At 68.6% G+C, this 451460-nt stretch carries 446 protein-coding genes, 1 tRNA gene and 18 pseudogenes (2 of these 465 cut by a window edge); 224 read left to right on the forward strand and 241 right to left on the reverse strand.

All coding sequences use genetic code 11. The features are described 5' to 3' along the window. The 4 genes from QQY66_RS32855 to QQY66_RS32870 all read right to left on the reverse strand — a co-directional run. Positions 1 to 237 carry the 5' portion of a multifunctional oxoglutarate decarboxylase/oxoglutarate dehydrogenase thiamine pyrophosphate-binding subunit/dihydrolipoyllysine-residue succinyltransferase subunit gene (locus QQY66_RS32855; RefSeq protein ID WP_301983927.1) on the reverse strand. The gene continues 3537 nt to the left of window position 1, outside the view, so the window shows 237 of its 3774 coding nt (coding positions 1-237); the start codon lies at positions 235 to 237; its stop codon lies beyond the left edge, outside the window. Between the two features lie 282 nt (positions 238 to 519). After that, a complete protein-coding gene (locus QQY66_RS32860; protein ID WP_301983928.1) occupies positions 520 to 1626 on the reverse strand; it encodes an ATP-binding protein in 1107 nt (368 codons plus the stop codon). Further along, positions 1623 to 2363 (reverse strand): response regulator transcription factor, encoded by a 741-nt coding sequence (locus QQY66_RS32865; protein WP_155056874.1) that lies wholly within the window; start codon positions 2361 to 2363, stop codon positions 1623 to 1625. The genes QQY66_RS32860 and QQY66_RS32865 overlap by 4 nt, the downstream gene beginning before the upstream one ends. Positions 2364 to 2487: 124 nt before the next feature. Next, positions 2488 to 3165, reverse strand: a complete 678-nt coding sequence (locus QQY66_RS32870; RefSeq protein ID WP_301983929.1) for a spermidine synthase — start codon at positions 3163 to 3165, stop codon at positions 2488 to 2490. Between the two features lie 237 nt (positions 3166 to 3402). Between QQY66_RS32870 and QQY66_RS32875 the strand changes: the two are divergent. The 3 genes and pseudogenes from QQY66_RS32875 to lon all read left to right on the forward strand — a co-directional run bounded on the left by QQY66_RS32875 (position 3403) and on the right by lon (position 7579). Further along, a pseudogene (locus tag QQY66_RS32875) lies at positions 3403 to 4139 on the forward strand (rhomboid-like protein). Positions 4140 to 4254: 115 nt separating this feature from the next. Next, positions 4255 to 4986, forward strand: coding sequence for a hypothetical protein (locus tag QQY66_RS32880; RefSeq protein ID WP_301987573.1), 732 nt, complete (start codon positions 4255 to 4257; stop codon positions 4984 to 4986). A 178-nt stretch (positions 4987 to 5164) separates the two neighbouring features. Then, positions 5165 to 7579: an endopeptidase La gene (gene lon / locus QQY66_RS32885; protein ID WP_301983930.1), complete on the forward strand. Its 2415-nt coding sequence runs from the start codon at positions 5165 to 5167 to the stop codon at positions 7577 to 7579. 169 nt (positions 7580 to 7748) lie between these two features. Here the strand turns inward: lon and QQY66_RS32890 are convergent, their stop codons facing one another. Continuing rightward, positions 7749 to 8594: a lysozyme gene (locus QQY66_RS32890; protein ID WP_301983931.1), complete on the reverse strand. Its 846-nt coding sequence runs from the start codon at positions 8592 to 8594 to the stop codon at positions 7749 to 7751. Between the two features lie 257 nt (positions 8595 to 8851). Here QQY66_RS32890 and QQY66_RS32895 point away from each other — a divergent pair, with 257 nt between their 5' ends. Continuing rightward, positions 8852 to 9343, forward strand: coding sequence for a MarR family winged helix-turn-helix transcriptional regulator (locus QQY66_RS32895; protein WP_301983932.1), 492 nt, complete (start codon positions 8852 to 8854; stop codon positions 9341 to 9343). A gap of 129 nt (positions 9344 to 9472) precedes the next feature. On the opposite strand, the gene QQY66_RS32900 is transcribed toward QQY66_RS32895, so the two are convergent. Further along, positions 9473 to 10267 carry a protein phosphatase 2C domain-containing protein gene (locus QQY66_RS32900; RefSeq protein ID WP_301983933.1) on the reverse strand — a complete coding sequence of 265 codons (795 nt, stop codon included), beginning with the start codon at positions 10265 to 10267 and terminating at the stop codon, positions 9473 to 9475. 392 nt (positions 10268 to 10659) lie between these two features. On the opposite strand from QQY66_RS32900, the gene QQY66_RS32905 reads away from it, so the two are divergent. The 5 genes from QQY66_RS32905 to QQY66_RS32925 are packed head-to-tail and all read left to right on the forward strand — an operon-like array spanning position 10660 to position 16229. Next, on the forward strand, positions 10660 to 13398 hold the full coding sequence (locus tag QQY66_RS32905; protein WP_301983934.1) for a nitrate- and nitrite sensing domain-containing protein: 2739 nt from the start codon (positions 10660 to 10662) through the stop codon (positions 13396 to 13398). Then, positions 13395 to 13907 (forward strand): roadblock/LC7 domain-containing protein, encoded by a 513-nt coding sequence (locus tag QQY66_RS32910; protein WP_301983935.1) that lies wholly within the window; start codon positions 13395 to 13397, stop codon positions 13905 to 13907. The genes QQY66_RS32905 and QQY66_RS32910 overlap by 4 nt, the downstream gene beginning before the upstream one ends. Further along, complete coding sequence (locus tag QQY66_RS32915) at positions 13904 to 14326, forward strand: DUF742 domain-containing protein (protein WP_301983936.1); 423 nt, start codon at positions 13904 to 13906, stop codon at positions 14324 to 14326. The genes QQY66_RS32910 and QQY66_RS32915 overlap by 4 nt, the downstream gene beginning before the upstream one ends. Continuing rightward, the gene (locus tag QQY66_RS32920) at positions 14307 to 14957 is read left to right on the forward strand and encodes an ATP/GTP-binding protein (RefSeq protein WP_301983938.1); all 651 of its coding nucleotides are present in this window, start codon (positions 14307 to 14309) and stop codon (positions 14955 to 14957) included. Before QQY66_RS32915 ends, QQY66_RS32920 begins: the two co-directional genes overlap by 20 nt. A 24-nt stretch (positions 14958 to 14981) precedes the next feature. Then, positions 14982 to 16229 carry a styrene monooxygenase/indole monooxygenase family protein gene (locus QQY66_RS32925; protein ID WP_301983939.1) on the forward strand — a complete coding sequence of 416 codons (1248 nt, stop codon included), beginning with the start codon at positions 14982 to 14984 and terminating at the stop codon, positions 16227 to 16229. Here QQY66_RS32925 and QQY66_RS32930 read toward each other — a convergent pair. The 4 genes from QQY66_RS32930 to QQY66_RS32945 form a co-directional block, all read right to left on the reverse strand. Next, positions 16226 to 17338, reverse strand: a complete 1113-nt coding sequence (locus QQY66_RS32930) for an NlpC/P60 family protein (protein ID WP_301983940.1) — start codon at positions 17336 to 17338, stop codon at positions 16226 to 16228. The genes QQY66_RS32925 and QQY66_RS32930 overlap by 4 nt on opposite strands. A gap of 103 nt (positions 17339 to 17441) precedes the next feature. Then, on the reverse strand, positions 17442 to 17744 hold the full coding sequence (locus QQY66_RS32935; RefSeq protein ID WP_301983941.1) for a hypothetical protein: 303 nt from the start codon (positions 17742 to 17744) through the stop codon (positions 17442 to 17444). Between the two features lie 10 nt (positions 17745 to 17754). Beyond that, complete coding sequence (locus tag QQY66_RS32940; protein ID WP_301983943.1) at positions 17755 to 18402, reverse strand: TetR/AcrR family transcriptional regulator; 648 nt, start codon at positions 18400 to 18402, stop codon at positions 17755 to 17757. Between the two features lie 79 nt (positions 18403 to 18481). Next, entirely contained in the window at positions 18482 to 19420 is a 939-nt protein-coding gene (locus tag QQY66_RS32945) for a diiron oxygenase (RefSeq protein WP_301983944.1), read from the reverse strand. An 89-nt stretch (positions 19421 to 19509) separates the two neighbouring features. Here QQY66_RS32945 and QQY66_RS32950 point away from each other — a divergent pair, with 89 nt between their 5' ends. After that, complete coding sequence (locus tag QQY66_RS32950; protein WP_301983945.1) at positions 19510 to 20634, forward strand: ferritin-like domain-containing protein; 1125 nt, start codon at positions 19510 to 19512, stop codon at positions 20632 to 20634. A 56-nt stretch (positions 20635 to 20690) separates the two neighbouring features. Here the strand turns inward: QQY66_RS32950 and QQY66_RS32955 are convergent, their stop codons facing one another. The 7 genes from QQY66_RS32955 to QQY66_RS32985 all read right to left on the reverse strand — a co-directional run bounded on the left by QQY66_RS32955 (position 20691) and on the right by QQY66_RS32985 (position 27377). Then, entirely contained in the window at positions 20691 to 21218 is a 528-nt protein-coding gene (locus QQY66_RS32955; protein WP_301983946.1) for a DUF3291 domain-containing protein, read from the reverse strand. Between the two features lie 66 nt (positions 21219 to 21284). Continuing rightward, a complete protein-coding gene (locus QQY66_RS32960; RefSeq protein ID WP_301983947.1) occupies positions 21285 to 22742 on the reverse strand; it encodes a penicillin-binding transpeptidase domain-containing protein in 1458 nt (485 codons plus the stop codon). Beyond that, on the reverse strand, positions 22739 to 24103 hold the full coding sequence (locus tag QQY66_RS32965) for an FtsW/RodA/SpoVE family cell cycle protein (RefSeq protein ID WP_301983948.1): 1365 nt from the start codon (positions 24101 to 24103) through the stop codon (positions 22739 to 22741). Before QQY66_RS32965 ends, QQY66_RS32960 begins: the two co-directional genes overlap by 4 nt. 43 nt (positions 24104 to 24146) lie before the next feature. Next, a complete protein-coding gene (locus QQY66_RS32970) occupies positions 24147 to 24584 on the reverse strand; it encodes an SH3 domain-containing protein (protein ID WP_301983949.1) in 438 nt (145 codons plus the stop codon). A gap of 195 nt (positions 24585 to 24779) precedes the next feature. Further along, the gene (locus QQY66_RS32975) at positions 24780 to 26015 is read right to left on the reverse strand and encodes an ATP-binding protein (protein ID WP_301983950.1); all 1236 of its coding nucleotides are present in this window, start codon (positions 26013 to 26015) and stop codon (positions 24780 to 24782) included. Continuing rightward, entirely contained in the window at positions 26012 to 26773 is a 762-nt protein-coding gene (locus QQY66_RS32980; protein ID WP_301983951.1) for a hypothetical protein, read from the reverse strand. The genes QQY66_RS32975 and QQY66_RS32980 overlap by 4 nt, the downstream gene beginning before the upstream one ends. Positions 26774 to 26870: 97 nt before the next feature. Beyond that, positions 26871 to 27377: a dual specificity protein phosphatase family protein gene (locus tag QQY66_RS32985; protein ID WP_301983952.1), complete on the reverse strand. Its 507-nt coding sequence runs from the start codon at positions 27375 to 27377 to the stop codon at positions 26871 to 26873. A 268-nt stretch (positions 27378 to 27645) separates the two neighbouring features. Between QQY66_RS32985 and QQY66_RS32990 the strand changes: the two genes are divergently transcribed. After that, complete coding sequence (locus QQY66_RS32990; RefSeq protein WP_301983953.1) at positions 27646 to 29466, forward strand: hypothetical protein; 1821 nt, start codon at positions 27646 to 27648, stop codon at positions 29464 to 29466. Between the two features lie 58 nt (positions 29467 to 29524). After that, positions 29525 to 30328 (forward strand): nuclease-related domain-containing protein, encoded by an 804-nt coding sequence (locus QQY66_RS32995; RefSeq protein WP_301983954.1) that lies wholly within the window; start codon positions 29525 to 29527, stop codon positions 30326 to 30328. 86 nt (positions 30329 to 30414) lie between these two features. Here the strand turns inward: QQY66_RS32995 and ligD are convergent, their stop codons facing one another. Further along, entirely contained in the window at positions 30415 to 31299 is an 885-nt protein-coding gene (gene ligD / locus QQY66_RS33000; RefSeq protein WP_301983955.1) for a non-homologous end-joining DNA ligase, read from the reverse strand. Positions 31300 to 31496: 197 nt separating this feature from the next. On the opposite strand from ligD, the gene QQY66_RS33005 reads away from it, so the two are divergent. The 3 genes from QQY66_RS33005 to QQY66_RS33015 all read left to right on the forward strand — a co-directional run bounded on the left by QQY66_RS33005 (position 31497) and on the right by QQY66_RS33015 (position 36138). Beyond that, positions 31497 to 32465, forward strand: a complete 969-nt coding sequence (locus QQY66_RS33005) for a glycosyltransferase (protein WP_301983956.1) — start codon at positions 31497 to 31499, stop codon at positions 32463 to 32465. Next, on the forward strand, positions 32465 to 33856 hold the full coding sequence (locus QQY66_RS33010) for a polysialyltransferase family glycosyltransferase (protein WP_301987574.1): 1392 nt from the start codon (positions 32465 to 32467) through the stop codon (positions 33854 to 33856). The genes QQY66_RS33005 and QQY66_RS33010 overlap by 1 nt, the downstream gene beginning before the upstream one ends. Positions 33857 to 34107: 251 nt before the next feature. Further along, positions 34108 to 36138, forward strand: a complete 2031-nt coding sequence (locus QQY66_RS33015; protein WP_301983957.1) for an arabinofuranosyltransferase — start codon at positions 34108 to 34110, stop codon at positions 36136 to 36138. 243 nt (positions 36139 to 36381) lie between these two features. Here QQY66_RS33015 and QQY66_RS33020 read toward each other — a convergent pair whose 3' ends face one another. After that, a complete protein-coding gene (locus tag QQY66_RS33020; RefSeq protein ID WP_301983958.1) occupies positions 36382 to 37122 on the reverse strand; it encodes a DUF4142 domain-containing protein in 741 nt (246 codons plus the stop codon). Positions 37123 to 37418: 296 nt separating this feature from the next. Between QQY66_RS33020 and QQY66_RS33025 the strand changes: the two genes are divergently transcribed. The 7 genes from QQY66_RS33025 to QQY66_RS33055 all read left to right on the forward strand — a co-directional run bounded on the left by QQY66_RS33025 (position 37419) and on the right by QQY66_RS33055 (position 45859). Beyond that, positions 37419 to 38795, forward strand: coding sequence for an acyltransferase (locus QQY66_RS33025; RefSeq protein ID WP_301983959.1), 1377 nt, complete (start codon positions 37419 to 37421; stop codon positions 38793 to 38795). After that, positions 38771 to 39412 (forward strand): choice-of-anchor M domain-containing protein, encoded by a 642-nt coding sequence (locus QQY66_RS33030; protein WP_301983960.1) that lies wholly within the window; start codon positions 38771 to 38773, stop codon positions 39410 to 39412. Before QQY66_RS33025 ends, QQY66_RS33030 begins: the two co-directional genes overlap by 25 nt. Beyond that, positions 39412 to 41076 (forward strand): choice-of-anchor M domain-containing protein, encoded by a 1665-nt coding sequence (locus tag QQY66_RS33035; protein ID WP_301983961.1) that lies wholly within the window; start codon positions 39412 to 39414, stop codon positions 41074 to 41076. The genes QQY66_RS33030 and QQY66_RS33035 overlap by 1 nt, the downstream gene beginning before the upstream one ends. Before the next feature lie 101 nt (positions 41077 to 41177). Further along, on the forward strand, positions 41178 to 42710 hold the full coding sequence (locus QQY66_RS33040; protein WP_301983962.1) for an anchored repeat ABC transporter, substrate-binding protein: 1533 nt from the start codon (positions 41178 to 41180) through the stop codon (positions 42708 to 42710). Continuing rightward, on the forward strand, positions 42710 to 44230 hold the full coding sequence (locus QQY66_RS33045) for a TIGR03773 family transporter-associated surface protein (protein ID WP_301983963.1): 1521 nt from the start codon (positions 42710 to 42712) through the stop codon (positions 44228 to 44230). Before QQY66_RS33040 ends, QQY66_RS33045 begins: the two co-directional genes overlap by 1 nt. A gap of 37 nt (positions 44231 to 44267) precedes the next feature. Beyond that, positions 44268 to 44990: an anchored repeat-type ABC transporter ATP-binding subunit gene (locus QQY66_RS33050; RefSeq protein ID WP_367667094.1), complete on the forward strand. Its 723-nt coding sequence runs from the start codon at positions 44268 to 44270 to the stop codon at positions 44988 to 44990. Further along, positions 44987 to 45859 carry an anchored repeat-type ABC transporter permease subunit gene (locus QQY66_RS33055; RefSeq protein ID WP_301983965.1) on the forward strand — a complete coding sequence of 291 codons (873 nt, stop codon included), beginning with the start codon at positions 44987 to 44989 and terminating at the stop codon, positions 45857 to 45859. The genes QQY66_RS33050 and QQY66_RS33055 overlap by 4 nt, the downstream gene beginning before the upstream one ends. A 74-nt stretch (positions 45860 to 45933) precedes the next feature. Here QQY66_RS33055 and QQY66_RS33060 read toward each other — a convergent pair whose 3' ends face one another. From QQY66_RS33060 to QQY66_RS33095, 8 genes are all read right to left on the reverse strand, one after another. Beyond that, positions 45934 to 46254, reverse strand: coding sequence for a transcriptional regulator (locus QQY66_RS33060; protein WP_301983966.1), 321 nt, complete (start codon positions 46252 to 46254; stop codon positions 45934 to 45936). Further along, on the reverse strand, positions 46251 to 46742 hold the full coding sequence (locus QQY66_RS33065; protein WP_301983967.1) for a hypothetical protein: 492 nt from the start codon (positions 46740 to 46742) through the stop codon (positions 46251 to 46253). Before QQY66_RS33065 ends, QQY66_RS33060 begins: the two co-directional genes overlap by 4 nt. A gap of 178 nt (positions 46743 to 46920) precedes the next feature. Further along, positions 46921 to 47763, reverse strand: coding sequence for a GNAT family N-acetyltransferase (locus QQY66_RS33070; protein ID WP_301983968.1), 843 nt, complete (start codon positions 47761 to 47763; stop codon positions 46921 to 46923). A 199-nt stretch (positions 47764 to 47962) separates the two neighbouring features. Next, positions 47963 to 48436: a pyridoxamine 5'-phosphate oxidase family protein gene (locus QQY66_RS33075; RefSeq protein ID WP_301983969.1), complete on the reverse strand. Its 474-nt coding sequence runs from the start codon at positions 48434 to 48436 to the stop codon at positions 47963 to 47965. Between the two features lie 121 nt (positions 48437 to 48557). Next, entirely contained in the window at positions 48558 to 48803 is a 246-nt protein-coding gene (locus QQY66_RS33080; RefSeq protein WP_301983970.1) for a hypothetical protein, read from the reverse strand. Positions 48804 to 48848: 45 nt separating this feature from the next. Continuing rightward, entirely contained in the window at positions 48849 to 49433 is a 585-nt protein-coding gene (locus QQY66_RS33085) for a DinB family protein (protein WP_301980930.1), read from the reverse strand. Positions 49434 to 50348: 915 nt separating this feature from the next. Then, positions 50349 to 52466: a toll/interleukin-1 receptor domain-containing protein gene (locus tag QQY66_RS33090; protein ID WP_301983971.1), complete on the reverse strand. Its 2118-nt coding sequence runs from the start codon at positions 52464 to 52466 to the stop codon at positions 50349 to 50351. Between the two features lie 171 nt (positions 52467 to 52637). Further along, a complete protein-coding gene (locus QQY66_RS33095; RefSeq protein ID WP_301983972.1) occupies positions 52638 to 53447 on the reverse strand; it encodes a hypothetical protein in 810 nt (269 codons plus the stop codon). On the opposite strand from QQY66_RS33095, the gene QQY66_RS33100 reads away from it, so the two are divergent. After that, positions 53446 to 53574: a hypothetical protein gene (locus QQY66_RS33100; RefSeq protein ID WP_301983973.1), complete on the forward strand. Its 129-nt coding sequence runs from the start codon at positions 53446 to 53448 to the stop codon at positions 53572 to 53574. The two genes, QQY66_RS33095 and QQY66_RS33100, sit on opposite strands and share 2 nt — an antisense overlap. A gap of 403 nt (positions 53575 to 53977) precedes the next feature. Here QQY66_RS33100 and QQY66_RS33105 read toward each other — a convergent pair whose 3' ends face one another. Both QQY66_RS33105 and QQY66_RS33110 read right to left on the reverse strand, forming a co-directional pair. Beyond that, on the reverse strand, positions 53978 to 54469 hold the full coding sequence (locus tag QQY66_RS33105; RefSeq protein WP_301983974.1) for an SRPBCC family protein: 492 nt from the start codon (positions 54467 to 54469) through the stop codon (positions 53978 to 53980). Then, positions 54466 to 54849: a metalloregulator ArsR/SmtB family transcription factor gene (locus tag QQY66_RS33110; RefSeq protein ID WP_367667095.1), complete on the reverse strand. Its 384-nt coding sequence runs from the start codon at positions 54847 to 54849 to the stop codon at positions 54466 to 54468. Before QQY66_RS33110 ends, QQY66_RS33105 begins: the two co-directional genes overlap by 4 nt. Positions 54850 to 55056: 207 nt before the next feature. On the opposite strand from QQY66_RS33110, the pseudogene QQY66_RS33115 reads away from it, so the two are divergent. Next, positions 55057 to 55275: pseudogene (locus QQY66_RS33115) on the forward strand (IS5/IS1182 family transposase); the annotation flags it as partial. A 139-nt stretch (positions 55276 to 55414) separates the two neighbouring features. Here the strand turns inward: QQY66_RS33115 and QQY66_RS33120 are convergent. After that, positions 55415 to 55537: a hypothetical protein gene (locus QQY66_RS33120; protein WP_301983976.1), complete on the reverse strand. Its 123-nt coding sequence runs from the start codon at positions 55535 to 55537 to the stop codon at positions 55415 to 55417. Between the two features lie 162 nt (positions 55538 to 55699). Here QQY66_RS33120 and QQY66_RS33125 point away from each other — a divergent pair. Further along, positions 55700 to 55840: pseudogene (locus QQY66_RS33125) on the forward strand (IS5/IS1182 family transposase); the annotation flags it as partial. Between the two features lie 358 nt (positions 55841 to 56198). On the opposite strand, the gene QQY66_RS33130 reads toward QQY66_RS33125, so the two are convergent. Continuing rightward, complete coding sequence (locus QQY66_RS33130) at positions 56199 to 56672, reverse strand: hypothetical protein (protein WP_301983977.1); 474 nt, start codon at positions 56670 to 56672, stop codon at positions 56199 to 56201. Positions 56673 to 57546: 874 nt separating this feature from the next. Here QQY66_RS33130 and QQY66_RS33135 point away from each other — a divergent pair. The 3 genes and pseudogenes from QQY66_RS33135 to QQY66_RS33145 all read left to right on the forward strand — a co-directional run bounded on the left by QQY66_RS33135 (position 57547) and on the right by QQY66_RS33145 (position 62140). Next, on the forward strand, positions 57547 to 60594 hold the full coding sequence (locus tag QQY66_RS33135; protein ID WP_301983978.1) for an AfsR/SARP family transcriptional regulator: 3048 nt from the start codon (positions 57547 to 57549) through the stop codon (positions 60592 to 60594). A gap of 114 nt (positions 60595 to 60708) precedes the next feature. Beyond that, complete coding sequence (locus QQY66_RS33140) at positions 60709 to 60975, forward strand: transposase family protein (RefSeq protein WP_301983979.1); 267 nt, start codon at positions 60709 to 60711, stop codon at positions 60973 to 60975. A 420-nt stretch (positions 60976 to 61395) separates the two neighbouring features. Next, positions 61396 to 62140: pseudogene (locus tag QQY66_RS33145) on the forward strand (transposase). A gap of 447 nt (positions 62141 to 62587) precedes the next feature. Here QQY66_RS33145 and QQY66_RS33150 read toward each other — a convergent pair. Next, positions 62588 to 62965 carry a RidA family protein gene (locus tag QQY66_RS33150; protein WP_301983980.1) on the reverse strand — a complete coding sequence of 126 codons (378 nt, stop codon included), beginning with the start codon at positions 62963 to 62965 and terminating at the stop codon, positions 62588 to 62590. 425 nt (positions 62966 to 63390) lie between these two features. Here QQY66_RS33150 and QQY66_RS33160 point away from each other — a divergent pair. Then, positions 63391 to 63519: pseudogene (locus QQY66_RS33160) on the forward strand (IS21 family transposase); the annotation flags it as partial. A 210-nt stretch (positions 63520 to 63729) separates the two neighbouring features. Here QQY66_RS33160 and QQY66_RS33165 read toward each other — a convergent pair. Next, positions 63730 to 66117 (reverse strand): transglycosylase domain-containing protein, encoded by a 2388-nt coding sequence (locus QQY66_RS33165; RefSeq protein WP_301983981.1) that lies wholly within the window; start codon positions 66115 to 66117, stop codon positions 63730 to 63732. A gap of 562 nt (positions 66118 to 66679) precedes the next feature. Here QQY66_RS33165 and QQY66_RS33170 point away from each other — a divergent pair. Further along, positions 66680 to 67471, forward strand: coding sequence for a hypothetical protein (locus QQY66_RS33170; protein WP_301983982.1), 792 nt, complete (start codon positions 66680 to 66682; stop codon positions 67469 to 67471). Positions 67472 to 67513: 42 nt separating this feature from the next. Here the strand turns inward: QQY66_RS33170 and QQY66_RS33175 are convergent, their stop codons facing one another. From QQY66_RS33175 to QQY66_RS33195, 5 genes are read right to left on the reverse strand one after another with little or no spacing between them, the layout of a single operon-like run. Then, entirely contained in the window at positions 67514 to 68872 is a 1359-nt protein-coding gene (locus QQY66_RS33175; RefSeq protein WP_301983983.1) for a sensor histidine kinase KdpD, read from the reverse strand. 29 nt (positions 68873 to 68901) lie between these two features. Next, positions 68902 to 69564: a response regulator transcription factor gene (locus tag QQY66_RS33180; RefSeq protein ID WP_301983984.1), complete on the reverse strand. Its 663-nt coding sequence runs from the start codon at positions 69562 to 69564 to the stop codon at positions 68902 to 68904. Beyond that, positions 69518 to 70249, reverse strand: a complete 732-nt coding sequence (locus QQY66_RS33185) for a phosphatase PAP2 family protein (protein ID WP_301983985.1) — start codon at positions 70247 to 70249, stop codon at positions 69518 to 69520. The genes QQY66_RS33180 and QQY66_RS33185 overlap by 47 nt, the downstream gene beginning before the upstream one ends. Beyond that, positions 70246 to 70851 (reverse strand): phosphatase PAP2 family protein, encoded by a 606-nt coding sequence (locus QQY66_RS33190; protein ID WP_301983986.1) that lies wholly within the window; start codon positions 70849 to 70851, stop codon positions 70246 to 70248. Before QQY66_RS33190 ends, QQY66_RS33185 begins: the two co-directional genes overlap by 4 nt. After that, the gene (locus QQY66_RS33195; RefSeq protein ID WP_301983987.1) at positions 70848 to 71516 is read right to left on the reverse strand and encodes a DedA family protein; all 669 of its coding nucleotides are present in this window, start codon (positions 71514 to 71516) and stop codon (positions 70848 to 70850) included. The genes QQY66_RS33190 and QQY66_RS33195 overlap by 4 nt, the downstream gene beginning before the upstream one ends. A gap of 116 nt (positions 71517 to 71632) precedes the next feature. Between QQY66_RS33195 and QQY66_RS33200 the strand changes: the two genes are divergently transcribed. Next, on the forward strand, positions 71633 to 72004 hold the full coding sequence (locus tag QQY66_RS33200) for a BlaI/MecI/CopY family transcriptional regulator (protein ID WP_301983988.1): 372 nt from the start codon (positions 71633 to 71635) through the stop codon (positions 72002 to 72004). Continuing rightward, positions 72001 to 72930: a M48 family metalloprotease gene (locus QQY66_RS33205; RefSeq protein ID WP_301983990.1), complete on the forward strand. Its 930-nt coding sequence runs from the start codon at positions 72001 to 72003 to the stop codon at positions 72928 to 72930. Before QQY66_RS33200 ends, QQY66_RS33205 begins: the two co-directional genes overlap by 4 nt. A gap of 653 nt (positions 72931 to 73583) precedes the next feature. Here the strand turns inward: QQY66_RS33205 and QQY66_RS33210 are convergent. The 6 genes from QQY66_RS33210 to QQY66_RS33235 all read right to left on the reverse strand — a co-directional run bounded on the left by QQY66_RS33210 (position 73584) and on the right by QQY66_RS33235 (position 80085). Continuing rightward, positions 73584 to 74438: a hypothetical protein gene (locus tag QQY66_RS33210; RefSeq protein ID WP_301983991.1), complete on the reverse strand. Its 855-nt coding sequence runs from the start codon at positions 74436 to 74438 to the stop codon at positions 73584 to 73586. 71 nt (positions 74439 to 74509) lie between these two features. After that, positions 74510 to 75274 carry a response regulator transcription factor gene (locus QQY66_RS33215; protein ID WP_301983992.1) on the reverse strand — a complete coding sequence of 255 codons (765 nt, stop codon included), beginning with the start codon at positions 75272 to 75274 and terminating at the stop codon, positions 74510 to 74512. Positions 75275 to 75312: 38 nt separating this feature from the next. After that, positions 75313 to 78036: an ABC transporter permease gene (locus QQY66_RS33220; RefSeq protein ID WP_301983993.1), complete on the reverse strand. Its 2724-nt coding sequence runs from the start codon at positions 78034 to 78036 to the stop codon at positions 75313 to 75315. Beyond that, a complete protein-coding gene (locus QQY66_RS33225) occupies positions 78033 to 78719 on the reverse strand; it encodes an ABC transporter ATP-binding protein (RefSeq protein ID WP_301983994.1) in 687 nt (228 codons plus the stop codon). Before QQY66_RS33225 ends, QQY66_RS33220 begins: the two co-directional genes overlap by 4 nt. Further along, complete coding sequence (locus QQY66_RS33230; RefSeq protein ID WP_301983996.1) at positions 78716 to 79444, reverse strand: ABC transporter ATP-binding protein; 729 nt, start codon at positions 79442 to 79444, stop codon at positions 78716 to 78718. Before QQY66_RS33230 ends, QQY66_RS33225 begins: the two co-directional genes overlap by 4 nt. A 5-nt stretch (positions 79445 to 79449) precedes the next feature. After that, complete coding sequence (locus tag QQY66_RS33235) at positions 79450 to 80085, reverse strand: hypothetical protein (protein ID WP_301983998.1); 636 nt, start codon at positions 80083 to 80085, stop codon at positions 79450 to 79452. Between the two features lie 421 nt (positions 80086 to 80506). Between QQY66_RS33235 and QQY66_RS50505 the strand changes: the two are divergent. Beyond that, positions 80507 to 81544, forward strand: a pseudogene (locus QQY66_RS50505) (sensor histidine kinase); the annotation flags it as partial. Positions 81545 to 81607: 63 nt separating this feature from the next. Here QQY66_RS50505 and QQY66_RS33245 read toward each other — a convergent pair. From QQY66_RS33245 to QQY66_RS33265, 5 genes and pseudogenes are all read right to left on the reverse strand, one after another. Next, the gene (locus QQY66_RS33245) at positions 81608 to 82504 is read right to left on the reverse strand and encodes a lysylphosphatidylglycerol synthase domain-containing protein (RefSeq protein ID WP_301983999.1); all 897 of its coding nucleotides are present in this window, start codon (positions 82502 to 82504) and stop codon (positions 81608 to 81610) included. Between the two features lie 43 nt (positions 82505 to 82547). Beyond that, positions 82548 to 83791, reverse strand: a pseudogene (locus tag QQY66_RS33250) (hypothetical protein). 339 nt (positions 83792 to 84130) lie between these two features. Continuing rightward, on the reverse strand, positions 84131 to 84868 hold the full coding sequence (locus QQY66_RS33255; protein WP_301984000.1) for a spermidine synthase: 738 nt from the start codon (positions 84866 to 84868) through the stop codon (positions 84131 to 84133). A 79-nt stretch (positions 84869 to 84947) separates the two neighbouring features. Then, a complete protein-coding gene (locus QQY66_RS33260) occupies positions 84948 to 86633 on the reverse strand; it encodes a ribonuclease J (protein ID WP_301984001.1) in 1686 nt (561 codons plus the stop codon). Between the two features lie 102 nt (positions 86634 to 86735). Beyond that, positions 86736 to 87377: an antibiotic biosynthesis monooxygenase gene (locus QQY66_RS33265; protein WP_301984002.1), complete on the reverse strand. Its 642-nt coding sequence runs from the start codon at positions 87375 to 87377 to the stop codon at positions 86736 to 86738. A gap of 214 nt (positions 87378 to 87591) precedes the next feature. Here QQY66_RS33265 and QQY66_RS33270 point away from each other — a divergent pair, with 214 nt between their 5' ends. The 4 genes from QQY66_RS33270 (at position 87592) to QQY66_RS33285 (ending at position 88841) form a co-directional block, all read left to right on the forward strand. Beyond that, positions 87592 to 87798 (forward strand): hypothetical protein, encoded by a 207-nt coding sequence (locus QQY66_RS33270; RefSeq protein WP_301984003.1) that lies wholly within the window; start codon positions 87592 to 87594, stop codon positions 87796 to 87798. 20 nt (positions 87799 to 87818) lie between these two features. Then, positions 87819 to 88058: a hypothetical protein gene (locus QQY66_RS33275; RefSeq protein ID WP_301984005.1), complete on the forward strand. Its 240-nt coding sequence runs from the start codon at positions 87819 to 87821 to the stop codon at positions 88056 to 88058. 77 nt (positions 88059 to 88135) lie between these two features. Then, positions 88136 to 88306 carry a hypothetical protein gene (locus QQY66_RS33280; protein WP_301984006.1) on the forward strand — a complete coding sequence of 57 codons (171 nt, stop codon included), beginning with the start codon at positions 88136 to 88138 and terminating at the stop codon, positions 88304 to 88306. A 136-nt stretch (positions 88307 to 88442) separates the two neighbouring features. Continuing rightward, positions 88443 to 88841: a VOC family protein gene (locus tag QQY66_RS33285; protein WP_301984007.1), complete on the forward strand. Its 399-nt coding sequence runs from the start codon at positions 88443 to 88445 to the stop codon at positions 88839 to 88841. 51 nt (positions 88842 to 88892) lie between these two features. On the opposite strand, the gene QQY66_RS33290 is transcribed toward QQY66_RS33285, so the two are convergent. After that, a complete protein-coding gene (locus QQY66_RS33290; protein ID WP_301984008.1) occupies positions 88893 to 89294 on the reverse strand; it encodes a MerR family transcriptional regulator in 402 nt (133 codons plus the stop codon). A 407-nt stretch (positions 89295 to 89701) separates the two neighbouring features. Here QQY66_RS33290 and QQY66_RS33295 point away from each other — a divergent pair, with 407 nt between their 5' ends. The 5 genes from QQY66_RS33295 (at position 89702) to QQY66_RS33320 (ending at position 94023) form a co-directional block, all read left to right on the forward strand. Further along, positions 89702 to 91204 (forward strand): SulP family inorganic anion transporter, encoded by a 1503-nt coding sequence (locus QQY66_RS33295; protein ID WP_301984009.1) that lies wholly within the window; start codon positions 89702 to 89704, stop codon positions 91202 to 91204. A 407-nt stretch (positions 91205 to 91611) separates the two neighbouring features. Continuing rightward, positions 91612 to 92064: an MFS transporter gene (locus QQY66_RS50510; RefSeq protein WP_367667007.1), complete on the forward strand. Its 453-nt coding sequence runs from the start codon at positions 91612 to 91614 to the stop codon at positions 92062 to 92064. A gap of 624 nt (positions 92065 to 92688) precedes the next feature. After that, a complete protein-coding gene (locus QQY66_RS33310) occupies positions 92689 to 92922 on the forward strand; it encodes a hypothetical protein (protein ID WP_301984011.1) in 234 nt (77 codons plus the stop codon). A 40-nt stretch (positions 92923 to 92962) separates the two neighbouring features. Then, positions 92963 to 93310, forward strand: coding sequence for a hypothetical protein (locus QQY66_RS33315; protein WP_301984012.1), 348 nt, complete (start codon positions 92963 to 92965; stop codon positions 93308 to 93310). Further along, positions 93307 to 94023, forward strand: coding sequence for a response regulator transcription factor (locus QQY66_RS33320; RefSeq protein ID WP_301984014.1), 717 nt, complete (start codon positions 93307 to 93309; stop codon positions 94021 to 94023). The genes QQY66_RS33315 and QQY66_RS33320 overlap by 4 nt, the downstream gene beginning before the upstream one ends. Here the strand turns inward: QQY66_RS33320 and QQY66_RS33325 are convergent. Continuing rightward, complete coding sequence (locus QQY66_RS33325) at positions 93959 to 95065, reverse strand: MFS transporter (protein WP_301984015.1); 1107 nt, start codon at positions 95063 to 95065, stop codon at positions 93959 to 93961. The genes QQY66_RS33320 and QQY66_RS33325 overlap by 65 nt on opposite strands. Positions 95066 to 95592: 527 nt before the next feature. Here QQY66_RS33325 and QQY66_RS33330 point away from each other — a divergent pair. From QQY66_RS33330 to QQY66_RS33340, 3 genes and pseudogenes are all read left to right on the forward strand, one after another. Then, a pseudogene (locus QQY66_RS33330) lies at positions 95593 to 96024 on the forward strand (site-specific integrase); the annotation flags it as partial. A 93-nt stretch (positions 96025 to 96117) separates the two neighbouring features. Continuing rightward, positions 96118 to 96684, forward strand: a complete 567-nt coding sequence (locus tag QQY66_RS33335) for a hypothetical protein (protein ID WP_367667008.1) — start codon at positions 96118 to 96120, stop codon at positions 96682 to 96684. Positions 96685 to 96973: 289 nt separating this feature from the next. Further along, positions 96974 to 97819: an IS5 family transposase gene (locus QQY66_RS33340; RefSeq protein ID WP_301984016.1), complete on the forward strand. Its 846-nt coding sequence runs from the start codon at positions 96974 to 96976 to the stop codon at positions 97817 to 97819. Between the two features lie 49 nt (positions 97820 to 97868). Here the strand turns inward: QQY66_RS33340 and QQY66_RS33345 are convergent, their stop codons facing one another. The 6 genes from QQY66_RS33345 to QQY66_RS33370 form a co-directional block, all read right to left on the reverse strand. Further along, complete coding sequence (locus QQY66_RS33345; RefSeq protein WP_301984017.1) at positions 97869 to 98453, reverse strand: transposase; 585 nt, start codon at positions 98451 to 98453, stop codon at positions 97869 to 97871. Next, positions 98450 to 98944, reverse strand: a complete 495-nt coding sequence (locus QQY66_RS33350) for a winged helix-turn-helix domain-containing protein (RefSeq protein WP_301984018.1) — start codon at positions 98942 to 98944, stop codon at positions 98450 to 98452. The genes QQY66_RS33345 and QQY66_RS33350 overlap by 4 nt, the downstream gene beginning before the upstream one ends. A gap of 50 nt (positions 98945 to 98994) precedes the next feature. Beyond that, positions 98995 to 99789, reverse strand: coding sequence for an MBL fold metallo-hydrolase (locus QQY66_RS33355; RefSeq protein WP_301984019.1), 795 nt, complete (start codon positions 99787 to 99789; stop codon positions 98995 to 98997). Between the two features lie 61 nt (positions 99790 to 99850). Then, positions 99851 to 100642: an alpha/beta hydrolase gene (locus QQY66_RS33360; RefSeq protein WP_301984020.1), complete on the reverse strand. Its 792-nt coding sequence runs from the start codon at positions 100640 to 100642 to the stop codon at positions 99851 to 99853. Between the two features lie 14 nt (positions 100643 to 100656). After that, the gene (locus QQY66_RS33365; protein ID WP_301984021.1) at positions 100657 to 101484 is read right to left on the reverse strand and encodes an alpha/beta fold hydrolase; all 828 of its coding nucleotides are present in this window, start codon (positions 101482 to 101484) and stop codon (positions 100657 to 100659) included. A gap of 90 nt (positions 101485 to 101574) precedes the next feature. Further along, entirely contained in the window at positions 101575 to 102399 is an 825-nt protein-coding gene (locus tag QQY66_RS33370) for an alpha/beta fold hydrolase (protein ID WP_301984022.1), read from the reverse strand. A 257-nt stretch (positions 102400 to 102656) separates the two neighbouring features. Between QQY66_RS33370 and QQY66_RS33375 the strand changes: the two genes are divergently transcribed. Next, positions 102657 to 103640 carry a helix-turn-helix domain-containing protein gene (locus tag QQY66_RS33375; RefSeq protein ID WP_301984023.1) on the forward strand — a complete coding sequence of 328 codons (984 nt, stop codon included), beginning with the start codon at positions 102657 to 102659 and terminating at the stop codon, positions 103638 to 103640. Positions 103641 to 103697: 57 nt separating this feature from the next. Here the strand turns inward: QQY66_RS33375 and QQY66_RS50515 are convergent, their stop codons facing one another. Next, complete coding sequence (locus tag QQY66_RS50515; RefSeq protein ID WP_367667009.1) at positions 103698 to 103862, reverse strand: helix-turn-helix domain-containing protein; 165 nt, start codon at positions 103860 to 103862, stop codon at positions 103698 to 103700. Between the two features lie 144 nt (positions 103863 to 104006). Here QQY66_RS50515 and QQY66_RS33380 point away from each other — a divergent pair, with 144 nt between their 5' ends. Both QQY66_RS33380 and QQY66_RS33385 read left to right on the forward strand, forming a co-directional pair. After that, positions 104007 to 104642 carry a hypothetical protein gene (locus QQY66_RS33380; protein ID WP_301984024.1) on the forward strand — a complete coding sequence of 212 codons (636 nt, stop codon included), beginning with the start codon at positions 104007 to 104009 and terminating at the stop codon, positions 104640 to 104642. 14 nt (positions 104643 to 104656) lie between these two features. After that, positions 104657 to 105091, forward strand: a complete 435-nt coding sequence (locus QQY66_RS33385) for a NucA/NucB deoxyribonuclease domain-containing protein (RefSeq protein ID WP_301984026.1) — start codon at positions 104657 to 104659, stop codon at positions 105089 to 105091. A gap of 66 nt (positions 105092 to 105157) precedes the next feature. On the opposite strand, the gene QQY66_RS33390 is transcribed toward QQY66_RS33385, so the two are convergent. The 3 genes and pseudogenes from QQY66_RS33390 to QQY66_RS33400 all read right to left on the reverse strand — a co-directional run bounded on the left by QQY66_RS33390 (position 105158) and on the right by QQY66_RS33400 (position 107081). After that, the gene (locus QQY66_RS33390) at positions 105158 to 105688 is read right to left on the reverse strand and encodes a hypothetical protein (protein WP_301984027.1); all 531 of its coding nucleotides are present in this window, start codon (positions 105686 to 105688) and stop codon (positions 105158 to 105160) included. Between the two features lie 134 nt (positions 105689 to 105822). Further along, positions 105823 to 106828, reverse strand: a pseudogene (locus QQY66_RS33395) (transposase). A gap of 67 nt (positions 106829 to 106895) precedes the next feature. Next, positions 106896 to 107081, reverse strand: a complete 186-nt coding sequence (locus tag QQY66_RS33400) for a hypothetical protein (RefSeq protein ID WP_301984028.1) — start codon at positions 107079 to 107081, stop codon at positions 106896 to 106898. Between the two features lie 34 nt (positions 107082 to 107115). Between QQY66_RS33400 and QQY66_RS33405 the strand changes: the two genes are divergently transcribed. Next, positions 107116 to 108168: a tyrosine-type recombinase/integrase gene (locus tag QQY66_RS33405; RefSeq protein WP_301984029.1), complete on the forward strand. Its 1053-nt coding sequence runs from the start codon at positions 107116 to 107118 to the stop codon at positions 108166 to 108168. 74 nt (positions 108169 to 108242) lie between these two features. Here QQY66_RS33405 and QQY66_RS33410 read toward each other — a convergent pair whose 3' ends face one another. Further along, on the reverse strand, positions 108243 to 108872 hold the full coding sequence (locus QQY66_RS33410) for a hypothetical protein (protein WP_301984030.1): 630 nt from the start codon (positions 108870 to 108872) through the stop codon (positions 108243 to 108245). On the opposite strand from QQY66_RS33410, the gene QQY66_RS33415 reads away from it, so the two are divergent. Both QQY66_RS33415 and QQY66_RS33420 read left to right on the forward strand, forming a co-directional pair. Continuing rightward, positions 108871 to 109092, forward strand: a complete 222-nt coding sequence (locus QQY66_RS33415; protein ID WP_301984031.1) for a hypothetical protein — start codon at positions 108871 to 108873, stop codon at positions 109090 to 109092. The two genes, QQY66_RS33410 and QQY66_RS33415, sit on opposite strands and share 2 nt — an antisense overlap. Before the next feature lie 512 nt (positions 109093 to 109604). Then, complete coding sequence (locus QQY66_RS33420) at positions 109605 to 110531, forward strand: aminoglycoside phosphotransferase family protein (protein ID WP_301987575.1); 927 nt, start codon at positions 109605 to 109607, stop codon at positions 110529 to 110531. Between the two features lie 20 nt (positions 110532 to 110551). Here QQY66_RS33420 and QQY66_RS33425 read toward each other — a convergent pair whose 3' ends face one another. After that, the gene (locus tag QQY66_RS33425; RefSeq protein ID WP_301984032.1) at positions 110552 to 111799 is read right to left on the reverse strand and encodes a hypothetical protein; all 1248 of its coding nucleotides are present in this window, start codon (positions 111797 to 111799) and stop codon (positions 110552 to 110554) included. A 404-nt stretch (positions 111800 to 112203) separates the two neighbouring features. Between QQY66_RS33425 and QQY66_RS33430 the strand changes: the two genes are divergently transcribed. Genes QQY66_RS33430 through QQY66_RS33440 form a run of 3 tightly spaced genes read left to right on the forward strand, consistent with a single transcriptional unit; the run spans position 112204 to position 113384 of the window. Next, entirely contained in the window at positions 112204 to 112764 is a 561-nt protein-coding gene (locus tag QQY66_RS33430; protein ID WP_301984034.1) for a bifunctional DNA primase/polymerase, read from the forward strand. After that, on the forward strand, positions 112754 to 113071 hold the full coding sequence (locus tag QQY66_RS33435) for a hypothetical protein (protein WP_301984035.1): 318 nt from the start codon (positions 112754 to 112756) through the stop codon (positions 113069 to 113071). The genes QQY66_RS33430 and QQY66_RS33435 overlap by 11 nt, the downstream gene beginning before the upstream one ends. 4 nt (positions 113072 to 113075) lie before the next feature. After that, a complete protein-coding gene (locus QQY66_RS33440) occupies positions 113076 to 113384 on the forward strand; it encodes a hypothetical protein (RefSeq protein ID WP_301984036.1) in 309 nt (102 codons plus the stop codon). 316 nt (positions 113385 to 113700) lie between these two features. On the opposite strand, the gene QQY66_RS33445 is transcribed toward QQY66_RS33440, so the two are convergent. Continuing rightward, entirely contained in the window at positions 113701 to 114093 is a 393-nt protein-coding gene (locus QQY66_RS33445; protein WP_301984037.1) for a DUF3883 domain-containing protein, read from the reverse strand. Between the two features lie 258 nt (positions 114094 to 114351). Between QQY66_RS33445 and QQY66_RS33450 the strand changes: the two genes are divergently transcribed. The 3 genes from QQY66_RS33450 to QQY66_RS33460 all read left to right on the forward strand — a co-directional run bounded on the left by QQY66_RS33450 (position 114352) and on the right by QQY66_RS33460 (position 116263). Beyond that, positions 114352 to 115110: a hypothetical protein gene (locus QQY66_RS33450; RefSeq protein WP_301984038.1), complete on the forward strand. Its 759-nt coding sequence runs from the start codon at positions 114352 to 114354 to the stop codon at positions 115108 to 115110. Between the two features lie 266 nt (positions 115111 to 115376). Continuing rightward, positions 115377 to 115790: a hypothetical protein gene (locus QQY66_RS33455; RefSeq protein WP_301984039.1), complete on the forward strand. Its 414-nt coding sequence runs from the start codon at positions 115377 to 115379 to the stop codon at positions 115788 to 115790. Between the two features lie 206 nt (positions 115791 to 115996). Continuing rightward, the gene (locus tag QQY66_RS33460; RefSeq protein WP_301984040.1) at positions 115997 to 116263 is read left to right on the forward strand and encodes a hypothetical protein; all 267 of its coding nucleotides are present in this window, start codon (positions 115997 to 115999) and stop codon (positions 116261 to 116263) included. A gap of 190 nt (positions 116264 to 116453) precedes the next feature. Here QQY66_RS33460 and QQY66_RS33465 read toward each other — a convergent pair whose 3' ends face one another. The 4 genes from QQY66_RS33465 to QQY66_RS33480 all read right to left on the reverse strand — a co-directional run bounded on the left by QQY66_RS33465 (position 116454) and on the right by QQY66_RS33480 (position 119963). Further along, a complete protein-coding gene (locus QQY66_RS33465; protein WP_301984042.1) occupies positions 116454 to 116939 on the reverse strand; it encodes a hypothetical protein in 486 nt (161 codons plus the stop codon). Between the two features lie 334 nt (positions 116940 to 117273). Further along, positions 117274 to 117759, reverse strand: a complete 486-nt coding sequence (locus tag QQY66_RS33470) for a hypothetical protein (RefSeq protein WP_301984043.1) — start codon at positions 117757 to 117759, stop codon at positions 117274 to 117276. Positions 117760 to 117996: 237 nt separating this feature from the next. Continuing rightward, on the reverse strand, positions 117997 to 118245 hold the full coding sequence (locus QQY66_RS33475; protein ID WP_301984045.1) for a hypothetical protein: 249 nt from the start codon (positions 118243 to 118245) through the stop codon (positions 117997 to 117999). Between the two features lie 287 nt (positions 118246 to 118532). Continuing rightward, positions 118533 to 119963 (reverse strand): PIN domain-containing protein, encoded by a 1431-nt coding sequence (locus QQY66_RS33480; protein ID WP_367667010.1) that lies wholly within the window; start codon positions 119961 to 119963, stop codon positions 118533 to 118535. Between the two features lie 1321 nt (positions 119964 to 121284). On the opposite strand from QQY66_RS33480, the gene QQY66_RS33485 reads away from it, so the two are divergent. The 4 genes from QQY66_RS33485 (at position 121285) to QQY66_RS50520 (ending at position 127014) form a co-directional block, all read left to right on the forward strand. Next, on the forward strand, positions 121285 to 123324 hold the full coding sequence (locus QQY66_RS33485; RefSeq protein ID WP_301984047.1) for a TerD family protein: 2040 nt from the start codon (positions 121285 to 121287) through the stop codon (positions 123322 to 123324). Positions 123325 to 124619: 1295 nt separating this feature from the next. Next, positions 124620 to 125552 carry a hypothetical protein gene (locus QQY66_RS33490; protein WP_301984048.1) on the forward strand — a complete coding sequence of 311 codons (933 nt, stop codon included), beginning with the start codon at positions 124620 to 124622 and terminating at the stop codon, positions 125550 to 125552. A gap of 27 nt (positions 125553 to 125579) precedes the next feature. After that, positions 125580 to 125927: a hypothetical protein gene (locus tag QQY66_RS33495; protein WP_301984049.1), complete on the forward strand. Its 348-nt coding sequence runs from the start codon at positions 125580 to 125582 to the stop codon at positions 125925 to 125927. A gap of 151 nt (positions 125928 to 126078) precedes the next feature. Further along, complete coding sequence (locus QQY66_RS50520) at positions 126079 to 127014, forward strand: DUF6602 domain-containing protein (RefSeq protein WP_367667011.1); 936 nt, start codon at positions 126079 to 126081, stop codon at positions 127012 to 127014. Between the two features lie 370 nt (positions 127015 to 127384). Here the strand turns inward: QQY66_RS50520 and QQY66_RS33500 are convergent, their stop codons facing one another. Then, entirely contained in the window at positions 127385 to 127744 is a 360-nt protein-coding gene (locus QQY66_RS33500; RefSeq protein WP_367667096.1) for a UTRA domain-containing protein, read from the reverse strand. Between QQY66_RS33500 and QQY66_RS33505 the strand changes: the two are divergent. From QQY66_RS33505 to QQY66_RS33550, 10 genes and pseudogenes are all read left to right on the forward strand, one after another. Then, positions 127661 to 127894: pseudogene (locus tag QQY66_RS33505) on the forward strand (replication initiator); the annotation flags it as partial. The gene QQY66_RS33500 and the pseudogene QQY66_RS33505 sit on opposite strands and share 84 nt — an antisense overlap. Continuing rightward, positions 127884 to 128095, forward strand: a pseudogene (locus QQY66_RS33510) (helix-turn-helix transcriptional regulator). The pseudogenes QQY66_RS33505 and QQY66_RS33510, both read left to right, overlap by 11 nt. Continuing rightward, positions 128092 to 129481, forward strand: a pseudogene (locus tag QQY66_RS33515) (tyrosine-type recombinase/integrase). The pseudogenes QQY66_RS33510 and QQY66_RS33515 overlap by 4 nt, the downstream one beginning before the upstream one ends. A gap of 190 nt (positions 129482 to 129671) precedes the next feature. Then, positions 129672 to 130439, forward strand: coding sequence for a hypothetical protein (locus QQY66_RS33520; protein WP_301984050.1), 768 nt, complete (start codon positions 129672 to 129674; stop codon positions 130437 to 130439). A 424-nt stretch (positions 130440 to 130863) separates the two neighbouring features. Next, the gene (locus QQY66_RS33525; protein WP_301984051.1) at positions 130864 to 131760 is read left to right on the forward strand and encodes a DUF5655 domain-containing protein; all 897 of its coding nucleotides are present in this window, start codon (positions 130864 to 130866) and stop codon (positions 131758 to 131760) included. Between the two features lie 335 nt (positions 131761 to 132095). Continuing rightward, the gene (locus QQY66_RS33530) at positions 132096 to 132797 is read left to right on the forward strand and encodes a hypothetical protein (RefSeq protein WP_301984052.1); all 702 of its coding nucleotides are present in this window, start codon (positions 132096 to 132098) and stop codon (positions 132795 to 132797) included. A gap of 160 nt (positions 132798 to 132957) precedes the next feature. Continuing rightward, positions 132958 to 133461: an HAD family hydrolase gene (locus QQY66_RS33535; RefSeq protein ID WP_301987787.1), complete on the forward strand. Its 504-nt coding sequence runs from the start codon at positions 132958 to 132960 to the stop codon at positions 133459 to 133461. After that, entirely contained in the window at positions 133364 to 133744 is a 381-nt protein-coding gene (locus tag QQY66_RS33540) for an NUDIX hydrolase (RefSeq protein WP_301984053.1), read from the forward strand. The genes QQY66_RS33535 and QQY66_RS33540 overlap by 98 nt, the downstream gene beginning before the upstream one ends. 257 nt (positions 133745 to 134001) lie before the next feature. Next, the gene (locus QQY66_RS33545) at positions 134002 to 135444 is read left to right on the forward strand and encodes a DNA phosphorothioation-associated putative methyltransferase (protein WP_301984054.1); all 1443 of its coding nucleotides are present in this window, start codon (positions 134002 to 134004) and stop codon (positions 135442 to 135444) included. A gap of 59 nt (positions 135445 to 135503) precedes the next feature. Next, positions 135504 to 136355: a hypothetical protein gene (locus tag QQY66_RS33550; RefSeq protein WP_301984055.1), complete on the forward strand. Its 852-nt coding sequence runs from the start codon at positions 135504 to 135506 to the stop codon at positions 136353 to 136355. Between the two features lie 113 nt (positions 136356 to 136468). Here the strand turns inward: QQY66_RS33550 and QQY66_RS33555 are convergent, their stop codons facing one another. The 5 genes from QQY66_RS33555 to QQY66_RS33575 all read right to left on the reverse strand — a co-directional run bounded on the left by QQY66_RS33555 (position 136469) and on the right by QQY66_RS33575 (position 142478). Beyond that, positions 136469 to 137374, reverse strand: a complete 906-nt coding sequence (locus QQY66_RS33555) for a phosphoadenosine phosphosulfate reductase (RefSeq protein WP_301984056.1) — start codon at positions 137372 to 137374, stop codon at positions 136469 to 136471. Positions 137375 to 137499: 125 nt separating this feature from the next. Then, complete coding sequence (locus QQY66_RS33560) at positions 137500 to 138147, reverse strand: hypothetical protein (protein WP_301984057.1); 648 nt, start codon at positions 138145 to 138147, stop codon at positions 137500 to 137502. A gap of 85 nt (positions 138148 to 138232) precedes the next feature. Beyond that, entirely contained in the window at positions 138233 to 139087 is an 855-nt protein-coding gene (locus QQY66_RS33565; protein ID WP_301984058.1) for a phospholipase D family protein, read from the reverse strand. A gap of 38 nt (positions 139088 to 139125) precedes the next feature. After that, complete coding sequence (locus QQY66_RS33570; protein WP_301984059.1) at positions 139126 to 141009, reverse strand: ATP-binding protein; 1884 nt, start codon at positions 141007 to 141009, stop codon at positions 139126 to 139128. Beyond that, positions 141006 to 142478 carry a DEAD/DEAH box helicase gene (locus QQY66_RS33575; RefSeq protein WP_301984060.1) on the reverse strand — a complete coding sequence of 491 codons (1473 nt, stop codon included), beginning with the start codon at positions 142476 to 142478 and terminating at the stop codon, positions 141006 to 141008. The genes QQY66_RS33570 and QQY66_RS33575 overlap by 4 nt, the downstream gene beginning before the upstream one ends. Before the next feature lie 615 nt (positions 142479 to 143093). Between QQY66_RS33575 and QQY66_RS33580 the strand changes: the two genes are divergently transcribed. The 6 genes from QQY66_RS33580 (at position 143094) to QQY66_RS33605 (ending at position 153101) form a co-directional block, all read left to right on the forward strand. Further along, positions 143094 to 144278 carry a cysteine desulfurase family protein gene (locus tag QQY66_RS33580; protein ID WP_301984061.1) on the forward strand — a complete coding sequence of 395 codons (1185 nt, stop codon included), beginning with the start codon at positions 143094 to 143096 and terminating at the stop codon, positions 144276 to 144278. Between the two features lie 45 nt (positions 144279 to 144323). Further along, on the forward strand, positions 144324 to 145436 hold the full coding sequence (locus QQY66_RS33585) for a DUF4007 family protein (protein ID WP_301984062.1): 1113 nt from the start codon (positions 144324 to 144326) through the stop codon (positions 145434 to 145436). Further along, positions 145433 to 149032: an ATP-binding protein gene (locus QQY66_RS33590; RefSeq protein ID WP_301984063.1), complete on the forward strand. Its 3600-nt coding sequence runs from the start codon at positions 145433 to 145435 to the stop codon at positions 149030 to 149032. The genes QQY66_RS33585 and QQY66_RS33590 overlap by 4 nt, the downstream gene beginning before the upstream one ends. Next, positions 149029 to 149862 carry a phosphoadenosine phosphosulfate reductase family protein gene (locus QQY66_RS33595; RefSeq protein ID WP_126272101.1) on the forward strand — a complete coding sequence of 278 codons (834 nt, stop codon included), beginning with the start codon at positions 149029 to 149031 and terminating at the stop codon, positions 149860 to 149862. Before QQY66_RS33590 ends, QQY66_RS33595 begins: the two co-directional genes overlap by 4 nt. Positions 149863 to 150296: 434 nt before the next feature. Next, a complete protein-coding gene (locus tag QQY66_RS33600; RefSeq protein WP_301984065.1) occupies positions 150297 to 151100 on the forward strand; it encodes a hypothetical protein in 804 nt (267 codons plus the stop codon). Between the two features lie 3 nt (positions 151101 to 151103). Then, positions 151104 to 153101 (forward strand): DNA sulfur modification protein DndB, encoded by a 1998-nt coding sequence (locus QQY66_RS33605; protein ID WP_301984066.1) that lies wholly within the window; start codon positions 151104 to 151106, stop codon positions 153099 to 153101. Between the two features lie 381 nt (positions 153102 to 153482). Here QQY66_RS33605 and QQY66_RS33610 read toward each other — a convergent pair whose 3' ends face one another. The 5 genes from QQY66_RS33610 to QQY66_RS33630 all read right to left on the reverse strand — a co-directional run bounded on the left by QQY66_RS33610 (position 153483) and on the right by QQY66_RS33630 (position 159867). After that, entirely contained in the window at positions 153483 to 155387 is a 1905-nt protein-coding gene (locus QQY66_RS33610; protein WP_301984067.1) for a hypothetical protein, read from the reverse strand. Between the two features lie 361 nt (positions 155388 to 155748). Next, on the reverse strand, positions 155749 to 157110 hold the full coding sequence (locus QQY66_RS33615) for a DUF317 domain-containing protein (protein WP_301984068.1): 1362 nt from the start codon (positions 157108 to 157110) through the stop codon (positions 155749 to 155751). Between the two features lie 65 nt (positions 157111 to 157175). After that, complete coding sequence (locus QQY66_RS33620) at positions 157176 to 158306, reverse strand: DnaB-like helicase N-terminal domain-containing protein (protein WP_301984069.1); 1131 nt, start codon at positions 158304 to 158306, stop codon at positions 157176 to 157178. After that, a complete protein-coding gene (locus QQY66_RS33625) occupies positions 158306 to 159580 on the reverse strand; it encodes a DNA cytosine methyltransferase (RefSeq protein ID WP_301987577.1) in 1275 nt (424 codons plus the stop codon). The genes QQY66_RS33620 and QQY66_RS33625 overlap by 1 nt, the downstream gene beginning before the upstream one ends. Before the next feature lie 5 nt (positions 159581 to 159585). Further along, on the reverse strand, positions 159586 to 159867 hold the full coding sequence (locus tag QQY66_RS33630; RefSeq protein ID WP_301984070.1) for a hypothetical protein: 282 nt from the start codon (positions 159865 to 159867) through the stop codon (positions 159586 to 159588). A gap of 181 nt (positions 159868 to 160048) precedes the next feature. Here QQY66_RS33630 and QQY66_RS33635 point away from each other — a divergent pair, with 181 nt between their 5' ends. Beyond that, complete coding sequence (locus QQY66_RS33635; RefSeq protein ID WP_301984071.1) at positions 160049 to 160534, forward strand: NUDIX hydrolase; 486 nt, start codon at positions 160049 to 160051, stop codon at positions 160532 to 160534. Between the two features lie 77 nt (positions 160535 to 160611). Here the strand turns inward: QQY66_RS33635 and QQY66_RS33640 are convergent, their stop codons facing one another. Together QQY66_RS33640 and QQY66_RS33645 are read right to left on the reverse strand one after the other, a co-directional pair. Beyond that, complete coding sequence (locus QQY66_RS33640; RefSeq protein WP_301984072.1) at positions 160612 to 162789, reverse strand: tyrosine-type recombinase/integrase; 2178 nt, start codon at positions 162787 to 162789, stop codon at positions 160612 to 160614. After that, positions 162786 to 163829 (reverse strand): site-specific integrase, encoded by a 1044-nt coding sequence (locus QQY66_RS33645; protein ID WP_301984073.1) that lies wholly within the window; start codon positions 163827 to 163829, stop codon positions 162786 to 162788. Before QQY66_RS33645 ends, QQY66_RS33640 begins: the two co-directional genes overlap by 4 nt. A 79-nt stretch (positions 163830 to 163908) precedes the next feature. Between QQY66_RS33645 and QQY66_RS33650 the strand changes: the two genes are divergently transcribed. After that, positions 163909 to 164160, forward strand: a complete 252-nt coding sequence (locus QQY66_RS33650) for a hypothetical protein (protein WP_301984074.1) — start codon at positions 163909 to 163911, stop codon at positions 164158 to 164160. Positions 164161 to 164211: 51 nt separating this feature from the next. Here QQY66_RS33650 and QQY66_RS33655 read toward each other — a convergent pair. The 19 genes and pseudogenes from QQY66_RS33655 to QQY66_RS33740 form a co-directional block, all read right to left on the reverse strand. Then, a pseudogene (locus QQY66_RS33655) lies at positions 164212 to 164739 on the reverse strand (hypothetical protein); the annotation flags it as partial. Between the two features lie 23 nt (positions 164740 to 164762). Beyond that, a complete protein-coding gene (locus QQY66_RS33660; RefSeq protein ID WP_301984075.1) occupies positions 164763 to 165728 on the reverse strand; it encodes an alpha/beta fold hydrolase in 966 nt (321 codons plus the stop codon). Between the two features lie 255 nt (positions 165729 to 165983). Further along, positions 165984 to 166802: a hypothetical protein gene (locus tag QQY66_RS33665; protein ID WP_301984076.1), complete on the reverse strand. Its 819-nt coding sequence runs from the start codon at positions 166800 to 166802 to the stop codon at positions 165984 to 165986. Between the two features lie 26 nt (positions 166803 to 166828). Further along, positions 166829 to 167299 carry a DUF317 domain-containing protein gene (locus QQY66_RS33670; RefSeq protein WP_301984078.1) on the reverse strand — a complete coding sequence of 157 codons (471 nt, stop codon included), beginning with the start codon at positions 167297 to 167299 and terminating at the stop codon, positions 166829 to 166831. Then, positions 167296 to 168042: a DUF317 domain-containing protein gene (locus QQY66_RS33675; protein WP_301984079.1), complete on the reverse strand. Its 747-nt coding sequence runs from the start codon at positions 168040 to 168042 to the stop codon at positions 167296 to 167298. The genes QQY66_RS33670 and QQY66_RS33675 overlap by 4 nt, the downstream gene beginning before the upstream one ends. 175 nt (positions 168043 to 168217) lie before the next feature. Then, positions 168218 to 168808: pseudogene (locus QQY66_RS50525) on the reverse strand (DUF317 domain-containing protein); the annotation flags it as partial. Positions 168809 to 168987: 179 nt separating this feature from the next. After that, positions 168988 to 169929 (reverse strand): DUF317 domain-containing protein, encoded by a 942-nt coding sequence (locus QQY66_RS33680; protein ID WP_301984080.1) that lies wholly within the window; start codon positions 169927 to 169929, stop codon positions 168988 to 168990. A 115-nt stretch (positions 169930 to 170044) separates the two neighbouring features. Further along, positions 170045 to 170848, reverse strand: coding sequence for a DUF317 domain-containing protein (locus QQY66_RS33685; protein WP_301984081.1), 804 nt, complete (start codon positions 170846 to 170848; stop codon positions 170045 to 170047). After that, a complete protein-coding gene (locus tag QQY66_RS33690) occupies positions 170845 to 171684 on the reverse strand; it encodes a hypothetical protein (RefSeq protein WP_301984082.1) in 840 nt (279 codons plus the stop codon). The genes QQY66_RS33685 and QQY66_RS33690 overlap by 4 nt, the downstream gene beginning before the upstream one ends. A gap of 31 nt (positions 171685 to 171715) precedes the next feature. After that, positions 171716 to 172315 (reverse strand): hypothetical protein, encoded by a 600-nt coding sequence (locus tag QQY66_RS33695; protein ID WP_301984083.1) that lies wholly within the window; start codon positions 172313 to 172315, stop codon positions 171716 to 171718. 58 nt (positions 172316 to 172373) lie between these two features. Further along, positions 172374 to 174167, reverse strand: a complete 1794-nt coding sequence (locus QQY66_RS33700; RefSeq protein WP_301987578.1) for a type IV secretory system conjugative DNA transfer family protein — start codon at positions 174165 to 174167, stop codon at positions 172374 to 172376. Between the two features lie 214 nt (positions 174168 to 174381). Then, positions 174382 to 174978: a hypothetical protein gene (locus QQY66_RS33705; protein WP_301984084.1), complete on the reverse strand. Its 597-nt coding sequence runs from the start codon at positions 174976 to 174978 to the stop codon at positions 174382 to 174384. Between the two features lie 13 nt (positions 174979 to 174991). Continuing rightward, positions 174992 to 175813, reverse strand: coding sequence for a DUF317 domain-containing protein (locus QQY66_RS33710; protein WP_301984085.1), 822 nt, complete (start codon positions 175811 to 175813; stop codon positions 174992 to 174994). Further along, positions 175810 to 176178 (reverse strand): hypothetical protein, encoded by a 369-nt coding sequence (locus QQY66_RS33715; RefSeq protein ID WP_301984086.1) that lies wholly within the window; start codon positions 176176 to 176178, stop codon positions 175810 to 175812. Before QQY66_RS33715 ends, QQY66_RS33710 begins: the two co-directional genes overlap by 4 nt. Before the next feature lie 92 nt (positions 176179 to 176270). Beyond that, complete coding sequence (locus QQY66_RS33720; protein ID WP_301984087.1) at positions 176271 to 177068, reverse strand: DUF317 domain-containing protein; 798 nt, start codon at positions 177066 to 177068, stop codon at positions 176271 to 176273. Further along, complete coding sequence (locus QQY66_RS33725) at positions 177065 to 177454, reverse strand: hypothetical protein (protein WP_301984088.1); 390 nt, start codon at positions 177452 to 177454, stop codon at positions 177065 to 177067. The genes QQY66_RS33720 and QQY66_RS33725 overlap by 4 nt, the downstream gene beginning before the upstream one ends. 265 nt (positions 177455 to 177719) lie before the next feature. After that, positions 177720 to 178490 (reverse strand): DUF317 domain-containing protein, encoded by a 771-nt coding sequence (locus QQY66_RS33730; protein ID WP_301984089.1) that lies wholly within the window; start codon positions 178488 to 178490, stop codon positions 177720 to 177722. Between the two features lie 37 nt (positions 178491 to 178527). After that, positions 178528 to 178941 (reverse strand): hypothetical protein, encoded by a 414-nt coding sequence (locus tag QQY66_RS33735; protein WP_301984090.1) that lies wholly within the window; start codon positions 178939 to 178941, stop codon positions 178528 to 178530. 55 nt (positions 178942 to 178996) lie between these two features. Beyond that, positions 178997 to 179752, reverse strand: a complete 756-nt coding sequence (locus QQY66_RS33740; protein ID WP_301984091.1) for a hypothetical protein — start codon at positions 179750 to 179752, stop codon at positions 178997 to 178999. An 81-nt stretch (positions 179753 to 179833) separates the two neighbouring features. Here QQY66_RS33740 and QQY66_RS33745 point away from each other — a divergent pair, with 81 nt between their 5' ends. Further along, complete coding sequence (locus tag QQY66_RS33745) at positions 179834 to 180070, forward strand: hypothetical protein (RefSeq protein WP_301984092.1); 237 nt, start codon at positions 179834 to 179836, stop codon at positions 180068 to 180070. Here the strand turns inward: QQY66_RS33745 and QQY66_RS33750 are convergent. From QQY66_RS33750 to QQY66_RS33820, 15 genes are all read right to left on the reverse strand, one after another. Next, a complete protein-coding gene (locus QQY66_RS33750) occupies positions 180067 to 180918 on the reverse strand; it encodes a hypothetical protein (protein WP_301984093.1) in 852 nt (283 codons plus the stop codon). The genes QQY66_RS33745 and QQY66_RS33750 overlap by 4 nt on opposite strands. A gap of 8 nt (positions 180919 to 180926) precedes the next feature. Beyond that, entirely contained in the window at positions 180927 to 181709 is a 783-nt protein-coding gene (locus QQY66_RS33755) for a hypothetical protein (RefSeq protein ID WP_301984094.1), read from the reverse strand. Next, positions 181706 to 182143, reverse strand: coding sequence for a hypothetical protein (locus tag QQY66_RS33760; protein ID WP_301984095.1), 438 nt, complete (start codon positions 182141 to 182143; stop codon positions 181706 to 181708). The genes QQY66_RS33755 and QQY66_RS33760 overlap by 4 nt, the downstream gene beginning before the upstream one ends. 108 nt (positions 182144 to 182251) lie before the next feature. Further along, positions 182252 to 182701 carry a hypothetical protein gene (locus QQY66_RS33765; RefSeq protein WP_301987579.1) on the reverse strand — a complete coding sequence of 150 codons (450 nt, stop codon included), beginning with the start codon at positions 182699 to 182701 and terminating at the stop codon, positions 182252 to 182254. A gap of 250 nt (positions 182702 to 182951) precedes the next feature. Continuing rightward, positions 182952 to 184751, reverse strand: a complete 1800-nt coding sequence (locus QQY66_RS33770; RefSeq protein ID WP_301984096.1) for a hypothetical protein — start codon at positions 184749 to 184751, stop codon at positions 182952 to 182954. After that, positions 184748 to 185890, reverse strand: a complete 1143-nt coding sequence (locus tag QQY66_RS33775; protein WP_301987580.1) for an AAA family ATPase — start codon at positions 185888 to 185890, stop codon at positions 184748 to 184750. Before QQY66_RS33775 ends, QQY66_RS33770 begins: the two co-directional genes overlap by 4 nt. Positions 185891 to 186084: 194 nt before the next feature. Continuing rightward, on the reverse strand, positions 186085 to 186306 hold the full coding sequence (locus QQY66_RS33780; protein ID WP_301987581.1) for a hypothetical protein: 222 nt from the start codon (positions 186304 to 186306) through the stop codon (positions 186085 to 186087). Positions 186307 to 186593: 287 nt separating this feature from the next. Next, a complete protein-coding gene (locus tag QQY66_RS33785; RefSeq protein ID WP_301984097.1) occupies positions 186594 to 187037 on the reverse strand; it encodes a hypothetical protein in 444 nt (147 codons plus the stop codon). A gap of 14 nt (positions 187038 to 187051) precedes the next feature. After that, entirely contained in the window at positions 187052 to 188407 is a 1356-nt protein-coding gene (locus tag QQY66_RS33790) for an MFS transporter (protein WP_301984098.1), read from the reverse strand. A gap of 28 nt (positions 188408 to 188435) precedes the next feature. Next, positions 188436 to 188786 (reverse strand): hypothetical protein, encoded by a 351-nt coding sequence (locus tag QQY66_RS33795; protein ID WP_301984099.1) that lies wholly within the window; start codon positions 188784 to 188786, stop codon positions 188436 to 188438. Between the two features lie 2 nt (positions 188787 to 188788). Further along, complete coding sequence (locus QQY66_RS33800; protein ID WP_301984100.1) at positions 188789 to 189196, reverse strand: hypothetical protein; 408 nt, start codon at positions 189194 to 189196, stop codon at positions 188789 to 188791. A 62-nt stretch (positions 189197 to 189258) separates the two neighbouring features. After that, positions 189259 to 189426 carry a hypothetical protein gene (locus QQY66_RS33805; protein WP_301984101.1) on the reverse strand — a complete coding sequence of 56 codons (168 nt, stop codon included), beginning with the start codon at positions 189424 to 189426 and terminating at the stop codon, positions 189259 to 189261. A gap of 593 nt (positions 189427 to 190019) precedes the next feature. Then, on the reverse strand, positions 190020 to 190475 hold the full coding sequence (locus QQY66_RS33810; RefSeq protein WP_301984102.1) for a hypothetical protein: 456 nt from the start codon (positions 190473 to 190475) through the stop codon (positions 190020 to 190022). A 20-nt stretch (positions 190476 to 190495) separates the two neighbouring features. Continuing rightward, positions 190496 to 191029, reverse strand: a complete 534-nt coding sequence (locus QQY66_RS33815) for a hypothetical protein (RefSeq protein ID WP_301984103.1) — start codon at positions 191027 to 191029, stop codon at positions 190496 to 190498. Continuing rightward, positions 191029 to 191721, reverse strand: coding sequence for a glycosyltransferase (locus QQY66_RS33820; RefSeq protein WP_301987582.1), 693 nt, complete (start codon positions 191719 to 191721; stop codon positions 191029 to 191031). The genes QQY66_RS33815 and QQY66_RS33820 overlap by 1 nt, the downstream gene beginning before the upstream one ends. A gap of 422 nt (positions 191722 to 192143) precedes the next feature. Here QQY66_RS33820 and QQY66_RS33825 point away from each other — a divergent pair, with 422 nt between their 5' ends. Then, positions 192144 to 192461, forward strand: a complete 318-nt coding sequence (locus tag QQY66_RS33825) for a hypothetical protein (protein WP_301984104.1) — start codon at positions 192144 to 192146, stop codon at positions 192459 to 192461. 425 nt (positions 192462 to 192886) lie between these two features. Here QQY66_RS33825 and QQY66_RS33830 read toward each other — a convergent pair whose 3' ends face one another. The 15 genes from QQY66_RS33830 to QQY66_RS33900 form a co-directional block, all read right to left on the reverse strand. Next, on the reverse strand, positions 192887 to 193015 hold the full coding sequence (locus QQY66_RS33830) for a hypothetical protein (protein ID WP_301984105.1): 129 nt from the start codon (positions 193013 to 193015) through the stop codon (positions 192887 to 192889). After that, entirely contained in the window at positions 193012 to 193707 is a 696-nt protein-coding gene (locus QQY66_RS33835) for a hypothetical protein (protein ID WP_301984106.1), read from the reverse strand. The genes QQY66_RS33830 and QQY66_RS33835 overlap by 4 nt, the downstream gene beginning before the upstream one ends. A 37-nt stretch (positions 193708 to 193744) precedes the next feature. Continuing rightward, complete coding sequence (locus QQY66_RS33840) at positions 193745 to 194821, reverse strand: hypothetical protein (RefSeq protein ID WP_301984107.1); 1077 nt, start codon at positions 194819 to 194821, stop codon at positions 193745 to 193747. Between the two features lie 7 nt (positions 194822 to 194828). Continuing rightward, positions 194829 to 195338, reverse strand: a complete 510-nt coding sequence (locus QQY66_RS33845; RefSeq protein WP_301984108.1) for a hypothetical protein — start codon at positions 195336 to 195338, stop codon at positions 194829 to 194831. A 48-nt stretch (positions 195339 to 195386) separates the two neighbouring features. Continuing rightward, positions 195387 to 196145 (reverse strand): hypothetical protein, encoded by a 759-nt coding sequence (locus tag QQY66_RS33850; protein ID WP_301984109.1) that lies wholly within the window; start codon positions 196143 to 196145, stop codon positions 195387 to 195389. A gap of 38 nt (positions 196146 to 196183) precedes the next feature. Next, the gene (locus tag QQY66_RS33855; protein ID WP_301984110.1) at positions 196184 to 196654 is read right to left on the reverse strand and encodes a hypothetical protein; all 471 of its coding nucleotides are present in this window, start codon (positions 196652 to 196654) and stop codon (positions 196184 to 196186) included. Beyond that, positions 196651 to 197055 carry a hypothetical protein gene (locus QQY66_RS33860; protein WP_301984111.1) on the reverse strand — a complete coding sequence of 135 codons (405 nt, stop codon included), beginning with the start codon at positions 197053 to 197055 and terminating at the stop codon, positions 196651 to 196653. Before QQY66_RS33860 ends, QQY66_RS33855 begins: the two co-directional genes overlap by 4 nt. 192 nt (positions 197056 to 197247) lie before the next feature. Next, positions 197248 to 198762, reverse strand: a complete 1515-nt coding sequence (locus QQY66_RS33865) for an ATP-binding protein (protein ID WP_301984112.1) — start codon at positions 198760 to 198762, stop codon at positions 197248 to 197250. A gap of 49 nt (positions 198763 to 198811) precedes the next feature. Beyond that, positions 198812 to 199357 carry a hypothetical protein gene (locus tag QQY66_RS33870; RefSeq protein WP_301984113.1) on the reverse strand — a complete coding sequence of 182 codons (546 nt, stop codon included), beginning with the start codon at positions 199355 to 199357 and terminating at the stop codon, positions 198812 to 198814. 26 nt (positions 199358 to 199383) lie between these two features. After that, positions 199384 to 199842, reverse strand: coding sequence for a DUF6238 family protein (locus QQY66_RS33875; protein WP_301984114.1), 459 nt, complete (start codon positions 199840 to 199842; stop codon positions 199384 to 199386). A gap of 95 nt (positions 199843 to 199937) precedes the next feature. Continuing rightward, complete coding sequence (locus QQY66_RS33880; RefSeq protein WP_301984115.1) at positions 199938 to 201410, reverse strand: SCO6880 family protein; 1473 nt, start codon at positions 201408 to 201410, stop codon at positions 199938 to 199940. Between the two features lie 87 nt (positions 201411 to 201497). Continuing rightward, positions 201498 to 202865 carry an ATP-binding protein gene (locus QQY66_RS33885; protein ID WP_301984116.1) on the reverse strand — a complete coding sequence of 456 codons (1368 nt, stop codon included), beginning with the start codon at positions 202863 to 202865 and terminating at the stop codon, positions 201498 to 201500. 41 nt (positions 202866 to 202906) lie between these two features. Next, complete coding sequence (locus tag QQY66_RS33890; RefSeq protein WP_301984117.1) at positions 202907 to 203590, reverse strand: hypothetical protein; 684 nt, start codon at positions 203588 to 203590, stop codon at positions 202907 to 202909. Further along, positions 203590 to 203898, reverse strand: a complete 309-nt coding sequence (locus QQY66_RS33895) for a DUF6112 family protein (RefSeq protein ID WP_301984118.1) — start codon at positions 203896 to 203898, stop codon at positions 203590 to 203592. The genes QQY66_RS33890 and QQY66_RS33895 overlap by 1 nt, the downstream gene beginning before the upstream one ends. Before the next feature lie 229 nt (positions 203899 to 204127). Then, on the reverse strand, positions 204128 to 205237 hold the full coding sequence (locus QQY66_RS33900) for a C40 family peptidase (protein ID WP_301984120.1): 1110 nt from the start codon (positions 205235 to 205237) through the stop codon (positions 204128 to 204130). Between the two features lie 528 nt (positions 205238 to 205765). Between QQY66_RS33900 and QQY66_RS33905 the strand changes: the two genes are divergently transcribed. The 22 genes and pseudogenes from QQY66_RS33905 (at position 205766) to QQY66_RS34010 (ending at position 221705) form a co-directional block, all read left to right on the forward strand. After that, entirely contained in the window at positions 205766 to 206521 is a 756-nt protein-coding gene (locus QQY66_RS33905; RefSeq protein ID WP_301987583.1) for a site-specific DNA-methyltransferase, read from the forward strand. 207 nt (positions 206522 to 206728) lie between these two features. Then, complete coding sequence (locus tag QQY66_RS33910) at positions 206729 to 207325, forward strand: DUF4913 domain-containing protein (RefSeq protein ID WP_301987584.1); 597 nt, start codon at positions 206729 to 206731, stop codon at positions 207323 to 207325. After that, positions 207322 to 207812 (forward strand): annotated as a pseudogene (locus QQY66_RS33915) (hypothetical protein). Before QQY66_RS33910 ends, QQY66_RS33915 begins: the two are co-directional and overlap by 4 nt. Next, positions 207809 to 208441 carry a DUF3631 domain-containing protein gene (locus tag QQY66_RS33920; protein WP_301984121.1) on the forward strand — a complete coding sequence of 211 codons (633 nt, stop codon included), beginning with the start codon at positions 207809 to 207811 and terminating at the stop codon, positions 208439 to 208441. The pseudogene QQY66_RS33915 and the gene QQY66_RS33920 overlap by 4 nt, the downstream one beginning before the upstream one ends. 92 nt (positions 208442 to 208533) lie before the next feature. Continuing rightward, entirely contained in the window at positions 208534 to 208926 is a 393-nt protein-coding gene (locus QQY66_RS33925) for a GNAT family N-acetyltransferase (protein WP_301987585.1), read from the forward strand. A gap of 27 nt (positions 208927 to 208953) precedes the next feature. Then, complete coding sequence (locus QQY66_RS33930; RefSeq protein WP_301984122.1) at positions 208954 to 209649, forward strand: hypothetical protein; 696 nt, start codon at positions 208954 to 208956, stop codon at positions 209647 to 209649. A gap of 58 nt (positions 209650 to 209707) precedes the next feature. Continuing rightward, the gene (locus tag QQY66_RS33935; RefSeq protein ID WP_301984124.1) at positions 209708 to 210415 is read left to right on the forward strand and encodes a hypothetical protein; all 708 of its coding nucleotides are present in this window, start codon (positions 209708 to 209710) and stop codon (positions 210413 to 210415) included. Between the two features lie 201 nt (positions 210416 to 210616). After that, a complete protein-coding gene (locus tag QQY66_RS33940) occupies positions 210617 to 210961 on the forward strand; it encodes an SH3 domain-containing protein (RefSeq protein ID WP_301984126.1) in 345 nt (114 codons plus the stop codon). Positions 210962 to 211071: 110 nt separating this feature from the next. Further along, positions 211072 to 211539, forward strand: a complete 468-nt coding sequence (locus QQY66_RS33945) for a hypothetical protein (protein WP_301984127.1) — start codon at positions 211072 to 211074, stop codon at positions 211537 to 211539. Then, entirely contained in the window at positions 211536 to 211979 is a 444-nt protein-coding gene (locus QQY66_RS33950) for a hypothetical protein (RefSeq protein WP_301984128.1), read from the forward strand. Before QQY66_RS33945 ends, QQY66_RS33950 begins: the two co-directional genes overlap by 4 nt. Positions 211980 to 211995: 16 nt before the next feature. Then, on the forward strand, positions 211996 to 212418 hold the full coding sequence (locus QQY66_RS33955) for a hypothetical protein (protein WP_301984129.1): 423 nt from the start codon (positions 211996 to 211998) through the stop codon (positions 212416 to 212418). 32 nt (positions 212419 to 212450) lie between these two features. Further along, complete coding sequence (locus QQY66_RS33960) at positions 212451 to 213335, forward strand: winged helix-turn-helix transcriptional regulator (protein ID WP_301984130.1); 885 nt, start codon at positions 212451 to 212453, stop codon at positions 213333 to 213335. Next, positions 213332 to 213844, forward strand: a complete 513-nt coding sequence (locus tag QQY66_RS33965) for a hypothetical protein (protein WP_301984132.1) — start codon at positions 213332 to 213334, stop codon at positions 213842 to 213844. Before QQY66_RS33960 ends, QQY66_RS33965 begins: the two co-directional genes overlap by 4 nt. A gap of 74 nt (positions 213845 to 213918) precedes the next feature. Then, a complete protein-coding gene (locus QQY66_RS33970) occupies positions 213919 to 215082 on the forward strand; it encodes an MFS transporter (RefSeq protein WP_301987586.1) in 1164 nt (387 codons plus the stop codon). Positions 215083 to 215132: 50 nt separating this feature from the next. Further along, entirely contained in the window at positions 215133 to 215471 is a 339-nt protein-coding gene (locus QQY66_RS33975; protein ID WP_301984133.1) for a hypothetical protein, read from the forward strand. Positions 215472 to 215579: 108 nt separating this feature from the next. Further along, positions 215580 to 216800: an ATP-grasp domain-containing protein gene (locus tag QQY66_RS33980; RefSeq protein ID WP_301987587.1), complete on the forward strand. Its 1221-nt coding sequence runs from the start codon at positions 215580 to 215582 to the stop codon at positions 216798 to 216800. Further along, positions 216797 to 217960: an MFS transporter gene (locus QQY66_RS33985; RefSeq protein WP_367667012.1), complete on the forward strand. Its 1164-nt coding sequence runs from the start codon at positions 216797 to 216799 to the stop codon at positions 217958 to 217960. The genes QQY66_RS33980 and QQY66_RS33985 overlap by 4 nt, the downstream gene beginning before the upstream one ends. Beyond that, the gene (locus QQY66_RS33990) at positions 217957 to 218637 is read left to right on the forward strand and encodes an HAD family phosphatase (protein ID WP_301984134.1); all 681 of its coding nucleotides are present in this window, start codon (positions 217957 to 217959) and stop codon (positions 218635 to 218637) included. Before QQY66_RS33985 ends, QQY66_RS33990 begins: the two co-directional genes overlap by 4 nt. Positions 218638 to 218677: 40 nt before the next feature. Next, on the forward strand, positions 218678 to 219550 hold the full coding sequence (locus tag QQY66_RS33995) for a DUF317 domain-containing protein (protein ID WP_301984135.1): 873 nt from the start codon (positions 218678 to 218680) through the stop codon (positions 219548 to 219550). A gap of 41 nt (positions 219551 to 219591) precedes the next feature. Then, positions 219592 to 220086 (forward strand): hypothetical protein, encoded by a 495-nt coding sequence (locus QQY66_RS34000; protein WP_301984136.1) that lies wholly within the window; start codon positions 219592 to 219594, stop codon positions 220084 to 220086. A gap of 24 nt (positions 220087 to 220110) precedes the next feature. Further along, positions 220111 to 220620, forward strand: a complete 510-nt coding sequence (locus QQY66_RS34005) for a hypothetical protein (RefSeq protein ID WP_301984137.1) — start codon at positions 220111 to 220113, stop codon at positions 220618 to 220620. 119 nt (positions 220621 to 220739) lie between these two features. Beyond that, positions 220740 to 221705 (forward strand): collagen binding domain-containing protein, encoded by a 966-nt coding sequence (locus QQY66_RS34010; RefSeq protein WP_301984138.1) that lies wholly within the window; start codon positions 220740 to 220742, stop codon positions 221703 to 221705. A gap of 250 nt (positions 221706 to 221955) precedes the next feature. On the opposite strand, the gene QQY66_RS34015 is transcribed toward QQY66_RS34010, so the two are convergent. Beyond that, positions 221956 to 223128, reverse strand: coding sequence for a hypothetical protein (locus tag QQY66_RS34015; RefSeq protein WP_301984139.1), 1173 nt, complete (start codon positions 223126 to 223128; stop codon positions 221956 to 221958). A 235-nt stretch (positions 223129 to 223363) separates the two neighbouring features. Here QQY66_RS34015 and QQY66_RS34020 point away from each other — a divergent pair, with 235 nt between their 5' ends. From QQY66_RS34020 to QQY66_RS34045, 6 genes are all read left to right on the forward strand, one after another. After that, on the forward strand, positions 223364 to 223825 hold the full coding sequence (locus tag QQY66_RS34020) for a hypothetical protein (protein WP_301984140.1): 462 nt from the start codon (positions 223364 to 223366) through the stop codon (positions 223823 to 223825). Between the two features lie 442 nt (positions 223826 to 224267). After that, positions 224268 to 225080 carry a hypothetical protein gene (locus QQY66_RS34025; protein ID WP_301984141.1) on the forward strand — a complete coding sequence of 271 codons (813 nt, stop codon included), beginning with the start codon at positions 224268 to 224270 and terminating at the stop codon, positions 225078 to 225080. 771 nt (positions 225081 to 225851) lie between these two features. Further along, positions 225852 to 226859: a hypothetical protein gene (locus QQY66_RS34030; RefSeq protein ID WP_301984142.1), complete on the forward strand. Its 1008-nt coding sequence runs from the start codon at positions 225852 to 225854 to the stop codon at positions 226857 to 226859. 807 nt (positions 226860 to 227666) lie between these two features. Then, complete coding sequence (locus tag QQY66_RS34035; RefSeq protein ID WP_301984143.1) at positions 227667 to 227882, forward strand: hypothetical protein; 216 nt, start codon at positions 227667 to 227669, stop codon at positions 227880 to 227882. Continuing rightward, entirely contained in the window at positions 227879 to 228784 is a 906-nt protein-coding gene (locus QQY66_RS34040; protein ID WP_301984144.1) for a sigma-70 family RNA polymerase sigma factor, read from the forward strand. Before QQY66_RS34035 ends, QQY66_RS34040 begins: the two co-directional genes overlap by 4 nt. After that, entirely contained in the window at positions 228781 to 229638 is an 858-nt protein-coding gene (locus QQY66_RS34045) for a hypothetical protein (protein WP_301984145.1), read from the forward strand. The genes QQY66_RS34040 and QQY66_RS34045 overlap by 4 nt, the downstream gene beginning before the upstream one ends. 670 nt (positions 229639 to 230308) lie before the next feature. On the opposite strand, the gene QQY66_RS34050 is transcribed toward QQY66_RS34045, so the two are convergent. Then, positions 230309 to 230959: an HNH endonuclease family protein gene (locus QQY66_RS34050; protein WP_301984146.1), complete on the reverse strand. Its 651-nt coding sequence runs from the start codon at positions 230957 to 230959 to the stop codon at positions 230309 to 230311. Between the two features lie 518 nt (positions 230960 to 231477). On the opposite strand from QQY66_RS34050, the gene QQY66_RS34055 reads away from it, so the two are divergent. Then, entirely contained in the window at positions 231478 to 231801 is a 324-nt protein-coding gene (locus QQY66_RS34055) for a hypothetical protein (RefSeq protein ID WP_301984147.1), read from the forward strand. A gap of 188 nt (positions 231802 to 231989) precedes the next feature. Then, complete coding sequence (locus QQY66_RS34060; protein WP_301984148.1) at positions 231990 to 232439, forward strand: hypothetical protein; 450 nt, start codon at positions 231990 to 231992, stop codon at positions 232437 to 232439. 29 nt (positions 232440 to 232468) lie between these two features. Here the strand turns inward: QQY66_RS34060 and QQY66_RS34065 are convergent, their stop codons facing one another. Further along, complete coding sequence (locus tag QQY66_RS34065; RefSeq protein ID WP_301984149.1) at positions 232469 to 233641, reverse strand: tetratricopeptide repeat protein; 1173 nt, start codon at positions 233639 to 233641, stop codon at positions 232469 to 232471. Between the two features lie 254 nt (positions 233642 to 233895). Here QQY66_RS34065 and QQY66_RS34070 point away from each other — a divergent pair, with 254 nt between their 5' ends. After that, the gene (locus tag QQY66_RS34070) at positions 233896 to 234423 is read left to right on the forward strand and encodes a hypothetical protein (RefSeq protein WP_301984150.1); all 528 of its coding nucleotides are present in this window, start codon (positions 233896 to 233898) and stop codon (positions 234421 to 234423) included. Positions 234424 to 234684: 261 nt separating this feature from the next. Here QQY66_RS34070 and QQY66_RS34075 read toward each other — a convergent pair whose 3' ends face one another. Both QQY66_RS34075 and QQY66_RS34080 read right to left on the reverse strand, forming a co-directional pair. Next, positions 234685 to 235104 (reverse strand): DUF6233 domain-containing protein, encoded by a 420-nt coding sequence (locus QQY66_RS34075; protein ID WP_301984151.1) that lies wholly within the window; start codon positions 235102 to 235104, stop codon positions 234685 to 234687. Between the two features lie 39 nt (positions 235105 to 235143). Next, the gene (locus tag QQY66_RS34080; protein ID WP_301984152.1) at positions 235144 to 235350 is read right to left on the reverse strand and encodes a hypothetical protein; all 207 of its coding nucleotides are present in this window, start codon (positions 235348 to 235350) and stop codon (positions 235144 to 235146) included. Between the two features lie 610 nt (positions 235351 to 235960). Between QQY66_RS34080 and QQY66_RS34085 the strand changes: the two genes are divergently transcribed. The 10 genes from QQY66_RS34085 (at position 235961) to QQY66_RS34130 (ending at position 248429) form a co-directional block, all read left to right on the forward strand. Then, positions 235961 to 236866, forward strand: a complete 906-nt coding sequence (locus QQY66_RS34085; protein WP_301984153.1) for a polyprenyl synthetase family protein — start codon at positions 235961 to 235963, stop codon at positions 236864 to 236866. Between the two features lie 185 nt (positions 236867 to 237051). Beyond that, on the forward strand, positions 237052 to 238428 hold the full coding sequence (locus tag QQY66_RS34090) for a cytochrome P450 (protein WP_301984155.1): 1377 nt from the start codon (positions 237052 to 237054) through the stop codon (positions 238426 to 238428). A 45-nt stretch (positions 238429 to 238473) separates the two neighbouring features. Next, a complete protein-coding gene (locus tag QQY66_RS34095; RefSeq protein ID WP_301984156.1) occupies positions 238474 to 239541 on the forward strand; it encodes a hypothetical protein in 1068 nt (355 codons plus the stop codon). Positions 239542 to 239668: 127 nt separating this feature from the next. Continuing rightward, complete coding sequence (locus tag QQY66_RS34100) at positions 239669 to 240403, forward strand: ISL3 family transposase (protein WP_301987589.1); 735 nt, start codon at positions 239669 to 239671, stop codon at positions 240401 to 240403. Positions 240404 to 240922: 519 nt separating this feature from the next. Beyond that, complete coding sequence (gene ltrA, locus QQY66_RS34105; RefSeq protein ID WP_301984157.1) at positions 240923 to 242341, forward strand: group II intron reverse transcriptase/maturase; 1419 nt, start codon at positions 240923 to 240925, stop codon at positions 242339 to 242341. A gap of 644 nt (positions 242342 to 242985) precedes the next feature. Beyond that, positions 242986 to 244770, forward strand: coding sequence for a reverse transcriptase/maturase family protein (locus QQY66_RS34110; protein WP_301984158.1), 1785 nt, complete (start codon positions 242986 to 242988; stop codon positions 244768 to 244770). A 400-nt stretch (positions 244771 to 245170) separates the two neighbouring features. After that, on the forward strand, positions 245171 to 245590 hold the full coding sequence (locus QQY66_RS34115) for a transposase (protein ID WP_301984159.1): 420 nt from the start codon (positions 245171 to 245173) through the stop codon (positions 245588 to 245590). 282 nt (positions 245591 to 245872) lie between these two features. Then, positions 245873 to 246427, forward strand: a complete 555-nt coding sequence (locus QQY66_RS34120) for a hypothetical protein (RefSeq protein WP_301984160.1) — start codon at positions 245873 to 245875, stop codon at positions 246425 to 246427. A 586-nt stretch (positions 246428 to 247013) separates the two neighbouring features. Continuing rightward, positions 247014 to 247478: a hypothetical protein gene (locus tag QQY66_RS34125; RefSeq protein ID WP_301984161.1), complete on the forward strand. Its 465-nt coding sequence runs from the start codon at positions 247014 to 247016 to the stop codon at positions 247476 to 247478. Between the two features lie 648 nt (positions 247479 to 248126). After that, positions 248127 to 248429, forward strand: a complete 303-nt coding sequence (locus tag QQY66_RS34130) for a hypothetical protein (RefSeq protein ID WP_301984162.1) — start codon at positions 248127 to 248129, stop codon at positions 248427 to 248429. Positions 248430 to 249030: 601 nt separating this feature from the next. Here the strand turns inward: QQY66_RS34130 and QQY66_RS34135 are convergent. Beyond that, positions 249031 to 250359, reverse strand: coding sequence for a hypothetical protein (locus QQY66_RS34135; RefSeq protein WP_301984163.1), 1329 nt, complete (start codon positions 250357 to 250359; stop codon positions 249031 to 249033). A gap of 533 nt (positions 250360 to 250892) precedes the next feature. On the opposite strand from QQY66_RS34135, the gene QQY66_RS34140 reads away from it, so the two are divergent. The 4 genes from QQY66_RS34140 to QQY66_RS34155 all read left to right on the forward strand — a co-directional run bounded on the left by QQY66_RS34140 (position 250893) and on the right by QQY66_RS34155 (position 253370). Further along, positions 250893 to 251252, forward strand: coding sequence for a DUF317 domain-containing protein (locus QQY66_RS34140; protein WP_301984164.1), 360 nt, complete (start codon positions 250893 to 250895; stop codon positions 251250 to 251252). A 126-nt stretch (positions 251253 to 251378) separates the two neighbouring features. Continuing rightward, a complete protein-coding gene (locus QQY66_RS34145) occupies positions 251379 to 251663 on the forward strand; it encodes a hypothetical protein (RefSeq protein WP_301987590.1) in 285 nt (94 codons plus the stop codon). A gap of 78 nt (positions 251664 to 251741) precedes the next feature. After that, the gene (locus QQY66_RS34150; protein WP_301984165.1) at positions 251742 to 252428 is read left to right on the forward strand and encodes a DUF317 domain-containing protein; all 687 of its coding nucleotides are present in this window, start codon (positions 251742 to 251744) and stop codon (positions 252426 to 252428) included. A gap of 111 nt (positions 252429 to 252539) precedes the next feature. After that, a complete protein-coding gene (locus tag QQY66_RS34155; protein ID WP_301984167.1) occupies positions 252540 to 253370 on the forward strand; it encodes a hypothetical protein in 831 nt (276 codons plus the stop codon). Between the two features lie 194 nt (positions 253371 to 253564). On the opposite strand, the gene QQY66_RS34160 is transcribed toward QQY66_RS34155, so the two are convergent. Next, the gene (locus QQY66_RS34160; protein ID WP_301984169.1) at positions 253565 to 253726 is read right to left on the reverse strand and encodes a hypothetical protein; all 162 of its coding nucleotides are present in this window, start codon (positions 253724 to 253726) and stop codon (positions 253565 to 253567) included. A gap of 193 nt (positions 253727 to 253919) precedes the next feature. Between QQY66_RS34160 and QQY66_RS34165 the strand changes: the two genes are divergently transcribed. Beyond that, positions 253920 to 254606: a hypothetical protein gene (locus tag QQY66_RS34165; protein WP_301984170.1), complete on the forward strand. Its 687-nt coding sequence runs from the start codon at positions 253920 to 253922 to the stop codon at positions 254604 to 254606. Here the strand turns inward: QQY66_RS34165 and QQY66_RS34170 are convergent. The 11 genes from QQY66_RS34170 to QQY66_RS34220 all read right to left on the reverse strand — a co-directional run bounded on the left by QQY66_RS34170 (position 254600) and on the right by QQY66_RS34220 (position 263268). After that, positions 254600 to 254923, reverse strand: coding sequence for an NUDIX domain-containing protein (locus QQY66_RS34170; RefSeq protein WP_301987591.1), 324 nt, complete (start codon positions 254921 to 254923; stop codon positions 254600 to 254602). The two genes, QQY66_RS34165 and QQY66_RS34170, sit on opposite strands and share 7 nt — an antisense overlap. Before the next feature lie 110 nt (positions 254924 to 255033). Beyond that, positions 255034 to 255720: a hypothetical protein gene (locus QQY66_RS34175; protein WP_301984171.1), complete on the reverse strand. Its 687-nt coding sequence runs from the start codon at positions 255718 to 255720 to the stop codon at positions 255034 to 255036. 94 nt (positions 255721 to 255814) lie between these two features. Beyond that, on the reverse strand, positions 255815 to 256261 hold the full coding sequence (locus QQY66_RS34180) for a hypothetical protein (RefSeq protein WP_301984172.1): 447 nt from the start codon (positions 256259 to 256261) through the stop codon (positions 255815 to 255817). Positions 256262 to 256338: 77 nt separating this feature from the next. Next, positions 256339 to 258075, reverse strand: coding sequence for a relaxase/mobilization nuclease domain-containing protein (locus tag QQY66_RS34185; RefSeq protein WP_301984173.1), 1737 nt, complete (start codon positions 258073 to 258075; stop codon positions 256339 to 256341). After that, positions 258072 to 258407, reverse strand: a complete 336-nt coding sequence (gene mobC / locus QQY66_RS34190; protein ID WP_301984174.1) for a plasmid mobilization relaxosome protein MobC — start codon at positions 258405 to 258407, stop codon at positions 258072 to 258074. Before mobC ends, QQY66_RS34185 begins: the two co-directional genes overlap by 4 nt. 323 nt (positions 258408 to 258730) lie before the next feature. Further along, on the reverse strand, positions 258731 to 259003 hold the full coding sequence (locus QQY66_RS34195; RefSeq protein ID WP_301984175.1) for a hypothetical protein: 273 nt from the start codon (positions 259001 to 259003) through the stop codon (positions 258731 to 258733). 60 nt (positions 259004 to 259063) lie between these two features. Beyond that, the gene (locus QQY66_RS34200) at positions 259064 to 259255 is read right to left on the reverse strand and encodes a hypothetical protein (RefSeq protein ID WP_301984176.1); all 192 of its coding nucleotides are present in this window, start codon (positions 259253 to 259255) and stop codon (positions 259064 to 259066) included. Beyond that, positions 259252 to 260580, reverse strand: a complete 1329-nt coding sequence (locus QQY66_RS34205) for a DUF2637 domain-containing protein (RefSeq protein WP_301984178.1) — start codon at positions 260578 to 260580, stop codon at positions 259252 to 259254. Before QQY66_RS34205 ends, QQY66_RS34200 begins: the two co-directional genes overlap by 4 nt. A gap of 95 nt (positions 260581 to 260675) precedes the next feature. Continuing rightward, positions 260676 to 261323, reverse strand: a complete 648-nt coding sequence (locus QQY66_RS34210) for a WhiB family transcriptional regulator (RefSeq protein WP_301984179.1) — start codon at positions 261321 to 261323, stop codon at positions 260676 to 260678. Positions 261324 to 261457: 134 nt separating this feature from the next. Beyond that, positions 261458 to 262213, reverse strand: a complete 756-nt coding sequence (locus tag QQY66_RS34215; RefSeq protein WP_301984180.1) for an ATP-binding protein — start codon at positions 262211 to 262213, stop codon at positions 261458 to 261460. Beyond that, positions 262210 to 263268, reverse strand: a complete 1059-nt coding sequence (locus QQY66_RS34220) for a hypothetical protein (RefSeq protein WP_301984181.1) — start codon at positions 263266 to 263268, stop codon at positions 262210 to 262212. Before QQY66_RS34220 ends, QQY66_RS34215 begins: the two co-directional genes overlap by 4 nt. An 815-nt stretch (positions 263269 to 264083) precedes the next feature. On the opposite strand from QQY66_RS34220, the gene QQY66_RS34225 reads away from it, so the two are divergent. Continuing rightward, positions 264084 to 264989: a helix-turn-helix domain-containing protein gene (locus QQY66_RS34225; protein ID WP_301984182.1), complete on the forward strand. Its 906-nt coding sequence runs from the start codon at positions 264084 to 264086 to the stop codon at positions 264987 to 264989. A 31-nt stretch (positions 264990 to 265020) separates the two neighbouring features. Here the strand turns inward: QQY66_RS34225 and QQY66_RS34230 are convergent, their stop codons facing one another. Genes QQY66_RS34230 through QQY66_RS34240 form a run of 3 tightly spaced genes read right to left on the reverse strand, consistent with a single transcriptional unit; the run spans position 265021 to position 267905 of the window. After that, on the reverse strand, positions 265021 to 266214 hold the full coding sequence (locus tag QQY66_RS34230) for an amidohydrolase family protein (RefSeq protein WP_301984183.1): 1194 nt from the start codon (positions 266212 to 266214) through the stop codon (positions 265021 to 265023). 29 nt (positions 266215 to 266243) lie between these two features. Further along, the gene (locus QQY66_RS34235) at positions 266244 to 267359 is read right to left on the reverse strand and encodes an MAB_1171c family putative transporter (RefSeq protein ID WP_301984185.1); all 1116 of its coding nucleotides are present in this window, start codon (positions 267357 to 267359) and stop codon (positions 266244 to 266246) included. 3 nt (positions 267360 to 267362) lie between these two features. Further along, entirely contained in the window at positions 267363 to 267905 is a 543-nt protein-coding gene (locus QQY66_RS34240; RefSeq protein WP_301984186.1) for a hypothetical protein, read from the reverse strand. A gap of 710 nt (positions 267906 to 268615) precedes the next feature. Here QQY66_RS34240 and QQY66_RS34245 point away from each other — a divergent pair. From QQY66_RS34245 to QQY66_RS34255, 3 genes are all read left to right on the forward strand, one after another. Further along, on the forward strand, positions 268616 to 269056 hold the full coding sequence (locus QQY66_RS34245; protein WP_301984187.1) for a pyridoxamine 5'-phosphate oxidase family protein: 441 nt from the start codon (positions 268616 to 268618) through the stop codon (positions 269054 to 269056). Between the two features lie 361 nt (positions 269057 to 269417). After that, complete coding sequence (locus QQY66_RS34250; RefSeq protein ID WP_301984188.1) at positions 269418 to 269990, forward strand: hypothetical protein; 573 nt, start codon at positions 269418 to 269420, stop codon at positions 269988 to 269990. A gap of 155 nt (positions 269991 to 270145) precedes the next feature. Then, the gene (locus tag QQY66_RS34255) at positions 270146 to 270742 is read left to right on the forward strand and encodes an amidase family protein (protein WP_301984189.1); all 597 of its coding nucleotides are present in this window, start codon (positions 270146 to 270148) and stop codon (positions 270740 to 270742) included. A 131-nt stretch (positions 270743 to 270873) separates the two neighbouring features. On the opposite strand, the gene QQY66_RS50530 is transcribed toward QQY66_RS34255, so the two are convergent. Continuing rightward, positions 270874 to 271122 (reverse strand): helix-turn-helix domain-containing protein, encoded by a 249-nt coding sequence (locus QQY66_RS50530; protein ID WP_367667013.1) that lies wholly within the window; start codon positions 271120 to 271122, stop codon positions 270874 to 270876. A 165-nt stretch (positions 271123 to 271287) separates the two neighbouring features. On the opposite strand from QQY66_RS50530, the gene QQY66_RS34260 reads away from it, so the two are divergent. From QQY66_RS34260 to QQY66_RS34270, 3 genes are all read left to right on the forward strand, one after another. Next, positions 271288 to 272168, forward strand: a protein-coding gene (locus QQY66_RS34260) for an IS5 family transposase (RefSeq protein WP_301987592.1) whose coding sequence is annotated in 2 segments (ribosomal slippage) — positions 271288 to 271651 and positions 271651 to 272168 — 882 coding nt in all. Because the reading frame shifts where the segments join, the coding sequence is not laid out codon by codon here. 288 nt (positions 272169 to 272456) lie between these two features. Beyond that, positions 272457 to 273032, forward strand: coding sequence for a helix-turn-helix domain-containing protein (locus tag QQY66_RS34265; RefSeq protein WP_301984190.1), 576 nt, complete (start codon positions 272457 to 272459; stop codon positions 273030 to 273032). Further along, on the forward strand, positions 273029 to 273583 hold the full coding sequence (locus QQY66_RS34270) for a transposase (protein WP_301984191.1): 555 nt from the start codon (positions 273029 to 273031) through the stop codon (positions 273581 to 273583). Before QQY66_RS34265 ends, QQY66_RS34270 begins: the two co-directional genes overlap by 4 nt. A 135-nt stretch (positions 273584 to 273718) precedes the next feature. Here QQY66_RS34270 and QQY66_RS34275 read toward each other — a convergent pair whose 3' ends face one another. Continuing rightward, on the reverse strand, positions 273719 to 274954 hold the full coding sequence (locus tag QQY66_RS34275) for an IS701 family transposase (protein WP_301984193.1): 1236 nt from the start codon (positions 274952 to 274954) through the stop codon (positions 273719 to 273721). A gap of 226 nt (positions 274955 to 275180) precedes the next feature. Between QQY66_RS34275 and QQY66_RS34280 the strand changes: the two genes are divergently transcribed. The 4 genes from QQY66_RS34280 (at position 275181) to QQY66_RS34295 (ending at position 277432) form a co-directional block, all read left to right on the forward strand. After that, positions 275181 to 275663: a helix-turn-helix domain-containing protein gene (locus QQY66_RS34280; protein WP_301984194.1), complete on the forward strand. Its 483-nt coding sequence runs from the start codon at positions 275181 to 275183 to the stop codon at positions 275661 to 275663. Beyond that, the gene (locus QQY66_RS34285) at positions 275660 to 276214 is read left to right on the forward strand and encodes a transposase (RefSeq protein ID WP_301984195.1); all 555 of its coding nucleotides are present in this window, start codon (positions 275660 to 275662) and stop codon (positions 276212 to 276214) included. The genes QQY66_RS34280 and QQY66_RS34285 overlap by 4 nt, the downstream gene beginning before the upstream one ends. Positions 276215 to 276398: 184 nt before the next feature. Further along, positions 276399 to 276881: a helix-turn-helix domain-containing protein gene (locus tag QQY66_RS34290; RefSeq protein ID WP_301984194.1), complete on the forward strand. Its 483-nt coding sequence runs from the start codon at positions 276399 to 276401 to the stop codon at positions 276879 to 276881. Beyond that, complete coding sequence (locus QQY66_RS34295) at positions 276878 to 277432, forward strand: transposase (RefSeq protein ID WP_301984195.1); 555 nt, start codon at positions 276878 to 276880, stop codon at positions 277430 to 277432. The genes QQY66_RS34290 and QQY66_RS34295 overlap by 4 nt, the downstream gene beginning before the upstream one ends. Positions 277433 to 277482: 50 nt before the next feature. Here the strand turns inward: QQY66_RS34295 and QQY66_RS34300 are convergent, their stop codons facing one another. The 4 genes from QQY66_RS34300 to QQY66_RS34315 form a co-directional block, all read right to left on the reverse strand. Further along, on the reverse strand, positions 277483 to 278148 hold the full coding sequence (locus QQY66_RS34300) for a hypothetical protein (protein ID WP_301984196.1): 666 nt from the start codon (positions 278146 to 278148) through the stop codon (positions 277483 to 277485). Positions 278149 to 278432: 284 nt separating this feature from the next. After that, a complete protein-coding gene (locus QQY66_RS34305) occupies positions 278433 to 278558 on the reverse strand; it encodes a hypothetical protein (protein WP_301984197.1) in 126 nt (41 codons plus the stop codon). Between the two features lie 12 nt (positions 278559 to 278570). Continuing rightward, on the reverse strand, positions 278571 to 279248 hold the full coding sequence (locus QQY66_RS34310) for an NUDIX hydrolase (RefSeq protein WP_301984198.1): 678 nt from the start codon (positions 279246 to 279248) through the stop codon (positions 278571 to 278573). A gap of 101 nt (positions 279249 to 279349) precedes the next feature. Continuing rightward, a complete protein-coding gene (locus tag QQY66_RS34315) occupies positions 279350 to 281107 on the reverse strand; it encodes a hypothetical protein (RefSeq protein ID WP_301984200.1) in 1758 nt (585 codons plus the stop codon). 263 nt (positions 281108 to 281370) lie between these two features. Here QQY66_RS34315 and QQY66_RS34320 point away from each other — a divergent pair, with 263 nt between their 5' ends. Then, positions 281371 to 282003, forward strand: coding sequence for a DUF6417 family protein (locus tag QQY66_RS34320; protein ID WP_301984201.1), 633 nt, complete (start codon positions 281371 to 281373; stop codon positions 282001 to 282003). A 466-nt stretch (positions 282004 to 282469) separates the two neighbouring features. After that, entirely contained in the window at positions 282470 to 283300 is an 831-nt protein-coding gene (locus QQY66_RS34325; protein ID WP_301984202.1) for a hypothetical protein, read from the forward strand. Between the two features lie 131 nt (positions 283301 to 283431). Here QQY66_RS34325 and QQY66_RS34330 read toward each other — a convergent pair whose 3' ends face one another. Beyond that, positions 283432 to 283788: a hypothetical protein gene (locus tag QQY66_RS34330; protein ID WP_301984203.1), complete on the reverse strand. Its 357-nt coding sequence runs from the start codon at positions 283786 to 283788 to the stop codon at positions 283432 to 283434. Between the two features lie 162 nt (positions 283789 to 283950). On the opposite strand from QQY66_RS34330, the gene QQY66_RS34335 reads away from it, so the two are divergent. After that, entirely contained in the window at positions 283951 to 284493 is a 543-nt protein-coding gene (locus tag QQY66_RS34335) for an NUDIX hydrolase (RefSeq protein WP_301984204.1), read from the forward strand. 253 nt (positions 284494 to 284746) lie between these two features. On the opposite strand, the gene QQY66_RS34340 is transcribed toward QQY66_RS34335, so the two are convergent. Next, the gene (locus QQY66_RS34340; protein ID WP_301984205.1) at positions 284747 to 285220 is read right to left on the reverse strand and encodes a hypothetical protein; all 474 of its coding nucleotides are present in this window, start codon (positions 285218 to 285220) and stop codon (positions 284747 to 284749) included. 688 nt (positions 285221 to 285908) lie between these two features. Between QQY66_RS34340 and QQY66_RS34345 the strand changes: the two genes are divergently transcribed. Together QQY66_RS34345 and QQY66_RS34350 are read left to right on the forward strand one after the other, a co-directional pair. Beyond that, on the forward strand, positions 285909 to 286058 hold the full coding sequence (locus tag QQY66_RS34345; RefSeq protein WP_301984206.1) for a hypothetical protein: 150 nt from the start codon (positions 285909 to 285911) through the stop codon (positions 286056 to 286058). A 45-nt stretch (positions 286059 to 286103) separates the two neighbouring features. Further along, complete coding sequence (locus QQY66_RS34350) at positions 286104 to 286700, forward strand: hypothetical protein (RefSeq protein WP_301984207.1); 597 nt, start codon at positions 286104 to 286106, stop codon at positions 286698 to 286700. Positions 286701 to 287176: 476 nt separating this feature from the next. Here the strand turns inward: QQY66_RS34350 and QQY66_RS34355 are convergent, their stop codons facing one another. The 4 genes from QQY66_RS34355 to QQY66_RS34370 form a co-directional block, all read right to left on the reverse strand. Further along, a complete protein-coding gene (locus QQY66_RS34355; RefSeq protein ID WP_301984208.1) occupies positions 287177 to 288172 on the reverse strand; it encodes an HAD family hydrolase in 996 nt (331 codons plus the stop codon). 273 nt (positions 288173 to 288445) lie between these two features. Beyond that, positions 288446 to 289090, reverse strand: a complete 645-nt coding sequence (locus QQY66_RS34360; protein ID WP_301984209.1) for a 2'-5' RNA ligase family protein — start codon at positions 289088 to 289090, stop codon at positions 288446 to 288448. A gap of 166 nt (positions 289091 to 289256) precedes the next feature. Beyond that, the gene (locus QQY66_RS34365) at positions 289257 to 290240 is read right to left on the reverse strand and encodes an endonuclease/exonuclease/phosphatase family protein (protein WP_301984210.1); all 984 of its coding nucleotides are present in this window, start codon (positions 290238 to 290240) and stop codon (positions 289257 to 289259) included. A 253-nt stretch (positions 290241 to 290493) separates the two neighbouring features. Further along, on the reverse strand, positions 290494 to 291153 hold the full coding sequence (locus QQY66_RS34370) for a hypothetical protein (protein ID WP_301984211.1): 660 nt from the start codon (positions 291151 to 291153) through the stop codon (positions 290494 to 290496). A 210-nt stretch (positions 291154 to 291363) separates the two neighbouring features. On the opposite strand from QQY66_RS34370, the gene QQY66_RS34375 reads away from it, so the two are divergent. Next, positions 291364 to 292623: a hypothetical protein gene (locus QQY66_RS34375; protein ID WP_301984212.1), complete on the forward strand. Its 1260-nt coding sequence runs from the start codon at positions 291364 to 291366 to the stop codon at positions 292621 to 292623. Between the two features lie 204 nt (positions 292624 to 292827). On the opposite strand, the gene QQY66_RS34380 is transcribed toward QQY66_RS34375, so the two are convergent. Then, positions 292828 to 293361 (reverse strand): hypothetical protein, encoded by a 534-nt coding sequence (locus QQY66_RS34380; protein WP_301984213.1) that lies wholly within the window; start codon positions 293359 to 293361, stop codon positions 292828 to 292830. Between the two features lie 149 nt (positions 293362 to 293510). Between QQY66_RS34380 and QQY66_RS34385 the strand changes: the two genes are divergently transcribed. Both QQY66_RS34385 and QQY66_RS34390 read left to right on the forward strand, forming a co-directional pair. After that, positions 293511 to 294104, forward strand: coding sequence for a hypothetical protein (locus tag QQY66_RS34385; RefSeq protein WP_301984214.1), 594 nt, complete (start codon positions 293511 to 293513; stop codon positions 294102 to 294104). 47 nt (positions 294105 to 294151) lie between these two features. Next, on the forward strand, positions 294152 to 295834 hold the full coding sequence (locus QQY66_RS34390; RefSeq protein ID WP_301984215.1) for a hypothetical protein: 1683 nt from the start codon (positions 294152 to 294154) through the stop codon (positions 295832 to 295834). A 260-nt stretch (positions 295835 to 296094) separates the two neighbouring features. Here the strand turns inward: QQY66_RS34390 and QQY66_RS34395 are convergent, their stop codons facing one another. The 20 genes from QQY66_RS34395 to QQY66_RS34490 form a co-directional block, all read right to left on the reverse strand. Next, on the reverse strand, positions 296095 to 296736 hold the full coding sequence (locus QQY66_RS34395) for a hypothetical protein (RefSeq protein ID WP_301984216.1): 642 nt from the start codon (positions 296734 to 296736) through the stop codon (positions 296095 to 296097). Positions 296737 to 297134: 398 nt separating this feature from the next. Further along, complete coding sequence (locus QQY66_RS34400) at positions 297135 to 297725, reverse strand: hypothetical protein (protein ID WP_301984217.1); 591 nt, start codon at positions 297723 to 297725, stop codon at positions 297135 to 297137. Positions 297726 to 297848: 123 nt separating this feature from the next. Further along, positions 297849 to 298460, reverse strand: coding sequence for a hypothetical protein (locus tag QQY66_RS34405; protein ID WP_301984218.1), 612 nt, complete (start codon positions 298458 to 298460; stop codon positions 297849 to 297851). A gap of 106 nt (positions 298461 to 298566) precedes the next feature. Further along, a complete protein-coding gene (locus QQY66_RS34410) occupies positions 298567 to 299316 on the reverse strand; it encodes a 7-carboxy-7-deazaguanine synthase QueE (protein ID WP_301984219.1) in 750 nt (249 codons plus the stop codon). Beyond that, positions 299313 to 300137 (reverse strand): tetratricopeptide repeat protein, encoded by an 825-nt coding sequence (locus tag QQY66_RS34415; protein WP_301984220.1) that lies wholly within the window; start codon positions 300135 to 300137, stop codon positions 299313 to 299315. Before QQY66_RS34415 ends, QQY66_RS34410 begins: the two co-directional genes overlap by 4 nt. A 71-nt stretch (positions 300138 to 300208) precedes the next feature. After that, a complete protein-coding gene (locus QQY66_RS34420) occupies positions 300209 to 300661 on the reverse strand; it encodes a DUF6082 family protein (RefSeq protein WP_301984221.1) in 453 nt (150 codons plus the stop codon). A 121-nt stretch (positions 300662 to 300782) separates the two neighbouring features. Beyond that, complete coding sequence (locus tag QQY66_RS34425; protein WP_301984222.1) at positions 300783 to 301706, reverse strand: hypothetical protein; 924 nt, start codon at positions 301704 to 301706, stop codon at positions 300783 to 300785. A gap of 24 nt (positions 301707 to 301730) precedes the next feature. Then, the gene (locus QQY66_RS34430) at positions 301731 to 303701 is read right to left on the reverse strand and encodes an ABC transporter ATP-binding protein (protein ID WP_301984223.1); all 1971 of its coding nucleotides are present in this window, start codon (positions 303699 to 303701) and stop codon (positions 301731 to 301733) included. A gap of 196 nt (positions 303702 to 303897) precedes the next feature. Next, a complete protein-coding gene (locus tag QQY66_RS34435) occupies positions 303898 to 304944 on the reverse strand; it encodes a phosphotransferase enzyme family protein (protein WP_301984224.1) in 1047 nt (348 codons plus the stop codon). Positions 304945 to 304949: 5 nt separating this feature from the next. Beyond that, on the reverse strand, positions 304950 to 305759 hold the full coding sequence (locus QQY66_RS34440) for a trans-aconitate 2-methyltransferase (protein ID WP_301984225.1): 810 nt from the start codon (positions 305757 to 305759) through the stop codon (positions 304950 to 304952). Next, on the reverse strand, positions 305750 to 306634 hold the full coding sequence (locus tag QQY66_RS34445) for an aminoglycoside phosphotransferase family protein (RefSeq protein WP_301987593.1): 885 nt from the start codon (positions 306632 to 306634) through the stop codon (positions 305750 to 305752). The genes QQY66_RS34440 and QQY66_RS34445 overlap by 10 nt, the downstream gene beginning before the upstream one ends. A 459-nt stretch (positions 306635 to 307093) precedes the next feature. After that, the gene (locus QQY66_RS34455; protein ID WP_301984226.1) at positions 307094 to 307324 is read right to left on the reverse strand and encodes a GntR family transcriptional regulator; all 231 of its coding nucleotides are present in this window, start codon (positions 307322 to 307324) and stop codon (positions 307094 to 307096) included. Then, positions 307263 to 307892: a GntR family transcriptional regulator gene (locus tag QQY66_RS50535; RefSeq protein ID WP_367667097.1), complete on the reverse strand. Its 630-nt coding sequence runs from the start codon at positions 307890 to 307892 to the stop codon at positions 307263 to 307265. The genes QQY66_RS34455 and QQY66_RS50535 overlap by 62 nt, the downstream gene beginning before the upstream one ends. A gap of 16 nt (positions 307893 to 307908) precedes the next feature. Further along, positions 307909 to 309150 carry a cytochrome P450 gene (locus QQY66_RS34460; protein WP_301984227.1) on the reverse strand — a complete coding sequence of 414 codons (1242 nt, stop codon included), beginning with the start codon at positions 309148 to 309150 and terminating at the stop codon, positions 307909 to 307911. A 12-nt stretch (positions 309151 to 309162) separates the two neighbouring features. Continuing rightward, the gene (locus QQY66_RS34465) at positions 309163 to 310332 is read right to left on the reverse strand and encodes a cytochrome P450 (protein WP_367667014.1); all 1170 of its coding nucleotides are present in this window, start codon (positions 310330 to 310332) and stop codon (positions 309163 to 309165) included. A gap of 62 nt (positions 310333 to 310394) precedes the next feature. Next, on the reverse strand, positions 310395 to 310997 hold the full coding sequence (locus QQY66_RS34470) for an ATP/GTP-binding protein (protein WP_301984228.1): 603 nt from the start codon (positions 310995 to 310997) through the stop codon (positions 310395 to 310397). Next, positions 310975 to 311316, reverse strand: coding sequence for a DUF742 domain-containing protein (locus QQY66_RS34475; RefSeq protein ID WP_301984229.1), 342 nt, complete (start codon positions 311314 to 311316; stop codon positions 310975 to 310977). Before QQY66_RS34475 ends, QQY66_RS34470 begins: the two co-directional genes overlap by 23 nt. Continuing rightward, positions 311313 to 311732 (reverse strand): roadblock/LC7 domain-containing protein, encoded by a 420-nt coding sequence (locus QQY66_RS34480; RefSeq protein WP_301984230.1) that lies wholly within the window; start codon positions 311730 to 311732, stop codon positions 311313 to 311315. The genes QQY66_RS34475 and QQY66_RS34480 overlap by 4 nt, the downstream gene beginning before the upstream one ends. Next, positions 311729 to 312901, reverse strand: coding sequence for an ATP-binding protein (locus QQY66_RS34485; RefSeq protein WP_301984231.1), 1173 nt, complete (start codon positions 312899 to 312901; stop codon positions 311729 to 311731). Before QQY66_RS34485 ends, QQY66_RS34480 begins: the two co-directional genes overlap by 4 nt. 284 nt (positions 312902 to 313185) lie before the next feature. Further along, the gene (locus QQY66_RS34490; protein WP_301984232.1) at positions 313186 to 313380 is read right to left on the reverse strand and encodes a hypothetical protein; all 195 of its coding nucleotides are present in this window, start codon (positions 313378 to 313380) and stop codon (positions 313186 to 313188) included. A 734-nt stretch (positions 313381 to 314114) separates the two neighbouring features. Between QQY66_RS34490 and QQY66_RS34495 the strand changes: the two genes are divergently transcribed. The 5 genes from QQY66_RS34495 to QQY66_RS34515 all read left to right on the forward strand — a co-directional run bounded on the left by QQY66_RS34495 (position 314115) and on the right by QQY66_RS34515 (position 319876). Further along, on the forward strand, positions 314115 to 315632 hold the full coding sequence (locus QQY66_RS34495; protein ID WP_301984233.1) for a helix-turn-helix domain-containing protein: 1518 nt from the start codon (positions 314115 to 314117) through the stop codon (positions 315630 to 315632). Then, entirely contained in the window at positions 315629 to 316360 is a 732-nt protein-coding gene (locus QQY66_RS34500) for an HAD family hydrolase (RefSeq protein WP_301984234.1), read from the forward strand. Before QQY66_RS34495 ends, QQY66_RS34500 begins: the two co-directional genes overlap by 4 nt. A gap of 107 nt (positions 316361 to 316467) precedes the next feature. Next, positions 316468 to 317946, forward strand: coding sequence for a helix-turn-helix domain-containing protein (locus QQY66_RS34505; RefSeq protein WP_301984235.1), 1479 nt, complete (start codon positions 316468 to 316470; stop codon positions 317944 to 317946). After that, on the forward strand, positions 317943 to 318818 hold the full coding sequence (locus QQY66_RS34510) for a phosphotransferase family protein (protein WP_301984236.1): 876 nt from the start codon (positions 317943 to 317945) through the stop codon (positions 318816 to 318818). Before QQY66_RS34505 ends, QQY66_RS34510 begins: the two co-directional genes overlap by 4 nt. A 227-nt stretch (positions 318819 to 319045) precedes the next feature. Beyond that, a complete protein-coding gene (locus tag QQY66_RS34515) occupies positions 319046 to 319876 on the forward strand; it encodes an RNA methyltransferase (RefSeq protein WP_301984237.1) in 831 nt (276 codons plus the stop codon). Positions 319877 to 319886: 10 nt separating this feature from the next. On the opposite strand, the gene QQY66_RS34520 is transcribed toward QQY66_RS34515, so the two are convergent. The 13 genes from QQY66_RS34520 to QQY66_RS34580 form a co-directional block, all read right to left on the reverse strand. Beyond that, positions 319887 to 320888 (reverse strand): glycosyltransferase, encoded by a 1002-nt coding sequence (locus tag QQY66_RS34520; protein ID WP_301984238.1) that lies wholly within the window; start codon positions 320886 to 320888, stop codon positions 319887 to 319889. Next, the gene (locus QQY66_RS34525) at positions 320885 to 321784 is read right to left on the reverse strand and encodes a glycosyltransferase family 2 protein (RefSeq protein WP_301984239.1); all 900 of its coding nucleotides are present in this window, start codon (positions 321782 to 321784) and stop codon (positions 320885 to 320887) included. Before QQY66_RS34525 ends, QQY66_RS34520 begins: the two co-directional genes overlap by 4 nt. Continuing rightward, positions 321781 to 322572: an HAD family hydrolase gene (locus QQY66_RS34530; RefSeq protein ID WP_301984240.1), complete on the reverse strand. Its 792-nt coding sequence runs from the start codon at positions 322570 to 322572 to the stop codon at positions 321781 to 321783. Before QQY66_RS34530 ends, QQY66_RS34525 begins: the two co-directional genes overlap by 4 nt. Continuing rightward, positions 322533 to 323555: an NAD(P)-dependent oxidoreductase gene (locus QQY66_RS34535; RefSeq protein ID WP_301984241.1), complete on the reverse strand. Its 1023-nt coding sequence runs from the start codon at positions 323553 to 323555 to the stop codon at positions 322533 to 322535. Before QQY66_RS34535 ends, QQY66_RS34530 begins: the two co-directional genes overlap by 40 nt. Positions 323556 to 323663: 108 nt before the next feature. Beyond that, on the reverse strand, positions 323664 to 324887 hold the full coding sequence (locus tag QQY66_RS34540) for a polysaccharide pyruvyl transferase family protein (RefSeq protein ID WP_301984242.1): 1224 nt from the start codon (positions 324885 to 324887) through the stop codon (positions 323664 to 323666). Beyond that, positions 324884 to 325879 (reverse strand): glycosyltransferase, encoded by a 996-nt coding sequence (locus tag QQY66_RS34545; RefSeq protein ID WP_301984244.1) that lies wholly within the window; start codon positions 325877 to 325879, stop codon positions 324884 to 324886. Before QQY66_RS34545 ends, QQY66_RS34540 begins: the two co-directional genes overlap by 4 nt. A gap of 56 nt (positions 325880 to 325935) precedes the next feature. Then, positions 325936 to 326979: a glycosyltransferase family 2 protein gene (locus tag QQY66_RS34550; RefSeq protein ID WP_301984245.1), complete on the reverse strand. Its 1044-nt coding sequence runs from the start codon at positions 326977 to 326979 to the stop codon at positions 325936 to 325938. After that, positions 326976 to 327686, reverse strand: a complete 711-nt coding sequence (locus QQY66_RS34555; protein WP_301984246.1) for a phytanoyl-CoA dioxygenase family protein — start codon at positions 327684 to 327686, stop codon at positions 326976 to 326978. Before QQY66_RS34555 ends, QQY66_RS34550 begins: the two co-directional genes overlap by 4 nt. Continuing rightward, positions 327683 to 328681 (reverse strand): UDP-glucuronic acid decarboxylase family protein, encoded by a 999-nt coding sequence (locus tag QQY66_RS34560; protein ID WP_301984247.1) that lies wholly within the window; start codon positions 328679 to 328681, stop codon positions 327683 to 327685. Before QQY66_RS34560 ends, QQY66_RS34555 begins: the two co-directional genes overlap by 4 nt. Before the next feature lie 77 nt (positions 328682 to 328758). Further along, positions 328759 to 329208, reverse strand: coding sequence for a hypothetical protein (locus QQY66_RS34565; protein WP_301984248.1), 450 nt, complete (start codon positions 329206 to 329208; stop codon positions 328759 to 328761). A 286-nt stretch (positions 329209 to 329494) separates the two neighbouring features. Next, positions 329495 to 330136 carry a helix-turn-helix domain-containing protein gene (locus QQY66_RS50540; protein ID WP_367667015.1) on the reverse strand — a complete coding sequence of 214 codons (642 nt, stop codon included), beginning with the start codon at positions 330134 to 330136 and terminating at the stop codon, positions 329495 to 329497. A gap of 163 nt (positions 330137 to 330299) precedes the next feature. Next, entirely contained in the window at positions 330300 to 330740 is a 441-nt protein-coding gene (locus QQY66_RS34575) for a hypothetical protein (protein ID WP_301984249.1), read from the reverse strand. Between the two features lie 108 nt (positions 330741 to 330848). Continuing rightward, positions 330849 to 332087, reverse strand: a complete 1239-nt coding sequence (locus QQY66_RS34580; RefSeq protein ID WP_301984250.1) for a helix-turn-helix domain-containing protein — start codon at positions 332085 to 332087, stop codon at positions 330849 to 330851. Between the two features lie 413 nt (positions 332088 to 332500). Here QQY66_RS34580 and QQY66_RS34585 point away from each other — a divergent pair, with 413 nt between their 5' ends. Beyond that, complete coding sequence (locus QQY66_RS34585) at positions 332501 to 333040, forward strand: GNAT family N-acetyltransferase (RefSeq protein ID WP_301984251.1); 540 nt, start codon at positions 332501 to 332503, stop codon at positions 333038 to 333040. Positions 333041 to 333056: 16 nt separating this feature from the next. Here QQY66_RS34585 and QQY66_RS34590 read toward each other — a convergent pair whose 3' ends face one another. From QQY66_RS34590 to QQY66_RS34605, 4 genes are all read right to left on the reverse strand, one after another. Further along, complete coding sequence (locus tag QQY66_RS34590) at positions 333057 to 334100, reverse strand: FAD-dependent oxidoreductase (protein ID WP_367667016.1); 1044 nt, start codon at positions 334098 to 334100, stop codon at positions 333057 to 333059. Then, complete coding sequence (locus QQY66_RS34595) at positions 334084 to 334749, reverse strand: YdcF family protein (protein WP_301984252.1); 666 nt, start codon at positions 334747 to 334749, stop codon at positions 334084 to 334086. The genes QQY66_RS34590 and QQY66_RS34595 overlap by 17 nt, the downstream gene beginning before the upstream one ends. Before the next feature lie 421 nt (positions 334750 to 335170). Further along, positions 335171 to 335617 carry a hypothetical protein gene (locus QQY66_RS34600; protein ID WP_301984253.1) on the reverse strand — a complete coding sequence of 149 codons (447 nt, stop codon included), beginning with the start codon at positions 335615 to 335617 and terminating at the stop codon, positions 335171 to 335173. A gap of 41 nt (positions 335618 to 335658) precedes the next feature. Continuing rightward, a complete protein-coding gene (locus QQY66_RS34605; protein ID WP_301984254.1) occupies positions 335659 to 337197 on the reverse strand; it encodes a restriction endonuclease fold toxin-2 domain-containing protein in 1539 nt (512 codons plus the stop codon). A 586-nt stretch (positions 337198 to 337783) separates the two neighbouring features. Here QQY66_RS34605 and QQY66_RS34610 point away from each other — a divergent pair. From QQY66_RS34610 to QQY66_RS34630, 5 genes are all read left to right on the forward strand, one after another. Further along, a complete protein-coding gene (locus QQY66_RS34610) occupies positions 337784 to 337978 on the forward strand; it encodes a hypothetical protein (RefSeq protein WP_301984255.1) in 195 nt (64 codons plus the stop codon). Positions 337979 to 337987: 9 nt separating this feature from the next. Continuing rightward, on the forward strand, positions 337988 to 339178 hold the full coding sequence (locus QQY66_RS34615) for a cupin domain-containing protein (RefSeq protein WP_301984256.1): 1191 nt from the start codon (positions 337988 to 337990) through the stop codon (positions 339176 to 339178). After that, a complete protein-coding gene (locus QQY66_RS34620) occupies positions 339112 to 339945 on the forward strand; it encodes an aldo/keto reductase (RefSeq protein ID WP_301984257.1) in 834 nt (277 codons plus the stop codon). Before QQY66_RS34615 ends, QQY66_RS34620 begins: the two co-directional genes overlap by 67 nt. Then, positions 339946 to 340779, forward strand: a complete 834-nt coding sequence (locus QQY66_RS34625) for an aminoglycoside phosphotransferase (protein ID WP_301984258.1) — start codon at positions 339946 to 339948, stop codon at positions 340777 to 340779. It begins immediately after the preceding gene. Between the two features lie 195 nt (positions 340780 to 340974). Further along, positions 340975 to 341364, forward strand: a complete 390-nt coding sequence (locus QQY66_RS34630; RefSeq protein ID WP_301984259.1) for a hypothetical protein — start codon at positions 340975 to 340977, stop codon at positions 341362 to 341364. A gap of 461 nt (positions 341365 to 341825) precedes the next feature. On the opposite strand, the gene QQY66_RS34635 is transcribed toward QQY66_RS34630, so the two are convergent. Next, positions 341826 to 343058, reverse strand: a complete 1233-nt coding sequence (locus QQY66_RS34635) for an XRE family transcriptional regulator (protein WP_301984260.1) — start codon at positions 343056 to 343058, stop codon at positions 341826 to 341828. A gap of 253 nt (positions 343059 to 343311) precedes the next feature. Between QQY66_RS34635 and QQY66_RS34640 the strand changes: the two genes are divergently transcribed. The 8 genes from QQY66_RS34640 (at position 343312) to QQY66_RS50545 (ending at position 351201) form a co-directional block, all read left to right on the forward strand. After that, the gene (locus QQY66_RS34640; protein ID WP_301984261.1) at positions 343312 to 343773 is read left to right on the forward strand and encodes a helix-turn-helix domain-containing protein; all 462 of its coding nucleotides are present in this window, start codon (positions 343312 to 343314) and stop codon (positions 343771 to 343773) included. A gap of 547 nt (positions 343774 to 344320) precedes the next feature. Beyond that, positions 344321 to 345514 (forward strand): cytochrome P450, encoded by a 1194-nt coding sequence (locus tag QQY66_RS34645; protein ID WP_301984262.1) that lies wholly within the window; start codon positions 344321 to 344323, stop codon positions 345512 to 345514. Further along, entirely contained in the window at positions 345511 to 346908 is a 1398-nt protein-coding gene (locus QQY66_RS34650; protein WP_301984263.1) for a hypothetical protein, read from the forward strand. The genes QQY66_RS34645 and QQY66_RS34650 overlap by 4 nt, the downstream gene beginning before the upstream one ends. Positions 346909 to 346934: 26 nt before the next feature. Then, positions 346935 to 347906 carry an aspartyl/asparaginyl beta-hydroxylase domain-containing protein gene (locus QQY66_RS34655; RefSeq protein WP_301984264.1) on the forward strand — a complete coding sequence of 324 codons (972 nt, stop codon included), beginning with the start codon at positions 346935 to 346937 and terminating at the stop codon, positions 347904 to 347906. Positions 347907 to 347947: 41 nt separating this feature from the next. Then, positions 347948 to 349093, forward strand: coding sequence for a glycine amidinotransferase (locus QQY66_RS34660; RefSeq protein ID WP_301984265.1), 1146 nt, complete (start codon positions 347948 to 347950; stop codon positions 349091 to 349093). Further along, complete coding sequence (locus QQY66_RS34665; protein WP_301984266.1) at positions 349090 to 350406, forward strand: ATP-grasp domain-containing protein; 1317 nt, start codon at positions 349090 to 349092, stop codon at positions 350404 to 350406. Before QQY66_RS34660 ends, QQY66_RS34665 begins: the two co-directional genes overlap by 4 nt. Next, entirely contained in the window at positions 350396 to 350782 is a 387-nt protein-coding gene (locus tag QQY66_RS34670; protein ID WP_301984267.1) for a cyclopropane-fatty-acyl-phospholipid synthase family protein, read from the forward strand. Before QQY66_RS34665 ends, QQY66_RS34670 begins: the two co-directional genes overlap by 11 nt. After that, the gene (locus QQY66_RS50545; RefSeq protein ID WP_367667017.1) at positions 350755 to 351201 is read left to right on the forward strand and encodes a methyltransferase domain-containing protein; all 447 of its coding nucleotides are present in this window, start codon (positions 350755 to 350757) and stop codon (positions 351199 to 351201) included. The genes QQY66_RS34670 and QQY66_RS50545 overlap by 28 nt, the downstream gene beginning before the upstream one ends. A gap of 193 nt (positions 351202 to 351394) precedes the next feature. Here the strand turns inward: QQY66_RS50545 and QQY66_RS34675 are convergent, their stop codons facing one another. Together QQY66_RS34675 and QQY66_RS34680 are read right to left on the reverse strand one after the other, a co-directional pair. After that, positions 351395 to 352393 (reverse strand): phosphotransferase family protein, encoded by a 999-nt coding sequence (locus tag QQY66_RS34675; RefSeq protein ID WP_301984268.1) that lies wholly within the window; start codon positions 352391 to 352393, stop codon positions 351395 to 351397. Positions 352394 to 352747: 354 nt separating this feature from the next. Beyond that, a complete protein-coding gene (locus tag QQY66_RS34680) occupies positions 352748 to 353392 on the reverse strand; it encodes a helix-turn-helix domain-containing protein (protein ID WP_367667018.1) in 645 nt (214 codons plus the stop codon). A gap of 69 nt (positions 353393 to 353461) precedes the next feature. Here QQY66_RS34680 and QQY66_RS34685 point away from each other — a divergent pair, with 69 nt between their 5' ends. The 3 genes from QQY66_RS34685 to QQY66_RS34695 all read left to right on the forward strand — a co-directional run bounded on the left by QQY66_RS34685 (position 353462) and on the right by QQY66_RS34695 (position 356312). Further along, positions 353462 to 354628, forward strand: a complete 1167-nt coding sequence (locus QQY66_RS34685; RefSeq protein WP_301984269.1) for a helix-turn-helix transcriptional regulator — start codon at positions 353462 to 353464, stop codon at positions 354626 to 354628. Between the two features lie 26 nt (positions 354629 to 354654). Next, positions 354655 to 355371, forward strand: a complete 717-nt coding sequence (locus QQY66_RS34690) for a 5-formyltetrahydrofolate cyclo-ligase (RefSeq protein WP_301984270.1) — start codon at positions 354655 to 354657, stop codon at positions 355369 to 355371. A 110-nt stretch (positions 355372 to 355481) separates the two neighbouring features. Further along, positions 355482 to 356312, forward strand: a complete 831-nt coding sequence (locus QQY66_RS34695; protein ID WP_301984271.1) for a HEAT repeat domain-containing protein — start codon at positions 355482 to 355484, stop codon at positions 356310 to 356312. A 276-nt stretch (positions 356313 to 356588) separates the two neighbouring features. Here QQY66_RS34695 and QQY66_RS34700 read toward each other — a convergent pair whose 3' ends face one another. The 3 genes from QQY66_RS34700 to QQY66_RS34710 all read right to left on the reverse strand — a co-directional run bounded on the left by QQY66_RS34700 (position 356589) and on the right by QQY66_RS34710 (position 360267). Further along, on the reverse strand, positions 356589 to 357053 hold the full coding sequence (locus QQY66_RS34700; RefSeq protein WP_301984272.1) for an NUDIX pyrophosphatase: 465 nt from the start codon (positions 357051 to 357053) through the stop codon (positions 356589 to 356591). Between the two features lie 259 nt (positions 357054 to 357312). Continuing rightward, on the reverse strand, positions 357313 to 358602 hold the full coding sequence (gene serS / locus QQY66_RS34705; RefSeq protein WP_301984273.1) for a serine--tRNA ligase: 1290 nt from the start codon (positions 358600 to 358602) through the stop codon (positions 357313 to 357315). 501 nt (positions 358603 to 359103) lie between these two features. Beyond that, complete coding sequence (locus QQY66_RS34710) at positions 359104 to 360267, reverse strand: creatininase family protein (protein ID WP_367667019.1); 1164 nt, start codon at positions 360265 to 360267, stop codon at positions 359104 to 359106. Between the two features lie 309 nt (positions 360268 to 360576). Between QQY66_RS34710 and QQY66_RS34720 the strand changes: the two genes are divergently transcribed. The 3 genes from QQY66_RS34720 (at position 360577) to QQY66_RS34730 (ending at position 363102) form a co-directional block, all read left to right on the forward strand. Then, positions 360577 to 361809, forward strand: a complete 1233-nt coding sequence (locus QQY66_RS34720; RefSeq protein ID WP_301984275.1) for a helix-turn-helix domain-containing protein — start codon at positions 360577 to 360579, stop codon at positions 361807 to 361809. Between the two features lie 5 nt (positions 361810 to 361814). Continuing rightward, positions 361815 to 362369, forward strand: a complete 555-nt coding sequence (locus tag QQY66_RS34725; RefSeq protein WP_301987599.1) for a flavoprotein — start codon at positions 361815 to 361817, stop codon at positions 362367 to 362369. A gap of 430 nt (positions 362370 to 362799) precedes the next feature. Continuing rightward, positions 362800 to 363102 (forward strand): helix-turn-helix domain-containing protein, encoded by a 303-nt coding sequence (locus QQY66_RS34730; protein ID WP_301984277.1) that lies wholly within the window; start codon positions 362800 to 362802, stop codon positions 363100 to 363102. Between the two features lie 28 nt (positions 363103 to 363130). Here the strand turns inward: QQY66_RS34730 and QQY66_RS34735 are convergent. After that, positions 363131 to 363226 (reverse strand): annotated as a pseudogene (locus QQY66_RS34735) (phytanoyl-CoA dioxygenase); the annotation flags it as partial. Here QQY66_RS34735 and QQY66_RS34740 point away from each other — a divergent pair. Then, positions 363188 to 363475, forward strand: coding sequence for a hypothetical protein (locus QQY66_RS34740; protein WP_301987788.1), 288 nt, complete (start codon positions 363188 to 363190; stop codon positions 363473 to 363475). The pseudogene QQY66_RS34735 and the gene QQY66_RS34740 sit on opposite strands and share 39 nt — an antisense overlap. A 91-nt stretch (positions 363476 to 363566) precedes the next feature. On the opposite strand, the gene QQY66_RS34745 is transcribed toward QQY66_RS34740, so the two are convergent. The 4 genes from QQY66_RS34745 to QQY66_RS34760 form a co-directional block, all read right to left on the reverse strand. Beyond that, entirely contained in the window at positions 363567 to 365507 is a 1941-nt protein-coding gene (locus QQY66_RS34745) for a WD40 repeat domain-containing protein (RefSeq protein ID WP_301984279.1), read from the reverse strand. A gap of 233 nt (positions 365508 to 365740) precedes the next feature. Continuing rightward, positions 365741 to 366238 carry an ATP-binding protein gene (locus tag QQY66_RS34750; protein ID WP_301984281.1) on the reverse strand — a complete coding sequence of 166 codons (498 nt, stop codon included), beginning with the start codon at positions 366236 to 366238 and terminating at the stop codon, positions 365741 to 365743. 281 nt (positions 366239 to 366519) lie between these two features. Continuing rightward, the gene (locus QQY66_RS34755; RefSeq protein WP_301984282.1) at positions 366520 to 367077 is read right to left on the reverse strand and encodes an HD domain-containing protein; all 558 of its coding nucleotides are present in this window, start codon (positions 367075 to 367077) and stop codon (positions 366520 to 366522) included. A gap of 154 nt (positions 367078 to 367231) precedes the next feature. Beyond that, positions 367232 to 368227, reverse strand: coding sequence for an asparaginase (locus QQY66_RS34760; RefSeq protein WP_301984283.1), 996 nt, complete (start codon positions 368225 to 368227; stop codon positions 367232 to 367234). A gap of 460 nt (positions 368228 to 368687) precedes the next feature. Here QQY66_RS34760 and QQY66_RS34765 point away from each other — a divergent pair. Beyond that, a pseudogene (locus QQY66_RS34765) lies at positions 368688 to 368813 on the forward strand (DUF5996 family protein); the annotation flags it as partial. Between the two features lie 34 nt (positions 368814 to 368847). Here QQY66_RS34765 and QQY66_RS34770 read toward each other — a convergent pair. Next, on the reverse strand, positions 368848 to 369207 hold the full coding sequence (locus QQY66_RS34770) for a UBP-type zinc finger domain-containing protein (RefSeq protein WP_301984284.1): 360 nt from the start codon (positions 369205 to 369207) through the stop codon (positions 368848 to 368850). Positions 369208 to 369235: 28 nt separating this feature from the next. Further along, on the reverse strand, positions 369236 to 369715 hold the full coding sequence (locus tag QQY66_RS34775) for a VOC family protein (RefSeq protein ID WP_301984285.1): 480 nt from the start codon (positions 369713 to 369715) through the stop codon (positions 369236 to 369238). A 708-nt stretch (positions 369716 to 370423) separates the two neighbouring features. Between QQY66_RS34775 and QQY66_RS34780 the strand changes: the two genes are divergently transcribed. The 3 genes from QQY66_RS34780 (at position 370424) to QQY66_RS34790 (ending at position 372554) form a co-directional block, all read left to right on the forward strand. Then, complete coding sequence (locus tag QQY66_RS34780; protein ID WP_301984286.1) at positions 370424 to 370687, forward strand: MarR family transcriptional regulator; 264 nt, start codon at positions 370424 to 370426, stop codon at positions 370685 to 370687. A 320-nt stretch (positions 370688 to 371007) separates the two neighbouring features. After that, complete coding sequence (locus QQY66_RS34785) at positions 371008 to 371181, forward strand: AlpA family transcriptional regulator (protein ID WP_301987600.1); 174 nt, start codon at positions 371008 to 371010, stop codon at positions 371179 to 371181. Next, entirely contained in the window at positions 371178 to 372554 is a 1377-nt protein-coding gene (locus tag QQY66_RS34790) for a site-specific integrase (protein WP_301984287.1), read from the forward strand. Before QQY66_RS34785 ends, QQY66_RS34790 begins: the two co-directional genes overlap by 4 nt. Before the next feature lie 211 nt (positions 372555 to 372765). Here QQY66_RS34790 and QQY66_RS34795 read toward each other — a convergent pair. Beyond that, positions 372766 to 372837 (reverse strand) — tRNA-Arg (locus QQY66_RS34795). A 103-nt stretch (positions 372838 to 372940) separates the two neighbouring features. Here QQY66_RS34795 and QQY66_RS34800 point away from each other — a divergent pair. The 26 genes from QQY66_RS34800 (at position 372941) to QQY66_RS34925 (ending at position 400926) form a co-directional block, all read left to right on the forward strand. Further along, on the forward strand, positions 372941 to 373456 hold the full coding sequence (locus QQY66_RS34800) for a response regulator (RefSeq protein WP_301984288.1): 516 nt from the start codon (positions 372941 to 372943) through the stop codon (positions 373454 to 373456). A 194-nt stretch (positions 373457 to 373650) separates the two neighbouring features. Next, the gene (gene nrtL / locus QQY66_RS34805) at positions 373651 to 374691 is read left to right on the forward strand and encodes an ArgS-related anticodon-binding protein NrtL (protein WP_301984289.1); all 1041 of its coding nucleotides are present in this window, start codon (positions 373651 to 373653) and stop codon (positions 374689 to 374691) included. Between the two features lie 12 nt (positions 374692 to 374703). After that, positions 374704 to 376095 carry a diaminopimelate decarboxylase gene (gene lysA, locus QQY66_RS34810; RefSeq protein ID WP_301984290.1) on the forward strand — a complete coding sequence of 464 codons (1392 nt, stop codon included), beginning with the start codon at positions 374704 to 374706 and terminating at the stop codon, positions 376093 to 376095. A gap of 147 nt (positions 376096 to 376242) precedes the next feature. Next, complete coding sequence (locus QQY66_RS34815; protein ID WP_301984291.1) at positions 376243 to 377535, forward strand: homoserine dehydrogenase; 1293 nt, start codon at positions 376243 to 376245, stop codon at positions 377533 to 377535. A 6-nt stretch (positions 377536 to 377541) separates the two neighbouring features. Continuing rightward, positions 377542 to 378600, forward strand: coding sequence for a threonine synthase (gene thrC, locus QQY66_RS34820; RefSeq protein ID WP_301984292.1), 1059 nt, complete (start codon positions 377542 to 377544; stop codon positions 378598 to 378600). Between the two features lie 283 nt (positions 378601 to 378883). Continuing rightward, positions 378884 to 379801, forward strand: coding sequence for a homoserine kinase (thrB, locus tag QQY66_RS34825; protein WP_301984293.1), 918 nt, complete (start codon positions 378884 to 378886; stop codon positions 379799 to 379801). 405 nt (positions 379802 to 380206) lie between these two features. Further along, complete coding sequence (gene rho, locus QQY66_RS34830; RefSeq protein ID WP_301984294.1) at positions 380207 to 382219, forward strand: transcription termination factor Rho; 2013 nt, start codon at positions 380207 to 380209, stop codon at positions 382217 to 382219. A gap of 215 nt (positions 382220 to 382434) precedes the next feature. Continuing rightward, complete coding sequence (locus QQY66_RS34835; RefSeq protein ID WP_301984296.1) at positions 382435 to 384213, forward strand: trypsin-like serine protease; 1779 nt, start codon at positions 382435 to 382437, stop codon at positions 384211 to 384213. Between the two features lie 205 nt (positions 384214 to 384418). Beyond that, positions 384419 to 385558, forward strand: coding sequence for an LCP family protein (locus QQY66_RS34840; protein ID WP_301984297.1), 1140 nt, complete (start codon positions 384419 to 384421; stop codon positions 385556 to 385558). A 196-nt stretch (positions 385559 to 385754) separates the two neighbouring features. After that, positions 385755 to 385976: a 50S ribosomal protein L31 gene (gene rpmE, locus QQY66_RS34845; protein WP_301984298.1), complete on the forward strand. Its 222-nt coding sequence runs from the start codon at positions 385755 to 385757 to the stop codon at positions 385974 to 385976. A 105-nt stretch (positions 385977 to 386081) separates the two neighbouring features. Then, positions 386082 to 387158, forward strand: a complete 1077-nt coding sequence (prfA, locus tag QQY66_RS34850; protein WP_301984299.1) for a peptide chain release factor 1 — start codon at positions 386082 to 386084, stop codon at positions 387156 to 387158. A gap of 88 nt (positions 387159 to 387246) precedes the next feature. Continuing rightward, entirely contained in the window at positions 387247 to 388086 is an 840-nt protein-coding gene (gene prmC, locus QQY66_RS34855) for a peptide chain release factor N(5)-glutamine methyltransferase (protein WP_210572573.1), read from the forward strand. A 52-nt stretch (positions 388087 to 388138) separates the two neighbouring features. Then, entirely contained in the window at positions 388139 to 388786 is a 648-nt protein-coding gene (locus QQY66_RS34860; RefSeq protein ID WP_301984300.1) for an L-threonylcarbamoyladenylate synthase, read from the forward strand. Further along, positions 388783 to 389451: a protein-tyrosine-phosphatase gene (locus QQY66_RS34865; protein ID WP_301984301.1), complete on the forward strand. Its 669-nt coding sequence runs from the start codon at positions 388783 to 388785 to the stop codon at positions 389449 to 389451. Before QQY66_RS34860 ends, QQY66_RS34865 begins: the two co-directional genes overlap by 4 nt. 70 nt (positions 389452 to 389521) lie before the next feature. After that, on the forward strand, positions 389522 to 390760 hold the full coding sequence (gene glyA, locus QQY66_RS34870; protein WP_301984302.1) for a serine hydroxymethyltransferase: 1239 nt from the start codon (positions 389522 to 389524) through the stop codon (positions 390758 to 390760). A gap of 140 nt (positions 390761 to 390900) precedes the next feature. Continuing rightward, positions 390901 to 392265 (forward strand): MraY family glycosyltransferase, encoded by a 1365-nt coding sequence (locus QQY66_RS34875; RefSeq protein WP_301984303.1) that lies wholly within the window; start codon positions 390901 to 390903, stop codon positions 392263 to 392265. Between the two features lie 300 nt (positions 392266 to 392565). After that, on the forward strand, positions 392566 to 393012 hold the full coding sequence (locus QQY66_RS34880; RefSeq protein ID WP_301987601.1) for a hypothetical protein: 447 nt from the start codon (positions 392566 to 392568) through the stop codon (positions 393010 to 393012). Positions 393013 to 393222: 210 nt separating this feature from the next. Then, on the forward strand, positions 393223 to 394068 hold the full coding sequence (gene atpB, locus QQY66_RS34885; RefSeq protein WP_301984304.1) for a F0F1 ATP synthase subunit A: 846 nt from the start codon (positions 393223 to 393225) through the stop codon (positions 394066 to 394068). Between the two features lie 75 nt (positions 394069 to 394143). Continuing rightward, positions 394144 to 394365 (forward strand): ATP synthase F0 subunit C, encoded by a 222-nt coding sequence (gene atpE, locus QQY66_RS34890; protein ID WP_301984305.1) that lies wholly within the window; start codon positions 394144 to 394146, stop codon positions 394363 to 394365. A 42-nt stretch (positions 394366 to 394407) separates the two neighbouring features. Then, positions 394408 to 394965: a F0F1 ATP synthase subunit B gene (locus tag QQY66_RS34895; RefSeq protein ID WP_301984306.1), complete on the forward strand. Its 558-nt coding sequence runs from the start codon at positions 394408 to 394410 to the stop codon at positions 394963 to 394965. Beyond that, positions 394962 to 395777 (forward strand): F0F1 ATP synthase subunit delta, encoded by an 816-nt coding sequence (locus tag QQY66_RS34900; RefSeq protein WP_301984307.1) that lies wholly within the window; start codon positions 394962 to 394964, stop codon positions 395775 to 395777. The genes QQY66_RS34895 and QQY66_RS34900 overlap by 4 nt, the downstream gene beginning before the upstream one ends. A 123-nt stretch (positions 395778 to 395900) precedes the next feature. Further along, complete coding sequence (gene atpA, locus QQY66_RS34905) at positions 395901 to 397493, forward strand: F0F1 ATP synthase subunit alpha (RefSeq protein ID WP_301984308.1); 1593 nt, start codon at positions 395901 to 395903, stop codon at positions 397491 to 397493. 21 nt (positions 397494 to 397514) lie between these two features. After that, complete coding sequence (locus QQY66_RS34910; RefSeq protein WP_301984309.1) at positions 397515 to 398429, forward strand: F0F1 ATP synthase subunit gamma; 915 nt, start codon at positions 397515 to 397517, stop codon at positions 398427 to 398429. Further along, positions 398430 to 399866 carry a F0F1 ATP synthase subunit beta gene (gene atpD / locus QQY66_RS34915; RefSeq protein ID WP_301984310.1) on the forward strand — a complete coding sequence of 479 codons (1437 nt, stop codon included), beginning with the start codon at positions 398430 to 398432 and terminating at the stop codon, positions 399864 to 399866. 112 nt (positions 399867 to 399978) lie between these two features. Further along, on the forward strand, positions 399979 to 400350 hold the full coding sequence (locus QQY66_RS34920; RefSeq protein WP_301984311.1) for a F0F1 ATP synthase subunit epsilon: 372 nt from the start codon (positions 399979 to 399981) through the stop codon (positions 400348 to 400350). 129 nt (positions 400351 to 400479) lie between these two features. Then, a complete protein-coding gene (locus QQY66_RS34925) occupies positions 400480 to 400926 on the forward strand; it encodes a DUF2550 domain-containing protein (RefSeq protein WP_301984312.1) in 447 nt (148 codons plus the stop codon). Positions 400927 to 400931: 5 nt separating this feature from the next. Here QQY66_RS34925 and QQY66_RS34930 read toward each other — a convergent pair whose 3' ends face one another. The 3 genes from QQY66_RS34930 to QQY66_RS34940 all read right to left on the reverse strand — a co-directional run bounded on the left by QQY66_RS34930 (position 400932) and on the right by QQY66_RS34940 (position 404742). Continuing rightward, a complete protein-coding gene (locus QQY66_RS34930) occupies positions 400932 to 402755 on the reverse strand; it encodes a glycoside hydrolase family 18 chitinase (protein WP_301984313.1) in 1824 nt (607 codons plus the stop codon). Between the two features lie 152 nt (positions 402756 to 402907). Beyond that, complete coding sequence (locus QQY66_RS34935) at positions 402908 to 403549, reverse strand: response regulator transcription factor (protein WP_301984314.1); 642 nt, start codon at positions 403547 to 403549, stop codon at positions 402908 to 402910. Continuing rightward, positions 403546 to 404742, reverse strand: coding sequence for a sensor histidine kinase (locus tag QQY66_RS34940; RefSeq protein WP_301984315.1), 1197 nt, complete (start codon positions 404740 to 404742; stop codon positions 403546 to 403548). Before QQY66_RS34940 ends, QQY66_RS34935 begins: the two co-directional genes overlap by 4 nt. Before the next feature lie 152 nt (positions 404743 to 404894). On the opposite strand from QQY66_RS34940, the gene QQY66_RS34945 reads away from it, so the two are divergent. After that, on the forward strand, positions 404895 to 405533 hold the full coding sequence (locus tag QQY66_RS34945) for a hypothetical protein (RefSeq protein WP_301984316.1): 639 nt from the start codon (positions 404895 to 404897) through the stop codon (positions 405531 to 405533). 45 nt (positions 405534 to 405578) lie between these two features. On the opposite strand, the gene QQY66_RS34950 is transcribed toward QQY66_RS34945, so the two are convergent. Then, on the reverse strand, positions 405579 to 406151 hold the full coding sequence (locus QQY66_RS34950) for a cob(I)yrinic acid a,c-diamide adenosyltransferase (protein WP_301984317.1): 573 nt from the start codon (positions 406149 to 406151) through the stop codon (positions 405579 to 405581). A gap of 214 nt (positions 406152 to 406365) precedes the next feature. On the opposite strand from QQY66_RS34950, the gene QQY66_RS34955 reads away from it, so the two are divergent. The 3 genes from QQY66_RS34955 (at position 406366) to QQY66_RS34965 (ending at position 410454) form a co-directional block, all read left to right on the forward strand. Beyond that, positions 406366 to 407214: a 3-hydroxyacyl-CoA dehydrogenase family protein gene (locus tag QQY66_RS34955; RefSeq protein WP_301984318.1), complete on the forward strand. Its 849-nt coding sequence runs from the start codon at positions 406366 to 406368 to the stop codon at positions 407212 to 407214. Between the two features lie 150 nt (positions 407215 to 407364). Beyond that, the gene (locus QQY66_RS34960; RefSeq protein WP_155060612.1) at positions 407365 to 407688 is read left to right on the forward strand and encodes an STAS domain-containing protein; all 324 of its coding nucleotides are present in this window, start codon (positions 407365 to 407367) and stop codon (positions 407686 to 407688) included. A gap of 258 nt (positions 407689 to 407946) precedes the next feature. Beyond that, positions 407947 to 410454 carry an ATP-binding protein gene (locus tag QQY66_RS34965; protein WP_301984320.1) on the forward strand — a complete coding sequence of 836 codons (2508 nt, stop codon included), beginning with the start codon at positions 407947 to 407949 and terminating at the stop codon, positions 410452 to 410454. A gap of 72 nt (positions 410455 to 410526) precedes the next feature. On the opposite strand, the gene nucS is transcribed toward QQY66_RS34965, so the two are convergent. After that, positions 410527 to 411198 carry an endonuclease NucS gene (gene nucS / locus QQY66_RS34970; protein WP_301984321.1) on the reverse strand — a complete coding sequence of 224 codons (672 nt, stop codon included), beginning with the start codon at positions 411196 to 411198 and terminating at the stop codon, positions 410527 to 410529. Between the two features lie 244 nt (positions 411199 to 411442). On the opposite strand from nucS, the gene QQY66_RS34975 reads away from it, so the two are divergent. Beyond that, entirely contained in the window at positions 411443 to 411835 is a 393-nt protein-coding gene (locus QQY66_RS34975; RefSeq protein ID WP_301984322.1) for an SCO5389 family protein, read from the forward strand. An 84-nt stretch (positions 411836 to 411919) separates the two neighbouring features. On the opposite strand, the gene QQY66_RS34980 is transcribed toward QQY66_RS34975, so the two are convergent. After that, positions 411920 to 412948, reverse strand: a complete 1029-nt coding sequence (locus tag QQY66_RS34980) for an LLM class flavin-dependent oxidoreductase (RefSeq protein WP_301984323.1) — start codon at positions 412946 to 412948, stop codon at positions 411920 to 411922. 279 nt (positions 412949 to 413227) lie between these two features. Here QQY66_RS34980 and QQY66_RS34985 point away from each other — a divergent pair, with 279 nt between their 5' ends. Beyond that, positions 413228 to 413560: an ATP/GTP-binding protein gene (locus QQY66_RS34985; protein WP_301984324.1), complete on the forward strand. Its 333-nt coding sequence runs from the start codon at positions 413228 to 413230 to the stop codon at positions 413558 to 413560. A 31-nt stretch (positions 413561 to 413591) separates the two neighbouring features. On the opposite strand, the gene QQY66_RS34990 is transcribed toward QQY66_RS34985, so the two are convergent. From QQY66_RS34990 to mce, 7 genes are all read right to left on the reverse strand, one after another. Continuing rightward, positions 413592 to 414458: an ABC transporter permease subunit gene (locus QQY66_RS34990; RefSeq protein WP_301984325.1), complete on the reverse strand. Its 867-nt coding sequence runs from the start codon at positions 414456 to 414458 to the stop codon at positions 413592 to 413594. After that, entirely contained in the window at positions 414455 to 415726 is a 1272-nt protein-coding gene (locus tag QQY66_RS34995) for an ABC transporter ATP-binding protein (protein ID WP_301984326.1), read from the reverse strand. Before QQY66_RS34995 ends, QQY66_RS34990 begins: the two co-directional genes overlap by 4 nt. A gap of 111 nt (positions 415727 to 415837) precedes the next feature. Then, the gene (locus QQY66_RS35000) at positions 415838 to 416608 is read right to left on the reverse strand and encodes an ABC transporter permease (RefSeq protein ID WP_301984327.1); all 771 of its coding nucleotides are present in this window, start codon (positions 416606 to 416608) and stop codon (positions 415838 to 415840) included. Between the two features lie 2 nt (positions 416609 to 416610). After that, entirely contained in the window at positions 416611 to 417564 is a 954-nt protein-coding gene (locus QQY66_RS35005; protein WP_301984329.1) for an ABC transporter ATP-binding protein, read from the reverse strand. Between the two features lie 183 nt (positions 417565 to 417747). Then, positions 417748 to 418683: a cellulose-binding protein gene (locus QQY66_RS35010; protein ID WP_301984330.1), complete on the reverse strand. Its 936-nt coding sequence runs from the start codon at positions 418681 to 418683 to the stop codon at positions 417748 to 417750. A 183-nt stretch (positions 418684 to 418866) separates the two neighbouring features. Continuing rightward, the gene (gene scy / locus QQY66_RS35015; RefSeq protein ID WP_301984331.1) at positions 418867 to 422715 is read right to left on the reverse strand and encodes a polarized growth protein Scy; all 3849 of its coding nucleotides are present in this window, start codon (positions 422713 to 422715) and stop codon (positions 418867 to 418869) included. A gap of 210 nt (positions 422716 to 422925) precedes the next feature. Next, entirely contained in the window at positions 422926 to 423366 is a 441-nt protein-coding gene (gene mce, locus QQY66_RS35020; RefSeq protein ID WP_301984332.1) for a methylmalonyl-CoA epimerase, read from the reverse strand. A 147-nt stretch (positions 423367 to 423513) separates the two neighbouring features. Between mce and QQY66_RS35025 the strand changes: the two genes are divergently transcribed. Together QQY66_RS35025 and meaB are read left to right on the forward strand one after the other, a co-directional pair. Then, the gene (locus QQY66_RS35025; RefSeq protein ID WP_301984333.1) at positions 423514 to 424716 is read left to right on the forward strand and encodes an acetyl-CoA C-acetyltransferase; all 1203 of its coding nucleotides are present in this window, start codon (positions 423514 to 423516) and stop codon (positions 424714 to 424716) included. A gap of 34 nt (positions 424717 to 424750) precedes the next feature. Continuing rightward, positions 424751 to 425707, forward strand: a complete 957-nt coding sequence (gene meaB, locus QQY66_RS35030) for a methylmalonyl Co-A mutase-associated GTPase MeaB (protein ID WP_301984334.1) — start codon at positions 424751 to 424753, stop codon at positions 425705 to 425707. A 116-nt stretch (positions 425708 to 425823) separates the two neighbouring features. Here meaB and QQY66_RS35035 read toward each other — a convergent pair whose 3' ends face one another. Then, complete coding sequence (locus QQY66_RS35035) at positions 425824 to 426498, reverse strand: PepSY domain-containing protein (protein WP_301984335.1); 675 nt, start codon at positions 426496 to 426498, stop codon at positions 425824 to 425826. A 185-nt stretch (positions 426499 to 426683) separates the two neighbouring features. Here QQY66_RS35035 and QQY66_RS35040 point away from each other — a divergent pair, with 185 nt between their 5' ends. Together QQY66_RS35040 and QQY66_RS35045 are read left to right on the forward strand one after the other, a co-directional pair. Next, positions 426684 to 427331: a response regulator transcription factor gene (locus tag QQY66_RS35040; protein ID WP_301984336.1), complete on the forward strand. Its 648-nt coding sequence runs from the start codon at positions 426684 to 426686 to the stop codon at positions 427329 to 427331. Continuing rightward, positions 427328 to 428755 carry a cell wall metabolism sensor histidine kinase WalK gene (locus QQY66_RS35045; protein WP_301984337.1) on the forward strand — a complete coding sequence of 476 codons (1428 nt, stop codon included), beginning with the start codon at positions 427328 to 427330 and terminating at the stop codon, positions 428753 to 428755. The genes QQY66_RS35040 and QQY66_RS35045 overlap by 4 nt, the downstream gene beginning before the upstream one ends. Before the next feature lie 8 nt (positions 428756 to 428763). Here QQY66_RS35045 and QQY66_RS35050 read toward each other — a convergent pair whose 3' ends face one another. The 4 genes from QQY66_RS35050 to QQY66_RS35065 form a co-directional block, all read right to left on the reverse strand. Next, complete coding sequence (locus QQY66_RS35050; RefSeq protein ID WP_301984338.1) at positions 428764 to 429240, reverse strand: MarR family winged helix-turn-helix transcriptional regulator; 477 nt, start codon at positions 429238 to 429240, stop codon at positions 428764 to 428766. Between the two features lie 92 nt (positions 429241 to 429332). Beyond that, positions 429333 to 430088 carry an AIM24 family protein gene (locus QQY66_RS35055; RefSeq protein ID WP_301987602.1) on the reverse strand — a complete coding sequence of 252 codons (756 nt, stop codon included), beginning with the start codon at positions 430086 to 430088 and terminating at the stop codon, positions 429333 to 429335. Between the two features lie 35 nt (positions 430089 to 430123). After that, positions 430124 to 430774: an AIM24 family protein gene (locus QQY66_RS35060; protein ID WP_301984339.1), complete on the reverse strand. Its 651-nt coding sequence runs from the start codon at positions 430772 to 430774 to the stop codon at positions 430124 to 430126. 1 nt (position 430775) lies between these two features. After that, positions 430776 to 431408 (reverse strand): AIM24 family protein, encoded by a 633-nt coding sequence (locus tag QQY66_RS35065; protein ID WP_301987603.1) that lies wholly within the window; start codon positions 431406 to 431408, stop codon positions 430776 to 430778. Positions 431409 to 431602: 194 nt separating this feature from the next. Between QQY66_RS35065 and QQY66_RS35070 the strand changes: the two genes are divergently transcribed. The 7 genes from QQY66_RS35070 (at position 431603) to QQY66_RS35100 (ending at position 438911) form a co-directional block, all read left to right on the forward strand. Continuing rightward, positions 431603 to 431947, forward strand: coding sequence for a DUF3817 domain-containing protein (locus tag QQY66_RS35070; RefSeq protein ID WP_301984340.1), 345 nt, complete (start codon positions 431603 to 431605; stop codon positions 431945 to 431947). Continuing rightward, positions 431944 to 432240, forward strand: a complete 297-nt coding sequence (locus QQY66_RS35075) for an MTH1187 family thiamine-binding protein (RefSeq protein WP_301984341.1) — start codon at positions 431944 to 431946, stop codon at positions 432238 to 432240. The genes QQY66_RS35070 and QQY66_RS35075 overlap by 4 nt, the downstream gene beginning before the upstream one ends. Positions 432241 to 432401: 161 nt before the next feature. Next, entirely contained in the window at positions 432402 to 433154 is a 753-nt protein-coding gene (locus QQY66_RS35080) for a hypothetical protein (RefSeq protein WP_301984342.1), read from the forward strand. After that, entirely contained in the window at positions 433151 to 433831 is a 681-nt protein-coding gene (locus tag QQY66_RS35085) for a DUF4166 domain-containing protein (RefSeq protein ID WP_301984343.1), read from the forward strand. Before QQY66_RS35080 ends, QQY66_RS35085 begins: the two co-directional genes overlap by 4 nt. Then, complete coding sequence (locus QQY66_RS35090; RefSeq protein WP_301984344.1) at positions 433828 to 434478, forward strand: TetR/AcrR family transcriptional regulator; 651 nt, start codon at positions 433828 to 433830, stop codon at positions 434476 to 434478. Before QQY66_RS35085 ends, QQY66_RS35090 begins: the two co-directional genes overlap by 4 nt. A gap of 701 nt (positions 434479 to 435179) precedes the next feature. Continuing rightward, a complete protein-coding gene (locus QQY66_RS35095; RefSeq protein WP_301984345.1) occupies positions 435180 to 436976 on the forward strand; it encodes a cellulose synthase catalytic subunit in 1797 nt (598 codons plus the stop codon). A gap of 3 nt (positions 436977 to 436979) precedes the next feature. Then, positions 436980 to 438911, forward strand: coding sequence for a kelch motif-containing protein (locus QQY66_RS35100; RefSeq protein WP_301984346.1), 1932 nt, complete (start codon positions 436980 to 436982; stop codon positions 438909 to 438911). Between the two features lie 15 nt (positions 438912 to 438926). Here the strand turns inward: QQY66_RS35100 and QQY66_RS35105 are convergent, their stop codons facing one another. Next, entirely contained in the window at positions 438927 to 439928 is a 1002-nt protein-coding gene (locus QQY66_RS35105; RefSeq protein WP_301984348.1) for a glycoside hydrolase family 6 protein, read from the reverse strand. Positions 439929 to 440086: 158 nt separating this feature from the next. On the opposite strand from QQY66_RS35105, the gene QQY66_RS35110 reads away from it, so the two are divergent. From QQY66_RS35110 to QQY66_RS35130, 5 genes and pseudogenes are all read left to right on the forward strand, one after another. Further along, positions 440087 to 440596 (forward strand): MarR family winged helix-turn-helix transcriptional regulator, encoded by a 510-nt coding sequence (locus QQY66_RS35110; RefSeq protein WP_301984350.1) that lies wholly within the window; start codon positions 440087 to 440089, stop codon positions 440594 to 440596. A gap of 43 nt (positions 440597 to 440639) precedes the next feature. Next, on the forward strand, positions 440640 to 440978 hold the full coding sequence (locus QQY66_RS35115; protein WP_301984351.1) for a DUF3817 domain-containing protein: 339 nt from the start codon (positions 440640 to 440642) through the stop codon (positions 440976 to 440978). Between the two features lie 80 nt (positions 440979 to 441058). After that, entirely contained in the window at positions 441059 to 442759 is a 1701-nt protein-coding gene (locus QQY66_RS35120) for a methylmalonyl-CoA mutase (protein ID WP_301984352.1), read from the forward strand. Between the two features lie 54 nt (positions 442760 to 442813). Continuing rightward, entirely contained in the window at positions 442814 to 443317 is a 504-nt protein-coding gene (locus QQY66_RS35125; RefSeq protein WP_301984353.1) for a hypothetical protein, read from the forward strand. Between the two features lie 12 nt (positions 443318 to 443329). After that, a pseudogene (locus QQY66_RS35130) lies at positions 443330 to 443815 on the forward strand (pyruvate kinase alpha/beta domain-containing protein); the annotation flags it as partial. Positions 443816 to 443887: 72 nt separating this feature from the next. On the opposite strand, the gene QQY66_RS35135 reads toward QQY66_RS35130, so the two are convergent. The 7 genes from QQY66_RS35135 to QQY66_RS35165 all read right to left on the reverse strand — a co-directional run. Continuing rightward, positions 443888 to 444100, reverse strand: coding sequence for a hypothetical protein (locus QQY66_RS35135; RefSeq protein WP_301984354.1), 213 nt, complete (start codon positions 444098 to 444100; stop codon positions 443888 to 443890). An 8-nt stretch (positions 444101 to 444108) separates the two neighbouring features. Beyond that, entirely contained in the window at positions 444109 to 444363 is a 255-nt protein-coding gene (locus QQY66_RS35140; RefSeq protein WP_301984355.1) for a hypothetical protein, read from the reverse strand. Then, entirely contained in the window at positions 444360 to 445562 is a 1203-nt protein-coding gene (locus QQY66_RS35145) for an IS110 family transposase (protein ID WP_301987605.1), read from the reverse strand. The genes QQY66_RS35140 and QQY66_RS35145 overlap by 4 nt, the downstream gene beginning before the upstream one ends. Before the next feature lie 374 nt (positions 445563 to 445936). After that, the gene (locus QQY66_RS35150; RefSeq protein WP_301984356.1) at positions 445937 to 446323 is read right to left on the reverse strand and encodes a hypothetical protein; all 387 of its coding nucleotides are present in this window, start codon (positions 446321 to 446323) and stop codon (positions 445937 to 445939) included. Beyond that, a complete protein-coding gene (locus QQY66_RS35155; protein WP_301984357.1) occupies positions 446320 to 446712 on the reverse strand; it encodes a hypothetical protein in 393 nt (130 codons plus the stop codon). Before QQY66_RS35155 ends, QQY66_RS35150 begins: the two co-directional genes overlap by 4 nt. 24 nt (positions 446713 to 446736) lie before the next feature. Continuing rightward, positions 446737 to 450519 carry a hypothetical protein gene (locus tag QQY66_RS35160; protein ID WP_301984358.1) on the reverse strand — a complete coding sequence of 1261 codons (3783 nt, stop codon included), beginning with the start codon at positions 450517 to 450519 and terminating at the stop codon, positions 446737 to 446739. 421 nt (positions 450520 to 450940) lie between these two features. Beyond that, positions 450941 to 451460 carry the 3' portion of a hypothetical protein gene (locus tag QQY66_RS35165; RefSeq protein ID WP_301984359.1) on the reverse strand. It continues 809 nt past the right edge of the window, so the window shows 520 of its 1329 coding nt (coding positions 810-1329); its start codon lies off the right edge, out of view — the gene reads right to left on this strand; the stop codon is at positions 450941 to 450943.

Raw genomic sequence — 451460 nt, forward strand, 5'->3', positions numbered from 1 at the left:
GGTGCCCGCGGCCCCCGCGGCCGCGGTACCCGCCGGAGCCGACGGGGCGGCGGCCCCGGGCTTGTAGTCGGCGAAGAAGTCCCACCAGGCGCGGTCTACAGAATTCGGGTCCTGGAGGTACTGCTGATAGATCTCGTCGACGAGCCACTCGTTCGGACCGAACGCGGCCGCGGGGTTCTTCCCCGCTTGGTCGGTGTCGGTCGAGATGCTCGAGTTACTGGGGGACTGTGGCGACACGGCGGCAACCGCCCTCTTCCGCTTCACAAGGTTATGGACAGCGGGAATCAAGGCTACGCCCCCGTGGCCGCGAAGGTCAGTCCGGGCCTGCCCATCGTCGTGTAAGTCACACTGAACCGCGTGTTTCGGTGGTGGAAATGGCGGGAAACAGGCGTGGTTCTGGTGCGGAAGGGATGGCTCGATCCCGACCCGGCGCGAGCAAGGCGCGGGTCTCTGCCTGATCACACGTGCCTGTCAGCCGGGGACCGACGTGGATCTTGTGGCTCCGGTTCGAACTTTACGTCAACTTGGCATGGATGGCTCGCCCGGAAGGGTGATCAGAATCCGGCAACCTCGCTGGGATTCGGCCACGCCGATCCGGCCGCCATGCAGATCCACCGCCCAGCGGGCGATCGCCAGACCCAGCCCCGTGCCACCGTCGCTGCCGGGTCCGTGCGGGCGGTTCACGGCTCCCCGGTTGAACCGCTCGAACACGCGGTGCCACTCCGACCTCGGGATACCGGGCCCCTCGTCGAGGACCTCCAGCTCCAGCGACTCGGGGTAGTTCCCGCGCCGGGCCTTCACCGTCACCCGGCCGTGCGGCGGGCTGTGCTTGACCGCGTTGTCGATCAGGTTGGCGACGACCTGGTGGATCCGCTCGGGGTCGGCGTGCGCGGTCAGCTCCGGCGGGGAGACGTCGAGGTGCAGATGGACGTCCGTACGGGTGTGGGTGCCGGATCCGGACGCGATGCCCGCGCGGACCGGGGCGACCATGTTGGCTTCCTTGAGTACGCCCGACAGATACGGCCACACCTCGAAACGCCGCTTCTTCAGCGGTACGACGCCGTTGTCGAGCCGGGAGAGGTCGAGCAGGGTCTCCACCAGCCGACCGAGCCGCTCCGTCTGCTTCAGGGCCGTCCGCATGGTCTCCGGGTCGGCCTCGGTGACGCCGTCGACGATGTTCTCCAGGACCGCGCGCAGGCCCGCGATCGGCGTACGCAGCTCGTGCGAGACATTCGCCACCAGCTCCTTGCGCTGGCGCTCCTGCTCCCCCAGCTCGTCGGCCATGGCGTTGATGGTCTCGGCCAGATCGCCCAGCTCGTCACGCCGGTTGTCCCGCACCCGGCGCGTGTAGTCGCCCTGCGCGATGGACCGGGCCACCGCGTTCATCTCGTCCAGCGGCGCGGTCAGCGAGTGCGCCACGAACTGCGTGATCAGCAGTGTGGCGATCATCGAGAAGACCGTGATGAAGCGCAGCTCGGTCTCGGTGCGCATCGCGATCATCATCAGGCCGGTGGTGATCAGGACCGAGATGACGACGAGCGCGCCCAGCTTGGTCTTGATCGAGAACGGACGTACGCCGCCCCAGGGTTCCCCGGGGCCTCTGCGCGGGGCCGGCCCGTCGCTCATGGCGTCGGCGTCTCCAGCGCATAGCCCACGCCGTGCACCGTACGGATCCGCTCGGCGCCGATCTTCCGCCGCAGCGCCTTGATGTGGCTGTCGACGGTCCGGGTGCCGGAGGCGTCCGCCCAGTCCCACACCTCGGCGAGCAGCTGCTCACGGGAGAGCACCGCGCGCGGGGTGTTCGCCAGGCACACCAGCAGGTCGAACTCGGTGGGCGTGAGGTGCACGTCCTCCGAGCGCACCCGCACCCGGCGCTGCGCGTGGTCGATCTCCAGCTCGCCGAGGCGCAGGATGCCGCTGCGCGGCGTGGAGGCGGCGATCGCGGCCCGCTCCACCCGGCGCAGCAGTACGTGCACCCGGGCGGCCAGCTCCCGCATGGAGAACGGCTTGGTCATGTAGTCGTCGGCGCCGACGCCGAGCCCGACCAGCATGTCCGTCTCGTCGTCGCGTGCCGTGAGCATCAGCACCGGCACCGGCCTGGCGGCCTGCACGCGCCGGCAGACCTCCAGGCCGTCGAAGCCCGGCAGCATGATGTCGAGGATCAGCAGGTCCGGCTGCCAGGCCTCGGCCGTGTCGACGGCGGCCGGGCCGTCGCCCGCCGTCTGTACGAGAAATCCTTCGGCACGCAGGCGGGTGGCGATGGCGTCCACGATCGTGGGGTCGTCCTCGACCACCAGCACCCGGCGCTGTGCGCCGGGGGTGGCCGTTGCCGTGCCGTTGTGGGAGGTGTGTGTCTGCTCCATCGCCCGCCCCTGAAGTTGCTTTCCGGAATCCGTGGGGTGATCCCTTATGACTGCGCATGACTGCGATTGACGCTTGAATGATCGGCGTCAGGGAAGCAGAGTACGGGGAGTCACCGTCCGTTTGCTATCCAGGTCGGACGCCGAGATGCACGACGTCCGGCACGCCCCGGGCAACGGGGATCTCATCGGTACGCACCTGTTGGAAACCGGCATTCCATAGGGTTCCTTCAAATTCCGGAGAGGGCTTCGCCGACCATACGGCCAGCACGCCCCCTGGCCTCAACACCCTTGCGCAGCTTGCCAGTCCGGCCGGTGAGTACAGTCCGTCGTTGTCCTCGGTGACGGTCCATTCGGGCCCGTTGTCGATGTCGAGGCACAGGGCGTCGTACGTGTCGGAAATCTCATTGACGTAAGAGATCAGGTCACTTTCGACGATCTCCGTGCGGGGATCCGCGAGGGCCTTCGCGGACACTGCGGACAGTGGACCTTGACGGTGCCAGTCGATGACGGCCGGTTCGCGTTCGACGACGGTAATGCGGCCCCAGCGCCGATTCTCCGCGGCATGTGCGAGCGAGAAACCTACGCCCAGGCCTCCGATCAGCACGTTCGGCCGCTCACGGGCGTCCAGGGCGTCGAGTGCGACGTCGACGAGCCGCCGCTCCGAGCGGCCGTCGGAGGTGTCCATCAGGAAGCAGCCGTTCGCGATGATCTGCAGCAGTTCGCCGTGGCGGCGCAGGACGACCTCTCCGTGCGGGCCCTCACGACGGTCCAGGACTTCGGGCATGTCGTATGCGGTGGGCATCGACCCATCGTGGCACTTCTCTGACGGATTGTTGACGCAATCGCGGAGAGAGCACGGAGTGCCGGTGGTCGTCTGAGAGTTGAGTGTGAATCGGGTGTGAGGTGGCGCCGGTCACAGACAGGGCCTCGTCGGGGCGCAGAGGGTGGGGCGAAACGGAAGGAGCGCCGCACGGTGGAACGGAACGCGCCCACGACGTCTCCTGACGTCCTTCCCGAGGTCTCCGGGCTGCTGAACGGAATGCCGCGGCAACGGGGACCGGTGCCGGCGCCCCTCGCCGGCGAGCCCCGCGTCCATGGCTGCTGCTGCCCACCCCCACGGGCACCCCCTTCACCTTCAGCTACGCGGCCGTGCTGGCGGGCACCTCGCTGATCATGGAGTACGCCGACCCGGCCGTCGTCCACACCCTCGTCCAGGGCTCCAGCACGGACGTGGCGCACCTCGTCGCCACACCCGCGTTCGTGCTGCTGGCCAGCGCGCTGTGGGTCGCGGGCGGGTTGCTGTCGCCGTTCGCGGTGGCCTTCCTGCTCGTCCTCACCGCCCTGGAACGGCGGATCGGCGGGGCGCGCACGGCCGTCGTGTTCCTGGTCGGCCATGTGCTGACCACCCTCGCGACCGAAGTCCCCATCGGCCTCGCGGTGCTGGCGGGCCATCTGCCCGACACCTCACTCCACCGCCTCGACTACGGCATCAGCTTCGGCGTCGCGGCCTCGATCGGCGCGTTGGCGGGCCTGCTGTCACCGTGGCTGCGGTGGCCGCTGCTGGGTCTGTTCGGCTGGGTGCTCGTGGAGGACCTGATCGCGTTCCTGGATCCGATGTCCAACTGGGGGCATCTGATCGCGCTGGGGATCGGGATCGGGATGTGGCCGATGGTGCGGCGTGCGCTCCGCTCCAGCTGCTGCGATGGGTCGGCGGTCGTCTGCGGCGCCGTCGTGGCTGGTCGCGCAGTTCCCCGCGCCCCTTCGGGGCGCGGGTGACCGGATTTTCGGAAGCGTCTTCCTCGCTCCCCATGGTCGTCCTAGGCTCATGACGAGGGTTCAGGTCGATGGAATCCAGCCGTCCGTGACACTCGGGGGCGACGTGGACGTGCAGATCAGTGGCGGCGGCGAGCGCCCCGGACGCCGGCCCGTCGCGGCCCGGCGTCGCGGCGTTCCGGAGCACCTGCTGAGCGGGGACCGCCGGGACTTCGAGCAGATCGTCGACGAGGTGCTGCGCTCCGCCCCGCACCGCCCGGAACTGGCCGCCGTCGGACAGCGGCTCAACTCCGCACAGCTGCGCACCATGGCGCTCAACGCCTCCGCACTCATCACGGCAGCGGCGGCCACCGAGTATCAGGACTACGTCCGCGTCCGTGAGGAAGCGCGCCGGCCGGTGCCGTCCGTCTTGGGCCGACCCGCCGCGGCGGACGAGGCTCCCGAGAGCGCCGGCGCGGGCGTCGTCGCCGTCGCCGCTGTCCTGGCCCCCATCCTCGCCGCCACCGCCGCGGCCGTCCTCCTGATCGTCGGGTACGTCCTGAAGGTGCTCGAACCCACGTCGGGCGTTGCCCGGACCCTGCTGACCACCGGATGGGTCTTCGGCGCGGTGACCGCGGTCGCGATCCTCGTCGCCGCCGTCGGTCTGCTCATCACCGCCCTGCGCAACGGTCCCTCGTCCGCGGCCTGCCCTTCCGGTGAGCCGGGCGACAGGGTGGCCAGGGCCAGAGAAGCCTGGCGCGAGGCCCTGATGGAACGCGGCATCGTGCCGTTCCTCCGTGAGGCGCTGGCCGAACCGGGCGCCGCCCGGGCCGCGCATCCCAGGCCGACGTCCGAGCACGGGCCGGAGTAGCACCGGGAATTCGCGGGCCTGTTCGCCGCTTCCCCGTATGGCCCACTTTCCCGAACGCCCCAACTCCTTCACCAGCGCCGTCACCTCGATCGCTGACAGCGAACGCAGGCCGGGGAACATCCGGAGGCTCACGAGCATTGAGTCGGCATAGCTCAACTTGACTGCCGAAGGGGAGATCATGGCTTCGACGTCCTCACCGCTCACCCTGCCCGTGCTGCCGCTCGACGACGAGGTCGTGCTGCCCGGGATGGTGGTGCCGCTGGACCTGAACGACACCGACGTACGGGCCGCGGTGGAGGCCGCCCAGGTCGCCGCGCGGTCGGAGCCGGGTAAGCCGAGGGTGCTGCTGGTACCGCGCATCGACGGGACGTACGCGGGCACGGGTGTGCTCGGCACCGTCGAGCAGGTCGGCCGGCTCGCCGACGGTGACCCGGGTGCCCTCATCCGCGGGCGCGGGCGCGTGCAGATCGGGGCCGGGACCACCGGGCCGGGCGCGGCGCTGTGGGTCGAGGCGACCAGGGTCGACGAGAGCGTGCCCGAGCCGCTGCCGGGCCACGTCACCGAACTGGTCAAGGAGTACAAGGCCCTCGCCACCGCCTGGCTGCGCCGGCGCGGCGCCTGGCAGGTCGTGGACCGCGTGCAGGCCATCGACGACGTCTCCGCGCTCGCCGACAACTCCGGCTACTCGCCCTTCCTCACCACCGACCAGAAGATCGAGCTGCTGGAGACCGGCGACCCCGTCGCCCGCCTCAAGCTCGCCACCCAGCAGCTGCGCGACCACCTCGCCGAGCAGGACGTCGCCGAGACCATCGCCAAGGACGTCCAGGAGGGCGTCGACAAGCAGCAGCGCGAGTTCCTGCTCCGCCGCCAGCTGGAAGCCGTACGCAAGGAACTGCGTGAGCTGAACGGCGAGAAGGACGGCGAGGAGTCCGACGACTACCGCGCCCGCGTCGAGGCCGCCGACCTCCCCGAGAAGGTCCGCGAGGCCGCGCTCAAGGAGGTCGACAAGCTGGAGCGGTCCAGCGACCAGTCCCCGGAGGGCTCCTGGATCCGCACCTGGCTGGACACCGTCCTCGAACTGCCGTGGAACGAACGGACCGAGGACGCGTACGACATCCAGGGCGCGAAGGAGATCCTCGACGCCGAGCACGCGGGCCTGGAGGACGTGAAGGAGCGGATCACCGAGTACCTGGCCGTGCGCAAGCGGCGCAGCGAGCGTGGCCTCGGTGTCATCGGCGGACGGCGCGGCGGTGCCGTACTGGCCCTGGTCGGCCCGCCCGGCGTCGGCAAGACCTCGGTCGCCGAGTCGGTCGCGCACGCCATGGGCCGCAAGTTCGTCCGTGTCGCCCTCGGTGGCGTCCGCGACGAGGCCGAGATCCGCGGCCACCGGCGTACGTACGTCGGCGCGCTGCCCGGCCGTATCGTCCGCGCCGTCAAGGAGGCCGGGTCGATGAACCCGGTCGTCCTGCTCGACGAGATCGACAAGGTGGGCTCGGACTTCCGCGGCGACCCGGCGGCGGCCCTCCTCGAGGTCCTGGACCCGGCGCAGAACCACACGTTCCGCGATCACTACCTGGAGGTCGAACTCGACCTGAGCGATGTCGTCTTCCTCGCCACGGCGAACGTACTGGAGGCCATCCCGGAGGCCCTGCTCGACCGTATGGAGCTGGTCCGCCTCGACGGCTACACCGAGGACGAGAAGATCGTCATCGCCCGCGACCACCTGCTCCCGCGCCAGCTGGAGCGGGCCGGTCTGAACACGGACGAGGTCGTCATCGACGAGAGCGCGCTGCGCAAGCTCGCCGGCGAGTACACGCGCGAGGCGGGCGTCCGCAACCTGGAGCGCTCCATCGCACGGCTGCTCCGCAAGGTTGCGGCGCAGCACGAACTCGGCGAGCGGAAGCTGCCGTTCACCGTCGGCGACGGCGACCTCCGTGGCCTGATCGGCCGACCGCACCACGTGCCCGAGTCCGCGCAGGACCCGGCGGAGCGCCGTACGGCGGTCCCCGGTGTCGCCACCGGCCTCGCGGTGACCGGCGCGGGCGGTGACGTCCTGTTCGTCGAGGCGTCGCTGGCCGACCCGGAGACGGGCGCGGCGGGACTGACGCTGACCGGCCAACTGGGTGACGTGATGAAGGAGAGCGCGCAGATCGCCCTGTCCTTCCTCCGCTCGCACGGCGCCGAACTGGAACTCCCGGTGGCCGACCTGAAGGACCGGGGCGTGCACATCCACTTCCCGGCGGGCGCGGTGCCGAAGGACGGCCCGAGCGCGGGCGTCACGATGACGACGGCCCTCGCGTCCCTGCTCTCCGGCCGTCTGGTCCGCACGGACGTGGCGATGACCGGCGAGGTCTCCCTGACCGGCCGGGTCCTGCCGATCGGCGGCGTGAAGCAGAAGCTCCTCGCGGCCCATCGCGCGGGCGTCACCACCGTCGTCATCCCCAAGCGCAACGAGCCCGACCTGGACGACGTCCCGGCCGAGGTGCTGGACAAGCTCGACGTCCACACCGTCACCGACGTCCGCCAGGTCCTGGAACTGGCCCTGTCGCCGGCCACCAGCGACGCGGCCCCGGAGGTTCCGGTCGCGGCGTGACGGGCGCGACCGGACAGGCAAGGCCCGGGTCCCTGTGAGGGAGGCCCGGGCCTTCGCCGCACGGCGGGACGTCAGCCGTTGGCCGGTGCCCGCGGTCGGTCCAGTGTCCTGTTGCTGCATTTTCCGGGGGGTGGCCCCCGGACCTCCCTGCCGGAGTGGCGGCGTCGTTCTAGCCGTTGGCCAGCGCCCGCAGTCGGTCCAGCGTCCCGTTGAACTTGTTGTGGTCCCCGACCGTCGGCCCGGAGGACGTGTACTGCCACATCGTGTAGTACTTCCATCCCGCGGGCAGCGTCCCCACGGTCGACGCGTACCGGGCGATCCACAGCGGGTTGGCGGAGGCGAAGCCGGCGTAGTTGCCGGTGCACTGGGTCCACCAGCTGGTGGCGGTGTAGATGACGGCGTCGCGGCCGGTGCGGGCCTTGTACTGGTTCAGGAAGTCACGGATCCAGCTGACCATGCCGCTCTGCGTCTTGCCGTAGCAGGTTGCGCCGTACGGGTTCCACTCGATGTCGAGGGCGCCGGGCAGGGTCTTGCCGTCGCGGGACCAGCCGCCGCCGTGGTCGACGAAGTAGTTCGCCTGGGCGGCGCCGCTGGTGGTGTCGGGTGTGGCGAAGTGGTAGGCACCGCGGACCATGCCGACGCTGTGGGAGCCGGTGTACTGCTGGGCGAAGTAGGGGTTCGTGTAGTACGTCCCCTCGCTCGCCTTCGCGTAGGCCCACCGGACGCCGCTCTTCCAGAGGGTGGACCAGGCGACGTTGCCCTGATGGCTGGAGACGTCCACGCCCTCCGTCTGGGTGGCGCGGGCGTCGGCGGGCAGGCCGTGCTGTCCGTCATGGGCGAGGACGCCCATGCCCATGTAGGCGGAGCCGCGGGCCGGCGGGTCGGCGTCCGGCTCGTCGCCGGCGGTGGCCGGGGCGGCGAGGGCGAGGAGGAGGGACAGGGCGGCGAGCAGGGGGCCGGTGAGGGAGAGGCGCCGGCGCCGGGGGTGTACCGATCCAGGTCTGTGCACGGTCATAGCGTGCCTCCGAGGGCTCGGTCGTGCTCGGTGGAGAAGGCGATGGGGGGAATGCGGCTGCCGGCGCCGCTTCCGATGCGTCTGGCGTGGGCATGTCAGCAAGTTCCTGATAGAGAAGCTACGCACGTAGAAGACGGGGTTGGAAGGGGGTCCGAGGGCTGCCGTTGGTCTACGCCTGCGAAATACTGACGGAGCTGCGGCTATGACTGCATTTGGCGGAAACTTTCAGGACCGGGAAATTCAAGGTAGGGGCTGACGTGCACGAAGACGGAAACGGCGGCGGACGTCGAGTCGAATCCGACACGTTGCCGAGTGGTGTGGACCGGGAATTCCTGTCCCTGGAGCGCGAGTTGACGGTGCTGCTGCGCCGGGCCCGGGCCAGCCAGGGCGAGATGGCCCGCGAGGTCCACCCCGACCTGGAGTCCGCCGCGTACGGTCTGCTGGTCCGGCTGGATGAACTCGGCGGCCAGCGCGCCACGGAACTCGCCGCGTACATCGGTGTCGGGAAGGCGACCATGTCCCGTCAGCTCCGCGCGCTGGAGGACCTCGGTCTGGTCGTCCGTGAGCCCGACCCGGCGGACGGGCGGGCCTGGCTCATCCATCTGACGGAGGAAGGGCGCGGCCGGGTGGGCAAGGTACGGGAGGCGCGCCGGGCACGCTACGTCAACCAGCTCGCCCACTGGGACCGCGGCGAGGTCGCCGAGCTGGCCCGGCTGCTGCATCAGCTGAACCGGAAGATGGAGAGCTGAGCGCTCCGCGGGAAGTGCCGCGATTGGTCGGTGGTCGTCCGCGGCGCCGTCGTGGCTGGTCGCGCCCACGCGGCGGAGCCGCATATCGATACAGCCCCGCGCCCCTTTGGGGCGCTTCACCGACGCAGCTCACAGCTCCGCGTACACCACCGTCGCGTCGTCGTGCGTCTTGCTGCGCCGGAGGTACACCCGCTCCGTGTCCGCCAGTTCCAGCGCCCGTACCCGTGCCACCAACTCCCCCGCCCCCTCCTTGCGTACGAGGTCGAAGCAGTCGGCCCAGTCGCCCGCGCCGAACTTCTCCACCCAGCGGGTCGCGCCGTCCGTCAGGGCGGCCAGGGCCCGGACCTCGCGGCGCGGCAGCACGCCCGTCACCGCGCGTGCCGCGACCGTCGGGTCCGCGGCGGCGGTGTAGAAGCCGCCCTCCTTGTTGCGGACGGTGGCGTCGGCGACGGCGTCGGTGGTGAGGGAGGTGCGGGGGAGGCGGGAGAGGCGGGAGAGGCGGTCGTCGAGCAGGGCCGTGATCGTGCCGTCGGCGGACTCCACCAGGAGTGCCGAGTCGGAGAGGACCAGATACTCGACGGTCTCCGGGGACCAGCGGGTCAGGACCACGGTTGCCTGTGGGGTGCGTGGGTGAGAAAGGTCACAGGTTTGCGCGTGGGACTCGGCAGTACGCGCGATAGCGGAGGCAAGGGTTTCGGCCAGCGGAACATCCGGGAGTGAAACGGTCAGTTCGGTCAGGGCTCCGCCGAGACGTGCGCAGTACCAAGGGACGGAATGCAGACAGCCGGTCCCGTCCTTCGGGGGTGTCACTCCGTCCAGGACGACGAGGGTGCCGCCCTGTCCTGAGGCCGGTACGGCGACGCTCGCGAAGTCCTCGTTGGGGTGGGTCGGATCGCCGGGCTCCGAGACAACTTCGGTTCGCATTCGGCCAGTCTCCACGAGCTCTTCACGAGGTTCGTCAAAGGGTCGCAACAGTTGCCGAGTTGGCGCACCCGTGCAGGACCCTCGCAGGTCAGAAGCCTGAAATGGGGTGGAATGGTTCCGTCCGAGACGGCGTGGCGGCACATAGTGCCACCGTGCGCCGCAGACGTCCAACCGGCCCGCCGCCGGGGCGCGTCGGGAGCGTCACAGGAACTTGCCCGCCCACTGCCGACCGAGGTTCACTCCTTCGGGTGGCGGGTCAGGTGATGCGCGACCGCTGCCCACCGGCGTGGGAGGGTCGGGATCCGTACCGGGCGGACGTACCGGCTGGGAGCACCAGTTGACGCAGCGTCACCCGGGCCCATGGGTATCACGAGTCAGGAATGCGAGCACCGGTGCAGAAGACGCGGCCTCGTCGTACAGGCAAGCAGACGGCCTCCCCAGGGGGCACGGAGCACACGTCGGACACACTCGCCGGCAAGGGCCGCCCGACCCATGTACGCAACCGGCTGATCGTCGCTGTCGCCGTGGTGGCCGCCGCCGTCGCCGCGGCCGGAGCGCCCTCGCTCATCGCCGCCTCGGGGCAACTGAGCGACTCCCAGTCGCTGGTGACGCTCTCCGAGCAGACCGAGGACGCGCTCACGCTCGCCCACTCGCTGGCCGACGAGCGGGACGAGGTGACCTCGTACATCGCGGCCGGGCGGCCCAAGTCCAAGGCGCCGAGCGAGCAGCGCAGCGTCCGCGTGGACCGGCAGGTCGAGGAGTTGCGCGCCGATACGGACGCGCCCGCCTCGCTGCGGTCCGACCTCGACGGGATCGCGGCCGTACGGAGAGCGGCGCTCACCGGAAAGAGCAGTGCCCTCGACACGCACGACGCCTACTCCGCCACCATCACCGAACTCCACCGGCTCGCCGAGCAACTGGCCGAGGAGATGCCGCCCCGCGCCGGCTCCGGCGCCTACGCCCTCGCCGAGCTGGATTCCGCCGTCCAGCAGGCCGCCGCCGCCCGCGGACTGCTCCTCGCCGCGCTCAACATCCCGCGCACCACCGAGACGGTCATCGACCCCATCACCGGACTGGCGAGCACCGTCACCCGGTCCTCCGACGCCGACACCAAGCAGCGTGACGCGCTCACCGGCGCCGCCCAGGAGGCCCGGCTGCGTTCCGACGCGGCCCTCGCCGAGTTCCGCGACACCGCGCCCAAGTCGGCCCGGACCTCGTACGACAACACGGTCACCGGTCCCGAGGTCGACTCCGGCGAGAAGTACCTCGCCTCCCTCACCGACCAGCCGACCCTCTCCGACGGCGAACTCGGCACCAGTACCGAGAAGGCGGACGCCGCCCTGTCCGCCCGTATCGACGCGATGCGCGGCGCCGAGTCCGCGCTCTTCGACCGGCGCACCAAGGATCTCGCCCAGCTGCGCGACGACGATGTCACCGAGCTGGAGATCCGGATCGCCGTCCTCGGCGCGCTGGTCCTGCTGACCATCGGTATCGCCACGGCCATGGCGCGTACGCTCACCCGCCCGCTCTCCGTCCTGAAGCGCGGCTCGGCCCGGCTGGCGAACGCGGAGGACCCCGCCGCCGCGGAACCCGTCACCTTCACCGGCCGCAACGACGAGTTCGCCCAGGTCGTCCGCTCCGTCAACGCCCTGCACGCGCAGGCCGTCGCCCTCCACGAGCGGGTCGCCACGCTGGAGGCCGACCGCAAGCACCTGGTCGGCCAGCGGCAGAAGATGGCCGACGCCCGCGAGCGGCTGCGGGCCGAACTCGCCGAGTCCACCGCCCAGTTGGACCGGCTGCGGGACAGCATCGGCGCCACCTTCGTCAACCTCGCACTGCGCACCCTCGGCCTCGTCGAACGCCAACTCGGCGTCATCGAGGGTCTGGAGGAGCGCGAGCAGGACCCCGACCGGCTCGCCACCCTCTTCAAGCTCGACCACTTCGCCACCGTCATGCGCCGGCACAGCGAGAACCTCCTGGTCCTCGCCGGCACCGAGCACGGCCGGCACAGCGCCGGGCCCGTGCCGTTGATCGACGTCGTACGGGCCGCGGTGAGCGAGATCGAGCGGTATGAGCGGGTCCGCATCGCCGCGCTGCCGCCGCATGCGCACATCGCCGGGTTCGCCGCGGACGACCTGAGCCATCTGCTCGCCGAACTCATGGAGAACGCCACCTCGTCCTCGCCGCCGGAGCTGCCCGTCGAGATCTCCGGGTGGCTGCTGGAGAGCGGCGAGGTCATGCTCTCCGTCCAGGACGAGGGCATCGGCATGACCGCCGAGCGGATGACCGCCCTCAACGCCCGCCTCGCCGACTTCGACCCGGAGGCGTCGTACGACCAGGAGGGCGAGGAGGGTCTCGGTCTCGGCCTGTACGTCGTGGCCCGCCTGGCCCACCGGCACGGCGTCCGTGTCCAGCTGCGCGAGCAGAAGCAGGGCGGCGTCACCTCGGTCGTCGTCCTGCCCAAGGGCCTGCTGGCCACGGCGCCGCCCGTCGAGGTCCCGTCGTCGTCACCGGGCGCGGACGCCGAGGCCAACTCCAACGTCCTGCACGGCCGTTCGGAGACCGGCGGCGACCCGCTCGTCGCGCTCGCGGAGAAGGCGGTACGGGAAACGGGGGACGCCGACAAGGCCGTACCGGATCCGATGGGGCCGCGGGAGCATCCAGCCGAGACGACGATCGAACTCCTGCTCCCCGCCTCCCCACCGCCCGAACCCGCGGCCGCCGACGGCGAGGACGCCCCGCAGGGGCCACCCGCACCCGACCACGAAACCCGCACGGGTGGTGCGGGTGCGAACGGACCCGCCGAAGGCGAAGCCGAGGCGGAACACCAGCGCACCCCCGACGAGCCCGAAGAACTCGTCACCGACAAGGGCCTGCCCAAGCGCACCCCGAAGATCACCGTTCCCGCCCAAGCACAGCGCCCCCGCAGCGGTTCCGTGGACGCCGAAGCCCTGCGCCGCCGCCTCGGTGGCTTCCGCCGAGGGGCCGAGGCGGGCTACCGCGACGTGGAGGCGGAGATCGCCGAACAGACGGGCCAGCACCAGGTACCCGGCGCACCCACCACACGCGCACCACATGACGCACAAGCCGAAGAAGCCACGGGGGGCACTGTCGAGGAGGCAAGCAGTTGACCGCGCCCAGTACCTTCGGAACCTTCGGACTGAGCAGTGAAGCCCGCAATCTGCACTGGCTGCTGACGAATCTGGTCGAGGAGGTGCCGGGCATCGAGTCGGTCGCAGTGGTCTCCTCCGACGGACTGCTGCTGCTCTCCTCCGACCCGGGCCGCAACGCCGCGGCGCGCGAGGCCCTCGCCGCCCGCCCCACCGGCCCCCGTGGCTCCTCCGCCGACCTCGCCACCGTCGTCTCCGGCATCGGCAGCCTCACCATCGGCACCGCGAAGCTCATGGAGTTCGGCGCGGTGAAGCACACGATGGTCGCGATGGACGAGGGCAGCCTGTTCGTGATGTCGATCAGCGACGGGTCGCTGCTCGGCGTGCACGGCTCGGCGGACTGCGACATGAGCGTGGTGGCCTATCACATGGCACTGTTCGTCGGCCGCGCCGGACACGTCCTGACCCCCGAACTCCGCAGCGAACTCCGCAAATCCCTGGAAGCCGCGTCGACGGGGAGTGCCCGATGAGCAGCAGTGGTCCGAGGAAGCTCCCCGTCCGCGGCGCCGACCGCAAGCCCGCCCGGGTACGCCCCTACTCGCTCACCGGCGGCCGCACGCGCTTCGGGCACGTCCTCCTCGTGGAGACGCTCGTAGCGAGCACAGCGGCCATCGAAGCCCCCGAGGAGCGCAGGGAACTGACGAATGGTTCCCTCACCACCCGGGTGATGCCGGAGATGCGGGCCATCGTCGAACTGTGCCGCCGTATGCGCACGGTGGCCGAGATCGCCGCGCTGCTGAAGATGCCGCTCGGCGTGGTCCGCGTGCTCATCAGCGACCTCGCGGACCAGGGAAAGATCCGTGTGCATGGCACCGGAACCGGCCATGGCACCGGCCGGCCGGACCGGGCACTGCTGGAAAGGGTGCTGAGTGGACTCCGTCGTCTCTGACGCCGCGAGAGGCGTCTCCCCCTTCGTCGAGCCCGAGCCCGAGCCCGACGAGAACCTCAGGTCCTGGCAGACGGAGCTCGCCCGCGCCCCCGTCGCCACGAAGATCGTCGTCGCGGGCGGCTTCGGCGTAGGCAAGACCACCCTCGTCACGGCCGTCTCGGAGATCACGCCCCTCCAGACGGAGGCGCTGATGACCCAGGCCAGCGAGGACACCGACGACCTCACCGGCACACCGGAGAAGCTGACCACGACCGTGGCCATGGACTACGGCCGCCTCACACTCGACGACGACCTGGTGCTCTACCTGTTCGGCACGCCGGGCCAGCAGCGGTTCTGGTTCATGTGGGACGACCTGGTGCGCGGCGCGATCGGCGCGGTGGTCATGGCCGACACCCGGCGCCTGAAGGACTGCTTCCCGGCGCTGGACTACTTCGAGAGCTGCGGGCTGCCGTATGTCGTCGCGGTCAACCACTTCGACGGCAGCGAGCGGTTCGAGCCGGAGGACGTGCGGGAGGCGCTGACGGTTCCCGCGCACATACCTGTCATGATCATGGATGCGCGGCGCAGGATCTCCGTGATCGAGACCCTCCTGTCCCTCGTCGGCCACGCGCTGGATGTCACCCCCGAGTAGTCGCTTTTAGGAGTCAGCACCCGCATGCGGAAGATACTCGTCGTCGGAGCCGGCCAGTCCGGGCTCCAGCTCGCCCTCGGCCTCCAGTCGCACGGGTACGAGGTCACCCTGATGTCCAACCGGACGGCGGACGAGATCCGGGGCGGCCGGGTCATGTCGACGCAGTGCATGTTCCACACGGCTCTGCAGCACGAGCGCGATCTCCAGCTGAACTTCTGGGAGTCCCAGGCCCCGAAGATCGAAGGACTCGGCGTCTCGGTCGCCGCCCCCGGCTCCTGGAGCGAGGGTCCCGCGGCGCGCGCGATCGACTGGGTGGGCCGACTCGACGGGTATGCGCAGTCGGTGGACCAGCGGGTGAAGATGGCCGGCTGGATGGAGACCTTCGCCCAGCGCGGCGGCCAGCTCGTCATCCACGGTGCGGCCGTCTCCGACCTGGACTACTTCTCCCGTACGTACGACCTGGTGCTCGTCTCGGCGGGCAAGGGCGAGCTGGTGTCCATGTTCGCCCGGGACCCCGAGCGCTCCCCCTACAGCGAGCCGCAGCGTGCCCTCGCTGTGGCCTACGTCCATGGCATGGGCCCGCGCCCCGAGCACCCCGACTACGACGCGGTCCGCTGCAACCTCGTGCCCGGCGTCGGCGAGCTGTTCATCATGCCGACGCTGACCACCACCGGCCGCGCCGACATCCTGTTCTGGGAGGGCATACCCGGCGGCCCGCTCGACGCCTTCAACGGCGTCAAGGACCCGGCCGAACACCTCTCCCTGATCCTGGAACTCATGGAGCGGTTCACGCCGTGGGAGTACGCGCGCGCCACGAAGGTCGAACTCACCGACGCGGGCGGCGTGTTGAGCGGCCGTTACACGCCGACCGTCCGCAACCCGGTCGGCCGCCTTCCCGGCGGTGGGCTGGTGCTGGGCGTCGCGGACGTCGTCGTCGCGAACGACCCCATCACAGGTCAGGGCTCCAACTCGGCGTCCAAGTGCGCGGCTTCCTATCTCGCCTCGATCCTCGAGCACGGCGAGAAGGAGTTCGACGAGGCGTGGATGCGGGGGACTTTCGAGCGGTACTGGGACACGGCGCGGCACGTCACCAAGTGGACCAACGCGATGTTGGCTCCGCCGCCGGAGCATGTGCTGAACCTCATCGGTGCGGCGGGGGAGTTGCAGCCGGTGGCTGATCGGTTCGCGAATGCGTTTGATGATCCGGCGGATTTTGAGGACTTCTTCTATGAGCCGGAGAAGACGGCGGCGTATTTGAGGTCCGTGGCCTAGTCGCCGTTGGGGGTGCGGTGTTCTGGCGGCTGCGGGTTCGTTGTGGCTTGTCGCGCAGTTCCCCGCGCCCCTTTGGGGCGCTCGTCTGGGCGTACTGCTCCAAGGATCGGGTTGGATGCGATCGGGGCCAGCTTGATCTTCTCGCCGGTTCTTGGTGCGTGCACGACCTTTCCGTTGCCCAAGTACATTGCCACGTGTGTCGCCTCCGGGAAGTAGATGACCAGGTCTCCGGGGCGCAGCTTCTTGAGGGGGATTCTCGGGAGCTGGGCCCATTGTTCCTGGCTGGTTCTCGGGATGGGTTTCCCTGCGTGGCTCCAGGCCTGTGAGGTCAGGCCGGAGCAGTCGTACGTCTTCGGGCCCTCGGCGCCCCATTCGTACGGCTTCCCGAGTTGCCGTACGGCGTAGCGCAGCGCCTCGTCGCCCTTGCGGGAGGCGGGTCGGTTGTCGCTCAGGGCGCCGGAGGCCATGAACTCCCGTTGTGCCTTGTCGGTGCCGTTCTTCTCGAACTCGGTCAGGGCGGTGAGCTGTTCGGCGGTGAGGGAGGCGAGGAGTTTCTCGACGTCGTGGAGGCGGTTGCGTACCTCGTCGCGCTGTTTCTTCTGCCGTGCGGCGAGGGAGAGCCGGCGATCGAGGGCGGTGCGGGCCTTGCGCGAGAGGTCGTCGGCCTTGCGCTCGGTTCCGGTGAGCCGGTGCAGGGTCTCGGCCCGCTCCCGTGCCACCTGCCCGATCACATGTCCCTGGTCGAGCGCGTGCTGTGGATCGCGGGCCAGGAGCAGCCGTACGTACGGGGAGATGTCGGTACTGCTCTGGTACTGCTGGCGCGCGAGCCGTCCGGCCGCTCCACGGCTGTCGTGCAGGGAGAGCCGGGCGCGGGCGAGCGCACGGTCCAGGCGGTCGACCTCGGTGCGCTGCTTCTTCAGCTGCTCCTCGGTGGCGTTGTAGGTCTCGGTGGCCCGCTCGGCCTCCCGGTACAGCCGCTGAAGGTCCGTCAGCAGCTCGGCCACCGAACGGTCGCCGGGCTCGGGTACGGCCATGGCGGGTACGGCCGCGAGAACGGCCTGGGTCGCCACCGCCGCCGTACAGACCAGACGCAGAAGGCGTCCTGACATGTCATCACCTCCGGTGCGGGGCGGCCCCTCCGCTCCGCACCGCGAGCATCAGGCGGCCGCTCGTCTTTCGCGCGCGGGGTGTGCGCGGTTCGGCGCAACGCCGTCACTCGTCGGCGTCATCCCGCTTGCCGCCCGGCGTGGTGTCTGGTTTGGACCACGGCCACCGCAGTCCGCTGCCGCGCTTGCCCTGAGGGTCGTACTCGTACTTCCAGCCCTGCGTCAGGCCCAGCCGCTTGCTGTGCCCGCGCGGCACCCTGCGGTAGACGAGCACGGTGGGCTCGCCGCCGTCGGGGGCCGGGACGGGGATGCGGTAGGTCTTGGGCGGGTGCCCGGTCATGCCCAGCAGCACCGGCAGGACACGGCCGTCCATCGGGCCGCCCTCGAAGGGGGTGTCTTCGGTCTTCACGCCACCAGTCTCAGCCATCCGCCGCGAGGGCCACGACCAGGGCGGCGGTCTGCGGATCACGTCCGCCTGTCACCGTCAGCGCGGCCATGAACTGCTCCACCAGCCAGTCCCTCAGCTCGTCGAGCGGCGGTTGCTTGCCCTCGTCGAGCCAGATGAGCGAGGCCGCCTCCACCGCCGTGATCCACATCCGTACGGTCATCCGCAGCCGCAGGCCGGCCTCGGGGACGGCGAGATGGCTGAGGATGTGCTCGGCGGCGGCCCGGCGTACGCCGTCGACGATGGCTGTCGTACGGGATGTCTCGACGACGCTGCCGCCCTGGAGGAGGGCGCTGAAACCCGTGTCGTGCTCGTCGACGAAGGCGAGATAGCGGTCGAGGGCCCGCACCAGCCGGGGCAGGCGCGGGCCCACGCGGGGCTCGTCGAAACACTGCTGCAGCTCGTCCGCGGCGGACCTGAGGGCGGCCTCGTACAGCTGTTGCTTGCCGCCCGGGAAGTACCGGTAGACCAGGGGGCGGGAGACTCCGGCCGCCTCTGCCACGTCGTCGAGCGAGACGTCCTCGGGGGTGCGCTGCGCGAATTGTTTGAGCGCGGCGTCCAGGAGCTGACTTCGCCGCTCCTCGACGCTGAGGCGGCGGTAGGCGGGGGCGGCGGGGGTCATGGGTGCAGCGTAGTCGGCGGCTGCGGGCGCGTCGTGGCTGGTCGCGCAGTTCCCCGCGCCCCTGGGTGGGTCCAGTCGCCTACGCCAGGAGGCCCGACGCCTTCCATAGGCGTCGTCCCATCCCTCGCAGCACCCCGATGTCGTCCAAGAAGTCCGTCAGGCGCTTCGCTCCCGTCTGCATGACCTCCCGGCGGTGGCCGCTGGCATTCACCTGGGCCATGGCCTCTCGTTTGTCCAGGCCTACGTTCGTGTAGACCTCGGGGTTCACGAAGGCCACCGAGAAGACGCGGGCGAACTCGCCGGAGGTGACGCGGGTGAACTCCTGGGACCACTTCGGGGCGGTCACCATCTGGCGGCGGAGTTCCTCACGGGCGTATCGGACGTGGCGTGCCTCCTCGACCACGTGGATGCGGGTGACGCCGCGGACGAGCGGCTGTACCCGCTCGTCCGGGAAGGTCAGCCGCTGCATCCAGTCGAGGACCTCCTCGCCGAGCAGGGTCGCGGTGAAGGAGCCGGGGGTGGTGGAGATGGTCTTGAACAGGCGGCCGAGGTTCTGGTGGACGCGGCTCACGGGGTACCACGGTGTGCCGCCGTGTGTGATCAGGCGGGCGAACATCTTCGAGTGCCGGCACTCGTCCTCGATCTCGGTCAGCGCGTAGCGCACATGCGCGCTCGTCGCCGCCTTGTCGTAGATGTGCCGGGTGAGCAGCTGCATCAGGATGATCTCGAACCAGATCCCGAGCGAGGCGAGCGCGGCGGCCTCGTGCTGGGAGAGCAGGATCCGCTGCTCCTCGCTCATCCGCTTCCACATCGGGGTGTCGTAGAGGGACACCAGTTCCGGCGGCCAGAACCACTTGCCCTCCTCGAAGGGCGCGTCCCAGTCCAGTTCCTTGTCGGGGTCGAAGGAGTGCTTGAGAGAGGAGGCGAGCAACCGCTCGGCCACCTGCTCCCGGTCCTTGAGCAGGCCGAGCGCATCGCGCAGCCCGTCGAGCGCGTCGGCTTCGGTCACGGTCGTCATGGGCTTATGAGACCGCTTGTCAGCAAGCCCGTCAATCCCTTGCGCGCGACTTGTTGACCCTGCGTCTACCAAGTAGGAGCCTGCGATGCATGCCGACTGAAGACCTGTACGCCATGGACCCGGGAGACTCCCCCTGGCAGGTGCCTGCGACCGGCGCCGCCCGCTTCAGCTGGGAGGCCGTCTTTATTGGCCAAAAGAATGGCGCCGGGCGCGACCGCCTCCTCGCCCTCTACCAGAAGGGCAAGGACAAGCAGTGGGACGCGCAGAAGCGGATCGACTGGGACCTGGAGGTCGACCCGTACGACGCGCTCGGCACCCCCGACGAGTCGATCAGCCTCTACGGCACCCCGTACTGGGCGAAGATGACGGACCGCGACAAGGGCGAACTGCGCCGGCACCTCGCTTCCTGGCAGTTCAGCCAGTTTCTGCACGGTGAGCAGGGCGCGATGATCTGCGCGGCCCGGATCGTCGAGTCGGTCCCCGACCTGGACGCGAAGTTCTACTCGGCGACCCAGACGATGGACGAGGCCCGGCACGCCGAGATCTACGGCCGTTTCCTGCACGAGAAGATCGGCCTGCTCTACCCGATCAACGACAACCTCCAGTCCCTGCTGGACGACACGCTGCGCGACTCACGCTGGGACATGCCGTATCTCGGCATGCAGGTGCTCATCGAGGGCCTCGCGCTCGCCGCCTTCGGCATGATCCGCGACACGACGGACAAGCCCCTGCCGAAGCAGATCCTGGCCTACGTCATGCAGGACGAGGCCCGGCACGTGGCCTTCGGCCGGATGGCGCTGCGCGACTACTACCGGCAGCTCAGCGACGCCGAACTGCGCGAGCGCGAGGAGTTCGTCATCGAGGGCTGCTATCTGATGCGCGACCGGCTGCGGGGCGTCGAGGTGCTGGAGAACTTCGGCATCCCGAAAGCGGAGGCCGAGGAGTACAGCGAACGGTCCGAATTCCTCGCCCTCTTCCGCAAGTTGCTCTTCTCCCGCATCGTCCCCTGCGTCAAGGACATCGGCCTGTGGGGCAAGCGCCTCCAGCAGGCCTATGCCGACATGGGCGTCTTCGAGATGGGCGACTCCAATCTGGACCTGCTGATGGCACAGGACGAGGAGATCGCCGAGAAGCTGGACGCGGAACGGTTCGCGGCGGAGGAACACGACCGGGTAGCGGAGGTGCGGCAGGCCATCGACCTGGGGGGCGGGTAGCGCCCCGAAGAGGCGCGGGGCTGTGTCTGATATGCGGCTCCGCCGCGTGGGCGCGACTAGCCACGACGGACCCGCAGATCATCGACGGCCGATCGCGGCACGACCTCCACTGGCACCGGCTGCGCCCCTTCCGCAGGGAACGACGTGCGCAGGGTGAACGCGTACGGCGTCGGCCCGTTCGTGCGCAGGTGCAGCAGGCGGGACTCGGCCTCGGCGACCGTGGGCCGGTGGCCCGCCGGGACCCACCACATCGCCATCATCGCCTCCTCGACCCGCTCGAACCACTCCCGCCGGCGCGCGAGCATCTCGCGGTGCCGACCCTGGTACATGTACGCGGTCAGCGCATTGGCGTCCCGCCACACCGACATGTTGATGATCAGCCACTCGTCGCCGAAGACCTGGATGTCGGTCGCGTCGCCGTCGTCCGACTGGAGCCGCCAGACGAATCCGTCAGCGGCGTCCGCATCCGCGTTGACCGGGTCGAGCGCGTCGACAAAGTCCTTCAACTCCGGGGAATCCAGCGGGAACTTGAGGCGGGCGATGTTGACCTCGGCGAGTTCGTACACGATGTCGGCAGTCGTCATGGACCGAACGGTAGGTCGGGAAGATGGCCCACCGGTACCCCCGTCTCAGTAATCGAGCACGCCCGCCTACGAGTTGAGCACCGCCCTCATCACCGACCGCGCGATCGGCGCCGCGTCCCCGCCCCCGCTGATCTCGCCCCGGCGCGCCGACGCGTCCTCGACCACCACCGCGACCGCCACCTTCGGCTCCATGTCGCCGTCGGCCTGTGCCCAGGACACGAACCAGGCGTACGGCATCCCGGAGTTGTCGACGCCGTGCTGGGCGGTGCCGGTCTTGCCGCCGACGGTCGCACCGCGGATGGCGGCGCGCCGGCCGGTGCCCTCCGTGACCACGTCGGCCATCAGTTCTTTCATGCGGACGGCGGTCGACGGGTGCATCATCCGCCGCATCGGGCGCGACCCGGCCGTCGCCACCGTCGCACCGCTCGCCCGGGTGGTCCGCTCGACCAGGTGCGGCGACCGCACCTGCCCGCCGTTCGCCACGGCCGCCGCGACCATCGCCATCTGCAGGGGCGTGGCCCGCGTGTTGTACTGCCCGATCGACGACAGCGCGAGCTGCGCCCTGTCCACCGACGTGTCGAAGGTGCTCGGCGCCACCGAGAAGGGGATCTTCACGTCGGTGTCGTTGAAGCCGACGGCCTCCGCCGTCCGCGCCATGTCCTGCGCACCCACCCGCACGCCCAGCCTCGCGAACACCGTGTTGCACGACCACACGAACGCCTCCCGCAGCGAGGCGTTCCGGCAGCCGTCGGCCTCGTTCGTCAGCGAGGTCGTCGTGCCGGGCAGGGTGTACGGGTCGGGCGAGTCCGTCGGCTCGTCCAGATCCTTCAGCACACCGGCGTCCAGCGCCGCCGCCGCGGTCACCACCTTGAAGGTGGAGCCCGGCGGATAGGTCTGCCGCACCGCCCGGTTGAGCATCGGCTTGTCCCGGTCGCCGTTCAGCCGCTCCCAGGACCGCTTCGCCGCCGGCCCGTTCCCGGACAGTACGGCGGGGTCGTACGACGGTGTGGACACCAGCGCCAGGATCCGTCCCGTCGCCGGCTCGATGGCCGCCACCGCGCCCTTGCGCCCGCCGAGCCCGGTGTACGCCGCCTCCTGCGCGGCCGGTTGGATCGTCGTCACGACGTCGCCGCCCGGGTTCTGCGAGCGCGTGAGGTCGTTCCACAGCGGGAACGGCGAGAGCATCGGGTCCGTGCCCGACAAGAGGTCGTCCTCGGCGTGCTCCAGGAGCGTCGTGCCGTAGACCTGCGAGGCGAAGCCCGTCACGGGCGCGTACATCGGGCCGTGCGTGTACGTCCGCTCGTAGCGGAGCTGCTCGCCGGTGTCCTCGGAGCCGGTGAGCCGGGCGCCGTCGGCCAGGATGTCGCCGCGCGGCTGGCCGTAACGGGCGATGTTCTGGCGGCGGTTGGCCGGATTGTCGTCGTAGGACCCGGCCTGGAAGACCTGGATGCGGGCGGCGTTCACCAGCAGCGCGACCAGGAGCAGGGCGCAGAACACCGCGGCGAGCCTGATGTACCGGGTCATGGGGCGACCTGCCCGTCGTACTGCCGCCGTGCCGAGTCGCTGACCCGGACCAGCAGCGCCACGATCGCCCAGTTGGTGACCACCGAGGAGCCGCCCTGCGCCAGGAACGGCATCGCCATGCCGGTCAGCGGGATCAGGCCGGTCACCCCGCCCGCGATCACGAACACCTGGAGCGCCACGATCGAGGCGAGACCGACCGCGAGGAGTCTGCCGAACGGGTCACGCAGGAGCAGGCCCGCCCGGTAGCCGCGCTCCACGAGGAGGCCGTACAGCAGGAAGATCGCGGACAGGCCGGCCAGCCCCAGTTCCTCGCCCGCCGTCGCCAGGATGAAGTCCGACTTGGCGGCGAAGCCGATCAGGATGGAGTGGCCGAGCCCCAGGCCAGTGCCGAGCACACCGCCCGCCGCGAAGGCGAACAGGGACTGGGCCAGCTGGTTGGCGCCCTGGCCCGCCTCGATCGACGCGAACGGGTGCAGCCAGTCCTCGACCCTGCTGTGCACATGCGGCTCCAGCCAGCCGACGGCCACGGCACCGAGCGCGGCCAGCAGCAGCCCCACCGCGATCCAGCCGGTGCGGCCGGTGGCGACGTACAGCAGGACCACGAACAGACCGAAGAACAGCAGCGACGTCCCCAGGTCGCGCTCCAGGACCAGCACGCCGACGCTCAGCAGCCAGATCGCGACGATCGGGCCGAGGACCCGCCCGGTCGGCAGCTGGAGGCGCCAGATGCGGCGGCCGGTGTAGCGCAGCGCGTTGCGGTTGGCGGCGAGATACGCGGCGAAGAACACCGCGAGCAGCACCTTCGCGAACTCGCCCGGCTGGATGGAGAATCCCGCGATCCGGATCCAGATCCTGGCGCCGTTCACCGCCGGGAAGAAGATCGGCAGGGTGAGCAGGGCGAGGGCGGCCACGACACACACGTACGCATAGCGCTGGAGCACCCGGTGGTCGCGCAGCAGCAGCACGACGACGATGAACAACCCCACGCCCAGCGTCGACCACACCAGTTGGGTGGGCGCCGCCCGGTCGCCCGGCGTCTCCAGGTCGAGCCGGTAGATCAGCACCAGGCCCAGCCCGTTGAGCAGCACGCCGATCGGCAGCAGAAGCGGGTCCGCGTACGGGGCCCGCAGGCGGACCGCACAGTGCGCCAGCAACGCCAGCACGCCCAGCCCGGCGCCGTAACCGGCGGCGCCGGGCGGGACGGAGCCGTTCTTCGCCAGGCCCACATCGCAGTAGCCGTACACCGACAGGAATACGGCGACGACGATGAGGGCGAGTTCGATGCCACGGCGCCGGGGGAGGCGTACGACGGGCGTGGAGCGGTCCGTCGCTGCTTCCAAGGTGATGCCGGCCTTGCTCATGTCCGGAACTTACCCAAATAACATCTCTTGTGACCCTTCGTCATCAGCACCAGCGCGGCGCAGGCCCGACGTTGTCGATGAACCGCGCCGCACCCCAGGCCCAGGTGCCGTCCGTGAGCAGGTACCAGAGGGGGTTGCCCTGGATGCTCTGCCCGGGCGTCTTGCAGAAGATGGACACGACATCGCCCCGGTGGACCGCGCGGATCGGCCGACTGCCACGAGTCGGCGCACTGCGCAGGATCAGCCGGTCGGCTGTGACGACACCCCGGTAGCGGCGCGGATCGCGATAATCGCCCTGGCCGCCGAACTCGTCGAACCCATCGCCGCCCCCGAAGTTCGAGTCGCCGCTGCTGAACTCCGAGTCCCCACCGCTGCCCCATTCGTCGTCCGCGACAGCGGGCGAGACGGTGGTCGCGCCGGCGAGCGCGACGACGACAGCAGTCATGGCGAGACGGCGAGTGAGGCGAGTGCGCAGAGACATGGCGGGTACCTCCATGAATGGGGCGAATCTGACTAATCGCCACATTAGGAGCGGGGGCGGACGGTCGCGCGCACTGATGGGCCATAGGAGAAGCGGAGAAGCGCCCTATAGGGGCGCGGGGAACTGCGCGACAAGCCCCCACAACCCGCAGCCAGCGAACAACCTGTGGTCCCGAGCTCTTGGTTCTTGGTCTTGCTAGCGCAGCGTCAGCGTCGCGACGGCACCACCGTCCACCGCATTCGCAAACGTCAGCCGCGCCCCCAACACCTCCGCCTGCCCCAACGCAATCGTCAGCCCCAGCCCGTGCCCCCTGGTCCCACCCTCCGTACGAAACCGCTGCGGCCCATGCGCGAGCAGATACTCCGGATAACCGTCCCCATGGTCCCGGACGCTGACGACCGGCCCATTCACCGTGAGGACAACCGACGGCCGCCCATGCCGGTGCGCGTTGGCGACCAGATTGCCCAGCACCCGCTCCAGACGCCGCCGATCCGTCTCCACCCGGGCATCCCGGACGACCCTGACCTCCGTGTCGTTCCCGTCCGCCCGCACCACCCGCTCCGCCAGCACCCCCAACTGCTCGGTGTCCAGGTCGAGCCGTTCCCGGCCGGTGTCGAGCCGGGAGATCTCCAGCAGGTCCTCGGTCAGCGTCCGCAGCGCCGCCACGCGGTCCCGCACCAGCTCGGTCGGCCGTCCCGCCGGGAGCAGTTCCGCGGCGGCGTGCAGGCCGGTCAGCGGCGTGCGCAGCTCATGCGCCACGTCTGCGGTGAACCGCTGCTCGCTCAGCAGCTTGCCCTGCAGCGACGCCGCCATGGAGTCCAGCGCGGCGGCGACCGCGGCCACCTCGTCCTGCGGGCGCGTCGGATCCTTCGTACGGGGGTCGTCGACGCGTGCGTCCAGGTCGCCGCCGCTGATCTGCCGGGCCACCTGCGCGGTGGTGTGCAGCCGCCGCGTCACCCGGGTCACCGCGAACGCGCCCACCATCAGCGTCACCCCGATCGCCAGCCCCGAAGACCAGATGATCGCCCGGCCGAGGTCGTCGATGGTGCGCGCCTGCTGTGCGTAGTCGACCTGCACGGCAAGCGCCCGCCCGCCGTCGGCCGGCCCCGCCGCCCACATCGTCGGGCGGCCCTCGTGGCCGGCGACCATCGTGCCCCGCTCGCCGGCGACCGCCAGCTCCCGCAGTGACTCGGGCAGCCCGTCCGGGTCGACGCCCACGCCCGGCATCAGCCTGTCCCCGGCCCCGAACGCGGTGGTCGCCTCGTCCAGCCGGGACAGCGCCAGGTCACGGGCCTGCTCGACCGTCTGGTTCGACACGGACACATGGACGAGGACGCCGAGCAGCGCGGCCAGCGTGCAGCACATCACCGTGATGAACACGGCTGCCTTCACGGCGAGCGTCCCGGACCAGCGGGGGAGCCCGAGCCTCATCGAGGACTCGCCGAAGCCGAAGCCGAAGCCGAAGGTGATGCCGATGCCGACTGCGACTGCGACTGCGACTGCGACGGTCGTGCGGTCCGCTTGGCCGTGCGCGTGCGCAGCATCTCGTCATGCGTGAGCAGCATCGCGCGCTGGTTCGCGTCCCAGGTCCACTGGAGGCGGTACTCGTAGCCGGCGACCTCGGACGGCGAACGTATGATCACGGACCGTCCGGCCAGCTCGACCGCGCTCATCGCGTCCTCCCAGCGCATGACCCGCACCAGCCGCCCCTTCTCGACGGTGTAGACGCGTACCGCCGTCAGGGTGCCCGGCAGCTGCCGGAAGCCCAGCGTCAGATCGTCGCGCCCGTCGCCGGTCAGATCGCGGTAGTACGGCTTCAGGACCGGGCACCTGGCCCCGTTCCCGCCCGTCGCGCAGTCGGCCATCCGCTCGCCCGTCTCGCGGTACGGCGACCCGTCGCCGTAGTCGTCCGGGCTCGCGGTGATCTCGGCCCGTACGATCGCGACCGGATCGACCTTGCGGAGGTCACCGCCCGGCAGGCCGACGCCCTTGATCACCTCGCGCTCCACCTCGCCGATCTCGAAGGCGGGGGAGGACGCCGGCGGCAGCTCGGGCCAGAGCCGGGCCGGGCTGACCGCGGTCGGGGTCGGGCCCGCGCCGCGCAGCCCGCCGGTGTCGCCGCAGGCCGCGGTCGTCGCCGTGAACAGGGCGGCGAGGGCGAGGGCCCGGGCGGGGCGGCTGAGGGGCACGGCACTCCTGTGGTCCTGGATGATCGTGGGCCCCGTACACCTTATTCGCGGGGAAGTCCTTTTTGCGCGCAGGGGCTGTGCGGCCTGCGCACCGGCGTTATTCGGCCAGCTCCTCCAGCAGCCGGGCCGTCGGCAGTCCCGCCCGCAGGTACGCGACGAACAGCTCATTGTGCAGTGCCCAGGGCGAGCGATGCCTGCGGATCAGCCGGATCGCCTCCTCGGCGGAGCAGCCCCGCCGGACCAGGGTGTGCGCGACGACCAGTCCGGAGCGGTTGTAGCCGTGGTAGCAGCGGACGAGGACGCTGCGGCCGTCGTCCAGCGCCTCGCTCGCGGCCTGCGCGAGCCGCATCACGCCCGCGAGCTGCGTGCCGTCCAGCGGACCGTCCGGAATCGGCCACACATGGTGCTCGACACCCGGGTCCGGCCCGTGCCCCGGCAGCCGGAGGAGCGTCTGCACGAGATCGAACTCATCATGGACGACGACGAATTCCACCTGTCCCGAGCCGTCCCTGAACTCGTGCCCGCCCATCCACAGGCCGGGCACGATCTCGCTCCACGGGCTGTCCGGAGCGGGTACGTCGGGTTGGTTTCTGCCGGTCCGCAAACGAGCCTCCCCAAGCCCCTGCCAACTCATCCCAAGGGTAACCGGGTTGGAAGTAGTTCCCGGATGTGTAGGTCAGCGTCGGCCATTTCGGACAGGGCAGGGTGCTGTGGTCGGCGGCGAATGATCTGGTCCGCGATCATCTTCTGCCCTTCCTGTGCAGAGGGGATCAGTTGTTCGCCAGTCGCTGTCATGTGCTTCCCGGGGTGTGGGGGCGGGGGTTAGCTTCGGCCCGTCGAGATCATCAAAGGTGAGCGAGGGGTGCAAGGCAATGGGCAAGCGGGCGCGGGGTGTCAAGGGGCGGGAGCTGTCCGCCCCGTTCGTGGTGGCCCCGCCCTCCGGGTGCCGCATCCGCACCCGACTGCACCTCTCGCCTGCCGACGTGATCGTGCTACGGGCAGTGGGCTCCCACCTGGGGGCTCTGGCGGGGGCGGATCTGGCGGCGCGGGTGCGGATCGGGAACGTGCCCGCCGCGCACAGTCGGCGGGCCGAGCGGAAGAAGACGCTGACCGCCCGGTCCTCCTCCCGCTGGGCGGGGTCGATCACCCGCACCAGCGAGGACCAGTACCAGCTGGCCCGGCGGGCACTGAACGCCCGTATCGGCTCGCTGCGCCGGGTGATCGCCACGATCACCTCCCGCCTCGCCGTGGCACCGGGCAGCCGGGTGCGTAAGGGGCGCGGGTGGGTGCGCGGGTACGCCGATGACGCCGAGCGGAGAGCCAAGCAGCAACGGCTACAGATCCTGCAGGGCGAGCTGCGCCGGGCGGTACGGGAGCGGGACAGCGGCCGAGTGCGGGTCACCCGGGGCGGACGCCGGCTGCTCAACGCCCGCCACCACCTCTACGACAGCGCCACCGCCGAAAAACCGCTGACCGCAGCCAACTGGCAGGCACAACTGAAGAATTGGGGCGAGGCATGGTCGGCGCGGCGGATGTTCCTCACCGCGGACGGGGAGGCAGGGGCGCCGTTCGGGAACTACACCCTCAGCATCGACCCCGCCGACGGCACCATCGCGATGGTGCTGCCCGACCCGCTGCGCCAGGCGTACGCCAACGCCCCGCGCGGCCGGTATGTGCTGGATGCGGCGGCCGTCTTCAGCCACCAGGGCGGGCAGTGGGCGGACCGCATCGCCTCGGGAGCCTCGGTCCGCTACGACATCACCTACGACCCGGCCCGCGGACGCTGGTACCTCGATGCCTCCTGGTCCACCACGGCCAAGGGCCAAACGGCCCCGGTCCCTGCCCTGGAGACGCTGCGCCAGCACCCGGTGCTCGCAGTGGACGTGAACGCGGACCACCTGGCCGCCTGGGTCCTGGACTCGTGCGGCAACCCCGTCGGCGCTCCCCACACCATGCCCCTTCAGCTGTCGGGGCTGCCCGCCACCACCCGCGACGCACGACTGCGCGCAGCGATCTCCCAGCTCCTGCACCTTGCCCAGCGGCATGAGTGCGCGGCGCTGGTGATCGAGAACCTGGACTTCGCCGACGCCCGCGCCACCGGCCGGGAGAAGCTGGGCCGCGGCAGGCGCGGCAAAGCCTTCAGGCGGCTGGTGGCGGGGATCCCGACGGCCAAGTTCCGTGACCGGCTGTCCGGGATGGCCCACCATGCCGGACTGTCCGTGATCGCGGTCGACCCGGCGTACACGAGCAGATGGGGTGCCCAGCATTGGCTGCACCCCCTCAAAGAACAGCAGGCTTCTTCCGTTTCGACCACCGCCACGGGGCATCATGCCGCCGCGGTGGTCGTCGGCAGACGCGGTCTGGGCTGTACGGCCCGGCGCAGGAATGACGGACCCCGCCAAACCCGTGCCACCACCGCCTCACGGCGGGCTGAGGCAGGGGCCGTGCGACCAGCGGATCGCACCGGGACAACCGCCCCCGCAGCGCCGAGTCACCGCAGCACAGGCCGTACGGGGCGGACAGCTCCGGCACGGACCTCGCGCAGCACCCCCTCGGTGCGTCAGACGCGAGCGCGCCCACCCGGAAAGCACCCTCCCTCAGGCCCCAACACCGTTCGGGGGCCCAGCATCCACGACCAGCAACTCACGCTGTTCGGAATGCCCGAAACGGCCGCCATCGGCCGATCAACATAGGAACGGTTCTTGCCCCTGGAGCACCCCGCCTGGTCCCATGGTCATGGGGTGATGGTGCATGAGCCGACTGCGCGTCATACCGACCTGGCGGCACGGCCAGGAGCGGCTGTATGTATGCCTCACGGACGGGCGGAACATCGCCTGGTACGACCGTGAGGCGGCCCGGGTCAACCTGCTCAGCGACGACCACAGAGAGGGCGTACTCGAAGCCCTCGGACCCTTCCTGACCGGCCCCGTCACCGTCGGCCCGCCCCCGGTGCCGACCCCCGCGGAGCTGGCCCGCCTCAGCCTCCATCCGGACGACGACCTGGCGCCCAACCGCCCCGGCGAGGCCCTCCACATCGCCCTGGACCGGGACCCCGGACCGGCCCACCGGCTGCGCCCCGACCCGCGCCGCCGGGCGCTGGCAGCCGAGCAGGTGGTGGGGGAGGCCCTGGAGCGGCTGGACGGCGCGGGCTGGCACGCCCTGCACTCGATCCCGCTGCCCGGCGGAGACCGCGTCCACCATTTGATGATCGGCCCCGGCGGACTCTTCGCCCTCCACACCGTGTACGCCCGCAAGCAGCGGGTCCTGATCGCCGACCCCATGGTCACCCTGGGCCGCCGCGAAGCCCGCCCCCTGCTGCGCCGAGTCCGCGCCGACGCCGACCGCGCCTCCTACGCCCTGACCGCCGAGGTCCACCCGGTCCTCGCCGTGGCCGGCCCCGCGGACGTCCGGATCACCGCGCCCCTCCGTGAAGTGCGCGTCTTCCAGGACACGGAACTGGGAGGCCTCGCCCGCCTCGGCGGCGTGCTCAAGCCGGCGGACGTGGAGGCACTGCACGCGATGGCCCGGGACCGCCACACGTGGGAGCGGGTCTGAAGCGCCCCAAAGGGGCGCGGGGAACTGCGCGACCAGCCACGACGGAGCCGCAGACAACCGACGACAGACAGCGGCACTCTCTTGGTTCACGACGGCACCGGACCGGCGTGAGCCGAGTCGAGCAGCGGTGCCAGCAGATCGCCGTAGTCCTGCAGCCGTGGGCCGAGATCCGCCGCCGTGAACGCCAGCTGCCCCGGCGCCGCACACTGCTCGACCTCCCCCCAGGTCACCGGCGCCGACACCAACGGCTGAGCCCGCGCCCGCAGGGTGTAGGGCGTGGCCGTGGTCTTCCGCGCAGCGTTCTGGCTCCAGTCGACGAACACCTTCCCGGGCCGCAGGCTCTTCGTCATCCGGTGCACGACCAGCCGCGGCAACGCCCGCTCCGCCTCCACGGCGAGCTCCTTGGCGTACTCGCTGACCTGCTCGGACGACGCGGACCGCACGGCGGCCAGCAGATGCAGCCCCTTCGCCCCGGACGTCTTCGGCCACGCCTCGATCCCGTCCGCCGCGAGCCGGTCCCGCAGCCACACGGCGACCTGACAGCACTCCACGACCGTCGCCGGCGCCCCCGGATCGAGGTCGAACACCAGCCGGTCCGCCTCGCCGGGCGCCCCGATCAGCCACTGCGGGGTGTGGAACTCGGTCACCAGATTGGCGGCCCACATCAGACTCGCCAGATCCTGTACGAGCACCATCCGCGCCGGCCCCTCCATCCTCGGCACCTCGGCGGTGGTGACCCACTCCGGCGTACCCGGCGGCACGTTCTTGGTGAAGAACACCTGCCCGTCGGGCCCGTCCGGATACCGCAGAAACGACACCGGCCGGTCCCGCAGATGCGGCAACAGCACGTCGGCGACGGTCGCGTAGTAGTGCAGTACCTCGCCCTTGGTGAACCCGGCGGCCGGATACAGCACCTTCTCCAGATTGCTGAGCGCGACCCGCCGTCCTTCTACCTCGGTGATGGGCGCCATACGTCGAGTCTCACCTCTGCCGGCCCCTACGGCACCCTGTGCAGCAAGTTCCCCCGAATGCCTCAGTCCAGGTAACCCCCTCACTCCGGTGGCCGTTTGAAAGCAGTACTCCTCTTGAATCAAGGAGCTCCCATGAGCGCCAACGTCGTACAGATGGCGACGAGCTGCTGACCGGCCGACGACCCACCGAGAGCCCCATGAAACTCACCTCCGTGGTCATCAGCCACAACGTCGCCGACTATCTCCCCGACTGCCTGGGCTCGCTGCGCAGGAACACCGGCCCGGACATCGAGTACGTCTTCGTCGACGACCACTCCACCGACGGCTCCCGCGCCCTGCTGGAGCAGGCCGTCGCCCGCATCCCCAACAGCCGGCTCGTCGTCCACCCGCAGAACCGGGGCGCCTCCGCCGCCCGCAACACCGGGATCGACGAGGCACGCGGCGAGTACGTCACCTTCCTCGACGGCGACGACTGGCTGGCGCCCGGCTACTACCCCCGGCTCGCCGAGGCCTGCACCCGGCTCGGCACCGACTTCGTCCGCGTCGACCATCTGCGCGCCCAGGGCAAGAGGCGCACGCTGCAGAGGGCTCCGGAGAGCAGGCGCGGGGTGCCGATCCCGTCGGTCGAGGGCATCGGCGAGGAGAACCGGGAGACCATGGCCGACTACGTCAACGCGTGGTCGGGCGGCTTCCGCACCGGGCTGCGGGACAGCGGACTGCTGTACTTCGACACCTCGCTCAGGACCTGCGAGGACCGGCTGTGGAACTGGCGGCTGCATCTGCACACGCGGACGTTCGCGGTGGTGGGCCTCGCCGGGCTCTTCTACCGCAGGGACGTCGGCGGCTCCCTCACCAGCGTCGGTGACGACCGGCAGCTCGACTTCCTCCCGGCCTCGCAGCGGATCATCGAGGAGGCCCTCGCCCACTGCACGGACCACAGCGTGCACCGCAAGGCCGTACGCACCCTGCTCGGCCTCACGCACTTCCACCTCAAGCGGACCGACCGGCTCGACAAGCGGGTGGCCAGACAGTTCCCCGGGCGGTACCGGGCCCTGGCCGCGTCCCTGCCGCAGGACCTGCTCCGCGAAGTCCTCGACGGCATGGACGAGCAGCGCAGATCCGACCTGACCGCCCTCTACCGTCCGAGGAAGACCGCGTGCCCCTGATGAACGTCCCCGTTCCCTCGGAGCCCTGTGATCCCGTCCCGGTCCAGCTCGTCGAAGCCTCCACCCTCTACGGCCTCGCCACGGTCTGCGCGGCCCTCGCACAGGGCCTGCTGCCGCTCGCGGAGGGCGGCCGGCGGGTGCTGGTGACGTCCACCAACACCACCGTCCCCGAGGCCCAGCCCCCGTGGGAGGAGCTGCCCGGCTTCGCCCACCTGGCGACGTACTTCGACGCGATCGTCTCCTGGAACGACACGATCTTCCCCAACCACCCCTCGGTCTGGTCGCCCCGCCCCGAAGACCGCTCGCTGTTCGAGCAGGCGCTGCGCCGCTCCTGGGGGATCGCCCCCGACGCCCCCGTCGAACTGGTCGCCGAGTCGGTCCAGTCCCCGCCCTCCCTCACGCTGGCCCGCCTCTTCGCCGACGCGACCCTGCACGTCTACGCCGACGGCCTGATGAGCTACGGCCCTCTGCGCACCCGTCTGGAACAGCAAGTCCTGCGCCGCGTCGGCCGGTTCGTCTACCCGGAGCTGGTCCCCGGCCTGCGCCCGCACCTGCTCGACGAGTGGCCCGGCGCCGAGCACCACCCGCTGCCTCCCGACGCCCTGCGCCGCACGCTCACCGTCCTCGCCGACGCCGCCAAGGACGAACTGGAGGCGGTACGTGAACTGCCCCAGGGCGGCGCCCTGTTGCTCGGCCAGTACCTCGCCGAGGCCGGCATCCTCAGCGCCGCCGAGGAGGACGCCCTGCACCGCGACATACTGCGCGAGGCGGTACGGGGCGGCGCCGAGTCGATCCTCTTCAAGCCGCATCCCAGCGCACCCCGCCGGCACGCCGAGTCCCTCCGCAGGGAAGCCGCACGCGCCGGCGTCACCCTGCACGTCCTCGACCTCACCGTCCTCGCCGAGGTGCTCTACGAACGACTCCGCCCCGACGTCGTCCTCGGCTGCTTCTCCACCGCCCTGTTCACCGCCACCACGGTGTACGGCATCCCCGCGGTGCGCGTCGGCACGGACCTCGTCCTGCGCCGCCTGAAGCCGTACGAGAACAGCAACCGCATCCCGCTGGTCATCGCCGACAGCGTGCTGCCCGGACCCGGGGCCGTCGAGGCACGGGACGAGGTGCAGCGGCTGGTGGCAACCGTCTCGTTCTGCATGCAGCCCCTCGCCTACGCCCATCTGCGCCCCGCCGCCGAGGCGTTGCTGTCGGCCGGCCGCGCCAAGGCCGTCGCCGGCCGGTACATGGGCCTGCTCCGGCTGACCAGACTCCGCCTCCCGGGCGGCCTCCCGGCAGCCCGCCTCCTGCTGCCGCTGGCCAAGACCTCGTTCATCCACCGACACCGCTCGACCCTCGCCCGGCTGGCACGCGGCGTACGCGGGACGGTGATCCGGTGACCGCTCACCGGGGACGGGGTCAGGAAGGGCAGCAGGACGGGGGCTCGATGCCCGCTCGTCGGGGGCGAGTTGACGGCGCGCAGGACGGTGCGCAGGACGGCGGGCAGGTGGTCGCCGGCCGGGAACGGGGTCAGGCAGGGCAGGACGGGAGCCCGATGCCCGCTCGTCGGGGGCGAGTTGAGGGCGCGCAGGACGGCGGGCAGGTGGTCGCTCGCCAGGAACGCGTTCGGGAAGCGCAGGAGGGTGCGCGGGTGATCGCTCGGCAGGGGCGGGGCGAGGAAGCGCAGGAGGACGGGGCGGTGATCGCTCCGGTTGCGGCGCTGATCGGCGGGCAGGGATCGGCGGGGCGTCCCGCTCCGTCCCCCGCACCGCCGCGGACGGGGCGGCGACGCCCCACCGCCGGCCGGTTCGCCGTCGAACTCGTCCTCGGGGCGGGCATCGCGGTCTCCGTGAGCCTCGGCATCCAGTACGCCGTACCGCGGCTGCCGCTGCCCGAACCGTCGCTGCTGTCGACCGTCCTGACCACGCTGACCACGACGGTCGTGGTGGTCCTCCTCGCCCTGTCGGTGCTGGCCGCCGGACGGGGCGGCATGGCCGTACGCGGGCTCCTCCACTGGTCCGGCTATGCGCTGGTCTCCGCGCTGCCCACACTCCTCCTCGCCCTCCCGCTGCACGGCACCCGCTGGTTCCTCGGCGGGCTCGCCTCGGACAACCAGTTCCGCGTCGAGTACCTCACCCGCCTCACCGACTCGCCCGCCCTGGCCGACTTCGCCTACCGGGACGTACCACCGCTGTACCCGCCCGGCTGGTTCTGGACCGGCGGCCGGATCGCCGCGCTGCTGGGCTGGGACGCGTGGGCCGCCTTCAAGCCGCTGTGCATCACCTCGGCCGCGCTCGCCGCGGCGGTGGCGCTGGCGCTGTGGCGGCTGCTGGTGCCGCCCCGGATCGCCGTACTGCTGGCGGCGGCGACCGTGATGGCCGCCTTCGTCGAGCCGTCCCTCGGCGTCCGCGAGCCCTACGCCTGGCTGGTCGGCTCCGCGCTGGCGCCGCTCACGGTGATCGCGCTGAAGCTGCTGCGGGCGCCCGCCGTCCGCCCGTGGCCACTGCTGGCGTTCGGCGTCGCGGTGGGCGCGGCCGTGCTGACGTACACGCTGCTCGCCGCATTCTGGATGTTCACGCTCACCGCGATGGCGATGGCCCTGCTGCTGCACAGGCCGCGTCGGTGGCGCACGCTGCTCGCGCGGGTCGCGCTCGCGGGGATCGCGGTGGCACCGTCGGCGGCCGTGGTCCTGCTGCCGTACGAACTGGCCGGACACGCCGCCGGAGGGTCCCCGGACACGACGGCGCTGAAGTTCACCCCCTACCAGCAGTTGACGTATCTGCTGCCGATGACGGAGATCACGCCGGGCGGACTGCTGTGCCTGGCCGGCACGGTCTGGCTGGTCGTCCGCTGCCGCAACCGGCCCGTGGCCGCGGGGCTGCTCGCGCTGGTCGCCGGATGCTACGCCTGGTGCGTGCTGTCCCAGCTGGCCATCGCGCTCGGCACCACGCTCCTTTCCTTCCGCGTCCACCCGGACCTGCTCGTCGCACTGCACTGCGCGGGCGTCCTCGCCCTCTGGGACCTGCTGCGGACCGTGCGCAGACGGCACCCCGCGCAGGCCCGGACCGCCACCGGCGTACTGGCCGTCGTCGCGGCGGTCTTCACCGTCGCCGCCGTCCAGCACGCGCAGAGCGCGCTGGGCCGCGAGGTCGACCTGGCCTACCGGCAGAGCTACCCCCTGGACGACGGCACGGCCCCCTCCCGCACGGCACGCGTGCGGCACCCCGGCACCGAGGACCTGTGGATCCGCCCCCTGGTCCGCGCGATCGCCCGCGGCACCGGCAAGCAGCCGCACGACCTGACCGTCCTGACGGACCATCACCGGCTGCTGTCCGTCGAGCCGTACTGGGCCTATGTCGCCATGACGCCCGGCTACTCCAACCCCCAGGCGCGGCACGAGAAGCGCAACGCGGAGGTACGGCGCTGGCTCGCCGCCCGGGACGCGGACGACTTCGTACAGCGGCTGGACTCGGGCCGCTTCCCGGCGCCGGACGTGTTCGTCCTGCGGCAGACCGACACCGGCTACGGCCTCTACCTGTTCCGCCACAACTTCCCCCGCGTCCCGGTGACCCGGTCCTCGGAGGTCGTCTTCCCGGTCGACTTCTTCCCGCCGGGGCGCTTCCTGCGGCAGGACGTCGGGCCGTACACCGTGATCACGCGGTACGGCGCCCGGTCCGGGTGAGCGCGGTGTACGGCCGAGCGGGATCAACCTGTCAATGACCCGTCAAGGGCCGGTTGGGTTCACAGCGGTGTGCCGGAACATGGGCGGCGACAGCGACCACGTCATGTGGTGGGCACTCGCCCGGGGCGCCGACCTCGGCGGCAACGCCACCGCCATCGGCACAGCGGTCACGGTCGCGGTGGCTATGTGTGGCTGCGGTACTTCGGCTGGGGGTAGCGCTTCGGCTGGGGACGGCTGAGGGCGTCACTTCACCGTCGGACTGGGCGTCGGCGCGGACGTGTTGACGTCCAGGCCCGGGGGCTCCGTGAGGGCGACGATCGGTGCGCCCGGCTGGGGCGGCGGCGGGGTGGTCTGGTCCTGGGGAAGCTTTGGCGGGCTGGTCTGCTGGAAGAGGGCCTGGTCGAAGTTGACCATTTCGGTCTTCTCCAGGACCGAGATGTGGTCGAGGACGGTGTCGTTGGTCAGGTCGGCGAGCTGACGGACCAGCGAGTTCTTGGTGGTGGCGCGGATCTGTGCGACCACCGGGAAGATTCGCCCATGGGCGGTCCGCATGATGTTGACCGCGGTGGTGTCGAACTGCTTGCCGGTCTCGGCCTGGGAGGTCGCCACGAACTGCTGCTGCTGCGGGCTGGGCTGGTTGGGCAGCGTGATGCCCAGCTCGGGCGCGATCTTGCGGCACATTGCGTCAAGCCGGGCGTGTCCGACGACCAGGTGCTCGCCGGCCTCCTTCATCGCCGGGGTCGTCCCGCGCTCGATCGCCGTCATGCCGAGCGGGTACTCCCACAGCCCGGCCGCGCGCACCGCGACCACGAAGGACCGGTCGGCCTCGGTGAGCGGACCGTAGGGGGTGTTCGCGATGATGCGATCCTGCGCGTTGGCTGTTTTGTCGATCCCGAGCATCGCGGGATACGCGAGTGCGGCGAGGGTCAGACTCAACGCACCGCCGACGAAGACGGTTCCGACCCTGTTGCGCGACAGGCGCATCGTGCCTCCTGATGTGACCGGCCCTGACAGCAAGAAGTACGGACGGGAGGCGTCGTCCAATCAGTGCGCCGGGAAGAAAGTCACGCAGGAAGCGTATGGCGTACGTCACACCCCTCACCCGCCGGGGCACCGGGTCGCCCTCGTCGCACGTGCTGGGTCCCTGATGAACTCACGGCGGGCGGCCTCCTCCTGCCGTACGGCAAGCCGCTGCGCACGCTCGTAGTCCACCTGGAGCCCCACTCGGGGACTGGCCGGGTGCGGACACCGGCGAACTGGTCTACGCGGGCCCGAACGTCATGCTCGGCTACGCCGAACACCCCACGGACCTCGCGCTGGCCGTACGACCCAAGCTCTCCACTCTGCTGCACCGTCACGGCTTCAGCGCCCTCTGCGCCGGCGCCGACGGCGCACTGGTGGTCGCCGTAGCGGGTGGGAGCGACACCGACGCGAGCCGGGCGCGACGCCTTGTGACCGGTGAGTTCGGGCTCCCGCCCCGGGCAGTCGCCGTCCATGTCCTGCCCGAACTGCCCGGGCTGCCCACGGGCAAGACCGACCATGAGGCCGTACGCAGACTCGGCGGCGCACCCACGCCGAGGTCGGATGAACAACCGTCGGACCTGGTCCAGTTGTACGCCGAAATCCTCGACCGCGCCGACGTCACCGAGAACAGCAGCTTCGTGTCGCTGGGCGGCGACTCACTGTCGTATGTCGAGATGTCGCTCACCCTGGAGCGGGAGCTGGGTCGTCTGCCGCGGGACTGGCACACCAGGCCCATACGCGACCTCCGCCGGCCGGAGCCCGCCGAGTCCGCACCGGGGAAGGGCTCGCGCAGACGACGCACCCTGGAGACCGGCATCGCGCTGCGGGCAGCGGCCATCGTCATGATCGTCGGCTCGCACATCCACGTCTTCTACGTCAAGGGCGGCGCCCACCTGCTGCTGGCGGTCGCGGGCTACAACCTCGCCCGCTTCCACCTCACCCCTTCCGCCGAACGCCGCGAACGTGCCCGGCACGCACTGCACAGCATCGCGCGCATCGTCCTGCCCAGCCTGGCCTGGATCGCCCTGGTCCTTCCGCTCACCGATGACTACGGCCTCACCAACCTCGTCCTGCTGCACAGCGTCCTCGGGCCGCACGACAGCGACACGGCCATGCACTTCTGGTTCGTCGAGGCGCTCACCTACATCCTGGTGGCCGCCATCGCCCTGCTGAGCCCGCGCATCGTGGATCGCGCCGAACGACGCTATCTCTTCTGGGACCGCCGCCTGGACGCCTGGATCGCGACCAGCCATGAGGTGGTCAGCAGCACTGCCGGTGACGCGCGGTTCTCCTCGGTGCGCTATCCCGACATCGAGGCCGTCTCCGAGGAACAAGACCGCATACTCGGCTCGCTGATCGGGCGCCAGTACGAAGCCCGCGTAGCCGATGAACCGCAACGGCCCATCGGGCTCCTGACCAGCGACCAACGCCGCCGGCAGCGGCGCGTCACGCGGTGGCACCCGTTCGTCCCCGGGCGCGAACGAGACCCGAGTCCGTCCGGTCAACTGTCACACAGGTATGCGCCAATCTCATTGCCAACCCTTTATGAAAACGATTATCGTCTTATTCGTGCCCGTGCGGGCATGAACATGACCCAGGGGGGTTTCTTTTGCGTACCCACAGACGCCTGCTGACCGTCACCGGTATCGCCGCCGCCGCGCTCGCCACGGCCGGCCTCAACACATCCGCCTTCGCCGCCACCACGCTGAGCAGCGGCCACGTCGACGTCCTCGACGCCGAGTGGGACGGCTCCGACCTGCACCTGCACGTCCACGACGAGGAGACCGACACCGAGTACGAGCCCGCGGACGTCACGCTGGCCGTGCCCGCGGCGGCGAAGGTCGCCAACCCGGGCCACGGCTGGCTGGGATCGGGCAGCCAGATCTGGCTGCTGCCGGACACCGAAGCCGCCGCCGACGCGGCCGGGGTGCTGTTCCCGGGCATCTCCGCCGAGCACCTGACCACGGGTGTGTTCGCCAACAACAGCATCAGCTACCGCCTCGTCAGCGCCACCCGCAACGGCGCCACGACCGAGGACTTCAGCGTCTACTCCGGCAGCACCCGCTGGTACGACAGCAACACCGCCACCACCTTCTTCAAGTCCAGGAACTTCGCGGTCGGCGCCCACAACCACGCCAACTGGGCCTTCGAGGAAGCCGGTACCTACCGGCTCACCTTCCGGGTCCAGGGCACGGTGAGCGGCGTGACCGAGTCGGCCACCGCGACCTACACCGTCGTCGTCAGCTCGTGATGCGGGCCCTGACGCGCGACAGACGTGCCTTCACCGGTGCGGCGCTCATCGTGGCCACCGGGGTGCTCCTGAGCGCGGCAGGGCTGGTCGCCGGCGGCAGCGGGGCAGCCCGCGCCGCCGGCGACGCCGTCGTGCTCGACGAGGGCGAACTCGACCTCACGCCCCGACTGGTCGACGGCAAGCTGGAGTTGCAGATCGACGACCGCAGCGGTGACTCCGCGGTCGTACGGGAGCCGTCCGAGGTCGTGCTGCATGCCGGACCGGCGACCAAGGAAGACCTCATCGGCCCGGCCTATCCGATCCTGGGCGACACGCTGCTCTCCGCCTACTTCTTCAACGGCTGGGAGAACGCGGGGCAGATCTTCGCACCCGAGCCGGGCTGGAACGGCACCGAGGCGGGCGCGGACACCGAGGTCCGCCTCGCGGGTTTCGAGGGACCGGGGCGCTTCGCGATGTACACCTACACGCGCGAGATGGACAACAACGACGAGAGCCCGGTGCAGCACCTCAACAGCGGTGACAGCGCCCACGGCGCGTTCACCCTGGCCAAGGACGCGGAACGGGCCGTGCCCACCTGGGGCTTCACCGAGGAAGGCGTCTACCGCCTGACCCTCGCGGTCACCAGCGGCGGTTCCACCGACACCGAGACGCTGGCCGTGGTCGTCGGCGACGACGTCGACCCGGACGACGTACTGCCCGGCGACGGCTCCACCCCGACGCCCTCGGCGCCCCCCACGTCCACAACTCCCTCACCCTCGACGCCCACCGCGCCGGCCGCCCACGTCATCGACAACGGCCACCTCGATCTGGCCGCCCGCCCGGTGGACGGCGCGCTGCAGTTCCAGATCAAGGAGGGCACGGCCCACGACCACGCGTGGCACGAGCCCGACGAAGTCGTCCTGCATGTGAAACCAGGCGCCCGCCGGAAGATCACCGAGGGGTACGAGTTCCTGGGCCCGGTCGGCGACCCGGTCTGGTGGCTGCCCATCCAGCAACTTGACGGTCTGGTCTGGCCCGGCTGGAGCACCGACCAGTTCAAGAGCTCCGAGATCGACGGCCGTGTCGCCTTCCGGCTCGACGCCGTCCAGGGTCCGGGTGCGCTCAGCATCTTCACGGAAGGCTCGGTCGGCTCGGTGACCATGCACGCCCACAGCGGGGACGGCCTGCCGGACACCTTCGACCTGTCCGTACCGACCCACCGCCACACCGTGTGGACCTTCGCGCAGGAAGGCGTCTACCGCACGACGTTCGCCGTCAGCGCCACACTCGCCGACGGCACGAAGGTCAGCGACACGGAGACCATCGCCTGGGTCGTCGGGGACGACGTGGACCCGTCGACCGTCACGCCGGGCGCGGGCGACGAGCCGACTGCGACGCCCACGACCACTCCGTCGCAGTCGGCCTCCACGTCACCGACCGCGACCGCCTCCCCGTCGGCGTCCACATCCGGCTCGGCGAACCCCGCGCCCTCGGCGACGGACCCGGGCTCCGCGTCCTCCGGAACCGGCGGCAGTGCGTCGGCCGGCGGCAGCGGCACCTCGACGACCGGCGGACTCGCCTCCACCGGTGCGCAGGTCGCCGTGATCGGAGGCATCGCCGTTCTCGCCCTGCTGGTGGGCGGCGGCGCGGTGCTCTTCGTACGACGGCGCGGTACCTCCCAGTGAAAACTCCGCGTACGACGGACCGGCGCCCGCCCGGCAGCGACCCGGTCCGTCGTACGCGGCACCGACGTGTTCGAGACGTGTTCGACAGAAGGAGGAGCCCCATGCGGGGCCACCCCAGACGCACCACCGTCGCAGCCGCGCTGGTCGCGGCGAGCGCCCTGCTCTCCGGGTGCAGCGGGCTTCAAACCGGGTCGTCCGACGCGGAGTTGACCGTGTCGACGACCACGGCGATCATCGCCGACCTCGTGACGCGGGTCGGCGGCGACCGCGTCGACGTCACCTCGATCGTGCCGCACCACGGCGACCCGCACTCCTACGAGCCGAGCCCCGGTGACGCGGCCAAGGTCGCCAGGGCCGATGTCGTGTTCAGCAACGGTCTGCTGCTCGAAGAGCCCGGGATCATGAAGATGGTCCACACCAACACCCGGAAGTCCGCCCCGAAGATCGAGATCGCCGAGAAGCTGGAGCAGCACGGCGGCACAGTCATAAAGCTGGAGGAGGACCTCGGGCTCGACGTCCTGTGGCTCGGCTGGGCCGTCGAGGGCGAGGTCGAGGGAGACGGTTCCCAAGTCCGTACGACCGCCACGAAGCTGGAGGGACCCGGCGAGCTGCGCGTCTACCTCACCGACACGCTCGGCCGGCCCAAGGTGTACGTCGATTCCGCCGACGGCCTCGACGACGCGGACTCCTTCACCCTGCCGCCCGAGGCGCACACGCACGTCAACTGGGCGTTCAGCGAGCCCGGTACGTACCGGCTGACCGTCGAGGGGCGGACCGAGACGCTCGACGGGAAGAGCGCGGAGATCGGCAGCGGAACCTTCGCCTTCACCGTCGGCGACGAAGCCGAGGCGCCCGAGGGCGCGAAGGTGCTCGACGGCGGGCACGCCGACCTCGCGCTCAACGCCGAGACCGGGAAGGTGTACGTCCGCGCCGACGACGAGACCAGTGGCGAGCCGGCGCGGCTCGCGGCCGAGGACGTGGTGCTCAACGTGCCCGACCGGGCCAGGGAAACCGTGCCGAAGGAGGAGGTGTACGCCTTCCTCGGCGAGGCGGGCGACGAGCTGTGGGTGCTCCCGCAGGCCGTGATCGGCAAGCATGTGCACGGCGACCTGGACCCGCACGCCTGGGAGGACGTCGCCAACGCGGCGGCGTACGTCCGGCGGATCGAGGCCGAGCTGATCAAGGCCGACCCGGACGGGAAAGCGACGTACGAGAAGAACGCCGCCGCGTATCTGAAGACCCTCGGCGCCCTCGACGAGGAAGTCGCCGACAAGCTCGCCACCGTGCCGGAGAAGAACCGCAAGCTGATCACCACGCACGACGCCTTCGGGTACCTCGCGAAGGCGTACGGAATGGAGATCGCGGGCTTCGTCGTGCCTCTGCCGAACCAGGAGCCGAGCGCGGCCGAGGTGGAGGAACTCGGCACCACCATCCGGGAGAAGCAGGTCCCGTCGGTGTTCCTGGAACCGAACCTCGCGGCGCGCGCCGACGTGCTGCGCCGGGTCGCCGAGGACGAGGGCGTCGGCATCTGCACGATCTACGGCGACTCGTTCGACGACAAGGTCGACGACTACGTATCGATGATGCGGCACAACGCGACCGAGCTCGCCAAGTGCCTGGGGGAGGACGCCTGATGAGGAGTGCACGGAGAGTTCAGCGGGTCGCCGTGGCGGTGGTCCTCGCGGCCACGCTGGCAGGGGGCGGGGTCGCCGTCGCGGACGACCGTACGGCAGCCGGGTCCGGACTCGGCCGGATCGCCTACGGGGGCGGGGCGCTGACCCTGGATCCGGCGGACCGTGCCCATGTGATCGAGGTCGGCGGCGCGGGGGTGGCCGACGCGTCGGCGCCCGGCTGGGACACCACCGGTGTGCCCGAGGGCGCGGTCGTCGGGGACACGGTGCGGTGGTCGCTGACCGGGCTCGACGGTCCGGGTGACCTGAAGGTGTACTCGGGCGACGAGGGGGTGCCGCTGTTCGACAGTGCTGACGAACTGCCCGACGAGCGCGAGCTGCCGGTGGGCCAACAGGGGGACACCCGCTGGGAGTTCAGCGAAGGCGGCACGTACCAGGTCATCTTCACCGCGGAGGCCACGGCGGCCGACGGGCGGGAGCTGTCCGTCGGGACCGTGTACACGGTGGTGGTCGGGGACACGGCGGACGGGGAGGACGGGGACACGGCCCCGGAGGCACCGGTCGCCGAGGAGCCTCCCGCCGAGGAGGAGCAGACTCCGACGACGGCCGCGAAGTCCGTGACGCAGGCGGCCGGGACCGAACGGCGCACCGCCCTGGCCGCCACCACAGCTTCCGCCGCCGTCGCGTCCGACACGAAGGTCCTCGACGAGGGCCACGTCGACTTCGCCGCCCGTGTCGTCGACAGCACACTGCAGATCCACGTCAAGGACGGCACGGTCTCCGGGAAGACCACCTGGCGCGAGCCCTCCTCCGTGGTCCTGCACGTCAAGCCCGCCGCCAAGAACACCCTGCCGGACAACGAGGAGTTCGCGTTCCTCGGCAAGGGCGGCGACCCGGTGTGGCTGCTCGACCAGGTGCAGCAGGACGGGCTGCTGTGGCCCGGCTGGTCCACGGACAACATCGAGGCGGGGGCGGCCAAGGGGGGCGTGAAGTTCTCGCTCACCGCGGTCGAGGGCCCGGGGGCCTACGCGCTCTACACCTACGACGCGATGTCGGGCGCCGACGTCCTGTTCAACAGCAAGGACGGGGTGCCGGACGCCTTCGACGTCGCACAGAACACGCACGCGCACGGCGGCTGGGCGTTCACCAAGGAGGGGACGTACCGGTTGACCTTCAAGATGGGCGGCACGCTGGCGAACAGCACGAAGGTGTCGGACACGGAGACGGTGACGTTCGTGGTCGGCGACAGTGACCCCTCGGCGGTCGAGCCGGGCGACGGCTCGGGGAAGGGGACCTCGGGGAGCTCGGGGACCTCCGGCTCCTCGGACACGTCGGGCTCAGCGGCCTCCGACACGGACTCCGACTCCACGGGCGGCTCCTCGGCGGACGGCTCCGACGACGGCTCGATGGCCTCCACCGGCGCCGGCCAGGCGCTGCTGCTGGGCACCGCGGCCGCTACGCTCACGGCCCTGGGTGCGGCTTCCGTGCTGGCCGTCCGACGCAGGAGGACCGCACGTGGCTGACAGACCGGCCGACGGCGTGCCCGACAGCCCGGGCCCGCTGCTACGGGTCGCGGGCGCCACCGTCGTACTCGGTGGGAGGGTTGCCCTGGAGCGGGCCGACCTGTCCGTCGACGCGGGCGAGTTGGTCGGTCTCATCGGCCCGAACGGCGCGGGCAAGACGACGCTGCTGCGGGCCGTGCTCGGGCTGGTGCCGCTGGCCGGGGGAGGGGTGACCGTGGAGGGCCGGACCGGCCGCCGGGCCGGGCAGCGCATCGGGTACGTGCCTCAACGGCACGAGTTCGCCTGGGACTTCCCCATCGACGTCGCCGGCGCGGTCCTCACCGGCCGCACCCGCCAGACGGGCTGGCTGCGTCGCCCGGGCGCCGCGGGCCGGGCGGCCGTGGCCGAGGTACTGGAGCTGACCGGACTCACCGAGCTGCGCCGGCGCCCGATCGGCGAGCTCTCCGGAGGCCAGCGCCAGCGGGTCCTGGTGGCTCGCGCCCTGGCGGCCGGACCGCGCATCCTCCTCCTCGACGAGCCGTTCACCGGCGTCGACGTCCCCACCCAGAACCTGCTGAACGAGCTGTTCGGCCGGCTGGCCACGGAAGGCAGAGCACTGCTGATGACCACCCACGACCTGGCAGCCGCCGCCCGCACCTGCCACCGGGTGGCGCTGATCAACCGCACGGTCGTGGCCGACGGCGGGCCCGAACTCCTCGCCGACCCCGACCAGATGCTGCGGGCGTTCGGCCTGGACCGCGCGATCGGAGCCGTAGCGTGATCGAGTTCCTCACGGATCCCTGGCAACTGCCCTTCATGCAACGGGCGTTCGCCGTCGCCGCGATCATCGGCCTCGTATGCGGTGTCGTGGGCGTGTACGTCGTGCTGCGCGGCATGGCGTTCATCGGCGACGCGGTCGCCCACTCCGCGTTCCCGGGCGTCGCGCTCGCCTACGCCTTCGAGGGCAACCTCCTCCTCGGCGGCGCCGCGGCCGGCATCACCACGGCCGTCCTCATCGCCTTCGTCTCCCAGAACCGACGGCTGAAAGAGGACACCGTCATCGGCGTCTTCTTCGCCTTCGCCTTCGGACTGGGCATCGTCCTGGTGTCCACGCGCGACAGCTGGACGACCGACCTGTCCTCCTTCCTCTTCGGGCAGGTCCTCGCCGTCAGCGCGTCCGACGTATGGACCGTGACCGCCATCGGGGCCGTCCTGATCCTCGTCGTCCTCGCGATCGGCAAGGAACTGGTCGCGGTCAGCCTGGACCGCGAGACGGCACGGGCAGCCGGTCTGCCGGTGTTCCGCCTCGACCTGGCGCTCTACATCGTCGTCACCACGACGATCGTGATGTCCCTGGAAGCGGTCGGCAACATCCTCGTCCTCGCCCTCCTCATCACCCCCGCCGCCACCGCCCGCATGCTCACCGACCGGCTGTGGGCCATGACCCTGCTGGCCTCGCTCATCGGCTGCGCCGGAAGCGTCGCGGGCCTGTACGTCTCATACGCCTACGACCTCGCCGCCGGCGGCTCCGTGGTCGTGGTCCTCACCGGCATGTTCATCCTCACCTGGTGCCTGGCCCCCCGCCACGGGCTGCTGGCGAAGCTCATCCGACGCCCGGACCCCGCCACCCTCGCGCCCGCGGGGCGGTGACGCCCAGAAGAGAGACCCCACAAGGCCGCCCGCACGGTCACCCTGCCGCGCTCCTCATCCGGCTCCGATCGTGATCAGAGAGCCGGATCCGACGGCCCCACGATGGCCCGCAGCGCCGCAAGGTGCCCCCGGTAGGCATCCCGGCCTCGCCGGGTCAGTCGGAGCCACACGCGCTGCCGGGTGTCGCGGACGGCCTTGCGCTGCTCGACGTAGCCGGCGTCCATCAGCACGGTGACGTGCTTGCTCAGCGCGGAGGCGGAGAGGGCGAGTTGCTTTTGGACCAGGCCGAACTCCGCCTCGCCCGCGGTGTCCAGCAGGGCGCAGATGCGCAGCCGGTTCGGGGCGTGGATGGTGGTGTCGAAACCCTCCAGAAGGTCATCGTTTTCGGCGCTCACGCGGTCTTCCGATGCAGACGGACGAAGGCGAGGTGGAAGCCGACGGACACGGCGGCACCGATCAGCGAGGCCGCGATCAGCCACACCGGCCGTCCCGTGACGCGGAACGCGAACGCTGCCCCCACCAGCAGCACGGGCAGGCCGACCATGAGCGGCACGGTCGCCCGCTTCGGCAGCACGTCCAACCGCAGCGCCACCCCGGTCCTGTCACGCCAAGCCCTGGCCGCGACGGCGAAGAGCGCCCCGTACACCGCGGTGATCGCCACCATGATGCCCATCCAGGCGGAGCCCGGCAGCAGCCAGTCCGAGTCGGCCACGACGCCTCCGTAGACGATCGGGAGCGCGGCAACGTAGAGAGTAAGCGTGATGAAGAACCAGTTCGGCCACGGTGTGGCCGACAGCGCCGCGGCGGAGGCCCGGACGTGCTCGGTGTCCGCGAGGGCGGAACGGGCCTGCTCTGGCGTCAGTCGTGCTCCGCTAGTTTCCATGACGGAAAGAGTAGCGGCTGGTTTCCAGTACGGAAAGGGCAAGGTTTCCGGTACGGCAAGTGACTGGCGAGCCCGCTTGCGCTCGCCTCCGCGCCGCTCGAGAGCGTGCACTCACACGACGATCCGTCCAAGCCGTGCGGCCGTCGTCGCGTCACAGCGAAGGCCGGCTCGCATGTCGCTACTCGACGGGCTCGGCGATCAGCGCGGTGGCTACGCGGCGGAAGCCGAGCCGGGCGTAGATCCGGGCGACGTCGTCGTCGCCCGCGGACAAGAAGACGGTCTCGACGCCTCGCGAGCGTGCGTCGGCTATCAGCGCCGCGGTGACCGCGAGCGCAAGACCACGGCGGCGCGCGTTCGGCAGGGTTCCCACCCCGACGATCTCGCTGACCGCCCCCACCGGCTGGTGCTGACCGGCGCACAGCGCCATTCCGTCGTCCACGGCGGCGGCAACGCATGTCAGGCCGGCCAGGATGCGTGCCACCGCACGTTCCACCGACCCGTCATCGGCGCGGCTCCGCACCGCCTCGCTCAGCTCCGCAACGCCCGCCGCACCGACACCGGTTCCGGGATCGGCGAAGGCCAGGTGAGGGACGGCCAGCGCGCTCGGCAGCACGGGATCGCCCGGTCCCACAGTCCGCACCACCAGGCTGTCGGACACATCCGGCACAACGGGGGTCGGCACATCAGAGCCAAGGACCATCAATGGGTGTTCGTGCACCACAAGCCCTGTCCGCTCAGCCGCGGCCCGCAGCGCAGGTGTGGTCTCGGCAACCCACTCGAAACTCTCCGGGATGCCCAACTCCCGCTGCCGGGAGCGCACCCGGGTCACATCCACCGCACTCACCGGTCCGGACCACCCCAGGGCCGGACGTGCGTAGAAGGGCCAGCTCTGCCCCTCCTGGATGAACAACGTCAGCGGCCCCAAGTCCTCGACGCGAGCGCCGGAGCGGGGTACCGCGTCGTAATACTGCTCAAGCCGGTCCAGCAGTTCACGACCATCATCAAGATCCGCAGACGTCACGCCAAGCATCCAAGCACCAGGCCGCGAACCACAGCCACCGCATTACGCCCGGCCACAGCCGTCCTGGACGAACGACGACCAACTGCCGACAGCGGTATCGCGAACCGAGTCGTCACAAGGACGGCCTCAAGGTCAAGATCACCAGCATGGGCAAGATCACCGGCTTCGGTGAGCGGTGGCCCACCGCCGCACATTCGAACTACGCCGGTGCTACCGGCAGCCACACCCCGTCGCGCATGACGACCCGGCCGCGCAGCTCCGGTTCTCCGCGCCAGGCGCGCACTGTCCGCGGCGCCACGCGCAGGTACACGAAGGGCGCCTCTTCCGTACGCGGATCCCAGCCGAACTTGCCCGCGAACGCATCCGCGGCATCCTGCGGCACCTCCCGCGCGGGACAGCACTCCGCATCCCCTTGCAGCAGCACCACATCGAAGGTGTCCGGCAGCGCCAGCCGAACGCGCGGCTCCTCGCGTACGTTGCGCGCGGTCGCGGAGCCCGCACCGGTACACATCCACACCGCTTGCCCGTCCCACAGGAACCACAGCGGCACCTGATGCGGACCGTGTTCGGGGTGGGCCGTCGACACCCACATGTCGCGCTCCGCGCCGAGCCGTTCCAGCGCGTCGCGCCTGCGCTCTGCCGCGTCGCGACGAATGATCTCCGCAGGTTGCATGAGCGCCGACCTTAGCCAACACGGTCACGGTGCGCATGGGGCGCAGGTCCTAGGCCCGACGGCGGACCGTTGCCGGGGGCTCTCCGGGAAAACCTGCCGCGACCGACCGGATTCGGCCCGGTCAGCGATCCCCCCTTCTGGCGCGAACGGAGGCCGCGTCGACCATCGCCGAGGCCCAGTCCACCTCGCTTCGGGCCCCGAGTTCGTCCAGCACCGCCCGGTGCAGCCGACGCCACAGACCGGCCTCGGTCCATACCGTGAAGCGGCGATGCGCGGTGGCGGGCGACGTGCCGAACGTCGGCGGCAACGGGGCGGCCAGCTCCCAGAGTTCATCAGGAACCAGACGCTTCGACAGATCAGCACCCACGACCGGCATCGTGCCGCACGAACATCAAGTCACGTGCGACAACCTCTAAGCCTTGATTGGTGCGGCCGACCTGGCGGCCTGCTCGATCTTCGCGCAGTAGGCTGCACGGGCTTCCTCGTCGATCGGCTTCTCGTGTTCGGCGCGCACGCCGGTCCGGCCGTCGAGGCCCTCGCGCAGGATATCGGCGTGCCCGGCATGCCGGATGGACTCGCCGAGGACATGGACCATGACGGCGAACAGGTTCGTGTTGGGACAAGGCTCCGTCCACCACGGCACGTGGCCGGGGGCGTCGAGGGGAAGCTCGTTGATCGTCGCGTCCGAGTGTTCCCACGTGCGCCGGTAGAACCCGATGATCTGATCGCGGGTCTCGTCCTCGGTCGCCCACAGATCGCTGCCGTTGGAGTCCTGCCACCGGGGCAGCGGTTCCGGGCAAGGGCGGTCGAAGACCTCGCCGAAGTACCTGGCCTCGACGGTGGCCACGTGTTTGACCAGGCCGAGGAGGTTGGTCCCGGTCGCTGTCAAAGGCCGGCGGGCGTCGTACTCGGACAAACCGTCGAGTTTCCAGAGCAGCGCCTTGCGGTCCCGCCGCAGTCTCCCGTGCAGGTTGTCTTTCGCGAATTCATCGATCATGCGGCATGAGCCTGCCATGGGCTGTCTCGTGGTCTCAAGATCCCGTACGTGGTCCGCAACGACTGGCAGAGCCAAGGCCTGGCCATGGCCGCCGCCCTGACCTGCTACAAGAAGCTCGCGAAACCTGCCACGTGAGACAACCTCTCAGACGTCTCTCAATTGGTGAGTGGCCGTGTAGACAGTCGCCGGCAGACGTGCTGCGGTGGCGGTTGAATGCCTTGGTCAGCGACTACTGGACGCCCGCCCATCACGCGGTGGAGCACGATGAGGTCTTCAGCAACCGAACGGCACTCCTCGGTCAGGATTCCCAAGTACGACTACGTGCCTTCCGACCGGCCGCTGGAACACCAACTGCCGGAGATTCTTCAGGAAGCGGCGGGAGAGCCTGCCGCAGCAGCGGAAGGCGGCCCTGGGGGAGGCTCACGCTTGCCGATCAGACGCGGGCCACCCGTCCCGCCGACGCGCTCAGCGTCTACCTGCGCCTGGCCCAAGCGGAACCTGATGCGCCTGATGGACGTCAAACAGTGTGCGAAGGCAGCCGGTGATGATCAGTAGCCCCGGTAGATCTTCGACGAACAGACGTAGATCCAGCGGTGGGTCGTCGTCCAGAACCTTCTCAGGGCTCCAGGACAGCAGGGTGCAGCGGACACCGCGCTGGGCGCGACGGCGCCACTGCTCCCCCCCCGACGATCGCGAGCTGTGTCGCGTCGGCCATGGCGTCCCGTACCACGGAATCTTGCAGGGCAGGCACCTGGTGACGTCCTCGGCGTTGACCGGGTCGCCGCAGACGTAGTCGTAGTTGCTGCAATTGCGGCCCGCGACCGGCGCGTGCCGGAGACGGCGAGACGCGAAGGTGCCGCACCTTGGTCGTCGCGGGATACCAGTACTACGTGCCCGCGGTGAGTGTGGTGGTGGCTATCGCTCGTCCGGCGGCAGTTCCGTGAGGAGATCGACGCCGGTCAGTTCCGCGAGCCGGGCGGCGATCCGCGTGAGGGGAAGGCGCAGTCGGTCCAGGTCCGCGCGCATCTCGGCGGCGCGTTCCCAGGCGTGCTCATGCGCCGTGGGACTGGCGCCGTCGGGGCGCTTGGCCTCGTGCTGTTGGAGGGCGGGGTGCCAGGTCGAGAGGAACGGGCGGAGGTGCTCGTTCGCGAGCGCGGCGGCTGTGCGGGGCAGGATGAGCGGTGCCGCAGTCTCGGTGGCGACCCGGTGGAGGACCTCCCGGGTAGTGGCGAAGAGGGCGTGCAGGGAGGTGAGGGCTTCGCGCAGCGAGCCTTGGTCCGGGGCGAGCGGCTGGACGCCGACACGGGTGACCAGTTCGACCTGGAGGTCGAAGGCTGCGGCGCGCTCGATGGGCCCCGGACCGCGGTGCTTGGCCGAGGGATCCCGGAGGGCCTGAGTAGAGGGAAGCGGGGGCCGGGCGGTCGGGGCGGGGACTGCGGCCAGGGCGTGCAGGAGCAGCCGCCGGAGATCCTCCTGGCGGGCGGTGTCGATGTCATGCCGTCGCACGGCGCGGGCCAGCAACGGGTGGATGGTCCAGGTATGCGACAGGACGGGGTCGGGACGCAGGGCGCCGGAACCGAGAAGGGACTCAACGGCTTCTGCCACCAAGGGACAAGCCTCCCAGGGATCGTACGGGGAGACTGCCGCGAGCACGTTCTCCAGGGTGGACTGGTGCAGCGGTGCCGGGCAGGCCAGAGCGAGCAGACGCAGGACGTCGTCGACCGGGCCGTGCCCGGTCAGCGGGCGGGTGAGGAGGGACGCCGCGAGCCGCCCGCTGGTTCGGTCGCGGGGCGGCGAACCAGTGAGCACATCGCCACCTGGGGCGTGAAGCCGTTCGCGTGCACGGCCAAAGCCGGTCGACGCCGCAAGGTCGGCGAGTACGTCGAGTGCGTGTGGATGGCCGCCCACATCGTGGACCAGGGCGAGGGCGGCGTGCTGCTCGGATTCGTCGGCCGGAGTGTGTCGCGAGGTGATCAGGGTGAGGCCGTCGTCGTCCGGAAGCGGGGCTACGTCGATGGGCTCGGCGAAGGCGGCGTAGTGCAGGGAGCGCGTGGTGATGAGGGTGGCGGCGAGCAGGTGGGGGCCGAGCAACTGATGGAACTGGGTGTTCGTGAGTCCGTTCGGGACTCCGTCCACGACCCATAGGCAGGGGGCGTTCTGCTCGCCGAGGTGGATGGCGAGTCGGCTGAGCAGCCGGGAGAGGGACGTGTCCGTCGCATCGATGCCGAGAGCCGCCAATACGGTGGCTACTTGGTCGGCATAGGCGTCCACGGTGCGGGTCACGGCACCGAGGTCCTCGGGCTCGTCGGTGTGCAGATCGAACCAGAAGACGCCGCCGGGGAAGGCGGAGCTGAAGCGCAGCGCGTATTCCTGGGCGAGGAGGGACTTGCCGATGCCAGGCATGCCCCGCAGCTGCGCGGTGCGTCCGCTGCCGGCCTGGGACACGAGCGGTGCCTGGTGGCGGTGCAGGGCGGTGTGGATCTGCCACTGTTCGGGGAGCCGGCCGGTGAAGCGGGCCGAGCCCGTGCGCGCGGGAGCGGGCAGCCATGGGACGACGGGGGAGGCGGTGTGGACTCCCATGGGCTCGGAGAGTCCGGCGACATGGGCGTGAACGCGTGTGGCGAGCCGGTTCGCCTCCTCGGCCTCGGCGCGCCAGGGCCAGTATCGGGCGTCGCGGAGTTCGACCGGGTGGATGTGCTCGGCGGACGGCTCGGGGTTGACCACGAGGATCCGTCGACGGGGGTCACCCTCTCGCTGGCCTGCCAAGTAGGCGTAGGTGAGTTCCCACTGACAAGCACGGCGCTGCGGGTAGTCGGACGAGTACAGGGCCAGCAGCACCTTGGCGCGTGCCAGCGCCGTGGTGATGGTGGTGGTGATCGAGGCGAAGTCCTCCACGGCGGTGTCGTCGACGAACACCCTCAGCCCCTGGGCACGCAGGGCGACGACCACTGCCTCGGCCTGAGTGGTCGCGGAGCGGCTGTAGCTGACGAACACATCCCATTCGGAGGGGGGCCGCTCGGGCGAGGCGCTCACGAGCACGGTCTCCCTCGCCTGTCCTCAGTGCGCCCCCGGGCCGTGCACACTCGTGACGGCATCAGCCTCGAATACAGCGGGGGGGGGGCGTTGAATGCGGGCGACATGAAGGCGCACGACGGCCCTTTCTGCAGCGTCGCACCGGTCGGTCCAGTAGTGATCACCACCCCATCATCGGTCATCCGTGTCGTCGGCGGCTGGGGTGGGGTCAGGGCATGTCCCGTCCGTCGTGGCGGGGCGTTGTCCCGGCAAGGGGTGGGGAGGGCTGGATGGCGGCTTGTCCGAGCGGCGAGCCGACGGGCGCAGGTGGCGCTCGGGATCGCGTAGTCCCGCGATCTCGCCGAGGGCCACGAAGTAGGGGCGCAGGTTCTGTTGCAGGGTCTGCAGCTCCTGGCGGAAGGCGGCGTTGTCCGGCCATGCGGACTCGTCCAGGTCTGGGTGTGCCTGCTCGAAGGCCTGGAGCCGTGGGTGCCACTTGGACAGAAAGGGAGCCAGCTCGAAGTTGAGGATGTCCAGGATCAGTTCGTGCACCGAGTCGCCATGGGACGGAGGGGGCGGTGCCTCCCCCGATTCCAGGGGCTCCCGATACAGGTCGAACAGCGTCTTGAGTGACGTGAGCGCCTCGCGTAGATTGCCGCTGCCGTCCTCCAGCGGTCGGGTGGCGATGCGGGTCGAGGCCTGGAAGAACATCCGTTGGGCGGCCTGGCGCATATCGGTGTTCGCCTTGAACGTCATTTCGCTGCCGGGCAGGACGAGGCGGACTTCGGTCAACTGCACGGAGCGGCGGTAGAGGTCGCCACCGAGAGCGGCGGCGACGCCAAGCAGGCCTCCGACCACCACGGACAGGCTCTGCCCGCCCGTCTGGCTGAGCGAGTAGGCGACAATGCCGGCGACAGCGCCGAGCACCCCCGCCAACACCGCCCGTGCAACTGCCCGCAGCACCGTTCGCGTCCGCACCGACGCGGTCCCGCCGTCCGTCATGACCCCTCCCGTTCCACGCCCCGCCCAGGGCGGTTCCCGCCCGCTCGGCAGGCGTGCGTCGTACGACGCACCCGGCATGCGCCTGTCCACGATAGTGATCAACGTCGTTGCCGACGTCCACGGCTAGCACCAGCCGCTCGTTTGCGGCCTCGGGCTGCGACACGCTCGCCAGCAGTCGCCGCAGCCCGTCCGTATCGATCCGCCCGCGGTTTCAGTGCGTCATACATCGCGCCGTGCCCGCGCCCCTGGGTGGGTGAACCATACGAAGGGCTCACCACGTCCCGCAGAACAACGTAGGGAAGTGTGACGCAAAAGTGGACGGCTCCCGCTGGGTATCGCGATGCAACAGAGTCATTCCCCAACGACCTTCGATCTGGTCATGTGTGCCTTTGGTCGGAGCACAGAATCGGACGAAGGCCGTGTTCACATCCGGCGAATCCCACTCCGAGAAATCATGTGCGGGCAGCGTTCGAGACTCATCGTCCCGTCGGGCCGGGTGGCGTGGCTGGGAGTCCGGGGCCGACAACGCCTCAGGCCAGGGACTCGAAGTATGCCTTCTGCGCGGGGTAGTAGTCCTCGAAGTCGGGCCGGGGCTCGCCTGTGCGCGCTGCGGTGAGCATGTCTAGGTAGTACTCCCAACCCGGGCCGGTCTCGCCGAGGTGCTCGGTGGAGGCAAGGTGATGGACCAGGCGGAGCTCAGTGGTGCCGCCGGTCTCGGCAAGTAGCAGCTCCATCGACCACAAGCCGGCCTCGTCCTCCATCGAGACGGCGAGCCGGTGCGGTGGTTCGCAGGCTTCGATCCGCATCGGGCACCAAGGCGCCGACTCCTCGAACGTCAGCTGCACCTCGACGGTGCGGCCGGGCGCCGGCTGGCCGCGCCACGGGCCGAACCAGCGGGCGGTGCGCTCCGACTCTGTGACACTCGCCCAGACGTCGTCGGCGCGGGCGCGGTAGGTGCGGGTGAGGATCAGGTCGTATCCCGTCGGCGTAGGTACGAGCCGTCCGGTGGGCTCAAGGGTCATGCCGTGTCCTCCTGGGAGTGGTGCGTGATGCGCGGGGTGCTTGTGGGCTCCGCCCGGCTCCGGTCCCGCCGGGTGCGGTGGACCTCGGTCTCCAGCGCTGCCAAGCGCTGCGACCAGTCGGACCGCTGAGCGTCGAACTGGGCGAGCCATCTGGCGAGGTGACCCAGCCGGGAGTGGACGAGCGAGTAGCGCCGGTGGCGTCCGACCTGCTCGTCCCTGACCAGGCCGCTTTCGCGCAGCACGCGCAGGTGACGACTCACCGCAGGCCGGCTGATGGTGAACGGTGCAGCGATCTCGCCCGCCGTCAGCGGGGTGTGGCGCAACATGACCAGAATCTCCCGGCGCACCGGATCAGCGATGGCATCGGCCACCTCGGTCAATTCGTCCACCCTCGAAGCGTAACCCATAGGTTACGCTTCAAGTAGCTCTCAACCTTGGCCTCAAAGCCTGATAGGCCCACGCCGAGGCATCGCACACAGGCCAACCCCTGTCACCATGCGTGACTTCCGAGCGCATCAGCCCAGGCGGAGGTCGTTGGCCTCCATCTGAGTCCTGGCCGCGTCACAGGACTGGCCGGTGACGTTCCCAAAGGCGCCAAGGGTTTCATCGTGCTCCCCCGCCGCTGGAAAGCAGAACGCACGATCGGCTGGTGCATGAACGCCCGACGCAACGCACGCGACTACGAACGCCTCCCGCAGCACGCCGAAGCCCACCTGAACTGGGCACTCATCACCATGATGACCCGACGCCTGACCCGCAAAAGCCCCCGCACCAGCCAGTGGACACGCAAGACGGCCGCCGGCTGACCGCCCGGCCTGCTCGTACGCTGACCCGGAGCTTGTCGCGCAAGGCGAGCCTCCATCTGGTCACCGTTCCGAACGAGGATGAGGGACCGCCAGCGAGCTGACGGCCCCTCATGCAACGTCGAGCTAACAGCGAGCGCCCCTACCCATGGCCGGGCATGCCACCGCAGCAGGCGACGGTCTGGGTTTGGTCGGCGCTGGCGAGCGGTGTTACGGCGAGTACCGCGGCCAGTGCCACGAACAAGCCGAGTACGGCTTTGCGCATCGCATCTCCTTGTCGAAGGGGAACCTGGTGCAACTCCTGTGCTGCTGTTGAGTGCCCTTTACGGCTGGCCGGGCGTGCCGCCGCAGCAGGCGACGGTCTCGGTCTGGCCGGCGCCAAGCCCGCTCCGCACGGCGCTTCCGCGCGGCTACTGACCTTGAAAGGGGTCAGCACACGGGCCCTTCGCCGGTCGACCGTCGGCCGGGCCGGCTCGGAGCACCATCTGATCACCGACGGCACGGCACCCCACTCGCGGTCCTGCTGACCGGCGGCAACCGCAACGACGTCACCCAGCTGCTGCCCCTGTGGTCACAGCACTAGCGGCACCTGGAAACCGTGACGTGTGTGTCCCCGCTGCACCGTCCGCGCAACGAAGCCAGATGGCGTCCCTTGTTGTGGTGTAGCCGATCACGGTTAGGGAGTGCGCCGGGGCGTGTGCCGAGTTGTAGGCGGTGGCGAGGGCGTGGTCGAGGTCGAGCACGGCGAAGGCGCCTTCGTAGCGGATGCGGCCGTGGAGGAGGCCTGGCTGTTCACGATCGCCCGGCGCAGCGTGGTCAACCAGGGTCTCGACCACCTGTACCTCAGACAGTCGTCACTCCGCAGCTGTCACTGCAAAGGCTTCCGACCCGGACACCATGATCAGCGTGCCCGGGTCGATGTGCCCTTAGCAGAGATCGAGGCGATCGAAGTCGTACGTCGCGTAGTCCGGGACCGGGGTGACCGTGTTGTTCGCAGGGATGTAGACCTCGTACCTGGGCCCCCAGAAATGGACTTGGGCTTCGCCAGTCTGGTGGTTGACAACAGCGAGCGCGTCGATGAAGTTCGAGAGCGACCGCGTATCGCACTTGTACAGGTGGAAGAGGCTGTGTTTGCCGTCGCCTTGGCCAACCGACACGCAGGCGATTCCCTCTCGCAGGGCGCACGCACGCAGCCTGGCGTCCCGAGTGAAACTCGACACATCCCGCTCTACCGACTCGCCCGAGAACAGCGGGTAGATCTCCGGTGTCCATGCGGCCGTTCCGGCCGCAACGTTCTGTGCTGCCTGTGCTGGTGCCGGCGCCGCCAGCGGAACAAGGACTGCGGCGATCATCGTCACGACCATTGCAGCCGCCCGTTTTCTGATTCTTCTCAAGCTCATTTGATCTCCTCTGTAGTCGCAACCGATGCAGCCATTCCTGGCTGGGTACCTGGTTTAGCTCTTCTGCTGCTGTTGAGTGCCCTTTACTGGTGGCCGGTCGGCATGCCGCAGCAGGCGACGGTCTGGGTCTGATCGGCGCCGGCGAGCGGTGCTACCGCGAGCCCAGCCACCATGCCGCGATCAAACCGAACGTTGCTTTGATCACTGTCTGCTCCTGTGTTTGCAGGAATCCGGTGCCGCTTGAAACGGTCATTGGTTCATAAAGCCGACCCGAGATGAAGACGGCCACTATGGAACACATATCCAGAGCTGGTACATGCGGCCGCCGATCGCGTCGCACTTGGCGCGGCGGTGTAGGAATTCCTCAGATCTCTGCACTGCGCCGAGGGATGGGTGCCATATACTCCCAGCCCGCAACCCTGGGGGCTGCCTGCGCGATGGTTGCGCCGCTGGCCAGCATGGTGGCTCCCATCACGAGGTCTGCGAGCAACAGACGTGCTCGCATATGCGTCTCCTTCGCCATATGACGGATTTCATGAGTTGCACTTTTCTCGGCGGGAGACGTACCGCTTGGTGGTGCATCTATGGATCGGCATCCGCCGACAAATGATGTGGCGGATGCCGATCGCACTCCTCCGAATCGAGCCCCATGCCCCGTCCATCGCTGGACGGCTCCCCAAGGGCTCGTAACATCGAGTTCAGCGGCTGGCGCATTGTTGCCCGTGCATATCAGCTGGGCAGACAAGGCACCGGACACGCCGGCCCGTACTGCCCTGTCCCCCTCCGTGGGTGTTGCGTCAACCACTGTGCGGCGACAGCCTTCGAAGAACCTGCGGGAACTCTTGAATCGGGCTTGAATGGCCTGGTCAGCGACATGTATACCAAGGATGGCGTGGTCATGGCTGGGGGGTATGTGCGGTTCGGCGTTCTCGGAGTCATCGAGGCATGGCAGGGCACGGCGCTGGTGGACTTAGGGCATGCCCGGCAGCGGCAGGTTCTGGCTGCGCTGCTCGTGGATGTCGGCCGGGCGGTGCCGGCGGACGCGTTGATGGAGCGGGTGTGGGGTGAGCGGGTGCCGCAGCGCGGCCGGGTGACGCTGTACGGATATCTGTCCCGGCTCCGTCAGGCGTTGTCGGGGGCGGAGATCACGCGGGAGCAGGGCGGTTACCGGCTTGCGGTGGACGCGGAGGCGGTGGATCTGCACTGGTTCCGTCGCCTGTCGAGTCAGGCCCGGGAGGCGGATACGGATGAGCGTGCGGTGGCTTTGTGGCAGGAAGCGCTGGGGCTGTGGCGCGGTGATGCCTTCGTCGGCCTCGACACCGCCTGGTTCAATGCCCAGCGTGCCCGGCTGGAGGCAGAGCGGCTGGCCGCGCAGCTGGAACTGGTGGAGGCACGGCTGCGGCTTGGGCAGCACGCCCAGATCCTCGCGGAGTGCTCGACGCGAGCGGAGGTGTTTCCGCTCGATGAACGGGTGGCCGGACAGCTAATGCTCGCCCTGTACCGGAGCGGGCGGCAAGCCGAGGCGTTGCGGCATTACGACGTCATCCGGCGAAGGCTGGGGGACGAGCTGGGCTGTGACCCAGGACTGGCTCTTCGGCAGCTGCACCAGCAGATCATCGCTGCGGACCCGGCTGTCAGTCCGAACGGTTCAACACCCGAGGGAGCCGGCCCCGGATTGACGCAGAGTCCCCTACAGCCTCTGCAACCGCTGAGATCCAAGGCTACGGATGGCCAACAGGCCGAGCAGGCTGCGGCTTCCATCCGTATCGTCACTCCTGGCATCCCAGCACGAAGCCCGGCCGCCGCGTTGGGGCGTAACTGTCTTCCTCGTGGCCTGCCGGATTTCACCGGGCGGGAGGAGGAGCTTGCCCAGCTGGTGGCGTCAGCCCAGAACGGGGCGGCTGTCCACGCAGTTGACGGGATGGCCGGGGTCGGTAAGACCTCACTCGCCGTCCAGGCCGGGCAGCTGCTCGCCGACCGGTTTCCGGACGGTGCGCTCTTCGTCGATCTGCAAGGCCACAGCCTGGGCAAGACACCGCTGACTCCCGACGAAGCCCTGGAGACGCTGCTGGGCCAGCTCGGGGTAACGGCGCCCAGCGACGCACAGGCACGGTGGCGGGCGGCGACCGCTGCCTCGCGGCTCCTGGTCATCCTGGACAACGCCGTGGACGAAACGCAGGTGGCCCCGCTGCTGCCGGCCGGTCCCAGCCTCGTGATCGTGACCAGTCGGGCCAGGATGCCGGCCCTCGCGGGGGCACAACCCCTGTCTTTGGGGGTACTGACGCAGGCTGCGGCCACAACGTTCTTCGCTCGCATTGTCGGGACTGATCGGGCGGCGGCCGAGCCGGAGGCAGTGGCACGCATCGTCCGGTTGTGCGCGGGGCTGCCGTTGGCGCTGCGGCTGTCCGGGGCCCGGCTCGCACACCGTACCGCCTGGCCGGTGGCCCATCTGTCGGCACAGCTGGCCAGCGCCCGGCGGCAGCTGCCAAAGCTGTTCGCCGACCAGGAAGTGGCGCTGGCGTTCCGCATGTCTCACGAACAGCTCTCGCCCGTCGACCAGCAGGTGTTCTGTGCTCTGGGGCGGCATCCCGGTACTGACGCAGACGCCGCTGTCATCGCGGTGATGACCGGCATGCCGGTTGCCGCGGCTGACGACGCGCTGCAGAGGCTGGTCGATGTTCATCTGGCCGAGGAGGCCGCCGTCGGTCGCTACCGCCAGCATGACCTGCTGCGCCAGTACGCCCGGGGCCTGTCCGACGACCCGCTGGTAACCGAGCGCATGCTCATCCACTACCTAAAGGCAGTGACGGAGGCGGCAGCACATCTTGCGGATGGGGGAACCCAGGCTGACGCAGCGCAGACCTGGTTGATGACGGAGCAGAGCAATCTCCTCGCCGCGACCAGGTGCGCCGCCGCAGAGGGGCACACCGATTACGCCTGGCAGCTCGCCATCTCCATGTGGCATTTTCTGTCCCAGAACCTTGCCGGCGATCCGATCGAACTACTCGAGAAGGGCCTGTCCGCAGCACAGGACGCAGCCGACGGCGGCGAAACGATGCTCAACACACTCCTGGCACTGGCCCACTGGTCGGCCGGCCACCCCGCCGTCGCCTACAACCTGCTGAGCACCTCCGCGGAACAGCTCGAGAACACCGAATCCCACGCACACACACTGGCCCTGCTCGGACTGATGCTCCTTCAGCGAGGCGACCACGCAGCGGCCTACGACCACGCGGAGCGGGCATTCACCGAACTCGCCCAGCTTCCCACTCTGTCCCCCCTGGGACTCGACGCGAAGATCATCACATACTGGACCCGCGGCACCGTCCGAGGACTACGGAGCGAGCACGAGGCGGCCCTTTCCTACCTGCGGGCCGCCTACACCGGCTGCCAAGAACTCAGTCAGCTCAGCCCCAACGACCATGTACTGACGGCCCTGTCCCGGTGCCTGATCGCTCTCGGCACCCACCACGAGGCCCTCAGCCACCTTCAGCAAGCCCGCGACCTGCGGCAGCGGATCGGCGACAAAGAAGGCGAAGCCGAGACACTCGTCCTCATCGGCACAGCACAGCGGACTTCAGGACACCCCCAGGAAGCACTAACACCACAACGCCTGGCGGTAACCATGCTCGACAACGACACCCGGCTCCAGGCATACGCCAGAATCGAACTCGGCCACACCCTGTATGCGCTGGGGCAGGCAGATGAGGCACTCCAGCAGCACACGCTCGCTCTCACCCTTGCCCGACAAGGCCGCCATCTCCACGAAGAAGCTCAAGCGCACCACGCCCTCGCGCGGTTGCTCGCTGCAATCCACCCGCAGACAGCCCAGCAGCACGAGGAAACCGCAGCACAGATATCCACCCAGCTGGACCTCCGCCACCCGACCCCACTGCCACACCTGCGCCCCGCCGGATGGTGACCACCTCAGCCGGGGTCAGCCGTACCCGCAGGCCGCCGTCGACGGCGACAGCCTCGATGTACGGCAGGTGCCAACAAGATCACCAGCCCTTTGCGTGCGGCATGCCTCGGAGCCTTGGCCGACCTCGGCTTCGTCGGCCTGGACGACGATCACGATGACCCGGTGGTCATCACCGGCCGCAAGGCCACCCGCAACCACCGCCTCACCGACCCGGAGAAGGAAGCGAACCGCCTGCTCAACCGCGAACGCGCTGCGGTCGAGCACGGCTTCGCGAACCTGAAGTCCTGGCGGTTCCCGACCAAGATCCGCATGAACGCACGCCACGCCACCACCCTCCTGCGGGCCCTGCTCGTCCTCGCGAACACCGAAATCCACCGGTGACAGACGATCTCCCGAAGAAAATCACACCCCTGACCGGCGCGAGTACATCACCGCAGGCGCACACCAGCCCCGTGAACCGCGAAGTCAGGATGAAAGGCGACTTCCGACACCCTCAACCGAAGATCAACAACTAGGCGTAGTCGGCTCATGGAACTTGCGCCAGGCCCGTAATTTGGGACCATCGAGGCGTCTCGAAGCGGCCCCGAACTGTGAAGATCACCTCGCGTGAAGGCGGCCTGGAATGGCTCCACTTGGCCCTTCTGGCGTCTCGGTGGCGCCGGATGAGCACGCCGCAGCCACCCTGCCCAACAAGCCGAACCGGCCCGCTGGATGAACGGACGAGCCGTCCCGAAGTATGGGGGGCTGGAGGGTGTCTGAGAGGTCGGTTCGTGATTTTTTGAGTGGTTCTGTCGTCGCCTGATGGTGTGCTCGCTGATCGAGCCGGTGATCACCGCGTGGAAGGACCGGCACCGCTCGGTCAGCGGCCACCAGGGCGCCTACGAGATGCGGGAGATCGTCAACGCGATCCTCCACCAGGGCCGGACCGGCTACCAGTGGGCCTATCTGCCGCACGATCTCCCGCCGAAGAGCGCGACCTACTACTACTTCGCCGCCTGGCGGGACGACGGAACCGACCAGGTCATCCACGAGTTCCTGCGCTGCCAGGTCCGGGAGCGGGCCCGGCGATCAGAGGACCCGACCCTGGTCGTGCTGGACACCCAGAGTGTCCACGTGGCCGCCGGGGTCCCCGCCACCACGATGGGCCGGGATCCGGCGAAGCGGGTGCCGGGCCGCAAGCGGGGACTGGCCGTGGACGTGCTCGGGCTCGTCATCGCCGTCACCGTGCAGGCCGCGAACAGCCACGCCCCTGGTCGATCCGGGCTTCAAGAACCAAGTCGTCGCGCATGGAGCCGGCCTGGGCATCGACGTCGAGATTGTCGAACGCAACCCGCAGGAGGCGGGGTTCGTTCCGCAGCCAAAGCGGTGGAGGGTCGAGCAGAGCTACGGGATCTTGATATTGCACCGGCGTCTGGTCCGCGACTACGGGCACCACCCGTCCTCCTCCGCCTCCCGCGTCTACTGGGCAATGACCCATGCCATGGCCCGCCGTCTCACCAGTGCGAACACCCCCACCTGGCGCGATGCGCAGGCGGTGGCAGCGTGAACATCGAGCCCCTGCTCGACGCGCTCGGCCTCCAGGAGGACGCTGCCCGGTCCCTGGCCGACGATCTCCGCACCCAGATCACCGAACTGCAGGGGCGACTGCGCGAGGCCGAGACCACCTCGAGCACCTGGCGATCACCCGGAAGACCGTCACTGTCCTCGTCGACCGGCTTCCCGCCCAGGCCGCCTCGCCCGAACTGCCCGACCACCCGGACTAACCCCGCATCCTCGCTGTCTTCAACGAGGCCAGTGATCCGCTGCGGGCCCGGGATGTCTGCGAAGCTCTCGATCATGAACTGCTGCCGAAGAACGTCGAAGGCACCCGTGCCAAGCTAAAACGTCTGGTCAAGCTCGGCGTCCTCACCGAGATCGACACCGGCAGCTTCGTCACGCAGCAGTAGTCGGCCAAGGCCCGCGACCAACAGCCCTACCCCAACGACACCTCGAATCAGCTTTGCTCGACTGCGTAGACTTCGATCTCGACCTTCATCCGCGGGTCGAGCAGTCGTGACACTTCCACGAGAGTGGCTGCCGGGCGTACCTGTGCGAACGCCTCGTGATGGGCTTTGGCCACCAGTTCCGCGTCCGTGATATCGGTAACGTAGGTTACTGTCCTGACCACCGCGTCCATGCTCGAACCAGCCTCGCGCAACGCGGTCTCGATGATCGCGAATGCGGCCTTCGCTTGCTCATAGGCGTCCGCCCCGTCCAGGTGTGGCGGCTGGGCAGTGGTGCCGGAGACATGCACCTGCCCAGCGACCCTCACCGCGCGGCTATACCCGTACACGCCCTCAAACGGACCACCGGAAGACACGATCTGCCGCATCCGCCCCTCGTTCCGCCCCATCGTCATGACCCTCCGTAGACCAACCCGATCAGCAGTGGGAACACCAGCCGGTGCTGGCACCCCGTCAGCCAGCCGCCGCCACCTCGATCTCGACGAGCCATTCGCCATCCAGCGTGGTAACGACGATCGCCGTCGTCGGGACCCTACGCCCGCCGGCTTGCGATCGCTTACGCGGCAAGCCCAGCGCCCTCGAGCACGCTGGCCGGCCGAGACGACCCAGACTCACACGTTCAGATGGCATCAGACCAACCATTACCTCTCGAACCGCCCTCTCAGATCTTGATGACGGTGGCGCGTCCGCCGCGCAGCGCGGTGAGGTCCTCCGGGGCAGAGGTGAGGTTCGTGACGGGTCCGGGGCGGCGAGGGCGGTGGCGCGCCGAGCATGGCGTCGATGGTGTACCTCCCTGGCCAGCGACCGGCCGCCGCAGTACCGGGGGCCGGCCAAGGGCTCGGCCGTCGACGCGGTCGAGGTGCAGATCCGGGAACTGCTGAGGGAGACCCCGACGATGCCTGCGACGGTGATCGCCGAGCGCAATGCTGGTGCGGGATGCGGCCTTTCCACGTGCGGGCAGGTGGTGGCGGTGGACTATCAATGATCCGCATGTTCGCCGGTTTGGCTAACCGGCGAACCCGGGCCATGTTGCGCTGCGCGAAGCGGACGTGACCGAGGACGGACTTCTCTTCCACACGGCCGGCGTGGCATCGGCAGGCTGCGGTAAGCCGCTTCAGTCGATCCCCCAGGGTTATGGGCGTGGTGATGGGGCGCCACCGCTGCCTTGTTTGCCGCCTCCTGGGCCGAAGAGGCCGACTGTCGGGCCGGGGCTGGTCGCCGAGGGGGAAGGTGTGGCGGCGGTGGGGGAGGCGCACCCGCCAGGGATGTCGCTGCACGGCGTGATGGATGGGGACGGTGCGGGTGTGTCTGGTGAAGGAGTGCTTGAGGGACCCTCGGTAGGAGATGCCGAGGGGGTGGGGGACGGCGCACCGTTCTCGTCGGCACCCTTGCCGAGGGAAGGTGCAGGCGGGAAGGGCTTCGCTGGCTGGCCCTGGAGCGCGGCGGACATGTAGCCGAGCCACACCTGGGTGGGCATGTCCGCTCCGAAGACCTTGCTGTAGCCGCCGACCCCCGACATGGACTTCAGGCCCGAGTTGCCGGAGCCCTCCTTGAACATGGTGACCGCCGTGGACAGCTGCGGTGTGTAGCCGATGAACCAGGCGGACTTGTAGTCGTCCGTTGTGCCGGTCTTGCCGGCGGCGGGGCGTCCGAGGGCCAGGGCGTTGGTTCCGGTGCCGTGCTGGACTACGTCCTGCAGCACGTTCGTGATGGTGTCGGCGGTCGAGGCGGGCATGGCCTGCGTGCCGGCGGGCGGGGTGAACCCCGGTAGCTGTCGGCCACCGTCGAGCACCTTGGTGACCGAGTAGGGCTCGTGGTGAACTCCGCTGTCGGCGAAGGTGCCGTAGGCGTCGGCCATGCGGATGGCCGACGGGGTGGAGGTGCCGATGTAGAAGCCGGCGGTGTCGTACTGGAGGCTGCTGCGCAGCAGGCCGGCCGCCAGTGCCTCGTTCTCGACGTTGTCGTACCCCACGTACTCGCCCAGCTGGACGTACGGGGTGTTGACCGACTGCTCCATGGCCTTGCGCAGGGTGATGTAACCCCACTTGGTGGGGACGTCGTTCTGCTGGTGGAGCAGCCCGGTGGGGTCGCTGCCGTCCGGGAGGTACTGTCCCTGCTGGTTCTTGATCTCGATGCCGTCGTCGCCGTCGAACATGGTCTCCGGCGTGATCGGCGACGCCGGCTGCCCGGGGGAGAGGACCGCGCCGTGGTCCAGGGCGGCGGCGAGGTCGAAGGGCTTGAAGGTGGAACCGACTGGCACGCCCGAGCTGTCGGCGTTGTCGGTGTAGTGGCCCTTGTTCCAGCCGTCACCGCCGTACAGGGCGACGATCGCCCCGGTGGCCGGGTCGACGGAGGAGGCCCCGACCTGTACGTCGCGGTCCGCCGGCCGGTTCTTGGGGTCCAGGTGCTGCTTGCGCATTTTGGCCACGGAGGAGCTCAGTTCGGCGACCTTGTTCTTGTCGAACGTGGTGTAGATCTGATAGCCGCCCTGATTGAGCTGCTGTTCGGTGATGGACGAGTGCTGCTCGACGTACTGCTGGGCGGTCTGGATCAGGTAGCCGAGCTGGCCGCTCGTCGAGCCGGAGGCGGTCATAGGTTTCGGCACCGGGAAGCCCTTGCGCAGATAGGTCTGTTCCTGCGTGGCGCTCAACTTGCCGATCGTGACCATCCGCGCCAGTACGTACTTCCAGCGGGCGGTGGCCTGGGCGCGGGCATGCGGGTCGTCGGCGTTCATCATCACGCTCGGCTCGTTCACCGTGGCGGCCAGGAACGCTCCCTGGCTGACGTTCAGCTTCTCCACGGGGAGGTGGTAGTACGCCTGGGCCGCGGCCTCGATGCCGTAAGCGCCGCGGCCGTAGTAGTTGCTGTTCAGATAGCCCTGCAGGATCTGCTGCTTGCTGAGACTGTTGCCGATCTTCAAGGAGATCATGATCTCCTTGAACTTGCGTGACAGGGTCTGGTCCTGGCTGAGGTAGGTGTTCTTCACGAACTGCTGGGTGATGGTCGATCCGGACTGCACCTGGCTGCCCTCAGCCATGTGGTAAAGCGCCCGGAGAATGCCCTGCGGGTCGACGCCCGGGTCGGTGTAGAAGGACGCGTTCTCCGCCGCGAGGAAGTCCCACTGCACATCGGACGGAATGTGCGACAGGCTCACGTTCTGCCGGTTCACCTGGCCCACGCTGGCCATCTGCGAACCGTCCGACCAGTAGTACACGTTGTTCTGCAGCTGGGCGCTCGGGTTGACGCTCGGGATCGACACTGACGCGTAGGCGAAGCCGATCGCGGCGGCCGTGCCGCCGAACAGCAGCACGAAGACGGTCAACACCTGCTTCCAGGACGGCAGCCAGCGCCGCACACCGCGTCTGCCCGCCCGCGGAAAGTCGATCAGCCGCCGCTTTCCGGGCGCCCCGCGCCGGGAGGAGGCGGCCGGATGCACACCCGGGCCGCGCCCTGCCGACTTCCCGCGCGACGAGCGCCGGTTCGCCCTCTGGGCGGCCCGGCGCATCTCCGCTCGGGTCATCCGGGGCTGCTCGCTCGCAGGCTCCCTCTCCTCCTGCCCTGGAGAGGGCTCGGAATGACCCCAGGGCTCCCGCGAAGGAGGTCGGCTACGGTAATCGCTCATCCTTGCTGCCTTCAGTGAGATGCGCATGCCGGAGTCGGTTCTCCGGCACTGTTGTCGCCCCCGCCTCTGTGGTGGTTGCGGCGGAAGCCCGGGGTACGGCCCCAAGGCCCGACGCGACAGTTGCACGCGTTCCTTGCCATAAGAGGCGTAATGGCTCGGTTCCGTTGCCTGCCGTAGTCGGCCGAACGGCTCAGCCGACAGGCCGCGCCGCCGTCCGTGCGGGAGACGGCTCCGCCCTCCGGGAGTGTTCGACCGTCAGTCCCACATGGCGGTCGCAAGTGAACGGCCCGCTGGAGACCACCGGTACCACTCGCCGCACACCGCTTACCAGTGCATCGGCCACCGTATTCAGGTTGTGTTCAGGTTCGGACGAGCCTTGGGCAACTCAAGCACCAGAAGCGCCAAAACTCCGGCAAAGGGGTCTGGGGCAACGGCCGGGCACCATGCCATCGTGCCTGCCATGACGACAGATCACCTCACTCACAACCGGCCCCCGGGCCACGTACGACACGCGGCGAGCAAGGTGCCGGAGGTGACCGTCTACTTCTGGATCATCAAGGTGCTGACGACCGGCATGGGCGAGACGGCCTCCGATCTTCTGGCGCATGTGCTCGGCCCGATTCCCGCTGTCGGTCTCGGGGGCATCGCCCTGGTGGCTGCTCTGGCGGTGCAGTTCGCCGCCCGCCGGTACGTGGCCTGGATCTACTGGACGGCGATCGTCATGGTCAGCGTGTTCGGCACGATGGCCGCCGACGTGCTGCACGTCGGCCTCGGCGTGCCTTATACGCTCTCGACCCCGTTCTTCATGGCCGCGCTGGCCGCCGTCTTCGCCCTCTGGTACCGCAGCGAGCGCACCCTGTCCATCCACAGCATCCACACCCGGCGCCGCGAGACCTTCTACTGGGCCGCCGTGCTCGCCACGTTCGCGCTGGGCACCGCCGCGGGCGATCTCACCGCCACGATCGGCCTCGGCTACCTGGGCTCCGCGGCCCTGTACGCCGCGGCGATCGCCGTTCCGGCTGTCGCCCACCGCTGGGGGAGCTTGAACGCGGTGGCCGCGTTCTGGGCGGCGTACGTCATCACCCGTCCGCTCGGTGCCTCCGTGGCCGACTGGATGGCCGTCAGTCACGGCCGAGGTGGACTGAACTTGGGTCTGGGGCCGGTCACGTTGTCCTGGACGGTGGCGATCCTCGGTTTCGTCGGTTATCTGGCCGTCTCGCGCAAGGACATCCAGCACGACCTCATGCCGTGATGCCGTACGGACCGGGTCGGCTTTCGAACCGGGCGGCCGCCGTCACCCGGCAGGGAGGCTGACCACGAAGCGTGCGCCCGGTGCGTGCCCTGGGTCGTACGTCACCTCGCCGCCGGCGGAGCGGGCCAGGCGCCGTGCCAGGGGAAGTCCCAGGCCGGCTCCGCTGTGTCCGTCGCCCGGGTCCGCCCGTTGACCGGGCTCGAAGAGCTGTCCGGCGAACCGGGGCGGTACGCCGGGGCCGTCGTCGGTGACGTCGACGCGTACGCCGTCGGCTGCGCGATACGCGCGGACGGTGACGCTCGAGTTGGCGTAGCGGCAGGCGTTGGTGAGGAGCGGGCTGACGATGCGTTCGAGGAGGGCGGGTGGGACCCCGGTCACCAGACCTGGGCCGTCGGTGGTGACCGTCAAGTGGCTCGGCAGGTCCAGGACTTCGGTGAGGTGGTGCAACGTGGGCAGGACCTCGGCGGTGCCCGGAGCGGTGAGTGCGCCATTGCGGGCGTCGTCCAGGAGGGTGTCACAGATGCTGCGCATGGACTCGGCGGCTTCCGCGATGACCTTGTGGGTGGCCCGGGTCTGGTCGGCCGTGCGGGGGCGGGTGTGCCACCAGTCGAGTTCGGCGATGATCCGGCTCAGGGGCGTACGGAGTTCGTGCGACAGTTCCCCGGTGAGCCGCCGCTCGTGGCGCAGGACCGTGCGGATGCGGTCCAGCAGCGCGTCCAGCGACGTACCGAGGCGGGCGAGTTCGGCCGGGCGCCGCATGGTGCCGAAGCGTTCTTCGGAGGCGATGGCGCTCCACTGGGTGGCCTGGTCGGTCATCGTGCGCACGGGGCGCAGGGCGCGGCCCACCGCCAGCCGGGTCAGGGCGTAGGTGCAGGCGAGCATGACGGCGTCCAGGGCGAGCGATCCCAGGAGCAGGGTGTCGGCCGAGCTCCGGTAGGGGGAGAGGTCCAGCGCGGTGACCACTGTGGCTTCGCTGGTGTTTCCGGATACGCCGGGCACGGGTTGGGAGCACAGCCGTAGGGGGTGGCCGGGGGCGGTGGCGGTGACGCAATGCCGCCCACCGCGCCGGGCGAGTCCGTCGGCGATGCGGGTCACGGGGCCGGCTGCCGGCGGTTCTTCCAGCAGACGTCGGCCGGCGTAGATCCATACGTTCGCGTCGAGGAGGTTGTCGTGGGGGGTCTCCAGGACGCGTACGGCCGTGCCGCTCGTGTCGACGGTCGTCGCGACGGCGGCGGCACGGCTGTGCAGCTGGTCGTCCGCCTGGTGCTGGAGGCGTTGCTGGGCCACGGCGTTGAAGGCGACGGTGAGGATGACCATCAGCAGCGTGGCCGTGGTGAGCGCCACCAAGGACAGTCGGCCACGCAGGGTGCGGGGCGTCAGCCGGTACAGGAGAGCGGTCATGACAGGTCGTGGCCGGTGACGGAGACCTCTCATGACAGGTGGTGGCCGATCCCGCGGACCGTGCCGATCGTGCGGTCGCTGCCCGCGTCGCGCAGCTTGCGGCGTAGTCGGGTCAGGTACTGGTCGAGGGTGTTGTCGCTGACCTGGGCGCCCTCGGGCCAGCCCGCCCGGACCAGCTCGCGGCGGCGCACGATGCCGCCGGACGCCGCCATGAGCGCGGCGAGGAGACGGAACTCGGTCGGTGTCAGTGCGATCTGGGTGCCACGGACACTGACCTCGTGCCGGACGGCGTCAAGTACCACCTCCCCCGCTGTGGTCGCGGGTCGTGGTGCGGTCCGTTTGACCGCTGCCCGTAGGCGGGCGGCGAGTTCGGTGAGGTGGAACGGCTTGGGCAGATAGTCGTCGCCCCCCGCGGAGAACCCGGACAGGCGGTCGGTAAGTCGGTGATGGGCCGTCAGGAAAATGACGGGGGAGAGGAATCCGTTGGCGCGCATGGCCTGGCAGACGTCCCGTCCGTCGGCGTCGGGCAGCCCGACGTCGAGTACGGCGGCGGCGATGTCGTCGGCGGCCAGGCGCAAGGCGGTGGCACCGTCGGGCGCGGGCACCGTGTCGAAGTCCTCGTCGCGCAGTCCGCGCACCAGCACGTCACGCAGGGCGTGATCGTCCTCGACGACAAGGATCTTGTGGCGCATGGTCCTCCCTAGGTTCTGGTGCCGTGTCCGTCGTACCGGGTATCAACCGCTCGGGCAGCCACCAGGCCACGGCGCACAGGCACACGCCCAGCCAGCCGAGGGCGAACAGCCAGCCGGCGACGACATCGGTGAACCAGTGCACTCCGAGGTAGACGCGGGTCAGTCCGACCAGGGCGCCCCAACCGCCGATGACCAGGGCGAGGGGGGTCTTGCCGCGCGGGCCGCGCACGCGGACGGCGATGACGAGCAGTCCGGCGGTGAGGGCCGCGGTGGTGGCGTGACCGGATGGGAACGCCCACCCGGAGGCGTGTGCTGCCCAGTCCGCGTGCGGCGGCCGGGGCCGGGCGACGAGCGTCATCACCCCATACCGCAATGCCTGACCCGTGCCGAGGCAGACCAGACAGAGCGCGAAGGCCATCATCCGCTGCCGCAGCGTATGCCCCGCGATGATTGCGGCCAGCACGGCCAGCAGATACGGGACAACCCCCGTCCCCGTGGCGGTCAGCCCGCGGGCGAACGCCACCGCCACGTCCGGTCGGTGGCCGACGGACCAGGAGAGAAGGTCGCTGTCCGCGAACTGAGGCACGCCGTCGCGGCCGATGACGACCATGGTCAGTACGCCGAACCCCGTCCAGGCGCCGAGTCCTGTGCTGCCGGCCAACTCGGCCAGATCGCCGCGCTTCATGTGGCCACCAGCAGCGGACGCAACCGGGTGGCCATGATGCGTTGGGCGAGGGCCTGCGGAGACCGCCGCAGCGCGGCCATCGCGAGCAGCGCGACGAGGGCGCCCACCGCGATCCCCACCACCACGTCGTGGGGGTAGTGCGCGCCGACCCAGACCCGCGAGGCCGCCATCGCGCAGGCGGCCACCACGGCGACCGCGCCGAGCCGGCGGGAGACGAACAGCAGGGCGACGGCAGCCGCGGCGGCGATGGCCGCATGGTTGCTGGGGAAAGACCAGTCGCCGGGCGCCGGACACGCCTCCAGCGTGGTCACGTGCAGGCTCTGGCAGGGCCGGTCCTCGCGCACCAGCAGCTTCAGTCCCGTGTTCACCCCGTAGGCCACGACCACGACGAACGGCACGGCGAGCGCGGTCACCGAGGCTGTGGCGCCCAGTTGCCGGGCACGCCACCAGCCGATGAGCATGAGCACGGCGAACAGCCCAAGCCCGTACGTCGCCCAGGCCGACACCGTGTCGTCCAGCCACGCGGGGGAGTGCCGGGCGAGATTCACCACGTCGGTGTAGGCGGCGCCGTCGATCGACGAGCCGTCGAAGGCGAGGATCATCCGCGTGCCTCCTTCGCCTTCGCGTCCCGGCGCGAGCGGTACACCTCACAGGCGAGCGGAATCAGCGACAGGGCCACGATCACCGCGACCATCGGCAGCAGATAGCGGTCCACGTTCGGTACGGAGGAGCCCAGCGCGTATCCCGCCAGCGTGAGCCCCAGGCTCCACACCAGTCCGCCCGTCACCTGCCAGACGGTGAACGTCCGCACCGGCACGCCCAGCGCACCCGCCATCGGGTTCAGCACCGTGCGTACGACCGGGACGAAGCGGGCCAGCACGATCGCCTTCCCATACCCGTAGCGCTCCAGCATTTCCTCCGCGCGTCTGGCTCCCTCGTGCAACCGGGCCGATCCGCTGCGGGCGAGCAGCGCGCCGCCCGCCTTCCGGCCGAGGAGATATCCGCACTGCGAGCCCGCCAGCGCCCCCACCGCAGCGACCACCAGCAGCGGGGCGAGGGACAGTTTCAGGCCGCGGTCGGCGGTGCCGGTGCACAGCAGGCCGGCCGTGAACAGCAGCGAGTCGCCCGGGAGGAAGAAACCGATCAGCAGGCCCGTCTCGGCGAACAGCACCACGCCCACGCCGAGCACGCCGAAAGCGGACAGCAGTGACTGGGCGTCCAGCACGTTGACAGCGAGCTGCGACGATAGGTGCATGGGTGTGGTCATCGTCGAGAACCCCTTCATCCGGACGATCGGATGCAGCGGACCGGCACCCGACAAGCGACTACAATGTTGTAGACGGTCTACTGGACTGTAGACGATGGTGGGGTGAGGATCGTTCCATGACCGACGCGAAGGACGAGAGACGGCCGGCGGGCGAGCTCGAAGCTGCCGTCATGGCCGCCCTGTGGGCCGCCGGGGTCCCGCTCACCGCGGGCCGGGTGCAGACCGAACTCGGCTCGGAACTGGCCCGGACGACGGTGACGACGATCCTGACCCGTCTGCACGAGAAGGGTGTCGTCGGCCGTGAGCGGCAGGGGCGTGGCTACGCCTACTTCCCCGTGCAGGACGCTCCCGGCCTGACCGCCCGGCGCATGCACACCGAACTCGACCGGGACACCGACCGGGAGACGGTGCTGGCGCGCTTCGTCGCCCAGCTCAGCCCCGACGATGAGCAGCTCCTGCGCCAGCTGCTGGAGGGTGAGGAGCGATGACCGCTCTGCTACTGGTACCGCTGATCCTCCCCTTCCTCGCCCCGGCGCTGGCCCGCCGCACTCTCGGTTGCCTGGCTCCTGTCACCGCACTGTGGGTCCTCACGACCAGTGCTCTGGCCCTGGCAGGCGCCTGCATGGCCGCTCTCGGCGCCCTGGTCCTGATCGGACTGCTCAAACTCCCCGCCTTCGCCGCACTCGGCGAACTCGTCCACCCCCTGCGCACGCCGTCTGACTTCCTCGTCGTCCCCGCGGCCACGGCGGCCATCGGAGTGCTCACCCTCAGCGCCTGGACCCTCGCACGCTCGGCCCTCCGCCAGGCCCGCCTGTTTCGCACCGCTCGCACGCAGGCCGACCGCCGCCCCGCCGCCGGAGACCTGTGTGTCGTCGACTCGCCCCACCCGGACGCGTACGCCCTGCCGGGACGGCCCCACCGCATCGTCGTCACCAGCGCGATGCTGCGCAGCCTCGGCCCCGCTGAACGCGAAGCCCTCTTCGCCCACGAACGAGCTCACAACCAGGCCGGTCACCACTACTTCCTGGCCGCCGCCGAACTCGCCGCCCACTGCCACCCCGCACTGCGCACCGTCCGGGCCACCATCCGGCTCGCCGCCGAGCGGGCGGCCGACGAGGCCGCAGCCGTCACTCTCGGCGACCGGCGCCTGATCGCCACAGCCATCGCCCGCGCCGCCCTCGCCGGCCAAGCCTCCCGCTCCACCCGCCCCGACTTCGCACCCGCGGCGACGACCGGTCCCGTTCCCCAACGCGTCGCCGCCCTCCTCACGCCTTCCGAGCGGCGCTCGCGCGCCACGCGCTGTACTGCTCTTCTCCTCGCTGCCTGTGCGCTCCTGTCGGTCTGCGCCGGGGCAACCGGCGCGCTCGCCTTCCATCACCAGGTCGAAGTTGCCCAGGGAGAGGAGAGCCACTGACCGGTTCGGGACTCGCAGCTGACTGCGTCCGTTCGGCACCCGACTCCCCCTTGGAGCCGCTCGCCCTGGGCACGGTGATCTCGCCTGTACCTTTGCCCCGACCTGGCTGGCGGTGGACGCGCTCCTGGGGATCCGTGGCGCGGTGCCACCCGCGGCAACAGTCGGATCGTCGCCGAGCTGGACTGGTGGTGCGGCGGCCCGTGCTCGGCTGCAAAGACCCGGGTGGCTCACGCGGTCATCCCTGACGCCGTCGAGCACATGCGCACCGTCTGCGACACGAGAATCTCGGCCGTGCCGCCGGCGGCAGAGGCGTCGTCGCCGCGGGCGCTGGTCAGCCGAACGACTGGACGCCGCTGACCTCTTGACCGTCATTGCCGCCGTCGACGGCGCGGACGGGCACCGGAGGCGGAATCCCAAGAGCCCTCCTCGAACGCATCGTCAACCCGCTGGTCGTCGGTGCCCTGCGGTAGGCCCGGCCGAACGTCACCGTCCGTGCTCGCCCGGCGGCCAATGGGGTACGCATCGAAGTCACCGACGACGGACGGGAGTGCCGTTTCGCGTTTGTCGGACAGCTCTTGGACACGCACGCCCGGCGCACGGTTCCTGGTCGGCCTGCCTGCGGGCTACGGTGCTGCCCGCCGGAGGGCGTGCGGTCACGCTGCCGGCGAGTGCTGCGGCTCCGGCTCAATGACGTCCCTGCGGGTGACCGCCAGGTACACCACCAGGCCGAGGATGACCGTGAGGAACAGCGCGCTGGTGACGACGGTACCCAGGCCCAGGCCGCCGTCGCCGGTGGGCTGGGAGAGGTAGTCGCCGATCGAGGCGCCCAGCGGGCGGGTGAGGATGTAGGCGATCCAGAAGGTCCACACCACATCGAGGCCGAGTGCGAAGTGTGCGACGGCGATCGCGCCGATGGCCAGTGCGAACAGGACGGCGGCGAGCCAGTAGCCGAGGTTCATGCGCTCGGAGACCAGGTCGCCGGCCGCGGTGCCGAGGGCGAAGGTGAACAGGACCGCGAGCCAGTAGAAGGACTCCCGGCGGGTGGTGTCGACGCTGTGGATGGACAGGGTGTGCTCGCTGCGGTACCAGGCGGCGAACACGACCGCCAGGATGATCGCGAACACCGTGGTGCTGGTCTCCAGCGGCACGCCCATGTTGTCGGTCAGGTTGTCGCTGATCAGAGTGCCGACGACGCTGATCAGGGCGACGGCGAGCCAGTACACGCCCGCGCGGTAGGCACTGGTGCGGAACTGCACGACCAGCACCCCGGCCAGCAGCACGCTCATCAGCAGCGACACACCGGTCAGGCCCAGGCCGGCCTTCTCGTTGAGCAGGTCGGCCGCAGTCTCACCCACCGTCGTGCACAGCACCTTGATCACCCAGAAGTACACGGTGATCTCGGGAACCTTGTTCCAGCCAGGGCGGGAACGGCGGCGGTGGCCGGGTGCGGCAGCGGCGGGGCCATGGACCACAGGGAGTTCGGAAGTCTCGGGTGTCTCGGATGTCATGCAGCTGACCGTGTCACCGGGAACCTGAACACATCCTGACTGCCGTTGCGGTGCTCAGGAGGTGGTGCCGCTCACGTCTCCAGGCGGTATCCGTGGCCGCGCAGGGTGATGATCCGGGGGACGCGTACGGGCGCCGTCGCGGCGGCTTCGGCCTCGGCGAGGCGGCGGCGCAGGGAGGCCATGGTGACGTCCAGTGTCTTGGTGGGCCCGAACCAGTTCTCGTCCCACACCTGGGCCATCAGGGTCTCGCGGCTCACCGCGCTGTCCGCCTGCCGGGCGAGCGCCGCGAGGAGTTCGAACTCCTTGGGGCGCAGGGTCAGTTCACGGTCGCGCAGCAGGCAGCGGCGGGCGGCGGTGTCGACGGTCAGGTCGCCGAGGCGGAGGGGTTCCTCCTGGGGCGAGGCGGTCGGGCGGCGGCGCAGATGGGCGCGCAGGCGGGCCAGCAGGACGGTGAGGCTGAAGGGTTTGACCAGGTAGTCGTCGGCGCCCGCGTCGAGACCGGCGATCACGTCGATCTCCTCGCTGCGCGCGGTGAGGACGACGATCAGCAGCTCGGGGAAGCGGGCGCGCAGCCGGCGGGCGAGGTCGAGGCCGTCGGCGTCGGGCAGGCCGAGGTCGAGCAGGACGACGTCGTACGCCGTCCGCTCGGCCTCGGCCAGCGCGCCGGTCCCTGTTCTGGACCAGGTCGGGGCGTAGCCGCCGCTGGTCAGTCCGGTCTCCAGGTGGCGCCCGATGGTGTCGTCGTCCTCGATGACGAGCACGCGGACACGGTCGCGGTCACGCTCGGGAGTGCGGTGGCGGTCCGCGCGGTGTGGCGGGGGAGCGGGAGTGCGCATGGGCGGAAGCGTAGGCGGCCCGTCCGGGACAAGCGGCGTCACAGCTCGCGCAGCTCCTCCACGGCGGGACGGTGCGAGCGGCGTACGCCGTTGAGGGCGGCGGCCGCCACCGCTGTCAGTGCCACCAGCACGGTGGCCGTCACATACGCCCAGGGCACGGCGACCGTCGCCGGTGGCGGGTCGAAGACGCCGGTGAGCACCTTGACCAGCATGTCGGACAGTGCCCAGCCGCTGAGGGCGCCGCCGGCCAGGCCGGCGGCTGTGAGCACGGCCGCCTCGCTGAACACCAGGCCGCGCAGCTGCCTGCGGGTGGCGCCCAGGACGGTGGCGATGGCGAAGGTGCGGCGCCGCTCGGCGAGCCCGAGTCCGAGGACGATGCCGCCGGCTCCGGCGGCCAGCACGATGGCGTAGGCGAGTTCGATGCGGGTGAGTCCGGACAGGTCCACGGAGGTGAGGCTGGAGCCGACCGTGGAGCGGGCCTGGGTGAGGTCGGTGACGGTCGCCGAGGTGCCCACGCGGTGGCGAAGACGGGCGGCCACGTCTTTCTGGTAGGTGCCGCCGGTGTCCACCAGGAAGGCGCCGACGGCGTCGCTGCCGGTGGTCTTGGCGATGTAGGAGGCGTTGGCGACGAAGAAGCTGTCCTTGGGGGCGGTGGGGAACTCCTTGACCACGCCCGCGTAATGGAAGGGCACGGTGCGCAGCGCCTTGGTGCGGCTGTCCTGCACTCGCAGCCGTACGGTGTCGCCGGGGGAGAGCTGGAAGTCGCTCACGGTTTCGGCGCTGACCAGCAGGGCGTCGGGCCTGTGGGCGAGGGTGGCCATGAGCTGCTTGGCGGTGCCGCCGGCGAAATAGGCGTCCTGGAGGGAGGTGGCGGAGGCGATGGTCGCGGGCCGTACGCCGTACAGGTCCTGCAGGTCCGAGCCGACGTAGGCGAACCGGTGCTGGAGTGGTTCGACGTGCCGTACCCCGGGCACGGCAAGGGAGTTGGCGGCATGGGGGCCGGTCCGTGTGCCGGGCGGTTCGGTGACCGTCACGTCGGCGCCGTTGGTGAGGCGGGCGTCGACCTCGGCCTGCTGCTTGTAGGTGGCGTTGAAGGTGGCCGTGGACAGCGCGAAGGACAGGGCGAGTGCGAGCAGTACGACGGACCGGGCCAGGGGGCGTCGGCGGCGGGTCATGGTGGCCGCGGTCATGCCGGACAGGGGGCCGGTGAGCGGCCGGGACAGCAGGGCCAGTCCGCGCCGTCCGTGCGCGAGGGCGAGCGTGGCCAGGCGCCACAGCAGCAGCGCGCTGCCGGCCCACAGCAGGCCGGGGCCGAGGAAGGCCCAGTAGGACACGGAGATGCTGGGTACGCCTTCGGGGGCGAGGACGAGCGCGTACTGGTTGCCGCTGGAGGCGCGGAAGACGAGCAGCGAGGCGGCCAGGAGCAGGAAGTCCAGGCCGCAGCGCATCCACCACGGCGAGCGGTTTCGGCGGTCCGTGTGCCGGCGTGCCCGGGCGACGGTGACGGCCCGCAGGTCCCGCAGCGCGGGCGCGAGGACCGCCAGCGCCGCGACGGCGAGGCCGAGCGCGAGGGCGGCGGCGGACCACAGGGTGGCCGAGGTCGCGCTCGCCCCGAACGAGGCCGTGCCGAAGGCCAGTTGGCCCACGAGCGCGGCGAGGCCGATGCCGAGCAGTCCGCCCGTGAGCCCGGTGAGGCCCGCTTCGACCGCGGCCAGGGCCGCGATCTGCCGGCCCCGCAGCCCGCGGGTGCGCAGCACGGCCTGTTCGCGCCGCCGCCGCTCGGCACCCGCTCCGGCCACGGCGGCGGTCAGCGCGGCGGCGAGCACCGCGCCGGGGACTCCCAGGAACAGGAAGAGGATCTGTGCGTACAGGGCGTCCTGCCGGGCGGCGTCGAGTGAGGCGCCGAGGTTGTCGCCGACGAGCGCGCCGCCAGAAGTGGCCGCCTCCAGGTGGTGCGCCGCGCGGGTGACGGCGGTGAACGCGGCGGCGGGGTCGGCGGGCAGCCGGGCGTCGCGGGCCACGTGGATCTGTGTGGTGACGGCGGCCGGGTCGGCCGATGCGACCGGTGTGGTCAGCGTCGTGAAGAGTCCGGCGGGCAGCAGGATCACGTTGTCCGGCGGGGCCGTGGGCTGCGACTGCGGCGGGGCGCCGACCTTCTGGAACAGTGAGTCGGCCTGCGGCAGGTCGATCACCCCCGCCACCCGGACGCAACTCGCCGGAGCTCCCGGCAGCGCGATGGTGACCGTGTCGCCGGGTGCCACATGGAGGTTGGCGGCGGTCTGCTGGGCCAGCAGCACCCCGGAGGAGCCGCCGGTCAGGTGACGGATCGTGTGCGGGAACAGCTCCTGGTAGCCGCTGGGCAGTCCCAGCACCACGCCCGGGCCGGTGGTCTGCGTACTGCCGCCGGAGCTGGCCCTGAAGCCGGTGCTGCGGGCGAAGCCGACCGGGACGGCGACCCGCACGCCGGGCGTGGTCCGCACCGTGTGCAGGACCGACTGCGCGTCGGCGCCCGGCTGTACCTCCACCTGCCAGTCCACGGCCACCGAGCGCACCGCCCGCTGCGTCATCGTCGACTTCGAGGCGGTGAGGAAGGAGCCGAGCGCGGCCACCAGGGAGACGGCCAGCGCGATGCCGGCGACGGTGGCGAGCAGCCGGCCCGTACGGCGGCGGACGAGTCCACGGGTCCAGAGGGCGAGCGTGCCGGACCACGCGGTGGCCGTGGCGAGCCGTGCGGTGACGGGACGGGACTGGTGGACGGTCATGACCTCTCCTCGGCCGGGTCGAGCAGGCGTCCGTCGTGCATGGCCAGGCGGACGGGCAGGCGTTCGGCGACGGACGGGTCGTGGGTGGTGACGACGAGGGCCGCACCGGTCTCGTCGGCCGCCGTCATCAGGACGTCCAGGACACGCTGTCCCGTGGCCCGGTCGAGCTGCCCGGTGGGTTCGTCGGCCAGGATCAGCCGGGGGGCGAGCGCCACGACCCGGGCGACGGCCACGCGCTGGCTCTGCCCGCCGGAGAGTTCCTCCGGCAGCCGGTCGGCCAGGTCCGCCGCGCCGACCATGGCCAGCGCGGCGAGCGCGGTGAGGCGGACGCGCTCCTCCCGAACGCCTGCGAGCACGAGCGGCAGCGCGGTGTTCTCCACGACGTTCAGGGCCGGGATCAGGCTCGGCCCCTGGAAGACCAGGCCGATCTCGCGCGGCCCGGCCAGAGCGGGCCAGGACACCTCGCCACTGGTGGGCACTTCGAGCCCGGCCAGCAGATGCAGCAGGGTCGACTTGCCCGACCCCGAGGGACCGGTGAGCGCGATCCGGTCTCCGGTCCGCACCCGGAAGGTGGCGCCGTGCACCGCCACCACCGCGGTCTCACCTCGGCCGAAGGTCCTTGCAGCATCGTGGCACTCGACGAGCACGGCCCTGTCCGCGCCTTGTTGCAGGGACTCGTTCATGGCGCCTCGATCCTTCCGTCGCGCAGGGCGATCACCCGGTCGGCGATCCGGACGGCCTCCACGCTGTGCGTCACGACCAGCACCCCGCGCCCGGCCTCGGCCCGCTTGCGCAGCAGCTCCAGCACGCGCTGCTCGGTGGCGCCGTCGAGTTCGCCGGTCGGCTCGTCCGCCAGCAGCACCTCGGGGTCGTTGGCGAGCGCGACGGCCAGGCCCGCGCGGGCGAGTTCGCCGCCGGACAGCTCCTGTGGCAGGGCGTGGGCGCGGTGGGCGAGTCCGACCTGGTCGAGCAGGACAGCGAGGTCTTCGCGGCGGCCGTCGCCGGCCGCCGCGGCCCGGACCAGCCGGATGTTGTCGCGGACGTTGAGGTGGGGGAGAAGGTTGCCGGACTGGAGCAGGATGCCGATGCGGCGGGCCCGCAGCCGGGCCCGTTCGGCTTCCGGACGATGGCTGATCCGTACTCCGCCGACGTGTACGGCACCGCCAGACGGCTCGTCGAGCCCGGCCAGGCAGGCGAGCAGCGTGGACTTCCCGGAGCCGGAGGGGCCGGTGACGGCGACGGTCTCCCCGCGCCGCACCCGCAGCGAGACGCCGCGCAGGGCGAGCGTCTCCTCCTCACCGGTCCGGTAGAACCGGTACAGCTCGTGCGCGTCGAGGACGACATCGAGGTCGTCGGTCCGCGGGGCGCGCGTACGGGCGCGGACGCCGCCCGCCACCGTGCTGTCCATGGCGGTCACCGCCAGGTGAAGGAGTCGGTGACGATGCGCCACGGGTCCACGTTGTCGGCGTGCAGCGGCCCGGAGAGGGTCACGTCCACCTCGCGGCCCTGGCGGTGGAACGCGTATCGCTCGAAGGCGTCCCGCACCACCTTGCCGGTCACCGGGTCGGGGGCCGAGTCGCCCTGGTAGGTAAGCAGTACGACCTTGCCCGCGTGCCGGGAGACCACGGAGACGTGCCCTATCGCGAAGTGCGGCACGCTGCGCCGCAGTTGGGGGACCGTCTGCGCGGTGACCGAACCGGTCGTGGGGGCGGACGCGGCCGACGTCGGCGCGAGTTCGATGCGGTTCAGCTTGTCGGTGAAGGAGGTGACGGTGCCCTTGCCGGTGCGCGCCCAGCCTTCGGGCACCTTCACGGAGAAGCCGCCGCCGGGCGGAGTGAAGGCGACGTACGCCTGGTTGTCGGGGATGTCGCCCGCCGGGTTGGACTCGGTCGCGGGCGCGGCGGGCGACGACTGGGTCGTACGACTGGTCGTGGACGGGCCGCCGGACCCGCCGGAGCTGCTGGAGCCCTCTGATCCACCGCATGCGGTGATTCCCACCGATGCCAGGACGATGCCGGCAACGGGTAGGACCAGGTGTGTGCGCTTCATCGTGATGTTGCCCTTCTACGGAGACAGGCGCCCGGAGCCGGCACCCGGGCCGGGCGCCCGCGGGCGGTCGGCCATGTCCGTGACGCTAGGCATCGCCTGGTTAACGCCCTGACCGCCGAGGGTTAGACGACGGCAAAACCCGCGCCGTAGGTCCGTCCGGCCCCCGGAGTGTCCCGATGATGAGGGCATGAGACAGCGTGTGCTCCGTGTCGCCCTGGTGGCCGTCCTGGTCGCCCTCGTCGTGCTGGCCGTGCCGCTCGCGGCGGCCATGCGGGCGTACTTCTTCGCCGACGAGCGCGATGAACTGGAACGCGACGCGCTGACCGCCGCCGTACGGGTGGGCCCGGACTTCGTCTCCGGCAACCCCGTGGAGCTGCCGGCGGCGGGCGGAGATGTGCGCCTGGGCGTGTACGACACACGGATGCGGTTGCGTGCGGGCGAGGGGCCGGCCCGGGCGGACCCGGACACCCGCCGCGCGAGCACGGGAACGGTCGTCCGCGGACGCGCCGGCGGGGACCTCGTCGTCGCGGTCCCCGTCTCCCAGAACGAGCAGGTCATCGGCGTCGTCCGTGCCTCGTCACCGGCGTGGGGCGTGTGGCGGCGCATCCTGCTCGCGTGGCTCGCCCTCCTGGGGGCGGCTCTGGGCGCGCTCGCCGTCGCAGTCCTGGTCGCCCGCCGCCAGGCCCGCATCCTTACGGCGCCCCTGGAAGCCCTCTCCCGACAGTCCCGGGCGGTCACCGAGGGGGACCTGACGGCCCGGGCCGCGCCCTCCGCCGTCGCCGAGATCGACCAGGTCGCCCGCACTCACAACGCGATGGTCGAACAACTGGCCCACCTCCTGCAGCGCGAGCGGGACTTCACCGCGAACGCCTCCCACCAGCTACGCACCCCGCTGGCCGGCCTCCAACTGGGCCTGGAGGCCGCCCTGGCCGATCCCCGCACGGATCCGCGAACAGCCCTGGAGGAGGGGCTGGAGAGCACCCACCACCTGCGCCACACCATCGACGAGGTCCTGCGCCTGGCCGGCCCCGAGCGGTCCCCCGTGCCGTCGCCCGCAGCCACCCAACTCCTCGGCGAGGCCCTGGACTCCGCCGAGCAACGCTGGCACGGTCTCTTCGCCGACGCGGGCCGCCGGCTCATCGTCACCGCCGAGCCTGGAACCCGTGAGATGCCCGTACCCGGCCGGACCGTCGGCCAGATCCTCGACGTGCTCCTCGACAACGCCCGCGGGCACGGCCGGGGAACGGCCGAGGTGACGGCCCGCTCCCTCGGTGAGACCGTCGCCCTCGACGTGCGCGACGAGGGAATCCTGCGTACCCACCCCTCGGTGCTCTTCGACCGCGGTCACACCACGGGCCCCGGGGCAGGCATCGGACTCGCGCTCGCCGCAGAGCTGGCCGAGGCGGCGGGCGGCCGGCTGGTCCTGGCGGGCACCGACCCCACGACCTTCACCCTGCTGCTTCCCCCTGACCGCCGGAGACGAACAACTGACCCGCCGCCTACGCGCCGGTCCCGACCGCGCTCACAACGCCTTCCTGCGCACCATCACGGCCAGCACCAGCAGTCCTGGGACCAGTGGGATCCAGACGGTCAGCAGCCGGTAGCCGAGCACCGCCGAGACACCCGCACTTCCCGGGGCTCCGGCGGCGGTCAGCGCCCAGGCGAGCGCGGCGTCCAGGGAACCGAGGCCGCCTGGAGTCGGCAGCAGTACGGCAGCACTGCTCGCGGCGAGACACGCCAGGGCTACTGCCCCCGCTGAAAGAGGCACGTCCAGGGCGCGTACGACGGCGATCACGACTCCGGTGTGCAGTGCGGCGAAGGTGAGAGAGCCGCCGCCCCACAGGGCCGCGGTTCGCGGCGGGCTTGCGTGGACGGCGCGTACATCGGCCACGGCGTCGGCCAGCCAGCGCCGCAGTCTCGTCCTCGTCACGACCACGGCCGCTGCGAGCACCGCCGCCACCAGCGCGCCCGCAGCCAGCAGCTTCCCCGCGCCCACCGACGGCAGCCGCGGGACGCCGGGGCACAGCACGGCGAACACGGCGACCGGCACCGCCCGTGCGGCGGCGCCGGCGGTGCTCTTGACCGCGAGCGCGGTGGCCGCGCGGGCGCGTGGCAGCCCGCAGCGCATCAGGAACCGCAGGTTGACCGCGCCGGCGTCCAGCCCGGCCGGCAGGAGGTGACTGGCGGCGGACGCCGCGAACTGCGCGGTCACCAGACGCCCGGCGGGCAGCACCTCGCGGACCGCGCCCTGCTGGGCGAGAGCCGAGGACGCCCAGGCCAGGGTGGCCGGCACACCCGCCATCAGCAGCCACCCCCGGTCGGCGACGGCCAGCCGGTCCGCACCGGCATCGAGGACGGGCCAGTGGCGTGCGGCGAGACCGGCGGCGCACACGGCGCGACGGCCGCCGCCGTGTGCCACGGGATACGTCTGTCGATAGCCACAGGCGGGATGACGGGCGGAGTCACGAGCCCTGCCCTTCCCGTACGGCCGCAGGAGCGACGTACGCGTCCCCGGTCTTCAGCCGGTGGCGGGACCAGGTGCGGGCGTAGGACGGCGGAGGGGCGGTGTCGGTCGTGAGGACGGCGACCGGCATCCGGCGCGCGGTCCGGGTGAGGGCTTGTGCGGTGGTGTTGGCGTTGTGTCCGCCGGTGTCGGCCGACGCGCAGCCGGCGTAGAAGGCGATCGGGACGTCGTCGTACCCGGTGAGCAGGCAGGGTGGCCGTACCCCGAGACGGTGCAGGTCTGCGACGTCGCGGGCCCAGTCCTGGCGGGCGGCCGTGTTGCGGGAGACGGTGGCCTCCAACACGGCGCACTGCAAGGCCAGATGGCCGGCCGGCCCGACGGCCGTGAGGCCGACGACCACCGGACGCCACCGCCTGCTCGGCGCGGTCATCAGGTGGGCGAGGGCGTCCACGACGGGGATGGCCGGCAGCGCGTACGCGGGGAGCAGGGAGCGGGGCGCGGCGTAGCCGATCAGGAAGAGGTAGGGGACGGCCGCCGTCACGGCGCAGGCCAGTGGCAGGAGCGTGGCCGCCGCGCGCCGGGCCCGCACCGCGACCACCAGCGCGAGGGCCGCGAGCAGCGGCAGGACGAACCACCAGGCCGTCACCGCGGGGTTCGGCATCGCCCCGGTGCACGGGCGGCACAGGGCGCGTCCGCCCAGGCTGCGCAGCTGGTCGCCGACGGCGATGTGCCAGCCCAGGCCGCCCTGGATGCGGGAGCCGCGGCCAGCCGCGCACCCAGACCGCCGAAGCCGACGTACGCCTCGACGATCCACTCGGCGGCCCCGGCCGCCAGTACACCGATCAGCGCGAGCAACAGCCGCAGGTGCCATCGGCGACGGACACGGACCAGCAGCGTGAGCAGGGGGAGGGTGGCCCAGACCGCGTCCGTGGGTCGCATCCACGCCATCAGCGCCGTACTCGCGGCCACGCTCCAGACCGGACCGCTCCGGGTGCGGTCGGCCTGGGCGCGCAGGAAGAAGCCCACGCTCGCGAGGGCACCGACGGCCACCCAGTAGTTGGGCATCACTTGCGGGCCGTGGAACAGCGTGATCCACAGCGACGCGAACAGGGCTCCACCGCCCGCGAGCACCCGTGCCGGGAACAGGTCCCGCCGGCTCCGCAGCGCCCAGTACAGGCCGAGGCCGGACAGAACCGCCAGGCAGACCCGCAGCAACGGCGTCTCGTCCCAGCCGAGGCCCATCCCAGGCCGTGCCGAGCTGAGGACGCGGCGGGGCTTCCGGAGGAGGCTGCAAGCCCGGAAACAGTGACGAGCCTGGCCGCGGCCTGAGCGGGCGCAGGGCCCTCACCGTGGCGGACCGGTCCATGGCGCACGAGGGCGCCCGCGCTTCGGGGCGGGCCACGCTGACGGTGCTGCTGCTGGCCTCGCGTCGAGCCGCTCACGAAGCCGCGCCCGCACCTGTGGTGTGGCCGGGGCGTCTTGGTCGCCGAGCCGGTCCGAGATCTCTAGCAGGCCGCGCATGGGTGATCAACGGACTTGGCCCGCGGCGTTCCCCGCGTGGCCAGCGGCGTCAGCTACACATCAGTTCGCGTCAGCGGCTTTCCGTGCCACGTAGACGGTATTGGCCGCGGTTCCTTCCTGCAGGGGGTTGTCGAAGTCGACGACGTGGGCTTCGGATTCAGCGAAGACCTGGGCGAGGACGGAGTTGAACTGTTCGTCCGGGGGGTCGTTCGACCAGAGAGCGAAGATGCCGTCGGGGTGGAGACGGCTGGCGAGGGCGCGCATCCCGGCAGGCTGGTAGAGCGCCGCGTGACGGGGGTGCAGCACATGGCGCGGTGAATGGTCCACGTCCAGCAGGATGGCGTGGAAACGGCGATCCGGGGTCTGGGGGGCGAGGCCGCGGGAGTCTGCGACCATCGCGAAGAAGTCGCCCTGGACCAGGCGGCAGCGTGGGTCCGACGCCAGGGAGGCACCGAGTGGTACGAGCCGGCGCTGGTGCCAGTCGATGACCTCGCCGAGTGCGTCGATGACGATCAGGGAGCGGACGCGTGGGTCCTCCAGGGCGGCCCGGGCGGTGTAGCCGAGGCCGAGCCCGCCCACGGCGATGTCGAGTTCCTCCGGTTCGGTGTGCGGCAGCTGTGCCAGGCCGAGCCGGGTGAGGGCGATCTCGCCCGCGGTGAAGAGGCTGGACATCAAGAACTCGTCCCCGAGTTTCACTTCGTACACGTCGTCGCCCGATGCCGGGTCCCGTCGGCGCCGAAGACTGATGTCGCCCATCGCCGTCGGGCGCCAGTCGATCTCCTCGAAACGCGCGCTCATCCATGCACCTTTCTCTGCCTGCCACGATCTGGGGCTCCGTCCGCCGCGGCCAAGCAGCGGTTGGCGGTCGTCGCCCGGCTCAGGCGTCGATGATGACGGGGATGATGAGGGGCTTGCGGCGGTAGGTCCGGAACGCCCAGGAGGCCACCGCGCGGGCGATGAGCTGTTCCAGCTGGTGCGCGTCTCCCACTCCTTCCTGGGCCGCGGTCGCCAGAGTCTTCTCGATGACCGGGATGACGGGCTCGAAGGTGGTGTCGTCGTGGACGAAGCCGCGGGCCAGGAAGTCGGGAGTCTCGGCCAGGGCGCCCGTGTCGGCGTCCACGATCGCCACGACGGTGACCACGCCTTCTTCCGCGAGGGTGAGGCGGTCCTTGAGGGACGCCTCGGTGGCGCCGCCGACCTCCATGCCGTCCACGTAGACGTTGCCCGCGGGCACCTTGCCGGTGATCTTGGCGCGGCCGTCGACGAGGTCGACGACGACGCCGTCCTCGGCGATGACCACCCGGTCGGGATCGACCCCCGTACGGATGGCGAGGTCGCCGTTGGCCCGCAGGTGGCGCCACTCGCCGTGGACGGGCATGACATTGCGGGGTTTGACGATGTTGTAGCAGTAGACGAGTTCACCGGCGCTGGCGTGTCCGGAGACGTGCACCTTGGCGTTGCCCTTGTGGACGACGTGGGCACCCCACCGGGTCAGGCCGTTGATCACCCGGTAGATGGCGTTCTCGTTGCCGGGAATGAGGGAGCTGGCGAGCAGGACGGTGTCGCCCTTGCCGATGCGGATCACGTGGTCGCGGTTGGCCATCCGGGACAGAGCCGCCATCGGCTCGCCCTGGGAACCGGTACAGACCAGGGTGATCTTGTGGTCCGCCAGCTTCTCCATTTCCTTGGTGCTCACGACCAGGCCCGAGGGCACCTTCAGGTACCCGAGTTCCCGGGCGATGCCCATGTTGCGGACCATGGAGCGGCCCACGAAGGCGACCTTGCGGCCGTGCTGGTGCGCGGCGTCCAGGACCTGCTGGATGCGGTGCACATGGCTGGCGAAGCTGGAGACGATCACCCGGCGCGGGGCGGTTCGCATCACCTGCTCGATCGCGGGGTTCAGCTCGCGCTCGGAGGTGGTGAAGCCGGGTACTTCGGCGTTGGTGGAGTCGGTGAGGAAGAGGTCGACGCCCTCCTCGCCGAGGCGGGCGAAGGCTCGTAGGTCGGTGATGCGGTCGTCGAGGGGGAACTGGTCCATCTTGAAGTCGCCGGTGTGCAGCACCATTCCGGCGCCGGTGCGGATCGCGACCGCGAGGCCGTCCGGGATGGAGTGGTTGACCGCGATGAACTCGCAGTCGAAGGGGCCGAAGGTGCGCCGGTCGCCCTCACGTACCCGCACCGTGCGTGGCCGGATGCCGTGCTCCTTGAGCTTGGCCTCCAGGAACGCCAGCGTCAGCTTCGAGCCCACGACGGGGATGTCGGAGCGCTCGCGCAGCAGGTACGGCACGCCGCCGATGTGGTCCTCGTGGCCGTGGGTGAGCACTACGGCCACGATGTCGTCCAGGCGGTCCCGGATCGAGGTGAAGTCCGGCAGGATCACGTCCACGCCGGGCTGGGTCTCTTCGGGGAACAGGACGCCGCAGTCGACGATGAGGAGTTTGCCGGCGTGCTCGAAGACGGTCATGTTGCGGCCGATCTCACCCAGGCCGCCCAGGGCGACGACCCGTAGCCCTCCCTTGGGCAGGGGAGGGGCGGCTTTCAGTTCTGGATGCGGATGACTCATACTCTGACGTTACCGGAGAGTCTGTCGAGGTGATCCACTGGCTGCCCAACCAGCCGGTTCAACACGGCGAGGCCGAGGAGTTCAGCCTTCGGAACGGGGCCGCTACGGCAGCGGACGGGACAGCGCGCCGTGGAGGTGGTAGCGGTTGCCGTGGGTGAGCCGTACGCCGGGTGTGCTGGAGAAGATGTCGTGTCCCTTGTCGTGATCGCCCGCCTCGGCCGCCTCCTGGTGGGCCTCGGCGCTGGTCCATTCCGTGTAGAGGAGCACCCGGGTTCCGTCGGTACTCAGCAGGAAGTGCGCCGAGATCGCTCCCGGGTGCCCGCCCTCCTCGGGTTGGGCCGCGATGACGGCGTCGGTGAAGTACCACTGCCGCTCGGGTCCGTCCACATCGAAGGCTGCGGTGATCAGGCAGCCGGGGGTGCGGGTCTCGCCCTCCTCGGCCAGGCTGCGGTACAGCCGGTAGCCGGGCGGTCCGGCGAGCGGGGTCACCGGGCCGTTGCCTCGCAGGTACGCGTCGTGTGCCGCGTCGCTGTCCCATTGGGCACAGGTCAGCAACGTCTCGCCGTCCATGCTCAGAAACCAGGTGATGGCGGCAAGTCCGCCGGCCCAGGGGCCGCGGTCGAACTCGTGGGCATCGGCGTCAGCCGTCCGTCGCTGGTGGTCGGGACTGTTGGTGTGGCGGGTGCCGATGACGATGAGGGGCACATCAGATCGTGCGATACGAGGGAAGGCAGGGCTGATCACGTGTGCTCCTCCACATGCCGGGACGTGTGCTGCGCCGATTGTGGCTGCGTGCCGGGCCGGTCCCGCAACTGCTTTACGGAGATGCCCCTTGGCCCGCTCCACGCCGTCACGCAGATGCGCCGGCTGGACCCGGGAGGAGCCGGGCTGGTGCTGCTGCCGTGAGCCAGGATGCCGCTCACCGCGTCGAGGCCGAGCTTGAGTTGGGAGTCCTTTCATGGCCGATGACGTCACCCGTTTGGAAACCGCCGACCATCTGTCCGCTCTCTTCGCCAACGGCGGAGTGAGCAGGAGCGATCTGCTCATCGCGGCGGCCGGCGCCCGCCCCGAGGTCGGGGGTGTGCTCGCGCAGCTGCCCGACCGCCGCTACACGGAACTGCGGCAGGTCTGGGAGGACCTCCCCGCGATCCCCGTCGGACTCTGAGCGGCACGGAGCACAAACCCATGGCTCTCTTCATGCTGCAACTGGCCCACGGCGAGGACGCCGTGATCGAGGCGGACGCCGCCGGGCGCACCGCGTCGGGCGAGATCGTGCCGGAGCGCACCGACCTGCACGGCAACTCCGAGCGGGTGCACACGTACCGGGCGGACACGGTGACGGCCGTCTTCCGGCGCGGGCCCGCCGACGGCGGCGGCTACCACTGGATTCCACAGCCGCCCGACGGCACCTGGTGGTGCCACTGAAGCGGCCGCCTGCCCGCCGGGGCAGGGGGTGCACTGCACGATCACGCGCAGTCCACGCCGAGAGGATGAGAACGCCGATGGGAACGTTCATGGTGAAACTGACCGACGGCTCCGAGATGATCCTCACCGCCGGACGGGCCACTCGCACCGACGCCGGGGACGTGGCCTTCGAGAACGTGGACGCCCGCGGCAACTGGTCCCGAGCCTGCACCGTCAAGGCCGATCGCCTCGACAGCGCCCACGTATGAGCAGCCTCTGACCGACGAAATACCCTGGGGCGACGGGGCATCGGCCCTTAGGATGACGGCACGGCATCGCGTGTCGGTCACCGTTCGGGTGAGGCATGGAGGTGCCCGTGAGTTTGCCTTACGGAGGCATTCCACTGTGTCAGTCGAGTTGAATCACACCATCGTCCATGCCCGGGACAACCGGGAATCCGCCGAGTTCCTGGCGCACCTCCTGGACCTGGAGATCGGGGCCGAGTGGGGCCCGTTCATCCCCATCGCGCTGAGCAACGGCGTCACCCTGGACTTCGCCGCCATCCCCGCGGAATCGATCGTCATGCAGCACTACGCCTTCCTCGTCACCGAGGAAGAGTTCGACGCCATCTTCCAGCGGATCCAGGATGCCGAGATCACGTACTGGGCCGATCCGCACGGCAAGCAGCCCGGCGAGATCAACCGCAACGACGGCGGGCGCGGTATGTACTTCATGGACCCCGCCGGACACGGCATGGAGGTCATCACCCGCCCTTACGGCAGCGGTGAGCCGACAGCCTCGTAAGCGGAGCCGGCCGGGCGGCGCGTGCGGAGAATGCCTCCTCACGCGCCGCTGTCAGTTCCCTGTGCCGAGCCTGCGGCGGAGCGTGGCGGCGAAGTCCTCGGCGGCCATCAGCTGGGCGCGCAGCGTTTCGCAGCGGGCGTCGGCCACCTTGCGGTAGGAGTCGAGGCGCTCGCGCAGCCGCTCCTTCTCCTCGCCCGCCGCAGGGTCGTCGGTGTCGGCGATGCGGTCGGTGATCTCCAGCAGGTCCCGCATCTCCTCCAGCGAGAAGTCCAGCGGCTTCATGCGGCGGATGACCATCAGGCGCTCGACGTCGGCCTCGGTGTAGAGGCGGAAGCCGCCCTTGCTGCGGGCGGACGGGATGACGAGGCCGACTTCCTCGTAGTGGCGGATCGTGCGCAGCGACAAACCGGTCCGCTCGGCCACCTCGCCGATCTGCATTTGCCGCTCAGTCATCGTCACGCCTTCTCCTTCTGCGTCCCGCCGCATTCGAACGTTCGAAGTGCTCCAGCATACGTGTCTGGAATCACATGATCCGAGGCCGCGTTCACCTGCATTTCACAAGCCACAGGTCGCACTCTCACCTCACGTCAGGGTAGAGTCTTTTTCGTGAGGGCGGCCACGCTGTAAAGGCGCAGCCAGGGCGGCCCCCGTCAGAGCGCGGGGGCCCCGACCGGGCCCCCGGCCGGCACCCGCAGACTTCCGGGCAATGATGCCCGACCGGCAGCCACAAAGGCTGCCACTCCCACCGGCAGGGCCCCCATCGAGGCCGGGCCGCCGGGGATTCCACCCCATGTGTGGAGTCGAGTACGACGCGCATGCATCCAGCAGGTGGATGTCTGCGCCCGAACAGAAACGGTTGCATGTCTTCACTGCTGTCCGCAGGCCCCAAGCTGCGCATGTCCAAGCCCGACTGGCTCGACTCCCCGAAGGTCTTCCGCACCGAGGTACTGGCCGGCCTGGTGGTGGCGCTGGCACTGATCCCGGAGGCCATCTCCTTCTCGATCATCGCCGGGGTCGACCCGGCGATCGGCCTGTTCGCGTCGTTCACCATGGCCGTGGTGATCTCGTTCGTCGGCGGCCGCAAGGCCATGATCTCCGCCGCGACCGGCGCGATTGCCCTGGTCATCGCGCCGCTCAACCACGACTACGGCCTGGGTTACCTGATCGCCGCGGTCATCCTCGGCGGGCTCATCCAGATCGTGCTCGGTGCGCTGGGCGTCGCCAAGCTGATGCGGTTCGTGCCGCGCAGCGTGATGGTGGGCTTCGTCAACGCCCTCGCCATCCTGATCTTCATGGCGCAGGTGCCCGAGATGCACGACGTCCCCTGGGCCGTCTACCCGCTGATCGCCGGCGGCCTCGCGCTCATGGTGCTCTTTCCGAAGATCACCAAGACCGTCCCGGCCCCCCTGGTCTCGATCGTGATCCTTACCGTCATCACGGTGGCCGCGGGCATCGCCGTCCCCAACGTCGGCGACAAGGGCGACCTGCCCTCCTCGCTGCCGGTGCCCGGTCTGCCGGACGTGCCGTTCACGCTGGACACGCTGACCACCATCGCCCCGTACGCGTTGGCCTTCGCGCTGGTCGGGCTGATGGAGTCGCTGATGACGGCCAAGCTGGTCGACGACATCACCGACACCCACTCCAACAAGACCCGTGAGTCCATCGGCCAGGGCATCGCCAACATCGTCACCGGCTTCTTCGGCGGCATGGGCGGCTGCGCCATGATCGGCCAGACGATGATCAACGTGAAGACGTCCGGCGCCCGCACCCGCCTGTCGACCTTCCTGGCCGGGTCCTTCCTGATGGTGCTGTGCATCGCCTTCGGCCCCGTCGTCTCCGACATCCCGATGGCCGCACTGGTCGCCGTCATGATCCTGGTGTCGGTCGCCACCTTCGACTGGCACTCCATCCAGCCCAAGACGCTCAAGCGGATGCCGCTGGGCGAGACCACCGTCATGGTCGTCACCGTCGCCGCCGTGGTCGCCACCCACAACCTCGCCATCGGTGTCGTCCTCGGCTCCATCACCGCCATGGTGATCTTCGCCAAGCGCGTCGCCCACCTCGCCAACGTCTCCGGCGTCGTCGATCCCGACGGCAACCAGGTCGTCTACGCCGTCACCGGCGAGCTGTTCTTCGCCTCCTCCAACGACCTCGTCTACCAGTTCAACTACAAGGACGACCCGGACGACGTCGTCATAGACCTCACCGACGCCCACATCTGGGACGCCTCGTCTGTGGCCGCCCTGGACGCCATCGAGACCAAGTACAAGCAGCGCGGCAAGAAGGTCACCATCATCGGCCTGAACGAGCCCAGCGCGAACATGCACGAACGCCTCGCCGGGCAGCTCACCGCAGGCCACTGACGTCGGCTGCCTCTTTCCCGCGGGAACCGCGAGGGAAAGAGGCAGCCTTCTGCGCGCGGGCCGGGTCCGGGACAATGCCCTGACGATCCCGGAATCCGGTTCGCGTCATCTGCCCCTCTCGGGACGACGGGGCAGCCGGGAGGAGGAACACTGAGCCGCGTCGCCAAGCCCTTCCGTTGCGAAGCCGATCCCACCGCGCCTGCCGGGCCTGCGTCCGGGGGCGTTTCCATGGCTGGCGCATCGTCGGCTACAGCGCCCTGGCCATGGCGATGACCGCCCCAGGGACAGACCACCGGTGTCTCGGTCTTCATCGACGTCTTCATCGACCCGCTCATCACGGACCTCGGCATCAGCCGACCCAGGTCTCCACCACCTACCTGGCCGGAACACTCGTCGGCGCCTGCGCGATGCCGCTGGTCGGCCGCGCCATCGACCGCTACGGCCCCAGACGGGTGATCGCCGCCGTCGGAGCCGCCTTCGGCGCGATCCTGATCTCCCTGTCCTTCGTCACCGGAATCGTCGGTCTGACCGCCGGGTTCGTCGGCGTCCGCATGGCCGGACAGGGGGCGCTGTCCCTGGTGGCGACCACGACGGTCGCGTACTGGTTCGACAAGCGACGCGGCCTGGCTCTCGGCATCACCAGCGCGGTGGGCACGGCCGGCATCTCACTCGCCCCACTCCTCGTCGAACGCCTGGTCTCCGCGTACGGCTGGCGCCAGTCGTGGGCCATCGAAGGCGTCGCCGTCTGGCTGATCGTCATCCCCTCGCACTCTTCGGCATCCGCAACAAGCCCGCCGACCTCGGCCGGCACGTCGACGGCGTCGCCCCGCTCACCAGCACTGCCATCGACGCCCCGCTGACCGGCTGGCCCCTGCGCCGGGCCCTGCGCACCGGCGCGTTCTGGGCCGTCGCCGCCTGCCTGGCCGCCAGCAGCATGCTCACCACGGGGCTGAACTTCCACCGGATCGCCCTGCTCGGCGAGCGCGGCCTCACCCCCGACGAAGCCGCGGCCAACTTCCTGCCCCAGACCGCAGCCGCCCTGCTCGCCACCCTCGCCGCCGGCGCCCTCATCGACCACGTCTCACCCAAGGGCGTACTCATCGGCGCGATGGCGATCCTCACCTGCGCGGTCCTCTCCACCCGCCTCGTCGAACCCGGCTGGACCGCCATCGGCTACGGCCTCCTACTCGGCGCCTCCAACGGACTGCTCCGCGCCGTCGAATCCGCCACCTACCCCCGCTACTTCGGCACCGCCCACCTCGGCGCCATCCGCGGTACTGCCCACACCATCACCATCGGCGCGAGCGCCTTCGGCCCGCTGGTCATCTCCTTCGGCCACGACCTCACCGGCCACTACGGCACCGCCCTCATCGCCCTGGCCGCCATCCCGCTGGCCGCGGTCCTCGCCGTCGTCCTCTCCCGCAAACCAACTGCCAGCGGCTGACCGCTACTTCTGTGAGCGTTGCCCGGGCTCTTCGGATGGCATGTCGAGCGCGGTGACGCAGCGCCGCAGCGGGTCGAGCAGCTGCCGACGTTGCGCCATCCGCGGGAGCGCCCACACGATCACCATCACCGTCGGCGCCTTCGGCCCGCTGGTCGTCTCCTTCGGCCACGACCTCACCGGCCACTACGGCACCGCCCTCATCGCCCTGGCCGCCATCCCGCTGGCCGCGGTCCTCGCCGTCGTCCTCTCCCGCAAACCAACTGCCAGCGGCTGACCGCTACTTCTGTGAGCGTTGCCCGGGCTCTTCGGACGGCATGTCGAGCGCGGTGACGCAGCGCCGCAGCGGGTCGAGCAGCTGCCGACGTTGCGCCATCCGCGGGAGCGCCCACACGATCACCATCACCGTCGGCGCCTTCGGCCCGCTGGCCATCTCCTTCGGCCACGACCTCACCGGCCACTACGGCACCGCCCTCATCGCGCTCCCCGCCGTGCCGACGGTGGTGGCCCTCGCCGTGCTCGTCGCCCGCAAAACCGCAGGCCGACGGCTGACACACGCGTCGAACGAGCTGCCCCGCTGGGGCGACGGCTCGGTCACCGCCCGGCCACTGCCGCTGATCGTCGCGCCTCGCCGAACGTCACGCGTCGGTACTGTTGGCGCGTGACCATCGACGTGCTGATCTGCGACGAACTGCCCGTGGTGCGCGACGGGTTGGCCGGCGCGCTGACCCGTGAGCCGGACATCGACGTCGTCGCGACCACCGGAGACGGCACGGAGGCACTCGTCCTGGCCCGGCAGCACGCGCCCCATGTGCTGATCACCGACATCCGCCTGGCCCGGCGCTCGGGCCTGGAGGTCGCTGCCGAGGTGACGGGCCCGGCCTGGCCGGCGCCGCGCCCCGAGGTTCTCGTGTTCACCACACTGGCCGACGACACAACCGTGATGAAGGCGCTGGAGGCGGGAGCGTACGGCTACCTGCTCAAGGACACCCCGGCCGAGGAGATGATCCGCGCGGTGCGCGCCCTGGCGGCGGGCGAGGCCGCGGCCAGCGGCCCGGTCACCCGGCGCCTGATCGACTGGCTCTACTGGCGCAACGCCCAGCCCGTCGCCGCGGCCCAGCAGGGCCTGCAGTCACTCACCCCGCGCGAGCGCGAGATCCTGCTGCTGGTGGCGGCCGGTCTGTCGGACGCGGACATCGCCGCCAAGCTGACGCTGCAGGAGGCGACCGTACGCTCGCACGTCTACCACCTGCGAGAGAAGCTCGCCCTGCGCGACCGCGCCCAACTCGTCGTCTTCGCCTACCAGTCCGGGTTCACGGTGCCGACGGTCCCGGACGCCTGGTCGCCACCAGGAAGAGCGCCAGGCCGGCCAAGGTGACCGCGGTGACCAGGACGGTCGCCGAGGTCCAGCCGGCGCGGGTGACGGCGAAGCCGAGGGCGGGCGGGCCAAGCAGCGTGCCGACGCTGCCCGCCTGGTTCAACAGGCCATAACCACGCCCGAGTTCGTGCGGCGAGCGGGCGACGGACGGCATGCTCGCGTACAGCACGGCGAGGACCAGCCCACCCGCGAACTGCATCATGGCGGCACCGACGGCGATGACGGTCCAGGGCGTGACCTGGTACATCACCGCCGCGGCACACGGCATGGCGAGTACGGCCATGGCCAGTGCACGCGGCCCGATGCCCCGGCCCAGCAACAGCCCCGCCAGCAGCCCGCCGGGCACCGCGGCCAGTGACACCACGGCGGCGGTCACGCCGCCCACTGCCGAGCGCACGCCCCGGTCCGTGGCGAGGTTCGGCAGCAGGGCCACCGCGGTGACCCCGATCAGGGCGATGAGGGCGAAGGACAACGAGAGCCGGAGCACGGGCCCGAACCCCCGGCCTTGACCGACGTATGGTTCGTCCGCCCGGCCCCGCACACCGGTCAGCCACCCCAGGGCGCCGACGAGGGCGGCCACAGCGGGTATCAGCGTCAGTGCCCCGGCCGCCCGCCATCCCACCGTGCCGCCGAGCGTCCCGATCGCCGAGGCGAGTGCCAGACCCACCGGGATGAAGGTGCTCCACAGGGCCAGCGCCCCCCGCTGCGTCGCGGCCCCGCACCGTGACGACAGGATCAGCGGCCCCGTGACGACCACCGCCAGATACCCCGCCCCCTCCAGCACCCGGGCGCCGTACAGCACGAACGCCACCGGAGCCGTGACCTCCAGCAGCCCGCCCACCAGCATGACCCCCAGCCCGGCGGACAGGACGCTCCCCAGATCGCGTCGTGCGACCCACAACCCCGCCGGCACGGCCAGGCACGCCGCGACCACGGTGACACCGGAGACCAGCCAGCCGAACGCCGTCAGCGAGAGCCCGAAGGCGTCCCTGACTCCCGCCTCCAGCGGAACGAACCGCCCCAGCGCGACGGCCGCCGACACACCGGCCAGATAAACGAAGGCGACGACACGACGCTCACCGATATCCGCCTCCCAAGTGCGCGTGAACGGTGGTTGGATCGGCGGCGACTTTATCCACGGGCGGCATCGGTGGTCATGGGTCTGAACGCGCGTCTTCGCCTACGCAGTGTGTGGAGGCAGAACCGAAGCTGACCCACATCATGTGGAAGAAGTCGGAGCAGGTGAATGTCATCCAAGCGCGGCGCAGCTGTCCCCTCAGGGGCCTCCTCCCTGACGACGGCGAGCACTCGGCTGCATAGAGGTTCGGCGGTGGTGATCCGAAGCTGCGCTTCTGTGTGTCGGCGGTCACATTGGGGCAGGTCGGACGCGGTTATCGGGAAGAAGGCGATGCCAGCTTCCAGGTTGGCGCCACGGTCGGAATTTCGCCGTGGGGTCAGCCGGTGACCGCCTTGCAAAGTGGCTTTGACCTGCGAAAATCTACCAACAGAGGGAGCTGAGCGAGCCGTTCAGCGTGCTGTGCGCCTCGAAGAGAGCAACGGTCGAAAGACCTGAAGAACCGCCCGCCGGGAGAAACACGGGCGGTGCCGCTGCCCCCGCATCCGGTGGCCCTGTGGCGCGAGCACGTCGCCGCCTTCGGCACGGCGGATGAGGGCCGGCTGTTCTTCAGCGGATGCGGCGGAGTCCTCGCCTACACCATCTACCACCGGGTCTGGCACGAGACCCGTGACCTCGCCCTGCCGCCCGCGCTCACCAAGACGCCGCTTGCGAAGCGGCCGTACGACCTGCGGCACTCGGCGCTGCACACGTGGCTGTGCGCGGGCGCGGACCCGGCCGAGGTCGCCCAGCGAGCGGGCAACAGTGTCGCGGTCCTGCTGAGCCGGTACGCCAAGTGCCTGTATGACCGGCAGCCCATCAACAACCAGCGCATCGAAGGGCTCCTGAGCGCCTACCACCAGCCGCCCGAGCCCGACGAGGCGTAGGAGCTTCTACCAGAAACGAACTTGACGCCCTCGCCGAATCCGGTGGCATCTCCGCAAGGTCGATATCCGGCCGAGCAGCCATGGAGGTTGTCAGTGTCGGCACCATTTCGCCTCGCTGCGATGCACCCTGCGGCCCGTCTCCTGAGCGTCCGCTGTGATCCAGACGACACCCGCCCCTGGAAACGCGTCAACTCCGGCAACGCCACCACGAACCAGCCGAAGCTGACCGTGAACTACAACTACCGTCCCTCCGACGGCACGGCGCAGCAGGCTGGTCCGCCCTTCAAGACCTACAACGACGTGTGGGGTGTCAACACCCTCACGCCGACGCTCAGGGACAAGTTCGCGGACGCGAACGGCGACAAGGTCAGCGGCAGCTTCCAGGTCTACGACGCCGAAACCAACACACCGATCACCACGTCGGCCGGAGACGGCGTGCTCGTCTCCGACTTCGCCACGACCGGCGAGTGGGCGACCGTGCAGGTCCCGGACGGGCAACTCGTCGACGGCAAGATGTACAAGTTTCGTACCAACGCCTACGACGGTACCCACTACAACCTGGGCTGGTCCCCGTGGCGGACGTTCGTCGTGGAGACCGCCGCCGGCGTTCCCACCAGTCTTCGCCCGGCGACACCTACACGATCAACGATCCCGCGCTGATCGCCGACCCCGCCCAGGTTGAGCAAGTCCTGAACAGGGACGGCAATCTGGAAGCACTCGGCATCAAACCGCGCACCGGCCCGTCCGCTGAGCAGCCTGCCGCGGCGGCGTCTGGCACATCCAAGGCGGCGTCGGGCACGACACAGGAGCCGACTGTCGGGGCTAGGGCTGCCTGGGAGCGCACGTACACCGTTCCCAGCCAGAGATTCAACCGCGGCCGCAAGAGGGTGTCTGAGAAGTCCCGTTCAGGGCAGGCGAGTTGGTAGTCCCTGTGCTGGTGGAGGCTGGGATGACCGGGGCGCGACTCGCCTATCCGACGGATCTGTCGCATGCGGAGTGGGCGGTGCTGGCGCCGCTCGTGCCGCCGCCGAAGCCGGGAGGGCGCCCGGCCAAGCATCCAAGGCGGGAGATCATCGACGCCCTCGCCTACTGGATCCGGGCCGGCTGCGCCTGGCGACTACTCCCACACGATTTCCCGCCCTGGCAGACCGTCTATCACTACTGGCGGCAGTGGCGGATCGAGGGTCGCTGGGAGGAGATGCTGGCCGCCCTTCGGGCCCGGGAACGTACTGGCCAGGGGCGTGAGGCGACACCAAGTGCCGGGGTAGTGGACAGCCAGAGCGTCAAGGCCACCGAGCGCGGCGGCTGGCACGGATACGACGGCGGTAAGAAGGTGCAGGGCATCAAGCGCCACCTCCTGGTTGACACCCTCGGCCTCGTCCTGGCCGTCTGCGTCAGCCCGGCGAACGTCAGCGACCGGGACGGCGCCGCCGTGCTGCTTGCCCGGTGCGCCGGGAAGTTCCCGCGGCTGCAGCATCTGTGGGCCGACCAGGGCTACCGCGGCCGGGACTTCCTGGCCTGGGTCCAAGAGGAAACCGGGATCACCATCCAAATCGTGCAGCGCAAGGACGGCGGCTTCCGCAGCACCTGGGCCAAGACCGATGCGCCACCACGCGAGGTGCCGATGTTTGCGGTGGTTCCGCGCCGTTGGGTGATCGAGCGGAGTTTTGCCTGGCTGGGCCGGTACCGCAGACTCTCCAGGGACTACGAGTACCTGGCCGCCAGCCAGGAGAATGCGATCTACCTGGCCACGGTCATGCTCCTGCTGCACCGGGCGCCAAAAACCCTGCCCTGAACGGGACTTCTCAGACACCCTCAACTGAGGTTTTCGCTTCGGGGCGACGTCATGGCGGTGCCCAGGTAAGGCCGGTCTCGGCGATGAAGCCGTCGAGGAGCTCGGGCCGGTACTGCATCTTCTTCAGCCGGGTGCGGGTGAGGTCGGCGAGGGTGTCGACGGTGCAGGCCGCAAGGTTGCCCAGGTAGTTCTTCAGGTTCGCCCACACGCCTTCGGCCGGGTTGAGGTCCGGGGCGTAGGCCGGCAGGCGGAAGACGGTCAGCCACCGTCTGCGGGCGGCCAGTAACTCGCGCATCAGCGCGTCCTTGTGCTGGGTGGAGTTGTCCCAGACCAGCACGATCCTTCCGCCGAGCTGCTGGTGGGTGGCGTCCAACAGCTCAGCGAAGTCCTGCTCCCTGAAGCCGTTCTTCTCGCCGCGTCGGCCGGGGTGGTGCACCAGCATCCGGTAGATCAGACGGGTCCGCTGACCTGGCTTCGCGCAGACCATCCCGGCGACCGAGACCCGCCCCGATCCCTTCCCCGACACTTTGACCTGCGGCGGCACTCCGATACGGGACCAGGTGCGGGCCTTGGGCGGGCGGAGTGCCTGACCCGACTCGTCCTCGAACACCAGCCACGCGTCCTGTTCCCTCACCTTCTTTCCACGCGCGCCCAGGTCTCCTCCCGCCACTGCTGCACCTGCTCCTCGTCCCGTTCGACGGCCCGGTGCACCGGGACCTGGACGGGAAAGCCCATCTGCCGCAGGATTCTCGACAGTTGTGGCTGGCTGAAGCGCACGTGGAAGCGGCGGGCGATGAGCACCGAGACCCGGGCGAGCGTCCACCGCTGGTCTTCCGTCCAGCCGTGCGCGGCCGGGCCCTGCTCCAGGGCACGCGCCAGCCAGGCCCGCCACCCCGGCTGCATCCGTGACGCTACCCCCGAGGGCCCCTTGGAGCGCAGGGCGTCCCTACCGCCCTGACGCCAGGCGGCGTGCCAGGCATAAGCCGACTTCCGCGACACCCGTAACGCCCTCGCGACCTGCGGCGGCCGCATCCCCGCCGCGAACATCTCGGCGGCCTGGAACCGCACCCGCTCCCGCCGGGCCCGCTCCACCGCGGTCAGGCCACCCCCATCGGGATACCTCATGACACCGGACTACACCCACCCACGCCGGCGTGCGTGCCAGGGGAGGGTGGTCAGACGGTGATCGGGTGTGCGGTGCCGCAGGGCAGCCAGGTGAATGCCTTGCTGCGCTCGGAGGGGACGGTCTCCAGTTCCGCGGCGAGAGTTTCGCGGCCTTCGCGGAAGTGCTGCCAGCCTTCGTAGTGGACGGGGCACACCGTCCTGGGGTGGATGGTTTCGCACAGGTCGAGGGCGTCGGCGGCCGTCATGGTGTAGCGAGCGGGACCGGTGATGGGGAACTGGACGCCGCCCAGGTGGAGCAGGACGGTGCCCGGGCGCAGGACGGCGGCGGTCTTGCGGAGGGCGCGGTACAGGACGGTGTCGCCGGTGATCCACAGTGGTCCGTGGTGTTGTCCGGGCCAGGTGAGGGCGAACCCGACGACCTCGCCGGTGATGGGGCGGCTGAGCGGCGGGCCGTGTCGGCAGGGGGTGGCGGTGATGTCGATGGGCGGCCGGTCCGGCGCCTCCAACCGGCTGCTCTGTCCGGCCTTCAGGCCCCGTACGGTCGTGCCGCCCAGTCGGCGTGCTCCCGTACGCGTGGTGACCACGGTGGCGATGTCGGCGAGCAGGGCGCGGCCGGCGTCGTCGAGGTTGTCGCCGTGGTGGTCGTGGGTGAGCAGCACCGCGTCGACCGGGCCGATGTCCTCGGGCGGCAGGGCGGGGCCGGTGAGTTTGCGGGAGGACGTGCCCCAGCCGAAGGCGTAGGCGCGGCCGGGTGGATCGAAGGTCGGGTTGGTCAGCAGCCGCCAGCCGGCGAACTCGATGAGGACCGTGGGGCCGCCGATGTGCGTGAACCGGACTTCCGTCATGGGCTCTTCCTGTCCCTCGGTGCCCGGCATTCCGGGCACCGAGGTGGTGAGCAGGTGTCTGTCAGGTGTGGTCGAGGGCCCAGGCCAGGGCGTGGTCGGCGATCTCTTCCCAGCCCTGCTGGGCGGGCATCAGGTGGGATCGTCCGGGATACTCGACGATCTCGGTGACGGTGTGCGACTTGTAGTGCTTGGCGTTGGACCGCTGGATCTTCGGCGGCATCAGGTGGTCGTTCTCGCCCGCGACGAACAACAGCGGCGCGCGGTCGTCGTTGCGGTAGTTCACGTACGAATCGGCATGGCCGGGGTGGATGTTGGCCAGCGCGCTGCCCCAGAACACATGGCCGGAGGCCGGGATGTGGTAGCGCTCGTACAAGGCGCGGGCCTCGTCCTCGGGGAAGGTGTTGGTGAAGGCGTAGCGCCACTGGTCGTAGGTGAAGCCGACGGCCTTGTGCCGGTTGGCGGGGTTCTTCAGCACCGGGAAGGCCGCCTTCAGCTGCGACAGCGGGACCGTTGCCACGCCCTCGGTGGGAGCGGAGTTGATGGCTACTCCGGCGCTGCCGTATCCGTGGTCGAGCAGGATCTGGGTGAACACTCCGCCGGCGGAGTGGCCCATGATGATCGGCCGGGTGTCGAGGCCGTCGATCAGCTTCTCCAGCGATGCGATGACCGCGGGGACCGTGAGTTCTTCGATCGGGGTGGGGTCGGCGTTGAGCGCCTCGACCTCCACCTCGAAGCCGGGGTAGGCCGGGGCCAGGACCCGGAATCCCTGGGACTGGTAGTGGGTGATCCAGTGCTCCCAGCTGCGGGGTGTCACCCAGAAGCCGTGGATGAGGACGATGGTGTCCGGTTTCATGAGCGTTCGCTCCTTCAACGGGTGGCGGCGTAGGCCGCCTTGATGGTCTTGGCGGCGGCTTCCGGGTGGGAGATCATGACCACGTGCGACGACCGGATCTCGGTCACCTTGCTGCCTGCGCGCTTGGCCATGAACCGCTGGGCGGCGGGCGGGATGACTTTGTCCTCGGTCGGGATCAGGTACCAGGACGGGACGGTCTTCCAAGCGGGCGCACCGCTGGGGCCGCCGAGGCCCTGGACGCTGCCGGGGCGCTGGGTGGCTGCCATGAGACGAGTCCGGGAGGCGGGCAGATCGGCGGCGAACACGGCCCGGAACTTCGCGGCGTCGATGTAGCCGTCGGTGCCCGGGGCGCTGCCGGGCACCGGGTAGTCGCGGGGGATCAGGGCGGTGGCCAGTTCACTGCCGGGGAACTGGCCCGCCAGTTGGAGCGCGCTCTCGCCCTCGTCGGGCGCGAACGCCCCCATGTACACCAGGGCCTTGACGTTGGCGTGGCCACGGGCGGCGTTGGTGATGACGATGCCGCCGTAGGAGTGGGCCGCCAGGATGACCGGGCCGGGGATGGTGTCCACCACGCTGGAGATGTAGGCGGCATCGCCCGCCGTGTCCCGCAGCGGGTTGGCCGGCGCGATGACCGGGAAGCCGGCCTTCTGCAGCAGCGCGATGGTGTCGTTGAAGCCGGAGGCGTCGGCGAACGCGCCGTGCACGAGCACCACGGTCGGCTTCGGCCCCTTCTCGACCTGCCCGGGACTGTGAGAAGTCGCCTGGGCGGAGACCGCGCCGACGACGAGGAGAACGGCGGCGGCCAGTGCCACCAGCAGACGGCGCGGAACGGGAACACGCATGACGAACCCTTTCGGTCAGGAGGGTTGGACGGTGCGGAGGTGCCGGCGAGCGGTGCGGCCGCGACGGGTGAGGACGCGGGCCGGTGGGGTTCAGGAGGCGAGGAACGCCAGCAGGTCGGCGTTGAACTCGTCCTTGAACGCGCCCACGAGACCGTGCGGGGCACCCGGATAGACCTTCAGCGTCGCGTCTTTGACGAGCTTGGCCGACTCCGGGCCGGCCGCGACGATCGGGACGATCTGGTCGTCGTCGCCGTGGGCGATGAAGGTGGGGATGTCGAAGCGCCCCAGGTCCTCGGTGAAGTCGGTCTCGGAGAACGCGCGGATGCAGTCCAGCGCGCCCTTGAGCCCGACCTGCATGCTCTGCAGCCAAAACGCGTCCGACACACCCTGCGAGACCTGCGCACCGGGCCGGTTGAAGCCGTAGAAGGGCAGGCTGAGTTCCTTGTAGAACTGTGAACGGTCGGCTGCAACACCCGCGCGGATGGCGTCGAACGCCTCGATCGGCAGACCGTCGGGATTGCCGTCGGTCCTCAGCATCAAAGGCGGTACGGCGCCCAGCAGTACGGCCTTGGCGGTGCGCCCGGTGCCGTGCCGGCCGATGTAGCGGGTCACCTCGCCGCCGCCCGTCGAGTGCCCGACCAGTACGGCGTCGTGCAGGTCGAGGGTCTCGATCAGCTGGGCGAGGTCGTCGGCGTAGGTGTCCATGTCGTTGCCGTTCCACGGCTGGCCGGAGCGGCCGTGACCGCGCCGGTCGTGCGCGATCGCGCGGTAGCCGTGCGAGGCGACCAGGTGCAGCTGGTCGTCCCAGGCGTCGGCGTTCAGCGGCCAGCCGTGGCTGAACACCACGGGCCGTCCGCTGCCCCAGTCCTTGTGGAAGATCTCGGTGCCGTCGCTCGTGGTGATGGTATTCCGCATGGGAGCGCTCCCGTCATCAGGCGATGTGCGACTCGGATGACGGTGATGGTGGCAGCGCATCGGGCGAGGGCCTTTACCGTGCGCGCCGGAAACTGTTCCCTGCCCGCCACAGCGCCCCGGGGGCCGCGGAGGGCGGTGGTAGCCGTTTCGGGCCGGGGCGTCAAAGACACCTCTACCGATCAGGTGAAGGTTCGGTGGAGAATCCGGGGACTGGTTTCGCGGCGGAGGGGTACCGTCGCGCCGGCCCTGGGGGGACTGTGTTGGTCTTGGACACGAAGGACATTCCGGCCGCCGACCGGATCGAGGCGTTTCACGCGGTGGCTGCTGGGGAGAGCGGCAGCTGCTCGATCGAGCAGGAACATCCCGAGGCCGGTGTCTGGAAAAGGCTGGAGGTCTGGCGTTTCGGCCCTCTGACCTTGTTTGCCACGCACGGCACGGGCATGCGTATCTGGCGCACGCGGCAGCACGCCCGGTTCGACTCGATGAACTCCGTCTCAATCATCACCCAGAGCCGGGGAACGGGTGCCTTCACCTGGAACGGCCACCAGCAGCACGTAGGGTCCGACGACCTGGCCCTCGCGCACAAGACCGCGGGCTACGAGTACGGATGGTCGGGGACAGGAGTGTCCGTGGCGTTCATGGTCGACGCCGACCGTCTCGGCCTACCTGAGCACCTGGTTCGCGCCGCGGTTCCCCTCCTGCACCAGAGCAGGATCGGTCCCTTGCTGCTGCACCACATCCGCAGCCTGCACCGTGACGCCGACCGGCTGAGCGCGGACGCCGGCGCCGAAGCGCTCGCCTCCGCCACTTTGGAACTCACCCGTGCCCTCATCGTGTCGGTGGCCGCCGACGACCACACCCGCCGGTCAGTCGCGGAAGACACCCTCCTCACCCGTGTCCTCGCCTACATCCGCGCGCATCTGACCGACCCCGGCCTCACCCCCCAGCGCATCGCCTGGGCCCACAGCATCTCCGTACGGACCCTCTACCGGCTGTGTGAGGAAGGCGGCCTCAGCCTGGAAAAGTGGATCATTCGTCGACGTCTGGAAGGCACCCGCCGCGACCTGATCGCGCCCGAACACGCCCACCGCACGATCGAGGCCGTCGCCCGCTCCTGGGGCTTCACCAATCCCGCCTTCTTCTCCCGCCGCTTTCGCCAGACCTACGGCGCCACGCCCCGCGAATGGCGACAGCTCGCCCACCAACGTGCCACCTCGTTGTCCCGTGACGAACTCCAGTAGAGCCGGGACTGGAAACGGAGCATCAGCCACCGCGCCAACCCCCGGCCCTACAAGGGGTTAGTGGGCATGCCAGGCATAGGCAGACTTGCGTGAGACCCGTAACCGGCGTGCGACCTGCGGCGGCGTCACCCCTTGCATGAATAACTCGGCAGCCTCGAACCGCACTTGCTCCCGCCGCGCCCGCTGCTTCGCTGTCAGGCCACCCTCATCGGGATACCGCATGACACCGGGATACACCCACCACCGAGATCACGTCACTTCGAACCGAAAGCCTCAGAAGCCCGAGAACAACGGCCAGGATCCGTACGAATACATCGCCGACGTCGACGAATGCCACAACGCTGACGACTCGGACAACGCAGCCGGGTGGATCAAGAACCGGTTCTCGTACTGCCAGGAGACCTTGACGGTCATGCCGGCGATCAGGTGCGGCCTGTGGCCCCCGGCTGCTATCTGCAGGGCACCTTCATCTCGACCAACACCCTTATCGGCCGGGGCCAGATAGGTGGTCTGGGCGACAGCACGCTGACCCGGTTCGCCGAATTCGACTTCAATGTGGATGTTTTCCTCTCCAGCGGCGATTTCAACAAGGCCGGCGCCAAGTTGGAAGCGAAACTGGAGTGCGAGGGAGACTGGGACATCGGAGTTCCGGGCAGCCCCACGGCAGAGGACGCCTGCCAGCCTGGCGTCTATACCGGCCGCAGTGATTCACCCAGCCAGTGGAAGTACAACGGCGACACGAAGTTCGACCTGTGGTCGCTGGCGCCCAGGCTGCCCGATGTCGCCAATGGCGATCAGATCGCCACGGGCCTGTTCACCCCGGTCCTCAAGTTCACGATCCCCGGGTACTCCCAGGTCATACCCTCCGAGGGCGAGCAGGGGGAGGTGCGCTTCGACAGCGCCGCCTACAACCAGCGCGCCCAAGTGGGTCCGTGTTCCCCGACGCCACACCGGCCCTTCGCTATGACAGGAGCGACACAAGCGATCCCACCGCGCCGGTAGAGCCGTACCTCGGAGTGGCCGAGGTCGCGGACCACATCGGGGACGCCCTCGATGACCCGAGCAGCACCTTCCCCGCGAACAGCGTCAAGAACCTTCCCGGCGGGGAAGCGCTGGACCCGATGCACCGCCTCGTGCCCGGCTACGGCGCGACCGAGCTGGAACGCTACAACGCCAACCGCTCGGTCGTATCCTCCACCTGCACCGACAGCGCCGTACCGGGGCGTCCCGCTGAGGGAAATCCGCCACACGACTGCGACGAATTCCCGTTTGCCTCGAGTTACGAAGGGGCCGCGCGCCACAGGTGCGAAGGAGATGCGTATCTCAACGACTTCTCCGTCCGTTACGTCGACCGCGTCGAGAACCAGGAAGCAGGGCGCCGCCTCGCTGCCTGGTACGACAATGACCGGATCCTCAGCCATGATCCGTTCATCATCACCATCGGCGACTGATCGGGGCTGTCCCGCTCAGAAATGATCTGTTGCGGGGCCGGCTCGGCAAGCCGGCCCCGCACGCATTCAGCCCGGTTCTCCTGCACTGCACCCGCTCTTGTTACCGGCGGCCACCCGCCAGATCTGAACGAGACAATACTGATCTTTGCCGTTCAACTCCTCTTCGCGGCCCGGCAGCGTCGGCAGGGTATCCTGGCGTCCTGCCAACGGGGAGATGAAGGGGCCGCGTTCGGGGTTGAATACCCACTTCCATCGCATTCTGTACAGGCCGGGAGACGGCAGGATGAGCGGAATCGGCTTGAACCCGCCGGCGATGATCTCAAGCGCAAGTTCCCCAACGGGAATCTCTACTTCGACCTCCTCCTTTCCAGACCATTCCCCGGTATCTTCCGGAGGGGCGTTGGACCAGCTCTCCAGTCGTATGGAAGTCTCTATCACCTGAGACGGCACCTGCAGATACACCATGCCGGGAGCAAAAAGCAGCCAATTCGCTGGATCTGTATGCGGTTGATACGTGTCGACACTCGTATCGAACAAACCCAACAGGCGATAACCCGGACTAATTATGGTTTCGCATGCATCGAGCAACCTGCTCAAGGAACACCTCACGCATCATCAATTGGGTCCCGAACAGCATAGTGCCCTCGAATTGGAAGCAATGTTCTTTCCGGCCAGGAGGATCACCGAAGCCGTCCCAGGGCACCGTCGTTCAGGTGACGTGTCCTGGTTGATCACATGATGCCGAGGGTGATCAGCGGACAGTTTGCGTCGCGGGTGTGGTGGCGGAGTCCAGCGGCGATGTTCGTCTGGCTGGAGAGTCGGAGAGCGCCGATGGCCAGGTTGCGTAGGGATGCCATGGCACGTGGAGCGGTGCCGATGCGGCGTAAGCGGGAGGCGTCCTCGGCGTACGTGGGTGTCCCTGACGTGGTGGATCTTGTTTTCGATGCCCCAGTGGTCGCGGACGCGACGTCGACTGGCACTGTCACGTTGTTGGGTGTGTGGGTGTCTGACGGTGTGTCGGGGGCATGGTGGGGCCTGAAGCTTCCCCTTGTGAGTGGACACCTGGAGACTGGGACGTGAGGTTCCAGAGGAGCGGGTGGCCTTGTAACCGGTGATGACCACCGGGATGTCCGGGTCGTCGTCCAGGCCGGTGAAGCCGAGGTCGCCGATGGCGCCCAACTCATGGGCGCGCAGGCGCTCGACGAGCTTGTTGTAGCGGGCGGTGGTGATCTCCGAGGAGCGTCCAGGGCGGGCCGCGGACAGCCACAGGAGCTGGCCCCGATCATCGGTGAGCGCGAGGAACAGCAGGCCGTGGGCCTTGTGATTCCCGCTGTAGTTGCGGCGGTTGTCCGCTCCGGTGCGGCGCCGGGTGCGGATCAGGGTGCCGTCGATCAGGACGACGTGTCCACCCTTTCGGGTGACCTTCGTCAACGCGCGGTCCAGGCGCTCGGCCCGCGCGGCGAGCAGTTCGATCACTTCCATCACCCAGCGGCGCACCGTTGTCGCGGAGATGTTGTTGCCGCCAGCCATGTCGGCAGGCCGCTGGTCATGGCGCAGGACGGCGAGGACGATCGTGGCGATCCGTCCGGGCGGCAGCTTGCGCCACCTGGAGTGGATCTTCTTCAAGTGTCCGCGCAGCAGGTCGCCGAGGAAGGCCAAGGTGGCCGTGGACAGGGTGAGGCTCGACTGGTAGAGAAACGTCTCAGTGCCCCCGGCGGAGCTGCTCTTGTTTCGCATGCGACATCAACTACCGCCAGGGGCATGGACGTTACGGCCAAGGCGCAGGTCTCGCGCTCGCCCACGTTCACAGTGTGGTGGTGAACTTCCCGTCCGCGAGTTTGCGCAGCCAGCCCCGCTCGGCCAGCCGGTTCAGCTTCGCGCGCATCGCCTCCGAACGGGCCGGCTCCAAGAAGATCCCCAGCTCACCGCAGATCTGCTTCGAGTTCTGCCGGAAATACGTCGCCGGGCGGTGGCGTACGAGTGCAGCCAAGACCCGAGAGGGCATGGCGGACGGTCTTGCAGCCGTGACGCTCGCCATGGTCAAGCGCGGGGACGGCGCTCCCTCGGATGAGCAATTGCGGTTGGCCTTCCGATGGGGGATCGTGCCCCCGAATGCAGGGGAGGATCCGCCGGCCGACCTCAAAGCCGCGTATGAGTGGCTCACGACGACGGATCGTCCGGTGCGCGACGTGGCAGACGCTGCGGTGTTCGAGGACGTGCTCTATCGCCTCGCGTACAAGCTGGACGGCACCCCGGCGGCGGGCGACACGTACAGGCGTCGCCGCCGGGCCCTGAACACCGCTCTCGAACACGCGGTGGTCGCGGAGGACCTCTCGGGGAACCCGCTTCAGCGCGCCCGCCGGAAGCATGTCGGCTCCAATGATGTGGTTGACCGGCGAGTCCTCGTGAACGCCCTACAGGCCCGTCAGTTGCTCGCGGCAGTGTCCTACGGATCGTGGGATCGGTGCCGTGGGAGGCGTCTGGTGGCCTTCTACGCGGTCCTGTACTACGCGGGCTTGCGTCCGGCTGAGGCAGTCGGACTGAGGCGGTCCGACTGCCATCTCCCTGAGGCAGGATGGGGCACGCTGACGCTCCGAGAGACGCGTCCCGTCTCAGGGAAGCAGTGGACCGATTCCGGCGAACGTCACGACCGGCGCGGACTGAAGGCGCGGGAGGCCAAGAGCGACCGACCGGTACCCATCCCGCCCGTTCTGGTGGCCATCCTGCGGGCGCACCTGGACGCGTTCGGCACGGCCAAGGAAGGGCGTGTGTTCGGCAACGAGCGCGGGGGAGTGGTCGGCTCCTCTACCTACTGGCGGGTGTGGGAGGAAGCACGGGAATACGCGCTGCCACCCGAGCGGGTCGACTCGCCGCTGGCCGGGCGCCCGTATGACCTGCGGCACGCATGTATCACGCGGTGGCTGAACGCCGGGGTTCCGATCGCTGAGGTGGCCCGGCGGGTCGGCAACTCTCCCGAGGTGATCCACCGGCGCTATCACGGCTGCATCGACGGTCACGAGGAAGCCGCCAACGCGAAGATCACAAAGGCGTTGGAGGAGGACGGAGACGCTGCATAGCGGTCAGTGTTCATCGTGCTGCGAGGGCGGTCCGGGAGAATCGGACCGCCCTTAGATGTGGTGGTTTCCGCACGTCAGGGCTCCTGACTTGCTGACCCCAGGTGCTCCCTGGCAGTCCTGGTCCATTCCACGATGCCGTGGTGCAGCTCATCGACGGAGGTTTGGGAACGCCTCCGAGCGGTCCTGAACTGGCTGCCAGCGTAAATCATGTCAACCAGCACGTTGACGTCCTCCACGGCTTCCGAAACCAACAGCCTCAGCTGCTCGGCTCGTTCGGCTTCTTCAAGACTTACGGACAGACGTAGGGATGCGTCTCGCAGCCATAGATCCTTGTAGATCTGCGCGAGCTGATCCCTCGGCGTATCCAGGTCTGGACCCGTGCTGCCTGCTCTAGCCATGGTGTCGATTGCCTCACTACAGAAATGGGCAAGGTCTACGACCGCCACCCGCACGGCTTCGACTTGTCCGAGGAACGCGATGTACGCCTCCCTGCGAACCTGCCACATCGCCTCTTGGCGTTGCGCCGAGAACTGTGCTTGCACGCCAGCTAGGACCGCGTCGACCTGTGCCGCCGCTGCCCTGTGAGCTGCTTCGATTTGCGCTGCCGCGGCCTTGCGAGCGGCGTACCACCCCATGCCTGCGGTGACTACAACCCCGCCGACACCGATACCTGCCGCCCATATGGCAGCTGCCCCCTGATCCATGATGCGCGATTATGCCGACACCGATGCGCGATACGAGTGCTCACTGAGGCTGCTGCGCGATAATCGGCCCGTCGTCGGCCGCCGCCTGTTGACCCGCGCTACTGGCTCAGGCCTCGCCTTGCGCCGCCCGGTACGCCTTGTATCGAACCCAGGCGTCTTCGAACATCTCGATGGCGGCTGGGATGGCGCCGCACTCTTCGAGATAGGCGCGCTGGCCTGACCGCCCTTCCGTGACGGCCAGTCGGGATCATTGGCGACATCGCGGGAAAGGTCACCAATGCCGCTGTCACGATCAGCTTGGGTCTTCAACCACGCTGTGAAGCTCTTCGGTTTGAGCATGTCCACATCCTTCCGCACGGCCCCCGACGTCGTCAGGGGTGCCCCAGGGCGTGAGGAGTGCGTGAGTGAGTCGGAGGTGTGTCGCGTGTATCGCAGATGGTGCGCGAACAGTGAGACGCAACGAGAAAGAGCGGGAGTCAGTGAGACTGACTCCCGCTCTCTCATGTCGGCATTCGCCCAGGTCAGAGGTTGGTTCTTGCTGGCTGACTGGCGAGTGCCCCCGGCAGGATTCGAACCTGCGCACACGGCTCCGGAGGCCAGGGGAGACCGTTGCGGTTTTGGGGTGCTGACCTGCGGGGGAGGAGCGGGCATGATCTTCGGCTATCAAGATCATTACGCGCCTCTTACGTGGGCAGCCTGTCGGGCGATCGGTCCGGCCCGTATGGTCGAAGCATGATCTCGGGCAGCAGCGGGGAACCGGACGGCGGCGCGGAGTTCACGGCGGAGGGCTTGGAGCCGCTCCTTCGGGAAGCCTGCGCGACGGTCCAACTTGACTCCCATGGCGCCGAGTTGCTGCGGCTCGGCTCGAACGCCGTCTACCGCCTGATGTCGTTACCGGTGATCGTCCGCATCGCGCGTGATCGGTCGGCCCTGGTGGAGATGCAACGGGCTGTGAACGTGACCCGGTGGCTTGAGAGGCAGGACTTCCCGTCCATGCGTGTGCCGGCGTCGGTCGCTCAACCGCTCGTCGTCGGCGGCCGGGTGGTCACCTTCTGGGAGAGCGTTCAGGAGCACGAGGAGTACGGGACGGTCGCCGAACTCGCCGATCTTCTACGTCGCTTGCACTGGCTCGAAGAACCTGAGTCTCTGAAGCTGCCGTACTTTGACCCGCTGGCCAAGGTGGCGGCTTCCTTGGAGGGGCTGGACGGCATCTCTGGGGAGGACCAGAAGTTCCTGGAAGAGCGAGCGGCGAGCCTCGGCAAAGACTACGACCGGCTGGACTTTGTCCTCCCCTTCGGCATGATCCACGGGGATGCCAGCATCGGGAACATCCTTCGCCACCGGGACGGGCACGCGGTGCTCATCGACTTGGACGGTTTCACTCTCGCGCCGCGTGAGTGGGACCTGGTCCAGACGTCGATGTTCTACGAACGGTACGGCTGGCACACGCAGGCCGAGTACGCGGAGTTCGTGCACCGGTACGGCTTTGACCTGATGAACTGGCCCGGGTACGAGACTCTTGCGGACCTGCGTGAGCTGATGATGGTTGTCTGGCTCGGTCACCAGGTCACGAGGAACGACCGGGCTGCCGCCGAGTTTGCCCGGCGGGTCCGGTCACTTCGCACGGGGGAGGGCCGAGACGAATGGGGTCCGTTTTGAGCACGCGCTGAGGGGAGCTCTCAAGCACCAACACGGTCGTCCGACGCGATCCACAGCCTGTGCTCTTGGACCTGATCGGTGAAGAGCTGTACGTCCTTGCTGGTGCCGACCCCCGCAAGGTTCTGCCGGAACTCGGCAAGGTAGCTGACACAGCGGGCCGACTTGAGCTGCTCGCCCAAGTCGAGGGCATCGAGCGCCACGCGGCAGGCCTCTTCGACGTCTCCGGCACGAAGGTGGGCGTCGGCCAGAACCATGGTCGCGAAGAAGTCGCTCCGCACGTGGCCGCCGCTCATGGCGTTCTCGGCGTGGAGTACTGCCTTCCGGGCGCTGTTTACGTCTCGGAAGCAGTGAGCGGCCTCAGCGGCAAGTTCAGCTTCGTCGAAGTAACTGATCCACTCGGGCTCGTCGTCGTTGTTCCTGCTTGCCAGTGCATTCGTGGCTGCGCCCAAGGCGGCTTCACAGGCCCGTACGTCGCCTGTCCGAGCAAGCGCGCGGGCCTCCATGGCATGGAACTGGGCGCGAAGCGTCGGCGTGGCTACGGGAGAGATGCCCATGAGCGCCGCGCGGGAGAACGTGGCGGCCTGGGTGTAACGACCGAGGAACGTCGCCTGATGACTCATAGCGGACAGGATGCTTCCAGCGAGCCGACGGTCGTTCGCGTCCTGGGCCAATCGGAGAGCCTGAAGGAAGTACCGCTGTGCCAAGCCGTGACGGCAGGCGTCGTACGACATCCAACCGGCCAGGAGGGTTGCCTCTGCCACGGTGGAGAACAGGGCCCGTCCGACTTGCTCTGTGTACTGCCCTCGCAGCAGCGGTGTCACTTCGGTACTGAGGTACTGGACTGCTGCGTGCCGGGCATGGTCGCCACCGAAACGGTCGTCCAGCTCGGCGAACATGTCCGCGGTGGTCTTGATTGCTGCCACGTCTCCAAAGCCGACGCGCATTCCGTCCCGACGTTGCGGAGGAACGGCCGGCTCAGGCGCGACCAGCCACCGGAGCGAGGCTTCGTTCCACGCTGGTTCGGACGGCTCGGTCTGCAACAGGGGCTCGTACCTGTTGAGATCCGCGCGCCACAGCTGGCCGACCGTATCGATCGCTCCTTCGGGGCTCGCCGGATAACTGGCGTCCAGAAGGCCGGTGTCCCGCTCGCCTTCGTGGTTCAGTCCCAACTCACCGGCACTGAGGTCGTACGCCTCACACAGCATCGGACCGTAGAAGTCGTCCGGCGTGCTGTGCCCGTTCTCCCAACTGGCGATGCGGCGCTTCACGCTGGCGTCAGAGGGAAGCTGGTGTCCACGGCGGAGCGCAACATGACGCAGCTCGCGCACCAACCGCGGCTGACTCCAGCCCCGGCCCACACGAGCTTGCCGTAAGCGAACGCTGATCGGCTCCAGCGAAGGCGTGACCATTCCCTCCCCGCCTGTCCATAGATGCGACTTCTGCGGCGCACGACTCTTCGGCCTCACGACCGAATGTACGCGCTGTTCATCGCCGCGCGCTGCAAGTAACTGAAGATCCATGGTCGTTGACTTGTGACGGGGGATGACGCGTCCACGCGCGACGCGTCATCCCCCGTCACCCCTCGTCATCTGCCCCGGCCGGGGTATCGCTCCTGAGTCTGGACGCAGGGCGGCATTGCGGCCGCAACTGAACCCGACCGAGGTGAGATGAAGTGCAGAGGATGACCAGGAGGGGCGTGGAGTGGCTGTCCGCAGCAGCGGACAACCCTGCGGAGTGCCGACAAGTATGGGCGGACGATCCTCGGATGCCGTGCCTGCTGTCGACCGGCCGCTTCTTCGACGTGGTGAGCGTCGAACAACGCCTCGGGACGGAGATGTTCGACCGCCTCCTACGAAGTGGGATGCCGTTCGGACCGACGGTCGTCGACCGCAAGGCCCAGCGCGTGGGGTTCTTCCTCGGCTCGGAGAGCCGCGAGACCTTCACGCACTACCTGGAACGCGAAACGTCATCGACACCGCCGCACCGGTACCTCGGCCGCGGCTGCGCCGTTGTTGTCCCCGGCCCCATCCCACTGTCCGATGACCGCTATCAGTGGCTCCGCGCCCCCACACGCCGGCCGGAGGCCAATCCGCTGCGCCCCGTCGCCCTCGCAACCGCGCTCGTTGCCTCCGTGGAACTCCTGGCGCGCATCGACCGCTTCGACGAGCAGTACCCGACGCCCTACGCGGCGGTCGCTGCCCTCCCCGAGGAGACGAACACGGATGCCGGATGAGCCGACCGACGGTCGAGACGCTGCCGCGTGGTCGCCTCTCGACAGCGACGGCTGGTACGCGACCCGAAACGCGACTACCGCACTGCGGGACGTCCTCGTGCGCGCTGGCCTGGAGAAGGACTTCCCCTACCTGCGCGCGGACTTGAACGCCTTCGGGCACGGCCTCGTCGAACTGGGCCGAGTGTCCCCCGCCACGGCCGAGCGTCTCGCAGAGCTCCTGCGTCTGGCCCTGGCAAGCGGCTTCGGCCGAGACCATGACGACGAGCACGAGCCGACCATCACCGAAGAACGCAAGGGAAGGGCCTGACGCCATGACCGACCGCCGCGGAGTGGTAGCCAAGCGAGCGGAGAACCTGTCGCCCGGCGTGCCCTACGTACGCGGCTGGAATCGCGCACGACGTAGCGCCGGCGCCCTGGCTGATCAGCTCGTGCTACTCGGTCTGGACTCCGACTTTCCCGGTCTGGTGGCCGACGTGAACGTCTTCGGTGACGGGTTGGTGCAGCTAGGGACCGTTCGCCCTGAAGCGGCGGAGCTGCTGGCGAGGCTGATCGCGGCCGGACTGGCCGCGGAATCGCGTGACGCGCCGCTGCTCCCTCCCTGGGAAACGCCTGTGGCTTGACCTGCTTCTCGGCGGTCGGTTGCCCTGCCGCTCGGCCGGGACCGGCGCCCCAGCGCCGCAGCCCGGACGAACGGCAGGGCAACCGCCATCAGCTTGGGAAGCTTGGGCTATCTACGGGTGGTTGCTGGGCTGACCTGTGGCGGAGTGGCTACGGGGTCTGACTGGCCGGCGGCCCGGTCCCCGTTATTCCCTGTGGTTCCCGCACAGCCTGGCACGACCGCTTGGTCCCGAACTCTCGGCTGGGAGGTCATCGGGGGTCCGATGCGCTGCTCAGTCAGTCTCGGCTGCGGTCACGATGGTTGCTGTACCGCAGCGCTCATTGCAGCCGCTCCGCGTGGTCATACTCGGCTGCCCTGAACGTGGGCCAGTACGTGATCTGGGGCTGGGTTCGCTCGATCATCGCCAACAGTGCCCCACCGTGCAGGATGCGCACACTGATCTCGGCTCCTTGCGCGCCCGCAAGGTTGTCGACCACATAGAGGTAGTAGTGCTCGGGGTTCGCCCTGGCGGCCTCCACCTGCCGGTGCTCCAGCGGCAGCGCTTCGCTGCGCGCCGTGCGGCTGAAGGCCTTCACCTCGATCAGGCGAGGCAGACTTTCGACGTCGTACGGGAGGCCCGAGGTGCGGACGTCCTTGGGATCGCGGCCAGCGGCTCGTTCCAAGGCCATCACGTGCCTAATCGCGGCCTGCTCTGTCTCCTTGTTCCCCACGATGCCCCCTATGGTCAGCAGACCATGCTGCCGTGAAGACTCTCGGCTTGGGAAGCTTGGGTCTTCTCGGGCCGATTACTGGGCTGACCTGCGGCGGGACGATGCTCCGACTTCGGGGGATCCGTGGCCTGGTCCCCGCTGTTCCCCGTGAGTCCCCTCTGGACCTGGCACGCGAATGGCACGACTCCCGGTCCCTTGTTGTCAGTGCCTGCGGCTATGGTGCGTCCGCCATCAAGGGCATTGTTCTGGGGAGGGGCTTTGGGGGCCAAGACGGGACTGCTGGTGTACGCCGACGGCGACGTACCGGGGTTGCTGCGACGCGTGGGGGCGGCGGACCTTCACGATACGGCCACCATGATGCGGCGGCTGTACCCAGGCGGGGAGATCGAGGAGCGCGAGGGCTCGAACCTCTACGACGGCGTGTACCCGCCGAGGGGGACGGCGTACGCAGCCAGCTGGCCGGGCGTGGATGTCATCGGTGATCAGAGGGTGATGATCGACGCCCCCTCGCAGCTTCCGGAGCACCTCGTGGCGGCAAGTGCCGGCCGACGGCTCGTCTTGCACGCCATGCACAGTGTCGTCGACTGGCTGGCGTTCGCCGTGTGGGAGGACGGGCGCCTGGTCCGCTCCCTGAGCCTGTCGCCGGACAGCGGCATCATCGAGAACATCGGCGAACCGCTCCCCTTCGAGCTGCCCTACTGGGCCGGGGACCGCCCGGCGGACATCATCCCCTGGCCCGGCGAGGAGGAAGAGCCGTACGCCCTGCCCTTTCACCCCTTGGAGCTGGGCGAAGACGCACTGCGAGCGCTCTGCGGCTTCATCCAGGAGGGATTTCCCGAGCCGGACGACGTCGACGCAGACAACATCCGACTCCACGGATTCCACGTGTGGGACCCACACGAGCGTGACCCCGCAGAGCAGGCAGCGGAGCTGCGCAGAGCCGTGGAAACCATGGATCCGCCGCGCTTCTACACACTGAGCCCTGATGGCTCACTGATCGAGCGCGACGACCTTTAGCTCACGACCTCTTTGTCCCGAAGCAACTCGGGTGAGGGTGGTCCCTTGGGCTGGTGTGTCTCTCACCTGCGTTGATGGTCCGCAGACGTTCGCGGGCGTCCGCCGCTGTTCGTGGGCGTTGTCACGCAGTTAGACACTCACCGTCCGATCGCAGGATGGGGCAAGCCACGGTCTGGTCTGGGTTGGTCCAGTAGAGAATGGCACGGTGGACGTAGCTGCGGAACTGCGGGCTCTTACGGGCTCTTTGGCGCGAGAAGAGGGGGTCTTTGGCCGTGTGGTCGAGGAGGCCGGCGGATCCGTTCCGGAACTCGTCCGCCGAGGCCGAAGAGGCTTGGAAGCACTATGCAGTGGAGGGCGCAGTCGGCCCGGACACACCAGTAGAGATCGACGACGCGCTCGTGCAGATCGACGCTGAGCGCGCAGTGGAGCTTCTGACCTACCTGGCGGCCGATGACCTCGTGCTCCCGAGCTCAGAACGCCGAGACCGCACCCATGCCCGTAGAGCGGCGGAACGTGTTGTCCGTCTGCTCGGCTACGAGGTCGCTTGGTACACGAACATCACCGACCTCTCGCCCCGGGCACGGGCATGGAACCCGGTCACCCGGCACACCTTCGATGGTGTCGTTGCGGGGGCTGGCGATCAGTTCACGGTGGTGTTGTTGCAGGTGGGCGAGGACTAAGGCTCCGCATCATGATCGGTACGGACTGTCCTCTGGTGCCCAGGTGCCCTGGCAGGAATCGAACCCGCGACACCCGCTTTAGGAGTTCAATCACGCGGCTCCCATACGGCCCTCGCAGTCCTACCGGTATGGCGTGTGTGGTTGGACAGGGCCGCCTGCGTCCATCGCCGTTGATGTCAGCTGGTGATGTCAGGTTGGATGGACCGATGGAGCGCATTGAGGCCGAGCTGTTCACAGACGGTGGCAACGACGCCGTAGTCCGCATGCCCGGCAGACGGTTCCCCGGAGTCCTGGTGCAGGGCGACTCCCTTCGCGTCCTCCGCAGCGACGTGGCCGAGGTAGTGGAGGCCTGCGAACGTGGCGACTTGGATGAAGCTCGGGACTCCGCCGGCCTTCTCCTGGCCGACCTGGATGCGCTGTTGGCGCGGTACGAGGCTGCGTTGAACGAGCACGAGATTCCGCGGCCGTACTGAGCTGCCCGACCATCAGCTTGGGAAGCTGCGGGCATTTGAGGCCGATTGGGACGTTGACCTGGACGGACGGCGTAACTACAGCCGCGTCGGCGGCAGCTGCTTTCCCCGTGATTCCCCGCTGTTCCCCGCTCGATCTGGTGCGGTTGTGGTGCAGCGGCGACCTCAGTTACGGCAAGTCCAGCTGCCGCGATCACCCTGTGGAGTTCCGCCCTGGGGCCCGGCGCAACCATCTTCGGACACTGTCAGTCGGCGAAGGATCGTAGCTGCGGTCACGCCACAGCTCGCGCAGGTGCCTGAACTCGTAATCGCGCCCGGCGTCGGAGTCCTCCAGGGTCTCGGCCCATAGGCGCTCGAAGGGCTGGCGATGCATCTGTGAAGAGATTGCGCCGCTCCAATCGCGCCAAGTGTCGTCGGAAACCCAGCCTTGAGCACGCAGATCGGCCTCATCCTCGCTGAGGCGAAAGTACAGCCGGATTGCCATCTCCGCTTGAGGCGTGAGCGTGTGTCCGTCCATACCGCGAAGGGTGGAAGTCGACAGTCTGTCCAGCAACGACCAGTAGCGAGTCACGTAGACGTCCTCGACCTGGCGGACTCGCTGTGTCCGTACCTGCCAGACGGTGATGCCCCACGCAAGCGCAGCAGGGACCAGTGCGATTGTCAGTGAAAGCCACTCCATGATCGGGAATTGTGGAGCTTGTAGGCTGGCCTGGCCATGCCGTTATGGAACTGGGACTCAGCCGATACCTTGCCCGGCCATCCACGGCCCGCGCGTGAGGTGGCATCGACCAACACGCTTTCCAACTGTGTTGGTGGGGCGGTGGGGCGGTGGGGCGGTGGGGCGGTGGGGCGGTGGGGCGGTGGGGTGTGTGCGGGGGTGTTCACCTGCCTTCATGGACGGCTGGACGTCGGTGTGGGACGGCTCCGGGTCTCGCTTGAACGGCCGTGAACGGGGCTGAATGAGACGGAAAATAAGACGGCCGATGAGTGGCCCGCTCCTGCTGCCCTTGATGTCACGAAGTGACATCAGGAGTGGGTGTGCCGTATAGGTGCGTCCGCATCGCGATCCTCAGGGCTTCGAGTTCGGTTCGGGGAAACGGTCGGCCCCACTGGTCCTCGTAGGACTCCTCGCCCAGTTCGTGAACGATCCGGTCGAAGGCGCGCACAGCCGACCGGGCCAATGCCGTGACCGAGTGACGGCCTGACCAGAGAAGGGCTCCCGAACTGTCTGGCGTCCGGTCGTCGTCGGCCCTGATCAAGCGGATATCGACTTCGGGGCCGTCGCGATGGAAGACCCATCGATAGACCTGGGGTTCTCCTTCGAGCTCGGCGCGTGTGTCTTCGTCACCCAGGATCAGCCGGGCAACGGCATACAGGAACTGCTCGGGGCCATCAGTGACATACGAAGCGATGACCTCTGCCTCGCCTTGATCGTCAGCCACCTTGACGTCGGCCCAACCATGGCTGTGCAGCGTCCACGTGATCGCCAGAGACCTCATCTCATCCCCCGGGGATCGACCCTACTGCCTGGCATTCGGAGGAGCAGCTCGGCTGCTTAGCTTGGGAAGCTCAGGTTCTCGGTGGGAGGCAGCTTGGCTGAACTGCGGCGGAACGGGCGCGGGGCCTGACTGACCGGCGGCCTGGTCCCCGTCATTCCCCGTGGTTCCCCGCACGATCTGGCACGTTTCTGGCACGGGCGCGGCCGTCCGATCTGTGCGTCTGCCGTGAGCCACGGACTACTCGTAGGTGGTCGCAGCTCGTAGAGCTCGTGCGAAGAAGCTCCAGTCACCGCCGGCGGGCAGATTGCGGGCGGCGTTGTTGTACCAGCCGTCCGCGTCGTCGATCCATGCTGCCAGCGCCTCCAAGAAACTCGCGAGGTCCGCGTTCTCCCATGAATGGCCCTCCTCGGTGTGGCTCCGGTGGAGGGCACGGACGAAGGCAGCCAGGTCTTCTCTGCTGTCGACGTGATCAGGAGAAGTGGTCATGAGAGGCACCCTACTTGGCACGTCCGCAGCAGGGCCGAGCCTGGTGAGCACCGCTTTAGGAGTTCGATCCGAGTCCGCTCCGGCGGCTGTCGTCGACTGGCGCGACAGCCGGACAGGGTTGTTGGTGTACACCCCCGTCCGGCGTCGTTGATGTCAGCCATGGATGTCAGAAGCCTTCTGATCCGTGGCTCTAGCCGGATCGGTCAACGACGGTCATACCGATTGTTCTTTGCATAGCCGCCGTCTCCATCGTCGTCGGCGGCTATGCAAGCACTCGGCACCGTAGTTCAAATGTCCGAAGGGCTCAAATTCCGGGGCGCATATCTCTGCAGTTGGGCTCTTAGATCGCTTAGTAGCTCCTGAGCGTAAGCGGCTTCTGCTGTAGCCTCCGTGTCGTTCTGGAGCCGCTTAACGTCAACCTCAAGGCGTTTAATTTCGTGCTGAAGAGCTCGCGCCCCTGGGATGTGAGTCTCAAATTCTATATCGTGCGCATCTTCTTGGTCTCGGTGTCGAATGGATTCGACTATCTCCATTTCTTCTGGATCCAGCCTAAATGACATGCGGCTCCCTTTGGTCTTGGCGGTATATTTGATGTTATCCAAGACGACGCCGGCTTTGAGCGCCTCTCGACGCATCTCTCTTTTTTGATTTTCGGATAGGTCGCTCAACTTACTAGTGTCCATTCGGGCTCTGGCGTGTAGCCGGTCGAGCAGATCCACGAAGGCGCCCTTGGGGAGCTCCAAGCTGTAGGATCTCACTAGGGGTTGCTCAACTGAATTCTCGGCTTGCGCAACCGTGGATTCGCTGACAGATACGCCCAGTTCCTCCTTGGCGATCTGCAGAAATCGGCCAAGCTGCACGATGAGAAAATCCGACTGGCAGCGAACCTCAAATTCCGCTACTAGCTCTGGACGGGCGCCTACCAGTAGCCCGGCTTCCTTTCTGACCCAGTCTTCTTTGGCGTCATTAGTGACAAATAGGAGGGGTTCGCATTCCTTGGCCGACTCGGCAAGTAGTTGCTCCCAAACGAAGAAGTCGCCGTGAGAATTTTCTGATTTTCCTGCATCCTTGTAGCCCGGTGGGATCCTTTCCGTGACACGCCTTTCGAATTCCCTTAGATGCTTCGATGCAGCTTCTTTATTGAACTCTACACCTGTTCTCTCGGCGAAAATTTCGGCTAGTGCCGCGAGTACGGGGTCCGCGTCGATTACACGCTCAAGCGTTAGATCGAATGCATCGCGGTGCTTACCAATCTCGGTCTTCGCCTGTTGGAAGGCTTGCTCGATTGGCTTGATGAGTTTCTCTCTATTGGAATCACTGATTGAGCATCGTTTAGAGAATGTGTTGAGCTCTTGGATCACTTTCCTCCTGTGTTCTTCGAGCGTGTCCGGTACTGAGTCGTAGAGAGTAAGGTGCTCCTTTACTGCCGAGACTCTTCTACCGTAGTACTCCTTTGCGACTTGATGCGGAATCCAAAGTCGATCCCTTAGGTGGCGAAGTACCATCAGTAGTTCTTCGCGAGCCATTGGCGTAAAACGGTATAGCTCAAGTAGCACGTTCGTGTCTACCGAAATTCGATAGCTTCTAACAGCGTGTTGATAGTCCGTTGATGGGCGGCGCCAATGACCATCGAAAGCGCTGAGAAAAGTTGACATCTGTCCCCCTCGCACAGGTGTGTGCGAGAAGGGTAGCGACATACTGAGCCCGCAGCACTGCATTCACTGAAGGTCTCCCTAGTGGCGCATCACGTTTGTGGTTGAGGCTCTTGTGATCTCGTTGCTCAGCGCCGTTGTGAGCCATCCGCGGGCCAGCGTCCGTCGTGGCGCGAGTCACCGTGGGTTCAAATCCCACACCCACCGCGCAGGTGAACGGCCCCTGACCAGGTAATCGGTCAGGGGCCGTTGTGCTGCGGGTGCCCGCTCGCCACCGTGGTTTCCCGCACGATCGGGCACGGATGGGGCACGCGCACCTTCTGATCCGTAGCTCTGTAAAGACCGGTCATTGAAGGCCATACAGGCTGTCGGGAGGGCCATGAGAGTCAGTGTTGGGTGCTGCCGGTTGGGGTTGCTGTACTTCGTTGCTGTACCGCAACGGCAGCCTCGTGCACGGTTCGCTGAAGGGCCCAAGTCCGATTACCGAAACCGGTGGAGAGTGGGGGACAGGGCGTGAGGCGGGCCTGCTGCCCGGTCGATCGAAAGCGACCAGGCCCGGGGGTGGTTGGGACGAATCCCACCCGCCTCACTATGGAGTTACAGATCAACTCCATTGTGGTCGAACAGCTTCACGATCCCCGCCCACAGGGTTTTCACCCCGAGAGCGATGGCCAACCGAGAAGCTGCCTTACGTAACCACCCAGATCTCACCTGGCTGGTGTCCGTACTGACCATCCCTGCCACCTCATCTCATCGGACCGGGACCTACGCGGACGACGTAGGCCCCCCGGGGCGCACGTTGTCCGCTCGTCCAAAGGCCCCGGTCCTACCTTGAGATGAGGCTCTTTCAGGGTAGCTGTGTCGTCGAGGCTTCGTCAGCCCTACTTGCCGAACTGGACGTGCGCCTGACGGGCCAGGGCACGGCTCAAGGTGAACTCTGTGCCGTCGGCATCTCGATGGTGTCGAGCGTCAGACCAACACGCTTTCCAACTGTGTTGGTGGGGTGGCGGGCGTCGCTCGGGGGCGTTCATCTGGGTTCATGGGTGGCTGGCCGTCGGCACTGGGACGGCTTCGGGTCTCGTCTGAACGGCCGTGAACGCAGGCGAATGAGACGGAAAGTGAGACGGCGGGGCTGCCTCGGCAGGTCCGTGAGCGATGCTCCTTGATCCACATCCGCGGTGTGTTCCCTCGGTCGAGGCTAACGGGGCTTGTGGAGCTGCTCTGTTGCCCCTTGGTTGTCGCTGCTTGTTATTTCCGGACGCTCCCACGGTCTCGCTATCGGGTACTACAGTCCTTTGTTGTGCCATACGTCACATGACGATGGCGTGGAGTGGGTGGCTTGGGTGGGGGCAGCCAAGTGCCCGAGTTGCGAGATCTGGGGGGTTTCATGCATGAGATGGTCAAGGGCTCGAACGTGGCGCTGTCGGCGCTGAGCGAGAACGCCAGTTCGGTGATTGTGAGTTTGAGTTGGGTCAGCCCGACCGGTGAAGGCGATGCGGACGTCTCCGTCCTGCTGCTGGATGCCAACGGCAAAGTGCGCAGTGACAGCGACTTCTACTTCTACAACAACCCGGTTGCCGCTGACGGGAGTGTGCAACTGCTGGGGAAGACGCCGACGGAAAGCGGCGACGAGGACCGGATCAGCTTCGACCTGACCGCGGTCCCGTCCGGCATCGACCGGATCGTCGTGGCGGCGAGCCGCTATGAGGGAGCCGGCTTCGGGGAGCTGGAAGACCTGAAGATGACACTGGTCGATGGGGGAGGGGAGAGCCTTCTCAGGTTCGCCATCGATGACGCCGGCACGGTGAGCGCGATCATCTTCGGCGAGTTGTACCGGCGTGGGGAAGAGTGGAAGTTCCGTGCTGTCGGACAGGGCTATGACACCGCCCTGGCCGGTCTGGCGGCGGACTTCGGTGTCGACATCGATGACGACGCGAGCGCAGAGGAAGCGCTGAACGTCGTTACAGAGAGCAGTGAGCAGGCTGATACGGCTGTTCCGGCTCCGGCCGTTGAGCAGGAACAGCAGGTGACACCAGGCTTGGTTCCGGCTCCCCGCCCGTCTGGCGATGAGGTGGGGCCAAAGAAGGCGGCACGGCCTCGCACTGCGAAGAAGAAGGTCACTGTGCCCAGGGCGGCCAGGAAGTCTCTGGCGGACAATGAGTCCTGGAAGCAGGCCAGACTCTTTCCGGTGTCGGTACTCAAGAGCGACCGGGACCGGGAAATGCGCGCTACGTCGGTACTGCTGTCGGTGATGGCGCAGGTGCCGGAGTTCGGCCGGAGACTCACGGCGGCGTTCGGAGCACCGTCGGGCCGTATGGAGACGTTCACCGAGGTCTCCCTACCGCACGGCGATACACCGCGACGCCCCGACGGGGTGGTCCGTGTCGAGCGGGCCGGCAAACTGTGGACCGCGCTGGTGGAGACCAAGACCAACGGCAACGCGCTCAAGCCTGAGCAGGTGCAGGCATACGTGGACATCGCCGCACGCCGTGGCTACGAGGCCGTGATCACACTGTCGAACGACGTCGCGCTGGAAGGCAGCCCGCTCGTCGACGTCAAGATTGACGGACGGCGCAAGCACAAGGTGGCTTTTTGGCATCTGTCCTGGGCCGAAGTCACACACCAGGCACAGATGCTGATCCGGCACGAGGGTGTCGGGGACAAGGCACATGCGTGGCTGCTCCAGGAACTGCTGTACTACCTGCGGCATGAGAACTCCGGCTGCCACGGCTTCCAGAACATGGGGGCGGCCTGGGTCCCCGTGCGCAACGGAATCGATGACGAGACCCTGTGCCAGGGTGATGCGCGTGCCCTGGACGTGGTCGAGAGCTGGGAACGGCTCATCCGTCAGATCTGCCTCAGCCTTGGTGGCGAACTTGGACAGAAGGTACTGCCCGTTCAGCGCGCCAAGCGTGGAGCTGATCCGAGAACCCGCCGCAGTCTCCTGACCGATCAGCTTTGCCTCGACGGCAGGCTTCAGGCAGAGCTCCGGATCGAGGGCGCACCCGGAATTCTGGCGATCAGCGCCGACCTGCGCACCGGCAAACTCCGCAACTCCATCGAGATCCCCGCACCCGAGCAAGGCTACCCGCTGACCTGGGCCAAGCGGCTCATCCGCCGCCTGGCCGAGGCACCAGCAGACCTCCACATCGAAACCCTGGTCGAAGGAGAGACCGGGGGACCACGGGGCACGCTGGAACGGCTCCGCCCGGAGCCGGCGGACATGCTCCCGAAGAACAACGACATCCACATCACCGGCTTCCGCCTGTCCCTGTTCAAAAGCATGGGAAGCAGCCGTGGGAACGCCGAGTCCGGCTTCATCCGCAGCGTCGACGACGCCGTGCACCGCTTCTACACCACCGTGGTAGTCCACCTGGACCGCCCGACGCCCCGGCAATCAACGAAGGAACGTGCCGGAACGGGGTGACGCCCGACCGTGGACAGTTGCACGTAGCCGAGGTTCACCTGCAACTGTCCACAGGGCGCGTTCCAAGAGGCCACGTGCTTGCAAACGGGATGAGCGCCCTGAGCTTGGGAAGCTTGGGTTCTTTAAGGTCGATTGCCGCTCTGACCTGCGGCGGGACCGTGTCCCAGCCTGGGCGGATCCGTGGCTTGGTCCCCGCTGTTCCCCGTGAGTCCCCGTTGGATCTGGCACGTGAATGGCACGACTCTCTGTCCCTCGTCTCGAAGCGCTTTGGGGAGGCTGGCCCTTGTCGGCGCTGGTCCCGCCGTGGCTACCTAACTTGCCGAGTCTGCAGGTGGCGCCTCGGCGGCTGGTGGCAACTCCCGACTGTTCTCCAAAGCCTGGGCGAAGCTCTTGCAGAACTCTGTGAAGCTCCACTGGGCGCCGGGAGCTGGCGCAAACGAGACGAACGATCCAACCCGCTCGCCACTCACTGCTACGTCCAAGGTGCCTTGCTCACCGATGCGCGCACTCGGACATTCCCGAAGGCCCTGGGCGAACATGGGGCTGGTCCGTCTCCCCTGTCCCAGCCATGCACCCCAGTAGATGGTTCGGTCTGTGAGGAAGAGGACACCATCCTGAGGGCCGTCCCACAGGTTCCGTGCGGGCGCACTTGCAATCTTCCGTTCCCCAGGCTCAAGCGTGGGCTCGATGCTTCGCCAGTACACCGCCTGTGCCTTGTCGTAACGCCTCTGTGCCCACCGTCTCAACATGGCCAAGCCCCCTCCCTCAGTTGCGCCCAGTATGGTGCGCTTTGCAGCGTCCGGCCCCAGGTTCGAGTGATCTCAAGCCCGGGGTCATGACCGCTCAGCAGACACAAGTGCTGGCGCGGACGGGCGCGCAGAGATCGAGGCACCTCTCTGGGGGCCCGTGCAATGAGGCTGGAGCGCTGCCGCGATGGGTCCGGGCCGCCGCTGCTGCGCTGAGCAACGTATTAGGAGTTCGATCTCGGCCGCACGGATGGGCCCGGATTCATACTCACCGGGCGGCTCATAGTTCGGTTTCCGATCGCTGGGGTCCACCGTCGTCCGATGACGTTGATGTCAGCTGGTGATGTCAAGCCATAGGGTGTTCGCTCGTCGCGGGCCTCAGCACGCGGAAGTTCCTGCGGGCTTCGGTGAGGCTCAGCCGGCCGTTGGGGCCGCTCGTACTCGGACAGCATCATGGTCGTCCTGCTCGTCATCCTCCCAAGAGCTGTGACGATCTGACGACCATGCAGTCAGAGTCGATGTCAGTAGGGAGTGTCACCATGGTTTGCTGTGGAACTAAGTGCGAAGCTGCCTCGGCAGCGAGGTGATCGGCTGGTCCTGTACGCCTTCACGAACGAGGAGCAGCAGGCTGGTGCTGAGTCGAATCTCAAGCTTCCGGATGCGGGTCATGCACATCGAAGTGTCAGCGGCTGGTGGGATGACCAGCTGCCTTTTGGAGATGAACTCCCAGATCTGGCCGAGCCCGCGTTCGTCAGTGGGCAGCAACTTGTGAAGGCTTTAGAGGCGCGCTACCCAGGCGTGACGGTGATTCTGCGCCTGGGGCCGCGTGCGGCTTGGCGTACGCGGCAGGAGCGACGCTGGATCGCATGGGAGAGGGAAAAGGCAAAGCGGCCTCCACTCCCGCCGGACACGGAGAGGCTGATTCACGCCTTAAGTCCCGAGTGCATGATCTGCCACAAGACCGTACGGAAACTAGAGATTGCCCATTTGCTGGACTGGCCCACTATCCGGCGCGTGGTCGAGACACATCCCCTTTGGCTCAAGGATGATAATGACATACGGCGTGCTGCGCTGCTATTCCACGACCCGTGGAACATGGGCGTCTTGTGTCGTGAACGCGCTCATCGTTCCGGTTGTCATGACCGCCAGGAGATCGGCGAAGTGACATTGGAGCAGCTCCGGCAAGCGAGAGCCGCTTTGGACCATCAGCCGGGTGCGGAACGTCTTTACGGCCGGCATCTCGATCAAAGCCTAATAGAAGAACGTCGTCGCTTCGGCCTCGATATGAACGTAATGGGTAGAGTCCTCGCACTTTTGGCGCAGAAGGCCAGGGTTGCAGTGTCCTCCCCCGTACTCAAGCATGGAACGATTAAGGTTGATCGCGGACAAGGTGCCCTTTTATGGGGGCAATATGGCTGCACGGACCGGGCCCGCGACGACAACTTCCAGGATCGCACGATATATCGGAACGACCGGAGGTGAACTGTGCAAAACGAAGATCGTTTGATCTTGTTTACCGCTGTTGCAGAACTGACAGTGTTGCGCGCCCTCGAACTTGCGGGGGAGCGCATCATTAGGTGGGCTGAGCGCTCCTCAAGAGGACCGCTCAAAGCCTTCAAGCCAATTTCCGTGCACGTACAGCGGCCTGTTAAAGAAGCTGACCTCGACGAGGTCCTCCCGAAAGGGGCTTGGGCAATCCCGGCTGTGGCGGGCCTCCCGGATGAACTTATTGAGGTGCTCGATAGACATACGCGGATCCTCCTTGTGGTTGGACTCGAATTCCGTCGAGAGGATCTTATCCTTACACTTTCCCGACTTCCCCTCGAAAAGATGCCGCTGCCGTGGCTTCCTGCTTGATCACCTAAGGGCTGTCCCGCTGCTCCGTCCGCACGGCATGTGGGTGGATCACGTCGGGGCGGAGACGGCCGGCCACCGTCTGGCTTGGCCCAGGTTCCCGATGATGATTTCAATACGTCAACGGGTAAGTGACCCGTGTGCTGGGGTAATCATGAGTAAGAATGTGCACCATCGATGGCTGCAATCCGTAGAAGAGGATATACAACGGGAGTACGCGAGGCTTCACGAGGCTGCTCGATCAGATCCGCAGCGGGCAGGACACGGAGGTGAGGGGACATGGAGAAGGATTCTCGGGGACTGGCTACCGCCCCAATATGAAGTGGCGACTAGGAAGTACATCATCCCGGAAGTGCCAGATGGTGACGTTTTTGAGACTGACCTCGTAGTTTTCCAGCCTAGTTATCCGCAAGCGCTGAGACAGCGTGAAGAGGTGTTGGCCAGTGGGGTGGCAGCCGCTTTTAGCGTAAAGCTGACCCTGAATCGAGATGGAATAAGGGACGCTTTTGAGCGTGCTGCAAAAGTTCAAAGGGGGATCAAGCCTTGGCTTGGTACGCCGAGACATGAAATGACACCCCCATTCCCCGTCGGCCTACTGGCCCATTCGCATTCGTGGAAGAAGTCGGGAACATCTGCCGCGTGGAATGTGTACACCCTGTCTATGGAAATGGACAAGCGGTATGCGAAACATCCCAGGGAGAGTCTGGATTTTCTGTGTGTTTCGGATTTGGGTATGTGGTGCACCTCAAGAGTTCCGTTCATCCCTCAAGATGTCTTGCTGCGCATGAACGCTGAAGAAGCGACCCGGCATGAGAATGGCGCGGCGCTAACGTCCGTAATGCAAATGGATGCGGGGGAGTCTCCTACAGTTGCGGTGCTAATCGCCAATTTGTACGCACGGCTTGCACTAAACGACCCTACCCTGCGCCCCCTTGCTGATGGGTTCCGGGCAACCGGGGATGCAGGCGGGGGAGGCGGAATGATGCGCTTCTGGGAATTGAGTACGACGTTCAGCCCCGCAGTGTGCTTGGGATTGCGAATGGGGGTCGGTAGGGACAGGCATGGGGACTGGAATGCCATCTACGGTTAGCGCTACCTGTCAACGTCGGCGGAATGGCTTTGGGGTGGCGCTGCTTTGACGCGAGTGATCATGGCCCCGTAAGCTTTCCGGCGCGTCGGGCAGTCTGTGGACCTGCCCGGGAAAGCACGACGTTGGGGCCATGATCTTCGAGGCTCGCGCCAAAGTGGCTCCGTAAAGCCGTGGAGCCGACCGCCCCAGCCACGACGTACCCCCTCTCCGGCATCAGGCGGCTGATTGCTGTGCGCGCGGAACGGGCGGCGGCCGGGCTGGAGCGGGGCGGAGACTGGAGCGCAGGCCCGGCCGGGGGCCGGGCCGCGCGCGGGGAGCGGAGCGAGCCGCCTTGATCACGTGAAGAAAGTTTGAGCCAACTCGGGTTCGGCTACAGCCTGAACGACAGCTCCAATTCGTTGCCAGGCAGGTGGAACTCCTCCAGGGCCAGGGGCATGTCTGCCTCCGTGAGCGTCACGCGGATGACGTGCAGAAGGGGTGCCCCGTCCGCTAGTCGGAGGGCATGGGCCTGGTCCGGTAGGGGCATGCGGATGCGGACGTACTCCGTGAAGTGGGGTTCGTGGCCTAGATCGGCGAGCGCCGCGTACAGCTCCGGCGCCGGGGGCGGAGCCTCCTCGTACTTGGTGTCGATGAGCACCGAGAACGGCTCGGGTACGGCGGGCACTTCTCCTCCAAGTCGCGCCGTTACTCGACCACGTTGACCGCCCTCCGGCAGGCCCGTGCCGATCACCGCGCGGAGCAACAACGGGCGTCCCTTGGTCTGGCCGGCCAACCGACCATCACGGTCGGCCAGTGGCGCTATGCCGGACGTGGCTACTCACCGGCGGCGGCGCTCCTGGCTGCTTCGGTGCGGGAGGGCGGCGGTCGTCATGGCGCGTGACAGCCGTGCGAAGACGGCCGAACTGCTCACTGTCCGCCAGGTGCTCGACGAACTGGGCGGCATCTCGCGGCGCACCTTCTACCGCTGGCGGGACTGCGACTCGCTCCACCCTGCATCCGTCTCCCGAACGGGGAGCTCCGGGTTCGGCGAGACGTGCTCAACGACTGGTTGGAGGACCGGGCGCAGGGGGCGGCGCCGTGAAGTCGTACAAGGTCGTCATCTGGAAGCTCAGCATCAACCGCTCCGCGAAGAAGCCGACGTACCTCGTCCGCTGGTCCGTCGACGGCGAGCCCTTTCACAAGTCGCACAAGACGAAGGCGCTCGCGGACCGCTTCCGCGCGAAGCTGCTTCGGGCGGCGGACAAGGGCGAGCCGTTCGACACCGTGACCGGCCTGCCGGACTCGTTACGCGGGGGCAAGGCGGCGCTGTCCCTGCTCGGGCTGGCGCTGAAGTACATCGATGCCCGGTGGGCGGAGGCGTTGGCCAAGCAGCGCGACACCATGACCGACGCCTTGGCGACTGTCCTGCCCGCGCTGGTGAAGCCGGTTCGCGGGCGGCCGGCTGCGACCCATCTACGGCGGGCGCTGCGCTCGTACGTGCTTCCTCCGCCTCGGCGAGAGCGCGAGCGGCCCGAAGAGATCGCGGCGGCAGCGAAGTGGATCGAGAAAGCCTCGCTGCCGGTCGCGGAACTCCAGGAGATCACCCGAGTGCATGACCTGATCGACGCGCTCACCCGGAAGCTCGACGGCAAGCCTGCGGCCACGCAGACCTACCGGCGTCGTCGTGCAGTGGTGTTCAACGTCCTTGAGTACGCTGTGGAGTTGGAGATACTGCCCTCGAACCCGCTGAGTCGGGTGCGACGCAAGCGGGGGAAGCGAGCCGTCCAGGAAGTCGACCGCCGGGTGGTGGTCAATCCTCGGCAGGTGCGGGAACTGCTGGCGGCGGTGACGTACGTCGGTGGGTACGAGCGGGCGAGTGGTCGACGGTTGCGGGCGTTCTTCGGCTGCCTGTACTACGCGGCCATGCGGCCCGGTGAGGCGCTGGGCCTGCGTCTGTCGGACTGCACGCTCCCGGAGAAGGGATGGGGCCGGATCGACCTGGCCGAGACCCGGCCAACCGCCGGGAAGGCGTGGACCGACTCCGGCGAGGCACACGACCGGCGCGGTCTGAAGCAGCGGGCGGACGGTGAGGTGCGCATCGTGCCGATACCCCCTCCGCTCGCGCGGATGCTCCAGGATCACATCAAGGAGTTCGGCCCGGCGGAGGACGGCCGGCTCTTCTCCAGCGAGCGAGGCAACGTCGTAGCCGCGTCGTCGTACTCACGTGCATGGACGCAGGCTCGGAGCCTGGCGTTCCCGCCCGAGCAGGTCTCCTCCGTCCTGACAACTCGCCCGTACGACCTCCGGCACGCGGGCGTCTCCCAGTGGCTCAACTCCGGCGTGCCCGCACCGGAGATGGCTGCTCGCGCGGGGCACTCGGTCGATGTCCTGCTGAAGAATCTACGCGAAGTGCATCGACGGCCAGGAGCAGGAGATGAACGAGCGGATCCTCAAGGGTCTGGGGGAGGAGGACGACACCGAAAAGTGAAACGACCCACGCGGTCCTCCCGACCCACGCGGTCCTCACACGAAAGCTCCGGAGCGATCCGGAGCTTTCGTCATGTTCGCAGTGCTGGGCTGCTCGGCTCCATTGCAACAATCCGTTAGTGGTGAGGAAGCACGGGGCCTAGGTTGCGGCTGTGCATCCCCTTCACTTCCAGGCCTCACAGACGCCGGGCATGAATGTCTATCGCTACCTTCCCGGCTCGGAGGCAGCCGTGACTCAGCACTGGCCGGGCCTGTTCCAGGGGTGGCCGCCGGGACCAACTCCCTTCACCGAATACGCGGTGAACAACAACAACACGGAAGAGATGGCCGTCTACCTGGGCCTGGCTTGGCGGCTGACAGCAGGCCTGACCCGATACGCGATCCCCACGTACTACCGAGACGATGCCGCGCAGGCTCTGGGGCGCGAGCCTGTGCTCGTCGACTGGGAGTACGAGATCGAAGCAGAAGATCCCCACGCGGTGCGAGACAACGGCTTCGTCCCAGGGCGCTCGACTGCTGACCGGCACAAGCCCGATTCCTGGGGGAACACCAATCGCGCCGGGCTGTTCGAGCTCTCAGCACCACGAGATCTCGTCCGTCTCCTCCATGCAGTCCTGCTGGACGCAACCGCAGAGATCACCCTCTTCGGTGTTGCCCCCGGCATCGACCGTCGGGCGGCTCTTGTCGCTTCGTTGTGCGGCTCCGCGCGACCGAGCCTGCCCTCGGTCCTCAGGGATGCGGATGTCTTCGTCGACCTGACGATTGGCTCCGACGTCGGCTACTACGATGCGATCACGGTCGCTTCTCTCGCTGACCTCCAATTGCGGATTGACACCTTGGCGATCGACTTCGCACAGCGGATCGAGGCCTACGAGAGTCGCCTCGACGATCTGTCTGACATGACGGCGTTCCTACGTGCCGTCCATGAGCTCGCCGGGATCACGTTGGACGTGCCCTGACCTGTGGAAAGGAGCGCCAAGATCATTACGTGGTCATTACGTGATCATTGTCATGGCGCTGCATTCGACCGCATCCGCCTGCACATACGCGAAGACCCCGCACTCAGCTAACGCGCTGATGGCGGGGTCTTTGGGCACCTAATCCAAGGTGCCCCCGGCAGGATTCGAACCTGCGCACACGGCTCCGGAGGCCGTTGGCTTTAGCGCCGTCTTCGCAGGTCAGCCGCCTATCTGACGGCTCGTTAGGGGCGTTGGCCCACAAATGGCCCACGAAGCAGAAATGCCTTGCATTGTCGCTAGTGTCCCGTTTGCTGTGTCGCGATGTCCTGCGGGTGCCTCCTTGAGATGATCCCGCGATCCAGCTGGAAATAATCCAGCAGTCTCTGATGTTGCCCCTCGGCCACCGCAACATCGAGGAGGGAAGGTGTCGGGTCTGAGGCTGTTCAGCACCACGAGCGGCGTGACCGAGGTTATGCCGCGTCTCGCTGAGGTCGAGGCAGAGGTGCAGGACCTCATCGAGGCGAACATGCAGGCGATGCTCGGGGTGCGGTTCCTGGCGAGCGAGTACAGCACCGGGCCCGTCCATGGCGGCCGGATCGACTCGCTGGGCATCGACGAGAACGGCGCGCCGGTGGTCGTGGAATTCAAGCGCGGCACCGATGCCGGGGTGATTCATCAGGGCCTCTACTACATGTCCTGGCTGATGGATCACAAGGCGGAGTTCCGGCACCTGGTCCGCGACCGGCTCGGGGCCGCAGTCGCGGCCCAGGTGCTCTGGAGCGCACCCAGGCTGATCTGCGTAGCCGGCGACTTCACCCGATACGACGTGCACGCCGTACGCGAGCACCGGCGCAGCATCGACCTGGTCCGCTACCGCTTCTTCGGCACCGAACACATCGGCCTTGAGACAGTCGCTTCGGTCTCTGGTCGGCCGGTCGGCCCTGGCGCATGCCGGCGTCGCCCCGCGGCTGAAGCGCTGGGTAGCACACGGGCGGGCGCGGACAAGGCCATGGCTGAGCTAACTGCGTCGGTCGACGAGGTTCTGCTCGGGCTCGGTGACGACATCACCAAGGTTGAGAACAGGACCTATCTGGCGTACCAGCGTCTGCGGAACTTCGCCTGCGTCTGCCCGCCCCGGCAGACCAAGCTCCTCGTCTACCTCAAGGCCGACCCGAAGGAGGTCGACCTCGTCCCCGGGTTCACCCGGGACGTGACAGGACTTGGCCACCACGGCACCGGCGATCTAGAGGTGCAGCTGCGCACGGAGCGGGACCTGGAGCGAGCCCAGGACCTGTTCCGCCTCAGCTACGCCGTGGCGTAGCAGAGGTTCGGCTGATGCGTCTGCGCGGAGCGTGGACGGACCGGGCGGGGAGTGAAGTTGTGGATTGCGGTCGTCTCAGTGCCTCTCGACAGGAGCGGGTGGGAAGTGGCGGTGGACTACTAATGGTGCGGAGGATCCCCGGTTTCGCTAACCGGGGATTCCGTGCTACATGGCGGCGCGCCTAATCCCCGGCTGCTGTGTCGTAGCGTCCCGGCCTCAGGTAGGGGCAGGCCGATGGGCTCCGCGCGATGCACGGTCAACACTGTGAGCGGGTTGCTCGCTCGGACGGTGCCTGTTCCTGTTTTACCGGCGGGAGTGTCGGTAGTGTCCGAGGCATGGCCTACACCCCTCGCCGTCCGGTCGCAGATCTTCCCTTTGACGCGCAGGACATCATGCTGCGGTACAGCCACAGCCACCCCGCTGTCCCCTTCGAGTTCGAGGACACGCTAGAGGTCTGGCCCGTCGAGATCAGCCGCTATCATGGCGAGGACGACTGCCCGCGGTGCCGGGAAGACGGGACGTGTGAGTTCTCCGAGACCGGCATTCCGATCGGTGACATGTCCTTCGTACGGATTCGCAGCTACACAAAGGATTCCGGTTGGGAAGCGGCGGACTCCTACACCGGAGACATCGAGAAGGTCGTCTCAGTGTGCACGGAGCCTGAATATGCCATGACCCCAGGGCTGCACTGGTCTCCGGAATTCCAGGAGATGGTCGAAGGGGTGGGGGATCTCCTGATTATGGATCGAGTCCGGCTGAATGCCGAGTTCCGCGGATTCGGGATCGGGGCTCTGGTTGCCGCGGAGGCCATCCGCCGCCTGTCGCCAGGGTGCGCCGCAGTGGCTTGCGAGCCCGCCCCGGCTGAAGGGGAATTCGATGATGACGAGCCCGGATTCGCTAAGGCGCAGGCCAGGATCGCCGAGGTGTGGGAGTCGATCGGCCTCCGCACTTTCAAGGACGGTATCTACCTGCTCGACACCAGCCTGCAGCATCCCATCGACTGCCGGGAGCGCTGGCAGAGGTACTTCGGGCGATAAGGCTTGGCCGCCAGCGCATCATGACGAGTGTTGTAGGTGTATCGATTCCGCTGCGTGACGGACTGATCTGCCAGGCTTAGTTGACCCATCTTGAGATCACACCGATGCGGCCCGAAAACCCAAGTGCCCGGAGGCCGTGGCTCGTGATCTACTGCCGATCATGCCGTTGCTGATGTTGGATCTCGACAACACCTTGGTCGATCGCGATGCTGCATTCCGGGCCGCAGCGACAGCGCTCCTGGCGGAGCACGCGCTGCCTGAAACCGACATCGAATGGCTGATGGCTCTCGACGCGAGCGGCTACACGCCCAAGCCGGCTGTCGCCGAGGCCATGGCGGACCGCTACGGGGCGGCGCCTCCCGTGAGTGCTATCCGGACGCTTCTCGACCGTGGCGCGGCTGATCGCGTCGTACTGGCTGAGACCACCCGCGAAGCGCTCACCACGACGCTCGCCAATGGCTGGACCTGCGTGATCGTCACCAATGGCCGCGTTGTCCAACAGGAATCGAAGATCCGCAACACTGGCCTGGACCGGCTGGTCCAGGGCTGGGTGATCTCCGAGGGCATTGGTTGCAGGGGCCACCCCCGGCGGCGCCCTGGAGGCAGGGGAGGACCACGCTGCTGCCGCGCTCCGCGAACTGCGCGAAGAACTCGGCGTCGATGAAAAGAACGTCGCGCTAGGCACGCAGCTGGCCCAGCGCAGCCAGGAGCAAACCGTCGGCGGGCGGGTAGTCCGGCAGGTTGAGCGGTACTTTCTAGCCCACCTTGAGCCCGCGGATGCCGACCCTGCCCGAGCCACTCAGCCCGACAACATCCAGGCCCACCGCTGGTGGACGCTGCAAGAACTGCGGGAGACGCCGGAGACGATCTATCCCGACGGCCTCCTCAGCCTGATTGCCGGGCTACTCGCCAACGGCGTGCCCAAGTGCCCCATCACCCTGCGCTGAAGCGAGCGGCACACCTCTTCGGAGATCCGGGTCACCTGCGCGGCAGTCGCGCCCTCCTGCTGGCTTCAGGCGTAACTCGGGCAGACCCTCGGCGTCGTCACCTGGACGACCCGCCACGCCCGCAATCGTCACGAGAGCAGCGTCACCCGAGGTCAGCAGGGAGGCGCGACTCCGCGTAAGCCGGGTCGCCGGATCGGGTGTCAGTTAAGGTTCGGTGCTGTCGCATGCTGGCCTGTCCGTGGAATCAGGGGACGCCGATGACACAGCAGCTGTGGAGCAGCCAGAGGCATCAGACCGCGATCGGCCGAGTCGGCCTCTCGCTGCCGGCTCGTCGCGCCGTCGGCGACCTCCAGCTGGAACCCGACACGGGAGTACTGGACTACGGGTGCGGACGTGGCGGCGATGTACGGGCACTGCAGCACCTCGGCCTCGATGCCGCGGGGTGGGACCCGGTCCACTTCCCGGACGGGCGGCGTGAGCCGGCCGAGGTGGTCCTTCTCACCTACGTCCTGAACGTCATTGAGGATCCCGCCGAACGACGCGAGACGCTCCTACGAGCCTGGGACCTCGCTAAATCGGTGCTGGTCGTGTCCGCGCGGCTGAGGTGGGAGCGCAACCAGATCAAAGGCGCGGAGTACGGCGACGGCATTCTCACGCAGCGCCGCACCTTCCAGCGCCTGTACGCCGCTGGCGAGCTGCGCGACTACGTCGAGGAGGCCACCGGCGTCCGCTGCGTGTCGGCGGCGCCCGGCATCGTTTACGCGTTCAAGGACGATGTGGCCCGCCTGAGTTACCTCGCCCGACAGGTCGCTCCTGACGGGGGGTGGCTGGCGTCCGAGGACACCGCCTCGGCGATCACCTCGGTCGTCGATCATCTCGAACAGCGCGGCAGGATGCCTCAGCTGGAGGAAATGCCGCAGCCCATCATCAGCCTCCTTGGCCACCTGCGCCCCGCTGAACTCAAGCGCCTTGCCGAGCAGGAAGCCGACCCCGCGAAGGTAGAACGAAGCGCCGAGCGCGGAGCCCTCGACACACTGCAGTTCCTCGCGCTGGAGCTGTTTCACGGCCGAGGCCCGGTCAGCAGTCTGCCCCTGCCAGTTCAACTGGACATCCGTGCCTTCTTCCCGTCGTACACCGAGGCGTGCCACCGAGCGGATCGGCTGCTGTTCAAACTGCGCGACGACGCCTACGTCCGCCGGGCGATGAACGGATCGATCGCCGGCAAGTTCACCGCGACCGCCCTGTACGTTCACCGCCGCGCACTCCATCGGATCCCGGCCGTGCTGCGCCTGTACGAGCAGTGCGCGAGCATTGCCGCTGGCCGTCCTGGCGAGTGGTCTGTCGTCAAGCTCCGCCATCAGGGCCGCGGGGTCAGCTGGCTCGACTATCCCGAGTTCGACGCGGATCCCCACCCGCGAATCGCGGCCTCGTACGCCGTCGACCTGAAGACCCTCAAGTCCTCCTTCACCTCGTACGCGGACTCCACCAACCGTCCCCTGCTGCACCGCAAGCACGAGTTCCTTGCCGAGGATGATCCCGACGCACCCAAGTACCGGAGGCTCACGGACGCCGAGGTCCGCGCCGGTCTTTACGAGAGCCCGCACCTGATCGGCACAGAAGAGGGATGGGAGCGCGAACTCGTTCGCTGCGAGCGGGAGTTGCGAGGCCACAGGCTCGTACGGCGCACCACCAGCACCTGAGCCTCGCTCCGGCTCTCGGCACCGCAGTGATTGTCAGTGCCGTGTGCCACGCTCCACCCATGACCACCACCCGGATGGAGGGCTCCTGCCTGCCCTCATACCGAACGCTGTCCACCCTCGCGCTGTCCGAGCCCGAGGACCATGTCCGTGAACTCACCGACTGGGTGGAGCATGCCTCCGCCGTCACAGGAACCCCCGGGGCGCAGAACGGCTGGGACACGGCCTACAAGTGGCTGCGTCTCGCCCAGGGCCTTCGCACGGTGACGTTCGACATGTCCTACGACGACGGCGGCATGTGCTCAGCGGGCCTCGACTTCGACGCCGTCTGGACCGAGATGATGGAGGAGTGGCAGCAGCACCAGGTCCGTCTCGGCTACCTGCGCGCAGCACTCGAAGGATTCGTCCGGCTGCTGTACCCGGACACCGCGGAGCCTGGTCTGGCGGTGGAGGCCGCTGAGCAGCAGTTGCAACACCACGCCGACGCGTGGCCGGTGCGCGCGCATGCGGTCGCCGACCATTTGCGGACGCATGCCTCGGACGGCGTGCCGGGCGCTGGCCCCTCGGTGGCGGCAGCGGTGACCCAGGCGATTGGCCTGCACGAGATGGCCGTCCGGGGCCGCGCCGCCATCCCCGAGCCGGGAAGCGACGATGACGGAAAGGTCTTTCCCACCGGACACGCCGAGGTCTGTGCGGCCAAGGAAGCCTCCACGGTACTGCTGCTGGGGATCCAGCTGTTGATGACCGCGGCGGTGAAGGAAAACCGCGTCGCTGTCTTCGACGACAAGTACCTCCTCGACGGCATGTGGATTCCCGACTCCGCAGGCGGCAGCCGATGGGTGGACGAAGAAATGCCCTACGGCGAGTACCTCGCCGTTCTCCACCTCCAGCCCGGCGAGCCGCCCGAGCTCTGATTCCGCGACCAGCAGCGCCCTGCGACGGCCACGTCGGCAGCCTAGAGGCAAACGACGGGTGGGCCCGACGCCAATGGCTTCGGGTCCACCCGTCGTGGCCTGCTCGGCAGGTATCAGGTCATGCACCAGCCGGAGTCGCATGCCCCGTCACCCTCATCGGCTTCGCCTTCCCCCGGGCTCTCATCGGGGATGGCTTGAGTGAGCGGGATCCCGTACCGCGTGAGATAGACGTCATCCCGGCCGAGCGCCGCCCGTCGGCGGTTGATCGTCTCCTCCAGCCGGACCGACTGTGCGAACAATTCGGGCTCGTGGCGACGCTGGTGGCGCCAGGCGTCGACGGTGCGGAAGGGGCAGAAGAAGCAGGAGCTCTTGGGTGGTACCGGCAGGCCGGCCTCGGTGATGATGCGCTCGCAGTCGTCTCGGCGCAGCCCGAGGTCGAGGAGGGGGTACTCGATGACCTCGTGGGCTTCCTTCCGCCGACGGTTGGCGCGATGGATTTCGTCGAGCGAAATGCCGATGCCGACCGCCGCCGGTGCCTTCGCGGTGGCGCCATGCTCCCGAAGCCACCGCCCGACCACCTTGATCTTGAAGTCTGCGGTGCAGTTGCGGCGGCCAGGAGCGCCGTTGGCCATACGGACCGGGATGGGGATCGACCGAGTATCCGGCCGGTTCAGCCGCTGCATGAGGGTTTCCGTGGCCCCGTCACGGCGGCGTCGCTTGAGCTCGTAGATGTGCAGTCCCGCACGCTCGGCGTAAGGGATGGCGATCTCGCGAACGTACGCGAGGGTCGCCGGGTGCTCGCTGTCGTCCCCGACATTGGCGAAGAGGAAGGTGGAGAAGTCGATCTCGCGCTGGGCGGCTAGCACCAGCAGCGCGGTCGACTGGACGCCGCCTCCGTAGGAGATGACCCTCATCGGGTATTCACTTGACTGGTGAGCGGCCAGGTCGAGGACGGCCCGTGGGCCCGTTTCCGTCGGGTTGTCGTGGTGGGCTCCGGGGGTGCGTGACAAGATCGGCATGTGAGAGACAGTATGGATGAAGCATCGACGTATCAAGTGTTTCTCTCACAGCTGTCGGCGAACACTGCTTAGCTAGGCGGCATAGCGTCCTGGGGATCCGTCCCAGTCAGGTAGGGAGAGGCCGACTAAGGTCGCGGCTCGATGATCACAGAGTGTCCCTCCGCCAGGACTGCCGCCAGGAACTCGGCCGCGGCTGCTTGGTCGGCACCAGTGAATGTTCGTGCTGCGGGCGGGGCCTTGTGTGGCGGCTGGGAGAGGGGCTCTCTTTGCCTGCGCCCACGTGGTTTCTGCGGGGCGCGGTGACCTGTACGCAGCAGCTCGACCTCGGACGAGAGGATGGTGCGCTGCCGCTGTTGCGCATCATCCACGATGGTCTCCAGGAGCCAGAGAGGGGACCCGGAGAGGGTCAAGTCAGCCTCGGCGATTTGGCGCCGGTTACGCCATCGGGAGATCGCCTGCGCGTCCCGCGCGAGGACGCGGGCGGCCTCCTGGATGCCGAGGATGACGGGCAGGTCCTCCTTGTCCTGGACCGCGTAGCCGCGGGGGATGCCGGTCTTGTAGGAGGCCAGCCGGTCTCGCGCCACGTGGCGGTCGCCGACGCCGTCTAGCCGCATTACCGTCGCCAGCAGCCAGTACGGGTTGCCGGACGCGACCAGGTCAGGTGCGGCGAGGGCACCCTCTGTCCGCCATTTCTGCGATGTTTGGCGCTCCACTCGATAGAGGGAGGCGATTTCGGCATGGCCCAGCAGGAACGGGACCCGCACCTGTGCCATGAGGGGCCTTCCCATCACCTTCGTCTCCGTGGGGTGGCGATGAGTGGGGGAGTTGCTCCGCCGCCCTACGCCGTGCACGCAGATCTTAGGTGTGCTCCCGTCCTGGCCGCAGCTCCCACGAGCCCACCTCGGTGTAATAGCGGCCGAAGTGCTGCAACCAGGCCGCGAGGGTCTCCGTCGTCCTCCGTGCCTGGTCTTCCGGGTCTCCTGTCCGGTCCACGATGGCCTTCTCGAGCTCGATGTTGCTGAGGCGCTCGCCGACGAGCAGCTTGTGGAGTTCTGGGATGGCGTGCAGCCGAGCTTCGACCGCCGCGTTGAAGTCGTGCTCCGCCAAACCTGCCGGGACATCGAGCATGGCAAGGTCCTGGATGATGCCGGCCTCAACCGGCGAGGTGAATCGCGTTCGCCCGCTGTAGAGCGCGAACACGTTCTCCGGGCGCCTCGTCTCCGGGTACCAAAGGGGGGCGGGTCCACCCTCGGCCGGGGGCGCGATGCGTTCCTCCTTCAGAAGTTCTGCCTGCTTCCGGACAAGGGCGGCCACCACGGGTGTGGCCGCTGTCGAGCGGGACTCGATCAGACTGAGAACGCGCTGCACTTCGAGATGCGTGACGGGCGCATCCAGCAAGAGCTCCACGTTGGCGTTGGGGACTCGGCCGGTGGCCTTGCCGGTCAGGTTCGCGGATCCGACCAGGCATCGGTCGTCGGCGACGTAGATCTTGGCATGCAGCGAGGGGCAGAGAGTGATCTGCACGCGTTCGTCCCGCTCCGCCGCCTCGATGATCTCGGGATCGGAGACTCCGGCGGCTACCTCCGCCGGAGTCCAGCGCGTGACGCATTCGATCGTCTCCACCGAGGCCGGCACCGAGGCAAGGATTTCCTCAAAGACGGCCTTCTTGATGAAGGGCGCCACGAGGATCACTCGCGCGGTGGCGCCCTTCACCAGGTCGGCTATCTGCTGCCAGACGTGGTCCGGCTGCGTCACTCGTCATCGCTCCCGTCTTCGATGAAGTCACGGGCGTAACGGCCCCAGTCGCGCCGGGCGTCCGAGATCCTGGCGCGGTCCCGCTTGTTGGGGATCTCGTCCTCCATACGGGCCCAGGAGAAGACGAGGAGTTTGAAGGTGTCGGAAGCGCGGGTCAGGCGTTGGCGGAGTTCAGTCTCACTCGCGTCTTCGGGCACGTCTTCAAGGACGGTCATCAGCTCGCTGTGCAGCGGGTGTTCGGTGTTGAAGATCACCTGCAGCATGCCGGCCATGAGGTCGATGTTGAAGAACGCCGTGGAGTCCTGCGGGCTGGAGATCCAGCGGACACGCCAGTCTTTCTCAAGCGCCTCGTCGACCATGGACTGGGCGGTGTCCTCGTCGAGGTGATGCCGCTCGGTGAGCGCCGCGAACTGCTCCTGGCGCTTGTCGTTCTCGGTGGCTTCCTCTGCCAGGCGGTCGGTCGTTCCCGTGTGGCCGTCCTCCTGCCGGCGCTTCACCGCGTCCGTGGCCTTGGACGTGACTACGTCGTCGTGGCGCTTCTTGCCTCCCCGGTTGCCCAGCGTGTGCTGCTTCAGCTTCCGCCGCATTTTGGGCAGGAGGTTCTTCTCCAGGTAGAGCGCAAGATCGATCAGGGGCAGGCGCGGGTCGCCGAATTCGGCGATGCGGTCCTTGAACGCCTTGGGCGTCTCGTCCCCCTCGGCCTCGGCCGTCCAGTCGAAGTGGGCGAGAGACGAGAAGACCGTGGCGGTCTGCTTGTTGTTCGTGACGCCGAAGATGTCGTCGAGCTCCGGGGGGAATTCCACCTCGATGCCCCACCAGCGCTCGACGGGGTCGTACCCGATGGCCCACTTGGAATCGAGGTCAAGCTCGCGCCCCTGCCGGACCAGGGAAATCCCGATGTTCCGACGAGCATGCTGACCCCACGGGTGGAAACCGGCGTCGCGGTTGGGGTTCGCGTTGTCGGGCCACGGGTGACCTTCGACGTCGGCGCGGCGGGCCTCGGGCCGGGCGATGGATGCCCGCACCTTCACGTTGTGCTTCGTCCCGTCGACCGTGATCGGGAAGTTGGCGACCCCGGGTTCCTTCTCGTTGCCCATGTCGAAGGGCTCGAACATGGGCTTGTTCCCGAACGGCGGCGGCGTCCCGGTTGAGTCCATCAGGTACAGGGGATCGTTGGGCTCGGCGAAGTACGCCCCGTTGTCCCCTTCGAGGACCTTTCCTTCGCGGACCGGCGCCATCTTGATCTCCACCTTGCCGTCGTGGAGGTAGTGCCGGTACACACGGCCGATCAGCTCAGCAGTGTTCCGCAGGGTGGCGCCGGCGCCGTGCCATTTGACTCGGTCAAGGTCCGACCAGACCACGAGGGTGCCGGTGGTGCCCAGCGGTGCCTCGCTGAGGTCGCTCCAGTACTCCGGCACGGGGCGGTGTACGGGACTGGGGACGTCGTCGAGTCCGCCGTTGATCTCCTCAAGATCGAGGTAGGTGTACATGGCGTTCGGGGACCCATTGGTCCAGGACCAGACCTCGACCTTGGTGCACTGGGACATACTGGAGTTGGGCAGCCCCATGCCGAAGCGCCCGATGCGGTTGCGGTCGCCCCCGAGGCCATCGCCGTACTTCAGGGCGCGCCGCAGGAGTTCGGCGTCCATGCCCTTGCCGTTGTCGAGGACGGCTATGGCGTCCACCCGGTGCCTCGTCTGGGTGGCGCCCTGCACCGGGCTCTCACAGGCGAAGACCTGAACCAGTGTGGCTTCCGCGTCGATGCTGTTGTCGATCAGCTCGGCGAGCGCGTAGGCGGTGTTCTTGTAGCCGCTGTCGCGCATGGCCTTGACGGTCAGCGAAGGGCTGACGATCCGGTATTTGCTTCCCTCGCCGGTCACGCGGTCTCCCATACGTCTTCCCAGTTGGTGAATGCCTCGGCCACGTCTCCGAACCCGGGCAGCTCCGGGTCGACGACGGTGACGATCTCGCAGGTGGCGGTTCCGCCGGCCTTGGGGCCGCGGATGACCCGGCCGACCATCTGGCTGTACAGGACCAGCGACTTGGTCGGTCGGGCGATGACGGCAGCACTGGCCGCCGGGGCATCGAAGCCTGTGGTCAGGACCCCGAAGTTGCACAGAATCATGGGGCGTCGGCCGGCGCCCTTGAAGCGTCTGATGGCATCGTTCCGGTGCCGGGGAGAGGACTCGCCGGTGACGAAGTCGGCATCGAGGCCGAGCGCCGACAGGACGGCGGCGATCAGGCGGCAATGGTCAACGGAGGCCGCGAATACCAGGATCCTGCGGTGCTGGCGTTCCAGTAGCTCCAGCACGGTCTGGACGACCTTGAGGTTCCACTGCTCGTCGCTGGCCAGCGACGCGATGATGTCCGACGGGATGTCGAAGGACTTCGCGAGCAGTTGCTGATCGCGTGCGGACAGATGCAGGCCGGCTTCGGAGGCGACGGTCTTCATGATGGGCTTGGCCAGGTAGCCCTGTTCGATGAGGGCGGTTACCGGGTTGCTGTATCCGTCGATCTGCAGCATGACCTTCTGGCGGGCGAAGAAGTCCGACAGCCGCTCATCCTGCGTGACGTCCGCCCAGGTCCGGCCGGGGGTGGCCGTCAGGCCCAGCAAGCTGGCATCGGGGCGGATGGTGAGGGCGTCCACCACTCGCTGGTAGGTCGGCGCGATGATCTGATGAGCCTCGTCGAAGACTGTGAGAGTGCTGCGCGATGCGAGTTTGCGGAGCAGCTCCGGATCGCTTTTGTCTGCGGAGACGGCCTTCTCCAGCCCCAGGATGACAAGGCCGTCTGTCAGCGCCTCCACATCGGTGGGCGCCTCACCCCACATCCGGACGACCGCAATCGGACGGTCGCCGAGCTTGGACCACGCGCGCTCGAACTCCGCAGCCGCCTGCTCCAGCAGTTCCTGCCCACGCGCCAGCCAGACCACGAGCGTGGACTCGTGCTGCCGCAGATGGTCGGCGATCAGGTTCATTCCGGTGCGGGTCTTGCCCACGCCTGTCGGCAGGTGAAGGACAACCCGCCGCGGCCCGTCGTACAGCAACTCCTTCACGCGTGCGGCTGCGCGCCGTTGGTGCGGGAACAGCCCGTACTCGGGTTCGGAGTCTTGCCGAAAGAGCGGGGGCAGCGCAGGCGCCCTGTCGACGCTGAAGCCGAAGAACTCCAGCAGCTCCCGCTGTTGCTCACTCGCCCACTTCAGACCGTTCAGGTAGACCAGGGCATTGGTGCCCGCGCCATCCGCCCCAAGACGTTGGGCAAGCTCTGTCTGCTTGTCGGCGGGCAGGAGCCGCAGCAGCTCCTCGCGGTCTATCTGATTGGACACGAGCTTCTCGGCGTCCACCGCCACGGCAGCGACTGCTCGGAGCCGCTCATCGCCGGCGCTTCCGCCGTCGATGAGGTCGAGCAGAGCGCACATGTGCTTGCCGAGCCGCTCGCGGATGTACGGCATGGGAGCGCTGTCCAGCACGGCTTGGAAGGACAGGCCAGGCGACCACGCTGTCATCGATTCACCACCCCTGCGGAACAGGGGAGATTTCCCCCAATGTCTGAATGACCGTCAACTTGCGGAGCCCCCGCCTCAGTTCTGTGCATGCAGAGCTGCCCGCAACTCTGAGTCGCCCCAGAGTTACAGTGCCCGATCACCATAAACCCACGCACTGACACTCGGGTCTCAGCGATTGATATTCGCAGCTCAGAGGCGCTGATGAAGTGCGGCAGGCCCCATAGAGGATCCCGTGCGGCCTCTGTGCCGATGCCCTTTCCCGATATGGGTTGCAGGCGCTCAAGCCATAGGGAACATTAGTTCGAGTTACAGTTTGCGTTCCGGCCGAGCGTCGGTTTCGCGGGCTGATCGATCTCGATCGTTACGATCGCGACTCACTCCTGGTGCTGCCCCCGGTGCACACGTCCGGGTTCCACCAGGAGTAGATTGTGTGCGGTGCTGAGCGAGACGAGGTGGGGCATGAGGGATGAGTCTGATGGGCCGGTTTCGGCGTATCTCGACTACAACGCGACGGCGCCAATTCGGCCCGAGGCGTTGGCGGCCGTTATGGACGCCCTGCAGGCCGTCGGTAACGCGTCGAGTGTGCATCACCCCGGCCGGGACGCCGCCCGTCGCGTAGAGGTCGCTCGTCGGCACCTTGCTGACCTGCTGAACTGCTCGCCGGGGGAGATCATCTTCACGTCGGGGGCAACCGAAGCGAACAATCTCGCGCTGCGCGCGGCTCACCGCCGCGGGGCCCGGATTGTGACGAGTGGTGCAGAGCACCCCGCGGTGCTGGAGACAGCCCGGGATCTGGCCCAAAACGAGCCGCGATCGCTGACCGTCTTGCCGATGCGGGCGGACGGCCTGGTGGAAACCGTGGCCCTGGAGGAAGAGCTCGGCCGGGGCGACATCGGTCTCGTCTCCCTGATGGCGGCCAATAATGAAACCGGGGTTCTCACCGACCTCACGCCAATCGTCAAGGCGGCGCATGCCGCGGGCGCGCTGGTCCACACGGACGCCACACAGATGATCGGCCGGCTGCCGCTGGACCTTTCCGAAGTGGACGTCGATCTTCTGTCCCTGTCGGCCCACAAGTTCGGCGGCCCTCAAGGCGTTGGCGCACTGTTCGTACGACGCGGTACACCGCTGCCGTACAGGCCGTTGATCACCGGTGGCGGGCAGGAGAAGGGGTGGAGGGCCGGCACCCTCAACGTGCCCGGGATCGCCGGTGCCGGAGCTGCCGCTGCGGCCGTCAGCTGTGACCTTGCCGACGACGTCGCCCGCGTGACCCAACTGCGCGATCAGCTCGAGTACATGGTGACCACGGCTGTGGACGGATGCCGCATCAACGGGCAACAAGCCCCCCGCCTGCCCGGCGTGGCGAGCATCACCTTTGCGGGTGCCCCGGCTGACGCAGTCATGGCCGCCATGCCGCACATAGCCGCATCCGACGGAAGTGCCTGCGCCTCGGGAGCCCCAACTCCCAGCCATGTCTTGCTCGCCATGGGGCTGAGCCGGGAGGAAGCAGAGTGCACTGTGCGCTTCTCCCTCGGCTACGCCACAACCGGGGACGAGATCGCCGCAGCCGCCGAGGCAGTGGTGCGTGCGGTCCACCAGGTGCGCGCCGCCATGGCAGCGACAGCCGGCGCGGCTGCTCACTGACTCCAGCATTTCCCTTTATCTCTTCTTCATTTGAGAGGCCCTCGTATGGCAGACAGCAGGCTCGCGGAAGCCGCACATTCCAGCTTCGCGCGCCATGAGACCTTCGCCCCCCGCTTCGGCTGGCTGCATAAGGCGTACATGCGGGTCAAGGAGAATCCGGGAGCTTTCCTCGCTGAAGAGGCCCCGGTCCGGCTCGGCGTGGGTAAGAACATGGTCCATGCCATGCGGTACTGGTCAAAGGCGTTCAAGCTCACCCGTGAGCACGGGGACCCGTCGGGTAAGACGAAGGCCCAGTACGCCTCCCCTACTTGGGAAGCGCGCTGGCTGCTCGACGAGGATGGCGCCGATCCCTACCTTGAGGAACCCGGCAGCCTGTGGCTGTTGCACTGGTGGCTCGTGTCGTCGCGGCCGGGCGCCAAATGCTGGGCCCCCGCGTGGTACACGGCGTTTCACCTTGCTCCGTTCTCTCGCTTCACCGTCGCGGATATGACGCAGGTCGTGACGCGGCATGTCAACTTCTCCTTCAGTGATGGACCGGTGGAGGCGTCGATCACCCGGGATGTCGAGTGCCTGACCAAGATGTATGCGCGCACGCCTGTCGAACAGAGCGGTTCCCGCGCCACCTATGAAGACCTCTTGGCCTGCCCTTTCCGTGAGCTGGACTTGCTGACCTCTGTGGGCACCCGGGGCAAGCAGGAGTGGCAGTTCACCACTGGCACGCGCACCTCTCTCCCGGCCCACGTCCTGGTCTATGCGTGCCTCGACTATGCCGCCCGCGACACCGAGAGTTCCGGCTCCATCTCCCTGGCGCGGCTTGCCAACGAGCCCGGAGCGCCCGGTCGGGCCTTCCGGGTCCGCGAGCCTGAGATCGTCGCCGCCCTGGACAAGGTCGCCGTGGGTCGCCCGGAACTCAACCGGGTGGACGCCGTCGGCCAGCGGACCATGTCCTTCTCCAGCGATCCGAGGGCGCTCGCCTGGGACATCCTCGACGAGCAGTACGACCACGTCACCCTGCGCCCCGGCTTTCCCACCCGGGACGAATGGAGCGCGCAGTACCCGCTGTTGGCCGAAGCAGAGGAGGCCGAGAAGGCCGAGAAGGCTGAGAAGGCCGAACGCAAGCCCCAGGACCACCAGCTCACGACTCAGGAGATCGCGTGACCACCGCAGCTCCCACGCGGACCTCCCGCATCCCGCAGGACGAGGCAACCCCTCAATTCCCGTTCGGAATCGAACTGGTCGGCTCCCAGATGCGGTCGACCAACCTCGAACGCGACGTCGAGGACGAACTGCACGGACCGTATGTCGGGGCGAAGGCAGTTGACGTACTGGAGCGCATCGCCAACGCTGTCGGCGACCTGCGGCGTCCCCGCGCGTGGTCCTTCACCGGACCCTACGGCTCCGGGAAGTCCACGCTGGCTAACCTGATCGAAGCGCTTCTCGGCCGCGACGAGGACCGCCGCGACGAGGCTCACCGGATCCTTGCGGACACCAGCCCAGCCCTCGCCGAGCGTCTCGCCACGGCTCGGGCTGAGCGGACGGGAACCGGGTTCCTCGGAGCCGTGGCCACCGCGCGGCGTGAACCGCTGGTCGCCACCGTGACCCGTGCGCTGGAGACCGCGGCAAAGCGCCGCTGGGGCAAGCGCATCCCGAAGAACATCGCCGCAGCACTCGCGGCCTGCGAAGACCCGACGACGACCGGGACGAAGACGAAGCAGGTCATGGCCGCCATCAAGGCCCTGACCGACAATCAGCAGCCGCTCTTGCTGATCATCGACGAGTTCGGTAAGACCCTGGAACATCTTGCCGGGCACAACGAATTCTCCGGCGCCGAGCACGATCTTTTCCTCCTGCAGGAGCTCGCCGAGCTCAGCGCCGGGCCCAACGGCCTGCCCGTCTTCCTGGTCACCCTGCAGCACCTGTCGTTCATGGACTACGCGTCACGGTCCAGTGAGCTCAAGATCCGCGAATGGGCAAAGATCCAGGGCCGCTTCGAAGACGTCACCTTCGTCCCGCACCACGGCGACTCCCTGCAGCTCCTGCGCCGGCGTCTGGACCACTCCGCGGTCGACGCAGCGGGCCAGGACCTCATCCGCGCGTCGGCCCAGGCATCAGCCCTCGCGTGGAAGAACCACGGTCTGAACGTCCTTACCGAGCTGGCCAGCGACGACTTCGCCGGCCTCTACCCGTTGCACCCACTGACGGCGATCGCTGCGCCGATCCTGGCGGCGCAAATCGGCCAGCACGACCGCAGCCTGTCGGGCTTCCTCAACAGCGGAGAGCCCAACACCGTCCGCGACTCGCTGGCCGCACACTCCCGGCCGGATGCCGAACTCGCCAGCACAGTGCAGCTGCCACAGCTGTACGACTACTTCCTCAACTCCGGCCGGACCTCGCTGCTCGCGGCCTCCAACGCCGGCCGCTGGATCGAAGTCGACGCGCGCATCAAGGAAGCCAACGGACTGCCCGACGCCGACCAGGCGCTGCTGAAGACCATCGGCGTTCTGAACCTCATTGACGCCGACGGCGCGCTCAGCGCCACCAGCGAGATGATCCACCTCGCGCTCCACGACCCCACCGATCTGACCGACGCGGGCGCTTTCGCCCGCCTTGAGGAGCAGCTCGCCGACCTCGTCCGCCGCGGCTTCCTCGTCCACCGGGAGTTCAGCGGTGAGTACCGCGTCTGGCAGGGCACAGACTTCGACATCGACGCCCGGCTGAAGGAGATCATCAGTCACCTCGACGATGCCTCCATCGTCCAGCGCCTTGGCGCGCACCTCCCCAGCGCTGTGGTCGCCGGCCGCCACAGTCAGGTCACTGGGATGATGCGGGTGTTCCTCACCGCCGTCAGCGGCCCAGAAACCCGTGAGATCCAGGCGCCGGACGAGCTGAAGGACCCGGCCGATGGACTGCTCGTCTTCCACCTCGGTCCCCGGGACCAGCTGCCCACCGTCAACTCGACGCTGCCGGTCATCCTCGGAACAACCACCCACCCCGACGTGGTGCTCAGCTCCGCCACGCACCTCATTGCCCTGAGAGAGCTGCTCGAAGACAAGGAACTCGATCACGTCGCCCGGCGGGAGGTCACCGACCGCGCCGTCCAGGCGGAGGCCGAGCTGCGGGAGGTCATCCAGGCGGCCTTCTACCCGCCGACCCAGGACGCCACCTGGGACCTGTGGAACGCCGGACTCGCCCCGGGGACGGACCCCGACAGCTCGAGCCTGCCGGCCCGCAGCCTCAGTGGCCTGGTCTCCCTCGCCTGCGAGAGCGTCTACCCGCACACCCCGCACATTCGCAACGAGATGCTCGGACGGCACTCACTCACCAGCAACGCCGCCCGTGCCCGCAGCGATGTGCTGGACGCGATGCTCACCCGCTCCGGCGAGCAGTACCTGGGCTTCGACGCGACGGCCGGAAGATACGGTCCGGAGCGAGCCATCTACAGCGGCGCGCTGGCCTTCCTCGGCCTGCACCGGGCCAACGGCACAATCCAGGCCGAGAATTCCCCCAACAGCCTGCTGCCGTACGGCTTCTCCGCTCCTGGCGACGGTCACGAGCACGCTCAGCCTGTCTGGGAGGCGCTGCAGAAGACGCTGGACGCGGCAACCCGGCGTACCAGCCTCGACCACATCATCCGGGTCCTGATGAGCCCGCCCTACGGGGTGAAGGCCGGTGTCTGGCCGCTGCTGGTCGTCACCGCCCTGGTGATCCGCCGACACGATGTCGCCCTCTTCGAGGAAGGCTCCTACCTGCCCCGGCTGACGCCGGATGTCGTCGACCGCATCCTCGTCGCCCCCGTCCGTTTCGACGTGAAGTACACGCCGGTCGGGCAGGGGCAGCGCGCCAGCGTGATCAAGAAGCTCCTGGTGTCTCTGAAGGTCGAACCACCACGCTCACAGGCACTGCGTAACCCCGATCTGCTGTCCGTAGCCAGGGCGTTGCTCGAACGCGTCATGGTCTTGAACAGCTACGCCCGCAAGACCAAGCGCATCTCTCCGGATGCACTCGCCGTGCGCAGCGCCCTGGCAAACTCCCAGGATCCGGACGATCTGCTCTTCCGGGCTCTGCCCAAGGCGCTTGGCCTCGCTCCCATCGAAGCCGGCACCCGCGCCAACGCGGCAGCCGCCACGGAGTATGTCGACAGGCTGACCGCAGCGGCAGACGAGATCACCGGCATCGAGCGTACGCTGAGGGAAGAAGTGGTCGCGGTTCTCGCCGAAGAGTTCCGTCTGCCCGCGACGCTTCCCGAGCTTCGGTCGACGCTCGCCGCGCGGCTGAATGGCTTCGCCACGGTGTCACTGAACCCGGAGCTGCGGGGCTTCGTCGACTTCGTGCTCAGCGAGAGCCTCGCTGACGAGGACTGGCTCGACCCGATCGTCGTCCGCCTCACTAACAAGGCGCTCGGAGACTGGGATGACCGGGACGCAGGCATGTTCCCTCGCCTTGCACGCGAGATGTCCGCATCCCTCGACCGCGTCGCCCACCTCTACCAAGACAGCGGCGAGACCCGCGAGCAGGAAGTAAATCTGGAGACGCGGCTGTTGACCTTGACGGACAAGACGGGAGCGGAGCGGCGGACGCTGATCTACGTGCCGGAACAGTCCCGAGGCCAGGCCGACCAGCTCGCGGCCGATGTACTGCAGCAGGCTGAGCAGGCCCTCGGACCCGACGGCGCTCGGATCCTGCTCGCCGCTCTTGCGCAGCGCGTTGCCGATGGGCTGGCTGTCACAGCAACTGAAACGAAGGAGGGGGTATGACGGATCCAGTCACCCAGGAGAAGGTTCGCCACGTCCTGGGTATCTCAGGCGGCAAGGACTCGTCGGCGCTTGCCATCTACATGCGCGATCGCGTGCCGGAGATGGAGTACTTCTTCTGCGACACCGGTGCTGAACTGCCAGAGACGTACGAGTACCTCAACCGGCTGGAAGCGGCCCTCGGTAAGCCCATCGAGCGACTCAACGCCGACCGGGATTTCGATCACTGGATGGAGGTTTACCAGGGCACCCTGCCCAGCCCGCAGATGCGCTGGTGCACCAAAAATCTGAAGATCAAGCCGCTGGAGGAGTGGGTCGGCGACGACAAGGTCATCTCATACGTCGCGATCCGGGCTGACGAGAACCGCCTCGGCTACGTCAGCACCAAGCCGAACATCGATGCCGTCTTCCCCTTCCGCGAGGATGGCATCGACAAGGACGGCGTGATGCGCATCCTCGACGAAGCTGGCATTGGACTCCCTGGCTACTACGAGTGGCGCACGCGCTCGGGCTGCTACTTCTGCTTCTTCCAGCGCAAGCACGAGTGGGTCGGCCTCAAGGAGCGCCACCCCGACCTGTACGACAAGGCCGTGGAGTACGAGGACAAGGTCCGGTTCCGCCACACGGCCATGAAGGGCCGCAACTACACCTGGTCACAGGGCGAGTCGCTCCCGGAGCTCATAGAGCGCAAGGATGAGATCGAGGCCAAGCACCAGGCGGCCCTGGACCGCGCGGCCAAGCGCGTCAAGCCGAACAGGCCCCTCCTGGAAGTCCTGTCCGACGCACTTGACTCCGACGACGACGAGGCCGGCTGCTCCGTCTGCCACCTCTGAGGCGTAGATACAGGTAAGTGGCCCGGCTCGGTCTGCCCAGCCGGGCCACTGCTCTTTCCGGGTAGTTAGCGCCCGCGAAGCCACCTGTGCCCCGGGCCGCGAGCGGTCAGTCAGAGGGCGGCGGAACCAGTGGCAGGACCACTGCTCAACTGGATGTCGCTCTGCGCGATGAGGCAGGTTGTGCGCTAGTCGGGCCGGAGGGAGGCAGGCACCGAAGCGCCGAACTGGGCGAAGCGAACGTCAATGGCCAGCCCATGTGGATCCCGGAGCCGGTGTCTAGGATGGAGTCTTTGGCGTGTCATCCCTTTTCCGACCCTCATCCGCCGCCAAGTCGGCAAGTTCCCACGCAGGTTGAAGAGGCCCACTGCTAGGGTATGGGCTCGACTTCCGGCAGAGCGAGCGGATCCGCGCGTCCGTGCACCATGGGGGGATGGGTGTTCACTGCGTTTGAAACGCGCGTGCTGAACGTTCGCGAGTACTTGGCGATGGGACGGGAACGCTCCGAGCTGATACCAAGAGTGCCAGGCATCTATATCTGGACGCTTGACTTCACTGATATCGGAAAGACAGCACTCGAGCGGGAACCGGCAGACGTATTTTCTGCGGTCCAGACAAGAATCAGTGCGCCCCGTGGTGAGCCACTCGAAGCTGGAATGGTTGGGCGGTATAGAAATGTCCTCATTCAGGATGTCCCGCCTGAGCTGACGCGTGCTTCAGCTGTCCGGGTGGAAGACATGATAAAGGCTCGCAACCTGCATCTTGAATGGGCTTTTCTGTGTGCCACGCTGTTTCAGAGGCCGCTGTACGTAGGTAAGGCCGTCAACTTGTCGGTGCGCCTGAAGACACACATGAAAACGGATTCCCCTCTCAGTGGCGAGCTTGAACGCCTGGGGCTGACGGTAAACGACTGCGCGGTACTCATGCTCCCTGTTACATCACCCGACAATATCGCGGAGCTTGTGGCAGCTGAAGAAGCACGTGCTCGTGCCTTGCGGGCGGCCGGCGCGGCCGAACCGACCGCAAGGAATATCCTCAGCGCAGGAGAGTATGACGGCGCAGATGAGGACGATGGCGGGGATAACGATATGGACTCCGAAGACGATGACGCTCTCTTCTCGGACTCCGAACTTGACGCCGCGGCATCCCCCGAGTTGAGACAGGTTGATCAGCTGGTGCGTTTTGCTGAGTCGCTGACCATTCGCGCCGCCCACCCGTTGCTGAATATGAAGATGGACTAACCCATGAGCCTTTCGTCGCTAAGCCGTCGTCGCCCAGCTTATACCGACCAATACTCCTACGTCCGAGGCGAATACGCCATCGGTGATGAGAAGGTCCCCTATTTCTCCATCTCGATGACCATCAGGGAAGCAGATCAGTACCTGCGCCTGGCTCGGGAGCTAGCATTTAGTGACGACGAGCCTGTGAACCTCGAAGAACTGTTTCAGCGAACGGTTGACGAGGACCGAGCCGCCGGCCCGATCGCTACTTACTTGAGGCAACCCGGCTCACTCAAGTTTTTCAACGCCTTCACCGTCGTCCTCCTACCAGTCGATCCCGACAAGGCTGACACGGTCGCTGAAAGTTACATTGAAGACTCAGCCGCCCCGGCCGAAATCCCGGATGGCGATCTTGAGCGTACGTCGATCGGCCCCGTTCAAATCGATAATTTGCCCGGAACGGATATCGGGTTCATCCGATGGAGTACTAAGCGTGCTCGTGCCGTGATTCTCGATGGCCAACACCGCTTTCTGGCCCTGAAAAGGATCCTAGACTCACCGCAGACCAATCTGCTCAAGCCGGATACCACGAAGATTCCTGTACTTCTCTTGGTTCTTGACGAGAGGGCTGGATTCGTTCCTGCTCGAGATCAGGATAGGCTACTTCATGCCTGCAGGAGCATTTTTGTCGCCCTAAACAAGCATGCCGTGGCGGTCTCAAAGACACGCACATATCTGCTTGATGATCAAGACATCGTGTCCGTAAGTATGCGCCGTCTCTTGACGTCGGAAGTCGGAGACGGTCGCAATAGCCAAGATTCGATCGATCGAATCCCGCTGGCGCTCGTCGATTGGCACTCGGATCAGGCAAAATTCGATCGGGGTCTTCATCTTGCGAGTGTCCTCGGATTGCATGAAACCATCCGACAGATCTACCCGAATCGTTGCGACGAGTCAGACTATGAGGGGCTGCGCGAATATATCACCAAGGTGAGTGCGCTCATCGGCCCTACAGGTGATTCGCGCTGGTCGGAGCTTGCCCTGCGTAATAGGGTGAGTAAGTACGAAGACGACGCATTGCCTTTCATATTTTCTGCTGAGGAGGTCTCTGCCGTTGCGGATGCCTTCGCGAGCGGTGTTGGCCAGGCGATCGTGCGTCCCCTCCTGCAGTTGGAGCCCTACAAACAGCTGAGGGAGGGCTATCAGGCGGCAGGGCTGATCGGCGGCCCCCTGGAGCTCTGGCTTGGTTTCGACAAGTACGGAAAGCAGGCATTTCAGACCCGCACGGGGAATGATCCGAGTGATCTCGCCCGTAGTATCGCCGAGAATGTGAAATCTGGCGATAACGCATTTGCCGTGATCTTTCAGCGCGGCATCCTCCTTTCGGCGGTCAGGTTTGATATCGCCCGGTCTGACTTTGCCGGCGAGTGGGAATGTTCATCGGATCGATTCGCTGTCCTTGATCGCTGGATCGAACGAATGAACGCACGGGTTGTTGCCCATCTCGCCAACCCTGACTTCTGGCTAGGAACCGGAATTAAGGGTGACCGCAATGTCAACTACACTAAGGTGGGTGCCAACGGCGTCAAGGGATTGGTTTCCCTTGCGGCCATGTGCCCGATTGCTGAGCTGAGAGGGAATGCGGCTGCGCTCGCTGAGGGGGGCATCCCTTCAGAGGCCCTGACAGGCTCTGAACAGCTGGCCTGGAAGATGATCTCAGATCCTGACAGTCCTTACTTGCGAGACGATCGAGTGATGGCGGACGCCGCAGAGCCCAGTCTTCAGTTTGCGGCGTATCGCTGGCTTGCGCGGCAATTCGAAACAATCGGTCGCGGACGGGCACCGGGCGTTGTGGCTGGCGTTACCCGACAGGCGTGCATCGAATATCGAAATGCGGCGAAAGCGTATGTTCAGAGCGAACTCCGTGCATCGGGCGTGTCAGCTGACGAAGAGGTCGTACTGCAAGGGGTTCTAGTCCTCGGCGCCCGCCGCTTGGCCCAGATCGCGCAGGCATCTGTGTGAACCCCTCTCCAGTCGGCCTTTGAGTGGCCGCGCTCAGCATCGCTATGGGGCGTCCCGCACGCCCCACTCCCACCATCGTGAGCACGCCAGTGCGCAGTTCCTGATTACCCTCGTGCGTCGGTTTGTGCCGCACGCGGGTTGCCACCCCGGGGTGGGCCCGTGAGTCGCTTGGGTGTGGCTGGACGCTCTCTCAGACCCACTCGAATCCGACGATGACCAGGGTGGCTGCTCTATCTGCCATCTCTGATGAGCCAGTACGCGAAGGCGGCCGATCTGCGTTCATCGGCCGGGCCTCTGGCTGCTCCGTGCAAGGAGCCGGGCGCGCCGGTGCGTGCAGGCAACTCACCCAGCGCCTGCCCGACAGCTTGGGATGGATGGCCTCTAGGCCCAGGGGTCCGCTGGCGGGATCAGGCACCGTTCAGCTTCCCGGAGGGCGAGGCGAATAGGGGTGCACGCCTTCACGTACGCCGCCCGAGAGGCGTCGTCGACGGCGTCCAGCACGGTGGGGGACGGGTCTCCCAGGGCAACGGCGGGATCTTCGGGCAGGCGGGAGAGAACCGGGATGCCGAACCGTGCGAGTTCGGCATCCACCTGTTCGGTGAAGTCCGGTGACGGGGTGCTGTCGGCGCGGGGGGAGGGCTGTCGCAGGACGAGGCCGGAAACGGGGACACGGTCCAGAGGAATCCCTGTGAGGTGTTGCTGGCGCCAGGCCATGGCCGATGCGGCAGGGGTGACGGCCACTTCACGGTGCTCGGCGACGCCATTGCGCGCCTGCGCGGTCACAAAGCTCTCGGGGTATCCGGAGGAATCGACCACGACGAAGTGGCTGTCCACTGATCGTTCGATGTAGGGGCCCATACCGAGGTCGTCGTTGCAGTCCACAAAGATGGCCCAGTCGAAATGAGCGCGTGCCTGCTGGAGCAGGGCGCCCACGTCCGCACGGGAACCGGACTCCGTATGGGTGAAGAGTGCACCGCTACCGGGAACGAGCCTGCCCCTGCGCCAGGGCAAGGATGGAACAACGTTGGGGCGGTCCGGGATGGACCATCCGAATACGTCATGCTCGTAGAGGCGGCGCACCTCACGGTCGGCGTCGAAGGAGTGGGTCACGACGAGGACCGCGCAGCCGTCCAAGGCCCACGCCGCACCGATTTGCATCGCAATCCCCCTCAGATCCCACTGGCATCTGCTGAGTCGAGGGGCGAGCAGCTGCGTGGACCGGCCGGCCGCCGGCTCGTCGCCGTCGGCGACCCGGGAGCGTTGAGAACGGTGGCGGGCGGCGGGTGCGTTGTGAGGAAGGCCGCCGTGGCTGGGGAACGCGGTCTCGTCGAGTGCGGTGAAATGGCGTGGCCTCTGCGGCACAGGCGGTACCGGGACACTCGACACAACGGTTTCCACCCGCAGGACGCTGCGCCAGCCGCTCATGCGGTCGGCCGGCGCGGTGAACTCCATGACACAGCGGCCGTCATCGCAGCGGTGGCCTTCTTCGTCGGTGACCAGGCCCGGCCCGGCCACGGGGTCGCTGAGAATCGCGGCGAGCCGGTCATCATGGAGGGAGACGCCCTGGTGGACCTCGCGCACGATGTGCCAGTCCAGGCCATGGTCTGCGGTTGCGGCTGACACCTTCAGACCTGCGTGGCCGGACAGCCGGTCCCATAGCCGGATCCGGCGAAGGAGGGCGCTGGGCAGCGCGACGGCCGGGCGGTGGTCGTCGATGATCGTACGGGGCTGGGGCTTGCGGCGTCGGCCGCCGGTGCGGAGCTTCTCGGGCGGAAGCGTGCCGGGGTCAACGGTCCACAGGGGCACACACCGCTGCGCGGAAAGGGACGCTTCGTACGCGGAGAGGAGTCCTTCGACATCGTCGGACCGGTCCAGTGTGGTGAGAGCGATGACGCCTGCGGCAGGGTGGCGGGCGAACGCGATCTCGATGCTGTTGCCGACGACACGGGCCCACAGCCCGGGAGCGCCGTGAACCGTCCGCTCGCCCCGCTCACGGTAGGGGAGCATCTCCAGGGCGGGGCGCACCGAGGCGGAGTGCTCGAAGCGGATGTCCAGGCGGCTCGATGCGGGAACGACTTCGGCGATCCCGAGCGAGAAGCGGCTGGAGAGCTGCGGGTTGCCGATGTACTGCAACAGGATTGATTCCAGGAGTAGTTGAGTGTCCGTGCCGCTCGGAACGAGCGACCGCCAGCTCGACAGTTCCTTGACGCGCAGTCGTACGGCACGCAGGGATTCCCCCGTCATCTGCTGCCTGGCGGCGGCGACTTGCTCCTCGATCAACATCATGCTCCTTCTGGTGCGTGCCCCGACCTGGCACAGAAGGCTCATGAAACCGTTCGATGAAGTGGTTGAACTTGAGATCGTCGGAGAGGGTTGTCCGGCAGTGCCAGGGTCGGTTCAACGGCACTCGGAGCTGGCCGCTTCCAGGGGCCAGGTAGCACCACTCCAGCTCATGTGGGGCCTCGGTGTCAAACACCGCGAGCGCATCCGGAGCGTCGTCACTCCATAGGGTGGGGGTAGATCGCCGCACCGTCGGCACTTTGCGGAAGAGTTCCTTTTCAACGCTGCGCCCCTCTGCACGTCCGGTGTGGGCGTTCAGGAAAAGCGCCGGACCTGTGAGAAGACCCGCAACGCCTGAGCACAGGTGTCAGCGTCGAAGGCGCGTGGAGAGGGGCGGGGGCGGCGCTGCGGGCGTGCTGCCGGCGATGTGCTTCACGCGCCGAGGCTGACCGGAGCGGGTCTGGCGGGTCCCGGTGCCGTGCGCGAGTTCCTCCGCGAGGTCGGCGAGGAGGCCGGCCGGGGTGTAGCCGGAGGCGCGGATGGCCCAGGTGGGGTGGTCGATGCTGGGACCGGACCAGATGGTCCAGGTGTCGAGAGGGGTGTGGGGTGCGTGGGCGGCGAAGGCATCGAATTGCACGCCGACATCGCTCTGTTGGGTCTGCCAGCGCAGCCAGCGTCCGTCCACGGTGCAGGTCCAGCCAGCGTCGGTGAGAGGAAGGGTGGCCTGGGCGACGGTCTTATCGGTGATCGGGCTTTCGAGCGCGGTCTCCCAGGCGTCTCCGGCGGCGAGGGCTGTGAGCAGGGTCTTCAGGATGGGGGCGGGGGTGGCGGGCGTGATGGCCATGTGCCACATGCGCTCGCTGACCGGTGTCTCGTACGCGGCGATGGTCCACTTCGAGTCACGGGATTGGGCGTCGTGGTCGAAGAGGGCGCGCAGGGTGAGCGATTCGTGGTTGGCGATGGTGGTGTTGTCGTCCCAGGTGCGGTACTTTTCCCAGTCCCCGTTCTCGGTAAGAAAGTCCTCCAGCAGGGCCTCGTGGTCGCCGGGGTCAGCGGCGTAGGCGGGCACGCTCTCGACGGGCGGCACAGCCGGGGCCGGCGTCGTGTCAGGTGAACCGAAGCTGGTGCGGGCTTGAGAGGTCTGGCGTTCAGTGTCGGTCATGGGGGCGGGGCCGGGGTGTAGGGCGTTGCCGTGGGCGCATTCGAAGGCGGTGAGGGCTTGGGTGGGCGAGTCGAAGGTGTCGGCGATCTGCCGTAGGTGGTTCTCGCCGTGGAGGTACACGCTTCTTCCGCTGTCGCGGTAGGTGCCGACGGCGACGGTGGTCCATCCGTCTTCGGCGTGGGCGTGGATGACGAGCCGTCCGTGGCGGATGTCGTCGTAGATCTTCTGGGCTTCGTTGGAGACCTCGCGGATCTCGGCCCGGGTGCACCAGGGCATGGGGTAGTTCGCCCAGGTCCATTCCTCGGTGATCGCCTCCAGCAGGCTGGCGGTGATCTCGGTGGTGATGCCTTCGGCGTTGAGTGCCTGGGCGGCCTGGTCGGCCCAGTACGGCTCTTCGTGGTCGATGCGGGCCAGGACCATGGCGTCGTCAAGGGGTTCGAAGCCGCGGGCGGCCAGGAGCGCCTGGGCGGTACGGCGGTGGGTGCCGGTGGGGGTCGCGATGACGGCGCTTGAGTGGGCGGGGTGGGTGTCGAAGCGGACGTGGGCGTCGAGGGGGCTGTCGGGCATGAGGTACGGGGCTCGTTTCGAGTCCGGGCCAGGCCGTTTAGGCCGACCGGGCCTGGTAGTTGAGGTCATCGGTGGGTTCGCCCGGCCGTAACGGTCGGCCGGTGTGGCGGGCCGGCCCGGGGAAGCGGCGCGGACCGGGCGGGTGCACTCGTGGTGGGTGAGGGGGCAGGTGTGGTGGCGCGGTTCCAGCGGGCGCGCAGGGCGTTGAGGTCGGCCAGGGCGCGGCGGCTGCCGGTGATGAGCTGGTGGGGGGTGTTGGCGGGGTCGTCGGTGTAGGCGGTGATCCGTTGGGCGACCGTGTGGGCGCGGGCGAGGAGGGCGCGCTGGAGGATCTTCTCGCCCCAGTACTCGGGTGATCCTGCGGGTGTGGAGATCAGGGCCATCAGGTCGCGCGGGGTGATGGAGTCTGTGAGGAGTCCGCGGTGCTGTGCCTCGCCGAGGACGGTGACTGGATCGATCATGTCGCCGCGGTGGACCAGTGCTGTGACGGACTGCCAGAGCGCGGCGTGCAGCGGCAGCAGGAAGTCCTCCGCGGCCAGCCATCGCATCTGCTGCACCTCCGCCGGATAGGCGGTGGCGGTCGCCAGGAGGAGGCGTTCTTCGTCGAGGTCCTCCTCGACGGCCTGCCTTGCGGCATTCGCGGGGTGTGCGGTGCGGGGGAGGGAGCCGGGGTGTGGGGCGAACTGTCCGGCGAGGTCGTCCAGGACGCGGCCGAGAGCGTCGGCCTGCGCCAGGGCGTTGGCTGCCGGGTCGGGTCCGGCGGTGTCGGTGGCGGTCTGTGCGAGGCGCTCGGCGTGTAGGCGCAGCGTCCGGCGGGCGTGGTCGGAGCGGATCATCCGGGTGTAGGCCGCGGCGTGCTTCGGCTGCGGGCAGAACTGGATGAGGGCGTGGAGGTAGGAGGCGGTCAGGCCGGGAGCGTGGGGGCGAGCGTGCTCCAGGACAGCGTTGAGCCAGGTGACGTCCTTGGCGTGATCGTCTGGGTCTGGCGGCGCAAGGGCGCGGATCGCGGAGAACAAGCTGGCGTGGGAGTGGTTGTCGAAGTGGCCCGCGGCCAGTGTCCCGGTATCGGCCAGGCGCGTGGGTTCGAGGAGGAGCGCGCCGAGCAGAGCCTGCTCGGCGTAGTGGACCGGCTTCGGCGCCGGTACGAGGTCGACGTCGTCGTCCTCGTCCTCGTCAGGATCGGGGGTGTGGGGCATCAGGCGGCGAGGGCGAAGTCGTTGGGGTCGAAGGGCTTGTTGAGGTGTGGGGCGAGCAGGTGGGCGGCCAGACGCGGGGGCACGGCGTTGCCGATCTGGGAGAACTGCTGGCCCTTGTTGCCCTGCCACGGGTACTCGGCAGGGAAGCTCTGCAGCACGCCCGCTTCCCGGGCGGTGATCCTGATCGGCTCTGGCACGGGCTGCTGCTCGCCGCCTGGAAGGCTGGCGGTGGTGTCGGCGACCCAGGTGCACTCGTTGGCGCGGTGGCCGAAGAACAGAGTGCCGGCGGGTTCATCGGCACGGCGCACGGTGGCGTTGGCCTGGTTGTTGCTGCGCAGCGACCACTTCCAGTGGGTTGCCTTGCTGGTGAAGGTCGGCGCCGGGAAGTCGGCGGGCGCGTCGTCGCGGGCGCCGTGGCGCGCGATCCAGCCGGCTCCCCGGGACTGTGGCCGGGGCACGACGGTGTCAGGGGCAATGTGGTGGAGCCAGGTTCCCCGGTCGCGGGCATCGGCCAGGGTCTTGCGGGAGCCGGACGGGAAGGGTTCGGGGCCTCCGCCGGGTCCGCCACCAGCACACACGGTGGGCACAGGGCCGTCGGTGCGGCCCCAGCCCAGGGCCTCGGCCATGGACACCCAGCGGGCGCGGCCGGGCCCGAACAGCGACTCCGGCTCGGCGGTCTTCGCGTGGGTGGGCGGCGGGGGTTCGGCGGTGCGTATGCGAGAGGCGAGCAGGATCGCCCGCTTCCTGGTCTGCGGGACACCGTAGTCGGCGGCGTTGAGGATCCCGGTCCACACGGAGAAACCCCAGCTGCGCAGGATCGCCGCGTACTGCCGCCACAGGGGAAGGACGTCGGGGACCTCCTCCATGGCCACCCATTCCGGCTCGCCCACCGTGTTCAGGGCGTGCAGGTAGCGCATGGGCTCGGCCGCGAGGAGGGACCGTTCGTCCGCGCACGCGCTGAGCAGCTGCTCGCGGGTGTCGCGTCCGGCGGCGAGATCGGCGACGGCCTGATGGACGAGCGGCTGGTCGACCAGGCCGAGGCGCTTGCCGGCCATGCTCCATGCCTGACACGGCGGGGAGGCGATCAACCCGAGGATGCGGCCGGAGAAGATCCACGTCGGATAGCGGGCGACGTCGGTCCGAATGGTCAACTGCCCCGCCATGGCTCGTGTTCTGCAGGCCCACTCGTCCCATTCCAGGCCGATGTCCCGCGCGCCGAGGACGGCGAGCGCGTGGCTCCAGCCGCCAGGGCCGGCGAACAGGTCGAGGATGATCCGCCTCACGAGGCCAGCCCGAAGTCGTCCTGCACCGGCTCGGCTTCACCGCGGCATGCCCAGGGAGAGCAGCCGTCGACCACACCGTTCTCCAGCTCCTCCACCACAGCGGCGCGGTCGTCGAGTTCCTGCTGGCGCGCTGCCCACTCGGCGGCCGTGACGTGATCGATGGGGGCCTGGGCGAGGGGGACCCGGGAGCGATGCAGGAACGCCTGGCCCAGCAGCCGGTTCCCGGAGGCGTTCGCGCGGGCGTTGCCCTGGCGGATGGCAGCATCGAACGCGACCACGTCCGCCCATTCGTCTGGGCTCGTGTCCCGGATATTCCTCCATTGCGCGTTTCCGTGAAAGGGACAAGTTATTGAGAATCGAGACAGGGGTGTGACCTTTCGTTGGGTGAAGGCGGGACCGCGTGGAGGCGGTCATCGAGTGGCGTTGCGGCGGTCCTGGACTGGCTCGTAGGGTGCTCCGATGCCTTTGCTGAACCTGCGTCACTCGGTCCGTGCGATCGTTCTGGATGAGGAGGACCGGATCCTGCTGTGCAGGTTCGCCCTTCCGGAGAGGGTGGTGTGGGCAACTCCAGGAGGAGGTATCGAGCCCGGCGAGACACCTCATGTGGCGCTGCGTCGCGAGCTGCATGAGGAGATCGGGCTCGTGCTCGACGGGACGCCGCCGCATGTGTGGCATCGGAGGGTTGTCGAGCCTGGCTATGTGAGCGGGTATGACGGCGCGATTCAGGACTACTTCCTCGTCCGCACCGCTGCCTTCCGGCCGAACGGTGCGCTGTCGAGTGACGAGTTGGCGGCCGAGAACATCACGGGATTTCGTTGGTGGCAGCTGGCGGAGATCACCGACTACCAGGGGCCGGACCTCTTTGGGCCGCGCGATCTCGCCGGTCCACTAACCAGGTTGATCAAGGATGGAATCCCCGAGCGGCCACTGGAGCTTGGGCTGTGAGTCTGGTCGCCTGTTGGTGACTGCACTGGTGTCAGCGGTGAGGCAGCGCGACGCGGCTGATTGAACTTCGGGGAGCGTCAATCGGCGTCTCCTTGCGCTGGGCGAGGCACTGTGTTCATCAGCTGGGTCAGAGGAATGAAGCTGTCCGTGGTGCCGAGTTCTCTGGGCGTGGGACCGGCTGGCGTGGGGGTGTCGGCAAGGCGCTCGGCCAAGGCCGTGACCGCTTCGAGGTCTCCTTCAAGGGCTTCGCGTTCATCGTCGGTCAGATCGAGCCGTTCGAGCATTTGGTCGATGCCGTCCTTGACGGCCAAGAGCTGGCCGCGGGTGGACTGCTTGGGGACGTAGAACGGGCAGCGGGCGCAGGCCATTCGGTGGGGGCATTTGGCGAAGAAGTCGTAGCTGCAGTAGCCCTCGCCAAGGTCGTAGTACTTCCAGGGCTGCTCGCCGCCGGCGGCGGCTCCGGTGAGGATGGACTCGCGGTCGATGAGGACCTGGATGGTGCGGACGTTGCGGGCGAAGTAGTCGGCCTTCTTGTAGGCGGCGGTGAGGGTGCGTCGCAGGATCTCGGCGTAGTAGCGGGTGCTGGCGGGGTGTTTGTGTCCGAGCCATTGCTGCAGGTCGTTGAGGGTCAACGGCTCGCGGGCGTTGAGGAGTTGGGTGGCGATGGTGGCGCGGGCGCGGTGGCTGGTCAGCGCGCCGTGGGAGTCGGTCTGCGGGACCCCGGCCTTGCGGCAGAGGACGGGGATGATGTTGTGGTTGAGGTAGTCCTTGCCGACGAGTTGGCCGCGGTGGCAGAAGAGGTGGGGTCGCTTCTGCCCGGTCTTGCGGTCGATCAGGTCGGGCTGGGGCGGGCGGAGGAGTTTCCAGGCGTCGATGAGCTGGCCGACGATCGGGTCGACCGGCTTGCTGAACGGCCGGGAGGTCTTGTTCTGCGGGATGTGCAGCAGGCAGATGGTGAACGGCTCGCCAGTGGTGTCGTCGGTGCCTTGATCCCAGGTGACGCAATCCAGTTCGAGGCGGCGGATCTCGTCGACGCGGCAGCCGCCGAACAGCCAGACGCCGACCATCGCCCGGACCATCTCGACGGGGTAGTAGGTGGCCTTCCAGCCGGCTTCGCGGGCCCGGCCGGAGCCATACGGCTTGAGGTCCTCGGCGTTCATGGTCAGCCCGGCGGCCATGAGCTTGGCCCATGACGCATCGTCAATGACCCTGGGGTTCGGCCCCATCTGGGCGCGCAGGGACACAGGCATGCTCATCACGCGACGCGGGTCGAAGCGCGGTTTGATCCATTCCCACTCGATGAGGTCGCAGAAGAACCCGCGGATGCTGTCGATCCGTGCGGCCCGGCCGCCGGGGGAGATGGGCTGACCGAAGCGGCTGCGGTTGCGATTGTGGCCGGCCCACTGACCGACGGTGGCCTGCATGGTGTCGGCGACGTACTCGGCCGCCATGTCCCGGGTCCACTGGTCCGGCGCGATGACATCGGGGTGCTTTTCTGCGGCCCAGCGTCCGGCGATGAGGATGACGGAGAACATGGAGCGGATGGTGCCGGGCTCGTGCGTGGAGAACTTCCGCCAGCGCAGGGCCCATTCGGCCCATTGGGGCGGGACGGTGGAGAGCATGTCGGAACGGGGACCGGCCTTGCCTTCGTTGCTGTGCACCGGGGCGGGGATGATGCCCTTGCTCGCGAGCACCCGGGAGAGCTTGATCAGGCCGCGGCGTCGGCTGTTGAGGCCGGCAACCGTGTCGTACTCGGCCACCAGCTGGCGCACCAGAGTGTCAGTGAGGTCTTCCAGGCGAGGGCTTCCGGCGCTGAGGAGGGCGTCGAGGACCGCGTTGCCGACCTGCCACTCCAGCAGGTGCGGGGAGGTCTGCCAGGAACTCAGCGTCTGCTCGACCTCGTGCAGTGCGGGCTCGGTGGCTCCGGGGCCGAAGACCAGGTCCGCGAGCCGGTGCATTTGGTTGATTCCGGCGGTGTGGTGCAGGCGGTGATGCCCGCCGAGGCGGTGCCCGAGGGCCGCGATGTGCAGACGGGCCGGGCCGGCCGTGCGGGAGACCTCCGCCCAGGTGGCTTCGTCCCACGACCGGTAGGTGAGACCGCGGGTGCGGACCGTGTCGAGTACCCGGTTGCGGGCGGCGCGGCCGGTTTTGCGGGGCCATTCTCGTACGGCCTCGTCGACCGGGCGCATCAGGTCGAACAGGGCCTCACGTGTCATTGCCCCGGGTGGTGCCTGGCCGGTGTCGGCTGGGTTCATGACTCCTCCAGCAGTGAGGCGAGCAGTCGTTCGCGGTCGGCGTGGATGGTGGTGTTCGCGCGGTGGAAACGGGCGGCCAGGTCGCGTCCGGACAGGTGGATGTAGCGCATGGTGGTTGCGAGATCGCGGTGGCCGGCGTAATGGGCGATCTGGTCGATGGTCCAGTCGGCACGAGCCAGGTCGGTCAGCCGCAGATGTCGCAGGGTGTGGGTGGACAGCCGGGCAGCCCCGGCTTTGCGGGCGATGCGCTCGACGGTCTTCGACCAGTTGGAAGGGCCCAGCGGGGCGCCGTAGTTGCGGTTCGAGACGGAGCGGAACAGCGGTCCGTCGATCCGGCCGAACATCGTGCGGCGCTCGGTGAGGTAGGTCACGAACAGTCGGGACGAGGTGGTGCCGAAGGCCACTTCCCGGGCTCGCTGGGACTTGGTGGTCCCCGCCCGAAGATGGATTAGCCGGTGTGCGGGTTCGAAGTCCTCGACGTCGAGCTGGACGAGTTCTTCGCGGCGTAGTGCGCCGTCGTAGGCGAGCGTGACCATCAGCCGGTTGCGCAGTGGTTCCTCAGCCGCGGCCGTCAAGATCCGTTGCCAGATCTCCTCGTTGGGGATCCAGGGAGCCTGTTCGACGTGTCGTACGAGGCCCTGTCGGGGTCTGCGACCACCACGGCTTGCCTGTCCTCGCCGAACCGGGTTCTGTTCACGCAGCCCGTCTTCCACCAGGTACTCGTAGAAGGATCGGACGGCCACCAGGCGCTGTTGGATGGTCGCGTTCGCGAGTCCCGAATCGGCCCGGCGTGGGCCCTTCGCGGGACGTCGAAGGGGCCGGTCCAGCATGTCCCTGATCCAGGCTGCGACGGTGTCCGCGCGGGCCAGTAATGGGTCCGTTCCTCCCACGGCGCAGAACCGCAGGTGGTCCTCGACCGCCCGCCCGTACGCGTCGATGGTGTTGGGGGCCCGGCCGATGTTCGCCGTGAACTGCAGCCACCGGCGAGCCAGTTGATGCTCTGCGACAGTGGGGAACTTGCCCCACGGGATCGGGGCCATGACTGCAAGGTAAGGGTTTGTAGCCGCGACAGCGCGTGGCTGACAGGATCTGACCCATCGAGCGCGAGGAGGCACGAAGATGAACCATCGGGACCGCGTGATAGCCCGATCCGTAGCTCGCTACTGGGCACAGCGGCTGTTCGGAATAGTCGCCACCGGTGCCTTGACACTGTTGGGCCTGGTGGCGCTGACGAACGGACCAGAGTCGTTCATCTTCTTCCTCAAGCGAGGCAGCCTGTCGCCACTCATCGCGATCTTCGTTGTAGCGACGTCGGCATGGGTGCTGCTCCTGATGGCTGGAGCGCGCGCCAATCGACACGAAACGGCCTGAGGTCTGAGCTGCCCGTGGACGGCAAGATGATCTCTTCCGATTCCACATAAGACAACCGAGGCAACTCGATTTTGGTGTATGCGCCAGGCCGATGGAGGTCAGGTAACGGACGCAGTCCGCGCGGGACCAATTGAGATCGATGAGCGGGTGCCGGTTGCGCATGTACTTGACGTCGGCATCCTTAGCCCGGTGGAACTCATCGGTCGAGATGCCCACCCACTGCTCGACGAAAACGTCCTTGGGTATTCGCTCGGGGTAGGGGTATCCGAGAAGTTCCCGGACCTTCTTCTTGATCGGTTTTATCTTATATTCCCCGGTGCATTGGCGCCTGGTCATACCGGGTCTGCCATCCTTGTTGAGGATGTAGAGGGGCATCGAGGCGAAGCGGTGATCCGGGTTCAAGGCGTCCTTGCGGATGTTCCCGGAGGAGACGCGGAGGACGGGTATACCTGCGGGTTCGGCTATCTCGCGTTCCAGGCGGTCCAGGTGTGAATAGACGGCCCTGGGTTCCCATCCTGTATCGGCGAAAATGGCATAGTCGACCTTCGGGAGAATTCCTTCGGCTGACAGGGCAAGCATGGCGCTGGATTGAATCCCGGCACCTAGTGAAATTGCTCGGAAAGCGGGGAGTTCGGAAATGATGGGTCCTGGGGGAGGTGAGGGTGGGGGTGTGGCCCGACGGCGAGGTGGGCGATGCGGGCGCTGATGAGTGCGGGGTGGCGGATGGGCAGGGCGTGCGTGGTGCGGGGGAGGAGTTCCAGGCCGGCGCTGGGGAGGCGGTCGGCCAGTTGTGCGGTGTGGGCGGCGGGGATGTGCCGGTCGTCCGCGCCGGCGATCAGCAGCAGCCGCCCGCCGAGCTGCTCCAGCCCGGGCAGGTGGCGGGCCCGGTAGTCGCGCAGGGACTGCCAGAGTGTGGCGAGATCGGCGGTGGGGGTGTGGGTCACGCCGTGGCGGCACGACGGCGGTCTATCTCCCGGCCCGGTGTTGGGGCGGGGTGTGAGGGTGTATCGGTTGGTGTCGGGCAGAAGGCGTCGCACCCGGTCCACGGCCTGGGGCGCGTGGGTGCAGGCGAGGGCGAACAGGCTGCGTCCGGCGGCCAGAAGCAGGGCGCGCGGGCTGCGGCCGGGCAAGATGATTGCCCCTCGTGCGGTGGCCGACAGCAGCACCATGCCCCGGATTCGGGGCAGGAGTTGGGGTTGAAGGGCGGTGAGTTCCTGGAGGACGAGTGCGCCCAGGGAATGGCCGGCGAGCACCAGGGGCCCGGTAGGGGCGAGGGCAAGCAGGATCTGGTTCAGGTCGTCGGCCAGCTGCTCGATGGTCAGCGGTGCTCGGCCGCGCGGGGTGTGGCCGTGCGCGCGCTGGTCGTAGCGCACAACGCTGAAGCCCAGGCCGGTCAGGTGTCGGGCGTGGAGGCGCCACAGGTCCGCGGTGACCGACGCGCCGTGCACCAGCACGATCGTCGTGCCTTCGGGCCGCGGGCGGGCCGGGGCGTCTCGGTAGACGGCCAACGGGGTGCCATCAGCGGCGAACGCTGTCAACACCTCGGTGATGTAAGGGGATGGGGACACAGGGAGACCTCGGGGCGGGGGGAAAGCGAGCAACGGGGCCGGTGGTACGGCGTGCACCGCGCGGGTGGCAGGCGACGCTGAGCCGTCACCGGCCGCGTGCGGGGCACGGCATGGGCCGGGCGGGCGCAGAAGGTGAACGGTCGCCGGCGTGCCACGGGCGCCTTGGGCGCTCTGCAGGGGCAGGGCTCGCTGCTGCGGCGGGTACAGGCCGGTAGTCGCGTCGTGGGCGTGGGGAAATCCGGCTCAGGTTGGCGTTCAACGCGCCTGTGGGCGGCTGGTGTTCGACGCGAGCGGCGCGGCGATGCGGGGGGTGGCAAGCGCGGGAGTGGGCGGGCGGCCCAGCGTGGCGGCGAGGGTGCGGCAGCCCTCGGTGGTGAGGTGGATGCGCTGGTCGTGCAGCAGGAGGGGGCATTCCTCCCGCTTGACGAGGTCGCGGGCTTCCAGGGAGCGGATCGTGCTGATGGTGACCCGGGCGTCGCCGCGTCGCACGAAGGGCTTGTCGTTGAGGCGGTCGAGCGTCATGTCACCGCGGGCGGCGGCCTCAAGCGCCGCGTGCTGAGTGGGCGAGAGGGAAGGTGGCCGGTGATTGGGGGTGAGGTGCTGGCGGCGCATCTGCCGGGCGAAGGTGTCGGCAGCGGTTAGGCAGTCCTCGGCGCCGAGCGCGGTCAGCTGGAGTGCCAAGGTCACCCGCTGGCCTGCCTCCAGCAGTGCCCGCCGGTAGGCCGTCGCCATGTCCTCGGGATCGGTGGTGGGCCGGTGGGCGTCGTGGAGGAAGTCGACGGCGTCCAGGAGGTGGTCGGCGGCGGCGGTGGCCAGGGCGGCGAGCTGTTTCGTTCGGGCGAGACCCGCGAGGATGGCGGGGGAGCGGTAGAGCATCAGGCCGCGCAGCAGGTCGGGCACGTCCAGTGCTCCGCGGGCCAGGGCCTGGGTGCGGGGGATGTGCCGGCTGAGGTTGCTGGCGGGGTCGGGGCCGCGCAGCAGTGTGATGGCCGAGAGGGCGTCGTGGTGGCGGGTGAACTCGGTGCCGAGGGCCAGCAGGCGTTCGGGAACAGCGAAGGGTGAGGGCGCAGTCATGTTTTCTGGCGGGGAGGTTGAGAAGGTCAGCGGCGCCGGGCCTGGGTGTGTTGGGCTTGAGCGATGGCGTGGTGGACCTGTGGGTTGACGGCCGCGCCGCGAACGGGGGTGATCAGGGCGTCGCCCATGTCACGGGCTAGGCAGGGGATCTCCCGCAAGGAGCGCTCGACTGGCTCGGACGTCGACAGGTGCGCGAAGAACTGAGCGATCAGCTCCTGGGGCGTGTCTTGGGTGAAGGTCGCGGTCCAGTGGGTGTCGAAGCCGTCATGCACCGAGTGCCGCACCTGCCATGCAGTCTCGGCGTCCGGCACGTGGCGCACAGTGCAGTGGCCGTCGGGGGATGTGTGGGTTTCCGCGCTGTGTCGTTGTGCTGGGCGTAGCGGTCGGCGAGAGCCAACAGCCGTTCCACGCAGGTCGGTGGTGCGGGCATGTCGAACAGCGGGGCGTGGGGTGGTGTGGTCATTGAAGGGCGTGAATCCAGGCGCGGGAGGGGTCAACGGCCCGCTCTGCGGGCGGTGGGCCGAGTGACTGGCCGTGTGGGGGAGACGGAGTGGGGCCGACCCGTGGCGGTGAGCGGGGCTGTCTCGTGCGGCTCGCCGGGTGTCTGGATGACGACGTACGGGTCGGGGACCGCGCCCTTGGCCCGTTGAACGGGTTCGGAGCGGGCCAGGGCGGTGGCGAACGCGGTGATGAGGTGCGGGGGTACACCGTGGAACTCGGCGCTCCAGAAGTAGGAGCCGAGGTGTATGGCGGCTTCGGCGGTCCAGGAGCCCGCAGATGAGGCACCGAGGCCGGTGTGCCGGGACAGGGCCAGGGACCCGGAGGGGTGTCGGGCAGTTTCGTCGTCTTGCTCGCAGCCGTAGTACCGCCAACCGGCTGTGGTCAGCAGGTGCCAGACGTCGGCGGACGTGTCGGGGGCCGGGTGCAGGAGGGCGCCGGTGAATTCGGCGAGGATCTCGCAGGGGGTGTTCCCGCCGAATTCTGCGCTCCAGGGCTGGCGGTCGTGGGTGCCGGTGATATGCCACCACGGCGTGTACGCCGAGGGGACGGGGCGCAGGGCCACCGTCAGCCCGCCGCCGGGGCTGGTGTAGATGAAGTGCGCGGTGTCCGCTCTTGAGTGGTTCATCCAGTCGGCGGCTTGCAGGGGCTGGGTGATCAGGCGAGGGTCGCCGGGGCCGGCGAGGTGGCGGGGGGAGGTCGCGTACAAGGCGTCGCCGGAGTCCGCATGGGGGGAAGTCATTGTCTCCCAGGGGTGGTTGGTGTGCGCTGCGCCGTTGTCGGGGCTGTCGGGCAGGGGTAGGGGCCTGGCGTGTGGGAGGGGTGAGCGTCGTGTCGTGGACGAGGGTGATCGTTGCGGAGCTGGCGTTGTGTGCGAGGAACGCAGGGCTGCCGAAGGTGCGCTCGACGGGCGTCGTGCCGGCGAGAGCGGCGAAGAACTGGGCGACCAGCTGGGGCGGGGTGGCGCGGGTCCAGCGGGCACTCCAGCGGGTGCCGGCGTTGCCCGGCAGGCTGTGCCGCACCGTCCAGCGGGTCTCGGCGTCCGGGGTGTGCGTGAGGACGCAGTGGCCGTCAGAAGACGTGAACACGGTCGCCGGCCCGTCGGTGGCCGTGATCCAACCGTTGTGGTCCGCGATCTCAACGAACGTGCTTGTGTCGAGGGGGAATTGCTTGGTGTGCCGGTCATCGCCGAGGAACCATGGCAGCGCATGGACGAGGGCGGCGATCGCTTCGGCGGGCGTTCGTCCGCTGAAGCGGGCCTGCCAGTAGGGCTCGTGGTGGCTGATCCGCCACCAGGTCTCGTCCGCCCTGGTCGGTGTGACGTCGATGAGGACGCTGTGGCAGGGGCTGTCCAGCATCACGTGGCTGGTCGCCGGGTCGTGGGCGTAGCGCCATCCGGACCGGTGGATCAGCGCTCCGAGTACGGAGTCGAGGCGCTCCCCAGTCTGCTGTCGGCTGCATGACCGGGGGGAGACCCGCGCGCGGCCGGTGGGCGCGTGGTCCGTCATCGCCGGAGGCCGGCTGCCTGCGGTGCAGCAGGGGACGCTACGGACGGTGTGCGGGTGGAGACCTTGACCGCTGGCTTGCGCTGGGCCAGGGCCTGCCGGCCCTCGGCGGTGACCGTGGCGGGCGAGCGCGCGGGGGCCTTCGGCGGCTGTGTTGCGCTGGAGCCCGGCGGCGGAGATGTTCAGCGGCGCGGGCCCGGCTTCACGGCGGGGGCAGCGATGGCGGGCGGCCGTGTGGTGGTCGACCAGCGCGGAACGCTGACGGTTGCCAGTGCAGGACCGCGAGCCGCCCGGGTACGGGCGAGGTCCCGCGGGGTGGGCACCGCCGCAGGCCGGGGCGCCGTGGGGGCGTCTGGCTTCAGCGGGCGCAGGTGGGCGTGGCACTCGCGCGGCACGCAGGCGCGTTCACGGGAGATTGGCGCCGGATCGGCCAGAGCCGTGGCGAAGGCTGCGACTAGGTGGGCGGGGGTGGCGCTGTGGAAGTCGGCCTCCCACAGCGTCCGCCGCGCATCCGGGGTGGCAAGGATATCCTCGCGTGCCACGCCTCGTCCCGGGCCACTGTGTGCCCGCCGAATGAGGAGGGAGGGCGGGTATTCCAGGCGGGCCAGCCGGTCGGGCGAGGTGGCGGTGATGTGCCAGCCGTCCACGGTGATGTGCCAGCGGGCGGCGTGCAGGACTTCCCACACCGTCTCCGGATGGTCATCGCGCTCGCGGTAGGGCTCGTCGTCCCATCGGCCCGCGGTGACGTCGGCGTCCAGGGCGGCGGTGACGGCGGCGACGATCTCGGGCGGGGTCTCGTCGGTGAAGGCCGCGGTCCACGTCGGTGGGGCGTGCAGATCCGTGCGGCAGCGGATCTGCCACAAAGCGGTGGCGTCCGGCATCAGTTCGGATGTTTCTGGGACGTAGGCGATGCGGAGCTGGCTGCCCATGGTCGTGACGTAGAAGTTGCCCATCTCGTCACTCATGTCGTGCCAGTAGTGATGGGTCAGCGGGACGAAGGCGTCGGTCCCGCAGTAGGCACTGCCGGCGAGGTAGCCAGGGGCGACGAGGACATCGTCATCGCTACGGTCACGGCCGGCCCGCTGCGTGCGGCGCAGGCCGGGGTCGGGGCGGGGTTCGGGCACAGAGGAGTCCAGTGGTCGGGAAGAGACGGAACGCTTCGGACCGCCGTCAGGTGCCGGCATCCAAACGGCCCAGGCGGCGGAGCCTGAGCCGTGCCGAAGAGGCCGGGCGGGAAGGTCAACGGCGTGATCGTGTGGGGTTGGCAAGGCGCAGGTGCGCCGGTGTTCGGGCCACGGATACAACGCTGGCCGATGACCGGGCGGTGGCGCGGGCAGCGTGAGTTTGGGTGCGGGCCGCCGCAGAACGAATGGTCAGGAAGGGCAGGTGGCGCTCGGGGAGGTCGCGCGCCTTGCGGCGTACGGGGTCCGGGCGGGAGAAGGCGTCGGCGGTGGCGGCGATCAGGTGCAAAGGGGTGCGGCTGGTGAAGTCGGCGTACCAGCGCGGTCCGCCCGCGGCCTCGACGCGGGTGTACAGGGTCCAGGCGGCACAGACCTCGCCTTCCAGTTCGGTGTGGTCGGCCTCGCCGAGGTTGAGGCGGAGGTAAGCGTGGCCGTCCGGGGCGTGCTGGTAGCGGAAGAGAGGGCCGAGGTCGTCCCTCCAGCCGCGCACGGTCAGAACATCGCCAGGGCTGGCAAGTGTGTGGTGGGGACCACCGGGCCGATGGTCACGGTGGTCGTCGGGCAGACCGCGAACGAGCGTGGTGGTGAAGGCGGAGACGATCTCGGCAGGGGTATCGCGGGTGAAGTGAGCGGTCCAGTCGGGGACGGCCAGCGGCTCGCGGGCGTAGGAGATCGTCCAGCCGTCGGGAAGGTCGGCGATCTGCGCGCGCAGACAAGGGCTGGAGAACATCCGCCCGGCAGGCGTGCGTGCCTCAGCCCAGCCCGCTGCGTGGAGCGGTCTGGTGACCACGGTGGAGTTGCCGGGGCCGGCCAGGTAGACGGGGCTGACCAGGACGCGGTCCGTCGGGGCGAAGCCGGTCATCGCGTGCGCCCTGCGGCGGCCTGCATGGCCGCAGGACGCGTCACGGCCGCTGTTCGGGCGGGGGTCGTGGTGGGCTTGTACTGGGCGAGGGCACGATGGCCTTCGGCGGTGACGTCAAGGCGCTGGCCCTGGTGCAGGGATGTCGTGGTGTCCACTGCGACGAATCCTCGCTTGATCAGGGCGTTGAGGGTGGCGACGTTCACGGTGGCCCGGTCCTTGTCGATGACCTTGAGCACGCCGTACCGGCTGATCACGTAACGGGTGCCACCACTTGCGGACAGCCGGGCGAGGACGGCGTACTGACTGTCCGTGATCTTCGGCGCCGGTGTCGCCTGGTTCTGTTCGGCGTGCTGCTTCAGGTCCCGGGTGATGCCGCTGGCGAGGTAGTAGCAGCCGGTGTGGGCCAGGTTGAGCTGGTGGGCGGCGTCCGCGAGGTGCTCCGCCATGGCGGGGACCGCCTCCGCGTGCCGCGCCGTCCGCACAGCTGCTTCATCGGCCGGCGGGCCGGGGAACGGGGCGCCCTCCAGCGGGTTGGCCTCCAGCGCGCAGGACAAGTCGCATGCGGCGATACTGGCGGCGGAGACGACGGAGGCGAGTGCTTCGAGGGACGGGCGGCTGCCGGGTACGGCGGTGTACTGGCTGCCGTCGAGGGCGGCGAGGCGGAACATGGCCTGTTGGACCAGCTCGTTCGTGTCCACGATCTTCGCCGTGAGCTGCTGCCGGGCATCGGTGCCGGGGGTGAGGGTGAGCGAGCGGATCTCGCTGTGCAAGTCCTCGAAGTCGCTGCCGAGTTGCCGCAGGCGGAAGATCTCGGCTTGCAGGTCGATCTGGCGCATGGTGCAGTGCTCCGGGTGAGGCGGACGTGGGTCAGCGGCTGCGTCGCTGGACCTGTGTGGTGGGCGGCTGTGCGGGGGCGGCACCGGGGCGGGATGGTGCCGGTGGGATGTCCTGCGTGGTCGCGATGCCGAGGTCGATGCGCACGCTGATGCCGTCGGCGTAGAGGTAAGCCTCGGCGCGGACAACGGCCATGAGGGCGTCGCGCTCACCGAGTCCGGGTGGCAGTGCGTACTGCCGCTTCGCCCCCGCTGGGGTGAAGCCGTGCTGGGCGAGGATGGCGTCGGCCTGGCCCGGGGCCGCGGTCGCGGTGACCGCGTGGTCGGTGAAGCGGATGGTTACGTCGGGCTCGCGTGACGGTGTTGCGCCGTGCTGGCGTGTGGTCCAGGCCAGGTCGACGCCGTCGAGGGTGTGGGCCATGAGCCCGTAGGCCGCGACGCTGGCGCGTTCCTGTGCCTCCTCGGCGGTCTCAGGCGGCAGGAGGTAGAGGGTGCGGCCCTGGTGCTCGCGGGCGGTGAATCCCGCTCCGGTCAGGATGTGGGCGGCGTTGGGGATAGGGCGGTTGAGGACGACGAAGGTCCATCCGTCGCCGGTTGAGCCGATGAAGACGTCGTGGTGGTCGATGAGAGCCATGCTGCTCCGGAGGGTCGTGGTGCGCTGAGTGCGAACCGGGGGGTGTGGCGCAGCCCGGTTAGGCGGCCGTGCCGTAGTCGCCTGGCTGGGGTGCGTGCTTGGCGACGGCGCGGGCGGTGATGGCCTTCGACGCACGGGCGGAGGCGGCGGACAGCTCGTCAGCGCCGGGCTCCAGGTACCAGGGACGCAGGTCGAGCATCGCGGCGCGCATGCCGGTGGCGAAGCACAGCGCGGTGCCCTTGGGCAGGGCCCGGATGGCGTCGGCCGGCAGGATCCGCTCCTGCCGCATTGACACGGAGGTCGACTTGCCGGACTCCGAGTGCGAGGTCGAGGTGGTCTCGACATCGTGATCGCCGATCAAGCGGCTGAGCTTGTCGGCGAAGTCGGGGTCGTCGATGCCGCTGCCGATGATCTTGAGGGTCGAGGCGGACCACATGGCGTCCATGCCCGCGTCGCCCCACACTTTCTGGCCCTGGCGGTAGGACTGCAGGATCGTGATCGGGATGATCCCGCGTGAGCCCAAGTGTGAGTACAGGTCCGGCAGATCGCTGATCTTGCACACGTTGGCGGCCTCGTCGAGGATCGCCAGCATGGGCGGGTCGAGGCGCCCGCCAGCGCGTTCGGCCTGCGCCGTGGCCGCGCGCATCACGGAGTCCGCGCACGCGGCGATCAGTGCGCTGGCGCCGCCCCCGCCGTCCTTCGACAGCAGGTAGAGGGTGTCGGTGGAGCGAACGAACTCCGAGGGGCGAAACTCTGGGACGTCCTTTTGTGGGGTGACCCAGGCGGCGATCTCGGAGTTCAGCAGGGCGGCGGCGTACTGGCGGGCTGTTTCGTAGATGCCGTCGCGGGTCTCGGGCGGGCCTTCGACGGTGCCCTTGAGCTGGGCAGCGACCGCGGTGAACTGGTGGTCGCGCAGGATGTCCAGCGGGGTGCGGTCGGCCGGGAAGGCGAGCCACTGCATGACGTCGGTGATCGGCCGCTCGTCCAGCGCCGCGGCGAGGAACAACTGACTCAAGATGTTGGATCCGGCCTTGGACCAGAAGTCGCCCTGCTGGGAGGCATCCACGGATGCGGCGAGGAAGTGGCCGGCCAGGCGGCCTGCGCCGTCGAGGGTCTTGGCGTCCGCGAGCGGGTTCCACCACATGGCGCGTTCGGCGTGGGCGATCTGCTGCGGATCCATCTCCCACGTCCGGCCCACCGCCGCTCGGGCGTCGAGCGTGGCGGTGTATGCGTCACCCGCGGCCTTGTTGGACGTGAGCAGGACCGGGCCGGGAGCGTTGAGGATGGAGGGGATCGCGAGCGAGGTGGTCTTGCCGGAGCGCGGCGCCATGATCGCGACGGCGACGTCCTCGTACCCCATGCGGACTTCGTGGCGGGTGCCCTGGAGGTTGCCGAGCAAGATGCCGGTGTCGGTGGCGTCGATGCGCTTGACGTCCTTCAAGCTGGGGCGCAGGGAGCGGGCCTTGGCGGTGATGGCCTTCGCCATGAGCGGCTCGATGTCCTTCGGCTTGGCCATTCCGGCGATCTTCTTCTTCCGCCCGCCTGCGGAGTTCTTCTGCCGCGAGTAGACGAGCGCGGCGGTGACGGCGAGGGCGATCATGACGGTGACGGGGATGATGCGGGCGCCGATGAGCAGGGACGTTTCTCCGGCTGTTGGCCACAGTCGGCTTGGGTGCAGGAGCGCGTCGACCGGTTGGTACGGCGCCCAGGGACCGGAGTGGGTTGCCTGGACGAGGAGGTTGCCGCACAGCCAGGCGAGGTTGGACAAGGGGACGGCGATCGCGAGGGCGCCGAGCAGGACGCGGAAGGCGAGGTCGTAGCCGTCGGTGCTGGGGGTGGTGTGATTGGGCAGGGCGCAGTTCCAGGGGAGCGGGAGTCGTGGGCAGGTGGCTACCGGACGCGGGCGGCTGGTGTCGGGTGCGGCCGGGCCGGTAGTGCTGCAGTGGGGTGTGCTGTCACCGGGGTCCGGGCCAGGAATCTGCGGGCGGCGTCCGGGATGCTGGGGTCGCCGCCTCCTGCCAGGTGACGCGGGGTGCCGAAGCTGACGCCGTCGGTGTCGGACACGGTCACCTGCGCGCCGGGCTGGGCCGGCCGGTGAGTGGGGCCGCTGTCGCGGTCGGTGCCGGGGCCAGGGCCGAGGGGGCGTGCCGGGCGGCGGTGTGAATGTCCCGGATGGCATGGCCGTGGGTGGCCCAGTCATCGAGGGCACTCCATGCCTCGGCGTGGTGGACGGCGAGCGCGTCGTCGAAGACCTCGGTCCCGGGGCCGGCGTCGGCGGGGAGATGCTCGCGGGTCTGCAGCCACTCGTCGTGCAGGGCATCGAGCCGGTCGAGCGCGTTGCGCAGGGCGCCGAGTTGCCACGCCCAGCGGGCCTGTACTGCGCCGGCGGGCAGGGCGTTGAGCTGGATCTCGGCGGTGGCGAGCAGCTGGTGTGCTCCCTCGCGAACGCACTCGAACGCCTTGGCCGTGTCGGCGTCGCGGTGGGCGGCGCGCCGCCCGTACGTCTCGTCGCCGTATGGCCAGCCGTCGGCGTCGGTGTGCTGGTCGGAGTAGGTGTCCCAGTCGGAGAGGATCTTCTCGCTCTCGTGCAGGTATCGGCCGAGCTGCTCCAGCAGCTCGGCATGAGCCGAGGGCGATGGAAGTGAGGGCACGGAAAGACTCATGGGGTGGAGTGGGCTATCGGCTGTGGGCGGTGGGCGTCGTACGAGGGGGCGTCGCCGGGGCCAGCGCGGTGGTGAGGGCTTGCTGACGGCGCCGGTGTGCGCGGGATCGGCGGCGGAGGCTGTCGATACGGCGGCGGTAGACGTCGATGACCTGCTCGGGAGTGAGCGGGCTGGGTTTCTGTACGGCGCTGTAGTGGGCGACGCGGTCGAACATGCCGCGCTGGAGTGGTTCGGGGCTGGTGAGCGCGGCGATGAAGCCCCCGACCAGATGGGTGGGGGTGTCGCTCGCGAACGAGGCGTGCCACAGGCGCGGGCCACCCTCGGACTTGCCGGCGTCGATGTGCCATGAGCGGGCCGCGTTGCTGCTGGCCAGAGCTCGCGTTTCCACGGCGACCATGCCGTCGGGCGAGTGGGCCCGGCCTTCGTCATCGACCGGCCAGCCTGCGGTGGACAGCATCTGCCAGGGGTCCGGTTGCGGCTTGCGGGGCGCGGCGACAAGGGCGTCGGTGAGCCCGGCGAGAACCTCGGCTGGCAGGAGTTCTCCGAACTCGGCATACCAGCCGGGTTCGGTGGCGGTTGCCTTGGCCCGCAGCCGCCACCAGGCGCTGGTGGTGGACTGCGGGTCGAACTGCAGGCTGTAGCGCAGGCCGGGGCTGGTGAGCACAATGTCGGGGCCGAGGGGGTCGGACGTGCGATTCCATCCGGCTGCGGCCAGGCCGTGTGTGACGTAGCGGGCGTCACCGGGGCCGGCCAGGTGACGGGGCGTGGTGTCGAACGGGATGCGCCAGGCGATCTGATCGGCATACTCGGTCAGCTGCCGCTCTGACAGCGTCACGAACGGTCCTGCGCTGTCGTGGGTTCCTGGTGCAGCAGGGCCCGCACTTCGTCGAGCGCGTAGTGCAGCGTGTGCTGTTCGGTCTGCTCCCACGCCGCGGTGCGTAGATCGGCGATGAGGGCGTGGAAGTCGGCGCTGCGCATGGCCGGGCTGTTGGTGACCGCTCGGGCGAAGGCCCGCAACACATCGCCGAGCTGGATGGGCAGGCCGGTGTATTCGTCGAGCAGCGGCTCCATGAGGGCGAGAGCTGTGTGCAGGTCGGGGTTGCCGCGCAGATAGACGGTGAGCTGCGACAGGGTCTCGGCGGCGTCGCGGATGTCGTCGGGGGTGGGGTCGACGTCCGTGTCCGGGAAGTGGTCGGGCATGAAGGGTCCTCGGAATTGAGCGGGGAGCGGGCCCGGGCGGCAGGTTCCCTGGTGCGGGGGCTGTGCCGGCCCAGGGGCGCGGTCGTGTCTGGTCAGCGGCTATGTGCGCGGCCGGCCGTGGAGTAGGGGTCAGGGGCGGGGTTGCGGCGGGGCCGGGTGGTGCCCCACGAGTTGCGCGCCCAGGTCGCGGCGCGGGCGGCGGTGATCCGGGCCTGCTGCCAGGCGCTGAGTTCTTCAGGCAGCACGGAGACGGATGTGGTGCGGATCCGGTTGGACGGTGGGACGTGCCCGCGCGGACGCATCACCGGCTGCGGATCGGCCAGAGCGGTGGTGAACGCCTGGAGGAGATGCATCGGGGTGGTCGGTGTGAATGTCGCGTCCCAGGTCCGGCCATGCTCGGTACGGGCTCCGGCGAACCAGTGGGCCTGCCCGGCTGGGCCGGTGTGGAACTGCACGAACGCGTCGCCGTCCGGGCTCGTCGCGGTGAACTGCCCATCGTGTTCGGTCCTCCAGCGCTGCTGCTGAAGCGGGGCCCAGACGTTCGGTGCGTGCGCGGAGCGGGGCTGGGTGAGGGCGTCGGTGAACCCGGCGACGATCTCCACGGGGACCTGGCGGCCGAAGGTCGCATGCCAGGCGTCCTGCCGCGCGGTTGGCTTGCCGGAGATGGTCCAGCCGCCGGGCTGGGTGAACGGGTCGTAGCCGACGCGGACCGTGCGGTCGGTGCTGTCGAAGACGAGGCGGCCCCCTGAGGACTTGTCCTTCCAGCCGGAGGCGCGCAGGAATTCGGTGACGTGCCGCAGGTCGCCACCGCCGGCCAGATGGCGGGGCTGGATGAGGTAGTGCTGCTGGGGCTGTTGCCCCGCGCCCCAGCCGGTCCACTGCTTCTTCATCGGCGCCGCCTGACGACGAGGGCGGAGGCGACCGGTTTCGGTGTCGCCGGCAGCGGCGGTGCCGCTGGGTTGGCGAGGGCATCGAGCTGTTCGACGTGCTCGTCGAGGTCCAGACCGATGCTGTGGAGTTCGTTGGCGGCGCGGCCCACCGCCAGCCAGACCTCCGGCGGGAGGATGCCGCGTTCAGAGTGGTGCTTGGCGAACTGGGAGCCGGTGGCCATCAGAGCGGTGAACCGGCCCAGGACGCCGACGTGTTGGTCGAGGACGGTGGCGAGGATGTGGGCGGCCTCGCGGGGTGGAGCGAGGTCGAGGTGTTCGGACAGTCGGCCGATCTGGTCGGCGATCTCCTGGGCGAGTCTCACGGGGGGAACGGGCGGGTCGGTCACGGGCCTCCTGGATCGGGACGGGGGGCGGGGGACTTAGCTGTGGTGGCCGAGGCGGCGGGATGCGTCCAGGGCGGACTCGGGGCGGCCGGTGGCCAGCGGGTTGGCCCTGCCTCGGGTGCTCAGGACGAAGGCGCGCAGGTAGCGGCGGAAGAGGAAGACGGCCAGGCGGGGCGGACGATCAGCGGTGATCGGTGGTGGAGTTTGTCGTGGTGCGAGGGATACGGAAAGCTCCCAAAACGGGTGATGAACCGACGTGGGGGTGTGGTCAGCGGGGGCGGCCGAGGGGAGGGCGGCCGGTAGAGGGCGGTAGTGCGGCAGGCGATGCGCCGGCGAAGCGGCGGCCACGGGCTTCGGCGATCCGTGCTTCGAGCAGCGCCTGCTCGTCGTCGTAGCTGTGTGGGGTCTGGGTGAGACGGGTGTAGGGCCCGCATCCGTACAGCGGTGTTCCGATGGCCATGCGCGGCAGCGGGTCGGGTGAGGCGAGGGTGCGGGTGAACGCGGCGACGACGCCGGGCGGGGTGTGGGTGCTGAAGGTGGCGGTCCACCAGGTATGTCCGTCGACCGTGCAGGCGGCGTGCCAGGGCCCGCGCGTGGGGCTGAGTGCGGTCTCCTCGGTGAAGCGGACCAGGCCGTCCGGTGACACGGCCGTGAGCGTGGAGGCAGCGGCGTCCGCGTTCCAGCCCGCCGCGTGCAACGGGCCGAGGACATCAGGGCGGTGGCGGGAGTCAGGCCCCAGCATGGCATCCACGAGCGCGGTGACGTACTCGACGGGAAGGTGAGCGCCGAGGATTGCTGCCCATTCCCGCCCCGCGGGGGCGGTGGCGGTGGCGCGCAGGCTCCACGTCCAGGCTCCCCGGCGGCTGAGGGTGAGGTGCAGACGGCCGTCGGGGCTGGCCAGGGCGGTGTGCTGGTCGATCGTGGACACGTCCTGCCAGCCGTGGCCGCGCAGTAGCCACTTTGTCAGGTGTTCCCAGTCGCCGCCGCCGGCGAGGTAGCCGGGCGCCGCCAGGACATAGGGGACGGTGGGGTAAGGCATGGGGCTCCAGCAGATGGGACAGAGGGCCTGGGCGAAGTCAGCCAGCGCGGTGCGAGCTTCGGGCCCGGGAGGGCGCCCCGGCTGAGGGTGCGGGCGCGGTGGGTGCGGCGCGCTGGGCTCGGATCTGGGCGGCGGCGCTGCGGTAGGCGGCTTCGTCGAAGAGGTAGTTGGGGATGTGGACGACGTATCCGGCCATCAGCAGCGTGGGAACGGCGCGGGAGGCGAGCTGCTTCTTCTCGTCCTCGCCGAGGTGGGCGGGGGCCTCGTGCCAGACGTAGGTCGGGCCTGCGTCACCTGCGGGCTGGACGGTGTTGCGTTCGAAGCCGAGCTTGTCGAGCAGCGCGAGGAGCTGCTCGGGGGCTCCGGTGGGGGTGTCGGCGTGGACGGTGTCGGTCAGGGGTTTGCGGTAGATCTCGACGTCGGTGCCTTCGTCGTCGGCGCGGTTTCCCATGGGATGGATCTCCTGTTGTCGTGTGGCGGCTCCTTGAAAGCCCCGCTGCTGCTGGTCAACGGGTTCGGTGCGGGGACCGGGCCGGTGAGACGGGCGGCTGGGCCGGCGCGGTGTCCGGGGCGGGTCGGCCGGGCGGGCGGGACAGCAGGACGCCGACGCCCAGTTCAGACAGCCGGTGGCCGACGGCGCGGACGGATGCGGCTACCCGGGCCGAATCGCCGTCGGACAGCACGAACAGGTTCTGTGCCTCGTCGAAAACGAAGCCGTACTCGGTGAGGGCCTTAGCGATGTCGTCACGGTCGGGCTGGGCGGCCACGAGGTCCTCGCCGGACCAGGTCAGCACCACACGCTCCTGCGTGCCGGCCTGTTCGGCGGCGAGGCGGGAGGCGTTGTCCCGCACCTGGGCGAGGGCCTTCTCGTAGCGGGGCAGCAGGCGCAACGAGACGTGCTTGGCGGCGCGGAAGGGGTCTTCGTCGACGGCGATGCCGTCGGGCTCGCGGACGCCGCGGAACGCCTCGACGGGCAGGTCCTCGGGCGCCATGGCGGCGATCAGGAAGCCGTCGTCGTGGCCCTTGCGGTCCATGATGAACAGCCGGGTGCCGTCCGCGCGGCGGGTCAGGACCGCGCAGTAGTCGACGATGTATTCGGCCATGGCGTCGGCGACCTGGTCCATGTCCCAGACATCGGCGGTCAGTTCGTCGTGGTCGGTGTTACCTCCGCGGTCGGGGTGGTACTGGCTGCTCCACTGGCCGGGCAGTTCGCCGGCCAGGACTGCGGCGAAGGAGCCAAGGGAGTCGTCGGGGGCGGGCAAGAGTCTCCTCGGGGGCAAAGGGTGGTGGCTCATCTCCGGCGGCCGGTCGGGGCCGGTGTGGCGGGGAGGGCACGGGGGCTGGTGGGGATACGGGCCGGCGGGCAGGCGCAGACGGCGGACGCTTCCGTCTCGCCCGGGCCCGTCTCGGCGGTGCACGGCCGCCGGGTCGTGGAGCCGGGCGACGAGGACGAACCCGGTGCGCTGCAGGATGCTGTGGGCTCCGGGGTCTCCGCCGCGGGCGAGAACTTCGCCGGAATGAACATCGCGCCTCAGGGGCAGCAGGCGGTCGGCCAGGGGCAACGGGCGGGAACTTTCTAGGGAGTTGATCGAGGAGGGGCGGACGCTGCCGTGGGCCGGGGAACGGGCCGCACAGGGGCGCCAACCGTCTGGTGGGACGCGGCGGACAGGTCTGCGGCGACGGCGTTGAGGTCCTGCTGGATGCCGTGCAGGCGGCGGGCGATCCACTCCAGCTGGTGTTCCGAGGCGGGGCCGTAGGCGTGGGGGAGGGGACCGAGGCGGTGCGCGGCGTGCTCGACGAGAGTGCGCACGGTGGCCAGTGGCCCGGTTGCCTCGTCGGCGAGCTGGTGCAGCAGCTGGGCGAGTTGCGCCGTGGCGCCGACGGCGGTGGCGTGGGGCGGGGGAGGGGCGTGGAAGGGCTGGAGGAGGCCGAGGTCCGTCTCGAGTCGCTGGCACTCTGTCATCAGTCGGCGGTGCAGGTCGGGCTGGGTGGTCCAGGTGCCGTCGGCGCGGATGAGGTTGGCGATCAGGTCGAGGCGCCGGGGTTGGGCTTGGACGGCGATCCAGCGGCAGCCGTTTGTGTCGCCCGGCGTCGCGATGCCGGCGGCTCGGGCGAGCCGGTGGGCGATCTCGGACCACTCGGGGCCGGTAAGTTGGCGGTCGACCGGGGCGAGACGCACATCGGCGTGCCAGATGGCGAAGCGGTCTTCCTGGGGACTCGCGGCGAAGGGATGATTCCACGACGGGACGTCCAGATGAGTCGCCCATTCCTGCGACGTCCAGGTCGGCTGCTTGTCGCCATGGGCGAAGTGGTCCAGGCTGGGCCAGTGGGCGACCGCCGTATGTCCGGTCAGGCCCTCCCGATCGGACACCGGGTGGTCGAGGGCGTCGGCGAGGGCCTCGGCAGCCTCCAGGCTCCGGACGTGCACGCGCGGGATCATCCATGGATCCCTTCCGCGTGGCGGCCGACGAGGTACCGGACGTCGCGGACCGCCGCGATCAGGGAGCGTTCGCGGACGAGGTCGGCGTGGACGGACGCGTCGCCGGGCCGCAGCAGGTCCAGCGCGCGGTCGATCGATGCCAGCGCGGCCCGGTACTCGCCGAGCCCGCGCAGGGCGCCGGCCTCACGGAACAGCGCGATCGGGTCGGTGCGCGAGGCGAACGGTGGCCGGTCGAGGATCTGCAGCATCTGCTCCTCGCGCCCGCGCAGGTCGTGCCCGAGCCACAGCCCGTGCAGCAGCACATGCAACGTCTTGAGGTGGTCGTCCGCGTCGTCGAGGACGTGACGCATGAGGGCGAGGCCCTCGGGCCGGGACTGCCCGAGCAGGGCAAAGGCGTACAGGGCACGGCTGTAGCAGTCCAGGCCGTCTCGTTCCTGCGGCGGGAGCTGTTCAATGAGGGAGGCGAGGGTGGGGCAGCGGAAGTCGTAGCGCAGGGCGCTCAGGTACAGATGCCGCAAGGCCCGGGTGGCGACCGGGTCCGGCCCGGGAGCGAGGGCGTCCTCGGCGCGCAGCAGGCCCAGGACGCTGTGGCCGGCGGCCCGGGCTGTCCACGCGGCATCCGCGCACAGCTGCGCGGATTCCTGCCAGGTCGCGTCGAGTTCGCTCAGGCTGGCGGCCAACTGCGCGGGCCAGTGAACGGCGGGGACGGCCGCTGTGGCGTCGGCGCTGGCGCGCAGCAGCGTCATGGCCCGGCCGGGGCGGCGGGTGGGGAGGGTCACCGGCCACCCCGGGCGTCGGCGCGGTGGACGAGCTGGTTGAGGTGGGTGAGGGAGTACCAGCCGCAGCCGAAGGACCCGCTCCCGAAGGGCACCTTGGGCAGCACGTAGTCCTCCAGGGCGCGCCGGTGGATCAGGCAGTCGGGGCAGTGGCGGAAGAGGTGGATCATGTAGCGGGGGTGGGCGGTGATGAAGGTGCGGTCGCCGCCCTTGGGGTTGCGCAGCCGCCAGCCGTCCTCGTCCGTCGGTGTGTGCCAGGAGGGGGCGACGATGGTCATGACGTCGCCGGACAGGCGGCCGTCGGCGACGCCGGTGGGGATCACGACCGTGTCGCCGGGGGTGAAGTGGGCGTGGGTGATGTCCCGCCTGGCGGTCAGCGTCTCCAGGGAGGGTCTCCAGGCGGCGGGTATGTGCGAGGGGCCGGGAGCGTCGGGCACAGCAAGGGGTCCTTCCACGAGCGGCACGGGGTGGCGGTGGGAGGATCAATGCTCCGGAGGATCCCCGGTTTCGGTAACCGGGGATCGTCGGGTATAACCGCTGGTCGGCTACCGGAACGGGTTCTCGGTGCCGCGGTCGTGTTCGGTTGCGGCGTCGAGGAGTTCGGGCAGATCGGTGCCCTCAGCATCCCTTTGGTCGATCCACCATCCGGCCCGCGTAATGGTGCGGATCTTCTCCTCCAGCACCGCCCAGTCGGTCTCGTCCCAGGTGCCCTCGGTGACCAGGGCGGCATACGCGCGGGTGGCCAGCTGGTGGCGGCAGCGCTCGCCCCAGTCCTGGGCGCGCTCGGTGCCCTCCAGCGGCGGCATCTCGAACTGCTCGGCCCACAGAGCGGCGGCCTGCTGCTCTTCGGCGCGCCGGGCGGCGAGCCACTCCTCCTTGCCGGCATTGTCGCCGTCGCGGGCGGCCTTCCAGCAGTCGGTGCAGTCGCGTTCGGTGAGCCAGCGGGCGAATCCGGCGCGCCGGTCGGCAGGGCGGTCGGACAGGTCGTGCGTGATCTCGTGTCCACAGGCGTGGACGACGGTCCAGGTCTTCTGGACCCCCGGGGAATTCCGTTTGATGGGCGTTACGTTCGAGGTCGGGCTGCTGGTCTGGGGCTTCAAATCGAGTGCCTTTCGTTGGCGGTTGGGGTGGTGGCCTGCGTCGTTGCGGAGGGTCGTGCATCAGATGCACGATTCATGCGGCGGACGGAGGTGGTCTGGAGTGCTTGGCGGTGGTCTCGGGGACGCTTCCGCCTTCTGCGTCGTCTCAGCGTGTCCTGCGGATGGCGTCTGTGGCCGCCGTGGCGATGGCGACGGGAGCGCTGGAAGGCTGGGGCAGGTGCAGCAAGGTGGTCCCCGGCAAGTGGCGGGACTCCGCGGTGAGGGTGAGCTGGAGTACGGCGCAGCCGGCGGTCGTGAGCTGCTGGACGCGGGTGACGGCTTGAGCCGTTTCGTCGCTGCCGTACCGGGCGTCGGTGACGATCACGAGGAGGCGGCCGGCGCCGGGGCGGCTGAGTTCGAGGCCGTGGTCGAGTGCGTCGATGGCGTCGCCGAGGTTGTGGTGGCCGCCGTTGGCATCGAACGTCGTCACGCGCTCTGGTGCTCGGTGGGTGGGTCGGGTCAATGCGGTCAGGTGCCTGTCATAGGCGATGGTGGCGGTCAGCGAGTCGGGGTCGGTCAGGGCTGCTGCGCGTGCCACGATCCAGGCAGCGGACGCGACGGGCGCGCAGGCGGCACGCATGGAGCCGGAGACGTCGACGGCGATACCCACACGCAGCGGTGGGGTGGGGGAGTTCCGGCGGCGGGTGTGGGTGAACGGTTCCGCGGTGGGGACCGACCCGGCCGCGCGCTGAGCGTCGCGGGCGAGGGCCGCGCGCATGTTGAGGCGGCCGGGCGGGGTGGGGCTGGTGGTCCGCTCCTCGGTCCGCTCGCGGTAGGCGGCGGCACGCAGGGCGCGGCTCAGGCGCGCGGCGGCACTCTGCTCGGCGGCGGTGGGCCTGCGGGTGCCGGTGACCGGGTTGCCGTAGGGCGCCGGTGTGCCGTCGGGGGTGACGGTGGTGCCACGGGCGTTGAAGACCGACTTGGCGGTGGCGGCGGCTTTGCGTCGCTGGCCGGCCCGCTGGGCGCGGTCCTGAGCCTGCGCCTTGGACTGCGCGGCCATGGCGTTGGTCGCTGCGGCCTGTGCCGCGAGGTCGGCGGCGTCGGTGGCTGCCGTGCTGTCCATGACGACCCCCACGGCGCCGGACAGCAGATCGGTGAGGTTCTCCGGCACGGGCAGGGCGGGGGCAGCGGTGTCCAGAGCGTCGCACCATTTTTGAGCGTGCGCGAGCATGGTCGTGGCGTCGTGGTCGGCGCACTGGTGGGCTGCGGTCCAGATGCGGGTGAGTGTGGCCAGCAGGTTTGCGCCCAGCACCTTTTCGCACAGATCGGCGACGGCCCGGGTCTCGCCGGCGTCCAGGATGCCGACGTCACGGCGGCCGAGGACCAGGGCAGCCACGGCGGCGGCGTGCTCGATGCCCTGGAGGGTGGGGTGGGCGATGTCGGGCATGACCAGGGTTCGGGCACTGGTGCGCAGGTACGTGCGGTCCGTGGGCCGCGTGATCAGGTGTGCGCCTTCGACGCGGCTCTCCTCCAGCAGGAGCGCGGCCTCGACGACACGGGGGTTCGCTCCGGCAGGCTTCGTCCAGACGGAGTGGGCCGCGTGCGCGGCCTCGTGGACGAACACTCCCCAGGCGGCGGGATACCGCTCCTCGTCGCCCACGATCCGCGGATGGATCTCGTGGGGCTGGAGCGGGGCGAACAGGCCGGCGTCGAACTCGACCTCGCCCAGAGTGGGGAAGAACGCGGCCGGTGCGCCGCTGCGCGTGCCGGGGCGGCAGGTGACGAGGAGGTCCTGGCGGCCGGAGAGGGTGACCAGCCGATCGCCGAGTTCGGCTCCCACGCGCAGCCACGCGTCCGGGGAGGAACGGGGTTGCGCGGGCGGGGCGCCGTCGTCGTCCCATCGCGCGAGGTCGGCGTCGTCGTCCGGCGTGGTGGCGGGGGACTGGACGTGGTGGTGGGCGCTCATCGCGAGCGGCCCCGGTGTGCGGAGCCGGTGCTGCCCGGGGGCTGCCGGACGGCCGAGGCGGGGAGCTGTTTGCCGAGGGTGAGGGGCGCGATCTTCTTGACGCCGGCAGCTTTGATGACGGCGGCGGCGACGGCGTCGCGATCCTCCACAGGAGCGATGCCGACGAGGTTCGCGAGCGCGGCTTTGGTGCCGAGGACGGCCTCGGTCTTCTGGTAGCTGAGCAGTTCCCGCAGTTGGGGGGCCCAGCCCAGCTCGCCGAGTTCGACCTGGTGGGCGAGGTGTCGGGCGACCCGGACCACCCGGGCATCGATCCTCAGCGCCAGGGCGAGGTCATAGTCCGTGCCGATCTGGATTTGCACGCTGAACCGGCTCGCGAGCGCCTCCGTCAAAACCGCCCCGTGGACGCCGGGATTGTGGCCCGCCACCACGTAGAAGCCCGGCTCGGCCTTGATGGTCTCGCCCTTGTGGGCCTTGACCTGGATCTGCCTGCGCCCGTCCATCGCGGGATACAGCGCCGCCAGGACCTTCGGTGAGATCAAGGTGGCATCGTCGATCAGCAGGGCGCGGCCCTCGGTCATCGCGGTGACCAGCGGACCGTACTGGAAGACGTAGGCTCCCGCGTCGTCCTGTGTGTACTCGCCGATCAAGTCGCCGACCGTGGTGTCGCCGTCACCGGCGACGGTGAGCAGGTCCGGGAACGCCGCCTCGACCAGACTCGTCTTGCCGGTGCCCGGAGGGCCGTAGAGCAGCACTGGCACGTCGGCGTCGCGCAAGCGATTCAACGCCTCGACGTCGGGCAGATCGGCCAGCTCCCGGGGGTGGTAGACCTGGCCCCCCGCGCGGCGGATCGGGCCGGTCTGCCTGGGCGTGGCTGCTGCGGGAATGGTCGTGCGGGCCGTGGCCGCCTGGGCGCGGGGAGAGTGGGTGCCCGGTGGGCTGATCACAGCGGTCTGCGCGGCTGCGGCGGTTTTCGCGTTCGCGCGGAACTCCGGTTGTCCGGTTCCGCCTTGGTCGGCCTCGCCGCGTCGCACCAGGGTGAGGGCGGCGTTGCGGACGGCGCCGTGGGAGTGGCCCAGCTGCCTGGCCATGTCCCCGATGGTGAGCGTGTCCGCCGGCCGGTCGGCCAGCAGTCGGGCCACCTTGGCCCGTAGTTCGCCGGCCTTGGTGCGCGCTGGACTGGTAGGCGCTCCGGGTGTGGTCAAAACGAGGCCCCTTCAACAGGTGCGGGTGCGGGCGGGGTTGGCGATGCGCTGGAGAGGCTGGCCGCTCTCGGAGCGGATCACGGACTGTGCCGACATCGGCGACCGGGCCAACCGGGGCGTACCGTCGGCGCTCACCGGCCGACCGAGGGCTCGGTCCAGGTGCACGGGGTGGCCGGCGACGAGCAGCTCGCTGGCTGCCGAGCAGGCCCGTGCGTCCGCTCCGTACCGGGGTCCGTCGCTCGGCAGGCGCAGCCTGGCGTCTCTTCGAAGCCGGCCTGGAGCAGGATCCGCCGGGCGGCGGCGTTGTAGCCGGTGGTGGTGATCTCGCCGGTGATGGTGTGCCGGATCGTCATGAACGGCTCTGCTGGTGCTTCGGGCAAGGCGGATCTCCTATCGGTGGTGGCGGGAAAGCGGTGGGGTGTTGGGCGAAGGCGAGGCGGGCCCGGAGCTTCCAGCACATCAACGGTGCGTGGCTGGACCACGAACGATGGGCAATGACTGCCGACATGCTCGGCGGCGGGCCTCACCGCCCCGCAGCTACCTGACTCGCCTTTCCGCACGTTCTGATAGCCGGGTGTACCAACAACGGCCATGGGCGGGAATTCTCCCTTGTGTTGGGGCGGCGCGGGCGCCGGCGTGGTCAGGGGGTGCGAGAGGCGGGTGCGTGCTGCTCGGCGAACTGCTCGGCGGCACGTTCGAGGAGATCCGCCTGGCGCCGCGGGGTCCTGCGGGCAGCGGTGGCCAAGACGCCGTCGATCCGGGCATCGAGGGTGCTGACGGCGTCCAGACCTGCGGCGCGGGCGACGGCCAGGCGCAGTTCGGCGTCGACCCAGGGCCAGTGCTCGGTCTTGGGCACCGGGGTGGTCTCGTCGCCGCCCAGGGACGAAGCCAAGCCGCGCAGGTAGTGGCCGCCGTCGCTGAGAATCTCGGCCAGCGGAATGTCGTCCTCGGCCATGAAGCAGCCGTGTTGCAAGACCGTGAGGACGGCGCAGCGCAGCAGGGCCGGCTCGTCGCGGTCGGGTGAGGTGCAGAGCGCGCAGTCCTCGATGTGGTGGTCCCAGACGGACGAAGACGGGTGGGGCAAGGCGGAAGGGCCTTTCATAGGTGAGGGATGGGAAGCGGGGCGGTGGCGACGTCCACGGGGAGGGTGGGCGTGTCGGCCTCGGACCAGCGGTGGCTGCCCCTATTGGGGACCGAGGAGTCGCTGGGGTGGAAAACAGATGGGACGACGGCGGTGGGGCAGGTGTCACGGCGGGCCGTGATGCGGTGGCGGGCGGCGGCGAGGACCGTCAGGGCGAGGGCGGCTCCGGCCGCGGGCAGGGCCGCGGTGGTGAGGCGGTGGGTGGCGAGGGCCCCGGCTAGGGCGGTGCCGGCGGCCTGGCCGGCGCCGACCGAGGCGATCAGCCAGGCGTACGCTTCGGTTCTCCGCTGAGTTGGCACGAGGGCGTCTGCGGTCGTGAAGCCGCAGGCGATCACCACAGTGAGGAACACGCCCGGCACGGTGACCACGACGGTGGCCATGTGAGGGCCGGGAAGGCCGAGCAGCGGCAGCCAGCCGGCGCAGAATCCGGCCGCGGCTGTGAGCAACTGGACGATGGGCGAGCCCGGCCAGGCACGGCGGGCGTAGAGGAGGCCGCCGAGGAAGCTGCCGGTGGCGAAGGCGGCGGGGATGAGCCCGGACAGCAGCTCCATGTCGTGCAGTTCGGCCATGGCCACCGCCCAGACGTTCATGGCGCCGAGGGCAATCCCGAAGCCGGCATGGGCCAGGAAGACCAGCGACAGGGGCGTGCTGTGCAGCTCGGCCGCGGTGGAGCCAGCGGTGTGCTGCGGGCGCCAGGTGCGGGACGGGGGCGCGGTGAGCACCACGGTCGTGCCCACAAGGCCGAGCACGACGGTCGCGAGGATCGCGGCGCGGGGACCGTAGGCGGTGGCGAGCGCGGCGACCAGGAGCGGGCCGGCGATGTAGAGCAGGCCCTGGGAGCCGGTATCGAGGGCGAGGGCGACCCGGCGCCGGCCAGGGTCGGGCAGGACGGTGGGCCACAGGGCCCGCAGTCCTGCCTCCAGGGGAGGGGAGGACAGGCCCGCGAGCACGACCGCGGCTAGCGCGAGGGTCGGATCGTCTCCGACTAGCAGGAGCAGCAGACAGCCGGAGTTGATGACTGCGCCGGGTGCGGACACCGGCAGCTGGCCATGACGGTCCATCAGGCGGCCTTTGACCGGCTGGGAGAGGGCGCCAGCCAGCCCGTACAGGGCGCTCAGCAGTCCGGCGGAGGCCAGGGAGGCACCGTGGGAGGTGATCAGAAGCACGATGGCGACGGGCGCCATGCCGTTGGGCATGCGTCCGATGAGAGTGCCGCCGAGCAGCCGGGCGACATGCTGGCTGCCCAGCACAGCGCGAGAGGAAGTCGAGGCGGCGGCCGGGGCCTGGCCGACCGCATGATCAGTCGTGGTCAATTGGGGAGAGGTGTTTCCATTCACGGGATCAGCGGTGAGGGCGCCGGGCGCTACCGGGCGGTGCGGGCTGGGCGGTCATCGCGGCCTTCGTGCGGCGGGTCGTCGGCGGCGCGGATCCGTCGGGCGGGCCGGGTCGCAGGTCCGGGTCGAGGTCGACGCGGTAGCGTGCGGCGGTGAGCATGTCGGCCGCCCAGCTGGCGTGCTCGTTCTCCCAGGCGCGGCCGAGGTCGAAGGGGAGCCGGACCCAGACGCCGCGCAGCGTGGGGAAGGTCTCGAACCCGGCGCGAGCCAGGATGCTCGCGGCGAAGGCGTCGTAGGAGCCGTCGACCTCGACCGCACCGAGCTCGTCCCGGGTGATCCGGATCGTTGCGTTTCCCATGCTCACCGGCCCCGTGCGGGTCCGGCCGATCGGCCGGGTCCGGCAACCGGTGCCGCAGCGGGCTGCGGGCCCCGGCGGCTGGGCATGGGCGTGGCCGTGAGCGGGGGTGCCTGCTGCGGAGAGTGGGTGGCGGCGGCCTGCGCGACGCGGGTGCGGCGCTCCATCAGCCCGTTGCGTACGGCCGGTTGGGGCGGGCCGGGGGTGCGGGCAGGGTCGAGGGCGGGATCGGCCTGGACCGCATACCCGTGGCGGCGCAGGTCGTGGACGGCCTGGCGGGTGCGGCGTACTCCGTCCTGCTCGGGGTGGGCGAGCCGGTACAGGCCCGGGGTATCGGGTACCGGCTCGAACTGCTCACGGACCAGGAACCACTGGGCCAGGTGTGGAGGGATGTTCGCCGTGGCGATGGCCACGAAGCCGTGTTTGGGGTGGGCGCTGAAGCGGAAGTGGTCAGACAGGTGCGGGGTCTTTCTTCTCAGGTCAACCGGCGCGCGGAACGCGCACCGGGAGGCGTGGGCAGGGCTGGCGGGAGCGCGCGGACACAGTGGTCGTGTGCGGCGAGCGGGTGGAGCGGGGCGGCGGCGCGGGCTTGGCGCAGGAACACCTCGCCGTCGGCCATCCATGCCTCGATCACGGGCAGCATGCGCGCGTCGCGCTCGGCCTTCGCGTCCCCGTACGTCTCGGCCGGCAGTGCGGCCGGAGTCTGGCGGAGGTCGTCCAGCCGGGCGTTCCAGTCGGCCAGGATCCCGGTGCCCTGCGCCAGGGCTTCGCGCAGGCGGTCCAGTGCGGCGGCGTCTTCGGGCCAGGCGGTCCAGTGCGGCGGCGTCTTCGGGCCAGGCGGTCGTGGCGGGCCGGCACTGATCGAGCAGGGCCGGTGCGTGGGTGAGGACGTCGCGGAACTCCTGCCAGGTGAAGTCGGCGGACTGCCCTTTCAGGTCCGGGATGTGGCCGGGGTTCATGGGGCTGCCGTCGCTGAAGCGGCCGGACTCCGTGATCGCCTGCCGGGCGTCGTCCTCCTCGCGGATCCGCTCGAGTGCGAAGGCGACGGTGGCCCACCGCCGGGTGTGAAGGGCGTGGTGGTAGGCGGGCAGGAACCGGTTGGCGATCGCGCGGGCGGCCTGCTCGGGCGCGGCGGGCAGGACGATGCTGCTCGGCGGACTCGTCTTTGCGAGGTGTTCGTCGAAGCCGTTCGGGGCGAATGCGCCGAGCAGGTAGTCGCTTTGGTGTCCGGGCCGTTCAGCGAGCAGAAGTTCGATCCCAGTGTCGTCGGTCAGGATCGCCGTGTAGGGGGAGCCGCTCGGTTTGGACGGCGTGGATCAGTTCGCCGGCGTCCCACAGCCACGGGAGCAGGTCGTGCTGCCACAGCGGGTGGCTGTGCACACCGACCTTGGCGCTCCAAGGGCCCGGCAGGTGGGCGGCTATCTCGTCGGCGACGTCGCCTAGGTAGCGCCTGTTGCTGGCCGTGACGGTGGCCTGGTGGCGGCGGGCGGTGCGGATCAGCTGGTGCACGGCGTCGCGCGCCGCCTGCGGATCGTTGACCGCCAAGGCGAATGCGCCGTCGTCGCGTCGGTGGAAGCCGACGAGCTTCAGTGCGGTCTCTGCCCACCGGTACCGCTCGCCGTGAGCGACGGCGGCGATGCCGGCGCTGGCACTCAAGACGAGCGTGATCTCGGCAGGGGGATGGGAAGGCATGCGGGGTTCTTTCGATGGGATCAGCGCTGTAATCGCTGCCGGGGCTGAGGCCCGGCATGGGCAGGCGGTTGGGTGCGTAGCGCGGCCGAGGGCGGTGTGGAAGGTGCCGCCGGGGCGGGCGCAGGGCGCAGGGCCGTGGCGGTTTCGCGAAGCCGGGCGGCGGCCTCGGCGTACTTCTCGGCCGCGATACTCCGCATCACCTCGGGGTCGTTGCGCAGAGGGGAGGCGGCCAGGTCCGGCAGGGCCTCCCGGTGGAAGCCTGTCGCGGCGTAGGTCAGGGCCTCGGTGAGCACGTTCAGGGCGCCCGCGATCCCGGCAGCGGCCTCGGCGAGCCGAGCCAAGACGGCCCGTTCCGGCAGGTAGACCGTCTCCGGCACGGTGAACCGTTCCTGCGCACGCTCGGTGGCGTACTCAAGATGGTGGGCCAGGACGTTGATGTCGTCCGTCAGCGTGACCACGTCGACCGCCGCGGGGCTGGTGGGGAAGGCATCGGCGAGTTCGTCCAGGCGCCGGCCCAGGTAGTCCAAGGTGGCCTGGGTGGCGGAGGCGGGCATCAGAGCGCCTCGCTCGCATTGCTCGGCTCCAGGCGGGACAGGGCGGCCCACAGGCTGCGTCCGAAGTTCCACGCATGCCTCCGAGCGCTCGCCTCCAGGGCGTCGTAGGAGTCCTGGCGAGTCATCTGGCCGGGGTGTTGGCGGTACCGGTAGACCGGGAGGGGCAGCAGGATGCCGGGCGCGAGGCTGGTGACGCCGAGGGCGGCGATGTAGTCCTCGCCCTGGACGAGCCCGCCCATGGGGGCGGCGCGCACGAGGTCGGTGCGGGCGAGGATGGTGGTGGGGCCGATCGGGATGGTGTCCTCGGGCCTCTTCCAGTACGTCCACACATCCCCGGCCTCGTGCCGGCCGGGCGGGGTCGGGCACCGCCACAGCGTTGTCGACCCGTCCGGGTGCAGGTCCTGGCTATATCCCGCGCACCAGCCCACACCTGTCGCCTCCAGCACGCGCAGACGTACGGCCATCGCGTGGTCGCTGAACTCGTCGTCGTCATCCGCCCAGTTGACGTAGTCGGTGCGCACTTCGTTGAGCGCGAGGTTGCGGGCGCACGCTGCCCCTACCGGGCGGGACAGCGGGAGAACGCGGACGCGGTCATCGTTGGCGAGCGGAGCCGGGAGCCGGGCGGGGTCGGCGCCGTCGAGCGCGACGACCGCCTCCCAGGGCGCCTGCTGGCGCGTGAGGCTTTCGTACATGGCCGTCAGGTGGCCGAGCCGCTCGGGCTTGAGCTGGGTGGCGATGACGACCGTGATCTTGGCGGGGGATGGCGCAGGCAGAGAGGTCTCCGGGACAGGTAAACGGGGTGAAGGGAGTTGCGTCAGCGGCGGGGAGCGGTCCGGGCGGTGGGCGCCGCAGGGGTGGGGGTGATGGTCGAGGCCGTCGTGCGGGGCGGCAGGGTCGCCGGGACCGGATGGCCGGGGCGCCACCGGTAGGCGCTATTGCTGAACCGGGCCCTGGGGTCGGTGTCCCAGGCCACGACGGGACCGCGGTCCTCCGCGTCGAGCGGGATGACCTCGATGCCTTCCTGGGGGTGCAGGACATACCCCCAGTCCAGGCCCCGGTGGGACTTCTCGGTGACGGTCCACGGCTCGGGCTCGGCTGCGCCGACGGTGATGACGTGGACGTTGTCGAGTTTCCTGCTGGGGTGTTCGTCGCTGCCGACGAGTTCGGCGCGCAGGGGTTGGGGGGCGCCGTCGAGGAGGTCGGTGCCCAGCTGGGACCAGCCGTCGGGCGCTTCGTCGATCAGGTGCCGGCACAGGGCGTCGAGGTCACCACTGAAGCGGTACTGGTGGGCGCCGAGCAGCAGGGGGAGGTGGTGGCTTGGGTAGCCGTCCCAGTGGACGTAGACGCCGGCGTATCCGGTGTCGGTGGGGCGGGCGATGAAGGAGCGGGTGGCCAGGAGTTCTCCAAGGGCGTTCGGACGGTGGGTGGTTGATATCCCGGGTCAGGGGCGGCGGCGTACGGGGTGGGTGCCGGCGCTGTCGGCGGCCCGGCGGTGCTGCTCGGCGACAGCGGGCGCCGGCGCGGGCGTCGTGCTGGGCTGAGCCTCGGAGAGTGGGCTGGTGACGGCTGCCAGGGCCCGGTTCAGGCTCGCTGCGCGGCGGCGTGGCCGAGCGCGATGGTCAGTTGGCTTTCGACTGAGGCGGCGGTGCCGGGGCGCGGGGTGAGCCGGTGGGTGTCGGCGAGGCCGATCACGGTCGTGCTCAGGTGAGTTGCGGCACGGTTGCTGTGCGCGAGCGCGGTGGCCAGCTGGGACGGGTACGCGCGCGTCCCGCGTGGCCCGTCGCGAGGGAGCCGTCGGCGACTGGTGCAGGGCTGCGACGAGGCCGGAGGCCAGGTTGTACACGGTGACGAGCTGGTCTAGTGCGGGCACGAACGCCGCCTGTGCGCTTCCGGTATGCGGCGGGGCCAGGCGGCGGCGGTCTCGTTGATGCGGCGCTGCCAGGTGGCCAGGCGGGCGTGGACGAAGGAGTCGTGGCTCTGGCTCATCGGCGGTTTCCCTTGTGCGGGTTGACCGGTGGAAGGGGCGGGTGGGAGCGCGGGCCTTCGGTGGAGTGCATGGTGATGTGGAAGTCGCGGTGCCGCAGGCGCTGCAGGCTTTTGATCAGCTGGCGCTTGGTCTGCTCGGGGGTGAGGGTGTCCGGCAGGTGGCACTCGCCGGTGGCGGGGTCGAGCAGGAAGCCGCCGTGCGCGAGCAACTCGATGAAGGCGCCGATGTAGCCGGTGCGGATCCGCGGACGCTGCTGGGTGTCGAAGGTGACGTGTACTTGGAGGTGGCCGGGGCTGCTGCGCCGGATCGGGGTGGGCGACGCGAAGCGGTAGTTGGCCAGCAGTCGGCAGTGCATCTTGGCCGCGGCCCGGACGGGATCGGCGGGCACGGCGATGCCGCGCGGGGCCTTGAGGCCCTGGACGTGCTGGTGGCTGGTGTTGGCGGGCAGCATGGGCAGCACCAGGTACTCGTCCGGGCGGTGCGGACGGGGCATGACGTACAGCTGCAGGCCCCAGTGGTGCGTCAGCACACTCCGCTGGACGCCGTCCGTTTGGAACGCGGCGTAGGGCAGGGGGCCGCTGTCCCAGATTCGGTTGCTAGCCGGGTCGTCGGCGATGGGGACCGAGGTGGGGGAGGGCTGCCAGCCGGGCAGGCGGTCGGCGAGCGCGTGGGTGAACTCGCTTATGTGCAAGGGCGGTTCCTCGTAGGTGCACTCTGGCGGGTGGTGGTCAGGAGCTGGTGGACATGCCCTGGGCGTCGGTGCGGCGGCAGGTGTAGCCGATCAGTGTCGACTTGCCCGGTGCGGTGGGGACGGTGGCGACGTCGGAGCAGGTGAACGTGTACGTGAAGTACGGGCTCGGGGTCGTGCCCAGCCAGGCGCGGTCGTCCTTGTCCGGCACGATCTGCAGCCCGGAGCGGGCGACCGCGTCACGCTGGGTGTGCGTGTGCGCGAAGACCACGATGGCGCTGCCGTCGGAGCTCTTGAGCGCGTAGCTGTCGGTGAACTCCGCGGCAGCGGAGGAGAATGCGGTGGTTCCCCGGGTACCGAACTTGTGGATCGTCTTGTCGTGCACCTTGATCTGCCGGGTGGACGTCTTGGTGGTGGCGAAGACCTTCTTGCCGCTCATGTCGCCGCCGGTGGCGAAGTTGTCGACGACGCCGGCGCGCAGGACGTCGACCGGGGCGGCGACGTTCTTGGTGGACGTGGCGTCGACCGCGGTGGCGTAGCCCTCGGTGTCCAGGGCGATCTTCGGGAGCTGCTTCTTGTCGTCGAGGTCGACGGAGGCGACCATCTCCCACCGCTTCGTCGTCGCCTGCTCTGCCATGACCAGGAGACGGGGGTACTTGTCGTTCTTGCCGCTGTAGGTGACGGCGGCGAACCACTTCTGCTGGCCGGCGGTGAAACGCGGGATGTAGACGTTGGTGGAGGCCAGGTTGTACGACCACGGCTTGTACTTCTTGCGGTCGGCCTTGGGCAGGCCCTCGTCCTGCTTGTAGTCCGCGACCGACATCGCGTACAGCGGGCCGTCCTCGATGGTGTCGAGGAGCTTTCGGTTGTTGTCGGCGTTGGCCTCGTTGTTGATCTTGGAGTAGCGGGTGATCTGGGCCAGTGCCTCCTTCTTCGTCAGCGCTGGCTCGGCGGTCGGCGTGGGGGAGGCGGCGCGGGTGGCCGTGGCCGTGGTGTCGACGTCGGTGGTTCCGGAGGTGGCGCAGGCGGACGCGGTCAGCGCGACGGATACGGCGGTGAGCAGGAGAGCAGTGCGGCGGGCGGAGATGTGCAGGGGAATCAGGGAGCTCCGGGACAATAGCGGGTTAGCGGGTACGGGATGAGGTGGCGGATGCCGTCGGCGGGGACGGTGAGGTCACGGCCGGTGCCGTGCGGGTATCGGCGGCGGCACGCAGTTGCTTCGCGGCGCGGGCGAGGTGGGTGCGGCTCTCGCCGAGCCGGTCCACGAGACCCTGGTGCGCGGAGGCGATCGCCCGGGTACGGGCGGGACCAGGGGCCTGGTGGGTGAGGTCGGCGAGGAGGCCGAGGTGGTGGACGGCGGCTCCGAGGGCGGCGAGCGCGGCACCGGTGGGCTCGGCCGCTTGGGCGAGAGCGAGGGTCGTGCGGCGCACGGTGGCCGTGGCCTGGCTCGGGTAGCGGGCGGCGGCCCGGTATCGGAAGGCGCTCTCCCCGGCCAGGTAGCCCAGCAGGCGGGCCAGGTGGCGGACTTCGTCGTCCAGGATCTCGCTCAGCCCCGGGTCCGGTTGGATCTGGTCGGGGAGCGGGAGGTGGTCGGCCACGGTATTGAGCCGGTCGGCCACGTCATGCAGCAGCATCCGCTGGTCAGGATCGGACAGCGGCAACTCCAGGATGTGAGGGGGCGTCTACCGCCGTGCTGAGGACGGCGTGCCCACCGTCGGCTGCGTGCCGGGTGCTGCTGTGGGCGGGCGGGTCGGGGGGCCGGGGGTGGCGTGGCGGAAGTTGACGCCGACGCCTTGGGCGGTGAGCAGCCGGACGGCGCTCTGGATGAGCAGGGCGCGGTCGCTGGTGCTGTAGGAGGCGGGCAGGGCGAACGCCGACTCGTGTGGGCTGTACTGGAAGTAACAGCTGTAGAGCACGGTGCGGGCGTCTTCGGGCACCGACTTATACGGTGCGCCCACGACCCCGTCGGGGTACCAGATCAGCGTGAGGGTCTGGGCGACCTCCGGTGCGGGCAGCCGGTGCGGGGGCTCTGGCTGGATGTGGGCGTTGTGGTGGACCGCGTCCAGGGCCTGCCGGTAGCGGGGCAGCACGCGGCGCGTGACCGCGGCGGCGGCTCGGACCGGATCGTTGGGGACGGCGATGCCGTTGGGCTCGGCCACCATGCGGAAGTGGTGTGGCTTGAAGCCCTTGGGCTCCAGCGGGGCGATCAGGTACTGGCGGGGGTAGCGGGGCCGTTCGATGACACAGAGCTGTGCGCCGTCAGGCCCGTCGAGGAGCGGGATGGGTGCTTCGGGGAAGTCCTGGACGGCCGAAGGGGCGGGACCGCAGTCCCACACGCGGTCGGCGATCAACCGGTGGTTTTTGGGAGGAGGGAAGCCTTCGTACTGGCGGTACCACTGCCCAGGCAGGTGCTGGGCGAGGGCGGGGGCGAAGACGGACACGTCGGTGCAGGATGCAGGCATCGGGTCCTGAGGAGCTGTCAGCGGGTGCGGCCGGAGGACGGTCCGGCGGGCGGGGCCGCCGGTGCCGAATGGCTGGGGGCGGTGGCGTAGTAGTCGGCCACGGCTTCCTGCCAGCTCCGGCGCCGGGGAACGGCGAGGGCATGCATGCGGTCGACGGCGACGTGCAGGTCTTCGCCGAGTCGGCGCAGCGTGAGCGCGGCCGATTGGAGGTCGTGGTAGAGGTCGAAGCCGTCCTGGCGTTCGGATGCCTTGGCCATCTTGGCTGCCGCTTCGAAGAAGTCTTCGAGGCCGGCGAGGAGTCCCTCGGTCGGCTCCAGGACCTCATCGAGGAGGCCGGCGGCTTCGTCGTACGAACGGGCGGCATTCAGCCGGTCGGTGAGATCACGTACGGCATCGGCCGCCCAGTCCTGGGCGGCAGGGGAGTCGGGCTGGGATGGCAGGTGGGTCTCTCCGGTTTCAGCAACGGTCGGTGATGATGCTTCGGTCAACGCCGTGGCCCACCCGGACCTGACTGCTGCCCGGGCGGTGGTGGAGCCGGTGGCGTGTCGTGGGCTGCGCGGGCCTGCTTGGTGAGCGCGTCGAGGTCCGGGGGCGGGGCGTCGTGGGCGCGCAGGATTTGCAGGTCGGCGTCGGCGGCCATGGCCAGGGCGGTCTTGATCCGGCTGGCGGCATCCCGCAGGAGCTTGGGCGGGGAGCCGGGGGCGGCGCCGCGGTTCTGCCGGCGCCATTGCGCGGCTGCGGCCAGGTAGTCGACGACCGTGTTGAGGAGGGGTTCGGCGGCATCCAGCAGGGCGTTGGTGACCGCGCTGAACTCGGCGGGAGTCTTGGCCGCGGCCAGCGCCGTCAGGTACGGGTCCAGGTCCGGTACGGGCAACGGCTCGTCGGGCAAGGGGTGTTGGGAGCGGAAGCCTTCGGTGTCCCGCTTCGCCCAGCGGTACAGGTCGTCCGTGGTGGCGGACCGTGTGTGGTAGGCGTGGATCTGTTCGGCGGTCCGGCCGACGTTGTCGTACAGCTCGAAGTCGGGGTGCTGCAGTGCGGCCTTCTTTCATTCGGTGGGAGCTTGGGTGCGCCTCGCGGCGGCTTACTGCATACGGGCGTCCGTATCGAACAGCGCCAGCTCGTGCGGGTGGAGTTGATGTTGAACGATGAAAGATCGTCCGGCGACGCGCCACAGTCCGCGTCCGCGGTTGAGGTGGGCGATGGCCTCGGTCTCGACCGTGGTCAGGCCCAGCAGGGCGGCTGCGGCGTGGAGCTGGTCGGTTTCCTGGCGATAGATGATGCGGGTGGAGCAGTCGGCCAGGAGGCCCTCGGCCAGGGCGCGGCCCTGGGAGCCGGCGTCGCCGGCGGTGAGCAGGTCGGACAGCCGGTGGATGACCATGAGGTTGGCGATGCCCAGGCCGCGGGAGAGTTTCCACTGGGACTGCATGCGCTGGAGGAGGCCGGGGTGGCGCATCAGGCGCCAGGCTTCGTCGTAGACGATCCAGCGCCTGCCGCCGTGCGGGTCGGTGAGAGCCGATTCCATCCACGCGCTCGCGCAGGTCATGGCGAGGACGAGCGCGGTGTCGTCGCCGGAGCCGCCGAGCCGGGACAGATCGATGGTCAGTATCGGGGAGCTGGGGTCGAAGGCAACGGTGGAGGGGGCGTCGAACATGCCGGCCAGGTCGCCGTGAACGAGGCGGCGCATGGCGTGGGCGAGGTCGCGGGCAGCATCACCGAGCCGTCCGGACATGGTCCCAGCGGCGGCGTCGAGCTGGTCGGGGTTGTTGAGGGTGGCGGCGATATCGCCCAGCAGGGGCGTGCGGCGTGCGGCGGCGGCCTGGGCGACGACCGCGTCGAGGGCGACGTCGAGCGCGGTGTGCTCCATCGGCAGCAGATCGCGACCCAGGACAGTCCGGGCAAGGGAGCCGAGCAGGAGCAGGCGGCGCTTGCGGATCTCGCCCGCCCAGTCGGCCTCCGGCACGCCGGCCGGGCGCGGGGCGGCGTCCAACGGGTTGAGCTTGCCGGGCAGGCCGGGGCCCAGCGCGATGGAGGTGCCGCCGAGCGCGGAGGCGACCGGGGTCCATTCGCCCTTGGGGTCGCAGGGCACGTAGACGCGGTAGCCGTGGGCGATGGAGCGCAGCGCGAAGGACTTGGCCAGCGCGCTCTTACCCTGGCCGATCACTCCGGCCAACAACACGTTGGGGTTGGTGAACCCTTCGAGGCGCCCGTACAACGAGAACGGGTCGAACGTGAACGATGCCTCGGCGTGGACGTCGCGGCCGATGTAGATGCCCTCGGCGCCCAGGCCGCCCTCGGCGAGGAAGGGGTACGCCCCGCTCGCGGTGGCGGTGGTCATGCGGTGCTGCGGCAGCTTCAGCCTGTTTCCGCGGGCGGAGGCGGGTCCGGGACGGCCGCGGGGCGGGAACAGCGGCGGCGGCATCTCGGGCTCGACAGCCTCGTGGCCGTCCGAGTAGGCGCCTGCTTCGGCGCGGGCCTTGGCGGCGGCTTCGGCGAGCTGACGGCGCGCGGCTTTGCGGCTGGCCCGGTCGGTGCCGTGCGGGGTGAACAGGGGGGAGGCCGAGGCGCGGCGGGCTCGGCGCGCGGGCCGGTGGGTCATGACGGAGCGGCTTTCACGTGACGGCGTCTGGGAGCAGGGCGGGTGTGGCTCAGACGGCCGGTGAGGCGCTGAACAGGTGCTTCCAGTAGCCCCTGCCGTCGTTGTTCCAGTCGAGGTGCAGTTCGCCGTCGGCCAGTCCGCGGCTGGAGCCGATCGTGTAGCTGAGGATGGGCGTGGTGTAGCTGTTGTTGTAGTTGGCGTTGGAGTCGCTGTTCTCCAGTCGCGACTCGATGCCGTAGTAGTTCGCCGACTTCTTCACCGGGTCGGTGCCCGCCTGCGACTTCTTGACCTGGAGCTTGAAGTACGCGCCGTCGAATATGGAGCTGTCGTCGACGTAGCCGTACGCCGGCCCGTCCCAGCTGATCTTGGCGTAGGTGTAGACGGTGGAGCCGGAGCGCTTCGCACACAAAGTGACCTTGACGTCCCAGTTGTCGGCCCACGGGCCCGAGTACGCCGGGTCGTCGATCGACTTGGTGCTGGTGGTGCACCGGTAGTCGGCTGCGGCGGCGGCGGGGGAGGCGGTCGCGAGCGCGGCGCTGCCGGCGAGTGCGGCGAGGACGACGGCGGTGGAGGTGGTGCGCTTCAGCTTGTGCATGCAGTGCCCTTTCGTGGAGCGAGGAATTACTGGCTGCAGGTGGTGGTGTGGCCGTGCAGCGGAGTGTTGAGGTCGGTGGGGGTGGTCTTGCGGCGGATCGCGTGGGAGGCCGCCAGGTGCCGCTGGCAGATCGTCAGCACCGGTGGGCCCTCCGGCAGACGCTCGGGCCGGCACTCCTCGGCGGCGGGGCCTTCTCCGTCGTCGGCGGGCACGGTGTGGAAGGCGTCGTGGACGGCGGCGGTGGCCTGCCACAACCGCAGGTGAGCGGCGGCCAGATGACGCCCGGCGGCCGGATGCGGGGGCCGGGTGCTGTCAGTGAGCTGGTCGAGCAGTTGGTGGGCGGCGGTGAGGTGGGCGTGCAGCGTGTCCAGGTGCAGCCGGTCGGCGGGGGCGCCGTGCGAGGTGTGGGCGCGGGCGTGGTGGCGTAGACCGGCGGTAGCGGCGCGGAGGTAGGGGTGTGCGTCAGTGGTGCGGGGTGCGTTCAAAGGGGTCCTTGGTGCCGCAGAACGGCACGTTCATCGCGGGCGGGAGCGGGGACCGGGAGCTGGTGATCGTCATCAGCAACGGGGTGGGAGGGGTGTCACAGCGCCGTGCGGGCGAGCGGCAGGGCGGCGAGGGTGAACGCGTCGGGCTGCTGGAAGTACAGGCGGCGCAGGTCGACCTGGGCGGTGACGGCGGCGGTCTCGATCTGCGCGCACGCGGCGTCGAGGGCGGCGTCGGTTTCGGCGCTGACGGTGAGCAGCCCGGTCAGGGCGACGTCGGCGTGGCCGGCGATCAGTTGCCGCTCGCGGACCTTGACGTCGGCGTACTCGACGGAGTCGGCCTCGGAGTCGACCTGTCCGCGACGGGCGCGTTCGTTGGCGTCGGCGATGATGGCGGCCTTCGTGCGCTGGACGTCACGCAGCGCGGACTCGAGTCCCTGCGGCACGTATATAAGGGACAGGCTGCGGCGGACGCCGGCGGTGAACATCAGACCGTGCAGGAAGCCGGGGGTGGTCTCGGTGCGGGGCCAGTTCTCGATCCAGTAGGTGGCGTGGCGGGCGCTGTCGGTGCCGAGTCGGTCGTACTCCTCGACCTGGACGACGGGCCCGGCCGCAGGCGGGTCGGCCTCGGCGCGCCCGGTCGGCGACCACTGCTGGAGGGCGGACAGGGCGTGGGGGTCGTAGGCGGTGCGGATGACCGCGGCGATCTCCCGCGCGTTGAGCCAGCCGGTCACCATCAGTCCCGCGCTGCGTGCGGCGAGGGCTACGGCACAGGTGGTCTGCTCCAGCACCGTGAAGGCACCTGGTAGCCCGCCGCCAGCCTGGCTGATGAGGCGCTTGGCAGCCTTGAGGTCCAGGCTGATGGCCAGGTACGCCTCGTGCGGGGCGGCGGCCGGGCCGGCGGAGGCGACCAGCTCGGAGTACACCTGCCCGGCAACCGGGGTGTCGGGGCGGCCGTGCTGGGCCCAGTGGCGGGCGAGGGTGTCGCCGGAGTCGGGGACGGTGCGTTCCAGGACCTGCACGGTGGCGACGTGTCCGGTGCGGGCGATGCCGGCCAGGGCCCTGCCCCAGCCCGCCACATTTGCGTTCTGCGTGGCGGGGTCCAGCAGGGCGAACGCGCGGGAGGAGACCCGGGCGACAGCGGTGAGGGTCTGGTGGTGGGGGTCGTGGACAGCGGCAGCCTGGTTGGCGGAGTCACCGGGGGTGACGACCTTCAACGAGGCGGCGGTGCCGGGCAGATGCAGCACGCCGTCCTGACGGGGCCGGGAGACCGGGCGGGCCAGCCACAACGTCTGGCCGGTGCGGCGCCGGTGGGCGTAGCGGGCGACGATCGGCGCCCAGTCGATCAGGGACTGGCCGTTGCGGCGGATGGCGACCAGGGCGGCGATGACCGCCCACAGCGGGGTCAGCGCGATCGCGCCGAGCAGCCCAGTGGTCACCACCGTGATGAGCAGCAGGGCCAACGCGGAGGAAACGAGCAGGAGTTGGGGCAGGGAGAGGCCGAGGAGGATGCCGCGCCTGGAGCGGTGCGGGAATTTGACCGTGATCGGGGAGACGGAGAGTTCAGACAAGAGCCGGTTTCCGGTGAGGCGCGGGGTGAGGCCGGGACGGCGTACTCACACGCGGAGTGCGGGGCGCCGTCCCGGTGGGGGGATGGGTCACAGGCCGGTGGGCGGAGGCGGCGGCGTGCCGGTTGCGGCCGTACTCGTGGAGTCCGGGGCCGGCGGAGAGCCCTGCGGCGGCGGGGCGGAGGCGCTGGTGGGGGGTGCGGACATGAACCCGCTGCCCTGACCGGTTGATCCGCCACCGGACCCGCCGGGCCCGGGCGTGCCGCCGAGGTGGCCGGTGGTGTCGTCGCGCGGGCTGGTCGGCGCGGGCTGCACTGCCTTCTCCAGACCGCTCTTGATCCCCTCGCCTCCGGACGACGGCGTCGTGGAGCTGCCGCCGCCTTCCTTGCCGGTGTCCGGCGTGGGGTTGGTGGCGATGTCCCCGGGAAAGCCGCCCGGCACGGCATCCGGGCCCTGGGGAGCGGCGCCCGCTCCGGCCGCGGCACCGCCGGTTCCGGCGGTAGCTGCTGCTGCGGCGGCCTTGCGGCCGGCGCGTTCGGCGTGCTGGCGGGCGATCTGCGCACCGGCTCCGCCGGAGCGGTGCAGCGTCTCGGCGTCCGAACCTTCGGAGGCGGCCCAGTGCACGAACTTGAACGTCGCGTACGGGCACAACAACACCAGGGCCATGATGACGATGCCAGCCATGACGTCGGCGAGTGCGGCGATGCCGTCCTTGGCCTCGGTCTTGCCCATCGCCGCGATACCGAGCACGAAGATCACGGTCATCAGGAGCTTGGAGACGACGAGGGTGGCGGTGGCTTCGATCCAGCCCCTGCGCCAGCGCCGGGCGACCTCCCAGCCGCCGCCAGCTCCGGCGAAGACGGCGAGGGTGACCATGACGAGGATGCCGACCTTGCGGACCACCATCACGCACCAATAGAGGAAGGCACCCAGGGCGGCCCCGACTCCAGCGAAGACGGCGACCAGCCACCCCAGGGCTTCGAGACCCGGGATCTGGCTCACCTTCACGATGCGCCGCACTGCCGTGGCGATGTCCAGGTTGGCGGCTTTGAACAGTCCGTCGGACAGGGCGTCGACCACTTCGATGGCGACGGTGGTGAAGGCGATCGCGGTGAAGGCGAACAGCACACCGGTGGCGGTGCCGGTGAACGCCTGGGTGAGGGCCTGGCCGTCGCGGCGGATCGCGGCGCGCACGAGCTGGGCGCAGAAAGTGGCGACGAGGACGATCAGGCCGATCGGCAGGATCATCTCGTAGTTGTCGCGGAACCAGCTGGTGTTCAGGTCGACCTTGGTGGTGGTGTTGACCGCGTCGGCGGCCAGGTCGGCTGCGGCGGCGGCGAGTTCGCCCGCCGACTTGGCCATCCAGTTGCCGATGGCCTCGCCGGGGTTGGAGGCGAAGTCGACCGCATCGCCGACGGCGCAGAGTTTGTCCGCGAGAGGGAGGTCGCAGAAGCCCAAAGGGGAGTCACCCCTCCTTTCTCATCTGGGTGCGGGGCGGGTTAGGGCACGACGCGGGGGGCGATGGAGACCAGGGAGCAGTTCGCGTTGGGGCGGCACTGCACGGCGAGGGTGATAGAGCGGTCCTCGGCACCGGCGCCGCCCTTCTTCCAAGCGATCTGCTGCTTGCCGGTGACGGTGACGGCGTAGATGTACGCCTCGGTGATCGCCTCTGGGGCGTCCGACAGGGCCTCTTTGAACGCGGACGGGTAGTGGGCCTCGGACACGCTGGCGGATGCGTACTGGTCCTGATCCGCCATCCGCGACCACAGCACCGGATCCGGCACCTGCGCGGCGATCGAGGACCAGTCGGCGTACTTGGTCTCCGCCGTCAGCCACGCCTTCATCCCGGCGAGCTGCTGGTCACGGCTGGTGGTCCGGGTGTCGTAGGACCACAGCATCGCTGCGGCGGCCTTGGCGAAGGCGACCGGGTCCGCCAGCGGCGGAGGCTTGGCTACCGAACCGGTCCCGGCCGACGCCGTCGGACCGGCGGACGCGGAGGCGGTGCTGCTAGCCCCGGATGGAGTGGTGGTCTTGCTGTCGTTGGTTCCGGCGCGGCCGATGAGCAGGGCAACGACGGCGGCGAGGGCGAGCAGGACGGCGAGGCCGATCGCGATGGCCGTGATGCGCTGCCGGGTCGACCACTCGAGGCCGTAGCCGGACAGGGAGAAGGATCGTTTCGGCATCAGTGGACTTGCGACCCCAGGGCGGAGAAGAAGGCCACGATTCCGTTCGCGGCTCCGAGGCCGAGGGCGGCGCCGGCCGAAACGACCGCGCCCTTCTTACCGTTGGCCTCGGCCTGGTGGCCGCCGGTGTGGTGGCCCCAGGCCCACACGCCGAGCGAGACGGCGAGCGCGCCGACCACGGCGACGATCGCGAACAGGTTGATCGAGTTGACGACGTTCTTCAGCACGGCTAGGCCGGGCAGGCCACCGCCCGAGGGTGTGATGCCGGGGTCGTAGGCCAGGTACTGCGCGGTGTCGAGCAGGTGCAAAGGGAGGCTCCTTGTGCGCGCCGAAGCAGACGCGCGGGAATCGCAGAAGAGAAGAAGGGGAGGGGCGAGGCAACTGCCTCGGAGAAGGGGGAAACGGGCAGGCGGCTCGGCCCTGCTGAGGGGCGGCCCAGGGGGATGAGCCGGCGGCAACCCCGCTCAGCTGCCGGGTCAGTCGTGCCGGCGCTGTGCTGGTGAAGGAGGCATGCGCGACCTGCGACCCGATCGGGGGTCAGATGACGCGGCGGGCGGCGAGGATGCCCCAGTCCGCCAGCGGCGCAATTCGAACAGGCTTGCCAGTGCGGGGTGCCTCGATCGCGAGACCCGAGCCGATATACATGCCGACGTGTTCGGGACGGTCGGCCGTGCCGCGGGAGAAGATCAGGTCACCGGGCTTTAGCGCCTTGGGAGAGACGGCCTTGCCCTCGTTGACCTGCGTGTACGTGGTGCGGGTGAGCTGGATGCCGGCATGCGCGTACGCCTGCTGGGTCAGCGAGCTGCAGTCACAGCGGCCCATCGGGTCCGGGCCGTGCGGCGCGGTGCAGGTACCGCCCCACTGGTACATCGTGCCGAGCTGCGCCATCGCCCACGCGATCGCCTTGCGCGCCTTCGGATCGGCGTCCTTGGGGATCGAGTAGCCCTTCGGTATCGAGCCTTCGGGGATGGTGCCGTACCCGGAGCCGTCCTCGGTCGCCGTGCAGGAAGTGCTGCTGGGGGTGGTGTCCGTGTCCGTGCCGGAGGCGCCGGGGAAGGTGGCGGCGATCGCCTTTTGCAGGGCGGTCGCCAAGGGTTCCCACTGGGCGTAGGCGTCGGGGTAGGCGGAGCGCTGCACGGCCTGGGCGGCCTGGGTGACGGTCATTTGCTGCCAGCCGTCCACCGAGAGCAGGTGCTTGTAGAACTGGGTGGAGGCATAGACGGGGTCGTGGATCTGCTCGGCGGTGCCCCACCCCTGACTCGGGCGCTGCTGGAACAGACCGAGCGAGTCCCGGTCACCTGAGCTGAGATTGCGCAGCCGCGATTCCTGCATCGCGGTGGCGAGCGCGATGATCTGGCCCTTCTTCGGCACGTTCAGGCTGATCCCGGTGGCCACGATGGTGCGGGCGTTGGGGATCTGCTCCTCGGGCAGAGACAGGCCCTCGACGGGTACGTCCTTGGCGGACGTGCCGTTGAGGATCTTGGTGACCTGCTCGACGACGGCGTCGGTGTCGACGTCGCCCACGCAGCTGAAGGAGGAGTAGGTGGTCTGGGCGGCCTCGCTGGAGGAGGCCATCAGCATGGCCGTGCCGGCGAGGAGGAAGGGGGAGAGGACGAAGACGCCGATGCCGGCGGCTATGCCCTTCAATCCGGCTGGCCTCCCGGCGGACGGCTACGGTCCGGCGGCGGGGCGTTTGCGGGCAGGGGAGGGTAGAGCGATGTCAACGGGGTCCTTGGAAGCGAAGTCCTGGCCGCGCGTACGCAGGAGTGGAAAGGGAGCGGGCGGCCGGGCTGGGTGAATCGGGATGCCTGCGCAACGGGGCGAGTTGCACTTCGCGCCGCTGCGGGGCGGCGGGTCAGGTGTGCCGGGACAGGGGGAACCTCCACGAGGGCAGGGGCAGGGGGCGGGCCATCGGCGGTGTCCGCCGGGCAGTTCCTAAACAGTAAGGGCGGATCCCCGGTTGCCGAAATCGTTCGTGATCAAGGCTTGATTTCGGGGCTTTTGGCGGGCGATAGCGCTCAACCGGGGATCGTGCCCTACAGTTTTGACTCCTCCCCCGCGCACCCCCGCCTTCCGTCGGCCGGGCCTTGTCGCACCCGAATGCCGACGACGGGATCACGGCTGCGGGCCGGAGGCATTCCCGTCCTCTTCACCGACCCGAACTGGGGTACCTCTTTGCCTTTTTCCCTGCACCAAGGCGACGCCCTCAGCGTTCTCGCCGAACTGCCGGACGACTGCGTCGACTCCGTCATCACCGACCCGCCCTACAACTCCGGCGGCCGAACCGCGAAGGAGCGTACGAGCCGCAGCGCCAAGCAGAAGTACACCTCCGCCGACGCCAGCCATGCACTCCCGAACTTCACTGGTGAGAACATGGATCAGCGTTCGTACGGGTTCTGGCTGACGCAGATCATGACCGAGGCCCACCGTTTGACCAAGACCGGTGGTACGGCTCTGCTGTTCACCGACTGGCGTCAGCTGCCGATCACCACGGACGCGATTCAGGCGGCCGGATGGCTGTGGCGTGGGGTGCTGGCCTGGCACAAGCCGCAGGCCAGGCCGCAAAAGGGCCGCTTCACCCAGAACTGCGAGTTCATCGTCTGGGCCTCCAAGGGCGCCATCGACGCCTCCCGTAACCCCGTCTACCTGCCGGGCCTCTACAGCGCCTCGCAGCCCTCAGGCAAGGCCCGCCAGCACATCACGCAGAAGCCCGTCTTGGTCATGCGTGAGCTGGTGCAAATCGCTCCGCCGGGCGGCACCGTGCTCGACTTCACCTGCGGCTCCGGTTCGACCGGCGTGGCCGCTCTGCTGGAGGGCCGCGATTTCATCGGCGTGGAAAAGACCCGCCATTACGCGGAAATCGCCGCCGACCGGCTCACCGAGACGCTCCAGCAGACCCTGACCCAGGACGACGTCACCCTCACGTCCTGACCGTCGTCTTCTGATGCCCGGAGCGGCCCGCAGAATGCTGCCCGGCGTCTTTCTCCCTCACCCGCAGAGGCGTTGTAGCACGCAAGTCCCGGTTACCGAAACCGGGGATTGTCCGGATGGTTGGAGCCGAAATCCCACCCGTCGGCTGCGCCTTCAAGGAGACCCCTTTTCGTGCCTGAATCCATAAGCACCCCGGACGACGGGGAGATGGAACCGGTCCGGCTGCCGGAATCCGATCTGGAGAGCATCGAGGCGAAGGTCCGCAAGCTGCTCGATCAGTCGGAACAGCAGGCCCGGCAGCTCGACAGCCTGTCCTCCGCGCCCGCCCCTTCACCGTTCGCCGCCTACGGCATGCCGGGATTCGCGGGCATGCCCCTGCCGCCCGCTCCGCCGGAGCCCCGCCCGATCCTGGAACTGGACGGCGAGGAGTACGAGGACGAACTCGACGCCCTCACGGACTGGGTGGACGACTTCCTCCTGCGCGTCTATGGCTCCGAAGTGACCACCGCGGCGCCCTGGTGCGAGCAGTGGCAGGAGCACGAGGACGTCGTGGCCTGGCTGCATGCCCTGTGGCTGGCCTACCAGCAGCACAAGGACCCCGAGGCGGGCCTGGCCGGTCTGTTCGTGTGGCATCGCGATTTCCTCACGCACGCCATGGCCGCGGTCCGGGCTCCCGGCGGACCGTTGTCGGCGTGCATGACGGACCCGGACCGGCCCGCCCACCGCCTGCTGCCCGGCCCGAAGCCCTCCTCCCGCTCCTCCAGGGAGCCGGAGGAGGACGGCCGTCCAGGCCAGGCCGCATGACCGGCGGCCCCGAGGTCCGGCCGGCCTTCGGCCTCTCCTTCGACCCCCGTGCCCTGACCGACCTGCTCCAGGCCCCAGAAGACATCCGCGATCTGGCACTCGCCCAGCTCCAGGACGTCGTCAACGCCCGGCTGTTCGGCAGCAAGCTCGAACGCGACCTCGCCGGCTGCCGAAAGCTGTACGTCGATCACCGCAACGAGTGGCGCATCGTCTACGCCCAGCGCCCGGCGCCCGCAAACTCCACGCACCGCACCGAGATCCACGTGGTGGCCGTCCGCCCGCGGGCCAGGCACGACGTGTACGACACCGCCCGCGCCCGCCTCGGCATCGCCCGGCGTCCAACGGGCGCGCGGACGCATGCCGCCCGCACCCGCTCCCCCAGCTGGACGCGCCCCAGCCGATCCCTAAGCCGGGCCCGCCGCCGTACGCGATGCCCGGCCTTCCCCGCCCCGCACCCACAACACCCCTGAAGGGCCCCCTTCGTTGACGCAGTTCCCCAACCTGATCGACCAGGTCGCCACCGCCGTCCTGGCGCCCGTCCCGGCGACCGAGAACCCGCACCACCGCGCCATCCTCGACGTGTTCACCGAGGTCCAGGACCTCGACCGGCAGCTCGTCGCCCTGTCCAGCGACAAGCTGCCCGACGGCGTCAGCGCCGCCGAGCAACTGGAGAACCTCACCGACGTCCTCGTCGAACGCATGGCCGCGGGCGCCGAGCTCAACGCGCTGCTGTCCACTTCGTGTTGCTGCGCTGCTGCACCCGAGGACGACGAAGACGACGCGCAGGATGTACAGGACGAGGCGGAGGACGAGGACGACGACTTCCTGTCCTGTCCGAGCCGGCCGAAGACGATCGTCCACGCCTGCCTCGATGTCTTCTCCGTCGTCGGTGACCCGGACACCATGGCCTCCGCCGATCTCGTCCTGTGCCTGCGCGACCTGCCGGGCGACGCCGAGGGCCGCTGGCCGTACGCCGACCTCACCCAGGTCCGCCTCGCCAAGCTCCTGGCTCCCTACGGGGTCCGCACCCGCAACACCACCGGCCACGACAGCCGCCGCTACAAGGCGTACCGGCGTACCGATCTGCTGGACGCACGAGCGGGCTGCTCCTGCTGACGCACCCCGCTCTCGCGCGCACGCGACAGGTAACGGCCCGGGACTGGCACCTGGTCGACGCCTTCCACCAGCACTGCTCGCAGACGAGCCTGCTGCGCCGCTGGGGCCGAACCCGCTTCGCGCGCCGCGACCTTTCGCGGCTGCTCGCCCATGCGGAGTGCTGGATCGGGCTCGACGCCGACGAGGAACCGGTCGGCCTCGTCTGCGTCGGCCCCGTCAGCCACCAGGAGGGCGTCGTCGACCTCGGACTGCAGGTCGCCGACGCCCGCCAGCGCCAGGGCATCGGCACTGCACTGGCCCGGCACGCGGCCGACGCCGCCCGCTCCCGGGGCGCTCACACCCTGAGCGCGTACACCGACGCCTCCAACATCCCGATGCTGCGTCTTCTCGCTTCCCTCGGCCCAGCCGTACACACACGCGACGGCACCCACCGCGATGTCCGCATTGCCCTCGGCGAAACGTCTGCCGACAGCGGGCCGTCGTGATCACTCCCACCGAGAAACCAACCGCCCATGCCTCCCACTCCTCCTCCGCCTGCGAAGAAGGCGCTCACGGCCCTCGATCACCGCATTGAGGCGGCTGTTGGCCACAGCATCGATCAGCTGTGGCAGCACCGCGACCGCGACCTCCTCGACGAGCCGCATGCCCGCCTGGCTGACGCACACCGCGCTCTTGTCCAGGCCGAACACACCGTGACCTTCTACCGGGTCCAGCTCCAGAGGCTGGCCTCCGGTGAGTTCGCCGTCGACCATGCCTTGTTCACGCGCATCAACCGCACCGTCGCCACGCTGGAGGAGGCCGCCGCCACACGCGATGATCGCGAGCAACAGGTCAAGGCGGCGCTGGAGCCCGTGGAAGCCGCCACCCGAAGTCGCAGGACCGGTCCGTCGGCGGAGCTGCCTCCGCCCGATCATGCGGCCCTGCTCGCCATTGCCCAGGGCGCCACACTGCGGGAACACCTGCTGACCCAGCGCCTGTCGGTCGTGACCGCCTCTGGCACCCGGGTCACCTACAGCCAGTTCCGTCGTTTGGAGCAGGCTGGTCTCGTCGCACGCGACGACTCCCACCCGCTGCACGCCGGGCAGCCCGTCACCCTCACCGACGCCGGCCGCTCACTCCTCGTCGCGCCGCGACCGCCCGGACCACAATCCTTGCCGCCTGTGCGGCGGGCTGGAGCCTGGCCGGCTGCGTCCGCCCCTCGGCGCTGAAACGCCTCAACGGTCCACTCGCGCACTCCTCGTTCCTGCCTGCGATCCGAAAGCATCGATGCCCACATCCACACCGGACTTCCGCCTCGACGGCTACGAGGCCGTCAACGACCGCGTTGACGAGCAGTTCTGGCAGCACATCGCCATCGAGCAGGACATGCTCACCGTCCTGGCCGAGCACCACACCAGCGACGACCAGCACGGCTTCTACGTCCTGCACAACGGGGCCGTCACCTGGGGGATCCCCGGCGAGCCCCAGATCGTCGCCCTGCACCTCAAGCGCGACACCGTCTCGCGCACCTTCCGCTTCGCCCACGCCGAGCTGCCCCTGCCGGCCATGGCCCAGTCCTGGCTGATCGCCCGCGGCTGCCCCGAGGAGAAGATCCTCCTGCCGCAGGGTATGGGCACCATGCCCGCTGACGACGCCACCCGGGCGCTGGAGGAGCGGCTGCGCCGCGACGGCGACCACTTCGCCTTCCTGACCAGCTACACCCACGACAGCGAGCCCGTCCAGACCACCGTGCTCCTGCGCGCCCTCGACGAGAGGGCGCCCGTGCCGTTCCGGGTGCTGCTGGAAGAGGCCGACACCTTCACGCACACGCTGCGCGAGGGCGGCTTTGCCTCCTTTGAGGCCGCCACGACCTGGTGGGAGGCGCACTGGAGCGGCGAGGACATCCCGCTGCCCGCCCCGGCACCACCCGCCCGCCGCACCACGCTGCCCGCGGCTCCGGCACGCCCCACGCCGCCGCGCGGCCCGAGCCGCTGAGCCGAATACGAGAACTTCCCCCGGTGTCACGCCATTTCGTGCCGGTACGGATGCCGTTCCGCGTATGCGAGTGCGGAATATAGCAGCACATCCCCGGTTACCGAAACCGGGGATTCTCCGGACTCTTGAATTCGGCCCGCACGGGATCTGCCCGGGCCTGTTCCTGCATTTTTCCTTCCCCTCTATGGAGTCCAATTCCCCATGCGCTCAACCCGAATAGCCGTCTCGGCTGCGCTTCTCGGCGCCCTCGCTCTGCCCCTGGTCTCCGCGACCGCTGCGAGCGCCGTACCCGCCCAGGTGCCTGCCTCGATGACCGACCCGTCCTGCACCGGTCCGGGGCCGTGGGTGGTCGGCACCAAGGCCGTCACCATCCGGTCCAAGGCGTCCGCCACGTCCACCGCCGTCGGGATTTTGTACCGGGGCCACAAGTTCACCGTGCACAAGACCAGCGGAAAGTGGCGCTACATCACCGACAGGACGACTGGCGTCAAGGGCTGGGTCTCCGCCACCTACGTCTACCGCTCCGTCGGCATGTGCCTGGACTAGCCAGAAAGCTGCCCCGGCCAAGTCTGTTCTGAATTGCCGCCATCTGTAAGGCGGTTGGGTCGTGAAATAGCGGCCCTGTTTCCCCGAATGCCCACGGAAAGGAGCTTGCTGTGCCCGATGTCGACGATGTGCTGGGCGTTCTCACCGAGCAGATAGAGACCCGCTTCCAGATGCCGATCGCCGCGCTGCGCCAAGCTGTATCCGCCGCTCCCCAGGCCAGCCCGGAAGCCGTCACGATCGTGCGCTGGCACGGCCTGCTCAGCGAGGCCCAGCAGGTATTGGACCGGGCCGAAGACGTCCTTGCCGAAGCCCTCGCCCGGCACGTGGAGGCTGTGCCCGACGGTGAGTTCGTCGAGCTGCCCGAGCAGGTTATGCGGCTCGCGCGCACGGTGAACGTCGCGCACGCCGTGCGGCAGGGACGCGTCATGACGGTGCGCCACCTCCTTGACCCCCAGGCGATCGGAAACCGCACGGCCCTGTGGCGCTCGCCGGCGGCGCGCCGGGGCCCGGCCCTGGCGACCACCGCACCGTCCGTGCCCGCCGCCGGCCAGGCTCCTGTACGCGGAGCGGTCCGATGAGCGTGATCGACAAGACCTCCACCCAGGACAGCCTGCTGGAGCAGGCGTTCGGAGCCCCGGTCCGAGAGCTGTATGCGCAGGCGACAGGGCCTGACGCCTCCGCGGCCCTGGTGCGCGCGCTGGAGCTGCGCAGCTTCTTGGTGGTGGCCGAGGAACAGGTCGCCCGGGTACGGGACCGGGTCCACCAGGCCACCGCCGGCGACCGGGACATGAACGAGCTGTCCGCCGACGATCTGCGCTTCGACGCCCAGTGGCTGGAGGCCGCGCTGTCCGGACGCAACGGCTACATCGCCGCCCTCGGTGAGCTCCTGCGGACCATGCCCGAGCGCGGCCAGCGCCCACCTTGGCCCGTCCAGTTTGCCCAGCAGAAGATCACGGCCGTTGCCTCGCCCGTCCCGGCGTCCTCGCGCGCCGGGGCGGTGCGAGCCCACCGCCCCTGAAAGTCCCACCGACCCTTTGTCCCAGCCTTCCGCCAGCGACTCGCAGAAGATCGCCGGGCGCATCGAGGACCTCTACGCCAAGCCGCTGGCCGACCTAGAAGCCCTCGCCGACCTCAATCCCGAGGGCAGCATGCTGGCCGCCCTGATCAGCGGTCTCACCGATCTGCAGTTCGCCGAGCGCAACATCGCCTTCCAGCTGCAGCGGCTGCGTGAACTGGCCCACCCGGAACGTCAGATCGGCTCCGTCGAGGCCGTCCACATCCTCGACTGCGCCCGCCGGATCGCCGACTCCGTCGCCACCCGCGACGTCTACGCCAAGACCCTGAGCGGCGTCCTGGCCAGTCTGCACCGCGTGCCCGCCCCGGCGGCGAGTCCTGAGCCCGTACCCGCTGCCGCACCGGCTGCTGCGCCCGCGCGTGCTGCCGCCCGCACTCGCTGACCTTCCCCACCCCCGTTTGAGGAGTTCCCCCTTTGGCCGCCACCGGTCTGCCCCGCACCACCCGCACTGACCTCGCACGCGTCACCGAGTCGCTGGACATGCTCGCCCCGCGCTGGAGCGTGTGGACGCTGATGACGCTCGCCGAACAGCCGCTGCGCTACATGGAGATCAGGTCTCAGCTGTCGTGGCTGCACTCCGGCCAGCTGAACCCCCGGCTGCGCAAGCTCACCGACTCGGGTCTGATCCAGCGCACCGAACACGGCCCGCGCCACGTCACCTACAGCCTGACGGCGCGGGCAACCGAGCTGCTGCCCGCCCTCACTGTCATCGCTGCCTGGGGGGACGAACACCTGGAGAAGGAACTCGTACGCAACGCGCGCACGGGAGAGATGGAGCCCGAGCGGATTCCCGCGGCCCAGAATGCCGAGGACACCATTGTCCTGATCAGCCCGCGGCACACCACCCCGATCTTGTGGGCGTTGAAGGCCCGTGGGGCGGCGAGCGCGAAGGCCCTGGCCGCCGAGGCCATGCCGACCTACGGGCTGCCCGCCGTCTACCTGCCGCTGGACCGGCTGGTCGCCGACGGCCTGGTCGTCAACCGCTCTACGGCCACGGGCGTCGGCGAGTATCAGCTCTCCGCAACAGGCAGGGCCCTCGCGCCCGTCTTCCAGAGCCTTTCGGCCTGGGCGGCCGGCCGCCCGATCGAAACCGCCGGCGCCCACCCGCTGTGGGGGCAGGCACCCGCCTCCGCCCAGACGCGTTCCGGGCCGTGGCTGACCACCCAGACACGCCTCCCGGCTCCCGCAGCCCCCACTGCTCCGACCGCGGCCCCGGCGTGGCGGGGCGGCGACCTCTTCTCCCACCAGACACCCGCCCGCCCCCTGACGGTCTCCCCGGCAGGAGGCCCGCGCCGATGAGCCGCACCGCGATCCTTAACCATCCGCACACGGGCCGCGTGGTCAGCGCACTGTCCCTGCCGGCTCTGATCCGGCTGGTCAGCGAGATCGACGACAACGGCCCCATCAGCCACCAACGCGGCAGCCTGCAAGGCGCCTTCGGCGACCTTCCCCGACACCAGCTGCGTTACGCCACCGACGTAGCACGCGCGCTCGGCCTGGTGCACTTCGCCGACCGTGCACCGGCTCGCTACCGGCTCACCGAGGCGGGCGAGGACCTCGCCGAGGTGTACGACACCGTCGCCCGCTGGTCGCGTACCCACCAATACCCCAGCGAGGCCAGCGACTTCGTCACCCGCGTCCAGCAGACCCTGAAACTGCTCGGCACCGTCCTCCGAGCCGAGGCGGCCTTCGCGCCTGCGGAGCTGCGGGACGCGCTGGCCGAGTGGCTCCAGACGCACCCGCAGGTCCTGCACGCGGTGGCATCCCGCTCCTCCCACACGGAGGATGAGACGGAGCACGCTGCGTGAGAGCCCGCACCGGAAGTCGGCCCTCCCGCCGGCCGGTTTCCCCGCTGCTGCGCGGCGTTTATCTGCCGCGCAGCATGGACGCCGCCGCGTTCGCCATGACCACGTACGGCATCCCCCTGCTGGTACTGGCCACCACCGACTCCGCGGCCCTGACCGGGCTGGCGTTCGCACTGGAGTGGATTCCCCGCCTGGGGACATTCGCGGTGGCCGGTGCCCTGGTCGACCGCTACGGCTCCCGCCGAGTCTTCCGCCTCGCTTCGGCGGCGCGCGCCCTGGTCGTGCTCGCCGTCGCGCTCGTCCTGCCACAGCAGAACGACCCCGTTGCGGCCACCGTCACCGTCCTGCTGCTCGCCGCCTCCACCGGAGCGCTCACGGAGTTCTCCTACGTCGCCGCCGAGACCGCAGGTGCAGTGGCCGCCCGCGCCGCCGACGCGCGTGCCCACCGTGTGCAGGCGGTCCTGCTCGGCATCGACCAGACGGCGACCCTGGCCGGACCCGCGCTCGCCGGGCTGCTGCTCCACTGGACAGGTGCCGCCGGCATGCTGACGGCGATCGCCGGGTTCTCGCTGCTCGGCTGTGCCCTCGCCCCTCGCCCAAGAGACCACGAGCAGGTCCGTGAGACGGAGCCCGTGCGCAAGGGGCTGCGCACGGGCTGGTCGACCCTGCAGTCGCTGCCCGCGCTCGGCTGGCTGGTGACCGGACTGACCCTGTCCAACCTGGCGGTCGGACTCCTGCAGGCCGCCGCCCCGGTGATCGTGGTCAAGCAGCTCGGGCACTCCACCGCCGACGTCGGCCTGATCTGGTCGGCCGCCGCCCTTGCCTCCCTCGCAGCGGTCGCCGTCTGCCGCAAAGCCATCGACCGCTACGGCCTGTGGCCAGTGGGCGCCGTCTCCGCGGCGATCGCTGCCACCGCGTGCCTGACCGTCTCCTTCACCCACACCTACAGCGCCTACCTCGCACTCACCGCTGTCCTCATGGCTGGCGAAGGCGGTATGACCGTGGTGCTGCGGACCCTGCGCACCCACCTCATCCCGCCTGAGGTGTTCGGCGCCACCCTCTCCCTGACCATTCTGCTGCTCCTGCTGCCCTTTCCCCTCGCCGGAATCCTCGTCGCGGCCGTACCGCCCTCGCTGCTCGGCCACGCGATCACCGGCTGCGCCGTCCTGCAGGCCCTGGGCCTCGCCGTCACCTTCGCGCGCCTGCGCACCGTCCCCGGCCTGCGCGCCTCCTTCACCTGAACCCACCCGGCCGCCCGCTGCCGACCGCTCGTCCTCACGGAGACCACCCGATGCCCACGCCCCACGCCTGCGCCCACCAGCACCCCGGGACGGCGGCCCGTCTTTCGCGCCGCGCGGGATCGAGGCCCACGATCACCGACCGCTTCCTCGCCTTCGACGCCCAACACCCCTACGTCTACCGGGCTTTGGAACGGCTGACCGCCCAGCGGCTGGCCTCGGGGGCCACCCGCATCGGGCTCAAGGCCCTCTTCGAAGACGTGCGCTGGCAGCTGCCCGAGGGCATCCGTGGCCTCAGCAACAACTTCACCGCTCTCTACGCGCGGAAGCTGATCGCCGATCACCCCCACTGGGCCTCCGCCTTCGAGCTGCGGCGCCGGCGAACCCCCTGACCTGCCCGCATCCCAGCCCTCGACTGCCCCTTTCCTCTTTCCTGTTTGGAGCCCTGCTTGTCCTCTCGTACCGGTAACCCGGTCGTCCTGATCGTCGCCGCCGCGGACATGGAGGCCGAGGCATACCGCGGGTTCTGTCTGGAGAACATCGCAGCTCACTACGACGTGGTCCTGGTCACCAGTGTTGAACCCACGTGGGAGCGCGCCTTCATCACAGACTGGGAAGTCGCCGATCCCACCGACCAGGCCGCCCTGGCCGTGGCCGGCCATGCGTTGGCAGCACGCCACCACCTGGCCGGGATCATGACCTGGACCGAGTGGTATCTCGTTCCGGTCGCACGCCTCGCCCGCCGGCTTGGCCTGCCCGCCAGCCCGCCGGAGGTGATGCGGGGCTGCCGCAACAAGGCCACCGCACGCGCTCTCTTCGCCCGCCACGGGGTGCCCTCGGCCGCGTCCGCCCGGGTCCGCACCGTCGAAGAAGCCGTCCAGGCCGCGGCGCGGATCGGCTACCCGGTCGTCCTCAAGCCCGCCGCGCACGCGGCCAGCATCGGCGTGATCCGCGTCAACACCCCCGGCGAACTGCCCGCCGCGTCCGCGATCGCCGCGCAGACGGCAGGACGTGGCGTGGAGAGCCGCGAGGTCCTGGTCGAGGAGTACCTCGACGGGGACGAGGTGAGCGTCGAGTGCGCCACCTTCCAGGGCCAGACCACGGTCGTCGCCGTCACCCGCAAGACCGTCGGCTTGGAGCCCTACTTCGAGGAACTCGCGCACACGGTGGACGCGGCCGACCCACTGCTGGCCACCGTGGCCCCGGCCGCCGAAGCCGCGATCGCCGCGTTGGGCATCACAGGCGGGATCAGCCACGTCGAGATGCGCCTGGTCGCCGGCCGCCCGAGGCTGATCGAGGTCAACGCGCGCATCGCCGGCGACCTGATCGGCCACCTCGTCCACCTCGCCACCGGCGTCGACCTCGCCCGTGCCGCCGCCGACATCGCCTGCGGACGCGCCCCCGACCTGACCCCCACCCGCCGCGAGGCCGCAGCGATCCGTTTCATCTATCCGGCCTACTCCGGCACCCTCACCGTCTGCCGCCTTACGGAACGGACCAGGGGACTGGAGCGTGTCCGTTTCCAGCGACAGGCCGGCGACCAGCTCGTGCTGCCGCAGGACGGAGGAGATCTGTTCACCGCGCGCATCGGCCTCCTGATCACCACCGGCCCGAGTGCCGCCGTCGCCCAGGCCCGCACCCAGGAGGCATACCGCAACCTCGACGTCCAGGTGGCTGCCGCTGCGCAGACGGACCCGGCCGGAGAGGGCCTCGCCGCGTGAGCCACGCCGTGGCGACCGAGCTGGTGCGCAGCCGCCGTCTGCTGACCGGGTATTTCGCCGGTCTCGGTGTGGTGATGGCGGTGTGGGGCGCGCGCATGCCCGCCGTCCAGAAGACCGCCGGCTTGAGCACCGCCGAGCTCGCCCTGGTCCTGCTGGCCGCCGCCCTCGGCATGGTCGCCGGACTGCAGACGGGAGGACGCCTCGCCCACCCGGCCCGACTCCCCGCGCTGCTGACCGGCGGCGCCATCTCTCTCGCCGTCTGCCTCGCCGCCCTCGGGGCATGCCGCAGCCTGGACACCCTCCTCGTGGTGGCGTTCGTCTTCGGCGCCGCGCACGGCGTGCTCGACGTGGCTGTCAACGCCGCAGCCGTCCGCTGCCAGAACGCCCACGGGCGTCCGATCATGGCCGGACTGCATGCGAGTTACAGCCTCGGCGCCCTCGCAGGCGCCGCAGTGGCCGCGGCCACCGCGCACACCTCCCACACCGTCCTGTTCGCCGGCGTCTCGGCCACTGCCACGGCAGCGGCCTGCGCGACGGCTCAGCGCACCCGTTGCGTTGCCACCCCCGGACTCGAGCCCGTCCACACCCCTGGCACACCGCGCCCGGACGAGCGCGGGGGTTTGTCCCGGCCCCGGTTGTGGCTGCTGGGCGCATTGGCGGCCGCAACTCTGCTGGGCGAGGGGGCCGCCGCCGACTGGGCCGCCATCCACCTGCACAACCTCGATGCGACAGCCACGGTCAGCGCGGCGGCGTTCGCCCTCTACAGCGCAGCCATGGCCGTCGGACGCCTCGCCGGAGACCGGCTCACCACCCGTTTCGGCGCCCCCGCCGTCGTACGCACCGGCGCCGCCCTGGCCGCCCTCGGTCTCGCCACGGGCCTGGCCGGCTCCACCATCGCCTTCGCACTGCTCGGGTGGACGGCCTTCGGCCTGGGCCTGTCCGTCACGATCCCCAGCCTGATCACCGCCGCCGGAGCCGGCGGACCCCGCGCGGTCGCCACCGTCGCGGTCACCGGCTACGTCGGCCTGCTCGCCGGACCCGCCCTCATCGGCGGCCTCGCCACCCTCACCGCCCTGCCGATCGCGCTGCTGCTGCCCGCCCTCCTCGCAGCCGCCGTCGCCGCCCTGTCCCACAAAGCCCTGGAGACCCTCGCCCCTTGACCAGCCCCTCCGCTTCCCCGGCCGCCCTGGCCGCCGTGATCATCGACTACAACGGTGTTCTGGGCCGACAGCCCACCCTCGCCATGTGGACCCGCCTCGCCGACCTCGCCGAATGGTCCAGCGGGCACATCTCCTCCTTCCAGGACGCCTTCTGGGCTCCTAGGGAGGCGTACGACGCCGGAGAGCTCAGCGACCTCGCCTACTGGGCCAAGGTCCTCGGCCACCACCCCGGCCCGCGGCTGCTGCGCACCCTGCGCGCCGCCGACACCGCCATGTGGATCCACACCGACGACCGCGTCCTCGACATCCTTTGCCGCGCCCGTGCCGCGGGGCTGCCCATGGTGCTGCTCTCCAACGCCCCGCACTTCCTGAGCGACACCCTCGATGCCACCGACTGGCGGCGCGAGCTGATGACCGACGCCCTGTACTCGGCCCGCCTGGGCCTGTGCAAGCCCGACCCGGCCGCCTACGAACACGCCCTCGCAGCCACCGGCATCGCCGACCCCGGACGCGTCCTGTTCATCGACGACCGCGAAGACAACTGCCAGACGGCAGCCGCTCTGGGCCTGCGCACCCTGCACTACACCGGCCAACCCGCCGACCTGGAGAAGCAGTTGCTCCCCGCCGGCCCGGCCGCCGTGCGCACGCCGGCAGCCCCGCGCGGCACCAGCACCTGATCTCGCCTGCCACCGCTCCACCCCGACCCCCAGGACCCCTGTGCCCGATACCGAAGAGATCGACGGCGACGTCTACGTCTCCCCGCGCTACCTCGCCGGCAGCACCTTCACCGGCGACCCCGCGCTGGAGCCTCTCCTCACGCTCGGTTTTGATCTCCGTCATGACGACCTCGGCAACGCCTACGTCACCGCGCCCGACCACCGCATCCGCCTCGGGTACCTGCCCGAAGGAGACGACGACGGACTGTGGAGGATCAACGCCTACCGCGACCGCTTCGGCCCGCCCGCGTGGGGCGTCAGCTTCAACGACTCCGCCCCCACGGAGTTCGTGACCGCCTTCACCACCGCCCTCGCCCAGGCATACACGGCCGGACCCGACACGTATCTGGCCCCGCCCGACCTCAAGGACCCCGAACTCGGCGCCTTCGACGCCGTGGTCCCGCTGATCAAGAACGGCTGGCAGTTCCAGCACCCGCGCTGGGGCGTGATGGAACTACAGCCCCCCGACGGAATGGCCACCCTCGAATACACCACCGGCCGCCTCGACCCGGCAAAGGAACTCACCACTCTGGAGGCCCGCTGGTACCTGTGGGGCGGCCCGAAGAGCGGCCACGCCCGCTGGTACGCCACCGCCTCCACCCACACACCGACCGCCCTGGTCAAGGCCATCACCCAGAGTGTGGCCGACCCGGCGCCCCTGCCGCGCTGGAAGGACTCGCTGCTTCCCTGGCTGCGCGAATCCGCACAGCTCTCCCCCGTCACACCACCCGCACCCCCGGTACCCACTCCGCTCGACGTCCAGCGCGCCGCCGCCCGCCGCCCGCCGGCCCTCGGCACCCGCAGCGTCCCTCGCTGGAGCACCACCACCGTTGCCGCGGCTCCCGCCGCAGCCGGTACCGGCCCACGCCGCTGAACGATCCCTCCTTCCCACGCACGCCAGAAGGCATTTGGTAAGTGTCCCTGCACGCCCAGCAGTTCTTCACCGAGCACCTCGCGCTCCCGTTCGCCGATGGCTGGGTCGTCGGCAGCACGTACTACGCCACTCCGCTGCCCAGCAGCCCACTCCGGCTGCGCATCGACTTCTCACGGACGATCGTCGCCGAGGAATACGGGGGCCTGCGCCTAGCCGTCATCCACCCGGACAAGGGTGAACTCGATGCCGTCGCCTTGTCGTTCACCGAACACGGCACCTTCGCCCACCGTGACGCAGCCCGCAACACGCAACCGGGGCAGATGGGCTACGGCATCATCCGGGTCTTCAAAGACCGGCCGGACTGGGTGCCGTGGCAGGGCGCGCACGTCGCCCATCTGCGTGCGGCGATCGAGCGGTACACGGCGGTCTGGTTTCCCGGTGCTTGGCAGACCGCTCCGCCCGTACGCAGCCGGAGCCGTACGGCGCGCAACGTCCCCACCGCCCCGGCCGGCGCCTCAGCAACACGAACACGCTGACCCGCTTCCCGAACACGGAGATACATGACCCCGCCCCGCTGGCTGGCCCTCCGGCGCCGACCGCAGCCCGAGGCCACTCGCACCGCCGAGCCCGAGGCCCACTCCCTGCCCAGACCGCAGGGCACCTGGCTCACGGACCCGGACTTCCGCGCCCGGCTGCGTTCCGCCACGCTGACCATGCTCGACCTGGTCGAGAACGTCATGGAAGACGACTTCACCCTGGCCGAGGCCATCGACGGCTGCCGCTACCACGCCGCCGAGTTGCTCAACATTCCCGCCGAGTACGGCATCCTCGTCGAAGCCGATGCCGCCGCCCAGATCGTCGAAGCCGCCGGCCTGCCCGCGGGCTCACCCTTCGGCATCTCCATCGCCCAGGGCCTGGCCCGCATCCAGACGCTGTCCATCGAGGACCAGCAGAACCTCGTACGGGCCGCCGCCCGCCGCTACGCGATCAACGCCCCCACACACCGTCCAGCGCGAGCCCGTCCGGCACCGCCCTCCCCGACGGGCCAGCCGTCCCGCAGTACCCGTTGACCGGCCTCACCCCGCTCGCTACCGGCGGGCAGCCCTGCCCGCGTCCCACCCAGGAGAGTTCCTACTTGCGCACCCGCTCTGCCCGCAGCCTTCCCGCCGCGACCATTACCGTCGCAGCCGTGACTGGCACGATGGCCTTGGCCCCCGCTGCCTCGGCGCAGACCCCCGAGCCGACACCGACCACCAGCATCACCCCGCTGAATGTGGCGGCGACCGGCGGCGTCACCATCCTGAAGAAGGATCCCGGAGGAGACGTTCTCGCCGGCGCCACGTTCACCCTGCTCGACTCCACAGGCCAGCAGGCCGCCAGCGGCACGACCGACGCCGACGGCCAGTTGGCCTTCAAGGACCTGGCCCCGGGTGTCTATCGGCTTAAGGAGGTCTCCAGCGGCAGCCCGCTGCATGACGTGGTCGATGACCAGGACGTCATCGTCACTCCGGGCGCCGACGCACCGCTGACGATCATCGACCCCTTCAAGCCCGCCTCCCTCCTGCTGAAGGCCAGGGACGAGAAGAGTGGCAAGCCGCTGGCCGGATCCACCGTCAACATCGGAACCGGCGACAAGACCGTCCTCACGCTCACCACGGGCCCCAACGGCACGGCCACTGCACAGCTGCCCGTCAACAGCCGCACCGGCACCAGCTTCTGGGGCAAGCAGATCAAGGCACCGGCCGGGTACGACCTCTACAAGCCCGCGCGCGCCTTCACCGCGAAGCCCGGCGAATCGGTCACCGTGACCATCACCAACGCCAAGACCGCCAGCACGACGCCGAGGCCCAATCCTTCGGAGAAGCCGTCCGACAAGCCGAACCAGGACGAGCCGACGTCGGACAGTCCGACTCAGGACAAGCCTGGTAAGGACGGCAGCGCCTCCTCACCGTCCGCCTCGGCGTCCGACGTCCCGGTCGCGCGCCAGGCCGCATCGAGTACCTCGGCGCCGGCTCCCGAAGGCACGCTCGCCCACACCGGCGCCGACGCCACCCCATGGCTGCTCGGCAGTACGGGCCTCCTGATCGCCGCCGGTGGCGGCGCGGTCCTGGCAGCACGCCGACGTCGTCCCGACGGCGACGTGTCCGAGGACTGACCAAACCTGACCCACGACGTAAGGCCCCAGGGATCCAAGCCGCGGCGGATTCCTGGGGCCTCACGCATGCCCGGATTTCGTACCCTGCGACCTCGCCAGGATCCATCGCACTCGATCGAGCGAGCCCGAAGAATATCTTGCCCGCACCGGTGCCGATGCCGTACGGCCGAGGCGGGTGCAGTTACGCGGATTCCGATGGGAATGGGCCCCCTCGCCCACGAGCGACTGCCGGACTTGCCCTGCTGGTCTGCTACAGGTCACGGCCTGCGCGCCACGCGGACCGGCGGGCGCGATCCTTGTCGCGCAGGCATGTCGCCAGACCAACGAACTCGTTCCTGGCCTCCTGTGGGTCGCGGCCCTCGAGCAGGAGCTCGGTCAGGGATGCCACCGGCCAGACGACCAGTACGCCGTGTCGTGCGAAGTACACGGCGAGGGTGCGGATGCGGAAGGTGTCGGCAGTGTCGAGCCACGCGCCGGCGAGCAGCTTCCAGATGCGGCGGCGTGCCCGGCTGGTGGCGACGTCGGCGGTGACCACGCTCGCGATCTCCAGCAGGGTCGCGCCGTCGGGGCCGTCGAGGACGAAGGTGTGATCGTCCCAGTGGTCGAAGATCACCGGGCAGTTGATGCCCCAGGGCGTGCCGATGGGCGGATCACCGGCCAGGCGGCGCATCTGCTCCAGGGCACCCGAGGTGATCAGCCGCTGCGTGAGGGCCAGGGGGTCGGCGATTGCCTCGTTGTGCGCGCTACGGTGCAGTTCCTCGACGCTCGGAATATCCTCTCGGAACACTCGGAACAGCGGGTGTTCGATGCTGTTGTTGCGGTAGGCGTACTGGAACGCGGCGAGGATCCAGCTCAGCCGGGCCAGGCCCCGTTCCTGCCCTGGCCCGCCGAGCCGTCCGAGCGGGGCGTGCGCGGTGAAGTAGTCGCGCATCCGGTTGAACAGCTCGCCGAGTACCGGTTCGTCCGGCAGGCCGGGACGGGAGAAACCGCGGTGTCCCCGCTCTGCGGAGGTGAACACCATGCCGACTGTCGCTCCCGCTTCGCGTGCCGTCTTGAGGTCGATCCAGTCGCTCGGTGTCGGACGCATGTCCAGTGCCCGCTCGCGGCGATCCTCAGGCAGACCAGCGTGGGTGGGATAGCGCGCCGCCTGGGCGTCTGCCCAGGAGCGCGAGACGAGCCCGGCGCCAGCCAGTCCCAGCAGTGCCGCATAGGGTGGGGCGGGCTGGATCAGTGCGGCCAGGCGCAGGGTGAAGGCCCGGCCGGCCTGGCTCCAGTGGTGTCTGTCGACCGCTCCCTCCGGGCGCGTGACGAAGCGGTCTCGGACCTGGTCCGCCATGTGCCGGGCCGCCTCGGACGATCCGGGCAGCCGTGCCTCGCACCAGTCACTCAACTCACCGTGGTACAGGTGTGAGACGACCGACATGCGGTGATTCTACGATCATCGGCCAGCGCGACGGGAGACCGCCAGTTACCCGAACTACCTTGCGGTATGCGTTGATTAGCGATCGTTTGGTGCTGTAAACGAGCTGCCGCTCGTCGTCGGTTACGCCGGCCGTGAGGAGGATCTGCCAGCCCTGTACCGCGCGCAGCCCTGTGGACAACCCCTGACCGGGCCCGTTCAAGTCGCGCGCCAAGCGACCGCGCCGTAGACCGGACGTATGGTGCTGCGACCGCCGGTGGAACCGATGCTGGCGCAGGCCCGCGACCAGCTGCCCGCACCCGGAACCCTTCCAGGCCAGCTGGTCTTTCAGCCGAAGTTCGACGGCTACCGGGCGCTGGTCTTCACCCCATGCCCGGCGCCCGGACCGGTGCTGATCCAGTCCCGCCGGGGGAGCCTGATTCAGTCCCGCTTTCCTGATCTCGCCGCTGCGGCCGGGCATCTGCCGGACGGCCTGGTCCTCGATGGGGAAGTGGTCGTGTGGTCGCGCGAACAGCTGTCGTTCGAGGCGCTGCAGCGCCGGGCCGCGTCCAGCGGGGGCGCAGCTGGGCGGCTGGCTGAGGAGATTCCCGCACACTTCATAGCTGGAGTACGCGCGGGTTCCTGGGCGGACCCCAGGGGCGCGATCGGACGAAGTCGTCAGGTAGACGACCCATGTTCGAGCTGTCCCACAGGGGTGTGAGATTCCTGCAATCACACGCAGATTCCGCGAGCGATCTTCGTAATCTGCGAGTTTATGCGGGTTTCCGAAACCCGTTCCCTGGCTCCTGGATCCAACGCACCCCTGAGTGCGCACTCCCCGGCCGTGCTTAGCGTGCACGGCTGAGGGGGAGCTGGCGGAGTCGGAGCACGGGCTTCGTTCCGAAGCGCATACACCGTGACGGACACCGCGCGTTCCACGCTTCAACAACGCTTCACCGGGGGCAGGGATGACTGAACGGCAGGGATCGCGCCCGCGGGCGCCACGCATCCGCACGCGCCGTACCGCACGCCCTCGCCCACCGGCACCGTCGGCGCGGGAACCGGCCTCCGGCTCGGCAGACGCCGGCCACCTCCGCCGTGGCCTGCGCTTCCTCCTGGACTGTCTCAACCCGGGCAGCGAGGGAATTCCCCTGGGTAAGCGAGTGGCGACGGTGACCGCCGCGGGCATCCTCGCCACGAGCGCGGCGCTGTTCGGGATCTGGATCCAGACCGCTCCTCCGGTAACCGACCACGTGCACTCCAGCGAAGGCAAGGCGCAGGACCGCGCCGACCAGCAGGAGCCGCCCTTCGCACAGACCGATCCCGTCTACGACTGGAGCGGCCACGGCAAGGGGGGCGCGTACCAGTCCTGGGCCCTGGACCGGAGGCTCACCGCGGCCGAGGCCCGTGTGCTGAGGGGGATCGACCTCAACGACCCGCGCAGCAAGGACCGTCTGGCCCACTGGGCGCGGTCGATCGGCGCCCGCCCGATCCTCGAGAGACCCGAGGTCGTGCTGACGTTCCAGCTTCGGGGGACCCGTACCAAGCCGGTCGTCATCAACCAGTTCCGGGCGAACGTCGATGAAGCGACCTGCCGTACCTCCAAGGCCGTGACGGTCATCAGCTTCACATCCCAAGGGGGCGGAGCCCCGGCACAGCTGACATTCGATCTCGACGACCCCCACCCCGTCGCCGAGCTTGAGGACGAAAAGGGCTCCGGCCCCTACCAGGCACGCCGCTTCGACTCCCTCAGCGCCGACGGCGACCCGTCTGGCTTCCGTGTCGAGGCGTACTCCAAGAGGACCTGCCAATGGACGATCGAGGCGGACTGGGAGGACTCATTCGGTAAGGACACCTTCACCATCGACGACAACGGCAAGCCCTTCGTCATCGAAGCCCCCGTTCACGCGACCGAGCTATGGGTCGACAACTGGACGACGAAGCGGTTCGTCCCCGAAGAAGAGTTCCGCTGGTAAGTGCCTGTGGCCGAGGTCGCGGCTCCTACCTTCCCCAGCACTCCGAGGCTCACCTGGCCTGGACTGTCATGACGCTGTTGACGCGTCGGCTGACGAAACCGGTGGCCGACTGGCGCGAGTCCAAACGCCCGCCGACCCCCACCGGCCCCGCCCCAGCGGATCCGCCTGCACCCCTGGACCATCCGCCTCGCCCCCGCACCCCGGTGACCAGGCAGCTCGCCGGGCTCAAGCAGCCGGGGCGGCGGTGAACGTCGCTCGCGCCGTGTCGTTCCTTGCTCTTCGGTGCCACTGATTCTTGACCGTTTGTCACTTTGACCGGTGCCGTTCAGTCGGCCCGGAGGAGGACCTCCTTGCGCAGCGCGCGCAGCAGGGTCAGGGCATCCTGGTCGACGCGGCGAACCGAGCGTCTGGTGTGAGGCTCGACGCCGGGCCGTGGGGGTGGAGCTGCCGTGGCCGGAGGCGTGTGTGGGCTCATAACACTGGGCCGGGCGTGCAGCGGTTATTCCGTGTGCTTCGAGCGCCCCTGAGTGCGCTGGTTGCGCCTCTGCCTGGTGATGTCGAGAAGATGCCAGGCTGGAGGGAAACGGGGGCTGGGCGCCGATGGGCCGCCCCTGGCATGCCGGTGGTGACCGGCCTGTGCCTGCTGGTGAGCCATCGTGCCGGAGTGGCTCTGGGGCCGCCGGGTTGCTTGACTTCTGAGGGAATACCATGCAGCACGATGCCGCAGACGCCGCTTCACGCCGACTCGATGTTCCCGCGCTGTGGTGTCCCGTGCCAGAGGCCCTCAATCCCGGCTGGTATCAGCTGGAGACCTCGGCCGTCGCCTGGATGAGGCAGTTCAAACTGGCCTCCGACCCAGCCCAGGACCGCCGTTTGGCATCCTTTGCCGTAGGAGAGCTCGGCGCCCGCATTCTCCCTCGGGCCACGGACCTGCGCCTTGCACAGTTCGCGACCGACCAGATCATGTGGCTCTGTGCCTTTGACGACAGCTTCTGCGATGAAGGAACGTATCGCCGTGACCCCGCCCGCATGGCCTTCCTGGTCGCCGACATGATGCGTACCGCCGAGACGGGCCAGCCCCGCACCGAGCACCCCGTGATGGTGGCGTTGGCCGACCTGCGTCGGCGCCTGAACTGCGACAGCTCGCCGGTTCAGAGGTCACGGTGGGTCCATGCCCTGCGGGCGTATCTGTGTTACCAGGTCTGGGAGGCGGGGCACCGGGCACACGGAACCGTCCCTGACCTGCCCGCCTACCTCATCGCCCGGATCTCCAACGGCGCCATGCCGGTCTGTGCCGCTGCCCTCGACATTGCCGGAGGCTACGAAGTCCCCGGCCCGGAAATGGAATCCCCTGCCATCCGGGCCCTGAGCGAAATGTGCGGCGAGACGGTTGGATTCGACAACGACATCATCTCGTACTGGAAGGAGGCCCTACGCGCCGACGACGGCATCAACCTCATCGATGTCCTCGCCCGAACGTACCGCCTCCCGCTCGGCGAGGCTCTTCGCGAGGCGGTGGCCTTGCGCGACCGTGTCCTGGCCCAGTACCTGCGCCTGCGCGACCAGGTGCTGCCGACCGTCACCGAACCCACCCGCTGCTACATCGCCGACCTCGACGCCTGGATCCGCGGCAACCTCGACTGGGGCATGGCCTCACACCGCTACCTCAATCCCGAGAACCCCGCCTCCCTTCCCACTGCCCCCGTCGCTGCTGCACCTACCTGCACCGACACCAGCCCCATCCCAGGGATCACGTCCTGGTGGAACCTGCCCCCCTGACCCGGACCACCTACGTGGCGCCGCACACCCGCTCTCGCACGCGTAGTGGGCCTGCCGTTAAGGAGGCTGCCACCAGGGGCAAAATGACCCGCGCCCTCCAGGGCCGACTCCAACAGCCGCTTGGTCAGTTGCTGGAGAAGTCCGCCCTCGCCGGTCAGCTGCAGGCCCTCAGCTTGGGCTCGGCCCACCAGCTCGTCGATGAACTGGTCGTCAACGGCCTTCACCGACACAGCCTTCGCGGGCTCGACGGCCTCAGACTTGGACACGTTCTCACTGGTCATCGATGCATCTTCCATGATCGGGAGTTACACCGAACGTCCTACAGTCCCAGATCAGGCGGACGCTGCTGTCGCTGACGGCGAACAGCCCGGAATGGGCGCTGCCGGCCCGGGGACATTTTCGGCTCTCGCCTGGCCTTCAACTGCGGTCAGGCGAGAGCCGTGTGCTCGCTCCCCATTGTTCTCGGCACGGGAGCGGGCCCTTCCGGATGGAAGGCCGACACCGATGAGGTGTCCTGTTTCCATTGACGGGGGTGGGCGCTCCGATTGCAAGGAAAACCGGGAACTTCCACCCCGAGGCGCTGCGAGCTGGGCGTTAGGGGTGATGGAACGGTCAGGTGTGCGCGCCGGGGTGACGCCCTGTGATTGTCATTGTTCCGTGATTTCGCGATCACGTGGCGTAGCAAATCGGTTTGTGGCCATGCTGATTGACCTCCCCGGCGGCGGCTCGGCACCCGCCTACCGGGGATCCCTGGCGGCTTTCGGATGGGGCCGCTCGGTGTATCGGCCGACCCGAAGGAAGTTGCGGATGACCAAGCAGCTAATGATCGCCACGGCGACGGTGACAGTGTTCGCCTGGAGCGTGGTGATGGTGGCGTTCGGCCAGACGGCCGCGATCGCCACACTCGCCCCGGCACTGGGGCTGACAGTGCACCAGATCGTCCTCGTGACGCGCTCCCATGGCGCGCCAGCCCCGGGACAGCCCGAGGCGGCGGTCGGGGACAAGGAGGGCGGCGCCCCGTGACCACGCCCTTCGAACCGCCGGCACCACCACCGGCACGGCGCACCCTGACACGGCCCGGCCGCAAGCTCGGGCCGATCGCGGAAGAAACCAGCAGCGCCCACCGCGCCTGGCTGGAGCCCTTGCGTGACGCGTACCTGGACAGCGGGCTGACCCTGAGCTGCCTCAGCGACCGGGTGCGGCTGGCGAAGTCGAAGATCTCCGAGCTGCTGCGCGGGACGGGCCTATACCCGCGGTGGGAGATCCTCTTCAGCCTGTCCCGCGAGCTGAACATGCCCTACTGGCCGCTGTACCAGCTGTGGCGGCAGGCGGCGTTCGAGGCGCACAAGAGCCGGGAGTGGATTGAACGGTGCACCGAGAAGACCGTTCTGACCGCCACGCATGCAGCCCCGCCATTGGACCACCGCGCCTTCCGTGAACTCGTGGAGAGTCACTACAGCCTCTACGCCCAGGTCTTCCTCGAGGACGATGTGCGTGACGCCGCGGTGTCCGACACCTTCGACATCCTGTGGCTGCGCTGGGAAGAGGCGCTCGCCAGCGCAGACACCCGGCGATTCGCCTGGAACGTCCTGCGCGCCACGGTGATGGCGAAGACGCCGCACGTGGACGGCCGGCCCGAATTCGGATGGTCGGCGTTCGACACCGTCGCCCTGCAGGCCCTGACCGCCGAGAGTGACCGTGCCGATCAGATGGCGGAAAGCATCGGGCTGTTCAAGGCGATGAGCCGGCTGCCCGACCACCAGCTCGACGTCATGGTCCTGCGCAGCCTGTGCGGGATCCCGCCCGAGGACGTCGCAGCCCTGCTCGGAGTCCCGCCGGCCACCGTGCAGTCGGACGAGCGCCACGCCGTGCACTTCCTGGAGAGCGTCATCTGCCCGCCCGAGACCGAAGGGAACACCGCATGACCCGCCGCATCGAAGACATCCTCTCCAGGGCTCTGCTGGTCCGCGACCGCACCGTCCCCCGCGACATCGTGCCCTCCACCCTCTCCACACACCGCGGTGAACAGCCGGACGCAGAGCAGCCCAGGAAGACGGACACGACGAACGCGGCCGCCGAAGACCTGCGCGCGCTGTGCGAAACCCTCCTCACCCACACCCCGGCCACCGCCGTCTCCAACTTCGTCACCGAGCAGGTTCCCGAACCCCGCAGCGCGCTGGTCCTGGCCTGCGTGCTGCAACTGACCGACACCGATGAGGGAGCACGCTTTTGGTGGCAGTACGCCGCCGGCGCCGGACAGCCCGCCGCCGCGTACTGCCTCTACCTCCATCACCTGTCCCTCGGCGAGAGCGACACGGCCGACTGGTGGCACCGCCAGACCGACGACGTCCAGCCACCCCCCACGCCACCCGCCCACGACACCGACAGCACGACCGCCGAAGCCCCCGCCTCCTGGCACCCGGCAGACCACCAGCTCGTCAGCACCTCCACCACGACGATCCTGAGGGTCCTGCGGCACCTGGCGAAGTACCAGGCCCGCCCCCGCTCAGCCGCCGTCACCGCACTCATGACCTACGTCCCCACCGCCGTCGCCATCGGCTACCTCCGCCGGCCCGAGCTGGACCTGCCCACACCCGGCCCCGACTTCGCACGCCGGATCAGCATCCTGCTCGCCACGGCCGGCAACCGGCCCCACCTCACCAACTCCCTCCCGGCACGGCCGGATTCAGCAGTGGCAACCCGACGCGATGCCGCCACCCTCCTCACCGAGAGCAGCGAGTCGGCTCACCAGCAGATGGGCGAGACCGCAAAACGGTGAACACCTGAATGCCGCCGACGGCGACGTCACTGCCGCCGTGCGCGGCTCGTGGAGACCGGGCGCGTCCGCGCGGACGTCCTCTACCGCACTCCGGGGTGCAGGCAACTATTAGTGGAGCGGCTCCTGCGGCGGTGTCCGGGTCTCAGTCGGGTGTGGATGGGCTTCGGGTGCCGGTGCGGCGGGAGGCGGAGGCACCGTCCGTTGCGGGGCGCGCGGCCAGTGCGGCCACGAGCCGCCGTCCCCAGCTTTTGGGAGTCTCGGCGGGGGGAGGTGCGGCGGCCAGCGCCTGTACGAGTCGGCCAATGAAGCTGTCGGCGCGGATCATCCGTACTCCGGATCTCGGCGGTGGCTTGCAGAGGTTCAGGCTACGGCGGCGAATTGACGGTGAAGGGTGGTTTCGGGGTGACTTCGCCCGATCGTGCGCAGTTGCTGGACCAGGGTGCAGTGGAACGGCACGGACTGAGGGGGAGACGCTGAGTCGGGGCTTCCGGCGGGCTTGTGCGGGAGTCTTGCTCGTGCCAGGTATCGGACAGGAGGTACCTGTCCGAGTCCGTTGAGGCCCGAGGAAGCCGCTGCGCCACCGGCCGTACCCGACGGCGCAGCCGCCGTCTGGCCGCGCAGAGCGCGTGGGGCTGCGGTCGGGCACGGGCGGGGAGCTTGGCTGTGCCCGTCAGCCGGCGGGGGTGTAGGTGACGGGTGTGTTGGGGCAGTCGGCGGCGAGGTCGGTCAGGGTCTGCTGCTCGGTGGTATCGACGGTCAGTGCCCAGCGGAGTTTGATTACGGTCCAGTCGGCGACGTAGCGGCAGACGACCGTGGTGTCGGGGAGCCATGTGGCGGGGTCCTGGTCGGCTTTTTGCCGGTTGGACCGTGCGGTGACCGCGACCAGTGCGCGTTCGTCGCCGAGGTCGTTGGCGTACTGCTCGCGCCGTTGTGCGCTCCAGGCGGAGGCGCCGGAGTCCCAGGCTTCGGCGAGCGGGACGAGGTGGTCGATGTCGAGGCCGCGGGCGCCTGTTACGTACTGATTGTCGTACCACGAGTACCACTGGCCCCCGGTGAGGGTGCACCGGCCGGTCACCTCGGGCGCGATCGTCGCTTCATCGAGAAGGACTTCGGAGCGGGTGGAGCATCCGTCGCGGTCGGCGTCGATCCAGTGGTTGAACAGGTCCCGGTCGTAGCCGGTGCGGTCCTCGTCGGCGACCGGCAGTGCGGCAACGGCCGAGTGCAGGGGGAGAGTCTCTTCGGCGTGGGCTGTTGGGGCGGTGACCGCGAGGGAGGTGATGGCCACAAGTCCGGCGCGGAGGAGGTGATTCGAGAGCTTCACGCCGTGTACATGTCCGTGCGTGCTGTGCGGCTATTCGCTGTCGTCGTGAATGCCGCACCTGTGGGTGAAATGTTCGTATGGGCTGATGGACTGCCGTGAGGCTGTGTTCCTGTGGGGCTGTCTGCATCAGGAGACTCAGCCACCTCAGGGAACCGGTACAGCGCAGGCAGCCGGGGGCGTGGGGGAACCGGGTGCGCACCTGGCAGTGACGCAGTGAGCCGTAAGCGCACCGTGCCCAACAGGGAGGCTTGCTTGGGACGATGAGTCGCCATCAGCAACCGCAGGCGCCTGAGCCTTAGGCGGCGGTGCGACTGGATTCGCGTGGCGGACGACTTTGTGCTGGCCGAGGTTGGTCTGCGATCGCCGCGCGCACCCTGACTCCGGCAATTCTTGTGCCTGAGCACCAGCCACCACGTGGTGCCACGGCGGCGCTGCCCCGAGGCCGGCCTGGCCCCGTAAGCCAACCCGTACGCGTCTCCAGGGCTGATGGGGGGTTCACTTACGGGTTCCTCTGCTTCGTGACTCAGGATTCTGGGAACTCGCGCGGTTCCGTCTTCGATGCCCTTCAAGCCGACGGCAGGCAGCCGCTCCGCGAGCCGTACGTCCGCCGGCGCACGCTGCTGAAGGAGCTGTTCACCCGCCTCCGGCTGGCCGCGCCGTGGACGCTGTGCCCCGAGACGAGCGATGTACGGACGGCGCAAGAGTGGTTGACTTCATGGACCGAGGTGCCCGGCGTGGAAGGTCTCGTGATCAAGGGCGCGGAGCAAAGGTACCTGCCAGGGGTTCGCGGCTGGTACAAGATCCGAAACAGGATGAATTGCATTGGCTGCAACAGTTCGTAATGCCCTGTCTCAGGCGTTCCCGCTGATCAGAGACGCTGTCTCGGGGATGTCCTGAGCTCTTTCGATGGCTGACCAGCGCCGCTCGATATGGACGCAACAATGATGCGTTTGATACAACGACGGGGGCCTGGCTGGAGGTCCGTCCCGACGATGCTCCCGACGAGAGCGAGGCCGGAGCCGGGACGAGTGTGCTGGTCGCACGGCGGCACCGCTGCACCGGCGAGGTGTCCTTCTTCCGCTGCTGGGCTCCCGGCGACGTCTCGCTCGGCACGCTGGTGGAAGTGATCTGTCGCAGGTGGCGGATCGAGGAAACCTTTCAACTCGCCAAGGGCTTCACCGGACTCGACCAGGGCCAGGTGACCTGCTGGAACTCCTGGATGCGCTGGTCCCTGTTCTCCCTGATCGCCGCCGCCGTGCTCGCTCTCACGGCCGCCGCCGTCCACACAGCCTCCGAGGAACAGCCCGAACTCGTGCCGCTGACCTGCCCCGAACTCATCCGGCTCCTGCGGGCCCTCACACTGCCCCCACCACTCCGCGACCGTGACCACGTCCTGCACTGGACGGCCTGGCGGTGCCACCACCAATCCGTCGCGACCACCTGCCATCAGCGACGACACCGCCGTCACGACCAGCCGTGATCAAGAACTACAGCTGCCGTGTCAGTTGCCTACTCGTTGCTGATGCGGACTTCCCAGCCGTTGTCCTCAAGGTGCTGCAGCAGCGGCTCCGCCTCGGATATGCGGCCCATTGAATGAAGCCCGTACGCCAGCGTGCGCATGGCGCTGAGGGCATACCGGTCTGACGGTCCGTGCGTTCTCTTCCAGACATCTACGACATGCTCGGCGAGCACAATCGCTGCCGGTACTTGTCCATGCTCAAGATAACCCCTGGCGAGGTTGTACTCAGCTTTGACTGTGTCGGGGTGGTCAGGTCCCAACGCCTTCTTCCGTTCCGCATACACGGCCTCCCGCAGCGGGATAGCTGCTTCACCCTCCCCGCAGATGACCAAGCAATCCGCCTGTTGCTCTACCGCCGCTAGGGTGTTCATGTGATCGGCGCCGTCGTGCGTCTCATACCAGCGTCGCGCATAGTCCCACAGCTTGGCTGCTCGGTGCCAGACCTCTTGGAATCCGTCACGGTCTTCACGCATGGTGGTGATTTCCATCGCCACTGCCTGGGTCATGGACACTGCGGCGCGGTCAGTGGCGGAGAGCGGATGGCGGTCAGGATCGTTGAAGCTGTCCGTCATCCTTTTAACGGCGGCACCGATTTCGTCCCAGATCGTCTCGGCCTGTCGAGTCACGGAATGGTTCGATCCGAGCACATCCGCGTACAGCCCGGCCGTGGACATCAGGGACAACGCCTCGAAGAGTCGGCCTTCCGCCCGGTAGAACAGGGCGAGTTGACATTCCAAGCTGAGAGTCTCGGCAGCCGCGTCACCGAGTAGACGCCGCGCCTCATCGAGCGCCTCACTGAGTAGACTGAGTAGGTTGTGCGCGGCATCGCGATCTCCGGCCGCGTAGATCGACGCCGCCAACTCGGATACACAAAGTATTGTGGCTGCGTCCTGGTTCCCAAAGAGCCGCTGGAGCTGACCGTAATTTTGGGTAAGTAACGTGACGGATTCCTCGATCCGCCCCGCCTCTCGGTACGCCGCACCGAGGTGGCAGAGCGTGATCAGCGTTTCATGATGCTCCCAGCCGAGACGCTTACTTTGTTCCCGAAGTCGCCCCTTGAAGTACCTGACCGCTCTACTCGGTCGACCGTTCGACAGATATTCGAGAGCACGCTCATCGGCGACGGACCTCCCGGCTTCGATCCACTTGCGCCACGAGCCCATGTTTGCCTCCCGACCGTCGGTGCCGCAGGAGCCTACAGTCGGCTGGCCGGGAGGGGTCCCACTCCTGGTCGGCGGATGCGCGAACAGTTCAGGGCTGACAGGTTTTGGAAGTCGGCACCGTGGGAGATACGCCACTGTTGGCCACCAGTGGTGGAGGTTATGGAGAACGGCGCGTACGGCGCTACTGAACTTCCTGAGCCTCGACATCCCAACATCACCCTGACGAGCCGAAGTCAGTACTCGCGGCAGCCACGATGCCCAAGCGATCACTCACCGTGTCCGGCACGCCAAGCGGCTCGCGAATACGCGACACCTCAACATGCGAGCCCACCAGTCCCAAGGCCGAATACTGCGACTCTCGAATACCGACACTTCACCAGTGCCGCCGTGATAGCACCGAAGCCATCGTCGGCGCTATCACCGGCACACTGCGCCGCCCCCAGGCTGCTCTCCTCGGCCGCTACAACCAGGACGGGGTGCTGCGGCTAGTGGCCCGCAGCACCCCACTGCACTCCGAGGCGGCCCGGCGTCTTGCCCTCCACCTGACCGCCGCCGGGCGTGGGCACCCCTGGGACGGCGTACGGTTCACGACGTCGTGGGGATCCCGCACGCCGCTGGACGTCGTCCTCATCGAGCCAGAGCTGGTTGCGGAGATCTACGTGGACACCGAGCAGGACAGGGGCGTCTGGCGGCACCCGGTGCGGTTCGCCCGGCTCCGCGAGGACATGGCGCCCGGCGACGTCGCGGCCTTTGGGGAAGGTGCGGTGTCGGCCGCCGGGTGACCGCGCGCGATCAGGACGCAGAGCCCTGGGGGCGAGGCATCGGCCGCCCAGCACGCGGGGCAGAGAACCTGCGCCTTGGAGCCGTAACGCTGGCTCAGGCCCTGGCGCCGTGGGCAGTAGCCCACCTCTGCCGGGGAGCAGCCCAGCAGGAGCGCGGCGGCTGCCCGGTCCATGGTCGGGTCGATGCGCTGGGCACCTCGTCCATGTGCCCGAATATGCGTCCGGCGCCTCATCTGGGCAGGTCGGGAGCGGGTGCGTCGGTTATGCAAGGTCGGTGCCCAGCTCCGTGTCCGGTCGGCAGAACTGGCAGGGCTCGATATTGGGGTCGGTGAGCGCGGCCCGTGCCTCGTCGGCCCTGATCCGATGCGGCGTGCCCTCGATCATGGTGCAGTCGGCCATATGGATCAGGGCGGGTTCCGGCCCGTTCGGCGTGCGCTTCTGCTGCACCACGAAGCCCACATTCTTCGAGGCTGGCGGGGCAAAGCCGGTCAGTGGTCCGGCCCCCTTGGGTGGGGGTTTCGTCCGCTGCGGCTGCGGGCGTTCGGCGCGCATGAGGGCCTCTCGTACCGTGTTCCGCTGGAGCCGCAGGTAGATGGCCACGGTCTCGATCTCCGCGATCTGCCGGTCGAGGAAGGCCAGGATCACCCCGAGCCGGGCCGGGTCAGGAGGCAGCTGGGACATGGCGTGCCCCATCCCCGTTCGGTGGGACGACGCACATAGTCAGCTCCTGCCTCCCCACCCGGTCGTGTGCAGCGCCGACCGTGCAGCCGTTCGCTGGCTGCTCTCCCAGTGCGGATGGAACAACACCGCAGTCGACAGCCGGATGAGCTTGCGCCGCAGCACGGTCCGCGGGTGGGCGGAGAGCTGGCGGTAGGTGGTGTGCCACTCGCCAAGGGTCTGAGCGAGCTCATCGGGAATCGGTCGCATGCTTGGATTCAATCACATGTTCGATTTTTGGCCAGTGGGACCATAGCGTTGTGACGTTCAATTGTGACTGAGTGGCCCAGTTGGTTGTGACCGCGCTTCCGTGAGGGATCGACTCGACGAGGTACAGGCCGATAATGCATGGGCCGTAGCGGTGACGGAAATGCGGCCGCAACCGGGTGCCTGTCCGTTGTCCGTGACTCAGCCGAAGTCGAGCGCCGTAGGAACGACGGGAGTCGCCGGGCCAGATCGGTGGTTGCTCCAGTGCCTGTCCCGTACCGAGCTGGACGTGCAGCCCCGCAGACCAGGGCACTCTCGATCCCTGGGCCTCTTGAGCCTCTGCTGCGTTGTACGCCGGTGCGGGGCGCTGCGCTGGGGTGTGCGGCCGGTGCCCCCTGTGCGCCGGTGGGTCCCGCTGGCGATGGGGAAAGCGCAAGGCAGAGGGTATCCGGCGCGATCGTTGGTGGACGGTATGCGGAAAAGCGAGCTCATGTCGGAGTCGAGTTCCACAGGCTCCTTGCCGCCCGGGGCGGTTGCGCCTGCCCGTGCGGGGGCCGTGGTACGGCAGGCCCTGGGTGAGGTGGTCGGGTCCCTGCCGGAGGGGGTACGTCCGGTGGCCGAGTATCACCTGGCGGTTGGTCCTTCGACTCCAGTTGGGGTGGGGCAGGGCGGCAAGGGAGTGCGGGCCGCTCTGGTGTTCGTCTGCGCTCGGGCTGTCGGCGGGAGCGAGGAGTCGGTGGTGGCGGGAGCGGTGGCGGTGGAGCTGGTGCACGGCTTTTCCCTGCTGCACGACGACATCATGGACGGTGACCGATGGCGTCGGCACCGGACTGCGGCGTGGGTGGAATTCGGGGTGCCGGCTGCCCTGTTGACGGGTGACGCACTGCTTGTCCGGGCCATGCGGGTGGTGGAGCGGACCGGCTCCTACAAGGCCGTGGCTGTGCTGGCGGAGGCCCTGGAGGGCCTGATGCTCGGTCAGAGTCTGGATCTTGACTTCGAGCGGCGCGACCAGGTGGCGCTGGAGGAGTACCGGGACATGGCCAAGGGCAAGACCGGGGCGCTGATCCGTGCCGCGTGCGCGCTCGGCGCGGTCCTGTCCGGAGCTCCCGCATCGACGGTGACGGCCTTGGAGCGGTTCGGGCAGTGTGCCGGGATCGCGTACCAGTGTGTCGACGATGTCCTGGGGCTATGGGGCGATACCCAGCGGATGGGCAAGCCCGTGGGCGGTGACATAGCCCGCGGGAAGAAGACCTATCCGCTTGTGGCCGCTCTGAGCGCCGGCGGGTCGGCGGCCCGGCGGGTGCGTGATCTGTACGCGCGCTCCGGGCCCTGGTTGCCGGACCGTGTTGCCGAGTTGGTGCGGGCGGTGGAGGAGGCGGGCGGACGGGCGGCGGCCGAGCAGGAAGCCGCCGCGCAGTTGGAGCATGCACTGCACCACCTGGACCGCGCCCGCCTGCCTGCCTCGGTGCGCGCGGAACTTGCCGCGCTGGCTGACGGCATGATCCACCGCCACCGGTGAGACGGACCCGCCGCCCACAGCCCAGGGCCGAGCCACCCTTTGTTCGCTGCGGACCACAAGGCGTCGGCCGGTGACTCCGTCCCGGGCCCGGTCGCCGGAAAGTCGAGGACAAGATGACGGGTAATGAGCAACCCTCGCTGAATACACCGAGGGCCGGTGCCCCGGCGACATCGGGCGCAGAACACGTGACACCCCGGTATGAGGCATCTGCTCGGCACCCGCGTCCGGCCGACGGTTTTCGTTCGGGGAACGCCCCGGGTCGGACGCCCGTAGTCGGCCACCTGCCGCAGCTGGTGAGGAACCCGTGGCCGTTCCTGGCCTCGCTGCCGCGCTACGGCGACCTGGTCACGGTGATGATCGGCCCGCGTGCCCTGCACATGGTGTGCGACCCCGACCTGCTGCACCAGGTGCTGGTCGATGACCGCACCTTCGACAAGGGCGGTCCGCTGTTCGACAAGGCTCGCGAAGTCCTCGGCGATGGTCTGCCGGTCTGTCCCCACGCCCAGCACCGCAGGCTACGCCGCCTCGTCCAGCCCGCCTTCCATCCCACCCGGATGCCCGGCTACAGCGCGCTGATGGGCGAGCAGATCACCGAAGTGATCGATGGCTGGCAGGACGGCCAGGTGATCGACGCGCTCTCGGCCGCCCACGAGATCGCCACCGGCATCGCCACCTCCACCATGTTCTCGACACGGCTGGACGCCGCCACCCTGGCCGAGGCCCGGCAGTGCGTGGCGATCACCATGGCCGGCATCTATCGCCGGCTGCTCACCCCCACCGCGCTGGAACGCCTGCCCACCCCCGCCAATCGGGCCTACGACCGGGCTCGCGCCCGGCTTCACCACATCGTCGATCAGATCATCGACGAGCCTGGCCGGGATCGCACCGACCACGGGGATTTGCTGTCCATCCTGCTGGCGGCTGGCTCATCGGGCACCGACGGTATGACGCCGCAGGAGATGACCGACCAGGTCGTCTCCTTCTTCATCAGCGGAATCACCAGTGTCGCCAGCGCCCTGGCGTGGACCCTGCACCTGATCACCGACCGTCCGGAGATCGCCGAGCGGCTGCAGGCGGAGTCGGACACGGTGCTGGCCGGGCGGATCGCCACCCATGACGACCTGCCGCGCTTGGACCTGGCCCGCCGGTTCGTCACCGAGACGCTGCGGCTGTATCCACCTGGGTGGATCTTCACCCGGCGGGTGTCCGCCGACACCCACCTCGCCGGCCGTCGGCTGGCTGCCGGCACCGTGCTGGCCTACAGCCCCTACCTGCTGCACCGCCGCCCCGACCTGTTCGCCCACCCCGAACGGTTCGACCCCGACCGCTGGCTGCCCGAGCGCGCCGCGTCCATCGCCCAACATGCCTACGTCCCCTTCGGAGCCGGGCCGCGCAAATGCATCGGCGAGGCTTTCACCCTCGCCCAGGCCACCCTCGTCCTGACCTCCATCACCGCGTGCTGGCACCTGCGCCCCGTTGCCGGGCAGACGGTGCGGCCCGCCCTGCGGGCCACCCTCATCCCCCAGCGGCTGCAGCTGGAAGTCGACTCCCGCCGGACCTGACCACCGCCCCGCCCGCATCCGCACGGGGCAGAGAGCCGAGGCACGATGACGCGCACCCCTGGCTCCGAGCTGCGGCCACGCCTGCGCTCCCGCTACCCGCTGCGGCGCAGCGCCCACTACCACCAGGACCTCGCCGACGGCGTCGACAGGTGGTTCCTGTCCTGGGGTCTGCTGCCCGATCCCCGACAGCAGACCGTCTTCCGGCAGACGAACCACACCTACCTCGCCGCGGTGTGCTGGCCGGCAGCCGACCGCGACACGCTGTATGACCTGGCGCGTCTAGCCGCTGCGCTGATGGCCCGCGATCACCAGATCGACACCGCCCCGCACGACCACGCCCTGGACACCGCGCGGGCCTTCCTCACCGAAGTGCGCACCCAGTACGCCCACCCCGCCGCAGAAGGCACCGATCCGCGCTGGGCCCCCGTTTTCACCGACCTGTGGCTCAGCCTCGCCGCCCACAGCTCCCCGCGCTTCATGACCCGCCTTGCCGACTCGATCGCGGACTTCCTGACCGGCTGCCTCACCTACCGGCAGACCACCGCCACAGGCGGCCACCCCCGCGACCTCACGCACTACCTGCGCACCCGCCGAACCACCATCGCCCAGCGCATCGACCACCTCCTCACCGAACTGAGCCTGTGCATCGAACTCGACGACACCGTCCTCACCCACCCGCTGATGGACCGGCTCCTGTTCCTGGATGTAGAGCGCACCATCCTCGTGCAGGACATCCTCTCGGCCCCCCGGGAACTGGCCGACGGAGAAACGGAGAACGTCCTCGCCGTCCTCGCCGCCGAGCACCGGTGCACTCCGGCCGAGGCTCTCCCCGACGCCCTGCGCCTGTACGAGCAGGCCATGGACGCCTACGACCACACCCACAGTCACCTCCTGCACACGGATCTCAGCCGTCAACCGCACCTACGCGCCTACCTGACGGCCCTGAACGACTTCAACACCGGCCTGATCGAATGGACCACAAACTCAGTCCGCTACACCCGCTCACCAATCGCCCACTGGACCATCCCGGATGAGATCGTCCACCCCGGCAACAACTCGCCCGGCACCCGAAACCTCCCGGCCCCGACGCCGTCACCGCAGCAGAACAACTGATCAGAGGGGCCCGGGCCGGCAGCGCGCGGACTGCAGGACCGTACCCTCAGGGGATCGTTCCGTCATGCGAGTGGAGACGCTTGAAGACGTCCTCCTGCCGGGTCTGAACCTCAAGGTGCGGCAGCTCATGACCGTCGATGGCAACTTGGTGGTCGACACGGCGGGATGCGGGCAGCCGGGCAGGTGTCCGCAGTGCGCGCATCCTGCCACGCGGGTTCACAGCCGATATTGGCGTCACGTATCCGAGTTACCTGTCGCCGGACGGGGGTTGATCGTCCGTCTGCACGTGCGGCGGTTCTTCTGTGATCAGCCCCAGTGCCAGCGCCGGACGTTCGTGGAACAGGTGGCGGGCCTGACCGAGCCACGCCGCCGTTCCTCACCGGCGGCACGGTCGGCGATGCGGGCCGTCGCGATGGAACTCGGCGGGCGCCCGGGCCAGCGTATGTGCGCGAAGCTGCGACTCCACGGCCGGCGGACCGCACTGCTACGGCAACTGCTCGCCCCGCCCGTGCCGGCCCGGGCACCGCGGATTCTGGGCATCGACGAGTTCGCGTTCCGCAAAGGGCGGACCTTCGGCACCGTCCTCGTCGACGTCGAGACCTCCAGGCCCGTTGACGTCCTGCCCGACCGCGAGACCGACTCGGTCGCCACCTGGCTCCACGAGCACCCCGGCGCCGAAATCGTGTGCCGTGACCGCCTGATGGCCTTCACCAAGGCCATCAGGCAGGCGGCCCCTGACGCACTTGAAGTGGCCGATCGCTGGCAGTGCGCCATGAGGCGCCTGTGCGCCGTGAGGCGCGGTGAATCGAAGGAGGTGCAAGACCTCCTCGCCAGCCTGTCGCAGCAGGCTGGTGGGAGCTGAGCGCAGTCCGACCCGGGAGACGCCGGGGAGGGCGGGAAGCAGCGCTGACAAAGCCGGGACGGCCTGGAACTGCCAGACGGGCCGGGTCCGGCGAGCGAGATCAGAGGGCATACGAGAGGAATCAGTGGTAAAGCTCCGTAAGCGTGGCACCGGCTCAAATCTGGTGGATATGGGCCGGGTTGCAGTGCACAGTCCGCCGATATGGCGGGTTGACTCCGTAGCCGACTTGGCGTGTCGGTGGGGAGGCCATGGTGAAAGCCTGCGGCGTAACCGTGGCGATGCTGCCGGGGCAAAGCTGGATGCCGGACTGATCGATCGATTCACCGTGAACACGGGAACCATCCCGCATCGCTCCCTTGGCCCGGTATCCATCCGGGTTCTTGGGATAGATGCGTCGTCTGTCGAAGGTGCGGGATGGGGCGGAGGTCCCGTAGTAGTCCGAGCGGGCGAGAGGCCCGTGCATGGCGAAGGGGGCCAGCAAGTCAGCAGTACGGATACTGGAATGCCGGGAGGCCGTTGGTGAATACCGACGAGCTGGAATACGTCTTGCTCAAGGCGGAACGCCGGGTACTGGAGATCCAGACCAAGCTGCACCGTTGGGCCAGTGATGATCCTCATCGCAGGTTCGATGATCTGTACAACCTCGTCACCAACCCGGGCTTCCTGCTGGTCGCCTGGGATCGGGTGCGGAACAACAAGGGCGCACGCACGGCGGGAGTGGACGGCGAGACCGCCTACTACATCGAGTCCGTGCGCGGGCTGGAAGGGTTCCTTGCGGAACTGCGAGAGGATCTCAAGGCTCGCACCTTCCGGCCCCTCCCGGCGCGGCGCCGCGCGATTCCCAAGGCTGGCGGCAAGGTCCGCTATCTGGGGATCGCGACCATCCGCGACCGGGTGGCTCAGGCGTCCTTGAAGCTGGTGTTGGAGCCGATTTTCGAGGCGGATTTCCGCCCGTGTTCCTACGGGTTCCGTCCGAATCGCCGGGCTCACGACGCGGTGGCTGAGGTGCACCATTTCGCATCTCGCTCTTATGAGTGGGTGGTTGAGGGTGACATCAAAGCCTGCTTCGACGAGATCTCGCACTCCGCCCTTATGGACCGGGTGCGGGGGCGCGTCGGAGACAAACGCGTCCTGGCCTTGGTGAAGGCATTCCTGAAGGCGGGCGTCCTCGACGAGGACGGCACGCTGGTGGATACCGATGCCGGAACTCCGCAGGGGTCGATTCTTTCCCCGTTGCTGAGCAATGTGGCTCTCTCGGTTCTGGACGAGTACATCGCCCAAGGGCCGGGCGGGCCAGGAGCCAGCCCTTATGGGAGGGCCAAGCGGCGCCGCCAAGGTCTGCCCAACTACCGCCTCGTGCGGTATGCGGACGACTGGTGCCTGCTCGTTTCGGGCACCAAGGCGCACGCCGAAGCCCTGCGGGAAGAACTCGCCGGGGTCCTGTCCACGATGGGCCTGCGCCTGTCGCGGGAGAAGACCCTGATCACCCATATCGACGAGGGCCTTGCCTTCCTCGGATGGCGCATCCAGCGTCACCGGAAGCGAGGCACCGGCAAACGATACGTCTACGTCTATCCGGCCAAGAAGGCCCTGGTGACCATCATGGCCAAGGTGAAGACGGTCTGCCGGCGGAGCACGAACCTGTCGCTCGAAGACCTGCTGCGTCAGCTCAACCGGATGCTGCGGGGATGGACCGCGTACTTCAAGTACGGATGCTCGAACGCGACTTTCAGCTATCTGAGGGCCTACCTCTGGAAGGAGATCGTCAGATGGCAGGAGCGCAAGCACCGGCGTGTTCCCTGGAAGGTACTACGCCGACGCTACGGCATATGGCCCGCCGAGGGCGGGATGGAACTGTTCGATCCGGCAAGGGTGAGCGCCAAGCGCTACTACTACCGGGGAACACGTATCCCGATTCCTTGGCCGAGCACAGCATGAAGTGAACACAGACCCATGGGACTTGTGGAGAGCCCGGTGCGCTTAGCGGTGCACGCCGGGTTCGGGAGGCGATCCGGAGAAACGGGCTGGTCGTGAGGCCAGTACCGCGCTCCGGGTCGACCTCACTGTCGTATCCCCGATTCAGTCGGGAAGAATTTGGAGGGAGGTTCTTGGGTCTGATGGCTTACCTAATCCGGAAACGGTGATGGGACCGCAGCATGCCAGAAAATCGACGGCCGGGCTCAGGCATTGGAGACGGGGCGTCGAGGGACCCGCGTGACACGGTGAAAGCTGGATTGCCTGAACCCCAATCTCCAGAAGACTGAAGGTCAAGTCCGCCGGAAAGATGCCTGACACCGGCGCCGCACCCTGCGACGGCTTGATGCCAGTAGCCGTCGCAACCTCCGGAGTGCGGAGCGATGCCCAGCGAGGGCATTCAAGGAGATGAGTAGGGCACCTAAATCACGCTAGGACGTACGACAAGGACGAACATGGGATCGCCTACGGGAGGAGATCTTCCTAAGGCGACGGAGGCCCCGTAGTAGTCGCCGGAGTCACGACCGGCCAAGGAGGACGGGAAAGCCGTCTGCATCGGGCGAAGGGGGCCAGGTGATCGGACACCACAGAGTCGGGAGGTATGCGTAATGCAGAGCGCCGAAACGGTGCTGGGTGTCCTCCGCGAACGCGGCAGGCGTGGCCTGCCGTGCAATGAACTGTATCGACAGCTCTTCAATCCGCAGTTGTATCTGCTGGCCTACGGACGTCTGTACTCCAACAAGGGAGCGATGACGCCCGGGGTCACGGGGGAGACCGTGGACGGCATGTCGCTGGGCAAGATCGAGCACGTCATCGATGCGCTGCGCGATGAGCGGTATCGGTGGAGCCCAGCCAGGAGGGTCTACATCCCCAAGGGGAGGGGCAGCACGAAACTGCGGCCGCTCGGCCTGCCGCCGTGGTCGGACAAGCTCGTCAGTGAGGTCGTACGTCTGCTGCTTGAGGCGTACTACGAACCGACCTTCTCCGACTCCTCCCACGGCTTCCGTCCCCGCCGGGGCTGCCACACAGCATTACGTGATGTGGCGAAAACCTGGACGGGGACAACTTGGTTTGTCGAGGGTGACATTGCTCAGTGTTTCGACCGGCTTGACCACTCGGTCATGCTCCGAATCCTGGGCGAGAAGATCCACGACAATCGGTTCCTTCGGCTGGTGCGCAACATGCTCAAGGCCGGATACATGGAGGACTGGACCTGGAACGCCACACACAGCGGGAGCCCGCAAGGTGGGGTCGTTTCTCCAATCCTGTCCAACATTTACCTGCACAAGTTGGATGAGTTCATCGAGAAGGTTCTCGTCCCGGAATACACCCGAGGAAGAGTCAGGAAACCGAACCGTGCTTTCAAGCGCATGTGGGAGGCTATGGCAAGCGCCCGGAGGCGTGGAGACCATGCCAGGGTGAAGGAGCTGCGCAAGCAACTCCACAGCATGCCCAGCATAGATACCCAGGATCCTGGCTATCGGAGGCTGAGGTATGTGCGCTATGCCGATGACACCTTGCTTGGGTTCGCCGGACCAAAGGCAGAAGCCGAGGAAATCAAGAGGAGCCTGGCGCAATTCCTGCACGACGAGCTCAAGCTGGAGTTGTCGCCGGAGAAGACGCTCATCACACACGCCCGAACAGGGGCGGCGAGGTTCCTCGGTTACGACATCACCGTGCTGCACAACGACCGCAAGATCTCTGGCAGGCGGCGCTCTGTCAATGGGACTATCGGTCTGCGTGTCCCTCGTTCGGTGGTATCTGCCAAGCAAGCCCAGTACAAGGAGCGCGGCAAACCCGCGCGTCGGCCCGAGCTGCTGAACCACGATGACCACGAGATCATCAGCACCTACGGGTCGGAGTACCGCGGCATCGTCCAGTACTACCTGATGGCCGGCGACGTCTTCCGACTCGCCCGGCTGCAATGGGTCATGGAGACCTCGATGCTCATGACGCTCGCCAACAAGCACCGCTCGTCGGTGTCGAAGATGGCCCGCCGGTACGCGGCCACCACCGAGACACCGTTCGGGCCGCGTAAGTGCTTCGAGGCCCGCGTCGAACGCACCGGCAGGAAGCCACTGGTCGGACGGTTCGGCGGGATCCCGCTGCGACAGAACAAGAAGACGGTCATGACCGACCGTCGGCTGGCCCCGGTCACGATCAAACGCAAGGAGCTGGTCACCCGGCTTCTTGCTGGACGGTGCGAGGCATGCGGACGCGTCGACGAGGTGGAAGTCCATCACGTCGCCAAGCTCGCCGACCTCGGACGGTCCGGGCACCGGCCGCCGTGGGCAGATCTCATGGCCGCACGACACCGCAAAACCCTCGTGGTCTGCGGAAGTTGTCATGCGGACATCCACGGTACAAGACCTGTGCCAGCACTCACGGAGTAGTCACCGGAGAGCGACGTGCGGCGAAAGTCGCACGCGTCGTTCGGGCTGGGGGCCGTTGGAAAAGGGCCTGCTCAGCAGGCACCTCGCCGACGGCCCACCAGTACCCTCCTCCAAAACCTTTCGACAGCCGTGGAGAAAACGTGCCGCCGACACCGCGCATGCCTGCGCCGACCCGCCGCCGCGGCCGGACCGCCGCCGGCTGCCCCGACGACTCCCCTCCTGGACCGCGTGCGTCAACGCCACAGGGATGTCAACGAATTGGCCGCCACGGGGCTTTCCCTCAGCGCCATCGGCCGCCGCCTGCAACTGGACCGCAAAACGGTACGGTGCTACCGGCACAGCGATCTTGACGACCTCCTCGCCTCGGCACGGGACCGGGGCGCAGGCGTACTCGAAGGGCGTGGCGATCCCCACCCACGCAATGACTCCCAGCCCTCGCACCATCACCTCATGGATCATGCGCCCGCAGGAGACACTCCGCCCCTCGGATACCGCACGGCTGGAAACAGCACGGTACGCCTGCCCGGAGATCGCCGCCGCCTGCGACCTCGCACGGGAATTCACGGACATGGTCCGCCACCGTCATGGCCACCTACTGTGGGACTGGATTCACAAAGCCGAGCTGAGCGGCCCCGAGGCCATCGGCATCTTTGCCGGCTCCGTCCGCCAGGATCTCCCCGCCGTCACCGCGGGTCTCACCCTGTCCTACAGCTCCGGCGTCGTCGAAGGCCACGTCAACAGAATCAAAACGATCAAACGGCAAATGTACGGTCGAGCCTCGTTCGCTCTACTCAGAGCTCGCGTCCTCCTTCAGCCGTAGCCATCACGGAAGAGCGGTCAGTACCCTTCAGTTGGCCATTGAGTGACTCAGTTGGTCGCCCGGGTGCTCAGGGTTGTTGATCAACACCTGGCAACACTTTAGTCCGCGCACAGCGTCACCTGGTCAGCCGCCTCCCGTTTCCGTGAACACCATCAGTTCACGTGAGCGTGTGCCCCCCAGGCCGGCGTCACAACTATCGGTGGATTCAGAGCTGTCCAGCAACCGATGAACGGGTGCGCTCTACGATCGCCGGTAGCTCAGGAACTGAACGCAGGGGGGCGTATGAGGCTGGTGATGAGCGATGACTATGCGGCTCTTGTCTCTGGCGTAATCGCAGTGGTGCTGGTGCTCGGCTTCGTCGAGTTCAGTTCCTTCCAGAAGCATGGCTTTGAGCAGGGACAGGCGATGGTGAGCGAGCTGGAGGAGGCGGAGACAGATGCTCTGCAAAGTATGAGGGCAGGCGTTGGTCCATCACCCGAACAACTGGCGCGCGTCAGCGAGGCAAGAGTGAGAGCACGTGCCCAGGTGCTGCCACGAGTTGTGGGTCCGCTTGCTCTATCGCTCCTCTGGGTCCTGCTCTCTTCCGTATTGGCCATCACAGAGTGTCTGGTCATCTGCTGGGCAGCGATTGATGGTCACGGTCCCGCCCCATGGCTGGCCAAACTCTCTCTCTATGCCTCCGCCACAGGAATCGTCGCTCTGCTGATCGGTGCTCTCCATAGGGCGCTCATGCTGCCTCGTCTCCAACTCCCGCCATCCGAGCGCACCGATGAGGCAAGTGAGGAGCTTCGGATTCGGCTCAGTGTGTATCAGGAACAACATCGCGGACGGCTCTGAGCTGCGTCGCCATAAGGTCGTCGGATAGGGAGGCAAGCACCTCCTGCAGGCTGACAGTCGACTGCTCCTCTTTGCGTCTTCTGTTCATGGAACAAGATCAGCCCGAGCGCCAGGGATGCGCGATCCCCCCGGGGGCGAAGGGGTGAAGACGGTACACCACGCGCTTCTCGTAGGACCGAGCATGGGGGCGTTTATCCGGAGTCCAGGAGCGGGGTCCGGATATCGGGAACCGCCCCGGCACATGAACTGTCGTGCGCGTCGTGCTTCACCTGCCGCGGCCCCCGCCTACTGTCTCCCTGTGGCTCACTTTTGCACGCACTGCGGACATAAGTACCCAGATGCTGTCATTGAGCAGACGGCGCGAGGGGATCTGCAGTGCCCCCAATGTGGGAGTAGCAGCGTCAGCGCTGAGGCGTCGGCTGGGCACGCAGCGGCTTCCGCGACTCTCAACGACACTGTAGACATCAAGATCGCGGCCCATCTTTGGCCGCGCTGGGCACGCATTGCGATCGACGGGGCACTGGATGCCCGTCGGGCCCGCTCACGGGCGGGCGAAGCAACCACGCCCGCCGCAGAGTCTGCGGCATTGGATGACGAATTTGACGCCTCACTGATCGCCGTGGCCGCCTCGGCTGCCGCGCTGGAAGCCCTCTGTGGCTCCCTGGTGGTACGCGAAGTGGTCGCAGGCAAGAAGCTGGGCGAGAACCAGCCTGCCAAAATCCGCGAGTCTCTGAAGCTCGTGTTTGTTTCGCGGCCCTTCAACGACGGGTGGACCGCCGAGTTTGATTGGCTCTATGACCTTCGGGATCCGGCGATCCATCACCGGGAGGAGCCCAAGAAGACGGTCCCTCACCGATCCCTGGGCGTGTACACCGGCCCCGAGTACGTCCACTACTCCACGGAGTCCGCAGACAAGGCGGTCCATCTGATGCTGGACGTCCTGCGCTGGTGTGTCGGCAACCCGAAGCCTGCCGTACCTGCTGCCCGTACGTGGGCGGAAGCCAACGAGCCAGTTGTGGCCAACCTGGAGAGCCGTTGGCAACCGGCGTGAGCCATGCGGTGGAGGCGGGCAACAGCCGGCCAGCGATCCTGTCACTGTTACCGGCCAACTGTGAGGTTCTGACCGCGCTTGCGTGACGACCACGTCAGAACCAGAGGGCGCGGTACGTCGTCGAGCTTGCGCGTTTTAAGCCGTCCTTGGCTGTGTGTCGTTGAGGTAGTGTCTGGCCGCCTCAATGAAGCTGGCAGCGGCGTTTGTGAAGCTCTCGCGATGTTCGCGTGCCACCTGAGGCGTGCCCTCGTCCTTGGAGGACACGTCCCACAGCAAGTCGGCGGCTTGGTCCTCAGTCAGAGCCCCGACTGCCACGGCTGAGGCGAGGGCCGATTCTGCGGACTCACACGCAGCAAGCCATGCTTCGCCGTACTCGCCCATCCTTTCCGCACGGACCTGGCGATCAGCGTCGTGAAGTGAGCGATGCGTCGTCGGGATTGCCCGTGCAGCCTCATGCACCCTGAGTACTGCTGTGTGTGCGCTCCGAACCTCGTCCACATGTCGCCCGGTTACTAGTGCTCTCCAGGATTCCAAGATCTCGCCCTGCTCATAGAGCATGTTCGCGAGCTCAACACCACACAGCGTTACGGAACGGGCGGCAGACAGTACTTCTGGAGGGCCTTCGAGTTCGACTGCCGTGATTGCCGCATGCAGCTGGTCAAGCGGCTCCCTCAGGGGCTCTGGAACATCGCGACCGGCACGCTCCTCAGCTGGCGCCATCGCGCGCTGAAAGACATCGGAGGCCGCGATGAACGCTACGTAGGCAGCTCGCTGAGCGGCGCGGTTCTGTTGCTCGAGGGTGGCGGCGTACTGAGTCTGCGCTGTGGTGACGGCAGCGCGGTAGGTGGCTTCGGCCTGAGCGTGGCTTCCCTTGGCCTGTATTCGAGCCGCCATCAGGGTGCCGACGATGCCCAGTGCTACACCAGTCAACGCAGCGCCAGCGCTCAGTAGCTCGGAATTCATTCAGGCGGCATCCTCTTCACGGCGGAGTGGGCAGATTCTGGAGGGGCTGTGGCCACTCCTCCGTGACGGCTCAGCCCGGCGACGTAGTGCGCAGTCTGCTTCCGGGCGCAGTTGTCACGCAACCGCGGTCAGAACCAACTGAAGCGCTCAGTCACACCGGTTCTGAGAGGGCCGGGGACCAGCAATGGTCTCCGGCTACCTGACCACACCTGTGACTGAGTGGCTCAGCCACAACCACCGTGGCGAGCGCCATGAAGTTCAGCCACCATCGTCACGCTGGTCCCACAGCTCCCCAGCACGCTGAGCCGCGCTGAAGGCACGCTCAAGCTCGCAGACTGCGCCCTCCACTGTTCAGTGCGTCGGAGTGGCGCGCCAGTGAACTCCGGCTTGGGTCTCCCCGTACTCGATCATCTCGGCGCTCTGTCGTGTCGCATCCCGACCGTTTCCAGCAGCCGCTGCGGTGCAATGTTAGCGGCCTGTGTGACCGCCTTGACCTTGCCGGTGACCAGGAGGTTGCGGGCTCATTCGATAGCCGCAGCCGCCGCTGCGCGGGCAAGTCCGCGGCCCCAGTGATATCTGGGGCGTGCGTTCAAGGGGTCTCTTCCAGTAGCCGGACAAGTGCCTGCAGTTGAGGGCCGCGTTCGTCCTCGTCCAGCCCGTCTGGCATGGGTGGCCACTCCGGTGCCTCGGTGTACGCGCGGGTCACATTGGAGGTGCGCCAGGCGATGGCCGGCGCGCGGACGTCGCCTCCGGCCAAGTCGTCGCGCAGGGGCAGCAGTTCCACCAGCCACGGACGCGGGTCGTGGTACAGGTAGGAGAGCTCGCCGTCTTCTTCGAGGCGGTGGAGTTCCAGCAAGAGATCGTCACCGACGATCGTGGTCCTAACAGCAAGTCCGTCTTCGTAGAGGGCTATCTGGTGGGCGAGAGTGGCCGGTAGCCGCAGCCACAGAGTGCGTGATCCTTCCTGGCTGAAGTGGAGACCGGCGTCGAAGTACTGGGGAATGAGCTCGTCCTCAGTCCCGAAGATTGGGTGTTCGTTCCAGTCGGTCCACTGGTCCAGCACGAGGGAGTCGGAGGTGACGTCCGCCCCAGGCAGCTTCGCACGCAGTTTGAGCATCTGCTGCTCGGTGAGGTGGCGGCCGAGGGCTCGGAACTCGTAGTACCAGTGCTTGTTTCCTCGCCGACGGCGGTGTCTTTCGCTCGGGACCGATTCCAGTTTGGGCTGGGGAGCCTTATAGCGGATTTGGTACCGGTACCATCTCCAGTCCCGGATTGCTTTGGCTTCAAAGCGAGGGTCAATGTAGCCGCAGGCTGGGCCTTGTTCGCCGTCGTATCCCAGATCCCGTTCTTCCTGATTGTAGGCGTCCACATCATCGGGGTAGACATTTTGCAGGTACCAGCCAAGAAACGCCGTGAGTAGAGTGGCCCGCTGTTCGTCGCCTGCTCGCTCGATCTGGGCGTGGACCGCCTTCCACAGCTTGTTGGGATGGGGATAGTCGGTCCGCATCCGTGCAAGCTGTACGCGGAACAGCTGTACGAGCGCGCCGATGTCTCGATCGGCCTCGGGTCGGGCCTCCGGGCGGCCCTGGTAGCTGTCAGCAGGGCTGGCCAGCCGCGCCAGCACCGCAGCCGTCAGGCGGGTCAGCACCCGGGTGCAGGATGTTGAGTGCAGTGGGATTTGATGCAACTTCAGCCCGCCAGTCGCGCCGTTGCCGGAAGACGCACGCTCCAGAAACAACAGCACCCCCGCCTGCTCATTCAGCCAGAGTCGATGCCAGACTCCGCTATGTGCTGCATGCGCTGCAGCGATCTTATCCAGTTCTCGCGCGCTGGGATTCTCGCCTCGTACACGCCGCACAAGGTCGTCAGCGTCGCCGGTCATGCCGGTGGCGATGAGCTGGTACTGCTGCTGGCTCATGGATAGCGTCTCCGGTCTGGCTTGTGTCCACTCCGGCTTGTGAGATCACTGTCGTGATCGCGCCAACTCATCCGGAGTCCTGCAGCGCATGAGCAACTCTCCGAGAGACCGGACGGTCCTGCTTGATGCCTGGTGGCCGCGAACCAGTACCAGCCCCGCGAAATGACGCTCCTAGCGCGTTCGCCCTAGGTTCGCTGGCAAGGAAGCCCGAGCAACTGGGTTCCTTGTCAAACGCCTCGATTGGATGACAGCGGTCACCAGTTCTGTCCGCCGACATCGAACCCAGTCCGTGGAGTTCCTTGCCATCCAGCGCAGTCGTCGCAGGTCACGGCGTTGGTGAGCGGGGACGGCCTCACCAACGCCCTTGCCAATCAAGTTAGTCGCCGCAGGTCAGCGCAGGGCGGACGACTGGATTCGCTGTCCAAGGACAAGTTCGCCTGTGGCAGACAGGAAAGATCCCGAAACGACTGGCCAACGCTTCTACGGCATGTCAACGTGGACGCCTTCCCGGAAAACACCAGGTCAGAGAGGTGATGCCTGTGGCCTTGGACGTGGCCCAGCCCGGATTCGCCACCACTGTCGAGGCGCTGCGGCTGCACTCCTGGAAACTCGGTCCCGGCCGACCGATGCTGGTGATCGACCAGTTCACGGACGCCGACTTCAAGCTGGTCGTGGACGACCGCGCCGATGTCCATGTGAACAGCAAGGACGGCAAGTTCTACCTCGGCTGGTTCCCGACGGGCCGTCCCGGCACCGACGGTGAGGGGTGGGTGATCGCGGTCACGGGCACTGCGAAGACCCGCGGGTACCGGGTGTCGTTCGACACCGAGACCCCGGCGGACATCGTCGCCGCCGCCGTGGCCCAGGTCCTGGCCACCTCCCAGCCGCTGTGAACGGCATTGTGGCCCGGTAGCCACACCACCGGGTCGTACACAACTGCATGCCCCGCTTTGCCCGGCCCCGGGCCCCCTGTCCGCTACCGCGAGGAGAACTCTGTGGAAGACCCGCACCTGCCCGAGATGACCGTCGGCGACCTCATCGGCCTTCTGTCCGCTTGTGACCGTGACGCGCCGGCCCGGCTCGCCATCAATCCGCTCTTTCCCATGGCTCACCGCATCGGCGGAGTGATCGCCTCCCAGGACGAAAACGGCACCCCCGTGGTCTTCGTCGCCGAGGCCAACGACGCCGAACAGATCGGCCACCTGCCGCCGGACGTCGCCGTCGCTCTCACCTGGCACGAGCCGACCGAGGCTCCCTCACGCCGCCGTCGCACGGCGACTTCGCCGCGCGACGGCGGCAGCTGAACCACCCACGACCTCACGGAGGCGCCCCTGCACCCGCACCACCCCCACGACCCCTCCCACCCGGACTCGCCGGACCCCGTGTACTGGGTCACCCCTCGCCATCTGGCCGGTGACGACGGCGCTCTCGCCGAGCGGATCGGCGACCTGCTGACCGGTATGGGCTGGCGCCTGTGGCCAACCTCCCGCCACACCCTGCTGTACGTGAGCCCCGACGAGCTGCGCGGCGCCGAATGGATCCTCGCCAGCTACCCCTTCGAACTCGGCGGCTTGCCCGTGGCCTGGCAACTGTCCGTCCGCCCGCACGCAACGAGCGCCCTGACGGAGTGGAACGCCTACTTCACCACCGGCGTCCCGCACGAGGCACTCGCCGACCTCCTCATCGCCCTCGACGCCCGCGAGATACCCGAGGTCGGGTTCGACGAGCCGGAGGCGGTCCTGGCCACGCTCGTCGCCCAGGGCTGGATGAGGGACGTGGACCGGCCCACGACCACCGCCACGGATCCCGGCTTCGCCTCCAGCATGTTGCTGGAGGAACTGCCTCCGCTCATCCAGGACGCCGACCCGCGCCCCGACCTGATGGGCTGGCAGGCATGGGCGGAACCCGTCCTCGGCGCCCCGTACCTGTGGTGCGCCAGCTTCAGCGCCAGCGTCCCGCACGACCTGGTCGCAGTCTTCGCCGCCTCGCTCGCCTCCCCGGTCCCCGTGCCCCGGCGCACCCTGCCAGACGGCGCGCAGGAGCGGCTTATCGTCGTCCGCCGCGACTGACGACACCGCTCGCCACCCACCCCGATGCCTCATCCCCTGGAGGTCTGCTTGCCCCTGCCCTTGATCCGGCTTTCCATCTCTCCGAGGAACGGGACCGCGCACCACGGCGTCGTGATAGGCACCGAGCCGTTGACGGTGTGCGCCACGCACTCGACCGATCTCGCGCCCATCGCGGAGAGCACGGCGCATTCTCTGTGCCAGAGCTGTACGCGTGCCTGGCTCATCCTCACCACGCACCCCCACCCCGACGGCGAGCCGGATCTCCGGCCCGCCGCCGGCACCGGCAAGAGTGCAACCGCTCACCGGCCGATCCCGGGGCATCTGCTGGGCTACTGCGGCAAGCCGCTTCACGCGCGCCCGACGTCGGCCCGGCGGGTGTGCGCCAACTGCTCGTCGCTCGTGGCGGCCCTGGAACGCTTCCATCGCCTCGCGGGTGAGGTGAGCGTGCTCTCCGAGGGATCGTGCCCTCGCGACGAGGCCGTGCTGTGGGCGCCCAACGGCCGCGGAAACCTTGTCACCGGGCACCGCCGTCATGCCGCCTCCGGCACCGCTTGGTGCGGCACGCCGCTGTCCGGGCCGAATCCCGACGCGAGCACCGAATGCGCCCCTTGCCGCCGAGCGTGGAGGATCGAGCGCGACCGGCGGACCGGTGCGTTGCCCCGGATGCGGTCCCGTGCCCGCTGGTGGCACCAGCGCAGGGAGGTGGAGACTTTCGCGGGCCGCGCCGCAGACATCAACTCCGGTGACGTCTATACGCTGTCGGGCTGCCCGGATCAGCACCACGTCCTGACCGTGACCCGCCCGGCCCGGGGCCGGCGGCTTGCCGTCCTCGTCTATCTCCCTGCTGAAGACGAGATCGTGGAGCTGGGGATGCACCACGACCGCCTGCTCGTTATCGAACGGCCGCATATGCCGGAGGCGGGCCTGCCCACGCTGGCATGACCCCGTGCGGCGGTGCGGCACCGGCCTGCTGCGATAGCGCCAGTGTCAGCCGACGGTCATGACCCAGAACGCCAGGGCCCGGTTCTCTCACCTTCGCAAGGTGAGAGAACCGGGCCCTTTTCATGCTGTCAGGGCGTTGTGTCTTGCAGGTGTTCACAGGGCACCCGGACGGTGCGGGTAGTGCGGGAGTAGCCCTACAGGCTCCGTAGCGGCAGGCGCCGTGTGAGTTGTTCGACGTAGTGCCGGACATGGGGCGGCATCGGCTCGGGCAGCGCGTCGAGCGGAAACAGGCGAAGAGCCTGGCCCTCACCGAGGACCAGTTCGTTCTCGGCACCGTCCCATTCCACGACGAACACGTGGGGTGGCGTCTTGCCCTTTGTCCGGTCTCAGTGAAGGTAGCGAACGGTCCGCCCAACGTGGCGAGTCCTCATAGGGGCGGTTCGCTCGCGTGGTGTTGCCGGTCCGGGGCTGATGGGGCCGCTAGGGTCCCGGGACGTGACGGAGAAGAGGGAACGGGGCTGTTTCTGCGGGTGCGGCAAGAGCGCAGAGATGGGCAGGTGGTTCGTTCAGGGCCACGACGTCATCGCGGCCGCCGCCCTGCGCGCTGTGGAGGAACTGCGCCTGCCACGCCAGCTGGTCTCGCTGGGGTTCGGCCCGGAGCGCTCGGTGGTAGAGGCGGCCGTCCGGGCGGCAGGCTGGGTGCGCTGCCTTGGGTGCGCGTACGTCGGGCCGTCGGCCAACCACACCTGCACCGCCGGCGCCCCGGCTAGCGATCGGCCCCCCGCTGAACCCGAACCCGGACTGGAGCAAGCGCAGGAGCCCGTACCACCGAGCCCCGCCGCAGCGTCGCTGGCTGAGTCCGGGGCTGCCCAGGGCCGATTGCTGCCGAGTGCGGACGACCCAATGTGGGAGGCGGTGCCGCTGCATCTGCGCCAGCAACTGCGGGGCCCCGCGCACCAGCTCGTGTCGCCAGCGCAAGGGCCGCTGAAGGCGCGGGAGAACCGGCGTCTGCTGAGCGCGGTACGGGCGGCCAGCCGGATGCGGATGACCGGCGCCCACTGGACCCTGCTGCTCACCACCGGCCGAGAGTCTTTCGGTAGCCCGCACAGCCAGCGTGCCCAGCTGCTGTACGGGGTGCTGGAGCAGGTGGCGGCTCAGCACGCGGCGCCCGCCGAGGTTGAGGGCGCTTGCCCGCAGGTTCGCCATGTTGAGCGAACTGTTCGCCACCTTCACTGAGACCGGACACCCTTCTCGTACGCGGTGACCGCGGCCTCCTCGATCGCGTCCGGCACGATGCCGGTCTCCTCCAGCAGCTCACGAAGGATCGTCTCGAGCGGCGTCTCGTCCGCCTCCGCTCCGCCGCCGGGCATCGACCAGTGCCCAGGCCAGCTGATGCCGGCCTTGTGGTTCCGCAGCTGAAGCACGATCTCATGGCGAGGCGTGGTGACGAACGCAAAACACCCGCGGGTCTTCGTCGGCCGGCCTGCCACGCCGGTGACCTCTCTTCGTACGACAGTATCCGCGTGGCGCCCGGCCCGAGGCTGGGGCCGCATCACGGTTCTGACGGTGCGCAGTTGTCTGGGGACCACGGTAGTGCCGTATGACGAATGCCCCGTCCTCCCCTGGAGGCAGGGGAGGACGGGGCGGGATGGTGTGTCACGGGTCAGTGGGCCAGTGCCGTTCGTACGGCGGCGGCGAGGTGGGCGTTGACGAGGGCGGGCGACCCGGAGACGACCACCAGGATCGTGCCGCTGCGGATCGCCGTCTGCTTGACGACACTGCGCTGGCCACCGGCGCTGTACGTGAGCAGCTGACTCCACTGCTCGTCACCGAGCCGGGGCGCACTCACCTGCTGGGTACGCATGTCGATGAGCGTGCTGCCCACCGACACCTGGTAGGCGGGGCACGACGTCATGGCGTTGAAGATCCGGTTCACGCCCGTGGACAGCTTCGGGGCGGTGTCGCTGTATAGCTCCTCGGACACCTCCGAGCCGTTGGATGCCGCGTAGGTGAAGGTCACCTTCGCCGAGTGGGGAAAGTTGAGGCTGCCGCCAGTCGCCGCCTGGCCGCCGAGCTCGGCCAGCGCCGGGCAGCCGATCACGGTGACGTCGTCGTGCTGCTGCACGGTGTCGGGCTTGCGGGTGTAGCCCTCGCCCAAGTCGGTCTCGTTAAGGAGCCGTTTGGCCAGTGCGGCCGAGGACAGCGGCGTGGCCGCCGGGGTGTTGTGGTCCTCCGCGTGCGCGGCTGCGGTGGAGGACGTGGGGTTGGAGGGGCCGGAGGTGTTGTTGGAGCAGCCCGCCAGGGCCAGGACGAGGCCGAGGCTGAGGACGGTCGTGGTGTGCAGGCGCATGCGGAAAACCCCTAAACGGCGCGGTGCGGACGGTCTGACCGGGCCGGCCCTCCAACTGCCGGCAGATGCGAAGGGGGTAGGGGTTTCGAGAGGGTCAGTGCCCGAGGTGACGCAGGCCGTCCTCCAGGGTGGGGTGCCAGTGGTCGACGGGACCGGAGTTGCGGTTGTACCAGGCGGCGTCCAGACGCGGCTCGATCACCTGGTGGCCTGCCGGGCAGCGCAGCCACACCGAGTCGTCGTTCATGTTGAAGACGATCCAGTCCCGGTACGCGCCGCACTGCGTGCAGGCGTGGACCTCGCCGTCGATGACGAGCGGCGGCATCCAGCGCATCATCACGCCTTCGACGTCATGCCGCGACGGGGCCCGCAGATCGGCCGGCGGGAAGTCCGGCACGGCAGTCTCCGCGTCGTCTGTGGCCGGGGACTTGGTCTGGACGGTGTCGCCCGGCCAGGGCTCGTGCGCGTGCAACTGTCGCAGGGCGAGCGCCTCACGCTGAGCTTGGCGGAACTCCCTCTCGTCGCGGGCACGTCGTCGGAACATGCGGTCTCCATCCCCTTGTCGTCTGGCGGGCACATGGAGAGTGCCCTAAGCGTCTGACCTGCCGCAACGTTGAAAATTCAGAATGACCGGGGCTTGCGCGGCCGGTCCGTGCGGCTCGTGGAAGCCTTCGCGGTGCGCCTGGGGGTCCGGGCTGCCGTGGTGGTGCCGGGCTCGGGCATCGCGGAGGCGTCGGCCGGCAGGTCGGCCATGCGGCGCAGCCGCCACACCAGCACGTCGCTGATCGAGTCGGCGGTGTCCAGCTCCCGCCGCTCGGCAGCCTCGGCCAGTAGCGCGGCCGGGTCGTGTCCGGCGTTCTCGGCGTCGGCGAGGGTGGCCGCGAGGGCGTACCAGCCGGCCTCGGCCAGGACCTGTTCGGCTAGTTCGGGCACCGCCTGACGTAGGTAGGCGATCTGCTTGTGCCGCAGGGGCTGGGACAGGCGCCGGCCCCGCTGGTAGAGCACGCCGATCGGCATGCCGGCGGCGGCCTGGTAGGCGGCTCGCAGGTGCTCGGCGGCCTCGCGGGCGGCGGCGGCCTGTTGGGCGTGCTGCTTCTTTCCGTGCCAGTGGGCTGCGGCGGTTACCAGGAAGAACGCCATGTCGATCAGCATCGCCGTGGTGGCCCCGTCTTCTCCGCGGCCGAGCGCGGGCCCGCTGTAGACGAGGTCGCGGGCGGCCTCGCGCAGGGCACGGTCGTGCCCGCGCTCAGCTCGGATGTGGGAGCGAGTGGCCCGCTCGAACGCGAAGGCCGCCTCGCGCAGTTGGGCACGGGTGTGGGCGGCGGAGGTTTTGGCGAGCGCGTCGAGGACCTCCCCGGCGGCGGCGATTTGCGCGGCCACCACCGCGTCGTCGCCCTGGTCGATGACCAGCAGCGCCTGCCATGCGGCCGTGGCCGCGCTGCGCCGCGCCGTGGCCGGACCGCTCGGCGCGCTGCCGGCACCGTGGTCCGGTGGCGTCTCGCCCGCCTGGTGGGGGGTGTTGTCACCGGACCAGCGTTCGCGCAGTCGCGGCAGGGACAGGTCCGGGGCGAGGGTGGAGCCCGCATAGAACACGGGCTCCTTGTCCTCGTTGCGGTCGTCGGGGAGTGCGACCTTGTAGCCGAGCAGGTCGCCGGACGGTGCGACGCGCTTGTGGATCAGCACGCCGGCCGCGGCCAGCCGGTCGAAGAACTCGGTCTCGCTCCCTACTCCAGCCGCCGCCTGCCGCACGGTCTCGCGCAGCTCCTCACGGGCGGGGCGCTCGCGGCCCTCGCGTTCGGCCTTATGGCGTTCGGCGCTGGTGGGGCGCTTGGCGGCGGTGCCGTCACCGGCGTTGAGCTGCCTCAGCCCGTAGTCGATCTCGATCTTCCGTGCTTCCTCCTGGGAGCGTTTGCCGTCTTGGCGGATGCGGGCTTGTCGGCCGTCTTCGCGTACGACGGTGGCGATGATGTGGATGTGGTCGTCGGCGTGGCGCACGGCGGCCCAGCGGCACGCGGCGGCGTCGCCGGCGGGGGCGATACCGGTGGCGGCGACCATTCGCCGCGCGATGTCCGCCCACTGCTCGTCGGTGAGGATGGGGTCTTCCGGTGCAGCACGGACGGACAGGTGCCACACGTGCTCGGCGGGGCGCCGGCTCTTGGGCAGGGCCATGACCGGTTGGTCGAGGAGGCGTTGGAGATCGCCGTACGTGGCGTTGGGGTCGCGGCCTGGGTCGGGAGCCAGGCTGTCCCAGGCGGCGACGAGATGGGGGTCGATGTGCTCCTCGTGGGTGCCGGGCCCGTACAGGTAGTACAGCAAGCCGATTGTGCGCGTACCCATGTCGTGGACTCGGGGGATCATGCAGCAGAGGTCTCGCTGTCCACGTAGTGCTGAGTGAAGGCGTCCACGCGCTTCGCGGCGCGGTGCACGGCCGAGAGGACCGCCTCGACCTGGGGGGCCTCGGCACCCGAGTTCAGGGCCTTGGCCACCTGATTGAGGTTGTTGCCGATCTGGCCGAGGTGGCGGCGCAGACTGAACAGCTCGTTCACCATCTCTCGCTCGCCCGCGATCTCCGCGGCTGTGCGGTCGAGGTCGCGGGCGGCCTTGAGCGCGGCGTGGGCGAGGAAGCTGGCGACGCTCATGCGGCAGACGGTGGCAGCGCGGACGAGGAGTTGGTACTCATCGTCGTTCATGCGGCAGCTGGGCTGACGCACGCGCTTCTTCTCGTCGCGCAGGCGCTCGCGCTGCTGGACGTGGGGCGTCGGTGGCGCGGCGTGGGCGCAGTCGGCGCTGTGACAGGCGTGCAGTTCCCCTTCCTCTGGATGCGCGCCGCCCTCGGTCGCATCCAGAAGGATCGGCGCCCCCCGGTGCCGATCCTCTCCCGCACCTCCCGGGGCGGGGGAGGCAAGAGCATTGCTCCCGGCGGGAGCAATGCTCTTGCACCAACTTGCTCGCGACGAGAGCGAGTTGGGGACCGGCTCATCCGGTGCGGGGGTGGGGCTTGTCGTCGGGTTCGTCATCGGGTTCGGTGCCTCGTGGTGCGTATGCGGTGCTGGATTTCGGCGGCGAGTTCGACCATGGCGGCCGGGCCGTTGAGGACGCGGACGGGTGACTCGGCGCAGTGCTGGACGAGCCACTGGCCGTTCGGGGCCAGGACCGCCGCGTGCACAAGCTGGCGGCGGACCAGGACGTCCGCCCAGGCGCCTGCCTCTGCGCTGGTCGGGAGGGACGTGCGGTGGTTGTGGGAGTGGATGGCGAGTCCTCCGTGGCCGGGGCGGTGGTCCGGCACAGGGCCGGACCACCGTGTCAGAGGGAATGGCGTAGGGGATGACCTGCGGTTATGCGGGTTTCAGCTGCATATTGGGCAGCGCTCGTAGTGCCTGCTGAGCACTCTGGCCATGCGGCCTTTGACGCCGTGGACGGTCGTCGCGCTGACCTTCCCCGCCCGTGTGCCCTCGTGGACCTTGGCGTGGTTGCTCAGGTACGTGATGTCCCGCTCGTAGCCGCTCTTGATGCGGTCGAAGGATGCGCAGGTCTTCATCGGGTCTTCCTCGGTGTGCGGGGCAGGTGCGCGAGCGTCGGGTCTTCGTAGAGGTGGGCCTGCAGCTCGGCGAACAGCTCGTTGCTGACTTTGATGTTGTGTCTGCGCAGGTGTGGCCGTATGGCCCTGCGGGTCATTCGCCCTTCTGCGAGGGCGGCCTTGCGGGCGACCTCGACCTTCACCTCCCACGGGATTTCGTCGTCCTGGTCCGCCGGGTCGGACTGCGCCGCGGACGGGGAGCCGTCGGGGTGCGTGGTCCGCGTGCCCTGCGGACCACCGGAGGAGTCGTCCTCGTCTAGGTCCGCCGGTTGGTCCGCGTGGTCCGTGGCGGGGCTGGTCCGCTGGTCCGGAGCCTCAGTGTCTTGGTCCGCCGGGGCGGATTCCGTCGGCTGGTCCGCGGTCCGCAGGACGTGGTCCGTGGACTGCGGGTGATCCTGGGCCTGCATCTGGTCTGCAGTTGAGCCGTGGGCCGCGACCTCGTGACCGGCTTCATCGGCTGGTCCGCCAGCGTGGTCTACCCGCTCGTGGTCCGCCGGTCGTGCTGGATCGGCAGCCGCGTGACCTGCGGTGTTGCTGGTCCGCTCCTCATGGACTGTCTCCTGTGGACCAGGACCGGTCGGCTGGTCCGCAGGGTGGTCCGCATGGTCCGTGGCGGGATTGGTCCGTTGGTCTTGAGCCTCAGCGTCGTGGTCCGCCGGGACGGGTTCCGTCGGCTGGTCCGCGGTCTGCAGGCGAACCTGTCCACCCACCTGGTCCCCGGCATGGCCCTGGACCGCGCGCTCCGGACCAGACTGGTGCGCTGGTCCGCCGGCGCTGTCAGTACGAAGTCGGTGGTCCGCGATGGTCCGCTCCACGGGTACGGCTGCGGTGCCGGAGGTACGAGGTGCGCTGGGACCGGTCTTGGCCGACACAGTGGTCTCGGCTGGAATCCGGGTCCGGTCCGCGTTGACCTTGGCACCGAGGTGTACGGCCAGTGCGGCGGCGACTGGTGGCACGGCTGACACGGCGATCACCAGGTAGGGGCCGGTCTTGAGGTGTCCGGTCGACGCCAGATGGCCCACAGCGTTGAGGATGACGGACACCGCAACACTCGTGAGGGTCAGCACGCGGCCGAGGCTTTGGCCAGCGCCTGCCGCGATCCAGGCGAGGCCGGCGACCAGTGCCAGGGCGTCGACGCTCACAGGGAGGGACCAGGCGAGCACGGCACCCCAGCCCACGGCGCGTCCGAGGGTGGCGAGGGTGTCGGCGCTGGCGGCCATGGCGACGGCTGTGACCAGGGCGGCGCCGCCGACGATCAGATTGCGCTGGGTCTTGGTGGCGCCCACCTGCCGGACTGTTCCGTCGGGGCGGTCGCGATGGCGAGCCGTTTCCTCGCTCTGTCCGGCAGGGGCCGCGGCGGGATGTGCAGCGGTGGGGTGGGTCATGCGGCCTTTCCGAGCGCGGTGATCAGGGCAGTGGTGTGCACCTGGCGGGGCACGGGTGAGGTGGTCACCTCAGGTTCGTCGCCGTCTTCACCCTCGCTCTGGGGGTGCTGTTCGTCGGCGGCGTCGGTCTCCTCGTCGTACAGGCCCCAGTAGCGGTCGCGGTCCGTGACGTCGTGGGCGGCCTGTCGCATCAGGTCCTTGGCCCATTCGAGTTCGAGTCGGAGCGTGTAGGCGAGGCGCTCGACCGTCCATCCGCGGGCGTAGGCGTGACGGACCACTGCCTCGCGCTCGGCTTCGCTGAGGTGCACGTCGCGCCCCTGGAAGGCGGCAAGTACGCGGCTGTAATCCAGGCGCTTGCTGACCCGGGCGTGCCAGGGACGGCGCTCTGCCTCGGTCAGTCCGCCCCACATGCCGTGGCGGATCTCGTTGTCGAGGGCGTAGTTGAAGCAGTCCTTCTTGACCGGGCACCGGCCGCAGATGGACTTGGCCTCGGCGATGGCCTCGTGGCTGCGAGGAGCGTGGAAGAACAGCTCGTCGGCGTCCTCGGCGGGCATGCCGTAGCACAGGCCCCGGGCGTGCCAGCTGTGGTCGGCGATCCCGCGCAGGGGCGGACGGGCGGTGTCGTTCGTGGTGATGGTGCGCAAGGCAGTCTCCGGGTACGCCTCGGTGGGGCGCGCGGTGCCGGCGGTGGGTGGATACGGCGCGGCGCGGTGATGAGGCGGGGTGAGGGCGCGGCAGTGCCGCACCGGAGGTGGCGTCAGGGGGAGGGGGCCGGGCTTCAACGGCGCAGGAAGCGGCGGTCCGGGCCGGTGAAGTGGACCGGCGTGCACATGCCGGACAGGCGGGACAGGACGCGGTCGCCGATCTTGTCGCGAAGGACCGGCTGCTGCGGGGGCACGCTGCGGTCGCGGACGGGCGGCAGGTTCGTGGTGAAGATCGTCGGCAGGCGGTTCTGGCAGCGCCAGTTCACCAGCCGGAAGGTGATCTCCTCCGTCCACTCCGAGCCCTTGGCGGCGCCGAGGTCGTCGAGCAGCAGCAGCGGCACCCGCACGATCCGGCGCAGCATGTGCTCCGGGTCCACACCGGCCTTTGGGCGCATGTCGGCATACAGGTCGGCGGCGGTGGTCGCGTGCCAGGTCACGCTGCACCCGGCGGCGGTCAGGGCCCGGATCGCGCCGTACGCCTGGTGGGTTTTGCCGGCCCCGGTGTCGCCCCAGAGCAGCAGCGACGGGCCGTGGGCGATCCGCCGGCGCCCGGCCGTGCCGAAGTGCGGGTTGAGTCCGCCCGCGTTCGGCTCGACGGCTGCCTCGGTGATGGTGCGCACCCAGGCGGCGATGTCGGGGTGCTCGACCACGGCGCTGCGGTAGTCGACCGGGATGCGCTCCTGGGCGGCTTCCAGGGCCGGGATCGGCTCCGGGGTGTCCGGTAGCGGCGCGGTCGGGTCGATGCCGCGTTCGGCCAGCTTGGCCTCTAGGCGGGCACGGAGCCGCTCCCCGATGGCGGGCTGCGGGTCGGCGAGACGTGCGCGGGTCACAGGCGGCCTCCGAACGTCGTCGGCTCGGTCGGGTTGAGGTACGGCGTGTAGCGGGAGGTGCTGGTGCTGGCCCAGGGCCCCGCGCCGGAGGCGGACGACGGCACCGAGGCAGCCTGCGGGGCAGCGTTGACGACCTCGTTCACCAGGCTCGGCAGCACGCTCGGGTGCAGCCCCTTGGCCCGCAGCCGCTCCAGCGCTACGCGGATGTCCTGCGGCTCGAAGCGCTCGTCCAGCAGGACCTTGACCTTGCGCCCCAGAAGCCCGAGGAAGTCCTCCGGCGGTCGGCGCGAGCAGTCCCGGATGTACTCGGCCACCAGTTCCTTGGCGGAGACCGATCCGGAGACGGCGTCGGGTGCGGGCGCCTCGCGCCCCGTAAGGAAAGATCCAGGATCCAAGATCCTAGATCCAGAGCGGGAGTCCTCCGGTACTCCTCCCGTAGTCCTCCCGGAGTCCTCCGTGAATGCTGCCTGACCTGCAGTTTTCCCGGACGGTGCCGCAGCAGGGGCAGCGAGCCCGTCGAGAGGCACAGACACAGGTTCACCGGCGGCGTCGGTGGACTCAGCAGGGGCGGTGGCGGCGGGAACGGGGCTGTGCACCGCTCCCTGCGGGCTCCCGGAGTCCTCCCGGAGGTTTCCGGGTGACGTTACGGAAACTTCCGTGCGCGCCGTGGGGCAGTCACCGGTCTGGCACTTGCCGCACGGCTGACTGCCCTGGTGGCTGGGGCAGCGCGGCACACGGGACGCCGTGGGCTTGTTGATCTTCTGGTGGTGCTCCCACGTCACGACGTGGAGCCACGTACGCCCGTCACAGCCGGTGTAGCGGCAGATCAGCCCGGCGGCGGCCAGTTCCTCCAGGTCTTGGGCGACGTGGGCGGCGGTGTGCTCCGGGCGCAGGGCCCACAGCCGACCGGCGATGATCGCCGGGTGGTCGCGGTGACGGCCGGAGTCATCGGCCTGCGTCAGCAGCCCGATGAAGGTGAGCATGGCGGTCACCGAGCACTCGGCCAGCGACTCCGACTCGAACATCTCGGGCTTGACGGTGCGGATGCGTGCCATCAGGCACCACCGCCACTGCGCCGCACCGACGGGGTGGAAGGGGCACAGGCTGCCGCGCCGGCCGGGCACTGTGGCCTTTTGCGCAGGGCAGTCGACATGCGAAACTCTCCTGTGAAGTGAAGCCGCGCCGGTACGCCCCGTGGAAAGGGCCGGTGCGGTGATCTGGGTGAATCTCCCGCCCTTGCACAGGCAGGAGTGTCATCTCGCGATCGGCGTCTGTGAGCTGCACGCTCCCAGGCGCCGTCGCTGTTCTCCGGGCCGTAGTCCCGGCCGTGCTCGGGGCGGTGCGCGTTGCAACGCTTCTCCTCTCGTGCAGGTCGCGTGGCCGGTGCCCCGCGGGGGACCAGCAACATACGTGTGACCTGCCACGACATCCAGACTTAGCTCTTGAATCCTCTACAACTTGTCGCGGCGGCGCTGAGGGCGGGCCGAGGAGGCGGAGCGAAGCGAAGGAGCCACGATCGCCGGGAGTCACATGGCGCACGCCCCGAGCGGGCTGGCCGCTCGGCTTAAGAGGTGCTGCGGCATGGCTCGGACTTCCTGACGGGGAGGGGGAGAACGGGCTGCCCGCTGCGGGGCGGGGGCACTACTGGCCCCGGGCACGCAGGTGGAGCACGCCGCGCCGTCGCGAAGAGGGGACCTCTCGCGCGAGGTGCGGGCCTCACCGCAGCCAGGAGGGGCTCGTGGGGAGGCCGAAGCCAGAGGGCCAGCTGTATGCGAAGGCACCCTGTTTTCGCTACGCTGAAGCTATTCCCAGCCGAAGCAAAAGTCAACAAGATGCATTCGCTTCAACTTGCAGAAAAAAGCGAGGTCTGATGCCTGCCCGTCACTTCGACCGACACCGTGCTCGCGCGGTACGGCGAGCTGCCGACATCCTCCAGAGCGAGGTGGCGGCAGAGCTGGGCGTGTCCGACTCCGCGGTAGCGAACTGGGAGGCCGGCCACTCCTCGCCCGATCCGGAGAAGCTACCCGCATACGCGGCGGCGCTCAGAGGCGACCTGGACGAGCTGTTTCCCCGTACCGGCCTGCCCGACCTGGCTGACCTGCGCTGCGATGCCGGCATCTACCAGTACGAAACGGCCGAGGTGATCGGAACCAACAGCGCCGGCCCGGTCGCGGGGGCCGAGCGCGGTGACCGCCTGCTCAAGGACAAGTACGTCCCACCCCTGGCAGCGAAGTACGGCGTCAGTGAAGCGGAGCTGCGCCGGGCCGAGGACCGTTCCATGGCCGCCGCAGAGGCGAGAAAGAACGGCACGGCGGCAGAGCCGGGGGCCCAGGAAGCTGCTGCGGAGTTCAACGGACCGCCGGGATCCCTCGCCGAGAAGATCACGCTGATTCTGCAGCGCTCGTATCCCGGTCCACAGGGACCCCCCTCGGACGCCGAGATGGCGGCCGACGTGAATGCCCATGCCGGGGCGGCGATCATCACCGAGGCGGGCTTCGCCGATCTGCGGACCGGTGTCACGGACACGGCGCCGCCCGCGGTCCTGGACGCGCTGGCCACCGTGGTCGGCGTGTCTCGGATGTACTTCGAGCCGGACGAGGCCGTGGCCGCCCAGGTCTATGAGGGGCTGCAGCTGCTGGCCGCCGCGAAGAAGGGCGCCGTGGGCCGGGTGAGGGCCCGCGGCCTGGGCTCGCGGGGCCTGCCGCCTAAGGCGATGGCGCTGGTCAACGAGCTGGTGGCGGAGCTGGAGGAGAAGGAAGCGGAAACCGGCAAGTAACCCGGCCCGCAGCTGCGGGCCGGTGGCGTGGCTACTGCTTCTTCTCTGTCGACGAGCCCGGCTCGTGCACTCGTCCTGCCGCGATCACCATACGGATCTGGCGGAGGGCCCCGAGGTCATCCAGCGGATCTCCGTCGACGACCAGCAGGTCCGCGAGGAGTCCGGGCGCGATCCGGCCCGTCTTCTCGCCCAGCCCCAGGGCTCCGGCCGCGTCCGCGGTGGCCATGTCGAGGATCCTGCTGTTGGGCAGGCCCAGATGCTTGTAGAAAGCGAGTGCTGGCACGAGCCCGTCGAACCCGGCTCGCTGCACGCCGGCGTCCGTTCCGGCAACGAGCTTGGCGCCGGCCTCGGCCATCTCCCGGACCAGAGCGAACATGGCTGCCGCCCGCTCCTCGCCGAAGAAGCGAGGCAGCATCTCCCAGTGCGGACTCACGGCCGGACAGACCACGATGCCCTGGTCGATGATCTTCTTCAAGACGTCCCGACGAAGATCGAAACCGTCACTCGTCATCCAGGTGCAGTGCTCGATGGTGTCCACGCCGGCGTCTACGGCCGCGGCGATACCGTCCGCTCCGTGAGCGTGCGCGGCCACCGGCACGCCAGCCTGATGCGCCTCGTCCACCAGGGCCTGGAGTTCCTCCGTGGAGAACTGGCTCTGCCAGCTCTTCGGACCGTCCTTGGTCAGGCCGCCACCGGTCACCATCGCCTTGATCACGCCAGCGCCCGCCGCGAGGTTGCGCCGCACGAGATCACGAACCTCGGCCGCGCCGGAGACCTCACCGCCCAGGAAATAGCAGTGGCCTCCGGGCGGAGTCGCCGGTGTGCCCGCGGCCACGATACGAGGGCCGGGAGTGCCGCCCCGGCTGATCTCATCGTCGAGGCGGAAGGCCAGGCCGCCTCGGTCGCCCAGGTCTCGGACCGTCGTCACACCGCTGAACAGGAGCTGCTCCGCGCGCCGGCGCATGTCCTGAAGCAGTCGCTCGTCGCTCGACTCGGCGAGGGCGGCCACAGGCTCGCCGCCGCCGTCGAACGCGAGATGCACATGCGCGTCGATCAGTCCGGGCACCACCGTCGCGTCGGGAAACGCCAGGTGCGTCCCGTCGGCGCGGTCAGCGAGCTGCGTGCGCGGCCCGACTTCGGTGATCGAGTCGCCCTCGACGAGGACAGCGCCGTCTTGCAGGTACGTCCCGGAGCCGGTCAGGACCCGGCGGGCGGTGATCAGCATCTCGTCTCGTCTCCCTCGTTCTTCCACGGTCACGCGGTCAGCCCGAGCGCTTCCGACACCGCGATGAGCTGGCGGACATCCGCGTTCCGGTCGTCTTCCTGCGGCACCGCCAGGGCGACTGCCTGCCCCGGCGCCGGGTCGCCGTTCTTGATCATGGTCACGGCGGATCGTAGGCGCCGGGCCAGCTGAGTCGGCTCAAGGTCCAGCAGGTTGGTGCCGTCCTCGCCGCGCACCAGGTAGGGGCTGATGTCGACCAGTCCGTCCCGGCATTCCACTATCCGCCGGTGGTAGCGGCGGTGCACGCCACGCGCCCGCCACCGGTCCCAGAGCCCGCGGGAAGCAGGGCGCAACTCATTCTCGGGGTAGACCTCGATCAGCAGCTGCCACAACGGGGTCAGCCGACGGTGATCTCGCCGCCGGCGCAGCCACAGCCGCGTCGCCGTGATCCTGGCGCGAACCCCCGAATAGGTGATGCCCGCGACGAAGAGCAGACTCGACACCACTAGCCCGACCGCCACGCTCGCCGTGAGCCGGTGCGGCACGGACCCCCCGCTCCACCGGACGGCGACGAAGACCGCGCGGACGGCGCAGGCCACCGCCATCGCCCCCAGTCCGATCGCGGTCATCCACAGCCCCGTAGCGTGAGGACGCCGGGACATGCGGGCATATCGGGCGGACCACCATCCGGCAGCACCGAGCGCGTACATCAGATACAGGCCGGCGCCGGCGTAGAAGAAGGCGACCTGGGAGATCGTCATATCCGCCGTGCTGAACGAGCCGGCGAGCGCCTCGTGCGGCACGCTCACAGCCGCCAGGATGATCGCCACCGCGACCATGGCCACGACGACGCCTTCCCACCGGGCGCGACGCCGCGCCGCTTGCCCGTCCGCCGAGTACAGGTAGAAGCACATCAGGAAGTAGACCGTCCCCAGCAGCAGAACGTTTTGGGCCACTTTCGCTGCGCCGTGCCCGGCCACGGTGTCGATGCCGGTGGCGCCCCCCGGCATGGCCACCGGATACGACAGGCCCGCGCTCAGCAGGGACAGGGCGACCGACCGGGTGGGAGCGTCGTGCGGGGCGCGTGACCACAGGTATAGCCGCCATATGACAGCAGCCGCGATGATCAGCAGGAGTATCTCGGTCACGGACTACAGCCACCCTCGCCGGTCGCCCAGGGCGGACTGCACCCGACGTACCTCCGGGTCTTCCGACAGCGGGGGGAGTTCGTCGAGCACCGAGGACCACTCCAGGATGATCGTGGCCGCGAGCTCGACCGAGCACTCCTCCTCTTCCTCGTACGAGCAGCGGCGGGCGACCCGCCGGATCAGCTTGGGATCGAGTACGGGTATGAGGGTCGCCCAGCCCTCGACGAAGTCGTCCGGGGATTCCTCCGGCGACTCCTTGCCTTGGTCCTCCTCCCACTCGTCGACGAGGATGTGGAGGATCTCGTGGAGGATGATCTGCCGCTGGTGGAGCCGGGTCGTCTCCTGCTGGTACAGGATCACGTCTATATCCGGCATATCGATCCACAGCCCCGAGGGTCCCGGCTTCTCCAGCGGGAAGGGGCGCAGGACGATCGGGCGTCCACGCCTCTCGCTGAGCGCCCGGACCAGTTCCTCCAGGTCTAGAGGTGGATGGATGCGGAGGTTGCGCAGCTCTTGCCGCAGTCGACGGTGGAGGTCGCGCTCCACGGTCCGCCTCTCGGCGCGACGCCACCGCCCCAACCGTCGGCGGCCCGCTCGCTCCCGTGCAGGCACCGGAGATTCCGGAGCGTCGCGACGACTTTCTCCCGGAGACATTGGGCAATCCCTTCGTACCGGCCGTACGGGGCTCTTGCTCGGAGCCGGGCGCCAGCCACCACGGGTCAACGATGTTCGGGTCCCGCGACGGCGCACATGAAGGTGATCATGGACGCTGAGACCATCACCGACCGACGGGCGCATGCCGGCCTCAGCGATTGAACGCGAGCAAGCGCTCGACCCCTTCTGGGACCGCGCGCGATCACTAGCGCGAACGAGTGACCGGCCCGGCCGACGCCCTTCGGTGAGGCTCGCGGGAACAGTCACGGACCTTACGTGAAGCTCGCGTGAGATCAAGGCCGGAAATTGACATCTAAAGGAGCCACGGGAGGCGGTCACCACTCCCGATAAAACCTGCTAAATCGTTCATTCCTCAGCTTTGATCATGGCTCTGAACTGGTGATTCACTTGTGGTCGTTTTGGTCGCGCCCGCATGGCTGCGTGCACACTTCCGTTACCGGTTTGAGATATTCCGCGAGAGGTCAATGGGGACATGTCTAACTTAAAGCCGCATAGTGTCGGCACCTTTGGGTGTGGGTGCTTGTGTGGGAGCGGTCACTTCTGTGTCAATCCGGGCGAGGCTCCGCGTTACGATCCCGGGCATGCCTAGCGAGAAATTCAGCCAGACGCCTGAACGCTCTGCGTTCTGGAGTGAATACCATCTGTGCACGCTGACCACTCTTCGGCCCGATGGAAGTCCGCATGTGGTGCCCGTCGGAGTCACCGTTGATGCCGACGCTGGAGTCGCTCGGGTTATCACGCGCAAATCAAGTAAGAAGGTCGCCAACATTCAGGCGTTTCGCCCCGGCGAAGCCCGCGTGGCCGTCTGCCAGGTCGACGGAGGACGCTGGGCCACCCTGGAAGGAACGGCCGAGGTGCTCACTGACGCCGCAGCGGTCGACGATGCCGTGGCGCGCTACGCCGACCGGTACGGACGGACACCGGCCCCGGACCCCGAGCGGGTGGTCATCGAGATCACGATCGAGCGGAGCATGGGGCTGGCCGTACTTCCCCGCCCTGCGTCGGCTGAACGTGCCGCGTGAGCTGCCCACCCCCTGTTGCCGTACGAGCGGCGGCATGCGGCGCAGGTCGATCATGCACAGCCCTTGGTGTCGGCGGAATCTTGAGGCTGGCGTTGGCGCGGCGTCGCAGGTGACGTGACGCTCAGCTGTTGGTGAGGGCTGCGTCTCGGAGCATGGCGAAGAGTTGCAGAATCTCGTCCTCCGTGGCCTTCGTCGACATCGCGAGATAGCGGATCACGGCTAGGCTCAGTTCCCTGACCGCAGGGCCGTCGGGCGTTTTGGCTCATCGCCGGTAGGCATCGATGAGAACTGCTGTGATGGCGGTGGTGGGATCGTTGTCCACCAGGCGCCCCGGCCCGCGCCGGCTCACCCGGCTGACGACGTGCTGGTGCAACTGCCGTGTCCTGCGCTGTACTTCCCTGTCATGGACGGGGCGACAGCAGCAGTCATCGGCGCGGCCATCGGCGCGCTCGGCGGGGTGAGCGGCAGCTGGCTCACTGCGCTCGCGCAACGCAGCCAGCGCCGGGACGACGAACGCCGTTGGCGTGCTGACATTCGGCGCGAGGCGTACACGGACTACATCTCCACCACGAAACAGCTGTCCGCCGCCCAATGGAGGATGGCGGAGTGCCTGTGGGCGCAGGACAGTACGCCCGACCAATGGCGATCCGCCTTTCGTGAAGTCCATGACGCCTGGGCGGCGTTCAGCACCGCCGCGGCAGCGGTCACGGTGACCGGGCCGAGCGCCGTGGCGCACGCTGCCGACGCCCTGCGTACGGCCATGTCCGACATTCAGAATGCCACTATGGACTGGTTGACCGGCGCTCACACAGCCGGTCACGGGCGCCTTGAGGAGTCCGACGTCCGGTTCCAGGCCGTGGCCAAGGCCAAGCAACCGCTGGACAAGGCGTTCCAGGCCGCCGCGCGCGCAGCCCTGGACACCGAACATCCGTGATCCGGGATGCGCGAGGATCACGCGGAGACGCTGAGCTCCCTGCGTCCGCAGTGGGGCGGCCCGCCGGTCGAGGCAGTCGGTGACGGAGCCGGCCTTTCAGTCCTCCCTGCCGTACCTGGAGTCCCACGCCTTGGCTACCGGATCGGTTGTACGGCTTGGAGGATGACACCCAGCGTGGTCCAGTCCACTGCACGGGGATTGTCCGGCTGCAGGAGGTCGCCGAGCCGGGCGACCTTGCGGGCATATCGGGCGGACCGCCGGTCGCCGCCCAAGAACAACTCCTGCATGCCACAGCGACGGCCACGGCCGATGACAAAACCGCTGCTGCCGAACTCACCGCTGTACGCCAGCTGCAGGACGACGACACCAGTCCCCGCGCGACCTTCCTCCGCCACCGGACCCAAACCCACCGCAACTGGCTGCGCGCGAACGAAGAACGCGCCAGACTCCGATCGGACTGGCAGCGGTTCCTCACGGAACACGACGTGCTCGTCACACCTGCCGCACCAACACCCGCGATCCCGGCAGGCAGCCGCACCCTTACGGTCGACGGCCAGGAGCGGAACTTCTTCGACCAGACCGGCTGGACCAACCTCGCCAGCCACATCGGTCTCCCCGCCCTGGTCGTACCACTGGCCACGACCACCCAGGGGCTGCCCATTGGCGTCCAGATCATTGGCCGGCCATACGCAGATCGCGTTCTGCTCGACGTGGCGGAACGGCTCGCGACGCTGCTTCGTGCCTTCGGGTGAGGAAGCCGTCACCGCTACGGTGGCGGCCGATGTTGTGTTCCGGCGGCGGCTCGTGCTGCCCAGCCAGTCCACGGAGATCTCGCCCCCGTGCTCGACCCGCAGCCAGTCGCACATGGCCGGAGCACTCCACGTCATCCCCGTCCCGGCGGGGACCCCGAGCAGCTCGGCCAACTCAACGCGGTCCGGTCGTCTGGCCCCGGAAGCTTTGCCGGAAGGCTCGGGCGAGAGGCATCGGGCAGTGCCTCGATCCCACCGGCCGTGAAGCGGTGGACCTCGGCGCGGACCGTGACCGGATGACACTCCAGCAGATCGGCGACCTCGGATACGGACCTGCCGCGGTCCAGGAAACGGATCACAGAGGTCGAGGCCGGATTCTTCACGCGCTACGAAGTGGCGTGATCAGTCTCGTGTCCTGCTGCTGGGGCTGGTAGTTCAGGTGCCGGAAGGGCACGGCCGGGCAGCGAGGTCTCCGTGACGCGCACGCCTCGCTAGGGCCTGTCCGGCGGATCTTGTGACTGTTGCGGTCTCGGGTCGTTGGCATGAGCATGGGGCGGGGAGATCTGACGAGTGACGAGTGGGTCCGACTCAAGGCACATCTGCCGAAGTCCGGGCAGCGGGGCGGCCGTTGGGAGAGCCACCGCCGGGTGATCAATGGGATTCTGTTCCGGCAGCGCACCGGGGTGCTGTGGCGGGATCTGCCTGCGCGTTTCGGCAAGTGGAAGACGGTGTACGAACGCCGTAGGCGCTGGTCGGCGGATGGCACATGGGACAGAATCTCCGCGGCCGTCCTGGCCGGCGCCGATGCGGAAGGCCGCATCGACTGGTCGATGGTGAGCGTGGACTCCACCTCCTGCCGGGCCCACCAACACGCCGCCGGAGCACGCAGAAAACCCCCGCGGCTGCCGGGAAAAGACGCACGCCCCGGCAGCACCGCCCCGACGAGGGGCTCGGACGCTCCCGGGGCGGCCTGACCTGCAAAATCCATCTCGCCGGTGAGGGCGGACGCCGCCCTCTGACTCTGTTGATCACCCCGGGGCAGTGGGGCGACGCCCCGCAGCTCATCCCGGTCATGGAACGCATCCGCGTCGGCCGACTGAGCGGCGGACGCCCCCGCACGCGGCCGGAACACCTCGGCGGAGACAAGGCGTATTCATCCCGCCGCAACCGCCGTTACCTGCGACGACGCCAGATCAAGCACACCATCCCCGAGCCGAAGAACCAGCGGGCCAACCGACAGCGCCGCGGCAGCAAGGGCGGCCGGCCCACCGGCTTCGACGCGACGATCTACAAACGGAGGAACGAGGTTGAGCGAACGATCTTAGCGCTCAAGAACTCCCGGGCCGTCGCGACGAGATACGACAAGAGGGCCTACATCTTTCACGGCACCCTCACCCTCGCCGCCATCCGGCTCTGGCTCCGGCCGTGAGCCTCCGGAGCAGAGTGTGGACGGGAGCCCCCTGCCATGAGGCTCCCGTCACTGCCCGTGCTCTCTCGGAAAGGATCCACACGGACATGACCCAGCGTTGCAAAAAACCAGCCGCTCTGTGGCGGCGCAGGAGCCCCGGCGAAGCCATCACCCGATCGGCAGAACCATCGTCGTCATGGCTCCTACAACATGATCCGCCGGACAGGCCCTAGTGCTGGATTCCTCTTTCGCTGGGTATATGGCCTGGTGGCGGGGTAGTTGATGGTGCTCGGGGGCGGGTGCTGGGCGATGGTTCTACGAGCACGGCCGACGCGTGATGAGGACGAACGGAGAGTCGTTCGCCGGTTGTCGCGGGCGCGGAAGGCTCCGCGTGATCTGGTGATGCGGGCCCGGATGATCGAGCTGAGCTGGTCGGGGCTGCGAGTGCCGGCGATCGCTGTTGAGCTGGGCTGCAGCCAGAAAACAGTGCGGTGCTGGCTGCACCGCTTCAACCGCTCAGGCCTGCAAGGGCTGGATGATCTGGGCGGCCAGGGCCGCAAGCGACGGATCACCGAGGAGGAACGCTCCAGGATCATCTCCTTGGTGAAGACCGTGCCGCCGGGGCGACTGCGGTGGGAGCCCGTCGGGGAGCTGTGGGCCTTCGACGAGTCCGGGCCGGCCGAGTGGACCCTGGATTCCCTGGCCGCGGCAGCCCGGGCCGAGGGGATCGAGGTGGGTCGCTCACAGGTCCGGCGTATCCTGCTCGCCGAGGGTGTGCGCTGGCGCCGCACCCGGTCCTGGACGCGGTCGAAGGATGCGGACTTCGTCCCAAAAGGACACGGATCATCGGCCTCTGCACCCAGCCGCCCGACGGTGCGACGGTGATCTGCGCCGACGAGCTGGGGCCGGTGATCCCGCGGACGTTTCCGCCCGCACCTGCCTGGTCACCGGACGGACACCGGATCAAAGCGGAACTCGACTACAGCCGCGGACCGGAGAAAATGTGGGTCTACGGAGCCTTACGTGTCCGGGACGGCCAGCAGATCACCATGACCGCGTCCTCCCGCAACAGCGTCTTCTACCAGCAGTTCCTGCAACAGGTCGAGGACGCCAACCCGACCGGGGAGATCTGGATCGTCACCGACAACCTGTCCTCCCACAACAGCCTGTCCACGCGGACCTGGCTGGAGGACCATCCCCGCATCCACCACGCCTTCATTCCCGTCGGCGCGTGCTGGCTCAACCTGCAGGAAGGATGGTGGCGCATCTTCCGCAAGACAGCCCTCGCCGGCCGGTCATTCGCCAACCGCGACGACATCGACCAGGCCACAGCCCTGGCCACCGCCCAGCTCAACTCCCGTGCCAATCCCTGGATCTGGGGCAGGCCGACCCCGCCAACTCGCTTACTACGGCGCCGATATGTGTACACCATTTGAGGAATCCAGCACTAGTAGTGCTTCGTTAGGTTCTGGCTCTGCTTCTGCGTGTGGTGAGGGGGCGGCCGCAGGTGGTGCAGGTGCCGGTCCAGCACCTCAGCAGGTCCTGGAGGACGTCGAGGACTTGGTAGAGGGTCAGGCCGGCGTGTGTGCTTTTGGGTCGAGCCGCCGGATGGTGAGGAAGGCCTGGGCGGCGGTGACGAGGGTGACATGGTGGTGCCAGCCGCGCCAGGTGCGGCCTTCGAAGTGGTCCAGGCCCAGGCCGTGTTTGAGTTCGCGGTAGTCGTGCTCGATGCGCCAGCGCATCTTGGCCCATCGCACCAAGTCCTCAACCGGTGTGGTGACGGGCAGGTTCGATATCCAGTAGCCGGTCGGGACCTGCTGGTCTGCGGGCCATTCCACGAGCACCGTGCGTGGGGGTAGAACGCCATCCCAGTGGTAGTGGCCGCCGCCTGCTGTCTGAGCGGCAGCCAGAGCCTGCTTGCCGGCCGGTCGCACGGTCAGGACGGTGAACCGTGAGGCCATGGGTCCTCTGCTGCCCTGCCGCCAGGTGACCTCGGTGAATGCCGCGGTGGTGGCTTCGCCCGCGTGGACGGACAGAGCTTGTGGCGGGGTTCGGTAGCGCGGCAGGGTCGGCGGTCCCAGGCCGCCATAGGCAGGCCGGTGCGGCTCGGCCGCCTCTGGGTGGGCGACCTCCTTCCCGGTCAGCGCCAGCACATAGCGCAGCCCCCGTTCCTCCAGGGCGATGCGGAACGGGGTGCTGACGCCATAGCCGGCATCAGCGACCACAACCGGGGCCTTCAACTCCCACTCTGCGAGTGTGTCGAGCAGGCCGAGCGCGAGGCGCCACTTCTCCTGATGGCCGACGCTCTCCGGGATTCCGGCCCTACGGCACCGGTCCGGCTCGTCCGCCCATTCCCGGGGCAGATACAACTGCCAGTCCAGCGGACACGATGCGGTGTCGGTGGCGGCATGGACGCTGACTGCGACCTGGCAGTTCGCCCGTTTCCCGACCGCTCCGCAGTACTGGCGGGACACCCCGACCGACGCTTGGCCGCACTTGGGGAACGACACATCGTCGATCACCCACACCTCAGGCACGATCGCCTCCGACAGCCGCCGGGCGATCCGCCGCCGGACCGGCAGCGGATCCCACGGGGACTGGTTCACGAACTGCTGCAGGGCCTGCATGTTCCCGTCCGGCAGCCGATCGGCCATCGGCTGGATCGACTTGCGCCGGCCGTCCACCATCAGCCCCCGCAGATAACACTCGCCCCACCGCCGCTGATCCCGCCGCGGCAGCGAACCAAACACATCAGCAACGAACTCCGATAACTCACCCCGGAGCCGTTCCACCTCCCCGAGCTTCACACTCACCAGCATGCCGCTGACCAGGCAAGATCGGCAGAGCTAACGAAGCACTACTAGTGCTGGGTTCCTCTTTCGGTGGGTATATGTCCTGGTGGCGGGGTAGTTGATGGTGCTCGGGGGCGGGTGCTGGACGGTGGTTTTACGAGCTCGGCCGGGGCGTGATGAGGACGAACGCAGGATCGTTCACCGGCTGTCCCGGGCACGGAAGGCCCCGCGGGATGCCGTGATGCGGGCCCGGATGATTGAGCTGAGCTGGTCGGGGTTACGCGTGCCGGCCATCGCTGAGGAGCTGGGCTGCAACCAGAAGACGGTCCGCTGCTGGCTGCACCGCTTCAACCACTCGGGTCTGCCAGGGCTGGACGATCTGGGCGGGCAGGGCCGCAAGCGGCGGATCACCGAGGAGGAGCGGTCGAGAATCATTGCGCTGGTCAAGACCGTGCCGCCGGGGCGGCTGCGGTGGGAGCCCGTCGGAGAGTTGTGGGCCTTCGACGAGTCCGGGCCGGCCGAGTGGACCCTGGATTCCCTGGCCGCGGCAGCGCGGGCCGAAGGGATCGAAGTGAGCCGCTCACAGGTCCGGCGCATTCTGCTCGCCGAGGGCGTGCGCTGGCGCCGCACCCGGTCCTGGACGCGTTCGAAGGATCCAGACTTCGTCCCAAAAGGACACGGATCATCGGCCTCTACACCCGCCCGCCCGACGACGCGACGGTGATCTGCGCCGACGAGCTGGGGCCGGTGATCCCACGGGCCTTCCCGCCCGCACCTGCCTGGTCACCCGACGGGCGCCGGATCAAGTCCGAAGTCGACTACAGCCGCGGACCGGACAAGACCTGGGTCTACGGCGGCCTGCGCCCCGCCGACGGCCAGGCCGTCACGATGACCGCGTCCTCCCGCAACAGCGTCTTCTACCAGCAGTTCCTGCAACAGCTCGAGGACGCCAACCCGACCGGCGAAATCTGGATCGTCACCGACAACCTGTCCTCCCACAACAGCCTGTCCACCCGGACCTGGCTCGAGGACCATCCCCGTATCCGCCACGCCTTCATCCCCGTCGGCGCCTGCTGGCTCAACCTGCAAGAAGGCTGGTGGCGCATCTTCCGCAAAACTGCCCTCGCCGGCCGGTCGTTCGCCAACCGCGACGACATCGCATACGCCACCGCCCTCGCAACCAGCCAGCTCAACTCCTGTGCGACCCCCTGGATCTGGGGCAGACCCGCACCACCAACCCGCCAACTACGGCGCCGATATACGTATACCGTTTGAGGAACCCAGCACTAGTGCTGGGTTCCTCTTTCGGTGGGTATATGTCCTGGTGGCGGGGTAGTTGATGGTGCTCGGGGGCGGGTGCTGGACGGTGGTTTTACGAGCTCGGCCGGGGCGTGATGAGGACGAACGCAGGATCGTTCACCGGCTGTCCCGGGCACGGAAGGCCCCGCGGGATGCCGTGATGCGGGCCCGGATGATTGAGCTGAGCTGGTCGGGGTTACGCGTGCCGGCCATCGCTGAGGAGCTGGGCTGCAACCAGAAGACGGTCCGCTGCTGGCTGCACCGCTTCAACCACTCGGGTCTGCCAGGGCTGGACGATCTGGGCGGGCAGGGCCGCAAGCGGCGGATCACCGAGGAGGAGCGGTCGAGAATCATTGCGCTGGTCAAGACCGTGCCGCCGGGGCGGCTGCGGTGGGAGCCCGTCGGAGAGTTGTGGGCCTTCGACGAGTCCGGGCCGGCCGAGTGGACCCTGGATTCCCTGGCCGCGGCAGCGCGGGCCGAAGGGATCGAAGTGAGCCGCTCACAGGTCCGGCGCATTCTGCTCGCCGAGGGCGTGCGCTGGCGCCGCACCCGGTCCTGGACGCGTTCGAAGGATCCAGACTTCGTCCCAAAAGGACACGGATCATCGGCCTCTACACCCGCCCGCCCGACGACGCGACGGTGATCTGCGCCGACGAGCTGGGGCCGGTGATCCCACGGGCCTTCCCGCCCGCACCTGCCTGGTCACCCGACGGGCGCCGGATCAAGTCCGAAGTCGACTACAGCCGCGGACCGGACAAGACCTGGGTCTACGGCGGCCTGCGCCCCGCCGACGGCCAGGCCGTCACGATGACCGCGTCCTCCCGCAACAGCGTCTTCTACCAGCAGTTCCTGCAACAGCTCGAGGACGCCAACCCGACCGGCGAAATCTGGATCGTCACCGACAACCTGTCCTCCCACAACAGCCTGTCCACCCGGACCTGGCTCGAGGACCATCCCCGTATCCGCCACGCCTTCATCCCCGTCGGCGCCTGCTGGCTCAACCTGCAAGAAGGCTGGTGGCGCATCTTCCGCAAAACTGCCCTCGCCGGCCGGTCGTTCGCCAACCGCGACGACATCGCATACGCCACCGCCCTCGCAACCAGCCAGCTCAACTCCTGTGCAACCCCCTGGATCTGGGGCAGACCCGCACCACCAACCCGCCAACTACGGCGCCGATATACGTATACCGTTTGAGGAACCCAGCACTAGGCTGGACCGTCCGTCAGACAGACGTCCTGGCCGTATCAGGAAGCCGTGGCCGAACCCGGATCCTGCGCCAGGACATCCGCAGTCACACGGTCGATGGTGTCCATGAGGCGGCGGCCCTCGTCCGTGAACATCAGGTCGCGGTCATCTGAGTCGGCGAGCGCGGTCATCGCGCGGATCAGGTAGCAGATGAGGGGGCCGCCGGCGTAGCGGGGGCGTTCGCTCTCCGGTGTCAGGCGTACCTCCCTTAGCGCCCGCCGCAGCCGCATGTCGCGGGTTTCCCGCTCTTCGCGTCGCGTTACCGCGCGGGCCAGGGGCAGCAGGTGGCTGTCCGGGACGGGCGCGTGGATCAGGGCCCGCAGGTCGTGTTCCGTGCTGGTGGCGGCGCTGTTGTCGACGAGGTCGGTGACCCGGTCCCGGTAGATCTGGTGGGCCGTGTGCTGCTCGATGATGAGATCGTCGAGGTGGCGCAGTTCCGAGGTGGCGTCGGCGCGCCACAGGATGAGCCGCTTGAGCAGGTTCACGGCCCAGGGCTTGGAAGAGGAGGCGCGGAATGGACTCGGGCAGGGGCACTCCAGGCTCAGCGGTCCGCCCCAGGTCCCGATGACGGTGAGCTCCCGGTAGTTGCCGCACGGGCAGGCGAGCGCCTCGACCCCTCGGTGAGGCAGGTAGGAGTTGGACGGCGCGAACAACTCGTCGGACATGACCCTGTTGTGCCAGTCGGCGTGGGCGTCACGCCATTCGACGAGGATCAGGCGCGGAGCAGCGAAGTGCCACTCGGTCTCCCCAAAGGGTGCGGCTGGCTCGCCTTCAAGGGGCTCCGCCTCGCGGTATCCGTCGTCCAACTGTCCTAGCCCCCACTATCGTTGTCGTGGTCCCTCCACCGTAGTGCTCACCGTGGCGCGGGTGCATCCGGGCGGGGCCGTTCAACTCCGCCTATTGTCCGGGGCGTTCGGGCGACGAGTGCATCCTCGCCGACGGGTTGTGGTCACAACTCCTGGGCGAGGGACCACAAGCGATGAGCGGCATGCTCCCAGGCCCGCTCGTTGTCGGGCCCCTCGTGGGCTGCTTCCAGTTCTGCCAGGATCGCCGCGCCCTCGGCAAAGCGGCCCACCGCGAGGTCCAGTCAGACCAGGCTCAGCCGGTCCTCAGCGATCGGGTCACGCAGCGCAGCCACCGTGTAGGCCGCCCAGGCTGCGGTCGGCAGGTCCTCACGGCGCGCCGGGAGCGCCCCGCCGACCGCCCGCAGGGCCACGCCGTTGCGCTGCACAGCGGCGAGCGACGCCGCGTCGCCCAGCGGGAAGGGCATGACCGCCTGCAAGGCAGTGGCATCAGGCTCGTTCAGTTCGTGCCACGAGGACCAGTGCGCCCGTACGGATTCGCCTGCGTCCTGCGAGGTCGGGCCCGGAGTGCAGCCGTGCGCCAGATAGAGATGGGCGCGCTCGGTGCTGGTGGCCCGAGCGGTTGCCACCGCACCGAGTGAGAAGAGCCATGTGGCGTACAGGCCGGTCTCCTCGGCGAGTTCGCGGCGAGCGGCGTCCACGGGTTGCTCGCCCTCGTCGACGAGGCCCCCCGGCAGATCCGTGATAGTGCCGTGGAGGTAGTGGTGCTGGGTGACCATGGCCACCCGCCCCCGATAGACGGCGAGAACCCGGACCGAGTCCGGCGCAGCGACATGCGGGTACTCCACAACGGCACCGTCCGGACGCACTGCATTGTCGACGGTCAGGCGGATACGGCCCTGTGGGCCGCCCGCGAAAAGGAGCCGACCGCCCTGCCTGCGCCAATGATCGTCGCCGTTCATGCCTTCAAGTATCGCGTCCGCATGGTCGACTTGACTCCCGACCGCGCGACCTCCGCCGACTGGGTGACTCTGGCTCCGGCCATGACCCGCCGGACAGACCCTTAGTGGCCGGAATGGCCGGTGTTCAAGTCGAGGCACAGGGTACCCAGGGTGGAGGCGAGCTCTTCCAGGGCACGGATGTACGCGCGCAGCGCGAGGGGAAGGTGGGTACGTTCCCACCGGGCCACGTCGTGTTGCCGCTGTGCCCACACCGCTTCCAGGCCGGACAAGGCCGGGTTGCTGTCGTCCAGGGCGTTCCAGACCAGGCCGATCGCCAGGCCGAGGGGCTGTGCGGGGTGGACGTCGAGTTCGGCCTCGCCCTTGTGGTGTTCCTGGACAGTTCGGAGAGTGGCGCGGAGGTGTCCGATCCGCAGGGCCCGCTGGATCCAGGCCGGCCCCTGGACGTGGCCGGGCAGCTCGGGAGTGTCGGGTAGCGCCTGGAGCGTGGGCAGCAGTTCGGCCGCGGCCTGCCGGGCCTGGGCCTGGGGTGCCCACTCTCCGGTGTGCAGTTGGTGGATCGCCTCGGCGACGGCTTTGGTGGCATACGCGACGGCGGGCTGCCATCGTGGCGGCTGCCCGTCACGGAACGGTCCGGACGTGAGGTCCCGGCAGCGGTCGCCCAGCAGCACCAGTGGGGGCTCAAGGCTGGTGGCGTCCTGGGTGTCGCGTAGTGGGCGGTTGTCGTGCAGGTCGCGGAGCTGATGCCAGGTCGCGATGCCCCGGGCAGCCTCCAGGAGTTCGTCTTCGCGTTCCCGTAGCTCCTGCCAGGAGCCGGTGACGGGAGCGGGGTCCCAGGCGGGCAGCGGGTCGGCGAACAGGCGCTCGTGCAGGGCCCCGCCCAGCCACCACAGCGGCCGGGCCAGGTCCACGTCGTCGACCAGCAGCCCCTCGTGGCGTGCCGCGCGCCACACGGCCAGCGCCAGGATCCGGTTGGCGGGCAGCCACGTGTCCTCGCGCTCGCTGATGGCCTCGGGGGTGGAGGCGGTGCCGGAGGCGTACAGGTCGAGGTCGTCCGCGTGGTAGCCGATGTGCCGTTGGGTCAGGACCCATGCCTGGCGCTCGGCCCGTGTCCAGGCGTCCAGACCGTAGGCGCTGCGGTGGGTCTCCTCCCATGCCTCTTCGTCCAGGACGACCTGCAGTGCCGCGCTGCGCCAGATGACGTTCACTGTGTTGTCGGCGGTGGGCGGGGCCAGCTGGATCTCGTAGCCGTGCGGCAGGGGACCGCCGGACAGGTCTCGGCGTTCGTCGTCGAAGTACCAGGCCGGGGCGATCACGGAGCCGGTTACGCCGTCGAACTCCCCGCCGACGCCCTGCACGTGGGTGCCGGTCGGCAGGGGACGGTGCAGTTCTTCCTCCAGGGCGTGGCAGACGGCGTCCACGGCCAGGCCGCGGCAGACCACGACGGCCGGTTCCGCGGAACCGCGTGCGAGGCCGCGTGTCATGCCGTCCCACCTCTGCTTCGAGAGAGGGGAGTGGGGGTCGGCGGGCCAGGTGCGGGTCAGCCACAGCCAGGTGGCGATCAGCGGATCGCTGTCGTCGTCCACCGTGGCGGGATCCGTGTCCGTGGAGAGGGCAAGGTCCGCGCCGACCAAGGGGGTGGCGAGTTCCCGGACACCGCCGTTCAGGCGCGAGAGATGCCACAGCAGCGATCCGAGTGTCACCGCCTCCACGCCGCCCGCCCTCTGGCGGCCCAGTGCCGCAAGGGCGATGGCCAGCACGTTGCGGGTGCCGGTGTACTCCCAGTTGTTGTCGGTGACGGTCAAGGCGGCGGACGCCAGTTGCTGCGCCCTGGTGACCGCCAGACCCCACTGCCCTGTCATGCCGCGCCTTCCTCAAGCCGACGAGTTCACGCTGTCTTCCTGCCGCATGCTCCCACGCGGCCCGGACAGCGTGCAGACCACGGTCCGGCCGACGACGGCCCTCGTCCTCCAGGTTCGGTGGAGCTATGGCCGGCAGCGTTGCTGCCGTCGCTGGCTGGCGTGCCGATCGCCGAGTGACGGCGAAGGGGAAACAGCGCAACACAAGCCATGGCCAGAGACGATGGACTCGCCCGCCGCCGATCGAGACCGAACAGGGGGACGTCTTGAGGCACTCCGAGAAGCGGATCGCCCTGCTGGACATGCTGTGGGAGCACGAGCAGGCCGCGCGCGAGGCTTGGGTTGTGGACGGTGTGCCCGTACAGGACCAGCAGCGTGTGGAGGCGCTGGTGAGCGAGGGGCTGGTGGAACTGGCGGACCGAGAGATCCGCGCGGAACTGTCCGCGCGCTTGTCCCGGCCCGTGCGCTGGGCAGCGCGGCTGACCTCCAGCGGCCGTGACGTGCACGCCTACGCGCATGCCGGCCCGCCGCAGACCTTCGGTGAGCCCGAACCCGGGCCCGGAGAACAGCTCGTGGAGTTGCGCCCGGCCCAGATGGACGCGGTACGGGTCTTCGTCCGTCTCGCCCGTGACCTGGCCACGGGGCCGGCCGAGGGGCTCGCCGAGCGAGTGCGCACCGCGCCGTTCAGCCGCACCGACAACCGCTGGCGGCTGTGCCTGACCCAGGAGCAGATCACCTCGGTCGCCTACGCGCTCTACCTGCACCGGCTGAGCAACTCGGAGGCCGAGGCCAACTGCTTTGCCCGCGACTACGGCGTCGTCTACCGGCCCTCCCCGACGACCGGAACTCCGGTCCCGGTCACCCTGGGCCAGCGCACCAGCAGCGTGGGCCGGGGGTGAGCGCTTCGACCCCACGATGTCCGGCCCGTCTCCGGTCACCGCCTGTACGGCTAGGCTCGACTCTCCATCGGGTTGGCGCGTCCGGCGCCGCCGGATGCCGGCGACGAGCCGTCCAGCTGTGTGCGGTATCCGGCAGCGGGATCAGAGGCGAAGCTCGTAGACGAGTGTGGAGTGCGAGCCAGGGATGATCAGGTCAGCGGTCTCCACGGGCCGAACGGTTTGGGCGTTCGCGTCACCATGGCTACCGCCGCCTGCGAACCTAGCCCGCGTATGGCCGGGGTGACAGCTCGATCGGTCTTCTGCCGGGGCCGGGAGGTCGGAGGTGTCGGAGGGCATGGTGCTGGGCACGGTTGTGGCCATGAAGCACAGCGCGGGCGCGCGTTCACGCGGTAGCTTCGACCGGTCGGCGAACCCGCAGAGCCCCGCGCCTCGTTGACCTTTCCGCCGACCTGCTTGGAGTCACCGCATGACGGGTGTCCTGCCTTCACGGACGCTGCCGGACGAGATGGCCTACCTGCTGCCCACCACGGCGCCGGACGTGTGGCGGGCCGCCGTGGCACGCGCCGCCCAGCTTCTTGCACCCACCTGGGATGAGCGCCCCGGCAACATCGGGGCACTCTCCTTCATTCTGCTCACGCTGTCGGTCGAGCGTGAGCTGCCCCCGCAGTCCATCCCCCTGGCCGCCACGGTGGAGAACCTGCGTGCCCAGCGCGGGGAACCGGAGGAGCTGAGCCGGCGGATCGAGGCGGCGGGAGTGACCGCCGGCGTCCTGGGCGCGGGTGACAGTCCCGGCCCGCTGGACACCCTGTGGAGGGACCTGAGCACCTGGCTGGAGGCGCCGGGCGAGCCGATGGGCGACGTACCGGGACACCCCCCGGTGCTGTGGGCGGCCGTGCGCGGGCTGCGCGACGTGATCAGCCCCCTGGACGAAGCCGTCATCCGGCAGACGCCGGTGCCGCTGCCCTCGCTCGGAGCCCTGACCATCCTCGTCGGGCGCTACGTCCAGATCGTCACTGCCAGTGCCATCCGACCGGTCAAATGCGATACCTGTGCCGGGTGCGAGGGCGGGGTGCTGCGGGTGGACGGCCCCGCGGTCACTTTCGTGTGCGCCGAGGGACACACCACGGCCCATCATCAGCTGGAGGTCCGGCGCGTACGCAACGCCCTCGCGTACGCCGGAGTGCCCATCGGCGCTGCGGTGGCCGTCGAGGGCAACCTTCCCGTCACCAGCAGCGCCTACTGCGAACGGTCCGACCCGCGCCGCCTGTCTCGCTTTACCGCTGGCATGCTGGCGTGACACACCGGGTGACGATCACGGGCGCCGGCGTCACCGTGCGGACGCCCCTGAGCTGAGTGCCCGTCCGGCGCAACAGCGCCGCCGGGCGCCGGGCCGCCGCCCGGTATCGCGCCCGAGGAGGCACACTGTGGTCAGGAGCGGGCGGTCGCGGGCGGTGGCGGCAGCTCGTCCGGGGCAGGCAGGTGGGTCCGCTGCAGCGATGCCACCCATGCGGGAAGGTCTTTCGAGCCCAGCGTGTACAGCGTCTGCTCGCGGCGCGGCTCGATGACCTGGCCGGACTCGTCCGCGTGTACGGTCGGGGCGTGAGCGGCGTAGGTCCACCATTGCGCAGGGAGCCGTGTGCCGTAGAGCGTTTGCTCGGCGGCGTAGCGGTATTCGATGGTGAGCCGCTCCACGCGCAGCAGCTGGTCGTCCGGGGCGGTGCACTCGGACAGGATGTTGGCCGGACGCCAGCGGGTGTAGGGGTGATGGCCGATGGTGAAGCGCACCGAGCACGTCGACCTGACAGCTGGACGGGCCGCGCACGCCCTGCCGGGGCTGGCCGCCGCGGCCTGACCCGGAGCGAGAAGGGGGAGGTCGTCGTCGGGATCCGGGTGAACCTGCGGCAAAGCCCGCCCGGCGCCGGCCTCCCGGCCGTAATACTGGCCGCCATGACGAGTGCCCCCGACGCCGCCCCCGCCCCGTTTTCCCGCATCAAGATCCGCACCGGTGCGCTGGTGTTCTGTGGCGACGACGTCGCCCTGATCCGCCGCAACCGCCCCGACTCGATCCACTACACCCCGCCTGGCGGCAACGTCGAGCATGGCGAGGACCTGCTCGATGCGCTGCGGCGCGAACTGGCCGAAGAACTCGACCTCGACCCTGACCGGGCCAGAGGGCCGGAACTGCTGTGGGTGGTCGACCAGATGGTCTCCCGCCCCGGGCCCACCCCGCCGCCCCGCAAGCTGCACCTGATCTATCGCCTGCACATCACCAAGGCCGTCCGCGCACGCCTGGCCGCCGAGGAGCACGACGAGCTGCCCGACGGCTCCCACGAGGTCGGCATCATCGAATGGGTCGACTACCGCAAGACCGCCGAGCTGCCGATCTTCCCGCCGATCGGCCCGGCCCTGGCCGCGCTGTCCTCCCCGCACGCCACGGTCTCCGGCGCCGCATTGCCGGCCGTCACTGACGACAATTACGTCTGGGTCTGACACCCCGAGCAAACACACAGGTCGGACCGAACCCGCCCTCGCATCCATCCCTGGCGGGCGGCGGCGCCCCCAGCGCTGCGCACGGATGACTGCGGAACTGGGTTACGGCAACGGTGCGTTGAGCTGACGATGGCAGACGGCAGCCGTAGTGACGAGCCGGTTCACCGATGCTTCCGGCGTCGATTTCCGCCTGTGGTGGCCGTGTGCATCGCGTCGGTTGCCCAGTGACAACGAGGTTGGACTACCCGTCTCGTCAGCTCGTGGGGGCCGCTGGCCTCAGCAACCCCTTGCGGTACAGGGAGAGAGTCGTGTGCTCGACTTCGGAACGGGCCTGTGTGCGGTGGACCTTCAGGCTTCGGGAAGTGGCCGTGATGGCACTTTCGAGCGTTCCGTCATCCGTGACCGAGCGGAAGACCGCCAGGCACTCCTGGTTGTAGGCCAGGCTGTAGCCGCCCGTCCGTGTGTCCTTCACCGCCAGGAGCCCCTCGTTGTCGAACCACTCCGCATACGGCGACACGGCAAGGCGCTGTCCCGGTCGTGGCCCGGACAGGTGATCGACATGGTGCTCCGGGGTCGCAGCGTGCCAGTCGAGCAGTGCCTCGACAGCGGCCTCGTGCAGATCCTCGTCCACGACCTGGGTCCAGGTGCAGTCCTGGCATCGGACGGCGTACTGGAAGCCCTCTACGCGCACGGACTGGTCGTAGAACGCCCGGTGAGTTTCGACCATGTCCCGACGCTAGCTGTCAGCGGTCCGAATCCGATGGCAGATGGTCCAACTTCGCTGTTACCGGGCATCGGTCATGCAGACCTTGAACGAGATCCAGCTGGGCGACACCCGGACGTAGGCCGTGAGGGTCCCGTCAACTCCCCTCTAGGCTGGGTACTTTGGTGGGTCTATTCAGCGGAAGCCCAAGGCGGTGAGGGGACGTGGCGGCAGACTCGACCGGGGTCGGCCCTCAGTCAGGAGATGGCGGCCGGAGCCATGGAGAACCCGACAGCCGGGCGCAGGGGGCGCCGCGTTCCAGCGCGTCCCAAGACAGCGACGGGCTGGCCACTCCATCGCGTAGTGGCCGCGTTCGGGCGCGCACCTCGGGTAACGCCGCTGCCGCGCGTAGCGACAGGGCAACCAGGCCGACGCGTCCAGGAAGCCAGGACGGCGGCGACGCTCCCCAGCCTGCCGACGATGCATCCTCGTACCGCAGCAAGAAATTCTAGGGCACGCTCGTCGTCGCCCCGGTGATCGCGACCGCGCTCTCCGCTTGGGTTACCGGCCTGGGGCCGGCTATATGGAGATTATTTACGGAAGACACACCGGGCCCCATCTCCGATGACGACTATCATCATCCCGCTTACCCCGGTGCGCCCTGCCTGTCTCAGCATCTCGCGCTGGTACGGGAGTTGCTGACGACCAGCCCGTGGAACGGGCCGAGCAGGCCGAGGCACTGCTGCGGCACGATCAGGAACACCGCGAGCCGAGCACGGCACCGCACCACGGAGCCGAACGGCCAGATGCCCGCGCATACGTGCGCGAGCAGTACGCCCTGTGGACGGCTACGAGCAGCTGACCGTCTGCGGCATCCCGACTGCCGCCAACACACTGGAGGAACTCGATGACCGCCCAGCCGCCGCCCTTCGGCGACGACCTCTTCGCCGGATGCCACTGGTGGGCGACCGCCCTCACTGACTGGCACCGCACCGCACGGCCCGAGGTGTGGCGGCGCGACCAACCCGCGCCGAACACGGAACCGACCGCGCAGCAGTACGGTGCCGTGACCGCCCTGATTGCCGTCGCGCTGTACGCCACGGCCCGCGAAGGCGGGCTTGACTCCCTCGACGGTGAGGCTCTGGCCGCGGTGCCACTGGAACCGGTCTATCAGCGTCTCGACGAGGGCGCGCTCGACAGCGTCCAACGCCTGGTGAAGGACGTCGGCCTCCCCGCTGACCACGCCTCGACCGATGCGCTCGCCGCACTGCACACGATGCTCGACACCGGGACGGGCGCCGGCATGGAGGGGCTGTTGCTGCGCTACTGGGTGATCCGCCTCGCCTATGAGGTGGTCCTCGGGAACGTCAGCGCCGGTCCCACACCCCGTGGAGTCGATGCGGGCGAGTTGGTCACCATGCTCCATAACGGCCGATGGACCCTGCGGCTCGGCGACCGCATGCCCTACCTGCTGACACACCGCGCGACCAACGGTGAGTCCTGACCCCGGGGGAACCAGCCGGGACGGCGCACTACCGCGCCCGCTTCGTTGGGGGTGTTCCTCGACTGCGGCCCTGGTCAGGCCGTCCGCATCGTTCCAGGCAACGACGAGGGCGGAAGGCCCGATGCCAGATCAACTGCCGCGTCGCCCCCTCGGCAACCCCCGCACGGACCTCTTGGCCTCGCTCCCAGTAGCGGCGTCCCTCAGGGGTGGCGAGGACCGACTCGGCCGCCTCCCGCAGGTGCACCGGCGTCAGCCCGCCGGTGCTTCACCGCCTCCACCCGCAGATCGTCACGCCTACGGGCACGCCGCTGAAACACCGCAACGACCACGAGCACGATGACCGCGACGTTCAACGCGAGACTCAAGCTGAGCACAGTGATCGCGTTTCCCCCAAGGGCCGTTCGGTTCCTGCTGCCTGATCGTGCAGGTCGATCGAGACGGTGGCAAGACTGCGCAGAGCTTCGTTCTGGCCGCAGTCAGCTGCTGGCGGCGGCACTGTGCCCGAGAGCGGCCGTCAGTACCGGCTGCCATCGTTCGTCCCCGCTCGGCGCCGACGGCAGGATGATCGTGCGCATTCCCAACGCCTCACCACCACGGTCGGCTTCGGGATTGTCGCCCACCATCAGCGTGTGGTGCGGCTGCACCCCCAGCCGCTTGCACGCCGTATGGAAAATAACCGGGCTTGGCTTCCTTGCGGCAACGTCGTAGGACATTACGCAGTCGGAGACCCATCGCAGCAGGTCATGCTGACGCAAGATGGGCCGGAGGTCCCAGCCGATGTTGCTGACCACCCCGATACGGATTCCGGCCCTGCACAGTCTCCCTATCGCGCGGCGCACAGCCGGGTCAATGCGCCATCCCTCGGCGCTCATCGTCCTGCGGTACAGCGCCCCGGCGGCATCCGGCCAGGGCAGCCCGGCCTCGTCCAGGAGACGGTGATAGACGTCCCGGTGGGCCTTGGGGTCCAGTTGCTGCCGCCACCACGCCGCAAGGCTGTGCGGGGACAGATCCGTCGGCCGGCGACCGCCCGGTAGACCCGCCGCCTGCGCCTGCCGCGCCCAGGCGCGGCGATCTTGCACCGGGACCGGGATGCCCGCCTCGTCCAGGGCGCCCGAGAGCCATTCCTCAACGCTTTCCAGGTGTGCCATCGTTCCTGCCCAGTCCAGCAATACGGCCTCAACAGGGCCCGGCCGCGCAGGGGCGAAGGCCGGTTCTGCCGTGATCTCGCGGGCCGCCAGCGCGTGGACGTACGCGTAGCGCGCGGTCACCTGGGCCACATCGGTCTGGGTCGGCGAACACCGGAGTAGCGCCATATCCGCCTCAGCGTCCTGCTGTTCGGCGGCAAGGCGCTGCATGGCGGCACCATCGACTTCATTCTCACGGAACAGGTGGTGCAGGCGGACGTGTCCTGCGCCTGAACGCGCGCGGTCAATGAGGATCATCGCCTCAGCTATCTCATGTTTCTCGGGCACGCGTCCCCCTGGCGTCTGAACGACTGGTCGGCCCTGCCTCAGAGGGAGGAACCCGGTGCAATGGCACCGAGGTGCTCCATGTGATCGTTTTCTCGCTGCTGTCGGGCGTGAGGTCCTCAAGGCCGAAGGCCGAGATGGGCAGCGGTGCGTGCCTTGGCCCCACCCGACGCAGTAGCCGCTGTACCTGATCGGAGTCGGCCCCACCTTGGGCATAAGCGATCGTGACGTGCGGGACAAAGGGCTGGTCGTGTCCCTCGCCGACCGTTCCGGTGCTCACCGGACGCCACCCAACGGGATCTCCGCCAGGGTCTTCCAGGTGATGGTCTTCTCGGTGTCGTTGGCGACGACGTCGACCAGGGCAATGGTGTCGACGTGGAGCGATGCGTGGCTGGGGCGGACTCGGCGTACGCGTCGGTGCAGTTGGCGGTAGTGCTCCGCGTCCACCTCGGCTGTGGCGTACGACTCCGTCAGGTGCAATACTCCGGTGTCGTACGACGTGGCTTCGGTGCCGAGCACGACCTCGAAGGCCCGCGTGGCGGCGGTCCGCAGCTGGTTCAGCGGCTCGTCGGGCCCGAGGTCGAAAATGATGCCCGTGCCGTAGACCAGCGGGCTGCCTACAGTGATGGTGAAGGGCGCGAAGCTCTCCATCTGCCGGGTCAGTTCGGCGGCCAGAGCGCGCTGTTCGGCCTCCGTGACCTCGGCGGCGGGCTTGGCGCTCAGCTGATACAGCGTGATGTGGAACCACTCGTCCCCGACGTGCGTGAGCGGATCGTCCTTGGTCGCGGTGCGGATGCCACTCACAAGGTCGGCGAGCTCCGGGTTGGCGCCGAGATCCACGGGGACATAGGCGTGGACGAGGGACGGCGCCGTTCCTGCCTCCCATGCACCCGTGCCCTGCTGAAACGTGAACGGCTTCATGAGTAATCAACCTACCGCCCCGATCACCAAAGGCGGGCTGCCTAGGGGAAGTTGACCACGGATCACTGCGGCTGATTATGCGGCAGCCACAGCACGTGCGGCTTGATCCGGTCTTCGTCCGGCCCGTCCGCTGCCGTCCACAGCCGCTCCTTGTTCAGGAACCGCCTCACCGGCCACCCGCCTCAACCGCAATTTTCACCGGGTCGACGGTGATCCAGGGAATGAGGTGATCCGACCCTGCCAACGCCGCCTTGCTGCCCTGTACCCCGTACTCCTGCAGCGCGGGGACGACGGGGCGGGAGGCGAGGATCAGGTCGATGCGGCGCATGCCCCAGGGGTCGGGGTCGCCCTGGCCGTCTGGCCAGTGGCCGACCGTGGGGTGCCAAGGCACGCCCAGGTGGGCGGCGGCGTCGACCATGTAACCGTCGCGCAGCAGGTTCTTGGTCTGCTCTCTGTCCGCCAGTTGTCTGCGGAAGCGCTTGCCGATTCGGTTGGGTTGGACCTGGTATTCGAGATCGTCGTGACGCTGTTTCAGGTACGGCTCGGCGTCGTAGTACTTTCGGCGCCACTGCCACCATCGACGTGGCCTTAGGGCCGCGGACAGGGCGTTGAAGTCGCCGATGACGAGGGCGGGCTTCACGCCTCCCGTACGACGCAGCAGGCCCTTGATACGCAGGGCCTCCTCCGCGCGCCAGTTCGGGCGGAACGGGTCCCCCTGGTAGGAGACCAAGGTAAGGGGTTCGGCGGCGCCGATGTCGAAGGCGAGGGTGGTCAGCCCGTGCCAGAAGTCGGGTGCGCCCAGGGGCCGGTAGCTGCCGGATACGTGGCCGACGGAGTCGGGGTTCCACAGCACGGCCGTGTACCAGGCGCGGTGGGAGTTGGCAGCCATGGCCACTCCCTGCGGACGCCCAGGGGTGGCGGGGACGGCGGCGCTCAGGCCGCAGTCCTCGGCGAATGCCGCGATCGTCAGGGCGGCGACGGCGTCCCACTGCGCGGGCGGCGTGGCAGCTTCGTCGACCACGACCTCCTGGAGGCCGAGCAGGTCGGGACCGAATTCCTGAACGGCCTTGACACGGGTGCACCAGGCGGTACTGCCGCGGGCGTCGAGCTTGAGCTTATAGGCGTTGTAGTTGCCGATAAGTATGGCCATGCGTTGTCTCCGTCCGATCGGGGCGGCACGGTCACCGAGAGGCGCCCCGGCATGGGGCCGGTGAATGGTGTGACGCGGGCGGGCGGTCGGTACGGAGGGCAGTCGGTTTTGGCCTCACTCACCCACCTCGCTCTTCAGCCGGTCGAGCGCGGCTCGAGCGATGTCGGCAGTGGCATGGTCCGCGCGAGCGCGTCCTTCGGCCAGCGACCGTGCGGCATGCAGGCCGATCAGGCAGCGCAGAGCCTGCCGTTCGTCATGTCCCAGAGCGCGGCCGTAGCCGTGGAAGAACGCGGTGCGCACGCGCGGCCGGGTGGCCCACGGCCCGTAGGCCAGGTGGATGAAGTCCAGGACGGCCGGCGCGAAGCGCGCCCGCCAGCTGACGCAGGCCCGCCACGGCCTGGCGTGCCGTCCACAGCCGAGCCATCCCGTCCGCCAGCAGCCGCTGCGTGGTCCGGTCGGACACGATCTCGTTTCCGTGGACGTCCCGGGTCACGGTGACGGAGACCATGCCCAACTCCACCAGCACGACCGGAACCGCGGAGTCGGCGTCCTCCAGCACGAGTGTCTGGACTCGGTCGCCGGGCACCGCGGTCGGGTCCACCAGCCTCCGGGGCGTGTTGTCGTCCTCCCACGGTGAGACCTGCGACGGCGCGCACAGGGCGTGCGCCAGCGACGCCGCGGACTCCACAGTGACGCCGGCCGCATCCCTACGCGTCCGCAGCAGGACGGAGGCATGCTCCACACGCAGATCGATGGGCCGCCCGCACACCATGCAGCCGTGTATCGGCGTGTAGCGGCACACACGGGCGAAGCCCGTCACGTATTCCGGTCCCAGCACCCGGCGTACATCGTCGGCCATGAGGACGGTGTCCGGCAGAACGAGCTCCCGCGCGCTGTGGTCCCCCAGCCGCATCGGCTCGCTATGCGGCGGTAGTTGATGATGCTCGGCCACTGGCGGGAGCCCTTCACCTAACGGGGTCTAACCGTGTTCCTGGCAAGTCCAGCCCTATTGTCGGTGAGGCCGTGTGCATCGGGGGAAGACTCCGCCGAAGTGATCGGGCGATGGCTGAGTTCGACGGGAGCATCTGGTGTGGTTTCCCATCCGGCGGGACCATGAGATGGAATGGGCGGGACTGAGGACGGGGAAGCGATGAAGAAGATCAACATCAAGAACGGCTACCGGGAGGAGTTCCCGCTGGACGGCCCGCCCGAAGGCTTCCCCGTCGATCACCGATGGCAGTTCGAAGTCGACCGGATCGCCATCGAGCGGCACGACGCCGGCACCGCCAGCTGGAACCGGAACATCTCCGATCACTCCGAGTTCAACGGCTCCGAGTACATGGACGAAACCGGGATCGAGCTTCTGGGCTGCCCGTCATGCGGTAACCACGAGCACCTGATCGTGGACAGCCGATGGGACGACCCGCTCACCCTGCTCTGCCGGTGCGGCACCGTGACGACCTTTCCCCGGCAGGACGAAGAACCCAGCCGCGATTGGGCTCGCAACCTCCTCAAGCGGCTCATCCTCACCGCAGCAGACCCGGGCTGGGATGCACGCCGCCTCCTCCAGCGTCTCGCCAACCACCAAAACGACGAGCGCCAACGCCGAGCCCGTCCGCACTACCTAGCACCAGACGACCGCGACGCCCGCCTCGCCGACGCCGTCGACGTGGACGCGGACGATCTCGGCACGGCGCTGTACACCGCCCTCGACGTGCAGCCGCCCCGCCGCCACGGCGGCCACCGGTTCGCCCTGCTCATGACCCACGTGGCGCTCGCCCTGACCGTGCCGGCCGTGCGCGACAGCCCCGACGGGCTGCGCCTGGCCGAGGCGACCGCAACACTGCTGCGCGACCTTCAGGCCGAAAGCGCGCGCACCGCCCACACCCGCAGGCCGGTCCTTGACCAACTGCACGAGTGGCAGCAGGAGGACGGCCCCGCCGTTTGGCAGGCAGCCTGGGCACGCACCCTGGAACTGGTCCAGCCAGCGTTCACCCGGTACCTGATGTGTGAAGGGGTCCTCGCCGACGGAGCCGCCGCCCTGACCATCGCCCTGTACGTCATCGCCCGCGAGGAAGACATCGCCCCAGCCGACGTGCTCAGCCCTCAGATCCGAGAACTGGCCGAGACCCGGCCCGGAGAGACACCGTACGACGTGGTCCCCCGCTGGGAGGAGCGACTGCGCGCCCTCGGGCACGACCCCGACCAGGACGGTCCCGTGGCCCGCTTGTGGCGCAGGCTGCGCACGGACCACACGTCGCCGCCCGGAGCTACCTCAGCCCTGTTTTCCCGGCGGGGCCCGGCCCTCACGGACGGCCTTGAGTGCGTCCTCACCACCAATTGGGGCGTATACCTCGATCACCACTGCCAGCCGCGCACGTAGGCAGGAGGAAGACCGTCTGGTCAACAACGCCGCCGCCATTACGAACACGAATGTGCTCGTCGCAGCGCCGCTGCTGCGGGCCGTCGGCGCTGCACCCTGCCAGAACAAGGCCGGGCTGGTCCGGCGCCTGACTGGACCAGGTTGCTCTTGCATCGCCGCCCAACACGACGTTCGGGGGGCCAGCGTTTGGCTGTGGGGCCGTCGTCACCAGGTGTGTTGCTCGGTCGGTGGGTGGGTGCGCTGCAGCATGTCAGCGCGCGCGGCTCGGATAAGCGCGTGCCGCAGCACATGGAGACTGTCGGTGGCAGCACGAGCGTGTTGCCGCGCGGTTTCTGCGTGCTCCCACGACTGCACGACCTCTGGCTTCGGGAGATCCTGGTGGAGGCTACGTCCGATGCCCGCGCCTCGTTCGCGTGCGCGGACCGATCCTTGCGCGTCGTGGTGCTGGACATGGGTCTCCCAACTGGTCCACAGGGGTGTGAGTTGCCCCAGTGCGTGTCGGGCGCGGTCGCGTGCCTCACCTAGGTAGTCGGGCAATCGCTGGTCGTCGAGTTCAGAGATGGCGAGCAGCAGGTCCATGCTCGTGTTGATGAGGCCGGCAACGCTGGTCCACTCCTCGTCGGAGTGCGGATCTCCCCGCAGAACCCCTCGCTCCCAGTCGATGTACAACGGGGTGTCCATCAACAGGTCCGTTTGAAGGCGCAGGGCGAGCGCGCGGATCCGGCGGCGGATCAGCATGAGGTGCCCTCTCTTTCAGCCCGAAGTCGTGTGCTCCTGACACGGCGAGGATCGTTGATCACAGCGACTCGGGGCCAGCGCCGAGACCACCCGGGCACCCATCGGACCGGCGTTGGCACCCTTCTACTCGCATCCGTACGGTAACGGCTATGACGGAGACACCGGACCAGCGGAGGCTGAGCGGCATTGCCCGCTCGCTGAACCGCTACGAATGGTCGCCCACTCTCGAGGAAATCGAGTGCGGCGCCGACTTCTTCAAGCGAGCGAAGACCATCGAGGTGGCAGAGAACCCGGGCTTCCCTCGCGGGCCGGAGCCAGAACCGTGGAAGCCGCGCCTGCACACGGAGAACGTTGCCGTCCTGGCCCAGGAGGTCGGCATGGTGCAGGACGAGCTTCTGCCCAAGTGGCGTGCCCGGTTCCCCGTCGGCTCGACCATGGTCGAACTGATCGAGATGTATATCCGGGGGGCACAGCCGATCGTCCAGCACGCGGATGCGGTGCTGACAGCGTGGCGCGAGGCTGCCCTGCCTGAGCCGTCAGACGACGAACTCGCCTACCGGACCCGCTATTCGGGCCTCTCGGTAGAAGAGGCCAGGGCGCGGCTCCGCTACCAGATCGCCGCAGGCTGGGAAGAGGACCCCTCCCGCCGCGCCCTGTGGGAAGAGATGCTGCCAGCATGGACCCGTCTGGGAGCCGTGCGGTCCACGATGATGGCCGCCGTGACGGGAGACGTCGAGTACTGATGCTGGCAGCTCACCCCCAGCTCCGTGGACACAGCTAGGCTGCAACCATGTCTGCTGATCCGCTGGCTGATACAGCCGCCCATCTGCGGTCCCGGCTGCTGGCCTACCTGGGCTCCGACCTCAGCCGCCAGCACTACGCGTACGTGCTCCGGCGCGGGCAGACCTTCACCATGCCCGCGGCCTGGGGAGCACTCCCGCCGGAGCAGCGGATCGAGAAGGTGCTGGCGGCTGAGACACGGCGCGTGGCAGGCGGCCGCACCTTCGCCCTGGATGCGCCGGTGCTGAAGGTTGCCCGGACCGTGGCCGAGCGGCGGGAGCAGGAGCTGCCGTTCACTGAGGAGGTGCTGCCGGCCCCGTCTGGGATGCTCACGGCCGCCGAGCCCTTGTGTGATCTGGGCCAGGCGTCGATGGCGGCCGTGACCTGGGGGCCGCCCATGGAAGGCTTCGGGCCAGGTGTGCATCTGACCTGGTGGGCCATCTATCACAGCCAAGAGCCGGGTGACCGATCGGATGGCCCGGAACTGGTGCCGGACCTCGACCTGCATCTGCCCTACGCGCCGCGGGTGGACTCCCGCCTGTGGCAGGCCGATGTGTCCTCCGGGCTGCTCTACTCGCACCTGCCCCTGCGCACGGTCGTCGCTGCCTGGTACGCGTTGACCACGCGCGGCGTGGAGATAGCCGAGCACCGACCCGAGCCAGCCCTCGGGCGGGCCTTGGCCGTGCAGAAGGCAAAGCACCGCAGCGTCAAGGTCGCCGCCACCGCGTCAGCCGAGGCTGTCCGTGAGACCCTGACCGCCCGCGCTGAGGCGTATACCGCGCCGCTGCGCCAGGGTGGCGCTCTCGGCGGATTCCGCAATGGGGCGAAGACGCCAGCCACGGCTTCGCACGGCGTCTTCGATCCCGAACTCGACTACCAACTCGATGTCACGGGACGGCGCGTGGCGGCCTGGTACCGGCAGGCGGCCGAGCACTGGCACCGCCTCGAATTGGAAATCATCCAAGCTTATCCGGGGATCTTCCAGCAGTTGGAGGAGCTGCGGGTGCGCGAGTTCGGCCGATGGCCTTCCTGGTGCTGGTTGCCGACTGCTGCGGTAGCCGCCTGGCTCGTGCACTTCTACAAGATTCCGGCCCAGCAGGCGATGTGGGACGGGACACGCATCGCGGCAGTCGGTGCCTGGCGCAGCAGGGGCCGACATTCCTTGTTCCCGGCCGACGACCAGCCCGCTCCGGGGGCCTGGGCTCCGGTACCGCGGGAGCTGCCGGAGCGCATGCCGGCGCCGGGCGTGGGACTGATCATCCCGGGACACGACAGCCCTCGGCTCGTGATTGCTTTCGCGGACCACCGTGAGAATCAAGAAACGGGCCCGGAGCTGGTGCTCATCTCTAATGAGGGCGTATCCGGCTGCTCCTTCCGTGACCTGACCAAGTTCACCTTGCTACTCACCGGCGAGACCCTCACCGACGCGGTCCGAGCCACGCACCAGTACTACGACCAAGTGGCTATCGCCCTCGGTGAGGACCCCGCCCCGGACGACGAAGCCCTCTATGCCGAGCACGCGGAGGAGCTGTCCCGCTTGGTCCGCCCGCTGACGGCAGCCTGTGCTCCAGATGCGCCCGTGGCGGAAGCCGGCGTGTTGGTCGGCCGGAAAGTGGAGGCACCATGGCCGCCCGAACCAGGGCTCCTCGACGAGATGCAGTTGTGGCTGCTGGGAAACCGCGGCACGGCGTAGCCATGCTGTAGGCCCTCAATCGGAATGTCCCGTTCTGCTGTGGTGACCTGTGTGTTTCCGGCTTATCGCATTTGGGGGTCACGGCGTCGCGCCTCACGATCTTGGCCCTTCGGGCCGGCCGCGTCGGCTCAGCATCGCGGTCACCAAAACCAAGCGGCCGTCAGGCCCGGTGAGGACGGTGACGCGTTCCTATCGCTCACGGCTTGACCCTGCTCATCCCATATGCCGTGGAGAGCCGGAATCTTCCCCGCGGGTCGGCTTCAGGAGGGCTGGGTTGCCTTGACGACGGTCAGTCCCTCCAGACCCTCGAAAAACCTGGGATTGCTCACCGCGACCGCTCCCGCGATCCCCACCACGGGTGCGGCCTGTGCGAGTGCGACATACGTCAAGCCCGCCTCGCGGAGCCGGTAGTCGTGCAACGCGGGTGGGAGTTGCGCCACGGTGTTTGTCAGCACTGCCAGGGCCTCGGTCGCGGCCTTGACCACCCGCCACCGTTCGTCGGCCGCCTGCTCCAGCATGAGGGCTCGCCATGGTGCGGCGAAGGGTGCCGACGGGGCTGGCCAGTGCACAGATCCCGGCGCCGGATGCTCGGTGCCAGGGCTGATCCAGCGCCACAGTTCCCACCGGATGTGCTCCAAGTCGAGATCGCCAAGGATCGTCTTCGTACGGACCATGGCAAGGTGAAGGCACTCGGCGATAGCGGTCGTCAGCAGGCCACGGTCGATGTCGGGATCAATGGGACCGAAGTTCCCGAGCAGATCGGGATGTTGGGCCTGCCAGCGTTCGATGGCCTGCGCCCACTCGAAGCACTCCGCGAGCGGAGGCTGTCCGTGGAGCGCGACATACTGCTCGTCGAACTCGGCGAGATGCTGCTGCACCCACTCCTCAAGCGTCATCGTCATGGATGTGCAACCTCCCAGGTGAGAAACAACAGACAGTTTGCCCGCCTGCGGGGGCGCAACACCACCGAACGGCGTAAGGCCGCCGACGCCTCCAGACGGTGACGGAGACGAGTTCCCGGCATCCCATTGCGCCGAGTGAACGATCAGACAGGAGTGCGTCTCACCGCGCCGTCCTTTGGGCCGGACAAAGGCCACTGTCAACGAGAAGGGGACACTCGAAAAGCGAAGCTACACATGCCGGGAACGCCATCAGCGTCGTCGGGCTGCAGCCGCTGACGCTCAGTTCAACAGACGCGCGGGAGAGGGCACCCGGAGACACAGGACTTCTGTCGGATTCGCCTTGCTACGGCCAGGCCGGTGATCGGGCCCGGCCGTAGCCAATGGCAGAACTACCTCGTCTAAGCCTTCTGCATGCGGGGGTTGATCGCCACCATGCGCTGCTTGAAGGTCGGGTCGGGCATGTCCTGGTTGGCCGTGATGGTGCCGGTCACCGGATCGAGGTATCCCCAGTCGCCCTTGGTGCCCTTGCCGCAGATCATCAACGTCACCGTGCGGCCCGGTTCGTGGATGTCGGTCACTTCGTGAAACACGTGCAGCGGCAGGTGGTTGGCGCCGCCCGCTGAGTGCGTCATCGTCGTGGTGCTGACCTTGCCGTCGACCAGCTCGTATCGCTGTTCGTCGTAGCCGCCGAGGAGGACGTGTGCAGTGAACGGCCAAGGGTGTCCGTGCGGTTGGGGCTCTTGACCGGCGCGCAGGTCCGGCCTCATCCACAGGTTGACCTTGATAGTGACGTCCGGACTGCGCCGCAGGACTAGCTCTGCCTTATAGCCGACGCCGTCCGGGTTCGGGACGAGCGTCCATCCGTCCTCGCTGGTGAACACCTCCCAGGTGAGTGACTCCTCCGGGGCATGCTCGGTGAGTCCGGCAACGACGCGTTCGTACATCTCGCGGTCTACCGTGAGGCCGGGGATGATGCGGACCTGTTCCATACGAACCTCTCTCCTGTCTCTCTTTTGTCTTTCCCTACGGTGAGCGCAGGGCTGGATCTCGCCGTGTGAAGAGAACACAACGCGGCGATGTCGATGGCCCTGGCGGGCAGGGGCCAGGCGGGGTCACCGCTTTCCGTAGAGCGGTACGTCGAGAATGCGGTCGAAGATGATCTCGCGCCGGTCGTGCCACTGGGCGACAAGGCTGATCGTGTCCACGCGCATGGTGACGGGATCGCGGCCGTGATCGCTCAGCCACACTTTCAGCGGTAGTCGGTCCACTTCCCCCACGGCGTAGGCCAGGCTCGCGTGGGGATAGTGGGCTGCGGGAATCGTAGGGAACCGGCCTCCGGTCGCCTTCGCGGTCGCGTCGGCAGTCAGCTGCCACAGCGGACGCGATGCTGCCCCTGGCCGCCCTGCACACTCGATCGCGACGCTGCCCAGCGCGGGACGATCCAGGACCAGGTCGAACGGAGTTCTGCCAGCACAGCCCGCACGAACCTCGGCGACCATCGATTCGACCTCCCGCTCGGAGACCTCCTCCACGGGCGGGCCGTGAAGAAGGGTGACGTGGAAGTTCTCCGGCTGCACGGGAACGAGGTTGGGGCGGTGGATCAGCTCCTCGTACGGCTCGTACAGCTCATTCCGCACCCACTCCACCGACGCAAGCGCATGCCAGTGGTAGTCCTTCCGGCCCGCCGGCCAGCGATCGATCACTCGTTCGAAGAAATCCTGCACTGCGTTTTTCCCTCTCCTATGAGGACGTGGGTTCCGGATAGCGGGGCAAGGTGGCTCACGAGGACCGACAATGGCGCGGTAGCGGACCGGGTGCCACAGAGCCTGGTCATCGGCATTGCGCGATCATGTGCAGCCGGGTACTGACGTTGTAGCTGTACGCCGCGGCGGAGGCCGTGATCAGCGGTTGGCGTTCCAGCAGCGTGGCCGTGTCGGACGCCTCGGGCATCACCCAGACCCACGATGGTTCCAGACCGTGCTCGGTCGCGAAGTCGGCCACTTCAGCGATCTGCTCCTGGTCGGCGACGACGAACTTGAATACGGCCCGGCCGGCCGCCGCGAGTTGCGCGAACGCTGCGATCACATCCGGCTTGATACGGCGCTTGAGGGGATCGCCGCCGCCCATGGCCGTCAGTTTTGGCGAGACGCTGTAGTGCCGTACGTCGAGGTCGGCCGGCGGGAGCGGTGCGATGGTGCCGTTCGTCTCCACGTGCACCTCGATGCCGCGGTGCTTCAGCATCCCCAGCATGGTGACGAACGCCGGTGTGCGCTGCCACAGCAGAGGTTCACCACCGGAGATCACCACCATCCGGACCCTCGCAGGCATCTGGTCCACCGCAGCCAGGACGGCGGTGTCCGGGCAGGTGACGGCCAGGTCGTAGCGCGACGTGTCCCAGGTCTGAGCCGTGTCACAGGGGGGACAGTGCAGGTTACACAAGCCCAAGCGGATGAAGCCGCAGGATCGACCCATGTAGGGGCCCTCGCCCTGCACCACGTCCCAGAAGACCTCGTTGATCGGGAGATGAGTTTCCCGATTCCGGCCGTCAGTTGTTAGCAGTGGCAGAGAGGAGCGAGTCACGACCCCTCCTGTCCAGAGTGAGCCATGGTGGCCCTCTCGCGCAGTCCGGCCGTCCAGCGGTGGGCGCCACCGAGGGCACGCTCCGCAGCCGGCAACACCTTCGCAGCCAGCGAAGCCGCCTCCGGCACCTTGCCTTCTGCAACCAGGATGTCGACCAGATCGTGGGCGATGGCGATCGTGTGAGGATGCTCCGCTCCCAGCATCCCGAGACGCCCGGAGTACACCTGTTTCGCGCGCGCTTCGGCGCCTTCCAGGTCCCCGGTGTTCTGTAGGCACCTGGCCAGCAGGTTCCCGGCCGAGAAGGTGAGCTGGTGCTCTGCGCCGACACAGCGTTCCAAGTCCGCACGGACTTCGGTCGCCAACTGCGCGGCCTCTTCCCACCGTTCCTGGCGGAATCTGATCCACGCCACAGTCAGGCGAGCCATCAGCACCCCGTCGTGCGACTGAAGTCCCTTGGCCTCGCCAAGCCTGATCGCCTCCTGAGCGATTGCCTCGGCTTGCTTGAAGCGCCCCTGCTCGCCCACCGCGTCAGCGAGCCGGGAACGGGTCCGGATCGTGTCCGGATGATCGGGGCCGAGTATGCGGTCCCGGCCCTCCAGCGCACGACGGTGATACGTCTCTGCCTCAGCGAAACGGCCGAGGCCATAAAGGGCGAGTCCGAGCATGAGGCGGGCCTGCCACGGAGTGTCGTGGTCGATGCCGAACTCGGCGTCGAGGTCCGGGAGGACTTCTTGGTACAGAGTCACAGCCTGGGTGAAGTCGCCGTGCTCCAAGAGTTGTTGAGCTTCGCTGAGCCGATTGGGTGTGCTGAGCGGTGACACGATTTCTCCTTCGGGATCAGTGCGCCCCAGTGCGTGGCGCAGGGCTGGGGTGGTGGATCGGGGCGTGAGACCTACCGTGCGTGCAAGAGTTCGCCGGTCATGTCCTGGTACACGCCGTCGATGAGTGTGTGGAAGCGGTACTCGCGTCGGTTCTTGGCTGCGGGCATGCGGTCCTCGCGCACGCGCTTCCAGAACGCCCTCCCCTCAGGAGAGGTGAGCAGCGATTCGGCGGCGGACCGGACCTCGGCCGCGGGCATGAGGCCGAGCCGGTGCATCAACTCCCACATCGAGACCCACGCGTTGCGATGCAGATGCATGGTTTGCTCCGCCTCGTCGAGGGGCTCCAGGCTGCCCCACATCGTGCGGAGTTCTGGACGTTCGATCTGGTCGGCGAGCAGTCGTTGGTGTATCCGCGCGGCCGTCAATGCAATTCGCTCGCGGTGCCGGCGTTCGCTGAGGACGACATGGGCAGTGCTTGCGGCTGCGGTCACTGCCAGCGCAATGGTCGTCGTACGGTGTCGCATGCGACGTCGCGTCCTTTCGTGAAGTAATCGGATCGAAATGGGACGTGCGTGTCATATATTGGCGGGAAGGTGTTGCAGGCGTTCCTGCACTAGTGATTAAGAGCGAGATAGGCATTGATCGCTACCGCCGCTCTGACGCGTCAATGGCAGTAGGTGAACCGACTTCGGGCATGCTTCCGTTGCGGTCGACGGCCAGGCGCAGGGCGGCGGCTGCCGTCGAGATCGACTCGCTGTCCCGGAATTGGATTGCGTGGAGCAGGTCTTCGCCCGAGGTGAGGACCGACACGTGCGGGAGAACGAGTAGTTCGGGCTTCGAGAGTGCGCGGCCGTAGGCCTTGAGGAACGATTCACGAAGATGCGGATGCTCTGCCCACACCAGGGCCGGCCGGGCAAAGTCAATGACAGCACCCAAGAGCTGTGACCGTCCGAAGCCCGTCAGTGACAGTGTCTGAGTTTGGCTCTGCCACTCCCAGTTGGCTGGGCCGAAGGTGCCATGGCAGAACGCGGGCGGCAGCTCCCGTGCGTGTTCCAACGTGAAGGAAGCGGATCGTCGTACGGCTGCGGCATGGATCGGCGGCACTACTGCGGGGAGATGGTCGGCAAGGGCCCGGAGGCGCTGCGCGTAGAGCGCGGTGGCCCGCGCAGCTTGAGCGTGAGCTTCACGGGCCCGGCTGACACTGTCGTGGAGAACGCGCAGCAATTGACCGGCGTCCTCGTGGACTCGTGGTAGGCGATGAAGCGCCGTGCTGTCGATCCGCCATGCCCTGGGCTGCACCGTTAGCAAGCTCCGCAGTCTCGGCTCGCTGGCGAGCAGGCGAGGGCCGTGGCTCGGGCCTAGGCGACGGATGGCGTGTCGGTGCGCGTAGACCTCGCGACCGAACTCCTCATCGGTACGCGTGACACGGATGTCGATGAGCCCTTGAGGCGAAGACATGCGCCACGCCCGGGCGCCGCTGAGATCGACAGGCAGCGCCCAGGCAGCGTGCCGTCCCACATGGCCCCTGACCCAGTCTGCGGCCTCAGCCGGTATGTCGGTCTGCGACATGGCTCATCTCGCTCCTCTGAGGGGTTAGAACAGGGCATGTTGGTTGGGCGCCACGTCGTGGCTCGGCAAGGCAGGGGAAGGGACTTGGCCCGTCCGCTCGTTCTGCAGGTCCCACAGCTCGCGGAACAAGCCGTCGTGGTCAGCGAGCAACTCGGTGAAGCTGCCGTGCTGAATCACCCGGCCCTTGTTGAGGACGACGATGCGGTCGGCGATCGCCACGTTGGTGAGCCGGTGGGTGACCAGGACGACCGCGCGGTCGGCGGCGAGGCGGCGCAGGCCAGCGAAGATGCGGTGCTCGGCTCTCGGGTCGAGGGCGGCGGTCGGTTCGTCCAGGACGAGCAGTCCGGCTGAGCGGTGGAAGGCGCGGGCGAGCGCGATCCTCTGCCACTGTCCGCCGGATAGTTCCTGTCCTCCCCACCATTCCTTGGCCAGCAGGGTGTTCAGGCCGCTACGAAGCCCGTCGATGACCTCGTCGGCGCCTGCTGCATGCGCCGCAGCGAGCACCGCGGTGTCTCCATCCTCGGTGGGCTGGCCGAGGGTGATGTTCTCCCTCGCTGACAGGGGCCAGTGCGCGTAGGACTGCGGTACGACGGCCACACGTTCCCAGGTGGCGTGCGCGTCGAGGTCTCTGGTGTCGGTGCCGTCCCAGGTGACGGCTCCTTGATCGGGTAGGTACAGAGCCGAAAGGATCTTACTGAGTGTGGTCTTGCCGGAGCCGTTCTCGCCCACTAGCGCAACGACTTCGCCGCGCCGGACATCCAGGGATACATCGTCGAGGGCGGGTCGGTCGGCGCTCGGGTACTGGAAGGTGATGCGCTCGGCGCGTACGAGAGTGGGATCTGCCGGCACGCGGGGGCCGCGGTCGATGCGGTGTCCGCCGGCTTCGTCGATGAAGTCTGCCCAGTCGTCCAAGTACATTCCGGTACGGAAGAGTTGGGCTCCGTAACCGACGATTCCGTCCAGTCCGGCGCTGACGCGGCCCAGGGCGAGGAACGCGGTGCCGAGCGCGGCGACCGAGATCTGCCCGGCGGACACCAATAGTGCCAAGGCCGCCCAGACGACGGCGTGGGCGAGACCTCCGGCGGCCCCACCCACTAGGGAGATTCTGGAGGAGCGCCAGGTGGCCTGGTCGGTGGTCGCGTCGATCCGCGCCCCGGCCGTGCGGTACTTGCGGAGCAGGAACCGTGCCATGGTGCTGGAGCGAACCTGGTCGGCGGTCTGCTTGTCGACCATGTACCAGCGCAGCATGCCCAGTAGCCGCCGGTCTTTCGAGGTGGCGAGCGAGGCGATGTAGCTGATGCGCGCTGCCCGCACGCTGGCCAGGCCCCTCGGCAGGGCCGCCAGCACGAGAAGCGGCAGCAGGATCGGGTGCACAGCGGTCAGAACGCACGCTGAGGCGATCAGTGATGCCGAGGCGGCGAGGATGTACTGGGCTTGGGTGAGGAGGTCCCTGGAGACCTCTACGCCCCGATCGGCGGCGTCCCAGCGATCGTTGTATCCAGGGTTGTCGTACGCGGCCAGTTCCGCCTTGGTCGCCGCGTCGAGGAGTTCGAGTTCGGCCTCCCGGGCAATTCGCGGGGAGAGCCGGGCCGACAGTGCGGTGGAGGCGATGCCGAGCAGGGCACGCAGACCGATGGCCCCCGACAGGACCACCAGAGACGGCACGGCGGAGCGGAGTTGGTCACCGCTGATGTGCTGGGAAGCGATCAGCGGCTTGATCACGCCGGTGGTGGCCATCAGCCCGAACGCCTCCAACACCCCCGAGAGGAGTTGGACGCCGAGCAGGGCGATGACCGCGGAGCGGTCGACCTGCCAGCCCAAGGCAAGGGATCGGCGGATCAGTTGGGGCAGGCGCTGGGCCATCGATCGGGTGGTGATCGCGTTGGCGGCCTCGATGCGGCGGTCGCCGGGGATGATGAACTTCAGCTCTTCATCCGGTGCCTCCCCCTCGTCGCCTGGCGCGGTTGTGGCGGCTGGCTTCGGGATGGTGGTCATCAGCTCCAGCCCTCCACCGATACGCGGTTCCCGGTGAAGGTCATAGCGAAGCCCAGCACGGGCTGTTTTCGGATGTGGACCAGGTACAAACCGATCACTGTTCGATACGCCAAGGCGTTCCCCCTGTATGCCGTGTGCGGTTGAGGCTGTTGCTCAACACCCATGGAATGCAGTGCAGTTGGTTGCTGCGGAATGGTCATGCGGTGTCCCCGCCCGCCCCGAGGGCGGTGAGCTTCTCTTCGAGGCCTTCAAGGTCACCGAGCAGGCGGCGGATGGCCGTCTGACGCTCGCTCCAGTACCGCTTCAGATCCAGCTCCGCGTCTTGAGGCAGGTTGTACTCGGCGGTGGTGGCGCCGTAGAAGCTGAAGAGCATGTACAGGAGTGCGATCCGGGCACAGGCTCGGACCTCCTGCATCGGGAGGCTGGGGTGCTCCGAGCGGTAGGCGCCCACCATAGCCAGGGCGCAGGTAGTCCAGTTGGTGCTGGTGGCGACGGTGCGCGGGTCGAACGCCGCTCGCCCCAGCTCCCAGGCCGGCAGCGCGCTGGCGCAGCGGAAGTCGATCACGCCGGTGACAGCGTCGGCGAGGGTGATCAGGTTAGTGCGGGTCAGATCCGCGTGCAGCGCCTGCTGCACCAGCGTCTCGGACAGTTGTTTCCGCAGCTCGGCGGAGTGGGTGCGCAAGTCCGTACGCCGCTGGTCGAGGTCGACACGCAGTTGGTCAAGACGGTCGTGACCCTGCCGTGTGGCTCTGGCCATCACGGCGTCGCACTTCGCTACGGCGTCCTCGACGGGCTCAGTCCGCCAGCGGGTCTGCTGCACGCGCTTGGGCAGCGGGTACGCGGCGAGCGCACGGTGCATGCGTCCCATGACGACGCCGATGTGCTCGGCGAGGGGGATCGTCATGGCCGATGTAGTCACCTGGCCGGGGGCCTCGTCGACGACGGCCCATGCGCTGCCTTCCGCGATGGTGATCAGGTTGTCGTCGGCGTCGGGCCACACGCGTGGGACGGGGAGTTTGGCGGCCCGGCAGTATTCCGACATGTCCCATGCGTTGCGTGCCTCGTCCAGGTCGGCCATGGCCGGGTACTGCTTGACGAACAGTCGTAGCCCGTCGTCGGTCAGGACTCGCCGGTTGATCGTGTCCGTGCCCATGTGCACCGGTTCGACGTGGTCGGCGACGAGGCCGTACCGGTCCTCCAGCACGTCAGCGGTCAACGCCGCACCCCGCTCTGCTTCGTCCATGTGGATCACCGGCCTTCGTGTGTGGAGGGGCGGCGTGCGGTGAGGACGGTGAAGGCGTTGTCCTCCGTGAGCACTCCTCGGTCGGCGAAGGGGGTGAGGGCGTTGGCAACGGCCAGTTCGAAGGCGTCGCGGCGGTCGCCGAACAGGTGCGGGGCCGCGAACGACGTTGAGTACAGGTAGCCCAGGACCTGCGAGATCTTCCACTGGCGGTGGACGGGAACGACCGTGGAGGTGACGTGCGAGAAAGCGGAAGCACGAAGCACCTCCTCGTGCGGCGGCCCAGGGGTTCTGAATGCGCCGTCGCCGGCTCTCCGTTGCTCACCGAGGAATTCCTGGACGACCTCGCGGACGGCCTGCTGCCACTGGCTGCCGGCGGTCCACAGACTCCGGTCGCTGAAGACCGCGACCACCCCCTCGGGGGCCACGTACTCGCTGAGCCGGTCGAGGAAGCGTTGCTGGTTCAGCCAGTGGAAGACACGGCCACACGTGACGAGATGTGGCCGCCATCCCTCCGGTGGCAGAAAGTCCTCCGCGAGCGCGTGACGCATCTGCAGCCGGTGGGCGGTGTCGAGCGTGGGACGGATCATGGTCTCGGCCTCTGTGAGCATCCCCGGCTCGGCGTCGACCGCGAACAGATCGTCGAAGTACGGCAAGAGAGCGCGGACGACGAATCCCGGGCCGGTGCCGATGTCCAGAAGGCGCCGCGGGCTGTCTGTGGGCGCGGCCTGGTCGAGGAGGGCCGCGAGGGCGACGGGAATGCCGGGGCGGAAGCGTCGGTAGTAGGCGGAGGTTCCGGCGAAGGCATTCACGGGCACCTCCCGCTCCACACGCGCTTGCGGGTCTCCAGGCGCAGGTTCTCCAGCATGGTGTGGGCTTCGTCGACCAGGCCGATGTCGTGATGCTGGATGCCCCAAGCCAGGGAGTCGACAGCGTCCAGTGCTCCGTACGCCCGGCACGCCGCCACTTCCGCCTCGGTCAGCGTGCGGCCGTACCCGTGATGGAATGCGGCGTTGAGGTCCGGGTTGTGATGCAGGATCCGGTAGCGCAGGCGGCTGAGATCCCGGCGTGGCGCGGGCTGGAGCTCGGCGCGTTCGAAGTCGATGACCCTTAGCAGTTGCTCGGATTCGTCCCACATCCAGTGCTTCGGCATGTAGTCGCCGTGCCCAGCTACCTGCGGCAGCCGTGGGGGCGGCTCGCTCAGGAGGGCTCGTGCTGTTGAGAGTTCGTGCTTGGGCACGTATGTGGTGGCAGTCGCCAGCACCTTTGACACCGTCTCTTCCCACTCGTGCTCGGTCGGGTCCGCGGTGGGCTCGCCGCCGGCGGCAGCGTGATGGCGAGCGAGGAGTTCACCCGCCTGCTCGTAGGCTTTGCGCGCCTGCTCGGCTGGCAGCCGGAGCGAGTCGAGGCTGCGGCCGGGCACAGCTGTGACCAGGACGGTGCGCGAGACAGCCGCGGCGGTGAGCAGGTCTGGCGTCCGGCCGTCGCCGAGGGAGACCGTCCAATTCCGGTATGCATCTACCTCACGCTGATGCAGCTTGGGGCCGGCATGCTGCTTGGCAAACCACCGCTGCCCTCCGGGTGCGTGGACTTCCCAGAGGGATGGCCGGATGGGGCCAGGGCGGGGGTGTTCGGCAACCACGGTGTACGTGTCGGTTACCGACTCCACCAGTTCGTGGAGTGCGCTGGGCATTTCGGTCACGTCGCTGCGCCCTTCCGCTGGCCGAGCACTCAGTTGAGTCACGTTAGGTGACTCCTTGGGTGCTCTAAGTGTTCAGATGGGGTGGGTAGCTTGTCAGGAGCCACTGACAATGGGGGCTGAGCTGGTTGTTTCCGCGTCAGTCGCGGTGACGTATCGCCTGACGCGTATGTCGGCTCAGCCGAACTGGCCGGTGGGCCGGAGCCGCACGGGCAGCGTGCGGTGCCCGTTGACGAGGAGGCTTGCCACGGGTTCGGGCTCCTGGGCGGTACGGCGAGGGTCATGTCGGGGAAGGTGTCGAAGAGGGCGGGGGGTGCGGCCCTCGCTTCGATGCGGGCTCTGGGAGTGCCGAGGCAGAGGTGCGTGCCGTGCCCGAAACGCCGCCTAGAGCTCGCTGTGCAGGACAGGACGCGGCTTCTTCGGGGCCAGCGTGAGCTGGTCCTAGTGCTCGCCTCAGATGACATCGTGGGTGACCAGAGTTCCCCTGGGTTTCACGGAGTGGATGAGGTGGCCTTCCAGGTACAGGGGCTCGATGGCCTGGCGGAAGATGTGTACCGGCATGTGGAACTCCATCGCGAGCGTCTTCTGGCGTGGGAGCAGCGTTCCGGGCTGGTAAGTCCCGTCAGTGAGGCGCCGTCGCATCACGCGCTCCACGAACTCGCTGCGTGTCTCCCCGCCTCGCATCTGCAGTGCCGGGCGAGCCAGCTAGCTGTGGAGATTCGACGACACGTGCGCCTAAGTGGTGAAGGGCGACCAGGTAGTCCCGGGTCAGGCCGCGCAGGGCGACGGCCACGACATGGCGGGTCACCTTGTACCCGCTCGCCAGGTCAGTGGAGGACAGGAGCGTTCCGGGCGGGATGTCTCCGACGGCAATCGCTTCTCGTAGACCGCGGTAGACGCTGTTGGCCTGCCCGGTCTGCTTGGGATCGAGGGCGTACGTTTCTTCATGCGAGAGTTCGACTGATGAGTTCAATGGGGCGATCACCATGGGTTGGGCCCGTCCCGTTTGCGGCACGGGGCACAAGCGGGAGGGGCGGTACTCGGGCCGGTCGGAGCCGGTGGGGTTGCGAGGGGGCAGGCGGTTCCGAAGCAGGAGCGGCAGAGATCGATGAGTGTGTCGAGGTCGTTCACAGACCACGCCGGCCCCGGGGCGGGCCGTGCATCGGTCATCACCGGCGGGCGGGTGGTCTGCCAAGAGGCACTGACAACAGGCTCTGAACTGGGCATCCCACTTGGTAGCGCCAGGCCGCATCCCCGGATCAGCCGCGTCAGCGCGCGGGCTGCAGCCGTACGGGCAGCGTGCGGTGTCCGTTGACAAGGAGGCTCCCCACGGGTTCGAGTTCCTCGGGCGGTACGGCGAGGGTCATGTCCGGGAAGGTGTCGAAGAGGGCGGGGAGTGCGGCCCGCGCTTCGGCGCGGGCCAGGGGAGCGCCGAGGCAGAGGTGTGCGCCGTGACCGAACGCGAGGTGCTGCTTGTCCTTCCGCAGGACGTCGAATGTTCCCGCGGTGGTGCCGTGCAGGTTGGGGTGGCGGCCGGCGGCCCCGTAGGAGGCGAGGATCGCCTCGCCCGTTTGGATCACGATCCCGCCGGGGAGGGTGATGTCCTCGACGGCATACCGCATCGGCAGGTGGCTGATGGGTGCGGCGTAGCGGAGGGATTCCTCGATCACGTCGTCCCACGAGGCGCGCCCGGCTCGGACGTGGGCCAGCTGGTCGGGGCGGGTGAGCAGCGCGGTGAGGGCCTGGTCGAGGAGGTTGACGGTCGTCTCGTAGCCGGCGCTGATGACCAGGAGCAGCGTGTCCAGGAGTTCTTGCTCCGTGAGAACGGTGCCGTCGCCCTCGTCGTCGCGTACGTCGATGAGCGTCGAGGTGATGTCCTCGCCGCGGGTGGCCCGCTTGGAGGTGACCAGTTCGGTGAGGATGCCGTACAGGGCGGTGGTGTTGGCGCGGGCCTGTTCGCTGGTGAGGGTGGTGTCGAAGACGCCGTCGACCACGGTGCGAAAGCGGGGCCACACGTCCTCGGGCAGGCCCATGAGATTGCCGATGACCTGGATCGGCAGGGGGAAGGCGAAGGCCTCGCGAAGGTCGACGACCTCGCCGGGCTTGGTTTGGGCTATCTGGCTGGTGAGGCGGGCCGTGATCTGTTCGATGCGCGGCACCATCTCGGCGGTGCGTCGGGCGGTGAACGCTGGGCTGACCAGGCGCCGCAGCCGCCTGTGGTCGGGGCCGTAGGCGGTGAACATGTTGTTCACGCCCACCCACAAGGCCAGCGGCCATTTCTCGGCGATCTCGCCGCTGATGTACGCCGGCCAGTGCTGGCTGGCGTCCTTGGACACCCGGGAGTCGATCAGGAGGCTCTTGAGGATGGCCGGGTCACTGACCGACCAGGCGGCCACTCCAAGGATGTCCACGAGCGTGGCGGGACCGGCGGCGTGGAGTGCGGCTTCCTCGGTCGCGCGGGCATGGCCGGTGGGGTCGAGGACGAGGGGCAGGGGCAGGGTGCGGTCCATGCGGGATTCTCCCTAGGTCAGGTGGAGGCGCGGTGACGGGGGGAAGCGGACCGGCAGGCCGGTCAGGGAGCGGTGGAACGGGCCCGGGCGGTAGGTGAGGTGGCCGGCGGGGACGGCGAGTTCCATTTCGGGCAGAGCGTCGACGATCTCCTCGATGGCCACCTGGGCGACGAGGTAGGCCAGGGGCTGGGCGGGACAGGCGTGGGGTCCCAGGCTCCAGGTCAGGTGAGCGCGGTTGCCGGCCTGCTCGTCGGACATGACCGCGGGGTCGTTGTTGCAGGCGGCCATGCTGATGACAACCGGCTGATGGGCGGGCAGGACGATGCCGTCGACCTCTTCCGGGCGGGGCGGGTATGACACGCAGTAGTTGGCCAAAGGTGGGTCGACGCGCAGCAGCTCGTCGAGGGCGTCGCGGACGCTGAGGCTCCCTCGGAGCGCGTCGCCGGAGTACCGCTCGTCGCTGAGGATCAGCCGGAGGGTGTTCGCGATGAAGTTCTGCTCGGGCTCGATGCCGGCGCCGTAGAGGGTGACCAGCTGGTGTATCAGCTCCGGCTGGTTCAGTTGGGCTGGGTGCGTGAGCAGGCCGGTGGTGACGTCCATTCCGAGGTGGCGGCGCTTGAGGTCGACCAGTTCGCTGAGGGCTTCGGAGAGCATGACGTTGCCGGCTTCGGCGTTCACGCCGTCGAAGATGGCCGCCATCCCCTGGGCTACACGTCGGCCGATTTCGGGCGGGCAGCCGAGGATGGCGTTGAGAGCCTTGAACGCCACCGGCTGGGCGTACTGGGTGAGCAGGTCGGCCTGGCCCGCCTCGCATATGTCGTTGATCAGGGGAATCGCGATCCGCTGCACCATGGCCTGCAGTCCGGGCAGGCGGACCTGGTCGAGGGCGGAGGTGTTTGCGGCGCGGTAACGGGCGTGCACGGGCCCGGAGTTGCGCAGGGCGTTGGGGCGGTGCTCCAGCATCGGCAGGACCGGGCAGTGTGCGGGGATGCTCTGCTGCCAGACCCGCGGGTCGGCGGGGAACCGGACGGGGTCGTGGAGGATCTCGACCGCGGTCTGGTAGCCGATCACCAGCGTGGCGGGTGCGTCGGGGTCGAGGTAGACCGGGGCCAGCGTGGGGTGCTGCTCCCGCATCTGGGCGTAGATGAGGTAGGGGTCGGCTGCGAACTCCGGTGTGTACATCGCGAAGCGCGTCGGACCGGCGTGGGCAGGGCGAGCAGCTTGCGGTGTTGGTGGCGGCATCGTCACGACAGGTGCTCCAGTCGGCTGGATCGGTGGAGGTATTCGACGAACGCGATCAGCGCGTGGATGGAGGACACTTCGTCGCGGGCGTCGCAGGAGGTGAGCACCACGTCGTCGTCGAGAGCCAGGGCTTGGCGGACCTCGTCGAGGGCGTAGCGGGGAGCGCCTTCGAATTCGTTGACGGCGACGCCGAATGGCAGGCCGCGCTCCTCGAAGAGTGCGAGGACGGTGTCGGCGTCCTGGAGCCGACGGGTGTCGACGAGGACCAGTGCGCCCAGTGCCCCGTTGAAGAGGTGCTCCCAGAAGGGGGTGAACCGGTTTTGCCCGGGGGTGCCGAAGAGGTAGAGGGCCAGCCGATCGCTGAGGGTGCGGCGGCCGAAGTCGAAGGCGACCGTCGTCTCGGTCTTGTCGGACAGGCCGGCGAGATCGTCGATGCCGATGCTGGCCTCGGTGATCGGCTGCTCGGTCCGCAGCGGTCTGATCTCCGACACGCTCCCCACCAGCGTCGTTTTCCCCGCCCCGAAGGCGCCCGCGATCAGGATCTTCGCTGACCGGGTCACGGTGGCCGGCAGGTATGGGTGCTCAGACGAGAGCACGGAGTCCATTGAGTACTTCCTCCACAACGCTGATGTCCGGCTGGTCGTCTCGTGCCGGGGTGTCAAGGTGGCCGGTATCGAGGAGCCCGGAGACGACGATGAGTGCGACGGTGGGGGGCAGTTCGAGAAGCGCGGCGATCTCGGCGATCACGAGCTGACCGTGGCAGATGGCCATCACCCGCCGGGCTTCGACGTCGAGGCCGTGCTGGGGGCGGTCTGCGGCGCGAACCAGGGTCGTCAGGGTCAGGCCGTCGCGGGACGGTGACGAATGTCCTCGTGTCCGGACGTACGCTCGGACCATGTCGGGATCGCGCCGCGGTCCGCTCATGGCCGAGCGCCGCCTTCGTCACCCTGGTTCCGCGCCGGGCTGGACAGTTCCTCGCCGAGGCGTTCGGTCAGTCCGTTCATCCGGTAGGTGAGGACTTCGGCGTCCACCGCGTTGCTCGTCGAGACCGCCAGCAACGCGTTGGCCCCGACCGTTTTCACGAAGAGGAACCCCTCGTCGAATTCGCCGACGACCTGGCGCAGCCCGTTCTTCTGGCCGCCGGTGTACGGGGCCAGCGCGACGCCGATGGAGTGGAAGCCGCTGGCGGATGCGGCGATCGTGTCGGCTGTGTCGGGGTGCACCGATTCCGAGTGGCCCATGGCGATCCCGTCCGTGGCCAGCAGGACGGCGTAGCGGACATCCGGCATCTTCGTCAGGTCGTCGAGCATCCAGCCGAGCCTGTTCGCGTGTGTCGTCATGAGTCGAGGGACCTTTCCTCCTGGTCGGTGCGGACGGCCGTGTCATGGGTGTGTTCCTGCTGGGGCGCGGCCGTGTCGCGGGCCTGTCGGTTTGCCTGCTGCCAGGTGCCGATGACCGCGGGCCGTGCCGGTGCGGTACTCGTGCGGCGCCCGGCAGGGGCCGGTGGCTGATGCATCGGTTGGCGACGCGTGCGCGTCGGCAGCCCGTTCTCCGTCAGCGCGGGCGCCGATGCGGCAGGCGCTTCGAGGTGGGCCGGCTGCGGGGGCGCCGGTTCGAGTTCGGCCACCGCGGTGGTGAAGTGGGCCTCGGGCAGGAAAACGGACACGCACATGCCGCCGTAGCGATTGGAGTCCGAGATCACCACCTTGATGCCATACCGGCGGGCAAGGAGCGCGATCACCGGGAAGCCGACCCTCGGATGCGCCGCCATGCTGAGGATGTCGACCTCCTGACGGCCGTCCAGGATGCGCCGCGCACGCGCCAGCTGCTCCTCGCTCATGCGCTTGCCGGCGTCGTCGATGAGGAGAGTGACTCCGTGGTGGCCGTGCTGGGCACTCACCTCCACATGGGTCTGAGGCGGCGAATAGCGGGCGGCGTTGTCGAACAGATGACTCAAGATCAACTTCACCGGCCCGACCATGCGGGCGATCACTGCCCGGTCCGACGCGTACGGGTGGATGCGCGCATAGTGAGGGATCGCTCCCTGGGCCGCCCCGACGACGTTCGTGAGCGTGCTGGCCGGCCACCGCTGTCCGAGCCGCCCTCCGGCAAGCACGACGTAGGACTGTGCCTGGTGAAGCATCTGCTGGACGCCGTGATCGATCCGGGTCAGCGTCGCGAAGATGGCACTGTCGTGATGCCGGTGCAGGGCCTGGGCGATCTCACTGCTCACGTTGTCGCCGGTGCTCACCATCGCGGTGGCGAATGACCGCACGGCCGCCTTCGCCGCCTCGCGCGCCTCGGTCTCGACTTGCTGACGTGTCGAAGCCGCCGTCACCTGCTGCACCTGGTGCAGGCTGTCGACGTACTGCTCGCCGAGCAGGCGGAGGTTCTCCACGAAGTCGGAACCGGCGAGACAGTCCGGGACCGTGAACTCTGCCGCCGTCGGCTGTGGCCGCTGAAGTGAGCCCGTGACTGATCCGAGGCCCTGTGAAATCAGCGCGATCAAGGCTATGTCCTGGGCCGCGGATACTTCCTGCCAATGCTCAGCCTGGGCACGGTACTTGGCGGAAAGCCAAGCGAAGTAAGCCAGCCCGAGCGCGACAACTAGCACGGCGACCAGGCCAAGGGATGCCGCGACGGCTGTTTCGTGTCTCATCGGTTCTCTCAATGGGGGTCGAAGGGGACAGCGACAGAGCACGGGACCGGTGAATCGAAGGTCCGCCCGGCTGGCGACGGTTGAGCGGGGCGAAGGCGGGCTGCCCCATGAGACGGAGGTCGTCGGCGGGTCGCCTAGAACTTGATCCCGCCGATCATGTCCACGAGGCTCATCGTGGCCTTGGAGATCGTTGGCGCAATCGACGAACTGGCGAGGTAGAAGCCGAAGAGCGTGCAGACGATCGCGTGCGCCGCGTTCAGCCCGCCCTTCTTGATCAGCAGGAAGGTGATGATCCCGAGGAGGACGACGGCCGAGATGCTAACCGCCATACGGCATCTCCCTGTTGCGCGCGCCGGCCGACCGCGTCAGGGCCAACCAGTGAAGGAGCGCGGCGCTGTCGGTGCCTTCTGGATGTCCGTCAGGGGGAAGCAGCCATACCGTCGCGCAGCGCAAATACCCGGCGACCTGTCCGTCGAGCGCGCATTCCCACAGGCGGCCCGACCGACAAAGCGTCTGTGGAGCGTGCCACCGGTCTGCCGCGCCCGCTTCCACCGGGATGTGGATCCGAGAGTGCGCGTTGCAGCAGAGCACCGGCCCCACAGGGAGTCCCCGGATTCGGGCACCCTCGACGGCACGTAACCCAACAAGCAGTCCCGCCTGCACGACATCGACGGGCCCAAGCCGCGGCAGCGGGTGGGACGCAAGTTGGACCCTCCAGGGCAGTTCGGTCTGCGCGAGCGGCAATGCCGACTCCGGTGGGAGAGGGCGGCGCTGCAACCGCTGCCAGCGGGCCAGCGGCACCACAGGTGCGACTGGCTGCTGGGCGGTGGGCGGATCAGGGACGGCTTGAACTCGGCCTGGCGAGGCAATCACCGGGATCTCCTGTGCGTCCGGACACACTGACTGAGCCGCTTGACCAAGCGACTGTTGTCACAAGGACGTTGGCTGATCCCTAAGACTGTTTACCGAAAGGGGATTACGCACATTCCGAGGGTGATATCACTGAGGTGATTCCGGTTCCGGAAAGGGCCGGAACCACAGACGCTCGGCCAGGGAGGAAAGGGTGCTGCAGCAGGCACAGCGACGCTGTGATCGGTGCGGCTGCCCCCTGAGCCAGTACAACACGGACACACTCTGCGCCGCCTGCGTTCGCGCACGAACTTGGGAGAAAAACACCCCTACCGTCCCGGTACACGTCTGGAACGACCCAGATGTACGGAACGCGCTCGCCGCTTGGGATTTCGGCCGGGCCAGCCGCCTCATCCGACTTCGCGGTGGTCTCCGCCAGGGCGACATGGCCCATCTCACGGGCCTCAGCCAGGCGTTCCTGTCCATGCTGGAGAAGGGCAATCGCCGCCTTACCAACATCGACAAGATCATCGAGTTCCTCACCGGCCTCGGTGTACCCGCCGACCTGGTTGCGCTTCCGCTCCCGCAGGCTCCCTCCCCGCCAGCACAGGAGCAGTCGGCCCAGTTCGCTGGCGACGCTGATCCCAGCCTGCCCTGGACCGCGGCCCGTATGGTGGCAGCACTGGATACCGCGGTGGGAGGCAGCGCGATGGACCGTCGACGATTCCTCACCGCAAGCGGCGTCGCCCTCACCGCGTTCATGAACGCGTGGGACACCGCCGAAGCCGAACCCCTCCATCGAGCAGCAGAGGGAAGCCGCCTCACCCACGACCTCCTCGACGGCCTCCAACGCACCACCGACAACCTGCGAACCATGGACGCGAGCGACGGCAGCGGCACCCTCACCAGTCTCGGCAACCGCCACCTCCAGTTCCTCCAACACCTCCTGGAAGAAACGTCGTACGACGAGGCCACAGGACGACGGCTCGCGGCGATCATCGCCGACACCGCCACCCAGACCGGATGGTTCGTCTTCGACTCCGGCGACCGCGACCGCCCACTCAGCTACCTCTACGCCGCACTCCGCGCCGCGAAGGCGTCACAAGACGCACGGCTCGGCGCCGGCGCCCTGTCCTACATTGCCATCCACGGCTATTCCACCGGAGCTCCGCACCACGCCGTCACCGCGGCACAGCGGGCCCGCGACAAGATCAGGAAACTCGGCACGCCCGCACTCGAAGCGATGCTCCTGACCCGACAGGCCCGCGGGCACGCCAAACTCGGCGAACGCCAGGCGGCGCTCGCCGCGCTCGGAAGAGCCGCTGAACTGTGCGCCCAGGGCCGCTCGGAGCACGACCCGCACTGGCTCTACTGGATCAACGAGGGCGAGATCCACGGACAGGCCGGCAGTTGCTACCTCGACCTCGGCGACCCCCGCAGCGCCGTCGCCAGCTTCACGAAGGCCCGGGAGGCACTCAACCCAACGGACCACCGCACCAGAGGGCTGTTCCTCTCCCGCGCCGCAACCGCCCACATCGAGCAGGGTGACCTCGAAGCCGGCTGCGCCACGGCACACGAGGTCCTCGACCTCGCCGAGAAGCTTCAGTCGGCACGGTTCGACAGTCACGTCACGAGCATGATCCAACAACTCCACCCCGTCGCCCACAGCCCGTACGCTCAGGACGTACTGGAGCGACGCACCGCCGTGACGGCAACAGGGAGCCGAACTTGACCGACGCCAGGCCGATCCTCGTGCTGTGGGACATCGACCGCACCCTGCTGTACGTCGGTGACATCGACCGGCAGGTGTACCGGGAGACCTTCGCCGAGATTGTCGGCCGCCCCGCGGAACGCCTTCCGGCCCGCGGCACCGGCGTCACCATGCCTCTCGCCATTCGATCCCTGCTTCTGGACAACGGCGTCCCCGAGGCAGACGTCCCCGGCCTGGTGCCGCGCATGGTGGAACTCCTGCCGCAGCGCCTCGCCGCGCATACCGACGACCTTCGTGAGCAAGGCGTGCTCCTGCCTGGCGCCGTGGACGCGCTCAAGGCCGTACACGCGCAACCGGGCTGCGTTCCTACCGTCGTCACGGGAAACCTCAAGCCCAACGCGCTGCTGAAGCTCGAAGCGTTCCACCTCGACGAGTTCCTTGACACGGAGATCGGCGGATACTCCTCGGACAACGACCACCGCCCAGCTCTCGTCGCCGTCGCACAGGAGCGAGCCCAGGCCAAGTACGGGACCACCGCTTTCACCCGCTCCAACACGGTCATCATCGGAGACTCCCTCGAAGACGTCCGTACCGGGCTTGAGGGCGGTGCTCCTGTGATCGGAGTCGCGTCTGGCAAGACCACCGCCGATGAACTTGCTGCGGCCGGCGCAGACCTGGTCCTCGACAGTCTCGAAGGCGTTCCTCGGCTCCTGGACGCGATCGCTGCGACGACCCGCAATCGCGCCTGATGGCGGCTGCCCCGTAGAAGGCCTCAACTGCCCGTATTACATGAGTGATACCGGCACGCGTATACCCCCGCCTACGCTGTCGGGCGCAGACGAGAAACGGGGGTGCGATGCCAAGGCACGCTCGCGTATGCGCTGACTGCGGATGCCGCTTAAGCCAGTACAACGACGAAGACCGGTGTGCCACGTGCGCACGCGACAGACGTCTCGACATCCGCCTTCAACACCGCGTTCCGGACACGGTCTGGCACGATCCGGAAGTTCAGGCTGCACTCGCCGCCTGGGACTTCGGGCGGGCGAGCCGTCTCATCCGCGAGCGGGCGAAGCTCCGCCAGGAGGACATGGCCCACATGACGGGGCTCAGCCAGGGTTTCCTGTCCATGCTCGAAGCAGGAACGCGCCGGCTGACGAACCTCGACAAGGTCGCGAGGTTCCTCAACGGCATCGAAACACCTGACGCCTTGCTCCCCCCACCGTTCCGTGAGCATCACGCAGTTCTCACGCCACTGCCGTTGCCGCACCCAGGCCCACCCGCCGTCGATCTCCAGGTCGCGAGCGGCGAGCAGGCAGCGGACCTCTACGAACTCGCGACACAAGCTGCGGCCCAGTCACTGCAGTTCGCGGAAGTGGCCACGAAGAGCAACGTGAGCGACGTCGAGCTTCAGGGGCTGGAATCCAGGATCACCCGGATCGCGACGGACTACGTCCACGCTCCGCTGTACCCGCTCTTCCACGACCTGCTGTCGACGAGAGACCAACTCTTCTCGCTGCTGAGCGGCCACCAACCCCCGGGCCAAACCCGCGAGCTGTACCTCCTCGCCGGCACGAGTTGCCTGCTCCTCGCCCACGCGTCACAGAATCTCGGCGACCAGGACGCCGCTGTCGCCCAACTACAGACGGCCGGGACCCTCGCCGAGCACGCCGACCACGACGATCTCCGGGCATGGGTCAAGGGCACAGCCGCACTGATCGCGGAGTGGTCAACCCACCGGTACACGGCCCTCGAGTACACACAACAGGCGATCCGGTTCGCCCCCGTCGGCGAGACCCGGGTCAGAACCGCGGCGATCGGGGCCAGGGCCGCGGCACGCATCGGAGACCGGAACACGGCACTGGCAGCGCTCAAGGAGCTTGAGCATGCCCGCGAGGAGCAGACAGACCCCAACGGACTCACCAGATTCGGAGGGTTGCTCACCTTCCCGGAAGCCAAGCAGGAGTACTACATCGGCGGAACGTACGCCCTCCTCGGCGAACACGAGAGGGCCGAGCAGCACGCCGCCGCAGCGATCGATCTGTACGAGATGGGCCCGAAGGAGCAGCGGTCGTACGGCGACGAAGCACTGGCGCGCCTCGACATCGTCACCGCGCGCATCGCCGCTGGGGAGATCGAGGGAGCTGGCGAGCAACTCCAGCCCATACTGGAACTGCCGGTCGACCGTCGTATCCGACAGCTCGGCGACGCCGTGCAGGGAGTAGCTAGGCTTCTCGAAGAACCACGGTTCGCCCGGAGCCGGGTTGTTCGCGAGATCGCCGACGCCACTCGCGGCTATCAGGTGATCGACACGAGAGCGAAGGCCCTCACCTCATGACAATGACGGTCTCTCCCGAGTCCGCCGCCCGCATGGCCTGCCGGGCGTCAGGTCTGACAGACCACTCCCTCGTCCCGCTTCACCACCACGCCACCTCCGTGTTCCTTCTTGCTGCAGAGGGAGTTGTGGTCCGCGTCAGTCCCGTCTCGCAGCAGCGGCGCCTGACCACGGCCGTCTCTCTCACGCGCTGGCTCGTCGCGAACGGCTTTCCGGCGACGGAGCCCGTCGACGTGTCCCAGCCGGTGGCATACGAGCCGTACGTCGTCACGTTCTGGCGGCACTACCCGCAACCCGAACACGGGGCGCCTCCGGCTGGAGGGTTGGGCGATCTACTGAGAACTCTGCATTCTCTACCGTCGCCGCCGGTGACACTGCCGAGGTACCAACCGCTTGCCTCGCTCAAGACCGCCGTGGAATCCAGCACCTACCTGGCACCGAACCAACGGGCGTGGCTCATGGAGAGCGGGCAAGAACTCCTCCACGCTTACGGAGAGCTCGATTTCCCCTTGGGGCACGGGCACATCCACGGCGACGCCTATCCGGGCAACACGCTCTGGGACGAGCAGGACGTCAGGCTTGGAGACTGGGATGAGGCGGCGTCCGGCCCGCGAGAGATTGACTTGGCCAACACCTTTCAAGGAGTGCGCTTCGGTCGCACCTCCGCAGAGCTGGATGACTTCAGCTTTCGGTACGGCTACGACATCCGGCGTTGGCCTGGTCTTCCGGTCCTGTGTGGCATTCGGGACCTACATACACTCGGCTCCTTCATTCGGCGTGCGGATCGTGGGGACACCGCTGCTGCGGAGCAGCTGTCTTATCGCATCGAGACGCTCAGGAACATGGACACCCGAGCAAAATGGGCTGCGGCGTGAGGACTCCATGACTGCGCCGGAAGCCAGCTGCCTGTTCCCAGCACAGCTGTAGCGGCTGCCAACAGGACGACCTCGCGTGCTCTGCCACTGAATGGCACACTCGTTTGGCGCGACCAGGCGAACACGTTCAGTCACGATCCAGATCCGTGTAACCTGCTGGGTGCCCGTCGCCGTGTTCCACCTGGGACGACCGGGTTCGCAACAATCAACTTCGGTTTGGAGGACGGGTGGCAGTGCAGCGGATCACGACCCGCAATGCCCGTTTCCAGCAGCTGCAGACGCTGCTAAATAACCGCACCAAGCGAGGCCGTGCCAAGGAGTTCCTGGTCCAGGGCGTACGGCCGATCACGATGGCCGTGGAGCACGGCTGGACCGTTCGTTCCCTGCTCTACGACGCCAGCCGCCCGCTCTCCCGATGGGCCGAGGATCTCCTCCGCGGTGTCGGTACCGAGCGCGTCGCGATGGCACCGCAACTGCTCGCCGAACTCAGCGAGAAGGCCGACGGGGCTGCGGAGGTCCTGGCGGTGGTCGAGATGGCGCCGGACAGCCTGTCGCGGATCAAGGTTCGCGACGACTTCCTCGGTCTGGTCTTCGACCGGCCGACGCAGCCTGGCAACATCGGAAGCATCGTGCGGTCGGCCGACGCCTTCGGCGCCGACGGGCTCATCGTGACGGGGCACGCGGCGGACCCCTACGATCCCAAGTCGGTACGTGCCTCCACGGGATCCTTCTTCGCCATGCCCGTGGTGCGCAGCCAGTCGCACCACGAGGTCATGGAGTGGCTGGAGAAGGAGCGCGCTCAGGGCCGACCGGTGGCCGTCGTCGGCACGGACGAGGACGGTGACGCCGACGTCTCGGAGTTCGACCTGGCCCAGCCCGTCCTGCTGCTCATCGGCAATGAGACCGCGGGCCTCAGCGCGGCCTGGCGTGAGGTCTGCGACCACGTAGTCAGCATTCCGATGACGGGCTCGGCCAGCTCCCTGAACGCGTCGAACGCCGCCTCCGTCGTCCTCTACGAGGCGCGCCGCCAGCGTCTGGCGAAGCAGCGCACGACGTGACCTGCCGAGTTCACCTCCAGACCTCGCCGCTTACCGCTCTCCTGTAGACCAACAGGTACTGGCGGGCGATGGTGTGGTGGCCCCATCGGTCCACCGCTGTTTCGCGCACGGACTGAGCCTTGGGTAGTGATGCCAACACGCGCTTCGCGTCACTGGGTGTGATCTCCCGCCCGACCGGCAGCACCGTCCCGACGCCGGGGACGATCTCGGGCAGGCATCCGTTGTCGCTGGCGATCACCGGGGTGCCGCTGGCTGCGGCCTCCGAGACCACGGTGGCGCCGGGCTCGATCCATCGTCCGCCGAACGGTCCTCCCCACGGCTGGGACAGCACGAGTTGCGCTCGGGCGCGTGCGATGAGTCGGGTACGCGTGTCACCGCCGACTTCGCCTATGTAGTGGACGGTGTTCGGGAAGTCGGCCAGCAGGGCGTCCAGGTAGTCCTTCTCCCAGGCCGGTCCGGCGACCGTCAGCGGTACGCCGGCGGCGTGCGCGAACGCTGCCGCTTCGCGCACGCCCTTGTGTACGGAGACTCGGCCCAGGAAGAGGAAGTAGTCGTCCTTCGCCTCTTGGAATGGATATCGCGAAGGGTTGACCGGCAACCGGATCACGGGGGCGGATAGGGACCCCGCGGCGGTACGTTGTGCGCGGGAGAGGTAGATGCCGTTGATCTGGCGCTCAGGCACGCCGTTGAGGTGGTGTGTGCTCACCGTTGGCCTGAGATCGCAGGCCGGCAGTGCGTCGTTGTTTGAGTGGTCGTGGATGATGTCCGGGCCGAACGTCTCGATGGCCTCGTGGATGTCGGCCGTCTCGACAGCAGCAGACACCGTGACACCCTCCTGGACGGGGCTTCCCGGCGCTCCGAGGAGCAGGATCTCGCAACCGGCCGCCAGCAGTCCGTCCATGAGCGTGGCGACGACCCACTGGATCCCGCCGTAGCCCTGGGGTGGCACAGTGATCCATTGGCTGGGGTCGGCTCCGTAGCGGTGCGGCGGAATCACCATGGCCACCTTCATCGGTCACTCCCGGTCTCGGCATCGGTGGCGCTGGCCCGGCTCCGCGTGATGGCCTCCCAGCAGACTCCGAGGAGAACGCTGGAGGTGTAGAACAGGGCGAGGGCGGTCAGTACTGGGCGAGCGCCGTCTCCTGAGCGGTTGCGGTTCCATTCCTTCCCGATGCCTCGCCGCGCGTCGTCGCGCCGTGCTTCGCTGCGCCCCTGCCAGAAGGCGCGGCGCAGCAGGTAGGACAAGGTCAACCGGTGAGCGGGGATCAGGTGTTGGACCTCGGCGTCGTGCAGGATCGTCGCGGTGGCGCCGCGCGCGATCATCTCCCGCACAAAGGTGGTGTCCTCGGCGGAGGTGAGGGAGCTGCCGATCCGGCCGAGGCGTTCGTCGAAGCCGACTCCGAGCAAGCGGGCGTGCTCGGAGTCGATGGCGAAGCTGCCGCCCCAGATTGACGCCGGCCGGGATGGAGCGTGGGACCCGAGGTAGTGCAACTGTCCCGAAGTGAGGAACCAAGGGCGGCGGTGCCCCTGAAGATGGGCGGAGATCCTCGTCCCTGTGACCTGTGCGCCGGCGGTCAGAGCGGCCCGTATCTGCGTCAGAGCCTCGACGGTGGGGACGATGTCGTCGTCGAGGAAGACGAGGTGCCGTGTCGTGGCTTCCTTCATGGCCTTGTTGCGGCTGTGGGCGAGTCCCTGGTTTCCCGCGTTGCAGATGACGCGGATGCGTGACGGAGGCGGCGAGGCGCTCGTGGGCAGTGTGGGAACGTGCTGGGCGGGCATGTCCGCGATGATCAGCAGGCGGTCCCGGGCGCCCATCGCCGCGGCGGTACGGACGACGGCTCCCGGCAGGCTGTCGGGGCGGTTGCTGCAGATGGCGATGGTGAGGGGCAGGTCGGCGCCGAGGGTCACGGACGCACCTCCTGGCTCGGCTGTGGGCTGCGCTCTTTGCAGCCGATCGCCAGCAGCACGTCGGCCAGGTCCCCGAGGGCGGCGATGGCCCAGTAACCCGTGCTCCCCTCGGTTGTGTGGCCGCGCCGGGCCTTCAGTTCGCGATAGGTGGTCACGATCTCGGGATCGACCCCGGCAGGCGCGCTCCATCCGCTGTCGAGGTTGATGATCGCCACCGAGCAGCCGAGAGCGAGTGCCGGAGCAGCGTCGTGGTCGGTCCGGTCGCCGACAACCGTGGTGTGCTCCGGCTTCCAGCCCAGCCGGTCCAGGGCCCACTTGAAGAGGCGGGGGTCGGGTTTGGCGTAGCCGACAAGGGAGTCGAGTGCGACGAGTTGGACCCGTTGCTCGATGCCGAGAACACGCAGGGCGGCGAGGCATTCCGGGGGCTGGTTGGCGACGATGCACACCTGGTACTCCCTGGCGAGGTCGCTGAGCGCGTCGACGGCTCCCGGAATGGGCTGGATGAGCGAGGTCCAGCGTTCGCGGATGCGCTGCCAACTCTTCGTGCCGTTGGGCGGGAAGAGGCTGGGCGGGGGTGTTCCGGGCGCGCGGTCCTGGTAGAAGTTGCGCATCGCATGGAGGAAAGAGTCCATGGTGAGGGCGGGGTTGTCCGCCTGCGCGAGCTCCCAGACGCCCTGGAGCCAGGCGAGGTCGAACGGCTCGTCGTAGTAGAGGATGCCGCCGACGTCGACGGCGAGGGTGCGGCCGGTCATGCCGTGGCCGCCCGACCAGCGGCCCAGGTGAACCACTCGGGCTTCTCCGCGGTGTCGTTCTCGATGCTGAGTGTGCTCGTGGGCTCCACGGGTCCGTGCTCGCGGGCCCAGGTTGCGGTGCGTCGCAGTCCGTCTGCGAGCGGGGTGTCGGTCCAGTCGCCGAGCGTCCTACGGGCGAGGCTGTTGTCGGTGTACGCGGCGTGGACTTCGTCGCGGGTCGCCAGGTGCTTGATCGGGTGGTCGGGGACGCCCATCGCGGTGCGCGCGGCGTGTGCCATCTCCAGCACGGTGGTGGTCTGCGAGGAGCCGACGTTGAAGACCTGGCCCCAGGCGGCCGGCTGGCCGGCCGCGGCGAGGAAGGTGCCGACGATGTCCGGGGCGTAGGTGAAGGCCCGGATCTGGCTGCCGTCGCCGTACACGCTGATCGGTTCGCCGCGCATGATCTGGTTGAGGAAGATGGCAACGGCGTTGCGGTAGGGGTCGCCCATGCTCTGCCGCTCACCGTAGACGTTGTGCATGCGCAGGGCGAAGTACGGCATGCCCTGCAGCTTCATGGTGACGGCGAGTTCGCGCTCCACGGTGAGTTTCGCGTTGCCGTAGCTGTCGGCGGGGATGGGCTGCTCGTCCTCGCGCATGGGGACGTGTCCGTGGCCGTACACGGCGACCGACGAGGCGAAGCCGAATAACCTGACCTCGGCGGCCAGCGAGGCGTTGATCAGGTTGATGCTGCCGAGCAGGTTGACGGAGTAGTTATGGTGCTTGACGGCGTGACTGATGCCTTCGGCCGCGAAGGCGGCCAGGTGGTAGACGCCGTCGAAGCGGTACGAGGCGAAGACATCGGCGACAGCGGCTTGGTCGGCGACCGAGCCGACGACGAGGGTCGCGCCGTCGGGCACGTTCTCGGTCTTGCCGCCGTCGAGGTTGTCCAGGACGACGACCTCATCGCCGCGCTCGATCAGGGCTGCGACGAGGTGGGACCCGATGAAACCGGCGCCGCCGGTCACCAGATGCGTGGGCATGTGTGTCTCCCTTGCGTGAGTGGGGTCGCGCTGCGGCCCCAAAGCGGGCCGCAGCAGGTCGTGCGAGATGCGGTGCGATCGGCCGACCGTGTTGCGGGGCTGGAGGGCTCAGGCTCCGAGGAGCCCGTTGATCTGCGCGAAATCGCCACGGGCCCGTTCCATGATCAGCGGGAGGCGTTGCCGCAGAGTGGCACGCAGCCCGGCCGCGTCGGTGTCGTTGACGAGCCGGTCGATGACGGTGGCGTCCTGGACGAAGGCCCGGACGTCTGCGTGGATGTCGTCGACGTCGACGGTCTCGCCGTAGGTTTCGGCGAGCACCCCGTTGAACTTGTGCGAGTGGCCGATCGCGATCGCCGGGACGCCGCTGGACAGTGCGCCGATCGCGGCGTGCAGGCGTTCGGAGATGACGAGTTCGGCGTGGGAGAGCACGCCCTTGTAGTCGGAAGCCGTCAGCACGCCGGGCAGCGCCATGACCTGGGGCATGCCGGCGGCCTCGGCGATGCGGGCGGCGAGGATCCGGTCGTCGTTGTGGGACCGGGAGTCGTGGCAGTGCGGCACGAGGACGACCGGCATCTTCCGAGTGCGGACGAGGGAGATGGCCAGTCGTGTCAGTGCGGTTGCGTGCTGCGCCTCCTCCACGGCGCTGAAGCGGGTGATGCCCTGGCTGGGTGCGAGGCATATGTAGGTGTCTTCGGGAGTTAGCCCCAGGGGACTGAGCGCGGCCGATGTCCGCTCGCCGGTGGCTGTCGGCAGGAGGAAGGCAGGGTTGGAAGACAGTTGCACACGGTGCTCGGGGAGGCCGAGCTTACCCACGAGGTAGCCGTGGGAGGCGCTCTCCCGGACGGTGAGCAGATGGCACCGGTTGGCGACCGCGAGCCATGCCTCAGCGTCGGCCGGGTCGTCGAAGGGGCCGACGGACTGGCCGATCATGACCGTCGGGATGTCCCTCTCTTGCGCGGCGATGAGGGCACGCAGGTACGGCGTGGATACCCCGTAATCCGAGGTGTGCAGGTCGCCCCCGGTGGCGATGACCAGGTCGGTTTCGGCGAGCAGTTGTTCGCGGCGTGCGGTCAGTTCGGCAGGGCTCTCCTGAGGACGCATCTGCTGCCAGGAGCGGGAGACGACGAAGGGATCGGCCACACAGAGGGCACCAGTGGGGGCGAGGGCTTCCGCGTCGAGCACCGGGGTCTGGGTAAGGACGGTGACCTTGTTGCCTCCTTCGGTGTTCAGTTGCTCGGCGATGGCGCGGGCCAGGGCCTCGACGCCTCGGCTCTCGCAACTGGTGATGCCGGTGATCAGGACGTTGGACACAGCGGACCTCGCAAGGGTCATCGGGTGAACCGCATGAGTTCGGCCAGAACGGCGTGATAGCTGAAGCGCTCGTGGACTCGACGCTGGATGGTCGCCAGGCGCTCGCGATATCGGGCTGGCTCGCGCATCATTCGGGCGAGGGCATCAGCCGGATCATCGTCGAGCAGGAACAGCTCCACGTCGTTGCCGTAGAGCGCGGAGAGGTAGCCCAGGTCCGGCCAGAGCGCGGGAATGCTGCCCGAGGCCAGGGTTTCGAACATCCGGGGGGTCAGCAGTTCCATCTGCGCGAGCAGCGGTCGGACAAGCACCGGCGTGATCGCCGCCTGGGACATGGCGGAGACCACGTGCCCGAACGGAACGGGCGGCGCCACCTCGACGCCGTGATCCTGCATCCAGCCGGGCTCGTTCGCGGTGGCGGTCACATGGCCGGGGTGCGGATCGCCGGTCCACCAGCGTCCGCACACCCGGATGCGCCCGATTGGCGGCTGGGCGGCGGCAGCGGCTCGGATTAGGTTGGTCATCTCGTTCCAGCGCCACCAGTTCGCGCCGACGTACTGCAACTGGTACGGCAGTGCCTGCGGGTGTGGGAGGTCGGTGGCGAGCCGGTGGATGTCCGGCATTCCGAAGTAGCTGAAGAAATCGGCTCCGTCGGGGAGTTGTTCGTTCAGGCGTGGCTGCAGGATCAGATCGCTGAGGTCGGCATACAGCTTGTGCCAGGACTCGATGGTGTCCGCGCCCGCGTTGTCATCCACGCCGGCGGTGACGTACGGGCCCCAGTGGCCGTCGGGGTCGAGGATGATGCGTCGCTGGCGAGGCACGGCCTCACACAGTTCACGCTGTTGGGTCGAGAGGAACTGCCTGCTCTCGAATACGAGGACGAGGTGGGTGGCCCAGGTGATGTCGTCCACGAGCGGCAGGTGGACGTTCACCGTGCCATCCAGGCGCGACAGTTGGCTGGAGACGCCGATCTCGCATCCGGCAGTCGAGGCGGCTCGGCTGTACTCGGCGATCATGTGGCTGGAGCCCGCGTTCCAGTGGAAGACGCCGGCGAACAGAATCCGGGGTCTGGTCATCGCGCGCTCCCTGCCTGCGGGCGGGCGGGACCGCCCGCCTGTGGGCCGAGCCGGCGGTGGGCGTGGCGCCGGGCCCGGATCAGTCGTGCCCGGCACACAAGCCAGCCCACGGCCTCGGTGGTCTCCCAGGCCCCGCACCACCAGGTGGTAACTCCGCCCACGCCACGTCCGCGCAGATCGTCCTTCAGCCACCGGGCTGCCAACCGCAGCATGGGCAGGGGACGCCAGTCGATGTCGGTGAGGAGGTAGTAGTAGCGGTTGCGCCGCATCTGGATGCGCCGGTAGCTGCTACCCGTGGTTCCTCCGCCGCCGAAGTGCTGTATCCCGACGTCGAGCAGGAGGGCGACGCGCCACCCGGCCCAGCGGGTGCGACGGCACAGATCGGTCTCCTCGTAGTACGTGTGGAAGACCTTGTCGAAGAGTCCGACGGTGCGCAGCAGCGCGGCGCGGACGAAGAAGGCCGCCCCCTGGACGTAGGCGTGCTCCAGGGTGTTCGGAGCCCGCCCGAAGGGCGAGCTGGCAGGTGAGGGGTGGTTCGGCCAGTCTCCGGCGAAGGCGTGCTGCTCGCCCCAGCGCAGAGCGGTTTTCGACCAGTCGTTGTACGCGCCCAGAGCGGTACTGCCCGACTCGTCGTACTCGTACTGCATGGGACCGACGACGCCGTAGTCGGTCCAGGTCTCCATGAACTCGGCCAGCTCGCGCACCAGCGACTTCGGGGTCTGGGTGTCCGGGTTGACGAGGAACACGTAGTCAGCGCCGTCGTCGAGCGCCGCCCGCATGCCGATGTTGTTGGCACAGGCGAAGCCGACGTTGCTCTGGTTCTGGATGACCCGCACGTCGGGAAATCGGTCCTCGACGAAGGCCGTGCTGCCGTCGTGGGAGTCGTTGTCGATGTACCAGACCGTCAGGTCGATCTCGGGGGTGTCGCTGTCCAGGAGTGTTGCGAGACAGGGCTCCAGCCACCTGCGCTCGTTGGTGCCCACCGTGATAGTCGCCACCCGCACCTTGGGGCTCTGGCCAGTGGGGTTGGGACTGGTCACGGCAGCTCCAGCTCGGCGGGGGCGAACTCGATGACGATGCTGCGCCGGATCCGGGGGGAGGTGTTGCGGCGCGAGGCGTGGGCGATGCGCACGTCGTGTACGGCGACGTCGCCGGCCGCGAGCGGGAGAGCGCGGACCGGGCCCTGCGCCTGGAGCGCCTCGGCCTCCTCCGCACCGGACGTTAAGTGGGACCCGGGGACGAATTCGAGGCATCCGTTGCCCCCATCGGAGTCGTCGAGGAAGACGCTCAGGTTGCACACGGTGTGCGGCGGAACATTGGTCCGGTCTCGGTGCCAGGGCACCGGGGCGGCCACCCCCGGCAGTTTGACGATCATGGCGCAGGCAGTGGCGCGTACGGGCACGCCCAGGATGGAAGCGGCCATCGGGTGCAGGGGGCCTTCGTCGGCGTAGAGGCGTGCCGCCGTCGGGGAGCCTTGGCTCTCCAGGTTGTGGATGCGGTAGAGAACGGGCGCGTGCGTGCCCGCGGGCGTGAAGTGCCAGTAGTCGTCCGAACGGAACCCGTCCTGGGTGAAGCGCCGGATAAGGCCATCAGCCTCGGCCCGGAGAGCCTCGAGCGCGCCCTCCGCGATCCTCTGGGGCAAGACGGCGTAGCCGTCCGTTCGGAAGCCTTGGAGCCCGTCATCAGGTAGGTGCGTCTGTAACGGCGCCTCTGCGGTCTCTGTCTGTCGCCGTGCGTGTCGCGTCATCGTTCCCTCGCTGCGGTGTCGTCGAGCTGCGTGGTGAACCAGTCGATGGTGGCGCTCAGTCCCTTGCGGGGATCGGTCTCCGGCTTCCAGCCGAACTGCTCCCAGGCGAGGGTTATGTCGGGCCTGCGACGCCCCGGGTCGTCGGCCGGCCGGTCGATGAACTCGATCGGCGCGGCGGACCGACTCAGTTCCCGCACCAGGCGCGCGAGCTCCAGGACCGTGGTCTCGGCGGGATTGCCCAGGTTGACCGGGCCAGGATGGCTGCTGGCGGCGACGGCGAGGATGGCGCGGACGGTGTCGTCGACGTAGCACAGCGACCGCGTCTGCGATCCGTCGCCGGTGACGGTAAGCGGCTCACCAGCCAGCGCCTGGCGGATGAAGGTCGGAACCGCTCGTCCGTCCTCCGCGCGCATCCGCGGCCCGAACGTGTTGAAGATCCGCACGATTGCGGTGTCGACACCGTGCTTGGCGCGGTAGGCAGTGGTGGCCGCCTCCGCGAAGCGCTTGGCCTCGTCGTACACGCTGCGCGGCCCCACCGGATTGACGTTGCCCCAGTACGACTCCCGCTGCGGGTGCTGCAGCGGGTCGCCGTAGACCTCAGAGGTGGATGCGAGCACGAAGCGGGCCTGCTTCTCCCGAGCCAGTTCCAGCGCGCTGAAGGTTCCGACGGAACCGGCCTGCAGCGTCTCGACCGGCAAACGCAGGTAGTCCAGCGGGGAGGCCGGCGAGGCAAGGTGGAGTACGAGGTCGACCTTCCCTGGTATCGAGATCGGATCCGTGACGTCGTGAACCAGTAACTCGAACCGATCGTCCGGCTGACGGTGCACGACGTTGTCCGCCGTGCCCGTGAGGAAGTTGTCGACGCACACCACCTCGACACCACTGTCGAGCAGCAGATCGCACAGGTGCGAGCCGACGAACCCACAGCCGCCGGTGACGACGGCGCGCCGGAAGGGGGCCGAGCCTGGGCCGCACCCCGGTAAAGAGACTTTCATAGTGCCTCAATTTTCGTAATTAGGACGATAGGCGGCATGGCTGTACTACGGGCAGCACGTGACAAGAAGTGGTGGGCTTAGCAGCGTTCGGCTGGTCGGGGCTCCGCGACGGCACGGCCGTCAAACTTCGTACAGTTGAGCGCGCACACGGCCTTGCCGCCCGGGATCTGAGTCCATCCCCAGTTCCGAGTGAGTTCAGTGACCAACGCCAGCCGCCAGCTGGTCTCGGAGGCTTCGGCGCCATCCCTCAGCGGCACTTCGCCGGCCTGATGGATCGCCTCAACGACGACATCCTCGTCATCAACCGGCCGGTGGCCGTCGACATGGCCACGCGCAAGGCGACGCGCCTCGTTGGCAGCCATCGGTTCGACGGTCAGGGTGCACAGCAGTCGAGATGCGCTCATTGGCTGCTCGGTGTTGAGCGTCAAGGTCATCATCGGCCCTTCGCCAGACGTGGTCCCTTGGTTGAGCACGGCTTCAACTCCGCGGAAGCCGCTGTGCGTTCGTCCTTCAAATGGCGTGCTCACATAACGCGTTGAGCACCTCCCCAGAGTGCTCGTCGAGCTCAACCGCCGCACATATCGGGGGTGATATCACCGGGGTGATGCGGACGTTTGAGTCAGTTCCGAGATGCGGAGGGCGTCTGCGCCGACCGTCAGTTTGCTCGGACCCTGGGATAAGAGACGGAATCGAAGCCAGCTCAGCGAGGATTCACGGAGGCACTCGTGAAGATTGGCCATGGTGGTACTCGGGATGGGTGAGGCCGAGCGCCATGCGTTACAACCGCCGATAGACACTGGAGATTCCAACGTGCTATGACGACCGTGCGCCCTGCCACCAATCAGGCTCGTCCGTCAAGCCTGGCATTCGGAGCATGGGGCCGGTAAGTTCTGCCGGAGCATCGAGTCCGGCTAGCAGTTCGACGATCTTGTCGATGTTTGTCAGCCGTCGAGCACCTGACTCCAGCATCGATAAGAAGGCCTGGCTTAACCCTGTGAGCTCGGCCATGTCGCTCTGTCGCAGACTGCTTGCCTCACGAACCAAGTGGCACAGCATGCCAAAGTCGCGGGCGCACAGGGCTTCTTGAACATCAGTACGCTCCCATACTGCGATCGGCACACTCGGTACAGGATCGGGCCGATGCCGCACCCTGCGTGAACAAGTACTGCAATATGTATCCTCGTTATATCGACTGAGGACACATTGACACCTTTGGCACTGACGGCCGAGGCACTCTATATCTGCTTCTGCAGTGCGATCGGCTACGCGGGTGTATTCCCAATGCCTGGATTCCCTTGTCGCGGTGCCTTCACCGGCGGGCTCACGATTGGCTGGCGCATCGGCAGCGAGGGCGGTCAAGTTGCGCCCCCGATGGTCAGTCGGAATCGCATCATCGCCCCGAGAATGCGCGTCCAGTTGGACCTGCCCCTGAACGTGCCTCGAGTCGACGATCATGACGCCAAAACCCACGTACGCAGGTCGGACGGCAGGCGACTTGGCCTGCAGGCGCGGCCTTCACCCGCGGTCTGCGCTCGCACGTTCCACGACAGGTTGAGCCCAGTAACGAATGGCATCTACAGCTCCGGCGAGAGACGAGACGGACTCGGGACGCAGGACATCAAGTGGTGGGTTCCTCCGCAGGGCCCTGCCGCTCCCTACGTGCTCTGCTCAGCGCGCGGCGTAGGGCGTCCGGTCGAGTCAGCAAGCGCGGCCCGCCGGGGAAGACGTGCCAGTGCATCCCAGGAGATGCCGTGCTGTCAGCGGACGGCACAACGACGTGGCACGTCTGCCCGAGCGCAACCGTTCCCGGTTCCTCCCAGCGGGCTGCGGTACCCACGGGGACCAGGAAATACAGGCGGGGCTCGGGGCCCTCGTGATCCAGGATCACCGGGCCGACCGGTTCGTCGCCCTCGTTGAGCATCTCGATCGCGCGCCGGCCTACGGCTTCCACGACGCGGACGGCGTCCCACCACTCGCCCGCCGAGCACAGCTCGGGCTCTTCGCCGATGGGCATCCAGCGCGGCGGGAGCGGACGAGCTGCTCGATTGGCGTCGGACATGGAAAAGGCCTCCTCACCACTGCGTGTGAAGAGACCATTCCACTCAGCGAGTTCTGTGCGCGGACAGATTGTCCGCGGGGTCCGTTCCCCAAAGGCCTTGACAGGAAATCAAGTTGTGCTAATGCCGGTCCAACTGCCGAACGCTGAGAGCTCGTTGGAGGGGTGCGCGTCGATCCTCAGCAACGCCGTAGTCGTCTCGCGGACGGAGGGGTGGAACCGCGTGTGGTTCGGCGCGACCTTTCGCGCCTGCTTGAGATCGGCGAACGCGCCGGTCCGGTCACCCATGGCGAGCTTCGCGGAAGCTACGTCGATGAAGTGGTGACTGGACCGCTCGCCGACGGTCGTGGCGGGCGGAGCCCACTCGCCGGCAGAAACGGGGGACCACTCGGTGAGACGGGCGAGCGCCTGCTCGGTGTCACCCATGTCGATCAAGGTGTGTACCTCGTGGATGCGGATGTTCGTCGGACCGAACGACATCTCGTACGCCAACGAGTCGCGGTTGCCCGCCAAACTGGCCACCTGCTCCGCCTCGCGCAGGTACGAGTCCGCGCGATCCGGATTGTTCTCGCGGGCCTCAAGTACTGCCAGCTTCAGCAACAGCGCACCGTCGACGGCGAGCGCATCGTCGGAGAAGGAGCGTTCCGGCTGTAGCCGCTCCAACTCGGTCCGCAGTGCGACAAGCTTGCGGCGTGCGGACGAGTAGGCGCCCTGGCGAAGCATCGCGCCCGCCACCAGATAGCCAGCTGTGAACTGCAACAGTGGGTCCCCAGAGCGGTCAGCCGCCCACCGCACCCGCTCCAGGGCCGTGTTTGACAGGTCGTGGTGGCCCATCTTGTGAGCCAGCGAGTTCACGGCTCGGTAGGCGCGGGCCAGATGCCAGAACGCCTTGGTCTGACCCCCATTGCGGCCGCCGAGGGCCACGTGCGTCAGCTCGGTGATGATGGGGGGCAGCAAGGGGCCCATCGGGGCGTAGCGCGCGTCGCGGCGCAGGGCGGCAACCTGGTCGACTTCGGAGGCGAGAACGGGAAGCGCACGGGGGGCGATGTCCAAGTCATCGGGGCTGTCGTAGCACAGCAGGAGGCGACGCAGTTCCGGGATGACAGCGTGCACGCGGTCTTCCGCCTCCGGCTCGCCGTAGTACGGCTGACCGGTCAGAACCTCGGGGCCGAAGTGCAGCGCCTTGGCGAGCGACAGCACCAGCGAGGGTGAAGCCTTCCGTGCACCGGACTCCAGTTTCTGTATGTAGCTCGCGGACACGGCGACCTTTTGCGCCAGTTGAGCGGTCGACAGGTTCCGTGTCCTGCGTGCAACACGGAGACGGTCTCCCAGCGTCAGGTTTTCACTCATCGGCTGATCTGTCCCTTCGCGATGGAGCACTTGGATCAGAGTACGGAAAACGCTCTGACTCGCGCCCCTGGTCGCGAAGTGTTAACAGAGCTGGCAGCCCTGCGACGGGGAGTTGAAGCCGCCTTGGTGCATACCCAGGGCGTTTTACACCCGTTGGCTAGTTGATTGAAATGCGGCCCAAAGGCGCAAATCGGCCACATTCTGGACGGTATGCTTGCTTGAAAGTCAAGAGCTCACGGCGAAATGCCTACGGACAAATTGTCCGTGCCCTCCTTGCGCTCGTGGCCATCATCAACCCAGTTCTGTCACGGACAGTGATCGGATGTCGTGGTCAGAGCGGCTACCTGAGTGCAGTGCCCATACTCTCGTGAACCAGGACGTCGGCGCGGGCCTGTGCGGAAAAGGAGGCAAGAGTGGCTGAGACTGAACGTCTCCCAGCGGCATCTCACCACCGCATTCGGCGCCGGCTCGACCGCGATCTCGACGCATGCGTCCTCGTCCTCGCAGCCGTTCATGAGCAGGACGGATACCCGCTGAACTGGCCTGCCAACCCGCACAGTTGGCTCACCCGCCGCGCCCTACTCGCCGCCTGGGTTGCCGAGCAGAACGGACAGATCGTCGGCCACATCGGTCTATCACGAGGCACGGAGCACGATGCAGCGGCAGCCCTCTGGAGTGCCCGCGAGGGCCAGGACCCTGACGGGACCGCAGTGATCAGTCGACTCTTCGTCTGTCCGGCAGCACGGGGACACGGGCTGGGCGCCGCCCTACTGGACAGAGCCCTGAGCGAAGCGCGCTCTCGTGAACTCCAGCCGGTGCTCGACGTCGTTGCCTCCGACACCTCGGCGGTAGCCCTCTACGAGCGGTCCGGCTGGCGACTCCTCGCGACCGTCGACCAACAATGGGACCCACACCAGACCGTGACGCTCCACTGCTACACGGCGAGAGCCTGATAGGCCCGCTCTGCGTCTACCGAGCCTCTCGCAAGGTGGCACTCACCAACCGAACGATCTCGCCAGCGCAGCCCCAGGACAACGTGACGCCTGCGCCACCATGCCCGTAGTTGTGGAACAGGGGAACGCCGTTCTCCCCGGGCTCGGCTCCGACCCGCACCTCGGCTCGCGTGGGCCGTACTCCCACCCGATGCTCAAGGACCGTGGCATCCGCGAGCCGAGGCTCGATCGCGGCACACCGCTCCAGAATCGCTCTGGCCGCAGTAGCGTCGACGTGGAAGCTCCCATCGTGATCGATTGCCGTACCACCGAGGACCACGGTCTTGCCGTGCGGATAGAAGCACATCAGGTCAGGCGACAACCCCGTGTCCTCGGAGAAGAACTCCGTGATGCCGGGGTTCTCCACGACCACGTGCTGACCCCGGATCGGTCGGACATCGGGATCCCCGGAGAGTTCTCCGCCTGCCAGGCCGGCACAGTTAACGATCACGTATGCATCTTCGACCCCGTCCAGTGAACCGACCGTCGTGTGCTGCACTGTCCCTCCGGCCTTCTTGAAGCGGCGGAGCAGGTACTGCAGGTAGACCGGCATGTCGATGAGAGGCACTGTGAACCGGTAGCCGCTTGCGAAACCGGCGGGCAACTCGTCCGGTTCGCACATGCGGAAGTCAGGCAGCAGTGTGCTCCATTCGGGCGCTTGCGTGAGGTTGCGGGCTGCCTCGATCCCGCTGACCAGGCGCACGCCCGTCGTGGGGTCGCCTGCGAGGCTTCGGAATTCGCCGAGGGAGGTGAGACTCCACTCGCGTACTCGCGCCCACGGTTCGACAAGGTACGGCCCCCACATTGCCCCAGCAGCGAGGGACGTAGGACCCGGGACCTCGGCCGCCACCAGGCGTACGGGCAGCCCTGCATTGAGGAGGGCAACACCTGTGGTCAGACCAGAGACGCCTCCACCGACAATCACGATTCTCCTACCTACAGACATAGATCGACCGTAGCCTGCCGTCGGGTGCGGTTTCCTCTGCCGCGAGGTGGACCGGCACTCAGGACCGATCCGCATCTTCCGGCACGAGTCGGCTCGTGAAGCCGTCGCTGCGCAACCGTTCGAAAGCCCCCGCCACGTCGCCGGGAATCGCCTGCTCGATCATGAACCCTTGCCGTGGATACACCATGAGCCGATGTTGGGCCCCCACCAGCATGTCGATGACTAGACGGGCGTCCTGGATCGAATCGACGTACTCGGTCAGCGTCATGGGCGTGGAGGCGCTCACCCATTCGACATCCGGCCAGAGCATTCGCGCCGTTGCGTAGGCCCGTCGCTCCTCGTATGGCTTGCTGACCAGCAGAACCGACGAGACGGGAACACGCTGTTCTTCGAGCAGAGCGTGGGAGAAGCGGATGTTCTCGCCTGTGTTCCGGGCCTTGGGTTCGACGATGATGTCGCTCTCAGGGACCCCAAGAGCCACCGCGCGGTCTCGATAGTGTTCGGCTTCACCACGGGGCATCCGCTCTCGCGTCGTACGGCTGGTTGCTCCCGTGAAGACGATGAGCGGTGCCATGCCGCGGTGGTACAGGTCTGCGGTGGTGTCGGCCACTCCGAGGTCGTGGCTGCCGAGTCCCATCGCCACGGAGCAGGAGTGCAGCTCGTGGCCCATCTGCTGGAAGTCCCACAGCCGCCGAGCGTCGGCCCAGACCTGCGTTGAGATCACTAACTCTCGCCCTCCATGATCGGGCGAGGACAGTTCCCCGCCACAGCGTGGACTGTATTGGCGATCACGCCCATCTGTCGGAAGAACGTCAGCCAGAAAGTGCAGGGGCCGGGGCGAGGGATCCGGGGCGGGGATCCTTCGAGGGGGCTCTGGAGCATCCATGAGCCTGATCCCCGCAGAGTCGCTCGTTGTCCAGCACGTCAGCAGATCGCTGGCCCACTGCGTTGCTTGCCATTGCCCGACGTCGGAACACTGCTCAGGATGCAGCGGCGTTCACGGCCAAGCTGTTGCACTCGGGTTTCTCCCCTGACTGCACGACCCAAGGGGAGGGCCACTGGGCGCCGCCCGCTGCCCGGCCACATCGTATCGAAGCGGTGGCGGCAGCAGTGAGGGCCCCTGCGCTCTCCCATGCGCCATGCGATCAGTCGAGGCCCCCGGTCTCCTCGACGTGCGCCACAAAGGCGGCAACGATTCGCGGCGGAGGTGCGTCAGGAACGGGCGTCGGCCGCAAGCCGGCCTCCAGACCCCACTCAGTGTTGAACATGACCTCCATGCCGGTCGGCACCACGTTGTTCCTGAGCCACCGAGCGAACTCGGCCGCCAAGTGGGCGTTGCAGTCCAGCACGGCCACACCCTCGGGCGACAGCAGGGCCATGCCCTCCAGCTGCTCATCGTCAAGGGTGAAGCCGAAATGCATCGACGAGCCTCTGACCGGCCCGTCGGAGCCGTCGTCGATACCGATGAACTCGTCGGGGTTCCGCTCTCGCAGCTTCGCTTCCAGGCCCTCGTACGTCAGGCCCCAGCTCTCGCCCTCCGGCGACGTGAAGACGTACATGGTGCGGAGTTCTGCGATCTCTTCCGGTTCCATCGTGGCGGGATGCTTCCTATGCGGCGGAGTACTAGCGGTGGTCAGGGAACGTAGCGGGCGTGGCCCTGGACTCCGTAGGCGGCCATCATGATGCGCCAGTACTGGACTGCATCCTGGTTGTTGGTGACGGTTTCGACGCCTCGCATCTCCGTGTTCCGCGGGTCATTGAGCGCGGACGCGTACTTGCGGAGCTCCCGTCGGTCCTTGTCGTAGAGGAAATGTCTGTCACCGTTGTCATGGTTCTTGCGGAGATCTTCCAGGGAGCGGTAGCAACGCTGGTCCGGCTTGTTGACGTACTTCGCCTCGACGGCCATCCCGTCGACGTCGCGGAACCCATCCACCATCAGCGTGTTTCCGGGACTGATCCCGGGCGGGATGTGGACTTCGTACTCGGGATAGCCGGCCACGCGCTTCTGATAGGCGATCTCAACGGGCTTGCCACCGGAGAAGCCGCCCTGCCGGAGGGAGTTCAGCCAAGTCTGGAAGTTCTTCCGCCCGCCGGGCGTGAGCGGCGGGAAGCGCGGGTCAGGTGGTGTCTCCGGAGGTACCGGCTGGACACGTGGGCCGTTGGCCGGACGGTAGGCGACCGGGACCAGGGTGGGAAGGCGGATGATCGGCGCCAGGAACGAGGGCAGCCCGGGCACGGGGCTGTCGTTGTCCGGCCGCGGCATCTTCACCCGAGCCTTGGAGCTGTCCAAAGCGGGCGGGATGTTCCCGAGCGCGTTGATCCGCATGTCGTTCGCGACAAGTTCGTGCAGACCACCGTCATGACCGTCCCCTCCGAACCGCGGCTGCTCCCACGGCCAGAGGACCTCACCGGTGGGGGACGTCTCCTCGTAGGGCAGCCGCTGCTTGGCGGTCTCTATGTGATCGGCGTAGGCGTCGCAGGCGTTGGCGATCATCCTGCAGGCGGTCGGCAGGTTTGCCATGAGGGTCTCGTCCTCGCTCACCGCACTGGGTGGCGGGTGCTTACCGACGAACTTCCTGAAGAACCCCTCGACCGCGTCGGCGGTCTGACCGACCTCGTCGAGGGTGGCCTTCTTCCACGCGGTCTCGGAGTCCCAGTACGCGTCTTCAAGGATCTTGGCTGCGTGCCGCCAGGTCAGGGCCACGGTCCGGAGCTTGCCTGGTTGCCCGAGGAAACGCTCGTTGAAAAGGTACTGGTCAACGCCGCTGGTCTCGCCGATCACCTCGGGGAGGTCTTCGGCCTGGTGACTGGCGCGTGGGGTGCAGTCAAGGCCCGACGGTTGCGCACCGATTTCCAGACCTTGAGGGCTCTGGCCGAGAAGCTCTGCCGCGATCTTGCTTTCCTGCCTCAGGAACGCCTCGGCCGACTTGAGCAGCGCGCCCGCACCGTTGGCCATCACCTGATGGGCGAATCCGGCCTTGTCGAAAACCGTCTTCACGGCCTCCATGTACACGATGGCGAACGCCCGGCCCGCCTCGTCGTCGCCTGCCATGCCCCCGTTCTCGCCAAGTTCCGCGGAGAGCAGGCCCAACATGTTGTAGATCAGGTCACGCAGATCCACCATTGACCAGGACGCGTTGACGAAGTTCGCGGTCTGATGCTGAAGATCCAACGTCCCTCCTCCTAGAGGCCTGACAGGCACTCAGAGAACCGTACACGATTGCGAATACGTGCTCCATTGAGAGGCTGATGGGCGCTCGATCTTCGGCGGCCGGAGCAAGTGCTCGTCGACCGTGAGGCCCTCCGGTAGAGGCTCGCGTTCGCCCGCTACCTGCAATCCGACGGCAGGGGGCTCATTCCTCCTTGGGGATGTCGAAGCTTTAGCCAGCAGGCTCAAATCCGATTGTCGGTGCTGCATGATCCCGCTGGATCACCCGAGTGATATCACGGCCGTGATGTGCGAAGTCCCCCTGCCAGAAGCAGGGTTAAGACCGATGGACGAGCAGCCCACAAGTCCGCGTTGACGCGCCGAAGAGCGAATCGTTCAGCAGTGCAGGCCCGTCATGCCCGCACAACCGCGACGCACCGCGCCGCCGACGAGCACCGCCCCTGCACCACCCGATACGCCTCGGACACCGGGGGCGGTTTCTGGCGCCCACCGCGCCAGATTGCACCACCACTCAGCGGCTGCACCTCCGCAGCCGCAGGATCCCCGGGCCGCTCGCTTTGCCGAAAGGTCCCGATGAGAGGAGTGCCGAGTGACCACGACCGCGAAAGGCACGAAGGCCAAGAAGGAGGGCGGCGGCGGGACCAGCGTCAGCCTGCTTGTCGCCGTCGAGCAGCTCGCCGTGGCCCACGACCGCAGCGAGGCTGAGCGGTCCGACATCACCAGCTCGCAGAACAGCGCGGGCGATGACGGTGACAACCGCGACCTGAACCTTCCCAAGGAGTAGGAGGAACCCATGGAGCACCGGCTCGTCACAGGTATCGAGAAGGCGCTCGGCTGGGGCGGGCCGGGGCCCGTGGGCACCGCGTTCACTCGCGGGCACCTCGCCGACCCGGACCTCGTCACCCGGCTGATGACCCCGAACCGGCTGCTGGAGACCATCCGGCACCGCCACCTCGCCAACCCCCAACTGCGCTGCTATGCCGAAGGCGACGAGGTACACCCCTCGCTCTTCCTGTCCACCAACGTCAACCGGCGCAGGCAGGCTGTCAGCCAGGCCGACATGGCGGCCCTCGGCCGGATCCTCAACGGCGGCGGAACCGTGGTCCTGGACCACGTCGACTCTTTCGACCCGACGCTGGAAGTCGCCTGCCGCGCCCTGGGCTGGTGGTCTGGCGAGCTCACCTCCGCCAACGCCTACCTGGCCGTCGGCGACACGGACGGCTTCAACCTGCACTGGGACGACCACGACGTGATCGCCGTCCAGCTCTCCGGCGAGAAATCCTGGGAGGTTCGAGGTCCTTCCCGGCCCGCGCCCATGTACCGGGACGCCGAACGCAACCTCACTCCGTCGGAGGAAGTGCTCTGGAAGGGCACCATGCGGGCCGGCGACGTAATGCACATACCCCGCGGCTTCTGGCACACCGCAACGAGGATTGGCTCCGGCGACAACGGTCACTCCCTCCACGTTACCTTCGGCCTCACGAAGCGCACCGGGGTGACCTGGGCCAACTTCCTGTCCGACGCCGCGCGCGCCAACGAGAACTTCCGTACGGACCTGGAGCGCAACGACGACGCGATCGACGGAGACGTGCTCGCCGCGAAGCTTTCCGACCTCGCCCGCGAGTACGACCCCATGCGGTACCTCGCGGAACTCCGTGCGAACACCCCGCCCGCTCGACACATGCCCCACATCCCGGTGGTCGGCCCGCTCGAATACACCGCAGCCGTCACCGAGTTCGAACCCGTCATCACACCTTCTGGCGAAACCGTCCAGGTGGTCGGCGGCGGCAGGCGCCTCACCTTCCATGGCCGCGCCGAACCCGCCCTCCGCAGGCTCCTGTCCGGGCACCCGGTGCACCTCACAGAGGACGACCAAGATCTGACCACGCTCGCCGAGCACCTGATCCAGGAGGGATTGTGCGCACCGCTGACCGCCGAATCGCTCTCGGCCTATACCGGACTGGTCACACCCGACACCTTCTAGAGGGTGCCCTGGAGCGCGGTGTTACCGACCTCGACACCGCGTTCAACTACCACCACTTCACCTCCCACCGGACCCTCGCGGCTATCGCCGACGACCTGATCCCCGCCTTCACCATCTCGACGAAGGTCGGCTACTTCCCCGACGGCCACGACCTCGACCCGGCGCGGCTTCGCGCTGCGGTCGAGCAATCGGCCCAGGAACTCGGCCGTACCCCGGACACAGTGCTCCTGCACAACCCCGAGTCCTCGGTCGACGGCTTCGCGACCGCCTGCGCCACGCTCCTGGAGATGCGAGAGGCGGGACTTTGCAGGAACTGGGGGCTCTCCACCTGGGACCCTCGGTCCCTTCTCGACGCCGACTGGGAGATCCCACGTCCGGACGTGGCGATGGTCCGCGCCGGCCTCACCGTCTCCGCCGGGATCCTCAGCGCGGTGGACGAACTCGTCGACCGGGCAAGGATCGCTGAGCTGTGGGGAATGGCTCCCTTCGCGGGAAACGCGGACGACTCGATCTGGCAGACCGTGGACACCTCCACGTTTCTCGCCTCGGGCCAGCAGTGCAGCCCGCTTCAGGCAGGCGTCGCCGCAGCGTTCGCCATACCCGAAGTCACCCGTCTCGCGGTCGGCACCTCCCGAGTCGAGCACCTCGCTGAAGCTGTCGGTGGCTCGCGACTTGAGGTCAACACCGAGACGGTGACGGTGTATCGGGCACTGCTGCGCGAGAGGGCTACCGTGAGCGCAGGAGCCCCGTCCAGGAAGGACCAATAAGTGCAAGCCACCTTGGATGACCTCTCGACAGTTCCGCTCGACGACGTCCTCGACGACGTCGAGCGGCGGCTCGGACGTCAGCTCAAGCGCGAGGACGGCCACTTCAGCAAATACAACGGCACCGCCGGATTCCGAACCGACGAAGGCACATGGGTCCGGCTCGCCTGGCGACGTACAGAGAAGATCGACACTCAGGCCTGGACCGGCTTCGAGGCTGCAGCCGCCATTGACGGCGTGCCTCGGCCCGAATGGTCGGCAGCGGCCCTCTGGACCGACCAGACACGCGGCGTGGTGTGGCGTGCGGACGAGATGACGCTCGTGGAAGACGGGGCCCTCTCCACCACCGGCGACATCACTGAGGACCCTGGACTGCCCGAGCAGTGGTGGATCGACCTCCGGACCGCCCTCACCAATCTCGCTGAGCACTCCACGGATCGCGTGTCCATGGGGCAATCTCACTTGACCCGACGGATCCACGAGGTGTACGGCGACGACATCGATACCACGATCACCGACTGGGTCTGCGCCCACGGCGACCTCGGCTTCGCCAACCTGTGCGGGCCCCGCCTGTCGATCATCGACTGGGAGAGCTGGGGCATGGGGCCGGTGGGCTGGGATGCTGCCTGTCTGTGGTCCGCAAGTTTGGCCGTGCCGGCCTATGCAGGGCGAGTCCTGTCCCTGTTCTCCGACGAGCTGTCCAGCCGTAGCGGCAAGCTGTCTCGCCTGCTGCTGTGCGCCAACGTCGAGCGTGCATACCGGCGGACGGGCAGGAAGGCGCCGCTGACGGACACCATGGCCACGATCGCCGAGTCGCTCTTGCGTGAACTGCGATAGACCTGTCAGCGCCTGGTCTCGACAGGGGCCTGTTCGAAAGTGCGTTTCTGCACTTCGGGATGGGGTTCTGGCGCGCTCTCAGAACGGCGGTGCCGCCTGGTGGGAACGCGTGAAGCTGTCACCATGCCCTGGGCATGGGAGCATCAACTAACGGGATCGTAGAACCCAGACAGAAAGCAGAGGCAGGCTCCTCGCATGAACCGATTCCCCCTGGACGAACCAGTACACCGCGACGTCGCGCTCACCTTCCGTCGTGACTCAAGCGGGTTCGTTTCACGGAGTGACGGCGGTCTCCTTTCGTGCCCGCCCTACATCATTGCCCGCTGTGCAGCCCGCCGCGTCCCGCCCGAGTCTCTGAAACTGCCTGACGGCTATGACCAAGAAGCGCTTGACCAGATCATGGCGATCACTGGATTCGTGGACCGGGACGTACGAGTCACGAGCAGGCAGGCTGAGGAACTCGCACAGATCGGCGCGCAACTCCTGGAAATGCAGGCCCACGGTAAGGTGCAGCCTCCGCTGGACCACTTTGAGCACCAGTCCGTCGCGCACCTTGTCCGCATCGTGTCAGCGTCACGCAAGTAGACGGCGAGGCGATGAGTGCGGCGTACCCAGCGTGCCGTTACTTAAGACGGCCACCTGTCCCCAGGCCACGATCTGACCACTGCCGCTCCCCGGACATGGAGTTCCGACCAACGTTTCGCACACGCCCCTCTCGACAGTGCCGGGTCCTGATCACGAGCCGCCCTGTCCTTCGGCCTCCCCGTAGCCGGAGGGCAGGGCTTCGTCACGATGCTCGCTAAGACGGCAGGTTCAAGTAGTTGATGGCTGGACCAAGCGGTCACTCGTGTCTGCCATGCCATCCGTTGAGCTGATCGACAGATCGTCCGGCTGCTCGATGGTCTCGATGTGCCGGTTGGGCTCATTGGGCCCATGCTGCGACCTCCAGATGGCTTCAGCTCACTCCTCGCGAAGCCCCCCGGGGTCATTCGAACACCCATCGCTGTAGGGCTCGGTGGACGACCGCCCGGTATCCCTTCGAAAGCTCAGCGGGAGTGCAGAGTGCGCATGTGTTGGACGAACTCGCGCGCCTCTCGATCGCCGACGTACTGCTGGGTGAGGACTGCGCTGAGATCACTGGCCACCATCATCAGCGAAGGCAGGGACTGCCGGTCACCTTGGAGGGCCTGCGCGCCGTAAGCGAGGGCGGCTCCGAGGTCACCGCCTCGGGCAGCGACTACGCCCAGGGTGATCCGGGCCTCGGCGTTGCGCATGGGTGAACGCTCCGTACCGTCGAAGTCCATGCCAGTTCGAAGGACTTCGCGGGCCAGGTTCTCGGAGAGCTGGTTGTCGCCGACCTTGCGATAGCAGTCCATGGAGTAGAAGTCCCACTTGCCAGGGTCCACCACGAAGTGATTCTGCACGTTCTCCGGGTAAGGCAGAGCCTCCAGGAGGCGGCGCCCGGCGTCGAGGGCAACCTCCGTCTGCCGCCGGTCCCCAACCCTCGCCCAGGCCTTGGCTTTCTGAGCCAGCAACTGCACTGCTACGGACTGGTTGGGGGCTATGGCGAGCCCGTCGTCGGCCGCGGCGAGGACGCCGCGCATGTCTCCGTTCGTGAGTGCGAACCAGGCGCGTATCTCGTGCGCCCACCCTTGAATTCCTGAGTGGCCGACCTCGCGCCCGATCGACAGTGCGGCCTGCCGAGTGGCCTCCGCGTGGGTGCGGGTTGCACCTCCGTTGTCGTACTCGACGCAGCCCACAAGCAAGGTGAGCATGCCTGCAAGGGCGAGGACGTCTCGGTGCTGTCCGAGTGTGAGGCGCTGGGGCTGCATGCCGACGACTCGGTGGAGCCAGGCTCTGCCCTCGACCAGCAGCTGGTCGCCGGGCATGTAGGCGTACTCCGAGCAGAGCCGGTCCACGGTGATACGGAGCGCATCCAAGGTGGCCTCGTCGACGTCTGAGGCGCGCAGCCGGGCGACGATCTCTACGGTGTCCATGCCGGAGACGTCCCGCACCTCCGCATTCCCGTCCCGGCGATGGTCTACCGGGAAGAACGCGTGGGTCGTTGTGCCGAAGACGGCCGCGATCAGCGCCTTATGGTCCCGGGGCTCGACTGCCCCGGACTCCCAGCGGCGCCAGGATCGCGCGAGCGTCCGCTCATCGGGCAGATCGTGGCTTGAGTGGGCGCGCATGGCACGGGCTGCATCGAGGGGACTCCAGCTGCGGGCGGCGCGCTCGGACTCCATGCGCCTTGACCAGACGGGGCGGTCGTCGATCATGCCGTGCCCTCCATCTCATCCGTCTGGCGGTCTCTACGAGACGAGTCTTGCACGCAGAATCGCCCCCCGCGGGCGGACAGCGGGGACATCGTAGGGGCGCTTGAAGTGACCCCCATGTCCACCCTTTCGACGGTAACCGTCCGCATACAGAGTGTCGATCGCGTGGTGGCGTTGGGGCTCTATGGCGTTGGTCGCCGAGGGGCCTGGGTGGAATGAGCGGCACAGCGGCATCCATGGGTGCGGACAAATCAGCATGACCGACGGCGACGAGGGGATAGCGGTGCTGAAAGAGGGCTATGCCGGGGCGAGTGCGATCACCGAACGCTACCGCCGCTGTTCTCGGTGCGGCTGCCGCCTCAGCCGCTACAACAGTGATTCACGCTGCGGTGGATGTCAGCGAGTCCCCGCGGGTTTACCCCCGAGGCAACCGCGAGTGTTGCCCGAGGTGTGGGCGGATGCGGGTGTTCAGGCGGCGCTTGCCGCCAGAGACTTCGGGAGGCTGTGCACTCTGGTACGGGAAGCCAGCGGCCTACGTCAAGATGACATGGTCACGCTGACCGGGCTGAGTCAGCCGTTCCTGTCGATGCTGGAAACGGGTGCGCGCCGTCTGACGAACATCGACAAGATCATCATTCTCCTCGATGGGCTGGGTACGCCAGCCGAACTCACCGGTCCGATGCTGCGCTCCTCGGCTGCAGAACCAGATGACTACTAGACATGCGGAACAACGCTGATCACGCGGCGCGCCGTCGAGTATCACCCCCGTGATATCACCGCCGAGATGTGCCCTTCCGGTGATTCCAGAGCACCCTCAAGTACAGGGCAACACGTCAGCGGGTGCCAGCACGTCAGCCGGGGCTCGCGTGCGTCCGGGCCTACAACGACTGGATGGTTGAGGCGCCGTGCGGCGACAGCGGAGGCGAGCTGGGCCGGCGGCAGACCTGATCCGGTTGTTCGTGCCGCCGCGCTGGCCGACACCGCCCGCACCGACACCCTCCGTTGGGGCAGAAGGAGCTGGGCCCAGCTGTGCATTACCACAGCAGACCAGCTTATGAACCGCGCGCCCACTCAGGACTCCGGCCCCGTCCAGGGGGCCGGACGCCCGGGGATGCCTCGGGCCCGTTGCACCGCCGCCAACCGGCAACAAGGAGAAGGAGGACGGCCATGTCGTACGACCACTGATCCCCAGCGTCGGGCCGGGGCCGGCACCCACTGGCCCCGGCTTGCTTTGGACACTCCGCCCTGATTCGCGAGGAGAGCCCATGCCACCCTCGATCCCCATACTCACGTATGACCCCCTGGATCCGGCGACGCTCGCCGACCCCTACCCGCATCTTGCCGCGCTGCGGGAGACCACGCCGGTGTTCTGGCATGAGGGCATGCGGTCCTGGGCCCTGACCCGGTACGCGGATTGTGTCGCCGTGCTCCGCGACCACACCCGGTTCGCCCGCGACCGGCGGCGTGCGGGCGCCGAGGTGCCGGAGCCGTCCTTGAGCGTGCAGTCGCTGGACCCGCCACAACAGGCGCCGGTGCGCTCACTGTTCATGAACGCGCTGCGAGCCCAGGACCTCGATGCCATCGAGGTGCGTGCCCGACAACTGCTGGCCGCCCGGTTCGACCAGCTCTCCGGCCGCGCGGAGTTTGACGTGATGGCGGAGGTCGCGGCGCCACTGTCGGTGGCAGTCATCTCGGACCTGCTGGGCGTCGACGAGCCCGATCACGGCTCCTTCGCCCAGCTGTCGGACGCCATCATGAGGAGCATGGACGGCGGCCTCGATCCATCCGTCGTCGAGCCGGGTCGGATCGCCCGGCAGGAGCTGAGCGAGCTGGTGGAGTCGTGGTTCCTCACCAGCGGCCGACCTGGGCTGTTATCGCACGTCCGCGAGCACGCCCGCCATGCCACCGATGCCGGCCTCGACCGTTTCGTACGCAATACCGCCCGGGTGATGTTCCAGGGCGGCTACAGCACGATGGTCGTGGCCATCGGCAACGTCGTGCACTCTCTGCTGCAGAACCCCCACGCCCTTCAGCGAATGCGTGATCAGGTCCTGCTCCGCAGCGGCGTCGACGAACTCATTCGCTACGACGGGCCGGTGCAGGGCACGAGCCGGATCGCAACCGAGACCTGCCATATCGGCGGCGTCACGGTGACGGCGGGCGAGACCGTGACGGTCCTGTTCGTCGCTGCCAACCACGACCCGGCCCAGTTCCCCGACCCCAGCCGGCTGCTGCTGGACCGTTCGCCGAACCGCCACCTCGGCTACGGCTGGGGCACCCACGCCTGCATCGGCACAGTGCCCGCCCAGACGGCCCTGCGCGCCCTGGTGTCCAGCCTGCTGGAGCACCCGGCGCCCCTGAAAGCGGCTGGTGAGCCGCAGCGCCGCCGCACCGCGACCATGCGCGCCTTCGACGCACTGCCCGCCGCCTTCCGCCCCGAGATGGGAGTACACAATTGAGGATCCTGATCGGCAATCACATCGACCCCGCCATCCGCGACCGCGGCGACCTGCGGGCCTGGACACAGCGTGTGCTGTGGTTCGCCCGCGCAGGCGACGTGGTTGTGCTGTGCGACGGGCCCGACCCTCAGTTCCTCACCTACCAGGCCTCGTTCACGGGCGTGGACCCGGCCAGCCTGCATATCGTGGTGCCTCCGGTCGGCCGCCACGGCGGCCGTCTGATGGACCCCGAGAGCCTCACCAGTGACAAATTCGTCCGTACCGTCCGCGACGTACTCGGCGAGCGCGGGCTGGACGGCGTCGAGGAGGTCTTCGCTCTGTGGCCATCGGCGCACGTGGCCCGTTTTGCCGCCGCGCTGGGCATCAGGGACCGGTTCCCAGGGGCGGACTTCTTCGCTCAGGGCGGTGGGGAGCTGGGCAACAACAAGGCGACCTTCCGGGCCCTCGCGGCCGGAGCCGGGGTACCGATCCCCGCCGGAGCCGTTGCCCGCAGCGAACGCGAGGCCATCGACGCCACCACCACTCTGCTGGACGAGGTCGGCGCGATCATGGTCAAGCAGGCTCACAACGGGGCGGGTGTGGGCAACCAGCTCGTGGTGCGCGATGCCTCCCTCGCGTCCGACCACGTCGGCGCGCGCCACCTCCACCACCTCGACAGCGGGGGCAGGGAGGCGATCGAGGCGTACTGGAAGGAACGCTGGGACTGGGCTTCAGCATCCGGCCGGTTCCCAGCCGTCATTGAGGAGTTCGTCCCTGACGCGGAGTCCGTGTACTCCGAGCACTACGCCGCCGACGACGGAACGCGGCCGACGGAGATGGGGACGCTGCAGTACGTCGGGCGGCGCCTGAGCCACCAGATCGTGCCCCTGCGCGGGGTGGACGAGAACGTCCGTTTGCAACTGTTGGAGGGCGGGACACGGCTGGCGGAGGCTTACCGGACGCTCGGCTATCGCGGGCACCTGAGCGCGGACGCGATCGCCTCGCCGGACGGGCGGGTGGTGTTCACCGAGGTCAACGCTCAGGTCTCGGGAAGCCTGCACATCTACCAGGCCATCGCCCACCACATCGTCGATACCGCAGCTGCCCCCGAGCGGTCGGTGGTGGAGTATCACGTCCACCCGACTTGGGCAGTCCCCGACTTCGACGCCTTTCTCGAGGCCGCCCATGAGCTCGGCTGCGGCTACGACCCGGCCACGCGCACCGGCGTCATCGTCTCCATGCCGGTGATCCCCATCGAACCCGGGCGCGCCCAGTTCGTGTTCTGCCTCGCCTACGCCACCGATGCCGATCGCCAGGCGGTGTGGGACGCGCTCGACCAGCGGTTCGCGGCCGTGCCTGCGGACACGTACGCCGCGAGTGACCACGTCGGCGTACCGGCCCGGTCCCGCTGCTGATCCCGGACCTGGAGAGGGAATCCGTGATGAGCACACCCGAACGCACCCAGCCCGCACCGCTCGTCGAGGCGGCTCGGCTCGCCTGTTCGTTCGACGCCGACCGTCTCCAAAGTGAGCTGGCCAAGGTCAGCGGCCACCGCTGGAAGCCTCAGCGCATCCACGCCCCCGGCGGAAGCATCGGCCAGACGGCCGCCATCGACTGGCGGGTGCTGCCGCTGCGCAGCCCTGGCGGCGACCCGGACCGCACCGACCCCGGCGGCCCCGGCCCGGTCGACTTCGCGCCCACCGTCTGGATGGAGCGGCTGCCGTATCTGCGCGAGCTACTCGATGGAATTCCGGCGCCGCTGAACGCCGTACGGCTGATGGCGCTCGGCCCGGGAGCCGCCTCCCGGCCCCACCGCGATCCGAAGTACGCCCTGCACCGCGGCTTCATGCGCCTGCACATCCCGCTCGTCACCCACCCCGGCGCGGTCCTCGTCCTCGATGGCGTGGAGCACTGCTGGCAGCCGGGCGAGTTCTGGTACGGGGACTTTTCCCGGGAGCACCTCGTGCGCAACACGGGGCCGGCGACCCGGGTGCACGCAGTCATCGACGCCCTGCTCACCCGCGAGTTGGCCGAGCTGTTCCCTGTCGATTGGCAGATCGCCCTCGCCCGTGCCGGCGTGCTGTTCAACCAGCCCGCCCCTGCAGCCGCGGCCTGCCCCATCGCTCTCCCATACCCCGCCAGCCTTCCGAGCGGTCTCACCGACTTCGATCACGACCAGCCGCTGGACGGTCCCCTTCAGCCCGTCCAGCTAAGTGAGGCTGACGGACATCTCAGCCTTACCACCGCCGACCGGGCCTTCGCCCTTGTCCCAGTCGGACAGAGCGAGTTCCGCTTCGCCGGGTGGAGTGAGCAGCGCACCCTCCAGCTCACCGACGACGGCGTGGTGCTGCGTGCCCGCCACGGCCGCCAGCTCACTGAACGCCGCCTGCCGGCCGCGGCGAGAACCCGGTGACCGCCCTGCCGAATCCCGTCCCGTCGCAGATGAGGAACCCCATGCAGCTGACCAGCTACGACGACTTCACGACCCTGCGCGAGATCATCGTCGGCTCCGCCGAGAACTACCTGTCCCACGAGCGTGACGTCACCTTCGAGCTGTTCCACCACGAGAACCTGACCGGCTTCCGCTCCGACTGGGCCTACCCCCGCCTGGCCGCCGCAGGCGGCGGCACGGCGCAGAACTGGAGCGTCAAGCGGCGCTTCACCGAGGAACTCCACCAGGACGTCGAGGCCCTGGCCGCGACGCTCGCCGGTCTCGGCGTTACCGTGCACCGGCCTCTGCCGCTGCCGCCGGACGCTGCGCCCATCGCCGGGCTGGGCTGGCAGGCCGCTCCCACTCCGGCCCTGAACATCCGCGACAACACGTTGATCCTCGGCGACGAGATCATCGAGACGCCGCCGGCGATCCGCTCCCGCTACCTGGAGACCCGCCTCCTGGCCCCGGTTTTCCGCCGCTACTACGAGGCAGGTGCCCGGTGGACGACGATGCCACGCCCCACCCTCACCGATCTCTCCTTCGACCTGTCCTACGCCAGGGATGCCGCGACAACTCTGGGTGGCCCCACCGAGCCGGTCGCCGACCCACAGCCGAGCCCGTACGATGTCGGCTTCGAGATGATGCTCGACGGCGCCCAGATCCTTCGCCTGGGCCGCGACCTGGTGGTCAACATCGCCCAAGACAACCACCGCCAGGGCGTGGACTGGTTGGAGCGGCACCTCGGCGACCGATACCGCATCCATCGGGTGCACCGGATGGCCGACAACCACATCGATTCCATGCTGCTGGCGCTGCGACCTGGGGTGTTCCTCGCCCGGCACGACGGCATCCGCGACCTGCTGCCCGGGGCCCTGCAGGCGTGGAAGTTCATCGTCCCGCCCGAGCCCGACCCGGGGGCGTTCCCCGCCTACGACGACGCCGACCTGGTCCTCACCAGCCCGTACATCGACCTCAACGTCCTGTCTCTCGACGAAGAAACGGTGCTCGTCAACGAAGACTGCACTGGTCTGATCAAAACCCTCGAAACCGAGGGTTTCACCGTAGTGCCCGTACGGCACCGGCACCGGCGGCTGTTCGGCGGCGGCTTCCACTGCTTCACCCTCGACACGGTCCGTGAAGGCGCCTGCCTGGACTACCTGTCGTGAGACCGCCCTGCGTCCTGTTGCTGGAGGCGGCCGGCCCCGAGTCCGGCGCGATCGCAGCGACAGCAGCCGCCTCCGGCTACCAGGTCCATGCCGTCACCGATCTGGCCACGCATGCCACCTACAGCGCCGACCTCCAACAGGTGCTGTCCGGCTGCCTGCTCACTGACTTCTCCCAGCCCGAGATGGCCCTGAAGGACATCGTGGGCTACGCCCGCCGGATCGGCGCCGATGCCGTGGCCACCACCAACGAGTACCTCACCGAACTGCTCGCTCAGGCGTGCGCCGCCCTCGACCTGCCAGGCAACGACCCGGGCCGCGCGGCTGCCGCCCGCAACAAGGCGGACATGGCCGAGGCATTCGCCCGCCACGGCGTCACCGCGCCCCGCACCCGCATCATCGACGACGCTGACGAGTTGCTGCGCCGGTGCGCGGCCGGGCAGATCACCTTCCCGTCCGTCATCAAGCCCGCCGACGGCGCGGGCTCCGCCGGAGTCACCGTCGTGACCGACCCTGGCCGTGCGGCCGACGCCTGGCGGGCGGCGGGCGCCCCGCGCGGCATGTATGGCATGCCGCGCGATCCACGCGTCCTAGTCCAGGACTACGCCAACGGCACCGAGTACAGCGTCGAATCACTCACCCACCACGGCCGGACGACGCATCTGTGTGCCACACGCAAGACGCTCACCCCCGGCGCGCACCGGGTTGAGGTCGGTCACAGCCTGCCCGCCGCTCTACCGCCGGGCGCCGAGCGGCCCGTGCAGCAGGAGGTGGAGCGCGCGATCGCCGCGGTGGGGATCCGCAACGGGGCCTCCCATACGGAGGTGATCGTCACCGATGACGGCCGCTGCACGGTCATCGAGATCGGTGCCCGACTCGGCGCCGGACACATCGGTGTTCTCCTTCAGCACGCGCTGGGCATCGATCCGTGGGCGGCGCTCCTCGACACCGCCCTTGGCCGCCCCGCCGACCTGACTCCAGCCCGCCACGAGCACGCCACCGTACGTTTCCTGACCAGCCCGCGCGCCGGCCGCCTGGTCGCGGTGATCGGCCTGCCGCAGGCGGGCCCCGGCGTGCCCTCGGTCCGGCTGCGCACAGCCGTCGGCGAGACCGTTGGGCAGGCACAGGCCAACCGCGGACGCCTCGGCCACCTCATCGTCACCGGCCCGGACGCCGCCACCGTAGAGCGCCAAGCCGAGCGACTGCTCTCCCAGATCACCATCGTGGTCACCCCGGGAACCCCGGCGCAGACCACACTGGACCGCCCGCCGCAGCCGAGCCGGGACCCGGGAAGGGACGTAAAGCGTGCACCGTGAGCCGAGCACCCCATACGCCAGGCAAGAGAAGTACCCGGCGACACCGGCAGGCGAATTCGACGCGCTGTTCCAGGGCGAGGCCCGCGCTGGCGGCTTCAGCCGGGTGGCCCGGATCGTGGATCCGCCGCTGACGCCGGAGATTGAGCCGTTCCCCATCCTCTCCTCCGATCTGCTGCACCACCTCGCCGCTGCCCTGAGGCAGGAGGAGAGTGACGTCCTAGCTGCCCTCGGGTGTGGGCGCGGCGGCCCCGGCCTTTGGCTGGCCCACTCAGCCCACGCCGACCTGGTCGGAGTCGACTTCTCGCCGGTCGCGGTGGCCCAGCTCGGCAACGAGCCGCCGCGCTTGCGATGGCAGGTAGGGCCCACTTCGTGGTGAACGACCTGACCAGCACCGGACTTCGGGATACGAGCGTGTCAGCGGCCGTCTCCATCGACGCACTTCAATACGCCGACCATCGCGCGCCGGCAGCCGACGGGACACGCCGGATTCTTCGTCGGGGTGGACGTCTCGTTGTCACTGGTTGGCACCCGCTCAGCTTCGGCGACTCACGGTTGCCCGAGCGGCATCGTCACACCGACTGGCCCACCGTGCTGAGCGCCGCCAATTTCACCGCTGTGGAATGCCAGGCCCGGCCCGCTGGACCGACACCTACCAGTGCATCTACCGCGTCGCGCTCCAGCTGGGCGACCCGGGCGCGGAACGCCGCGCTCGCCGGTCTACAGAGCGAAGCCCTGTGGCGGCTACCCACCGCCCACCTCCTGAGCCGGATTGCCGCTACCGCAATCGCCAGCTGAAGTCGGGTAACACCATGAGCTGATCTAGCGTGACGAGCTCGACCGGGCGCCGTCGGAAGGAGTACTGCGAGACGGTGTACGCAGTGCGCTCGCTGGTTTCCGGATGTCCGTTCATGGTCGCGTCAGAGCCGCCACCGCGAGACGCCTTCACCGAACGACAATGGCCTGGTGCGAGCTGGTGGCGTGAGCCGTCTCAGGTCAGGCTGGCCAACACCGCCCTCATCGCGGAGTAGCTCTCGCGTACCCCGTCGGTGTTGGAAAGGCGGTGGCGCTCCAGGCGGATGGCGCCGAGGTGCCGGGCTTCGTAGATCCGCGAGCGCCACATCGCTGCGGCAGAGCGATCCGGCAGGCCGTAGCTCTCCCAGAACGCCTCCCGTTCGTCAGGCTTCGCCATCGCCATCCGGATCGTCCAGTCAGCGGGCCTGTCCCCCCACCACGTGCGGTCCATGTCGAGTACTCCGGTGATCTCCGGCTCCAGCGAGGTCCCGTCGAGCATCACGTTGACGGTCCAGAGGTCGCCGCTCAAAAGCCGGGGTTCGGTGATCTCGTCGAGGACGGCACGCTCATGCTCGGCCACGGCGGCGACCTTGCGCAGATCGGCGGCGTCCAGACCGACGCTGTCCAGGTCGGTGGCGATCTCCTCCAAGGACGCGATCACCGCCTCGCTCCAGGTGCCGTACGCCGGACCGGCGACGGGCCCGAAGTGCGGGCCGCGTACAGCGTGCACGTCGCGGGCGATCGTGCCCATCTGCCGGAAGAACGCGGGCCAGAGTGCGCGGGGATAGTCGCCGAGGCGGTCCGGGGCGGGGACACCGTCGAGGAGAGTCTGGACCATGTAGTCCCGGCCGATCACCTCATGCGACCAGTCCGCAGCGATCACCTGCGGCATGAGCGGTGCGATCACCGCGAGCCACGGCACGCTGGCGTACTCGTTGCGCATCAGCTGGTGCTCGGAGCGGAACTGCCGCCCTGGCTCCGGGGCAACCCGCAGGATGACTGGCCGCTCCTGGCCTTCGAGTTCGATCCGGTAGGTGTTGTTGTACATGCCCGCGCCCAACTCGGTGGCAGACAGGACCCGGGCGTCGGCACCGAAGACTCGTCGGCAGATCCCCCGGACCTCGTTGATGGTCACCGACTGCTGGAACGCCCCAGAAGCGCGCTCAATCGGCCGGAAGTCCATACTGCTCCCCATCACTCGGCTTCCCTGGTCCTGTCCCAGGGCACATTACGACGGAAGCCTCAGAGGGTGGGCAGGAACGCGTCGAGGGTATCCGTTTGAGACAATCGTGGTTCGCAGAGTTGGAGAGGCGGACAGCGAACTTGCCGTCACGCTGACGGAGAGGTCCGACCCCTTCAGTGAGCTGCATGAGCATCTCCGTTGGCCACCATGGACGTGATGGCGCCGGCCCTGTGATCCACCGACAACATGGCCCACCCCCGCGATACTTGGCGGAGGAGTGCAGGGCCGTTCACATGACGTTGTCAGTTCTCTCCTGTGACTATTGGCGATGCGCTGGCCACGGACGGATAGCAGTTCAGCATCCAATCATTCGCGCATGCCACGCCATCCGTCGGGCCCGTCCGTCCAGGTCGGCATTCGGAGCATGGGCCCAGTGAATTCCTCTGGCGTATTGAGTCCGTTAAGGAGTTCGACAATCTTGTCGATATTCGTCAGCCTCCGCGCGCCAGACTCCAGCATGGATAAGAAAGCCTGGCTTAACCCGGTGAGGTCGGCCATGTCGCTTTGGCGCAGACCACCTGCCGTGCGAACCAGGTGACACAGTCGGCCAAAGTCGCGGGCGTACAGGGCTTCCTGAACGTCAATACGTGCCCATACTTCCGTCGGCACGGTGGGTGCGGGCTCAGCCTGGTGCCGCACGATGCGCGAACAACCGCTGCAATATGGCTCCTCGTTGTACCGGCTAAGGACACATCGACACCGTTGGCACCGACGGTTGTGACGCTCCAGATCCGCTTCTGTGGCGCTGTCACGTACGTGGGTGTGCTCCCAAGGCCTGGAGGTCAAGGTGCGCCCCGCAGCGAGAGGGTCTAGTCCCTTGCTCTGCTGGGAGACGGACGTCCGCATGACCAACACTGTGGAGTCCTTCATCGTGAGGAGTATGGGACTCCACCGAAGCGGACCAACTCCCTTGGTCCCAGAGCAGATTTGAAGCACATGCGATGCATCCATGTGGCACCGACGGGCATGACCTGGGTGTCTGTCCGGTACACGACGTCGAGGAAACTGGGGGTGCAGGTAATGGCACGCAGGCGGCAGCGGCTGGCCGAGCGGCGCCAAGGGGTGGGCCTTACACAGGAAGCTCTCGCTGAACTGCTGGGCGTCGACCGCTCTACCGTCGTGCGCTGGGAGTCGGGCACGGCTTCTCCTCAGCCGTGGATGCGCCCGCGTCTCGCCTGCGCCCTCCAGATCTCGATTGATGAACTCGGCCTCCACTTACAGGAAGACATCGGGCAATCAAGCCGTCGGTCCGCGGACAGGGAATCCCTGATCTCGGATGCCGCCCAAGTGGATCTGATGACGACAGCTGACCTGCGCCGCACATTCGATGAACTCGCGACCAAATACGATGGAGCGCCGTCCTCCAGCCTGCTCGCCAAGGGCGGAGAGCAGCTCAGCCTGATCACCCTCATGGCACGAAGGGCTTCGCATGGACGAGCGGAGCGAGAGATCCTTGCGCTCCAGGCCGACGCACTGACGCTCATGGGGCAACTCGTCTGGGATGCTTCACAGCGGCGCGACCATGCCACAGCACGTGACTATTACGACGAAAGCGTCCTGGTCGCCCGCCGTCTTCGCGATCCCACGCTCGAAGGACGTGCGCTTCTACGGAACTGCTACGTCGCCCTCTACGGAGCCCAGGACCCACGCAGCGGGTTGAACCTAGCCCTGCACGCCGCCGACACGGCTCGGTTGACCAGCCCCGCCGTGACTGGCCTGGCGCTCCTTCACGCCGGCGAGGCTCACGCCATGCTTGGTGAGGCGAGGGAGTGCGAGCGGGCTCTCGCCCAAGCGCAGCGGCAGTTGGAGCAGACAGACGGGATGGACGCGGCAGCCGACCTCGTGTCCACGACGCAGTTCGGCCGTCTGGCGGGGTCGTGCTATCTGTCGCTCGGACAGCACCGGCGTGCACAGAAGTTCCTTGAGGCAACCGCAGCACAACTGCAAGATCGACGAAAGTCACGCGCGATCGTGCTCGGGAACCTTACGCTCGCTTACATCCGTCAGCGCGAGATCGATGCAGCCGTGACTACGCTGACCGAGGCCATTGCGGAGTTGGAGGAGACTCGGGGCGGAGGAGGATTGAACGTGGTCTTCAGCGCGGCACGCGAACTAAGAGCTTGGCGGCAGGAACACATCGTCGCCGATGTCCACGACCGGCTGTTTGCGCTCATGGCAACGACGTAGATATGAGGAGAACCTGGGTGCCCCCGATGCACGACGACGCCAAGCAACTCGTACGAACCCAGGTCTGGAGGGCCCTCGACGCGGCCGGCGCTGTCCACGACGACACCGCCTATGGCCGAATCCCCAACTTCAAGGGCTCCGAGCAAGCCGCCGCTCGGCTCGCCGAACTTGACAGGTGGATTACTGCTGACGTCATCAAATCCGTCCCGGACAAAGCACAGCTTCCTGTTCGCGCGCGTGCTTTGGAAGATGGCAAGCTGGTCTACATGGCGGTGCCGAAGCTGGCCACACCCAAACCGTTCTACCTGCTTGACCCTGCCGCGCTCGACGTACCGCCGACCGAAGCGGCAACCAGCCGGATTGCCGCGACGATCGCACCGACCGTCGAGGTCGACGCTCTACGACCGGTGGACGTCGTAGTACTCGGCAGCGTCGCGGTCAACCGCAGCGGTGCTCGCATCGGCAAGGGAGCCGGCTACTCGGACCTCGAATTCGCGCTCCTGACAGAGGCCGGACTCGTCGGACCTGACACACTGGTAGTCACGACCGTTCACTCAATACAGGTAATCGACACGCCGATTCCGGTCACCGAGCACGATGTGAACGTCGACTTGGTCATCACACCCGACGAAGTCATCGAGTGCACTGCTCCGCACAGGCCCAAGGGGATCTTCTGGGACCACCTTGACGGGGCGAAGATCGCTGCGATTCCGGCCCTGCAAGCGCGCGTGAGCCGCTCGTAGTTGAACTGCAACGGTCAGCAGAAGCGCGGTGCGGCGCGAGCGTTGGGGGGATCGGGCACACCGTCCTGGCGCTGCTGACCGTCCTTGCTGACGACACGGCCCCGACGGCGGTGCGCACGTCCGCCGCGGACGCGCTCGGCGCCCTGTGGCACCCGGAGGCCGCTGCGCCCCTCGCGGCCCTGGCTGAGGACGAGGAGCAACCCGGCACCGTGCGCGCCCGCGCCGTGCGGGCCCTCGGCCTGATCGGCGCGCCGGACACCCTTCCGGTTGTGCTCGCCTGCGCGCGGTCCCCGCACGAGGCGGTACGGGCGCAGGCGGTGACGGCCTTGGGCGCGTTCTCCGTGGCGGAGGCCGCCCAGGTGCTCGGGGAGTTCGTCACGCACAGCGTGGCGCCGCACGGCACCGAACCCGACATCGCCCGCGCCGCCGTGCACGCCCTAGGCCGGATCGGCGCCCCAGCCCTGCCCCTCCTTGGCGCGCTCGCCGACGGCGTGGACGATCTGAGCGAGGACCTGGCCGACCGGCTCGTCATGGCGCTCGCCGCCCGCCCCGAAGCCGAGGCGACCACCGTCCTGGGCCGGCTCGCCGCGTCACCACCCCCGACACTGAAGGCCAGTTACGCCGCTCCCGTCGGAGGACGGCTCGCCACGTCACGCCCGGCGCGGGAGGCTGCGTCCGCCGCGCTGACCGAGCGGGGCACACCTGAGCGCCTCACGCCCCTGACGTCGCTCCTCGGCCCCGGCTCGTGGTCGGGCGCCCACGAGGCTGCCTTACGTTCCCTGCTGAGGATCGGCACTGCAGAGGCGCACGAGCACGTGCTGGCGTACTGCCGCACGATGACGTACCTCTACGACTGGCAAGTCGAGGCGCTGGACGCGGTCGCCGAGGCCCGGGGGGTCCGCCTCGGCCGTAGGTCGACAGGTCCCCGCGGCCGTACCTAAGCACCACCTCGGGTCCGAGAAGAGCGAGCGGATATGCCTGTGGATCCGATGGCTCTTAGCCTCCCGTAGGGTCTGCTTCTATGCAGCGGCTGGTGATCTTCGACCTTGACTGTCGGTGTGACACGTCATCTCGATGGCTGCTCGCCTTCTGTCCCGTTCCGTCGGAGGCCGAGGTCTCGGAGGAACTGCAACAGAGAATCGTCATGGCGCACACTCGCGGGCCGTGAGCACCGAGTATGACCGTGCGGACTGTTCGAGGGCTTCAGCCACGGGTGATCAATCGACCGGGGGTGGCAGGTCGGCGGCCAGCAGGCGCTCGTGCAACTCGCCGAGAGCGGTGCGATTGCTGTCGAACCGGAGCACATCGTGGGCCGCTTGGTAGTCCAGCCATTGGATGTCGGTGTGCTCGTGGGAGATTTTGATCTTCACGTCGGTCAGGTCGGTGGCGAACGAGTGCTCTCGTACGACGTAGGTTCCGACGGGCCAGTTGCCGCGCTCGGCGATGAGCCGTGCTGGGATGCTGGCTGTGCTCTGCAGCGGATACAGCGGTACGGGCCCGTCGAAGCCGAGTTCTTCACGGGCCTCGCGCGCTGCGGCTTCCTCCGGGCTCTCGCCGACTTCACCACCTCCAGCCACGGCTTGCCAGACGCTCATGTCCGCGCGTCGCAGAACGGCGAACTCGACCTGATCGCCGACTCGGCGGAACGGTACGACTAGGACTTGGAAGGGTGCTCGGGGCACGCAGGAACTCCTTGGTCGGCGATTGGACGAAGCGTGGATCTGGTCGAGCAGACGCAGATCTTGGCGCAGATGGTGTCGGTTCTCATGAAGTTCCTCCACGGCCCGAATGACATCGGCGAGATCCGTTGGCTCCCAAAGCAGCAGCCCTGACCCAGCTGCCTGAGCGAGCAGAATCTGCCTGGAACAGGCCGCGCCGGCCCGTGCGGCGAGGCCTGTCCGAGAGCCGGGCGAGGTCCCGGCTGGACACGCCCGGCCTGAGTCACTGTGAGTTCAGCGCGGCGGTGAGGACGCCGCTAGGGATCCACCTCCGCAGGGCTTCCGGGACCGCCACGGTGCCGTCGGCCCGCTGGTGCTGTTCCAGGAGCGCCGGCACCAGACGGCTGGTGGCGAGCCCTGAGGCGTTGAGCGTGTGGAGATACGCCGACCTTCCTTGCCCGGGTCGGTAACGGATGTTGCCGCGCCGGGCCTGATAGTCGCGGGCGTTCGATACCGAGCTGACCTCGACGTACGCTCCGACGCTGGGCAGCCACACCTCGACGTCGTATGTCTTCGCCATTGCTGGGCTCGTGTCCTGGGCCGCGAGCCGCGTGATCTGGTAGTGCAGATCCAGTTCTGCAACCAACTGCTCCGCTCTGCCGAGGAGTTCTTCGTGGGCGGCGTCCGAGGCATCGGGGTGGGTGAACTGGAACAGCTCGACCTTGTTGAACTGGTGCCCGCGCAGGGTCCCCCGCTCGGCCGTTCGGTATCCGCCGGCCTCCTTGCGGTAGCACGGCGTGTACGCGACGTACCGCTTCGGCAGTTCGGCCTCGGGTAGCGTCTCCTCCCGGTGCAGATTGACCAGCGCCGTCTCCGCGGTCGGCAGCAGGAACCGCTCCGGACCTTGCTCGCCCTCCTCCAGGACGAAGACCTCGTCAGCGAACTTTGGGAACTGGCCCGCCGTGTACCCGGCTGCGAACGTCAGCACGTGCGGTGGCAGCACGAACTCGTAGCCGTCCCGCACATGGGCCTCGACGAAGTAGTTCAGCAGCGCCCATTCGAGGAGCGCGCCGTTTCCCCGGTAGAGCCAGAAGCCGCTGCCGCCGAGCTTCGTACCCCGTTCGTAGTCGACCAGCCCGAGCGTACGGGCGAGCTCCACGTGGTCCTTCGGTACGAAGCCGAACTTCGGGCGCTGGCCGATTTCACGGACGACCTCGTTGTTCTCCTTGCCACCGGACGGTACGTCCGCGTCGGGTAGATTCGGCAGCGGATCAAGAAATGACTGCCGTGCCTCTTCCAGTTCGTCGAGCCGGGTCTCGGCGGCGGTCAACTGTTTGCCGAGGGCGGTCGCCTCTGCGTGCAGGCCTGCCGCATCCTCACCGGCCCTCTGCCACTTCGCGATCTTGCCCGAGACCTTCTTTCGGTCCCCGCGCAGGCGCTCCACCTCGGTGCGCACCTGCCGGTAGTCATCGTCCAGGCGCAGGAACCCATCGAGGTCGACGTGAATTGCCCGCTTGGCCAGCGCCTGCTGGACGTAGACCAGATTCTGGCGAATCAGGGTGACATCGATCATCCCGGTGCTCCATTCGATCAGTCGTCATGACGTGATCCCTTGGGAGCGCGGGCGAGAAGGGGCAACTCGCGGTGCCACCGCACCTTCGCCACCACCAGGTAGTGGCCTCATTCACGACCCGGTCACGGGGGTCAACCGGCGGGGCATTGGGCCATCCGTGAGGCCGTTCCTCCCCGCACTCGGGAGGGGATTCACCCTGGGGCGCGAGGCTGCCTTCTCAGCTGCCAGCAGCTCTCTCGGCTCGCGTGATCCCGGGCTACTCGTCTCCGTCATTGCGTTGACAGAGAGGTTAGGACGTCAGCCTCGACGTCGGTACCGAATATCAGCACCGCCCCCTATCCATAGCCTGTGGGTAGAGGGCTTTGGTTCAACACCAGTCGCTGCGCCGGGCACGAATCCTTGCCCGTTTCTCCTGTGACCACTGATCGACATGAGGGTGGCTCGGCGTCCATACGGTAGACAGTGGGCCGTGCCGAGTCGCGCACCTCGACAGTAGAAAGATCACCCCGATGTCCTGCTTGCGGCACGCCATGCGTAGGTGAGGGCTTTGACCGAAGCGAATCGGTCGGCCGGATCATCGGCTGTGGCACGTTCTGTGATCGCCAGCTGTGAAGGCGAGCCCCGCCACTCCTGCTCCTCATCGCCGGCGTCCAGCAGCAGACGAAGCGCACGGCCAAGCTCAAACACGGTCGTCCGGATATCGATGGTCGAGCCCCTGATGAACTCCTCGGGGGCCATGAAGCGCCTCGACCCCGGCAACCTATCGGCCTCCAGGATGAACGGACCGGGACGGTACTCGTCCAAGTCGCAGAGCATCATGCGGTCGCAGTCGAAGTCGTACAACAGGCAGCCGTCGTAGAAGTCGACAGCGACGAGCCCCGCTCGCTCGACGGCTAGGTGCGCATCGAGGACTTGCTCCAGGACTCGGAGGGCCACCGGTACCGGGAGCCTGCGGAACCGGGCCATCGCACTGTCGGGAGCAGTACGGCCACCGTGGTGGGAGACGGTGGGGTGGTACAGGACTGTGCCGTCCACCCATGGATAGACGAGAGCCAATCCACCGGCAATGTCGAAGGAGTGTTGGAGGGGCACGATCACCGGATGCTGGACGGCGGCATGTACCTTCACTGCGCGGCGCAGCGAGACTGTCGCCTCCGACTCGGTCGCGCCCTTCACGAACCACTGCTCGTCACCGACGGTGACCCCGTATGACACGCAGCCGGAGTCCTGCTCCCGGAAGGCATGAAAGATGGTGCCTACCTCTTCAAGATAGGGCTCCAACGCGTCGACGGATTCAGCATTCAGCAGTGGGTGCGGTGGCATGACGCACGATCCTGCCAGCCCGGACGCATGACGGTGTGCGGCGCACGGTGGAAGAGCGAGCGACTCCCGGATGTCCTCGATCACCGCGAACAACGTCTTGGCGTTGATACTGGCCGTGCCTGGCCGGGAACCGTGCTCTTGACTGCACGACACCGTCACCGGAGGAAGTAAATGCACCGGATAGGCGTCCGCCATCTCGTGGGCGATGATGCAGGCGATAGCCGAGTCCGTGATCAACGGCAGGTAGCGGCCGTGCTGCCCGAACGAGCCGACAGGCAGGATAGCCACGCTCGGCTGCTGCTCCTCGACGTCGGTGCTTGTGGTGGTTGGCAGCAGGTTCACGGAACTCCTGGATGATCAGGACGTCCGTGCGCACTTCGTGATCCGGCGTTGGGCTCGGCTCGGAGACTTCCACTGCGTTGCGCCGCAACGTAGGTAGTTCCCCACGGCATCGAGCGTTGGCCGTGATGGCGGACGAGTAGAACCCCGGCGCCTCGTGGACGCGTGGGTGTAGCCGGACAAAGTGTCCGGCCCGTTCTAGGCCCGAAAGCGGATGTTGAGCACGGCACCGCAGCCCGAATCGCTCCCTGATCTCGCGGCCTGCTCGGCCGCTACCGTGGATGACGGACCAAAGTGGGGGAGGCAGCGCGCATGCGTGGTCTTGGTGATCACCTCAGCATCGGAGAGCGTATCGCGTTCTACCGCGAGCGCCGGGGCTATACGCAGCCTGTCCTCGCCGGCCTCGTCGGTCACAGCACCGACTGGCTGTCGAAGATCGAGCGAGGCGTGCGGAAGCCGCCCAGGATCGACAAGCTCGCTGAGCTCGCTCGTGTACTGCGTATCCCGCTCGGTGACTTGATGGGTCAGCCCGTCCTCCTGGAGGACGAGGAAAAGCACATGGACGACGTGCCGGCCGTCCGCGATGCGTCGATGAGCCCTCGGCGGCTGTCCAAGCTGCTGTTCGGTCCCACGGCGGAGCGGCAGTTGCCGCGGCCGGACCAGGCGCAGGTCTTCGTCGAGCGCGGCTGGGGCGACTACCAGGCCGGCGTTCTTGGCGACGTCATCGCCGCCCTGCCCGGCCTGCTGAGGACCGCCCAGGAGCTGGAAGACCTTCCGCATGGCGATCAGCGGAGACGCGGCCTCGCCGTCTCGGCTCGTACGCATCACCTGGCGGCGACCACCCTCGCCAAGGTCGGCGAGTCCGACCTGTCGTGGCTCGCGGCCGAGCGAGCCATGCGGGCCGCCGACGAATCCGAGGACCCGCTGTCGCTTGTGTCCGCTGCCCGCTCCGGCACGCACGCACTGCTGGCCAACGGGCGCTACGAGGACGCCCTCGAACTCGGCGATACCGCGGCGGCCTGGCTCGCCAGTCAGGTTCACGACGACGACCCGGCCGCCTTGAGCCTGCTTGGCATGATTCACCTGCGAGCTGCTGTGGCCGCCGCACGTCACCAGGATCGCCCAACCGCCAACTCCCTACTGGAGAAAGCGAAGCGGCTCGCCGACCGGCTCGGTTCCGACGAGAACCACTGGCAGACCTGCTTCGGTTCGACGAACGTCGAGCTGCACCGCCTGTCGATCGAGCTTGACCTGGAGAACATCCCGTACGTCGTCGAGCATGGCGGCATCGACGTCTCCCACATGGCGGCGGAACGCGCCGTGTCCCATCGCATCGACTACGCCCGCGGCCTCTGCCTCAGGGGTCGCGTCGGCGAGTCCTTCAGCGAGCTGCGGGAGGCCGAAGGCACCTCGCCGCAGCTCCTGCGGAACAATCCACGCGTACGCGAGACCCTTCGCGACCTGAGGAAACAGTCCCCGGTCACCGGCGGCAGCCACTCGTCCGAGCTGCTGACCATGGCCCAACGATGCAGGGCGGTGCAGTGAGTTCGATGCAGGGCAAGGTGCTGGGCGTCGTCGGATCGAGCGCCGGCGGGATCGAGGAACTGCGAACAGGGCTCGTGGTCCCGGCACTCGAACGGGGCTGGACCGTCGCGGTCACGCTCACACCGACCGCAGGTCAGTGGCTCCGCGCGAGCGGGGAGACCACGGAGCTCGAAGGGCCGACCGGCCTTCCCGTACGGGCCGAATCACGCCTGCCGGGCGACTCCCGGCCGCATCCGCCAGTCGACTGCTACGTCGTCGCCCCGGCGAGTGCCAACACCGTCGCCAAGCTCGCCCTGGGGATCTCAGACAACCAGGCGTTGACACAGGTCAACGAAGCCATCGGGACACTGGACGTCCCGGTAGTCGTCTGGCCCCGGGTGAACGCCGCGCATACTCGCCACCCCGCATGGGAGGGGCACATCAAAGCCCTTCACGATTCCGGGGTGCGGTTGATCTACGGAGACGAGGTGTGGCCGCTCGCCGAGCCGCGGGCAGGGATGCCGGGGCGCCGGTACCCGTGGGAAGCCGTACTGGATGAGGCCAGCAGGGCTGTCTCCTGACGCTCCTTCAAGGATGCTAAAAACAAGAGGAATTGGCCCCGGACAGTCTGTCCGGGGCCTTCGTTGTGGCTGGCGCCAGTCTGAGGGCATCACCGACTACCGGAGGCAACGGGTGCCCGATCAGGGATTGAGTACGGCGCTCCCCGACACGAAGGCCTGGGGTGACGCATCCAGCAGCTGCCCGAGCGCACGCACGGATGGGATGGCCGGCAGTGACTACCCGTCTCGACGCTCGTCAGATGCCGCCCTCTCGCCGTCGGGCACGGAGCACATCGTCGTGAGCGCCGTGAGAAGCACGCCCACGCCTGCTGGCGTCACCCGCCTCTGCAGCCTCTGCCGGTGCCGTCTGAGCCGGTACAACAGGGAAGACCTGTGTGCCGGTTGCAGTCGCGACAACCGGCACCAGGAACGGACCGCGTGCAGCGTCCCCATGGGCGTCTGGCAGTTACCCGATGTCCGGCAAGCCTTGGTCAACCGAGAATTCGGGCGTATGTGCCAGCTGATCAGACAGCACGGTGGGATCCGCCAAGACGACATAGCCGCACTCACCGGCTTGAGCCAAGCCTTCCTGTCGATGCTCGAGTCCGGAGCCCGCAAGCTGACCAACATCGACAAGATCATTCAACTGCTGGATGGCCTGCAAGCTCCGCCAGAACTCACCGGGCCGATGCTGCGGCCTAGCATCCATCACCAGCTTCGTGGCTCTGCGTCGACGGCTCTCTCGCGGCGCTGACCTCGCTGTCTTCGCCGCCGACCGGGGCCTCCAGGCGTGAGGGGACGTCCAGGTGCGAGTCCACACGGATCCGCGTGGGAGCGTCGTGCTCCGTGGTGTCGGAGAAGAGGAACAGCGTGAGCAAGCCGACGGCCACGACGCCACCACCCTGTTCGCGGCACATCCCACCGCCCTTGGGGTCGCCGACGAGCAACTCGACGCCGCCCTCGCCGCGCTTACTGGCGTCTTCCTGGTCTCCGGTGCGCAGCTGCCAGGATGCTCGGGATCCACTTCCGCAGCACGTCCGGCACACCGCTACGGTCCCGTCTGCCTGCTGGTGCTGCTCCAGGAGTGCGGGCACCAGGCGGCTCGTGGCCAGGCCGGAGGCGGTTGAGCGTGTGGACGAACGCCGACTGGTCCTGGAGGCCGACAGAGGATGCGGCCCGGCTCACCTGGCAACTACTGGAGTTCGCTGCCGTGTCGCGTCACGGGAGACGCCTTCGGGCCCAGCGGTCGAGATGTAGCAAGGTGGCCAGCTTCCTCAGTTGTGGGGACATCTCCCGGAGTGTCACCGGTCGTGGCGGAGGTACGAGGTCGTCCCGGTTTTTTGACTCCTGGGCGGCTTTGAGCCAGCCCAGGTAGGCCGCCGAGAGGTCGCCGCCCGCGAGGTCCGCACGCAGGGGGAGGAGTGGCTTGAGCCAGGTGTTGGGCCGTTCCCGCCAGTGGGCGAGTTCGCCGTCGGCCTCCATGTGATCGAAGCTGACCAGCAGGTCGGCGCCACGCACCCGCGCTGAGAGACCGTGGCCGACGCGGCTGCCGAAGACAAAGGGTGTGACGGCTTCCAGCCCCAGCCGCGCTGTCGGCAGCCGGAACATCAGGCATCGCAGGCCGTACGCCTGGAACTCCAGGAAGGCATCGAAGGAGGAACACAGCAGCTCGTCGACTTCCCGCTCACCGAACAGCCGGCCGGGCTCGCTGTCCTCCTCGTCGTCCCAGGGGTCGTGGTCCCACACCATCCTGGTCGGGCTGAGCTTCGCTTTCGGGTAGCGGTCGGCGAGATCGGCGAGCTGCTCGGCCGAGAGGACCCGGTCCTCGTCCAGGACCTGGAACTCGAAGTACTGCCGATGGATGGAGTGCGTGGTGCGCGCCGGCTTGCGACGCTTCGGCCCCGGAGTGACCGCCTCGTCAAAGCCGTACTCGGCGTGCGCGTCGGCGATACCCAAGGTGACGCGTGGCTCCAGCGGATGCTCGCACACAATCGGCTCGAAGCCGTCGTAGTCCACAACCTCCCACGTGCCGCCATCCTGGTCGACGAGGGGACGGGTCAGGTCGTAGACATCGCCCGTTGCCGGATCAGTCCAGCTCGCCGGCAACTCGTCGGCAATCCGTACGCGTTCGAGGGAGGCTGTGCGGCGGTGCTCCTCTAGATCCCACACGCGTATCCGATCACTGCCGTTGACCGCGAGCGCGATGGGGCGGCCGTACAGCGTCCCGCAGGCCAGCGATTCGACCTGGGCAATGTCCCGGCCGTCGAACAGGGGCGGTCCGACCTGGCGGCCGGTCCGCAGGTCCCACACCCGTACGTCCTCGCCGCCGCTGACGGCGACCGTCCGTCCGGCGACCGTGGTGAGCGCCACGGCGTCCACGTCCTTGGTGTGACCGTGCAGCGGCATGCCTGCCGGGTCGGGAGCCGCGAGATCCCACAGCCGTAGCGTGCGGTCTCTGCTGCCGGAGACGGCAATCGGACGCCCGTCGAGCAGTCCACATGCCACCGCCCGGATGGGACCGGTGTGGCCGGTGAGCGTGCGGCCGATCTGTTCGCGCCGCTCCAGGTCCCAGACTCGTATGGTCTCGTCCTCGGCGGCCGACAGGGCGATCGGCTGGCCGTGCAGCACTCCACACGCCACCGACCGGATGACGCCGGTATGACCGCACAGCGGTTCGCCCAGCTGCGTGGCGGTGGCCACGTCCCAGATCCGTACGGTGCAGTCATAGCCGCCGCTCACGGCCACCAGCCGACCGTCCAATTGGGTGCAGGCCACGGCCCACTGCCCGGCGCCCGCGCGGCGCCCCGGCGGATGGGGCTGGACTTGGGCGCGGCCGAGCTGCCGCCGCTCGCTCAGGTCCCACACCCACAGACCGCCACCCACTAGGACCGCGACGTGCCGCCCGTGCAATTCACCGTAGGCCACGCCCCATACCGGATCATGACCGCGGGGCTTGATAGGACGGCCCGTCTGCCGGTGATCGCCCATGTCCCACACCGCGACCGAGCGATCCTCGTTGCAGGTGAGCGCCACCGGCCGCCTGTCGCCGACCAGCCCGCACACGACCTTGCTGACGCGGCCCTGGCCCAGGGGCGGGAGGAGTTGCGCACCGAAGCGCACCGGCGTCTGCTGGCCAGCTTCTTGATCGTGCTCGATCACCGGCACTCTCCTACGACCGTCACCTTCAGCTTCGCCCCGGAGGGGCCCGAAGCCGCCTGACAGGTATGACCAGTTCACGGACTCATCAGTACCCCGCAAAAGGGCGCCCGCTTGCCCAAGCTACCGACTCCATACCCGGGTGCGGCGGAATTTTGAGGATCTTGTACTGGCCGACGCCGTAGGTGTGCCAACAGCGGTGCGTAAGGGTGGATGCCGGCCTGGGTTGGGGCAGCTCAGGCTGCTTGATGCTCGATCCGTGTGGATGCACCGGTTATTGGCGCGCGATCCTCATCAGCGTGTGAGGCGGTTACGGCTGCGGTCTCCTCTACGGAAGCGTGGATTGCCAGTTCGAACCAAGTCTTCTTCCCCGCTGTACAAGGCTGTGAGCCCCACTCGGTTGCCAATGCGTCAACGAGGAAGAGACCCCGCCCGCTTTCGTCCATCGCCTCGGCCTGGGACGGACGTACCAAGTTGGGGTCAACGTCAGTGACTTCCACACGCAGCCGCTCTCCGGTCCACTGCACGGATACCACGCACGCGGCCTGCGTGTGCTTGACCGAGTTCGCGACCACTTCCCCAGTGAGCAACCGCAAGTCATTGCTCAGTTCCTCATCCAGGGCCAGCCCAAGCCGCTGCGCGCGGTTGACAACACGGTCTCGCGCCGCTGGCACCGCCTCGACCGAGGGCAGGACAGTGAACGCATAGGGCGAATCTCCGGACAACCGGGGCATAGCTGTGACCTCTCGCGGGCGGGAGAGCTAGGGCATCGACGCGATCTCCCATAACTGAACGGATCGCTCGCCGACTTCACCGGGCGCATCCACAGGTACCCAAGCAATCCGACAGCAGCCCAGCAGGTGGCGGAGGACCACCATGGACCACAGGCGGCCTGACTCCCTATCCCTGAGGTGATATCACTGCCGCAATTGTCATTGGAGCACGCTCAATGGCAGATCCGTTTGGAAGCAGACGGGGCGTCCTCTCCCGTCGGCTATAAGCCCCGATCGCTGCCCTACCGTTCCGCCTCAGCGAGCCGGGCTTCGACTCTGTGCACGGCAGCGCGTAGGTCTGCTTCGGCACGGCGGATGAAGCGGCCGACGGCGCTGTCGCGGCCGTACCGACTGAGGATCTCCGCCAAACGGGTATCAACCGTGGTCGGCACGCCGGTCGGCGCGGTCGTCATGTCGCAGTAGACCAACGCGTCCACCAACTCACCGCGCTCGAGGACTGGGAACTCGGCTTCCAGCTCTTCCCGCAGCCCTCGCTCTTCGGCCTCCAGCACAGCGCACGAGTGATTGGCGACCAGCCGTACTAGACGTTCCTCCGCAGCCGAGTTGTCGCGGAGGCAGCGAGCCCCGTCGAGCGGATGGAACCCGGTCACGGCCAGCGACGGCGCATAGCCAATATCGTGCAGCATCGCAGCCGCCCACAAGAGCTCGGCATCCTCACCGAGGATTGCCGCCAGAGACTCCGCCCTTGCGGCAACGCCCTGAGAATGTGCCCAGCGGCGCGGTAGGGGGTCAGCCAGGAGAGACTCGGCCAGGTCGTGCGCCCACACCGTGAGGTCCATGCTCGGCAGACTATGGCGCAGAGTGAGGCAGCCGAGTGGTGATCAGCAGAAGCACGGTAAAAACGTCGGCACGTGCCCAGCTCCCACGCGCAAGGCCAGCTCACCGGAGCGGCGTCGACGGTGCAGGTCATGCGGTGTCTCTGGGGCTGGTTGCCTATTGGGGGCAGTTCGACAACGCGGCGAAGGTGCCAGCGATCATTTCCCGGTCAGCCTCCTGGGCGAGCAGGGCGTGCAGCAGGAGCCGTGACTGGTACGGACCGAGGTCGCCGGCCGGGATGAGGCCGCGGCCGATCAAGTCCTTCTCCGAACCTGAGAAGCCGTACGTCTCGGTCAGGACAGGGCCGTTGCCGATGCGCGAGGCAAGGACCACAGGGATAGATGCAGCGAATCGCTCAAGTGTTTCCACAAGCCGTTGGGGGACGTGGCCGACACCGAAGGCGGCGATGACGAGTCCGTCGCAACGACCGTCCCACGCTGCGAGCAGCGTGCCGTCGTCTCCGAGGCTGATCGTGTACAGGCCCACGCGTACCTTGCGGCCGGGAGGCTTTAGGACTCCGAGACGTCGGGGCGGGGGCGAAAGCAGCCGCACGTGATCCTCCGCAACGCGGCCGATGGGGCCCGCCCCCGGCGAGATGAACGCCGCAGGACTGGTGGTGTGGGATTTGCGGACATGCCGTGCCGCGTGGACCTCGTCGTTCAGGACGACTAGCGCCCCGGCTCCGCGCAGCCGCGGGTCAGCGGCCGTGATGACGGCCGCGTACAGGTTCGCGGGTCCGTCAGGGCCGGCCATGGTCGGGTTGCGCATAGCGCCGGTGACGACGACCGGCTCGTCGTGGCCGTGACGCAGGTCGAGGAAGAAGGCGGTCTCCTCGATGGTGTCGGTGCCCTGCGTGATCACGATTCCGTCGACGTCGCCACGGTTGAGGATCTCGTCGATCGCGGTGCCGAGTTCAGTGAGGTCGTCGAAGGTGAGTGAGGCGCCGGGTACCCGGCGGAAGTCATGGACTCGCAATTCGATACCGCGCGCGTCCAGACCGGGGACTGCGGTGAGGAGATCGTGCGCGGACAGGGCTGGCACGACCCCACCAGTCGCGGGATCGGTGGTCATGGCGATCGTGCCGCCCAGCGAGTAGACCGCCACCGTTCTCATTGCACCCACCATGTCCCCCAGCCTCGTGTCGGTACCCGGTCAGGTCCGGATCCTATGCGGGGAGTGTCGTGGATTCCGTAGGCGGAGATCGGCTCGTACGGGATATCTGGTCGCTCCACCGTGAGCGCCGGCCTCGGGCTGCGGCGCCACCGCGAAGTACGCGAATGCGATGTGCAGCGCGCCGTGTCAGACGGTGATGCAGCCCGAGGCCGGCGGTGCCCTCCGCGGCGAAGTATCAGCTAGGAGAGCCGGCATCGAGATAGTCAGCCGTGGGCCACCGGATGCCGAGGGACCAAGGGACCGGTTTGCGCGGGGCTGGGCCGGGGCGCCCCCAGAGGGGAGGCATCGGCTGATGCAGTCATCCAGCAACTGCTCGACCAGAGCGCCGAGGAACTGATCCAAGGGGATAGTTCGGCGCAGCCACCAGGTGTCCCGTCCTTACCTTGCTGAGGCAATGACCGATCCCCGTGCCGCCGTCCTCGCCTTTTACGAAAGCGCCTACCGGGCCGGGGCCGGACGCGCCGGATGGGACATCGCGGCGCTCGCGTGCCCCGGAGGCACCATGGACCCGGTCCGGCAGATCTGACTCCCGGACCGGAGAGTCCAACGATCGAGCGCGGTCAGTGGAGCTGCCGCTCCCAGTCCCCAGGGACCTTGTCCCGGGGGCCCGGAGTGGGCTGCGAGGCCGGGTGCGCGGTGGGCGGGGCCAGCTCCGGCCCCTGGTAGTACTGATCGGTCTCGATGTTCCAGAACCAGTCCTCACCCGGTTCGAAGCTGGTCAGCAGGGGGTGTCCGGCCTCGCGTGCGTGTTTCGTGCCGTGCTGCGCAGGCGAGGAGTCGCAGCATCCGATGTGCCCGCAGGCGGCGCAGCGCCGCAGGTGGAACCACCACCCCGGTCCGTCCCCCGCCAAGCACTCCACGCACCCGGTTCCGCTGGGCGTCGCGGCCGGATCGAGACCTGGGATCTGCTGGTGTGCCATGAGGGATGCCTCTCTCGTGAGGCGCCGTTCAGCGGTCAGGTTCGGTGCCGGTGCGCGCCAGGATGCCTTTGAGCAGCCCGGTGGCCTGGCCCACCTCGATGAGGTAGCCGTCCGGGTCGCGCATGTAGCAGCGCAGCTCGGCGCGGCAGTCGATGGGCGGGGTGAGGAACTCGGCCCCTTTGGCGCTCGCCGTGGCGTAGAAGTCGTGGATGTCCGCCACCCGTACGTTCAGGAAGCTGGAGACGGTGTGGGGGTCCTCCGGTGTGCGCAGGACGACCTCGGGTTTGTCGTCGGTGGGCCCGCCGCCGGGGTTCATGATGATCCAGCTGTTGGCGACCTTGATGATGCAGGGGTTCTCGTCCAGCACCACCTGCCCGCCCAGCACATCGGCGTAGAACGCCCGCGAGCGAGGGACGTCGCCGACCGTGAGGAAGTGCGTGAGCAGCAGGCCCTCGGCCGGTGCGGGAAGATCCTCGGCTGACGCGCCTGCGGAGATGAAATCGGACATATGCTGAGCGTATGGCGCGGTCGGCCGCCCGGCATGGTCAGCCTTGGGATCCGATGCGGTCATGGGGCCAGTCTGCCGCTCGCGCGATCTTTGTCCACAGCCTCTTCAACCGCTCGCGGCGAACCAGATCATCTGACACGACGAGCGAATCGGACCAGATCACTTGAGACAGGGCCCAGATCGACAGAGACGGGACAAGCAGTGAGTGAGTGTCTGCCGGAAAGCTTCATGTCCTTGGACAGCGAATCCAGTCGTCCGCCCTGCGCTGACCTGCGGCGACTAACTTGATTGGCAAGGGCGTTGGTGAGGCCGTCCCCGCTCACCAACGCCGTGACCTGCGACGACTGCGCTGGATGGCAAGGAACTCCACGGACTGGGTTCGATGTCGGCGGACACTTCAGCTCACGGCAGACGAGAAAGAGCCCCAACGGACTGGACCCTCCTCTGGGATCATGTCAACGTACAACGTCCCCGAAAAGACCAGGTCAGCGAAGGGGCGCGGGTATTCGTGGCTCTGGCGAACGCAGTCGCGCCTCGTGCGCTGACGCTAGCTGGCCTGCATGCTGACCCCTGCCTCCCTGAGGTCCGACCAATGGAGCCCACCTGTCCAACGGCACACTTCGATCCCTGCGGTTCACCGCCCCGATCCTCTTCACTCTCGGCGCCCTCAACGCCTTCACCGCTCAGCAACGCCAGGACCACGCTGCCTTGGCTACCGCGCTGTGCCTTTGTGTCTGCGCGGCCGGACTCCTTGCCGAAGACCTGCTGCAACGCGACTTCCGTCGTGACCGAGCCGTTCTCGCGCATGTCGCTGTCCACCCCGGCGCGGCCACGCGGCACATTGCCCGCGCCCTCGGTGCCCGTGAGCGAGTTGTGGAGCGCAGCCTCAGCCGACTCACCGAGGAGAGGCTCCTCATGCTGGAAACGGACGGCGTCACACCCGCCCTCCGCGTGTACCGGGTGGCTCGCTGACGGCACGTTCCCACCGGGCCGCAGGGCGATATATAGCCGACGATCCCCGGTTAGCGAAACCGGGGATCGTCGGGACTATTGATGGTGTTCGCTCTGGCTGCTTGGCGGTGGACATGAAGCGAACAGCCTCCTTGGTGCCCTAGCTGCGGCTAGCACCTGGTAACCCGCCCGGACCAACCTCACGACCTGAAGGACCCCACGCCTGATCCACCCACCCCCGCTCACCGCAGTCCGTCTCCGTTTCTGTACCACCCTGTAAGGAATCCTGCATGCGCCTTTCCGGGATACCCCATGCGCAAAAACATAAGGGCGATGAGCTAATGACTGTTCCGGAGATCCTGGACGCGCTAAAAGGGACGTCCCGACGGACCTTTTACAGGTGGCGAGAGATGGGCACCGGTCCTGCTGCCCTGAAGCTCCCGAACGGGGAGTTGCGTGTATGGCGGAGCGTGTTCATGGAATGGCTGCAAGAAAGAGAGGAAAACGCAGCTTGAAGACCAGCGACGTTCGAATATGGGGTGTCCGGCCCAAGCGGCGCCAAGGCAAAGATGCCTACGAGTTGCGCTGGAGTGTGGGAGGTCGCCCATTCTCGCGTACACGGCGCACGCAAGGTCTCGCCAACAAACTGCGTTCACAGCTGGCTATGGCCCAGGAGTCCGGCGAGCTGTTCGATGATGAGACAGGCTTTCCTCCTTCTATGGAAGAAAAGCCGCCTGCTCTCACTTGGTATGCCTTCGCGCTGGAATACCTGCGCATGAAGTGGCCGCACGCGGCACCCAATTATCGGGATGACATCAGCGAAGGCTTGACCGCGGTCACGAAGGCGCTCATGCCCAAGAGACCGGGACGTCCGGCGGATATAGCCATGCAGCGGGCCTTGCGGGACTGGGCATTCGTCCTTCCCGGTCCAGGTGAGCGAGATGTTCCGCCAGAGGCGCGAGTCGTCATCGACTGGGTGGCGGAGAATTCTCCCCCACTTTCCGATCTGGCCCAGCCTGCGGTCATGCGCGGCGTGCTGGACGCACTCAAACTGAAACTCGACGGTAAAGCGGCTGCGGGTGAAACGGTCAAGCGCAAGCGCAAGATCCTCGTCAATGCCCTCAACTACGCCACGGAGCGCGGCGAGTTCGAGGACAACCCCGTCCACGCCGTCCCTTGGGAGACACCGGCGAGGATTGTGCCTGTCGACCCCAGGGTAGTGGCCAACCCGAAGCAGGCCAGCAATCTGATCGACGCCGTCTCCTACATAGGCGGCTACGACCGGGCCAGGGGCAGGCGCCTGGTCGGAATGTTCGCCGGCATGTACTACGCCGGAATGCGTCCGGCCGAAACCGTCGGCGTCGCGATCCAGGATTGCCACCTACCCAAGAAGGGCTGGGGCGTGGCGAACCTCCACCGGACCCGGCCGACGGCAGGGAAAAAGTGGACCAAGACGGGTGAGGTGCACGACGACCGCGGACTGAAGAACCGCGATCCCAGAGTCGTGCGGCCGACGCCGCTGCCGCCCGGTCTCGTGGCGATCTGGCAGGACAGCATCGACACCTTCGGTACAGCCGACGACGGCAGACTCTTCTTCAACGAGCGCGGCGGACTCGTCGGCTCCTCGACCTACTCGCGTGTCTGGGCGGAAGCCCGCGAGTTCGGCCTGCCGCCGGAACTCGTCGCGAGCCCCCTCGCCGACCGCCCGTACGACCTGCGCCACTCGGCGCTGTCCACGTGGCTGAATGCTGGCGTCGATCCCACAGAGGTCGCCGAGCGGGCCGGCAACACCGTGGAGGTGCTACTGGCCCGATATGCGAAGTGTCTGCATGGAAGGCACGCCGTGGCCAACAAACGAATCGAGGATCTGCTGCTCGAATACGAGTGACGATGATCACACCGAACGCCCCGAGGTGCACACCTCGGGGCGTTTCTTATGTGGCGGATTGACCGAATTGTGGTCCGATGTCCGAACCCACAAATAGCCCACAGTGCGTGTCCTACGGCAGCTTTCGCTGGCGTAAGACTGCGCATGGCTGCAGTCGTTCCGAATTGGCATCTGCGCTGGTCAGGTGCTGTTTTTAGCCTCTGACCTGCAGTGCCCCCGGCAGGATTCGAACCTGCGCACACGGCTCCGGAGGCCGTTGCTCTATCCCCTGAGCTACGGGGGCGTGTCGGGCGCGTTGCGCGGCGACGGGTAGAACCCTATCAGCTCCTTCGGGGTGTTCATGAACGGTTTCCGCGGGGGGAGGACGTCGCCCGCACGGGGTGGAAGTGGGGAAAACCCGGACGCGGTGGCCGGTCCGGACCTACTCTCGAGTTGTGCCAGGCGCATCGGGCCGGGTGCTTGTTGTCGACGACAACAAGGTCATCCGGCAGCTGATCAGGGTCAATCTCGAGCTGGAGGGCATCGAGGTCGTGACCGCGGCCGACGGTGCCGAGTGTCTGGATGTCATTCATCAGGTGCGGCCCGATGTGGTCACCCTGGATGTCGTCATGCCGCGACTCGACGGGCTGCGGACCGCTGCCCGGCTGCGTGCCGATCCGCGGACCCGTGATCTGCCGCTGGCCATCGTCAGCGCCTGTACACAGCACGAGGTCGACGGCGGCCTCGACATCGGCGTCGACGCCTTCCTCGCCAAACCCTTCGAACCCGCCGAACTCGTAGCGCTCGTACGTCAGTTGATCGAGCGGAAGCGGAGCGGGCGAGCGCAGGGGGAGGGCGGGCCCCTGTTCGGGAACGTCCTCGGTATGGGGGAGACCGAGCGGGCCGGGCGGGCCGGCGGCTGATCGAAGGGGCGGCAGGTGTGGCTCTCGGCTCCGTCCCAACGCCGGCCGACTCTGTCCCACCGTCATCCCCTGCATCCCACTTCCGTCCCACCGCCATCCCCCTCCATCTCACCTCCGTCCCACCCCCGTCCACATCCCGGACCCTCCCCAAACCGCCTCGCCTACCCACCCCCCTCCTCCCATACGCTTGTCCCGTGACCCCCGTCGAGCTCTCCCGCACCGTGCTGCGCGCAGTGCGTCGTGCTGTCGATGAGGGGGAACTGAGCGTGACCGTGCCGGAGCGGGCTGTCGTGACGGCTCCCGGTGCCGGTGGCTGTGGTGACTACGCCACCAACATCGCCCTTCAGCTCGCCCGCCCGGCCGGGCAGCCGCCGCTGCGGGTCGCCGAGATCCTTCGGCCGTACCTCATCGATACGGCCGCCGTCTCCGATGTCGTCGTCACCGGGCCCGGGTTCCTCAACATCAGCCTGCGCAGTGCCGCGCCCGTGGCCCTCGTCGAGGAGATCCTGCGGCGCGGGCAGCGTTATGGGCACGCCGAGGGGCCTGACCATCAGCCACTCCTGCCGCTGCACGCCCCGCACGAGGTCCGTGCCGTCGTCGTCATGGACGCCACCGCCCGCATCCTCCGTTCGCAGGGTGCCGTCGTCCGCACCGGCTGCGAGGCCCGCCCCGAGCCCGAGTGGAGCGACATCCTCGACGTACGCGTCGACGGCGTGGGCAGCCCCGGGTCACCGGCCTGCTTCGTGCGCCCGGTCCCCGCCCCCGCCGACCCCCTCCCCCTCGGCCCCGACGCCGCCCGCTGGGCGCTGCTGCACCCCGCCGCCCACGACCGGCCCCGGATCACCGACGAGCATCTGGTCCAGCGCGAGGGCAACCCCCTCTTCCGCGTCCGTTACGCGCACGCCCGCACCCGGGCGCTCAGCCGCAACGCCGCCGACCTCGGGTTCAGCGCCGAACCCGGGCCGACCCCCGACGTCACCCGCCTTCTCAGTACGCTCGCGGACCACCCCCGCATCCTCGCCGCAGCCGCCGAGGACCGCGCCCCCGACCGTCTCGCCCGGCACCTCGTCACCGTCGCCGATGCTGTCCTCGCCCTTGTGCCCACCGTGCTGCCGATCGGTGAGGAGAAACCCTCGGCCGCCCACCGTGCCCGGCTCGCGCTCGCCGAAGCCGCCGGGGCGGTGCTGGCCGGCGGCCTGTCCCTGCTCGGTATCGACGCACCCGACCACCTCTGAAAGAAACGCGACATGAGCCGTTCCGCACACCCCGCCGGGCCCCGTCACGCCGACGTCCTTCCCGAGGGCCACTACACCGCGCCGCCCACCGACCTCAACGCCCTCGACTCCAAGGTGTGGGCACAGACCGTCGGACGTAACGTCGAAGGCACAGTCACCGTCGGCGGCATCGACGTGAAGACCCTCGCCGAACAGCACGGCACCCCCGCCTACATCCTCGACGAGGCCGACTTCCGTGCACGCGCGCGTGCCTGGCGTACCGCCTTCGGCCATGACGCCGACGTCTTCTACGCCGGTAAGGCCTTCCTCTCCCGGGCCGTCGTGCGCTGGCTGCACGAGGAGGGGCTCAACCTCGACGTCTGCTCCGGCGGTGAGCTCGCCACGGCCCTCTCCGCCGGCATGCCCGCCGACCGCATCGCCTTCCACGGCAACAACAAGTCCACGGACGAGATCCACCGGGCCATCGAGGCAGGCGTCGGCCGTATCGTCCTCGACTCCTTCCAGGAGATCGTCCGCGTCGCCCACATCGCGCAGGAACTCGGCAAGCGGCAGCGCGTGCAGATCCGTATCACCGTCGGCGTGGAAGCGCACACGCACGAGTTCATCGCTACGGCCCATGAAGACCAGAAGTTCGGGATTCCGCTCGCCGGGGGACAGGCAGCCGAGGCCGTACGGCGTGCCCTTCAGCTCGACGGGCTCGAACTCATCGGGATTCACTCGCACATCGGGTCGCAGATCTTCGACATGTCCGGCTTCGAGGTCGCCGCCCACCGGGTGGTGGGTCTGCTGAAGGACATCCGTGACGAGCACGACGTCGAGCTGCCCGAGATCGATCTCGGGGGTGGGCTCGGCATCGCGTACACGAGTGACGACGATCCGCGCGAACCGCACGAGATCGCCAAGGCGCTGACCGAGATCGTCACCCGTGAGTGCGAGGCCGCCCGCCTCAGCACCCCCCGTATCTCCGTCGAGCCCGGGCGGGCCATCGTCGGGCCCACCGCCTTCACGCTGTACGAAGTCGGCACCGTCAAGCCCCTGGACGGGCTGCGTACGTACGTCTCCGTCGACGGCGGTATGTCCGACAACATCCGCACGGCCCTGTACGACGCGGAGTACAGCGTCGCCCTGGTCTCCCGCACGAGCGACGCCGAGCCCATGCTCGCCCGCGTCGTCGGCAAGCACTGCGAGAGCGGCGACATCGTCGTGAAGGACGCGTTCCTGCCGTCCGACCTGGCACCGGGTGACCTGATCGCGGTCCCCGCCACCGGCGCGTACTGCCGTTCCATGGCCAGCAACTACAACCACGTGCTCCGCCCGCCGGTCGTCGCCGTGCAGGACGGCGAGGCCCGGGTGATCGTCCGCCGGGAGACGGAGGAGGACCTCCTGCGTCTCGACGTCGGCTGAGCAGCGCAGAGCCGGGGGCGGAAGATCTCCTGTGATCCGCCCCTGGAAAAATGAAATAGATGTCTCAGGATCCGGACGATGCATAGAAACTCCATTCCGGTGAGTGAGACTGGTCCAACCGAAGACGGTATGAGGAAACGAGGTCGGATGATGCGTACGCGTCCGCTGAAGGTGGCGCTGCTGGGCTGTGGAGTGGTCGGCTCAGAGGTGGCGCGCATCATGACGACGCACGCCGACGACCTCGCCGCCCGCATCGGAGCCCCGGTGGAGCTGGCGGGAGTCGCTGTACGGCGGCCCTCCAAGGTCCGTGAAGGGATTCCCGCCGAGCTGATCACCACCGACGCCACCGCCCTCGTCAAACGCGGCGACATTGATGTCGTCGTCGAGGTGATCGGCGGGATCGAGCCCGCCCGGAGCCTCATCACCACCGCCTTCGAGCACGGCGCCTCCGTCGTCTCCGCCAACAAGGCCCTCCTCGCCCAGGACGGCGCCGATCTGCACGCCGCGGCGGAGGCGAGCAACAAGGACCTCTACTACGAGGCCGCCGTCGCCGGCGCCATCCCCCTGATCCGCCCGCTGCGCGAGTCCCTCGCCGGCGACAAGGTCAACCGGGTGCTCGGGATCGTCAACGGCACGACCAACTTCATCCTCGACAAGATGGACTCCACGGGGGCCGGCTATCAGGAGGCCCTCGACGAGGCCACCGCCCTGGGATACGCCGAGGCTGACCCGACCGCCGACGTCGAGGGCTTCGACGCCGCCGCCAAGGCCGCCATCCTCGCCGGAATCGCCTTCCACACGCGCGTGCGCCTCGACGACGTCTACCGCGAGGGCATGACCGAGGTCACCGCCACCGACTTCGCCGCCGCCAAGCAGATCGGCTGCACCATCAAGCTGCTCGCCATCTGCGAGCGGGCCGCGGACGGCGGCTCGGTCACCGCGCGCGTTCACCCCGCGATGATCCCGCTCACCCACCCGCTCGCCTCCGTGCGCGGCGCGTACAACGCCGTGTTCGTCGAGTCGGACGCCGCCGGGCAGTTGATGTTCTACGGCCCCGGCGCCGGCGGCTCCCCGACCGCCTCCGCCGTCCTCGGCGACCTCGTCGCCGTCTGCCGCAACCGGATCAACGGCGCCACCGGGCCCGGCGAGTCGGCGTACGCCGCACTGCCCGTGTCGTCCATGGGCGAGGTCGTCACGCGCTACCACATCAGCCTCGACGTCGCCGACAAACCGGGTGTTCTCGCCCAGGTGGCCACCGTGTTCGCCGAGCACGGTGTCTCGATCGATACGGTTCGGCAGCAGGGGAAGGACGGCGAGGCCTCTCTCGTCGTCGTCACCCATCGTGCGTCCGACGCGGCCCTCGGCGGAACCGTCGAGGCGTTGCGCAAGCTCGACACCGTGCGGGGTGTCGCCAGCATCATGCGGGTTGAAGGAGAGTAACCAGCAATGACCCACCAGTGGCGCGGCATCATCGAGGAGTACCGGGACCGCCTCCCGGTGTCCGACACCACGCCGGTCGTGACGCTCCGCGAGGGCGGCACCCCCCTCGTGCCCGCGCAGGTGCTCTCCGAGCGCACCGGCTGCGAGGTCCACCTCAAGGTGGAGGGCGCGAACCCCACCGGGTCCTTCAAGGACCGCGGTATGACCATGGCCATCAGCAAGGCCAAGGAGGAGGGCGCGAAGGCCGTCATCTGCGCCTCCACGGGCAATACGTCCGCCTCCGCGGCCGCGTACGCCGTACGGGCGGGGATGGTTTCGGCCGTTCTTGTGCCGCAGGGCAAGATCGCGCTCGGCAAGATGGGCCAGGCGCTCGTCCACGGCGCGAAGATCCTCCAGGTCGACGGCAACTTCGACGACTGCTTGACGCTCGCTCGAGCCCTGAGCGAGAACTACCCGGTGGCGCTGGTCAATTCGGTCAACCCGGTACGGATCGAGGGGCAGAAGACGGCCGCGTTCGAGATTGTGGACATGCTGGGCGACGCCCCTGATATTCACGTCCTCCCAGTGGGCAACGCGGGCAACATCACCGCGTACTGGAAGGGCTACAGGGAGTACGCGGCCGACGGTGTCTCGAAGCAGACCCCGCGCATGTGGGGTTTCCAGGCCTCCGGGTCCGCGCCCATCGTGCGCGGCGAGATCGTCAAGGACCCCTCGACCATCGCCACCGCGATCCGTATCGGCAACCCCGCGTCCTGGCAGTACGCCCTGGCCGCGCGGGACGAGTCGGGCGGGTTCATCGACGAGGTGACGGACCGTGAAATCCTGCGCGCCTACCGGCTGTTGGCAGCTCAGGAGGGCGTTTTCGTCGAGCCCGCCTCGGCCGCGTCCGTGGCCGGCCTGCTGAAGGCGGCCGAGCAGGGCAAGGTCGACCCGGGGCAGACGATCGTCTGCACGGTCACCGGCAACGGCCTGAAGGACCCCGACTGGGCCGTCGCCGGCGCCCCGCAGCCCGTCACCGTCCCGGTCGACGCGGCGACGGCGGCCGAGCGTCTCGGTCTCGCCTGATCAGCGGCCCGGAGGGGTAACCCGACAGGGGGTGCACAAGGGGCTTACGACACGCATCGTGCGCCTCCTGTGCGCCCTATGTCGCCACAGAACCTTCCTTCGATAGGCTGTACTGAACCCGCCTGCCGCATATGCCGCCCATCGGCACGGTGCCGCGCCGTCTCCGTGGCCCGACAGCGGCGTCGGAAGCGTCCGTCCGTCAGGCCGGGAGCAGCCCGCAGGGTTCCTCGTACGTCATCGAATGTCTTCGACAATCACGCAGCTCAAGGAGAGTCATCGAGCGATGGCCGGTCCAGCCTTCCGCGCCGCCGCCGTGAGGGTGCGCGTCCCCGCCACCAGCGCCAACCTCGGCCCGGGCTTCGATGCCTTCGGCCTGTCGCTGGGGCTCTACGACGACGTCGTCGTCCGGGTGGCCGACTCCGGGCTGCACATCGACATCGCGGGTGAGGGCAGCGAGACACTCCCGCGTGACGAAAGCCACCTTCTCGTACGGTCCCTGCGCACCGCCTTCGATCTGCTCGGCGGGCAGCCGCGCGGCCTGGAGATCGTCTGCGCCAACCGCATTCCGCACGGCCGTGGCCTGGGCTCCTCGTCGGCCGCCATCTGCGCCGGCATCGTCGCGGCACGCGCCGTGACCATAGGCGGGGACTCCAAGCTCGACGACCCGGCCCTCCTGGAGCTCGCCACCGAGATCGAGGGCCACCCCGACAATGTGGCCGCCTGTCTGCTCGGCGGATTCACGCTCTCCTGGATGGAGGCGGGATCCGCGCGCGCGATCAGGATGGAGCCCGCCGATTCCATCGTTCCGGTGGTTTTCGTGCCCGGTAAGCCGGTCCTCACCGAGACCGCGCGCGGTCTGCTCCCGCGCGCCGTGCCGCACGTCGACGCCGCCACCAACGCGGGCCGAGCGGCCCTGCTCGTCGAGGCCCTGACCAGGCGCCCCGAGCTGCTGCTGCCCGCCACCGAGGACCGCCTCCACCAGGAGTACCGCGCACCGGCCATGCCGGAGAGCGCGGCGCTGGTGGAGCGGCTGCGGGCCGATGGGATCCCCGCGGTGATCTCCGGAGCGGGCCCCACCGTGCTGGCGCTGGCCGATGACGACAGCGCCGACAAGGTGGCCGATCTGGCAGGCGAGGGCTGGGCCGCGAACCGGCTGGAGCTCGACGCCCAGGGAGCGAGCGTGCTGCCGCTTGCGACCTGACACACGGTTGCCGGATTTCGAGAGGGGGAATGTTTGTTGGATCCGGTAGTGTTAACCTCAAGTCTGCACCCGACCCCACCATGGCGAGGTGCTTCGTGTCCCCGTCCGGGACAGACATCCTTCCGGGAGCCTCCCAAGCCGCACTGTGTTCCGTACGGCGTACGCGGGCCGTACCTCGTACGCGGGCACTGAGCGACTGGCCGGGCACGCTCCGGAATAGGTGCGACCAAGCCTTGTGACACCGACACTCAGTGCCACAGCTCCGGGAAGCGCCATCACCCATTTCCTCCGCCTCTTTGGCGGACCACCGCCCCGGCACGGTCCACACAGCAAGGACCGAAGCCGGACAGCACAACCGGTCGCCGAGCCAGACAGGCCGACGTCCGCTCCAGGGAAGGACCCTTCGTGAGCGACACCACCGATCTGATGGGCGCACGTGTCGAGGAGACCGCTGCCGCGCCCGCCACGGACGCCTCCGCGCCTGCCACCGGTGCCGGCTCCCGGCGGCGCCGCGGTACCGGCCTCGAGGGCATGGTGCTGGCCGAGCTGCAGCAGGTCGCATCCGGCCTCGGTATCAGGGGCACAGGGCGCATGCGCAAGAGCCAGCTGATCGAGGTCATCAAGGAGGCGCAGGCGGGTGGGGGTGCCCCGGCCAAGTCCGCCGAGGCAGCCACCGAGACCAAGCCCAAGCGCCGCGCCACCTCGAAGGCGCGTACCGGCGAGGACTCAGCTCCCGCCGAGAAGGCCGAGAAGAAGGCCGAGAAGAAGGCCGAGGCTCCGGCCGAGAAGGCCGTGGCCCAGCAGCAGATCGAGATTCCCGGCCAGCCGGCCGGGGGCACCGCCCGCGCCGAAGCCGAGCGCGGGGCAGAGGAAGCCCCCGAGCGCCGCCGTCGCCGTGCCACCGCCGAGGCGGGCAGCCCCGAGACGGTCGCCGCCGAGGCGAAGAGCGAGCCGAAGGCCGAGACGCCCGCCCCGCAGGCGCAGGGCGACGCCAAGTCCGACGCCGACGGCGGCGAGGGCCGGCGCCGCGACCGCCGGGACCGCGGCCGTGACCGCGACCGTCGCGGCAAGGGCGACGACCAGCAGGGCCAGGGCGGCCAGCGGCAGCAGGGCCAGCAGCAGGGCGGCGGCCGTCAGGACCGCCAGCAGCGGGACAACGGCCCTCAGGACGACGACGACTTCGAGGGCGGCCGTCGAGGCCGGCGCGGGCGCTACCGCGACCGCCGTGGCCGTCGTGGCCGCGACGAGATGGGCCAGGAGCCGCAGATCACCGAGGACGACGTCCTGATCCCGGTCGCCGGCATCCTGGACATCCTCGACAACTACGCCTTCATCCGTACGTCGGGCTACCTGCCGGGTCCCAACGACGTGTACGTCTCCCTCGCCCAGGTCCGCAAGAACGGCCTGCGCAAGGGCGACCACGTCACCGGTGCGGTCCGTCAGCCCAAGGACGGCGAGCGCCGCGAGAAGTTCAACGCGCTGGTCCGTCTCGACTCCGTCAACGGCATGGCGCCCGAATCCGGGCGCGGCCGACCGGAGTTCAACAAGCTGACGCCGCTGTACCCGCAGGACCGCCTCCGTCTGGAGACGGACCCGGGCATCCTCACCACCCGCATCATCGACCTCGTCGCGCCGATCGGTAAGGGCCAGCGCGGTCTGATCGTGGCCCCGCCGAAGACCGGCAAGACCATGATCATGCAGGCGATCGCCAACGCGATCACGCACAACAACCCCGAGTGCCACCTGATGGTCGTCCTGGTCGACGAGCGTCCGGAAGAGGTCACCGACATGCAGCGGTCGGTGAAGGGCGAGGTCATCTCCTCGACCTTCGACCGCCCGGCCGAGGACCACACGACGGTTGCGGAGCTGGCGATCGAGCGGGCCAAGCGGCTCGTCGAGCTCGGCCATGACGTGGTCGTGCTGCTCGACTCCATCACGCGTCTGGGCCGTGCGTACAACCTGGCTGCGCCGGCTTCCGGTCGCATCCTCTCCGGTGGTGTCGACTCGACCGCGCTGTACCCGCCGAAGCGCTTCTTCGGTGCGGCCCGGAACATCGAGGACGGCGGCTCGCTCACCATCCTCGCGACGGCTCTCGTCGACACCGGGTCCCGCATGGACGAGGTGATCTTCGAGGAGTTCAAGGGCACGGGCAACGCCGAGCTGAAGCTCGACCGGAAGCTCGCGGACAAGAGGATCTTCCCGGCGGTGGACGTGGACGCGTCCGGCACCCGTAAGGAAGAGATCCTGCTCGCCAACGACGAACTTGCCATCGTCTGGAAGCTGCGGAGGGTGCTGCACGCGCTTGACCAGCAGCAGGCGGTGGAGCTGCTCCTCGACAAGATGAAGCAGACGAAGTCGAACGCCGAGTTCCTGATGCAGATTCAGAAGACGACGCCGACGCCCGGTAATGGCGACTAGTCACTCGGGGCTGTTGGTAGTCCGTCGACTGCCGGCTGTCTGTGGTTGATCGCGCAGTTCCCCGCGCCCCTTTGGGGCGCCTGGGCCGCTCCCTGTTTCCAGGGAGCGGCCCTTTCTGTTGCCCTGGCTCGGTGTACGATCACGCGGCTCGGACTGTTTTTCGAATCTGTGGTCCGAACTTCTGATCCCGAGGGGGGACTTGAGTGGGTACATCCATGTCTGGGGGCGGTCGGCACAGACGCCGGTTGCGGATCGCTCTTCCGATCACGGCGGCCGGTGTGGCCGCGGCCGTTGCTGCTGCGCTGCTGAGTACGTCGGCCGGTGCCGCCACCGCGCTTCCGGAGCCGAGGAAGAAGCCCGCCATCAAGACGGTGCCGCTCGCCGAGCTGGAGAAGCGGGTCGCCGGTGCGGTCGCGGGTGACGACGCCGCGGGGGAGACGACCAGCAAGTCGTCGCTGAGCGCCGGCACCAGCAGCGGCACCATCGACGCGAAGATCATCGGCGGGTCCACCACGACGATCACCTCGGCGCCGTGGATGGCCCAGCTCTGGTACTCCGACGAGGCCAACGACCTCGGCTTCTTCTGCGGCGGCGCCGTCGTCGCGCCGACGAAGATCCTGACCGCCGCGCACTGCGTCAAGGGCTACAACTGGGCCGCCCACGGTGCGGTGGTGACCGGGACCTCGACGATGCCCGACGACTCGGGCAACACCAACGGCACGGTCTCGCAGCCGCTGCGCCAGTGGAGCCACGCGTCGTACAGCGCACGGACCATCGACAACGACATCGCGGTCATCACCCTGGCGACGCCGGTCAAGGCGACGCCGATCCGCATGACGACGTCCGCTGACACCGCCTCGTACGCCGCCGGGACCAGTGCCAAGGTCTACGGCTGGGGTCGTACGAGCTCCACCACCCAGGACGTCTCCGACACTCTGAAGACGGCCACGCTGCCGATCCAGTCGGACACGACCTGTGCCAACTACTACGGCGCCGACTTCGTCAAGGGCCACATGGTCTGCGCGGGCAAGCCCGCAAGCGGCAGCGACAGCGGTACGACGTCCGCCTGCAACGGCGACTCCGGTGGCCCGCTCGTCGTCAACAACCGCATCGTGGGTGTCGTGTCCTGGGGTGTCGTGAACTGCGTCGAGAAGGGCGCGTACAGCGTCTTCTCGAAGGTGAAGACGTATGTCGGTGCCGCCTACCCGCAGGTCGACGACGCCAACATGAGCCACACCGACGGCAGGGCCGACCTCTTCGTGCGCAACGCGTCCACGAAGACGGGCTACGAGAAGGACTCCAAGGGCACGTCGTTCGGCGCCCGGCAGAGCCTGGGCAACTGGAGCGGCGTCAACACCGTCCTGCAGACCGACCTCGACCGGGACGGCGTCCAGGACTTCGTGTACCGCGTCGCCTCCACCGGTGACGTCTACTGGATGCACTACGTGCGCTCCACGGAGACCTGGACCGAGAAGCAGATCTTCGACAACTGGAAGACCCGCACCCGGATCGTCACCCCCGGTGACCTGACCGGCGACTATCTGCCCGACCTGCTGTCCGTGGACTCCGGCGGCAAGCTGTGGCTCTACCCGGGCAAGGGCAACGGCTCCTTCTCGGCCCGTACACAGGTCGGCTCGGGCACGGGCTGGAACCAGTACAACAGCATGCGCGGCAAGGGTGACTTCAACGCCGACGGCAAGGCCGACGTGATCGTGCGCAACCGGAGCACCGGCGCCGTCTACCTGTACAAGGGAACCGGCAACGCCTCGAGCCCCTTCTTGGCCCGGGTCAAGGTGCGCACCTGGAGCAACACGACGTACAACGCCTTCGACGCCATCGGTGACGTCAACGGCGACAGCAAGGCCGACTTCCTGGCCCGTACGCCCGGCGGCACGCTCTATCTGTACAAGGGCACCGGAAAGGCCACGAGCGAGATCTTTGCCACAAGGGTCTCGGTCGGGACGGACTTCAAGCAGTACGACATCTTCGGCTGAAACAGCAGGTGAACGGGGTGCGTCCAGCACCACACGCCACGCACTGTGCCCACCGCCCCACGCGGTGGGCACAGTGCGTTGTGCAACCCTTTCCCGGGTTTCCCCGTCTGACCGGTCGGGGCGAAGATGGAGCGATACATGTCGCTTCGCCCGGGCCTGACCCTGAACGCGAGGGGTAACCGACCCGACGAGAACCGAGGAGCACATGTCTGCCGAGAGCACACCGGACCCCGGCATACCGGGGGAGTCCGGGACCACGGGCCCGCGCCACCGCGCCAAGGGCCGCCGCCGCAAGCCTCGCGGCAACCGCCGCAAGGGACTGCTCGTCACGGCCTGGGTGGCCGGGGGCATCGTGGTGCTGGGCGGCACCGGCGTCGGGTACGTGTACTTCAAGCTCAACGGCAACCTCAAGAGCGTCGACATCGACCAGGCCCTCGGCACCAACCGGCCCACCAAGGTCGACAACGGCTCCGAGAACATCCTCGTCCTGGGCTCCGACACCCGCTCCGGCTCCAACCAGAAGCTCGGCGGCGGTGCCGACGACGGCAGCGCCCGCTCCGACACCGCGATGATCGTGCACGTCTACAAGGGCCACAAGAAGGCCAGCGTGGTGTCCATCCCGCGTGACACCCTCATCGACCGTCCCGAGTGCACCGACACCAACGGCGACACCCACGACGCCGCGACCGACGTCATGTTCAACTCGGCGTACACCACCGGCGGCGCGGCCTGCGCGGTGAAGACCGTCGAGTCGCTCACCGACCTGCGCATGGACCACTACCTCGAGGTCGACTTCAGCGGCTTCCAGAAGCTCATCGACGAGCTCGGCGGCGTCAAGGTGACCACCAGCCGGGCCATCAACGACCCCGACAGCCACCTGGACCTCAAGGCCGGCACCCACAAGCTCACCGGCGAGCAGGCACTCGGCCTGGTCCGCACCCGGCACGGCGTCGGCGACGGCTCCGACCTCGGCCGGATCCAGCTCCAGCAGGCCTTCGTCAAGGCGCTCGTCGAGCAGGTCAAGGACGTCGGCCTCTTCACCAACCCGAAGAAGCTGTACGACCTCGCCGACACCGCCACCAAGGCCGTCACCACAGACTCCGACCTGGGCTCGGTCAACTCCCTCATGTCGTTCGCCAATGGCCTCAAGGGCATCAGCGCGAAGAACATGAACATGGTCACGATGCCGGTCCAGTACGACGCCGCCGACGCCAACCGCGTCCTCGTCGACGACACCAAGGCCCAGCAGGTCTGGACGGCCCTGAAGAACGACAAGCCGATCCCGAAGTCGGCGACGAAGGGTACGGCGACCGGTCAGGCCAACGGTGTGGTCAGCGCCGGTTAGGGGCGCGGGGCTGTATCAATTTGCGGCTCCGCCGCGTGGGCGCGCTCAGCCCCCACCGACCCGCAGGGAATAGACGACACCCACCCCCCGTTTTGGGGGATGGCCCCAGTCCTGGCAGACTGGTACGTCGGCCCCGGTTCACGCCTCCGCACCCCGCGGCTGCGACCCGGCGCCCTCCCGAAACTAGGAGACACCCTTGAAGCGCGACATCCACCCCGAGTACGTCGAGACGCAGGTCAGCTGCACCTGTGGCGCGTCGTTCACCACTCGCAGCACGATCTCCAGCGGTTCCATCCGCGCCGAGGTCTGCTCCGAGTGCCACCCGTTCTACACGGGCAAGCAGAAGATCCTCGACACCGGTGGCCGTGTGGCCCGCTTCGAGGCCCGCTTCGGCAAGGCTGCCGGCTCCAAGAAGTAGCGAGCCCCATTTCGCCGGTCCACGGCCGCGCCCCTCTTCGGCGCGCCGGGACCGGCGTTTTTGGTCGTCCGCCCTTCACCCACGTACGTACAACAGGAGCCAGAGATGTTCGAGGCCGTCGAGGAGCTCATCGCCGAGCACGCCGACCTGGAGAAGAAGCTCGCCGACCCGTCGGTCCACGCCGACCAGGCCAACGCGCGCAAGCTGAACAAGCGCTACGCCGAGCTCACCCCGATCGTCGCCACGTACCGCTCCTGGAAGCAGATGGGCGGCGACATCGAGACGGCCCGTGAACTCGGCGCCGACGACCCGGAGTTCGCCGCCGAGGTGAAGGAGCTGGAGAAGCAGCGTGAGGAGCTGACGGAGAAGCTGCGGCTGCTCCTCGTTCCGCGCGACCCCAGCGACGACAAGGACGTGATCCTCGAGATCAAGGCGGGCGCGGGCGGTGACGAGTCCGCTCTGTTCGCCGGTGACCTGCTGCGGATGTATCTGCGGTACGCCGAGCGGATCGGTTGGAAGACCGAGATCATCGACGCCACCGAGTCCGAGCTGGGCGGCTACAAGGACGTCCAGGTCGCCGTGAAGACCAAGGGCGGCCAGGGCGCCACCGAGCCGGGTCAGGGTGTCTGGGCGCGGCTGAAGTACGAGGGCGGCGTGCACCGCGTACAGCGTGTGCCGGCCACCGAGTCCCAGGGCCGTATCCACACCTCCGCGGCCGGTGTGCTGGTGACGCCCGAGGCCGAAGAGGTCGACGTCGAGATCAACCCGAACGACCTCCGGATCGACGTCTACCGCTCCTCCGGACCCGGCGGACAGTCCGTCAACACGACCGACTCCGCCGTGCGCATCACGCACATTCCCACCGGAGTGGTCGCCTCCTGCCAGAACGAGAAGAGCCAGCTGCAGAACAAGGAGCAGGCACTGCGTATCCTGCGCTCCAGGCTGCTCGCCGCGGCGCAGGAGGAGGCGGAGAAGGAGGCCGCCGACGCCCGCCGCAGCCAGGTCCGCACCGTCGACCGCTCCGAGAAGATCCGTACGTACAACTTCCCGGAGAATCGCATCTCGGACCACCGCGTCGGATTCAAGGCGTACAACCTGGACCAGGTCCTGGACGGCGAACTCGACGCGGTGATCCAGGCCTGCGTCGACGCGGACTCGGCCGCCAAGCTCGCAGCCGCGTAGAGCCGTGTAAGGGACGTACGAGAAGGACCAGTACCGGAGGACATGCGTGCAGCCATCATTTGGGGGGCGACCCTCAAGTCCCCGCAGCGTGCTGCTCGCTGAGGTAGCTCAGGCCACCCAGCGGCTGGCCGACGCCGGCGTGCCCTCGCCGCGCAACGACGCGGAGGAGCTCGCCGCGTTCGTGCACGGCGTGAAGCGGGGCGAGCTGCACACCGTCAAGGACGCCGACTTCGACGCCCGGTACTGGGAGGTCATCGCCCGCCGTGAGCAGCGCGAGCCGCTCCAGCACATCACCGGGCGGGCCTACTTCCGCTATCTCGAACTCCAAGTCGGGCCCGGGGTGTTCGTCCCGCGCCCCGAGACCGAGTCGGTCGTCGGCTGGGCCATAGACGCCGTACGCGCCATGGACGTCGTGGAGCCACTCATCGTGGACCTGTGCACCGGCTCCGGCGCCATCGCGCTCGCCCTCGCCCAGGAGGTCCCGCGCTCCCGTGTGCACGCCGTGGAGCTGTCCGAGGACGCCCTTCAGTGGACCCGCAAGAACGTGGCGGGGTCCAGGGTCGACCTGCGCCAGGGCGACGCCCTCACCGCCTTCCCGGACCTCGACGGCCAGGTCGACCTGGTGATCTCCAACCCGCCGTACATCCCGCTGACGGAATGGGAGTACGTCAATCCCGAGGCGAGGGACTACGATCCCGAACTCGCCCTGTTCTCCGGCGAGGACGGCCTCGACCTCATCCGCGGCCTGGAACGGACTGCACACCGGCTCCTGCGCCCCGGCGGGGTCGTCGTCATCGAGCACGCCGACACCCAGGGCGGCCAGGTGCCGTGGATCTTCACCGAGGAGCGGGGCTGGGCCGACGCGGCCGACCACCCCGACCTGAACAACCGCCCACGGTTCGCGACGGCCCGCAAGGCGCTGCCGTGACCGGCCCGCAGACTGTTGTCCCGAAGTACGTGTACGAGGAGGCCCGCTAGATATGGCACGGCGATACGACACCAATGACGCGACCGACCGCACCACCGGTCTGCGTGAGGCCGCGTCCGCCGTCCGCCGTGGCGAACTCGTGGTCCTCCCCACCGACACGGTGTACGGCATCGGTGCCGACGCGTTCTCCTCGGAAGCCGTCACCGACCTGCTCGAGGCCAAGGGGCGGGGCCGCAATATGCCCACCCCGGTCCTCATCGGCTCCCCGAACACCTTGCACGGCCTGGTCACGGACTTCTCCGAGATGGCCTGGGAACTGGTCGACGCCTTCTGGCCGGGCGCGCTGACGCTGGTCGCCAAGCACCAGCCGTCGCTCCAGTGGGACTTGGGGGACACCCGGGGCACGGTCGCCGTGCGCATGCCGCTGCACCCGGTCGCCATCGAACTGCTCACCGAGGTCGGCCCCATGGCCGTGTCGTCGGCGAACCTCACCGGCCACCCGGCGCCGGAGGACTGTGACGCCGCGCAGGGCATGCTGGGCGACTCGGTGTCCGTCTACCTCGACGGCGGGCCCACGCCCGGCAACGTGCCCTCCTCCATCGTCGACGTCACCCGCGAGGTGCCGCTGCTGCTGCGTGCGGGCGCCCTCTCGGCGGAGGAGCTGCGCAAGGTCGTACCCGACCTCGAGGTGGCCAATTGACAGCCCCTGACGCGGGGCGTGGCATATGGAACGGGGAAGAGACGGGGACCTTCGGGCTTCCACTGGACAGCTTCCGCATCCTCCACGTCAGCACCGGCAACGTGTGCCGCTCGCCGATCACCGAGCGGCTGACCCGTCATGCCCTGGCGGACCGGCTCGGCGACCCGCTGTGGGGCGGGCTGATCGTGGAGAGCGCGGGCACCTGGGGCCATGAGGGTGCGCCCATGGAGGCCAACGCGGAGACCGTGCTGGCCGACTTCGGCGCGGACGCCTCCGGGTTCGTCGGGCGGGAACTGCTGGACGACCACGTGATCCGCGCCGACCTGGTGCTGACCGCCACCCGCGACCACCGGGCGCAGGTCATCTCCATGGGGCACTCCGCCGGCCTGCGCACCTTCACCCTCAAGGAGTTCACCCGCCTGGTGAAGGCGATCGACCCGGCGACGCTGCCTCCGCTGGAGGACGGAATGGTCGCCCGGGCGCGTGCGCTTGTCCGCGCCGCAGCAGCTCTACGCGGGTGGCTCCTGGCCCCCACGGCGCAGGCGGACGAGGTGTACGACCCCTACGGCGCCCCGCTGACGTTCTTCCGCTCCGTCGGCGACGAAATAAACCAGGCGCTGGACCCGGTCGTCACCGCACTCACAGGCGTACCCGCCAGGACGTGACAACCGAGCGCCCCTGAGGTCCCGGGCCTACATTGGTGCTACGTCAGTGTCGACGCTCCGGGAGCCCACCATGACGGTCACCCATACCCTCGATGCCGATGTGCTGCGCCGCCAGGATCCCGAACTGGCGGGGATTCTGCTCGGGGAGCTGGAACGGCAGTCGACGACGTTGCAGTTGATCGCCGCCGAGAACTTCACGTCACCGGCGGTGCTGGCGGCGCTCGGGTCGCCGCTCGCCAACAAGTACGCGGAGGGCTATCCCGGGGCCCGGCACCACGGCGGCTGCGAGATCGTCGACGTCGCCGAGCGCATCGCCGTCGACCGGGCCAAGGCGCTGTTCGGGGCGGAGCACGCCAATGTGCAGTCCCACTCCGGATCATCGGCCGTCCTCGCCGCGTACGCCGCCCTGCTGCGGCCCGGCGACACCGTCCTCGCCCTGGGCCTGCCGCACGGCGGCCACCTCACCCACGGCTCGCCCGCGAACTTCTCCGGCCGCTGGTTCGACTTCGTCGGCTACGGCGTGGACGCGGAGACCGGGCTCATCGACCACGACCAGGTGCGCACCCTCGCCCGTACCCATCGGCCCAAGGCGATCGTGTGCGGGTCCATCGCCTACCCGCGGCACATCGACTACGCCCTGTTCCGTGAGGTCGCCGACGAGGTGGGCGCCTATCTGATCGCCGACGCCGCGCACCCGATCGGGCTGGTCGCCGGGGGAGCGGCGCCCAGTCCGGTGCCGTACGCCGATGTCGTCTGTGCCACCACGCACAAGGTGCTGCGGGGTCCGCGCGGCGGCATGATCCTGTGCGGCCACGAACTGGCCGAGCGGGTCGACCGGGCCGTGTTCCCCTTCACCCAGGGCGGCGCCCAGATGCACACCGTCGCCGCCAAGGCGGTCGCCTTCGGGGAGGCCGCCACTCCCGCCTTCACCGTGTACGCCCATCAGGTCGTCGCCAATGCGAGGGTCCTCGCGGCGGGACTGGCCGACGAGGGGTTCGTCGTCACCACGGGCGGGACGGACACGCATCTCATCACCGCCGACCCGGCGCCCCTCGGCGTCGACGGACGGACCGCCCGGGGCCGGCTCGCCGCCGCCGGGATGGTCATGGACTGCTGTGCGCTGCCGCACGGCGACGCCCGCGGACTGCGGCTGGGCACGGCGGCGGTGACCACTCAAGGCATGGGGGAGGAGGAGATGGGATCCATCGCCGCCCTGCTCGCGGGGGTGCTGCGCGGCACGGTCGACAGTCAGCGGGCTCGTGAAGAAGTGCGGGAGCTGGCCGGTAGATTTCCGCCGTATCCCGGCTGAGCGGGGGTAGGCGCAACCGAGTGCACAGCCACGCGTGCAACCATCGTCGCTACCCGGTAGTCCCCACACATATGCGTTCCGTATGAGACCGTCGCTAGGGTGTGGGGCTGAGATGGCCAGCGAGACCTGTGGGGAAGCCTGTGCGTGAATACCTGCTGACGCTCTGCATCACGGCCGCGGTGACGTACCTGCTGACAGGGCCGGTACGGAAGTTCGCGATCGTGGCCGGAGCGATGCCGCAGATCCGGGCACGTGACGTGCACCGGGAACCCACTCCGCGGCTCGGCGGGATCGCGATGTTCTTCGGCCTGTGCGCGGGCCTGCTGGTCGCCGACCACCTCACCAACCTGAACGAGGTCTTCGCCGAGTCCAACGAACCGCGCGCCCTGCTCTCCGGCGCGGCCCTGATCTGGCTGATCGGCGTCCTGGACGACAAGTTCGAGATCGACGCCCTGATCAAGCTGGGCGGCCAGATGATCGCCGCCGGCGTCATGGTCATGCAGGGTCTGACGATCCTGTGGCTGCCGATCCCGGGCGTCGGAAACGTCGCGCTGACCCAGTGGCAGGGCACCCTGCTGACGGTCGCGCTGGTCGTCATCACCATCAACGCGGTGAACTTCGTCGACGGCCTCGACGGCCTCGCGGCGGGCATGGTGGGCATCGCGTCGACCGCGTTCTTCCTCTACGCCTACCGGGTCTGGGTGTCGTACGGCATCGAGGCCGCCGCCCCGGCCACGCTGTTCGCGGCGATCCTGATGGGCATGTGCCTGGGCTTCCTGCCGCACAACATGCACCCCGCGCGGATCTTCATGGGCGACTCCGGCTCGATGCTCATCGGGCTGGTGCTGGCGGCGGGCGCGATCTCCATCACGGGACAGGTCGACCCGGACGCGCTGAAGCTGTTCGCGGGCTCCGAGAAGGCGGCCGTGCATCAGACGGTGCCGGTCTACATCCCGCTGCTGCTGCCGCTGACGATCATCGCGATCCCGGCGGCCGACCTGGTGCTCGCGATCGTGCGCCGCACCTGGCGCGGTCAGTCGCCGTTCGCCGCCGACCGTGGCCACCTGCACCACCGCCTCCTGGAGATCGGCCACTCGCACAGCCGCGCGGTGCTGATCATGTACTTCTGGTCGGCGCTGATCGCGTTCGGCGCGCTCGCCTACTCGGTGAACTCGGCGTCGATGTGGATCGTGCTCGGCATCGTCTTCCTGAGCTTCATCGGCCTGGTCCTGCTCTTGCTGCCCCGCTTCACCCCGCGCGCCCCGCGCTGGGCGGAGGCCTTCGTGCCGCCGCGCTATCGCCGCAAGGCCGTTGTGGAGCCGGAACCGGAGGCGGCGGAGGACCGGGGGGAGGCGGACGAGGACGAGGCGTCCGTCCCGGTCGTCGAGGAGCCCCGCACCCCGGTCGCCGCGGGCGTCTCCCGGGTCAACGGAGTCAACGGCTCGACCGCTCTCGGCGCCCGTCCGCGCTTCCTGGATCGGCGCAAGGCCGGAACGTCGCGCTGACGCTCAAGGTAAGAATCTGACTAGAGCATTGCCAACTCGTGGGGGAACGAAGATCCCCAATACCAGACAAACGGATGCTGTTTCTGCACAAACGCGCAGTGTCACTCTCACGTGTGACACCCAGCACAGCCACTAGGTAAAGACCTCATCAAATAGTTTGTGATACGGTTCACGAGAACCCCGGGACACAGTCGAAGGGCCGCAGTGCGACGGCCCATTGGCGTGAGGACCACTCCCCACCCGGGGCTACGCTCGTCCATGACGACACCCCTGCCCCCCTGCGAAAGCGGAGTTGCCGCCATGCCGTCCAATGACGTCCGGATCCTGCTCCAGGCCGCTGTGCCCACAGCTGCCGTCGGCGCGATTGCCGCCGTCGTCAGCGGTGTGGTCGCCGGTGGCGAAGGGGCGGTCGGGGCCGTCGTCGCGACGCTGGTGGTGATCCTCTTCATGGGGATCGGTCTCTACGTTCTGCAGCGCACTGCCAAATCGCTTCCGCACCTTTTCCAGGCGATGGGTCTGATGCTGTACGCGGCACAGATTCTTCTGCTGTTCATCTTCCTCGCCGCGTTCAAGAACACCACCCTGTTCAACCCCCGGGCCTTCGCCCTCACGCTCGTCGCCGGCACCCTCGCCTGGATCGCCGCGCAGACGCGTGCCCACATGAAAGCCAAGATTCTCTACGTCGAACCGGACTCGTCCGCCCCCAAGAACGGCGACAAGCCCGAGAAGACGGGGCACTCGTCGTGAGAGGTAGGGCCGGGATAAAGGCGTATGAGAGACCCTGCTATCGTCCGGTGCCAACTGCGGCATCGCGGGCGCGGGCATCTGAGCTGACGCCTGCTCACACGCAGGGCGAGATGCCCCACAGCCGCCCCCACATCCGTAACACCAGTCCCGTGCCGAACCGCGGCTGCGCGCCGCGCCGACACAACGAGGTTGCCGTACCTATGCGCCACGATGAAGGAGCCCGCGGTGAGTGCTGACCCGACGCAGGCCCTCGCCTTCGACACGAACTGCCACCTCTTCGACGGATGTGGCTTCGACACTGTCGCTCCGGGCCTGCACTCGTTCCTGTTCGAGCCGCTCATGGGCGACGCGGACGGCAACGCCTTCTACTTCAACAAGCCGATGCTGCTCGCCCTGCTGGGTTCGATCATCGTGGTGGGCTTCTTCTGGGCCGCGTTCGCCAGGCCGAAGGTCGTGCCCGGCAAGCTCCAGATGATCGCCGAAGCCGGCTACGACTTCGTACGCCGCGGCATCGTCTACGAGACGATCGGCAAGAAGGAGGGCGAGAAGTACGTTCCGCTCGCGGTCTCCCTCTTCTTCTTCATCTGGATGATGAACCTCTGGTCGATCGTCCCGGTCGCCGCCTTCCCGGTGACGTCGATCATCGCCTACCCGCTGGTCCTGGCGCTGATCGTCTACATCCTGTGGGTCTCGCTGACCTTCAAGCGGCACGGCTTCGTCGGAGCCTTCAAGAACTTCTCCGGCTACGACAAGTCGCTGGGCGCGGTGCTCCCGCTGTCCATGACCATCGAGCTCGCCTCGAACCTGCTGGTCCGTCCGTTCACGCACGCGGTGCGACTCTTCGCGAACATGTTCGCCGGCCACACCCTGCTGCTGCTCTTCACGATCGCCAGCTGGTACATGCTCAACGGCATCGGTATCGCCTACTCAGGTGTCTCGTTCGTGATGGTCATCGTGATGACCGCCTTCGAGCTCTTCATCCAGGCGGTTCAGGCGTACGTCTTCGTCCTCCTGACCTGCACCTTCATCCAGGGCGCGCTCGCCGAGCACCACTGAGCACCGCCCCGCAACGCCCCCATAGCCGTCCGGTGGCCAACCCCCACCGGTCCGTAAAGAGAAGGAAGAACTGGCATGTCCAACATTGCTGCTGTCACCGGTGACCTCGGTTCCGTCGGTTACGGTCTTGCGGCCATCGGCCCCGGCGTCGGCGTTGGCATCATCTTCGGTAACGGCACCCAGGCCCTCGCCCGCCAGCCCGAGGCGGCCGGCCTGATCCGCGCCAACCAGATCCTCGGCTTCGCCTTCTGTGAGGCGCTCGCCCTGATCGGTCTCGTCATGCCGTTCGTCTACTAGGACGAGCCCTGACGACCGACCCTTTCGACGAAAGGCACTGATGTGACGACCACATCCGCCCTGGTCTTCCTGGCGGCTGAGGGTGAGAAGGAAAACCCTCTCATTCCGCCGTGGCCGGAAGTTGTCATCGGCCTGATCGCCTTCGTCATCGTCTTCGGCTTCCTCGCCAAGAAGCTCCTCCCGACCATCAACAAGGTTCTGGAAGAGCGTCGCGAGGCCATCGAGGGCGGTATCGAAAAGGCCGAGGCCGCGCAGACCGAGGCCCAGAGCGTCCTTGAGCAGTACAAGGCCCAGCTCGCCGAGGCCCGGCACGAGGCCGCGCGACTGCGCCAGGAGGCGCAGGAGCAGGGCGCCACGCTCATCGCCGAGATGCGCGCGGAGGGCCAGCGGCAGCGTGAGGAGATCATCGCCGCCGGTCACGCCCAGATCGAGGCCGACCGCAAGGCCGCCTCGTCGGCGCTGCGCCAGGACGTCGGCAAGATCGCCACCGACCTGGCAGGCAAGCTCGTCGGCGAGTCCCTCGAGGACCACGCCCGGCAGAGCCGTGTGATCGACCGCTTCCTCGACGAGCTCGACGAGAAGGCCGAGGCCACCCGATGAACGGAGCGAGCCGCGAGGCCCTGGCAGCCGCACGCGAGCGTCTCGACGCGCTGACGGACAACACGTCCGTGGACGCCGGCTCGCTCGCCGACGAGCTGGCCTCCCTCACCGCGCTGCTGCACCGCGAGGTGTCGCTGCGTCGGGTCCTGACCGACCCGGCGCAGTCCGGCGAGGCCAAGGCCGACCTGGCCCAGCGCCTCATCGGCGGCCAAGTCGGCGGCGAGGCCGCCGACCTGCTGTCCGGCATGGTGCGCTCCCGCTGGTCGCAGTCGCGCAACCTGGTGGACGCGCTGGAGGAGCTGGCGAACATCGCCGACTTCACCGCCGCGCAGAAGGCGGGCACGCTCGACGACGTCGAGGACGAGCTGTTCCGGTTCGGCCGGATCAGCTCCTCCAGCACCGAGCTGCGCGCCGCGCTCACCAACCGGTCCGCGACGACCTCCGCCAAGAGCGAGCTGCTGCGCAGCCTGCTCGGTGGCCGGTCCGCCGCGACCACCGAGCGTCTGGTGACGCGCCTTGTGACCGTGCCGCGGGGACGTAGCCTGGAAGCGGGACTTGAGTCCCTGTCCAAGCTCGCCGCCGAGCGCCGCGACCGGATGGTGGCCGTGGTCACCTCGGCGGTACCGCTGAGCGACGGGCAGAAGCAGCGCCTGGGCGCCGCCCTGGCGAAGCTCTACGGCCGTCCGATGCACCTCAACCTGGACGTGGACCCCGAGGTCCTCGGCGGGATCCGGGTGCAGGTCGGTGACGAGGTCATCAACGGCTCGATGGCGGACCGCATCGAGGACGCCGGCCGCCGACTGGCGAGCTAACAGCAACTTCATAAGCAGTACGTGTACCTACGGCCCGGTTGGGCCGTGCAGAGGATTCCTGGGGGTCGCCCCCAGACCCCCAAGTTGAAACTTCGGGCCCAACAAGGAGAGCAGGGAACCCAGATGGCGGAGCTCACGATCCGGCCGGAGGAGATCCGGGACGCGCTGGAGACGTTTGTCCAGTCGTACAAGCCGGACGCGGCCTCGCGCGAGGAGGTCGGTACGGTCACCCTTGCCGGCGACGGCATCGCGAAGGTCGAGGGTCTTCCCTCGGCCATGGCCAACGAACTGCTGAAGTTCGAGGACGGCACCCTCGGCCTCGCGCTCAACCTGGAAGAGCGCGAGATCGGCGCCGTCGTCCTCGGTGAGTTCAGCGGCATCGAGGAGGGCCAGCCGGTCTCCCGTACCGGCGAGGTCCTGTCCGTGGCTGTCGGCGAGGGCTACCTCGGCCGCGTCGTCGACCCGCTCGGCACCCCGATCGACGGCCTCGGCGAGATCGAGACCGACGGCCGCCGCGCCCTCGAGCTGCAGGCTCCGGGCGTCATGGTCCGTAAGTCGGTGCACGAGCCGATGGAGACCGGCTACAAGGCCGTCGACACGATGACCCCGATCGGCCGCGGCCAGCGTCAGCTGATCATCGGCGACCGTCAGACCGGCAAGACCGCTCTGGCCGTCGACACGATCATCAACCAGCGCGACAACTGGCGCTCGGGCGACCCGAAGAAGCAGGTCCGCTGCATCTACGTCGCCATCGGTCAGAAGGGCTCGACCATCGCCTCCGTGCGTGGTGCCCTCGAAGAGGCCGGCGCCCTGGAGTACACGACCATCGTCGCCGCCCCGGCGTCCGACCCGGCCGGCTTCAAGTACCTGGCGCCGTACACCGGTTCGGCCATCGGCCAGCACTGGATGTACGAGGGCAAGCACGTCCTCATCATCTTCGACGACCTCTCCAAGCAGGCCGACGCCTACCGCGCCGTGTCCCTGCTGCTGCGCCGCCCGCCGGGCCGCGAGGCCTACCCGGGTGACGTCTTCTACCTGCACTCCCGTCTGCTGGAGCGCTGCGCCAAGCTCTCCGACGACATGGGTGCCGGCTCGATGACCGGTCTGCCGATCGTCGAGACCAAGGCCAACGACGTCTCGGCGTTCATTCCGACCAACGTCATCTCCATCACCGACGGCCAGTGCTTCCTGGAGTCCGACCTGTTCAACGCCGGTCAGCGTCCGGCCCTGAACGTCGGTATCTCGGTCTCCCGAGTCGGTGGCTCCGCTCAGCACAAGGCGATCCGGCAGATTACCGGCCGTCTGCGCGTGGACCTCGCCCAGTTCCGTGAGCTGGAGGCGTTCGCCGCCTTCGGTTCCGACCTGGACGCCGCGTCGAAGGCGCAGCTGGAGCGCGGTCAGCGCATGGTCGAGCTGCTGAAGCAGCCGCAGTACCAGCCGATGTCCACCGAGGACCAGGTCGTCTCCATCTGGGCCGGCACCACCGGCAAGATGGACGAGGTGCCGGTGAACGACATCCGCCGCTTCGAGAAGGAGCTGCTGGAGTACCTGCACCGCAAGGAGCAGGGCCTGCTCACCTCCATCCGGGAGGGCGGCAAGATGTCCGACGACACGCTGCAGGCCATGGCCGACGCGGTCGCGGAGTTCAAGAAGCAGTTCGAGACCTCGGACGGCAAGCTGCTCGGCGAGGAATCGGCCGTCAGCGTCTCCAAGTGACGTAAGGAAGGGACCTGACTCATGGGAGCCCAGCTCCGGGTCTACAAGCGTCGCATCCGATCCGTCACCGCGACCAAGAAGATCACCAAGGCGATGGAGATGATCGCCGCCTCGCGCGTCGTCAAGGCGCAGCGCAAGGTGGTGGCGTCCACGCCGTACGCGCGGGAACTGACCCGCGCGGTCACGGCGGTCGGTACCGGCTCGAACACCAAGCACCCGCTGACCACCCAGGCCGACACGGTCACCCGGTCCGCGGTGCTGCTCCTGACGAGCGACCGTGGTCTCGCCGGTGCCTTCAACTCCAACGCCATCAAGGCGGCGGAGCAGCTGACCGAGCGCCTGGAGCGCGAGGGCAAGCAGGTCGACGTCTACGTCGTCGGCCGGCGCGGTGTCGCCCACTACAACTTCCGTGAGCGCAAGATCACGGAGTCGTGGACCGGGTTCACGGACCAGCCGTCGTACGCGGACGCCAAGAAGATCGCGGCTCCGCTGATCGAGGCCATCGAGACGGAGACGGCTCAGGGCGGCGTGGACGAGCTCCACATCGTCTACACCGAGTTCGTGTCGATGATGACGCAGACGGCGCAGGACGCGCGCCTGCTGCCACTCAGCCTCGAAGAGGTCGCACAGGAGGCGCCGAAGGGCGAGATCCTCCCCCTGTACGACTTCGAGCCCTCGGCGGAGGACGTCCTCGACGCCCTGCTGCCGCGCTACGTGGAAAGCCGTATCTACAACGCGCTGCTCCAGTCGGCCGCTTCGAAGCACGCCGCCACCCGGCGCGCGATGAAGTCGGCCACCGACAACGCCGGCGACCTCATCGAGAACCTCACCCGGCTTGCCAACCAGGCCCGCCAGGCCGAAATCACCCAGGAAATCAGCGAGATCGTCGGAGGCGCGAGCGCCCTGGCCGACGCGACCGCGGGGAGTGACTACTAAATGACCACCACTGTTGAGACCGCGACGGCTACGGGCCGCGTCGCCCGGGTCATCGGCCCGGTCGTCGACGTGGAGTTCCCCGTCGACGCGATGCCGGAGATCTACAACGCCCTCCACGTCGAGGTCTCCGACCCGGCGAACGCCGGCGAGAAGAAGACGCTGACCCTCGAGGTCGCCCAGCACCTGGGCGGCGGTCTGGTCCGCGCCATCTCCATGCAGCCCACCGACGGCCTGGTCCGTCAGGCCCCGGTGACCGACACCGGCTCGGGCATCACCGTCCCGGTCGGCGACTTCACCAAGGGCAAGGTGTTCAACACCCTCGGTGAGGTGCTGAACACCGACGAGACCTACGACGGCGAGCGCTGGTCCATCCACCGCAAGGCTCCCGCCTTCGACCAGCTCGAGTCCAAGACCGAGATGTTCGAGACCGGCCTGAAGGTCGTCGACCTGCTGACCCCGTACGTCAAGGGCGGCAAGATCGGTCTGTTCGGTGGTGCCGGTGTCGGCAAGACCGTGCTGATCCAGGAAATGATCATGCGTGTCGCCAACCTCCACGAGGGCGTCTCCGTCTTCGCGGGCGTCGGCGAGCGCACCCGTGAGGGCAACGACCTCATCGCGGAGATGGAAGAGTCCGGCGTTCTGGACAAGACCGCCCTGGTCTTCGGTCAGATGGACGAGCCCCCGGGCACCCGTCTGCGCGTCGCCCTGGCCGGTCTGACCATGGCGGAGTACTTCCGCGATGTGCAGAAGCAGGACGTGCTGTTCTTCATCGACAACATCTTCCGCTTCACCCAGGCCGGTTCCGAGGTGTCCACCCTGCTCGGCCGTATGCCGTCCGCGGTGGGTTACCAGCCGAACCTGGCGGACGAGATGGGTCAGCTCCAGGAGCGGATCACCTCGACGCGTGGTCACTCGATCACCTCGATGCAGGCGATCTACGTCCCCGCGGACGACCTGACCGACCCGGCCCCGGCCACCACGTTCGCCCACCTCGACGCGACGACGGTTCTTTCCCGTCCGATCTCGGAGAAGGGCATCTACCCGGCCGTGGACCCGCTGGACTCCACGTCCCGCATCCTGGACCCGCGCTACATCGCGCAGGACCACTACGACACCGCCATGCGGGTCAAGACGATCCTGCAGAAGTACAAGGACCTCCAGGACATCATCGCGATCCTCGGTATCGACGAGCTGGGCGAAGAGGACAAGCTCGTCGTCCACCGTGCCCGTCGCGTGGAGCGCTTCCTGTCCCAGAACACCCACGCCGCCAAGCAGTTCACCGGCGTGGACGGTTCGGACGTACCGTTGGAAGAGTCGATCGCCGCGTTCAACTCGATCTGCGACGGTGAGTACGACCACTTCCCGGAGCAGGCGTTCTTCATGTGCGGTGGTCTCGAGGACCTGAGGAAGAACGCGAAGGAGCTGGGCGTCTCCTGAGCTCGCGCTCTTGACTGAGGGGGCGGGCGCGTCCCGCCCCCTCAGTCACGCCTACTAGACTTGTACCCAACACCCGGCAACAAGAGCCGGGTGGTGACCCGAGGAGCCACCCTTGGCTGCTGAGCTGCACGTCGCGCTGGTCGCGGCCGACCGAGAGGTCTGGTCCGGCGAGGCCACCCTGGTCGTCGCGCGCACCACGTCCGGCGACATCGGCGTCATGCCCGGTCACCAGCCGCTGCTCGGTGTGCTGGAGTCGGGCCCGGTGACCATCCGTACGAGTGATGGTGGGACGGTCGTCGCCGCGGTGCACGGCGGTTTCATCTCGTTCGCGGACAACAAGCTGTCGCTGCTGGCCGAGATCGCCGAGCTGTCGGACGAGATCGATGTCCAGCGCGCCGAGCGGGAGCTCGAACGCGCGAAGGCGGAGGGCGATGCCACCGCCGAGCGGCGCGCGGACGTACGACTGCGTGCGGCGGCGGGCTGACACTGCTCACCGTGTGATGACGTCACTCAGCCGCGGCTGGAACCGGAGCGATCCGGTACCAGCCGCGGCTGAGGCGAATATGGGTGTTTTTTCCATTCCGTTACCGAGGAGACGAGGAGGTCGGTGCCGATGGTCCTCGCTCTGACTGTGTGCGGAATTGTCGTCGCCCTCGTGGTGGTGGGGCTGTTCGTCTTCGGCCTGCGCCGCAGGCTCATCCAGCGCTCCGGCGGCACCTTCGACTGCTCCCTGCGCTGGGACGTCCCGGAGAAGACCGACACCAGCGGCAAGGGCTGGAGCTACGGCGTCGCCCGCTACAACGGCGACCGCGTCGAGTGGTACCGCGTCTTCTCCTACGCCTACCGCCCCCGCCGCATCCTGGAGCGCGCCGCGATCGAGGTCGCCGGCCGCCGCCTTCCCGAGGGCGAGGAGGAGCTGGCGCTGCTCTCCGACGCGGTGATCCTCACCTGTCTGCACCGGGGCACGCGCCTGGAACTCGCAATGAGCGAAGACGCGCTGACCGGTTTTCTCGCGTGGCTTGAGGCGGCCCCGCCCGGTCAGCGCGTCAACGTCGCTTAGCGGTCTTACAGGTTGCTGCTGATGGCGTTCACCAGCTCGCCACCGCTGGTGTCACCGCTGAACTCCCAGAAGAACGCGCCGCCGAGGCCCTGGTTCTTGGCCCAGGTCATCTTTCCGGCGATCGTCGACGGGGTGTCGTAGGACCACCAGTTGTTGCCGCAGTGCGCGTAGGCGGTGCCGGCGATGGTGCCGCCCGCGGGGCAGGAGTTCTTGAGCACCTTGTAGTCCTCGATGCCCGCCTCGTATGTGCCCGGGGCCGCGCCCGTCGCCGTGCCGCCGGGGGCGGACTGGGTGACGCCGGTCCAGCCGCGGCCGTAGAAGCCGATGCCGAGGAGCAGCTTCGCTGAGGGGACGCCCTTGGCCTTGAGCTTCGTGATCGCGTCGGCGGAGTTGAAGCCCGCGGCCGGGATGCCGGAGTACGAGGTCAGGGGTGAGTGCGGGGCGGTCGGGCCGTCCGCGTCGAAGGCGCCGAAGTAGTCGTACGTCATCACGTTGTACCAGTCGAGCGAGGCCGCGGCGCCGCCGTAGTCGGCCACGTCGAGCTTGCCGCCGGAGGAGCCGTCGCCGGTGATGGCGGCGGTGACGAGATAGTTGGAGCCGAACTCCGTGCGCAGCGCCGACATGAGGTTCCTGAAGGCCGCCGGTCCGCTCGTGTCGCAGGTCAGCCCGCAGGCGTTCGGGTACTCCCAGTCGATGTCGATGCCGTCGAAGACGTCGGCCCAGCGCGGGTCCTCGACGACGGCCTTGCAGGACTTGGCGAAGACGGCCGGGTTCTGCGCGGCCTGGCCGAAGCCGCCGGAGTAGGTCCAGCCGCCGAAGGAGTACAGCACCTTGATGTGCGGGTACTTGGCCTTGAGCTGGCGGAGCTGGTTGAAGTTGCCGCGCAGCGGCTGGTCCCAGGTGTCGGCGGCGCCGCTGACGGACTGGTCGGCGGTGTACGCCTTGTCGTACGCGGCGTAGGTGTCGTCGACCGTGCACTGGCCGTTCTTGACGTTGCCGAAGGCGTAGTTGATGTGCGTGATCTTCGACGCCGAGCCGGAGGTCACCAGGTTCTTGACGTGGTAGTTGCGGCCGTAGACGCCCCACTCGGTGAAGTAGCCGAGCTTGACCTTGTCGCCGGTCGGCGGGGGTTCGGTGGTGCCGCCGGTGGTGCGGACCGCGCGGGCGCCGGAGACCGGGCCGGTCTGGTCGGCGGTGTCACGGGCCTGGACGGTGTAGGAGTAGTCGGTGCCGGCGGCCAGGCCGGTGTCGGTGTACGACGTCGAGGTCACCGTCGCGACCTTGGTGCCGCCGCGCAGGACGTCGTAGTTCTTGATGCCCTTGTCGTCGGTGGCCGCGCTCCAGCTCAGTTTCACCGAGGTGTTGGTGATGCCGGAGGCGGTCGGGGTGCCGGGGGCGGACGGCGGTTTGTCGCCGGGGACCGTGGGGCCGCCGTCACAACCGCCGCTGTTCAGCTTGCAGTTCGCGGGGGCTCCGGAGCCGGTGCCGTTGAAGCCGAAGGAGATGGAGGCGCCGGGGGAGAGGGTGCCGTTCCAGGACTTGTTCTTGGCGGTCCAGTGAGTGCCGGAGGAGGTGACGTCGGCGTCCCAGGCCGAGGTGACGGACGTGCCGGAGGGGAAGTCCCACTCGACGGTCCAGGAGTTGATGGTGGTGTCGCCGGTGTTCTTGACGGTCCACTTGCCCTCGAAGCCGGTGCCCCAGTCCTGGGTCTTGGCGTAGGTGGCGGTGGCGGAGGTGGCGGCCTGGGCCGGGCCGGCGAGGCCGACCAGGCCGGCGAGGGGGAGCAGCAGGGTCGCGAAGCCTGCCACGGCTCTGTGTCTGAAGCGCATCGTGCGCCTCCTCAGGGGGTGTTGGGGGCGGGACTGAGCCTTCACGCCCACGGTGCCGCGAGAATAGAAAGGTCTGGACCATAGGTCAATAGGTCCAGACCAGTTGCTCTTGAACGGCTCTTGAACGGCTCTTGAGCGGCGACCGGGTCCCGCTAGATCCCCAACTCCTGTGCCAGCACCGCCGCTTGCACCCGGCTGCGCAGCTCCAGCTTCCCCAGCAGCCTGCTGACGTGCGTCTTCACGGTCGCCTCCGCCATGTCGAGGCGGCTTGCGATCTCGGCGTTCGACAGCCCGTCGCCGAGACAGGACAGCACCTCGCGCTCGCGCCGGGTGAGTGTGTCCAGCGCCGCCGGTTCGGGCTTCGGCTCCCGTGCGGGGCGGGCGGCGAACTCGGCGATCAGGCGCCGGGTGACGGCTGGGGCGACGATGCCCTCGCCGCGCGCGACCGTCCGTACCGCTTCCAGCAGATCCTTCGCGTCCGTGTTCTTGAGCAGGAAGCCGGACGCACCCGCCCGCAACGCCCCGAAGACATACTCGTCGAGGTCGAAGGTGGTCAGGACCAGCACATCCGCCAGCCCTTCCGCGACGACCTGCCGGGTCGCCGACACCCCGTCCAGGCGCGGCATCTGAACGTCCATCAGCACCAGGTCCGGCCGCAGTTCACGGGCCCGCGCCACCGCCTGCTCGCCGTCCGCCGCCTCGCCGACCACCTCGATGTCGGACGCGCTGCGCAGGATGAGGACGAGACCGGCGCGGACGGCGGACTGGTCCTCGGCGACGAGCACACGGATCATTCGGGCTCTCCTTGCGGATGGTCGGTGACGGGGAGGGTGGCGCGTACGGCCCAGATCTTGCCGTCCGCGGAGTCCTCGGGGCCCGCCTCGAACGTGCCGTCGAGCAGGGCCGTCCGCTCCCGCATGCCGACGAGTCCGGCGCCGGAGCCGGGAGCACGGGGGCCGTCCTGCCGGCCGTACGGGCTGATCACGGCGATCGCCAGCGAACCGTCCCGCTGCTGCAGGGTGACCGTGACCCGGCCGGGCCCGGCGTGCTTGAGGGCGTTGGTCAGGCACTCCTGGACGATGCGGTACGCCGCCAGCTCCACCGGGGCGGGGAGGGAGTCGGCGTGCTCGGTGTCGAGGCCGACGTCGAGGCCGTTGGCGCGGGCGCCCTCGACCAGCGCGCCGAGCCCGTCGAGCGTCGGGGCCGCGGCGGGTTCCAGGTCGCCGCTGTCGTCGCGCAGGATGCCGATCAGCCGCCGCATCTCGGCGAGTCCCTCGACGCTGTTCTCGCGGGTGACGGCCAGGGCGTCCTTGGTGGTCTTCGGGTCGTCCAGGGAGAGCGCGGCGGTGGAGTGGATGGCGATCGCGGAGAGATGGTTGGCGACCATGTCGTGCAGCTCGCGGGCCATCCGGGCGCGCTCGGCGGTGATCGCCTGGGTGCGGTCCATCTCGGCGAGCAGCGCGGTCTGCTCGGCACGCAGCCGGGCGGCCTCGGCGGCGTCGCGGTGGTTGCGGACGATCCAGCCGGTGGCGGCGGGGGTGACGGCCACCAGCCCGAGGAACACGCCGACCAGCAGCGCCTCCGGCTTGCGCCAGGCGGCGAGGGGCACCACCGTCCCGACCACGGTCATCACCCCGGTGATCCACAGCACGCGGCGGGCGGCGACGGGCGGGCTGTACAGGACGGCCGCGTAGACCAGGTCCGTGAACATCACCACGGTGACCAGGTCGCCCTGGGTGATGGTGTCGACGGTGAGCGCGGCGACGCCGATCAGCAGGCCCGTACGGGGACGGGTGTGGCGCAGCAGCTCGCAGCCCGCCATCACGGTGAGCGGCACCAGGATGGGCCAGCGTCCGTCCCAGAGGACGATCGGATCCCTGGGCCCCCGGGTGCCTAGGCCCACGCTCCAGATCAGCAGCCCGCCGAGCAGACCTGCGCAGGCGATGCGCACGTCGTCCGGGTGCGGGCGGGGGAGCGGGGCGGCCATGACTCCATCCAACAGGGCGCCGCGCTCCGGCGCCTGATCCCCGGGAACGGTCCGGCACTGCATCTTTCGATGTACGGGCAGTTCGTCACCGACGACGACGAAACGGCTCCGGCCCGCCGGGAGCCTTGAAGGGTGACCGAAAGGAGTGAGCAGTGGTCGTCGCGTTGATCATCGCCTGTGAGGTCGGGTTCTGGGTGCTCCTAGCACTGGGCCTGTCCGTCCGCTATCTGCTGAAGTGGCGCCGTACGAGCGTGGTGCTGCTGTTGTGCGAGCCCGTGCTGGAGCTGGTCCTGTTCGTCGTGACGGCGATCGACCTGAAGAACGGCGCCGAGCCCAGCTGGCAACACGGACTGGCGGCGCTCTACATCGGCTACACCGTCGCGTTCGGCCACTACACGATCCGCTGGCTCGACGGCCACGCCGCCCATCGCCTGGGCGGCGGCCCGCCCCCGCAGAAGCCGCCGCGCTACGGCCGCGCCCGCGCCCGGCACGAGGCGAAGCTGTGGCTGCGGGCGGTGTTCGGCGGCGCGGTGGCGCTGGCACTCCTCCAACTCGCCGTCTGGTACGTCGGCGACTCCGGGGACGTCAGCTCCCTGCGCAGCTTCCAGTGGGTGGCCGTGCGGACGATCGGCATCTACGGCGTGATCGCCCTGTCCTACACGGTCTTCCCGCGCAAGGCCCCCGCCGACGAGCCGTCAGCGCTCCCCGCCCGGGACCCACAGCACGTCCCCGACGTCCTTGTTGGCCGTCCTGGCAAGGATGCTGCATCTCCCGGGGGACACTGCAGCTGATTGCCGCTGCGCGGCGGGCCGGACCCCCGGCCGGAGGGCGTTTCCTCAGCGTTCGCCGCCGGGGACCCACAAGACGTCTCCCGCGCCCTTGTTCGCGGTCCGCGCCAGGATGAACAGTAGGTCCGACAGCCGGTTGAGGTAGGTCGCGGTCAGCGGGTTCATCACCTCACCGTGCACCTCCAGCGCGGCCCACGTCGACCGCTCCGCCCGGCGTACGACCGTGCAGGCCTGGTGGAGCAGGGCCGCGCCCGGGGTGCCGCCGGGCAGGATGAAGGACCGCAGCTTCTCCAGCCGCTCGTTGAAGCGGTCGCAGTCCGCCTCCAGCTTGTCGATGTAGAACTGCTCGACCCTGAGCGGCGGGAACTCGGGCTTCTCCACCACCGGCGTCGACAGGTCCGCACCCACGTCGAACAGGTCGTTCTGCACGCGGGTGAGGACCTTGACGATCTCCTCGTCCAGACCGCCCAGCGCGATCGCCGTCCCGATCACCGCGTTCGCCTCATTGGCGTCCGCGTACGCCGAGATCCGCAGATCCGTCTTGGCGACCCGGCTCATGTCACCGAGGGCGGTGGTGCCCTGGTCGCCGGTCCTGGTGTAGATGCGCGTCAGATTGACCATGTGACCCAATCTAGATCCTCGTCAGTTGGTCCACGAGGCGCCAACCGGCGGGAAACCGCAAGGAATCAGCGCTTCATCACCAAGGTGACGACTGTCTCAGGCCATGAGACGTGACACGCATTACTAAGAAGGTCACATAGCCCCTCACTGCCGCTAGGGTCCGCCGGAGAAGCACAAATAAACAGGCTGTAAGCGTTCACAGGGGAGTCGCACAGTGGCACGGAAGCTTGCCGTCATCGGCGCCGGCTTGATGGGTTCCGGTATCGCCCAGGTCTCCGCGCAGGCGGGCTGGGACGTCGTTCTGCGCGACGTCACCGATGAGGCGCTGAAGCGGGGCACCGACGGGATCAAGGCGTCGTACGACAAGTTCGTGAGCAAGGGCAAGCTGGAGGCGCACGACGCCGACGCGGCCCTCGCCCGGATCACCGCGACCACCGATCTGGACGCCGCCGCGGACGCGGACATCGTCGTCGAGGCCGTCTTCGAGAAGCTGGAAGTCAAGCACGAGATCTTCCGTGCGCTCGACAAGCTGGTGAAGGACGATGCCGTCCTCGCCTCCAACACCTCCGCCATCCCGATCACCAAGATCGCGGCCGTGACGGAGCGCCCGGAGCGGGTCGTCGGTACGCACTTCTTCTCGCCGGTGCCGATGATGCAGCTGTGCGAGCTGGTCCGCGGCTACAAGACGAGCGACGAAACCCTCGCCACCGCACGGGAGTTCGCCGAGTCCGTCGGCAAGACCTGCATCGTCGTCAATCGCGACGTCGCCGGGTTCGTGACCACCCGTCTGATCTCCGCCCTCGTCGTCGAGGCCGCGAAGTTGTACGAGTCGGGCGTCGCGACCGCCGAGGACATCGACCTCGCCTGCAAGCTGGGCTTCGGCCACGCGATGGGACCGCTGGCCACCGCCGACCTGACGGGCGTCGACATCCTGCTGCACGCCACCAGCAACATCTACACCGAGTCCCAGGACGAGAAGTTCGCCCCGCCCGAGCTCATGCGCCGGATGGTTGACGCCGGTGACATCGGGCGCAAGAGCGGGCAGGGCTTCTACAAGCACTGAAACCGCACATGCCCCTGGAGCATCACTCCGTGGGGTGAATTCGGTATCGGTTCGCTTACAGATGGCAACCTCTGACCACTTCACACAGTCAGAGGTTGCATCACCGGGCATCACCACGCGGAGACATCAGACGCACCACGGGGAGCGCATATGTTCATCAGGGGCGACCACGCCGAGCTGGTCGTCGGGGGCCGCCTCGACGTCCGCAGCGCGGCGGACGCCCGTACGGTCCTGCACTCGGCCGTCGACGACGGAGTCGGCGATCTGGTACTGGACCTGTCCGAGCTGGACTCCTGGGACGCCACCGGACTCGGTGTGATCATGGGGGCCCACCGACGGGCCGGCCGCTGCGGCCGGCGCCTGGTGCTGCGCGACGTACCGCCGCAGATGCAGCGCCTGCTGGTGGCGACCCGGCTGCACCGGATCCTGGCGATCGAAGGCGGCATTGGGGTGGAGTCGCTGCCCCGCGTGTGACACCCGGCGCGAGTGGGACGCCACGGGTCGGACGTTCCGGTTGCGAAACGCACGACGCGCACAATCCTCACGAGACTGCGACGTCTCGGACGGCGCGGTACCCCGGGCTGTCGTAGATACTGTGCGAAGGTTTAAGGTTCGGTCGCCCGCTGCCAGACATCCCTTCGAGCGGGCCCGGACCAGAAGCGACAGCGCGGTGTGCAACAGGCCGGGAGGGGCCGGTGCCGGCACACGACGCTTTTGGGGGGCTTGGAACCTATGGACTCGAACAACCGGGGACCCGAGGAGTACGGCCGCGACGGTGACGGCGACACGCCGCCCCAGCGCCAGCCCAGGGAATCCCTCTCACCAGACTTCGGACAGCACTCACCCGCACTCGCCCGCACCGTGCAACTCGTGTCGGGCGACTTCCTGCTGACCGTCAATCCCGTCGACGGCAGCGAGATCGAGGCCTGCCCGCCGGGCGAGCGGCCGGGGCGGCCCGCCAAGTTCACCGCGGCCGAGCGCGCCGAGGTGGACCGCGCGGCCAAGCCGCCCGTACCGCCCGGTCCCAGCCGGCCCGCACTACCGCTGCTGGCCCGCCAGGAGGAACGCGAGCGGCTCGTACGGCTGCTCGCCCGCGGCCGTTCCGTACGGCTCACCGGCGCCGCCGGCTCCGGCCGCACCGCCCTCCTCGACGTGATCGCCGAGGACTGCGCGGACCTCGCCCCCGACGGAGTCGTCCGCCTGGGCGGCAACCACCGTACGTCGAGCGACCTGCTCCACGACCTCTTCTACGCCGTCTACAACGCGCCGCTGCACCGCCCCGACCGGGACGAACTGCACGAACTCCTCCGGGACATCGGCGCGGTCGTCGTCCTGGACGACATCGAGTTCGGCGGCGCCGCGCTCGACGAACTGCTGGACGCGACCCCGGAGTGCGCCTTCCTGATCGGCGCCACCCCGGACGTGCCCGCGCCGTCCGCCGACTCGGCCGTCGAGGAGGTCTTCCTCAGCGGCCTCGACCGCGCGGGCGGTGTGGAACTGCTCGAGTGGGCCGTCGGCCGCGCCCTCACCGAGGACGAGGCGAACTGGGCCGGCGACCTCTGGTTCGAGTCCGAGGGGCTGCCGCTGCGCTTCGTCCAGGCCGGTGCCCTGCTGCGCCAGCGCGACCGGCTGCGGTCCAGCGCCGACGCCTTCGACGAGTTCGGTGTCTTCCAGGACGCCCCGGTCGACGCGCCCTTCGAGGCCGGCGACGGTCACGACGTACCGCTGCCGTCGCTCGCCGAGGGAGCCGCGCCCGCCGCGCTGCTCGCCTCCCGGCTGAGCGAATCGGCGCGGGCCACCCTGCGGTTCGCCGTCGCGCTCGGCGGCGAGGTGCCGCACCAGGCGCATCTGCCCGCCCTGGTCGGCGACACCCACGCGGACGCCGCCCTCGGCGAGCTGCTGAGCTGCGCCCTGGTCTCCCCGGTCGGCTCCCGCTACCGGCTGGCCGCCGGGGTGCAGACCCAGCTGGAGGCCGTCGGATACGGCGACGACGTCCCCGGCCGCGCCCTCACCGCCGCCCAGCACTACGCCTGGTGGGCCGGACATCCCTCGGTCACCCCGGAGCGGGTGTGCGCCGAAGCGGACGCCGTGCTCGCCGCCCTCAGCGTCCTCGCGCCGGTGACGACGCCCCCGGCGGAGGGGGAGGAGAGCGTCACCGTGCAGCTGGCCCGTACGGCCGCGCCCGCGTTCGCCGCGGGGCTGCACTGGAGCGCCTGGGAGCGGGCGCTGCGCTACGGCTCCGAGGCCTCCCGGCTCACCGGCGAGGTGTCCGAACAGGCCTACTTCCACCATGAGTTGGGCATCCTCGCGCTCTGCGCGGGACAGCTCGACCGGGCCCGCGCCGAGCTGGAGGCCTCCATCGGCCTGCGCGGCGCACTCGCCGACAAGCGCGGCACCGTCGCAGGACGCCGCGCTCTCGCCCTGGTCGCGGACCGTTCCGGCACGCCGATCGGTGTCGCCGCCATGGCCGGGGAGGAGGTGCCGGACGCCCGCTACGAGGAGTCGCAGTCACCGCCCGGCGGCACCCCGGCGGCGTTCCCGCCGCTCCAGCCGCCCGCCCCCGCCCCCGCGACCCTCGTCACCCACCGCACCACACCCGGCCCGGCGGTACACAAGGGCCGCGGCGGCCTCCGTGGCCTCGCCCGGCGCAACCTCGTGGCCGCCGGTGCGGGCGCCCTCCTCGCGGCCGTCCTCGGCACGGTGGTGACCCTCGGCGCCACATCCGACAACGACCCCACCACCCCGTCCAACGAGGTCGGCCCCACCCCGTCCGCCAGCCAGGGCACCGGCGACGACAGCCTCGGCGCCGACAAGGCGGACAACGGAGACGACAACAAGGACTCCGGTGACGTCGGCGCGGCGACCAGCAGCCCGACCGACCCGGGCCCGGACGGTACGTACGGCACGTCCGACGACCCGACGCCGACGGACACGGACGAGCCTTCGGGCGACCCGAGCGGGACGAAGAATCCGGGAGGTGGCGGCAACACGTCGTCGTCGCCGACGAAGACGCCGTTGGACACTCCCACTTCGAAGCCGCCCACGTCGTCGACGCCGACCCCGACGCCGACCCCCACGGAGTCCGACTCCGAGTCGCCGACCCCGAGTACGTCTCCGACGCCCAGTGAAACCCCGCCCAGCTCCAACTCCGCCAGCGGCCCCGCCGAGACCACCAGCACGGCCAGCGCCCCGGAAACCAGCGAGGCGAGCAGCCCCAGCAGTTCTGGCGACGTGATCTGAGGTTCCCCGCAGCAGCACAAGAGGGCCGGGTCCGTTCCACGGACCCGGCCCTCATCGTCGTAGAACTGCCCCTCAGAACAGCCGCAGCTTGTCGTCCTCGATGCCTCGCATCGCGTCGTAGTCCAGGACCTGGCAGCCGATGCCGCGGTCGGTGGCGAGGACGCGGGCCTGGGGCTTGATCTCCTGGGCGGCGAAGATGCCGCGGACCGGGGCGAGATGGGGGTCGCGGTTGAGGAGTTCCAGGTAGCGGGTGAGCTGTTCCACGCCGTCGATCTCGCCGCGCCGCTTGATCTCGACCGCGACGGTCTGGCCGTCGGCGTCGCGGCAGAGGATGTCGACGGGGCCGATGGCCGTCATGTACTCGCGGCGGATCAGGGTGTAGCCCTCGCCGAGGGTGTCGATGCGGTCGGCGAGCAGTTCCTGAAGGTGTGCTTCCACGCCGTCCTTGATCAGGCCGGGATCCACGCCCAGTTCGTGCGAGGAGTCATGCAGGACCTCCTCCATGGTGATGATGAGCTTCTCGCCCGCCTTGTCGATGACGGTCCAGACGCCTTCGTCGTCGCCCTCGCCCTCCTTCAGTGTGCAGGGCGGCGACATCCAGTTCAGAGGCTTGTAGGCCCGGTCGTCCGCGTGAATCGAGACGCTGCCGTCCGCCTTCACCAGGATCAGGCGGGGCGCCGAGGGGAGATGAGCGGTGAGCCGGCCCGCGTAGTCGACGGAGCACCGGGCAATGACGAGACGCATGGTCGGCAACGCTACTCGACAGGCGCCTGTGAACGCGATTCGCCCTGGTTAACCCCTGTTCGTTTATGGCCGATTGTGCGCCCATTGAGACCGCTGCATGTACGCAATCTGCTGGTGCCGTCACCGTACGTTGCTTACCGTATTAAACGGGAGGTCGCGGTGTGTGTACTCAGCGTGTTCGGTATCGCGAACTCCCTGCCCTGTCCGGCAACCCCTGTGATCCGGGGGTGCGAGAGGAGAACCCATGTCGCTCGACGTCTCACCGGCCCTACTCGAACAGGCCGAGCGAGGCGAGGTCGACGAAGCAGAATTCGTCGACTGCGTCCGGACCTCCCTGCCCTACGCATGGGAGATGATCAGCTCCCTGGTGGCCCAGCTGAAGGTGGACGGCGGCGTGTTCGCCGACAACCAGACGCCCCCGCCGGACGAGCAGGCACGCGGCCAGCTGCTGCGTGCGCTTGCCAGTGACGCGATCCGCGGCGCGCTGCAACGACACTTCGGTGTCCGGCTGGCCTTCCAGAACTGCCACCGGGTGGCGGTGTTCCCGCTCGACTCCTCGGTCGACGAGACGCTGGCCCGCTTCACCTCGGTCCGCAGTCAGCTGCTCAATCAGTCGCCGGAGTTCCGGGACTGCTGAGGAGCGGGGCGCCTTGCTTGCCGCTCCGTACGCGGGAGGTGCATTCAGTACTGGAGCGGCAAGCTCCCCGCCGGGCAGGCCCGTTCACCCGAGCTGCGGGAGCACTTCGGCACCGAGCCGACGGACGTTCTCCTCGGTGGCCGCGAGGTCGCCCGAGCCTTCGACGAGCAGCGCGAAACGGGTGATACCGGTCCGCTCACTGGTCGCCGCGAGGCGGTCGGCGCACAGCCGCGGGGTGCCCACCGGGTGCAGTCCGCAGAGGAGTTCGGTGTAGGCCAGCGGGTCGCGCATCTGCCGCGCACGGCCGTCGACCGTGACATGGGCGTCCAGGCCCTGCTTCAGCCAGCCCGGCATCGCCTTCAGCAGCGTCTCCACCGCCTCGGTACGCCGGTCGGCGATCTGGCAGATGCCGGCGGAGACATGGGCCGCGCCGAGGATCTCGTCCGCCGGCCGCCCGCACGCGCGCGCGTGCCCTCGCCACAGGGCGATCATCTCGGCCTTCTCCTCGTCCCCGACATGCATCCCGAGCAGCATCGGCAGCCCGCGCTCGGCGGCCAGCCGCACGCTCGCCGGTGAGGTGCACGCGAGGACGACCTCGGGGCCCGGGGCGCCGGTCAGGGACTCCGACGGCCTGGGTACGACGGCCACTTCACGGAAGGCGAAGCGGTCCCCGTCCGCCGCCACCGAGGGTTCGCTGAGCCAGCGCAACAGCAGATCGAGTGATTCCGGGTACGCCTTCTCGTACGCCTCGAGACCGGAGCCGAACACCTCCAGGTCGACCCAGGGCCCGCCGCGTCCGACGCCCAGCGAGAAGCGCCCGCCGCTCGTCATGTGCAGCAGCGCGGCCTGCTCGCCGAGGGCGACGGGGTGGACGGTGGGCAGCACGCTGACCGCCGTACCGACCCTCAGGCGGTGGGTTCGGCCGAGCAGTAACGCGGCCAGCGTGATCGCCGAGGGGCAGGTGCCGTACGGCACGAAGTGGTGCTCGGCCAGCCATACCGCGTCGAGCCCCGCCTCCTCCGCCACCTCGGCCGAGCGGACCGCGCGGTGCAGCGCCTCCCCCTGGCCCTGGCCCGGGAACTGGGCCGCCAACACGAAACTTCCTACGCGCATTGCTTTTTCCTGCTTCCTTGGCTCCGACACGGAGCTCCCCCACCGGGCATAACCGTCTGACACGTGCCGAGGACACGGCTTGGCGAAGAGATTTGCGGATTGTCTGGAGAACGGATCAAGAAACGGGTCGAGTAGGGATCGGTAAGGGATCGGTAAGGGATGGGGAAAGGACGGGCCTGGAGGGGGACTTGCGGTGATTGGCGCTCTACGCGTACCCCTGACTGCGCCGCGTAGGCTGTTTACGGCCCGTGCTTCCTGTATAGCCCCGTGAGGTGTTCCGTGTCCCCGCGTCGCAACCGACCCAAGGGCAGTGAGTCGTCCGGCCGGAGCGCCGAGGACGACCGGCCGGGCCGATACGGCGGCTGGGAGTCGAGGGAGAGCTGGCGAGGCGAGGAGTGGAACGTGCGGCACGTGGCCGGGGCCAGTGCGCAGGGCAAGATGTACCGCTGCCCCGGCTGCGACCAGCTGATCCCCTCCGCGGTCCCGCACGTCGTCGCCTGGCCGGACCACTCGGGCGTCGACGAACGCCGCCACTGGCACAAGGCGTGCTGGAACGCCAAGGACCGCCGCACCACGCGGGTGCAGCGGTCCAGGAACGCGCCGAAGTTCTGACGGGAACAGTTCTGTTCCGACGCGACGGGACTCAGACGTCCCGCTGCTCCAGCAGGGCGTAGGCGCCGACGAAGGCCACGGCCGTCACGCCGAGGACGATCCACAGCGGGTCCCAGCCGGAGGGGCCGGACTCGGTGAGGGAGTTGGAGTAGAAGACGCTGAGCTGGTTCGGGATCGAGTACTCGAACAGGGCCTGCTGCAGGTCCCGCAGCGACTGCGAGAACATGAACAGCGCGATGACCAGCGGAGCCAGGACGACGCCGATCATGACGGTGATCGCGCCGGCCGAGTGCCGGATGATCGAGCCGATGATGAGCGAGAGCAGCCCGAGCAGCGCGATGTAGAGGGACACACCGAGCGTGCCCCTCAGCCATTCTCCGCTGGACGGATCCCGTGCGTCGGTCACCATGCCCACCTGGGCGACGGCCACGAACGAGGTCGCCACCAGCGTCACCACGAACGCCACCGTGAAGAACACGATCGCCTTCGCCGCCATCACCCGCCCGCGCGAGGGGCACGCGGTCATCGTCGTACGGATCATGCCCGTGCCGTACTCCGAGGCCGTGGTCAGCACACCGAGGGTGATGATGCACATGACGCCGAGGAGCACTCCGAAGAAGCCCAGGGCCAGCGGGTTCTCGTCGCCGAGATCGCCCCCGGACGAGTTGGCGACCAGTGCGCCGGCCGCCAGCCCGATGCCGACGACGAGCAGCACGAACACGCCCAGCGTCCACATCGTGGAGCGCACCGACCGGATCTTGGTCCACTCCGAGGCGAGGGCGTGCCCGATGTGCGTCCGCACGACGGGGATCGGCGAGGTGTACGTCGGGTACGGCGAACCGGGGGCAGCCTGCCACGCGGGCGCGGCCTGCTGCGTCGGGGGCTGGGGCGTGCTCATCGGGCGTCCTCGGGCTTGGTCGGGGCGGCGGCGGGCTGCGCGGGGGCGGCGGTGGGCTGTACGGGCGCGGCAGCGGGCTGCTGGGGTGCGTGCGCCGAGTGCGCGGGCGCGGGCTGCTGAGCCGGCGGCGCGGGCTGGGCGTACGGGTTGGGCTGTCCCGCGCCGGGGGCGGCTCCGGGCGCGGCAGGAGCGCCGTACAGGCCCTGTCCCTGCGTGGCCGGCGGGGCGAACGGCTGCCCGCCCTGCTGGGGCGGCGGCGGGGCGTACCAGCCGGGCTGGCCCTGGCCAGGTACCGGCATCGGAGGCTGCATGCCGGGCGGCAGGGGCTGCATCAGCCCCTCCTTCTGATCGACCGTCGACCGGTAGTCGACGGCGCCCTGCGTCATCCGCATGTACGCCTCCTCCAGCGAGGCCTGGTGCGGCGACAGCTCCCACAGGCGTACGTCCGACTCGTGCGCGATGTCGCTGATGCGGGCCAGCGGCAGCCCGGTCACCCGCAGCGCGCCGTCCTGCTCGGGCAGTACGTACCCGCCCGCCTCGGTGATCGCGGTGGTCAGCTTCTCGCGCAGCTGCGGCTCGGTGTCGGGGGTGCGCACGCGCGCGAAGTCGGCGGAGTTCGCCGAGATGAAGTCCGTGATGCGCATGTCGGCGAGCAGCTGCCCGCGGCCGATCACGATGAGGTGGTCGGCGGTCACCGCCATCTCGCTCATCAGGTGCGAGGAGACGAAGACCGTACGGCCCTCCGCCGCGAGCGACTTCATCAGGTTGCGCACCCAGAGGATGCCCTCGGGGTCGAGGCCGTTGACCGGCTCGTCGAACAGCAGCACCTGGGGGTCGCCGAGCAGCGCGGCGGCGATGCCGAGGCGCTGGCCCATGCCGAGAGAGAAGCCCTTGGAGCGCTTCCTGGCCACGTCCTGCAGGCCGACCACGCCGAGCACCTCATCCACGCGGCGGGCCGGGATGCCGGACAGCTGGGCGAGGCAGAGCAGGTGGTTGCGGGCGGCCCGGCCGCCGTGCACGGCCTTGGCGTCGAGCAGCGCGCCGACCTGGCGGGGCGCGTTGGGCAGCTTGCGATAGGGGTAGCCGCCGATCGTCACCTGCCCCGAGGTGGGGTTGTCCAGGCCGAGGATCATCCGCATCGTCGTCGACTTGCCCGAGCCGTTCGGCCCGAGGAAGCCGGTGACGGCGCCGGGCCGCACCTGGAAGGAAAGGTTGTACACAGCGGTCTTGTCGCCGTAGCGCTTGGTCAGGCCGACTGCCTCGATCATGCTCCGCACCCATCGAAAGGTTCAGGACAGCGGGGCACACGCCCCCCGTAAGGGTTAGGAGGATATCCGGGTACTGACGGTTCCCTTCAAGATGAAGCAAAACCGTAAGGTTCAGGCGTCCCGTTTCTTCAGCAGTACGTAACCGCCCACAAGCGCCACGACCACCCACAGCACCATGATCGCGAGTCCGCCCCAGGGGCCGTACGGCGCGTCGTCGTCGACCGGCGTGACCACCTGCATGATCTTGCTGCCGGCCTGGTCGGGCAGGTACTGGCCGATCTTCTTCGTCGCCGAGACATTGCCGAGGATGTTGGAGATCAGGAAGAAGAACGGCATCAGGATGCCCAGCGACAGCATCGGCGAGCGCAGCATCGCGGCGACGCCCATCGAGAACATCGCGATGAGGGTCATGTAGACCCCGCCGCCGATGACCGCGCGCAGCACACCCGGGTCGCCGATGGAGGCCTTGAGGTCGCCGAGCATCGCCTGCCCCAGGAAGAACGTCACGAAGCTGGTGACGAGGCCGACGGCCAGGCAGAGGCCCGTGGCGACCGCGATCTTGCTGACCAGGAAGGTGCCGCGCTGCGGCACCGCGGCCAGCGAGCTGCGGATCATGCCGGTGCTGTACTCGTTCGAGACGACGAGCACGCCGAACACGATCATCGCCAGCTGACCGAGGCTCATACCCGCGAAGCTGATGAAGGTCGGGTCGAAGGAGAGCTGGTCCTGCCGGTTCATGTTGTCGAACTCGCTCTTCGACAGGGCCGAGATCAGGATGCCGAGGCCGATGGTGACCACCACGGCGAGGGAGAGCGTCCAGACCGTGGACGCGACGGAGCGGATCTTCGTCCACTCGGAGCGGATGACCTGGGTCGTCGCCATGCTCAGGCCTCCCTGTTCCAGCCGTTGCCCCACGGTTCTTGCCGGGGGGCGTCGGAGTGTGCGTGGTATTCCACCGATTCGGCGGTCAGCTGCATGAACGCCTCCTCCAGCGAGGCCTGCTGCGGGCTCAGCTCATGCAGCACGATCTGATGGTGCGCGGCCAGCTCGCCGATCCGCTCGGACTTGCTGCCGTCCACCTCGAGGGTTCCGTTGCCGGTCTCCACGACGGTGATCCCGGCCCCGTGCAGCACATCGAGCAGCCGCTCGCGGTGCGGGGTGCGGATCCTGACGTAGGACCGCGAGTTGCGCGCGATGAAGTCGGCCATGGTGGTGTCGGCGAGCAGCCGGCCCTGGCCGATGACGACGAGGTGGTCGGCGGTCAGCGCCATCTCGCTCATCAGGTGCGAGGAGACGAAGACCGTACGGCCCTGTGCGGCCAGTGACTTCATGAGGTTGCGGATCCAGTGGATGCCCTCGGGATCCAGCCCGTTGACCGGCTCGTCGAACATCAGGATCCGCGGGTCGCCGAGGAGCGCGCCCGCGATGCCGAGCCGCTGGCCCATGCCCATCGAGAAGCCCTTGGTCTTCTTCCGCGCGACCGCCGTCAGTCCGACCGTCTCCAGCACCTCCCGCACCCGGCTGCTCGGAATGCCGTTGCTCTGCGCGAGGCACAGAAGGTGGTTGTAGGCGCTGCGCCCGCCGTGCCAGGCCTTGGCCTCCAGCAGGGCGCCGATGTACGTCAGCGGGTCCTTGAGCTGGTCGTAGTGCTTGCCGTCGATGCGGACGTCCCCGGCCGTGGGGTGGTCGAGCCCGAGAATCATCCGCATGGTGGTGGACTTGCCCGCACCGTTCGGCCCGAGGAACCCCGTGACGATTCCCGGTCTGACGGTGAAGGTGAGGTTGTTGACCGCCACCTTCTCGCCGTACCGCTTGGTCAGCCCCTCGAGCTCAATCATGCGGCAACGCTAAATCGGGCGTTCGGCGGATGCCACCCGGACTGGCAAACCGAGGCCGACGGCTGTGGCAACAATCGCCAAAGACGTCACCCACAAAGCGGCATACGGGACGCACAGGCGTGTGACAAAGGCCCGCACCCCCTGCCCAGGGGATGCGGGCCTCGGCCGTACTGACTGACGCGCTTACCGGGTCTGCTGCGCCGGAACCCCGCGGGAGATCGGCTCGTCCTCGGCCGGCGTGCCGGCGGCGGCCACCGCGGCGCCCGTGAGGGTCGCCAGCATCTCGCGCACGTTGGTCAGCTGTGCGTTGATGGAGTCGCGGCGGTTGGTGAGGGCGGCCAGCTCGCGCTCGGATTCCGAACGGATGCGGTCGGCCTTGGCGTTGGCGTCGGCCACGATGTCCTCGGCCTGGCGCTGAGCCGTCTCCACCGTCTGGCGGGCGCGGCGCTCGGCGTCCGTGCGCAGCTTCTCCGCCTCCAGGCGCAGCTGCTCCGCGCGGTGCTCGATCTCGGCGAGGCGCTTCTCGGCCTTGGCCTGACGGGAGGCCAGGTCGCGCTCGGACTGCTCGCGGCGCTTGGCGAGGTTCGTCTCGAAGTCGGCGGCGGCCTGCGCGGCCTTGGCGCGGGTCTCCTCGAAGAGGGCGTCCGCCTCCTCGCGCTTGGACTGCGCGTCCTTCTGCGCCTCGGCACGCAGCTGGGCGGAGTCACTCTTGGCCTTCTCGACGATCCGGACGCCTTCGTCCTCCGCCTTGGCCTTGCGTTCCGCAGCGAACGATTCTGCGTCGTTGCGGACCTGCTGCGCCGACGACTCGGCGAGTTCGCGGTGCTGCTCGGCGGCGCGGCGGGCCTCCTCGCGCAGATCCTTGGCCTCTTCCTCGGCGAGGCGAAGGATCTTCTCGACTCGCGCGCCGAGGCCGGCGTACGACGGCTCGGCGTCGTTCACCTGAGCCTGGGCGTTCTGCGTTTCGAGGTGGAGCTCCTCGATGCGCTTTTCCAGAGCGGTGATGCGGGCGAGAGCGCTGTCACGGTCGGAGACGAGCTTGGAGATCCGTTCGTCCACCTGAGCGCGGTCGTACCCACGCCGCACAAGCTCGAAGCCGTAGGGGGAAGTGTCGCTCATGGGGTTCCTGTCGAAAGAGACCGGTGAGGTGATAGGTGGAATCCTAGGGGCCGAAGCGGTGTGTCATCGAGCGGATGCGTGTTTGATCTGGAGAATGACACCCCTTTTGGGTGGCTAACCGTCGGACGGCTTGCCAAAGACTTGGTCAAAGGCCCCAGAAGACACCGAAACTCCTCGACTGCGCTAGCTCTCCGGCGACTTGCCACCCGATCGGGGGGCGCCGACCGTCGCACCCGCCTTGACCGCGCCGTCCTTGCCCGCGGACGGCGCTTCGAAGGACTCTAGCGCTTCCAGGACGTCCTGGACGCGGGAGATCTCGGCGTTGATGTCCTCGCGGCGCCGCACCAGGATCTCCAGCTCGCGCTTGCCCTCCTCGACCGTGCGCTTCGCCTCGCGGACCGCCTCGGCCTTGAGCTCCTCGGCCTCCCGCACGAGCGTCGCCTTCTTCTGCTCGGCCTCCTTGAGCAGCCCCTCGGCCTTCTTGACCGCGGCGATACGGACCTTGCCCGCCTCGGAGTTGGCCTCCGAGACAAGCTCCTTGGCCTTCGCCTGCGCCTTGGCGAGCTGCTCCTCGGCGGCCTTGATGAGCGCGTCGCAGCGGTCGCCCGCCGACTTCATCGTCTCGGCCGACTCACGGCGGGCCCGCTCGTGCAGTTCCTCGATCTCTGTCGTGATGCGGTCGCGCAGCTCCTCGGCTCGCTCCCGGATCGCCGTGGCGTCCCGGCGGGCGCCGACGAGCAACTCGTCCGCGTCCGTACGGGCCTTCTCCACCATCGCGTTGCCCTCGACCGTCGCCTCGGACACCAGCCGGTCGGCCTCGGTGCGGGCCGCGCCGACCATCGTGTCGGCCTGCGCCTCGGCTTCGGCCGTCGTCTTGTGCGCCTGCTGCTGCGCCTCGGTGAGCAGCTTGTCCGCCTCGGCCGTGGTCTCCGTGATGAGCTTGTCGACCTGCTCGGCCGCTTCGGAGCGCCGCTTGTTGGAGTCCTTGCGGGCCTCGTCGAGGGTGCGCTCGGCCTCTTCGCGCGCCGACGACACCAGCCGCTCCGCCTCAGCTTCGGCCTCCGCCTTGACCCGCGCCGACTCGGCACGGACCCGCTCGGCGTGCTGCTGAGCCGCGCCGACGGTCTCGGCGGCCTCCGCGCGCAGCCGCTCCGCGTCGCTGGTCGCGTCCGACATCCGCTGCTCGGCCTGGGCGACCGACTCGGCCCGTACCCGCTCGGCCTCCGCGGCCGTCTCCGTGGCCAGCCGCTCCGCCTCGGACCGCGCCTCGGTGATGAGGGTGTCCGCCTGCGTCGCCGCGTCCGACCGGATCCGGTTGGCGTCCTCGCGGGCGTCCGCCCGGGTGCGTGAGGCGTCCTGCTCGGCCTGCGCGGTGGTGTCCGACGCCTCCGTGCGCACCCGCTGGGCGTGCTCGGCGGCCTCCGAGCGCAGCCGCTCGGACTCCGCGATCGCCTCCGAAACGGTGCGCTCCGCAAGGGACTTGGCGGCCTCCGTCTCCTCGGCCGCCACGCGCCGGATACGGCCCGCGTCCTCGCTGGCCCGCTCCCGCTCGGCGTAGGCGTCCGCGCGAACCCGGTCGGCCTCCTCCTGCGCCTCGCGCCGGGTACGGTCCGCCGAGTGCTCGGCGGCGGAGCGCAGCCCGGTGATCTCCTCCTGGGCCTGCTCGTGCAGCCCGGCGACCGAGTCCCGTACCTGCTGAGCGTGTTGCTCGGCCGCCGACACCATCTCGGTGGCGCGCCGGTCGGCCTCCTCGATCAGCCGGAGCGCCTCGGTCTGCGCCTCCTCCACGCGGCCCCGCGCTACGGCCAGCAGCTCCTCGCTCTGCTCGCGGGCCCGCTCCCGCTCCTGGTCCGCCTCCTGGCGCGCGGAGCCGAGGAGTTCCTCGGCCTCGCGGCGGCGCCGGGCGGCCTCCTCCTGGGCGGCGGCCAGCGTCTCCGTGGCCTCCGTGCCGAGCCGCTCGGCGGCGGCCTGTGCCTCCGCGCGGACCCGGTCGGCGGTGTCCTGGGCCTCCGACTTCAGCCGCTCGGCCTCCGCCGCGGCCTCCGACCGCAGTCGTACGGCGATGGCCTCGCCCTCCGCGCGGGAGGCGGACGCGTCCGAGGCGGCCTCGTCACGCAGCCGTTCGGCCTCCGCCTCGGCCTGCGCCTGGAGCGTACGGATCCGCTCGGCGGCCTCGGAGCGCAGCCGCTCCGTCTCCTCGGCGGCCTCGCGGCGGATCCGCGCGGCCTCCTCGCGGGCGTCGGCCAGCGCCTGCTCGGCCGTCGCGAGCCGCTCCTCGGCCTCCGTCTGCAGCCGGGTCAGTCCCTCGGCGGCCTCGGCACGGCGGGCCTCTATGGCGCGCTCGGTCTCCTCGCGCAGCTCACGCGAGGCCCGCTCGGCGTCCGACTTGATGCCCTCGGCCTGCTCGACGACCTCCTCGCGGTGCCGCTCGGCCTCCTGGCGGGTGCGCTGCAGGGTCTCCTCGGCCTGGCGGCGCAGCGTCGTCGCCCGCTCGATCGCCTCCGTACGGACCTTCTCGCTGTCCGTCTGGGCGGTCTGGCGCAGCTCGTCGGCATCGGCCTTCGCCTTGGAGAGCAGCTCCTCGGCGGTCTTGGCCGCCTCCTCGATCTGCTGGACGGCCTCCTTGCGGGCCTCCGCGCGGATCTTCTCGCCCTCGGCGACCGCGTCGGAGCGCAGCTGCTCGGCCTCGCCGCGCAGCCGGCGGGCCTCCTCCTGCAGCTCGACCGTCTTGGCGCGGTACTCCTTGGTGTCGTCCTTCGCCGAGCCCTTGAGCTGCTCGGCGATGTCGTGCGCCTCGGCGCGCAGCCGGTCGGCCTCGGTCTCCGCCTCGCGGCGGATCCGCTCGGCCTCCTCGGCAGCCGCCTTGGTGGTGTTCTGCGCGTTCTCCTGCGCCTTGTTGAGGACGTCCTCGGCGGTCTTGGCCGCCTTCGACAGCTGGGTCGCGCTCTCCTCGGCGGTGAGCGTGCGGGCCTTCTCGGCGGCCTCCTCGACGATCCGCTCGGCCTCGGCACGGGCGTCCGTGACGATCTGCTCGGCGTCCGACTTGGTGGCCTCGGCCTCCTTGGTGGCCTCGCTGACCAGCCGGGCGACCTGCTCCTTCGCCGTGCGCGTGCGCTGCTCGTTGGCCGCCTCAGCGCTGGAGAGGGCCTTGGCGGCGGCCTCCTTGGCCTCGGTGAGCACCTTCTCGGCCTCGGCCTGCGCCGTGCGCAGCGCCTCCTCGGCCTCCGTCATCCGCTGCTCGGCGGCCCGGCTCAGCTCGGTCGCCTGGCGGCGGGCGCTGTCGGACTCGGTCGCCGTGGAGGTGCGCAGCTGCTCGGCGTGGTCGGTGGCCTCCTGGGCCTGGGTGGACGCCGCGTTCAGCAGCCGCTCGGCGTCCGCGCGGGCGCGGCGAAGAAGCTGCTCGGCCTCCGCGCGGGCCGTCTCGGCCTCGCTGGTCAGCCGCTGCCGGGCCTCGGCGGTGAGCCGCTCGGCCTCGGCGCGGGCGGTGGCCATGGCCTGCTCGGCCTCCGCGCGGGACTCCTCGAGGAGCCGGCGGGCCTGCTGCTCGCTGCGGGCGCGCAGCTGCTCGGCCCATGCCACGTTCTCGTTGACGTGCGACTCGACGGTCTGCCGGCGCTCGGCCAGCTCCTGGTCGAGCTGCTGGCGGCGGGTGACCGCCTCCTGATGCAACTCCGCCTGGAGCCGGGCGGCCTGCTCGGCATGCTCCTGGAGGATCCGCTGGGTCTGCGCCCGGGCCTGGCTCATCTCCCGCTCGGCGTCCAGCCGCAGCTGGTCGGCCTGCATCTGGGCGTTGCGCAGCAACTGCTCGGCCTGATAGCCGATGTCGCCGCCCTCGTAGGCGGGCCGGGACATGAGGGTGCGCCGCGCCTCGTGCAGCTTGGCGCGCAGCACCTCGACCTGGTAGCCGAGGTCCTCGGCGTGCTGGATCGCCTTTTCCCGCTCGGTCTTCAGCCGATCCATCTCGGCCTCGAACCGAGAGAGGTGGTCGACGTCAGCCGCCGGCTCTCGCTCCTGGCGTTCGTAGCCCCGCACTGCGCGGTCCCATCCGTCCCCTGGTCGCAAGTCTCTCCAAACGAGCTCCGTCCATCCGCCGAACGGGGCCCCCGGGGAATGGTGTCAGATCAACGGCGGAGCACGGGCTGCCGCCCGACGCTCGCCCCCCGAAACCCGGACCCCGGCCAGCGGTCACCACAGGGTTGAGCGGCGACCGCCCCCAACCCTACCGGCCCATATGTACGGGGGTCAGTGCTCAGGTGACTCAACAGGCGCCGAAGTGACCAGTTCTGTCAGGACACCGTGGCAATCCTTTGGGTGCAGGAAGGTGATCCGTGACCCCATGGAGCCGCGCCGGGGCTCCTGGTAGAGCACGCGTACGCCCTTGTCCTTGATGTCCGCGGCATCAGCGTCCACGTCCGCCGTGCCGAAGGCGATGTGGTGGACGCCCTCCCCGTTCTTCGCGAGCCACTTCGCGACGGTGGAGTCCTCGCGGATGGGCTCCAGGAGCTGGAGGTAGGACGCCCCGCCGTCGGACGTATCGTTGATCTTGAGCATGGCCTCGCGTACGCCCTGCTCCTCGTTGATCTCGGAGTGGAACACCTCGAAGCCGTAGGTGGCCCGGTAGAACTCGACGGTCTTGTCGAGGTCGAAGCAGGCGATCCCGATGTGGTCGATTCGCGTCAGCATGAAGTCAGTGCAGCGCTACGGGGGCGGTTACGCAACGTGCGCGCGATCACACCGACTGCCGGATGACGGGGTGGACTACCGCTCAGTACATTCGAAGTAAACCCTCGTTCACTCCTCAGCTGTGCAGCTGGAAGGGGATCGCACCTCATGTCTGGAACGAACACCACGACATCCGTCATCGTCGCGGGTGCCCGCACTCCGATGGGTCGGTTGCTCGGCTCGCTCAAATCGTTCTCCGGGGCCGATCTGGGCGGCTTCGCGATCAAGGCCGCCCTCGACCGTGCGGGGATCGGTGGCGACCAGGTGCAGTACGTGATCATGGGCCAGGTGCTCCAGGCCGGGGCAGGGCAGATCCCGGCGCGCCAGGCCGCGGTCAAGGCGGGCATTCCGATGAACGTCCCGGCACTCACCGTCAACAAGGTGTGCCTGTCGGGCCTGGACGCGATCGCGCTCGCGGACCAGTTGATCCGCGCCGGCGAGTTCGACGTGATCGTGGCCGGCGGCCAGGAGTCCATGACCAACGCCCCCCATCTGCTCCCGAAGTCCCGCGAGGGACACAAGTACGGGGCGATCGAGATGCTCGACGCCATGGCGTACGACGGTCTGACCGACCCCTGGGAGAACGTCCCCATGGGCCAGTCGACCGAGAAGCACAACACGAAGCTGGGCATCGCGCGCCCCGAGCAGGACGAGATCGCCGCCCTGTCCCACCAGCGCGCCGCGGCCGCCCAGAAGAACGGCGTCTTCGAGGCCGAGATCACCCCGGTCGAGATCCCGCAGCGCAAGGGCGAGCCGGTCGTCTTCAGCGAGGACGAGGGCATCCGCGCCGAGACGACGGCCGAGTCGCTGGGCAAGCTGCGCCCGGCGTTCGCCAAGGACGGCACGATCACCGCGGGTTCGGCCTCGCAGATCTCCGACGGTGCGGCGGCCGTGGTCGTGATGAGCAAGGCCAGGGCACAGGAGCTGGGCCTCGAGTGGATCGCCGAGATCGGCGCCCACGGCAATGTGGCCGGTCCGGACAACTCTCTCCAGTCGCAGCCGTCGAACGCGATCCTGCACGCCCTGAAGAAGGAGGGCCTGGAGGTCGCGGACCTCGACCTCATCGAGATCAACGAGGCGTTCGCGGCGGTCGCCGTCCAGTCAATGAAGGACCTTGGGGTGTCCAGCGAAAGGGTGAACGTCAATGGTGGCGCGATCGCCCTGGGCCACCCGATCGGCATGTCGGGCGCCCGCCTCGTGCTGCACCTGGCGCTGGAGCTGAAGCGCCGGGGCGGCGGTGTCGGCGCGGCCGCGCTGTGCGGCGGCGGCGGGCAGGGTGACGCGCTCATCGTGCGGGTACCCAAGGCCTGATGTCGTTTACGTAGGTGAGCTGAACGGAGCTGTGATGCAGGACGTCTCCACGCTGGTGGCCCAGGCCAGAGAAGGCCGGCCGCGGGCCGTGGCCCGGCTGATCTCCCTGGTGGAGGGGGCGTCCCCGCAACTCCGCGAGGTCATGACGGCGCTCGCCCCGTTGACGGGCAACGCGTACGTCGTCGGCCTCACCGGCTCACCTGGTGTCGGCAAGTCGACATCGACGTCGGCACTCGTCACGGCGTATCGCATGCAGGGCAAGCGGGTCGGCGTGCTCGCCGTCGACCCGTCCTCGCCGTTCTCCGGCGGCGCCCTGCTCGGCGACCGCGTCCGGATGTCGGAGCACGCCTCCGACCCCGGCGTCTACATCCGCTCCATGGCGACGCGCGGCCACCTGGGCGGCCTCGCGTGGTCCGCGCCGCAGGCGATCCGCGTACTGGACGCGGCGGGCTGCGACGTGATCCTGGTCGAGACGGTCGGCGTCGGCCAGTCGGAGGTCGAGATCGCCTCGCAGGCGGACACGAGCGTGGTCCTCCTGGCCCCCGGCATGGGCGACGGCATCCAGGCCGCCAAGGCCGGAATCCTGGAGATCGGCGATGTGTACGTCGTCAACAAGGCCGACCGCGACGGAGCCGACGCGACCGCCCGCGAGCTGAACCACATGCTGGGCCTCGGCGAGTCCCGGGGCCCGGGCGACTGGCGCCCCCCGATCGTCAAGACGGTCGCCGCCCGCGCCGAGGGCATCGACGAGGTCCTCGAAGCCCTGGAGAAGCACCGCGCCTGGATGGAGGAGCGCGGCGTCCTCGCCGAGCGCCGGCTGGCCCGCGCCTCCCGCGAGGTCGAGACGATCGCCGTCACCGCCCTGCGCGAGCGGATCGGCGACCTGCACGGCGACCGGCGGCTGAGCGCGCTGGCGGAGCGGATCGTCGCGGGGGAGCTGGATCCGTACCGGGCGGCGGACGAACTGGTGGCGGGGATCACGGCCGGCTGACGACCGCTCCGCGGGAAGCGCTATCAGCGGACGGCCGGAGCAGCGCCCTGAAGGGGCGCGGGGAACTGCGCGACCAGCCACGACGGGCCCGCAGCCGAACGACGGCCGAGCGTTCGTCAGTCGTCGTCGTGGTCGTCGTCGTGGCGCTCGCCGGTGTCGTCGTCCGCCCTGGCATTGCGGTCGTCGTCGTCCGAGTCCGCCGTGACCTTGCCGGTGTTCAGGTCGACGCGCCAGTCACGGTCGTCCTTGCCCGAGCCCGTGCTGACGTCCCAGGCCTTGGCGCGGCCGTCGTCGTCGAGGTCCACGTCCGTCACCGTTCCCTTGGCGGCGGCGGCCTCGGCGGCCTGCTCGGCGGTCACGGAGGTGCCCTTGAGGGCGGCGCGTACGCCGGCGGTGTCGTCGTCATCGTCCTCGCGTCCGGTGTGGGAGCCGAGGACGTTGCCGTTGGCCGGGTCGATGCGGACCGTGTGCCAGGTGGTGTCGTCGGCGAGGATGCGGACCTTCCACCCGGACGCGCCGTCGTCCCCGTCGTCACCCCCGTCGTCGTCACGGTCGTCGTCCAGTTCGGCGGAGACCGCGGTGCCCGGGGCTTCCTTGAGGGCGGCGGCGATCGCGTCGGCGGCGGTCACGGTGCCGGACTCGACGCGCGGCGCGGCGTCGTCCCGCGTCACCGTCGCGTCCTTCTGCCGCGCAGGCGCGTCGTCGTCCCCCGTGACCGCGAGTGCCGTGGCCGTACCGCCTCCGATCAGTGCGGCGGCCGTGACGGCGGCGATCACGATGTTGCGCTTCATGCTGATTCCTCCTCAGTCGTTTGCGTTTCGACGGGAATCAATCTGGCTGACCGACGCTGAGGGGAACCTGAAGCCGCCTGAAGAGATCTTCAGCTTGGCTTTGTCAGGCTGTACGCATGCGCCCGCCCGTCTCCCACCACCACCCTGCTCGAGGCGCTTCGCGCCGCCCCTTTCGATTCTTGATCGTGGAGGACGAAAAGCGGCTCGCCCTGTCGCTCGCCAAGGGCCTGACGGCCGAGGGCTACGCCGTCGACGTCGTGCACGACGGCCGCGAAGGCCTGCACCGGGCGACCGAGGGGACGTACGACCTGGTGATCCTCGACATCATGCTCCCTGGCCTCAACGGCTACCGCGTCTGCGCCGCCCTGCGCGCCGCAGGCCACGACGTGCCGATCCTGATGCTCACCGCGAAGGACGGGGAGTACGACGAGGCGGAGGGCCTCGACACGGGCGCGGACGACTACCTCACCAAGCCGTTCTCGTACGTCGTCCTGGTCGCCCGGATCAAGGCCCTGATGCGGCGACGGCAGGGCGCCGGGGCCTCGCCCGTGCACGTCCACGGCGATCTGAAGGTCGACACCGCCGCCCGCCGGGTCTTCCTGGCCGAGGACGAAGTGGCCCTGACCGCCAAGGAGTTCGCGGTCCTGGAGCAGCTCGTGCTGCGGGCCGGCGAGGTGGTGTCCAAGGCCGAGATGCTGGAGCACGTCTGGGACTTCGCGTACGAGGGCGACCCGAACATCGTCGAGGTGTACATCAGCACCCTGCGGCGCAAGCTGCGCGCCGGGCTCATCCGGACGGTGCGCGGCGCCGGTTACCGGCTGGAGACGGCGTGAGACGACGGCTCTTCGGCTCGGTACGCTCCCGGGCGACGCTCGGCGCCACTCTCGTCGTCGCCGTGGCGCTGCTCGCGGCCGGGACCGCCGTCCTGCTGTCCCTGCGGTCCAACCTCGTCGGCGAGGCGGGCACCCAGGCCGAGCGGTCCGCACGGGAGGTCGCCGCCGACCTCGCGGCCGGGACGGCGTACGGCCGGCTCTCCCTGGACGACGACGACCAGCCGGTCCAGGTCGTCGACGCGGACGGCAGGCTCGTCGCGGCCAGCGAGAAGCTGGAGCGGATCAGCGGGACGGGCACGGACGCGGTACGGCCGCAGACGCCGGGGGGCAGCCCGGTGGAGGGCGACGACGACGATGACGACGACAGCGGCAGCGACGACGACCAGTCCCTGGAACCCGGTGAGATCGGCCGGCACACCACCTTCCACGACGGTTCCGCGACCATCGAGAGGGAGACGGCCGACTACCGGTTCGCCGAGGTCCATGTGAAGGTCCCGGGCAAGGGCGCGCTGACCGTCTACGCGGGCGCCCCGCTGTCCGCCGAGCAGAGCGCCGTCAACACCGCGCTGACCGTCATGCTGATCGGCTTCCCGCTGCTGCTCGGCGTCGTCGCGGGCGTGACCTGGCTGGTCACCCGGCGTGCGCTGCACCCGGTCGAGGGCATTCGCGGTGAGATGGCCGCGATCACCGCCTCCGAGGACCTGGCACGCCGGGTGCCGGTGCCGGACACGCACGACGAGGTGGCCCGGCTCGCCCGGACGACGAACGAGACGCTGGCCGCCCTCGAGACCTCCGTGGAGCGCCAGCGGCGGTTCGTCGCCGACGCCTCCCACGAGCTGCGCAGCCCGATCGCGTCGCTGCGCACCCAGCTGGAGGTGGCCGCCGCCCACCCGGAGTTGCTGGACCTGGACGGGGCGGTCGCCGACACCGTACGACTGCAGCACCTGGCCGCCGACCTGCTGCTGCTGGCCCGGCTGGACGCGGGGGAGGGGCCGGCCGACACACGCGTGGACCTCGCCGCGCTGGCCCGGGAAGAGGCCGCGGGCCGGACGGGCGTGACGGTCGATGCCCCCGATACGGTGGAAGTGGCCGGATCACGCGGGCAGTTGGGGCGGGTGCTCGCCAATCTCCTGGACAACGCGCAGCGGCACGCCAGATCGGCCGTCACCGTGGCCGTGCGGCGGGACGGGGGCCGGGCGGTGGTCGAGGTCGCCGACGACGGCGAGGGGGTGCCGGAGGCCGACCGGGAGCGGATCTTCGAGCGGTTCGTACGGCTGGACGCCGCCCGCAGCCGTGACGACGGCGGCGCGGGGCTGGGCCTCGCCATCGCCCGGGACGTCGCCGTACGCCACGACGGCACGCTCACGGTGCTGGACGCACCGGCAGGCGGAGCCCTGTTCGCACTCCGCCTGCCGCTCGCCTGATCAGGACGTCAGGGGCGCCCTCGCTGCCCGCGCAGGTGCTCTGCGATCGGCTTCAGCGCCTTGTCGAGTTCGGTCAGTGCCTCGGGGGACAGCAGATCGATGAAGTGCCTCCGCACAGACGCCACATGATGGGGCGCGACCTTCTTCATCGTCTCCATGCCGTGCTCGGTCAGCACCGCGTACAGCCCGCGGCGGTCGGACTCGCAGTTCTCGCGCCGCACCAGGTCCGCGTTCTCCATGCGGGTGATCTGGTGCGAGAGGCGGCTCTTGGACTGGAGGGTGGCGGACGCGAGGTCGCTCATCCGCATCCGTACGTCCTCCGACTCGGAGAGATTCACTAGGATCTCGTAGTCGTTCATCGTCAGGCCGAACGGCTGCAGGTCCTTCTCGAGCTGGTACGTCAACAGCCTGTTGACCTCCAGGTGGGTGCGCCAGGCGCACTGCTCCGCATCGGTCAGCCAGCGCGTGGCCGTCTCGGTCTCCATGAATGAAGTCTACCTAAAAAGTTGAAAGGCGAACTAGTGAGGGTGGTGTGACTGCGTGCACGCGTTCGACGTCACACTCCGCAGACTACCGCTCACAGCCCGAAGCGACGCTGGAGGTCCCCCAGCTGTCCGGGAAGACGCGGTGCGCCCGGCTGCTGTCCGGGCCCTGTGTGTCCCCCCTGACCGCCGGGTACGCCGGCCTGCTGCGGGACCGCCCCCGTGGCCTGCTCGGTCATCAGGGTTTCGGTGGACTGCAGCAGGACCGTACCGGCTCCCACGAACTCGAACTGATGCTCCTCTCCGGAGGCCCCGCCGAGGCCCGTCATCGCACGTAGACCGCCCATCAGGCCCGTCATGTAGCCGTGGTCGTAGTGATGGCACGGCGACGGGCAGTCGGCCCAGCCGACGAGTGCCTGCGGGTCCACCCGGATCGGCGGTTCCATGAACACCACCGGACCGTTGGATGCGGCTACGAACTTGCCGGTTCCGATCAGCGTCAGAAAACCCGGAACGATCGACTGCTTGAGCGCGAGACTTGGCTGAAAAGCGAGCAGGTTGCCCGAGCGAATGGTCAGGTTGCCGTTCTCGAGGTCGTACGAATTCACGTCGAAGGCCCGGTCGGCGAGGAGCATCTTGCCCGATCCCTCCGCCACGACCCAGTCGCTCGCGTGCAGAGGCGAATGAAAGGACGTACGGACCAGACGGTCCAAACGGCCGTGCCCGATGCCGTTGAAGTCGATCGAGCCGTAGTAGGCGATCATCTTCCCCTTCTGCAGGAACCACTGGGTGCCCTTGAGCTCCACGCAGAAGGTGTACGAGTTCACGTTGTCGTCGGCGGGCAGGGTCATCGGGTCGTGGACGACGACGCCCGGAGTTCCGTAGGTCACAGCTTTTCCTCCGAGGCCTGGACGTACACCGCGCCGTTGCCGCTCAGCTCCAGTTGGAACGCCTCGCCGGAGCCGCGGCCCACCATGTCCCGCCAGCCCAGGGCTGTGGACAGCTTGTTGCGCACGTCGCCGTGGTGGGCGACGTACGCCTGGGGGTCGACATGGACGGGCCGCTGGGGGGTGATCGGTATCTCGAAGACACCGCCGTGCGCCATCACCGCGACCGCGCCCTGTCCCTTGAGGGTGGTGGTGAACAGCCCCTGGCCCGACACCTGGCCGCGGACCATGCCCATGACGCCGCCCTGGGAACCGAGGAACATCGTCCCCTGCTGAAGGGTGCCCTCGAAGGCGAGCAGCCGGTCCGCCTCCACACACAGCGTGTCGCCGGCGAGGTTGATCACCTGGACGTGGTGGCCGCCGTGCCCGAACAGCACCGTGCCGCTGCCCTCGACGGTCATCAGCGGCGTGTCCTCATTGGCGACCCGGCGCCCGATCATCGACATGATTCCGCCCTGGCCCCCGGCCGTGTTGGGCGTGAAGGACACCTCGCCCTTGTAGGCGAGCATGGCGCCGCGCTGACTGAACAGCCGCTGGCCGGGCATGACGGTCGCCTCGACCATCTTCGAGTTGATCTCACGAAAGCCCATGTCACACATCCCCCGCGACGGTGTTCCGCTCACTGGGCTGGACATACACGAGCCCATCCCCCTCGAAGCGGATCTGGAAGGCCTCACCGCCGCCCTCGCCCATGAACGTGCGGAACGTCACACCGGACTGGAAGGACTGCCGCAGATTCCCCTGATGCGCCACATAGGCCCCCGGGTCGACGCTCAGCGGATATTGCGGACTCACCCGCAGCGCCACAGCCGGCCCGTCGGACATGATCGCCGCCTGGCCATGCCCCTCGACGGTCGTCGTGAACAGCCCGTTGCCCTGCGAGGCGCCGCGCACCCCCGTGAAGGACGTGCCCGTCCGCAGTCCGGAGTCGGTCGCCAGCAGGTTGCTCGACTCCACGTACAGCTTGTCTCCCTGGAGGCTCACGAGGTTGATCTCGGACGCCCGGTCCGCGAACCAACAGGTCCCCTGCCCCCTCACCTCCATCACCGTCATCTGCTCCCCGGTGATCCGCCGCGTCACCATCCCGCGGATGCCCTCACCGCCGCCGCTCAGCTTCTTGAAGGCCATCTGCCCGTCGTACGCGACCATCGAGCCGTTCTTCGCCTTCACGGCGTCCCCGGTCATGTCGACGGCGAGCACCTTGCTGCCTTGAAGTCGGAACATCGCCACGGTGCGAAGGTAGCCGCAGCCGGTGTCCGCCAACAGGTCCCACGGGTGGAGATCGACCCTGACCGCACCCCTAGGGGCGGAGCGGGCCGCACCCCCGCCCGCGCGCCCCCACAGCCGTTTGCCACAATGGACGGACGTTTGTGCTCGTGTTCACAAGCAGTCGACGCCTCTCCCACCGAAGGTGACCCGTGGACCTCAAGACCGCCGCCGCCCTCCGCCGCCTCCGCCTCGTCTCGGCCCCCGAGGCCGTCTCGTTCCTGCTCCTGCTGGTCTGCTCGGTGCTGAAGCGGACCACGGACTTCAACGCGGTGCCCGTGATGGGCATGATCCACGGCGTTCTCTTCATCCTGTACGTGATCTTCTGGGCGGACGCCTGGAACCGTACGAAGTGGTCCCCGAAGACCGCCGCCCTGTACTTCGTCCTCTCCGTCCTGCCCACCGGCGGCTTCTTCGCCGAGCGCAAGCTCAAGCGCGAGACCGAGAACGCGGTGATCGCCTCCCGCGCCCGCAAGGAAGGGATCGTGAACGCGTGATCGTCGCCTTCTCCGTGACGCCGCTGGGCGTCGGCGAGGACGTGGGGGAGTACGTCGCCGACGCCGTCCGCGTGGTCCGCGAGTCCGGCCTGCCCAACCGAACGGACGCGATGTTCACGTCGATCGAGGGCGACAGCTGGGACGAGGTCATGGACGTCGTCAAGCGAGCGGTCGCCGCGGTCGAACAGCGCGCCCCGCGCGTGTCCCTGGTCCTCAAGGCGGACATCCGCCCCGGCGTGACCGACGGTCTCACCTCCAAGGTGGAGACGGTGGAGCGACACCTGGCCGAATAGGCGGCACGCACACCAGCAGCGAACCCCGGCCCGACAAGGGCCGGGGTTTTCTCGTTCCATCCCTTTGAGCGATCGCTCAAAAAACTGCTACGCTCCCGCCCAAGCAGTTTGAGCACACGCTCAAAAACCTGCTCACACAACACTCACCAGGGGGATGAACGATGGGTCTCTACATAGAGGCATTCATACGCGCCGACCTCGACGACCTCTGGACCCGCACCCAGGACCCCGCCCAGCACCAGCGCTGGGACCTCCGCTTCAGCGAGATCGACTACCTCCCGCGCACCGAAGGCGAGCCGCAGCGCTTCCGCTACGCCACGCGCGTGCTGCCCTTCCTCACCATCGCCGGCACCGGAATCTCGGCCGGCGAGAAGGAACGCCCCGACGGCACCCGCACCTCGGCCCTGCGCTTCGCCTCCTCGCACCCCCTCTCCCTCCTCGCCGAGGGCAGCGGCTACTGGCGCTACGTCCCCGACGGCGACGGAGTCCGCTTCCTCACCGGCTACGACTACCGCCCCCGCTGGGGCGCCTTCGGCGCACTGACCGACCGCCTCGTCCTGCGCCCCCTGATGGGCTGGGCGACGGCATGGTCCTTCGACCGCCTCCGCCTCTGGCTGGAGCGCGGTATCACGCCCGAGCGAGCGCTGCTGAACTGGCTGGCGGAAATGGCCGTACGAGCCCTGACCCTCACGCTCGCCGCCACGGCCCTGCTCAAGGCCTCCTCCCTCACCCTCTTCGGCCCGCTCGCGCCGACGATGGCGTACGTCTACCCCCTCTTCCTGACGCTCGCCATCTGCGCGGCCTTCCTCAAGTCCCCCCTCGCCTGCACGCCCGCGGCACGCCGCTGCCTGCGCATCCCACCCACGCGCGCGCGTGCCCCGCGCGTCCTGCGCACGCTGAAGGAGCTGCCATGACGTCGATCTTCCGCACGGTGATGGGCACGGACTTCGACCGCCTCCACCCCCAGCTGCAGCGCCGCTTCTCGGTCGGCCTGTCCACCGGCGAGGCGTGCACAGGCCAAGGCGTCATGCACCGCATCTGGCACGGCGGCCCGTGGGTCAAACCCTTCCTCACCCTCGGCACAACCCGGAACATCCTCGTCCCGCGCACCGGCCGGAACGTCCCCTTCACCATCGAGAACGTCCCGTACGTGGACACCTACGGCCGTGAGACGGTGACCTTCGTGCGCACCTTCGACCTGCCCGGCCGCCCCCGCCGCTTCGACGCCCAGATGGTGCTGAGCCCCAAGGGCGACCGAATCCTCGACTACCTCGGCACCCACCAGCACCTGGCGACCAACCTCCGCTTCAGCGCGGAGCCCGACGGCTCCCTCCTGATCCGCTCCGGCGAACACCGCTTCCGGGAGGGCCCGGTGGACGTACACGTCCCCGAACTGATCGGCGCGACCGCGCAGGTGAGGGAGAGCTACGACGACCGCACGGCCCGCTTCCGCATCCAAGTCCAGGTCGTGAACCGCTACTTCGGCCCGCTGTTCGGCTACGAGGGTTCGTTCAAGGCGACGTACACGGACATACAACGATGCGGTGTACGCCCCGGACTCCGCCCCGTCCGCGAGGAGTCCCGCGCATGAGCCCCGAGACGGCGAAGTCTCTCGAGACCAAGACCAGACTCCTCGAGGGCGCGCTGCGGACGCTCACCGAGCAGGGCATCGCCAAGACCTCGGCCCGCACCGTGGCAGCCACCGCCGGGGTCAATCAGGCGCTGGTCTTCTACCACTTCGGTTCGGTGGACGAACTGCTGGCGGCGGCGTGCCGGTACGGGGCCGAGCAGACAGTCGCCCGCTACCGCCCGCGCCTCGCCGCGGTCACGTCCCTCTCCGAACTCCTCACCGTGGGCCGGGAGATCCACGAACAGGAACGCGCCGGAGGCCATGTCGCCCTCCTCGGCCAGCTCCTCGCCGGCGCCCAGACCCACGAGAACCTCGGCCCGGCCACGGCGGCGGGGCTCGACCTGTGGATCGTCGAGATCGAGAAGGTCCTCACCCGAGTCCTGACGGCGACACCCTTCGGGGAGTTCGCGGACCCGGCGGGGCTGGCGCGCGCGGTTGCCGCGTCCTTCGTAGGCATCGAACTGTACGAAGGGGTGGACGCGGTCGGGGCGACCGCCGCGCTGGACGCCCTGGAGCAACTCGGGTTTCTTGTCGGGGCGTTGGAGGAACTGGGACCCGTAGCGCAACGGGCGGTACGCCACCACCTCCGCCGGACCAGCCGACGCTGACAACCCGGCACCCGGCGTCGGTGCTGGCCCGGGGTGGGTCGCGCAGCCCGGCGCTGACGGGGCGCCGCCTGCGCCCACCCGTGCCGCCCCAGGCGGCACGCATGCCCGCAGCTAGGCGGGACGCCCCGGCGTCCTGCGGCGCATGCCACCACGCACCCGCGGTCGCCCACGGCGAGAAGGGGACGCGGTGGGGGTGTCCGCCCGCAGCGGTTGTCGCGTCAACACGGGCACCTCTGTCAGAGACCGAGCCGCGACGTTCCGAGGACGGACACCCCCACCGCGGCCCCGCCCCCACCACGAACCAAAGGCGCTACACGCACCCCCACCCACCCGCACCCCCGCCGGGAGGCACCCCACCCACACACCGCACCGCGCGCCACGCATCATCCCCACCACAGACCACACCCCCGCCGGGAGGCACCCGCACCGCACCCCGCTACACGCACCCCCACACACCCGCGCCCCCCGCCGGGAGGCACCCCACCCACACCGCACCGCGCGCCACGCATCATCCCCACCACAGACCACACCCCCGCCGGGAGGCACCCGCACCGCACCCCGCTACACGCACCCCCACCCACCCGCACCCCCACCAAAGCCACCGGCACCCACCTGGACGCGTCCAGTTCGACACACCCCCAAAACTCCACTTTTGTATGGGTATCGACTAGTTCGATCACCCCACACAACTGGAGGACGCTGTGCGGCAGCCGGAGGGCTACGACTACGACACCCACAGCCGACTGGCAGGACCGCCCAGGGAGCCGTCGGACCAGGCGTACCGGGTCCAGTACATATCGCTCCTCGCACGCGAGCCGCACCGAATACGGGCGATCCTGCTCATGACCCTCGCGCCGATCCTCACCGGCGCCCTCCTCGTCTACCTCGTATGGCCCAGCCACTGGGTGGACCGCGAAGGCGGCGACGAGTGGATGGCCGTCCTGGACGTCACCATGCTGATATCCATCGGCCTGATCGAGCTCTTCATGGTCGTCAACGTCGCCTCCGTCGCCCACGCCACCATGGTCGCCCGCGACCCCGTCCCGGTGTTCCCCGAACCCGGCACCCGCGTCGCCTTCCTCACCACCTACGTCCCGGGCAAGGAACCCCTCGACATGGTCCGCGCCACCCTCGAAGGCGCGACCCGGATCCACCACCCCGGCCCCCTGGACGTCTGGCTCCTCGACGAGGGCGACGACGACCAGGCCAAAGCCCTCTGCACCGAACTCGGCGTGCGGCACTTCACCCGCCGAGGCGTCCCCGAGTGGAACAGACCGGACGGCGTCCACAAGGCCCGCACCAAGCACGGCAACTACAACGCCTGGATCGCGATGCACGGCGCGGAGTACGACTTCTTCGCCTCCGTCGACACCGACCACGTCCCGCTCCCCAACTTCCTGGAGCGGATGATGGGTTACTTCCGCGACCCGGACGTCGCCTTCGTCGTAGGCCCCCAGGTGTACGGCAACTACCACAACCCGGTCACCAAGGCAGCGGAGTCCCAGCAGTTCCTCTTCCACGCGCTGATACAACGCGCGGGCAACCGCTACCGCGCCCCCATGTTCGTCGGCACGAACAACGTCGTACGCATCGAAGCCGTGAAGCAAATAGGCGGCCTCTACGACTCGATCACCGAAGACATGGCCACCGGCTTCGAACTGCACCGCACCCGCAACCCCAAAACCCGCAACCACTGGCGCAGCGTCTACACCCCGGACGTACTCGCGGTCGGCGAGGGCCCCGCCTCCTGGACGGACTTCTTCACCCAGCAGATGCGCTGGTCGCGCGGCACCTACGAGACGCTGATCAAGCAGTACTGGAGGGCCCCCGGCAAGATGCCCCCGGGCCGTTTCCTCTCGTACACGCTCATGCTGGTCTACTACCCGATGACGGCGGTCAACTGGTTCCTCGGCATCCTCAGCTGCGTCCTGTTCCTCTGGTTCGGCGCCTCCGGCACCCAAGTCGCCGCCTCGGTCTGGCTGATGCTCTACAGCGACGCCGCCGCCCTCCAGATCGGCCTCTACCTCTGGAACCGCCGCCACAACGTCTCCCCGCACGAACCACAGGGCTCCGGCGGCCTGGCCGGCATGGCGATGTCGGCCCTCTCGGCCCCCATCTACCTCAAGTCCCTCGGCGAGGCCGTCCTGCGCCGCCCCAGCCGCTTCGTGGTGACACCGAAGGGCGACGACGCCAGCCCGGACCGCCTGCTCACCTTCCGCATCCACCTCTTCTGGGCGGGCCTCCTCGCGACCTCCCTCACCGCGTCGGTGATCCTCGACAACACGCACGCGGCGATGCGCACCTGGGCGCTCCTGGCCACGGCGATCTCCCTGGCGCCGGTCGCCGTATGGTGCTCCACCCTGCTCAAGGAGCGCAGGGAGCCCCCGCCGCTGCCCGTACTGCACGCCCCGCCCCGCAGAGCCGAAGGAGCCGAACCCGCGCTCGCCGGCAACAGCGCGGGCACCACGGTCGCCGGCTCCACGACGGGAGGCAACTAGGCCATGGCCTACAAACCTTCTCAGAAGACCAAGAAGACCGTCCTCGGCATCGGCGGCATCGCCGTCCTGCTCAGCCTGAACGCCCCGGCCGCACTGGACTTCGCGGGCGAGCGGTACCACGCGTACAAGATCGCCCAACCCGGCTACCAAGCCCGGTACGGCAGTTGGAGCCAGGTCGACATCCCCGAGGAGTACCGCACCAACGCCATCCACGCGGCGCTCCTGCACACCGGCAAGGTCCTGATCGTCGCGGGCTCCGGCAACGAGCAGAAGAAGTTCAACAAGGGCGAGTTCGACACCGTCCTGTGGGACCCCAGGACCGACACCTTCAAGAAGATCCCCACCCCCGACGACTTCTTCTGCGCCGGCCACGCCCAACTCCCCGACGGCCGCCTCCTGGTGGCCGGCGGCACCGCCCGCTACGAACTCCTCGACGGCGAGGTGGAGCGCGCCGCCGGCGGTATGCGCGTGAAGAACGAGAGCCCCAACAAGGCGGTGTTCCTGAAGAAGGGCACGGTCTTCCGCTCGCCCGCCGGAGTCGAGTACGTCTCCCGCTTCGACGTCACGGTCCCCAGAGCCCAGGCGGTCACCGACCGCCGCACCGCCCGGACCCGGGTCACCGCGAGCGAGGTCCGCGTCTTCGTGGAGGCCGTCGAGAAGGGCCCGCTGTCCGTCACCGAGAACCAGGCCCAGTACGAGATCGTCGGCCTGACCGGCAAGGACGCGAACAACACCTACGGCCTCTCCGAGCGGATCACCTTCGACAAGCAGGACTTCCAGGGCATCCGCGCCGCCTACGAGTTCGACCCGAAGTCCGAGCGGTACGTCCCGGTCGAACCGATGGACAAGGCCCGCTGGTACCCCACCCTCGTCGGCCTGGAGGACGGCCGGGTCCTCGCCGTCTCCGGCCTGGACGACCTGGGCAAGATCGACCCCGGTGACAACGAGATCTACGACCCCAGGACCAAGAAGTGGTCACCGGGCCCCAAGCGGTACTTCCCGACGTACCCCGCCCTCTTCCTCACCAAGGGCGGCAAGCTCTTCTACCCGGCCTCGAACGCCGGTTACGGCCCCGCCGACATGGGCCGCGAGCCCGGCCTGTGGGACCTGAGGACCAACACCTTCCAGTACGTGCCGGGCCTGCGCGACGCCGACAAGACCGAGACGTCGGCCTCCCTCCTGCTCCCGCCCGCGCAGGACCAGAAGGTGATGATCCTCGGCGGCGGAGGCGTCGGCGAGTCCAAGAAGTCGACCCCGCGCACGGCCGTCGTCGACCTGAAGAAGGACAACCCGGTCTTCGAGGACGGCCCCGACCTCCCCCAGGGCACCCGCTACCTGAACAGCGTGATCATGCCCGACGACACCGTCTTCACCGCCAACGGCTCCGCGGACTACCGGGGCCGCAGCGCCAGCAACATCCTCAAGGCGCAGTTCTACGACCCGAAGGCCAACGCCTTCCGCGAGGCCGCCGCACCGACGGTCGGCCGCAACTACCACTCCGAGGCGCTGCTGCTGCCCGACGGCCGGGTCGCCACCTTCGGCTCCGACCCGCTCTTCGACGACCAGCAGAACACCAAGCTGGGCCACTTCGAGCAACGCATGGAGATCTTCACGCCGCCCGCCCTGCACAAGAACGGCAATCAGCGCCCCGTACTCGACCGCGGCCCGAAGACACTCGACAGCGACCACCGTGCGACCTTCACCACCGCCCACCCCGAACGGATCACCGCGGCCCGGCTCATGCGCCCCAGCGCGGTCACGCACACCACGGACGTAGAACAGCGCTCCATCGCACTCGACCTCACCAGGACAGGCGACTCGGTCACGGTCGACGTACCGAAGGACCCGGCCCTGGTCCCGCCCGGCTGGTACATGCTGTTCGTGACGGACGCGCAGGGCACGCCGTCGGAGGCGAAGTGGATCCACGTGAAGTAGCCGACAAGCACCCGACTACGCCTGGGAGTTGCGCGCCAGCCCCAGCGCGTACTCCGGCCACCACCGCCCAGCCTCCGGCCCGCCCCCGCACGTCCCGTCCGACTCCCCGGGCCGCTTGACCCACAGATAGGCGTCCAGGGCGGGCTCGCCGGTGTCGAAGGTGGGCGGGGTGCCCAGCGCCCTGCCCGGCGGGTTGCACCAGGCGCCGGTCAGAGGCCCCTTGCCGTTGCGGCTCGTGTCGATGACGAAGTGCTTGCCGCCCAGGTCCTTGGAGAGCTTCAGGCCGTACTTCTTGGTGACCTCGTTGGTCTGGAAGTTGGAGACGTTGAGGGCGAAGCCGTCGGCGCGCGCGACGCCCGCCCGGTACAGGCGCTGGACCAGCTGGGCCAGTTTCTGAGGCTCCTTGATCCAGGCCGGGTTGCCGGCGTCCAGGTACACCTTCGTGTTCGGCTGCCGCTTCAGCCGGTCGATCGCCTCGCCGAGCAGCTTCTCGCGCTCACCGTGGTACTCGCCGGGCGTGCAGCCGTCCACGACATGCGCGACCGCGTCGGGCTCGAGCACCACCACGGCCTTGGCCTTGCCCAGGGCAGCCGCGAACTTCCCGATCCAGGCCCGGTAGGCGCCCGCGCTCGCCGCCCCGCCCGCCGAGTGCTGCCCGCAGTCCCGGTGCGGGATGTTGTACGCCGTGAACAGCGCCGTCCGCCCTTCCCGGAGCGCCGCTGCGGCGGCCGAGCCGACCACCGGGGTCGGGTCGACCTCACCGGCCGGCCACAGCGCGGCGGGCCGCTCGGCGATCCGCCGGAGCAGTTCGGCGTCCTCGGTACGGCCTTGCTGCTGCCACTTCTCGATCTGCCGGGCGGCGGGGCTCGCCGGGTCGACCCAGAACGGCGACGCGGGGTCCGCCTTCCTGGAGGCGGCGCCGGCGACGGAGGCCTCGTCGATGTCGGCCGCGGACGTACAGCCCGCCGCGAGTCCGAGCACCGCGAGAGCCGCGAGGGCGTGGATCAGCCGGGGCATGCTGCTCCCTTGGGCGAGAGTGACGTACAGTGACAACTCATTACTAATCGTTGCATAGCGGACACGCCTCGGCCGGTATCGCAATGCCGGGAAAGCCCGGCGGACCGAAGGGCGAGACGGGGCTGACCGCCATATGACCGGCCGGTAGGGTCTGGGGCGTGCCGAAGCCCCTCAGCCTTCCCTTCGACCCCATCGCCCGCGCCGACGAACACTGGAAGCAGCGCTGGGGAAACGTACCCTCCATGGCCGCGATCACCTCGATCATGCGGGCCCAGCAGATCCTGCTCGCCGAGGTCGACGCGGTGGTCAAGCCGTACGAACTGACGTTCGCGCGCTATGAGGCATTGGTGCTGCTCACCTTCTCGAAGGCCGGTGAGCTGCCGATGTCCAAGATCGGCGAGCGGCTCATGGTGCATCCGACGTCCGTGACTAACACGGTGGACCGGCTGGTGAGGTCGGGCCTGGTGGAGAAGCGGCCCAACCCGAACGACGGCCGCGGCACCCTCGCCACCATCACCGACAAGGGCCGCGAGGTCGTCGAGGCCGCCACCCGCGACCTGATGGCGATGGACTTCGGACTCGGGGTGTACGACGCCGAGGAGTGCGCCGAGATCTTCGCGATGCTGCGGCCGCTGCGGGTGGCCGCCGGCGACTTCGAGGACGGGTAGCCCGGGGCAAGATCTCCCGGAACCGGCCGTTACGCTCGACGGCATGAAAAAAAGCGTGCTGACCCGCTACCGCGTTCTGGCCTACGTCACCGGTGTGCTGCTCGTCCTGCTGTGCCTCGGCATGATCGCGAAGTACGGCCTCGATGTCGACGGTGCCGCCGACTTCACCCGGGTCGTCGCCATCGCGCACGGCTGGCTGTACGTCCTCTACCTGGTCTTCGCCTTCGACCTGGGCTCCAAGGCGAAGTGGCCGGTCGGCAAGCAGCTCTGGGTCCTGCTCGCCGGCACCGTCCCGACGGCCGCCTTCTTCGTCGAGCGGAAGATCAGCCACGAGCTGGAGGCCAAGGTGGCCGGGGATTCGCCGGCGGTCGCGAAGGCCTGACCTGCGTCTTACCAGGGCGTTGCTAGGGCGCCCTGGTAAACGGTCGACATTTACTAGGACGTCCAAGTAAATTTGTTGGTATGGACGCTCACGCCATAGAGGACGGCCGCCGTCGCTGGCAGGCCCGCTACGACGCTTCGCGCAAGCGCGACGCAGACTTCACCACGCTCTCCGGCGATCCCGTGGAGCCGGTGTACGGGCCCCGGCCGGGGGACAGGTACGAGGGCTTCGAGCGGATCGGCTGGCCCGGGGAGTATCCCTTCACCCGCGGGCTGTATTCGACCGGCTACCGAGGGCGGACCTGGACCATCCGCCAGTTCGCCGGCTTCGGCAACGCCGAACAGACGAACGAGCGCTACAAGATGATCCTGGCCAACGGCGGAGGCGGCCTGTCCGTGGCCTTCGACATGCCGACCCTCATGGGCCGCGACTCCGACGACCCGCGCTCGCTCGGCGAGGTCGGCCACTGCGGCGTGGCGATCGACTCGGCGGCGGACATGGAGGTCCTGTTCCGGGACATCCCGCTGGGCGACGTCACGACCTCGATGACGATCAGCGGTCCGGCCGTCCCCGTCTTCTGCATGTACCTCGTCGCGGCCGAGCGGCAGGGCGTCGACCCCGCCGTCCTGAACGGCACGCTCCAGACGGACATCTTCAAGGAGTACATCGCCCAGAAGGAGTGGCTCTTCCAGCCCGAGCCGCACCTGCGCCTCATCGGCAACCTCATGGAGTACTGCGCCTCCGGCATCCCCGCCTACAAGCCGCTGTCCGTCTCCGGCTACCACATCCGCGAGGCCGGATCGACGGCGGCACAGGAGCTGGCATACACGCTGGCGGACGGCTTCGGGTACGTCGAACTGGGGCTCTCCCGCGGCATGGACGTGGACGTCTTCGCCCCCGGCCTGTCCTTCTTCTTCGACGCCCATGTCGATTTCTTCGAGGAGATCGCCAAGTTCCGCGCCGCGCGGCGCATCTGGGCGCGCTGGATGCGGGACGTGTACGGCGCGCAGTCCGAGAAGGCCCAGTGGCTGCGCTTCCACACGCAGACCGCCGGCGTCTCCCTGACGGCCCAGCAGCCGTACAACAACGTGGTGCGTACGGCCGTGGAGGCGCTGGCGGCCGTACTGGGCGGCACGAACTCCCTCCACACCAACGCCCTGGACGAAACCCTCGCGCTGCCCTCCGAGCAGGCCGCGGAGATCGCCCTGCGCACGCAGCAGGTACTGATGGAGGAGACCGGGGTCGTCAACGTGGCCGATCCGCTGGGCGGTTCGTGGTACGTCGAGCAGCTCACCGACCGCATCGAGGCGGACGCGGAGAAGATCTTCGACCAGATCAAGGAGCGGGGCCTCAGGGCCCACCCCGACGGCCGGCACCCGATCGGACCGGTCACCTCCGGGATCCTGCGCGGCATCGAGGACGGCTGGTTCACCGGGGAGATCGCGGAGTCCGCCTTCCAGTACCAGAAGGCCCTGGAGAAGGGCGACAAGCGGGTCGTAGGCGTCAACGTCCACCACGGCTCGGTCACCGGCGACCTGGAGATCCTCCGCGTCAGCCACGAGGTGGAGAGGGAGCAGGTCCGGGCGCTCGGCGGCCGGAAGGCCGCCCGCGACGACGCGGCGGTGCGCTCCACGCTGGACGCGATGGTCGCGGCGGCGCGGAACGGCGGCAACATGATCGAGCCGATGCTGAACGCGGTGCGGGCGGAGGCGACGCTGGGGGAGATCTGCGGGGTGTTGCGGGAGGAGTGGGGGGTGTATACGGAGCCTGCGGGGTTCTGAGGACAGGGAACCATCAGGAGAACAACCGAGTCGCCATGGAGAGGTACAAAGCGCGTGGCTGCTGATCCCTCCCCGGACCTGGGCGAGGTGCTGCGGCAGCTCGCACAGGTCGTCGGGCAACGCGAAGCCGAATGCTCGTTCACCGACGGGCATGACCGCTGGTCCCTCTACCGTGCTGCCCTGGACACTCCGGCCGTGCTGCCGCTGCTGTTTGATGCGGTGTCGCTGGAGCCGGACGGGCCGCTGGCGTCCGGAGTCGTCGGCGACGTACTGGAACGGGTTCCCGAGGACGAGCGCGAGCAATGGGTGCAGATCCTCCCGCGGGGCGTGCGCGACTTCTCGGCACGCCGGGCACGGGAACTCAGGGTCCTGGCCTCGCTGGAAGAGGGCGGCGTGCCGGCCGATGCAGCCGGAGAACTCATCGGCGGCTGGTCCGACTGGCTTCAGTTGAGAGCCGTCCGTGCGGCCTCCGACAAGGAGGTGCTGCACGTTGTCTCCCAGAAAGGCCGGACCAAGGCGATCAGGCGGGCCGCAACAGAGGCACTCCAGCGGCGGTAGCCGTGACAGAGCGGCGCGTACCCGATCGAGACGGTCAAGACGATGTCGAAGATCGTCGTCGCGGCCGAGCAGGAGCTGATGTCGAAGGGCCTCCAGCCCCTGGTCCCCGGCAAGAAGCCGCGCACGCAGGGCGGTTCGGTCGCCCGCGCCGCCTGCGAGATCGCCGACTTCCTCGGCGGCAGGGGCCTGATCGCCTTCACCAAGTCCGGCGACACGGCCCGCCGCCTGTGCCGCTACCGGGCCTCCCAGCCGATCCTCGCCTTCACGACGGACGAGTCCACCCGCAACCAGCTCACCCTCAGCTGGGGCGTCGAGTCCCACGTCGTCCCCTTCGTCAACAGCACCGACGAGATGGTCGACCTGGTCGACGGCGAAGTCCTCAAACTCGGCCGCTTCAATGCCGGCGACACCCTCATCATCACGGCGGGGTCGCCTCCTGGGGTGCCGGGCACCACGAACATGGTGCGGGTGCACCACTTGGGCGGCGCGGCGAAGTAACGCACGTGCCCGGCAAGGGGCTTGTACGGCGGTGAGGGCGCCTCCTTTGGCAGGGGGCGCCCTCAGTTCTTCTCACCGGGTGTTCTCACGCTGTCGGCGGTACTCCCACCGTCTCCCGCAGCCACGCGTTGCTGGCTCCGGATGGGTGGTAGTGATCAGGCGTACCGTCTCGGACTTGGCGTGAGGGGTCAGCTCACGCAGTTCGGACCAGTTCAGCTCCGCCTTGCCCGGCGGGTACTCCGTAGTGAGGGTGACGGAGTCACCGTCGCGGCTGAAGGCGTACACGTGCTGGGTCAGCTGGCCTCGGTCGCGACGTCGTTCTGGGTCTCCAGCGTCGTCGTGGCGTAGTGCAGCATCAGGGCGAAATCGACCACGGGCAGCCCCGGCAGACGCACGCTGAGGTCCACACCGTGGATGACGAGCCGCACATTCGCCTGGAAGAGTTCCAGGCAGAAATCGGAGTTCGTCAGCTCCGGGTGCTCTGGCCGGTCAGGTTTCTCCGCCGGCCAGCCCGGATCCCAGGGGGGTGCCCCTATTGGTTTCGTCAACCCGTGGGGGCGGGTTGGGGTTCGTAGAAGGTGCCGTCGCGGAGCATCGCGAAGAGCACGTTGGCTCGTCGTCTCGCGAGGCAGAGGAGGGCTTGGGTGTGGTGCTTTCCCTGAGCGATCTTCTTGTCGTAGTAGGTCCGCGAGACCGGGTCGGCCAGGGCCGCGAACGCGGACAGGAAGAAGGCCCGTTTGAGCTGTTTGTTTCCCCGGCGGGAGGGTTGTTCGCCGCGGATCGACGAGCCCGAGCTGCGGGTCGCGGGGGCGAGTCCGGCGTAAGCGGCGAGGTGGGCGGCGGACGGGAAGCTGCTGCCGTCGCCGACGTCGATGAGGATCCTGGCTCCGGTCCTGACGCCGATGCCGGGCATGGACGTCAGGACCTTGGAAAGAGGGTGGGCCTCCAGCAGTTCCTCGATTCTCGTGGCGAGGAGTTTGCGCTGGTCGAGGACGGCTTGGAGAGAGCTGGCGAGGCTGGGGACGATCAGGGCGGCGGCGTCCGTGCCGGGGACGACGACGGTCTGTTCGTCGAGCGCGGTGAAGATGTCCTCGACCAGCCGCTCGGCCATCCGCGGGGCCTTCGGGCGTATCAGGCTGATCAGCCGGCGCCGTCCGGCCTTGCGGATCAGGGCCGGCGAGCCGAACTGGTCCAGCAGTTGGAGCACGGCCGGGTGCTGGATGCGCGGGCCCAGGACCCGTTCGAGGTGCGGGTGGATCTGGGTGAGCAGGCCGCGCAGCCGGTTGCTGATGCGGGTGGCTTCGCCGGCCAGGTCGTCGTCGAAGCCGAGGATCATTTCCAGCTCGGCGACGGTCTCGTCTTCCAGCTCGATGGAGCGGAGTGTGTGCGGCATCGACCGGGCGGCGTCGGCGATGACGAAGGCGTCACGGGCGTCGGTCTTGGCCTCGCCGGGATAGAGGTCGGCGATCCGCCGCATCGTGAGACCTGGCAGATAGGCAACCTGGCAGCCCATGTCGCGGGCCACTGCGATGGGCAGGGCGCCGATGGAGGCCGGCTGGTCGACGACCACGAGCACGGTGCCGTGCTTGGCCTGCAACTTCGCGAAGAGCTCGCGGAGTTTGGGCTCACTGTTGGGCAGCCGCTTGTCGAAGGCCTTCTTCCCGGTCGCGGTGACGGCGGTGGCGTGGTGTTCGCCCTTGCCGACGTCCAGGCCGAGGAAGACGCCGATGTCGCTGGTGTCGATCACGTGCAGTCTCCGGTCGTACTCGCCCGGCCTTGGCGCGGCACCGATCGCCACATCCACATTACGAAGAGCCTCCCTGCCTCCGGAGAAGCCGGTGGTCATGCCCCTAATCAGCGGTCTGTCGATGCCTCCGGAGCTGGTGACACCACCCCCCGGGCCATGCGTTCGACAGGGGGGACCAGTCATGCCAGCTCCAGAGGCCGGGAGCCCCATTGCGGGGCCACGAAGAAGGTAATGGGGGGCCTCGGCGCGAGGTTCGAAGGCAAAGCTGATCACCGCTGTCTCCTGTCGCCACCAGCTGTGCCCTCACACGTCTTCTCCAGAGGAAGGGCCCGGGGGCATGTGCCCCCGGGCCCTTCAAAGCCGTTTGAGGCGTATTACGCCATGGCGGCTGCTTCGACGATTCCAAGTGCCAGGGCGTCGAAGTTCTCCCGGTAGAAGGTCAGCTCACGGTGGAAGTTCTCCTCCGAGAACATGCCGCGCTCCAGGAACATGACCGCCACGGCGGTCATTGCGCTGTGCAGGATGTGCAGTTCCTTGATGGTGAGCCGCAGCTCGAATGACGTCTCGTGAGCGCCCTCGAAACGGTCGGCCAGGGTGTCGACTGCCTCTGGACCCGCGCCCAATTGCACGACCAGAGCCGTATTTCCGAGATTCCGGCCGCGTAGGAAAGCCAGAGCCTGGTGATAAGCCTCCGCCTGGGCCGGGGTGATCCGGGCGACGAACGCCTCACCGTCAGGGATGAGCTGGAGCCGGGACCTCATGCCGTCACCTCGGAGGCCGCATTGACGAGGCTCAGTGCGAGGGCGTCGAGGTTCTCCCTGAAGAAGCCCAGCCGAATGTGGAAGGGCTCCTGCAAGACCCTGCCGCGCGACATGAACATGGTCGCCACGGATGTCAGCGCACTGTGCACGACATGCAGTTCCCCCCACTGGAACCGCACCTCGACCGACTCCGCGTCACCGACACGCAACCGCTCGACGATGCTGTCGACCGCCTTGGGGTCGGCACCGAGTTGCAGGGCCAGGATGTTGGCACTGATATCCCGGTGGCGCAGAAAGATCAGCGCCTCGTGCATGGCAAGGGCCTGGCTTCGGGTGAGACGGGCGACGAACTCCTCACCGTCTTGGGTCAGTTCGAAATCTGTTTCCATGAATTGCGTCCTCCCTTCTCACTGCTAGGGCAGAGGCTCATAGCGACCGCCGGTGAAGAACTCGGCCTCGGTCTTCTTGTAGGCGTGGATGAACCGCTGCTTGATGATGATGATCAAGCCTTTCGCCTTATCGTAGGCGACCGGCGTGCCCGTGCCCGCTTCCCGGTGCGTAGCAGCGCCACGGTACTTCTTGAAGTACTCGGCCATGGCCTTCAGGTCGCGGCCGATGCCGGGGAGGTTGTGGTCGTTGGCCGTTTTGAAGTTGGAGTCCGCCATGCGGTCCCACTGGTACTCGACGCCGTCCGCCACGTCAGGGCCGTACTGCTTCTCGATCTTGATGAGGAGTTCGTTGGGCAGCGACTCCTTGGGATCGAGGTTGGCGCACATGTCCGCCCAGTCGTCGTTGTTCGACGACGCGGCCGCGGCCATGGTGGAGAAGGACGTCTGCGTCGCGGAGAAGGCCGCCGCCTGCGCGGGCTTCTTCTTGATCGGGCAGGACGGAAGCTCGGGCTCCTTCTTCGCCTTCTCGGCCAGCTTGCGCAGCTTGTCCAGCGTCCGCTTGGCCTGGGCCGACTTCTCGAAGAAACCGACGACTCCCGAGGCGATCCGGACGATCGCCTTGCTCACCCCGAGGATCTTGCTGGCCGGGACGGCCTTGACCAGCGTCCACAGGCAAGCCTCGACATCGCCCTTGGTCAGGCAGTTCTTGAGGTCGGTCCAGCCGATCTCGTCGAGGAGGATCTGCCCGCCGTTCTCCTTGACCCAGGTCAGCAGGTCCATGGAGGCGAGGGCCTGGGCAGCGCGGTACTGGTCCACGCATTCCTGCCCGCAGGCGCGCAGCAGAGCCGCTTCCAGGTCGCTGCCCAAGTCGGGGGCGTCGTACGCCGTCTCGGCCCGCTCCTTGCGGAGGGCCTCTTGCTCCTCGCGCTGGGCCTTCTCCGCACGGTCGGCGGCGGCGTCGGCGTCCTTGGCTGCACCCTCGGCGTTGGAGGCGGCCTTCTCGGCCTTCACCGCGTCCGACTCCGCGTACGTGGCGGTCCGGTCCGCGGCGGCAGCGTCGGCCTCGGCGGAGGAGGCGGCGGAGCGGGCGCTCGTCGCATCCTTCTCGGCCTCCGTGGCGTCGCGGTCGGCCTGGGCGGCCGCCGACTCGGCCTCGTTGGCCGCGAAGTTGGCGTAGAAGGCGTCGGTGCCCGCCTGCTGGTCATACTTCTGGGCGTTCGCGTCTGCCTTCTTCGCGGCCGCTGCGTCGGTCGCCGCCGCAGCGGCAGAAGCGTTGGCCGCCGCGGCGGAGTTGACCGCTTGCACCGCGTAGTCCGCCGCGTCGGCCGCCGCCTGGAGGGCGATCTTCGCGTCGCCGGCCGCCCTGTCGGCAAGCGCCTTGGCCTGCGCCGCCGCCTTCTTCGCCTCGTCCGACTTGGCCTTGGCCGCGCTGGCCTGCTGTTCGGCGATCGTCTTGGAGGTCTGCCCGATCAGCACCGCGTACGCGGCCGAGGCGTCGGTCTCGATGTACGGGGAGCCGATGCTGATCGCCTCGTTGGCCGCCTTGGTCACAGCGGTCGCTGCGTCCCGGGCGGCCTGCGCGTACTGGGCCGTGGCGAGCGCGTACCCGGCGGTCTTCGCCGCCCACGCGGCCGTCTTGGCAGCCTCGGCCACCGCCGCGGTTGCCTCCTTACGCGCGGTGATCGCGGCGGCCTGGGCCTTCTTGGCCTCGGCGTCCGCCTTCTTGGCCTTCTCCTTCGCCGACGCGGCCGCGTCGATCGCCTCGGCCGCCGCGGCGTGCGCGGTGGCAGCAGCCGCATGGGTCTTCGCGTACGCCGACTGGGCCGCGTCGGCGGCGGACCGGGAACGCTTGGCTGCACCTTCCGCACGGGTCGCCGCCGCTCGGGCGTTCACCGCCGCCGTGGTCGCTTCGTTCGCCGCCGTACGGGCCCGGGTCGCCGCACCCGCCGCGTCGTTGGCGGCGGCACGGGCCTCGGTGGCCGCCTGCCGGGTCTCGGCTGCGGCCGCAGTGCCCTCAGCGGCGGCTGCGGCGGACTCCAGGGCCGCCGCTCGGGAGGCGGTGGCGTTCTTCTCCTGCTCGGCCTTGACCGCCGCGTTGCGGGACTTGTAGGCGCGCTGTTCGGCGCTCAGCGCCGCCGCCAGCTTCGCCGTCGCGGTCGAGCCGGCCGTCTCCGCGTTCGTGCGGGCCTCGCTGGCCTTGTTCCGTTCGCCCTGCGCCCGCTTCTCGGCCGCGTCGGCCTTCGCGCGCTCGCTCGCCGCCAGGTCGCGCTCACGCTCGGCGGTGGCCTTCTCGGCCTCCGCGATACCGCGCTGCCGCTTCGCCTCCGCCGCCTGGTCCTTGGCAGTCTTCTCAGCCTTCTCGGCCGTCGCACGGGCCTTCTTCGCGGTGGTGGCGTTGGCCGCCGCCTCGGCGGCCAGCTTGGCCGCGGACTCGGCGGCCGCCTTGGCCTGCGCCTTCGCCTCCAGTGCCGCCGTCTTGCGGAACTCCGTGTTCAGCGCGTGCGTCTGGGTCTTCGCCAGCGCCAGGAGCGTCTGAGAGTCCGCCACCGTGGCCTTCGCCGCGTTCGACGCCGTCAGCGTCGCCTTCGCCGCCGCCTGGGCGGCCGCGGCCGATGCCTTGGCGACCTGCACGGACTGCTGCGCATAGAGCAGGCCCCGGCCGCGCGGCCACTTCGCGGCGTCGGCGATCGTCCACGCCTTCGTCTGCTCGGTGCCCGCGGTGTTCGCGGCTGTCTTGGCCCGGGCGGCCGCCGCGTCCGCCACGGCCACCTGGGCGGCAGCCTTGGTCTTGGCCGCGTTCAGGTCCTTCGCGGCCTTGGTGAACGCGGCCGTCGTCGGGTAGTCGAGCGAGTCCTTGTGCGCGGCCCAGTACTTCTGCCAGTACAGGATCTGGTCAGCCTGCCAGGCCTGCCGGACCGCCTCGATCATCGCGCCGGTGGCGGCCCGCGTCTCCTTAGCCGCGGCAGCCTCGGCGGTGACGATCGCCTTGCGCTGCCCGGCCTGGCCGGAGTACTCCGCCTCCCACTCCGAGTACGCCTGCACGACCGCCCCGGTGAGCACCCGGTAGTGGTCGATCGGGTTGGCGCTGTCACAGGCCGCCCAGGCCTGCTTCAGCGCTTCGACCTCGGTGCGGAACTCCAGCGAGTCCGGCTCGGGGGCCTTCGTCGGGAAGCCGCCGAACCGCAGGAAGGTGGCGACGTCGTTGGCCGAGGAGTAGCCCAGGTTGGTCGTGTCGAGCAGTTCCTTCCCGGCGACGTCCTTGTACGCGGCAGCCCACGTGTCGTCGCCGGTGTCGAAGGCGTCGAGCACCTTCTTGGCTTGGTCCAGCGAGGCCTGGCCGGGCTTCGGTGTCGGGGACTCCCACGTCCTGTCGTACAGGTCCTGCTGGGTGCCGAGGGTGAAAGTGATGATGTCCTTGCCGAAATCCGGTGCCCAGTAGTCCCGGCCGCCCTGCGAATTCACCGACGCGTAAGGCTTGTTGCTGGCGTTCAGCTTGTCCTGACGGTCTCGGTAGGCACGCAGGTCCGCCAGGCCCGTGTCCGAGTCCCGCCAGTGGGCCGCGCCCAGTTCACCGAAGGTCCAGTCCGCCACGACCGTGCGCAGTCCGGCGTCCGGGCCTGCGAGTTTGGTTGCCGCGTATGTCTTCATCTCTGGCCCGCCGAAGTGCACAGCCCGTGCCACCTGGCAGCGGTCTTTGCGGGCCTGCGCGCCGAGGCTGATGCGCAGGGTGCGTTCGTAGGGGTTGGCCGGGTTGTCTCCCGGTTCGTCAGCGGCTGCGGGGGCCGCGGAGACGAGTCCGCCGAGCACGGCTGCCGCGGTCGTGAGCGCGACGGCAGCGAACCCTCGCTGTGCGCGCCCTGCCCGGAATCGTCTCTGTAATCTTCTTCGTGTCGTTCGCACGTCGATGCCTACCTGGATGGTCTGTCCGGATGGTCGGTCCGTACACACAGGAAGAAGGCACGCCAAAGCGTCAGCGAGAAAAGCCAGGAAGTGAAAAGAGCCCCGTCCGTACCGCGTGCGGTCAACACGCGCCCCCGCGCCCCCTCCCCATGGGGACGCGATCATCATGACAGTGGGAAAGCGTTTACGGAACCCTCAATTCGCTCTTAGGTTCGACCTGAAAATCGACAAGGCTGTGCCCCCGGCGGGTCGAAACCCGCCGGGGGCACAGCTCTTTGCGGCTCCCGGAGAGGACTCGAGAGGGTGGCGCTCCAGCCGGTCCCGCCGCTCAGTCGGTCTGGTAGCTGTGCAGCCCGGGGACGGTCAGGTCGCCGCCGAACTGGCCGGCCTGCACGACCTTCACCTTGGTGAAGTAGATCAGCGGGATGTTCAGCGGCGGCGGGTGCTTCGGGTCGAACGTGATCGGGATCAGGCCGAACAGGTTCCCGGAGATGGACTCCGTGTACATGATCGTCTTGCCGTTGCGGATCGTGGACGTCGTGCCCGCGCCCGCCTGCACGTGGTAGGTCTTGCCGGACTGCTTGTCCTTGACCGTCTGGTGCAGGTCACCGATGTCCGTGCCGTCGGAGATGACGTACTTCAGCACCTTCTTCGTGGTGCCGTTCGCGGTCCTCACCTCGACTATGCCCTGATAGTCGGCGCCCTTCAGCAGCAGCGAACTGGCGTCCAGGTACCAGGGGTCGTCGGGCAGCGGCACCTTGTTGTCGACGCCGCCCTCCTCGTCCGTGGCGACCGGACAGCCGTCGGCGTCCTTGGTGGCGCTCGCGGACGGGCTCGGGGTGGCCGAC

The organism is Streptomyces sp. DG2A-72 (assembly GCF_030499575.1).
In the GTDB taxonomy this organism is placed as follows: domain Bacteria; phylum Actinomycetota; class Actinomycetes; order Streptomycetales; family Streptomycetaceae; genus Streptomyces.

What these genes read in the sequence shown, in the direction of transcription:
- QQY66_RS32860 (WP_301983928.1), bottom strand. Translation starts at nt 1,626, where the DNA reads ATGAGCGACGGGCCGGCCCCGCGCAGAGGCCCCGGGGAACCCTGGGGC.
- QQY66_RS32865 (WP_155056874.1), bottom strand. Translation starts at nt 2,363, where the DNA reads ATGGAGCAGACACACACCTCCCACAACGGCACGGCAACGGCCACCCCC.
- QQY66_RS32870 (WP_301983929.1), bottom strand. Translation starts at nt 3,165, where the DNA reads ATGCCCACCGCATACGACATGCCCGAAGTCCTGGACCGTCGTGAGGGC.
- lon (WP_301983930.1), top strand. Translation starts at nt 5,165, where the DNA reads ATGGCTTCGACGTCCTCACCGCTCACCCTGCCCGTGCTGCCGCTCGAC.
- QQY66_RS32890 (WP_301983931.1), bottom strand. Translation starts at nt 8,594, where the DNA reads ATGACCGTGCACAGACCTGGATCGGTACACCCCCGGCGCCGGCGCCTC.
- QQY66_RS32900 (WP_301983933.1), bottom strand. Translation starts at nt 10,267, where the DNA reads ATGCGAACCGAAGTTGTCTCGGAGCCCGGCGATCCGACCCACCCCAAC.
- QQY66_RS32915 (WP_301983936.1), top strand. Translation starts at nt 13,904, where the DNA reads ATGAGCAGCAGTGGTCCGAGGAAGCTCCCCGTCCGCGGCGCCGACCGC.
- QQY66_RS32925 (WP_301983939.1), top strand. Translation starts at nt 14,982, where the DNA reads ATGCGGAAGATACTCGTCGTCGGAGCCGGCCAGTCCGGGCTCCAGCTC.
- QQY66_RS32930 (WP_301983940.1), bottom strand. Translation starts at nt 17,338, where the DNA reads ATGTCAGGACGCCTTCTGCGTCTGGTCTGTACGGCGGCGGTGGCGACC.
- QQY66_RS32940 (WP_301983943.1), bottom strand. Translation starts at nt 18,402, where the DNA reads ATGACCCCCGCCGCCCCCGCCTACCGCCGCCTCAGCGTCGAGGAGCGG.
- QQY66_RS32945 (WP_301983944.1), bottom strand. Translation starts at nt 19,420, where the DNA reads ATGACGACCGTGACCGAAGCCGACGCGCTCGACGGGCTGCGCGATGCG.
- QQY66_RS32950 (WP_301983945.1), top strand. Translation starts at nt 19,510, where the DNA reads ATGCCGACTGAAGACCTGTACGCCATGGACCCGGGAGACTCCCCCTGG.
- QQY66_RS32955 (WP_301983946.1), bottom strand. Translation starts at nt 21,218, where the DNA reads ATGACGACTGCCGACATCGTGTACGAACTCGCCGAGGTCAACATCGCC.
- QQY66_RS32960 (WP_301983947.1), bottom strand. Translation starts at nt 22,742, where the DNA reads ATGACCCGGTACATCAGGCTCGCCGCGGTGTTCTGCGCCCTGCTCCTG.
- QQY66_RS32965 (WP_301983948.1), bottom strand. Translation starts at nt 24,103, where the DNA reads ATGAGCAAGGCCGGCATCACCTTGGAAGCAGCGACGGACCGCTCCACG.
- QQY66_RS32970 (WP_301983949.1), bottom strand. Translation starts at nt 24,584, where the DNA reads ATGTCTCTGCGCACTCGCCTCACTCGCCGTCTCGCCATGACTGCTGTC.
- QQY66_RS32975 (WP_301983950.1), bottom strand. Translation starts at nt 26,015, where the DNA reads ATGAGGCTCGGGCTCCCCCGCTGGTCCGGGACGCTCGCCGTGAAGGCA.
- QQY66_RS32990 (WP_301983953.1), top strand. Translation starts at nt 27,646, where the DNA reads ATGGGCAAGCGGGCGCGGGGTGTCAAGGGGCGGGAGCTGTCCGCCCCG.
- QQY66_RS32995 (WP_301983954.1), top strand. Translation starts at nt 29,525, where the DNA reads ATGAGCCGACTGCGCGTCATACCGACCTGGCGGCACGGCCAGGAGCGG.
- ligD (WP_301983955.1), bottom strand. Translation starts at nt 31,299, where the DNA reads ATGGCGCCCATCACCGAGGTAGAAGGACGGCGGGTCGCGCTCAGCAAT.
- QQY66_RS33005 (WP_301983956.1), top strand. Translation starts at nt 31,497, where the DNA reads ATGAAACTCACCTCCGTGGTCATCAGCCACAACGTCGCCGACTATCTC.
- QQY66_RS33010 (WP_301987574.1), top strand. Translation starts at nt 32,465, where the DNA reads ATGAACGTCCCCGTTCCCTCGGAGCCCTGTGATCCCGTCCCGGTCCAG.
- QQY66_RS33020 (WP_301983958.1), bottom strand. Translation starts at nt 37,122, where the DNA reads ATGCGCCTGTCGCGCAACAGGGTCGGAACCGTCTTCGTCGGCGGTGCG.
- QQY66_RS33025 (WP_301983959.1), top strand. Translation starts at nt 37,419, where the DNA reads ATGCTCGGCTACGCCGAACACCCCACGGACCTCGCGCTGGCCGTACGA.
- QQY66_RS33035 (WP_301983961.1), top strand. Translation starts at nt 39,412, where the DNA reads ATGCGGGCCCTGACGCGCGACAGACGTGCCTTCACCGGTGCGGCGCTC.
- QQY66_RS33040 (WP_301983962.1), top strand. Translation starts at nt 41,178, where the DNA reads ATGCGGGGCCACCCCAGACGCACCACCGTCGCAGCCGCGCTGGTCGCG.
- QQY66_RS33045 (WP_301983963.1), top strand. Translation starts at nt 42,710, where the DNA reads ATGAGGAGTGCACGGAGAGTTCAGCGGGTCGCCGTGGCGGTGGTCCTC.
- QQY66_RS33065 (WP_301983967.1), bottom strand. Translation starts at nt 46,742, where the DNA reads ATGGAAACTAGCGGAGCACGACTGACGCCAGAGCAGGCCCGTTCCGCC.
- QQY66_RS33075 (WP_301983969.1), bottom strand. Translation starts at nt 48,436, where the DNA reads ATGCAACCTGCGGAGATCATTCGTCGCGACGCGGCAGAGCGCAGGCGC.
- QQY66_RS33085 (WP_301980930.1), bottom strand. Translation starts at nt 49,433, where the DNA reads ATGATCGATGAATTCGCGAAAGACAACCTGCACGGGAGACTGCGGCGG.
- QQY66_RS33100 (WP_301983973.1), top strand. Translation starts at nt 53,446, where the DNA reads ATGACCCCTCCCGTTCCACGCCCCGCCCAGGGCGGTTCCCGCCCGCTC.
- QQY66_RS33095 (WP_301983972.1), bottom strand. Translation starts at nt 53,447, where the DNA reads ATGACGGACGGCGGGACCGCGTCGGTGCGGACGCGAACGGTGCTGCGG.
- QQY66_RS33105 (WP_301983974.1), bottom strand. Translation starts at nt 54,469, where the DNA reads ATGACCCTTGAGCCCACCGGACGGCTCGTACCTACGCCGACGGGATAC.
- QQY66_RS33120 (WP_301983976.1), bottom strand. Translation starts at nt 55,537, where the DNA reads ATGCGCAAAGCCGTACTCGGCTTGTTCGTGGCACTGGCCGCGGTACTC.
- QQY66_RS33130 (WP_301983977.1), bottom strand. Translation starts at nt 56,672, where the DNA reads ATGAGCTTGAGAAGAATCAGAAAACGGGCGGCTGCAATGGTCGTGACG.
- QQY66_RS33135 (WP_301983978.1), top strand. Translation starts at nt 57,547, where the DNA reads ATGTATACCAAGGATGGCGTGGTCATGGCTGGGGGGTATGTGCGGTTC.
- QQY66_RS33150 (WP_301983980.1), bottom strand. Translation starts at nt 62,965, where the DNA reads ATGCGGCAGATCGTGTCTTCCGGTGGTCCGTTTGAGGGCGTGTACGGG.
- QQY66_RS33165 (WP_301983981.1), bottom strand. Translation starts at nt 66,117, where the DNA reads ATGACCCGAGCGGAGATGCGCCGGGCCGCCCAGAGGGCGAACCGGCGC.
- QQY66_RS33170 (WP_301983982.1), top strand. Translation starts at nt 66,680, where the DNA reads ATGACGACAGATCACCTCACTCACAACCGGCCCCCGGGCCACGTACGA.
- QQY66_RS33175 (WP_301983983.1), bottom strand. Translation starts at nt 68,872, where the DNA reads ATGACCGCTCTCCTGTACCGGCTGACGCCCCGCACCCTGCGTGGCCGA.
- QQY66_RS33180 (WP_301983984.1), bottom strand. Translation starts at nt 69,564, where the DNA reads ATGCGCCACAAGATCCTTGTCGTCGAGGACGATCACGCCCTGCGTGAC.
- QQY66_RS33185 (WP_301983985.1), bottom strand. Translation starts at nt 70,249, where the DNA reads ATGAAGCGCGGCGATCTGGCCGAGTTGGCCGGCAGCACAGGACTCGGC.
- QQY66_RS33190 (WP_301983986.1), bottom strand. Translation starts at nt 70,851, where the DNA reads ATGATCCTCGCCTTCGACGGCTCGTCGATCGACGGCGCCGCCTACACC.
- QQY66_RS33195 (WP_301983987.1), bottom strand. Translation starts at nt 71,516, where the DNA reads ATGACCACACCCATGCACCTATCGTCGCAGCTCGCTGTCAACGTGCTG.
- QQY66_RS33200 (WP_301983988.1), top strand. Translation starts at nt 71,633, where the DNA reads ATGACCGACGCGAAGGACGAGAGACGGCCGGCGGGCGAGCTCGAAGCT.
- QQY66_RS33205 (WP_301983990.1), top strand. Translation starts at nt 72,001, where the DNA reads ATGACCGCTCTGCTACTGGTACCGCTGATCCTCCCCTTCCTCGCCCCG.
- QQY66_RS33210 (WP_301983991.1), bottom strand. Translation starts at nt 74,438, where the DNA reads ATGACATCCGAGACACCCGAGACTTCCGAACTCCCTGTGGTCCATGGC.
- QQY66_RS33215 (WP_301983992.1), bottom strand. Translation starts at nt 75,274, where the DNA reads ATGCGCACTCCCGCTCCCCCGCCACACCGCGCGGACCGCCACCGCACT.
- QQY66_RS33220 (WP_301983993.1), bottom strand. Translation starts at nt 78,036, where the DNA reads ATGACCGTCCACCAGTCCCGTCCCGTCACCGCACGGCTCGCCACGGCC.
- QQY66_RS33225 (WP_301983994.1), bottom strand. Translation starts at nt 78,719, where the DNA reads ATGAACGAGTCCCTGCAACAAGGCGCGGACAGGGCCGTGCTCGTCGAG.
- QQY66_RS33230 (WP_301983996.1), bottom strand. Translation starts at nt 79,444, where the DNA reads ATGGACAGCACGGTGGCGGGCGGCGTCCGCGCCCGTACGCGCGCCCCG.
- QQY66_RS33235 (WP_301983998.1), bottom strand. Translation starts at nt 80,085, where the DNA reads ATGAAGCGCACACACCTGGTCCTACCCGTTGCCGGCATCGTCCTGGCA.
- QQY66_RS33255 (WP_301984000.1), bottom strand. Translation starts at nt 84,868, where the DNA reads ATGAGCGCGCGTTTCGAGGAGATCGACTGGCGCCCGACGGCGATGGGC.
- QQY66_RS33260 (WP_301984001.1), bottom strand. Translation starts at nt 86,633, where the DNA reads ATGAGTCATCCGCATCCAGAACTGAAAGCCGCCCCTCCCCTGCCCAAG.
- QQY66_RS33270 (WP_301984003.1), top strand. Translation starts at nt 87,592, where the DNA reads ATGGCCGATGACGTCACCCGTTTGGAAACCGCCGACCATCTGTCCGCT.
- QQY66_RS33275 (WP_301984005.1), top strand. Translation starts at nt 87,819, where the DNA reads ATGGCTCTCTTCATGCTGCAACTGGCCCACGGCGAGGACGCCGTGATC.
- QQY66_RS33280 (WP_301984006.1), top strand. Translation starts at nt 88,136, where the DNA reads ATGGGAACGTTCATGGTGAAACTGACCGACGGCTCCGAGATGATCCTC.
- QQY66_RS33290 (WP_301984008.1), bottom strand. Translation starts at nt 89,294, where the DNA reads ATGACTGAGCGGCAAATGCAGATCGGCGAGGTGGCCGAGCGGACCGGT.
- QQY66_RS33295 (WP_301984009.1), top strand. Translation starts at nt 89,702, where the DNA reads ATGTCTTCACTGCTGTCCGCAGGCCCCAAGCTGCGCATGTCCAAGCCC.
- QQY66_RS50510 (WP_367667007.1), top strand. Translation starts at nt 91,612, where the DNA reads ATGCCGCTGGTCGGCCGCGCCATCGACCGCTACGGCCCCAGACGGGTG.
- QQY66_RS33310 (WP_301984011.1), top strand. Translation starts at nt 92,689, where the DNA reads ATGTCGAGCGCGGTGACGCAGCGCCGCAGCGGGTCGAGCAGCTGCCGA.
- QQY66_RS33315 (WP_301984012.1), top strand. Translation starts at nt 92,963, where the DNA reads ATGTCGAGCGCGGTGACGCAGCGCCGCAGCGGGTCGAGCAGCTGCCGA.
- QQY66_RS33340 (WP_301984016.1), top strand. Translation starts at nt 96,974, where the DNA reads ATGACCGGGGCGCGACTCGCCTATCCGACGGATCTGTCGCATGCGGAG.
- QQY66_RS33350 (WP_301984018.1), bottom strand. Translation starts at nt 98,944, where the DNA reads ATGAGGTATCCCGATGGGGGTGGCCTGACCGCGGTGGAGCGGGCCCGG.
- QQY66_RS33355 (WP_301984019.1), bottom strand. Translation starts at nt 99,789, where the DNA reads ATGACGGAAGTCCGGTTCACGCACATCGGCGGCCCCACGGTCCTCATC.
- QQY66_RS33360 (WP_301984020.1), bottom strand. Translation starts at nt 100,642, where the DNA reads ATGAAACCGGACACCATCGTCCTCATCCACGGCTTCTGGGTGACACCC.
- QQY66_RS33365 (WP_301984021.1), bottom strand. Translation starts at nt 101,484, where the DNA reads ATGCGTGTTCCCGTTCCGCGCCGTCTGCTGGTGGCACTGGCCGCCGCC.
- QQY66_RS33370 (WP_301984022.1), bottom strand. Translation starts at nt 102,399, where the DNA reads ATGCGGAATACCATCACCACGAGCGACGGCACCGAGATCTTCCACAAG.
- QQY66_RS50515 (WP_367667009.1), bottom strand. Translation starts at nt 103,862, where the DNA reads ATGCGGTATCCCGATGAGGGTGGCCTGACAGCGAAGCAGCGGGCGCGG.
- QQY66_RS33415 (WP_301984031.1), top strand. Translation starts at nt 108,871, where the DNA reads ATGATGCGCGATTATGCCGACACCGATGCGCGATACGAGTGCTCACTG.
- QQY66_RS33410 (WP_301984030.1), bottom strand. Translation starts at nt 108,872, where the DNA reads ATGGATCAGGGGGCAGCTGCCATATGGGCGGCAGGTATCGGTGTCGGC.
- QQY66_RS33420 (WP_301987575.1), top strand. Translation starts at nt 109,605, where the DNA reads ATGATCTCGGGCAGCAGCGGGGAACCGGACGGCGGCGCGGAGTTCACG.
- QQY66_RS33435 (WP_301984035.1), top strand. Translation starts at nt 112,754, where the DNA reads ATGCCGGATGAGCCGACCGACGGTCGAGACGCTGCCGCGTGGTCGCCT.
- QQY66_RS33440 (WP_301984036.1), top strand. Translation starts at nt 113,076, where the DNA reads ATGACCGACCGCCGCGGAGTGGTAGCCAAGCGAGCGGAGAACCTGTCG.
- QQY66_RS33460 (WP_301984040.1), top strand. Translation starts at nt 115,997, where the DNA reads ATGGAGCGCATTGAGGCCGAGCTGTTCACAGACGGTGGCAACGACGCC.
- QQY66_RS33465 (WP_301984042.1), bottom strand. Translation starts at nt 116,939, where the DNA reads ATGGAGTGGCTTTCACTGACAATCGCACTGGTCCCTGCTGCGCTTGCG.
- QQY66_RS33470 (WP_301984043.1), bottom strand. Translation starts at nt 117,759, where the DNA reads ATGAGGTCTCTGGCGATCACGTGGACGCTGCACAGCCATGGTTGGGCC.
- QQY66_RS33475 (WP_301984045.1), bottom strand. Translation starts at nt 118,245, where the DNA reads ATGACCACTTCTCCTGATCACGTCGACAGCAGAGAAGACCTGGCTGCC.
- QQY66_RS33480 (WP_367667010.1), bottom strand. Translation starts at nt 119,963, where the DNA reads ATGCAGTGCTGCGGGCTCAGTATGTCGCTACCCTTCTCGCACACACCT.
- QQY66_RS33485 (WP_301984047.1), top strand. Translation starts at nt 121,285, where the DNA reads ATGCATGAGATGGTCAAGGGCTCGAACGTGGCGCTGTCGGCGCTGAGC.
- QQY66_RS50520 (WP_367667011.1), top strand. Translation starts at nt 126,079, where the DNA reads ATGAGTAAGAATGTGCACCATCGATGGCTGCAATCCGTAGAAGAGGAT.
- QQY66_RS33520 (WP_301984050.1), top strand. Translation starts at nt 129,672, where the DNA reads ATGAATGTCTATCGCTACCTTCCCGGCTCGGAGGCAGCCGTGACTCAG.
- QQY66_RS33530 (WP_301984052.1), top strand. Translation starts at nt 132,096, where the DNA reads ATGGCCTACACCCCTCGCCGTCCGGTCGCAGATCTTCCCTTTGACGCG.
- QQY66_RS33535 (WP_301987787.1), top strand. Translation starts at nt 132,958, where the DNA reads ATGCCGTTGCTGATGTTGGATCTCGACAACACCTTGGTCGATCGCGAT.
- QQY66_RS33545 (WP_301984054.1), top strand. Translation starts at nt 134,002, where the DNA reads ATGACACAGCAGCTGTGGAGCAGCCAGAGGCATCAGACCGCGATCGGC.
- QQY66_RS33550 (WP_301984055.1), top strand. Translation starts at nt 135,504, where the DNA reads ATGACCACCACCCGGATGGAGGGCTCCTGCCTGCCCTCATACCGAACG.
- QQY66_RS33555 (WP_301984056.1), bottom strand. Translation starts at nt 137,374, where the DNA reads ATGCCGATCTTGTCACGCACCCCCGGAGCCCACCACGACAACCCGACG.
- QQY66_RS33560 (WP_301984057.1), bottom strand. Translation starts at nt 138,147, where the DNA reads ATGGCACAGGTGCGGGTCCCGTTCCTGCTGGGCCATGCCGAAATCGCC.
- QQY66_RS33580 (WP_301984061.1), top strand. Translation starts at nt 143,094, where the DNA reads ATGAGGGATGAGTCTGATGGGCCGGTTTCGGCGTATCTCGACTACAAC.
- QQY66_RS33585 (WP_301984062.1), top strand. Translation starts at nt 144,324, where the DNA reads ATGGCAGACAGCAGGCTCGCGGAAGCCGCACATTCCAGCTTCGCGCGC.
- QQY66_RS33595 (WP_126272101.1), top strand. Translation starts at nt 149,029, where the DNA reads ATGACGGATCCAGTCACCCAGGAGAAGGTTCGCCACGTCCTGGGTATC.
- QQY66_RS33605 (WP_301984066.1), top strand. Translation starts at nt 151,104, where the DNA reads ATGAGCCTTTCGTCGCTAAGCCGTCGTCGCCCAGCTTATACCGACCAA.
- QQY66_RS33610 (WP_301984067.1), bottom strand. Translation starts at nt 155,387, where the DNA reads ATGATGTTGATCGAGGAGCAAGTCGCCGCCGCCAGGCAGCAGATGACG.
- QQY66_RS33615 (WP_301984068.1), bottom strand. Translation starts at nt 157,110, where the DNA reads ATGCCCGACAGCCCCCTCGACGCCCACGTCCGCTTCGACACCCACCCC.
- QQY66_RS33620 (WP_301984069.1), bottom strand. Translation starts at nt 158,306, where the DNA reads ATGCCCCACACCCCCGATCCTGACGAGGACGAGGACGACGACGTCGAC.
- QQY66_RS33635 (WP_301984071.1), top strand. Translation starts at nt 160,049, where the DNA reads ATGCCTTTGCTGAACCTGCGTCACTCGGTCCGTGCGATCGTTCTGGAT.
- QQY66_RS33640 (WP_301984072.1), bottom strand. Translation starts at nt 162,789, where the DNA reads ATGAACCCAGCCGACACCGGCCAGGCACCACCCGGGGCAATGACACGT.
- QQY66_RS33645 (WP_301984073.1), bottom strand. Translation starts at nt 163,829, where the DNA reads ATGGCCCCGATCCCGTGGGGCAAGTTCCCCACTGTCGCAGAGCATCAA.
- QQY66_RS33650 (WP_301984074.1), top strand. Translation starts at nt 163,909, where the DNA reads ATGAACCATCGGGACCGCGTGATAGCCCGATCCGTAGCTCGCTACTGG.
- QQY66_RS33665 (WP_301984076.1), bottom strand. Translation starts at nt 166,802, where the DNA reads ATGACTGCGCCCTCACCCTTCGCTGTTCCCGAACGCCTGCTGGCCCTC.
- QQY66_RS33675 (WP_301984079.1), bottom strand. Translation starts at nt 168,042, where the DNA reads ATGACTTCCCCCCATGCGGACTCCGGCGACGCCTTGTACGCGACCTCC.
- QQY66_RS33685 (WP_301984081.1), bottom strand. Translation starts at nt 170,848, where the DNA reads ATGACCGGCTTCGCCCCGACGGACCGCGTCCTGGTCAGCCCCGTCTAC.
- QQY66_RS33690 (WP_301984082.1), bottom strand. Translation starts at nt 171,684, where the DNA reads ATGCGCCAGATCGACCTGCAAGCCGAGATCTTCCGCCTGCGGCAACTC.
- QQY66_RS33695 (WP_301984083.1), bottom strand. Translation starts at nt 172,315, where the DNA reads ATGGCTCTCATCGACCACCACGACGTCTTCATCGGCTCAACCGGCGAC.
- QQY66_RS33705 (WP_301984084.1), bottom strand. Translation starts at nt 174,978, where the DNA reads ATGAGTCTTTCCGTGCCCTCACTTCCATCGCCCTCGGCTCATGCCGAG.
- QQY66_RS33715 (WP_301984086.1), bottom strand. Translation starts at nt 176,178, where the DNA reads ATGCCCGACCACTTCCCGGACACGGACGTCGACCCCACCCCCGACGAC.
- QQY66_RS33720 (WP_301984087.1), bottom strand. Translation starts at nt 177,068, where the DNA reads ATGAAGAAGCAGTGGACCGGCTGGGGCGCGGGGCAACAGCCCCAGCAG.
- QQY66_RS33730 (WP_301984089.1), bottom strand. Translation starts at nt 178,490, where the DNA reads ATGCCTTACCCCACCGTCCCCTATGTCCTGGCGGCGCCCGGCTACCTC.
- QQY66_RS33735 (WP_301984090.1), bottom strand. Translation starts at nt 178,941, where the DNA reads ATGGGAAACCGCGCCGACGACGAAGGCACCGACGTCGAGATCTACCGC.
- QQY66_RS33770 (WP_301984096.1), bottom strand. Translation starts at nt 184,751, where the DNA reads ATGAGCGCCCACCACCACGTCCAGTCCCCCGCCACCACGCCGGACGAC.
- QQY66_RS33780 (WP_301987581.1), bottom strand. Translation starts at nt 186,306, where the DNA reads ATGACGATCCGGCACACCATCACCGGCGAGATCACCACCACCGGCTAC.
- QQY66_RS33795 (WP_301984099.1), bottom strand. Translation starts at nt 188,786, where the DNA reads ATGGGAAACGCAACGATCCGGATCACCCGGGACGAGCTCGGTGCGGTC.
- QQY66_RS33805 (WP_301984101.1), bottom strand. Translation starts at nt 189,426, where the DNA reads ATGCTGCCCGTGATCGAGGCATGGATGGCCGACGGCGAGGTGTTCCTG.
- QQY66_RS33810 (WP_301984102.1), bottom strand. Translation starts at nt 190,475, where the DNA reads ATGCCTTCCCATCCCCCTGCCGAGATCACGCTCGTCTTGAGTGCCAGC.
- QQY66_RS33815 (WP_301984103.1), bottom strand. Translation starts at nt 191,029, where the DNA reads ATGCCCGCCTCCGCCACCCAGGCCACCTTGGACTACCTGGGCCGGCGC.
- QQY66_RS33820 (WP_301987582.1), bottom strand. Translation starts at nt 191,721, where the DNA reads ATGTACGAAAGCCTCACGCGCCAGCAGGCGCCCTGGGAGGCGGTCGTC.
- QQY66_RS33830 (WP_301984105.1), bottom strand. Translation starts at nt 193,015, where the DNA reads ATGAGCCAGAGCCACGACTCCTTCGTCCACGCCCGCCTGGCCACCTGG.
- QQY66_RS33845 (WP_301984108.1), bottom strand. Translation starts at nt 195,338, where the DNA reads ATGCTGCTGCATGACGTGGCCGACCGGCTCAATACCGTGGCCGACCAC.
- QQY66_RS33865 (WP_301984112.1), bottom strand. Translation starts at nt 198,762, where the DNA reads ATGACCCACCGGCCCGCGCGCCGAGCCCGCCGCGCCTCGGCCTCCCCC.
- QQY66_RS33870 (WP_301984113.1), bottom strand. Translation starts at nt 199,357, where the DNA reads ATGCACAAGCTGAAGCGCACCACCTCCACCGCCGTCGTCCTCGCCGCA.
- QQY66_RS33890 (WP_301984117.1), bottom strand. Translation starts at nt 203,590, where the DNA reads ATGCCGAAACGATCCTTCTCCCTGTCCGGCTACGGCCTCGAGTGGTCG.
- QQY66_RS33910 (WP_301987584.1), top strand. Translation starts at nt 206,729, where the DNA reads ATGGAACCGGTCCGGCTGCCGGAATCCGATCTGGAGAGCATCGAGGCG.
- QQY66_RS33930 (WP_301984122.1), top strand. Translation starts at nt 208,954, where the DNA reads ATGCCTCCCACTCCTCCTCCGCCTGCGAAGAAGGCGCTCACGGCCCTC.
- QQY66_RS33935 (WP_301984124.1), top strand. Translation starts at nt 209,708, where the DNA reads ATGCCCACATCCACACCGGACTTCCGCCTCGACGGCTACGAGGCCGTC.
- QQY66_RS33940 (WP_301984126.1), top strand. Translation starts at nt 210,617, where the DNA reads ATGCGCTCAACCCGAATAGCCGTCTCGGCTGCGCTTCTCGGCGCCCTC.
- QQY66_RS33950 (WP_301984128.1), top strand. Translation starts at nt 211,536, where the DNA reads ATGAGCGTGATCGACAAGACCTCCACCCAGGACAGCCTGCTGGAGCAG.
- QQY66_RS33965 (WP_301984132.1), top strand. Translation starts at nt 213,332, where the DNA reads ATGAGCCGCACCGCGATCCTTAACCATCCGCACACGGGCCGCGTGGTC.
- QQY66_RS33970 (WP_301987586.1), top strand. Translation starts at nt 213,919, where the DNA reads ATGGACGCCGCCGCGTTCGCCATGACCACGTACGGCATCCCCCTGCTG.
- QQY66_RS33975 (WP_301984133.1), top strand. Translation starts at nt 215,133, where the DNA reads ATGCCCACGCCCCACGCCTGCGCCCACCAGCACCCCGGGACGGCGGCC.
- QQY66_RS33980 (WP_301987587.1), top strand. Translation starts at nt 215,580, where the DNA reads ATGGAGGCCGAGGCATACCGCGGGTTCTGTCTGGAGAACATCGCAGCT.
- QQY66_RS34005 (WP_301984137.1), top strand. Translation starts at nt 220,111, where the DNA reads ATGACCCCGCCCCGCTGGCTGGCCCTCCGGCGCCGACCGCAGCCCGAG.
- QQY66_RS34015 (WP_301984139.1), bottom strand. Translation starts at nt 223,128, where the DNA reads ATGTCGGTCGTCTCACACCTGTACCACGGTGAGTTGAGTGACTGGTGC.
- QQY66_RS34020 (WP_301984140.1), top strand. Translation starts at nt 223,364, where the DNA reads ATGGTGCTGCGACCGCCGGTGGAACCGATGCTGGCGCAGGCCCGCGAC.
- QQY66_RS34035 (WP_301984143.1), top strand. Translation starts at nt 227,667, where the DNA reads ATGACCAAGCAGCTAATGATCGCCACGGCGACGGTGACAGTGTTCGCC.
- QQY66_RS34045 (WP_301984145.1), top strand. Translation starts at nt 228,781, where the DNA reads ATGACCCGCCGCATCGAAGACATCCTCTCCAGGGCTCTGCTGGTCCGC.
- QQY66_RS34065 (WP_301984149.1), bottom strand. Translation starts at nt 233,641, where the DNA reads ATGGGCTCGTGGCGCAAGTGGATCGAAGCCGGGAGGTCCGTCGCCGAT.
- QQY66_RS34070 (WP_301984150.1), top strand. Translation starts at nt 233,896, where the DNA reads ATGCCCAAGCGATCACTCACCGTGTCCGGCACGCCAAGCGGCTCGCGA.
- QQY66_RS34075 (WP_301984151.1), bottom strand. Translation starts at nt 235,104, where the DNA reads ATGTCCCAGCTGCCTCCTGACCCGGCCCGGCTCGGGGTGATCCTGGCC.
- QQY66_RS34080 (WP_301984152.1), bottom strand. Translation starts at nt 235,350, where the DNA reads ATGCGACCGATTCCCGATGAGCTCGCTCAGACCCTTGGCGAGTGGCAC.
- QQY66_RS34095 (WP_301984156.1), top strand. Translation starts at nt 238,474, where the DNA reads ATGACGCGCACCCCTGGCTCCGAGCTGCGGCCACGCCTGCGCTCCCGC.
- QQY66_RS34100 (WP_301987589.1), top strand. Translation starts at nt 239,669, where the DNA reads ATGACCGTCGATGGCAACTTGGTGGTCGACACGGCGGGATGCGGGCAG.
- QQY66_RS34110 (WP_301984158.1), top strand. Translation starts at nt 242,986, where the DNA reads ATGCAGAGCGCCGAAACGGTGCTGGGTGTCCTCCGCGAACGCGGCAGG.
- QQY66_RS34120 (WP_301984160.1), top strand. Translation starts at nt 245,873, where the DNA reads ATGAGGCTGGTGATGAGCGATGACTATGCGGCTCTTGTCTCTGGCGTA.
- QQY66_RS34130 (WP_301984162.1), top strand. Translation starts at nt 248,127, where the DNA reads ATGCAGCTGGTCAAGCGGCTCCCTCAGGGGCTCTGGAACATCGCGACC.
- QQY66_RS34135 (WP_301984163.1), bottom strand. Translation starts at nt 250,359, where the DNA reads ATGAGCCAGCAGCAGTACCAGCTCATCGCCACCGGCATGACCGGCGAC.
- QQY66_RS34140 (WP_301984164.1), top strand. Translation starts at nt 250,893, where the DNA reads ATGCCTGTGGCCTTGGACGTGGCCCAGCCCGGATTCGCCACCACTGTC.
- QQY66_RS34145 (WP_301987590.1), top strand. Translation starts at nt 251,379, where the DNA reads ATGACCGTCGGCGACCTCATCGGCCTTCTGTCCGCTTGTGACCGTGAC.
- QQY66_RS34165 (WP_301984170.1), top strand. Translation starts at nt 253,920, where the DNA reads ATGGGCAGGTGGTTCGTTCAGGGCCACGACGTCATCGCGGCCGCCGCC.
- QQY66_RS34170 (WP_301987591.1), bottom strand. Translation starts at nt 254,923, where the DNA reads ATGCGGCCCCAGCCTCGGGCCGGGCGCCACGCGGATACTGTCGTACGA.
- QQY66_RS34175 (WP_301984171.1), bottom strand. Translation starts at nt 255,720, where the DNA reads ATGCGCCTGCACACCACGACCGTCCTCAGCCTCGGCCTCGTCCTGGCC.
- QQY66_RS34180 (WP_301984172.1), bottom strand. Translation starts at nt 256,261, where the DNA reads ATGTTCCGACGACGTGCCCGCGACGAGAGGGAGTTCCGCCAAGCTCAG.
- QQY66_RS34185 (WP_301984173.1), bottom strand. Translation starts at nt 258,075, where the DNA reads ATGATCCCCCGAGTCCACGACATGGGTACGCGCACAATCGGCTTGCTG.
- mobC (WP_301984174.1), bottom strand. Translation starts at nt 258,407, where the DNA reads ATGAACGACGATGAGTACCAACTCCTCGTCCGCGCTGCCACCGTCTGC.
- QQY66_RS34200 (WP_301984176.1), bottom strand. Translation starts at nt 259,255, where the DNA reads ATGAAGACCTGCGCATCCTTCGACCGCATCAAGAGCGGCTACGAGCGG.
- QQY66_RS34220 (WP_301984181.1), bottom strand. Translation starts at nt 263,268, where the DNA reads ATGGCACGCATCCGCACCGTCAAGCCCGAGATGTTCGAGTCGGAGTCG.
- QQY66_RS34225 (WP_301984182.1), top strand. Translation starts at nt 264,084, where the DNA reads ATGCCTGCCCGTCACTTCGACCGACACCGTGCTCGCGCGGTACGGCGA.
- QQY66_RS34230 (WP_301984183.1), bottom strand. Translation starts at nt 266,214, where the DNA reads ATGCTGATCACCGCCCGCCGGGTCCTGACCGGCTCCGGGACGTACCTG.
- QQY66_RS34245 (WP_301984187.1), top strand. Translation starts at nt 268,616, where the DNA reads ATGCCTAGCGAGAAATTCAGCCAGACGCCTGAACGCTCTGCGTTCTGG.
- QQY66_RS34265 (WP_301984190.1), top strand. Translation starts at nt 272,457, where the DNA reads ATGGTTCTACGAGCACGGCCGACGCGTGATGAGGACGAACGGAGAGTC.
- QQY66_RS34280 (WP_301984194.1), top strand. Translation starts at nt 275,181, where the DNA reads ATGCGGGCCCGGATGATTGAGCTGAGCTGGTCGGGGTTACGCGTGCCG.
- QQY66_RS34290 (WP_301984194.1), top strand. Translation starts at nt 276,399, where the DNA reads ATGCGGGCCCGGATGATTGAGCTGAGCTGGTCGGGGTTACGCGTGCCG.
- QQY66_RS34300 (WP_301984196.1), bottom strand. Translation starts at nt 278,148, where the DNA reads ATGTCCGACGAGTTGTTCGCGCCGTCCAACTCCTACCTGCCTCACCGA.
- QQY66_RS34310 (WP_301984198.1), bottom strand. Translation starts at nt 279,248, where the DNA reads ATGAACGGCGACGATCATTGGCGCAGGCAGGGCGGTCGGCTCCTTTTC.
- QQY66_RS34315 (WP_301984200.1), bottom strand. Translation starts at nt 281,107, where the DNA reads ATGACAGGGCAGTGGGGTCTGGCGGTCACCAGGGCGCAGCAACTGGCG.
- QQY66_RS34325 (WP_301984202.1), top strand. Translation starts at nt 282,470, where the DNA reads ATGACGGGTGTCCTGCCTTCACGGACGCTGCCGGACGAGATGGCCTAC.
- QQY66_RS34335 (WP_301984204.1), top strand. Translation starts at nt 283,951, where the DNA reads ATGACGAGTGCCCCCGACGCCGCCCCCGCCCCGTTTTCCCGCATCAAG.
- QQY66_RS34340 (WP_301984205.1), bottom strand. Translation starts at nt 285,220, where the DNA reads ATGGTCGAAACTCACCGGGCGTTCTACGACCAGTCCGTGCGCGTAGAG.
- QQY66_RS34350 (WP_301984207.1), top strand. Translation starts at nt 286,104, where the DNA reads ATGACCGCCCAGCCGCCGCCCTTCGGCGACGACCTCTTCGCCGGATGC.
- QQY66_RS34360 (WP_301984209.1), bottom strand. Translation starts at nt 289,090, where the DNA reads ATGAAGCCGTTCACGTTTCAGCAGGGCACGGGTGCATGGGAGGCAGGA.
- QQY66_RS34365 (WP_301984210.1), bottom strand. Translation starts at nt 290,240, where the DNA reads ATGGCCATACTTATCGGCAACTACAACGCCTATAAGCTCAAGCTCGAC.
- QQY66_RS34370 (WP_301984211.1), bottom strand. Translation starts at nt 291,153, where the DNA reads ATGCGGCTGGGGGACCACAGCGCGCGGGAGCTCGTTCTGCCGGACACC.
- QQY66_RS34375 (WP_301984212.1), top strand. Translation starts at nt 291,364, where the DNA reads ATGGGCGGGACTGAGGACGGGGAAGCGATGAAGAAGATCAACATCAAG.
- QQY66_RS34380 (WP_301984213.1), bottom strand. Translation starts at nt 293,361, where the DNA reads ATGCTGATCCGCCGCCGGATCCGCGCGCTCGCCCTGCGCCTTCAAACG.
- QQY66_RS34385 (WP_301984214.1), top strand. Translation starts at nt 293,511, where the DNA reads ATGACGGAGACACCGGACCAGCGGAGGCTGAGCGGCATTGCCCGCTCG.
- QQY66_RS34390 (WP_301984215.1), top strand. Translation starts at nt 294,152, where the DNA reads ATGTCTGCTGATCCGCTGGCTGATACAGCCGCCCATCTGCGGTCCCGG.
- QQY66_RS34395 (WP_301984216.1), bottom strand. Translation starts at nt 296,736, where the DNA reads ATGACGATGACGCTTGAGGAGTGGGTGCAGCAGCATCTCGCCGAGTTC.
- QQY66_RS34400 (WP_301984217.1), bottom strand. Translation starts at nt 297,725, where the DNA reads ATGGAACAGGTCCGCATCATCCCCGGCCTCACGGTAGACCGCGAGATG.
- QQY66_RS34420 (WP_301984221.1), bottom strand. Translation starts at nt 300,661, where the DNA reads ATGCGACACCGTACGACGACCATTGCGCTGGCAGTGACCGCAGCCGCA.
- QQY66_RS34425 (WP_301984222.1), bottom strand. Translation starts at nt 301,706, where the DNA reads ATGTCGCAGACCGACATACCGGCTGAGGCCGCAGACTGGGTCAGGGGC.
- QQY66_RS34430 (WP_301984223.1), bottom strand. Translation starts at nt 303,701, where the DNA reads ATGACCACCATCCCGAAGCCAGCCGCCACAACCGCGCCAGGCGACGAG.
- QQY66_RS34435 (WP_301984224.1), bottom strand. Translation starts at nt 304,944, where the DNA reads ATGGACGAAGCAGAGCGGGGTGCGGCGTTGACCGCTGACGTGCTGGAG.
- QQY66_RS34445 (WP_301987593.1), bottom strand. Translation starts at nt 306,634, where the DNA reads ATGCCCAGCGCACTCCACGAACTGGTGGAGTCGGTAACCGACACGTAC.
- QQY66_RS34455 (WP_301984226.1), bottom strand. Translation starts at nt 307,324, where the DNA reads ATGCGAGGCGGGGAGACACGCAGCGAGTTCGTGGAGCGCGTGATGCGA.
- QQY66_RS50535 (WP_367667097.1), bottom strand. Translation starts at nt 307,892, where the DNA reads ATGCGGCCTGGCGCTACCAAGTGGGATGCCCAGTTCAGAGCCTGTTGT.
- QQY66_RS34460 (WP_301984227.1), bottom strand. Translation starts at nt 309,150, where the DNA reads ATGGACCGCACCCTGCCCCTGCCCCTCGTCCTCGACCCCACCGGCCAT.
- QQY66_RS34465 (WP_367667014.1), bottom strand. Translation starts at nt 310,332, where the DNA reads ATGTACACACCGGAGTTCGCAGCCGACCCCTACCTCATCTACGCCCAG.
- QQY66_RS34470 (WP_301984228.1), bottom strand. Translation starts at nt 310,997, where the DNA reads ATGGACTCCGTGCTCTCGTCTGAGCACCCATACCTGCCGGCCACCGTG.
- QQY66_RS34475 (WP_301984229.1), bottom strand. Translation starts at nt 311,316, where the DNA reads ATGAGCGGACCGCGGCGCGATCCCGACATGGTCCGAGCGTACGTCCGG.
- QQY66_RS34480 (WP_301984230.1), bottom strand. Translation starts at nt 311,732, where the DNA reads ATGACGACACACGCGAACAGGCTCGGCTGGATGCTCGACGACCTGACG.
- QQY66_RS34490 (WP_301984232.1), bottom strand. Translation starts at nt 313,380, where the DNA reads ATGGCGGTTAGCATCTCGGCCGTCGTCCTCCTCGGGATCATCACCTTC.
- QQY66_RS34505 (WP_301984235.1), top strand. Translation starts at nt 316,468, where the DNA reads ATGCCAAGGCACGCTCGCGTATGCGCTGACTGCGGATGCCGCTTAAGC.
- QQY66_RS34510 (WP_301984236.1), top strand. Translation starts at nt 317,943, where the DNA reads ATGACAATGACGGTCTCTCCCGAGTCCGCCGCCCGCATGGCCTGCCGG.
- QQY66_RS34520 (WP_301984238.1), bottom strand. Translation starts at nt 320,888, where the DNA reads ATGAAGGTGGCCATGGTGATTCCGCCGCACCGCTACGGAGCCGACCCC.
- QQY66_RS34535 (WP_301984241.1), bottom strand. Translation starts at nt 323,555, where the DNA reads ATGCCCACGCATCTGGTGACCGGCGGCGCCGGTTTCATCGGGTCCCAC.
- QQY66_RS34540 (WP_301984242.1), bottom strand. Translation starts at nt 324,887, where the DNA reads ATGACCCTTGCGAGGTCCGCTGTGTCCAACGTCCTGATCACCGGCATC.
- QQY66_RS34545 (WP_301984244.1), bottom strand. Translation starts at nt 325,879, where the DNA reads ATGATCGCCGAGTACAGCCGAGCCGCCTCGACTGCCGGATGCGAGATC.
- QQY66_RS34555 (WP_301984246.1), bottom strand. Translation starts at nt 327,686, where the DNA reads ATGACGCGACACGCACGGCGACAGACAGAGACCGCAGAGGCGCCGTTA.
- QQY66_RS34560 (WP_301984247.1), bottom strand. Translation starts at nt 328,681, where the DNA reads ATGAAAGTCTCTTTACCGGGGTGCGGCCCAGGCTCGGCCCCCTTCCGG.
- QQY66_RS50540 (WP_367667015.1), bottom strand. Translation starts at nt 330,136, where the DNA reads ATGATCGTCGACTCGAGGCACGTTCAGGGGCAGGTCCAACTGGACGCG.
- QQY66_RS34575 (WP_301984249.1), bottom strand. Translation starts at nt 330,740, where the DNA reads ATGTCCGACGCCAATCGAGCAGCTCGTCCGCTCCCGCCGCGCTGGATG.
- QQY66_RS34580 (WP_301984250.1), bottom strand. Translation starts at nt 332,087, where the DNA reads ATGAGTGAAAACCTGACGCTGGGAGACCGTCTCCGTGTTGCACGCAGG.
- QQY66_RS34590 (WP_367667016.1), bottom strand. Translation starts at nt 334,100, where the DNA reads ATGCGGATCGGTCCTGAGTGCCGGTCCACCTCGCGGCAGAGGAAACCG.
- QQY66_RS34600 (WP_301984253.1), bottom strand. Translation starts at nt 335,617, where the DNA reads ATGGAACCGGAAGAGATCGCAGAACTCCGCACCATGTACGTCTTCACG.
- QQY66_RS34615 (WP_301984256.1), top strand. Translation starts at nt 337,988, where the DNA reads ATGGAGCACCGGCTCGTCACAGGTATCGAGAAGGCGCTCGGCTGGGGC.
- QQY66_RS34630 (WP_301984259.1), top strand. Translation starts at nt 340,975, where the DNA reads ATGAACCGATTCCCCCTGGACGAACCAGTACACCGCGACGTCGCGCTC.
- QQY66_RS34635 (WP_301984260.1), bottom strand. Translation starts at nt 343,058, where the DNA reads ATGATCGACGACCGCCCCGTCTGGTCAAGGCGCATGGAGTCCGAGCGC.
- QQY66_RS34640 (WP_301984261.1), top strand. Translation starts at nt 343,312, where the DNA reads ATGACCGACGGCGACGAGGGGATAGCGGTGCTGAAAGAGGGCTATGCC.
- QQY66_RS34645 (WP_301984262.1), top strand. Translation starts at nt 344,321, where the DNA reads ATGCCACCCTCGATCCCCATACTCACGTATGACCCCCTGGATCCGGCG.
- QQY66_RS34655 (WP_301984264.1), top strand. Translation starts at nt 346,935, where the DNA reads ATGAGCACACCCGAACGCACCCAGCCCGCACCGCTCGTCGAGGCGGCT.
- QQY66_RS34660 (WP_301984265.1), top strand. Translation starts at nt 347,948, where the DNA reads ATGCAGCTGACCAGCTACGACGACTTCACGACCCTGCGCGAGATCATC.
- QQY66_RS50545 (WP_367667017.1), top strand. Translation starts at nt 350,755, where the DNA reads ATGGCAGGTAGGGCCCACTTCGTGGTGAACGACCTGACCAGCACCGGA.
- QQY66_RS34675 (WP_301984268.1), bottom strand. Translation starts at nt 352,393, where the DNA reads ATGGGGAGCAGTATGGACTTCCGGCCGATTGAGCGCGCTTCTGGGGCG.
- QQY66_RS34680 (WP_367667018.1), bottom strand. Translation starts at nt 353,392, where the DNA reads ATGGATGCATCGCATGTGCTTCAAATCTGCTCTGGGACCAAGGGAGTT.
- QQY66_RS34685 (WP_301984269.1), top strand. Translation starts at nt 353,462, where the DNA reads ATGGCACGCAGGCGGCAGCGGCTGGCCGAGCGGCGCCAAGGGGTGGGC.
- QQY66_RS34690 (WP_301984270.1), top strand. Translation starts at nt 354,655, where the DNA reads ATGCACGACGACGCCAAGCAACTCGTACGAACCCAGGTCTGGAGGGCC.
- serS (WP_301984273.1), bottom strand. Translation starts at nt 358,602, where the DNA reads ATGATCGATGTCACCCTGATTCGCCAGAATCTGGTCTACGTCCAGCAG.
- QQY66_RS34720 (WP_301984275.1), top strand. Translation starts at nt 360,577, where the DNA reads ATGCGTGGTCTTGGTGATCACCTCAGCATCGGAGAGCGTATCGCGTTC.
- QQY66_RS34725 (WP_301987599.1), top strand. Translation starts at nt 361,815, where the DNA reads ATGCAGGGCAAGGTGCTGGGCGTCGTCGGATCGAGCGCCGGCGGGATC.
- QQY66_RS34730 (WP_301984277.1), top strand. Translation starts at nt 362,800, where the DNA reads ATGGGCGTCTGGCAGTTACCCGATGTCCGGCAAGCCTTGGTCAACCGA.
- QQY66_RS34750 (WP_301984281.1), bottom strand. Translation starts at nt 366,238, where the DNA reads ATGCCCCGGTTGTCCGGAGATTCGCCCTATGCGTTCACTGTCCTGCCC.
- QQY66_RS34755 (WP_301984282.1), bottom strand. Translation starts at nt 367,077, where the DNA reads ATGGACCTCACGGTGTGGGCGCACGACCTGGCCGAGTCTCTCCTGGCT.
- QQY66_RS34760 (WP_301984283.1), bottom strand. Translation starts at nt 368,227, where the DNA reads ATGAGAACGGTGGCGGTCTACTCGCTGGGCGGCACGATCGCCATGACC.
- QQY66_RS34770 (WP_301984284.1), bottom strand. Translation starts at nt 369,207, where the DNA reads ATGGCACACCAGCAGATCCCAGGTCTCGATCCGGCCGCGACGCCCAGC.
- QQY66_RS34775 (WP_301984285.1), bottom strand. Translation starts at nt 369,715, where the DNA reads ATGTCCGATTTCATCTCCGCAGGCGCGTCAGCCGAGGATCTTCCCGCA.
- QQY66_RS34785 (WP_301987600.1), top strand. Translation starts at nt 371,008, where the DNA reads ATGACTGTTCCGGAGATCCTGGACGCGCTAAAAGGGACGTCCCGACGG.
- lysA (WP_301984290.1), top strand. Translation starts at nt 374,704, where the DNA reads ATGAGCCGTTCCGCACACCCCGCCGGGCCCCGTCACGCCGACGTCCTT.
- QQY66_RS34815 (WP_301984291.1), top strand. Translation starts at nt 376,243, where the DNA reads ATGATGCGTACGCGTCCGCTGAAGGTGGCGCTGCTGGGCTGTGGAGTG.
- thrC (WP_301984292.1), top strand. Translation starts at nt 377,542, where the DNA reads ATGACCCACCAGTGGCGCGGCATCATCGAGGAGTACCGGGACCGCCTC.
- thrB (WP_301984293.1), top strand. Translation starts at nt 378,884, where the DNA reads ATGGCCGGTCCAGCCTTCCGCGCCGCCGCCGTGAGGGTGCGCGTCCCC.
- QQY66_RS34835 (WP_301984296.1), top strand. Translation starts at nt 382,435, where the DNA reads ATGTCTGGGGGCGGTCGGCACAGACGCCGGTTGCGGATCGCTCTTCCG.
- QQY66_RS34840 (WP_301984297.1), top strand. Translation starts at nt 384,419, where the DNA reads ATGTCTGCCGAGAGCACACCGGACCCCGGCATACCGGGGGAGTCCGGG.
- prfA (WP_301984299.1), top strand. Translation starts at nt 386,082, where the DNA reads ATGTTCGAGGCCGTCGAGGAGCTCATCGCCGAGCACGCCGACCTGGAG.
- QQY66_RS34860 (WP_301984300.1), top strand. Translation starts at nt 388,139, where the DNA reads ATGGCACGGCGATACGACACCAATGACGCGACCGACCGCACCACCGGT.
- glyA (WP_301984302.1), top strand. Translation starts at nt 389,522, where the DNA reads ATGACGGTCACCCATACCCTCGATGCCGATGTGCTGCGCCGCCAGGAT.
- QQY66_RS34880 (WP_301987601.1), top strand. Translation starts at nt 392,566, where the DNA reads ATGCCGTCCAATGACGTCCGGATCCTGCTCCAGGCCGCTGTGCCCACA.
- atpB (WP_301984304.1), top strand. Translation starts at nt 393,223, where the DNA reads ATGAAGGAGCCCGCGGTGAGTGCTGACCCGACGCAGGCCCTCGCCTTC.
- atpE (WP_301984305.1), top strand. Translation starts at nt 394,144, where the DNA reads ATGTCCAACATTGCTGCTGTCACCGGTGACCTCGGTTCCGTCGGTTAC.
- QQY66_RS34900 (WP_301984307.1), top strand. Translation starts at nt 394,962, where the DNA reads ATGAACGGAGCGAGCCGCGAGGCCCTGGCAGCCGCACGCGAGCGTCTC.
- atpA (WP_301984308.1), top strand. Translation starts at nt 395,901, where the DNA reads ATGGCGGAGCTCACGATCCGGCCGGAGGAGATCCGGGACGCGCTGGAG.
- QQY66_RS34910 (WP_301984309.1), top strand. Translation starts at nt 397,515, where the DNA reads ATGGGAGCCCAGCTCCGGGTCTACAAGCGTCGCATCCGATCCGTCACC.
- atpD (WP_301984310.1), top strand. Translation starts at nt 398,430, where the DNA reads ATGACCACCACTGTTGAGACCGCGACGGCTACGGGCCGCGTCGCCCGG.
- QQY66_RS34925 (WP_301984312.1), top strand. Translation starts at nt 400,480, where the DNA reads ATGGTCCTCGCTCTGACTGTGTGCGGAATTGTCGTCGCCCTCGTGGTG.
- QQY66_RS34930 (WP_301984313.1), bottom strand. Translation starts at nt 402,755, where the DNA reads ATGCGCTTCAGACACAGAGCCGTGGCAGGCTTCGCGACCCTGCTGCTC.
- QQY66_RS34935 (WP_301984314.1), bottom strand. Translation starts at nt 403,549, where the DNA reads ATGATCCGTGTGCTCGTCGCCGAGGACCAGTCCGCCGTCCGCGCCGGT.
- QQY66_RS34940 (WP_301984315.1), bottom strand. Translation starts at nt 404,742, where the DNA reads ATGGCCGCCCCGCTCCCCCGCCCGCACCCGGACGACGTGCGCATCGCC.
- QQY66_RS34950 (WP_301984317.1), bottom strand. Translation starts at nt 406,151, where the DNA reads ATGGTCAATCTGACGCGCATCTACACCAGGACCGGCGACCAGGGCACC.
- QQY66_RS34960 (WP_155060612.1), top strand. Translation starts at nt 407,365, where the DNA reads ATGTTCATCAGGGGCGACCACGCCGAGCTGGTCGTCGGGGGCCGCCTC.
- QQY66_RS34965 (WP_301984320.1), top strand. Translation starts at nt 407,947, where the DNA reads ATGGACTCGAACAACCGGGGACCCGAGGAGTACGGCCGCGACGGTGAC.
- nucS (WP_301984321.1), bottom strand. Translation starts at nt 411,198, where the DNA reads ATGCGTCTCGTCATTGCCCGGTGCTCCGTCGACTACGCGGGCCGGCTC.
- QQY66_RS34975 (WP_301984322.1), top strand. Translation starts at nt 411,443, where the DNA reads ATGTCGCTCGACGTCTCACCGGCCCTACTCGAACAGGCCGAGCGAGGC.
- QQY66_RS34980 (WP_301984323.1), bottom strand. Translation starts at nt 412,948, where the DNA reads ATGCGCGTAGGAAGTTTCGTGTTGGCGGCCCAGTTCCCGGGCCAGGGC.
- QQY66_RS34990 (WP_301984325.1), bottom strand. Translation starts at nt 414,458, where the DNA reads ATGAGCACGCCCCAGCCCCCGACGCAGCAGGCCGCGCCCGCGTGGCAG.
- QQY66_RS34995 (WP_301984326.1), bottom strand. Translation starts at nt 415,726, where the DNA reads ATGATCGAGGCAGTCGGCCTGACCAAGCGCTACGGCGACAAGACCGCT.
- QQY66_RS35000 (WP_301984327.1), bottom strand. Translation starts at nt 416,608, where the DNA reads ATGGCGACGACCCAGGTCATCCGCTCCGAGTGGACGAAGATCCGCTCC.
- QQY66_RS35005 (WP_301984329.1), bottom strand. Translation starts at nt 417,564, where the DNA reads ATGATTGAGCTCGAGGGGCTGACCAAGCGGTACGGCGAGAAGGTGGCG.
- QQY66_RS35010 (WP_301984330.1), bottom strand. Translation starts at nt 418,683, where the DNA reads ATGAGCGACACTTCCCCCTACGGCTTCGAGCTTGTGCGGCGTGGGTAC.
- mce (WP_301984332.1), bottom strand. Translation starts at nt 423,366, where the DNA reads ATGCTGACGCGAATCGACCACATCGGGATCGCCTGCTTCGACCTCGAC.
- QQY66_RS35025 (WP_301984333.1), top strand. Translation starts at nt 423,514, where the DNA reads ATGTCTGGAACGAACACCACGACATCCGTCATCGTCGCGGGTGCCCGC.
- meaB (WP_301984334.1), top strand. Translation starts at nt 424,751, where the DNA reads ATGCAGGACGTCTCCACGCTGGTGGCCCAGGCCAGAGAAGGCCGGCCG.
- QQY66_RS35035 (WP_301984335.1), bottom strand. Translation starts at nt 426,498, where the DNA reads ATGAAGCGCAACATCGTGATCGCCGCCGTCACGGCCGCCGCACTGATC.
- QQY66_RS35050 (WP_301984338.1), bottom strand. Translation starts at nt 429,240, where the DNA reads ATGGAGACCGAGACGGCCACGCGCTGGCTGACCGATGCGGAGCAGTGC.
- QQY66_RS35055 (WP_301987602.1), bottom strand. Translation starts at nt 430,088, where the DNA reads ATGACCCTGCCCGCCGACGACAACGTGAACTCGTACACCTTCTGCGTG.
- QQY66_RS35060 (WP_301984339.1), bottom strand. Translation starts at nt 430,774, where the DNA reads ATGGGCTTTCGTGAGATCAACTCGAAGATGGTCGAGGCGACCGTCATG.
- QQY66_RS35065 (WP_301987603.1), bottom strand. Translation starts at nt 431,408, where the DNA reads ATGTTCCGACTTCAAGGCAGCAAGGTGCTCGCCGTCGACATGACCGGG.
- QQY66_RS35080 (WP_301984342.1), top strand. Translation starts at nt 432,402, where the DNA reads ATGGGTCTCTACATAGAGGCATTCATACGCGCCGACCTCGACGACCTC.
- QQY66_RS35085 (WP_301984343.1), top strand. Translation starts at nt 433,151, where the DNA reads ATGACGTCGATCTTCCGCACGGTGATGGGCACGGACTTCGACCGCCTC.
- QQY66_RS35090 (WP_301984344.1), top strand. Translation starts at nt 433,828, where the DNA reads ATGAGCCCCGAGACGGCGAAGTCTCTCGAGACCAAGACCAGACTCCTC.
- QQY66_RS35100 (WP_301984346.1), top strand. Translation starts at nt 436,980, where the DNA reads ATGGCCTACAAACCTTCTCAGAAGACCAAGAAGACCGTCCTCGGCATC.
- QQY66_RS35105 (WP_301984348.1), bottom strand. Translation starts at nt 439,928, where the DNA reads ATGCCCCGGCTGATCCACGCCCTCGCGGCTCTCGCGGTGCTCGGACTC.
- QQY66_RS35115 (WP_301984351.1), top strand. Translation starts at nt 440,640, where the DNA reads ATGAAAAAAAGCGTGCTGACCCGCTACCGCGTTCTGGCCTACGTCACC.
- QQY66_RS35120 (WP_301984352.1), top strand. Translation starts at nt 441,059, where the DNA reads ATGGACGCTCACGCCATAGAGGACGGCCGCCGTCGCTGGCAGGCCCGC.
- QQY66_RS35150 (WP_301984356.1), bottom strand. Translation starts at nt 446,323, where the DNA reads ATGAGGTCCCGGCTCCAGCTCATCCCTGACGGTGAGGCGTTCGTCGCC.
- QQY66_RS35155 (WP_301984357.1), bottom strand. Translation starts at nt 446,712, where the DNA reads ATGGAAACAGATTTCGAACTGACCCAAGACGGTGAGGAGTTCGTCGCC.